The organism is Devosia neptuniae, from assembly GCF_025452235.1.
Classification (GTDB): Bacteria; Pseudomonadota; Alphaproteobacteria; order Rhizobiales; family Devosiaceae; genus Devosia.
Window position 1 is genome coordinate 2,359,347 of record NZ_CP104965.1, and the last position, 450,217, is coordinate 2,809,563.

Consider the following 450,217-nt stretch of genomic DNA (forward strand, 5'->3'; position numbering starts at 1 on the left):
ACCAGTAGACCTCATCCTGAGCCTGTCGAAGGACGAGGTCGTGGCGAGATTGTCGTGCCCGACCTCGTGGTTCGACAAGCTCACCATGAGGTCTCAGGGAGCGAGGACAATATGGATTTGAAGCTGCGTGACAAGGTCGCCGTCATCACCGGCGGAACGGTGGGTATCGGGCTGGCTGTCGCCGAAGGGCTGGCGGCCGAGGGGGTGAATCTGGTGCTGGTGGGCCGCGACACGCTACGCGGCGATGATGCGGCAGCGCGCATAGCCGACAGCTTCGGCATTATCGCCACCGCCATCAGCGCCGATGTGGCCACCGCCGAGGGCTGCGAGGCGGTGATCAAGGGTACGGCCAGGGCCTTTGGCGGGGCCGATATCCTGATCAACAATGCGGGGACCGGCTCGAACGAAACCATTGCCGAGGCCGACGACGCCAAGTGGCAATATTATTGGGACCTGCATGTGATGGCCGCCGTCCGGCTGGCACGCGGGCTGATACCAGCGATGAAGAAGCGCGGCGGTGGCGTGGTGCTGCACAATGCTTCGATCTGCGCGGTGCAGCCGCTGTGGTATGAGCCGATCTACAACACCACCAAGGCCGCCTTGATGATGTTTTCCAAGACGCTGGCCAATGAAGTGGTCGGCGACAATATCCGCGTCAACACCATCAATCCGGGCCTGGTGCTGACGCCGGACTGGATCAAGACGGCCAAGCAGATCGCGGGCGAAGATGGCTGGCAGAAGCATTTGCAGGGGGTGGCCGACGAAGCCGGTGGCATGAAGCGCTTTGCCACGCCTGAGGAATTGGCGAACTTCTTCGTCTTCATGTGCTCGGACAAGGCGAGCTACTCGACCGGCTCGACCTATTTCGTCGATGGCGGCTGGCTCAAGACGGTCTGATCGGAACCAACGAAGCGGGCTCACGGTTGTGACGGCAGCGTCACTACAAGGGCCCACGCCATGGATGCCGGCAACGCCATTGGATATGTCGATACCTTCCTGCCCCAGCACATCATTGCCATTCGCCTGGTGATCGCGGCCGTTCTTGGTGCGATGATCGGGTTCGAGCGGGAGTGGAACACGGCTGAGGCCGGGCTTCGCACGCATATTCTGATTGCCGTGGCGGCGTCGCTGTTCACCATTCTGGCGTTCGAGATATTCCACACCATCCAGGGCGAGGGGCATTCCAACCCCGACCCGATCCGTGCCGTCGAGGCGGTGACCGCGGGCATCGCCTTCCTCGGTGCCGGGGCGATTTTCCGGCGCGGCGGTGGTGTGCAGGGGCTGACCACGGGCGCGGGCATGTGGCTGGCGGGCGCCGTCGGCGTTGCTGTGGCGCTGGGCTATTACCTGATCGCGCTGGGCGTGGCGGTACTGGCGGTGATGATCCTGGCCGTGTTGCGGGCGTTTGCCCATCGTGTGGTGGGCCGGGACGCGCAAAATCCTGCGGTCAAAGGGCCGCGGGGAGAAGCAGATGGAGAGTGATGGCGCGCGCCGAGGGACATGCGCGCTGCCGATCCTGCCTCTCCCCCCGTACGATCAACAACCGGGAGGTGTCGCGACCGCGCCCTGTTGCCAAGCCCCCTTGGAGTAGGGCCGGCACGCCGCTCCGGCGCAGGTGCAAGCTGCCGGAGGGTTTAGCCAAGTGGCGGAGAGGGAGCTTGGGAATGCAAGGCCGGCCCGAAGGCAGATCCTGCAGCACCTCTCCGCCGAGGCATGCAACCTGTGGACGCAGGGATTGCATGCCAACCGAGCTGGACGCCGATGGCATCCGGAAAAAGAAGCGGCCGCACCGTCGTGAGACGGAGGGCCGAGCTAACCTTGCATGGTCAAGAATGTCCGCGGAGGCGCCGCACCACCGCAAACGAGGTCACGCCGCATTGGGACGCCGACAGCCCGCCTATGCGCGAACCGGACCGTGGGAAACAGGCAAAGCGGGGTAATGCTCAGGTAACATTCGCTTGCGTTTTACATGTAAAGGCACACAATCGCGCCGTTTTGCGGGGGAGGTGTGCCGTTCTGCAACCTGCACCAGAGCGCGACCAGATCGTTGCAGCCCTCGATCATCTGCTCGAGTGGCCCGAAATCGCGCGCTCGCCGCAATTGGCCAGGTTTGCCGCCTATATCGTAGGACGCACGCTGGACGGCGAGCAGCAGGCCATCAAGGCCTATTCCATCGCCGTCGATGTATTCGGGCGGCCTGCTGATTTCGACCCACAGGCGGACCCCATCGTGCGCGTGCAGGCGCGGCGGCTGCGCGCCCTGCTCGACGCCTATTATGCGGGGGAGGGTGCGGCCGAGCCGGTGCGTATAAAACTGCCGGTAGGGCGCTATGTCCCCGAATTCGAGCTGGTGGCAGATCCGGCTGAAAAGCCGGCGGGGCCGGTCGCAGAAGATGAGCCAAGGCTGGCGGCGCCCCAACGGCAGAATGGCGTAACCCTGTCCTGGTTCGCATTGGCCACGATCGCGCTGGGCGCGGCTGCCATTGCCTTTTCGACGGCGACCTGGCAACCGCGCCAGGCGGCACAAGCCTTGGCCACAGGCGCGGTGCAGCGGCCCAGTCTGGTGGTGGCGGAGTTCCAGAACCTGACCGGGCAGGGACGCAGCGCCCTGCCGTTATCGGGCCTGGCGATCGAGCTGGTCACGGATCTGGAGGCCTTCGACACCATTGATGTGCGCTATGACGGCGCCCCGGCACCCGAGCCGGTGCCGGCCGCGGAGTTTGCGCTGAGCGGCATTGCGCGGGTCGATGCCGACATGGTGCAATATAGCGCCATTCTCACCGATACGCGGACCAGCGATATCATCTGGAGCGAGGTGATCTCGCTGCCCCTGGCCCGTGCCAGTGAGCCCCTGGCGCTCGATGAAGTGTCGCGCCGGCTGAGCCTGGTGCTGGGAAGCACGCGCGGACCGGTGCATGCCCAGGCGCGGCAATTTCTGGCCTCAGATGCACCCATTGCGGGCAATGAGAACGCCTATCTCTGCCGGGTAGCGTTCGATCTCTATCGCGATACGGGCAGTGCCGAAACGGGCGAGCGGGCCAGTGCCTGTTTTGCGGCGTTGCCCGCCAGCGAAGGCGAGAAGGCCGGTGTCCTGGCGGCCAAGGCAAGCCTGATCGCCGAAATCGGCACAGCCGAGACCCTGGCCGACCGCTACAAGACGGCCGAGACGGAGATGGCACGGGCCATTGCCGCTGCTCCGGTCGATGGGTTCGTCTGGGAGCAGCAGGCGCGGCTGTTTGAGACCATTGGCGCCATAGCGCAGGCCGAAGCCGCGTTCGGCTCGGCAACCCAGCTCAACCCGGCCAGTGCCGATGCCTTGGCCGGCTATGCCAGGCTGCTGGCCTTTTCCGGCCGGCTCGACGATGCGCGGGCTCTGGCCGATCAATCGGTGAGCGTGCCGCCCAATCCGCCCGCCTGGTATTTCGGGGTGCCGGCTTTGCTGGCGCTGCGCGACCGGGACTTTCCTGCCGCCATTGCCCATGCCGAAATCTATGCCACGGCCGATCGCGAGCTGGGGCCGGTGCTGGCGATCATGGCGGCGCAGCAGGCGGGCAATAGCGCCGTGGTCAATCGCTATTTGCCGCAGGTGCTCGAGATTGCCAGCTTTCGGGCGGTGGGCCTATTGCCGCAATTGCGCAAGCGCATCAGTGACGCGGGCCTATTGGGCCGGATCGGCGCGACATTGGCGGCGGCCGGCGTGCCGCCCGCTTCGCTCAATGCCGCGTTCTGATCAATGCGTGGATGATTGCGAGAAGAGATTGATGACGAGCACCCCGGCCAGTATCAGCCCGATGCCGATCAGCGCAGGCAGGTCCAGCGTCTGCCCATAGACGAAATAGGCGATGATCGAGACCAGCACGATGCCGACACCGGACCAGATAGCGTAGCCGATCCCGACGGGGATGGTCTGTAAGGCGAGCGAAAAGAAATAGAAGGTGATGCCATAGCCCACCACCACCACGATGGTGGGGACAAGCTGGGTAAACCCGGCCGAGGCGCGCAGGAAGGACGTGGCGATCACCTCGCCGACAATGGCGATGGCGAGATAGATCAGACCGGGCATGGCCGCTCCAGGGGCTTGAGGGATATGGCGGCTAACTTATGGTGCCGCTGCGGCCCCGCAAACCGGGTTTCTTTGCTGCGGTCTAGCCAAAGATCGCTTGCGCCAGCCCAACAAATCGTACGCCACGCTCCTCGAAATTCTTGAACTGGTTGTAGGAGGGCGCTCCGGGCGAGAGGATGATTGCGTCGAATTGCTTGCTGTAGCCGGAGAGCGTGTGCATGGCGCTGGCGAGGTCGGGCTCCGCCAATACGGTGATGTGGGGCGCTGCCGCTATCGCGGCCGAGGCGAGGCGGGCGCCGGTGACTGGGAGGCAGGCTAGCGTGGTCACGCCATAGCCGGCCAAGAGGCTCGCGAGTTCAGTATAGTCCTGCTCGCGCTCGTGCCCGCCCGCGATCAGCGCGATGCGGAAGCCCTTATAGGCCGCGAGTGCCGCCTTGGTGGCTTCGGGCGTGGTCGAGATCGAGTCATTGACGAAAATGGTGCCGCCGAATTGGTGTTCCTCCAGCCGATGCGGCAGGGGCACGAAGGCGGCGATCCCGGCCACCACGCCCTCAAGGCTGGCGCCGGCGGCCAGAGCGATCTGGGCGGCGAGGCGGGCATTGTCCACATTGTGGCTCCCCTTGAGGCGCGAGCCGATGGCCACTTTGTCGATGGCCGCCAGCTCTTCCGTGGTCAGCTCGCGCAACAGGCGGCGATGGTCACGCACGGCGTGGGCCACCAGCGCATTGCCCTTGGCGCCGGCGCCCAGTGCCACCGGGAAACTGCCGTCGCGATTGATCAGGTGCAGTTTGTCCGCGTAATAGCGCTCGACCGAGCCGTGCCAGTCGACATGCTCGGGATAAAGATTGGTCACCGCCGCGATATCAGGCAAAAAGTTCATGTCGGCGGTCTGGTAGCTCGACAATTCGAAGATGACGACCGGGTGCCGGTCGGCGATGTCGAGTGGAGCGACGCCCACATTGCCCGCCAGCCCGGCGTCGATGCCCGAACGGGTCAGCATCAGATGGGTCAGCGTCGCGGTGGTGGATTTGCCTTTGGTGCCGGTAATGGCGATGACCGTGCGGCCATGACGATAGGTGGCGCCCCAGAGATTGAGATTGGACGTCACCGGTATGCCGGAATGGCGGGCAATGTCGAACACCGGCTTGTAGCGCGACACGCCCGGGCTTTTGACGATGAGGCCGAAGCGATGGTCGCGGATCGCCATGCCCAGGTCGTCCGCCGCAATCTGCTCGGTGCCGGGAATATCGGCCTGCCCGCTATCGACCGTCACATAAAGCTTGAGATCGGGCTGGTGCGCCTTGAGAAAGGCTGCGGTAGAAATGGCCTCGCGGCCGGCGCCATAGAGCAGGACGGGTTCTTCAAACCGCATAGGCAGCCACCTTGGCGGCAAGGGCCGGGGGGATGTGATGGTCATGGCTGTCGGTCAGGCATTCGGCCATGGCCGCCTGCAGCTTGGGCTCGCCATATTGGGCAAACAGGTCCGCCTTGACCGCCCGCACCACGGCCGCTTCATGCCAATCGGCATGGCGGGTCAGCGTATAAAGGCACGCTGCGGCTTCGAGGATTTCCCCCACACATTCCCAGGGCTTTTGCCCGGCGAGACCCGACAGTTCGCGGAACGAGGCCTCGTTGTCGAGATTATCCAGCAGGTCCTTGCCAAAGATCGAGAGCAGGCGATCCTTGGCCATGAAGGGGGCAAAGATCAGGAAGACGAAATGGCATTTCGGGCATTCCCCGCACCAGAGCGGGCCGTCATTGCCGGTGAGCCGGAAATTGCGGTTGCAGCTGGAAAACACCCGATCGAACTTGGTTTCATGCGTGAACAGCGACGCAATGCGCGCTTCCGAATAGGGGCGGAGCAGGGAATAATATTTGAGCGCGCCGCCGGTGGCGTCAGACAGGATCGAGGCGATCAGCAGCTCGAAGCCCAGCGATTTGGAATATTGGTGATTGGTCTCGCGCCCATCGAAGGTGACATTGCCTTCGCTGGCCGAGCGCTCATTGGACAGCACGATCTGGTTGAAGCCGAACAGCACGGCGCAGAGCGCGGCAATCATGGAATTGATCGCGGTGGAGGGCACATGGCCATTGTAATAGCCCGGTTCCTTGGAGAGCCGGATCATCTCGGCGTCGAGCGTGCGCGTGACATAGACCGGTTTGGTGCCGATCTTGTCGATCGAAGTGATGATCGGTCCCTTGGGATTGACGGCAAAGGGCGTGAAATCGAGGCCGACAGCAGTCAGCAGATCAACGCTGACCAGCGAATCCTTGCCCCCGCCAATGGGCAGCAAAGCGCGGTCGGGCAGGGCCACGATCGGCTTGATAGCCTCGGCATCATGCGGCGCCGAAATGGTCAGCTTGCCGAAACGGGCGAGATTATTGCGGGCATAGAATTCGCCCAGGCCGTTCTCATAGACGTCGATAGCAAAGGCCCGTTCGGCCTCGCTCAGCGCGATATTGGGCGCGACGATCTCGAAGGGCGCGCGCAGCTTGAAATAGCTGACTCCCAGCACGATTGCCGTCAGATCGAGCAGCTTGGCAAAAGCGGGACTGGCCGCCTTTTCGGGATCGACTTCCGGCAGGGTCAAGGTCTCGGTAAAGCTCTTGCCGCCCAGGCCATAGGTAAAAATGGCCTGGCCCGTCGCCGGATGGAAGGATGGACGCTCGATGAGAAATTGTTCGGTCACGGGGCTGATCACTCGCGGATGGTGCCACCCATATAGGTGATTTGCAGGCGTGGCGGGAGTAGGGCGCTTGCGCTGTGTCGAATCCGCGCCATGCTGTTCGTCGTATGGTTGGAAGCCGGATAGTCCGGCACAATTGAGGAGATAGAACAATGCGGGTTCTGGTTTTTGTCAAAGCCAACGAAGACAGCGAAGCGGGTGTGATGCCCTCCACCGAACTGCTCGAGGCCATGGGCAAGTATAATGAGGAATTGGTCGAGGCCGGTATCATGAAGGGCGGTGAGGGATTGCAGCCCTCCAACAAGGGCAAGCGCATCCTGTTCGACGGTTCCAGCCGCACGGTGATCGACGGGCCTTTCACCGAAACCAAGGAATTGGTGGCCGGCTTCTGGATCTGGGACGTTCGGGATATGGATGAGGCCGTGGCCTGGGCGCGGCGCTGCCCCAATCCGATGGACGGCGGCGGTGTGCTCGAAATCCGGCCGGTGTTCGAAATGGATGCATTCGGCGAGGCCATGACGCCCGAAGTGGCCGAAATCCACAATCGGGTGCGCGACAAAATCTGACCTTCGGCCGGCAGTGACAGAGGGCGGTGGTTGGGCTAGCGTCCGCGCATGTGCCATCCCTCTTTCATGACAAGCCAGCGCCGCGCCACCTCAGCCATGCCGGGGGCCTGCTTTGCCTGATCCCCGCCTGACCCTGGCTCGTGACGGGATTGCCGCCCGGTCGCTGGACGGCATCGTGCCGGCTGCCCGCTATATCGACACTTCCATGCGCCAGACCGTGGTGCCCTCGGCCGCCTTGCGCCGTGCGCCGTCGCCGGATGCCGAGCAACTCGATCAAGTGCTGTTTGGCGAACTGTTCGAAGTGCTGGACGAGGTGGATGGCTGGGCCTTCGGGCAGGCCAAGCGCGATGGCTATGTCGGCTATGTCGAGGCGAGCGCTTTGGGCGAGGTCTCGGCCGCACCGACCCACAGGGTACAGGCGCTGCGGAGCTATGGCTTCAGCGCGCCCAGCATAAAGGCCAAGCCCACCGGGCTCTATTCGATGAACGCTATGATTGCCGCCGAGGGGCAGGAGGGGCGTTTCATCAAGACGGCGGGCGGCTGGTTCGTCGCGGAGCATCTGGCTGGTATCGATCAGGCCGAGACGGATTATGTGGCTGTTGCCGAGCAGTTCGTCGGCACGCCCTATCTGTGGGGCGGACGCGAGAGCCTGGGGCTCGATTGTTCCGGTCTGGTGCAGCAGGCATTTTACGCCAGTGGCCGCACTTGCCCGCGGGACAGCGACCAGCAGGCGGGGATGGGCGAAGCGATCGAAACACCGGCGCGCGGCGATCTGGTTTTCTGGCGCGGGCATGTGGCGATGATGCTCAACCAGGCCGACATCATCCACGCCAATAGCTGGCACATGGCCGTGGCCATCGAGCCCCTCGCCGAAGCCATTGCGCGCATCAGCCGCCTCGGCGGCGGCGAACCGACAGCCTTTCGGCGGCCCTGAGCCGAGGACGCGCTAGGCGCGCCCTCGCTTGCATTCCGTTCAGCCTATTGTGCGACCGGCCGCAGGGCCAGCAGCTGGAGCAGGCGGCCCGGATTGGCGTTGGAAATCACCGGCGAAACGATGGGATTTTCCGCGCTGGCCCAGCCAGTGAAGCGCTTGGTGCTGTACTGGTAGAAGGACGGGCTGTTGTAGACCGGGATCACCGGCATGGCCTCCGCGACCTTGAGCTGGATGGCGTCCATGATCGACTTCTGCTCGGCCGGGTCCTTCACCTGGGTATATTTGTTGAGCATCTCGACCACTTCAGGATCGGTCCAGCGCTGGGCCGAGGTCCGGCTCTTGCCGAAGTCGGCGGGGTTGAACGAGCGAATATAGGGGAAATAGGGATTGGCGGCCGACCCTATGGCGTTGAGCGACATGGCGTATTTCGCGCCGATCAGATCGGAGGCCCAGACCGATTCCTCGGGCGTGCTCATCTTCACGTTGAGGCCCGCCTCTTTCAGCGTCTCGATGGCGATCTGGGTGGCGTCGATCCAGTCGGTCCAGCCATTGGGGATTTCGATGTCGATGGCGATTGGGGTGCCGTCGGGATTGTCACGGAAACCATCGCCATCCTTGTCGACATAACCCGAGGTTTCGAGCAGGGCCACGCCGGCATCAAGGTCGAACTTGCCATATTGGCCGAACTGGGTGGCGACTTCGGGATTGCTGAAGGCCTTGTAGAATTCGCCCAGCATGGAGGGATCTTCGTTGATCACTGGATAGCCATAGCCGGCAATGTCGATGATGGTCTGCCGGTCGATCAGCATGCTGACCGCGCGGCGGAAATTCACGTCGTTGAAGGCTTTCCGGTTGTTCTCGTCGGGGCTTTCGAGATTGAGCGTGAATGCCACCAGGCTCGAGGGCAGGAACCAGTATTTATTGTGCTCGGGGTCCTTGGCCACGAACGTATTGTCGATATCGGGAATGAAGCTGGTCGCCCAGTCGAGCGTGCCATCGGCCAGTGCCGAGAGGACCTGCGGATTGTCGGCCAGCTGAGGTAGCCGCATGCAATCGACCTTGAGGTTCTCGGCATCCCAGTAATTGGGATTGCGGCATTGCTCATAGACCTGGGGCGTGAAGCGGGTGATTTCGGTGAGCGGACCCGAGCCGACCGGGGTCTCATTGGCGAAGGTGACCGGATCGGCGACATCCTTCCAGATGTGCTCGGGCACGATGGGCATGGCCACGATGGTGGTAGCGATCAGCGAATTGGGCTGCACCAGGTTGAAACGCACCGTGCGCTCGTCGACCTTTTCCACCGACTCCATCAGCGGCGCCACCGAGTTGAAATCGAGGGCCGGGAATTTCTTGAGATAATCGTAGGTGAACACCACGTCATCGGCGGTGATGGGCTCGCCGTCGGACCATTTGAGCCCGTCACGCAGGGTGAAGCTGATCGATTTGAGATCGTCCGCCAGCTCGAAACTCTCCGCCAGGCGATATTCCCATTTGTTGCCGGCCAGGCGATTGAAGATGGCCAGCGGCTCGTAGATGAAATCCTTGGTGGTGGCGCGGGCAGAGGTCTGGTTGAACGGGTTGAAATTGCGCACCCAGGTGGTGGTCTGTTCGGAACTGGCCGTCAGCACACTCTGGGCGCTGGCGGGCGCCGCGGCCATGGCCAGCACCAGGGCGGAGGCCGCCAGGATCACTTTGTTCTTCAGCACTGTTTTTCTCCTCTGCATCTGCACATCGCTGGGGCGATGCCGTTCTTTTTGCAAGATCGGCCCAAATTCGGAGTCGAAGCAAGAGCCAAACGCCCTCATCTTGCTTCAAGGACAGCCGTGCAGGCCTTGGGCAAATCCGCCAGCGTCAGCGGCGGGGCCGGTGGGCTGGTGCTGGGCTGGTAGGGGGCATCGGTGAACCAATAGTCGAGTTCGGAGCCGCAGCCGTCCCCGGGCGGCACCACGTCCTGGTCCTGACAGGACGAAGCTCCAGTTGGGCAGGAAAGCCGGACATGGATGTGGTCGTCGTGACCATACCAGGGGCGGATCTTGCCGAGAAAACTGCGGTCCCGCCACCGCGTCTGGCACAGCGAGCGCTTTATGCCCGGTGCGACGAAGATGCGGGCGACGCCCGGCAATTGCGCCGCGCGATAGATCAGCAGGCGCTCGGCTTCACCAAAACGGTTTGGATCGATGTCGCGGCTGCCCTGCTTGAGCACCGAAATGGCGGATAGCTCCTCGCGCTCCTGGGCGCTCAGGGTGTGGCCCGGCATGGGCTGCAACCAGAGATCGACATCGAGCCCGATCTGATGGGAGGCGTGCCCGCTTTTGGCCGGTCCGCCGCGCGGCTGTCCCATATCGCCGACCAGGAGGCCCGGCCAGCCATCCTGCGCCGCAGCCTGGGCGAGCGCACCGATATATTGCACCAGCTCGGGCGTGCCCCAGCGGCGGTCACGCGACAATCGCATGGCCTGCCAGCCCGGCCCATCCGTCGCCAATTGCACGGCCCCAGCAATGCAACCCTTGGCATAGCTGCCGATCGGCACCGAAGGCCCACCGGTCGGACCCGTCACTGCGCTAAACAGGTCACGCGCGGCCTGTTGCCCATGCCCAGGCGCGGCGAGCAGCAAGAAGGCGGTGAATATGGCACTTAGAAAGCGGAGCTGCATGATCGATACCCGGCCGTGAATCACCCGCCCACTATAGCGCCGAACGCGCCACGATGCCGATCACACCCGAAAAAGCGGACATTGGGGTCGCCGTCAATGGAGTCCCATGGGTGTGCGATGTGGTTCCCCCACGATCTCATAGCCGCGCTACGCGCCTATGATGCCGGAGAGCCGCCGGTTCCCGCAAAATACTGCCGCGGCGGGGCGCCCAGCATGCGTTTGAACATGGTGGTGAAGGCGGCGGCGCTGTCGTAGCCGAGGTCCAGCGCCACGCTGGTGACCGCTTCGCCATTGGCCAGGCGCGGCAATGCGCTGAGCAGGCAGGCCTGCTGGCGCCAGAGCGACAGGCTCAATCCGGTCTGGCGGCGAAATGTCCGGGTGAAGGCGCGGCGGCTCATGGGGAGCGCCCCGGCCCATTCGTCGATCACCAGATGCGGGGACGGGTTTTCGATGAAGCTGCGGCAGAGCGCGGCGAGGCGCGGCTCGGATGGGAAGGGTAGGCCGAGCGGCATTTCGGGCAGTTTGGCGATTTCATCGAGCAGCAGCGCCATGACGAGATCCGAGCGCGTGGTGTTGTCTTGCGGCAGGGCGACGGCTTCCACGATCAACGCGCGGGCCAGATCGGTCAGCGCCACCACGCGCACATTGGCCGATATGTCGGGCAGAGCCGCCGGCGAGACATAGATCGAGAGCATATGGACATGGCCGATCATATCCACGGAATGCTCGAGTTCGGGCGGAATCCACAAGGCATGTTCGGGTGGCACCATCCAGCGGCCCTGGCTGGACGTCACCATGACGACGCCGGTGCGGGGATATAGCAATTGGGCGCGGCTATGGTGATGCGGCGCGACGGCGTGGCCGGCGGGATAGCTCGAGGGCAGGGCGTAAACCGGCGCCGGGGCGGCCTCGATCTGGCGCAGGCGCTGCAGATGATCGCTCTGCCCGTTGTCCGGTTTCATGCTTGGCCCACTCGCGAAGTAAATTGACCAGAACACGAATGCGGGACAGGCGCAATTGGTCTATCGAGAATGCCTCAATATGGAGCGATACCGTGACGAATAGTGCAGTGACTGCAGATCGGGAAGCGGGGGAACAGACGGCGTTTGCCGTCATCATGGCAGTGAGTTTCTGCCATCTGCTCAATGACACGATGCAGTCGCTTATTCCCGCGCTCTATCCAATGATCAAAGCGGATTACGGGCTCGATTTCACCCAGATCGGGTTTTTGGGCCTGGTGTTCCAGGTTACGGCCTCGCTGCTGCAGCCCTTGATCGGCATCTATACCGACAAGCGCCCGCTGCCCTATTCCCTGCCCATCGGCATGGGCTTCACCCTGATTGGCCTTGTCGTGCTGGCCTATGCGCATTCCTATTGGATGCTGCTGGTCGGCGCGGGCGTGGTGGGGCTGGGCTCGGCAGTGTTCCACCCCGAATCCTCCCGCGTGGCGCGGCTGGCCTCGGGCGGACGGCATGGGTTGGCGCAGGCGCTGTTTCAGGTCGGCGGCAATTTCGGTTCGGCCGTGGGGCCGCTGCTGGCCGCGTTCATCGTCTTGCCGCGCGGGCAGGGCAGCGTTGCCTGGTTCTCGCTGGCGGCATTGCTGGGCATCGGCGTGCTGTGGCAGGTGGGCAATTGGTATAGCCGTCACCGCGCCGCCAATCGGAGCCGCAAAGCCCCCGCACCGGCCGTGACCTTGCCGCGCAAGACCGTCATCATGGCCATTGCCGTGCTGGCCTTGCTGGTGTTCTCGAAATATGTCTACATGAGCAGCCTTTCGAGCTTTTACACCTTCTACATGATCGAACGCTTTGCCGTGTCGGTACAGGACGCGCAGATCCTGTTGTTCGTGTTCCTGGGCGCGGTGGCCATCGGCACGGTGGCGGGCGGACCGATCGTGGACTGGTTCGGCACCAAATTCGTGATCTGGCTGTCGATCCTGGGGGCGCTGCCGTTCACCCTGGCGCTGCCCTATGCCGATTTCACCTGGACGGTGGTGTTGACCTTCATCATCGGGGTGATCCTGGCCTCGGCTTTCTCGGCCATTGTGGTGTTTGCGCAGGAATTGGTGCCCGGCCGGGTTGGCATGATTGCAGGCCTGTTCTTTGGCTTTGCCTTCGGCATTGGCGGAATTGGTGCGGCGGTGCTGGGCATCGTGGCGGACCGGACGAGCATAGAGTTCGTCTACCAGATCTGCTCCTATCTGCCGCTGCTGGGCCTGTTGACCATTTTCCTGCCCGATATCGGCAAGGGCCGGCGCAGCAAGAAGGCGGCATAATTCCTGGGGCTCTGCCGAGATATCGGCAGAGCCCGTCGCTCTTAAACGCCGTAGCGCGGTGCGGGTGTTCCCGTCTGGCTGGCGGCGAACAGGGCATCCTGGGCAGCGTCGAAGCGCGCCCAGAGGTCCAGATCGCCCACCGATGGCAAGGTGACCTCTTCGCCGCGATCGAGCCCCGCCAGGGCAGCGTCGACCAGCGCATCGACATTCATCACCAGCTCGGCCGGAATCTGGTCGAGCGGCAAGATGGTGCCATCATAAATTTCGGTGGCGACCCCGGCGGGCAGCACCGCCTGCACCCGCACGGCAGTGTCCTTCAGTTCGGCCTGCAAGCCGCGCGTATACAGCAGCACATAGGCCTTGGTGCCGCTATAGGCCGAGGCGATCGGGGGAGCCTTGAACGCCAGGACCGAGCCGATATTGACGATGGTCCCGCGATTGCGGGCGACAAAACCGCCCAGTGCAGCGCGCGACAGGCGGGTCAATGCGGTGATGTTGACGGCAAGCAGGGTGTCGATTGCTTCCGGCGCGATGTCCATGCTGGCGCCGAGATACGAGACGCCGGCATTGTTGACCAGCATGTCGATCGAAGTATCCGCGGCCAGGATATTGGCGACCTCTGCCATACCGGCATCGCTGGACAGGTCAGCAATGACGGTTCGCACACTAACGCCAAAGGCGCTGGTCAACTCGTTCGCCAGCTTCTCGAGTCGGTCGGCGCGGCGGGCGACGAGGATCAGGTCATGGCCGCGGGCCGCCAGACGCTTGGCATAACTGGCGCCGATGCCGGAGGAGGCGCCGGTGACCAGGGCGGTGGAACGGGGAGTGACAGGCATTTTCTAGTCTCCATGGGGTGATGGAAAGGAGATAGGACAAGTCGCTTCTCTGCATTAGACTGACCAATGTGATTGGGTTTATTGGTGTGGTCGATAAATGAAGCGTGAGGATCTGAGCGATCTGGCGGCGTTCCTGGCCGTGGCCGAGGAGCGCAGTTTCACGCGCGGCGCGATCCGGCTTGGCCTGTCGCAGGCGACGCTGAGCCAGACGGTCAGCAATCTCGAACGGCGCCTGGGGCTGCGCCTATTGGCGCGCACTACGCGCAGCGTACGCACCACCGAAGCGGGCCAGCGCCTGCTGGAAACGCTGCGGCCCGCCCTTGCCGATATCGATGCGCAGGTGCAGGCGCTCATCGCCTTGAGCGACACGCCTTCCGGCACTATTCGGCTGACCAGCATCCGCTTTGCCGCCCGCGCCCTGGTGCTGCCGGCCCTGTCGGCGTTTCGCCAGGCCTATCCGCGCGTCAAGGTGGAAATCTCCGCCGAGGATGCCTTCACCGATATCGTGGCGAGCGGCTTCGACGGGGGCATTCGCTTTGGCCATCAGGTGGAAAAGGACATGGTGGCGGTGCCCATCGGCCCCGATGCCCGCGTGGCCGTGGTGGCAGCGCCGGGCTATTTCGAGCGCCATGGCAGGCCGGAAAATCCGCGCGATCTGGCCCGGCACGATTGCATCAATTTCCGCATGGCCAGCGCCGGCAGTATCGCCCGCTGGCAATTCTGGGAGAATGGAAGGGCGCTCGACGTCAAGGTCGATGGCGCGCTCACGGTCAATGACGGCGATCTGCTGGCGCAAGCCGCTCTGGACGGGCAGGGGCTGGCCTATATTTTCGAGGATCAGGTGGCCGAGCACTTAAAGAGCGGCCGACTGCTGCGCTGTCTCGAGGCCTGGTGCCCGCCCTTGCCGGGATACCACCTCTATTATCCCACCAGGCGGCAGAAGACCCCGGCGCTGGCAGCACTTGTGGAAGCGCTGCGCTATCGAGCGTGAAGATATTATCGTTCGATGAGAATTGCTCGCGCAGACCAAAATAAAGAATGTAAATTCAAAGGCTTTACTTCCATTCTGGCTCAATTATCGTTCTTCTTTCGGAGTGTTTCGGCTCAATCATCTCGGTAGCAAAGAAAAGCCCCGCTGCCGGGCCTTTCGTTTTGGATGCGGATTTTACTTCGAGGGGTGTCTGCTGACTTCGCTTCGACGAAAATGGGTCGCGGGTATGACTGGGCGGGTGAGGGCGGGAACCACTCCATTCTGCTTCATCAACTTTTTGATGCGCAGTGGGTGAACACCCATCTCTGCCGAAACGTCGAGAAGCGAAATGTACCGCTCGGCAAAGGCTTCCAATTCGCGAACCTCCAGCAGCCTTTGGACCTGTCCGCAGATTGGGCTGTTGAATGGGGATTATGCCGGCGCGGACAATTTTTGAGAACAAAGGATAGCTGATGTCCAAGAGCTCCGCTTCCTTTGGTACAGTCACGAATCCAAGCGGCATCTCGTGCGTGATTGCTTTGACTTCTCGTGGATCTACCGGAATGGAAAGCATTCCCTGTTCGGCTTCGTTGTACCCAACATGGGAAATCCCTTTGGACAAGATCATCTTTACGATTCAGTTCAACGGTGTTCGTGCTCGTCCAACGGCCCTGGGTATCGGATGCATACTGTCATCGCCGTTCCATTTCTCGGCGTGCGTACGCAAGCTAGCCAAAGGCGTCGAGGTCGGATTGACATAGCCTTTCGCTCTGCTGCCTTTTGCGCCTGGCAAATGCACGTGCGGAACCAGCCCTGCATAAAAGATTCGTTTCACCAACTGCAGGCTTAAGACCAAGATATTTGAGCGCCACCCTTTTTGTCATACCCTCCTCAGTCTCACGAAGTTGGTCTTCGAAACTGGAGGCCTCGAAAATAAAAATACTGTCATTTGGCCCAGCGACAGTGCGGCCTTCAACGCCCAAAGCCCGCAGGCGCTTCTTCAACGTTTGAGAGGTAATGCCGTATTCTTCGCTGGCGGACCTGGCGCTATGGAGTTTCCGATCCTGGACTGGAAGGCCGAACACCACATCGCCTTTGCCTACGGGAACGGTCTCCACGATGTAATCGTGCAGAATTTTCTGGAAATCTTCCAGGCCCCCATAAGGGCGATTTCCAGGCGACACAAAGTCACGAAGATTTCGAAATGCCTCCCTCTAGGTGTGCCCCATGAAATCCGTCCCCATCCAAACCCGCCCACGTCCACCTGCCGAACGCACCGGATGCGCCGTGGAGGTGACGCTCTCGGTCATCGGAGGGTTGTGGAAGCCGGTGATCCTGTTTCACCTGCTCAATGGCAAATTGCGCTTCAATGCCCTGTGTCGCGTGGTCCCCAACGCAACGGCGCGCATGGTACGCTCCAGTTGCGAGAGCTGGAGCGAGATGGGTCATCAATCGCATTGTCTATCCGGAGGTGCCGCCGCGAGTGGAATATGAACTGACCGATCTTGGCCGTTCGCTCGAGCCGGTTCTCCTCAGCATGCGCAACTGGGGTGCTGGCTTTGCTGGCATCGAGCACACCGATGCGAATTGCCGATAATACACATCTGGAGACCTGTCTCGACACGGCAGAACTTGGGGCGGGCGTTAAGGGCTCGAAATGGCCGACATGGGTTCGATGGCCGGATTGGCACGTGTGGGTGGGGAAACCTCCAGTCCGGATCGGGCAGGGCGTGGGTTCCACCGAAATATCGGGCGCGTCCACGTCCAGTTCCGCCGACAGCGCTCAGGGTGGCACTATAAGCTGCGCCGGCGCGGGCACTGGCCAGTGACGTTGGCGTCACCATCAGAGGCGGCGGATCGACCACCACGGAATAGAAATGGGAGCCGGTGAATGGGCCGCTCAGCGTGCTGTCGCTGGCCGAAACGGTGAACTGGAACGGGCCCGACGCCGCGGCGCGGCTGGACAATGTTCTACCGAGTCGGGCTCAAGCCCGGCGGCACGGCGCCGCTCGAGACGCTGAATTCGTATGGCTCGGTCCCCAGCGCCCCTCTGATCCGCTCGAAGAAAAAGGTGCCGGCGCGGGCATTTGACAGCGCCGTAGAGAAAATAGCGATGCTTGGCGCCTCCACCACCAGGGTGTAATCGGCCGATGCTTCCAGCCCGTTGATGTCGGTCGCATGCACCCTTATGGGAAAGCTGCCCACTTCGCTGGGCGTGCCCGAAATCATCCCAGCGATGGCGGAAAGCCCGCGCGGTAGCCGCGACCCCACGAGAATGGAATAGGGGGCCTGGCCCCCAGAACCATAGAAGTCGTGGCCATAGAAGGAGCCGAGCATTGGGTACGGTCGCGGTGCGCCGCCGAAATGCGGCACTATGCCGGCTTGGCGAGGCGCATACTTACCGACCAACAAGTGGACCAGGTGCATGTCTAGGCCAGGTGACCGGTCACTCCGGCTTGGGCGGCAGCCAAGCCGGAGCCGTTGTGTTTAGGCCGCCCAGAGGGCGGCTTCACCCGACAGGATCGGCGCCGGGCGAGGTGCCTTGGCGGCCGAAGGGCAGGGCGGGGGATCATCATCATCGTCGTGGCGCCGTGATATCCCCAGGCGGCGTAAGGTGCGGACAGGTGTCCTTCTGCGCCCAAGCCGCTCGCGTGGCTGGACGACACCGGCTTTTATGGAAGCAGCGGGCTTTCCATCGAGCTCTTTGAGGGCGCCAAGTATCTTGTCGATATGCAGCACCGTGCCATCCTCCAACTGCCGCAGAGCTGGCCTGTCGCGCACGGCCCGCGCGTCGGATGCCCAGGACGCGAGGATGGCTCGCTTTTGCTCGATGGTGAGGAATGGGTCGAAAACCACATCATAGGGGTCGGAGTGCCCCTCAGCTGTATCCCGATCGTTCGTCTCATATTCATCGGATGGATAAAAACCGTTCCACATCTCAATCCTCCCAGACAGCAGGCGTTTTGGCCTTGCCGAGGAGCGGTATCTCACTCTCGCTCGCCCGGGGGCTGAGGTCCTTGACCTTGGATTGCAACGGATGGTCTGAAGGACCCCGCGCCAGCACTGTTTTGGCTTTCGGCCGGGCGGCTTGCGCCACCGCATTGCCAGGCCACAGGTCCTCGCCTGCAAGGGCCGTGCGCAACTCCAGCCAAGGGCCGCTGGCCTGCTTGCCGGCATTGGCAGGGATCGCGGTTGCCAGGCCTGGTGAAAGGGCCAAAGCGCAAGCAATCGCGGCAGCAGACAGTGAAATCGTTCGCATTTTGATACTCCTTTCATGGGGTTCGGATTGGAAAACTATGATCCGGCTATCGACGCGGCCGATTGTGGCGGGCGGGCCATTGCCCCATCGCTGACCGGGAAGGCCGCTTGCTCCGGCGCAGGGTCGGGCTCCTGATGCCGCTCGACAACTTCGAGCGTCTTGAGGGCAAGCGCAGTTTCGGTGCGCAGCCGCTTGAGATGGCGGATCGTTGCCTCCACAGGCTCGCCTCGGCTTTGCCGATTTGCCATGGCGACGAGTTCGGCATCGATCAACTGGATGACGCATTCCGCTTCGATGCGTGTCCAGGGGTCGGGCATATCCGTGCGGAAGGCCTCCCGCGCAAGCCGCGAAATCCTGTCGATATCAACGGTCCACTCCAGGAGCAGTTCTGGCTCGGGGTTTGCCAAGGCCGGTTTCTCGTTGATGAACGCGTGCATTTCTCCTCTCTCGCAATTGGATGGCGGCGCCCGGTCTGCTCCGGGCGCCGCTGGCCTTAAAGTCCATGCCGGCTCCCGCAGGCAGGGCAGGGGCCGCGTCCTTCTTCGGCTTTTCGGCGACCAGCGCTTCCGTGGTGATCAGCAGCGCCGCCACCGAAGCGGCGTCCTGCAGCGCGGTCCGGACGACTTTGGCCGGATCGATCACGCCATTGCCGACAAGGTCCTGATATTCGCCCGTCGCGGCGTTGTAGCCCCAGCCATAATCGTCCTTTTCCAGCAGTTTGCCCACGATCACCGAGCCATCCTCGCCCGCATTGAGCGCGATCTGCTTGGCCGGCACCTGAATGGCGCGGCGGACGATATCGACACCGGCCTTCTGGTCGGCATTGTCGGGTGACACCTGCTCCAGCGCCTTGAGGGCACGCAGCAGCGCGATGCCACCGCCGGGCAGGATGCCTTCTTCGACCGCCGCGCGGGTAGCGTGCAGGGCGTCGTCAACCCGGTCCTTCTTTTCCTTCACCTCGACTTCGGTGGCCCCGCCGACGCGGATCACCGCGACGCCGCCGGCCAGCTTGGCCAATCGTTCCTGCAGCTTTTCGCGGTCATAGTCGGAGGTGGTTTCCTCGATCTGCTGGCGGATCTGGGCGACGCGACCGTCAATGTCGGACCGGGCGCCGGCGCCATCCACGATTGTGGTGTTCTCCTTTTCGATCACCACCTTCTTGGCAGTGCCAAGCATATTGAGTGTGACGTTCTCGAGCTTGATGCCGATGTCTTCGGACACGACATTGCCGCCGGTAAGGATGGCGATGTCTTCGAGCATGGCCTTGCGGCGATCGCCGAAGCCCGGCGCCTTGACGGCCGCGATCTTGAGGCCGCCACGCAGTTTGTTGACCACGAGCGTCGCCAAGGCTTCGCCTTCCACATCCTCCGCAATAATCAGCAACGGCTTGCCCGACTGCACGACACTTTCCAGCAGCGGCAGCATGGGCTGCAGTCCGGACAGTTTCTTCTCGTGGATCAGGATGTAGGGGTCTTCCAGTTCCACCCGCATCTTGTCCTGGTTGGTCACGAAATAGGGTGAGACATAGCCGCGGTCGAACTGCATGCCTTCGACGACTTCCAGCTCGGTCTCGGCGGTTTTGGCTTCTTCGACGGTGATCACGCCCTCATTGCCGACCTTTTCCATGGCTTCGGCCAGGAACTTGCCAATCTCGGCATCGCCATTGGCCGAAATGGTCCCGACCTGGGCGATCTCGCCATTGGAGGTGACCTTGCGGGCATGGCTCTTGAGGTCAGCCACCACCGCATCGACGGCCAGGTCGATGCCACGCTTGAGGTCCATCGGGTTCATGCCGGCGGCCACCGCCTTGGCGCCTTCCTTGACGATGGCCTGCGCCAGCACCGTTGCCGTCGTGGTGCCGTCGCCGGCCAGGTCATTGGTTTTGGAGGCGACTTCGCGCACCATCTGGGCGCCCATATTCTCGAACTTGTCTTCCAGCTCGATTTCCTTGGCGACCGTTACGCCGTCCTTGGTAATGCGCGGCGCGCCGAACGATTTTTCGATCACCACATTGCGGCCTTTGGGGCCCAGGGTGACCTTGACGGCATTGGCCAGGGTATCGACGCCGCGCAGCATCTTGTCGCGGGCATCGGTCGAGAATTTGACTTCCTTTGCAGCCATTTTCGTTTCTGCTCCTTCAGCTGAACAAGCGCCTCAAGCGGCCTTGCGGGCCGGCTCGGTGCTTTCGATCACACCCAGAATGTCGGATTCCTTCATGATGATGAGATCCTCACCATCGATGCGCACTTCCGTGCCGCTCCATTTGCCGAACAGCACGCGGTCGCCGCTCCTTAGGTCGGGCGCGACCAGTTCGCCGCGCTCATTGCGCGCGCCTGGACCCACGGCGATCACTTCGCCCTCCGAGGGTTTTTCCTTGGCTGTATCGGGGATGATAATGCCGCCAGAAGTCTTTTCATCGGCTTCGATGCGGCGAACGAGCACACGGTCGTGCAAGGGGCGGAAAGCCATCCATTCCTCCATTATCAACATTGATGTCAGAGCGCGTCCTCCGGCATCCCGGGAGGAAGCAGAAAATGAATTAGGAGCGCGGCAAGCGGCTTCAAGAGGGGCCAGAAAAATTTTGGCACTCACCGGTAAAGAGTGCTGATTTGCACTCAAGCCGCTGGTGGCGTTATCTTAATTGGCGAAGCACTTGCGCGAAGGGAGAGCGGATCGATGACCGATACCAGTTTCATCAAACAGCTCGATGGCTATGGCCTGACCACGGCCCAGATCCACTATCGCCTGCCGGACCAGCCTTCGCTGCTGCAGCTTTACGTATGGCAGGAATATGATCTCGCCCCCGATTTTCCCACCCTGCAGGGGTTCCTGAATTTCTGGCGGCGCGAGATCGAAGGCGCATTGCATTCGGTGTGCATTGCGCATCAGCGGCTGATCAAGCCCAGCGAATTCCGGGCCATCAACGGCGTCATTACGGTTCATTGAAATGGCCCCGCTCCGGGGAGTGGGTAACACTCCTCGGGGCAGGGCCGCAGATACCCGGCGCGGTCGGTGTGACTATTAGTGCACCTGACCCTGTCCATTGATGGCGATGCGCTTGACCTTGGATTGCGCCGTGGCCGATTTGGGCAATGTCACCGTCAGGACGCCGTTCTTGAACGAGGCGTTGGCCTTGTCCTCCTCCACTTCCGAGCCGAGCGGGATGCGCCGTTCGAAACGGCCATAGAACCGCTCGGAGAAGTGCCGGTTCTTGTCCTCGTTCTCGGCGCGCTTTTCGCCTCGAAGCGTCAGCACACCGTCATCGAGCAGGAGTTCGATGTCCTTTTCATCTATACCAGCAATTTCGGCGGTCACCCTGACCTCGTTGTCGGTTTCCGAGATTTCCACATTGGGCCACCCGGCGCCCGCTGCAAACGAACCGAATGCCGGCAATCGCGTATCAAAGCCGCGGAACGCGTCGTCGAACACGCGGTTGATTTCGCGATGTAGCGACAGGAAGGGGTTCTGCTCGCTCTCGCGATAGAGAGACGGGGCCTGGTTGTCGCCGTTCCGGCCCCAGGGAATGAGATCACGTACACTCATCTGGCCTTCTCCTTTCAATGCCATGGATTGACTGACAACCCGGGCGCCAGCGCCCGGGTTTCGCGATAAACCTCGGTTAGGCGGCCTGTCGGTTCGCTTCGATCTGCTGCGGTTCCACCGGCGTCCGCGCGGCCGTGCCGATCTCGATGCGCCGTGGCTTCATCGCCTCTGGAAGTTCGCGCCTGAGGTTGATCGTCAACAGGCCATTGCTAAGGTTCGCGTCGGCGACCTTGACGTGATCAGCCAGCTCGAACCGCCGCTCGAACGTCCGGTTGGAAATGCCGCGATGCAGATATTGCGCATTGTCTTCACCGGCCTTTTGGCCGCTCACCACAAGCAGGTTGGGCTCGTGGGTGATGGTCAGGTCCGCCTGCGAGAAGCCGGCTACCGCCATGGTGATCTGATAGTCGTCCTCGCCCGTCTTGACGATATCGTAGGGCGGCCAGCTATCGATCGCCTGCACACGACTGGCGTTTTCCAGCAGGTTGAACATTCGGTCAAAACCGATGCTCGACCGGTACAGGGGTGCGAAATCTAGACTAGTCCTCATAGCCATATCCTCCTTGAGCAACATGGATACGAGAGGCGCCCAAGAGGAACGCCTCCCAGACCTGCCGGGCCAAAGCCCCGGCAACACTTGATTTTGGAACGGCAAAGCGGTTTTCAAGAACCCAACGCGAAAATTTATGATGCCATGCTAATTGACCGTCGTCACCCGCACCGGACCACTGCGATCAGCACGTCCGCCCATTCGCCGCCAATAGCATTACGTGAGATCGTGCAGTGCTTTGCCGTTGGGCGGGCCGATCTCGAAATTCGAGAATTTCACGTCCAGCCCTTGGCGTTCCGGTGTGCAGAGCATGGGCCCGACGCGATAGGTGGATGCCTTGGGAAACGGACAAAGTCGCAGCAAGGGCCAGCGTATGCCGTCTGTGGAGGATTGCAGGCGCAGCACGCCGGCTTGCACGGTGACGCGCAGATAGAAATCCGAAGGGTCGGATGCATAGATCGATGTTGACCAGTCCGATCGGTCGACGGTCAGCACGCTACCGATGCACGCGGCGCCGTCCGACAGTTCGATGCCGGCTTTTATCCAGTTTTTCTCATCGATGCGGACCATTATTCCGGCCTGATCGTAGAGTGCCTCGTAGCGGGCCTGAACTCTCAGGGACGCGGTGAAGTCGCCCGCCCAGGCATGGCCGAAAAAGTGGCCGCTATCGCGGGTGAACCCGTAATAGGTGTCCCGCCAGAAGTCCGTTTTCTCGTCGGAGCGCACCGTTAGCGCCCCGTCATCCAGGGACCATTGGCGAGGCTCGTTGTGCCAACTGCAGGATTCAAACATGACGGCTCCTTGAGAAATCGAGTAGCCGACACACACGGCTGGTGGGCTGGCGGCGCGCTTGCCGCTGCCATATGCGATCCGCTCAACCGCGGAATTTCAGGTGCAGCATTGGATGATGCTCGTAGTGCCCGGCGCCGTGCTGGATGATCGGGTCTTGGGATGTCAGGTCCTCGATATTTTCATCATCCGCGATCTGGTAAAGCGAGACGCCATATCCACCTGCCGGGTCCATGACGGGACCATGGGCGACGATTTTGCCTTGCGCCAACAGCTCATCGAGAAAGGCGCCATGCTGCTGCATCCAGCCGGCCTCGTCGGCCGACATGGTTGCGAGAAAGTCTGCACGTGGCGGGATGAACTTGCAAAGGTATGATTTCATGGTCGATCTCCATTCTGGTTGGTTCGCACTGCGTTCGGGAACATGACCTAAAATCCGCCGATCCACATTGGCGTGGATCGGCTGGAATGCTCAGCCTTGCGGCGGCAACACTGCGGCCCGGCCAAGTTCTGTCAGCCCGTAAATACCTCTGCTCTCCCGTACGAACCAGCCATAGACATTGTCTCGCAAAATTGCCGGCGCTCTGGTGACCAGCACCTTGAGCTGCTTTGGGCTTTGTGGGCCGGCCAGCAACGCCGCGGCGCAAGCTATGCAATCTTGCCGATAGGCCGTCATGATCGGCTTGCCGCGCCCCCCGCCAACCTGTGGGTCACCCACCCTGCGCTTGTGTTCATCAAGCAGCCGGGACCGTCTTTTCGCGTCACGGCGCGGCGCAGCTGCAAATGGGGCAACGATGACCGCCACATCTCCGGCGTCTGAGACTGAAATTACCCCAAAGCCAAGCCGTCGACACAGATTTCGGAAACGGGCATCGTGCTCTCGCCCCCTTCCGGTCTTGGATGCTCTTGCCGCGAGCCAGACTTCATCACAGAACGAGGCCCGCTTCACGCCTTGCATGACCAATTCGAGATTGAAGGCGAGCTTCATTTCGCAAACGACGATGACAGGCGGATCGCCGTCTTTAACGCCAACCAGATCGCAATCGTTGACCTCGCCTTTGACGGAATAGCCGGCGCCTTCCATGAAGGTCTTCAAAGGGAGGTAAAGGTCCGTCTCCGCCATTTGGTCCGTTTCAGATCGAGATGCACACGGGCTCGATATACCTGAGTCTGCCCGCCGATGCCGCGCTGTCAGGAAGGGGCCAGGCTCGGCCACTGCAATACCAGGAACCACAGGCGATATTCAGGTGCGGATGTCGATGACGCTCTCGCTGTCCGGCGCCATTAAATCCGCTTCCAAGCGACTTCACCGTTGAATACGCCGGCGCGTTCGGCCACGCGCGTGGTCGTTAGGCGATGGATGCCTTCCCGCCGTAAAACCTGAATGGTCGCTTCGAAAATCGCCTCGAGCGTCGTTGCAGATCGTGCCTGGCGCGGCTTTTTGCGGGCGCTGAGATGTTGAGGCGGTGTCGCGTCCATATGCGAATCCAAAAAACGAATGATCCTTCATATATTGATCGCATCATTTCGGCCGACAGATAAGGAAGTTCCATGACGGATATGAAGAAGGTCGCGCTTGTGACCGGCGCCAACAAAGGCATCGGTTTCGAAATTGCCCGGCAATTGGCCGAGGCCGGCATTGCGGTGATCATGGGGCGCGAAACCTGCAGCGCGGCCAGGATGCCGCCAGCGATCTGGCAAAGACCGGGCTGGACGTCGAGGCGATCGAAATCGACCTCACAGACGAGGCGAGCATAGCTTCGGCGGCTGAAAAGATTGCCGCCAAATATGGCCCGCTCGACATTCTCATCAACAATGCCGGGATCGTCGATCCCGAAGATGGTCCGCCTTCCGTTAGCTCGACGGCCGCGACGCGCCGGCTTATGGAAACCAATTTCCTGGGCACCCTTGCCGTTACGCAGGCCATGCTGCCCTTGCTGCGCCGCTCGAGCGCCGGTCGCATCGTCAACCTTTCAACGACGCTGGGTTCGCTGGCAATCAATGGCGATCCGAACTCGCCTTATTACGAGGCCCGGCTGATCGGATACAATGCGTCCAAGGCCGCGCTCAACATGCTGACAGTCCAGTTGGCGGCGGAACTGAGGGACACCTCCATTGTCGTGAACTCGGTTGCCCCAGGCTATGTCAAGACCGACCTGACAGGCGGCAACGGCTTCATGACACCTGCCGAAGGTGCACGCCTGCCGGTCGAATATGCCTTGCTCGGCCCCGATGCCATTTCCGGCAGCTTTGTCGAGCCACAGGGCAACGTCCCCTGGTAGGGCCTCACCAGAATTGCGGGCAGGAGTGGCATCTGCCCGCAAGGTCCGCTTTGCAGCGAGCCTGTCTTAAATCCCGATGACCGAATTAGGGTCAATAGCGACCAGGCAGAAACGCGCCCCTTATCGGACATTCAGCGCTTCCGCCGTGACCCTCAGAAGCTGCCGTTGCTGTCCTATATGTGAGTGGGGCAACGTAAATCGGTGGGTACGCATAGGCGATCATTTCAAGCGCGGCTAAACGTCTCCAACAGGGATACGAAGCTGTGCCGTTCACCCTGCCCTTCGGTCAGCTTCACGCGGCCTTCGATGTCGCCAAGGTGGGTATCCATCAGGCCCTGCGCCTTTTTCAGGTCTTTTTCCCGCAGGGCCGCGACGATCGCCCGGTGGTGCTCCGCCCCGCAATCGTCGACGCGCTCGTCTTCGTAAAGCGCCATGACCAGGGAGAGCCGGGCGACCAGTTTGGCCAGCATCTCGGACAGCACCGCGTTGCCGGCGATCCGCGACAGTTCGACGTGGAACTGACCGACTGACGCGGACTTGGGCGCGTTGTGATCGGCATGGTAGACGCGCAACTCCTCCTCGGTGAGGGCTTCCAGCCGGTCGAGATCGGCTGGTGTGATGCGCTGCAGCACCAGTTCAAGCGTCGTCCGCTCCAAGGCCCGTCGCGCTTCGAAGAGCTGTTTGGCCTCCTCAACCGAAGGCTCGGCCACGAAGGTGCCGCGGTTGCGTTTGCGTTCGAGCAGGCGATCCCGCTGCAGCACACCCAGGGCGCCCCGGACTACGGTGCGGCTGACGCCGAAATGCTCGGCTATGGCCTCCTCGATGATTTTGCTACCGGGCTTGAGCGCGCCTTCGCCAATGGCGGTGGCGAGTGTCGCGCAGATGCGGTCCGTCACATCCTCGGCTTCTTCGATATCGCTGAGCGGCTCCGCCATTGGCGCGGTCTTTTTCCGTGTCGGCTTACGCATGGTCACTCCGAATCTCTGCCCAACAATAGCGCAGCTGACGAAATTTTGTGCATCATTTTTTGCGCGACAACATGCGAACTGTTATGCGTACAAACTTTCGCATATTCATTATAACTAAATTTCATTATTCATATCAATGAATTGCAAGAAAGATGACTGGCGAATTGCGATGTGGCACGGCGCTTGCAATGGGGTTGGCAACACCACTGCTAGCACCCCTGATACCCATTGCAAGTCTCATGCCGTTTTGACGGACAGGACGAACCGGGAGAGACCAAATGAGTGGCCTCATTGCCAATACCCTGTCCGTTCAGGGGCTGACCCATAGTTATGGTGGCGCTGCCGCCGTTGACGAGGTGTCCTTCACGGTGCCCGCTGGAGAGATCGCCGCATTGCTCGGCCCGAGCGGCTGCGGCAAGTCCACCGTGCTGCGCGCCATCGCAGGGCTGGTTAGCCCGCGCAGTGGCAGCATCATGCTGGGGGATGCGGATCTGGGGCATTTGCCGGCGCGCGAACGCGGTATCGGCATGGTGTTCCAGAATTATGCGCTGTTCCCGCATCTGACGGTGGCCGAGAATATCGCCTATCCCCTGGCCTGCCAGCATGTGGGCCGGACGGAGCGCCGCGAGCGCGTGACCGAAATGCTCGAACTGGTGCGACTGGCCGATTATGCCAAGCGCCTGCCGCGTGAACTCTCGGGGGGCCAGCAACAGCGCGTCGCCGTCGCCCGCGCTTTGGCGCCCAGCCCATCCCTGCTGCTGCTCGATGAACCCTTTGGCGCGCTTGATCGGGCACTGCGTTTTGACCTGCAGGTCGAAATGCTGCGCCTGCAAAAGACATTGGGCATTACCACGCTGATCGTTACCCACGATCAGGAAGAGGCGCAGAGTCTGGCCAGTTCGCTCGTGCTGATGAACAAGGGCCGCATCGAGCAGATCGATACGCCCATGGCGGTCTATGACCGGCCGCAGACCCTGTTCGTCAATCGCTTCATCGGCCAGGCCAACCAGTTCGAAGCCATCGTTGAAACACTAGAGACGAATGCGACAATTCTTCGCCTCCGCTCGGGCGAGGCTCTGTCGCTGCCCCGCCGGTTGGATTTCGTCACCGGCGCTGCCGTCGTCGCCACCTGCCGGCCCGAACATGTGTCGTTGGTCGATGCGCCCGCCGCCAATGCGCTGGCTGCGACGGTCGGCGTTTCCGTGCCGCTGGGCCCCAGCCTGGTGCACGACCTCATTCTTGCCAATGGCGGCGAGCTGCGCGCCAGCCAGGCACGCGGCCCGGAAACTCTTGTCCCGGCCGCCGGCTCCACCGTCTTTGCCAGCATCGACACCGCTCGATGCCACGTCTTTCCGGCCCCCGGAACGCCTTCTGCCTGATCCTGCCTCGAACCCATGGTGCATGACATGACTGCAATGAAATTGACCCGCCGCCAGTTCGGATTTCTCGCCGCCGGTGCGGCAGCTGCCGGCCTGCTGCCCATTCCCACCCGCGCTGCCAATGGCAGCATGGTTGCCGCGACCTTCCCCGGCAATTGGGAGGACGCCTATCGCCGCGTACTAACCCCGCTGGTCTTGGAAGCCGGGTTCGACCTCACTATCGCTCCGGCCCTGGCGCAGGACCAGTTGGCCAAGATCATGGCCAGCCCCGGCAGCCCCGCCTATGACACACTGCTGATGTCGCCGGGCCAGATGGCCATCGCCCTTGAAAACGACCTGATCCAGAAAATCGACACCAGCCGCCTTGCCAATTGGAGCAAGCTCGATCCGACCTTCCAGGGCGAATATGGTCCCACCGTCACCGTCGAAGTCAACGGCATAGCCTATAACCCCGATTTGGTGCCGGCACCGAAGGGCTATGCCGACCTGTTCGAAAACCCGGCCTTTGCCGGCAAGGTCTCCTGGACCGGCTTTGGCTCCAACACCGCTGTCATGGCCTATACCCAGCTTGCGACGATCTATGGCAGCGGCCCCGATGACATGGACGCGGTGTTCAAGCTGTTTGCCGATCACCCGGAGAACCTGGCCGGCGTTGTCGACAGCACCAATAGCCAGATGTCGCTCTATCAGCAGGGCGAAATCGCGGTGTTCATGTGCAGCACCGGCAATGTCGCCAAACTCAAAAGCCTGGGGCTCAACGCCGAATTCGTGCATCCCGAGACGGGATCGCCTGCGGCGCCGGTCAATATCCACCTGACCAAGGGCTCGGCTAATCTCGATGCCGCCTACGCCTATATGGATGCTGCCATCTCCAAGGCCGCGCAGGAACAATTGACCCTGCCACCCACCGAAATGTTCCCCACCAATATGGACGTCGCCCTGACGCCGGGCATTGAGGCCTTTGTGACGCGGGATACCATCCCCTCGCTGGTCTATCCCGATTGGGCGATGATCAACAAGAACCGAGCCGACTGGATCCGCGCCTTCGACGCCCTGGTTGCAGGCTAGTCCGATGCGAGCGAGCGGCTTTCCATTCCTCGTGCCCATGCTGGCATTGTCGGTGGCGTTCTTCGCACTGCCGCTCGCTCTGCTCGTCGCCTATAGCTTTGCCGGCGAGACCGGACCGTCGCTGGAGAACTATGCCAAGTTCCTCGGCGACCCCTTCAACTTCCGCGTCCTGCTCAATACGGCCCGTCTCGGTTTGGAGACGGTGCTGGGCACCACCTTGCTGGGCATCCCGATTGCCCTGCTGTTCTGGCATAGCGGCCCGCGCATGCGACAAGCCATCGTCTTCCTGACCCTGATCCCCATGCTGACCAGCAATGTGGTGCGCACCTTCGCCTGGATCGTCATTCTCGGGCGGCAGGGGCCGATCAGCGAGAGCCTGATGTCGCTCGGGCTGACTGGTGGCCCGATTAGCCTAATGTTCACCGAGCTGGGCCTCGTGCTGGCCATGACGCAGATCGATCTGCCGCTGATCATCCTGCCGCTGGTCGCCATCCTCTCCCGCCTGCCGCGCAATCTGACCGAGGCCGCGGAAGTATCGGGCGCCGGTCCATGGCGGGTTTTCGTCACCGTGCTCCTGCCGCTCATGCTGCCGGCGCTGCTGGCCGGCTGGATCCTGGTTTATGCCAGCACCAGCGCCTCTTTCGTCACCCAGGCGGTGATCGGGGGCGCCCGCAATGTCTATGTGCCGCAACTGATCTATCGCGAGGTCGGCACGCTGTTCGATTGGCCCCTGGCCTCAGCCATTGCCGTCGTCCTGCTTTTCACCACCGGCATTCTCCTGCTGGTCCTCAGCATGCTGTCCTGTCACCGGAGGCTTGTCGGTCATGGCTAAACGCCCAACCAATCCGCTGCCCGAGTGGCTCTACAAAATATTCGTGTTCGGCCTCGGCACGCTGTGCCTGATGTTCCTCATCGCGCCGATCGTGCTGGCCCTGGTCATGTCCTTTACCGGCGGGCAGACGCTGAAATTCCCCCCGGAAGGCTTTTCGCTGCGCTGGTACGAAGCCCTGCTCGATCCAGTCCGCTCCGCCACCGAGCATATCGCCGCCTTCAACTCGCTCAAGATCGCGGCGCTGGCCGTGTTCGGCGCGCTGCTGTTCGCGGTGCCCGCCGCCATCGGTGCGAGCCGGGTTCGTCGCAACACGGCCAATGCGGTCGAGCCGCTACTGCTGTCGCCCCTTGTGTTGCCGAGCCTGGTCTATGGCCTGGCTGCGCTGATCGTCGCCAATCTCATCGGCATCCGGCCGTCGCTCTGGCTCACCATAGCGGGCCATATCGTGGTGTTCGGCCCGCTGATGTACCGCTCCGTCGCGGTGGTGGCGCAAGGGCTCGATCCGTCGCTCGAAGAGGCGTCGACCCTGATGGGCGCGAGCTGGCTCACCACGCTGCGCCGCGTCACCCTGCCCCTGCTGTTGCCGGGCATTCTGGCCGGGGCGTTTCTGGTTTTCATCCAGTCGCTCGACAATGTCTCGATCTCGCTCTTCCTCGCCGACCCCTCAACCACCGTGCTGCCGCTGCGCATGTTCGCGCTGATCGAGGAAGGGCTCGACGTCCGCGTCGCCGCCATGTCCGGCATTCTCATCACCGTGGTGCTGATCGGCCTGCTCATTGGCCGCCGCGCCCTCGGCAGATCCCAAACCTCATAGCCAACGCGCTGCGGCGCCTCCCAACAAGGAACCCAAAATGAACGTCCACGCCCCTGCCGGCACCCGCCGGATCGAAGAACTGTTGTCCGATTTCCAGCCGAACTTCGATTTCAAGGCCCCGCTGCCGCTGCCCTTGGAGGAATACGAGGAGCGCCTGCGCCGCATTCGCCGCGAGGCCGTCCTCGCCGGGCACGACGCTTTAGTCATCCACACCGACATGGTGGGCTGGTTCCACACCTCGAACGCCTATCTGCGCTATGTCTGCGATTGGATGCGCGAGGGCGTGCTGATCATTCCGACCGACAGCGACAAGCCGATCACGCTGCTCTCCTTCTTCACCCAGGCGGTGATCCTGCCGCCGGGCGGCGAGCCCATGCTGGTGGAAGACATCTGGCAGATCGGCGCCATCGGCCGCGAATATGCCGACCGGCCGGGCTCGTCAGTGGCCCTCACCGCCGAGCACTGCGCCAATCTCCTCGCCAAACTGGGCCTCTCCAAGGGCCAGATCGGGCGCCTGGGCGATCGCACTTCACTCGAATTCTGGCGCTATCTCGAAGACGCTATGCCCTCGGCCAAATTTGTCGGCGACAATGCCATCATCGACCGCATGCAGAAGCTGCGCAGCCCGCGTGAAGTGGAAATGTTCCGCGCCGCCGCCCAGCTCATCAGCATCGGCACCCAGGCCGCCTATCACGTCACTCGCCCTGGCGTGACCGATGTCGAAATCTACGCCGCCTTCAGCCTGGCGCAGCTCGCCCGTGGCGGGGAAACCGGCGATGGGTACCAGATCGGCATCAACGAATATGGCACCCATTGCGGCAAGCCCTATGGGCATGTCGTCCGGCCCGGCGACCTGATCAATCTCTATATCTCCAACGTCACCTATCGCGGCTACACGGCCCAGACCGCCCGCATGATCGCCGTCGGTGACATCACTGCCCGCCAGGAAAAGGTACTCACCGCCTGCACCGAAGGCGTCAAGCGCGCCGAACAGCTGATCCGCCCGGGCACGCTGATCAGTGAGGTCAACAATGCTGCTTTCTCGTCCTATATTGACCATGGCCTGCTGAGCGCACCCGACGCCCGCACCATGCCCTATAATTGGAGCCCGGCTGACGATGGCGGCCCGCGCCTGCTGCCGCGCCAATATGTGCCGGACGCCGATTGGGAAGCGCAGGGCCGCAAGCTCATGCATGTCTATCCGGCCACCCATGGTCCGCATAACCCCAATCTAGGCCATTCCGTCGGTATGGCCGGGGCGCAGAACAGCTTCAACGTCTCCTCGCACAATTTCGACCGGCTGGAGGAAGGCATGATCTTCGTGCTGCACACCCAATGGCTCGAAGCCCAGTCCGCCGGCTGCAATATCGGCGATTGCTATCTCGTCACCAAAGACGGCTTCGAAAACCTCAGCCGCCACACCCCACTCGAAACGCATCGGATCGCCGCCTGATGGATCAACTGGCCGACACGCATACCCATTTCGATTTTGCCGCGCTCGACGCGCGGCAGAGATATAAGCTCTTGATCGGCACCGTCATCCCGCGCCCGATCGCTCTCATCACCACGCTCGGCCTTGATGGAAAAGCCAATGCCGGCCCTTTCAGCTTCTTCAATGTGCTCACGCATGATCCGGCCATCGTCGCCATCGGCGTCGAGAATTATTCGGACATGAGCTTCAAGGACACGGCCCGTAATATCCGCGAAACGGGCGAATTCACCGTGCACATCGTCGACCAGGCCCTGGCGGCACAGATGGAAATCTGCGCCATCAAATTCGGCCCCGAGATAGACGAACTCGCCGAAGCCGGACTCGCAACGACCCCCGGCCAAATGGTGCGCAGCCCGCGCATTCTAGCCGCACCAGCCGCCCTCGAATGCCGCCGCTACATGACCCTGGAAGTCGGCAAGGCCCGCGAGATCATCCTGGGCGAAGTCGTCGGCCTCTATGTCCGCTCCGACGCCGTCGATCCCACAAACCTGCATATCGACCAGCACGCCATGGACGCCATCGGCCGCCTCGGCGGCCACAGCTATACCCGCACGCAGGATCAGTTCGAAGTCAAAACACCAAGTGTGGCAGAGTGGGAGAATGGCAAACCCGAGGCCGGCTAATACGGCCCGAGCCACCCGCGAATAACCCTGCATTTATAGAGCAAAGAAAAGCTCAATGAATGCAGCGAGGTGCCCCATTCCGGCCGTTCAGATCGCCCCTCGCAATTTCCTGAAAGCTGCCGTTCGACTCAGGCGTTGGATCGACATCGTGACCTGCAGCCTCTCAGTTCCCAGCGATAACTCGTTCAGCTAGTCGCGGCGGATGCTACCTATGAATCTCGGTGGCGTTGCTGTGATTTCGACAAAAATGTCAACCGAGCTTTCGATCGCAGTACCTCGAATTCTTCGATTTGCATTTGGATTTATGGCCGATACAACAAGGCGTGAGTGGCAAGGATTGCTTGGCACTCGATTTCATTTGCCGGAAAAAGTTTAGATCGGATGGTCATCCCGATCCTCGCGTAAGCGAGACTTGTCGCTCTTGAGCGGACCCATGGCGTCTTTTGCTCGATCCTTCCGGATCGGGTACAGGCGCATGGTGTTCGTGGGTGATCACGACGTCCTCCGCCTGTCAGCGCGGAGAACACAATGTCCAATATCCAGCACAATAGCGCTTCCCAATCCAGTCTGTCCGTCGAAGTGGATGGCACGGCAATCTATGCCGAGACCATTATCGGCGGCGGCACCAGAATTGGCGGTGAAACGCCAATCCGGCCCCGGCGCGTACCGCGTTTTATAGCCGTAGTCATGGCGGTTGCCGTGCTGGGGTCGGCCTTCTATGCCATCATGTCCTGGCGCGATGCCCGCGCCGCCGCCGCAGCCGCGGCTTCCGCCTGGGCCCCGGCGCCCGTTCAGGTCTCGGCGGTCGAGCTGGCGTTCGAAAATCTGCCGCTGAGCATCGCGGCTATCGGCTCACTGCAGGCCGCCGACGAAATCGTGCTGGCGCCCGAAGTGGGGGGCCGCATCAGCCAGATCAATTTCGAATCCGGTGAAACGGTGGATGCCGGCACGGTGCTCGTCGCCCTGGATGACAAGACGGAGCAAGCCGAACTGCTGGCCGCCCAGGCGCGCTCCCGCTTCGCCGATCTGCAACTCGAACGCTCGCAGCGCCTCGCGCCATCGGGCACCGAATCCCGCCAGGCCTTGCAGCAGCGCGAAGTTGAGGCCGAGCAGGCGCGGGCCGATGTCGCCATCATCGACGCCCGCATCGCCCAAAGGAACATCACCGCGCCCTTTGCCGGGGTTATCGGCCTGCGCCAGGTTGCGCCCGGTGCCTTCGTCACCGCCGGGCAGAGCATTGCCACGCTGACCGCCATCGACACGCTGCACGTCGATTTCAGCGTGCCGCAACGCGACCTGCCCAAGCTGGATATCGGCGCCACGGTCAGGGTCACGATCGACGTGTTCCCCGATCAGGACTTCACCGCCACCGTCACGGCGATCGACCCCGTGATCTCCGCGCAAACCCGCAATGTGACCGTGCAGGCCACGCTGGACAATGCCGACGGCACGCTGCGGCCCGGCATGTTCGCCAATGTGTCGGTGTCATTGCCGTCCAAGCCCGACACCATCCTGGTGCCCGGAACCGCCATCCAGCAAAGCGCTTCGGGCGATGTGGCCTATCTCGTGCGGGACGGCGTGGCGGCCATCGTGCCGGTCACGGTCGGAACCCGGCTGGATGGCCGGGTCGAGGTCATTTCCGGCCTGGCGCCCGGCGATGTGCTGATCACCGAGGGACAGTTGCGTGTCGCGCCGGGCGCCGCCGTCACCATCGCCGATCCCAATGCTCCCGCTGCTGCACCCGCCTGGTAGGTCCCCATGTCCTTTACTGATATTTTTATCCGCCGGCCCATCCTGTCGGTGGTGGTCAGCCTGTTGATCCTGCTGGTCGGCGGCATCGGCCTGTTCTCGCTTCCCATCCGGCAATATCCGAACCTGGAAAGCGCGACGATCACCATCAATACCGCATTTCCGGGGGCAACCCAGGAGGTGATGCAGGGCTTTGTCACCAGCCAGATCGCCCAATCGATCGCCACCGCCAGCGGTATCGAATATCTGCAATCGACCTCGACCACGGGGCTGAGCAGCATCAAGGCCAAGCTGGTGCTGAATGCCGATGCCGACCGCGCCATGACCGAAATCCTGGCCAAGGTGCAGCAGATCAAATATCTGCTGCCCGTAGGCGTGTCCGATCCGATGATCACCAAGATCACCGACGGCGCCTCGGCGGTGCAGTATATCTCGTTTACCAGCACCACGATGACGGTGCCGCAGATCACCGACTACATCACCCGCGTCGCCCAGCCGCTGTTCACCTCGATCAACGGGGTGGCCTCGGCGCCACTGGCCGGCGCCCAGCAACTGGCTTTGCGCATCTGGATCGATCCGGATGCGCTGTCGGCCCGCGACCTGACCGCCGGCGACGTGGTTGCGGCGCTGCGCGCCAACAATGTTCAGGCCGCTCCCGGCGTGTTGCGGTCCGGCCAGACGGTCACCAACATCACCGCTTCGACCGATCTGACCAATATTGACGACTTCCGCCAGATGGTCATCAAGAGCGGCGCTGGCGGGCTGGTACGTCTCTCCGATATCGCCACGCTGGAAATCGGCGGCCAGAGCTACGATACCGGCGCCCGCTACAATGGCGAGCGATCGGTGGTGGTCGAGGTCTATCCCACCCCTGAGGGCAATCCGCTCGATATCGTGGCCGCGGCCGAACAAGTCATCGAGGATATCCAGGCGACCGCGCCTCCGGGACTGAAAATAGCCAATGCCTTCGACATCGCCCATTTCGTCCACGCCTCGATTTCCGAGGTCGAACACACCCTGGTCGAGGCGGTGATCATCGTCGTGGTGGTGATCTTCCTGTTCCTGGGCTCGATGCGCGCGGTGATCATTCCGGTGATCACCATTCCGCTCTCACTCATCGGCACGGCGGCGCTGATGCTCGCATTCGGCTTCTCGATCAATCTGCTGACACTGTTGGCCATGGTGCTGGCCATTGGCCTTGTCGTCGACGATGCCATCGTGGTGGTGGAGAATATTCACCGCCATATCGTGGACGGCAAAACCCCGGTCGAAGCCGCCATTATCGGCGCCCGCGAGATCGTGGGGCCGGTCATCGCCATGACCGTCACGCTGGCCGCGGTCTATGCGCCGATCGGCATGATGGGCGGTCTCACCGGGGGGCTGTTCCGCGAATTCGCCTTCACCCTGGCCGGTTCGGTCGTGGTGTCGGGCGTGGTGGCGCTGACCCTGTCGCCGATGATGACCGCGCTCCTGATCAACCGCAAGGTCACCGAAGGCCGGCTCTCGCTGGCCGTCGAACACTTTTTCGAAAAGGTCGCCCGCGGCTATGCGGCTCTGCTCGGTCACAGCCTCAATCACCGTTGGGCGGTATTGGCGGGCGCAGTAATGGTCTTTGCAGCGACGGTCGTGTTCTTCACCCAGAGCCAGAGCGAAATGGCGCCGCCGGAGGACCAGGGCGTGGTGTTTACCGCGGCTCGGGCGCCGCAATATGCCAGCCTCGATTATACCGCCGCTGCGACAAGGCAAGTTGACGCGATCTTCTCGCGCCTGCCGGAATTCGGCTCCAGCTTCTTCGTCGATGGCATTGATGGGCAGAACAATTCCTTCGGCGGGGTGGTTTTGAAGGACTGGGCCGAACGGGATCGCAATTCGGATGAAGTACAGGGGCAGTTGTTCGGCGAGTCTGCCGGCATTCTGAGCGCTTCAATCACCGCGTTCCAGCCATCGGCGCTACCGGCGGCCAGCGCGGGCCTGCCGTTCCAGCTCGTGCTGCGCTCGACCGCCGGATACGACGCGATCTTCGAGCAGATGGAAACGTTGAAATGGGCGGCGTGGCAAAGTGGCCTCTTCGCCTGGGTCGAGACGGATCTGGCGTTCGATAGTCCGTCCACCAATATCGCCATCGATACCGCCAAGGCTGGTGAATTGGGGGTCAGCATGCAGACCACCGCCGACACGCTGGCCGCCCTGGTGGGTGGCAATTACGTCAACCGGTTCAATTATTATGACCGTTCCTACGACGTCATACCGCAGGTGGCGGCCAAGGACCGGGTGACGCCGGAAGACCTGGGCTCCTATCACGTCCGCACCGCATCGGGGACGACGGTGCCGCTATCGACCATCGTCACCAGCACGGCAAGCGTGCAGGCCAATCGTCTGGGCCAGTTCAACCAGATGAATGCCGCAACCCTGTCTGCCGTGCTGCTGCCTGGGGCCACCATGGGCCAGGCTGTCGACTATATGCAGTCCCAGCCGCTGGCGCCCGGCATGAGCATCGACTGGCTGGCCGACAGCCGGCAGTTCGTCGCCGAAGGCAGCCAGCTGACCGTCGCTTTCGGCTTTGCCCTCGTGGTGATCTTTCTCGTGCTTGCCGCCCAATATGAGAGCTTCCGCGACCCCTTCGTCATCCTGCTGACGGTGCCGCTGGCGCTGAGTGGAGCCCTGGTGCCGCTCTATCTGGGCTTCACCACGATCAACATCTACACCCAGATCGGGCTGGTGACATTGATCGGACTGATCTCCAAGCACGGCATCCTGATGGTGGCCTTTGCCAATGAAATCCAGGTAAGCAAGGGCTATGACAGGCGCGCGGCAATCATCGAGGCATCTGCGGTGCGCATGCGCCCCATCCTGATGACCACGGCGGCCATGGTCACCGGCCTCGTGCCCCTGCTGATGGCCGACGGCGCCGGTTCGGCAAGCCGGTTTGCCATCGGCATCGTCGTGGTGATGGGCATGCTGGTGGGCACGCTCTTCACCCTGTTCATGCTACCCACCTTCTACGTGCTGCTGGCCAAGGACCACCGCAAGGCGAGCAAGCGGACCGGCACGGGCTTGGTGCCTGCGCCCGGCCAATAACCTGACGCATGATGGCGGCAGCGAGGATTACCTTCGCTGCCCATTTCCCCACGACGATCCGCGCCTCTGCCCGCCGCCACCGCTCGTGCTACTACAAAAGCCCTGGTGGCAGATGGCCATGAACTACGTGGCACTCAACGTCGCTGTCGGCAGCGGCATACCTTCAGCGCAATAAATGGCACGAGGCAGGATCTAAACAGCAAATGTCCGTTCCATTTGGACAAGGAGATCGCCCGCGGCCTCGCTGCTATGCGGGTTTGCGTCCCGCGGCCGACAGAAAGTTACTGCCTGCTGGCCACCGATCATTGGGAACCCGTCTGCAGAGCCCGCGACTTAAGTCTGTTGGCGCGACATTCGCTGGCCGCATCCCACCGTAAAGCCGACCGCCCCAAGGGCCCAAACGCCCGAGCTCGGCGTCAGACCCGCAGTAGAACTTGCAGCGACCATGGCCTTGGACCTGGTTGAGTTCGACTAGTTTAAGGTCTGCTGCCGCGGTCTAGCCGCCGAAAGCTGCCAGTCTGCTGCCGGCCCCTTTGCTGCAGTTCACCCTGTGGAAACTGCGTTGACTTGCCTTTGGAATGACCTCAGGCCGCCCGTCGTATTGGCTCGTGCGACCGTTGGCGCGACAATGCTAGTCAGGTCGCCGCAGCAGGCCTCAGAAACGCTGTCGACATGTCCGAAGCTGGGAGGAGTAACGATATCAAGCGTTGGAGGTGGAACTGCAGGAAGCTCTGTAGGGACGCATCTTTGCTAAATGCCGAGAAATGGCATCGCGTTCAGCACCGGGCCCCATCCGCGCTTAGCCAATTTTGGTGAGCCAAATGACTGCGAACATTGAGCCACTCCAATGGCAAAAATGCCAAACCTATCGAGCGATAACAGGAGGATCGGCGCTTAGTAGATCCGCATTTGCAGGCGCATGACGATGTCCGAGCCCAGGCGCTGGAAGCCGTATTCGCGCATGGTGCAGGTCCAGCCTTCGCCGGATTTTTCGATGCGGAACAGATTGTAGCGTGCCGGGTCGTCCAGTGTGCCGCCCTGGGCGGCGCTGGCTGCGGCGACGCCGACCACCGGCACTTCGTGGTTCTTGCCGGGAATGGAGTGGATCGAGGAGCGGTGGGTGTGCCCGTGCAGGATCAACTCGGCGCCGTGTTCGGCAATGACCTGGCGGAACAGCTTGTGTCCCTTGAGCCCGAATGAGGGATGCTGGAGTTCGGCATTGGGCGGGTGATGGATCAGCACGGTGCGGAAATAACCCGCATCGCCCATAGCCTTCAAAATCCGCCCCAGCCGGTCAGCCTGCTTTTCGTCGAACCGGCCGATGGCCAGGAAGGGCCGGGTTGGCACGGCGCTCGAGCAGGAAATGATCGCGAGCTCGCCCACGCGGCGAACGAAGGGGAAGGCCGCGCTATCCAGCGTCTCGCCCTTAAGGTAATCGCCCCAATCCTTTTGGGCGGTTTCGAGCGCGCCGGGCACATAGGCGTCGTGATTGCCGGGGCAAACGGCGATGCGTTCCGGGCTGCCCAAAGCTCGCAGCCAGTCGCCGGCGCGGGCCACTTCGCTGTCGAGCGCCAGATTGGTCATATCGCCCGTCACTGCCGTAAAATCGGCATTCTGGCCCTGCATGTGGGCTACAAGGCGCGCCAGCGTCTCGCTATTGAGTTCGCCATGCCGCTTGAGCTTCCAGTTGAGGAAGCCGGTCAGCCGCTTGCCAAGCAGATCGCGCAGGGCGACCTCGGGCATGGGCGAAAGATGGATGTCGGAGATGTGGGCAAGGGTGATCATCAGGGGCGTAATGCCAGAAGGAAAGGGGCAAGAAAACGGACAATCGCCCGTAACGTCAATTTTGTCGTCATCAAAGCTCTGCTACCGATAGGGCGTAAACGGAGCCAGCCATGCAGATGAATCGATTCCAGCAGGTGCGCGCCAAGGTCTTCCTGACGCTCAAGGGGCTTTGGCACAGGATGACTATAGGCGCGCGCATCATGCTGGTGGATGGGGACAAGGTGTTCCTGATCCGCCATACCTATGTGCCGGGCTGGCAGTTCCCCGGCGGCGGTGTCGATCCCGGCGAAACCATGGAGGCGGCGGCCCGGCGCGAAGCGCTGGAAGAAACCGGCTATCGGGTCACCGGGCCGATCGAGCTGTTCGGCATCTATCACAATGCCAGCCCCGTGACCGATCGTGACCATGTGGCCTTCTATGTCGCCAAGAACCATGTGCTGGAGCGCGCGTTCAAGCCCAATCACGAGATCGCCGAAGCCGGCTGGTTTGACCGCAAGGCATTGCCGCAGGGGGTTACGCCAGCGACCTCGCAGCGGATTGATGAATATTTTGATGGGCAACCGAAGCGGGAGATTTGGGGGTATTGAGGGGCCGTTCTTTCCTTCTCCCCTCGTGGGAGAAGGTGCCCCGAAGGGCGGATGAGGGGGTGCTTCCATAGGCACTAGAGCATGGGATGGCGCAAACCCTCACCCTGACCTTCCGCTGAACGCGTCAGGTCCGTCCCTCTCCCACAAGGGAGAGGGTAGAAAGCGCAGGCGCTCACTTTAAAAACGGCAGCTCCGGCCCAACCGGGATAATCCGCGTCGGATTAATCGTGATGTGGCTCCAGTAGTAATGCGTGCGGATGTGGTCGAAATCGACCGTTTCCTTCACACCGGGAACCTCGTACAGCGCCTTGAGATAGTGGCTGAGATTGGGGTAATCGGCGATGCGTTTGCGGTTGCATTTGAAGTGGCCAACATAGACCGCGTCGAACCGCACCAGCGTCGTAAACAGCCGCCAATCGGCTTCGGTGATGGTCTCGCCGGTGAGATAAGCGGTTTCGCCCAATAGACCTTCCACCCAGTCCAGTGCGTCGAACAGCTTGGCGACGGCCTCGTCATAGGCCTCCTGCCTGGTGGCAAAGCCGGCCTTGTAGACGCCATTGTTGATGTCGTCATAGACGCGGGCATTGATGGCGTCGATCTGCGGGCGCAGGGCCTCGGGGTAATAATCGTCCGTATTGCCGGTCAGCTCGTCGAAGGCCGAGTTGAACATGCGGATGATTTCCGAGCTTTCATTGGAGACGATGGTGCCGGTCTGCTTGTCCCACAGCACGGGCACGGTGACGCGGCCGGTATAGTCCGGCACGGCCTGAGTGTAGACCTGCCACAGGAAGTCCTTGCCGAGCAGGTCATCGCCGGTCGAGCCTTCGTCGGTCAGAAAGCTCCAGCCAGTTTCGTCGGGCATTTTGGGCGAGACGACCGACACCGAGATCAGGTCTTCCAGATTCTTGAGCTTGCGGACGATCAGTGTGCGATGTGCCCAAGGGCAGGCCAGCGACACATAGAGGTGATAGCGCCCGGCCTCGGCCTTGAACCCGCCTGTGCCCGATGGGCCGGCGCTGCCGTCAGCAGTGATCCAGTTGCGGAAGCCCGCCTGGCTGCGCTCGAATTTGCCGCCCGTCTTTTTGGTGTCGTACCATTGGGTGGACCATTTACCGTCGATCAGTTGTCCCACGATCGAACCCTTTCCGTCATGTTGTCGTCTCGTTTGCAGGTCTAAGTCCGGCAAGCCGAATACGTTGCCATTCACATAGACCGGCGCGGCGGGAAGGATAAGAACTCAATGGCGTGACGAACCGTTGTGCATATCGAACACAGCGCCCGCCGAAGGTCTTGATTTTCTTCGGTGCTGCAATACCTTTCTGTTTACGCGAGGCCCCCATGGTGCTAATGCGATTTTCAGGCGTGGAGGCGCCCAGGATGGTAAAGGTTTTGCTGGTGACACGACGACCGTAAGCGGTCTTTTGAAGCGGTGCCCTGTTGCGGCGCCGGGTTTGTCCTACGCATTCCATCCTGGATAATGTCATGAGCCTTCTATCTGCGCCTTCGGCTGCGGCCGCTGCTGTCTCCGCTTCGCCCATTCACGCGCCCACCGTTCGCTACGCAAATGCCGCCGATGATGCTTTCATCGAGGAATTGCAGGCTATTGCCTTTGGCCCGGGCCGGTTTGCCCGCACCGCATTTCGCATCCGCGAGCGGTTTCCGATCGACAAGAGCCTGAGCCTGGTTGCCGAGGTCGATGGCACGCCTTGCGGCTCGGTTTGGATGACCCCGATCAGCATTGGCGGCATCAATGGCTGGATGCTCGGCCCGCTGGCTACCCATCCCAATTTCCGCAAGCTCGGCGCCGGCAAGCTGCTCGCCCGCGAAGTCACCAAGCGCGCTTTGGCGCGGGGCGATGGCCAGTTCGTCATGCTGGTGGGCGACCGCGACTATTATTGCCCGCTGGGCTGGGAGCCCACCACTTTGGGCGCCATCCAGTTTCCGGGCCCGGTCGATCCGACCCGCGTGCTGGTCTATGCCGATGATAAATCGCTGGCCACGACGCTCAGCGGTTCGATCGCGGCGTTCCAGCGATAAAAGGGATGCAGGGGCGGGCAGGCTCGCTTAAGCTCCGCATTCCGATTTGAATTGCTGGTGCCTCTTGTCGCTGGACGCCTCCGTCATCGATCAACTTGCCGCGCGGCTGCTGGCTGCCCCGCCTGCTCTGCCAGGTGGCGAACAGCTGGTGCCCGATTGGCTGCCAGAGCGGGCCTTCGATCGCCCGCCCGTGCCGGCGGCGGTGCTGATCGCGCTGATTCGGCGGCCCGAGGGCTATACCGTGCTTTATACCGAGCGCTCGCCGGATCTGCGGGCGCATTCGGGTCAGGTGGCGTTTCCCGGCGGCAAGGTGGATGCCGCCGACGCCGATGTCGGAGCCGCGGCTTTGCGCGAGGCCTATGAAGAGGTCGGCATGCGGCGCCAGGATGCGCGCATTCTGGGCTTCATGCCCACCTATTTCACCGGGACCAATTACCTGATCACGCCGGTCGTTGCCGAGGTCGAGCCCAGCGGCCCCTTCGTGCCCAATCCGGGCGAGGTGCATTCGGTGTTCGAAGTGCCGCTGCAGCGGATTCTGGACACCGAGAGCTATGGCCGGTTCCGCATCAAGCGGAATGGGCGGGAGCACAGCACCTGGCAGATCGACCATGATGGCCACACAATCTGGGGCATTACTGCCAATCTGACCCGCCAGTTCCGCGATCTGGCGCTGGGCGAGGTCGCGCTATGAAGCCGGAAGAACGGCTGGCCGCGGCCGAATGGCTCCTGCGTCCTGAAACACAGGCGATTTTTGCTGCACTCGATGGCGACAAGGGCCGCACCCGCGCCGTTGGCGGTGTGGTGCGCGACACGCTGCTGGCCCGCGAGCGGGATAATCCCGATATTGATCTGGCGACCGTACTCACGCCCGATGAAGTCATTGCGCGGGCCAAGGCCAATGGCATTGCCCACTATCCCACCGGCATCGACCACGGCACGGTGACCCTCAAACTGGGTGAGACCCTGGCCGAGGTCACGACGCTGCGCCGGGATGTGGAAACCGATGGCCGCCATGCCGTGGTGGCCTTTGGCACTGATTGGGCCGAGGACGCCGCCCGCCGCGATTTCACGCTCAATGCGCTCTATTGCGAGGCGGATGGCACTCTGTTCGACCCATTGGGCGGCATTAATGACGCGCTCAATGGCCGGGTGCGTTTCATCGGCGACGCCGCGACGCGCATCGCGGAAGATAGCTTGCGCGTCTATCGCTTCTTCCGCTTTTCAGCCAGCCATGGCGGCGAAAAGTTCGACCCCGATGGGCTGGCGGCCTGTGCCGCTGCGGTCGGGCAATTGGGCCATCTGTCGGCCGAGCGGGTCGGCAGCGAAATCATGCGCATGCTGGCTTTGCCCGATATCGCGCTGACCTTGGGCGCCATGGCAGCCATCGGGCTGATTGAGATCGACGCCGATCGGGTCAAAACACTGAAAGCCTATGAAACATTGGGCGGCTTTACCGCCGCCACCCGGCTTGCCGTTCTGATCGGCGACCGGCCCGCCGAAGTCGTTCAACAGCAATGGCGGCTCTCGAACGAGGTCATGCGAGCGGCCCAAACCGTGGCCGCCGCCGCTGAGATGGTCGAGCAGGACCGGCTGGATGAAGCTGCCTATCGATTTGGCGAGGTGGCCGTCGAAGGCCTGGCGCTGGCCGCAGCGCAAGGCGGCTGGAAGCCCGACCGACTGGCCGAGGCCGCTCGCTCGCTGGCCGCCGTGCAATTGGTGCCGTTTCCGATTTCGGGCAATGATCTGGCCGGCCTCGGCATCAAACCGGGGCCGGCTCTGGGCCAGGAACTGGCGCGCCTTGAGCGCATCTGGATCGACAGCGGCTTTGCCCTGGATCGGGAGGCGCTGCTGGCGCAGGCGAAAGTTTAGTGCTTGGTCGCCTTGGGCCCGTCGGTATCGACGATGCGCTCCTTGATGCGCTCGATCATTTCGGGGCGCACATCGGTTTCGCCATGCAGGGTCTTGAGATTTTCCACTGCGCGGCGCACCACTTCGGCTTCGCTTTCCGCCTCGGCATGCCAGGTGGAGCCGGGGATCAGTGAGCCCGAATCAAAGCGTTTCATCTGCATCTCCCTAGTTTGAGCAGTGGGAGGGAACGTGCAGGGCAGGGTAGGGTTCCAGGGTTTGTGCCACGACCTCGTCCTTCGACAAGCTCAGGATGAGGTCTACTGGGTATCCAGCACTCTATCAGTAGACCTCATGGTGAGCTTGTCGAACCACGAGGTCGTGGCACGACCCCTCAATCGTCGGCAAATTCGCCGATTTGGCTCAATCCTTCCAGCCATGTGCCGTCATCGTTCCGCACCACTTCGCGTGGCAACACGCCGCTTTCGGCGGCTATGGCGTCGGCCAGGTCGCGGGCATGGGTCACGACCCAGACCTGGCTGCGCTCCGCCGCCTTGACGATCAGTCGTGCCAGCATCGGGAGCAGGTTGGGATGGAGGCTGTTCTCCGGCTCGTTGAACGCGATGAAGGGCGGCAGCCGATAGGACAGTAGCGCCCCCGCCAGCGCCAGGAATTGCAGCGTCCCGTCCGACAGTTCGTGTGGCGCGAACACCCGCTTGGGCATTTCGGCGTAACGCATGCCGAAGCTGGCGAATTCGCCGACCTCGGGAATCACCAGTTCGGCACCGGGAAAAGCATCCTGGACTGCCCGGTCGAGATCGATGCGGTCGCCGCGAATATGGTGCAAAGTCGCCAGCACGGCGCCGAGATTGCTGCCGTCCGAAGCGAGTGAAGGCGCCGTCACCGCGCGAGAGGGACGGCGTAGTGCCGATTCCGCATCGGTGCGAAAGCCGTGGAAGAAGCGCCAAGCGACCAACGAATCCCGCACCAGCGCAACTTCCGAGCGCCCCGACAAGGCGGCCAGCGCCGTCTCGCTGGCCAAGATATCGTCATCAGCCAGCTCGCGTCGCCCCGCCGCGTCGCGCGCCCAGGCCATGCCGCCCTTGCGATCCATCAGGCTGACAGTCTTGCCGCGTTGCTGCCATTCAAGACTCTCGGCACGCACCTGGGCCTCGTTAGGAAAGGCGGCCGTCGCTTCCTTCGGGGCAAAGCCCACGTCAAGCCGATAGGTCGGATCGAAACTGCCGTCCCCCAGATCGGCAAAGCTCGCGGCCAGCCGCAGGCTGTTGCCCTCGCCCCTGCGATAACCGTCAGTGCGGTACATCGGCTCGAAACTGCCGTCTGGTGAAAGATTCTTCCCGCCGGCCCAGAAGATCGAGGCCAGCCCGCCTTCGCGCGCAATCTCGTCGGCCAGCGTGCCACGCGCTGCCGCTTGCAGCAGTTCCAGCGAGCGGTAGAGGTTGGTCTTGCCCACGCCATTGCCGCCCACCAGCACCGTCAACTGCCGCACCGGAAACCGGATCTTGCGGACCGAACGATAGCCGATGATCTCGACGGCGGAGAGCGTCATGTCACGGCCAGCGCACTTCGGGCGGCATGGAGGAGAGAATCGAGTTCACATTGCCCCCGGTCTTGAGGCCGAACATGGTGCCCCGATCGTAGAGCAGGTTGAATTCGACATAGCGCCCGCGCCGGATCAACTGTTCGTTGCGGTCGGCCTCGGTCCATGCGGTTTCGTAATTGCGGCGCACCAGTTCGGGGTAAATCCCGAGGAACGCTTCGCCCACCGCCTTGGTGAAATCGAAATCGGCGTCCCAATCACCCGAATTGAGCTGGTCGTAGAAAATGCCGCCAATGCCGCGATGTTCATTGCGATGGGGCAGGAAGAAATACTCGTCGCACCAGTCCTTGTAGCGCTGGTAATCGACGCCCGGCCGATCCGCACAGGCGGCGCGCATGGCGGCATGGAAATCGAGATTATCGCGATCGTCCTGCACGCGCCGGCGATCCAGCACGGGGGTCAAATCGGCGCCGCCGCCGAACCATTGCTTGCCGGTAACGATCATGCGCGTGTTCATATGCACCGCTGGAACATGGGGGTTCCAGGGGTGCACGATCAGCGAAATGCCCGAACTCCAGAACTGGGCGCCCGCCTCGGTGCCCGGCATCTGCTTGGCAAAATCGGCCGAGAATTCGCCATGGACGGTCGAGATATGCACGCCCGCCTTCTCGAAGACCCGGCCATGCAGCATGGACATTTCCCCGCCCCCGCCCGCGGCGCGATCCCAAGGGGTACGCTCGAATGTGCCGGGTGGCAGATGGCTATTGGGGCCGGTTACATCGGCCTCCAGCTGTTCAAAAGCGGCGCAAATCCGGTCGCGCAATGCGCGGAACCAGGCGGCAGCTATGGCTTTTTTATCGTCGATATCGGTCGGAACGGTCATGGTGGCAGTGGAATGAACCCTCATTTGAGCTCTGTAAACCCGTCGGTCTGTCTTTTTGCTTCGCCCAGTATAAGCGTTGCGGCCAACGCCACATTGATCGAGCGCAGGCCCTCGCGCATCGGAATGCGCACGCGCAGGTCCGCGACGTCGGCCACAGCGTCGGGCACTCCGGCGCTTTCGCGGCCCACCATCAGGATGTCATTGGCCTCGTATTGCGCCTCGTAGGCAGAAGTCGTGGCCTTGGTGGTCAGCAACACCAGCCGTCGCCCCTCGAAGTGCCGCCATTGCTCGAAAGCGGCAAAGCCGGTGTGCTCGCGCACGATGGCATGGTCGAGGTAGTCGAGCCCGGCACGGGCCAGCGATTTGGCCGAGAACGGGAAGCCGGTGGGGTGGATGATATGGATAGTCGTGCCCAGGCATGCGCCGAGCCGGATCAGCGTGCCGGTATTGTTGGCGATATCAGGCTGATAGAGGGCGAGTTCTACGGGCATGGGCTCCTCGGGCAGGGCGGTATCCCCGCCACGGATTTGGCACTTTAAGGCCTGCTGCGGCAATCGGGTTGGGAATAGTGTCGCAGTTGATCCATGTCATCGCCCACCGCACTGGACAAGTTCCTGTGACAGTGCAAAAAGAACCCCGGACTGACGGGCCGCTTGAGGGTGGACGGCGGCTGATTCCGCTTATGCGTGAGAGGCCCTGCCGCTACCGGCCGCGTTGGGCGTGTATTGTACGGGGATCGTGACCTTGGCTACGCAAGCAGAACATTCAACGACGCGGCGGGACTTCCTGTATGTCGCAACCGGTGCCGTTGGTGCCGTGGGCGCGGCGGCAGTGGTCTGGCCGCTGATCAACCAGCTCAATCCCGATGCGTCGACCCTGGCGCTGGCCAGTATCGAGTTCAATCTCGCCAATATTCCAGAAGGCCAGTCGGTGACGATCACCTGGCGCGGCCTGCCGGTTTTCGTGCGGCATCGCACCCAGGCCGAGATCGACGAGGCCAAGGCGGTTCCGCTGGCCGATCTCAAGGATCCCGAGACCGACGAGCAGCGCACCAAGCCCGGCCATGAAGAATGGCTGATCATGATCGCCAATTGCACTCACCTCGGTTGTGTGCCGATCGGACAGTCGGGCGATTTCGATGGCTGGTTCTGCCCTTGCCACGGTTCGCACTACGATAGCGCCGGCCGTATCCGTCGCGGCCCGGCACCCAAGAATCTTGTGGTGCCGCCTTATGAATTCATCAGCGATACGCTGGTCCAGATCGGTTAGTGGGGGCTTTTCCGATGTCAGAACATTCGACTTACGTTCCAGGAAATGCCGCCGAAAAGTGGCTCGACGAGCGCCTGCCCGTCGTCAGGTTTGCCAAAGAGCACCTGATGGATTTCCCCACGCCGAAGAACCTCAATTACTGGTGGACCTTCGGCGCCATCCTCGTGATGTGCCTCGGCGTGCAGATCGTCACCGGCATTATCTTGGCCATGCATTATACGCCCAATGTGGCGCTGGCCTTTGACTCGGTCGAGCATATCCGCCGTGACGTCAATGGCGGCCGCATCATCCAGGCGGTCCACTCGGTGGGCGCCTCGATGTTCTTCGCGGCCCTCTATATCCACATTTTCCGCGGCATGTTCTTCGGCTCCTACAAGGCGCCGCGCGAGATCCTGTGGATCCTGGGTGTCGTTATCTTCATCCTGACCATGGCCACGGCCTTCATGGGCTATGTGCTGCCCTGGGGCCAGATGAGCTTCTGGGGCGCCACGGTTATCACCAATATCTTCTCGGCAATCCCAGTGGTGGGCGAGAGCCTGCTGCAGCTGCTGCGCGGTGGTTTTGCCGTGGGCAACCCGACACTCAACCGCTTCTTCTCGCTGCATTACCTGCTGCCGTTCATCATTGCGGCGGTCGTGGTGCTGCATATCTGGGCGCTGCATGTGCCGGGCAACAACAACCCGATCGGCGTCGAGGTCAAGGACAAGCGCGATACCGTGCCCTTCCATCCGTATTATACGATGAAGGACGCCTTCGCGATGGTGCTGTTCATGATCCCGTTCGCGTGGTTCGTGTTCTTCGCCCCCGACATCCTTGGTCACCCCGACAATTACATCATGGCCAATAGCCAGGTGACCCCGTCCCACATCGTGCCGGAATGGTATCTGCTGCCCTTCTACACCATCCTGCGCGCCATCGACTTCAACGTGCTGTTCATCAACTCCCAGCTTGGCGGCGTGATCGCCATGGGCCTGTCGATGCTGGCGCTGCTGGTGGTGCCGTGGCTGGATACGAGCAAGGTTCGCTCGGGCACGTTCCGCCCGATGTTCAAGTGGTTCTACGCCCTGTTCGTGCTCGACTTCATCGCCCTGGCGTATCTGGGTGCGCAGGAAGCCGCCGAGCCCTACACGACCCTGGCCAAGGTGTGCACCGGCTACTACTTCCTCCACTTCTTCGTCATCCTGCCCGTGTTGTCGCGCATTGAGGTTGCCAAGCCCCTGCCGACCAGCATTTCCGAGAGCGTTCTCGGCAAGGCACATTCGTGAAAGGCGGGGCGGGTTCAATGTTGACGTTCAAGACCATCATCGCTGCTGTCGCCATCGCCGCCGGCATGGCTGCAGCGCCGGCTTTCGCTGCCGAGGGCGCCGCGCCGCCGGTGCCCAAGGAAAGCTGGAGCTTTGCCGGCATTTTCGGCACCTATGACCAGAACCAGCTGCAGCGCGGCTTCCAGGTGTTCCGCGAAGTCTGTTCGAATTGCCACAGCGCAAGGCTGCTGGCGTTCCGCAATCTTTCCGAAGAGGGCGGTCCGGGCTTCACCGAAGGCCAGGTCAAGGCGCTGGCGCTCGAATATGACGTGGCCGATCCGACTGCCGATGGCGGCACCCGCAAGGCCGTGGCGGCCGACCGCTGGCCGTCGCCCTTCGCGACCGACCAGGATGCCCGCGACGCCAATGGCGGCGTGGTGCCCCCTGATTTCTCGGTGCTGGCCAAGGCCCGCGGCATCAAGGACGCCTTCCCCTGGTGGATCACCAATTACTTCACCGGTTACTCGGAAGGCGGCCCGGACTATATCCACGCGCTGCTGAACGGCTATCACGATGAAGCGCCCGAAGGGTTCGACCTGCCCGAGGGCAAGCATTACAACGATTACTTCCCCGGCCACTCCATCGGCATGGGTCCGCCGCTGCAGGACGATCTGGTGGCCTATGAAGCCGCCGAGGGCCAGGAGCCGGTGCCGATGACGGTCGAGCAATATTCGCACGACGTCGCCGCCTTCATGATGTGGCTGGCCGAGCCGGGCCTGGTCTCGCGCAAGGAGACCGGCTTCAAGGTGCTGCTGTTCCTCATCGCCTTTGCCGGCCTGATGTGGGCCACCAAGCGCAAGCTGTGGCAGGGCATCGAGCACTAAGCTCGTCGCAACACGATTTCGCAAAGGGCTCCCTCGGGGGCCCTTTGTTTTTGCCGCGGTCACATCGGCTTCAGGGCTCTTGCCAAGCGCGCGCCGGGCCGCAATATGGTAACAATAGCCAAATCAATCGCGAGGCCGCCGACATGTCCGCAGTTCGCATCGCCGTGACCGTTGTCAGCGCCGCCATCACCGTCAGCCGCCACCCCGTGGTGCGCGCCGGTGTGCGGGCGGTGGTCAGCAACCCCAAGGCGCGCGAAACGGCTATCGGGGTGACTCGCTCGGCCGCCTACAATGCCGGCGTGATCGCGCGACACATCATGGGCCGCCGCGCTCCCTGATTTTTCCAAGACCAATTATCCAATTTGCAGGATTGCGATGACGCTCGACCTCAAGGCCCTTGTGCGCACGATTCCGGACTATCCGAAAAAGGGCATCCTGTTTCGCGACATCACTACGCTGATCGAGCATCCCGAGGGCTTCAAGGCCAGCATTGAGCAGATCGCCGAAGCGCATCGCCATCTGGGCGTCACCCATGTTGCCGGCATCGAAGCGCGCGGCTTCATCTTCGGGGCAGGGGTGGCGATCGCGCTGGGCGTCGGCTTCATCCCCGTGCGCAAGAAGGGCAAGCTGCCCGGTGAAACTATCGGGCAGAATTACGCGCTCGAATATGGCGTTGATACGATCGAGATCCATGCCGACGTGCTCGACGCCGGCGACACGGTGCTATTGGTCGACGATCTCATCGCCACCGGCGGCACGGCCATCGCCGCCGTGAGTCTGCTGCGGCGTACGGGCGCTACGGTGGCCAACGCGGCCTTCGTCATCGACCTGCCAGACCTCGGCGGCGCGGCAAAGCTCGAAGCCGAGGGCGTGGAAGTCTCAACGCTGATGGCGTTTGCGGGGCATTAACTCACCACGGTGTCATTCCCGCGAAAGCGGGAACCTCCGTTTACTTTCTTCGCATCGCCAACAGAGGGTTCCCGCTTTCGCGGGAATGACACTGTGGGTGGGTGAGTAATGGTAGGCGCGGGTGTAGCGAGCAAGTGCCACGACCTCGTGGTTCGACGGGCTCACCATGAGGTCTACTTCCAGATCGTAGGAGCCTCAGTAGACCTCATCCTGAGCTTGTCGAAGGACGAGGTCGTGCTACCGCCCTACCAGCTCTTCCGCCCATCCATCTTCTCGATCACGATGGTGGACAGATCCAGTTCGTCCACCAGCCGCAGATTGACCGCATAGGTCCGCGCGGTGGGGAAGCTGTTGGGGTCGCCGTTCTTGGGCGTGCCGTCGCTATTGTACATCGAGGCCCAGTCGGGTGAATCGCCCCAGGTCTGGATGCCGCAATTGGCGCAGAAATGGTGCAGGTTCATGCCGCCGCTGGCCGAATAGGTCTTTTCCGCCGTCGCCGAGAGCATCTTCAATTCGCCTTCGCCGAAATAGCCCCAGACCGCGCCCGTCCTGTGGCAGAAGCTGCAATTGCACTCCTTGGCGGAGGTCGGCAGATGGGGCAGTTCGATTCTGGTCTGGCCGCAGTGACAGGTGGCTATTACGGTCATGGCATGGCTCCAAGCTGTGATTGGCGCCAGCATGGCTATGGGCCGTGACAGGCGGTGTCAGCAGCGTTAGGCCGCCATGGCCTGGCGCTGGTCGACGAGGCAGAACTGGTTGCCCTCGGGGTCACGCATCACCGTATAGGTCGGCAGCACCCGCACGATTTCGGCTCCTGCGGCTTTGAGGCGTTCCACCTCGTTGCCGCGGTCGCTCACCGCAATGTCGAAATGCACGCGGTTATTGTCATAGCGCCGGCCCTCCACATTCTGGAAGCAGATGCTGGGGCCTGGGCCATCCACCATCACGGTGGGGTCGGTTTCCGGCGTCAGCCCGAGCGCGGCCAGCCGGGCGATTTCGGCCTCGTCATAGTCCCGCACGGCATAGCCGTCGAGCATCTCGGCCCAGAACTGGGCCAGTTTGGCCGGCTTGTCGCAGTCGAATACGATTTCCTGGATGGCACCCATGCCTTGGCTCCTGTGGTCGTTTCTTTTTCGTTAAACCGGAATTAAGGCAAGACTGGGCAAGCGAAAGGCCCGGCGCAAGGGGATGCGCCGGGCCTCGTTAAGCGTATTTGTCAGTGCCGGAGCGTTAGGGCTCGAGCTGGCCGGTTTCGGGCCGCTCCTCGGCGCTGATATCGGGCTCGTTGCGCGTCTTGTAGAGCGAGAAGATAATCCCGCCCGCCAGGATGCTGATGGTGACCAGCAGCGAGAGCAGCGTATCGATATGGATATGCAGCGGTACGAGGAAGATCTTGATACCCACCAGCACCAGGATGATCGCCAGCGACACCTGCAGATAGCGGAAGCGGTTCATCGCCGCGGCCAGCGCGAAATACAGCGAGCGCAGACCCAGAATAGCAAAGATATTGGACGTGTAGACGATGAAGGTGTCCTGCGTCACGGCGAAGACGGCGGGCACCGAATCCACGGCAAAGACCAGGTCGACGACTTCCACCATGATCAGCGCCACGGCCAGCGGGGTCAGCCAGGTGACGATCTTGCCGGTCTTGGGGTCGGGCTGCTTGACCGTGAAATTGCGGCCATGCAGCTGCTTGGTCACCCGGAAGCGTTTGGAGATGAACTGGAAAACCCGGTTTTCTTCCAGGTTCGGCTCTTCATCCTTGTGGGTGAACATGCGGATGCCGGTGAACACCAGGAAGGCGCCGAAGCCGAACAGGATCCAGTTGAATTCATTGACCAGAGCCGCGCCGAGCCCGATCAGGATGGCGCGGAACAGGATGACGCCCAGAATGCCCCAGAACAGCACGCGGTGCTGGTAGATGCGGGGAATGGCCAGGAAGCCGAAAATGGTGGCGATGACGAACATATTGTCCATCGCCAGGCTCTGTTCGAGCAGGTAGCCGGTATAGAATTCGAGACCGGCTTCGGCGCCGCGCTGCCACCAGACCCAGCCACCAAAGGCCACGGCAATCAGCACGTAAAAGCCGTAGAGAGTCAGGCTCTCCTTGGCGCCGATCTCGTGCTCATCCTTGTGCAGGACGCCGAGGTCGAAAACCAGCAGAGCGATCACGATCGTAATGAACGCAATCCAGAAATAAACGGGAGTACCTAGAAAATCACCCGATAGGGCGGCAAGAAGCGATTCCATCGCCGGACCATCTCCATGAGAAAATTGGAGCAGCTCCGACATCGCGAGAGCATCATCACTCTCGCCAGAGGGGCCCGGCGCCGCGTGTTAATAATGCGCGTAGGGCGAGAGAAATTCAAGTCCCCGTCTGTTGGGGGGTGAATTGGGGAGGGGGCCCAATCCCGCATCACCCACGATGCCATTCCGGCGCAGGCCGGAATCCATGCTGAAGACCATCCCAGAGCTGGATGTGTGCGGCGCGCCCCGGACTTGGATTCCGGTCTGCGCCGGGCTGACTCCGTGGATGGTGAGAGGGCGGCGCTGGCCCGAATACTGTGAGCCTTCGGTGCCTCCACGCCTCCAAGCTATTCCCTCCATCGTCATTGCCCGGCTCGTCCGGGCATCCATTGCCGCGGCTGATGCTGAGAGATGGATCACCCGGACAGCCGGGTAATGACGATGAATGGAAGGGTTCGCGAATGCGACTAAGCTCGTTCAGCTCAGCGCGGTGTACACAACATCACGATGGCGTCGCCAGTTTCCAGCTGCATGGCGACACCATGATTGGGATCAGGAATCACCCGCCCGGCCTGCACATTGCGGGCGGCGCGCAGGGGCCCGTCGCTGAAGCCGACCCCATCCTGATAGCCCATGATGGCCCCGGTGCCAGAGGACGGGTCGCCAAAGGTGGTCGAGGCGAAGCCATAGACCGAGCCATAGATGGTCAGAATGCCGGCGCGGGTGGCATTGGCGTCCCGGCAAGACCAATTGCCCTGCACCTGCTGGGCAAAGCTGGGCGTGGCGGCAAGGGCGAGAAGACTGGCGGTGAGGGCGATTCGGCGCATGAGCTGCAGAGTGAAGGGGCGCGCTGTCGCATTCAAGAGCGCCGCTTGAGCAACCCGCCGATCAAGGGCCATCTGGTGAGCGCGAGCAACACTCGCTGGCCAATTGGCACGCGGTAATCGCGCAATTTGGAAAACCCTACCACTTCGGCCGTATAGACCAGCTCGCCGCGCTGATTGGTGGCGGTGATGCGATTGAACAGCAGGCCCCAGCCGGGAATCGAATTGGAGGCGCGCTTGTCGGTCACCACCAGCTCATAACTCACCGTATCGCCCGGCCGCACCGGCACCTTGAAGTCCATGGAATTGACGCCCGGAGAGGGCCCGGAAATGCCCGGCTCTTCACCTAGCCCGCGCAGGCGCTGCTCTTCGGCGTCAAGCGCATCGACCATGCGGCGATGGCCGACGCTGACGGTGTGCCAGCCGCTGGCGACCAGTCCGCCGAAATGGCTGTGCTTGGCGGCTTCCGGGTCGAGGTGGAAATATTGCGGATCATAGAGGCTGGCAAAGCGGATGATCTCGTCGGCGGTGAAGGTGTGGCTGCCGAGCGGGAATATCTCGTTCAGCGCGATATTCTCGAACCAACGGGTCATGCTGCGGCTTCCGCATTGCGCGTTTCGACCAGATTGGCCAGCCGCATGGTCAGCACCGGCTTGCCCTGCTGGTTACGGATGTCGAAATCGAGCGTGACAATGCCCCATTGCGGGTGGCTGGCGGAGCGGCGCAGGTCGGTGATTTTCACCGTGCCGCCGATCGTGTCATCGACCATGACCGGGTTTTTCCATTTCAGATTGGTGAAACCCAGCCCGCCGGCCGAGGCAATCTGACTCAGGAAGCTGTCGACCAGCATGCGCAGGCTCAGCGCCCCGGTCTGCCAGCCGCTCGACGCTAGCCCGCCCAGCAGCGACGCCTTGGCGGCCTTTTCATCAAGATGAAAGGGCAGGGGATCGAATTCGCGGGCGAATGTCGTGATCATCTCGCGGGTCACCTTGGTGTGGCCCAGCGCGATGACTTCGCCCACGGCAAGGTCCTCGAAATGGCGGCGATCGCGAGTTACAGGATTGGTCATCGAACTTCCCTATACGTCAACGCCTTTTGCACCCTTTTCCCGGTTGGGGCAAGCGCGAGACCCTCAGATGCCGGTCGGCAAACGCCGGCTGACGCGATAGTCGAGCGGGGTCATGCCGCGCAAGCGGCGGAAGGCTTTTGCCAGGTAGTTGGCGTCGCTGAAGCCGGTCAGCGCGGCAATGGCGCCGATCGTCATGTCGGTGGCGACCAGTAGCCGCTCGATCCGCTCGATGCGCCGCTCCTGCACGAAACTGGAGGGCGCCAGCCCCGTGGCCAGGGTGAACTGGCGGACAAAATGGCTCCGGCTCATCTCGGCCAGGGCGGCGAGCCGGTCGATATTGAGCGTGCGGTTGAGATTGGTGTCGATATAGGCGACCACCCGTGCAATGGCGGGCGGCAGGGTGAAGTCCGGCGCCGCGTCGGTGCCGAATACCCCGTCATGCAGGGCCGCCATGGCGCCATAGGCGGCGCTCGAGGCTTCGCCCGGCGAAATGCCAGGCCGGTCGATCAGCGTGTGGCAGGCTTGGGCCAGGCGGTCGATAATGCCGGGCGGCAGCGTAACGACAGGCCCGGCGGCATCGATGATTTCGCGGGCAAGGCGCAGCGCCTCGCGGCCGTTCAGCACCATCCAGAAATATTCCCAATGTCCACCCCGCTCCAGCCAGTAGCGATGGGCATGGGGCAGGCTGAGCACCATGGTTTGCCCCGGCACCAGCTGGTGCCTCACCCCGGCGAAGTCGAGCCGTCCTTCCCCCACAATGGTGTGCTGGATGACGAGGAACGGTGCGCTGCCGCGTTGCAGCCCGTCCCAGGAATAGACTTCGTTGAGCCGCTGCTCATAGCCGGCGCTGATCGCCATGCAATGGAGTGGCACTGCGCTTTTGGGAAGCGTCAGGACGCGAACTTTATGGCCGTAGTCGATGAGCTGTTTGAGCACAAAATTACCCGCAATGGCACAAGGTTTCTCTAGCACCAATGCGGCGTTCAACGCTAGCAGTGTGCTAACCAATTCGCAGTGTGTGCTGCGTCCCGGAGGAACGTCATGTCATTCAAAGTTACCGTCATCGGCGCCGGCTCGGTCGGCTTCACCAAGACGCTGATCTCGGACCTGCTCAAGGTACCCGAATTCGCCGATTGCGAATTCGCGCTGACCGATCTCAATCCGCACAACCTGGATATGGTCCACCAGATCATCGCCAAGATCGTTGCGGTCAATAATCTGCCGGCCAAGGTGACGGCCACGACCGATCGCCGGGCCGCCATTACTGGCGCCCGCTACATCATGAGCTGCGTCCGCGTCGGTGGGCTCGAGGCTTTTGCCTCCGACATTTCGGTGCCGCTGAAATATGGCGTCGACCAATGCGTGGGCGACACGCTCTGCGCCGGCGGCATTCTCTACGGGCAGCGCAATATCCCGGTGATCCTTGAATTTTGCAAGGATATCAAGGAAGTAGCCGAGCCTGGCGCGGTGTTCCTCAACTATGCCAACCCCATGGCGATGAACACTTGGGCCGCTAATGCCTATGGCGGTGTGCAGACCATTGGCCTGTGCCATGGCGTGCAGCACGGGGCGCATCAGATCGCCCAAGTGCTGGGCGTGGCGGATAGCGAGCTCGATTATGTGTGCTCGGGCATCAATCACCAGACCTGGTATATCGATATTCGCGCCAAGGGTCGCAAGATCGAAAAGGACGAGTTGATCGCCGCTTTCGAAGCCCATCCGGTCTATTCCAAGCAGGAAAAAGTCCGCATCGACGTGCTCAAGCGTTTCGGCGTCTATTCCACCGAGTCCAATGGCCACCTCAGCGAATACCTGCCCTGGTATCGCAAGCGCCCGGAGGAAATCTCCAAGTGGATCGACATGAGCGACTGGATTCATGGCGAAACCGGCGGCTATCTGCGCTACTCGACCGAGCGCCGGAACTGGTTCGAAACCGATTTCCCGATGTTCCTCGAACAGGCCGCCAAGCCGCTCGACCAGCATAAGCGCACCTCCGAACACGCCTCTTACATTATCGAGGCGATGGAAACCGGGCGCGTCTATCGCGGGCATTTCAACGTACGCAACAATGGCATCATCACCAATCTGCCTGATGACGCCATCATCGAAAGCCCCGGTTTTGTTGACCGTTTCGGCCTCAACATGGTCGAAGGTATCACTCTGCCGCTGGCTTGCGCGGCCACCTGCTCGGCCTCGATTTCGGTGCAGCGCATGAGCGTGGAAGCCGCGATGACCGGCGATATCGACATGCTCAAGCTGGCAGTGCTGCACGATCCGCTGGTCGGCGCCATCTGCACCCCGGACGAAGTCTGGCAGATGGTGGACGAGTTGGTGGTGACCCAGGCCCAGTGGCTGCCGCAATACAAGGACGCCGTCCCGGCCGCCAAGGAACGGCTCGCTAAGGGCACCGTCAAGACCAAGGATTGGGAAGGCGCCGCCCGCAAGAAGGTTCGCTCAGTGGAGGAACTGCGCGAAGTCGTGGGCGGGCATCACTAAACTTTAGGTCATCGATATTCCTCCCGAAATGGGCGCTCCACGAGCGCCCGTTTTGCTATTTCGGGGTGAGCACAAAGTTACCCTTTGACGGTGGCGTGCTGGCGCGGCGGCACTAAAACCAAACGGCCCCAGCGCAGAGCGCCGGGGCCGCTTTTTGGAAGCAGGGGAGGTTAGCGTCAGGCGACGCGCTGCTTCCGGGAGCCGCGGGCCCATTCGGGCAACATAGTGCCATGGGCTTCAAGGAGATCGTCGACCAGGTTCCAGATCTGGTCGAGATCGAGTTCGGCAGCGGTGTGGGGGTCCATCATCGCGGCGTGGTAGATGTGCTCGCGATTTTCCGTCATCAGCGCCTGAACGGTCAGTTCCTGCACATTGATATTGGTGCGGATCAGCGCGGTCAGTTGGGGCGGCAGGTCGCCGATAAAGGTGGGCTGCAGGCCATTGCTATCGACCAGACATGGCACTTCCACGGCTGCATTGTTGGGCAGGTTGGTGATGACGCCGTTGTTGCGCAGATTGCCGTAGATCACCGAGGGCTCGCCGGTCCAGACCGAGTTGACGATGGAGGAGGCGTATTCCTTGGACTGCTGAACCTCGATGCGGTCAGCGTTGCGGTAGTCCTCGGAGGTCTTTTTCCACTTGGCGATCTGCTCGACGCAGCGCTTGGGATATTCGTCGAGCGGGATGCCGAACTTCTCGATGATGTCCTCACGGCCTTCCTTGATGAAGTAGGGCGTGTATTCGGCAAAGTGCTCGGAGCTTTCGGTGACGAAATAGCCGAGGCGCGTCATCATTTCGTAGCGCACCTTATTGGGGCAGCGCGGATTCCAGGTCGGCTTGGGCGCGCGGCCTTCTGCATAGGCCTTGAACAGGTCCGGGTAGAGATCCTTGTAGGACCCGTCGGGCTGGCGATGCTCGAATTTGAGGTAGAAGGCCATGTGGTTGATGCCGGCCGAGCGATAGCGGATTTCCTCGTAGGGAATCTCGAGATCATGGGCCAGTTCCATGGCCGTGCCCTGCACCGAGTGGCAGAGGCCGACCTGCTTGATGGTGGGGTATTTCTCGGCAATGGCCCAGGTATTGATGGCCATCGGGTTGACATATTGCAGCATGATCGCGTCGGGCGCGACCTGCAGCATGTCTTCGCAGATGCTCCAGAGATGGGGCACGGTGCGGAGGCCGCGCATGATGCCGCCAACGCCCAGGGTGTCGGCAATGGTCTGGCGCAGATTGTATTTTTTCGGCACGTCGAAGTCGATGACGGTCGAGGGCTCATAGCCACCGATCTGGAAGCAGACGACGACGAAATTGGTGCCGTCCAGGGCCTGGCGCTGGTTGGAATAGGTCTCGACCTTGGCCGGTACGCCCAGCGTCGAGATCAGCTTTTTGGCGATGACTTCGCTTTCTTCCAGCCGCGTGGGATTGATGTCCATCAGGCGGATGGTGGCGCCTGCAAGCGCCGGGCGCTGCAGGATATCGCCGACAATGTTCTTCATGAACACGGCCGATCCGGCACCGATGAATGTGATCTTGGGGTTTGCCATTGGGGAATGCTCCAGCGTTAGGCGGCTATTTCGAATGCGGCGCGGACCAGCCGAGCCGTATATTCGGTTTGAGGATTGGTGAGGACATCGGCGACCGGGCCTTGTTCGACAATTTTGCCGTGTTGCATGACCATGACGCGGTGGCAGAGGGCGCGCACGACCTTGAGATCGTGGCTGATGAACAGGTAGGACAAGCCCTTCTCGTCCTGCAGCTTGCGCAGCAGATCGATGATCTGGGCCTGCACGGACAGGTCGAGCGCCGAGGTGGGCTCGTCCAGCAGGATGAATTCGGGCTCCAGCGCCACGGCGCGGGCAATGGCGATGCGCTGGCGCTGGCCGCCGGAAAATTCATGCGGGAAACGGTTGAGAATGCCATCGGGCATGCCGGCATCCTTGAGCGCCTGGCGGACCCGATCGAGCCGCTCGCGGCCATTGGCCCCGATATTGTTGACGATCAGGCCTTCCTCGATGATCTGGCGGATCGACATGCGGGGATTAAGGCTGGCGAAGGGATCCTGGAAGACGATCTGCATGCGGCTGCGCAGCGGGCGCATAGCGGCGCGATCCCGATCGTGGATCGGCTGGCCGTCGAAGAAGATTTCCCCACCCTGATTGTTGATCAGCCGGATCAGGGCCTGGCCGAACGTGGTCTTGCCGGAGCCGGATTCGCCCACAATGCCGAGGGTTTCGTGGCGGGCCAGCTTGATGTCGAGATTGTCGACCGCCTTGAGTTCGAAGAAATCGGGCTTGAAGAAGCCGCCGCGCTTGAGGGTGTAGGAGACCTTGACGTTCTTGCCTTCGAGCACCGTGTCCTGCTCGCCGACCAGAGGATTGGCCGTGCCCTTGGGCTCGGAGGCGAGCAGGTGGCGGGTATAGGCGTGTTGCGGATTGGCGAACAAAGCCTCGGTGGCATTGTGCTCCTGCACACGGCCGTTCTGCATGACATAGACATAGTCGGAGAACTGGCGGACCACGGTCAGGTCATGGGTGATCAGGATCACCGCCATGCCATACTTGTCCTTTAGGTCCTTGAGCAGGTTCAGAATCTGGGCCTGCACCGTCACATCGAGGGCGGTGGTGGGCTCATCGGCGATCAGCACATCGGGGCGATTGGCGAGCGCCATGGCGATCATGACGCGCTGGCGCTGGCCGCCAGAGAGCTGGTGCGGATATTGGCGAAGCCGGGCACCGGGATCGGGGATTTGCACTTCCTCGAGCAGCTTTTCGGCGCGCTCCATGGCCTCCTTGCGGGAGATGCGGTTGTGGAGATGCAGGATTTCGCAGATCTGCTGGCCGATGGTGTAGACCGGGTTTAGCGAGCTCATCGGCTCCTGGAAGATCATGGCGATATCATTGCCGCGCAGCTTGCGCATATCGCGCTCGCTGGTGGCGACGACATCCTTGCCCGAGAGCGTGATGCGCGAATTGGGCAGAATGGTTGCCCGCTTGGTCAGCAGCTTCATCAGCGTGCGGGCGGTGACGGATTTGCCCGAGCCGGATTCCCCCACCAGAGCGATGGTTTCGCCCTTGTGCAGCTGGAAGGACACGTCGTGCACGGCGTGAACCACGCCGCCCTCGACCTTGAAATCGACCCCGATATTGCGCGCATCGAGGATCAGTTCGCGGCCGTGGCTATCGGCATCGTGGCGGGTATTGGAAACAGGCTGGTGATTGGTGTCTGGCATGGCCTGGTCCTCAATACGGATCGACGGCGTCGCGCAGGCCATCGCCCAATGCGTTGAACGCAAAGACGGTGATCAGCACGAAGATGACGGGCGACAGGATCCAGGGATAGGAGCCGATCACCGAGAAGGAGCCGGTATCCTGCAGCATTAGGCCCCAGGAGATCAGCGGCGGCTTCACCGCAAAACCCAGGAAGCCGAGGAAGCTTTCGAGCAGCACAACCGAAGGCACCGACAGCGTCACCGCCACGATGACGTGGCTGAGCACGTTGGGCAAGATATGGCGGGTGATGATGCGGCCATCCGAGGAGCCCACGGCGATGGCGGCGCGGACATATTCGATGCGGGCCAGCGACAGGGTCTTGGAGCGCACTTCCCGGCTCAATTGCGCCCAGCCCAGCACCGCCATGACGCCGATGACGAAGGCGATGAAGACATTGGAGGGGGCAGTGATGGGGATGAGCGAGGTCAGTGCCAAATAGAGGGGCAGTTGCGGGAAGGCGAGGACGAATTCGACGAATTTCTGCGTCCAGCGGTCGAACCTGCCGCCCAGATAGCCCGAGGTAATGCCGACCAGTGTGCCGACCACGGTGGTCAGGAGCGTCACGACGAGGGCAATGGTGAGCGAGATACGGGAGCCGACAATGCCGCGCGAAAGGATGTCGCGACCGAACTTGTCGGTGCCCAGCAGGTGGAAGGTCTTGGCCGGATCGGTGGGGCCGAAGAAATGGATATTGGCCGGGATCACCCAGAGGATGTGGTAGGCATAGCCCGGCACAAAGAAGCCCAGCTCGGTCGGGTTTTCATAATCCGGGCCGACAATGGGCTGGAAGGTGACGGGGTCGAGTTCCTCGCCTTCGCTGATCGGATAGACCACCGGAAGCGGGGAGAAGCTGCCATCGGCGTGGAAGAAGCTGATCGTGTCAGGCGGGGCAAAGCCGATATTGGTCTGCTTGGGATCGTGCGGGGCGAAGAAATCGGCAAACACCGCGACGAGCAACAACAGCACGACCAGGATCATGCCGAGCATGCCCATGATGGAGCGGCGGAAGCGACGCCAGACCAGGCTCGAATAGCTTTCGCTATTGGCATAGCGCGGATTGATAGCGCCGGCGGAGTTGACGTCGGCCTGTGACTCGGTGGCGGCAGTGGGCATGGCGGCGCCGGCATCGGGAGGCAGGGGGATGGATTGATCGATGGTATCGCGAGCCATCATGCGTCTCCCAGCCGGATACGGGGATCGAGCACGGCCAGCATCATGTCCGAAATGATATTGCCGATGATCAGGGTGGTGGCGAGCACCAGCATGAAGGTGGCGGTGACCCAGACGTCGCCGACGGCCATGGAGCCGGTGATGGCCGGGCCGACGGTGGCAAGGCCGAAGACGATGGCGACTTCGATTTCGCCGGTCAGCATATAGGGCAGCACCACGCCCTGATAGGCGACGAGCGGATGCAGCGCATTGGGCACTGCATGCTTCATGATCACTGCACCGTGGCTGAGGCCCTTGGCGCGGGCGGTTTCCACATATTGGGCATTGAGCACGTCGAGCAGATTGGCCCTCATTACGCGCATATTGTAGGCCAGGCCACCAAAGGTGGCGATGGCGATGACCGGCCAGACGTGCTTGACCAGATCGACGAACTTGTCCCAGCTCCAGGGGGCACCGCCATAGCGGGGCGAGAAGAAATTGCCCACATCCTGCACGCCCATGCGGAAGACCAGGAAATACATGATGACGATAGCCAGCAGGAACCGCGGGATGGTCATGCCGAGGAACGAGACGAAGCCGAACAGGGTATCGACCCAGGAATACTGACGGGTAGCGGCCACGATGCCCATGGTGATGCCGATGGCCGAGGCCAGGATATGGCAGGTCAGCGCCAGCAGGATGGTGGCGGGCAGGCGCTCGGCCACGACGGCGCCAACGGGCTTGTTGAAATAGAGCGAGTGGCCGAAATCGAAGCGGGTGATGATGCCCCAGATCCAGTTGACATATTGCACGGGCAGGGGGTCGAACAGGCCATTGGCGGCGCGATAGGCATCGGCCTGGGCCTTGGCAGCTTCGAAGGAAGCGCCGCCCTGATTGATGGCCATGGACTGGATATAGTCGCCATAGTCGCCGGGAGGCGCCTGGATGATGGCGAAGGTGACAAGGCTCAATACGAGCAGAATGGGTATCGCCGACAGGATGCGCGATATGAGGAAACGGATCATCTGGAGCGGCTCATCTTAAGTCTGTGGGTGACGAGGGGCCGGAGCCCCTCGCCGGGAGAAGAGCTTAGTTGCTCTTGATCGGACCGTTACCGACGCCGGGGGCGCCCGGCAGGGTATCGGGGAACAGTTCGTTGGACGATTGCTGCTCGGCCGGAACATAGAGGCGTTCGCGGATCAGGCTGTCTTCGGCCCAGTTGAACTGCAGGATCGGGGTGCCCGGAGGCACGTTGACGAAGCGCTTGTTGATGATCAGCGCACCCGGATATTGGGTGAGGCCTATGGCAAACAGGTTCTCGGTATAGAGACGCTGGTAGGTCTTCATCAGCTCGATGCGCTCGGCCGGATCGGCCGTGGCGACGAAGCTGTTGACCGTGTCCACCATCTCCTGCTCGAAGGGCAGAAAATCCTGCGTGCCATCGGTGCCGGCGCGGTGGTTGTAGCTGATCTGGGGGCCGGTAGGCGCCAGGTTCTGGGTGTTCTGCACCACGGTGATCAGGTCGGCGCCGTTTCTAAGGACCTGCCAGTCGAACTTGCCAGCTTGATAGTTGGCATCGCGCTGGTTGCCGGCCTGGAACTGCGCAATGACGCGCAGACCAAGGCGTTCCATCTGGGCGATCACGCCTTCGGCCAGGCTCTTGTCGGTCTGGTAGTCGGAGGTTGCCAGCAGGGTAATTTCGACATCCGCACCGCCCACCACATCGGCCGGGAAGTTGACGAAGCCATTGCCATCGGTATCGACCAGGCCGGCTTTTTCCAGCAGTGCCTTGGCGTCGTCCAGCGAGTACGGATAATAGACTGTGGAGTCATTGTCGTAATAGCTGGTCGGTGGCATCAGCCCGCCTGCGTAAGGCGTGGTGAAGGGGCCCTTGACCAGGGCTTCGCCCAGCGCCTGGCGATCAAGCGCGTAGGTTACGGCTTTGCGGAAATCGAGATTGCGGTTGAGTTCGCGCACGGCCTGGCCGCGGGCATCTGGTTCGCCCCAGCCATTGGCCGACAGGTTCGGATAGAGCGAGTAGGAGATGGTGCGAGCGCCGAAGGCGAGACGGGCGGGCGCGGATTCTTCGGCCGAACGGCGGAGGGCTTCGACGAAGCTTTCCGGCTGTTCGAGATTGGACAGATCGCCCGAACCGGCCACGGCCTGCACGTCGCGGTCTGCCCAGGTGGACAGGCGATATTGCAACTCGTTCAGGTAGGGGAGCTGGTTGCCGTTCTCGTCAACCTTCCAGTAATAGGGATTGCGGCGCATCACGATGATGTCGTTGGCGCGATATTCCACCGGCGCCCAGGCACCCATGACCGGGATGTTGAGATATTCAGGCGGGAAGGCGTTCTTGAACTGGTCATAGGTCGCGCCATCCTTGTATTTGGGATGCTCGGCCTTGAGGATATGGCTCGGACCGGGGCAGAAATTGCCGTAGGCCATGGCATAGAGATATTGGGTCGGCTTGACGTCCTTGAAGGTCCATTTGATCGTGTAGGGATCGACCTCTTCAAGCGTGGTGCCGACGCCGAACGTCTCGGGCGAAGCGCCATTGAGCGGGGTGACCTGGGGATCGAGCAGCACATCGTTCCAGTAGAACATGATGTCTTCGGCGTCGAAGGGGTCGCCGTCGGACCATTTGGCGCCTTCGATCAGGTGCATGGTCAGCTGATGGCCGTCTTCGGACCATTCCCAGCTCTTGGCGAGGTTCGGCAGGGGCTCGAGTTCCTCGGCCTTGACCTGGAACAGCGGGCCGGTGCGCGTCAGGCATTCGGAGAGGCCGATATCGATGCCGCCCCAGCCCTGGGTCTGGCCGGCGCTGTAGTTCCAGCCTTCCGGACGACCGCCGATGACGTGGCGCATCACATCGCCATAGGTGCCGATGCCGTCGGGCATGTTGGCGGTCTTGTAGACCAGGGGCTCCTTGGGCAGGCGCTCGGCAACGGGCGGCAGCTTGCCGGCATCCACGAACGCCTTGACGTAGTCGGGCTCGTGATATTCAGGCAGCGCCTTGAATTCCTGGATATCCTTGATCCCCACGAAGGTGGGAACCTGCTGGGCGTCGAATTTCGGTGGTTCGGGCGGGGTGGTGGGGGCCACTGTCTGGGCTTGCGCCGCAAGAAGGGAAATACCCAGCATCAAGCCTGCCCCGCCAAGGGCAATAGCGTGTTTTCTCATAGTTCCTCCCATGGCAACGGACTGGCTTGAGCCAGAGGCCGAATATCCCATTCGAGCCCGTCTCCCGTGCAATGCTTGAATGGTACGCCTTGCCATGGCCGAAGCAATCCGGAATGATAGAGACTTCTTCCGGGTTTCTAAGATTTGGAAAATCGTGCAATGGACGAACTCAACGCTGCCGGTGACCTGGTCCGGCTGCCCAGGCAGCGGGCGCCGCGCCCCACGCCGCGGCCGGACCGCAGCTTTTATGCCTCGGGCAAGGCCTTTGGTCGCTTCGGCATGCGGGCCTTTACACCCCAGCTGATGGCGGCCGCTCACAGCCATGGTCATATCGAGTTCAACTGGCTCACGCACGGCACGATGGACTATTTGTTCGACGGACGGGCCATTACGGTGGGGGCCGATCGGCTGGTGGCGTTCTGGGCCGGTATTCCGCACCAGACCGTGGGGCTGAGCGGCGATGCGATTGCCGGCAAACAGCACAATATCTACCTGCCGATGGATTCGTTCCTGCATATGCCGCAATTGGGGCGGCTGACCGAAACCCTGATGGGCGGCGGGGTGATCCAGCTGCTCCCCGATGCCATCGGGCTCGACACGCTGGAGCGCTGGCACGGCGATTATCGCAGCGGCAATTCACTGCGTACCGATATCGTGCGGCTGGAAATCGGCACCATGTTCCGGCGGGCGGCCATCACCGGCTGGGACCTGCTGCTGTCGCCCTGGATCGAGCCGACTGGCAGCCGCACCCGCACCGGCTCGCCCGTGCGCTATGTAGTGCGTATGGTGCGGCATATCGTGGAGAACATCACCGAGCCGCTGACTGCGGAGGACATTGCCCATGTGGTGGGGCTGCATCCCAATTACGCGACCAATCTTTTCACCAAGGTGATGAGCATTTCGGTGCAGAAATTCGTGGTCCGGATGCGGCTGATCCGGGCACGGTCATTGTTGTTTGACGGCAATACCTCCATCGCCAATGTGGCATTCCAGTCCGGTTTCGTCAGCCAGACCCAGTTCTACGAACATTTCCGCAAGGCCTATGGCATGACGCCCAGCCAGATGCGCAAGGATACGATCGAGGGGTAGGTTTCTCCTCCGGACAGCCGAAAGCGCCGCCCGGCCGGTATGGCGTCGCGGTTATACGGTAACGGGCGGCCATTGGACCTTCCGAAACTAATAGAGTGGGCCAATGGCCGCCCGTCACGATCCGCTTTTTATGCAGGGTCCGGTTCAGGCGGTACCATTCTTGCAGGTCCGGCTGCCGAGTTTCCAACCCCACTGGACAGGCGCCCCCATCCCACGGTCTCCCCACCCGGCCCTGCGTGCGGGCCGCGTAACTGGCGGGAATGGAGGTATAGTGACATGGGGTGAAGGGGCGGGGATAAGTTTTTTGCAATGTCCGATTTCGACCCCATTTCGGACGTTTAGCAAGACGGGGTAACCGCCAAAAAAGCAGCCGCTTGTAGGCCACAAATCCGGGCCCTAAAGGTCTTGCTTCGCACCAGCCCTTTATGAGTCTTTCCGCCTAGCTACTGCTATATAAATTTACTGGCAGAGGTGTTTAAATGTACGACAGTGAAGTGGGGATGCGCCTGTGATTGGTAAAAGCCATGACAATAAAAATGCGCGACACTCGCCTAGGACGTGGCAAATACTAATTTTAGCATTTCAGTTTTTTATGTTCTTAGCCGGCAGCATTTTTCTCACAACAACAATGGACGCCGCAGGTGCGGAAATGGAGGGTCTTTTTTGTGAGATTTTTCAGGAGCGGGCTATCAAGGTCAATCAACGAGTTGCCCAGTCCGAACTTTTGGAATTCCTAGAAGTTCATGCAGAGGTCGACTGCCTAGAAAAGAACTATGTACTTGAATGGAGCGTGCGGAACCAATTCCTGCGTGAGATTACTTCGATTCGCAAAAGCATGAGAAATCATCTTCTTAACATGATGTGTGCTTCGGATGCCGGCTGGGAATCCGCCTTTGAATACGGCTGGACTTCAAAATACGATTTTATCGATCAGAACGGACGCCCAATTTCATCCATTGTCGTGAACGGATGTTGATATCAAATTCTGAAAGCCGCCGTTCCGCTTACCACCCCTTAGTGCCGTTCGGCATCAAGCCAAAAAATCCAGCGTTATCTGTCCTCCCGCCGAGCCGCTCGCTGTTAACTGCAATCGCGATGCACGCAAGCATGATTGGCTTCGTTGCTTTACGAAGGAAGGGATACCAACCACGTAGTGAAGCATGGTCAGTTTCAGCAACTTCGTAATGCTTGCGCCCAAGCACTTGCGCTTCGCCTATGGGACGGTCGCATTGACCTATTTCGGGTTGCGTCTGACGATGGCTATCGCGGAACATCAAGGCATCATGCAGATGCCACCCTATGCGGCAGATGCGGCGATGGTGGGGGCGATCTTTGTTGGCGCGTTGGTGGGTATCAGGATGTACCTGCGCAAGGGCACAGATTCGGCCTCGGACTAGTGGATTTCAGCGACGTGTAAGGGGCGGGGACTGGGCACCGCCCCCTCTCACAATTGCTATCTTGTAATCTTTCGCGCCCGCAGATCGTCGAATACCGAGAAGAACATTGCCGCCGTGTCGACATGCTCGTGAAAGCCCAAGCGCCGTGCCTTCGATCCGTCGGCGAAAAAGTCATAGTCCCAGGCAAAGACCGCATCGCCGAACGGCCAAGATGATACGTCCTGATAGCTGATATCAGCCAGCCCGTGACGGGCCACCATTTCTGCCCATAGCTGCGCCTTGTCGGCCATGATGGTCGCCAGGTTCATCGGCAGGGGTGGTGCCACCTCCAGCTCGAAATAGGCGGCGATTCTGGGCCACATCTCGTTCCAGCGAAACAGGTCGCCATTAGTGATATTGAGCGCCTGGTTGGCGCAGGCGGGCGTGGTGGCGGCCCAGACGGTGGCCCGCGCCAAGAGCCCCGCATCCGTCATTTCCAGCAGGCTGTCATAAGCGCCGGGCTTGCCCGGGAAACGCAGCGGCAGCCCGAGTTCCTTGGACATGCTGGCATAGATGGCGATAACCATGGCAAGGTTCATCGGATTGCCTAACCCGAAACCGATAACCACCGAGGGACGCAGCGCCGACCATGTCCAGCTTTGCCCGACCTGCCGCCCTTCCAGAAACGCTTGCTGGTCGATATTGAATTCAGGCGGCATGTGATTGGCGTCACTCTCGCGTGCGGGTGTCTTGAAGGGGCCCAGATGGGCGCCATAGACCTTGTAGCCCTGCATCAGGCTGATGTGCTGCAACCGGCTGGCGATGGGCTCGATCGCGTCTACGACATTGACCAGCATGGCCAGGTTTGGTGGCACCAGCTCGGCCCAACTGGGGCGATCCTGGTAGGCGGCATAAAAAATATGGGTGACATCGGACAGCTCGGCGAGTGCAGCGCGGGTGGCCTCGCGGTCGAGCAAATCGACGGCGATATAGCGGGCACGGTCGGTGGTGACACCGCCGCGGCGTGACAGCCCGACAATATCCCAATCATCCAATGTGGCCAGATGTTCGATAAGATTGCCGCCAATCACGCCATTGGCGCCCACAACCAGGGCGGTTTTTCGGGCTTCGGCCATGTTCTGCTCCTGTGCCCGGAATGGGCGATGGCACAGCATCATCTATTTGCCTGGGTCGTGGCAGTCGGCTAAATATACGATCAGTTATAAGAAAAACTTTGGGTAGCGTGATGGATGTGCTGGCCGCAATGGGCGTGTTCGTCAGGGTTGCCGAATTGGGTAGCCTGTCTGCGGCAGGCCGGGATCTGAAACTGTCCCAGCCCGCGGTAAGCCAGAAAATCAGCGCGCTGGAGCAGCATCTGGGGGTCCGCCTGGTCAACCGGACGACCCGCCAGCTGGCGCTAACCGAGGCGGGCCGGACCTATTATGCGCGGGCCAAACCGGTGCTCGCCGCGGTTGATGAGGCGGCCGAACTGGTCGCTGGCGCCGGGGCGCCGCTGACCGGCCACCTCCGCATTCAGGCGCCAACCGGTTTCGGCCAGATGTATCTGGCCGATATCGCGATCGCGTTTCAGTTGGAACATCCGGGGCTGACCTTTGAATTGATGCTGGACGACCGCTACGTGGACCTGACCGAGCAGGCCGTCGATCTTGCCTTGCGTTTCGGCACTCTGCGGTCCTCCGGTCTCATTGCGCGCCGGTTCGGCACGCTCAGGCGGATACTGGTTGCCGCACCCGCCTATCTGGCCCGGCACGGCGCGCCGGACACGCCCGAACACCTCTCGACACACCGGCAGGTGCGCTTCAGCGGGGCGGCAGTGGACGACACCATGCCATTGACCGGCCCGGCAGGCTCACTGCTGGTCCCGGTGCAGACCAGCTTTCTCGCCAACAATACCTTCGTGCTCACCAAGGCGCTGGTGGCCGGGCTCGGCCTGGGTGGCGCGCAGCTACCCCAGATACGGGCCGAACTGGCCGCCGGCCAATTGGTGCAGATCATGCCTGACTATCAATATGCGCCGCTCGACGTGCATGCCGTCTATCCAACGTCGCATTTTGTCCCGGCCAAAGTCAGGCTGTTCGTCGAGCACCTCAGACGCGCCCTGTCTGAAATCATCTAAAGTCCGACAGTTACGCCAGCCAGATGGTCCGTCTAAGGCGGTCCGCTTTTCACGGCAACTTCCGAAAAGCTAGGCCGACTTCCCACCCATCACCGCCGTTGCCCCGCTAGGCCGAGCTCAAGTATTAAACTTGAACAGCATCACGTCGCCGTCTTTGACGACGTATTCCTTGCCTTCGTCGCGGGCTTTGCCGGCTTCCTTGGCGGGGACTTCGCCGCCCAGGGTGACGAAGTCGTCATAGGCGATGGTCTGGGCGCGGATGAAGCCGCGTTCGAAATCGGAGTGGATGACACCGGCGGCCGCGGGGGCCTTGTCGCCCTTGTGGATGGTCCAGGCGCGGGTTTCCTTGGGGCCGACGGTGAAATAGGTCTGTAGGCCCAGCAGCGCATAGGCTTCGCGGATCAGCCGGTTGAGGCCGGCTTCGTGCAGACCGAGAGACTCGAGATATTCGGCCTGTTCGGCATCGGGAAGCTGGGCCAGCTGGCTTTCGATTTCGGCCGAGATGATGACGACGCCCGCGTCGTGCTTATGGGCGTAGTCTTCCACCAGCTTGCTCATGGCATTGCCGTTTTCGGCGGAGCCTTCATCGACATTGCAGACGTAGAGGGCGGGCTTGGAGGTCAGCAGCTGGAGTTCCTGGAAGGCTTTTTCTTCCTCGGCGTCGCGCTTGACGAAGCGGGCGGACTTGCCATCGCGCAGCAGGACCAGGGCGCGGTCGATCAGCTCGAGGGTGAGCTTGGCGTCCTTGTCGTTCTGCTTGGCTTTCTTCTCGACGCCGTTGCGGCGCTTTTCGAGACTTTCAAGGTCGGCCAACATCAGCTCGGTCTCGACCACTTCAGCATCGGCGAGCGGATCGACCTTGTTGGCGACGTGGATGATGTTGTTGTCTTCAAAGCAGCGCAGCACATAGGCGATGGCGTCGCATTCGCGGATATTAGCGAGGAACTGGTTGCCCAGCCCTTCGCCCTGCGAGGCGCCCTTCACCAGCCCGGCAATGTCGACAAAGCTCATGCGGGCGGGCAGCACGTTGATCGACTTGCCAATGGCGGCGAGCTTATCGAGGCGGGCGTCCGGCACCGAGACTTCGCCCACATTGGGCTCGATGGTGCAGAAGGGGAAGTTCGCGGCCTGGGCGGCAGCGGTGCGGGTAAGCGCATTGAAAAGGGTCGACTTGCCGACATTGGGCAGGCCGACGATGCCCATCTTGAAACCCATGGGGAACTCCGGAAATTGTTGGCTTCCACATGGTTCGGATGGGCTGAGATGTCAATGCGAACCTAAGCGGCGCGCTTGTTGCCCCGCCATTGCAGCGCGATCGAGATCAGCAGCAGCACGACGATACCGGCCGAGATCAGGGCATTGTAGCCGGCCAGCGAAATGCCGAGAAAACGGAACTGGACGACGTCGCAGCCGATGACATGGGCGTCGTTCATATTGCTCAGGGCATTGAAATCCATGGCGTCGCCAACGCCGGTGCAGGCGGTGGGGCCCGGCCAGAAGCCCCATTCGACGCCGGCATGGAAGCCGCCCATATAGGTGCCCCAGGCGAAAATGGCGGCCGCGATGGCCATGGCGATATACCACACCGTCAGCGGCAGCTTGTTCCAGGCGAGCAGGATCAGCAGCAGGAGCGGCAGGCCCCAGTAATAGGCGAGGCGCTGTTCAAGGCAGAGCTCGCAGGGGACCAGCCCGCCGATCAGCTGGCTGCCCCAGGCGCCGGCAATGGTGGCAAGGCCGAGCACGAAGGCGATGGCGGCGGTGATCTTGTCGAGGGGCCGGGAGGTAGGGGCTGGCATGGGACGTTCCGTGTGACGCTGTACTCGCGTCGATAAAACCGAATTGGGGCGAATTCCAGCGGGGAACGGCGATGTGATCAATCGCCGGGCAGGGTGATGCCCAGCGCCTGGCGCAGGGCAATGGCATTGGCGGGCGCGTGCAGCTTATCCTCGTGCACGAAATAGGCGAAAACGTCCTTGCCGGACTTGGCCCAGGCGCTGATCGTTTCGGCCCAGTCGGCAATGTCATCGGGCTCGTACCCCGTTGCGCCGGGGCGGGAGGGGCCCTGCAGGCGGCAATAGGCGAAATCGGCGGTCAGCTCGCGGGCGGGGTATTCGGGGGTGTCGGCGATGACCTGCGCCACATTGTGGCTGGCCAGCAGGTCGCGGACTTCGGGCGTGGCGAAGCTGGCATTGCGCAGCTCAATGGCGTGGCGAATGGTGGTGACGCCAGCGGTGTCGAGATAGGGCGGGGTTTTGAGCCGAGTGTCGGCCTCCGCGGCGAGGGCGGTGTATTGCTCGGGCGTCTTGGGCAGCAGCTCGAGGAAGGCGCCGAATACTTCGGGCTTGTAGCTCAGATTGGGCGGCAATTGCCAAATGAAGGGTCCCAGCTTTTCGCCCAGGGCGAGGGGGCCGGAGGCGAAGAAATTGGCCAGTTCGGCCCGGCAATCCTTGAGCCGCTTGATATGGGTGACCAGTTGCGGGCCCTTGATCGAGAACACGAAGCCCTCGCGCGCCTCGCCGGCCCATTTGGCGAAGCTGGCGGGCTTTTGCGTGGCTCGGAAGGTGGCGTTGATCTCGATGGTGCCGAGGCGGGAGCTGGCATAGGCCAGTTCCTTTTTCTGAACCAGCCCCTGCGGAAAGAAGGTGCCGCGCCAGGGTTCGTAAACCCAACCCGCCGTGCCCGTTCTGATTGTAGCCATGCCAAAGGTCTTCCACGATAAGCCAAAAGCTCAATGACTGCAGAGCCACCAGTTGTTGGGTGATACCATAGGGGCGGATGGCTGCGCTGACCATCGGTCACCATCAAAAAAGCCGGGCTCCCCTGCCGTGCAATGCAGCCGCAATGTCTGTCGCTAGACTGCCGAAAGCCCGATAGGAATGATGCATGCGCATTTTGCTGGTCGAAGACGAGATGAATATGGCTGCGGCGCTGACCGCCGCGCTGAGCCGCCACGACATCGTGGTGGATCATGCCCGCACGCTCGAAATTGCGGAGGAGGCCTGCCGCAGCGGCGTGCATGATGCGGTGCTGCTCGACCGCAAATTGCCGGACGGTGACGGCCTGTCGTTGATCCCCGTACTGCGGCGGGAGCATGCCGGCCTGCCGATCATCGTGCTGTCGGCGCTGGGATCGCTCGATCATCGCGTCGCGGGGCTCGACCATGGGGCCGATGACTATCTGGCCAAGCCGTTTTCCACCGACGAGCTGTTGGCACGGTTGCGCGCGGTGATGCGCCGCCCGGCCCAGATCGGGGAGAGCACAGTCAATGTTGGTTTGCTGCGGTTCAATCTCACCGCCCGCCATGCCGAAGTTGCGGACGAGCCGCTGGACCTGACGCGGCGCGAATTGCTGGCACTAGAAATATTGGTGCGGCGCTCGGGCAGGACGGTGCCGCGCAGTGCGCTGGAAGAGGCGGTCTATGGCTATGACGATGAGATCGCGTCCAATACGCTGGACGCCCATATCTCGCGGCTGCGCCGCAAGCTGAGCGGAGCGGGGGTGGAAATCCACGCCATTCGCGGCCTGGGCTACTTGTTGCGGGCGGCATCATGAAGCCGTGGAACTATCCGTCCCTGCGTGTCAGGCTGACCTGGCGCATGGTGGCGATGCAGGCCCTGGTGCTGATTGCCTTTACCAGCGTGGTGGCGATCCCGATCGTCGAGCTGATCCGCCAGGAACAGGGGCTCGATGACGGGGTTATCGAGCACATTGCCGACTCGATCCAGCGCACTGCCGCAGGCGATTTGGAGGTTGTGCTCAACGAGGACATGATCGAGAAATCAGCCGATTTTCCCCGGTTCTGGTTCTATGCGATCGATATTGACGGTCATTCGGCGCAGATGGGGAACATTCCCGCGGGAGTCGCAGATCTCCTCGAGGACCTGCCGCGGCTAAACTCCGCCAATATTGCCGATATCGGCCTATCCGAGGCGCCCACTGCCATCGTGCGGCGGGAGAACCGCGATGACGGCACGTTGTGGATCATTACCGGCGGCGGCCCCGAGGTCGGCTTCAAGGCGCTGTTTGCAACGTTCGGGGATTCGCTCTTTCTCGGCCTGCTCTTCCTGTTGACCCTGGTTTCCTTCCTGGTCATCCCGATGGTGGTGACCCGCCAATTGCGGGGCGTGGCCCATGTGGCGGCGGAAGCGGACAGGATCGATGTCGACCAGCGCGGCATCCGCCTGTCCTCGGCCCATGTGCCCGAGGAACTTCATTCCCTGGTGGGAGCGGTCAATTCGGCGTTGCAGCGCCTCGATGACGGCATGGAGCGGCGGCAGCGCTTTCTGGCCGATGCGGCCCATGAATTGCGTACGCCCATCGCCATATTGCAGACCCGTATCGAACTGCTGCCCGCTGACGAGCAGCGCAGCCGGCTGCTGCTCGACGTGGCGCGGCTGGCTAATCTGGCCAACCAATTGCTCGACCTGCAACGGCTCGACGCCGACCTGACGGTGTTCCAGCCAGTCAACCTGGTCGACCTGGCCGCCCAGGTTACCGCCGACATGGCGCCCTTGGCGATCGCCGCCGGGGACGAGATTTCCTTCGATGCCGAAGTGGACAACGTCACCATTGCGGGCGACGCAGCGTCGCTTTCGCGGGCCATTGTCAATCTCATCCAGAACGCGGTGATCCATGGCGGCAGCGAAACCGCTATCCGGGTCGGGGTGGGTCGCGACGGCTCGCTGCGCGTTGCCGATACCGGGCCTGGCATTGCCGAAGAACACCGCCAGACCATTTTCGAGCCCTTCAATCGCGTCGTGCCGCTCGATCAGGGGGCCGGGCTCGGGCTCAACCTAGTGCGGGACATCATCGCCCGTCACCACGGCCAGATCACCGTGGGAGACGCCCCTGGAGGCGGCGCGCTGTTCGAGATCTCCCTGCCTGTCGCCAGCCCGGCAACCTAGCGCGCCAATGCTATGAACGAGTACGCCTCCCCAAATGCTTGCCGATGAGCAGCGACAGTGCCGAAACCAGGAAATAGATGGCGCCAAACGCGGCGTATCCGGCCACGACGGGCAGGACCGCCGGCACGGGCTGTTGCGCCTGGACGACGAAAAACGCGCCGGCAAGTGCCGATTGACCGCCGCTCAGGATCATTGCCCATTGCGCGCCTGACGATTTCCAGCGGCGGATGGCGGTGCCCAGTTGCAGCAAGCCGGACAGGATGGCCCATGCGCCAAATACCGTCAGCACGGCGTTCAGCCCTGCCTGCAGGGCGATAAACACGGCCAGTGTGGTGACCAGACTGACGAAAACGTTGATCGCTTGCGTATTGTTTTGGAGTAGTCCGCCGTTGCGAGTGGCGTCCACATAGTTGGCCGCTGCGTCCCAGAGCGGGTAAATTACCAGCAGGATGGCGCCAAGAGCTGCATTGCTCTGCCCAAGCGTCAGGGCGAATGCTACCCAGACTACAGAGAATGCCGCGCGGGAGATATAATAGGTGGCGAGCCAGCGGTCCTGAGCTGACCGGGCGGAGTTCTCGTCGATGGTGGGCATTTTGTTCTATCTACTAGTTGGAAGGTCTGAGGGGGTGAAATGGACGTAGAGGTGAGATTTATTTAGCTGGAGAGGCGGGCTCGCACCGAAGCGGTGATCATGCCAAACAGTTTTGGATTGCCATGGACTCGGGCCGATAACATCGCTCCGTGGACCGCAGCCATGAAGGCCTCCGCTTCGGTTTGGGAGGCGCTTTGAAGCTGAAAGATGCCCGACTTGGCGCCACGTTCAAAGGCCGACGCCAGCCATTCCGACAAGGTCTCGAAGTGCAGGCGCACTTCCTTGGCGACTGCTGCGGGTAGGGCGGGCAACTCGCTGGCCAGAAGCGCGCATATGCAGAATGGCGCGCTTGCGTCGACAATGCACTTTTCCCAATAGGCGATGTAATTCGAAAGCTGCTCGCCCGGGTCCTTGGCCGTTCGTTCAAGCGCGGCAAATCCGGCTCGCGCGTCCTCGCGGTAGCGAAGCACCAGAGTGCGCACCAGGTCGACCCTGCTGGGAAAGTGGTGGTGAATACTGGCTTTGCGGATGCCGACAATCTCGGCGATATCCGCATAGCTGAAGCCGTTATATCCCCCCGCAACGATCAGCGGCCGGGCAGCGGCAAGGATATCGTCGGAGGTCGAGGAAAGATGGGTCATAAACTTACCTACCTATTGATAGGTAGGATGTCAAGCGGCCTTGCTTGGAGAGAGGCGGGTAGCAGGCCAGAGTTCACCTAAGCAGTACAAGTTCGGCCGCTTAACCCACGTTAGCGTGGGATCGAACTGTCAGGGCCTTCCGTTGCGGGCAAGCACCAAACGGAGAGCCCAACCATGTTCATGCGTGTCGATCGACTGATCACCGAACTGCCACCGCCAGCTGCCGCAGACCCCAATGCGGCCGCAGCGCTGCAGGAGCTGCTCGGCGGCAAATATGCCGAGATGTCCACGCTCGGAAATTACATGTTCCAGAGCTTCAACTTTCGCTCCAAGGACAAGCTGCGGCCGTTCTATAGCCTTGTCGCCTCCATCACGGCCGAAGAGCTGGCGCATGTGGAACTGGTGAGCAATGGCGTCGCCATGCTGAACAATGGCCCCGACAAGCCCCAGGGGGACAAGGGCGATGGCGGCGATATCTCCAAGACGCCGTTCGAGGCGATGCAGGACATTCGTCTCGCCTCAGCCTTCCTGTCCAATGGGGGTGGCTCAACGCCGGTGAATGCCAATGGCGTGTCGTGGAACAACGACTTCGTCACCACGACGGGTAATCTGATTTTCGACTTGCTGCACAATTTCCATCTCGAATGCGGCGCACGCCTGCACAAGCTGCGGGTTTACGAGACGGTCAGCGATCCGACCGGACGCGAAGTGTGCGGCTATCTGCTGGTGCGCGGCTCGGTGCATGCCCATTCCTATGCATTGGCACTGAAGAAGCTGACCGGCGTGGATATCGAGAAGATGCTGCCAACGCCCAATATTCCGCTCTCCAACATTCCTGAATGCCAGAAATATCTGGATGAGGGCTCCCATCGCCGCCTCTACACCTGGAGCCAGGGTGACTACCAGGAAATCTCCGGCATCTGGTCCAATGACGAAGTCGCGCTGCCCGACGATCCGCCGGGGCCGCTCGAAGTGGTCGAAGGTATGCCCGATGGCGGCAAGATCCAGCAATTGGTCGGCATCCCGTCGGCCTTCACGCCAGACTATGCGCCCGAGGAAATGTTCGAGATCGCCGCCAAACTTTACAAAGCCTCACGCTAAAACCGGAGCAGACCATGACTGACACTCGCGATATCTTCATCACCGGCTTGCGCAATGCCCATGCCATGGAAAACCAGGCGCTGGCGATCATGAAACCGCAGGCCGAACGCATCGAGAACTACCCCGAGGTGGCGCGCCGCCTGGAAGAGCATATTGGAGAAACCGAGGGGCAGATCGAACGGTTGGAACGCATCCTCGATACGTTGGGTGAAAAGCGGTCCTCGCTCAAGGACATGGCATTGTCGGTGGGCGGGGCCATGGCGGCCATCGGTCACTCGGTGGCGCCCGATGAAATCGTCAAGAACAGCTTTGCCAATTTCGCCTTCGAGAATTACGAAATCGCCGCCTACAAGTCCCTGCTCGCCTTGGCGCAGCAGGCCGGCGATGCTGGATCGGTACAGCTTTTGGAAGCCAACCTGGCCGAGGAGCAGGCGATGGCGGAGTGGCTGGATGACAATATCGAGGCGGTGACGCTGCAATATGCCTCGCTGCGGGAAAGTGGTGAAGCAGCAAAGCGCTAGCGCGAAGCGCCGGCCGGGCTACGAACGGGTGGCCTCATTATCGAGCGCGGCGATGAGCGACCTCACCAGGTCCGCATCGCGGCTCGAGGCCGGATGGTAGATCACCATGCCAAGCTCGGGACGCCCGTCAATGGCGAAGCCTGAAAATTCAAGCTCCAGCAGGCCGACCCCGGGATGATGGATGCGCTTGATGCCTTCATGCTTGGTGGCGACCTCATTGTCGCGCCAGAGCCGGTTGAATTCCGGGCTTGTTCGGGACAGCTCGTCTACCAGCACCATGCTCTCCTCGGTGGCGCCGGCCCGCGCCACGTCCGCGCGGAACGAGCCTACCACATAGCGGGCAACGCTTTCCCAATCCTCCTGTTTGGCCCGGACACGTGAATCGGCGAACATGAGCCGAAGGATGTTCCGCTGCTGCCGCGGAAGCTTGCTGTAATCGGTCAGTACCGCCGCCGCCGCCCGGTTCCAGGCGACGACATCCCAGGTGGCTGTCTTGATGATGGCCGGGCTGTTGCCGAGGGTGTCCAGCACGCGTTGCAGCCTGGGCGTCACACCGTCAATTGCCTTGTAACGCACCTCCGGCGGCCGGCCGAGACCGAGCAGGAAAAGATGCTCCCGTTCGGGTTCGGTGAGCATGAGGCCCTTTGCGATGCGATCGAGTACATCGGCCGAGGGGGCGCCACCACGGCCCTGTTCCAGCCAAGTATACCAGGTCGGACTGATATTGGCGCGTTGCGCGACTTCCTCGCGGCGCAATCCCGCAGTGCGGCGCCGCCCGCCGATGAAGCCCAGCGCCGCTGGATCGAGCCGGGTGCGGCGATCCCGCAGGTAAGTCCCCAAGACGTTGGTGGCGGGAGCGGTCATGGCGAGCCAGTTGGTTTTTATACTATGATAAAGTCACTACTTTAACAGGAAGAGATATAGGTCCATCTGGCAGACCGAACAACCAGAAAGGTGCTGCCATGCGTGTTTTCCTGACCGGCGCGACCGGCTTTATCGGCTCCAAGATCGTGCCCGAACTCATCAATGCCGGACATGAGGTTTTAGGGCTAACCCGGTCGGAGGACGGGGCGGCGGCGCTGGTCCGGGCCGGTGCCGAGGTCTATCGCGGCAGTTTGGAGGATCCCCAGACCCTCGCGCGTGGTGCATCACAGGCAGACGCAGTCATCCACACCGCTTTCGATCACGACTTCACCAATTTCGTCGCCAATTGCGAAAAGGACCGACGGGTGATCGAGGCAATCGGCGGCGCGCTCGCCGGATCGAACAAGCCATTTCTGATCACGTCCGGCTCGGGGATGGGGAGCGGAGCGCCCGGTGAGCCGGCGCTGGAACGGCAGTTCGACCGCAATAATTCAAATCCGCGAAAGCTGTCCGAACTGGCCGGAGAAGCGGTGGCGGCCAAGGGCGTGAGCCTTGCCGTGGTGCGGCTGCCACAGGTGCACGACACCAAAAAGCAGGGGCTGATCAGCCCGATGATCGAGATCGCGCGGGCTCACGGCTTTGTGGCCTACGTCGGCGACGGCAAGGAGCGCTGGGCCGCAGCCCATGTCTCCGACGTCGCCCGCCTGTACCGCCTGGCACTTGAAAAGCACGAGGCTGGAGTGCGCTATCATGCCGTTGCCGAGGAGGGCGTCTCGATGCGTCAGGTTGCCGAGGCGGTGGGACTGGGCCTGGGTGTTCCCGTGCGTTCCCTGTCTTTGGAGCAGGTTGCCGATTACTTTGGACCATTGGCGCATTTTGCCACTCTGGACATGCCGGCATCGAGCGAATGGACGCGCAACACGCTTGGTTGGAACCCAACCGGCCCGAGCCTCATCTCGGACCTGCAGCGTATGAACTACACCGCCGCCGCGCACTGATCGCCTAGCGCGCCGCGGCCTGGCGTCCGACCCTGGAGGGTTGCAATTCTGGAGGGAGCGTTTATCTAGTGCGCTAGATACTGGTTCAATAGTGAACCCTGGTCTGTCGCGAGGATACGATGACACCTCAGAAAAGCGCGTCGCATCAGGTTCGGACGCAAATCTCGTTCGCGGTCTACGGCGCGGCGGGTCGAATGGCGCGCATGCACAAGCCGTTCCTTGATCCGCTGGGTCTGACCTTTCCCCAATATCTGGTGATGCTGGAGCTTTATGCGGCGGCGCCCCGATCGGTGGGTGAGCTCGGAAACGCCTTGGGGATGGATACCGGCACGATCACGCCGCTGCTCAAGCGGCTCGAGACCAGCGGGATGGTGACGCGGATGCGTGACCCCGAGGATGAACGCCGTGTCCTGGTCGATCTGTCGCCCGCTGGCCGCAGCATCAAGGACGAGGTCTGGAGCATTTCCGACAAGATCAAGAGTGCGTGCCGCATGACCGAGGACGATCTGGTCGCGCTGCGGGACACTCTGCATGACTTCGCTCATCCCGCTAAACCTGAAAGGTCACAGACATGAAAATCGCAGTCATTGGCGCCGGCAATATCGGCGCGCAGGTCGCCAAGAAGCTGGACGCCGCCGGCCACCAGGTGAAACTGGCCAACTCACGTGGTCCCGAAAGCCTTGCCGAAACCGTGGCTGGCACCGGCATCGAGGCCGTTGAGAAAGAGGCGGCCGTGCAGGATGCCGATGTGGTCATCCTCTCGGTGCCTTTCGCCCGGAACCCGGACCTGGCATCGATTGTCGCCGGCGCCCCTGCGGGGGCGATCGTGGTCGACACTTCCAACTATTATCCCGCCCGTGACGGCAAAATTTCCGAGGTGGAGAGCGGCAAGCCGGAGACCGTTTGGGCCAGCGAACAAGTGGGACGCCCCCTGGTCAAGGCCTGGAATGCGCTGCTGACGCAGACATTGGCCGAGGCCGGTTCGGGGCCCGGTACTCCAGATCGCATTGCCATCCCGATTGGGGGTAACGACGCGGCGGCCAAGGCCCTTGTCGCCGATCTGGTCAGCATTACTGGCTTCGATATTGTGGATGCCGGCAGCCTTGAGGAGTCCTGGCGGCTGCAGCCGGGCACCCCGGCCTATTGCACCGAGCTGACTGCCACCGAGCTCAAAGCGGCGCTTGCCGCGGCCGACAAGGGGCGTGCTGCATCGAACCGCGACGCCATTATGGCATCGTTTTCCAAGCCGGGTGCACAATTCACCCGCGCCGGCGCAGTCGCAACCAATCGGTCGCTCACTGCCTGAGATATTGGCCGCGGCAGTGGCCAAAAACGCGCATGGGCAGCCGGTTTATACCGCTGCCCATGCTTTTAATTTTGTTGGTAGATCCGGGTTTGGTGGCGCTGGATGGATAGTCATCCGCGCCGCTACGCCAGCTAGAACTTGTAGTTGATGCCGGCGCGGACAACGCTGAAGCGTTGGGTGGCGTCGATGCTGCCGCCGGGCAGGCCGCCATAGGTCTGGGTGCCCAGATCGACATAGAGATATTCGGCCTTGACGGTGATGTTTTCGGTGGCGGCGGCTTCAAGGCCCACGCCAGCCGTCCAGCCCAGGTGGTTCTTGCTCTGGCTGGTGATCACGTCGGCGGGGTTGGTCACGCTGGCCGTGCCGCGGCCCCAGGCGACGCCGAGGGTTGCATAGGGCATGACCTGGCCGAACACCATGCCGGCGCGGCCGCGCAGCGTGCCATAGGCGTCGAGGCCGACCTTGGACGTGCCGATGCCGGCGAGGTCTTCTTCATGGCCGATGCTGGTCCAGTTGAGGTCGGCTTCGCCGCCCAGCACGAAGCCGCCCATGTCCATATTGTAGCCGACCTGGCCGCCCAGGTTCCAGCCATTGGACTTGTTCTCGGTTTCCACGCCGCCGCCGGTGGGCTTGCGGGTCAGCTCGCCCCAGGCATAGCCGGCATTCACGCCGGCGTAAAAGCCGCTCCAGGTCGTGGCGGGCGCATAGAAGGAGCCGCCGCCGCTATTATTGCCGCCATTCCAGCCAAGATCGGCGGCGAATGCCGGAGTGGTGACTAGCAGTGCGGTGGCAAGCGCAAGGGCCTGGCGATTCATGGTCGTCCTCGTCGGTCGGAAAATATGGGTATTGGTTTTCCGTAAAATGCGACGGAATAAATTAACGCTGCGGTAAGGAACGTGGTTAACGCGGCCCGGTAGCGTGCTGGCAGCGTTCACTTTTTCGCGGGAACGGGGCGGGCGCCGCGCGGACGGACGAAAATCGTGGAGCCGGCAGCGACGCTGTTGCGGAGCAGGACGAGCTGCGCTAGAGAGCATGACTTGTGCCCCTCTGGCGGAATGGTAGACGCAGAGGACTCAAAATCCTCCGCCGCAAGGCGTGCCGGTTCGAGTCCGGCGGGGGGCACCAATCCCGGTAGATTTGAGCCTTACGCGCTTTATGCGCCGTGTTGCCGCACGAAGCGATGCATCAGGTCGGCGCAGAGATCGGCATGGGTTTCGAGCAGCAGGTGGGGGCCATCCAGAATGTGCGCTTCGAGCCTGGGTAGATCCTCGAGCCAGGAGCGGGTTTCTTCCAGCTCGAAATAGGGATCGTGGCGGCCCCAGAGCAGCAAAGCCGGCGGCTGGCGGTTTTTGAGATAAGCGGCGATCTGGTCGAACCGCGCGACATGGTGCTGGTAATCCCGCACCAAAGCGCGCTGGAGCTCGAGCCGGCCCGGGAGCGACATCACGCGCCAGTCTTCTTCCCAATCCCTGGGATTCATGCGGGCGGCAATGTCGTCGGGCACGCCGCTGACATATTGGGCGCGCGTTCCCTCGGCAGTGAGGTGGGCGTAGGCGGCCGCGGTGTTTTCGGCGTCGGGGCTTTTCCAGAAGGCTCGCACCTGCGCCCAAGTCGGACCCATGCCGCTTTCATGGGCATTGGCATTCTGGATGATCAGGCCCAGTACCTGATCGGGCCGGCGCATGGCGATGTGCAGGGCGGCGGGCGCGCCGTAATCATGCAGGTAAATGAACATCCTGGTGATGCCGAGATGATCCAGCAGGCCCTCGATCAGGTCGGCGAACTGCGCGAAGGTGGCGGGCTCGATGACGTCGGACGCGCCATAGCCCGGCAGGTCGGGGGCGACGACGCGACATGATTGGGCAAGGGTGGGGATGATCGGCTTGAACATGCGCGAGGAATTGGGCATGCCGTGCAGCAGCAGGAGACCCGGTGCATTGGCATCGCCGGCGAGCGTGACGTGAAGCGAGACGCCGTCGATGGCGATGTACTGCTCGGTGAATTTGGAGTTGTCGCTGTTTGGCATGACTGCCTCCCGTGGCGATTTGTCCGGTCAGAATGGGCCCTGCAGATGATCAAGCCCGCGTCGTTCGCGGTCTGGGTCGCGATTGAAGCCGGGAGCGGTGGGGTCGAAATATTGCCAGCCCTCTTCTTCGTAGCGGGCGCGGCGTTCGGTGATGTCGACCTGCTGGGCCTTGGTGAAGATATCCTCGACTACCCCCGCCTGGCTTTCATCGACGCGCACCGAAACGACGCTGCCGCCGCGGCGGACGCCTTCGGCAAAGACGTGGGCATCCTGTTCGTGCACGCCCGAGCTGGTGAAGGCGCCGATGACGCCACCGGTGGCGCCGCCCAATGCGGCCCCGGCAACGGCGCCGACCGCGGTCGATACCAGCCAACCGGCGGCAATGACCGGACCGATACCGGGTATGGCCAGGGCGCCGAGGCCGGCCAATAGACCGCCCGCGCCGCCGATGATGGCACCGATACCGGCGCCAGCACCCGCGCCGTCAGCGGCCTTGTCATCGGCATTGTCTTCTCCCACTTCGTCATCGAGGGTCGAGACGACGAGGGAAATATCGTCTTCGGGAATGCCGGCGGCTTCCAGGCCCCGTACCGCCTGAGCCGCCAGGGTATAATCGTCGAACAGGGCGGTCATGGTCTTCATGGCGCGTCTCCAATCCAGCTAATGTGGATGTGAAACGAAGAGACTGGCGCGAGCGTTCCCGAGCGGTGGTTCAGTCGGGCTTGATGGCCTTGGCGTAGAGCCGCACCATGCTGAGCGGCATGCCGGGGCGCTGGAAATAGACGCGGGCGCGCAGATCGGCCTTGCGGCCGCTGCGGAACAGCCTGGTGCCCAGGGCCTTTTCGGCGGCTGCCTCGGGCGAGTTCACGCCATCGACCTGATGCTCCGGCGGCTCGGCGCCTCCCGAGGCAAGATCGACCACGCGATAGCTTAACGGCATAACCAATTCCCCTGTCGGGCTATCCTTAGCATGCGCCGCGGTAGCTGGTGGCACGGAATTGGTGAACTCGATTTCGAGCGCGACCTCGATGGCTTCTTCGATCAACAGGCCGATTGCGGGGGCCTGCGGGTCCTTGGGCAATGTGAAGAGGGCCTGTTCCAACTGGTCACGGACCAGCCGCGCTTCTTTCGGCATGGGTGCTCTCGCATCGGGTGGTTTGAAACCAATCGAAACCCGCCACATTCGCCGGCGCGGACTTTAGGTTCGGCTCTTCTGAGCTGACTATCGATTGACCCCCACCATTCGCGTCAAAAAACGGCCATCAGATGACGGGATTTGCGGGCTTTTTATTCAAAGTTTCGGCTCGTGCCACTGGCTGTCGATGAAGCTCAGCGCGTCGCGGATGCCGGTGGCCCAGACGTCCCAGGAATGATCGCCATTGGTGATGCGAAATTCGACCGGGCGATTGTCCGCCTGCATGGTTTCGTAGAAGGCGATGGCGCCGCGCCAGAGCTTGTGGCTGTCGTCGTCGCCCACGGTGAGGAACAGCGCGGGCAGGTCGGTATTGTCGGCAATGGCCTGGGCGAGGAGCGTGAAAACGTTCTGACTGTTGAAGCGACGGGCATCAAACGGGTTGCCGAAGGCGCTGCCGAAATGGGGTGGCACCGGCGGCAGGTCGATGCCGGTCGAGACGTCGGCTGGGTCGTTGTGGTGGAAATAGGTGCTGTCGATGATCAGGGACATGGCTTCGGGGGCCAGATCCAATTCGTCGACGGGCACGTTTTGCCAGATGGCGCCGGACAGGCTGGCGGCGGATGTGAAGAGGTCGGGATGGGCGAGGGCGAGGCGAAGGGCGCCATAGCCGCCCATGGAGAGACCCGCAATGGCGCGGCCACCTTTGTCGGTGCGGACGGGATAGGCGCTTTCGATGGCTTGGCGGAGGTCGGTGACGACAGCAGTTTCGGAATTGCCGGGGCCGCCGATATCGCGGGAATCGACGTACCAGCCTTCGGGACCGGCGCCGGGCATGACCACGAGGGCAGGTGTGATGGTGTGGCCCATCATGTCGTCGAGCGTGGGTTGGATATGGCCCAGATCACGCCAACTGGTCTGATCGCCGCCCAGGCCGTGCAGCAGGTAGATGACGGGCCAACCACCTGGGGGAGGGGCGCCATCGGGGCGGTAGACCAGGGCGTTGATGATGCCGCCCAGGCCGGGACTGGGGAAGGATTTGCTCTCCATGGTGCCGGCCAAGGACGGATAGCCAAGTAGCGAGATAAGCAGCGCTGCGCAAAGGGCTTTGATCATGGCGCAATACTAGCGGTGTGGCGTTTGCTCAACAATGGCCGGGGGAAGCCGCCTGCGCCGTTGACGACTTTGGGAGCCAAGCGTAGACAAGCGGCCGTGTCATTTCAAAGCCTCAAGCGCCCGTCCAGCCGGCACCCGATCTTTTGGGTGTGAAATGGTCCCCGCAGTGTCTCCCAGCATAATGGATTGCTACTGTGTTCAGGGCCGACGTGACGCAATTTTGTTGAGGCTTTCTGGAGCGTTCTGATGAACCCCATGTCCAAGCCGCTCTGGCAGCGGTTTACGTTTTTCCTAATTCCGTTGATGGTTTCCAACATCCTGCAGTCGCTGTCAGGAACCGCCAATGCCGTCTATGTCGGGCAGATGGTTGGGGTGGAGGCGCTGGCTGCGATCTCCACTTTCTTCCCTATCCTGTTCTTTTTGATGAGCTTTATCATCGGGCTCTCCTCGGGCGCCACGGTGCTGATCGGGCAGGCCTGGGGCGCGCGCAATGTTGACAAGGTCAAGCAAATTGCTGGCACAACGCTCACCGCGACGATCACTTTAGGCGTCATTGTCGCCATTATCGGTGGCACGTTTACGCCGCAGATCATGCAGGTGCTGGGTGCGCCCGCCAACATCCTGGGATTGTCGACCGACTATGCGCGGATCGTGCTGATCGGCATGCCGGGCTTTTTCGTGTTCCTGGTTGTGACGTCGGTGTTGCGCGGGGTGGGCGACACGGTGACGCCGCTGATGGCATTGATCATTTCGCTGATGGTGAGCCTGTTGGTGACCCCGGCGCTGATTCAGGGCTGGTTTGGCCTGCCCAAGCTGGGGCTGCTGGCGGCGGCTTATGCGTTTATCGCCGGCTTTGTCAGCGTGCTGATTTTCCTCTTCATCTATATGCGCGCCCGCAAATTGCCGCTGGCGCCGGACGCGACTTTGTTGCGGGCCATGGTGCCCGACTTCAAGCTCCTGGGGTTGATCCTGCGGCTGGGCGTGCCGGCCGGGTTGCAGATGGTGATTTCCTCGATCTCGGCCATTGTGGTGGTGGGGCTGGTCAATGGCTTTGGCTCGGATGCCACGGCGGCCTATGGCGCGGTCAACCAGGTGATCGGCTATGTGCAGTTTCCGGCCATGTCGATCGGCATTGCCGCCTCGATTTTCGGGGCGCAGGCCATTGGCGCGGGGCAGGCGGGGCAATTGTGGGGGATCACCAAGACGGCGCTGGTGCTCAACCTCATCATCACCGGCACGTTGATCCTGGTCGCGTACCTGTTCTCCCAGCATCTGGTGGCGCTGTTCATCACCGATCCGGCGGTGATCGAGGTGACCGAGACGCTGCTGCATATCGTGCTGTGGAGCATGCTGTGCTTTGGCTGGAGCGTGGTGTTCTCGGGCATCATGCGCTCGAGCGGCACTGTGGTGGCGCCCATGGTGATCTCGCTGGCCTGTATCCTGCTCATCGAATTGCCGGGGGCTGTAGTGCTCAGCCGGACGAGCCTGGGGCTACATGGCATCTGGATCGCTTATGCGGCGAGCTTCACGGTGATGCTGGTGGCGCAAGCGAGCTGGTATCGCTTCGTGTGGCGCAAGAAGAAGATCGTGGCGCTGATCTAGCAACAATGAAGGCCGGGGAGGAGCCCGCCTTTTTCATGCGCCGACCAATGAATCCCATGCGGCGAGTGCGCCGGTAACGATGCGATCGAGATCGGCCTGCTGGGCGCCGTCGCGGGCTTCGATGGCAAGGCCATTGATCACCGTGGCGTAGAAGGTGGCAATGGCCTGCGGGTCGGCGCTGGCCGGCACGTCGCCATCGGCAATGCCGCGGGCCAGGCGGGCGGCCAGATGGTCGCGCGTGGCCTGGCGGCGGCGAGTCAGGTGGGCGCGGACTTCGGCATTTTGCGGCGTGCCGACCGTGGCCGCGAGCACGATAAAGCAGCCGGGCGGCGTATCGGGATTGAGCTGGGATTCGGCATTGCGCCGCAGCGTTTCGGCAAAGGCAATGCGGGCGGTGGGCGCCTCGTTCAAGGCGTCCGGGGAAAAGCAGCCATAGCGGTCTTCATAGAGCTGGAGGGCTTCGAGGAACAGATTTTCCTTGTTGCCGAAGGCGGCGTAGAGGCTGGGCTTGCCGATGTCGAGCGCTTCGGAGAGGTCGCCAACCGAGGTGCCCTCATAGCCGCGCTCCCAAAACAGCAGCATGGCATCATGCAAGGCCTTGGTTCGATCAAACTCGCGCGGGCGTCCTGCCAAAACCGGGTGTCCAAATGATTTTTCTACCGATCAGTATAAAACCATTGACCGGCCATCACAAGCCGGTCTAGCTATTATGTACCGATCGTTAGAAAATGGAGATGAATATGCGGTCCAAACCCGAACTTCTCGACCAGGTCGCCCTTGTAACCGGGGGCAGCCGCGGCATTGGGGCGGCGATTGCCATTGCCCTGGCGAGGGCCGGCGCCGATGTGGCCTTCACCTTTGCCAGCAATGGCGAGCGGGCCGAGGCAGTCAGCCGGCAGATCACCCAGCTTGGCCGCAAGGCGCTGGCGTTCCAGGCCGATTCAGCTGATGCGGACGCGGTGGTTGCAGCCGTCGAGCGCACCGTGAGCCATTTCGGCAAGCTCGATGTGCTGGTCAACAATGCCGGGGTCGGCGATGGCGGTCCGTTTGCCGATGTCTCGCAAGCCGATTTCGACCGGTTGTTCGCCATCCATGCGAGAGCCCCATTTTTCGCAGCGCAAGCGGCGGCGCGGCACATGCCCAATGGCGGCCGGATCATCTCCATCGGCAGCAATCTGTCGACCCGCGTTCCCGATGCGGGCCTGGCGCTCTATGTCTCCAGTAAATCGGCATTGCTCGGCATGACGCGGGCATTGGCGCGTGAGTTGGGGCCGCAGGGGATTACCGTCAACACCGTCGATCCCGGCTCGACCGATACCGATATGAACCCCGCCAATGGGGCTCATGCCGCTAGCCAACTGATGCATAACGCATTGGGCCGGTTCGGTGCGCCGGACGATGTCGCGGCGGCAGTCCTGCACCTGGCGGGACCAGGCGGCCGCAGCATTACCGGAAGCTCGATCTTGGTCGATAGCGGCTTTAACGCCTAGGACCAGTCGGCATTCGCTGATGCTGGCCTGCAAATGGCGGTTTTCTGCGCTTCCGGTGCTCACGTACCCAAAAGTACGCTGCGCTCCGGTTCTCGAAATCCGCCATTTTCGGCTCAGCCTGAGTGAATGCCGACTGGTCCTACGGCGGACAGCGATGTTCCAGCCAATCGACCGCGAAAGCGACGATGGCTGGGGCATCGACCAGCACTGACGGGGCGTGGCCGATCAGGCCGCGCCGGCCCTGGCCGGTGGCCAGGAAATCCTCGACCACGTCGGCGAAATAGTCATCGGGCAGTCCTTCGACCACCGGGTCGGACGTGTCGAATTCCTCAAAGTCGCGCCATGTCGTCTGCCCGTCCACAAGGATCGGCGCTTGATAGCGGCGCAGGCGCTTGCCGGGAATGTCGGCGAGATGTTCGGCGTGGTGCAGCAAGGTCATGGTATCGAGCGGCGCGCCGATCAGCATGGTCTTGCCGCCCGCTTCGACCAGCTTGCCGAAGGGCGATTGCGGGCCATAGCCATAGTCGAGCGCATGATCGGCGGTGAACCATTCGGCCCTGCCACCCAGAGCGGCGCAGGATGCCCCGGGACTGGCGCTGCGCCGGGCGCCGGGCGTGGTGCGCAGCAGCTCGGGAAAGGCGCCATTGTCGCGCGTGGCGCGGGAGCGTTCGGGATCGAACGGGGGTACGTCGACGCGCAAAGCCGGGTCCGGCAGGTCGCGGTCGTCATAGTTCCAGTCGCAATAGCCCATGATCGTGCCGGTGGGCCCGACTGTGTCCATGAGTGCTGCTATCAGGGCGTCGGGCCCGCCAAGCACGGGTCCGACCGAGCGCAGGCCGGCGTGCACCAGAATGGCGTCACCGGGCTCGATGCCAAATGCAGAGATTTGGCCTGCCAATACCGACCGCGTCCACATGGCCGATCAGTCGCGAGCGTAGGCGGCCTTGCGTGGTTCGGCCGGGGTGGTTGTGGTTTCGCGGGCGTCATAGATGGCGCGGGCTTCCATGATGGTGCCGTGATGTTCGGCCGACCAGTCCCAGAGGCCGCTGATCGGCACCTGGAGGGTCTTGCCCAGCTCGGTCAGGCTATATTCCACGCGCGGCGGCACTTCGGGATAGATGGTGCGGGTGACCAGCCCGTCGCGCTCGAGATTGCGCAGGGTCAGGGTCAGCATGCGCTGGGACACGCCATTGATCATGCGCTTGAGCTCGTTGAAGCGCAGCGTGCCATTCTGGCCGAGAATGCCCACGACCATGACGCTCCACTTGTCGCCGATGCGGTTGAGCACGTCGGACATGGCCAGGCAATTGGCGGATTTGGAGGTGTCGGTGAGAGACATGTGCGGACCTTAGGCTCGGATAACTTAGGCACAAATATAAACACGGTTACTGCTTGTGCCTAGGGGTAAGTGATCATGCCGCCTGATGTTCGGCGCCGTAGAGCCTGAGATAGTAGTCCAGATCGCCGTTGCGCAGGCCCAATGTCTCCAATACGCCGCCCATGAAGCTCACCGGAGCCGTGCCCGGCGCGGTGACGATCCTGCCATCGACCACTGCCTGCGGCTGATCCTTGTAGTGCGCCGCGCCGGCATAGCCACTCGGGGTGAGATTGTCGGCTGAGTTGGAGGTATGCGCGACGTTGTCGAGAATGCCGGCGCGGGCGAGCGCCAGCGTGCCATCGCAAATGCCGGCCACGGTCTTGCCGGCGTCGCGGCTTGCTACGAGCACTGCCGTGATATCGGGCGGGGCATCGCTGGCCCATGCACTGCCACCGCAGACGACGAGGGCGTCGAACGTGGCGGCGTCGATGTCTTCCACTGCCAGATCCGGCGTTATCCTGAGGCCACCGGCCGAGGTGACCGGCTTGCCGCCCGGCGTGGCGAATTTGGTGTTGATGCCGAGATAGCTGCGGGCGCCGGCATTGAGCAGGGCGGTTTCCCAATCGGCAAAGCCTTCGGTCAGAACGGTGATGACGGTGGTCATGGTGGTGTCTCCTCGTGTCCGTGTTGCCACAAAGTTGAACGCTTGTGCTGCCAGAGGGTGTCAGGAGCGGTCAAAAGCCTGTCACCGGGGGCTTGGCCACATTGAGATAAGGGGAGGGCGCTGGTAAGAGGAGGCGCCTTCCCGACATACTCGGAGACTTTGTCACTTGCCGTTTGCCCGCCGTCTCGGCCTTTTCGCCTTTGCCTGCCTTGTCAGCCTCGCCGCCGCCCTTGGGACAGCGCGGGCCAATCCGATGCTGCTGGTCGATATGGACAATCTCGACGTGCTTTATGCGCAGGAGGCGGGACAGCCCTGGCACCCGGCATCGCTGACCAAGATGATGACGGCCTATGTGGTGTTCGAGGAAATCGCCAAGGGGACGGTGACGCTGGATACGCCGGTGATCCTGTCGGCCAAGGCGCTCAAGCAGGCGCCCTCGCGCTCGGGCCTGCCGGTGGGCAGCGCCATGAGCCTCAAGGACGCGCTTTATGTGATGATCGTCAAATCGGCCAATGACACGGCCATGGCGATCGCCGAGACGGTGGGCGGCAGCGAAGCGGGCTTTGTTGCCAAGATGAACGACGTGGCGGCCCGGATGGGGCTGACCGCCAGCCATTTTAACAATCCCAATGGCCTGCATGATCCGGGGCAATATATGTCGGCGCGGGATCTGGCCGTGCTGGCGCTCTATATCCGCCAGAGCTTTCCGCAATACCTGCCGATGTTCGGCACCGAAGCGGTGCAGGTGGGCAAGGCGCGGCTGGAATCGCAGAATGAATTGCTGACCAAGTTTTCCGGCACGACCGGTATGAAGACCGGCTTTGTCTGCGCGTCCGGGCTTAACATGGTGGCCACGGTGGAGCGCAATGGGCGCCGGTTGCTGGCCATTGTGCTGGGTGGCTCGTCGGCGCGCGAGCGCAATGAGCGGGCGGCTGAACTGGTGCTCAAGGGCCTGTCCGGCAGCATGCAGCCGAGCGGCCAGACCGTGCTCAATCTGGCCAATAATCCGGGTGCGGCGCCGGTCGATATGCGCGCCAATATCTGCGGCAAGGGCTCGCAGGATTATGTGAAAGCGCAGGAAGCAGCTTTCCCCATGGGCCTCAAGGGCCAGCCGACCTACCTGACCGATACGGTCGTGCCCAACACCTATGTGGCGACCGATCTGGGGCGGATGGCGGTGGGTGTGGTACTGCCGCGGCCGCGGCCGGCGCATGTGCCGATGTTTGCCGCGCCGACGACGACGGAAGCGGCATTGGATGGCGGGCTGCGGCCTGGCGTGCCAGTGGCGGGCGGGGATATCCCGGTGCCGCGGACGCGGCCGGTTTTTTGATCAGCTTTTAAGGATGGAAAACCGCAGCACGTCACCCTCGGTGGCGAGGCTGCAGGCGTGCCCGTGCTGGCGGCAATAGAGCGGGATATCGACCTTGGCCATGGGGTCGGTGGCGAGCACGATCAGGGCTGCGCCGGAGGGCAGGCTATCGAGCCGTTTCTCCATGCGCAGCACCGGGAGGGGGCATTTGAGCCCCCGCGCGTCAATGAGCTCGGGCTCAGTCGCCAACAACCAGGACCCAATAGACGCCGTAGCTGGAGGCGGGATTGAAGGCCATGGCAACGCCGGCCTTGCCGCCGGCCGAGGTCAGCCCGGCCGCGTCGGCCGGGTTGTTGCGCCAGCCGGAGAAGGTCTCGGCAAAGGTGGCGTAACCGGCGCTGAGCTTCATGACGCGCAGGCCCTGCGGAGTCTTGGGCGGGGTGCCGGTCTCAGCATATTGATTGGCCAGGGCCTGAGCGGTGCCATCGAGGCCGGTATCGGGCGTGAGGGGCGCAATGCCACTGGTGGCGCGGTAGGCATTGACAATGCTGAGGGCCTGGGCACGGTCGAGGCTTGCGCCAGGCTGGTCCATGCGGGCGCTGAGGCCCGGATGCAGTGCGGCGCCAGCGCTGCCACCGCCGCCGCCCATGCTGCATCCGGCGAGTGCAGCAGCTGTCAGCAGGGCGAAGGCGGCAGCTGCCACGGGTTGGGTGAGGCGCAAAACGGGCATTGGTTTTCCTTTGTTGGGCAGGGCGATTGCGGCGCGATTAAGCTGCCGCTGATGGCCAAATGATGGTGCTGTCTGGCACTATTGCACTGCCATTGCCTTAACGCGGGGTGAATCAGGACAAAACGACGCCCTTGCGGCCAAGCCGGTTTGGCCGCAAAACCAGCAGCCTGACCGACGCAAAGGGGAGACGGCGGTGAACCTGCGGTATCAAATTCTGGCGCTGGCGATCATTCCGCTGATCGTGGCGATATCGGCGATTACCCTTTTGATCACCTGGCAGTCCACGCGGCTGGCTCAGACCAGTATCGATACGTTCGAAAGCAATCTGCTGGAGGCCAAGCAGACCGAATTGCTGAACCTCACCAATCTGGCGATTTCGGCGATCGACGATATCTACCAGGCGGCAGGACCGGACGACGAGGCGGCCAAGGAACAGGTGCGCGCCATTCTGACCACGCTCGACTATGGGCAGGACGGCTATTTCTTCGTCTACGATTATGACGGCAACAATGTCGTGCATCCGCGCCAGACCTATCGGCCGGGGCAGAACTGGCTCGATCTGGTGGACCCTGACGGCGACCATGTGATCGCCAACCTGATCCAGCGGGCCAAGGAGGGGGGTGGGCTGCACCAGTATAAATGGGAAAAGCCCTCTGCCGGGGCGATGGCGGACAAACTATCCTTCGCGGTGGGGCTGGACAAATGGCGCTGGATGCTGGGGACGGGGGTGTATCTGGATGACGTGTTCGCCCAGACCGCTGCGGCCAAGGCCGAATTGCGGGCCAGTATCGGGCAGACGTTTTTCATCGTCGCGCTGATTGCCGTGCCGGCGGTGTTGATCGTGTTTGCCACCTGCATGCTGCTCAATGCGCGCGAGCGGCGCATGGCGGACAGCAAGCTCAAGCAATTGACGCAGCGCATCGTGGATACGCAGGAAGAGGAACGCTCGCGGCTGGCGCGGGAACTGCATGACGGAATTTCGCAGAACCTGATCGGGGTGCGCTATGCGATCGACCTGGCGCGGCGCAAGGCCAGCAATGACAGCGCCGACGCGATCGGCGCCATCGAGCGGGGGGCCGAGGCGCTGAATGGGGCGATCAAGGAAGTGCGGCGCCTGTCGCATGATCTGCGGCCGCGCGTGCTGGACGATCTGGGGCTGAGTTCGGCGCTCGAAGCGCTGTGCCACAATTTTTCCGAACGGACGGGGATTGCGACGCAGCTGGAATATAGCGGCTTCAAGGTGCGGCCCAAGCCTGAGGCGAGCACGGCGCTCTATCGGGTGGCGCAGGAAGCACTCAACAATGTCGAGCGGCATGCCGGCGCCAGCAATGTTTCGATCACCCTGCTCAGCCCCAAGGGGCGGGTGCAAATGATCATCGAGGATGACGGCAAGGGCTTTGCCGGGCAGAGCGGCATGGGCGGGCTGGGGCTGCGCAATATGCAGGAACGGATGGCCCATTTCGGCGGGCTGTTGCTGATCCAGACCTCGCCCACCGGCACGCGGCTGCAGGCCAGCCTGCCCAAATCGGCCAGCCTGCCGCAGGCGGAGCTGAGCGAAGTGGCATGAGCGACAAACCGATCAAGGTGCTGCTGGTCGACAATCATCCGCTGGTACTGGACGGGCTCAAGGCGATCCTTGAAACCTTCGAGCATATCGATGTGGTGGGGGTAGCGGGGCTGGCGCTGACGGGGCTGGAAATTGCCCGGGCGACGCGGCCGCAGGTGGCGCTGATGGATATCAACATGCCCCATGTCAACGGCATCGAGGCGCTGGAACTGTTCCGCGAACAGGTGCCGGAAACGCGGGTGCTGATGCTCTCGATGCATGATAGCCGGGAATATATCTCGACCTCGGTGATGCACGGCGCCTCGGGCTATGTGCTCAAGGATGTGTCGACCGAGGAAATCGTGGAGGCGATCGAGACGGTGGCGGCGGGTGGCACCTATTTCTCCTCGGGCGTGTCGGATGTGTTGCTGGAGCGCCGGGCCAGCGAGGCGGCACAGCCGCTGACGGCGCGGGAATATTCGGTGCTGCTGTTGATCGCGGCGGGGCAGAGCAACAAGCAGGTGGCCGAGGCGTTGTCGATTTCGGCGGCAACGGTGGAAACGCACCGCAAGAAGATCAAGAAGAAGCTCGGCGTCAGTTCCACGGCGGGACTGACGCGGTATGCCATCGAGAATGGCTTGGTCTAGACGCGGCAGCCGCCATACCCAGTATTGGGTACGCCGCCGCATTTGGGCCACATGGCTATATTGTCCGGCGGGGTGACGCGTTCTAGCACTGGCTCCCAAATGGCCGTCCGCCAACGTGCGGAACCCTCGGGAGGACTCCATGGCTGGTTTGTTGGCGTTGTCGCGCGCGATCGACGCGATCAATACTGTTATCGGGAAGGCCGTGTCGTGGCTGTTGCTGGCGGCGGTGCTGATAAGCGCGGTCAATGCGACGACGCGCAAGCTATTCAATCTCAGCTCCAATGCGTGGCTGGAGGCACAGTGGTATCTGTTCTCGGCCGTGTTCCTGATTGCCGCGGGATACACGCTGCTCAATAGCGAGCACGTCAAGGTCGACCTGCTCTATGGGCAATTGCCGCGCAAGGCGCAGCTCTGGGTCGATATCCTGGGGACGATCTTCTTCCTGTTCCCGTTCTGCCTGATCACCATCTACCTGTCCTGGCCCATCGTGGCGGCCAAGTTCGCCAGCGGCGAAATCTCCAACAATACCGGCGGGCTGGTCTTGTGGCCGGTCTGGGCGCTGATCCCGGCCGGGTTTGGCCTGCTGTTCCTGCAGGGCGTGTCCGAGCTGATCAAGCGCATCGCCGTCCTGCGCGGGCAAATTCCCGATCCGGTGTCGGTTGCCGATGCCGAAGCTGCAGCACTCTAGACCCGGACAGTCATCATGTTTGCCTTCTTCGCGGAAAATCTCGCGCCCATCATGTTCCTGTCGCTGATCGTCGTGCTGTTGCTCGGCTATCCGGTGGCGTTCGCGCTGGCCTTTGTCGGCTTTGCCTTCGGTTTTGTCGGCATCGAAATGGGGCTGCTGCCGATCAACCTGTTCGGCGCCATTCCCGACCGCATCTTCGGGCAGATGTCCAACGAGACATTGCTGGCTATTCCGTTCTTCACCTTCATGGGGTTGATCCTCGAACGAAGCGGCATGGCCGAGGACCTGCTCGATACCATCGGGCAATTATTCGGGCCGGTGCGCGGGGGCCTGGCTTTCGCGGTGATCTTTGTGGGCGCGATCCTGGCGGCAACCACGGGCGTGGTGGCGGCATCGGTGATTTCGATGGGCCTGATCTCGCTGCCGATCATGATGCGCTATGGCTATGACCGCAAGGTCGCGGCCGGGACGATCGCAGCGTCGGGCACGCTGGCGCAGATCATTCCGCCGAGCCTGGTGCTGATCATCCTGGCCGACCAATTGGGCCGCTCGGTGGGCGATATGTACAAGGGCGCGCTGGTGCCCGGGCTGCTGCTGGTGGCCGCTTATGCCGCCTATATCATCGTCATGTCGATGATCTATCCCAAGAGCGTGCCGGCCCTGCCGCCCGAGGCACGTACACTGCGCGGGTGGAAGCTGCTGGCGCGGGTGATCACTTCGCTGGTGCCGCCGCTGGTGCTGATATTCCTCGTGCTTGGCACGATCTTCATCGGCTTTGCCACGCCCACTGAAGGTGGCGCGATGGGGGCGGTGGGTGCGCTGGTCTTGGCCATGCTCAACCGCAAGCTGGACCTGCCCATGGTCAAGTCGGCGCTCTATTCGACGGCCAAGCTGTCATGCTTCGTGATTTTCATCCTGCTCGGCGCCCGCGTCTTCTCGCTGACCTTCTATGGCGTCAACGGCCATGTGTGGGTCGAGCACCTGATGACCTCGATTCCGGGCGGGGTGATCGGCTTCCTGATCATCGCCAATCTGCTGGTGTTCTTCCTCGCCTTCTTCCTCGATTATTTCGAATTGGCCTTCATCATCATCCCGCTGCTGGCGCCGGTGGCCGAGGCGCTGGGCATCGACCTGATCTGGTTCGGCGTAATGCTGGCGATCAATATGCAGACCTCGTTCATGCATCCGCCCTTCGGGTTCTCGCTGTTCTATCTCAGATCGGTAGCGCCATCGCGCGCCTACAAGGACCGGGTGACCGGCGCGACTATCCAGCCGGTGACATCGGGACAAATCTATATGGGGGCGCTGCCATTCCTGGGCATCCAGCTGGTCATGGTGCTGCTGGTGATGTTCTTCCCGCAATTGGTGACGCATTACAAATCGAGCGCTGCCGCGGTCGATCCGGCCGGTATCCGGCTCAATGTGCCGATGCCCGGCGCGGGTGGGGAGAACCCGTTCGGCACGCCCGCGGCGCCATTCGGCGGCCCGGCTGCGCCAAGCTTTGGCGCTCCGGCACCCAGCTTTGGGGCGCCTGCGGCTCCGGCTGCGCCCGCGGCCCCCAGCTTTGGAGCGCCTGCGCCAGACGCGGCTCCGGCCGCACCCAGTTTTGGCGCCGAGCCCGCTCCGGCGGCTCCGGCTCCGTGACGATCTAAAACACCTGAGGAGGACTGAACGTGACTGCTGATCTCAATCGACGTAACTTTTTGGGCAAGGGCGCTGCCGCCGGCGTCGCCGCTGCCGCTGGCACGGTGCTCGCCACCCCCGCGATTGCCCAGGAATTGCCGACGCTGCGCTGGCGCCTGACGTCGGGTTTCCCGAATAATCTGGACACCATCTATGGTGGTGCGGTGGTGATGGCGGAGGCCCTCTCCAAGATCACCGACGGCAAATTCCAGATCCAGGTGTTCCAGGCGGGTGAACTGGTGCCCGGCGCGCAGGCCATCGATGCGGTGCAGGCCAATACGGTCGAAATCGCGCATACCTGCGGCTATTATTTCACCGGCAAGAACCCGACCTTTGCCATCGGCTCGACCATTCCGTTCGGCCTCAATGCGCGCCAGCAGAATGCCTGGCTCTATCATGGCGGCGGGAACGAGCTCTACAATACGTTCCTCGAAGAATATGGCGTTGTCGGCATTCCGGGCGGCGCGACCGGGGCGCAGATGGGCGGCTGGTTCCGCAAGGAAATCAATAGCCTGGCCGATCTCTCCGGCATCAAGATGCGTATCGCGGGCGTGGCTGGCGAAGTGATGTCGCGCCTGGGCGTGGTGCCCCAGCAACTGCCGGGCGGTGACATCTACCCAGCGCTGGAACGCGGCACGATCGACGCGGCCGAATGGGTGGGGCCCTATGATGACGAGCGCCTGGGCTTCTACCAGATCGCGCCGTACTACTATTATCCGGCTTATTGGGAAGGTGGGCTGACCATCCACTTCTACATCAACAAGGCGCAGTACGAAGCGCTGCCCGAGACCTACAAGGTGGCGCTCGACACCGCCTGCAAGGCGGCCAATATCAACATGCAGGCGCTGTACGACGTCAAGAATACCGCCGCGATCCGCTCGCTGGTGGGCAAGGGCGTGCAATTGCGGCCGCTGCCGCGCGATGTGCTCGACGCTGCCTATAAGGCGACGTTCGAGCTGTACGAGGAATATACGGCCAACAACCCGCAATGGGCGGCGATCTATCCGAGCTGGAAGAAATTCCGGGACGAGAGCTTCGAGTGGTTCCGCGTCGCCGAATATACCTATGACAGCTACATGTACTCGGCCCAGGCTGCCGGGCAATAATTGCGACGGCGCGGCGGGCTGAGGTCCGCCGCGCCTCTTTCCGCAGCTGGCCAGCCTGCAGCGGGCCATGAGCGATGACCGCACCTCTGCGGCGCAGACCTTCTCCTGAAATCCCGAAATTTATGGCTGTTGTGGCGAGGGCGTCCGCGTTCGCAAGTGGCCATGTTCGCCGTTCTGATCTTCCATACTAGCCTTGACCCGTCTCGCAAATTTGATATATCAGATTTCAATTTCACGTATTGAGGGAGGAGCCTCGAATGCCTGAATTGACGAGACGGAATTTTCTGGCGGCGAGTTCGGCGCTGACACTGGCTGGGCTGATCGGCGGGGGAACGGCTTTTGGCCAGGAGAGTCGGCTGCGGCTGAGCTGGTGGGGCAATGCCGAGCGGGCGGAGCGGACCAACAAGATCATCGATCTGTTCAAGGCCGCCAATGGGGGTGTCGAGATCGAGGGCCAGACGCTGCCGGGCGGCGGGGATTACTGGACGTGGCTGGCCACCCAGACTGCTGGCGGCAACCCGCCCGACGTGATCCAGATGGATTACCGCTATATCTTTGAATATGCCGGGCGCGGCGTGCTGCTGCCGCTCGATGACCTGCTGGCCTCGACGATCGATCTCTCCAATTGGCCGGAAGAGCGGATTGACGTCGGCCGGGTGGATGGCAAGGTCTATGGCATCAGCCTGGGCGCCAATACGGGGGCGGTGATCCTCAACCTGACGGCCTGGGAAGAGGCGGGCATCGAGCCGCCGACTATCGGCACGACCTGGGAGCAGTTTGCTGATCTCTGCACCCAGTTCACCAGCAAGACCACGCGCACGGGCTTTTTCGGCACACAGGATGCCAGCGGGCACGAAACCTCGTTCGAGACCTATCTGCGCCAGCGCGGCAAGGCGCTGTATGCGGCCGATGGCAGCCTGGGGTTTGATGAGACCGACGCCAAGGCGTGGTTCGACCTGTGGAGCGAAATGCGCAAGGCGGGCGCCTGTGTGCCGGCCGATGTGCAGGCGCTGTCGCAGGGCAATGTCGATACCAGCGTCGTTACCGTTGGCAAGGCCGCCACGGGCATTGCGCAATCCAACCAGTTGGTGAGCTACCAGAAGGCCAATACCGACCGGCTGGGCATGACCAGCATTCCAGTGATCGAAGGCGGCCAGCCGGGGCAATATCTCAAACCCTCGATGTATTTCAGCCTGAGCTCGCAGACCAAGGACCCCGAACTGGCGGGCAAGTTCCTCGATTTCTTCATCAACAATCCCGAGGCCATGCAGATTCTGGGCGTCGAGCGCGGTGCACCCGAGGCGCCGGAAACGCGCCAGGCCATCCTGCCGTCGCTGGATGAAGCCTCGCAGGAAGCGCTGACCTATCTGGACAATATCGCTTCGGTGATCGGCGCGTTGCCGCCAGCGCCGCCGCAAGGGGCGGGCGAGGGCACGACCGTGTTGATGAGCGTGGCCGAAGAGGTGGCGTTCGAAGCCAAATCGAGCGAGCAGGGGGCGGCCGACCTGGTTGCCGGCATGGCGCAAGCGGTCGCTCGCGGCTAAAAGCCTTCTGGTGTGCCCGGCTTGAGGCCGGGCACACCAAGCAATTGGAATTTGATATGACAGCCAAGCTTAGGGTCGGGATCGTGGGATGCGGCGCGGGGCGCACCCATCTGGTGGAGGGCTATGTGCCCAATGCCGAATTGTTCGAGGTGGTCGCGCTGTGCGATCTCAACGAGGAGCGGCTGGCGGCGGTGGGCGACGAGTTCGGCATTGCGGGGCGCACGACTTCGTTCGAGGCGCTGCTGGCCATGCCGGAGATCGATGTCATCGATATCTGCACGCCACCGGGACTGCATCTGGAACAGAGTCTGGCGGCGCTGGCCGCGGGCAAGCATGTGGTGTGCGAAAAGCCGCTGGTGGGCTCGCTGGCCGAGATCGATGTGATCATGGCGGCGGAGGCCCGCTCGGCCGGGCGGCTGATGCCGGTGTTTCAATATCGCTATGGCAATGGGGTGGCCAAGGCCAAGGCGGTGATCGATGCTGGCCTCGCGGGCAAGGCCTATGCGGGGACAGTCGAGACTTTCTGGCGGCGTGGGCCGGACTATTATGCGGTGCCGTGGCGCGGCAAATGGAAGACGGAGCTGGGCGGGGTGCTGATGGCCCATGCTATCCACCCGCATGACATGATGACCTATCTGATGGGGCCGGTGGATCGGGTGTTCGGGCGGGTCGATACCCGCGTCAACGACATCGAGGTGGAGGATTGCCTGTCGGCCTCGCTGCGCATGCAAAATGGCGCGCTGGTGTCGCTGACGGCGACGTTAGGCTCGGCGGATCAGTTGACGCGCATCCGCCTGGCCTTTGAAAACCTGACCCTTGAAAGCGATCATGCGCCCTATCGGCCGGGCGAGGCGGATTGGCAGATCATTGCTAAAACGCCCGAAATTGGCGCGCAGATCGACGCCGTGCTGGCCGATTGGGAATTCGTGCCCTCGCGCCACACCACACAATTGCGGCTGTTCCACCAGGCGATCACCACCGGTGCGCCGCTGCCGGTGACGACCGCGGATGCAAGGCAGGCGCTCGAGCTGGTAACGGCGATCTATCATTCGTCGGAAACCGGGGCCGACATTGCGCTGCCGCTGGATGCGGGCCATCCCAAATATAGCGGATGGGCGCCGGCGGCATAGGGGCCTGCCAGGCCAGCGGAAACTTGCTATACCCAAGCTTGGTGCGGAGAGATTGTCATGCAGGATCACGGTGCGGCGCGGCTGGAACGGCTTGATCCAAAGCTCAGCCTGACGCTGCGCGATCATGTGCACAAGGCGTTGCGCATGGCTATTCTGTCCGGGCGGTTCGCGCCGCAGGAAAAGCTCAATGAGCGGCAATTGGCCGAGGAGCTAGGCGTCAGCACCACCCCGCTCAAGGAAGCGCTGCGGCAATTGGAGACCGAAGGGCTGATCTCGACGCTGCCGCGTCGGGGGATCGTCGTGCTCTATAGCCGGACCTGGGCGGAGGAAATGATCCTGGCGCGGGCGGCGCTCGAATCGATGATCGCGCACCTGGCGGCGCGGCGGATCGACAAGGCAGGCGGCGCCGCGCTGCACGCGACGATCGCGTCCATGGCCGAGGCCAGCGCCGCAGGCGATGCCGGAAGGCTGATCGAGCTCAACGGCGTGTTCCACGAACAGATCCACATTGCTTCGCAATGCCTTTATCTGGCCCGGCTGATCGAGCGGCAGCGCTTTTATGACGAAGGCACGCGCCGCATCATCCATTCGGACCCGGACGAACGCGCCCGCGCGCTGGCCGAACACAAGCTCATCGCCGAAACCATCGCCGCAGGCCAAGTGGAAGCCGCCGAGCGCGCCATGCGCGATCACGTCGTACGCTCAGGCGAGCATTATCTCGGGCTGGTGTTTACCGACAGGGCCCGCGCGGCTGCGGCAGACTGAAACTGGTGACCCCGGCGGGATTCGAACCCACGACCCCAGGATTAGGAATCCTGTGCTCTATCCTGCTGAGCTACGGGGCCAGCCAGACCGAAATACCAGTAGGGCTTAGGTTTTTCAAGGTTGGCTTGCTGGATTGAGCGGAGCACTTGGTGACGAGAATTCGTCCCGTTCCGTTGGTATTAGTCCGACTGCCATCAGCGGACACGCTCTGTTACCTCCAGTACTATCTGGGGGTAATTACATGAAATTCGTTCTACCTATCGCCGCTGTCGCGGCGATGCTTGCCGGCTGCGCCACGCCGCCGAAGGATATTGCACCAGCCTATGTTTCGACGGGGCTCTACCAAAACCTGAGCTGTAGCCAGTTGCGGGCGGAAGCGGAAAATGTCTCCGCCCGGGCCGCCGCGGCCTTCGGGCAGCAACCCAAGAATCGCAGCCAGGATGCGGCCATGACGGGTGTCGCCATCATATTGTTCTGGCCTGCTGCCTTCTTCATGAAAGGGGATGGCGCAGCCGCGGCCGAGGTGGCGCGGTTCAAGGGCGAAATGCAGGCCATCGAGCAGGTCAACCGCGTCAAGAATTGCGGCATTCAGTTTGCGCCCATCGCCTAGCTTTGGGGCATGATGCGCAAACGTCCGCAACCCGTCTTGCGGACGTCTCGCGTTTGGGGCAAACCCGAGGGCAGCTTTTGCCCCCAAGAGGACAGCCCAGATGGCCCATCCCGTTTCCCCGCTCGCTCCCAAATCCTATCCGGACCTGCCGGCGATCGCCGGGGTGCGTTTCGCGACGGCCGAGGCCGGGATCAAGTACAAGAACCGCACCGATGTGCTGCTGATGGCGTTTGACGAGGGCACGACGGCGGCGGGCGTGCTGACGCGCTCGAAATGTTCGTCGGCGGCGGTGGATTGGTGCAAGGCCAATTTGCCAGGCGGGGTAGCGCGGGGCCTGGTGGTCAATTCGGGCAATGCCAATGCCTTTACCGGCACCAAGGGGCAGAAGAGCGTCGAACTGACGGCCGATTATGCGGCGAGGGCGCTGGGCTGCGCACCGTCCGAGATTTTTCTGGCGTCGACGGGGGTGATCGGGGAGCCGCTGGATGCCTCCAAATTTGCCGGCGTGCTGGACGATATGGCGGCGCGGGTCAGCGCCGGATCGTGGATGGAACCCGCCAAGGCGATCATGACGACCGATACCTTTCCCAAGCTATCCGGTGCGATTTTCGACATCGACGGGGTCGAGGTCAAAATCAACGGCATTGCCAAGGGCAGCGGCATGATCGCGCCTGACATGGCGACCATGCTGAGCTTTGTGGTCACCGATATGCCGATTGCGGCGCCCGTCTTACAGGCGCTGCTGGCGCGGCATGTGCAGACCAGTTTCAACGCCATCACGGTGGATAGCGACACGTCTACCTCCGATACACTGCTGGCCTTTGCGACCGGCAAGGCCGGGGTGGAGGCGATTGCCAGCCTTGATGACCCGCGCGCAGAAACGTTTGGCGCGGCGCTGGCCGATGTGCTGTTTGATCTGGCCATCCAGGTGGTGCGCGACGGCGAGGGGGCGACCAAGCAGGTGTCCATCCATGTCGAGGGCGCGACCTCCGACCAGAGCGCGTTTCGCATTGCCAAGTCGATTGCCGACTCGCCATTGGTCAAGACCGCCATTGCCGGCGAAGACGCCAATTGGGGGCGCGTGGTGATGGCCGTGGGCAAGGCGGGGGAGCCGGCCGATCGCGACAAGCTGGCCATTCGCTTTGGCGACCTGCTGGTGGCCAAGGATGGCGAGCGAGCGGCCGTGTATGATGAAGCCGCGACCAGCGCCTATATGAAGGGCGAGGACCTGGAACTGACCGTCAGCTTGGGGCTGGGTGAGGGCAAGGCGAGCGTTTATACCTGCGACCTGACGCATGGCTATATCACCATCAATGGCGATTATCGGAGCTGATATGTCCTTGCCCGATATTGCCACCTTCGAGCGGGCGGGACTTGCGGCCTGGCCGGGGATCGAAGTCGATTGGGATGGCGCCTGGGTGCGCCGTGCCGCTGGCGGCTATACCAAACGGGCCAATTCGCTGCAGTGCTTCGATGTAAGCGATGGCGACAATGTGGAGGCACGGCTGGACGCCGCGCAGGCGTGGTTTGCGGCGCGCGAATTGCCAATGGTCGTTCGTACGACGCCGCTGGCGAGCGGTGCGCTCAATGCTGCCCTTGATGCCCGCGGCTGGGCGACGGTTGATCACAGCCATCTCTATGCCATGCCGCTGGGCGAGCACGAGCCTGACCCGGAGGGGCGCTTGTTTGAGCTGCTTGATCCGGAATTTCTCGCGGCGCAGCAGGGGCTGCGCGGCTATAGCGACGAGAATGTGGCCCGGCTGCGGGCGCTGCTGGCGGTCATGGCCGTGCCGGCGACGGGCGTGGTGGTCTATCGCGATGGCCAGGCGGTCGCCACCGGGCTGATGGCGATAGGCGAGGGCATTGTCGTCACCGGCAATGTGATTACGGATACGACACGGCGGCGGCAGGGACTGGCGGCGGCGATGATGCGCACCGGGCTGGCCTGGGCGAAAGAGGCCGGCGCGACGGTCGCGGCGCTCAATGTGCAGGCGGACAATCCGGCCGCCAAGGCGCTCTATGGGTCGCTCGGCTATACGTACCAGTACGATTACACCTATCGCATTCCGAGCGCGTCATGAGCGGCCACATTCTTCTCGTTGTGGCCTGTGCCCTGGTGGACGCCGATCGCCGTGTGCTGATTGCACAGCGGCCAGAAGGCAAGTCCATGGCGGGGCTGTGGGAGTTTCCCGGCGGCAAGGTGGAGCCGGGGGAGAGCCCCGAGGCGGCATTGATCCGCGAGCTGGAGGAAGAGCTGGGCGTCTCGACCAAGACGGCGTGCCTGGCACCGGTATCTTTCGCCAGTCATTCTTACGAGACTTTTCACCTGTTAATGCCACTTTACGTCTGCCGGAAATGGCAGGGACAGCCGCAGGCCAAGGAACATTCCGCCCTCAAATGGGTGCGGCCCCAGGCTCTGCGTGACTACCCGATGCCGCCGGCCGACGAACCACTGATCGCGGCGCTCTGCGATCTGTTGTAGCCAGGTGTTCGGGGGCAGGCATGACGAAGACGTTGTTGCATTTTCTCCGGGACGAGACCGGCGCCACCGCGATTGAATACGGCCTGCTCGCCGGGCTTATTGCCGTTGCGCTGCTGGTCTCCTTCGCCCTGCTGGGCGACAGCCTCACGGCCCTGTTCGGCGTCGGCGCGGGCAGTGCGGCGGCGATTATCGGCGCGGCCGCCGACAGTATCCCTTGAGAGCCAATCAGCATTCAACAACCACGGGTCATTCCGGCGCAGGCCGGAATCCATGCTGCCGCATCCCTAAGTCAAGTTCCATCGTCATTGCCCCGCTTGTCCGGGCAATCCATTGCTGCCGCGGATGCTGAGAGATGGATCACCCGGACTAGCCGGGTGATGACGATGAGTTGAGGGAATTGTGCGAGCGGCTCCAACCTTCACAAGGTCATTCCCGCGAAAGCGGGAACCTCCGTTTCAACTCGCCCACCAAAACAGAGGTCCCCGCTTTCGCGGGGATGACATCATGGTGAGGGATGGGCTTGAGGGAAAGTCCCGAGCCTCAGACGCTATTGCAGCACGACGACCTTGTATTTCTGCCCCGGCTGGACGGGATCGCCCGGGTAGAGATCGTTGATGATATAGAACAGTTCGGCGCCGCGGCTGAGGCCGGCCATTTGACGGGCCAAGCTATCGGCGGTGTCGCCGGCCTTGGCGGTGACGATGCGGATGGCGACCTTGCGGATGGCATTGAGGTCGCTGCTATCGGTGCGGCGGAAGCTGGTCAGCGTCGCTTCGGCACCGGCCGAGAAGCGGGCGCTGTCGGCCTTGGCGGCGAAGATGAAGCGATAGACCTGACCATCGAGCCGCATGACCGAGACGCGGAAGAACCACTGGTCGGTCTGGGCGACGCCCGATGCCATCTCGATGCCGTTGACGGTTCTGGTGGTGACGCTGTCGGTCTTGAGGCCGGCAATCCAGCCCGATTTGAGGTAATCGGCAAGGCCGATATTGGCCTGCACGTCGGCACTGTCGAAACGCACGGCCTCGCCATCGCCAGCCACGCCGACGACGGCGCTCTGCGAATTCTGCAGCGTATAGCCATCGGGCACGGTGAAGGTGAACTTGCTGGCCGAATGGATGAATTTGCGGCCGACGATCGAGCCTTGGGCGGGGCTGTCGCCAAAGGTGAGGCCGGTAATGGAATCGAGATAGCCGGTGCGGTCGGTCTCCCCGACCTGGGCCTGGCCGAACATGGTGCGGGCGGTTTCCAGCGCCTTCTGGATACGGGCAGGCGTCGAGGGGTGCGAGGACAGGAAGCCGGCATTATTGCCGTTCTGGCCAGCCGAGAAGGTGGCGAAGCGGCTCATCACGCCCAGGAAACGCGCAGCGGCCTGCGGGTCGTAGCCCGCCTTGCCGGCGAACTTGATGCCTTCGTGGTCGGCTTCGAGTTCCTGCTGCTGACCGAAAGCGGCCATGGACTGGCGCGTGCGGTTGGCAGTGGCGTCGGTCGAGGTATCGCCGCCCAAAACGCCGGTGATGACGCGATCGACGATGGCGGTGGTGCGAGTGCGATCGGTGCGAGCGCGGGCGTGGCGCAGGGTGACGTGGGCGATTTCGTGCGCCAGTACGGCCGCCAATTCGCTGGTATCGGACGCGAGCGCCAAGATGCCGCGCGTCACATAGATATAGCCGCCGGGCAGCGCGAAGGCGTTGACTTCGGAGGTGTCGAGAATCGTGACTTGGAACTGGGCATTGGGCTGGTCAGCAGCGGCCAGCAGGCGGCCGACAATGCGGGCGACCATGATTTCGGCGGCGCGATCGGAATAGACCCCGCCATAGGCGGCGATGATGCGGGGATGCTCGCGGCGGCCGATGACCACGTCTTCGGGATCGGTGCCCTCGGGAACCACGGTGGGCGCCGGCACGTCACCGGTCTGGCTGACCGCAATCTGGGAGCCGGTAAAGCTGGTGCAGGCCGACAGGGCCAGCAGCGATACCGCCAGCAAGCCATTGCGCAAACCCTTGTTGATGATGTGCTTGGTGCGCGTCATCGTGCTGCCAGAACCTCGATCTGTTCGGGATGAGTAATCTCGATGCGTGGGCCATCCCGATCGTCCACCCAGCCTCTGATGCGAACTAGCGCCCCTTCTAGGGCTGATGGATCGATGCCGTCTGCGGCAAAAAGCTTGAGCGCCGACGCTTCGATCACTGCGGTGAAATCTTCTTTCCAGAACCGGCCAAAGTTCAGATAGACCCGCCCGCCGGATTGATCGGCAAGCAGGACACGTCCCTCGACAAGTTCGTAATGGCCCTGCCGATCCAAAAGATCGGCCGGCCGATCCGCCGCACGAGTGCTGTAATAGGGATCGGCCCAGATGCCAAGCCCGGCTAAACGCGCACGACCCTCGGCGGCGAACAGCAGATCAAGGCATTTTCGGTTATCGGGGAAGGAATAGACGCGGGCCAGGCCCTGGGAGACCATATATTGCTGCGCCCAGATCTCGCCATCGGGGCCATCGACGAAGACATGGGCCAGGACTCGCTCATAGCGATCGACTTCTTCTCCGCCATAGCCGAGACGTACGGGCTTGTTGAGGGCGATGGCTTCGAGCGCCGCTTTAGCCTCGGGCGCCAGTGGCCAGGTCTCGAATCCATCGCGGCCCAGCGGCAATTTGGGGGCTTGGGTGCCGATCATGCGCACGACCATGCCATTGTCGAGCACGACCGTGTCACCATCGGTGACCTGGGTGACGATGCCGCCGGGCACCATGCGCAAATCCTCGCATGCAAGTGCCGCCGCCGAAACAGACGACAGCGCCGCTATGGCGGCGAGGCTGGCAAGACTAGTCTTAAGCAAATCGGACCCCGGCAGGATTTCGTTCACCATGCACCTAAATAGGCCAAAAAATCATTACCGCTTGATAACTTTAGCGGCGGTGTGGCCGAAAGGTCGCGCAGTTGTGACACCGGCATAGGGCCGGTTCTATTCGCCCTTGAACAGTTTTTTGAGCATGGCGGCCATTGGGCCGGTTTCGGGGAGCGCGACCTGTGGCTTGGCCGGGCGCGCTTGGCGGATATGGCTCTGGGCTTTGGGCGGCGCCTTGGCCGGGGCCGGTTCGGCGGCATTGGCCAGCGCCAGCTTGTTCATGAAGCCGTTGTCATCGCCCTTGAGCACGAGCCCAATATGCTTGCCGATGCCGTCGAGCAGGGGATCGAGCCAGACCTGGTCGGCCTTGGCGAAATCGCCCAGCACATGGTGGGTGACGAATTCCTTGCCGGGATGGCCGATGCCGAGGCGGATGCGCTTGTAATCGAGCCCGATCTGCGGATCGATGGAGCGCAGGCCATTGTGCCCGCCATTGCCGCCGCCAACCTTGACCCGCACCTTGCCGGGGGCGAGGTCGAGTTCGTCGTAGAGCACGATGATATCGGCAGGCGCGATCTTATAGAACTGGGCGACCTGTTGCACGCTATCGCCGGAGCGGTTCATGAAGGTCTGCGGCTTGAGCAGCATGACCTTTTCGCCGTCGATACTGGCTTCGGAGAGCAGGGCGGAGTGCTTGGTCTTCCAGGGGCCGGCATTGTGCGCGCGCGCCACGGCATCAATGGCCATGAAGCCAATATTGTGCCGGTTGCCGGCATATTGGTTGCCTGGATTGCCCAGGCCCACGAGCAGCTTCATCGAAAGCTCCGAAAATGGATGAGGCGACCCGAAGGCCGCCCCAATAGTCTAGCGCAAAGACAAAAGGGCGATTACTCGGCCTTTGCTTCGCCCTCGCCTTCAGCAGCCTCGGTCTCGCCGCCTTCAGACGACTTGAGAGCCGACGGGGCAACGATGGTCGCGATCGTCACGTCTTCTTCGTGGCTGTGGTCGGTAGCACCGGCCGGCAGCTTGACGTTGGAGATGTGGATGGTGTCGCCGATATCCAGACCCGTCAGATCGACGGTGATTTCTTCAGGGATATTGGACGCATCGACGGTCAGATCGAGCGTGTGGTGCACGATATTGAGCGTACCACCGCGCTTCAGGCCCGGGCTGGCTTCTTCATTGATGAAGTTGACATGCACCTGGACATTGAGCTTGGAGCCCTTGCCGACGCGCAGAAAATCCACGTGCAGGGCAAAGTCCTTGACCGGATCAAGCTGGTAATCGCGCGGGATCACCGAATGCTTGGTGCCATCGACGTCCAGCTCGAGGACGTGGCTGAGGAAGCCACCGGCATAGATGGACTTCATCGCATCCTTGTAGGCGATGGAGATGGTGACGGGGGGCTTCTTGTCACCGTAGATAACAGCGGGAACGAGTCCCTGACGACGCAGCTCACGAGCGGCCCCCTTGCCCACTCCCTCACGCGCCTGTGCCTTGAGCACTCTAGTCTCAGCCATGGAAATATCCATTCTGGTTGGTGTATGCCGCCACTACAACGACATACGCGCCCGTCCTCCAGGGGTGACGAGCGCTTCATGGGGCGGGCTATAGCTCAAAGGGGCATCAGGGGCAAGCACGGCTTGCAGATGACGAATTATGTAACTACATTATTCAGGCAAGCAAGGCGGCGCGCTTGGAATGGGACGAGGAGAAGTCGGAGCGGAACCGCGTCATGCGTGGTTTCGGGTTCGAGATTGCGAATGAGTTTGATTGGTCTGCTGCGATCGTCGAGCGAGACGATCGAAAAGACTATGGAGAGATAAGATACAGGGCCTTTGGGTGGGCCAATGCGCTGCGGCTCTGTATCGCCTTTACGGTTCGTGGAGGCGAGACCCGGATTATCAGTGTGCGACGTGTGCACGACAAGGAGGCCAGCAAATATGGCATCTAAGCACAAGCCAGATCCGTATCTGATCGATTTTGAGACCGCTCCTTTGACGGAAGAGGAGATCAAGCGCCTTCGACCGGCGCGAGAGGTTTTTGCCGAGCTTGGCCTTCCATTGCCCGGCAAGCCGGGGCGCCCGCCAAGCGGTAATGGCAAGCAGCAGGTGACCCTGCGGCTCGACAATGAGATCATTGATTTCTTCAAGGCCGACGGTCCTGGTTGGCAGACGCGACTCAATGAGGAACTCGCATCGGTGGTGCGCCAGCGCAAGAAGGCCTAGCCATCCTGCAATGCCGAGCGTTGGCCGGTCAGGTACTGGCGTACGGCTTCGTCGGTTGAGAGGCCGATGGCCAGGGTGAGGGCTTCGTGGGCTTGGTCCTTGCGGCCGGCGCGGGCAGCGAAGTGGCCGCGGGCGGCCCAATAGGGTTGGTAGTCGGCCATGCGCTTGTCGTCGGCGATGGTGTCGAGGCTGGTTAGCGCGGCTTCGGGACCGTCGCGTTCGGCAAGGGCGGCGGCGCGGTTGAGGATGACGACGGGCGAGTCGGTCAATTGCAGCAACACATCGTAGAGCGTGACAATGGTGGGCCAATTGGCTTGGCCAGTGACGCGGCGGGCGATGTGGGCGGATTGGATGGCGGCTTCGATCTGGTAGCGGCCGGTGGGACCGGCGCGATTGGCGGCGCGGAGCAGGGCTTCGGCGGCCATGATTTGCGGTTCATCCCACAGAGCAATGTCCTGCTGTTCGAGCGGCACATAGAGTCCGTCGGGATCGCGGCGGGCGGGGCGACGGGCTTCGGCGTAGAGCATCAAGGCGAGCATACCCTTGGCTTCGGGCTCATCGGGCAGGAGCGACACGACCAGCCGGCCCAGCCAGATGGCTTCGTCGGCCAGCCGGTCGGCGGCGGCATCGCCGATTTCGGTCCAGCCCTTGGCATAGGCGGCATAGATGGCTTCGAGTACGGCATCGAGCCGGCCGGGCAGGTCTTCGCGCTCGGGTATGGCGAAGGGAATGCCAGCGTCCTTGATGCGGGTTTTGGCGCGCACCAGGCGCTGGCCCATCGTGGCGGGCGGAATAAGGAAGGCGGCGGCGATGTCGATGGCGGTGAGGCCCAGAATGGTCTGCAGGATCATCGGCGCGCGCATGCCCGCTTCGATTGCGGGGTGGGCGCAGGCGAACATCAGCGCGAGGCGCCGGTCGGGGATGGCATCGGGATGGGCGGCGGCGTCTTCGAGTTCTTCGGCCATGAGCTGGATATGAACCTCCCCGGCGGTACGGGTGTAGCGGCGGCGGACGGCGTCGGTCTGGCGGCGGCGGGCCACGGTCAGCAGCCAGGCGTCGGGATTGTCCGGCACGCCGTCGTCCGGCCAGGATTTGAGGGCGCTGGCAAAGGCTTCCGCCAGCGCATCCTCGGCGCCCGCAACATCGCGGGTGCGGGCAGCGAGAAAGGCGACGAGGCGGCCATAGCTGTCGCGCGCCACGCGCTCGGCGGCCCGGCGCGCCTCGTTGCCTAGTTCACTCACGGCTCGCGGGCCGGCCAGATGGGTCGCACTTCGACCGTGCCATATTGGGCGCTGGGGCAGCGGGCCGCCCAGGCGATGGCGGCATCAAGATCGGGCACGTCGAGCAGCACATAGCCGGCAAACTGCTCCTTGGTGTCGACATAGGGGCCGTCGAGGATTTCCGGCGTACCGGAGCGGCGCGTGATGCTCTTGCCTTCCGTGCTGGCGCCCAGGCGTTCGCCGGGCGTGCCGGCCCCGGCCTTGAGCAGCGCCTCGCGGAAGGCGGCATATTCGCCCCAGAGCGAGGGGGGTGCCTTGGCGAGGGCTTCGTCGTCGTGGTGGATGAGGAGTATGTAACGCATAGCTTTTTCCTTAGCCCTGGGTCGGCCAGACGGGGCGCACTTCGACTGTGCCCCGCTGGGCGGCGGGGCAGCGGCCGGCCCAATCCATGGCGGCGTCCATGTCGGCGGCTTCGATCAGGTAATAGCCGCCAAGCTGTTCCTTGGTCTCGGCATAGGGGCCATCGAGCACTTCGGTCTTGCCGTTGCGGATGCGCACGCTGGCGGCCGTGGTAGTGGGACGCAGCCGATCGCCGGCCAACATGGCGCCGGCCTTGATCAGGGCTTCGTTGTAGGCGGCATATTCGGGGCTCATCTGGCCGGGAGTGGCCGGAGCGGCGGCTGCGACGGCTTGTTCGTCGGCGTGGATCAGCAGCATGAACTTCATTTTCGTCTCCATGGGTTGGATCGGAGCGGCGCCCCGATGCAACTATGTCGAAGGGGAAAGACGGGTTTCGACTCTTGGCGTAGAAAAATTATCGATCGGCGTGGAATGGCCGGATTTCAATCGATCCCCAGGTGGCGGCGGGGCATTGGGCGGCCAGTTCCATGGCCCGATTCATATCGGGCGCCTCCATAATGTAATAGCCGCCGAATTGCTCGCGGGTGTCGGCATAGGGGCCGTCATGCACCTTGAGTTGCCCAGCGTCGAGCTTGATGGTCTTGGCATCCGAGGTTGGGGTGAGCCCGGCGGTAGCGACGAAGGCGCCGGCCTTTTCGAGGGCTTCCTGATAGGCATGCATTTTGCCCATAAAACCGGCCATCTGCTCGGGCGGAATGGCGGCGCCGGCCTTCTCGTCGGCATAGAGCATCAGCAGATATTTCATCACGCATCTCCTTCCAGCGGGCAATATAGCCCGTCATGGCTATGTCGCGCGAGGGCGGGAGATTTCGACACTTCGAGCCGGCGGAAGGCAAATTTCTGCCAGTGGCAGAAATTTAGGCGAGAAGGCCATGAGAGCTGCGCTCGAATGGCAATGAGCAGAAATCAGTCCAGCAGGCTCGACACCGATTGCTCGCTGGCGGTGCGGGCGATGGCTTCACCGATCAGGGGGGCGATGGTGAGGCGGCGGATATTGGCGGCTGACTTGATCAGGTCGGTTTCTTCGATCGAGTCGGTGATCACCAATTCCTTGAGCTTGGAGGTGGCGATGCGCTCGGCGGCGCCATTGGAGAGCACGCCATGGGTGATGTAGGCAGAGACTTCCTTGGCGCCAGCCTTGAGCAGGGCCTCGGCAGCATTGACGAGGGTGCCGCCCGAGTCGACGATATCGTCGATCAGCAGACACGTCTGGCCGGAGACGTCGCCGATAATGTTCATGACTTCGGACACGCCGGCACGGGGGCGGCGCTTGTCGACGATGGCGAGGTCGGCGCCGATGCGCTGGGCGATGGCGCGGGCGCGGGCCACCCCGCCAACGTCGGGCGACACGATCATGACATTACCCGAGCCATAATTCTCCTGGATGTCGCGGACCATGACCGGCGCGCCATAGAGATTGTCGGTGGGGATATCGAAGAAGCCCTGGATCTGGGCGGCGTGCAGATCGAGCGTGATGACGCGATTGACGCCGGCCTCGGTGATGAGATTGGCAACCAGCTTGGCCGAAATCGGGGTGCGGGAGGCCGATTTGCGATCCTGTCGCGCATAGCCGAAATAGGGCAGCACGGCGGTGATGCGGCGGGCCGAGGAGCGGCGCAGCGCATCGGTGAGGATCAGCAGTTCCATCAGGTTGTCATTGGCCGGGAAGCTGGTCGACTGCAGGATGAACACATCCTCGCCGCGCACATTCTCATGCACTTCGACATAGATCTCGTTGTCGGCGAAGCGCTTGACCGTACAATCGGTGAGGGGAAGTTCGAGATAGCTGGCGACGGCTTGAGCGAGGGCACGATTGGAGTTGCCGGTCACCAGCTTCATGGGTGCGATCCTGTCTCAACAGCGCCCGTAAAGCGGGCGTTTCCAGTTTCGCGGGCAGCTTTAGCGAGTCCCAACCAGACTCGCAACGCAACAAATGGATGATAGCTAAATAAGATTCACGTCAGCGCGATGACGGCGATCTGGCGGCCGGTCGTGGTGCCGTGATGGGTGGCATAGCGGTGGGAGAAATAGCGCTCGGGATTGCCATAGGTGCAGAGGCCAACGCGGTCGATTTTGGTGACGCCGGATGCGGCGATCTGGTCGGCCACGAAAGCGGGCAGGTTGAAGTGTTCGCGGCCGCCTGGAGGCGTGGTGAAATAGTCCTTCCCGCCGGGATAGAGGACGAGGAAATCGGCCATGAATTTTGGGCCGACTTCGTAATTGGGCGCCGTAACGGTGGGGCCGATGGCGGCGATGATGCGGGCGGGGTTGGCGCCCAGTGCCACCATGGCGGCGATGGTGTTGCCGATAATGCCATCGATGGCGCCGCGCCAGCCGGCATGGGCGGCCCCGATAATGTTCGCTTCCGGATCGGCGAAGAGGATTGGCGTGCAATCGGCGGTCAGGATGCCCAAAGCCACGCCGGGGCGGGCGGTAACCATGGCGTCGGCTTCGACGCGGGGGCCGGTATGGGGCCCGGTCAGGGTCAAAACTTTATTGGAGTGAACCTGCTTGAGCAGGGCTAATTGGGGCGGCGCAAAGCCGAGCGTGGCTGCAACCATCTTGCGGTTGTCGGCCACGATGATCGGATCGTCGCCGCCGGTGTCGGAGACGTTGAGGCCAGCAAAGATGCCGGTCGAGAGCCCGCCCTGGCGGCCGAAAAAGGCGTGGCGCACCGCCGGAATGGCGATCAGACCAGCGCTTTGCTCATGAGGCACGTTCATTGGGTAAATCCCGGTGGCATGAGGCCGGGGCTGGCGGCGCAGAAGGCTTTGAACAAGTCGCCCATCTGGTGGGGGGCGATAAGGCGGGCCTTGGCGCTGGCGATATCGGCGGCCGAGCCCGGATTGGCGGCGCTCAGGGCCTTGGCGCGGTCATTGATGCCCAGGCGGGTGAGGAACTGGCCCTGGCCCAATAGCGGATGGACGGCAAGGCCCGCCTTGGCAGCGACATTGCCGATGGCTTCGAAATCTACATGCGCGGACAGGTCGGTCTCGCCGGGGGAGGTGAGGACATCGTCATAGGCGTGGCGGCGCACGCCTTGCAGGGTTTCCCCGGTCTGGGTCGTGCCATAGCCATAGTCGATGGCCAGCAGCACGCCGCCCTGGGCCGAGATGGTTCGGGCAAGGCGGGCGGTGACTTCGCCGGCGGCGAGGCCGACTTCGAAGACCGCATTGGGCTCGGCATCGGCAATGGCGTCGGGCATGGCCGATTGCGGGATGGGTGTGGGCGAGAGGCCAAAGGCGCGCTTGCCATCGACCAGACCCACCATGCGCTCGTGCCAGCCTTCGGTGCCGCGTACGAATTGGCGGATGGGCAGGGCATCGAAAAATTCATTGGCGACGACGAGCAGGGGACCATCACCGACCTTGTCGAAGCCATCGATCCACTTGGGATCATAGGGCTCAAGGCGGGCATGCTGCTCGGCAATGAGGGATGGATTGGTTTCAAAGAGGCGCAGGTCGAGCGCATCGCGGAAGCCTTCGACGCGGCAGGCGACGCGCAGCATATCGGCCATCAGCGTACCGCGGCCGGGGCCGAGTTCGAGCAGGGTGAAGGCTTTGGGCGAGCCCATTTGCTGGAAGATATTGGCGAAGAAAAAGCCGACCAATTCGCCGAACATCTGGCTGATTTCGGGCGCGGTGACGAAATCGCCCTTGGCCCCGAGCGGGTCGGCGCTCTTGTAGTAGCCCTGGCGCGGGTGGGTGAGGCAGAGGCCCATATAGGTGGCGACCGACATGGGACCCGTGGAGCGGATCTGCATGTCGATGAGTTCGGGCAGGGTTGGGTTTTCTGTCATCACCGCAGGCCGCTTTGCTTGCGCGTCGTGGCGTAGACCACCAGCCCGATGCCGGCCACCAGGATTGGCAGGCTGAGCACCTGGCCCATGGTGAGCCAGCCGCCATAGAGGTAGCCGATCTGGATATCGGGCAGGCGGACGAATTCGACCGCGATGCGGGAGAGGGCGTAGCCGATGCCGAATATGCCGGCGACCAGGCCCGGGCGGCGCAGGGCATAGAAGACATGAGTGGCGACGCGGATGACCAGGAACAGCAGGATGCCTTCGAGCGCGCCTTCATAAATCTGGCTGGGATGGCGCGGCACGCCGAGCGGATCGGTGGGGAAAATCACGCCCCAGGGCAGGCTGGTCGGTGCGCCATAGAGTTCGGAATTGATGAAATTGGCGATACGGCCGAGCAGCAGGCCAATGGTGGCGACCGAGGCGATCAGATCAAGCGAGCTCAGCCAATTGCCGCCCTTGGAGCGGGTGAAGACGATGGCTGCCAGCATCAGACCCAGCATGCCGCCATGGAAGGACATGCCGCCATCGAGCGTGTTGAAGATCTGGATGGGGTTGGCCAGGTAAAAGGGCAGGTTGTAAAACAGCACATAGCCAATGCGGCCGCCCAGCACGATGGCCAGCATGGTCCAGAAGGCGAAATCCCAGATATCGGGGGCTTTGAAGGGCGGTTCGCCCTTGTGCCAGAGCCTGGTATTGGCCAGCAGCCGATAGCCGTAGGCCGCACCCAGCAGGGTTCCGAACAGATAGGCCAGCGCATACCAGCGCACTGCGAGCGGGCCGACGGCGAAGGCGATGGGATCGATGTTTGGGAAGGGCAAGCGGGGCTCCTGCGGCAATCGGGCGGACCATTGCCGCTTCGCCCGCTCTGGTCAAGTCGGGATCAAGGGCCTAGATATCAACTAAGAGTGCCCGCTGTGGCGACCAACAATATAGGTGTGCGATGACCCAGAACAGCAAGCTTTTCGACGGTTTGGGCCGGGTGATGAACGAAGCGGCCGGTGTAGCCGACGGCGTTCGGCGGGAAGTGGAGACCGCCGTGAAGTCGCAGGCCCAGCGTTTCGTGGCCGATATGGACCTGGTCAAGCGCGAGGATTTCGACGCGCTGCGCGAACTGGTGCAGGTGCAGGGCGAAGAGATCGATGCACTGCGCAAGGAACTGGCAGCGCTCAAGGGCGGCAAGGCTGCCAAGGCCTGATTTTACCTTTCAGTAGACCTCATCCTGAGCTTGTCGAAGGACGAGGTCGTGGCGTGATGGCCGATCGGTGCCACGACCTCGTGGTTCGACAGGCTCACCATGAGGTCATCTCCTGGCGCTGCGGCGCCAATAAAACTGCCTCGTTTCGGGGCGCTTTTCCTGCGCAAAAGCGGGATTTTGTTAACGGACTGTTAACGTTGACGGGCCGATCATCCACAAGAGATTGCCGTCCTCCTGCTGCCGCGCGTCCCCTGAATCAGTGGGGCGGTGTAGGGTCAAATCATCAGGACGATTCGTAAGCCTAGTGCGTGCGGCCAGTTCCTTGAGTACCCGAAATTGTGTCGGCCCCGTCGCGGGTCGCATGCCTCGAACACACGCGTTGCCAGGACGAGAATCGTCAATGTCACTCCTTCAAGTCGAGCCGGATCGCGTCGTCCACCCGGTGGACATTATCGAGCACATCGCTTCGATCAACGACTGGAGTTTCGAACGCCAGGACGCGGACGAGATTTCGATCTCGGTGCGGGGCGGCTGGAGCGACTACCATGTCTCGTTCAACTGGATGGAAGATCTTGAATCGCTGCACATTGCCTGTGCCTTTGATCTGAAGGTGCCCGAGGGGCGGCGCAACGAAATCAAGCAGCTCATTTCGCTGATCAATGAGCAGCTGTGGATTGGCCATTTCGACATCTGGAACAAGGAAGGCGTGGTGCTGTTCCGCAATTCGCACCTGCTGACCGGGGGCGCCGAAGTGTCGCCGCAGCAATGCGAGGCGCTGCTGCGCTCGGCCACCGATAGCTGTGATCTGTATTATCAGGCATTCCAGTTCGTGGTCTGGGCGGGCAAGACGGCCGCCGACGCACTGACCCATGTGATGTTTGAAACGGTCGGCGAGGCGTGAGCGTGTCGCTGCGCGATATCGGCCCGGTCATGTTGGTTGGGGCCGGCAAGATGGGCCTGGCCATGGCCAAGAGCTGGCTCGCTGCCGGGCTGCCCGAGAGCAACCTCATTCTGATTGCGCCGTCGCCAAGCGAAGCGGCCAAGGCCTTGGCGCGGGACTATGATCTGCAGATTTACCCCGAGGCCAGTGGGCTGCTGCCCAATGTGCTGGTGCTGGCGGTCAAGCCCCAGGTCATCGATGGCGTAATGGAGCAGGTGCTGCCGGTGGTTGGGCCGCAGACGCTGGTCGTGTCGGTTGCCGCTGGCATCGATATTGCCCGGCTGGTGCGCGGGACGGGGACGGGCCGGGTGGTGCGCACCATGCCCAATACGCCGGCGCAGGTCGGCAAGGGGATTACCGGGGCGGTGGCCGCGCCGGATGTTTCGGCTGCCGAAAAGGCGAGCGTGGATGCGCTGTTGGGCGCGTCCGGGCAGGTGGTGTGGCTGGCCGATGAAGGCGATATCGATGCGCTGACGGCGGTTTCCGGGTCGGGGCCGGCCTATGTGTTCAACATGGTCGAGGCGCTGGCGGCGGCTGGGGAGCAACAGGGATTGTCGCCTGCTCTGGCCATGCAATTGGCGCGGCAGACGGTGATCGGCGCTGCGGCGCTGCTGGAGGCCGATCCGGCGCCGGCGGCGGTCTTGCGGCAGAATGTGACCTCGCCCAAGGGCGTGACGGCCGAGGCTTTGGCGGTGTTGATGGCTGATGATGGCCTGGCGCCGTTGATGGCGCGGGCGGTTGCAGCGGCGCGGAAGCGGAGTGAGGAATTGGGGCGGGGCTGAGCGGCCTTTCCCACCACGGTGTTATCCCCGCGAAAGCGGGGATTTTTGTTTTTGGGGAAGGAAACGGAGGTTCCCGCTTTCGCGGGAATGACATTGTGGCGGAGCCTGCATTGAAGCATGGGATGGCTCCATACCCCTCACCCTGACCTTCCGCTGAACGCGTCAGGTCTTTCCCTCTCCCACAAGGGGCGAGGGTGGGCTCCGTGGGTGGGGAGGCGCAGTGCCTACCCTTCTCCCCTTGAGGGAGAAGGTGCCGCGTAGCGGCGGATGAGGGGTCTCTTTCTGCGCTTCTGGCATGGGAGAGCGCAGAACCCCTCACCCTGTCAATTCTGCTGAACACAGAATTGTCGTCCCTCTCCCTCAAGGGGCGAGGGAGCGCACCGTGGGTGGGGCGATTTGGTGTTACAATCCGCCCGTCAAATTCAATCTGTCCAGCACAGTCCGGTCACCCGGCTCGACCATGCCTACCAGGAACCGCCGGACGATGCGGGCGGCTTCGGGGGGAGGGCGGCGATGGCGGCGTCGATGCGGCTGGCTTGGGAGGCGGAGAGGGTGGAGAAGAGCTGGCGGCCCTTGTCGGTGGCGAAGAGCAGGCGCTGGCGGCGGTCGGAATGGCCGGTTTTTTGTTCGATATAGCCATTATCGATCAATTGGCGGAGCACACGGGCCAGACTCTGCTTGGTGATCTTGAGGATATCGAGCAGATCGGCCACCGGCATGCCGGGGCGCAGATTGACGAAATACAGCACCCGATGATGGGCGCGGCCAAAGCCCTGGCGTTCGAGCAGGGCATCGGCATCGCCGGTAAAATCCCGGTAGGCAAAGAAAAACAGCCCCATAATATCGAGCGGGAGCGCGTCGCGATCGATCTCAGCGAAATTTATGTCAGCTATGTTGACATTTTTTTGGTCTGCTGCCATTGTGTTTCCATCAGGACGCCAATCAGTCTTATCCCAAAGCCTTTGTGGTTTGCCAAGGGCTTGGGCCTGGGGCATGATCGACGCCAAAAGCGCCAGACCGTTGTGGTCGACGCACAATCAATGGATGCGGGAGAGGATCATGGCAGGCGTGCCAATGGACCAGCGTGAAGGCTGGATCTGGTTTGACGGCGAGTTCAAACCCTGGAAGGACGCAAAGATTCACGTGCTGACGCACGGGCTGCACTATGCCAGCTCGGTGTTCGAGGGCGAGCGCGCCTATGGCGGCGAAATCTTCAAGTCGCGTGAGCATACCGAGCGGCTGATCCGTTCGGGCAAGACGCTGGATTTCACCATTCCCTGGTCGGTCGAGCAGATCGAGGAAGCCAAGCGGCAGGTTCTGGAAAAGAACGGCCTGGTCGATGCCTATATTCGTCCCGTCGCCTGGCGCGGCTCGGAAGAGCTGAGCGTTCCGGCGCGGAACAATACAGTGCATCTGGCGATCGCAGCCTGGGTGTGGCCGAGCTATTTCTCGGTCGAGGAAAAGCTTAAGGGTATTCGCCTCGAATGGAGCAAGTGGAAGCGCCCGTCGCCGGAGACCATTCCGTCCTCGGCCAAGGCTGCGGGTCTTTATATGATCTGCACGCTCTCCAAGGACGCGGCCATGGCCAATGGCTATGCCGACGCGCTGATGCTGGACTATCGCGGCTATGTGGCTGAGGCCACGGGCGCCAATGTGTTCTTCATCAAGGGCAAAGAGATCACCACGCCGACGCCCGATTGCTTCCTCAACGGCATCACGCGGCAGACGTTGATCGATCTGGCCAAGCGCAATGGCTTTACCGTGACCGAGCGGCACATCATGCCGGAAGAGCTGAGCCAGTTCGACGAATGCTTCCTCACCGGCACGGCCGCGGAAGTGACGCCGGTCAGCGAGATCGGGGAGTTCAAGTTTACGCCGGGCGAGGCTTGCCGGACGCTGATTGATGCGTATTCGGCTGAGGTTCAGCCCAAGCGGGCAGCGGCGGAGTAGTTTCTTCGCATTGAGATTTGGAGAGGCCGGGTGGAAGCCCGGCCTTTTTGTTTTTGCGGCGTGGGGTTCCTAACAAATATTGTTAGGAAATGAGAATTGTGCTAGTGTGAGATATGACCAAATCTGAACCTATGCGCACCCTCACCATCTCCCTGTCGAATAAGCAGGCCAGCAGTTTGCAGGCGGCTGTCGATACCGGCGCCTATGCTTCCAATAGCGAAGTGGTGCGCGACGCGCTGCGGCTGTGGGAGCGACGAGAGGCGCTGCGGGCGGCGGAACTGAACTATCTCAAGACTGCCTATGACGCGGGCCTTGCGAGCGGCGACGGCGAAGAACTCGATCGCGCTGTTTTTCTGGCGGATTTGAAGGCCGAGCGTCGCGCGCGTGGGTAGTTATCGCCTGACTCCAAGGGCGCGCCAGGACTTGCGTCAAATCTGGCATTATGTAGCGGAAGACAGCGAAAATGCTGCCGATGCGCTATTGGCGCGGTTGCTCGACAAGCTCACCTTGGCTGCCGACAACGCCTTGATTGGCGTGGCGCGACCAGAATTGGGACCGGGCGCCCGAATGCTGGTCGCGGGGTCCTATCTTATCCTCTATCGTCCCGAGAGCTTTGGCATTTTGGCCGTTGCAGTCGTTCACGGTATGACCGACCCGCAAAGCTGGCTGGACGACTAGGACCAATCGACATTCAGCTGATGCCGGCCTGCAAATGGCAATTTTCTGCGCTTCCGGTGCTCACGTACCCAAAGTACGCTGCGCTCCGGTTCTCGAAAACCGCCACTTTCGGCTCAGCCTGAGCTGAATGTCGATTGGTCCTAACTTACTCCCACCGCGCCTTGGCTTTATCGTCGGCGGATTTGGCTTCTACCCAGTGCTCGCCCCGCGCCGTTTGCTCCTTCTTCCAGAAGGGGGCGTCGGTTTTGAGGTGGTCCATGATCAACTGGGCGGCGTCGAAGGCGGGTTGGCGGTGGGCCGAGAGCGTCATGACCTGCACGATCGGCTCGCCGGGCAGCATGGGGCCGTAGCGGTGGATGATGGTGACGTCGGCCAGCTGAAAGCGCTCGGTGGCGGTGGCGGCGAGGGCGGTCAACTGGTTAATGGCGAGCTCGGGATAGCAGTCGAGCGTCAATGAGACGATCGGATCGTCGGGCAGGGAGCGGACGAGGCCGGTAAAGGTCACAGCGGCGCCGGCGGCGGCACCGCGGGCGATGAAGGCGTTGGCCTCGGCGCCGGGATCGAATGGGGCGGTGGTGACGCGGATATCCATGTCAGCCGCCGGTCATGGGGGGAAAGAGGGCCACGGTGTGGGCGCCGGCGAGGGAGGCGTCGTGTTGCACCAGCTTGGCGTTGATGGCGGCTTTGATGAGGCTGCGTTTTTCAAGGGCCAGGGCGGCGGCTTCGTCGCGGTCGGCCAGCCAATCGAGCAGGTTGGCGATGGTGGCGACTTCGGGCGGCAGGGTGACGTCTTCCTCGCCCTTGTTGAGGCGTTCGCGTAGCCAGGCGAAATAGAGGATTTTCATTTGGCGTCGCCCGACAGGTGCGGCCAGCTGGCGAGCAGATATTGCCAGCCGGTCCACAGGGTCAGGATGCCGGCGGCCCATAGGGCGATGTCGCTGACGAGGCCGAGGCCGGGAACGGCGCGTTCGAGCAGTACGATGGCGAGCGCTACCAATTGGATCGTGGTTTTCCACTTGGCGAGCTTGCTGACCGGTAGCACGACTGCGGCATTGCCGAGGAATTCGCGCAGGCCGGGAATGAAGAATTCGCGGAACAGGATGGCGACGGCGGGGATCATGTCGAGGGCGGAGAGGCTGCCGTCCCAGGCGAGGGCGGCGATGAGGATGCCGACGAGGAGCTTGTCGGCAATGGGGTCGAGCATACGGCCGAGCGGGGAATATTGATTCCAGGCGCGGGCCAGATAGCCATCGAGCCAGTCGCTGGCGGCGGCGAGGATGTAGAGCACCAGCGCGACGATGCGCAATGCGGTGCTGCCTTCCATCACCAGGGCGACAATGGGGATGATCGCGAGAATGCGCGCGATGGTGATCAGATTGGGGACGAGCAGGAGCGGGTTTCTGGCCATGGGGGGACAGAACAGGATGGGGGCGAGGGGGTCAAGATGGTTTGACGGGCATCGGGGTACCCCCTCCTAACCTCCCCCTGATAGGGGGAGGGACCTTTCCGCGTTTGGGGCTGGATTGAGTTTAAGCCACTGAGCGGTTCCTCCCCCTATCAGGGGGAGGTTAGGTGGGGGTATCGAGAGCCCCGATATTCGGGCCTCCGCCCCCCTCCCTTGATCCCTCCCCGCGAGGGGGAGGGTGTCGACTGCGATATTATGCGACAGCCTGATTGGTGGCCGCGCGGCGCTGGGTTACCGACTCGGCCAAAGCTTGCAGCGCCGTGACCGTGGTGTCCCAATCGATGCAGCCATCGGTGATCGACTGACCATAGGTCAGTGGCTGGCCGGGGACGAGGTCCTGACGGCCGGCGACGAGGTTGCTCTCGATCATGACGCCGATGATGCGGCGGTCGCCGGCGGCGAGCTGGTGGCCGATATCGGCGAGGACCAGGGGCTGATTTTCCGGCTTTTTGGACGAATTGGCGTGGCTGGCGTCGATCATGATGGTGGCGGGCACGCCGGCTTTGGCGGCGGCCTTGGCCGATGCCTCGACATTGGCGGCGTCGTAGTTCGGCACCTTGCCGCCGCGCAGGATGACGTGGCAATCCTCATTGCCGGTGGTCGAGGCGATGGCGGAGCGGCCAGTTTTGGTCACGGCCATGAAATGGTGTGGCTGGCTGGCGGATTTGACCGCGTCGAGCGCGATCTGCAGATTGCCGTCGGTGCCGTTCTTGAAGCCGACCGGGCAGGACAGGCCCGAGGCCAGCTCGCGGTGGATCTGGCTTTCGGTGGTGCGGGCGCCGATGGCGGCCCAGCTGACGAGATCGGCAATGTACTGGGGCGTCGTCATGTCGAGGAATTCGCAGGCGGCGGGCAGGCCCAGATTATTGATGTCGAGCAGCAGGGCGCGGGCGGTGTGCAGCCCCGTATCGATGTCGAAGGTGCCATCGAGATTGGGATCGTTGATCAAGCCCTTCCAACCGACAGTGGTGCGGGGCTTTTCAAAGTAGACGCGCATGATGATCTCAAGCCGGTCGCCAAGGGTTTCGCGCAGCGCCACGAGTCGCTGCGCGTAATCCATGGCGGCCTGGGTGTCGTGGATCGAGCAGGGGCCAACCACGACGGCGAGACGATCGTCCTGGCCGGCCAGGATATTATGCAGATCATGGCGGGCGCTGATGACGGTGCGCGTGGCCGCGTCGGTGCGCGGATGCTGGCGCATCACCTCGATTGGGGTGGTCAGCTCGGTGATGGAATTGATCCGCAGATCATCGGTGGTCTTGAGCATTTGTCGGTTCCTCGGTGTGTCTTGCTCGACAGCGGCCAACAAAAAAGCCGCCTCGTGGGTCGGGCGGCTGGCTTCGGGTTTGGTCGTCTCTTGGTGAGATCAGATCAAGCGCACAATAGCCTCCGCCGGGAGCGGATAGCTAAAATACCAAAACGAGATGGTTGCGACGGAGATCATGGGAGCAGATGTAGCGCGGGTTTTGGGGTTTGTCGACTCTGACTTTGGGATGAGAAGATGTTCGGGGTTCACCCTGGCATATCGAAGCCGTGCAGTTGCTGGATGGTGATTTCGCCTTCCCACTGGGGCCAATGCTGGCGGTGGAGGTCGGCGAAGCGCTGGGCCCAAGAGACGATCTGGGCCTCGGTGGGCAGGTCGTAGATGGCGTAGCCGCCGATGAGTTCCTTGGTTTCGGCGAAGGGACCGTCGGTGATGAGCTGGCTGCGGCGGACCTTGACGGTGGCGGTATCGGACATGCCGCCGGTTTCCACCAAGGCGGCACCGGCCTCCATGCCCAGCGCGACGATCGCCTGCATCAAGGCGGGCGGTGGTGGGCCGGCTTCGGCGGCATTGGTAGTGTGGACGAAGGTGATGAACTTCATAGGTCTTCTCCGGTGCGTTCATCGTTGCGACGAATGACGGCGGCCGGTTTCGACAGTCTGCTGCCACGCCGATATGTATTTCTGCGTTCGGAACGCAGGTTATCCGCGATTGAAGTGATCGTAGATCAGCTGGGCCATGGCGTTGGAAATGCCGGGGACGGCTTCGAGGTCGAGCAGGCTGGCGCGGCCGACGGCTTTGGCGGAGCCGAAATGGTTGAGGAGGGCGCGTTTGCGGGTGGGGCCGATGCCTTCGATTTCGTCGAGCGGGTTCTTGATCTGGGCCTTGCTGCGCTTGGCGCGGTGGGTGCCGATGGCGAAGCGGTGGGCTTCGTCGCGCAGGCGCTGGACGTAGTAGAGGACCGGATCGCGATGGGGGAGCATGAAGGCTTCGCGGCCTTCCATGAAGAATTTTTCGCGGCCGGCATCGCGTTCCTCGCCCTTGGCGATGCCGATAAAGGTCACGTCCTTGGGCAGGTTGAGCTGGGCGATCACCTCGCGCACGGCATTGAGCTGGCCGGCGCCGCCATCGATGAAGACGACATCGGGCCAGTCGGGCATGCCGCTATCTTCGACCTCGTCGGCTTCGGCATCGCTTTCATTGGCGAGGCGGGTGAAGCGGCGGGTCAGCACTTCGCGCATCATGCCGAAATCGTCGCCGGCGGCGATGTCGGATTTGATGTTGAAGGTGCGGTAGTGCTTTTGGAAAAGCCTTCCTCGCCGGCCACCACCATGGCGCCGATCGCATTGGTGCCCGAGATGTGGGAATTGTCGTAGATCTCGATGCGGCGGGGTGGCTCGTCGAGGCCGAAGCAATTGGCGACGCCTTCAAGCAGGGTGCGGTTGGTGGCGCCTTCGGCGAGCTGGCGGCCAAGCGCTTCGCGGGCATTGTTGAGGGCGTGATTGACCAGGTCGCGCTTTTCGCCGCGCTTGGGCTGTTCGATATAGACCCGGCGGCCGGCGCGGGTGGAAAGGGCTTCCTCCATGACGGCAGGTTCGGCCAGCTCGTGGCTGATCAGCACGAGGCGGGCCGGGGTGCGGTTTTCGTAGAACTGGCCGATAAAGGCTTCGAGCACTTCGGCGTCGGAAAGGCTGGCGTCAGCGCGGGGGCGATAGGGGTAATTGCCCCAGTTCTGGAAGGCGCGGAAGAAGAAGACCTGCACGCAGAACTGGCCGCCTTCGTGGTGGATGGCGAAGACGTCGGCTTCTTCGACGGTCTTGGCGGTGCCGTCGCCCTGGCTCTGGATCAAAGCGAGGGCGGAGAGGCGGTCGCGGATCAGGGCGGCGCGCTCGAAATCGAGTTGTTCGGCGGCCTGGTTCATGTCGGCCTGCAGGTGATTGCGCACGGCGCTGGACTTGCCGGAGAGGAATTGGCGGGCGTCTTCGACCAGCTCGCCATAACCTTCAAGGCTGATTTCGCGGGTGCAGGGGGCGGCGCAGCGCTTGATCTGGAATTGCAGGCACGGGCGGGTGCGGGCGGCGTAGAAGCTGTCCGAGCAATTGCGCAGGAGGAAGGCTTTTTGCAGGCTGGCAATGGTGCGGCCGACGGCGGTGGCCGAGGCGAAGGGGCCGAAATAATGCCCTTTGCGGCGGCGGGTGCCGCGATGCTTGGTCAGCTCGGGCGCCTCGTGATCGGTGGCGATCAGGATATAGGGGAAGCTTTTGTCGTCGCGCAGCAGCACGTTGAACCGCGGCTTGAGCCGCTTGATCATATTGGCTTCGAGCAGCAGCGCTTCGGACTCGGTTTCCGTGCGCACGAATTCCATGGTCACGGTGGAAGCGATCATGCGCTGCAGACGCACTTCGAGCGCTTCGGGCCGGGTGTAATTGGTGACGCGAGCCTTGAGGTTCCTTGCCTTGCCCACATACATGACCTCGCCTTCCGCATCGAGCATGCGGTAGACGCCGGGGGCGGCGGGCAGGGTGCGCACGAAAGCGCGGATGACTTCGTGGCCGCTGGGTGGGGGCGTGGTGGCGATGTCGTCGGTCATGATCGTGGGGTCGGCCGGCGATGGGCCGGAAATTCGAGGTGTTCGCCGCCATCGAGGGCAAGCATCTGCCCGGTCATGCTGGCCAGGCCCAGAATGGCCATGACGCCCTGGGCAATGCCATTGGCATCGGCAGCCGTTTGCAGGGGCAGTTCGGCGCGGCGCTGGTCGAACTTGTCCTGGGGAATGGCGGGCGGGGCGACGGCGGGGCCGGGCGCTACAGCATTGACGCGGATGGCGGGCGCCAAGGACTGGGCCAGGGTGCGCGTCATGGTCCAGAGCACGGATTTGCTGAGCGTATAGCTGAAATAGGCGGGGGAGAGATCGAGCACGCGTTCATCGATGATGTTGATGATATTGCCGGATACGCCTGCGGGCAGTTGCGCGGCGAAATCGCGCGACAGGAAGGCGGGCGCCTCGGCATGAATGGCGAAATGGGCATCCCACAGCGCCTCGTCAAGGTCGCGGGCGCTGTCGCGCTCGTAGATCGAGGCATTGTTGATCAGCGTGGTCAGCGGGCCGAAAGGGCGGGCGGCGTCCGCCACCAGATGCGCGCGCTGGCTGCGATCGGCCAGATCGGCCTGGATGGCCATGGCCCGCCCACCCCCCGACTCGATTTGTGCTACGACTCGCTGGGCGCCATCGGCATTGCGCCGATAATGAGCGATGACGGCATAGCCGGACTGCGCCAGGGCCAGTGCGATAGCGGCGCCAATGCGTTCGCCCGCGCCGGTGACCAGGGCAACGGGAACATGCGGCGATGGGGGTGTGAAATTGCTCATTGGGGCCGGATTCGGTGCTTTTGGGGGACCATAGGCCGCTTTGGGCGGGCACATCAATCTCCGCGTACAAGGGGGAAAGCGCTAGTATTGGTTGGCTCTAATCGCGCAGTCATACTGACAGGATTAGACAGTAGGCTTGTCCTTTTGTTGCACAACGAACAGCAGTAGATTGTTGATTGTCCGTGGGGCGGAGGGCTCGCACGGCGTATAGGAGAGGGACACTATGGAAGTCATCGTACCTATTCTCGTGCAACTGATCGCCGGTGGGGCCGGCGGCAATGTGATCGGCCAGATCGTCAAAAGCCTCAATCTCGGACCGACCGGCAATACCATTGCCGGCGCCGTCGGTGGTGTGGCCGGCACCTGGCTCGCAAGCCTTATTCCGGGGCTGAGCGGGCTGGTTGGCGGCGCGACCGCCGCGGCAGCGACCGGCGGGCTCGATATCGGTGCCCTGGTTGGCCAGGGCGCAACGGGCCTGGTCGGCGGCGGCATCCTGACCGCCATTGCCGGCATGGTCAAATCGGCTACTGCCAAGAGCTAAGCAATTCGATAGTGCTTGCGCTCCGGCCAGCGAGTCGGAGCGCAACTCAGGTTGCTCAGGCAATCCAAATTACCGTCAGCGACCCATTCATGTCCGTTACTGCCCTTGACGGGCGCAGCAATCTCGTCGGCCGCGCCATTTTCCTCACCCTCGTGACCATAGCCGTATTCGGCGTGCAGGACGCGATCTCCAAAATCCTGGTGCAGGACTATTCGAGCTTTCAGATCACCATGATGCGCTATTGGGGCTTTGCCGCCTTTGCGCTGGTGATGGTGATGCGGCAAGCGCCGCTGCGGCAGGCATTCCGCTCCAAGGTGCCGGCATGGCAGGTGCTGCGCGGATTGTTGCTGATGGCCGATATCTGGCTGTTTGCCTTGGCGCTGCGCACCGTGCCGCTGGGCGAATTGCAGGCCATTACCGTGATCTATCCGCTATTGGTCACGCTGTTCGCCATTCCCATTCTGGGCGAAAAGGTCGGCATTTTCCGGTTTGTTGCCGTCGGGGTCGGCTTTGCCGGTGCACTGGTCATCGTGCGGCCCGGCGGTTTGCCGCTCGATTGGGGCGTGCTGTTCGCTTTGGCCTCGGCGACGCTCTATGCGCTCTATATTGTCATTACCCGCAAAGTCAGCGCGCACGACAGCGCCGCCACCAGCATGACCTATGCCGCAGTGGTTGGGCTCGTATTGTCCGGTCTTGTCGGCTGTTTCTTCTGGCAGCCGATGGGGTGGGTCGATTTTGCGCTGGTCGTCGTGGTCATGGCCACCACCTGCGCCGGCCATGGGCTGATGACCTATGCCCTGACGATGGCGCCGGCGAGCGTCTTGCAGCCGTTCAATTACTTCTCGTTGCCATGGGCGATCGTGCTCAGCGCATTGGTCTTCGGGCACTGGATCGACGGCATTTCGCTGATCGGGGCGGGGATCATCGTGGTGGCGGGGCTGGTGGTGATGGCGCGGGAGCGGATGCGCAAGGTGGGCGTGCCGGCCGAGGCGAGCCTGCCGGGCCACGAATGAGAAACGCCGCCCCGGAGGGCGGCGTTATTGTTGTTGGGGCTAGTTGCCCATGCAGACATAACCGTTGGGGCCGTTGAAGCAGACGCTGCCGCCACCCGGATTACCCGGATAGATGGGCTGCGGACGCGGTGGGCGGCCATCCCAACCACCACCCCAATGGGGTGGGCGCGGGCGGTCCCAGCCACCACCCCAATGGGGCGGACGCGGGGGACGCGGGTTCCAGGTCGGCGGGGGCGGAGGCGGACGGTTCCAGCCATTGTCCCAACCGCCGCCATTGCCGCCGGCGCTCAGATAATTGGCGGAAACCCAGCCATCGGGGCCGCGCTTCTCGACATAGCACCAGCTGCCGCGGCACTGCTGCACGTCAACCTGTTCGCCACGGCGCAGTGTATCGACCACGCCATAGCCGGTGCCGGGGCCGGACCGCACATTGACATTGCTGGTGACATAGGCCGGGGCAGCCATAGCGGCCGTAGCGGTTGCAAGCACTGCAAAAGCCGCCAGTCCGCCAGCGATGAGTTTGGTTCTCAAAGCCATTGTTGAACTCCTTTCCCTGTTAAGCACCTCTGTGCCTGTGAGTGCATAAAACACCATTGGCGATGAACTGGAGCTGAATGGGTTGGTCATGTTGGGGGAGGGGAAACGCCGGGGCAGCGATCTCGTTGCGGGGGGGGATTTTGGCTGTCGTTGGTTGATGGGGCGGGCATCGGAGTACCCCCTCCTAGCCTCCCCCTGATAGGGGGAGGGACCGCTTGGCGGGTGGGGTGGGATGGTGCTCTGATCTTGCAGTCAAATACGGTGTCATTCCGGCCTTCGCCGGGATGACACCGTGGGTGGGGTGGAATTGGGGCCAGTCAGAGGGGACCTTAGAGCTTCAGCAAATCCACGAAGCGCTTCAGCGTCGTGGCCAGTTTCTTGCGGGGTTTGGGTTTCAGCTCGCCGAGCAGGGCTTCTTCGAGTTGCGCCCAGTGGTCGGCCAGGCCATTGCGGATGCGGATGCCGCGGGGGGTGAGGGCGACGCCGGGGGCCAGTTCTGGGCCAACGGCCTGGCGGGTGACCAATTCGCGCTCGATGAGGCGGGTGAGGCGCGCCGCAAGGTTCTCGACCGGGAGGCCCAATTGGCTGGCGAGATCGGCCTCGGTGGCGCCGGAGCGGCCGAGTTCGAACAGGACCGCATCGTCGCCGGGCTCAAGCCCGCGTTCGAGCAGCGGCAGCAGCAGGGCCTTGTGGGCGAGCTGGCCGGCTTCGATCAGCCGGTAGAGCGTGGAGCGGGACGAGGGTTTGGACATAAGTGGGAAAATAGTCCGAACTCCTTGGGCACGTCGATCAGCCATTCCATCCTATCGTTAATCGGGTAACGACCAAGGCCCGTTATTGTTCACTGGGCGCAGATGAGTTATGCGTTGATTGCCCCCATTAATTTGAACGGAGCGCAGCTTGGCCACCCATTTTGCCGAACAGCTGACCGCACCGGAATTTGCCCGCTTTGCCGGACCGCACACCATTGCCGTGCTGCCGGTGGCCGCCATCGAGCCGCATGGGCCGCATCTGCCGCTGTCGACCGATTGCGATATTGCGCGGGGGCATCTGGGCCGGCTGGCCGATTATGTGAGCCCCGAGCACGAATTGCTGGTGCTGCCGCTGCAGAGCATCGGGCATAGCCTCGAGCATTCGGGCTTTGCCGGGGTGTTTACCCATGGCGCGGAAACGCTGCTGGCGGCGTGGAGCGATGTGGTTGGCGCGGCGGTCGAGGCGGGCGTGCGCAAGCTGATCGTGGTGTCGAGCCATGGCGGCAATTCAGAGGTTGTGGCGCTTTTGGCGACGCGGTTGCGGGCGCAGCGGGACATGCTGGCGGTGAGCGCGGCCTGGCTGCGGTTTGGCCAGCCCGAGGGGTTGTTTGCCGGCAATGAGCTGGCCTATGGCATTCATGGCGGCGATATCGAAACCTCGCTGATGCTGCATTATTGGCCTGATGCGGTGCGACAGCAGCAGCTGGCGGATTTTGATTCGGCGGCGTCGCGCTGGGATGCGGAGACGCGCTGGCTCAAGACGCATGGACGGACGCGGCCGGGTTGGCTGAGCCGCGATCTCAATCCGCAGGGCGCGGCGGGCAATGCCCTGTTGGCGAGTGCGGAAAAGGGCGCGGCGAGCGCGGATCATGCCTTGCGCGGCTTTGCCCAATTGGTGGATGAGGTGGCGGCGTTTGATCTGGGCAGGTTGGAGTAGAATATGACACAGGACCTGGCCCGTATTCGTGCCTTTGTGCAGGTGTTCGATTCCGGTGGCTTTTCATCGGCGGCGCGCCAGCATGGGCGCTCCAAGGCGCTGCTCAGCAAATATGTGACCGACCTTGAGGATTATCTGGGCGTGCGGCTGATGAACCGCACGACGCGCAAGCTGAGCCTGACCGAGGCGGGGGAAGCCTATTATCGCGAGGCCAGCGCGCTGCTGCAGCAACTGGATGACCTGGACGCGACCATCACCGACCAGACCGCCGAGCCGCGCGGGCTGTTGCGGGTGTCGGCGCCGCGCAATTTCGGCGAGGATACGCTGGCGCCGGCGATTTTCGCGTATCTGGCCAAATATCCCAAGGTGACGCTCGATCTGCGGCTGGAGGATCGCTATGTCGATCTGGTCGACGAGGGGATCGATGTGGCGCTGCGGATTTCCACGCTGCAGGATTCTTCGCTGATCGCCCGCAAGATTGCCGATATGCACATCGTGATTGGCGGGGCGCCATCGCTGCTCAAAACGCTGGGCACGCCCGAGCACCCCGATGCGCTACGCACCATGCCCTGCATTGTCGACACCAATCTGCAGGGGCAATCGAACTGGCGGTTCATCGATGAGGAGGGCAAAACCATCTCCATTCCGGTGAGCGGACCAGTGCGGGTCAATTCTCCGTTAGCGGCGCGGCAGGCGGCCGTTCTCGGTCTCGGCTTTGCCGCATTGCCATCCTACCTCGCTGATCCGGCAGTGGCCAAAGGTGAGCTCGTTCCCGTGCTGACCCGCTATCTGCAAACCGGCCAGACGCTGCAGGCGGTGTATCCGCACCGCCGGCACCTGGCGGGCAAGGTGCGGGCGCTGATCGACCATCTGGTCGAGTGGTTCCAGAAGCATCCGATCAGTTAGGGGCGCGGCGTGAGCGTTTGGAATTTGGCCCGCCTGCTGGCGGTGGTTTTGGCTGGTCTGCTGACCCTGGTGGCGCCGGCATTGGCGCATCCGCATATTTTCATCGATGCCAAGGTGAGCGTGCAGTTCGATGATAGCGGCGCTGTCGTGGGGCTCAAGCATGACTGGACCTTTGACGAAGCGTTTTCGTCCTGGGTGATCCAGGGGCTCGACACCAATGGCGATCGGATCACCAGCCCCGAGGAATTGCAGAGCCTGGCGGACGAGAATGTGCAGGGGCTCGGCGAATTTGAATTCTACACCTTTGCTGGCTCGCAGGTTTCGCTGCTGAAATTCCAGGCCCTGGGCGACCAGCACATGGTCTATGAGAATGGGCGGGTGACGCTGAGCTATTCGCTCAAAACCGAGCGGCCGCATCCGGTGGGGCAAAGGTTTGAGCTGGGGGTTTATGACCCCGATTATTATGTGGCCATCACCTTTGCCGACAAAAGCGATGTGACGCTGGAGAATGCGCCGGGCAGTTGCGCGGTGACGCTCGATCCGCCCAAGGAGATGGACCCTGGCGTGCAGAGCCGGCTTTATGCGCTGGGGCCGGACGTGACCGAATTGCCGCCGGATCTCGCCGCAGCGATGCGGGGTACGCAGGGGATGATCGTGATCACCTGTGGCGATGCGCCAGCTGCGGCGCCCTCGACGGCGCTGGATGCGATCAATGACGTGGCGGTGGTCAAGCCCTCGATTCCGTTTGGCGGGCCGCCGCCGGAGCCGAGTATCAAACTGCCACGCCTCGGGTTTCTCGGCCCGATGCAGGACTGGCTGCGGGAGCAGGAGCGGCACTTTTATGGCGCGATGAATGCCTCGCTCGGGGCGCTGCGCACGGACTGGACAGCGTTCTGGCTGCTGGGTGGCCTGAGCTTTCTCTATGGCGTGCTGCATGCGGCCGGGCCAGGGCACGGCAAGATTGTCATCTCCTCCTATGTGCTAGCCAACGAGGCGCAGGCGCGGCGCGGGGTGCTGCTCAGCATTATCTCGGCGATGATCCAGTCCGCGGTGGCGGTGCTGTTCGTGCTGGTGGCGGCCGGGATTTTGGGCATGACGAGCATTGCCATGGGCAATGCGGCGAACTGGATCGGCATTGTCTCCTACGGGATGGTGGCGCTGCTGGGCGTGTGGCTGATTGCGCGCAAGCTGTTTGGCTGGGGCCATTCGCACCATCACCACCATGCTGATGACATGGCGCAGAAGGCGCATGCGCATTTGCATGAGGATGATCATGATCACCATGGGCATGACCATGACCACGCCCATCATGAGCACGGACATCATGAGCATGAGCACGATGACCATGATCACCACGGTCACCAGCATATCGTGACGCCGGAAGCGGCGAGCGGGAGTTGGCGGGAGCAATTGGGCGTGGTGCTGGCGGTGGGGCTGCGGCCCTGTTCGGGCGCGCTGGTGGTGCTGGTCTTTGCGCTGTCGCAGGGGCTGCTCGCGGCGGGGATTGTCGCCGTGTTCCTGATGGGGGCGGGGACGGCGATCACGGTGGCGGCGTTGGCGACTTTGGCGGTGACGGCCAAGGGGCTGGCGCGGCGGATCGGGGGCGTTGATAATCCGGTGACCACCGCTGTGCTGTGGTGGGCGGAACTGGCGGGCGCCGTGCTGGTGCTGGTATTTGGGGTGTTGCTGTTGATTGCGAGTTTGTAGGGGCAAAAGCGCGACCCATCGCCGCCTTGCGGTTATGGCGCGAGCCGCTATGGTGCCGCCAACGTTAGAATTCTTCCAAACAGCTCCATTTCATGTCCCAAATTCTTCCTGCCGATCATCCGCCTGTGCAGACGCCGAAAATCGGCGTGGTGCTGCTCAATCTGGGTACGCCTGACGCGACGGATTACTGGAGCGTGCGCCGCTATCTCAAGGAATTCCTGAGTGATCCGCGTGTCATCGAGACGCCGAAATGGCTGTGGTGGCCGATTCTCAATCTGGTGATCCTGAGCTTCCGGCCCAAGAAAAGCGGCCATGCTTATGCGCAGATCTGGGACAAGGACAAGAACGAGAGCCCGCTGCGGGTGATTACCCGTAACCAGACCGAGGCGCTGGCGCAGCGGCTGGCGGGCGAGAGCAATGTGATGGTGGAATTTGCCATGCGCTATGGCAATCCATCGACCAAAAGCGTGCTGGACAAGCTGCAGCAGGCGGGTTGCCAGAAGATTTTGCTGGTGCCGCTTTATCCGCAATATTCGGCGACGACGACCGCGACCGCCAATGACAAGGCGTTCGAGGCGCTGGGCCAGATGCGCTGGCAGCCGGCGGTGCGGACGGCGCCGGCCTATTTCGATGATGCGAAATATGTCGAGGTGCTGGCCAAGTCGATCCGCGATGGCGTGGCGGCGCTGGATTTTGTGCCGGACCTAGTGATCACCAGCTATCACGGCATGCCGGTAGAGTATTTGGAACGCGGCGACCCCTATCATTGCCAGTGTCTCAAGACGACGCGGCTGGTGCGCGAGCATTTGGGCTGGGACGAAAGCCGCATCATGGTGACGTTCCAATCCCGCTTCGGGCCGACCAAATGGCTGGAGCCCTATACCGATGTGACGCTGGGGGCGCTGCCGGGCAAGGGGATCAAGAAAGTTGCGATCCTGGCGCCGGCCTTTTCGGCCGACTGTATCGAGACGCTGGAAGAGATCGCCATGCAGGGCAAGGAAACCTTCATGCAGGCCGGGGGCGAGCAATTCGCCTATATTCCGTGCCTCAATGACAGCCCGGATGGCATGGACATGATCGAGGCGATGGTGCGCCGAGAGCTGAGCGGCTGGCTTTAACTAATCCAGAATCCCCCGATCCTCGTCGTCGCTGTCGTTGAAGGTGAACCAGGGGCCGCCGCCGATGAAATCGGGCTGGGTGACGCGCATCTTGGCGGACCAGCCGACGAGATAGCTCGCCCGCACCCAGCCGGAACCGCTGACCCGGCACCAGCGACCGTCGCGGGTGCATTCGTCGAGCGGTACCTGGGCGCCATCGGCCAGCTTGCCGATAATGTCATAGCGGGTGCCGGGGCCGGTGCGCACATCGATATTGCCACCCTTGACGCGGGCCAGCGGCTCGGCCAGGGCCGGGGTGACGAGCAGCAGGGCGGCGAGGGCCGCAAGGGGCAGGGCGCGCATGATCGGGTCTCCCGTTCTTTAGTCATTGAATGAAATGCGCCAGAGTGCGGCGAGTTTCAAGCGCTTGCCGCGGACATGATGAAGCGCCGCACGGCGCGGACGCCTGCGGAGACACGGTAACGGGCGGCCTTTGACTCGACCAGTTTAGACTAGGGGAGCCAAAGGCCGCCCGTCACGATCCGCTTTTGCGCAGGGTCCGGTTCAGGCGGTACCATTCTTGCAGGTCCGGCTGCCGAGTTTCCAACCCCACTGGACAGGCGCCCCCATCCCACGGCCACCCCGCCCGGCCCTGCGTGGGGACCGGTGACTGGCGGGATGGGGAAATAGTGACATACCCTCAACGGGGCGGGGATAAGTTTTTCGCTCAGGCGTGCGGCGAGGGCAGGCCATCGGCGGAGAGGCGGGGCGCCTGCGCGGCGAGGCCGGGCGCGGTGAGATGGGCATAGCGTTCCTCAAAGGCCATGCCGGCGACGCTCAGGCGGGCGACCATAAGGGCCAGATCGGCCTGGGTCAGTGGTTCTCTGGTATCGATCCGCCCGAAAAACGGCATTCCGGGCTCGCGCCGATAGAGCCGATTGGCGATGCGCAAGGCGCGGTCGAGGCATATTCGCCCGGTTTCTCCCAGCGTGCCGGATGGCTTGGATATCCTGACGAGATAATTGAGCGCCGCGACTTCGCGGCTCAGCCGATTATAGGCGACAATGGCGCGCTGGCTGAGATGAGGCTTTGTGGACATGCTGTTCCCCCAGAGGTGAAACCGGTGAGGATAGCAGTGTGGGTGAGGGCGGGGAGAAGTTTGTGGGCGGGGAGCCACGAAGCAATTCCCTCCCCCTTGTGAAAGGGTCAGGCTGAATCGACGTTTCAGGTTCTTGGAGTCAATTTCGAGAGCCACGATCTGCCTCCCTCCCCCTTGAGGGGAGGGATTGAGGGTGGGGGTTCTGCGCTTTTCGCCAACATAGAGCTTTTGGAGCGCGCAGAACCCCCACCCTAGCCCTCCCCTCAAGGGGGAGGGGAGGGCTAGGGTGGGGGCGCTCCGGTTCAAGTGAATGCTCAAGTCCCCACACACCTTGCTGCGGGGATATCTCGAGATGGGCCCCGGCCTGCGCCGGGGTGACACCGTGTTTGGGGGTGACACCGTGGGTGGGGCAGGCGCAAGCGCCTCAGAGCGGGCGGCGGCGTTTGATGGCGGCGATACGCTCGGCGTCTTCGGCATTGAGAAAGCGGCCGCGCTCGAGGATTTCGAGCGAATATTCGTCGTAAGTCAGCCCCAGCTTCTCGGCCCGCCGGGCGCGCAGCAGGGCGATGTCATAGGGCACATCGAACGCCGCCTTCTGCGCCGCCGCCCATTCGAAATAAGTGCCAATCCCATTGGCGCCCCAGGGGCGCGGATCATCATCAAGCGGCGGGCCATTATTGGACAGGCGGGGCGGATCGGCAGGCTCGGTCATGCCGGAATGATCGACCGGCCAGGCCGGAGCGTCCAATGAATGTTTTCGATGGCGGGATTGGGTGGGTTTATGGGGGAGGGGGGATGACTGTGTGCCACGTAAAAGCTATTGCCCGTGGGCTATCGTCTCAAGGCGAGTAGACGCCCTCGGAATTGGTGAGCGTCGCCCGCTACCAGCGTCGCATGAGCCTAGCTATTTGCGGCGCGTCAATTTTATATTTCCGGCAGTGCTTAGCCCGCGATGCCATGCGCGGTTCGTCCAATACTGGCCCGCTAGCACGCCGCTATTCACGTCCTCAATGTTCAGCACTGCTGAGCCCTCAAATACGGCATCGTCACTCGCGGCAAGTGTTTCTCGCCTATTCACTTGTTGATAGGTGTACGCCAAGCGGTGCGGGTGGCCGTCGCAGGGCTTAATTAGAGTCGTGCTTATGGTTCTAGATCTGTCGATGACGATTACTCCGTCTTCTATTCTCTCCGACCACATAGTCATCCTAATATTGTAAAATCCCAAATCGATCTTTGCACTTAGTTTTGTTACCCCGAGCGGCGGCAAAACGGTGTCCGGAAGTCTAGGATCGAAAGGCGTACCTTCTGCTGCAGATTTCAGGAGCATCTCTCGGATAGGCCAATTGTGTTGGATTTCGACCTCATACTCTCCGTTCAGGTCGGGAAATATATGCTTGAGGAAGAGAAGCTTCCAAATCAGGCGCCAAACGGGCTTAAAGGCGAGGAGAATAAGAAGTGCACCCAAAATGCTCGTGACCCATCGGGCAGGCATTTCTAGGCCAGTTGCGACGCTTCCCCATTCAAGAACGTCGGCCGCCAGCAATGCCGCGGTTGCGAAGGTTAAAACGAGCAATCTGAACGGCAGCACTTGGTACATGGGAACTCCACCGGATTTTGCGTAACCGCTCTTGCGACGAATTGACGCAGTTCATATATGCAAAGCTAACCATGTCATCAAGGAGCGTCCTCCATGGCCTTGAATGCCCACCGCCTGTTCGAGAACCAAACGACCTACGGCAGTTTTCATAGCGCTATCACGGTTACGGAGAATCAAGAGAACCAGCTTCGCGCCGCTCGCGACGATATTCGCTCTGCTCTGAAGCGCGGTCTGCGCGACTGGGCTGACGTGGTCGAAAAGGCGATTTTGTTTGAGGACGTGGCCTCCAGCTTCCCGACTCCGCCGCTACGTCCGCGATTTCACATGCAGGGTAGCTTTTCCTATCGTACTCAGGTTGAACCTGCACAGTTTCCACCTCAGCAGATCGATCTGGACGACGGGCTATTCTTGCCGGTCTCCTACCTGACGAACAATGGCGCTAGGCATCCGGTCGTTGCCAGCAAAGGGCTCTTCGCGGCAGTCGAGCGGATTTTGCTGCCTCTGTGCAAGACCAAGGGCTGGAAGTTGGGCGATCCCAAAGACTCTTGCGTGCGAGTAGAGATTTCTCAAACGGCACACGTGGACGTAGCACTTTATGCGATTCCTGACGCGCAGTTCGCTCAACTGGTTGAAGACGCTGCTGCCGCGCAGTTGCAGAAGGGCCTGGTGGACAATGCAGCACGCATACGTGATGAGGTCGAGTTTGACGCTGACCTCTACCGCCGCATTAGTGGAAGCGAAATTATGCTTGCGCACCGGAAGGAAGGTTGGAAGCCGTCCGATCCTCGCAAGTTGGGCGATTGGTACCAAACAGCCGTTGATAACCATGGTAGCCAAGTCAGACGGGTTTCAAAGTACCTTAAGGGCTGGCGCGACTTCCAGTGGGAGAGTTCTCGCCTATCATCTATCGCAATAATGGCGGGCATCGTTGCGGCCTACGACGCTGATCCCCAGGGGTTCGAAGATAGCCGCGATGACCTAGCCATTCTGTCGATTGCCAAGACCCTTCCGGCCTTTTTGTCGGCGAGGATCGACAACCCTGTTGTAGACGGCCAGCGGCTAGACGAGGGGTGGTCTGCGGATCAGCGCAATGAGTATGTGGCGGCGGCCAGCAGCTTGGCTAATTTGGTGCGGAGAGCGATCGAAATGTCCGCCTCACCAACTGAGGCAGTACGTCTACTGCAAGAGGCATTCGGTCAGCGAATTCCGAAACACGAAGACTTAATAGAAGTAGAAGCTCTGCCGGCGCCTGCGGTCGTGCGTTCGGCCGAATATCGTGAACAGGTGGCCGCCGCAGCAGTAAGCGACGTTCGGCAGGCAGGAACTGCAACACGTCCGTGGAGCTCGCGAAACAAATAGTGAGTTGCCCGGTCTCTCCCCGTCAGCTTTCGGAAATCGCTGAAAAATTCCCCGACCTGCTTATTGAGCAGGTCGAACCTTTTCTGGTCTTGAGCGGCCAATTCGAACTCGTCCTGAATGGCGAAAGTTTCGACAGCTATTCGGTCAGGATCGAGGTTGAGGGCTTTCCCAAAATTGAGCCGAAGGTCTTTGAGCGCGGAGGAAGGGTGAAAGATGGGCAGCACCGCAACGGATCGGGCACGTGCTGCACTTGCGTCTTTGAGGTCTGGCGCGCGGGCAATCCGAACGCGAGTTTGGTAGACTTTCTAACGGGTCCGGTCCGGAATTTTTTCCTCGGCCACCAAGAGTTCGAGCGTACGAAAGTTTGGCCGTTTGGCGAGCTGAGCCACGGCCTAAAGGGCATTGTGGAGGCCGCCGCCGAACTCCTTGGCATTTCGGCTGACGAGGCTAAAGTGACCAGATATCTTCGCTTCCTAGCGCGGCGCAAAGGCGTCAGATACAGAAGGTGCCCTTGTGGCAGCGGAGACTACTTGCACCATTGCCATGGCAATGAGCTCAGGGAATTGCACCACAAGATAGAGAAGGCTCAGGCCCAATCGATTCTTCAGCGTCTGCTGGAAAGCAAATAAGGAGCAAGGTACCTCTGCCTAACTCACTTCCCCGCTCAACGTATCCAACTCCATCTCCTTCAACCGCTTGACTTCATCGCGCAGTCTTGCAGCCTTCTCGAATTCCAAATTCGTCGCGGCCTCTCGCATCTGGGTTTCCATGTCTTTGATGACCGCGGCCAGGTTGGCGCCGACTTCGACGCGTTCTTTGCCGTCTTTGCCTTTGCCGATGGAAATCGTGACGTGGTCGCGTTCGTAGACGCTGTCGACGATGTCGTGGATGTTGGAGCGGACCGAGGCGGGGGTGATGCCGTGTTCCTCGTTATAGGCGACCTGCTTTTCGCGGCGGCGGGTGGTTTCGGCCAAGGCGCGTTGCATGGAGCCGGTTTCCTTGTCGGCATACAAGATCACGCGGCCATCGATGTTGCGCGCTGCTCGCCCAATCGTCTGGATCAGGGAGGTTTCGCTGCGCAGGAAGCCTTCCTTGTCGGCGTCGAGAATGGCGACGAGGCCGCATTCGGGGATGTCGAGGCCTTCGCGCAGCAGGTTGATGCCCACCAGCACGTCGAAGGCGCCCAGGCGCAGGTCGCGGATGATTTCGATGCGCTCGATCGTGTCCACGTCCGAGTGCATGTAGCGGACCTTGATGCCCTGTTCGTGCATATATTCGGTCAGGTCCTCGGCCATTTTCTTGGTGAGGACGGTGACGAGGGTGCGATAGCCGGTTTTGATCGTGTTGCGGATTTCGTCGATCACGTCATCGACCTGCGCCTTGGCGGGGCGGATTTCGACCGGGGGATCGATCAGCCCGGTGGGGCGGATGACCTGTTCGGCAAAGACGCCCCCGGTCTGGTCCATTTCCCACTTGCCCGGCGTGGCCGAGACATAGACCGATTGCGGCCGCATGGCGTTCCATTCCTCGAAGCGCAGCGGTCGATTGTCCATGCAGCTCGGGAGGCGGAAGCCGTATTCGGCCAGGGTCGCCTTGCGGCGCAGATCGCCGCGATACATGGCGCCGAGTTGACCGATGGTGACGTGGCTTTCGTCGACGAAGACCAGGGCATTGTCGGGCAGGTATTCGAACAGGGTCGGTGGCGGCTCGCCGGGGCGGCGGCCGGAGAAGTAGCGGCTGTAATTCTCGATGCCGGCGCAGGAGCCGGTGGCTTCCATCATTTCGAGATCGAACAGCGTGCGCTGTTCGAGGCGCTGCGCTTCGAGGAACCGGCCGGCGCCGTTGAGTTCCTGCAGGCGCGCCGCGAGTTCGCTGCGGATGGCCTTGATGGCCTGGTTCATGGTGGTGCGCGGCGTCACGTGGTGGGAATTCGCGAAGACGCGAATGAAGGTGAGGTCGGCGGATTTTTTGCCGGTGAGGGGGTCGAATTCGACTATCGACTCGATCTCGTTGCCGAACAGGGAGACGCGCCAGGCGGCGGCTTCATAGTGGGCGGGGAAGAGTTCGATCGTGTCGCCGCGGACGCGGAAGGTGCCGCGCACGAAGCCGGTATCGCCGCGCTTGTATTGCAGGGCGACGAGCTTGGCGATGACCTCGCGCTGGTCGATCTTCTGGCCCTTTTGCAGGTCCACGGTCATCGCGGTGTAGTCTTCGACCGAGCCGATACCGTAAATGCAGGACACCGAGGAGACGATGATGACGTCGTCGCGTTCGAGGATGGAGCGCGTGGCCGAGTGGCGCATGCGGTCGATCTGCTCGTTGATGGTGGATTCCTTCTCGATATAGGTATCGGTGCGCGGCACATAGGCCTCGGGCTGATAGTAATCGTAGTAGGAAACGAAATATTCGACCGCGTTGTCGGGGAAGAAGCTCTTGAACTCGCCATAGAGCTGGGCGGCGAGGGTCTTGTTGGGGGCCAGGATCAACGCGGGGCGATTGGTCTGGGCGATGACCTGGGCGGCGGTGAAGGTCTTGCCCGAGCCGGTGACGCCGAGCAGGACCTGGTCGCTCTCGCCATTGTTGATGCCTTCGACCAATTCGGCAATGGCGGTGGGCTGGTCGCCGGCGGGCTGGTAATTGGTGACCATGCGGAAGGGCTGGCCGGCGAGGCGCTTCTCGAGGCTGTTCTGCGCCTTGTGCGGCACCCAGGGGGAGCTTCCTTCCACCTCCTTGCGGCCATGCAGGATGATCTGTTCGAGCGCCTTGACCGTGGCGGTGACGCCGACGGTCTGGGCATCCTCGACGGTGCGGCTGGAGCCGGATTTGGACCTGGCGCTGGAGACCACGCTCTGCAACTGCGCCGCGGCGTTCTCGTTTTGCGCGCTACGCGCCGCTGGCGACGGCATGTGGCCGAAGCCGGCCTGGGGGCTTTCGCCCATGCCGGAGAAGTCGACGCGGTCGACGGAATTGATCTTGGTCTTGGCGGTCTTGGCCGCCATGCCGGTGGCGGTGTCGTTGTTCGACTTGGTGCTGCGGCGCTTTTCCAGCGCGGTCTTTTTCCTGGCAGCATCGGCCAGGGCCTTGGCGGCATCGGCTTCGGCCTGCGCGGCGTCGGCGGCGGCTTTCTGATCGGCGCGATCGAGGGCGCGCTTGTTCTTCATGCGCTCGGCGTAAAGCGGTTTGCTCGCGGCAATATCTTCGGCCTTCTCGATCTCGCCGAGAAAGTCGTCGATGGAGAATTCAGCTTTACCGGGGCGCGCGGATTTGTCGGCCATGAAAACACACTTGCTCTGGGGGAGCGTTCAAGATGGGGAATTGCACAGCATATTGCAATGTGTCGCCGACATTAGCATTGCATGAACGGAGACGGAACAGGGCTGCTGACAGGGGGTGTCAGTACGAATGGGGTGATGGGGTAACTTCATGGTACGACAGAAAATTATTTGGCAATGTCGCCCTGCCGCCGGTTGCCGGAGCGGGTGGCGGCCCCTAGAAAGAAGGCGGGGGCGGGAAAAATCCGCCTGAAGTGGCGGGGCGGACGATGCGGTTTGGGGGAATGGCCAGCCTTGCGCTGGCGGCGGCTTGGCGCGTGGCAATGGCGGTGCTGGCGCTGGCGGCGCTGACGGTTGCCGCGCTGGCGCAGACAGTTACGGTCAACCCGGCGACATTACCGAACCCGGTTTTGGGCGGCTCCTATTCGCAGACGATGTCGGCGACTGGCGGGTTAGCGCCCTATAGTTTTGCCGTGGAGCCGGGAGGGGCACTGCCGCCCGTGCTGAGTGTGAGTTCCGGCGGGGTGCTTTCCGGCACGCCGACTGCGCTCGGCACCTATAATTTCGTGGTTCGCGCGACAGACAGCACTGCCAGTGGTGCGGGCGGGCCGTTCTCCGGTGCGCAGTCCTATTCGTTGACCGTTGGGACCGCGCCGCCGCCCGTTGTCACGTCCGTCACTGTTCCTGCGAATGGCATCTGGACCGTCACGCAGAACCTGAACTTTATCGTCGATTTCGACCAGCCGGTGATGGTCACGGGAACACCGAGCATTGGGCTGACAGTGGGCGCGGCAACGAAACAAGCGTCCTATATCAGTGGCTCTGGTTCGACCGCGCTCCGCTTCAGCTATGTCGTCGATCCCGGTGACGTGGATTTCGACGGCATCAATATCGGAATGCTGTCGCTCAACGGTGGCACCATCCGCAACGCGACGGGCAGCGATGCGGTGCTGACGCTCGCTGGAGTGGGGTCGACAGCCGGCGTTTTGATCGACGGAAACGCCATTGTCGCTGTGGATGACAGCTACAGCGTGCAGGAAGATCAGCAATTGGTGGTTTCAGCCGCCAATGGCGTGCTGGCCAACGACACGGGCGCAAATCTGGTCGCCACTCTGGTGGTTCCGCCGGCATCGGGCAGCTTCGGTCTTAACGCCGATGGTTCATTTACCTATACCCCGGCCGCCAATTTTTTCGGGACCGATAGCTTCCAGGTACGGGTCAGCAATGGCGCCTACACGGCCAATTCCACGGCGACGATTACGGTGGTTCCGGCGACGCCCGTGGTGAGCGGCGTAGCGCCGTCCCAAGGGCCGATGACGGGCGGAACGGCGGTGACGATCAGCGGCTCAGATCTGTTCAGGACGACCGGCGTGAGTTTTGGTGGTGTGCCTGCCAGCTTTACGGTGAATTCGGATACCTCACTCACCGCAACCGCGCCCGGGGGCAGCGTGGGTGCGGTGGATATCGTGGTCAGCAAAGGCAGTGCGAGGGCGACACTGGCAGGTGGCTTCACCTATGTCGGGCCGGGTGCCTTGAGCGTGAGCGATGGCGGGGATTTCTCCGCCTCGGGACCGGTGGGCGGTCCGTTTGCGCCGGCATCCAAGACCTGGACGCTGAGCAATGGCGGCGGTAGCGACATCGATGTGCTGGTGAGCGGGCCAGGCGGGGTGTTCGATATCAGCGGAGCAGCTGATGGCGTGCCGTTTACGCTGGCGGCGGGTGGCAGCACGGATATCACGGTGAGCCTCAATGCCGGAGCCAATGGCTTGACGGCTGGCGCCGTGGGCGGCGCGGTGACTTTCGTCAACCAGACCAATGGCAGCGGGAATACCACGCGGCAGGTGAGTCTCGATGTGCAGGCGGCGGCGCTGGGTTCGGTGACGATCCGGCAGGAAACGGCCGGCAGCGACGCGGTGTTCGGATTCCGCTCGGCGACGTCGGGGCTAAACCTGTCGATTGCCACGATGGGCGGCAGCGGGCAGAGCGCCGATATCGCGCTGCCGGCGGGACGCTATAGCGTGGTAGCCGACGATATGAGCGGGGCCGGCTATAGCCTGGTGGGGCTGGTCTGTTCGGACAGCGACAGCGTGGGCGATGTGGCGAGCCGCACGGCAAGCATCGTGCTGGATGCGGGCGAAGCGGTGATCTGCACTTTTAGCGCGGTCAATTCGGCGGAGGCGACCACGGTGCTGATCGAGGAATTTCTCGACGGCAGGGCGCGACAGATATTGGCCAATATGCCGGACGGGCAGCGCCGTATCGGGCGATTGAACGGGGCGGTTTCGGGCGGCGGCAGCTTGGGCTCGACGCTGCTGAACTATCTGCCTGGGGTAGCCGAGGGCGGGCCGGTCGGGGTTTCGACCTCACTGGCGGCAATCGACGCCATGGCGGGCAACCAGCAGCCTGGGGCGCTGGATGTGTGGTTCGAGGGCAATTTCTCGCTGTTTGACAGCGAGGGCGGGGAAAAAGTTCAGCAGCGCCGCGCTGGGAGCGGATTATCTGCTCAATCCCGACCTATTGATCGGCGGTTTCGTGCAGTTCGATTTTGCTTCGCGCAATTTTGACGGTGGGGCAAAGGCATCGGGCACGGGGTGGCTGGCGGGGCCGTATCTGACGGCGCGGCTGAGCGACAATCTCTATCTCGACCTGTTGGCGGCGGGCGGGCAATCGTCCAATACGATCAGCCCAAGCGGCAGTTATGAGGATGATTTCGACGCCACGCGCTATCTGCTGAGCGCGGCGCTGCAAGGCCAATGGAGCCACGACGCGTGGACCTTCTCGCCGCGTGCCCAGCTGAGTTATTTCGAGGAAACCAGCGATGGTTATGCCGATAGTCTGGGCGTGAGCATTCCGGCGGTGACGGCGGGGCTGGGGCAATTGGCTGTGGGGCCGGGGATCGGCTACCGGCTGACGCTGGACAATGGCGTGGTGGTCGATCTGGGGCTGCGGGCCGAAGGCGTGCTGGACATTGCCGGCGGTTCGGAACTGGGCGAATTGCAAGGGCGGTTGTCGGGCACGGTGGGGTTTGGCCTGGTGGGGTTTGGCCTGGTGGGCGGCGCCAATATCGGTTTGTCGGCGCGGCTGGATGGGATTGGCTCGGGCGAGGATCGTAGCAGCGTTGGCGTCAGGTTGAGCCTGCCGGCGCGGTAGGTTCATCGTCATCGCCCGGCTTGTCCGGGTGATCCATCTCTCAGCATCAGCTGAAGCATGGATTGCCCGGACAAGCCGGGCAATGACGGTGGAACCTGGCTTGGGAGAACGCCCCTAAAGAGAACATCGCCGCACGGCGGGGTGTTGGAACGCCAAAACGAAAAAGGCCCGCGTGAAGCGGGCCTTTTTGTTTGTCGTATGCCTTGGATCGGTTTGGGATCAATAGACCTTGATCGAGGAGACCGTGCCGCGCAGATAGGTGGGGAGGGCCGGCTTGGACTGCACGATGCGTTCGCAATAGGACTGGAAGTAGCGGTCGCGGCAGGTGGCGACCGAGACGGCGCCGGTCAGCTGCACCGAAGCGAAGCGGTTGTCGAGATTTTGCAGGGCCAGATCGTCGATGGTGGTACCGCTGTTGAAGCAAGTGGAGGCGCCGGTGAAATTGGTGCCTTCGAAGAAGCACACGGTGCCGCGGCCATGGACGATGACGGGCTCGGGGTGGCGGCCGTAATCGACATAGAGGCTGGAGGCCCAGCCGCGCTGGTTATTGGCCGCAACCAGGCACCAGTCGCGCTGGCAGCGCAGCACCCGGATCGGGGTGTCGGCCGGGATGTGGCCGGTGACGGCAAAGGAGCGGTCGGGGCCAGAGGCCAGGACCAAGGGCTTGACGCTCCAGGCGTGCGTGCCGGTCTCGCCGGCAGCAAGGCTGGCCGTGGCGGCTCCAAGCAGCATGACGATGGCCAGGCAGGCCGAAATGAGAGTGGTGACAAGACGCATGATGGAACCCTCGCGAACAAAGCGCGCGCAACTTACCGCGCTGCCGCCCGATCTCCAAGCCCCGGATGCAGAAAGAAAAGGTGGGCGCGGCCCTTGAAGATGCGGCGTTTTGCGCAGGGGACCTGCCGCGTCCCCCCCAAACGGGAAGCTATCGCAGGGTCTGCTGGTGGAGGGTGACAGCGGTGCCCGAGGCCGCCTGGGTGGCGGGCAGGAAGACCACGATAGCGGCCGCTGCAAGAGCGATGGCCGCAATGATCTTCAGCAGCGTTCTGCCTTTATGGGATTTCATGGATGACGCTCCTCACTCAACGCCAGACAATTTTCGCCACACTAGAATAGAAACGGGGCCGGACGAACAGAAGTTCCCGGCCCCGTCCCGATATGGTTGCTAGTTCAATACTTTAATAGACGTCGACCGAGGAAGCCTGGCTGTCGATCTGGCCGCGCAGGCGCGGGGTATCGGAGCGCAGCGTCACGCAGGCGCCGTACTGGAACTGATCGGAGCACAGATCGACACGGGCGCCGCCAAACACCTGGACCGAGCGGATGGCGTCGTTCCAGCCGCGAGGCAGGCTGTCCATGGTTTCCCCCTGATCGAGGCAGAAGCTGCGGCCGCGCATATTGCGCTCGCTGAAGAAACAGGCGCCGGCATCTTCATAGACCGGAGGCTGGGGCCGCGGCGGCTGGGGTTGCGGGCGTGGCGGCTGCGGCCAGCCGGGATTCCAGCCACCATTGCCGTTGCCAGGATTCCAGCCACCGCCATTGCCCGGACCCGGGCCGGGATTGCCGGGGAACCAGCCGCCGCCATTGCCGGGGACCGGGACGGGCACGGGCTGGGGCTGTGGTGGCTTGGGATTCATCGACACGCCGCCAAGCGATACATAGGCGGCCGAGACCCAGCCGGAAACGCGGCCGTAATTCACCTGGCACCAGCCGCTGCTGTCGCATTGAGCATCAACCCGCGTGCCGGCCTGCAGCACGTCGACCACAGCGGTCTGCTGACTGGGGCCGGAGCGCACATTGACATTGGTGGTGACGGTGGCCGGCGCGGCCAAGGCGGCGCTGACCGACGCCAGGGCGGCCATGGCGGTGAAAATGGCGAGGCGGAAGGATTTCATGTGTGCTCCCCGTGGGCCGCCACTCGGCGGTTGATGGCGCTAATAAACATCAGTCAGGTGAATGTGGGCTGAACGATGGCTTCAGGGTTCGATGCGGCGTTTCTGGCCGTCTTCGCCCAGCGAGACATAGACAAAGCGGCCTTCAGTGACCTTGACGCGATCGTCGAGCCGGTTGCGGCGGGCCCAGGCTTCGAGGCCCACGGTGATCGAGGTGTTCCCGACCCGCTCGATGGAGGTATAGACGCACAGGATATCGCCCACCTTGACCGGGGCGATGAAGGTCATGGCTTCGACGGCGACGGTGACGACACGGCCCTGGGCACGCTCGACGGCGGCGATGGCGCCGGCAATATCCATCTGGCTCATCACCCAGCCGCCGAAAATATCGCCGGCGGGATTGGTATCGGCGGGCATGGCCAGGGTGCGGATGGTCAGCGCGCCCTTGGGCTCGGAGGTCTCAACGATCATGTTCGGGTCCTTTCACGGGCCAGCGGCCAACCGCTTCTTCCCAATGTTTGCGGCAGAGGGAGATATAGACAGATTTCTCGATCGACACCTGTTCGCCATCGGTCAGCACGCGGCCCGATGTATCCTGGCGGACGACCATGGTGGCCTTGGCGCCGCATTCGCAGATGGTGCGGATTTCGCGCAGCACATCGGCAATGGCGAGAAGCTGGCTGGAGCCGGGGAACAGCTTGCCGCGGAAATCGGTGCGCAGGCCAAAGCACATGACCGGGATTTTGAGGCGATCGGCGACGCGGGCGAGCTGCCAGACCTGGTCGGGGGTGAGGAATTGCGCCTCGTCGACGAACACGCAATCGACCTTGGCTTCGTCCATATGGTCGCGGACGGCCTGATAGAGATCGTCTTCGGATGAATAGAGCTCGGCCGGTTCGGCAATGCCGATGCGGGAACTGATCAGGCCGACGCCATCCTGGGCATAAAGCGCGGAGGTATAGAGCAGCGGGCGCATGCCGCGTTCGCGGTAATTATAGGCGGCCTGCAGCAGGAGCGTCGATTTGCCCGCATTCATTGCCGCGTAGGAGAAGTAAAGCTTGGCCATGCGGATTGCGGGACTCGAGGGGTTGGCGCCGGGTGTTTCATCAAGCCAATAGACCGGAATGGACAAGGCTAGAAGCCTCGCCGATGGCGTTCAACAGTTTTGCCAAAAAAGAGGCCGCCACGAGGGCGGCCGAAATGCCGATCTGATCGGCGGAGCCGGGGTTGGCGGCCGGGCTCCAAAAGGCCGGGCGCGACGTTGGGGACGTGGGGCGCGGCAGTCCGGGCTGCATGGGGATCGCCGGGACAAGGCAGAGGCTAGCGGCATTGCATGACGGGGACATGACAGGCCATTCAGCCCGAGTTCAGTTTGCGGGCGGCAGCATGGGCTCCTATCTATCGGCGGATTGGTCCGTGGGAGAATTGGCATGAAGGCAATGGTTCGCGCATTGGCCGCACTGGGTTTTGCCGCGGCGGCGACGCTGCCGGCGCTGGCTTCGCCGGTGGGCGTGTGGGAGGTGGAAAGCCGGGACTCGCGCTACAAGGTCACGTTATGCGGGGACGGCACCCAGCTATGCGCCGAGCTGATCTGGCTGGGCAATGGCGGGGATAGCCCGGAAAACCTGCCCTATCTCAATACGCTGCTGATCGACCATGCGCCGCAGATCAAGCCCAATCAGTGGAAGGGTGATTTGCACCTTTATGGCCATAGCGCCAGCGGCACCATTACCCAGGTGGGCGAAGACCAGATTTCGCTGAAAGGATGCTTCATGCTGGTGGTGTGCCGGACCTATCAGATGCACCGGTATAGCAATTAGGACACCCGCCGCCTGGCCCAGAGGGGCGGCACGGTTTCGACCAGCAGGATGGCGAGGAAGATCAGCGCCGCGCCGAGATAGCCGATGGGTGGGAGGCGTTCGCCCAGGATGAGGGCGCCGCCGAGCGCGGCGAAGAGGCTTTCGGCCGAGAGGATGATCGCGGCGTTGGCGGCGGGCAGATATTGCTGGGCGATGGCCTGGCCGGTGAAGGCCACGGCGGTGGAGAAGCAGGCCGAATAGGCGATCTGCATCCAGCCATTGCTGATGCTGGTGAAGTCGGGGGCTTCGATGGGGACCGCCAGCACGGCCGAGATAATGCCGACGCTGAGGAAGGTGATCACCGAGAGCAGGATGGGCAGGCCGGTGGCGGTGGCCAGGTGCCCCAGCAGCAGGACATGCAGGGCCCAGAACACGGCGCAGGCGATGATGAGGGCGTCGCCGAGATTGAAACTGTCGAAATTGCCGCCATTGAGCAGGTAGATGCCGAGTAGCGCTATGGGCGCGCAGAACCAGATGATGGGGTGGGGCACGATGCGCGCGGCAACCAAGCCGATGACCGGGACGAAGAAGACGTAGAGACCGGTGAGGAACCCCGAATTGGTCACCGTAGTCAGCATCAGCCCATATTGCTGCAGGATGGAGCCGGCGAAAAATACCGCGCACATCAGGGCGACGAGCTGCCATTGGCGCAGGGTCGGGCGGCTGGCCGTGCGGCGGAGTTCGCGCAAAGCGAGGGGAACGATGAGCAGGCCGCCGATGATGAAGCGGGTGCCGGAGAAGGTCAGCGGCCCCATGGCATCCATGGCCGACTTTTGTGCCACGAAGGCGAAGCCCCAGAGCATGGTGCAGAACAGGAGCGTTAGCGCGGCGAGGGGGCGGGACATGAATTACCGGATTTGCAGCAGACCTCATCCTGAGCTTGTCGAAGGACGAGGTCGTGACTGGATATTGCCACGACCTCGTGGTTCGACAGGCTCACCATGAGGTCTACTGTGAGGAAGGCTCAGGGCAGTTCGACATCCAATGCTGCAATCAACTGGGTGATCTCCTCCGGCGTGGTGTAGTGCACGAAGGAGAGGCGGAGGACGCCGTGGTTGGGGTCGACGCCCATGGCTTCGAGCAGGCGGACGGCGTAGAAATTGCCGCCGCTGGCCATCACGCCATGTTTGGCGAGGCGCGCCGCAACTGTCGCGCCGGGTTCGGACAGGATCAGCGAAATGGTGGGGGCGCGGCTTTCGGCGTCGTCGGGGCCGACGAGGCGCACATTGTTTTTGCCGCGCAGGTAGTCGAGCAGCGGGCGGACCAGGGCGGTTTCCTGGTCGCGCATGGCCTTGCGGGCTCGGGCAAAGGGATTGCCAGTCCCGCCGGCGATCTCAGCGACGGTTTCGAAATAGTCGGCAATGGCGCCGACGGCAGCGATCTGGGCGTGGTCGGGACCGGCGGGCGTCAGGCGATAGCGCAGCTTGGCGTCGTTGAAGTAATGGCCCTGATTGGGCAGGGCGCGTGCCAGCTCGGGGCGAATGGCCATGACGCCGAGATGAGGGCCATAAACCTTGTAGGCCGAGAACAGGTAGATATCGGCGCCGAGCTCGGCGAGGTCGGGCAGGCCATGGGGGGCGTAGCTGACGCCATCGATGGCTGTGACGGCGCCGACGGCATGGGCGCGGGCGCTGATCTCGGCCACGGGATTGATTTCGCCAACAATATTGGAGCAATGCGGCGCCGCGACGAGGCGCACCTTGGCGTCGAGAATGGCGTCGAGCCCGGTGAGGTTCAGGCGGCCGGTTTGCGGATCGACCTGCCATTCGCGCACTTCGATGCCGCGCGCGGCAAGACGCCGCCAATTGCCACTATTGGCCTCGTGATCCTGATTGGTGACAATGATGGCGTCGCCGGGCTTGAGCCAGCCGCCGAAGGCATTGGCCAGCACATAGGTATTGGCGGAGGTCGAGGGGCCGAAATGGATCCAGTCGGGATCGACATTGAACGCCTCGGCGATGCGCTCATAGCTGCGGTTCATCGCCTCGCCAGCTTCGATGGAGGCCGGGTAAACGCCATAGGGCTGCACTTTGGTGGCGCGATAAAAATGCTCGAGCGTGTCGAGCACAGGCCGGGCCGTGTAGGAGCCGCCGGCATTTTCGAAGAAGGCTTGGCCCACAAGGGAAGGTTCGGCAAAGGCGGGAAAATGCGCCCGAATGCGGGAAGGATCGAGAGGCAGGGCGGTCATCTAATCATCCAAAAAAGTGCCAGAGATTGGTAGTGGATGATTGGGCAAAAGCAAACCCCGGCCGTTTGCGGGCCGGGGTTTGTGCGCGCCTCTTGGTGAGGGTTAGGCCAAGAGCCACGCATGGGACGGCGCCACCACAGGAGGTATAGGCGGCGCCGAAAGGGATTTGCCTAGCCGTTGGTGGGCGCGGGCAGGGCCGGCTGAGCGGCGCCGGGCCCGGAATGGCGCGGGCCATCCTGGCCGGGACGGCCCCAATTGGGGCGTTCGCCGGGCTGGGGTGCCAGGGCCGCCTGCTGCTCGGGGGTGAGGCTATCGAAGAAGGCGGTGACGGAGGGCTTGATGGCTTCGAGGGCCGTCAGGTTGGCCGAGGTGATGGCGATACGCGCGTCGAGCCGGGCGGCGATATCAGGCTTTGCGGCGTCGGCTGTGGGGCGGGCAGCCTGGGCGGCGGTGGCGAAATCATCGGCGGCGGCGAGGATGGCGGTTTTCATGGCGTCGAACAAAGGTTGCTGCTCGGCGGTGAGCTCGACGCGGTGGCTGAGCCGGACGAGGCCGATTTCGGCGGCCTCAGCGCCGCGCTCGAAATTGAGGAAGCCCCCGCCATGACGGAGTTCCATGTGACGCATGCCGCCTTGCGGGAACTGGCCGGGGTGCTGGAAGCGATTGTGATCATGGCCGGGCTTTTGCACATCGGCGGCAGGAGCAGCGAGCGCTGCCGGACCTGCTTCCTGGGCGAAGCTGGGGGCAAGGGAGGTGAGGCCAAGGGCGGCGGTCAGCAGCGCCACGATGGCGGGCTTGGAGATCGTCTTCATGGGAGCAAGTCCTTTTGCATGGGACCGGTTCGTCCGGTATCGAAAGGACCATAGGGCAGGCGATCTGTTCGCGACCTTGCGGGCGGATGAAGACTTGGTCAGGTTGGTAAGGAAGGGGGCGACATGGTGGATTTGGTGAATGACCCGTTTCCCGATCTGGCGGCGCTGGACGGGCTATGGCGCAGTGCCTGGGGCGGGTCTGTAGCGGCGGGCTATGGGCGCGTGCTGGAGCGGAGCCTCGTGCATGTCGGGGCCTATGAGGCGGGCGTGCTGGTGGGGTTTGTCAATGTGGCGTGGGACGGGGGCGTGCATGCTTTTGTGCTCGATACGTGTGTGCATGCGGAGCATCAGCGGCGGGGGATTGCGACCGCGCTGATGCACCGGGCGGCGGAGCTGGCACGGGCGCGGGGCGCGGAATGGCTGCATGTGGATTTTGAGCCGCAGCTGGAGGGGTTTTATCGCGGCTGCGGGTTTGCGCCGAGTGCGGCGGGGGTGATGCGGTTGGTGTGAGGGCACTAAAGTCCTCGTCATCCACGGAGTCATTCCCGCGAAAGCGGGATACTGGAGAAGAAAACGGAGGTTCCCGCTTTCGCGGGAATGACACTGCGGGGGAGCGGGAATCCAAGCATGGGATGGCGCAGAACCCCTCACCCGGTAATTTCTTCTGGACGAAGAAATTACGGTCCCTCTCCCTCAAGGGGCGAGGGGAAGAGGGGGCTCGCTTGCGCTGCGGCAAGCTTTTTAGCGCGTTAGATAAATCGGATTGCTGAGTGCTCGCCGTATTGGCTGGTGGGCCAGGTCGCTTTCCTTGAGGTCCCAGGGGAGGCCGGGACCGCCAAGAGCATCGGTGAAATCGGCGACCAGCTTTGCACGGCTGGCGTCTGCGATGATTTCGGCGCGGATGAAGGTTTTGGCTTCGGACACGGCGAGGTCGGCCTGCCAGTCGTCGCTGGGGATCACGGTTTCGGCGAGGGGGCCGGCGGCGTCGATCCAGATCAGGCGGTCGCCGGCGGCGCCGCGGACCGTTGCGGTGGCTGTGGTCGCCTCGTTGACCGTTGAGCCCATGGACTGGCCGTCGACCGTGATGGAGAGATGGGGGCCAGTGGGGCTCTCGGTGATGTAGCCGTGGCCCGCTTTCATGGCGGCGAGCACGGCGTCTTCGGAGAGCTCGGCGAGCCAGAGGAAAGTCGTGGGGCGGGCGAGGACCAGTGGGCCTTCGGGCAGGAGGCGGTCCGGCTGGTGATAGTCGGAGCCGCCGATGGCGGAGATACGCAGGCCGGCGGCGAGGCGGCGTTGGTAGCGCTCGAGGGAAATCCAGTTCCAGGCCACCCAGGTGGATTGCCAGACTTCCATGCAGTCAATTTGCGGCAGCTCGTAATCCCAGGGGATGGTGGGCTTGTCGTGGTTGATCGAGAGCAGGCCGCCTTTGTCGTGCACCGACTGGGCCAAAGTATGGGCATCGGAGGGCTGGGTCATGCGGAAATCGATCCACTCATCGACGCCAAAGACATTGGCATGGCCGATAGCGGTGGTGATTTCCATGGCGCGCACAAAGACCAGATCGGGCGAGGAATGAGGGTGGAAATAGCGGCGCTGGGTGATGGTGTTGTGGTCGGCAATGGCGAGGAAATCGAGGCCCGCCTGTTTGGCTGCGGCGTGGAGCAGTTCGGGGCTGCCCTTGGCGTCGGAATGGTAGGTGTGGCAGTGCAGATCGCCCTTGTACCAGCCGGGTTCGCGGCGGATGGGGAAGGTGCGGGCAGGCTGTGGCGCCAGGGGGCGGGCGGCGCTATCGAGAGTGATGGTGAGTGTCGCTTCGGTGCCGGAAACGGGGATTTTGTAGAGGCCCAGAATAACGTTCCAGCTTCCGGGCGGGATATCGCCATGGATATAGCCGGGGGTGGCGTCGTCTGTGGCGATGAAGAAATGGTCGCGCGCGCCGCCGCTCCAGCCGCGGAAACCCTGTTCGGTGGGATAGCCGGTGTCGCGCGGGTCGAAGGCGCCGAGGTCGATGACGCAGTCTTCGGCCTTGGGATAGGCGAGGGTGACGTCGATACGCGTGGTGCCGGCGGGGACGTCGAAGGGGATGTAGAAATAGGGGTTTTTTGACTGGTCGGCGCGGGTGATGGCGGTGGTGATCGTGGTCAAAGCGGCCGTTCCCCATCGGCCGGAATCCGGGCGCCGGTGCTGTCGAAGAGGTGGATGTGCTCGGGGGCGAAGCTGAGACTTACCGCTTCGGTCAGCGCGATGTGGTCATCGGTGAAGATGCGGGCGGTGAGGCGGGAGGTGTCGGGGCGCTCGATAGTGACGAGGCTTTCGGGGCCCATGTTTTCGTTGGCGAAGAGGGTGCCGGAAATGGTGTTGGCGCGGCCCGGCTCGGCGATGGCGAGATGTTCGGGGCGGATGCCCAGGGTGAGGGTCTTGGCCGTGGCGAGGGCAGCGGCGATGCCTGAGGACATGGGCAGGGACGACAAGGTCAGGCCATCGGCCTTGAGCTGCAATTGGCCATCGCCATGGGCGGCGTCGACCTGCACCAGGTTCATCGGCGGGTTGCCGACGAAATTGGCGACGAAGGTGGTGGCCGGCCGGCGGTAGATCTCGATGGGCGGGGCATATTGCACGATGCGGCCCTGATCCATCAGGGCGATGCGGGTGGCGAGCGCCATGGCTTCGGCCTGATCGTGGGTGACGTAAACGGCGGTCATGCCCATGTCGCGTTGCAGGTGATTGAGGAAGCCGCGGGCTTCCAGCCGCAGCTTGGCGTCCAGATTGGAAAGCGGCTCATCAAACAGATAGACGCGAGAAGGGTAGACCAGTGCGCGGGCCAGCGACGTGCGTTGTTGCTGGCCGCCGGAGATCTGGCTGGGGAGGCGATCCATGAGATGGCCGATCTTGAGCACATCGGCCACTTCCTTGGCGCGGCCATGGCGCTTCTGGATGGGTTCGCCGCGCACCTTGAGCGGGTAGGCGATATTGTCGGCCAGGTTCATATGCGGGTAGAGCGCATAATCCTGAAACACCATGGAAATCTGGCGGTCCTTGGGGTGCAGATTGGTGACGTCGTCGCCCCCGATCAGCACCTGGCCATGGCTGGGGGTTTCAAGGCCCGCAATCATGCGCAGGCTCGTGGTCTTGCCGCAGCCGGAGGGGCCGAGCAGGCACACGAATTCACCATCGCCAATGGCAAAGCTGACATCAGAGACGGCGTTGAAGGCGCCAAAGCTCTTGGTGACGTTTTTGAATTCGACTGAAGCCATGAAATGGGAGCCCTAGGCTTTGATGCCGCCAAAGAACCGGAAGCCGAACTTCCAGCTGACGAACAGGTAGAGAATGATGACGGGGAGCGAATAGATCAGCGAATAGGCCGCCAGCAGCGTGACGGTGGGCGTGCCGGCTTCCGAATAGAAGGAATAGATGGCGACCGACGCCGGCATCAGCTTGTCGCTGCGCAAGAGAATGAAGGGGATGAGGAAGCTGCCCCAGATGTTGACGAAGGCCCAGACCACGACGACCACAATGCCCGGACGGATAACCGGCAAAGCGACATCGAAAAAGGCCTGGACGGGGGAGGCGCCGCCGACCATGGCGCTTTCCTCGTAGGATTTGGGGATGGAGTCGATGAAGTCGCGCAGGATGAACATGGCGGTGGGGAGCAGGCCGCCGGCAAAGGTGAGGATGACGGCCAGATGGCTATCGATCAGCCCCATGGCCGAGACGATGAGGAAGATCGGCACCATGGCGGCCGAGCCCGATACGACGGACGAGAATAGCAGCAGAATATAGGTGACGGCGCCCTTGCCGGGGATGGAGGAGCGGCTGAGGGCATAGGCGGCGAGCGTTGCGGCTGCGCCCACCAGAACGACGCCACCGATGGACTGGATCAGGCTGTTCCACAGCGCCTGCATGGCAAAGTTGTTCTGGAACACGGTCATGAAGTTCGACAGCGTCCAGGGATCGGGGATGGCGACGCCCAGCTCGGCCCGTGCGTTGAAGGGGGCGAAGATGAACCAGATCAGCGGCAGCGCGAAAATGGCGCCGATCAGCGCGGCGAGGGCTGAGAAGGCAATGCGGCCGGCAAAGGCGGGGAAGGTGAGTTTCATGGCTTACACCCGCTTCTTGCGGCCGATGGCGAGATAGATCAGCGCGAAGGCCAGATTGATCAGCATGATAATGACGCCCACGGCCGCGCCCTTGCCGAATTCGAAATCGCGGAAGGCCACCCGGTAATTGTAAATCGAGAGCAATTCGGTGCGGTAGGAGGGGCCGCCATTGGTCAGCAGGAAGGGGGTGAAAGTGTTGAAGGTCCACATGGTGATCAGGATCAGATCGGTCACCACATGGCCGCGGATGAGGGGGAGGGCGATATCCTTGAACTTCTGCCAGGAGGAGGCGCCGGCCACATCGGCCGCCTGGAAATAGCTGGGCGGGATCGAGGAAAAGGCCGAGTTGAACAGCATCATGGAGAAGGCGGCGCCGCGCCAGGTATTGAACACGACGATGACCCAGAAGGGCTGTTGCAGCAGGAAATCGCCCTTGGGCAGCCCGACACTGCCCAGGATGGCGTTGAGCGTGCCCTGATCGCGATCGAGGAAGGCGAACCAGGCAAAGCCGATCACCACTTCGGGCAGGATCCAGGCGGCGATGACGAAGGTTTCGGTGAGGCGCTTGATCCAGGGCGGCACGGTCTGGATCAGCCAGGCGAGCAAGAGGCCGAGCAGGGCCTGGCCGATCAGAGCCGAGGCCAGCACGAATTGGGTGGTGAGGATGAGCGAAAAGCCGAATTGGCCGCGCTGGAAGAAATTGGACGGGTCGAACAGCGCGAAGTAATTGGCCAGGCCGACAAATTCGGGATTGAGCGCAGTGCGGCCGAGCAGGGTGCGATTGGTGAAGGATACGAAGATCACCCAGAAGAAGGGGATGATCACGAAAAGGGCGACGAGCAGGCCGGCGGGGGTGAGGAAGACGGCGCCGGCGCGGTTGGACAGCAGGGCGAAGCGGCGGGCTGGTTTGGCTGGGTGTTCCGGGGTGGTTGGTTCAGCTGTCATGCCGTTTTCCTGATCTCGTCCAGTATGCGGTGTCATTCCGGCGCAGGCCGGAATCCATGCTGTGTTCCCTGCTCAAGCTGGATGGCGTGGATGGCCTTCAGCATGGATCCCGGCCTGCGCCGGGATGACGTTGTGGGGAGGGGAGTGCGGTGGCTCCCCAACACCCGATGTCCCGTGGGACACCGGGCGGTCCTGGGAGGAACCTCGTACCGTCAGAGCAGGCTGACGGTGTTGTCTTCGCCCACGATGCGGATGACCGCGTCGCGGTATTGGGCCATGGCGTCTTCCGGGGAGAGTTCGCCCGAGACGACGCTTTCGGTCATGCGCTGGATTTCGGCGGAGACGGCGTTGTAGTCGGGATCGTTCGGCCGGGCGGTGGTGATCGGCAGTAATTCCTGGCTGCTCTCAGTCAGGAAGGGGCTGTTGGGGATGGCCACGTCGGTACGCGCGGTGATGCGCGGCTGGATCGCCTGGAAGGCTTCGAGCCGGGCCGGCTCGTTCATGAAGGAGAGCAGCGCCCAGGCTTCCTTGGGAGTATCCGTCGCGGGATTGAGCACGAAGCCGGTGCCGCCCGAAATGGTGACGAAATCCTGGCCGCGGATGCCCTTGCCCGGCTCCTCGGCGGGAATCTTGACCCAGCCCATGACCTTGTCGCGGTCGGGCACGGCGAATTCGGAGCCTTCCGGGGTGACCGAGCGGTAGAAATAATCGCCTTCGAACAGCAGGGCGGTGACGCCATCGCGGAAATTGGCGAAGGAGCGGTTGCGGCCATCGGCCAGCAATTGAGCGCGGGCATCGCCGAGCTGCTCATCGACATAGATGGTCTTGTAGAGGTTGAGAGTGTCCAGAATGCCCTGGCTGCCGACGATCCACTTGCCGTTCTCGTCGAGCACGGTTTCGCCGGTGCCCAGCAGCGCCAGCCAATAGCCCTGCATGGTGGTGGCTTCGCCCATGGCGACGCCGGCATTGAGCTGGATGGGGAAGCTGTCGGGCTTGACCTTCTTGATAGCGCGGGCGGCGTCGAGAATGTCGGCCCAGGATGTGGGCTGCCAAGTCTCGGCATCGATGCCGGCTTCGGTCAGCATGTCCTTGCGGGTATAGAGCATGCGCACGTCGGTGCCGAGCGGGATGCCGTAATATTGGTCCTCGTAGATCATCAGGGCGCGCGAGCCTTCCGACAGGGCAGCCCAGCCGGACCAGTCATCGACTTCGGGGCCGGCCACTTCATTGAGGGGCTTGAGCAAGCCGCCTTCGACGAAGCTGGGAATGAGGAAGCCATCGAACGCTGTGACGTCGGGGCCTGCGCCGGTGGAGAAATCCAGCGCCAATTGCTGGGTGAGCTGGGCGTCTTCGCCGCCAAACTGGTTGAGCGTCACCTTGGTATCGGGATTGGCCGCCTCGAAGGCGGGAATGACGCTGTTCTGAATCCACTCTGCGGTGGCGCTGTTGACGCCGCCGATGACACAGCGGCAGGTGATTTCGAGGTCGACGGCGAAAGCCGGACCGGCCATTGCAGTAGCGCCGACAAGGCCAAAGGCCAGGGCGCGCAGACGATTGCTCATCGCAAAAACCTCCCATGTTTGGCTCCGGATTGGTCCGGTAGCCGGTGTTGGTTCGTGGCTCCCGGCGTGGCCGGAAGGACGTGAACCCCTCAACAATGAACACGTTTTCACGACTCGTCAATGCGCGGCGCAGTGAGGGCGCAAACGTGCCGGGGCATGGTGACCATGTTTTGCAAAGGTTGCGTGACAGAAGCAGCGATTTCGATTGCGCGGGGAAAATGCCCGTGCTTGACAGTGCGGCAGGCGGAAGCCAGTGTTTTGAACACGCTTTCATATCGTGTGGGGAGAATTGCTTGAGCGAGACCGGGGCGCCTGCGCGAGAGCGTGCGACGGCACAGATGGTGGCGGAGCGGGCCAAGGTATCGCGCGTGGCGGTATCGCGGGCGTTCAACCCGCATACTTCGCTCAAGCCGGAAAAACGGGAGCTGATCCTGCGCATCGCGCAGGAGCTGAATTACACCCCGGACCGCGCGGCGCGGGCGCTGGTCAGCGGGCGTTCGCACCTGGTGGGGGTGATCGTGCCCGATGTGTGCAGCCCCTGGGAAAGCCAGGAAATCGATGCGCTGACCACGGCCCTGCAGAATGAGGGCTTTGCCACGCTGCTGTTCAAGACGCAGACCGATATGAGCATGGACCAGACGCTGCTGACCTATATGAAGGGGTTCAATCCCGACGCGGTCATTGCGTTTGTCGAGAATATCAAGCCGGCGACATTGGCGCGGGTGCTCGACCGGGCGGTGCCGATCTATGTGCATTATCCGCTGGAGGGGCAGCCGGAAACGGGCGTGCTGGCGACTGACAAGACGCTGCATGACCGGCTCAATATCATGCAGCGCAATGGCATCGAGCAGGCGGTGGCGCTGTTGCAGGGCTATGGCGCGCGGCGGATTGCCTATCTGTCGGGCCTGCCGCGATCGCTGGCGAGCGTGGCGCGGGAGCAGACGTTGCGCGCGGTGATGGCCGATCGCGGGCTGGACGAGCCGATCGTGTTCCCGGGCGATTTTACCTACGACACCGCCTACGCCGCGACCGTCGACCTGTTCCGGGTGGGGCAGGGGGCGGATGCGGTTTTTGCCGCCAATGACGTGGGCGCCTTCGGGGTGATCGATGCGCTGCGCCATGAATTCGGGCTGCGCGTGCCGCAGGACGTCAAGGTCGTCGGGTTCGATGATATCGAGCAATCGCACTGGAAAAGCTACAGCCTGACCACGGTCAAGATCGACCTGGCCGAGCGCGTGCGGGCGCTGGTGCGGCTGATCCTGCGGCGGCTGAACGATCCCGGCGCGCCCGCCTTTGTCGAAACTTTGCAAACCAGGCTCGTCGTGCGTGGCACGGTGGGCTGATCGGAATTTTTATGAATACCAAGCGTATCCATCTGGTCTTCAAGACCCATCTCGACATTGGCTTTACCGACCATGCGGCCAAGGTGCGGCGCCAATATCATGAGCAGTTCATTCCGCAGGCCATTGCCACGGGCGAGCACTTTTTTGCGGAAAATCCCGAGCGGCCGGCCTTTATCTGGACGACCGGCGCCTGGCTGATCTGGGACCACCTCAATGGCCAGAGCCCCGAGCGGGTCAAGCGGCTGGAGCGGGCCATCGAGCGGGGGCTGATTGCCTGGCACGCGCTGCCGTTTACGACGCATACCGAGCTGATGTCGCCTGCGGTTTTCCGGGCCGGGCTGAGCTATGCGCAGGAGTTGGACCAGCGCTTTGGCAAGGCCACGATTGCGGCCAAGATGACGGATGTGCCGGGACATACTTTGGGCATGGTGCCGCTATTGGCCCGGGCGGGCGTCAAGTTCCTGCATCTGGGGGTGAATACGGCTAGCCCCGTGCCCGACGTGCCGCCGATTTTCCGCTGGCAGGCGCCGGATGGGGCGGAAATCGTGGTGATGTATCAGGCGTCATACGGCGAGACGGATTTCCCGGCGGGCGCGGATATCGGGCTGAGTTTTGCCCATACCAGCGACAATATCGGGCCGCAAAGCGTGGGGCAGACGGTCGAGGCGGTGCGGGCGCTGGGGCATGCCCATCCCGATGCGGAGCTCGTGGCGTCGACGCTGGATGCTTTCGGGGCGGCGATGTGGGCGCGGCGTGAGAGCTTTCCCGTGGTGACGGAGGAGATCGGCGATAGCTGGATCCATGGGGCGGGGAGCGATCCCGAAAAAGTCGCGCGGTTCCGGGCCTTGCAGCGACTTTATGATGGGTTTGAAGCCGAGCTGACGCCGGAACGGCTGGCCTTTGGACGTGGGCTGGCGATGGTGGCCGAACATACCTGGGGCGTCGATATCAAGACCTATTTGCGGGATGACAAGGCATGGGACCGGCCGGCATTCGAGGCGGCGCGCAGTAGCGATTATCGCTTTGCTTATGCCGAGCAGTCCTGGGCTGAGCAACGGAGCTATCTCGACGCGGCAGTGGCGGCTTTGGCGCCGGCGGATCGGGCCTTGGCCGAGGCCGTGGTGCCGGAGCCGGAGGTGCTCGGCGCGCTGGCGGCCGGGCATGAGCTGAGCGATGGCGGCTGGGTGGTGACGCTTGATCCGGTGACGGGGGACATTGCGCGGATCGTGTCGCCGGCCGGTGTGGTCATCGAGGGCACGGGTGGGTCGCTGCTTGGCTATCGCTATGAGAGTTATGATTGGCACGAGTTGCAGCGGCATCTGGATAGCTATCTACAGCATCGGCTGGAATGGGCGATCCTCGATCATGACAAGCCGGGTCTGGCGGCGGCCAAAACGGCGGTGACGCAGAGTTTTGCGCCGGGTCTGAGGGGCGTTGCCGGGCGGAGTGCGGTGGGCGAGATGCCGGCGCTGGCGCATGCGACGCTGGGGGCGCCGAGGCAGGTTGAGGTGACGATCAGGGCGCTGGATGGGCGGCAGCTGGAGATTGCACTCGTGCTGCGCGACAAGCCGGCCAATCGCATGCCGGAGGCCAGCTTTGTGTCGGTCACGCCTTTTGGGGCGAGTGGTTGGGCATTGCGCAAGATGGGGCTGTGGCAGGCGGGCGAGGCCATTGTGGAGCGCGGTGGCGGGCAATTGCAGGCGGTGGAGGCGGTGCGAGCGGCGATTGGTAATGTGCCGTTTAGCGTGAGCTTGCTGGATAGTGCGCTGGTGGCGCCGGCGGGGGCGGAGTTTGTGCCGTTTCAGCCGGAGCGGCCGGATTTTTCCGGCGGCTTTCGGGTGAATGTGCACAACAATAAGTGGGGGACCAATTTCCCCATGTGGTGTGAGGGGACGATTGTCAGCCGCTTGGTGTTGGCGGTGGGGTAGGCCCCCTCATCCCAACCGAAATTCGCCTTCGCGAATTCGGTGTCCCTTCGGGCACCTTCTCCCACGAGGGGAGAAGGGTGGTTCGGTGGGTTGGTCGGGCTCGAAGCCACCCTCGCCCCTTGTGGGAGAGGGACAGTAATTTCTTCGTTCAGAAGAAATTACTGGGTGAGGGGTGCGATGCCGCCGCGCCCCTTAAAGCCTACAGAAAGCTCGCTTCAAACAGCGTCTTGGAATAGGGCTGGGTAATCTCCCCACCCCGGAAGGCGTCGGGGGTGAGTTCGTCGACGAATACGCCCTCCTTCATCACCAGCACGCGGTCGCACATATGGGCGATGACCGAGAGGTCGTGGCTGACCAGCACATAGGTCAGCTGCTGCTCTTCGCGCAGATCGCTCAGCAGGTTGAGGACTTCGGCCTGCACCGACACATCCAGCGCCGAGGTGGGCTCATCGAGCAACAGGATTTGCGGCGCCAGCATCAGGGCCCGCGCGATGGCGACGCGTTGGCGCTGGCCACCGGACAGCTCATGGGGGAAGCGCTCGGCAAAGGCGGCGGGCAGGCCGACCCGCTCGAGCGCCGGCACGACACGATCCCAGCCTTCGCCGCGCTTCATGGCGCGCAACGGTTCGGCTAGCACCCGCTCGATGCGGTGGCGCGGATGGATCGAGCCATAGGGGTCCTGAAACACCATCTGGGCCAGCTCAAACTGTTCCTTGGTGCGCTCCTTGGCGACGTCCTGCCCGGCCAGCGCGATGCGGCCGGTCCAGTGCCGGTCGAGCCCCGCCAGCGAGCGCAGCACGGTGGATTTGCCGCAGCCGGATTCGCCGACAATGCCCAGCGTCTCGCCCTTGGCGACCTTAAAGGACACCGATCTGACGACCTGCTTGCGATCGTCGCCCTTGCCGAAGGCGACTTCCAGATTTTCGACTTCGATCATGGCCGCGCCTCCGCTGCGTCGATTGCCTTGCGGTCGAGCACCTGCAGGCGCCTCACCGGGTGGCGGGGATCGGGCATGGCCGCGATCAGGCCCCTGGTATAGGGGTGGCTGGCATCTTCCAGCCGGGTCAGGCTTTCCACCACATGGCCTTTGTACATGACCAGAATGCGCTGGCAGAACGCGGCCACCATGCGGATATCGTGGCTGATCAGCACCAGGCCCGAATTGTTCTCGGTGACCAATTCGTCGAGCAGCTTGAGCACATCGCCGCGCACGCTGACATCGAGCGCCGAGGTCGGCTCATCGGCAATCACCACGCGCGGCTTGGCCAGCAGCATCATGGCGATCATCACGCGCTGCCCCATGCCGCCCGAAATCTGATGCGGATAAAGCCGCATCGTGCGTTCGACATCGGCAATCCGCACCCGCTCCAGCATGGCGGCAGCCGCTGCATAAGCCTCGCGCTTGCCCAGGCCCAGATGCAGCTTGGCCGCCTCGGCCACCTGCTTGCCCACCGAGAGCACCGGGTTCAGCGAATAGCGCGGGTCCTGCATGATCAGCGCCATCTTGTGCCCGCGCAGCTTGCGCATATGGGCTTCGTTGAGCCCGAGCAGGGGAGCGCCTTCAAAGTCGAGGCGTTCGGCTTCGACCTTGGCCGAATTGGGCAGCAGCCGCATGATGGCGCGGCCGACGGTGGATTTGCCCGAACCGGATTCCCCTACAATGCCGAGCCGTTCGGCGCCCAGCTCGAAGCTCACGTCACGCACCGCCAGCACCTGGCTTTGCGCAAACCGCACCGAGAGCTTGCTGACGCTGAGAATGGTCTGATCAGGAGCGGACATGGCGCGGATCCAGCAGGTCACGGAGGGCATCGCCCACCAGATTGAAGGCAAGGCTGGTGATGAGAATGGCCAGGCCCGGCATCACCGCGACCCACCAATAATCCAGCATGAATTTGCGGCCGTTCGAGATCATCGCGCCCCATTCCGGCGCCGGCGGCTGTGCCCCCAGGCCCAGAAAGCCCAGGGCTGCAGCGGTCAGGATAATGCCGGCCATGTTGAGCGTCAGCCGCACCACCACCGAGGGAATGCACATCGGCGCGATATAGAGGAACAGGACGCGCAGGGGCGAAGCGCCATAGAGCCGGGCGGCCGCGACATAATCGGTATTGCGCACGACCAAGGCTTCGGCCCGCGCCAGGCGCGCGATCGGCGGCCAGCCCGTCAGCGAAATGGCGATGATCGCGGTCTGCAGCCCAGCGCCCATGGCGGCGGCAAAGGCCAGCGCCAGGATCAGCGAGGGGAAGGACAGCACGATATCGGTGGCGCGCATCAGGATGGCGTCGGTGCGGCCGCCGACAAAGCCGGCGACGACGCCGACGATCAACCCGACCGGGCCAACGATCAGCGTCACCGCCAGCACGGTCTGGATGGTGATGCGCGTGCCATGGATCAGGCGCGACAGGATATCGCGGCCAAATTCGTCGGTGCCCGCCCAATGCGCCCAGCTCGGCGCCTGCAAGGCCAGCGGCAGGTTCTGCGCGGTGGGGCTATAGGGGGCAATCCAGGGCGCAAAGATCGCGATGACGACCAATAGGGCCAAGACGATAAAGCCCAGCATGCCCAGCGGTTCGCGCGACAGTTTGGAGAGGCTGAGCCGCACGGTGGTTGCCATGCGGCCAAGCAGGCGGCCAAAGCCGCCACGCCCGGGAAGGGTCTCGACATTACTCATGAGGTCGCCTCGCGGGTACGGGGATCAAGGAAGACATAGGCGAGGTCCGCCACGAAATTGAGCAGCATGAAGATGAGGCCGATAATGAGCGTCGAGGCCAGCACAGCGTTCATGTCGCCGATCATCAGCGCATTGGTCATGTATTGGCCGATGCCGGGCCAGGAGAAGACGATCTCGGTGACCACGGCGCCTTCGAGCAGGCTGCCGTAGGAAATGGCGAGAATGGTCACCAGCTGCACCGAAATATTGGGCAGGATATGCCCGATAACGATGCCCGCCGACGACACGCCCTTGGCGCGCGCGGCCGTCACATAATCCTGGTTGAGCTGTTCCAGCGTAAAGCTGCGGGTCATGCGGGTGATATAGGCCATGGCCGAATAGGCCAGGATACAGGCCGGCAGGATGATGTGGCTGATGGCGTTCCAGAACACTTCCATGTCCCCGGCGAGCAGGCTATCGACCAGCAGGAGCCCGGTGCGCGGCTCGACCAGCCCTTCGAGGTAAATGTCGACGCGGCCGGGCCCGCCAACCCAGGACAGGCCCGCATAGAAGATCACGAGGCCGACAATGCCGAACCAGAAGACGGGGATGGAGTGCCCCACCAGCGAGACCACGCGGGCGATCTGATCGACCAGCGAGTCGCGATAGAGCGCCGCCGCCATGCCCAGCGGCACGCCGACCACGGTGGAAATGATCACCGCCAGCGTCGCCAGTTCCAGCGTTGCGGGGAAGGCCGAGGCCAGATCCTGCGTCACCGGATTGCCGGTGAGGATGGCGGTGCCCATGTCGCCGCGCAGCAGCGAGGTCACGTAAATCCAGAATTGCTGGTAAAGCGGCAGATCGAGCCCCAGCCGCTGGCGCATGGCCTCGAACGCGGCCGGATCGGCCAATTCGCCGACAATGGCGCCAACCGGATCGGTGGGCAGCACGCGGCCGATGAAGAAGGTGACCAGAAGCAGGATGAACAGGCTGACCAGCAATTGCACGAAGCGCTGGCCCAGTTCCTTGAAGTTGAATTCTTTCATGTCGGCCGCTCTGTTTCAGATGGCATGCGGCTTGGCAAACTTGCCAGGCGCGACCGTCGGATGTGGAAATACCGACCGGGCAGCGTCCAGGGCCAGTCGATTCGAAAACAGTTCCATTTTTCCTCCGGCATTGCTACCTTTTGGCGCTAAGACGTCATTGGTATCTCGTCATATGACTTACTTTATGTGATGATGGCTGGCAAGCCGGTTGGAATCACGGCCCGATGATGCCGAGGGGGATAGATGAGTAGCGACAGCAAGAGCCCGATCCGCCGCCGCCAGCGACTGGCCCAGGCTGTCATCGATGCCTTGCGCGACCGCATCGTCACCGGCGATCTGAGCATCGGCGCCCAGCTTCCCACCGAAATCCAGCTCGAACTCGAATTCGGCGTCAGCCGCACCGTGGTGCGCGAGGCGATTGCCGAATTGCGCGCCGCCGGGCTCGTCACCCCCGTGCAGGGCAAGGGCATATTCGTGGCCGAGCCGCAGGGCGACCGCAGTCAGGTCCACCTGACACCCGGCGAGATCAAGAGCATTCCAGAAACCCTGGAATTGCTGGAATTCCGCCTCGCCATCGAGGTCGAATCCGCCGCTATATCGGCCTATCGCCGCTCGCCGCAGCAGGAAGAGGCGATTCGCGAGGCCAACCAGCACATGATCGCCAATATCCGCGCCGGCGCGCCCACTGTGGATGCTGATTTCGCCTTCCACCTGGCCATCGCGCGGGCCACCAATAATCACTATTACAGCGAATCGCTGGCCCGCTTTGGCCCTCGCTCGATACCGCGCAGCCAGTTCCCGACGCTGCCCGACGCGGGAGATGTCGACTATTTGACCGGCGTCATTGCCGAGCATGGCCGGATCATCGACGCCATTGCCGACCAGGACCCCGATGGCGCGCGCAGCGCGATGCGCGAACATTTGCTCAACAGCCAGAAGCGATATCGCCGGCTGGCGCGCTAATCGCTCGACAGACCTCAAAATTCATATTATGTCATACCTCACTGATTGAACGAGGGGTATGTCATGTATGTAGGAACTCAGCTCGCCGCCCGCGATGACGATGATTATCGCGTCTGGGCGCAGCTTGGCATCAAGCACATCTGTGCGGATCCTGAGACCAAGCTCGGCACCTGGACGCTCGATGATCTCAAGCGCCTGCGCGACAAGGTCGAGAGCTTCGATCTGATCCTGGACATGATCCAGCTGCCGCTACCCTCGAGCCCCATCGAGACCGCGACCTATCCCGATATCCTGTTGGCCGGGCCGGAGCGCGACCGCCAGCTCGACGCCATCTGCCAGTTGATCGAAAACCTGGCGATCGCCGGTATTCCCGCCGCCAAATACAATCTCAACCTCATTGGTATTCCGCGCACCCCGGACGAGCTGGGCCGCGGCGGCTCGCGCAATGCGTCCTTCCGCTGGGACAAGACCGACCAGAACGCCGCGCCGGGCCTGGCCGGCGTGCTTTCGGAAGCGGAAAACTGGGAGCGGATCGAGTATTTCCTTTCCCGCGTGGTGCCCGTTGCCGAGGCCAACAAGATCCGCCTCGCCTGCCACCCGCATGATCCCTATACCCCGCCCGGCTACAAGGGCGTCACCCGCGTGCTGGGCACGGTCGAAGGGCTCAAGAAGTTCGTCACCATGCATGAGAGCCCCTATCACGGCCTCAATTTCTGCCAGGGCACGGTGGGCGAAATGCTCGACAATCCGCGCGAAGAAATCGAGGACGTGATCCGCTGGTTCGGCAGCCGGAACAAGATTTTCAACCTGCACTTCCGCAATATCCGCGGCCACAAGCTGTCCTTCATGGAAACCTTCCCCGATGAAGGGGACATGGACATGGCAGCCTCGCTCAAGGTCTACAAGGAAGTGGGCTACCAATACATGGTCATGCCCGACCACGTCCCCACCATTGCCGGCCGCGACCCGCAGGGCGTCGCCTTTGCCTATTGCTATGGCTACACCGCCGCACTGCTGCAGGCACTCGATACCTATTAATTTCCCGACTTAGAGGATCTCTTTTCCATGACCCCCAGCGAACTCAAGGTAGCGCTCGGCAGCGGCCTGCTCTCCTTCCCCGTCACCACGTTCAATGCCGATCTGAGCATCGACGAGGATGCCTATCGCGCCCATATCGATTGGCTGGACGGGTTCGGTGCCGCCGTACTGTTCGCTCCCGGTGGCACGGGTGAGCTGTTTTCGCTGACCCCGGCCGAGGTTGCCCATATCACCAAAATCGCCAAGACCACGGCGGGCAAGACGCCGATCCTGGGCGGCGCGGCCTATGGCACAGCCATGGCCGTCGAAATGGCCAAGGCCGCAGAAGCTGCCGGCGCCGATGGGGTGCTGCTGTTGCCGCCCTACCTGATGTTCTCCGAGCAGGAAGGCCTCGTCGCTCACGTCAAGGCGGTGTGCGACGCGGTGGGGATCGGCGTCGTGGTCTATAACCGCGACAATATCGTGCTCACCGCCGATAGCCTGCAAAAGCTGTGCGACCAATGCCCGAACCTGATTGGCTTCAAGGACGGCTATGGTGAAGTCGACCGCGTGATCGAGATCACCACCAAGCTGGGCGACCGCCTGACCTATATCGGCGGCATGCCAACGCATGAACTCTATGCCACGGCCTATTTTGCCGCCGGCGTCACCACCTATTCCTCGGCCGTGTTCAACTTCGTGCCTGAACTGGCGCAGCGCTTCTACAAGGGATTACGGGCTGGCGACACCAAGACGACCGACGCTATTCTCAAGGACTTCTTCTTCCCGCTGACCGTGCTGCGCAACCGCCGCAAGGGTTATGCCGTCTCGATCATCAAGGCGGGGTTGGAAGTGCGCGGCCGCAAAGCGGGTCCGGTGCGCCCGCCGCTGGTCGATCTGACTGGGGATGAGATGGCTCAGCTCAAGGCGTTGGTTGAGGCGAATATCTGATCCATTCCGTATGGAGCCCCGATCTGCCTCCCTCCCCCTTGTGGGGAGGGAACTGCCGAGGCTCCCCGCCTAATGCCGCCAACATCTTTTCATCCGCGTCACCCCGAACAGGGTGGCGCGGATTGTTTCTATGCCCACCGAGCCGTGATGGCAGTGCATGGAAGCGATGATGCGATTGCGATTGAATTGGCCTATGTACTTATTATATACCGCCTGACAATAAGTACACTTATGAGGCGCAGATGCATCCCGATGTCCAGAAAGAGCGGCCGATCGGCTATCTCATCCATGACGTCGCGCGGCTTTATCGCCGGCGCTTCGAGGAAGAGGCGCGGGCGCATGGCCTGACGCTGGCGCAATGGAAGGCGCTGGGCACGATCCATTGGAAAGAGGCCGTCACGCAGGTGGCGCTCGCCAGCGCTATCGACGCCGATCCGATGACCGTGAGCGGGATTCTGGACCGGTTGGAAAAGCGCGGCCTGATCGAGCGCTATGCCCATCCCGAGGATAGCCGCGCCAAGCTCTCCCGCCTGACCGAAGCCGGCGTGGCTCTGGTGGGCGAGGCGCGCCATGTGGGCGCTGAACTGTATCGGAATTCGCTGGTTGGCCTGTCCGAGGCCGAGCGGCAGGCGGTAATCGCGGGGCTGTCCCGCATTCGGGAAAATCTCGTCAATCTGGGCCCTGAGGCCGACCAAGAAAAGGAAGCTGTCTAAATGAACGCCCGCGTTACTGATCCGAAAGCCGGTGAAGCTAGCGTCGTCACCCTGCCGCGCACCGACAAGACGGCGCCGGCTGCCGAGGCGCCTCAAAGCCCATCGCCCGCCGCCGAGGCCGCAAAGCCTGCCGCCGCACCCAAGAAGAAAAATGGCCGCCGCCTGCTGCTGATGACCGGTGTTCCGCTGCTGCTGGTCGCCGCGGGCGGCTGGTTCTGGCTGACCGGTGGCCGCTATGAAGACACCGACAACGCCTATGTGCAGCAGTCCAAGGTGTCGCTGAGCGCCGATGTGGCGGGCCGCGTTGCCGATGTCAAAGTGGTCGAGAACCAGACGGTGAAGGCGGGCGATGTGCTGTTCACCATCGATCCGCAGCCCTATGAGATCGCGCTGAGCCAGGCCAATGCGGCGCTGGCGACGGCGCGCGTCAATGTCGAGCAGCTCAAGGTGAGCTATGGCACGGCGCAGGCGCAGCTCAAATCCGCCGAGGACACGCTGGCCATTCGCAAGGCGGCCTTTGACCGCCAGAGCACGCTGGTGACCCAGGGCATCAATGCCAATGCAACGCTGGATGACACCAAGCTGGCTTACCAGCAGGCGCAGAGCGAGGTGGATTTGGCCAACCAGCAAGTGGCGGCGGCAACCGCGGCGCTGGCGGGTGATCCCAATATCGCCACCGACACTCATCCTGCCGTACTGTCCGCCCTGGCGGCGGTCGAGCAGGCCCAGCGCAACCTGACCAAGACGACCGTTGCGGCTCCGGCCGATGGCATTGTCTCCAATGTGTCGAGCCTCAATGTCGGCCAGTTCATTGCCGTGGGAACCACGATCGCCTCGCTGGTCGAGACGGAGTCGACCTGGATCCAGGCCAATTTCAAGGAAACCCAATTGGCCGAGCTCAAGGTCGGGCAGCCGGTGGCTGTGCATGTCGACGCCTATCCGGGCGTGCTGCATGGCAGCATCGACAGCTTGGGCGCGGCCACGGGTTCGGAATTTTCCCTGATCCCGGCGCAGAATGCCACGGGCAATTGGGTCAAGGTGGTGCAGCGCCTGCCCGTGCGCATCGCGCTGCCGGCCGATCCTGAAATCGCCATTCTCAAGACCGGCATGAGCGCCACCGTATCGGTGGATACCGGCCGCTCGACCCTCGACAAGATGATGGGCAAATAAGGCTTCGGCGCGGTCCCTACTGCGCCGAAAAGCCCGCGCCGCTAGACGTTTGGAGGCCGATATGGCCAAAGCTCCGGTTCAAGCCGTTTCCGCACCCGCATTGGTCGTCAAGCATAAGGGGCTCCTCACCGGAGCCCTGATGCTGGCGACCATCATGCAGGTGCTCGACACCACGATCGCCAATGTGGCGCTGCCGCATATGGCAGCCTCGCTGGGCGCGGCGCAGAACGAAATCACCTGGGTTCTCACCTCCTATATCGTGGCTGCCGCCATTGCGACGCCGCTGACCGGCTGGGTGAGCGACCGCGTCGGGCAGAAGCGGCTGTTCCTGATCGCGGTGATCGGTTTTACCGTGGCCTCGGCTTTGTGCGGCATTGCCAGCAGCCTGCCCGAAATGGTGCTGTTCCGCATCATGCAGGGCATTTTCGGCGCGGTGATCGCGCCTTTGGCCCAGACCGTGCTGCTCAATATCAATCCCAAGGAACGCATTGGCCAGGCCATGGCCGTCTATGGCATGGGCATCATGGTCGCGCCGATCATCGGGCCGACGCTGGGCGGCTGGCTGACCGAGAGCTTTGACTGGCGCTGGGTGTTTTTGATCAACCTGCCGGTGGGCGGGATGGCGGTGGCCATGCTGGTTGCCTTCATGCCGGAGACTGAAATACGACAGCGGCGCTTTGATTTCTTCGGCTTCGGCATGCTGGCGCTGGGCGTCGGCGCGTTGCAATTGATGCTCGACCGGGGCGCCGACAATGCCTGGTTCACCGCCACCGAAACCTGGATCGAACTGGGCCTGGTGATCACCGGCCTCTGGGTCTTCGTGGTGCATTGCCTGACGGCGGAGAACCCGTTCATCGACCTGCGCCTGTTCAAGGATCGCAATTTCGCGCTGGGCTCGGCCCTGATGTTCATCGTGGGCATCACCCTGTTCTCGGGCCTGGCGCTCTTGCCGCCGCTGCTGCAGAGCCTGATGGGCTATCCGGTGCTGCTGTCGAGCGTCATCATGGCGCCGCGCGGGGTGGCGACGCTGCTCTCGATGGTGGTGGTGGGGCGGCTGATCGGCCGGGTGGATGCGCGCATCCTGATGCTGTTCGGCATCGCCTGCATGGCCTATTCGCTCTATGGCATGACCAGCTTCAACCTGCAGATGGATTATTGGCCCGTGATCATCACCGGCTGTATCCAGGGCTTTGGCATGGGCTTCCTGTTCGTGCCGCTGCAGACGCTGGCCTTTGCCACCATCGCTCCCCGGTTCCGGGCCGACGCGACGTCGATGTTCGCGCTGGTGCGCAATATGGGGCAGGGCGTGGGCATTTCGCTGGTGACGGCGGTGCTGGCCAATATGATGCAGGTCAACCATGCCGAACTGGCCGAGCGGATCACCGCGACCTCGCAGAACGTGATGAACCAGATGCCGGCCTTGCTCACCGGCAATCCGGTGACGGTGTCGATCGTCAATAGCCTGGTCACCCAGCAATCGGCCATGCTGGCCTATCTCGACGACTTCTGGCTGATGCTGCTGCTCAGCCTGGGCGCCGTGCCGCTGATCCTGCTGCTACGCGGGCCAAAGAAGCCCGACAAGCCGCTGACCGAAGAAGAAAAAGCGCTCGAGCGGGCGCATGCCATGGCGGAATAGGTGGGCGATCCCCGATCCAATTCCCTCCCCCTTGTGGGGAGGGAGGTCAGCTTTTTCGCGTATGCGAAAAGCAGGAATCGCGGCTCTCAGCTCACGACGCGATATATTCCCGCAATTCCTCGGCTTCCCGCTCGATCTGTTCGATCTTGAGCTTCACCACGTCGCCGATCGAGACGATGCCGATCAGCGTCTTGCCTTCGGTAACCGGCATGTGGCGGACGCGCGAAATGGTCATGCGCTCCATGATGTCGTCGATATGGGCCTGGCGGCTGGTGGTGTGGACCGAGCGGGTCATGCATTCGGCAATGGTGAGGCTCAATGCCGAAGCTGCGCCATCGCCCAGGCGACGCACCACGTCGCGCTCCGATAGAATGCCGGCAATGGTGCCGTCCTTATGCGTGATGACGACCGCGCCGATATTGTGCGCGTTGAGCATGGCGACCGCGTCGGCGAGCGTGTCCGTTTCGGGCAGGGTATAAACCAGAGTACCCTTGTTCTGCAGTATCGTATCAACCAGCATGGTTCAGTCCTCCTCACCAAGGAGTGTGATCCCGCCGGCCGGCAAGGGCAATAGTCGGTTGGTCGAACATGGCCGCAACGAAAATGGACCGGCACAAGGCCGGTCCAGTCGGATTTTGGTCAGGGAATCTTTGGGAGATCAGGAGTGCTAGAAGTCAGCCTTCGCCGCGGCCGGGGGACCAGTAGCGGCGCGCCGTGCGATGCGCAGGGGCTTCGACGGGCAGATTGCCGCGCAGGGCAATGCGGCCGGCTTCATAGAGGATCGCAAACAGCAGAATGGTCAGCGGCACCATGAAGGCCGCGATCTGCGGGTCAACCTGGTGAGCCAAGCTCGCCGCGCTTGCCGGTGTGACGCCAGCAACCAAGGCACCAGCCGCGCCGAGAGCCAGGGTGGCCGACGAGGCGATGGCATAGAGCTTGAAACTTTTCCGCTTGGCGGACGTAGATTTGTGCATGGGATCGACGTCGTATGTTCGTTGCGACGATTGCATAAAGCCACGCGAATGCGGTTCGAGTTGGGGCCGAATGCGACGCGTGGCGTACCATTTGGCGGCAGAAGTGTGGCGCCGCCGCTGCCGGGGAGGCTGACATGCGCGTGGTTCTGGCTTTGGCTTTTATGCTGCTGACCCTTATACTGCCGGCCCAGGCGCAGACCGAAGAGCAAGCCTGGCAGGCGGTGGTCAGCGGACAGATCCAGGCGTTTCGCGCCGGAGACGGGGAGGCGGCGCTGGGCTTTGCGGGTGCCGGCTTCCGCCAGCAATTTTCCGATCCCGAGGTGTTTCTCGCCGCCATTGTCGCCACAGGCTATGGGCCGATCGTGGAGTCGCGGTCGCATAGTTTCGGGCCATCGACCCGGCTGAGCGAGACATCAGTGACGCAGGTCGTGCAACTGGTGGGCGAGGATGGCAGCCTCTACGAGGCATTTTACCAAATGCGCAACGAGCCCGATATCGGCTGGCGCGTAGCCGGTGTCGTGCTGCGCAAACAGCCCGGCATCGGCATTTAGTGGTGACGGGCCGCGGTGCCCAGCGGCTTTTGCCGTAGATTATCCAGCGCGCGAGCGGCCAAGGCGATGATCTGACGCAGGGGAATGGTCATGCCACCGCGCGGTTCGGCTGTGACTGGCGTCACCTCCGGCTCGGCGGCTTCCCACTGCTGATGATAGGCTTGCTTGAACAGATAGCTGGCAGGGATCATTTTTTCCTCCTGATGCGAATAGCGAATTGAACCGATTCAATCCGTCGACATGGAAATGCGTTGAACCGGTTCAAAACTAGGTCTTCGCAATAGCAGAGTCAAGCAAAAATTGAACCGATCCAAAATTGATGCTAGTCAATGAGATAACAATGAAAGGCGAGGCTTTTGGCCAGGCAGGTTCCGGAAAAAATCAGGCTGAGGGATGTGGCCAAGGCGGCCGGCGTGTCGCAGGGCACTGCGTCCAATGTGTTCAGCCGGCCCGAAATCGTTCGCGAGGAAGTGCGCGAGCGGGTGCATGCGGTGGCCAAGGAGCTGGGCTATGGCGGCCCCAGCATTACCGGGCGCCTGCTGCGGGCAGGCAAGGTCAATGCGGTGGGCGTCGCCGCCATCGAGCCGCTGAGCTATTTCTTCGAGGACCTGTGGGCGCGCCAGCTGATGGCGGAGATTTCCAATATCTGTGACGACCGCGGCGCCGGGGTGGCGCTGGTGTCGGCGCGCAATGACGAACGCCTGGCCTGGAATATCGGCTCGGCGTTGGTCGATGGCTTCATTCTGCTGTGCGTCGAAGGCGGGGAGCGGCTGGTCGATATCACCCGGCAACGCCAATTGCCCTATGTGGCGCTGGCGATCGGGGCGGATGATCAATCGATCCCGGCTATCGGGGTCGACAATTTCAACGGCGCGCGCCTTGCGGCCGAGCATATGCTGGGGCTGGGGCATCGTCGCCTGGCAATCCTCTCCACCATGCTGCGCGACGGCCAGGCCGGGCGGGCCGACGAGGCGCAGGTGCGGCAGGCCTGGTATTCCACCTCGCGCGACCGCGCTTTGGGCTATTGGCAGGCGCTGCAGGCCGTAGGCATGGATCCGCATTCCGTGCCGATCTACGGCACGCTGGAAGACGAGGCCAGCACCCACGCGGCCATGGCGCAGATCTTTGCCGCTCCCGAGCCGCCAACGGCCATCCTCGCCATGTCGGACAAGATCGCCATGTATGCCGTGGATTGGCTGTTCCGCTCCGGCCGGAATGTGCCGGGCGATGTATCGGTGATCGGCTTTGACGGCGTGCCCGAAGCCGCCCTCGCCACGCCCAAGCTGACCACCATGGCCCAGCCCATGCACGAAATTGCGCGGCTGGCGGTGGATGCGGCTTTGGGCGACACCCAGGTCGAGGGCCGGCGGGTGCTGCCGACCGAGCTGGTCTTGCGGGAATCCACGGCGCCGCCACCGGCGAAATAAGCCATCAAGCCAGTTGCCCCGGCACGCGCGAGGCAATATCAGTTTGCCCGGTATTTCCCCGGGAGAGATGAAATGGCGTTCTTGTCTGATGCACTGGCGCGGGTGGCCCCCTCGGCGACGGTGGCGATCAGCCAGAAAGCCCGGGTCATGGCCGAAGAAGGGCGCGACATCATCGCGCTCTCGGCGGGCGAGCCCGATTTCAACACCCCGCTCAATGTGCGCCAGGCCGCGATCAGGGCCATGGACGAGGGCAAGACGCGCTATACCAATGTGGACGGCATTGCCGAGCTCAAGGAAGCGGTGGCGGCCAAGTTCCGCCGCGACAATGGGCTCGATGTGACGGCGGCCGATTGCTTCGTCTCCTCGGGCGGCAAGCAGATCATTTTCAATGCCCTGATGGCGACGCTCAATCCGGGCGATGAAGTCGTCGTGCCCGTGCCCTATTGGGTCAGTTATCCCGAAATCGTGCGGCTGTGCGGCGCCGAGCCGGTGTTCGCCGTGGCCGATGACACGACCGGCTTCAAGCTGAGGCCCGAAGTGCTGGAAGCCGCGATCACGCCCAGGACCAAGTGGCTGATCCTCAATACGCCGTCCAATCCCACGGGCGCCGCCTATTCGGCAGCCGAGCTCAAGGGGCTGGCGGAGGTGCTGCTGCGCCATCCGCATGTGCATATCCTCACCGACGATATCTATGAGGTGTTGGTCTATGACGGCGGGGTTTTCGCCACCATTGCCCAGGTCGAGCCGGCTTTGCAGCCCCGCACACTGACCATGAACGGGGTGAGCAAGTCGCACGCCATGACCGGCTGGCGCATCGGCTATTGCACCGGGCCGCGCCCGCTACTGGCGGCCATGACCAAGCTGCAGGGCCAGTCGACGACCAATCCCAGCTCCATCTCGCAATGGGCGGCGGTCGAAGCGCTGAACGGCCCGCAGGACTTTTTGGTCGAGTGGCGGCAAGCCTTTCAGGCGCGCCGCGACCTCGTCGTGGCCGGCCTCAACGCCAATACCGGCCTCGATTGCCTCGTGCCCGAAGGCGCCTTCTACGTGTTCCCCTCGTGCAAGCGGCTATTGGGCAAAACCAGCGCCGGCGGCAAACTGCTGACCAGTGACGAGGATTTCGTCATGGCCCTGCTGGAAGAAACCGGCGTGGCGCTGGTGCACGGCACCGCCTTCGGCCTGCCCGGCCATTTCCGCCTGAGCTATGCGGCAAGCAATGCCGAGCTGGAAGAAGCGGTGCGGCGGATCCAGGAGTTCTGTGCGGGGATCCACTAGGGGCCCGCCCCAGCGTCGCAACCAACCACAATGTCATTCCGGCGCAGGCCGGAATCCATGCTGAAGGCCATTTTCCCAACCAGATCACTTCACCCACCGTGTCATCCCCGCGAAAGCGGGGACCTCTGTTTTCTTGGTCGGGCATCGTAAACGGAGGTTCCCGCTTTCGCGGGAATGACATTGTGGGGTGGGAAGTTAGGCGGTGACTGGATTCCCTGGAACGCCCCACCCGGTGCATTGGGCCAACCCTCCGCGCGCGAGGTAAAGCGGTGGCATGGGTTTGCGGGCACAACCCGGAAGGCTCAGTGCACCCGCCCCTACTGTCCCAACAGCCCCAAAAAGCTCGTGCTCGTCCCCCCGGCATCGGCGAACATTTTGACCAGTTGGGAGGTCGATTGGTAGCTACCCAGAGCGGCCTTGTAGAAGTCTTCGCTCCAGCCGGCGGCTTGGCGTTCTTCGGGGCTCATTGCGGAATAGATCGAGATGATATTCTGGCTGAAGGCGGTGGGGTCGCTGGACTTGGCGGCGTTCTGGAAGCCGGCGACCAGGGCCGCTCCGCTCTTGGCGCGCAGGGCCTGGTCGGCGGCGCGGGTTTCCTCGGCGGTGAATTTGCCTGACGTGTCCAGCACGATGGAGGACAGCGTGCGGCTATCGAATTTGGACAGGTCGATATAGGTGCCGACAGTCGTGTTCTTGTTGAAGGTGGGCGCCTTGCCCGCGGCGGTAGCATCGGCATAGAGCGCGTCGAGCGTGCTGCGGGCGGAAGTGGCCACATCGGTAATGGGGCGCGGGGTCGTGGTTTCGCCGGCCTTGAGCAGCGCCAGGTAGATGGCGACGGGATCGTCCTCGCCGGCATCGGGCAGTTTCTTGGGATCGGTCTGGAGCTGCTTGAGGCCTTCGGTGACGGCGGCGCGGGCGGCGATCCAGTCGGGAGCGGCTTTTTCCTCGGCGCCCAGGCTATCGAGATATTCGGCGGCGGCCTTGTAGAGGCCCTGGTAATTGCCAGTGACCTTGGCGACGGCGGCAGGGCCGGCCAAAGCGGCTTCGAGCCGGCGCTGCATTTCGAGCCCGGCCGCCTTCTGCTCGTCGCTGGTGAAGCTGTCGTCGCTGGCCATCGCGTAGAGTTCGCGGGCATCGAGGCTCGACAGATCGAGCGCCAGCTTGTCCTTTTCCAGCGGATTGGTGCGGCCCGCTTCGGTCAGCAGCGCATTGAGCTTGGCGCGGGCCTCGGCCAGTACGGTGGCAAAGTCCTTGGCGGCCAGCGCGGCCTTGGCAGCGTCGGAGAGGGTGACCGAGGTGGCGGCGGCATCTGTTGCCGTGCTCGCGGCGGGGCTGGCCGTGCCAGTGGTTTTTGCATTGGCCGTTTGGCTTGCCGCGACAGAATAATAGGTGTTGGCGCTATAGGCAGTGCTGACGGCAACCATGGGCGTTCTCCTGGCTTTGCCAGAAGCGCGATGCAAGCGCTGTGCCGCTTGGCGGCTCAATGGTTTCAAGAGGTTAGGAGGGCAGGCCCGCTTCGGGGCGGCAGAATTTGCCTTGTAGCGGCAGAATTGTCCGGCCTGGAAAGTAAAAGGCCCCGCCCGAGGGGATGGGCGAGGCCAAGGGCTTTCTGCCGAAGCGGAAAACCTAAGGCCGTTATCGACTATGTGGCGCGGGGGAACAAACGCTCAATGGGAAGGTCAGCCATGCGCGGCGGGGAATTGGGGCCGTGCTCTCGGTTCTTGCCCTCCCTCCCCCTTGAGGGGAGGGCCGGGGTGGGGGTCGTTTCGTGGCCACTGAACGACCCCCTCCCTCAATCCCTCCCCTCAAGGGGGAGGGAGGCGAAAGAGCCGAGGCCCTTTGCAGTCACGTACCTCAGAACAAAAAAAGGGCCCCATCCGAAGATGGGGCCTGATGATAGGGCCGAAGCCAAATCGTAAGTAATGGTCCGGTGCAAGGGAGGAGGATATGCACCAAACCGGGTGGACCCAAGCCGAGGGAGGAGGATACGGCCTAGATCCGGTGTCGCCTAAACGCGGGTCCGAGGGAGGAGGATACGGAGCGGCGTTTCCAGCGACGAGTACACATATAGAATTTGACCGTTCGGTCAGCAATGGCCCTCTCAACATGTCAGCCATGCATTAGGCACTGCGACAAGTTGTCCATTCTTTGGGCAGCGGAGCTATGCATGACGGCGGGCACAGCGAAAAAAAAAGGCCCCATCCGAAGATGGGGCCGATGACCGGGCCGAAGCCAAATCTGAAGTGGGGTAGAGAGCAAGGGAGGAGGATATGCGCTCTACCGTTGAACCTTTGCCGAGGGAGGAGGATACGGCTCAGGTTCGGTGTCGCGATACGGGGTCCGAGGGAGGAGGATTCGGAGCGCGCCTCAGCGACGTGTTCTATATGAACTCTACTGAACTAGTCGGCAATACGAAAGCTGACATGTCAGCCATGCAAAAGCTGCAGGCAAAAACAAAAGTGGCCTCGCTCGAGGGGAGAGCGAAGCCACAGGTAGCGGGATAAATCCCGCCAGGAGGGAACGCAGCAGCGCGCAAGGGAGGAGGGAAGCGCCGCTGTGATGACGCTCATATAAGAGGCGGCACCGCGCTCAACAATTAGGCAGGCATCATGCCAGCCATGCACGCTGAGCATGCTGGCGCCGAAATATCAATGAAATCAAATAGTGCAGTCCGGCGCGGTACAGTATGTCGCAGGCAGGCTCGCGGTGAAAATGCCTTTATAGAGGCACGCCCGCTCAGCCATGGCTGGATTCGAAGGCGGCGATGGCGGCAGGCAGCTCGCCGATATGCTCGATTTTTGCATAGCGCGATTCTCCTTCCGGCTCATCGGCATGCTCATAGGACCACGTCAGCGCATGCGGCACATAGACGGCGAAACTCCCGGCGGCGAGCGGCGGCAGGATATCGGAGCGCAGTGAATTGCCCACCATCAGCGTGCGGGCGGCCCCGTCGCTATGGCGCTCGAAGATGCGGGCATAGGTGGCGGGGTTCTTGTCGGTGACGATTTCGACCGCGGCGAAATAATCGGCGAGGCCCGAGGCCGCCAGCTTGCGCTCCTGGTCGAACGTGTCGCCCTTGGTGATGATGATGAGCCGATGGCTGTCCTGCAATTGGCCGAGCACCTGGTCGACATAGGGCAGGGTCTGCAGCGGGTAGGTCAGCAATTCGCGCCCGGCGGCGAGGATTTCGGCAATCACGGTGCCGGGCACGCGGTGATCGGTCACCTCCAGCGCGGTTTCCACCATGGACAGGGCAAAGCCCTTCATGCCGAAGCCGTAATATTGCAGGTTTGCCGTGACGGCCTTGATCAGGCGGTCATTAAGATCGGGCGCGTCGGTATAGTCCTTGAGCAGATCGGCAAAGCGCTGCTCGGTCAGCCGGAAAAACTGCTCGTTCTGCCAGAGCGTGTCATCGGCATCGAAGGCGATGGTGGTGATGAGGGGCATGGTGCTTTCCGCTCCAACTGGCGTCGCAATTCCATCACCGCCTCCCTCGGGCTTGACCCGAGGGCCACTTTCAACCCGGCACAAGCGACGAATGGCCCTCGGGTCAAGCCCGAGGGAAAGCGCGGTGGTGGTCCGTCATAGTGGTAGACAACGGAACTGAACTAGAAGCTCCACTCGCGGGCTTTGCCGACGAGGAAATCGCGGAACACGCCGACGCGTTTGGAATTTTTCAGCGCGGGGGGATAGACGAAATAGGCTTCATAGGCCGGCAGCTCGATCTCGGGCAGCACCTGGACCAGGCCGTCTTCTTTCTCCGTCACATAATCGGGCAGCATGGCGATGCCGATGCCGGCGCGGCAGGCCTGCAGCATGCCATAGATCGAATTGACCTTGAGCGCGGCGCGGCGGGGGCTCGAATCCGAGCGCCCCATGCGTTCGAGGAAGTTGATGTCGCCCAGATAGGACGGCACCGGCTCGCCGAAGCTGATGATGCGATGGTCTTCGAGGTTGTCGACCGTGGCGGGCATGCCGAATTCGTCGATATAGCTATTGGTGGCGTAGAAGTGGTTGTGCACCGTGAACAGCTTGCGCTGGATCATCTCGGACTGATTGGGCCGGTGTAGGCGGATGGCGACGTCGGCCTCGCGCATGGCCAGGTCGAGCTCGGCATCGTTGAGGCGGATTTCGAGCTGGATCAGCGGATAGAGCTTCAGGAATTCGTCGAGCCGCGAGGATAGCCAGGTCGAGCCGATACCCACAGTGGTGGTGACGATGAGCGGGCCGGTGGGGACGTCCTGGCTTTCGGACATCTGGGTTTCGACCTGCTGCAGCTCCCAATGCATGCGATGGGCGGTGCGGAACAATTGCTCGCCCACTTCGGTGAGCACCAGCCCGCGCGCATGGCGGATGAAGAGTTTGAGGCCCAGATCATCCTCCAGCGCCGAGATCTGGCGGCTGACGGCGGACTGGCTCATGCCGAGCTTTTCAGCGGCATGAGTGAAACTGCCCGACTCGGCGGCGGTGTGGAAAATCCGGAGCTTGTCCCAGTCGAGCATTTCTTGTGACGCTTTCTATTTGGGTCGTCGGTCAGTCTACTCCGCCGCTTCGGCGAGCTCGTGTTCAGCCAGGTATCGTTCTGCTTCAAGCGCTGCCATGCAACCCATGCCTGCGGCAGTGATTGCCTGACGGTAAACATCGTCCGTGACATCCCCGGCAGCAAAGACGCCGGGAATATTGGTTTCGGTCGTGCCGGCCTTCACCTGCAAATAGCCGCCCGGCTTCATATCCAGCTTGCCGGCAAATATTGACGTTGCTGGGGCATGACCGATGGCAACGAAAATGCCGTCGATCGGCTGTTCATAAGTGCGGCCGGTCGTGGTGTCGCGCAGGGTGACCGTATTGACCGAGGTGGGCATGGACGAGCCGCCGACTTCGGCAACCTCGGTATTCCAGCGCACTTCGATCTTGGGATTCTTGAACAGGCGATCCTGCAGGATGCGTTCGGCGCGGAATTCGTTGCGGCGGTGCACAACGATGACCTTGGACGCAAAATTGGTGAGGAACAGCGCTTCTTCGACCGCGGTATTACCGCCGCCGACCACCAGCACTTCCTTGTTGCGGTAGAAAAAGCCGTCGCAGGTGGCGCAAGCCGATACGCCAAAGCCCTGGAACTTCTGCTCGGACGGAATGCCCAGCCATTTGGCCTGGGCGCCGGTGGCGATGATCAGGCTATCGGCGGTGTAGATATCGCCGCTGTCGCCTGTCAGCACGAAGGGGCGCTTGTCGAAATCGACATTGACGATGAGGTCGTTGACGATTTTCGTGCCGACATGCTCGGCCTGCGCCTTCATCTGGTCCATGAGCCATGGGCCCTGGATGACGTCGGCAAAGCCGGGGTAGTTCTCGACATCGGTGGTGATGGTCAGCTGGCCACCGGGCTGCAGACCCTGAATCATCACAGGCTCCAGCATGGCGCGCGCCGCGTAGATCGCGGCGGTGTAGCCGGCTGGACCGGAACCGATGATGATGACTTTCGCGTGCATCGCAACGCTCTCCAACAAATGCGAGTAGCCCTCGGCCCTCCCTTTTGGGCCAGCCGCCATCCAGCCAAAGCTGAATGTCGATTGGTCCTAGGTTAATGGCCGAAGGTGTACTCTTTCAAGGCTAAGTCGCTTTTGTGGCGCTCGCGGCTGTGGATCGCACTAAAATGTCACAGCCTGCCTTGGGCAAATGCCCAAGAAATGAGCGCCGGGACGTCTTAAATGTACTGGATCTTGACGATCTCGTAGCTACGGGACCCACCGGGGGCCGAAACTTCGAACGAATCGCCTTCTTCCTTGCCGATCATGGCGCGGGCAATCGGCGAGGAAATCGATACGCGTCCGCCAGTGGCGTCGGCCTCGGGATCGCCCACGACCTGATAGGTCTTTTCTTCTTCGGTATCCTCATCGAGGAAGGTCACCGTGGCGCCGAATTTCACGCTGGCGCCCGACAGCTTGGTCACATCGATAATGTCGGCCAGGGCCAGAATCGATTCCAGTTCCTGGATGCGGCCTTCATTGAGGCTCTGCTGTTCCTTGGCGGCCGAATATTCGGCGTTTTCCGACAGGTCCCCATGGGCGCGTGCTTCGGCGATCGCCTCAATGATGCGACGGCGCTCAGTTGCAGTACGGTGCTCATATTCGGCGGTCAGAGCCTTGTGGCCTCCGACCGTCATCGGGATCTTGTCCATTCGTCGCCTCCATTCGGCACGGCAAAAACGTCAAACTCCCCAGCCAAACCCGGCGTGTGCATCACGATAAGTTTTTGGGGGAGATAGGTTCAAATTGCCCGCCCGCCGCGTTGCGGTCAAGCGGGTGTGCATAATGAAGATGGTTATCTCCACATGCCCATTCAAGATTTAGCGCATTTGCAAACGAAAGGCCCAAGGATGTTCCATCTTTCTCCCTCTCGCCTGCCCGTTTTGACCGGCACCGCTTTGGCCCTGCTGCTGGCGGCGCCTGCATCGGCACAAACCATCGAGACGTCGGCGGGGCCGCTGACCGCGACAGTCATCGCCGAAGGGCTCGAGCATCCTTGGGCCATGGGGTTCCTGCCCGATGGCCGCATGCTGGTGACCGAGCGCAGCGGGCAATTGCGCGTGGTGGGCCAGGATGGGGAAGTGGGCGCGCCGATCGAAGGCGTGCCTGAGGTGGTGGCGCGGGGGCAGGGCGGCTTGCTCGATGTGGCGCTGGCGCCGGACTTTGCCGAAAGCGGGCGGATTTATCTCAGCTTTTCCGAAGCGGGCGAAGGCGGGCACGGCACGGCAGTGCTCTCGGCCAGGCTGGCGCTTGAGGGCGATAGCGGCTCGCTCAGCGAGCAGAATGTGATTTTCCGCATGAACAAGTTCACCGGCACCGACCGGCACTATGGTTCGCGCATCGTCATCGGCCAGGACGGCAATCTGTTCGTGACGCTGGGAGAGCGGGGCGAGGCCAAACGGGCGCAGGACATGGCCGACCTGGCCGGTGCCGTGGTGCGGATTGCGCCGGACGGCTCGATCCCGGCGGACAATCCGAAGCTTGAGGGCTGGGCGGCCGAATTGTGGAGCAAGGGGCATCGCAATCCGCAGGGCGCAACGCTGCGCCAGAGCGATGGCGCGCTGTTCACCGTTGAGCATGGCGCGCGCGGCGGCGACGAAATCAACATGCCGCGGGCGGGGCGCAATTATGGCTGGCCGGTTATTACCTATGGCGTCGACTATTCCGGCGCACCGATTGGCGAGGGCACTGAACAGGAAGGGCTGGAGCAGCCGCTGCATTATTGGGACCCCTCCATTTCGCCATCGGGCCTGACCTTTTATGATGCCGAGCTGATCGAAGGCTGGCAGGGCGACCTGATCACCGGCGGCCTCAGCGGTCAGGTCATGGTGCGGCTCGACATGGAGGGCGACACGGTCGTCGGTGAAGAGCCCCTGTTCGAGGGGCAACTGGGCCGCATTCGCGATGTGCGGGTGGGGCCTGATGGCGCGATCTATGCTCTGACCGATGAAGGTAATGGGCAGGTGATCCGGGTGGCGCCGGAAGGGGTGTAGGTCGCCCCTCTGCCTGAGCGACCTCATGGTGAGCTTGTCGAACCACGAGGTCGCGCGAGTGGAGGCTTGGGTGCCACGACCTCGTCCTTCGACAGGCTCAGGATGAGGTCTACTGAGGCGTGATCAGCAGCACTACCCCCACAAACAAAAAGGGCGCATCCCCTCGACGCGCCCTTCATTGATTTGCTGAAGCTAGATTAGATCAGGAGGCGGTCAGATTGTCGGCGGCGGATTTGCCGGTCCGCTTGTCCTTGACGATCTCGTAATTGACCTTCTGGCCTTCATCCAGGCCATTCAGGCCCGAGCGCTGGACAGCGGAAATGTGGACGAACACGTCCGCCCCGCCTTCGTCCGGCTGAATGAAGCCATATCCCTTTTGGCCGTTGAACCACTTTACAGTGCCGGTTGCCATGATGCGCGTTTCCCTCGTGCAATCGCTGCGGTAGACGGTCCCAGTCATGATGACCAGGACTTGATGATATCGAAATATCGGAAAGTGACGTCAGCATGCGCGAATGGTATTCGCAGGATCAGATCGGTCGGCCGCAATATTCGATCCGATGAGCTTAGCCCCAAAAAAAGCGGCGTTCAATAATTTGTTTACACATGACAAAGCGCCTGGCCAATCTGCTGATTTGCCGGGGGAAAGCTGAATTCCGTCAAGTATTTGCGCCAGGTCTTGGGGAACCCGGTGCGGACACGCGATGAGCCTGCGGCCAAAGGCATCCTGTCGCCGATCGGATGCGAACAATGCGACTGGGACCAAGGCATACTACGCCAATTGCAGGCATTGGCTACCGCGCTGTTGGTCGCACCCCAGCTATGCAGTGCAAAAGAGCTGCTTGATTTCGGCCCGGATTTGCTGCAAATCCCCGGCTCGCCGGGCCAACGGGACCGGTAGCCCTCCAGAGATCACTTCGTCTTGACCAAGGCGTTTCATTCTTCCGGTGATGTCATCGCCGACCGTCGTGCCGGCTATGCCAAGATGCTAGCCGAGGGCGGGGATCATGCTGCCGCGGCCGATCTGATGGCCCAGGCGCTCGAGTTGACACCCCAATGGGCGGCAGGCTGGGAATTGCTGGGCAATTACAGCGAGAAGGCGGGCGATATTTCCGGCGCCATTTCGGCCTGGCGCCATCTTGAAGCGCTGGACGATGATGGCCTGTTCGGTGCCGGCCTGAAACTGGCGGCGCATGGCGCGGCTAGCGCCAGCGAAGGCACCGCGGTCAGCTATGTCGAGGCGCTGTTCGACCAATATGCGCCGCGCTTTGAAAGCGCCCTGTTGCAAAATCTGGGCTATCAGGTGCCGGCCCTGCTCGACGCCATGCTGGTCGCGGAAATGGGGCGGCTGGGCATAGAGCGTTTCGCTTTGGCCATCGATCTGGGCTGCGGCACGGGACTGATGGGCGAGCGAGTGCGCGCCAAGGTGTCCTATCTCGAAGGCGTCGACCTCAGCGCCGCGATGATCGCCGAGACCGGCAAGAAGGGCATTTACGATCGCCTCGACAAGGCCGAACTGGTCGCCGCCCTGGCGGGCCGGGCTGCCGAGGCGGATCTCGTGACCGCGGCCGATGTGTTCATCTATTGCGGCGCGCTGCCGCCGGTTTTGTCCGCCGTGGTGCCGGCCATGTTGCCCGGTGGGCTACTGGCATTTTCGCTCGAAGCCCATGACGGCGAGGAGGCGGTGTTTCTGCGCCCGTCGCTGCGCTATGCCCATGGCGTGGCGGCGACGCGGCAGGCTTTGCTCGATGCGGGGCTCGACGTGTTGCGGTTTGAAAAGGCGACGCTGCGGCAGGATCGGGGGGCGCCCATCGAGGGTATCCTGATTTTAGCGCGCAAGCCCGTCAACGTTAACAGTCTGCTAACGTTAGATGACGAGATGGTAGCCGAATTTGTCGTCTCCGGCGTCGCTGCGGCCTAGCCCGCCATAGTCGCGCCCCGTTTGGGGCCTGGTGTCCCGGCCAGCAAAACAAGCGGGACTTTTATGAAAATTGCAGCAAAGGCGGGCCTCGTACTCGCATTGTTCCTGGCCAGCTTTCCGGCGCTGGCGGGCGACACGATCGGCTTCTGGGACACCCAGCGCAAAGGCAGTAACTTCTTCTCTGTCAAGCCTTTAGCCGAACGCTTTGCCGAGGCGCATGCCGCCGGCATTCAATGGGGCCGCCTGGCCTATGACAAATGGGACGCCACCGAGCGCGACTTCCTGATCGGGGATGCCGATCACTATGACGGGCTGGTGCAGCCGGACTTGGCGCGATTAAAGCAAGTGCTTGGAATGGCTTATGATTCCGGGGTCGATATGGTCATCACGCCGCTCAGCCTGCCCGGCATGCGCTGGAGCCAGAACAATGGCGACAAGTTCGATGGCCGCATCTGGGAGGATAAGGCCTATTGGCAGCAGGCGGCCGATTTCTGGCGCGATCTTGCCGCTGAGCTCAAGGATAATCCGGGCGTGCTGGCCTATAATATCGTCAATGAACCGGCACCGGAGCGCGGCACGGGTTCAGCCGAAAACACCGCGCCGGGCGATGTTTCGAGCCACATCGCCTTTGTCGAGGACAACAAAGGCACGGCGCGCGACCTGCCGGCATTTTACGAAATGGTCATCGCCGCCATCCGCTCGGTCGATCCCGATACGCCGATCATGGTCGATGCCGGCTGGTACGCCAATGCCGGGGCGTTCAGCGGCTGGCCTGATGCCTTGAGCGACGACAAAGTGCTCTACGCCTTCCACATGTACGAGCCGTACAATTTCACCGCCGGCAAGAATTTCCGCGACAAGCTGGGCTACGTCTATCCCGGCACGGTGCCGTTCGGAACGGGCGAGATGGCCTGGAACGCCAGCACAATCAATGCCTTCCTGCAGCCGGTCTATGACTGGGCGGACAAGCAGGCCATCCCCGCCAATCGCATCGTGGCCGCCGAATTTGGCTGCATGCGGCGCAATGAGGGCTGCGCTGATTACCTGACCGACGTGATGGCCAATCTCAACGCGCATGACATTCACTGGGCCTTCTATTCGTTCCGCGAGGATGAATATGACGGGTTCGACTACGAGCTGGGCAGCGACGCGCTGGGCTGGAAATATTGGGAAGCCGTGGAAAAGGGGCAGACGCCCGTCATGCCCTACAAGCCCAATCCGCTATGGGATGCCATTCAGGCAGGGTTGCACGAGCAGGGGGCTGACAAGCCAGCCGCGCCTCAATAGACCTCATGGCGAAGTCTATTGAGGTTGCCGCATGAACGCCATTCGCTACGATTTCCGCTCCGACACTGTCACAAGGCCATCCGCTGCGATGCGGACGGCCATGGTTGAGGCCGAGGTGGGCGATGATGTGTTTGGTGACGATCCCACAGTCAGCCGACTCGAGCAGCGTATGGCGGCCATGCTGGGCAAGGACGCGGCGCTGTTTGTGCCGTCGGGGACGCAGTCCAATTTGCTGGCGCTGATGAGCCATTGCGGGCGCGGCGACGAATATATCGCCGGGCAGAACGCGCATTGCTATCGCTGGGAAGCCGGTGGCGCGGCCGTGCTCGGCTCGATCCAGCCGCAGCCGATTGCGCATCAGCCTGACGGCACGCTGGCGCTCAGTGATATCGAGGCGGCGATCAAGGTGGATGACAGCCACTTTGCCACGACGCGGGTGATTGCGCTGGAAAATACCCATGGCGGGCAGATCCTGCCGGTGGCGTATATGGCGGCGGTGGCCGAACTGGCACGGCGGCATGGGCTGGGGCTGCATCTTGACGGGGCGCGGGCGTTCAATGCCAGCGTGGCGCTGAGCCTGGATATCAAGGATTTTGTCGCGGATTTCGATACGGTTTCGATCTGCCTGTCCAAGGGCTTGGGCGCGCCGGTAGGATCAGTGTTGGTCGGGCGGAGCGATCTGATCGAGACGGCGCGGCGCAATCGTAAAATGCTGGGCGGCGGCATGCGCCAGTCGGGGATTCTGGCGGCAGCGGGGCTTTATGCGCTGGAGCATAATGTGGCGCGGCTGGCCGATGATCATCGCCGGGCCAAGCGGCTGGCCGAGGGGCTGGCGGCGTTTGACCAGCTCAATGTAACCCAGCCGCATACCAATATCATCTTCCTCAATTGCGAGGCGGAGCTGGGCGAGCGGTTCAATACGTTTCTGGCTGAGCGCGGCATCGGGACCACCGGCCGCTATGGTCAGCAGCGCTGGGTGACGCATCTCGATGTCGACGATGAGGCTATCGAAGGTGCGCTGACCGAAGTGGCGGAATTTTTCCGCTAGTCGGCAAGGCGGGGGCGCCGCGAAAGCGGCGCTTACTTCGAGACCCCTTTGCAGCCCTCGTAATTGTTCAATATGTGGGTTGGGTAACTGACGCCCACCCCGCTGGCATCGGTGCCCACGCCCCAATAGGTGACGTTCAAGGCGCCATCGCGCAGCAAGAAGGTGACGCCGTCTTCGGTGGGGTAGATGGTGCCCAGATCCGGTGATCTGGTCATCGGGTTCAGGATGTGCATCGCGACTTTCGCGGTGACTGGTGCCGACGCATAGGCGAGCTTGCCATCGCAGAACAGAAACACCTTGAAATTCTGGCCACTGCCCTCGGCGAACACCATCTCGCTATCGCCATCGACTTCCGGATTGCCCGGCTGGCGGGTCGTGACCGGGCCATAGGCCGCTTCGATCAGGGCCTCCGCCTCGGCCTGAGGCATTTGATCGAGCACGGCCTGGTAGGGGTTGAAATCCGTGCTCTGGGCCAGGGCTGGTGTGGCGATGGAGGCCGCCAGCAGGATGGTGCAGATGAGCCGCATAATGTCTCCAAGGGGAAATGCCGAGGACCCAAATTGGGTCCCCGGCGGGCTTGGCGTCAATCCCCCAAAGGCGCGACGACATTGCGCCAATGGGCGTGCAGCGCGGGGATATCGTCGCTTGTCACCAGCGGCATTGCGGCGAGCAATTGCTCATGGGGCCAGTCCCACCAGGCCATTTCGAGCAGCATGGCAATGTGGTCCTCGCTGAAGCGCTTGCGGATCAGCTTGGCCGGATTGCCGCCGACAATGGCGTAGGGCTCGACGTCCTTGGTGACGAGCGCCCTTGTGCCGATGACGGCGCCATGCCCGATAGTGATGCCGGGCATGATGATGGCTTCGGTGCCGATCCACACGTCATTGCCGATGATTGTGTCGCCGGCTGGGGCAAAGGCGTCCGCTGCCGCGCCGAAGCCGGGGATTTCGGGCATGTAGTGGAACGGGGAGGAGCTGACCCAATCGTAGCGATGGCCCTGATTGCCCGCCATGATGAAGGCGGCGCCCGAGCCGATGGAGCAGAAACTGCCCACGATCAGCTTGTCGACGCCGGGCGTGGTCATCAGGAAGCGGGCGCAATCATCAAAGCTATGGCCGTGGTAATAGCCGGAATAATAGCTGTAGCGGCCCACGATGATGTTGGGATTGGTCACCTGCTCATCGAGCCGGATGCCGCTGAAGGCGTCTTTGAAATAGTTGGTCATTTTTGTCTCTGAGGAATGGCGGTTTCCCCAGCAGACCTCACCCTGAGCTTGTCGAAGGGCGAGGTCGTGGCGAGATGGTGCCACGACCTCGTGGTTCGACGGGCTCACCATGAGGTCTACTGGTGGGTGTCAGGCGCGGTTGAGCGCCTGGCGGATGGCTGTTTCGACGGGGGAATAGGCGCCGTCGGGCCGGTCCAGCGAGAGCTGTTCGCTGGGCTGGAGTGGCGGCTGGGCCATGAAGCGTGGTCGCGTTCCCCGGTGCGGCTGGGCGGCGTGGACCAGGAATGGATGGCACAGATAGACCGTGCCGGCTTGTCCGGTCGCCAGGACTTCCGGGCAATGGGCCGTGCCGGCAAAACCGTCGGCGGCCAGCTCGCGCAGGCTTAGTCCGGCTTCCCCAGCGGGTTCCAGTTGGCGGGCAATGTCGCGATGCGAGCCGACCCGGATACGGGTTGGCGCGTCCAATTCCGCGACATCGGAGAAGAGGAACAGCATCAGCAGGGCCCGATCTTTCGAGCTGACATTAACGCGCCAGGCCAGGAAATCGGTCGGGTTTTCCTGCCAGCCGAAGCTGACATCGACGTGCCAGCCCGCATCGCCGGGATCATCAGGCGAGGGGAAGCGCACCGGGAACGTCCCCAGACCTTGCGGCGGTACCCACCTGTCTTTGCCGGCAAGCTGGTCATAAGCGGCATGCAGGAGAGGCGTGTTGGCCGCGGTGCGGAAGGGGAGGTCGGAATAACCGCCTAGCCGGATCACCGGTTTGGTCCAGGTGGTCGGGTCATTGGGGTCGCAGCCGGTGTCCCGCCACAGGATGGCGCGGCCCTGGTCGGCGAGTTTGCGGGGGAAGGCGTTGTCGATGCGGACAAAGCCGTCGGAAATGAAGGCAGCGATTTGCGCTTGGCTGAGCGCAGCAAAATGAGAGGGCATGAGATATGTCCATAAGTTCGCGTGGCCGTCGCAGGGGACAGCCGGATCGAGCGGGAACCGCTCGTCGGACGTGCTCCAATGAGCGCCGTTAGGCGTTCAAATGCACTGCGAACTTAGTTGCTTCGGACATCATGGTGAGATCGATCATAAGCAGGAGCGATCCGCTGTCAACTCTGCGGCAGGCCCAGTGCGCGGATTGCCCATGGCAGGGCCGTGGACAATTGTTCGCGCTGCACGCGCCGGACGAAGGGCGAGAGCGGAATATCGGGCAGCCCGGCGCGGGCGGCAAAGAAGCCGGCGACAGTCGCGGCAACGTCGGCGCGCTCCGGCAGAATGGTTTCGGGAAGCGGCCCGCCTTCATATGCCAGACTTGGCAGGAAGAAGCCGAGATCAACGCCAGGATCGGACCGACAGGCCTCGGCCCAATCGATGATTTTGACACCCTCAGCAGTGACGCAAAGATTGTCGCTTCTGAGGTCGAGATGGGTCAGCGCATCGCCGGCTAGCGGACAAGCCGCTTCGGCGGCCAGCAGCGTGGGCAAGGCGCGTTCCAACCATTGCGACGAAACGAGCCCGAGCGAGAGGAAAGGGTCGGGTTTGGCCGCGACGCTCGGCCAACCTGCTTCACGGCCATGCAACAGACCACCATGAGCGAGCATGGATGGCGTTCGATGCATTTCGGCGATGGTGTCGAGAACCCGGCCAAGCAGCTCGTCGGTCCATGGCGGAGGCCACGTCGCACTGCTGAGGTCTTCGATAATGAGGATTGGGGTTGTCGGATGCGGCTCCGCCCCGAGAAGGCGGGGGACGAACGGGCCAGAAATGCCGGCATAGGCGATGATTTCGCTGTTGACCTGCCGCGCCGAAATCTCGGTCGTCGCGATCTTGACGAAGCCGGTGTGCTCACCGGCCGCGACGGCATAGCGCGCGGCCGGCGTGTAGCCTCCGAAAACTGGACGCCAGCGCTCCGGCGTCCAGCCCAATAGCTTTTCAACTCTCGCCGTAATGTCCGGTGAGAGGTTCTGGCTCATCTAGACCGCGAAGTAGCTTTGCAGCGAGCGGACCTGCATGCTGCCCTGCTTGAGGGCCACGATGCCTTCCACCGCGGCGAGGGCGCCGTCGATGGTGGTGTAGTAGGGGATTTTGGCGAGCAGGGCGGTGCGGCGGATGTCGCGGCTGTCGGAGATCGATTTCATGCCATCGGTGGTGTTGATCACCAGCTGCACGCCGCCATTCTTCATGGAGTCCACGATGTGCGGACGCCCTTCGAGCACCTTGTTGATCTTGGTGGCGGCGATGCCGTTTTCCACCAGATACCGCTGGGTGCCACTGGTGGCGAGGATGGTGAAACCGGCCTCGGCGAGATGGCGGGCCATATCGACGATATAGGGCTTGTCGGCCTCACGCACCGAGATGAAGGCGGTGCCGCTGGTGGGGACCTTGGAGCCGGCACCCATTTGCGACTTGGCGAAGGCCATGGCGAAATTGGTATCGAGGCCAATCACTTCGCCGGTCGACTTCATTTCCGGCCCGAGGACCGTATCGACGCCGGGGAAGCGGTTGAACGGGAACACGGCTTCCTTGACGGCGACGTGCTTGAAGGTCTTTTCGACGAGGCCAAAGCTGGCCAGGCTCTCACCGGCCATGATGCGGCTGGCGATCTTGGCGATGGGCTGGCCGATCACCTTGGCGACGAAGGGCACCGTGCGGGACGCGCGCGGATTGACTTCGATCAGGTAGATCACGCCGTCCTTGAACGCATATTGCACGTTCATCAACCCGCCGACCTTGAGGGCGAAGGCCAGTTCGGTCGTCTGCCGCTTGAGTTCGGCGATGGTTTCGGGCGAGAGGCTGCGCGGGGGCAGCGAGCAGGCAGAGTCGCCGGAGTGAATGCCGGCCTCTTCGATATGCTCCATGATGCCGGCAACGAACACGTCCTTGCCGTCGCAGAGGGCATCGACGTCGATTTCGATGGCGCCGCTGAGATAGGCATCGAACAGCAGCGGATTGTCGGAGAGGACCGAATTGATCTGGCCGGTCTTGTCATTGGGGTAGCGCTGCAGAATATCGGGCGGGACCAGGCCCGTCAGCGTGTCCTGCACATAGCGCTCGAAGTCATTGGCCGAATGGACAATGGCCATGGCCCGACCGCCCAGCACATAGGAGGGGCGGATGACCAGCGGATAGCCCAGGCGTTCGGCAACAAGACGAGCCTGTTCAAGGGAATAGGCGATGCCGTTCTTGGGTTGAGTCAACTCCAGCTTGTTGAGCAGCTTGGAGAAAAGGTCGCGGTCTTCGGCCAGATCGATGGCGTCCGGCTGGGTGCCCAGGATCGGCACGCCGGCCTTGAGCACGGCCTCGGCCAGGTTCAGTGGGGTCTGGCCGCCGAACTGTACGATCACGCCATGCAGCGTGCCATTCTGCTTTTCGCGCAGCAGGATTTCGATCACGTCTTCCTCGGTCAGCGGCTCGAAATAGAGCCGGTCGGAGGTGTCATAATCGGTCGAGACGGTCTCGGGATTGCAGTTGACCATGATGGTTTCATAGCCCGCATCGCTCAGCGCGAAGGCGGCATGGCAGCAGCAATAATCGAACTCGATGCCCTGCCCGATACGGTTGGGACCGCCGCCCAGGATGACGACCTTCTTGCGGTCGGTTGGGCGGGCCTCGTCGGCCACGGTGCCGGCAAAGGTCGTCTCATAGGTCGAGTACATATAGGCCGTCGGCGAAGCGAATTCGGCAGCGGAGGTGTCGATACGCTTATAGGCCGGGCGCACGTCGAGCGAGTGGCGCAGCTTGCGCACGTCGGACGGCTTGAGGGCGGCGAGCTGGGCCAGGCGGGCGTCGGAGAAGCCCATGCCCTTGAGAGCGCGTAGATTGACCGCGTCTTGGGGCAGGCCGAATTCGCGGACCTTGGCCTCGGTATCGACGATGCCCTTCATCTGCTCGAGGAACCAGGGGTCGATCTTGCAGGCTTCGTGAATGTCTTCAAGGCTCATGCCCAGGCGCATGGCCTCGGCCACATGCAGCAGGCGATTGGGCGTGGGCGTGCCAAGGGCCGCCTTGATGGCGTTCTTGTCTTCGCCTTCGCCCAGGCCCGGAATGCCGATCTCGTTGAGACCGGTGAGGCCGGTTTCGAGCGAGCGCAGGGCCTTTTGCAGGCTTTCCTGGAAGGTGCGGCCAATGGCCATGGCTTCGCCGACCGACTTCATCGAGGTGGTCAGGCGATTGTCGGCGCCGGGGAATTTCTCGAAGGCAAAGCGCGGGATCTTCACCACGACATAGTCGATGGTGGGCTCGAACGAGGCCGGGGTCATGCCGCCGGTGATGTCATTGTCCAATTCGTCCAGCGTGTAGCCGACGGCTAGGCGCGCTGCGACCTTGGCGATGGGGAAGCCGGTGGCCTTGGAGGCAAGCGCGGAGGAGCGCGACACGCGCGGGTTCATCTCGATGACGACCATGCGGCCATCAGCGGGGTTGATGCCGAACTGCACGTTTGAGCCGCCGGTCTCGACGCCGATCTCGCGCAGGACCGCCAGGGAGGCGTCGCGCATGATCTGGTATTCTTTGTCGGTCAGCGTCAGGGCGGGGGCGACAGTGATGGAATCGCCGGTGTGGACGCCCATTGGATCGATATTCTCGATCGAGCAGATGATGATGCAATTGTCCTTCTTGTCGCGGACAACTTCCATTTCGTACTCTTTCCAGCCGAGCACGCTTTCTTCCACCAGCACTTCATTGGTGGGGGAGGCATCGACACCGCTTTCGACGATGGCGAGATATTCTTCGCGGTTATAGGCAATGCCGCCGCCGGTGCCGCCCAGGGTGAAGCTGGGGCGGATGATGGCAGGCAGGCCAATGACCTCAAGGGCCTGCAGCGCTTCGATGGTGTTATGCGCCAGCATGGAGCGGGGTGTTTCCAGCCCGATCTTCTTCATGGCGTCGCGGAACAGCTCGCGGTCTTCGGCCTTGTCGATGGCTTCGGCGGTGGCGCCGATCATTTCGACATTGTATTTTTCGAGAATGCCCATCTTGCGCAGCGACAGTGCGCAGTTCAGTGCCGTCTGGCCGCCCATGGTAGGTAGGAGCGCGTCGGGGCGTTCCTTTTCGATGATCTTGGCGACCACTTCGGGGGTGATCGGCTCCATATAGGTGGCGTCGGCCAGGTCTGGATCAGTCATGATCGTCGCCGGGTTCGAGTTCACCAGAATGATGCGGTAGCCCTCTTCCTTGAGCGCCTTGCACGCCTGGGTGCCCGAGTAATCGAACTCGCAAGCCTGCCCGATGATGATCGGACCCGCACCGATGATGAGGATCGATTTAATGTCGGTACGTTTTGGCATTTCTTTGGGCTCGCTCGGCTCGGTCTACGGACGGGGCGGGCGAGGAAGAATCACCCGGCGCTCAGGCCACCCGCACCATTCGCGCACGACAACAGGGCGTTGCGGCGCTTGGGGAAGGCTTGGACGGGGTGGTTAGGTGGGCTGTCTAGCGGAGAAGCGCCGGAAAGGGAAGGGGTGGTTTGCCCCTTTGTCGTGGACATGGCGGCGGGGTGTGATTGTCCCCAATCGGCCAGTTGCCCTCTCACGTCATGACTCCCTTGCGGTCAGCGGGGTGGCTCGTGACGCCGAATGGGGCGACCATGACTGCAGCCCCGAGGGGTGAGCGGAGAGCCAGCGTCAGTCCTGGGGCTCTCCAGAGGCAGTGACGCGCTGTGTGGCCGGCCCGGTCGCGCGCAAGGCGCCGAGCAGGCAAGGACCGCAATTGCACATGACTGGATTGCCCGGACCATGCCGGGCGAGACAATGCGGGATATTCTCGCTCGCCCGGCTTTTCCGGCGCGGGCTAAACGCTTTGTGGCTGGTTCTGGTGGCTGCTGTTCCGGCGTTGGCCCAGCCCGCGAGCGAGCCGGGCCTGGTGGTTATCCGGGTCAGCGGCGCCGATGCGATGTTCGGGTTTTCCTCGCTGACGCCGCCGCTCAATCTGCATCTGGCCAGTCTTGGCGGGATGGCCGAGAGCTTGCCGATCACCCTGCCGGCGGGAGATTACCGCATCGGCATTGATGATCTGAGCGGCATGGGCATGAGCGTGCGGACGATTGATTGCTCGGACGACAACAGTGTGGGCGATCGGGCCAGTGGTTCGGCGGAACTGGTGCTGGACCCGGGCGAGTTGCTGGTTTGCACGTTCAGCGTCACGAGCGCGCCTGAGCGGGCCGCCGCGCTGATCGAGAGCCTGGTGCCGGCGCGAGGGGATTTGCTGCTGGCCAGCCTGCCGCCGAGCGAAGATCGTATCGACCGGCTCAAGGGCGCGGTGTCGGTGGCGGCTTCCCCGCAGCGGTTCATGAATGCCCTGCCGGGCATTGTAGCCGGACGACCCATTCCGGTGGCAGCGTCGCTGGGCGCTTTTGAAAAGCTATTGGGCAATGAGCAGCGCAATGCCTGGGACGTGTGGATGCGCGGCACTTTTGCACTGGCGACGGAGCAGGGGGCGGCGGGCCGGTACGGCGTGGCGGCGCTGGGTATCGACCGGGTGTTGGGCGAGGATTTGTTGGTCGGCAGCTTTGTCGAGGCCGACACGATGATCCGGGACTGGAGCGATGCTTCTGCACTGGTGCGGGGCGGCTGGATGGCGGGGGGTTATGCCACGATGCGGGTGCTGGACAATGTCTATCTCGACGTGATGGGCAGTGGTGGCTCGTCGGTGGGGATTACCCGGGCGCAGGGCATAGACGGCCGCTTCGCCGCCGACACGTGGCTGATGACGGCCGCCTTGCTGGGTCAATGGACGTCGGGGCGGTGGACGTTCAGCCCACAGGCCCGGTTCAGCTATTTCGACGAGCGGGTCGCGCCATATCTGGATGGCGCCGGCAATCTGGTGTTCGGGCAAGAACTGGGCCGCGGCAGGCTCGCCATCGGGCCGGGTGTGTCCTATCGGCTGACGACGCAGAACAATGTAGTCATCAATGCGGGCCTGCGGCTCGATACCAGCGCAACGGTGTTGAGCAGCGACAGCGCCGATGGGTTTGAAGGATTGAGAGGGCGGCTGGAAGGCAATGTCGAAATCGCGTTGCCCGAGGGGATGCGTTGGAAAACCACGCTGGGCTATGGTGGCATCGGCACGGATAATCGCCTGTTTAATGCGAGTGGCACGCTGACGGTGCCGCTGCGATAGGCTTGCACCGAGAGCCAGATGGAGTCAGCCTTGGGGCATGAGGAGAGACGCCATGTGCCGCAATATTCGAACCCTGTTCAATTTCGAGCCGCCCGCCACACGTAACGAAATGCATGATGCCTCGCTGCAATTCGTGCGCAAGATTTCGGGCTATACCCACCCATCCAAGGCCAATGAGGCCGCCTTTCACGCTGCGGTCGAAGAGATCGAAGCGGTGGTGCGCAAGCTGCTCAAGTCGCTCGATACCGATGCGCCGCCCAAGGACCGCGAAGTGGTCGCAGCCAAGGCACGGGAGCGGGCCAAGGAACGCTATGGTGCGGCCTAGCGGGAACGGCCTGCCGTGGCGGCGCGTTGTCGAGCGTAGACTGCCACAAGGAATTCATCATGCTGCAATTGCTCATTCTTCTCGTCGTTGTCGCCCTGGTTGCCGGTGCGCTGGGGTTCACCGGCATAGCGACGGGCGCCGCAGCGCTGGCCAAGATCATCTTCTTCATCATGCTGATCGGCATCGCCATTATTGTCGTGCTGGCGCTGACGGGCCTGGCAATCATTTTCTAGCTCAAAGGATTTTTGACGATGGCGGGTATTCCGACAATCGCGCTCAATGACGGCCGAACCATTCCCCAATTGGGGTTTGGCGTCTGGCAAATTCCCAATAACGCAGTGGGCGCGGCGATTGCCGTCGCGTTGCAGGCGGGATACCGCTCCATCGACACGGCGCAGGGCTATAGCAATGAGCAGGGCGTTGGGGCTGCTATCAGGGATAGCGGGCTGGCGCGGGAGGAGCTGTTCATCACCTCCAAGCTGCGCACGCGCGACCAGGGATATGATGCGACGCTCAAGTCGTTCATGGGGTCGCTGGACCGGCTGGGTCTCGACTATCTCGATCTGTTCCTGATCCACTGGCCGGTGCCGGCACAGGACAAATATTCCGACACCTGGAAGGCCTTTGTGCAATTGCAGCGCGATGGCCGGATCCGCTCGATCGGGGTGTCCAATTTCCTGCCAGAGCATCTGGAGCGCATTATTGGCGATAGCGGGGTGGCGCCGGCAGTCAACCAGATCGAGCTGCACCCCGAATTCCAGCAGCGCGATGTGCGCGAACTGCACAAGCGGCACAATATCGCCATTGAAAGCTATAGCCCGCTGGGCAGTGGTGCGGCGCTGGACAATGCCGCGATTGGCGAAATCGCCAGCAAGCATGGCAAGAGCCCGGCGCAGGCGATTATCCGCTGGCATATCCAGGAGGGGCTGATCGTCATTCCCAAATCGGTCCATCCCGACCGCATCCGCGCCAATGCGGAGGTGTTCGATTTTGAACTCGATGCGGATGACATGGCCAAGATCGCGGCGCTGGACCGCGCCAATGGAAAGATCGGCAGCGATCCGGCGACCAATAACGCGATCTGGTAGGGCTACAGCTTGAGTTTGAAGCCTTCGTGGCTTTTGGCGAAGCCAAGCTTTTCGTAGAAGCGGTGAGCGTCCACGCGGACCTTGTTGGAGGTCAGCTGGACCAGCCCGCAGCCGGCTTCGCGGCAGCGCTCGATAGCCCATTTTACCATGGTGCTGCCGTAGCCGCCGCCGCGCAGGTCGCTGCGGATATGCACGTTTTCCAGCAGGCCCCGCTTCATGCCGAAATTGGGCAGGCCGGGCAAAAAGCTGATCTGCAAGGTGCCGACGACTTCGCCGTCTTTTTCGGCGACCACCAGGCGATGCTTGGGATCGGCGACGATCTCGTCAAAGGCGGCGCGATAGCGCGGGTCGTCCAGCGTGGCCGGATCGAGCGGGGGCGTGTCGGCGCCGCGCGCGTCGCCGGCATGACTGAGCTGGAGCATGGTGGGAATATCGGCCGCAATGGCGTCGCGAAAGGTCAGGTCGGTCATGGTCGTCGCTTTGAAGAAAGGCGGGAGCAAATGACCAGTTTGCGGCGGCGCTGGCAAGTCAGATGGCGGCGTCACATGTCATCAGCGGCGATTTGATCGCTGCTGCAATGATGGTGTCCAAAAAACCCGGAAAGCGATCGTCGAGATCGCCCCGGCGCAGGGTGACCCGGCGGCGGGTGCCCTCGGGCGTGACATTGACCACGCCGGCCTCGCGCAGCTTGGCAATGTGATAGGTGAGGTTGGTCTTGGAGGTCAAATCGAGAAACTGGCCGCAGACCATGCCCACATTCTCGCAGAGCGATAAGTGGCCAACGATGGCCAGCCGGGTTTCATCGCCAAGGGCGGCGAGAACGGCGGACAGCGTGATCTGATCGGCATCGGGATGCGGCGGTGACATGGCTGACATGTAGCTCCAGACGGCGTTTTGTTCAATAAGCTTTGGACTAGCAGTTGACACAATGATCCGTGAGGTTCAATTGTTCAATAAATTTTGGACAAGGACGCTGCTCATGGATATCCGTCTCATCTGGCTGGCAGTTGGCACGTTCGCGATCGGCGTCGAGAGCTTTGCCGTACCGAGCCTGTTGCCGCAAATCGCCGATTCCACCGGCGTCAGCCTGACCCAGGCTGGCTATCTGGTGATTGCCTTTGCGCTGGCCAATGCCTTCGGCTCGCCCGTGTTGGCGGCTTTGACCGGCACGGCCGACCGGCGGCGGACCCTGACGATCACTGCGCTGGTCTTCTCGCTGGGGGCGATTGGCGCGGCATTCTCGCGGGGCTATTTCGACCTGATGGCGGCCCGCATCGTGATGGCTTTTGCCGCCGGGCTTTATACGGCAACGGCGCAGGCAACCGGGGTGGCGATCTCGTCGGCCGATCACCGGGCGCGGGCTATTTCGGTCATCGTTGGCGGCACGACCATGGCAGTGGCGTTCGGCGCGCCGCTGGGGGCGCTGGTGGCGGGCTTCGTTGGATGGCGCGGCAGCTATGGGATGGTGGCGCTGTTCGGCATTATCGCGGCGGCCTCGATCTGGGTCATGCTGCCGGCGGGATTGCGTGGCGCCCAGTTGAGCCTGCGTCAACGCGTTGCGGCGGTGGCGTTGCCCGGCGTTCCGGGCGCATTGCTGACCACCTGGCTCAACCTGGCGGGTGCCTTTACCGTGATCATTTATCTTGCGGTGGTGACCACCCGGTCGATGGGATTGGCGCCAGAACTGGTGCCGGCGGTGTTGCTGGCCTTTGGCATCGGTGCGGCGTTTGGCAATGCGGCGGGCGGGCAATTGGCGGACCGGATCGGTGCGCGGCCGACGGTGATTGCGGCGGCGGCGCTGAACGCCGTGATGCTGGTGGCGATCTCGCTGGTGGCGCATTTGCCGGGCGGCATGGTTGGGCCGGCATTCTTCGTGCTGATCTTGGCCTGGGGCGCGACGGGCTGGGCCTTTCCGCCGGCACAGTCGAGCTATCTTCTGGGCCTGGCGCCCAATAGCGCGCCGCTAGTGCTCTCGCTCAATGCTTCGGCGCTCTATCTGGGCATTGCCAGTGGGTCGCTGATTGCGGGGCTGGTGCTGCAATTCGGCACGGTGAATGATCTGGGTTGGGTCGGTGCGACACTGCCGGCGCTGGCATTGGTGGGCATCGGGTTGTCGGCAATCCGGCGGCATGAGGCACGCCCCAGCATGGCGCGCCTGGGTTAGTTCCTCTTAACGCCGCTTCGGACTAAGCAGCCGGGCAATGCCGAGTACCGTTACCGCGATCAGGATCGGGGCGGCGGCGAGTACGGATTGCACGGCCAGAAGGGCGCCCGCGCCAGCCCACATGATCGAGGCGAAGGCTTCGCAGAGGGTGGCGGCGCGGGAGGCGACCTGGCGGCGGCGGAACATGGAGCGGCGCGCGACGACGCGGAACCAGAGCTGGATGGCGGTGGCCGAGCCCGACGCCAACCCCGCGCAGAGGGCGGTGATGGCAGCGATATAGAGCGACGACAGCGCCAGCATGGCGATCAGCGGGATCAATATCACAGCGATGACGATGAGCACCGCTTCGATCTTGGCGACCAGGACGGAGCGGGGGCTGACCGGGGCTGTTACCACCAGATCGTGCGCGTCCTCGCCCGAGATGGCGAGCCAGGCGAGACCTCCGGCCAATTGTCCGGCGGCCATGACGAGCACGGGCACCACCACCACATTGGCGCCGGCGATGTCGCCATAGTTGATCCACAGCATCAGGGCGGGCGGCAGCAGGTAAAGGATCTGCATCAGCGTTTGTGACAGCAGCCACGGATCGCGTTGCAGCAACCGCCATTCCTTGCGGCGCAACACCTGGCGCTGCGAAGCGGGGCGGAAACTGACCGCGCGCGGATTGCGGCGGCTGCGGATATGGCTGAGGCCGGTGGCCGAAATGGCGTGGCGACCGTAGCTCGAAGCGGTGAGCGCGAGGACGATGCCGAGCGCGCCGAAGCCGACGGCCATGACGATGGCGAGATCGGGCAGATCGCCCATGGCGGCGCGGGCCGGAATCCAGAATGCGCTGTCGAGCGCCGGCGCCATGGCGACGACATCGGCTGATTGGAACAGGGTGAAACGGGAGAGGCTGCCATAATGCAGGATGGCGGCGGCTTGAATGCCGATGACAAAACCGGCGCCGACAATGGCCGCGATGATCTGGGCGACGAGGCGGGCGCGCTTGTGGCCGACAAAGCGGAACAGCAGGATGGCGGCGCCGACCGCCAAGGCCGTGGCGAGCGCTCCGGCAGCGGCCAGCACGCCATAGCCGGCTAGCCAGCGGGGGCCATCGAGCAGGGTCAGCATATTGATCAGAGGGCTCGCGAGCAGCGCCGCCAGCAGGGTGGTGGAGAGGGCGACCGAGCCAGTGCGGACCGCAAAGAGGCGGCGCGAGGAGGCGGGGGAGGAGAGGATGAGGTCGAGGTCGGAGCGGGCGTAGTAGACGCGGGTCACTGCCTCCAGGGCCTGGGACAGCATGACCGACCAGAACAGCGCGCCGCTGCCGACCAGCATGACCAGGGTTGGTTTGTCGGGTGCAATGCCGTGGTTCAGCCAGGGGCGGACGAGGCCAAAGGCCAATAGGTGAAACAGCAGCAAGGCCACGGCGATGACGATGGCGACGCCGACACCGCGGGCGCGGCGGCCGCCGGTCATCATGGCCACCCATTCCCGCCAGGCCAGGTTCAACTCGTGGCGGGCAAACCAGCCGAGGGTCGCCGGTTGGGCGCTCATGCGGCGGCGGCCGCGGCTTCGCCTTGAGCGACCAGATCTAAGAAGATTTCTTCGAGGCTGGTTTCGCGCCCGATGCGGGTGCGCAATTCGGCCAGCGTGCCCTCGGCAATCAGCTTGCCTTGGGCAATGACGCCGATGCGTTCGGCCATGCGCTCGGCGACTTCCAGAATATGGGTTGTCATGATCACCGTGACGCCGTCGCGCACCTTGCCGAGCAGCACGTCCTTGACCTGCCGGGCCGAGCCGGCGTCGAGGCCGGTCAGCGGTTCGTCGAGAATGATCAGCTTTGGCTCATGCACCAGCGCACCGGCCAGCGCCACTTTTTGCAACGTGCCCTTGGAAAAGCCGCCGCAGAGTTCATCGGCGTGTGGGCCCAGGCCCAGCCAATCGATGAGATCGAGGGCGCGTTGCCTTGCGGTCGTGGCGTCGATCTGCCAGAGGCCTGCGACGAATTCGAGATATTCGAGCGGGGTGAGCCGGTCATAGACCATGGGTTCGTCCGACACCCAGGCGACAATGCGCTTGGCGGCGATGGGGTCGCGGCGGGCATCGATGCCGAAGATGGAGATTTGCCCCTCATCGGGCTGCAGCAGCCCGGCAACCATGCGCAGAATGGTGGTTTTGCCCGCGCCATTGGGGCCGAGCAGGGCGTAGAATTCGCCCGCCCGGACATTGAGTGCCAAATCGGTGACCACCGGCCGATCAAAGCGTTTGGAGAGGCTGGAGATGGCGAGGGCAGGGACGGACATGGGCTCGCTCCGGGAAATCCGGAATAGAGACTATCCGGCCAGCCCTTTCCTCGCGGTGAATCGGCAGCGTTAAAGATTATCCTTGTTGGACACTCGATTGCTGCAACGCCGCCTTGCACAAAGCGGCATTGCTGGGTGGCGCGCTGACATTTTAGTGTCGAGGTGAACCGCAGCCTCGTCTGCGGGCATCCCACATTGCTGACGGCAACGGCCCAATGCGCCGAGCCCTTGCGTCTGCCGGAGTATTTGCCGTGACCGATTCTTCCCGCCCCTCTGTCGGGCTCGGCTCGCTGTCCACCAAGCTGGCGATCTTTGCCATGGCGATTGGCGCCTTTGGCATCGGCACGGGTGAATTTGCGATCATGGGGCTGTTGCCAAATCTGGCGGGCGATCTGCGGATTTCCGAACCCGAGGCGGGGCACGTGATCAGCGCCTATGCGTTTGGCGTGGTAGTGGGGGCGCCGTTGATCGCCATCCTGTTCGCCAAAGTGCCGCGCAAGCCGCTGATGCTGGGGCTTATGGCGCTGTTTGCGCTGGGCAATTTCGGCAGCGCCGCGGCGCCCGATTATCTGTCGCTGATTGCGCTGCGCTTCGTCAGCGGGCTGCCGCACGGCGCCTATTTCGGCATTGTCGCTCTGGTGGCGGCCTCCATGGTCGATGTCGGCTATCGCGCCCGCGCCGTGGGCCGGGTGATGCTGGGGCTGACCATTGCTACGCTGATCGGCATGCCGATGGCGACCTGGCTGGGCCAATATATGGGCTGGCGGCCGACCTTTACCGGCGTGGGCATTGTCGGCGTGCTGGCGCTGGTGATGATCGCGCGGTTTGCGCCCATGGTGGCGTTGGCCGATGGGGCGAGCCCGCTGCGTGAATTGAGTGCGCTCAAGCGCCCGCAGGTTTGGCTGACGCTGGCGATCAGCGCCGTTGGCTGCGGCGGGATGTTTGCGGTGTTTACCTATGTGGTGCCGCTGCTGACCGAGGTGACGGGTATTCCCATGGTCTGGGTGCCGCTGGTGTTGGCGCTGTTCGGCGTCGGCATGACACTGGGCAATATTCTGGGCGCCTATATGGCCGACAAGGCGCTGATGGCGACGATTGGCGGCATGCTGGCCTTCAATGTTGTCAGCCTGGCGATCATTCCGTTCACGGCGCAATTCTGGCTGACGGCCTCGATCAGCGTGCTGCTGGTAGGCTTTACCGTGGCCATCGGGACCGCGCTGCAGACCCGGCTGATGGATGTGGCGGCCGAAGGCCAGACGCTGGCGGCGACGCTCAACCATGCGGCGTTCAACATGGCCAATGCGCTGGGGGCGCTGCTGGGCGGGTTGGCGATTTCGGCGGGTTATGGCTGGGGATCGACCGGGGTGGTCGGGGCGATCATGGCCGTTGGCGGGCTGATCCTGTTCTTCATCTCGCTGGCGCTGGACCGCAAGACGCAGCGCTGGGAGCCGCTGGATGTGGTGGCGGAAGCCGCCTGAAACTAACATCGTTGCAAAAATTTGCAGCCGCCCAGACGCAAGTCCGGGCGGCTGTTTGTTATCAGGCGACGCTGAGCTTGACCTCGATATTGCCGCGCGTGGCATTGGAATAGGGGCAGACCTGGTGGGCTTTTTCGACCAGGGCCAGGGCCGCTTCATGGTCCATGCCGGGAATGGTGACTTCGAGCGCGACGGCGATGCCGAAGCCGATGCCATTGGCGTTTTCGCCGAAGGAGACGGCAGCATTGATGCTGGTTTCGTCGGGAACCTTGATCTTTTCGCCGCGGGCGACGGCCTTGATGGCGCCAAGGAAGCAAGCCGAATAGCCGGCGGCAAAGAGCTGTTCCGGATTGGTGCCCGGGCCGCCATTGCCGCCCATTTCCTTGGGCGTATCGAGGGTGATCGACAGGCGGCCGTCATCGGTGGCGCTGGTGCCGGTGCGCCCGCCAGTGGAGGTGGCGTGGGCGGTGTAGATGGCTGATTTGATCATTTTGGGTCTCCTTGGATGAGGATACATAGCGCGCAATTGAATTTTGCGCAATCTAATTTATCGTGATACACTCGCAACGATGGTTGTGGAATGGAGACTGGCGTGACCGAGAAACCGGACCTGCTCAAGCTGGATTCGATGCTGTGCTTTGCCGTCTATGCGGCCGGGCACGCTTTCACGCGATTCTACAAGCCGCGGCTGGATGCGCTGGGGCTGACCTATCCGCAATATTTGGTGTTCCTGGTGCTGTGGGAAGGCGACGGGCTGACCGTCAAGGCACTGGGGGAACGGCTGTTGCTGGATTCGGGCACGATCACCCCGCTGCTCAAGCGGCTGGAGGCGCGCGGGCTGGTCGAGCGGCGGCGCGATGCCGAGGACGAGCGGCAGGTGCGGGTCTTGCTGACCGAGGCGGGGCGGGCGCTGCGGGAGCAGGCGCAGAGCATCCCGCTGGCGGTGGGCAAGGCGAGCGGGCTCAGTATGGACGGCGCCGATGCGCTGCGGCGCGAGCTGGTGAGCCTGCGGGAGCGGCTGGACGGGATTGAGTGAGGGCCTTGCGGGAGTCGCCGGCCGCAAGGTCAGGTTTGGTGTTTTGAGAATTGGTGGCATCGCTCCCCCTTTGTGGGCATCTTATGGCCCCGTGAGGACGGAGGGGATAACTTATCGACCTGGTGGGGGTGCTGGTGCCACGACCTCGTGGTTCGACAAGCTCACCATGAGGTCTACTGAAACGCGGCTCCGGTAAGAAGAAAGACCGGTCTTGGCGACCGGCCTTTCGGATCGGATCAGAGCGTGATGCGGTAGATGCCGAAGCCGTCGGAATTGGTGTTGCCGGTGGCTTCGATTTTTATCGCGGTGACGTCGTCGACATAGTTGGCGGCTTTGGGGCCGGTGGCGAAGAGGACGCTGGTGCCGGGGATGGGGGCGAGCGACCAATTGCTATCGGCCTTGGGGTCGATGGTGCCGTTTTCCACGATATAGCGGACGATGATGTCGCGATTGGTATCGGGACCCTTGAACACGATCACGTCGGGGCCGATGCCGGGGAAGGTGCCGCCGCCGCCGGCGCGGTAATTGTTGGTGGCGACGACGAACTTCTGAGCCGGATCGATCGGCTTGCCGTCATACATCAGCTCGACGATGCGGCTGGCGTCCGGGTTGGGCTCGGCCTTGCCGTCGGAGGAGAAGCGGGAGGGCTGGGTCAGGTCGATCTTATAGGTGACGCCGTCAATCACGTCGAAATTGTAGGACGGGAAATCGGGATTGATCAGTTCGGCATCGGTGGAGCCGGCCTCGATCTGGTTGAAGATGCCGGCGGAGCGCTCGAGCCAGTTCTTCACATCGGCGCCGGTGATGACCACGGCCTGGATAGTGTTGGGGTAGAGGTAGAGATCGGCCACATTCTTGATGGCGACGGGGCCGACGGGGACGTCGGTGTAATAATCGGGGCCGCCACGGCCGCCGGCCTTGAAGGGGGCAGCGGCCGACAGGATCGGCAGGCTTTCCCATTCGGTGCCCTTCATCATCTGCTCGATATACCAGGTCTGGGCCTGGCTCACGACCTGGACGGACGGATCATCGGCCACGAGAGCGAAGTAGGAATAGAGCGGAGCGGCGGTTTCCCCGACCGGGCGGCGGATATATTCGAGGGTTTCGTCGTGATCGGCCTGGGCGGCGGCGGAGACTTCGGCTTCGTTTTCGACCAAAGCGTGGACCTTGCCCTCGACGCGCTCGGAAATCGGGCGGGCTTCGGAGGTGTGGGAGGCGATGGTCCATTTGCCGTCGGCGTCCTGCTCGAGCAGCAGATCGATCAGGCCCATATGGCTGCCCCAGAAGCCGGCCATGACGGCAGGCTTGCCGTTGAGGGTGCCGGCGGTGATATCAGCGCCTTCGACGCCTTCATAATCGGGGCCGGGGAAGACCAGATGCTGGTGGCCGGTGAGGACGACGTCGATGCCGTCAATGGCAGCGAGCTGGAGCGAGGCGTTTTCGGCGCCATTGGTCTGGTCGGGGGCGATGCCGGAATGGGAGAGGGCGATGATGATATCGGCGCCTTCCTGCTTCATCTTGGGCACATAGGCGGTCGCGGTTTCAACGATATCGCGGGTGCTGACCTTGCCGGTGAGGTGGGTAGCGTCCCAGGTCATGATCTGGGGCGGCAGGAAGCCGATCAGGCCGACCTTGATGGTCTTGGTGGCACCAGAGCCGTCGACCAGCTGTTTTTCGACGATCAGATAGGGCTTGATATAGGTGGTGTCGCTGAGCGCGTCGGCGGCCAGTTCACCCTTGACCAGATTGGCCGAAACGAAGGGGAAGGTGGCGCCGGCCAGGGCCTTGTCGAGGTATTCGAGGCCATAATTGAATTCGTGATTGCCCAGGGTGGCGGCTTCATAGCCCAGGGTATTCATGGCGGCGATGATGGGGTGCACATTGCCGTCCAGGCCCTTTTCATAGGCGATGTAATCGCCCATCGGATTGCCCTGGATGATGTCGCCATTGTCGATCAGCATGGAATTGCCCGCTTCCGCGCGGATCGCTTCGATAATGGAGGCCGTACGCGCCAGGCCCATCGTGTCATTGGGGGCATCGGCATAATAATCATAGGCGAACACGGCGACGTGCAGGTCGGTGGTTTCCATGATGCGCAGATGGGCCTGATTGGCCTGGGCACTGGTGGCAAAAGGATGCATCGCGGCCATGGCCCCCAGACTCGCCGAACCGGCGAGGAATGTGCGTCGCGACAGTCTTGGCAGGAAATTCATTATCCGTCTCCCTTGGGCATTCACTGATGAACTGAAATCAGCTCGGGGGCTGCTGGCTCCCGCGCAGCCGGAGTGGTCCGGCGAATTTACTAGGTACGCTCATGCCGCTGGCAGGTGACGTTGCCATGACAGGACGGCGGCCAAGCTAGGAAACTTTGACCGGTTGGTCAATTTATGACGGTGGGGTGGATGAGGAATTTTTGGGGGTGGTTTGGAGGCTGGCAATTGTCAGCAAAGCCCGTTGCCAAATGCCCGCTGCTGGACAGCCGAAAACGCCGCCCGGCCCTGTGGCGTCGCGGTTGCACGGTAACGGGCGGCCTTTGACTCGAGCCAGTTTAGTCTAGGGGAGCCAAAGGCCGCCCGTCACGATCCGCTTTTGTGCAGGTCCGGTTCAGGCGGTACCATTCTTGCAGGTCCGGCTGCCGAGTTTCCAACCCCACTGGACAGGCGCCCCCATCCCACGGTCACCCCGCCCGGCCCTGCGTGGGGACCGGTGACTGGCGGGATGGGGAGATAGTGACATGCGTCCAACGGGGCGGGGATAAGTTTTTTGCGAGGGCGATGAGGCGGACGCTAATTGGCGGTGATGGTGGCCTTACAGCGCTCCCGCGCCGGCGCGCCGGACCAGTTCGTCCACCACTATTCGGACCCTGGGGAGCATGGCGCGGGTTGCGGGCCAAACGGCGTTGAATGGGGATCGCACCTGGCAGTGATCGGGCAGCACGACGACCAGTTCATTCCGCTCGATACTGGCCTGGACCAATGACTGGGGCATTTGACACAAGCCGAAGCCGGCCAGCGCCATTGCAATGACGACTTCACCGTCACTGGCTTGATGCGTGGCCGGCGGGTCAAAGGACAGGATGCGATTTTTCTCATCGACAAAGCGCCAGGAGGCTGGCCGGTCAGGCCGGCTCCCCAGAATGCAGGCGTGACGGTGCAGGTCACTCAGACCGACCGGCATGCCAGACGCTTCCAGATAGCTCGGCGCCGCACAGAGCAGGAGGCGCTGCGATCCGAGCGGCCGGGCAGCGATATCGGCGCGATCCGGGAGTTCTCCGAACCGCAGGCACAGATCTACCCCTTCTTCCACGGGATCGATGATCCGATCCGAAAAGCTCGCGGCCAGGCGCAGGTCGGGATGGGCCCTCAGGATATCCAGCAGGATCGGCATGGCGACCCGACGGCCAAATGCCGCCGGCATGTCCACCCGGAGTATACCGCGCACCGTGCTTGCTCTCGAGCGGGCAAAATCCTCCGCTGACCGCAGCTGATCAATGGCGGCCTCGGCTTGCTGGAGATAGGCAGCGCCTTCCGGCGTCAGCGACAGCCGCCGCGTGGTGCGATGCAGCAGCTTGACGCCAAGTCGGCTTTCCAGCTGCGCTACCGATTTGGCGGTCGCCGACTTGGTAATGCCCAACCGGGCAGCCGCCGCAGTGAACGAGCCGGATTTTACCGCATTGATGAAGATTTCGACGCCAGCGAAAGTGTTGGTGAGAGCCATCTGCAGCGCCTCGATTGACATCCTCAAGTCTACGATCTGACGATCTGAAGCGCAATTGTCTCCGGAGCTTCGCGCGGCCATATGTGCTCTCAATCCCAGGAGTTGCAGATGTCCCGTTTGTTCGACCCGTTAAAGCTTGGTGCCCTCACCCTGCCGAACCGCATCATCATGGCGCCGCTCACCCGCAAGCGGGCCGGCGTCGAGCGCGTTCCGAACGCCATGATGGCGGAATATTATCGGCAGCGGGCGGGGGCCGGTTTGATCCTGAGCGAAGCGACTTCGGTATCCCCACAGGGCGTCGGCTATTGGGGTACGCCTGGCATCTGGAACGATGCCCAAATGGAAGGCTGGAAACACGTCACCCAGGCGGTCCACGAAGCCGGTGGTCGCATGTTCCTGCAATTGTGGCACGTTGGCCGCATCTCCGACCCTGAACTCCTCAAGGGCCAGCTGCCGGTGGCACCCAGCGCGATCGCGGCCGCCGGTCATGTCTCATCGTTACGGCCGAAGCGGCCGCATCCCGTTCCACGTGCACTGGAAACCGAGGAAATTGGCGGCATTGTCGATGATTTCCGACGCGGTGCCGAGCGGGCGAAAGCGGCCGGGTTCGACGGGGTCGAACTGCATGCGGCCAATGGCTATCTCATCGACCAGTTCCTGCAGGACAAGACCAACAAGCGGACCGATCGATATGGCGGTTCGGTGGAGAACCGCGCCAGGTTCCTCCTCGAAATCGTGGATGCGGTGATTGCGGTTTGGGGTGCCGATCGCGTCGGCGTGCATCTACGGCCCCGTGGCGAGGAACACGATATGGGTGACAGCAATCCCAGGGCGATCTTCGGCTATGTCGCCGACGAACTCGCCAAGCGGGAAATTGCGTTCATTTTCGTGCGTGAGATTGAGGCCGAAGACAGCCTGCTGGGTGAGATCAAGCGCCGGTTTGGCGGCCCGGTCATAGCCAACGAATTGATGTCGCAGCAAGATGGCGAGCGGTTTATCGAGGCCGGCATTGCTGACGCGCTGGCCTATGGGCGCGACTACATCGCCACCCCCGATCTTGCAGAACGTCTTCGGCAGGGGCTGCCTTTGAACACACCGGACAAGGACACGTTCTACGGCGAAGGTCCGGAGGGTTACACCGATTATCCGAGGCTCCTGCCCTTGGGTTGATGCGACTGCTCAACTGAGAGCGACGGTCAGTTCCTCCGTCCCCGGCTCAGATGCCGTCAGAATTCAATTACTCTGGCGCGGAACCGGCAAGGCGGGCTATGGCTTATGTCCGGGCGGTCATTACCGAGCACAAGGATCATCCCCATGAAATGGCGTGGCAGGCAGCAGAGCTCCAATATCGAGGATCGGCGCGGGCAGGGCGGGGGCGGCCTGGGCGGGCGGATGGGCGGCAGCCCGTTTGGCCGGGGTGGCGGTGGTATTCGTATTCCCACCGGCGGGCGTTCGGGCGGCGGCATTGGCGGGGTGATCGGCATTGTGGTCATTCTGGGGATTATCTGGTTTGCCACGGGGCAGAACCCGATCGACATTCTGACCGGCGGCAGCTCGGGCGTGCCGACGCAATCGGCGGCGCCATCTTCGTCGTCGCTGCCCACTAGCGGGCAGGAAGACGATCTGCGCGACTTTGTCGGCGTGGTGGTCAAGGAAACCGAGGATTTGTGGACCGAAGTGTTCGCCGCGTCCAACCAGCAATATCCAGCGCCCGCCGTGGTGCTGTTTACGGGCCAGGTCAATACGGCCTGTGGCGGCGCCGATGCGCGGACCGGGCCGTTTTATTGCCCGGAGGACCGCAAGGTCTATATCGACCTGAGCTTCTACGACCAGCTGCGTGACCAGTTCGGCGCGCCGGGCGATTTCGCGCAGGCCTATGTGCTGGCCCATGAAGTGGGCCACCATATCCAGAACATTACCGGGGTGCTGCCCGAGTTCAACCGCCGCCGGCAGAGCATGAGCCAGACCGACGCCAATGCCTATTCGATCCGTATCGAATTGCAGGCCGATTGCTATGCCGGGGTGTGGGCCAATTATGCCGGGCAGCAGAATATCGTGGAGCAGGGCGATTTCGAGGAAGCGCTGAACGCGGCCGACCAGATCGGCGACGACACGCTGCAAAAGCGCATGCAGGGCTTTGCCGTGCCCAAGACGTTCAACCATGGCACGTCGGCGCAGCGCAAGACGTGGTTCGAGCGGGGATATCAGTCGGGCAATCCGAGCGATTGCGATACGTTCTCGGGGAATGTGTAGGGCGCAAGCCCCTAGCTGATCGCGATGACGATCTTGCCGTGGCCGTGGCCGGTTTCGAGCTCGTTATGGGCGTCCACGATCTGCTCCATCGGATAGGTGCGGCGGACCTGGGGCTTGAGCTGGCCGGCGGCGGCGAGGGCGAATAGCTTGGCGATGCGGGCGCCGCTGCGGGTGCCCTCGATGCCGCGAATGCCCAAGGCCTTGGCGCGCGGATCGGCAATCGAGGTGATCCGATCGAGGGGTGCGCCCAGCGTCATGGAGAGATCGAGCGCTTCCCCGCCGGCGCAATCGAGCACGGCGGTGACGCCATTGGGCGCGGCTGCGGCGAGGCGCTGCGCGAGGCCCTCGCCATAGGGCAGGGCGATCATGCCGAGCGAACGCAGGTAATCCTGATTGGCGGGGCTTGCCGTGCCGATTACGGTGGCGCCGCGCAGGCGGGCGAGTTGGCCGGCAAAGGAGCCAACGCCGCCGGCTGCGCCATTGATCAGGAAGATATCGCCGGGGCCGATCGCCAGCGCATCCATTGCGGCATCGGCCGTCTGGGCGGTGCCGCCCATGGTGGCGGCTTCGGCAAAGCCGAGTTCGGCGGGGATAAGGGCAATGTCGGTGGCGGCGACGGTGATGTAATCGGCAACCGCGCCAAAGGTGCGGCGGCCGGCGACGCGGTCGCCAATGGCAAAGCCGGTGGTGTCTGGGCCGAGGGCATCGACCACGCCAGCGAATTCATTGCCGGTGGTGAGCGGCAGGCTCATGCCGGGCGGAATGGGAATGTCGCCGATGCGGGCACGGCGGTCAAAAGGCTGGATGGCAGCCACCTTGACCTTTACGCGCACCTCGCCCGAGGCGGGCTCGGGCGTGGGGATGTCGTCGATAGAGAGGACTTCAGGACCGCCGAAGGTCGCAAAACGAGCGGCGCGCATGGGTCGTTCTCCGTGACGAAATCAGGCGGCAGTTTGCGGGAATTCCGGCTGCTGTTCCAGGCCCTTTTGCGCGCGGACGTGGTTGAGGAAGCGCGTGAAGAGGTAGTGGCTGTCGCGGGGGCCGGGGCTGGCTTCGGGGTGGTATTGCACCGAGAAGATGGGCTTGCCATCGACCGAAAGACCGGCATTGGACTGGTCGAACAGCGAGATATGGGTCTCGGTGACGCCCGCGGGCAGGCTGGCTTTGTCGACGGCAAAGCCATGGTTCATCGAGGTGATCTCGACCTTGCCGGTGGTCAGGTCCTTGACCGGGTGATTGGCGCCGTGGTGGCCCTGATGCATCTTGGAGGTGGTGCCCCCCAGGGCCAGGCCGAGCAGCTGATGGCCCAGGCAGATGCCGAAGACCGGCTTGCCGGTTTCCATCAGCTTCTGGATGGTGGGAACGGCATATTTGCCGGTCGCGGCCGGATCGCCGGGGCCGTTGGACAGGAAAATGCCATCGGGATTGTGCGAGAGCACATCGGCCGCGGTGGCGGTGGCCGGAACGACGGTGACGCGGGCGCCCTGATCGGCGAGGCACCGCAGGATATTGCGCTTGGCGCCGTAATCGATGGCGACGACGTGGAAATCGGGCTTGTCGAGCTTGCCGTAGCCCTCGTTCCATTTCCAGCCGGTCTGGTCCCAGTGGTAGGTCTGGGCGGTGGTGACTTCCTTGGCGAGGTCGAGGCCTTCAAGGCCGGGGAAGGCATTGAGTTCGGCCAGGATGGAGGGTTCGTCGAAATAGCCGTCCTCGGCATGGGCGATGACGCCATTGGGCATGCCATGTTCGCGGATCTGGGCGGTCAGGGCACGGGTGTCGATGCCGGTAATGCCGATGATGTTGCGCTTCTTGAGCCAGGCGTCGAGCTTTTCGGCGGCGCGGTAATTGGACGGATTGGTGATGTCGGCCTTGAGCACGACGCCGCGGACACCGGATAGAGCGGCCATGTTGACCGTCTCGATGTCTTCGTCATTGGTGCCGACATTGCCGATATGGGGGAAGGTGAAGGTGATGATCTGGCCGGCATAGGAGGGGTCGGTCAGAACTTCCTGGTAGCCCGTCATGGCGGTGTTGAAGCAGACTTCGCCGGCGGCGTGGCCGACAGCGCCGATACCGCGGCCTTCCAGACGCGTTCCGTCTGCCAGGATCAAAAGTGCGGTCGCGGGGGATTGCTGCCAGCCGGTCACGGTGGGCCTCCAAGGTAAGTTTCGTGGTCGCGCGGGACATCCGCCAAAGTTGGGTAACTTTTCCGGGCTGCGCTTAATGATGTCGATTGAGGCCTCGTATTAGAAGCCCAAGCGCGGCAGCGCAAGTGGCGCGAGGCGCTTATTGTGCCTATATGGACCACGAAAAACGCATAGCAAGAGGAACAAAACCCATGCGCGAAGAGATCAGCGAAGGACTTAAGACCGCTCTCAAGGCGCGCGATCTGCGGCGGACGGCGACACTGCGCGCCATCAATGCGGCGATCAAGGACAAGGATATTGCCATCCGGCAGGAGAATCGCGGGCCGGCGACCAATGAGGAAATCCTGTCCATCGTACAAAAGATGGTGAAGCAGCGCGAAGAGAGCTTTGCCATTTATGCGCAGGCCGGACGCGCGGATCTGGCGACGGTGGAAAAGGAAGAGATCGATATCCTCAACGAGTTCCTGCCCAAGGGGTTGAGCGAGGATGAAGTGGAGGCGGCCATTCAGGCGGCGATCGCGACGACTGGGGCGGTGGGCGCGAAAGATATGGGCAAGGTGATTGCGCAGTTGAAGGCGGATTATCCGGGGCGGATCGATTTTGGCCGGGCCAGTGGGAAGGTGAAGGCGGCGTTGTCGGTTTAGGGGGCTCCCGAGACCGCGACTTTTACTGTGATGAGTAAGTCCTCCCAGTAGACCTCATCCTGAGCTTGTCGAAGGACGAGGTCGTGGCACCCTGGCCTCCAATCGCTCGACCTCGTGGTTCGACAAGCTCAGGTCTTTGGGAATACTAAACGGAGGTTCCCGCTTTCGCGGGAATGACATCGTGGTGGGGGAGAATGGTGGTTGCGGGGGCAGTGCCCCTTACGCCACCAATCTCGGGCCGGGGGCGTGGATGCGGTTGCGGCCGGCGGATTTGGCTTTGTAGAGGGCTTCGTCGGCGTCGCGGAGCAGGGTTTCGAAGGTGTCGCCATCGACCCCGCTGATGGCAACGCCGGCGCTGACCGTGGCTTCGATGGCGATGCCGGCCAGTTCCTGCGCAGCGCGGATCCGTTCGGCCACGGCGGCGGCCGAGCGTTGCGGCAGGCCGGTCAGCACCACGCAGAATTCCTCGCCGCCCAGCCTGGCGGCAGCGTCGGTGGGGCGGATGCCGTCGCGGATCAGGGCGGCGAAATCCTGCAAGACGCAATCGCCCACGGCGTGGCCCAGACGGTCGTTGATGGCTTTGAAGTGATCGAGATCGAACATGATGACGGCGGCGCCCGGCTCGAGCCGGCTGGTGCCATGAGCATCGAACAGGGCGCGGCGGTTGAGCAGGCCGGTCAGCGCGTCGGTCATCGCCTCGCTGCGATGCTGGCGCGCCGCGCGGGAATGGTTGAGCGTCAGCGACAACGCGCCAATGCCGGTGAGGCCGACGATGGCTACTATGGAATTGATGTCCTCGGCCCAGTTTTGCGGACGGGCGATCAGCACGAACTGGCCATTGACCAGCAGCACCAGGCCGCAGAGCGCGAAGGACAAAGCGCTGATCGCGTAGAGCGCTGCATTGAGGGCCAGCGGCAAGGGCGCTTCCTTGCGACCCAGCCAATATTCATAGGCGGCCAGCGCCAGAAGCTGGGCAATGCCGAAATTGGCAGTGGCGGTGGCGATGCCGGAATAGTTCAGCGCAAAGATGATGCTGGTGACGCCGATGGTGGACGAGCCCAAGGCGAAGACTTTGGGGATGGAAATCGTGCCGGTGCGGAACTGGACGGCGCCGGCATAGATGAAAGTGAAGCCCGCCATGAGCAGGGCAAAGGACATGAGCTGCACGGCCGGCACGTATTGGTCGAGCATGCTATAGGCGATGACGCCGAAGACGATTAGGGCCATGCCGATGGACCAGCTCAGCAAATAGCCGTCCTTGCGCGACACCATCCAGCTGACCAGCAGGGTGACTGTGAGCGCCGCGCTGGAAAAGCCGATGGCCGTCAGGAAAGAAATCTGATCGAGAATCATCGACGCGTCCCAAACCGTCCGGCCACTTGTACCGGTTTGGCGCGACTATGCCGCCGACAGGATTAAGGTATGGTCACCAGAGGGTTATCGGTCCTAGAGGCCGGGGCCTTGCCAGGCGCCGGCGCCCGATGGTGGGGCGGGACATTTGAAGGGCAGGAACGTGCTGGCCGTGCCGGCATTCATCAGGGCGAGGGTCAGCGCGTTGGCAATCTCGATTTCCTGATTTGAGCGCGGGCAGATGTCGGCCGGCGTGGTGCAGCCGCCGGCAATGAAATTCTCGTTGCCGGCAATGAAGGCGTAGTTCATCTGCTCGCTGCCATGGGTCTCCAAAGCCTGTGCCCAGGCCGCCTCATAGGCGCGGCATTTCTGCTCGACCCAGCCGGCTTGCTCCTGCCCCATGGCAGGCGCCATCATTCCGGCCACGCAGACGCCCAGAACTGTTGCGGATGTTCGCATCGGTCAGGCCCCCGCTGGAACCGGCGGGGTGGCGCCGGTGCGCAGTTCCCAGGCATAGGAAAAGACGGCGACAAGGACGGCCAATAGCAGGGCGACGGTGCCGATCAGCGGCAGGTTCTGATAGCCGAAGCCGTTTTCGAGCAGGGTGGCGCCCAGTATGGCGGCAATGGCGATGCCGATATTGAAGCCGGTGGGAATGAGCGCCGAGGCCAGATTGGGCGCGTCGGCGGCCCAGGCGAGCACGCGCGACTGCACCGGAGAGCCGAAGGCGAAGTTCACCCCGCCCCAGGCGATGACGGCAATGGCCATGACGATGGGAAAGGGGCTGACGAAATGCAGCGTGGTGAACATGGCCGCCTGCAGGCCCAGGATGACGATGAGCGAGGGCATCAGCTTCCAATCGGCGAGGCGCCCGCCGATGAACACGCCAATGGTGGAACCCACGCCATAGAGCAGCAGCACCCAGGGCAGCACCGCCTGATCGAGCCCGGTGACCTCGAGCAGGAGCGGGGCAATATAGGTGAAAAGGCTATATTGGCCGATCATCACTAGGATGACGATGAGCAGGGAGGTGATGATCTGCTGGCGGCCCAGCGCCTTGAATTCGCGCAGGAAACTGCCGCTGGTGGCGGTGTTGCCGGCTTTGGCAGGCAGGAAGAGCGCAGTGACTACGGTGGCGATGAGGCCCAGCGCGCCGACGGCCCAGAAGGTGGCGCGCCAGCCAAAGGCATTGCCGATGGCGGTGCCGCCGGGTACGCCCAGGATGTTGGACACAGTGAGGCCGGAGAGGATCAGCGCCACGGCAAAGCCGCGCTTGTCATCGGACACGAGATTGACCGCGACGATGGCGGCGATGCCGAAATAGGTGCCGTGCACGACCGAGACCAGCACACGCGCCACCATCAGTAGCTCGAAACTGGGCGCGATGGCGCAGAGCGTCTGGCCCAGCGTAAAGACGCTGCCGAGCAGGATGATCAGCGTTTTGCGCGAGAGTTTCTTGGTGGCGACGGCCAGGAGCGGGCCGCCAATGGCGATGCCGATGGCGTAACCGGTGACCAGATAGCCGGCGATGGGAATGGTGACGCCCAGGCCGCTCGCTACTTCGGGCAAGACGCCGGCAATGACGAATTCGGCCGTGCCGAATGCGAAAGCGGCAAGGAACAGGGCAATAAGGGGTAGGGACATGACAAAAACCGCCGCAGCGGGCCTCGATTGAGCTGGGCAGAAACCACAGGCCTGGCGCCTGGGCAACCGACAAAATGCGGGATGGGGTTTAGTTTTTGTGGCCGGAAGCATGGAAATTGACGGTTTAGCCGTTGCGCGGTAGCTTTGTTCTCATGAACAAGATTTCGCGCAGCGCAACCGCTTCCACCACCACCCATCCGCGGTGGCTGGTCGGCGCATGAACTAATTCCTGTTCATAGACTTCGAACCAACCCCGCCGGATACGAGCGGGGTTTTTTGTGCCCGGACGTATCCGCTTTTTTGAGGATGCGACTATGTCCAAAAATGATCCAAGCAGCATTGCCGAGCGTGCCCTTGTAGCCGCACGCAAGTCCCTGACGAGCCGTTTTGCCGGCGCCGCCCTGGCTTTCGTATCCGGCTCGATCATGCGCGGAGCAGGCACGCTTGCCTCCGATATCGACCTGGTCGTGGTGTTTCCCCGGCTCGAAAGGGCGTGGCGGGAATCCTTCGTGGAGGATGAGTTTCCGGTGGAAGCCTTTGTGCATGATCGGCAGACGCTCGCCTACTTTTTCGAGCAGGACGTGAAAAACGGCCGTCCCATCATGGCGCATACGGTGGCCACGGGGAGGATCATTGGTGCTGACGGTAATCTGGCGCGGGTCATTCAGACGGAGGCCGCCGCTATCCTTGCCCGCGGGCCCACGCCGCTGGCGGGGGCGGGCTATGACCGAATGCGATATCTGGTGAGCGACCTGGCGGACGATTTGCGCGGGGACCGGCCCGCGGCCGAAATCCGGGCGATTGCCACGCATTTATACCAACAGTTGGCCGATCTGATGCTGCTTGGACGCGGCGCATGGACGGGCAATGGCAAATGGGCGCCGCGGCTCCTGGGCCAGCTCGATGTCGGGCTGGCTGAGGCCTTCGACCGGGCCTTTGAGCAGGCCTTTGCGGGGAACAGCGCCCCATTGCTTACCCTGACCGATGCGGAATTGGCGCGGCATGGCGGGCATTATTTCGCGGGATATCGGCAGGACGCGCCATTGGAGGCCCGGCTTGTTGGCTAAGGGATGGTAGCTAGTCGTAACCTGATGATCGCGCTAGACTTCCGGTGGGACAAGGCGGGCGAGTCCGCTGGTTGGAGGTTGCGATGACGGTTTCGGCTGATACGAAAAGACGGTTTGCCTTTGCGACGGGCCTGCGTGGCTTGCTCATGCTGCTGGCGGGGCTTTATGCGATCATCTGGCCGGCGCAGGCACTGACCGTGCTGGTGCTGGCGGGCGGTATTTTGTTGATCATCGATGGCGCGCTGGGGCTATGGAGCCTGACCTTTGGCGGCGGCAAGAGCGGCAATTACTGGTTTGACGTGGCGGCCAATGCGCTGTCGCTGATCCTGGGCGTGCTGATCCTGATCAGCCCGCTGATTGCGACTATTCTGACCGTGACCTTCATGTCGACGCTGGTGGGCATCGCCGCGCTGGTGGTGGGCGTGATGCAGATCGTGGTGGTGACGCGGGAGCGCGAGCTTTATGCGCGGATCTGGCCGGTGGTGCTGTCGGGCGCGTCCTATGTGCTGCTCGGGTTGGTCTTCCTGTTTTTCCCGCTGCTCAGCGCCTCGATCGGAGTGATCCTGGGCGGGGTCTTGCTGGTGTTCTTCTCGTTTGGCCTGTTTGGCTGGGCGTGGCGGTTGTATCAGCGGAGTAAGACGGCCTAGGCCCTAACGGGCCAGAGCCCGTTCGGCCAGGGTTTCGCGTTCCAGCTCGGCGTTGATGGTAGCGCCGAGCACGACGATGAGCGCGGAATTATACATCCAGAGCAGCAGCACGATGGCGGTGGCCAGCGAGCCGAAGCTGGCTTCGAAATTGCCGATGCGTTCGACATAGAACGAGAAGAGCGCGCAGACGGCGAGCCAGAGCAGGGTGGCGATGATGGCGCCGGGCCAAATCCAGCGGCCCCGCTTGGCGCGCCGATCGGGCGCGAAGCGGTAAAAAGCGGCGATCAGCAGCACGCCGAAGACCAGCAGCACCGGCCAGCGCAGCAAGAGCAGCAGCATTTGATTTGTGCCCAGCCAGGGCAGCGCGCCGAATACCGCCGGCACGATGGCGACCAGCGCCAGCACGACGATCATGGCCACGCCGGCCAGCAATGTGGTGAGCATGGAGATGGCGATGGTGGCGACGAGGCCACGCTTTTCCGGCTCGGCACGGGCGCGGGAGGTGGCGAACATCAAGGCGGCCACGCCGCGTGAGCCGCTCCAGATGGCGATGCTGAGCGAGAGCAACAGGCCCAGGCCCAGGCCGGCGCGTGGCTGTTCCAGCAATACGACCAATTGGCCGGCCAAGACCTGCAAGGCGACCTCGGGGATTAACCCCTCGAGGCGATCGACCATGTTGGCGAGGAAGACCGGCTGGGCGAACAGGCCAATCAGCAGCACCAGGGTGGCGACGGCGGGGAACAGCGACAGGAAGCCAAAATAGGCGACGCCAGCGCAGCGCATCGAGGTGTCCATCTGGGTCATGGACTTGATGGTGCGCCAGATGACGCGGCGCCAGCGGCGGCGATAATTCTTGGGGAGCGGCTTGGTGATGGTTTCGGCGATGGTCGCGGTCATGCCAGCTCAACGTGGCCGGCGGCTTGCGGTTGCCGCTCAGCGATAGATCACGGCAATGCCGGCAACGCTGTCGTCCCGGCGGTAGATCTGCGCAGCGGGCGGAATGGTGAGGGTGATGCTGGTGGGGCCAGTCCAGCGTGGGGCGAGGTCAGCGCTGGCGCCGATGGAGGGGAAGCTGGCGGCATCGTCGGGCAGACTATCGCCATTGGGGATGAGCGCGGCCTGGGTATTGGCGCCGGTGGTGGCGCCGCAGTCGCGGGAGAAGATGACCAGATCAAAGGCGCTGTCGGGGGAGGGCAGGCGGGCGTGCTGGGTCGTTTGGCAGGAGGGCAGCAGGCTTGACGCATACCAGAGCAGGCCGCCGACCAGCAGGGCGGGGATGGTGGTGAGGGCGAGCAGGGTGCGGAGCGGGAATTTGTTATTGGGGGCCAAGGGGTGGTCCGAAGGTCTGATTGGGTGCGATCCGGTGCATGATATCGAACTCGGCTCGCGTCGTCGTGCCTCACTTGACTCGGTTGACATGTCATGAGTACATAACGTGAACATGTAGCGGGGCGGGGATCATGGTCGGATTGGGTTGGCGTCGTGCTTTGGTTCGCCTGGCTACTATGCTGGTTGTCATCGCAGTCGTTTCCGGCTGCGTCGCGGCCCGTGCGCCAGTGGTATTGATGGCTTCGTTCGATGCTCAGGCCGCTTCATTCATCAATGCCAGCGGGCGGGCCAAAGTCAGCGGACAAGCCTTTGTGCGTCGTAACAATGGCAAGCTATTGCGCGCCGTGGGCACGGATGTGTTCCTCATTCCGCGGACGGCCTATGCGGACGAGCGCATCGTGGCGCTGTACGGCAATCGCAACCAGTTGCGCTGGGGTGTGCGGGTGCCTGACGCCGATCCGCTTTATGAGCAATATATGCGCAAGACTGTTGCCAGCTCGGGCGGGTCGTTCAGTTTTGACCATGTGGCGGACGGGGAATATTACGTCGTCGCGATGATCCACCTGCCCAGCGAGGTGTCGTTCAACCAGTTTCCCATCCTCGAACGGGTCAATGTTCAAGGTGGCAAAAGCGTGCGGCTGGTGATGCGGGGATATTAGTTCGGGAACGGCTATGGGTCTTCGTCCGGCGCGTGGATAAGGGGGATAAGCCGGACCGGTGGGATGACTTGGCGTGAGGAAATGCCTACTTACTCCTGATGCGCTTTTCCGATCAGTTCCTCGATGAGATCCGTCAGCGCCTGCCGATTACGCAGGTGGTGGGCGAGCATGTCATGTGGGACAAGCGCAAGAGCCAGCCGGGCAAGGGGGACATGTGGGCCTGTTGCCCGTTCCATGGCGAGAAGAGCCCCAGTTTTCATGCCGATGACCGGCGCGGCATCTATCATTGCTTTGGCTGTGGGGTTTCGGGCGATCATTTCCGGTTTTTGATCGAAAAGGCCGGGATGAGCTTTCCTGAGGCGGTAGAAAAGCTGGCCGGAATGGCCGGGGTGCCCATGCCGGCGCGCGACGAACGGCAGGAAAAGCGCGAGGCCGAGCGCAAGAGCCTGACCGATGTGATGGAGCTGGCCACGAAATATTTCGAGGCGGCGCTGGCGCATAATATCGGCGCGCGGGCGCGGGGCTATCTGCTCGAGCGCGGCGTCTCGGCGCAGAGCCAGACGCGGTTCCGCATCGGCTTTGCGCCCGATAGCCGCAATGGACTCAAGGAACATCTGGCGGCCAATGGCGTATCGGCGCAGGACATGATCGACACCGGCATGGTGGCGACGCGTGAGGGCGATCCGCTGCCCTATGACCGGTTCCGCAATCGCGTGATGTTCCCGATCATGGATTTCCGCGGCCGGGTGATCGCGTTTGGCGGGCGGGCGCTGTCGGCCGATGTGCCGGCGAAGTACTTGAACTCGCCCGAGACTGAGCTTTTTCACAAGCGGCAGACGCTCTATAATGGCCAGGCGGCGCGGCAGGCGGCGCGCGATGGCAAGACGGTGATCGTTGTCGAAGGCTATCTCGACGTGATCGCCGCGGTGTCGGCCGGGTTTGAGGGCACGGTGGCGCCACTCGGCACGGCGCTGACCGAGGAGCATCTGCAGTTGCTGTGGCGCATGAGCGATGTGCCCGTGCTGTGCTTTGACGGCGACAAGGCGGGGCTCAAGGCCGCCGAGCGGGCAGCCGATATCGTGATGCCGCATCTCAAACCCGGGCAGACGGTCAAGATCGCGACCTTGCCCGAGGGGCTGGACCCCGACGATCTGATCAAGGCGCAGGGGCGGCAGGCCTTTGCCGATGTGATCGACCGGGCGCGCAGCTTGTCGGACGTGATCTGGAGCATGGAAACGGGTGGCCTCGTGCCGGAGGCGCCCGAAGAACGCGCGGCTTTGCAGGCGCGGTTGCGCGAGCGGGCCAATTCGATCCAGGACAGCTCGGTGCGGTTTCACTATGCCCAGGCGTTCGACGAAAAACTCAAGGCGTTTTTCACGCCGTCGCGGCAGGGGCGGTTCGAGCCGCGTGGTGGACGGCCGGCCTATGGGCAGGGCCGCAATTATGGGCAGAGCGGGGCTTATGGCTATCCCGGGCGCGGCACGCCGCGGCTGGTCGTGTCGGACACGTTGCGCAATTCGCGGCTGCTGAAGCCCGGTGCGGGGCCGGATGCGACGCCGCGCGAGGCGGCGATCATATTGAGTCTGGTCAATCATCCCGGATTGGTCGACGACAAGTTCGAAATCCTGGCGGCGCTGGATTTTGACACGCCTGCCGCGCAAAAAGTGATGGGCGAGATTTTGAGCCTTGTGGTGCGCCATCACGACATATCTTCAGATGACCTGGGAGCGGCATTAGGCGTGCGGGGCCATGGACCTGCGCTGGATCGGATGGCCGAATTATTGCGCGCCCAGGGGGTGTGGCAAATCTCTTCGGAGATCGCGCAAGTAGACACCGAGATCGGATTGAGTCACGCGCTGGCCTTGCATAACAAGAAAGTTCAGCTAAATAGGGAACTCAAGGCAGCCGAAGCGGCGCTGGGCGAAGACCCGAGCGAAGAAACCTTTGAAAGGCTGCGGGACATCAAGAACCAAATTACGACTGTCGATGGCACAGAGGCATTGATCGAAGGGTTTGGCTCGTTATCGGGGCGCGCGACACGCAGTTTTTAGAGGCAACTCTGAAAACCGGCGAGTTCGCGCGATTTTGCGTATGGCACTACGCAAAATTTTTCGACGCGAGCCGGGTATTCAGGCGAAAGTTAACGCTTGGGTTACCAAACCTTTACCTTGCCTTGAGGTGTCACCACTTAAAGCCTTAGCGGAACCCGGGCGCTGACGGGTCCCGACGGAGTACCAGATGGCCACCAAGGCAGCTACCAAGACCACCAAGGAAACCGAGAAGCCGGAAGCCGGCGCCCCAGAGGCGACGAACGACAGCCCGCTACTCGACCTTTCCGATGCCGCCGTAAAAAAGCTGATCAAGGTCGCCAAGAAGCGCGGCTACGTCACCTATGAAGAACTGAACGCGGTCATGCCATCGGAGGAAGTGTCCTCCGAGCAGATCGAGGACTTCATGTCCATGTTCTCGGACATGGGCATCAATGTCGTGGATGAAGACGAGGTCGAAGAGACCGAAGTCGAAAAGGACGAGGAAGACCAAGGCCAGGAAGTGGCCACCTCCTCTTCCAGCACGGCCGTTTCCACCACCTCGAACACCAAGGCCGGCGCTGACCGCACCGATGACCCGGTGCGCATGTATCTGCGCGAAATGGGCTCGGTGGAACTGCTCAGCCGCGAAGGCGAAATCGCCATCGCCAAGCGCATCGAGGCCGGTCGCGAGACCATGATCGAAGGCCTGTGCGAGAGCCCACTGACCTTCCAGGCCATCATCATCTGGCGCGAACAGCTCGCCCAGGGCGAAATCCTGCTGCGCGATATTATCGATCTCGAAGCCACCTATGCCGGCCCCGATGCCAAGCAGGCGGCGCCCGATATGTCGCAGGCTTATCTGCAGCCCAAGCCGGAAGTGGTGGCCGAAAAGCCCAAGCCGGCTCCGGCGCCCAAGCGCGCGTCGTCCGGCGAGGATGACGATTACGTGCCCGAGGAGCCGCAGGCCCCGCAGGACCCGGTCGAGGAAGAAGACGACGAATTCGAGAACGCGCTGTCGCTGTCGGCCATGGAAGCCGAGCTCAAGCCGCAGGTGGTGGAGACGTTCGATCGTATCGCCAATGCCTATGGGCAGATGCGCGAAATCCAGGATCGCCACGCCGAGGACCGCAGCGCCACGGTGTCCGATGCCGACCGCAAGAAGATCGAGGCGTTCCGCGGCGAAGTGATTGCGGACGTCAAGTCGCTGTCGCTCAATGCCGGCCGTATCGAAAACCTGGTCGAGCAGCTCTACGACATCAACAAGCGCCTGGTGAAGCTGGAAGGGCGCCTGCTGCGCCTGGCCGAAAGCTATGGCGTCAAGCGCGAGAAGTTCCTCGAGAACTATTACGGCCAGGAAGTGAACCCGGCCTGGGAAACCGAGCTTGCCAGCTTCGAAGGCAAGGGCTGGGCGGAATTTGCCAAGCGCGAAGCCGACACGATCCACGAAATCCGTGGTGACGTCGCGACGCTGGCGACCGAAGCGGGCCTCAATATCGGCGAATATCGCCGCATCGTGCACAAGGTGCAAAAGGGCGAACGCGAAGCTGCCATCGCCAAGAAGGAAATGGTGGAAGCCAATCTTCGCCTTGTGATCTCGATTGCCAAGAAGTACACCAATCGCGGCCTCCAATTCCTCGATCTGATCCAGGAAGGCAATATCGGGCTGATGAAGGCCGTCGATAAGTTCGAATATCGCCGCGGCTACAAGTTCTCGACCTATGCGACCTGGTGGATTCGCCAGGCGATCACCCGTTCGATCGCCGATCAGGCGCGCACCATTCGTATTCCGGTGCACATGATCGAGACGATCAACAAGATCGTCCGGACCAGCCGCCAGATGCTGCATGAAATCGGTCGCGAGCCGACGCCGGAGGAGCTCAGCGAGAAGCTGCAGATGCCCTTGGACAAGGTTCGCAAGGTGCTCAAGATCGCCAAGGAGCCGATCTCGCTCGAAACGCCCATCGGCGACGAGGAAGATTCCAACCTCGGCGATTTCATCCAGGACGTGAATGCGATCCAGCCGATCGACGCGGCGATCCAGTCCAATCTGCGCGAGACCACGACCCGCGTGCTGGCGTCGCTGACGCCGCGCGAGGAACGCGTGCTGCGCATGCGCTTCGGCATCGGCATGAACACCGATCACACGCTCGAGGAAGTCGGCCAGCAGTTCTCGGTGACCCGCGAACGCATCCGCCAGATCGAGGCCAAAGCCCTGCGCAAGCTCAAGCACCCCAGCAGGAGCCGCAAGCTGCGGAGCTTTTTGGATAATTAGGGCGCGAGGACGATGCCAACGATCTCGCGATTTTATGGCATCGTCATCCAGATGTTTTGGAACGACCACGCTCCCCCGCACTTTCATGCCCTATATGGTGATGATGAAGCGGTGATCGGCCTTGAGGGACTTACAGTCCTGAGGGGACATTTGCCGGGCCGGGCAATGAACCTGGTCATTGAATGGGCGAGCCAACATCGCGCCGAGCTGGAAGAGGATTGGGAATTATGCCGATCTCGTCAAATGCCGAACAGAATCGACCCGCTGGCCTAGAGGAAAGCGCTCCGAAATTCTCTGTGCCCTGGCGGGTCGCGAGTGTGCGTGCCTTGCCCAATTTTCGGCTGGAAGTGACATTTGTCGACGGGGTATCAGGCATCGTGGACGCGTTTAACCTGGTACACGCGAACGACGCTGGCGTTTTTGCTGTCCTGCGCGATGGGGATATTTTCGCCAAGGCACATGTGGACTATGGCGCGGTGACGTGGCCAGGCAATCTCGATCTGGCGCCCGACGCGATGTATGACGAGATTAAAAAGCACGGCGTCTGGGTGCTGTGAGTTTGGTAGTGGACGCACCACCCCCCGCCTCAAGGTCACCTCCATCCGCGCCATTGTGCCGTTCAAGCTGGTGGTGAGCTTTTCCGATGGGTCGAGCGGCACGTTTGATGCGGCGAGCATGATCGGGGAGCGCGGCGAGGGGACGGAGCCTTTGCGGGAGCGGCGGTTTTTTGGCATGGTCGAGCTGGCCAATGGCGTGCCGACCTGGCCGAACCATTTCGACATTTCCCCGCTCTGGCTGCGCGAGGAAATGGAAAAACGCGGCGAGTTGATATTGCCTTTGCCGGTGCGGCGCAGGCGCTAGGGTTGGTTACACAACCCACAGACAAGAATAGGGAGAGCCCACTATGTCGTTTTTGAAGAAGCTTTTCGGTGGTGGCAGCAGCAGCGAGAGCGCGCCGGCCGGCGACAAAGTGCTGGGCGAAGAGGGCTATAAGGACTTTCTGATCAAGGCTATCGAAATGCGGGCGGGCAGCGAATTGCAGCTGGCCGGGATCATCGAAAAGAGCGTTGGCGGCGAGCTCAAGACCTACCGCTTCGTGCGGGCCGACCGCATGAGTTCCAAGGATGACCTGGTGGCACTGGCCTTCAACAAGGGCCGGCAGATCATCGACGAGCAGGGCGAGCGCATCTTCAGCTAGCCGCTGCCTCTACAACAGTTTTTACAACGGGCGGCCCGCCATTCGGCGATGGCCGCGCGTTTGCTTTCAGGAGTTACAATCATGGCCAAGAAGCCAACCGCGCGTAATGAATTCGTGATGTTCGATGTCGTCTATGAAGACGGCAGCCAGCGTTCCAACCGCAAGGTGGATGCCAATCTGCTGGGTGGGCTGGATGGCGACGAACCGGCTCGTTCCGCCATTATGGAGCAGGATCGGGCGATCTCGGAAAAGTCCGGCCTGCCGCCGCTGCAGATCAAGTCGATCAAACGCTCGGGCAAGTAGTGTTCAGCAGGGTCTTGCTCATGGTGGTCGGGGGTGCGCTGATGAGCGCGCCGGCTCCCGCATTGGCCGTGTCCGACCTTTGGCAGGCGAAAGCCGAACCTGACGGCTCGATGCGCTATGCCTGCGGGGAGGCCTGCGCCCAGACGCAGTTGATTTGCGTGCATGAGATTGTGCCGAACCGTGAGCCGGTTCCCATTGAAGAGATGGCCGACGAGGCAATCGTGCCGTGGGGCCAGATGGATTTTTCCCTGCTGGCCCGGATTTCCAGCGACCGCGCGGGGCTGAGTGGGGCGGAAAAAATCGTCGATGGCAAGCGGTCCGATGGGCCGGCCATTGTGCCTTTTGGCGGGGCCGATTGGGTCCTGGCGCATTATCAGATGCAGGCCAAGGCCGGTACGCTGGCCGCCGACCTGATGCTGTGGCCAGACGCTAAGGGCGTGGCCATGCTGCGGTGCAGCTATAATGCCGGGCTTGATGACGAGGGCTCGACTTTGGCGATCAGGCAGTTGGCTGAAAGCCTTCGCCTGACGCCATAGATGTAGAATTCTAGCCGGCCGATACCTTGGCGCGTTCGGGACGGCGGACGGCGCGGAGTTTGCCGCTGCTGCCGCCGCCGCAGAAGAAGCGGTCGGCGCCGTCGGATTCAAGGCCGGAAACACCCATTCCGTCCGGCATTTCCAGGATTTCCAGCACTTCGCCGGTGTGCCGGTCGATGTGGCGCAACTCGCTTTTGTCGTCCTGCCAGGTGGCGTGCCAGAGCTCGCCATCGGCCCAGGTGACGCCGGTGACGAAGCGGTTGGATTCGATCGTGCGCAGGACGGTGCCGGTTTCCGGATCGATCTGGTGGATCTTGCGGCCGCGATATTCCCCAACCCAGAGCGTGCCTTCGGCCCAGGCCAGGCCGGAATCGTGACCGCCGCCCGGCGCCGGAATGGAGGCGAGGACGCGGCCAGTGGCAGGATCGATCTTGTCGATGCGGTTTTCGGCAACCTGGAAGATATGCTGGCCATCGAAGGCGGTTCCGGCATAGGCGTCAGCGCCGATCGAGCGGACCGGGGCGCCGCTATCGGGATCGACGGCATTGATCTTGTCACCCGAGGCGAACCAGACGTTTTGGCCGTCAAAGGTTACGCCGTTGACGTCATTGATGCCTGGATAGGGGCCGTACTCGCTCAGGATCTCGGCGGTAGAGGTTTTCATGATGCTGTCTCATTGCGTTGTGCCTGGCCAAACCTAACCGCCGGGCAACGGGCCTGGGAGTAACAAGATTGTCGGGAAACCGGGAATGGATGGCGTGATCCAGCGTAGCGCCCGGCCGCGGCCGAACGATTGCACTTTGCCGGCCGCTGCCAGTTCTTCAAGCGCGCGCTGCACGGTGCGGGCACTGGCGCCGAGCGCGATTGCCAGGGCGGAGCTGGACCAGGCCTCGCCATCGGCAAGCAAAGCGAGGATTGCAGCGTGGCGCTCTTCGAGGGGCGGCGCCAGCAGGATGACATCGCGCTTTTGAGCCGGCTTTAGCAGGAAGCCGTTTTTGGTCGCGATCACACCGGCCGAGGGGCGGAGCAGGGCGCGCAGGCGGCCGATTTCGACCCGCAGGCGGGCGCGGTGGGATTCATCGGCATGCCGAGCGCCAAAGGCGCGGATGAGCAGCACGTCCCGGGCGACGTCGTGCGGCCAGGCTTCAGCCAGCGTGCGGGCCAGCGCGAAGAGCACCGGGCGGGTGGCAAGGGAAATCACACTCTGCGGGCCGCGCACCACATTGCGGCTGGCATCGACGATCAGGGCATCCGAGGCCAGCAGGGTTTCGATTTCATCGATGCGCAGGATGCGCTGCTCGTTGTGGGCAATCAGGCGGGCGGCTGGAGCGTCCAGCATGGCGGAGGCGTTGTCGACTTCGGCCAGGAGCGCTGCAATGCCTGACTGGCGAGCGGCAAGATACGCGCGGGCCAGGGCGGCACGTGCTGCGGCTGCCTGCAGGCGCCGCATGGCGATGCCGGCGATGATCATTTCGTGGGCGGCGATGAGGGCGGGCGGTAGTGGCGGCTGAGCAAGCCCTCCCAGTTGGCGTTCGGCATCGTCCAGGCGGCCGAGCAGCAGCAGGCGGCGCACCTCGAGGTGGAGGGCGTGGGTGGCATTGATGTGGTCGCCGCGAGCCTCAAGCGTTGTGCGGGCCTTGGCGAGAGTGGCTTCGGGCCACCCCAGATCGCGTGATACGAAGGCGATTTCGGCTTCGGCGACAGTGCAGCGGGCCCGAGCGATGGCTTCGCCGGGACCGAAGGCGCGGGCCGCGCTTTTCAGCAGTGTTTTGGCGCGGGGAAAGTCGCCCAATTGCGCCATGGCGATGCCGCGCAGGGCCAGCGCCGGGGCGTCATCGCGCAGGGCCACGCGGTTCAGAGCGCCCAGGACGTCACCGGTCGCCAGCGCCCGCGCTGCGGCTGCGATCAGGGCGTCCATTGAAATCCCGCCACACTTGTAACTCCCACCCCTGGCCGTTCCGATCCTAGTCTCGTCGCATCGAAACGGCCAAGCACAGGAGAATTGCAATGCCGGATATTCTGCACAGGATTGGTATCAAGTCTGCTTCCACCCAGGAAGCCTATGCGGCGCTCAACACTATTGACGGCCTTGCCGGCTGGTGGACGAGCGACACGCAGGGGCAGACCGAAATCGGGGGCGAATTGCGGTTCCGCTTCGGCGCCTCGGGCGGCTTCGACATGAAGGTGCTCGAGCTTGACCCGGGCAAGCGGGTGCTCTGGGAGGTGATCGACGGGCCGGCCGAGTGGATCGGTACCAGGATCAGTTTCGATCTTAAGCAGGAGGACGACTACGCCATCGTCCTGTTCAAGCATATGGGCTGGAAGGAGCCGGTGGAGTTCATGCACCACTGCAGCACCAAGTGGGGAAGCTTTTTGATGAGCCTCAAGGCCCTGATCGAGACGGGCAAGGGCCAGCCGCATCCCCATGACGTGCTGATCGACAATTGGAAGTAACCCCAACCGGGAGATGAAAGATGATTCCCGCACCGTTCCATTTCGAGAATATTACCCGCGAGGCTTGTGTTCATCCCGATGTGGAGACCGAAATAGCGGCGGCGCGCCGCCGGGAGGGCGACAAGCATAGCCCCACGCGGCCGCATCCCATGGCGGCACTGATCCGGCGACTATTGCCCGAACCACGTGCGCAGCATGACTGGTCTGGCACACCCGCCGAGTAGGTTTCGGGGCATATGAACCGAGGGTATCGTGTATGCGGAAGCATACCCCAACTAAGTCCTATCTCGCTTCCCTCCCCGCAGGGCAGTGTTCACTCCGGACGCGTTCAAGAATGCGGTGTCATTCCCGCGAAAGCGGGAACCTCCGTTCCGGGATGCGGGCCTAAGCAAACAGAGGTTCCCGCTTTCGCGGGAATGACATCGTGGGTGGTACGAGTCCAAGATGAACACTCCCCCGCAAAGGGGGGCAGATCGGGCCCTCCGAATGTCGGTTCAGCTCTTGCCCAGCGCCTTGTCCACTGCCGGCTTCACGATGGTCCCATACAGCTCAATCGCTTTCATGACCTTGTCATGAGGCAGGGTGCCGACGCTGAATTGCAGGCCGAAGCGGTCGTGTTTGAACCATTCGTGCTGCATCAGGATCTTGTCGATGACTTCCTGGGGCGAGCCCATGAAATAGGCGCCGTTGGGGGTGGCGCCAGCGTCGAACTGGGCGCGGGTGGTGGGCGGCCAGCCGCGTTCCTTGCCGATGCGGCTCATGGCTTCGCTGTGGGCGGGGAAGGCGATGTCACGGGCGTCCTGGCTATCAGCGGCGATGAAGCCGTGCGAGCTGATGCCGACGGGCAGGGATTTGGGGTCGCGGCCGGTTTTTTCGGCGGTTTCGCGATAGAAGTCCACCAAGGGGGCGAACTGGCGCGGCTGGCCGCCGATGATGGCGATCATTAGGGGCAGGCCATAATAGGCGGCGCGGGCCACCGAATTGGGCGTGCCGCCGACGGCGATCCAGAGCGGGAGCGGTTGCTGGACCGGCACGGGATAGATGGCGATGCCGGGAATGGGTTTGGTGTGGGCGCTGCCCGGCCAGGTGACCTTGCCGCCTTCGCGGATCTTGAGCAGCATTTCGAGTTTTTCCTCGAACAGCGCGTCGTAATCGTTGAGGTCGAGCCCAAACAGCGGGAAGCTCTCGATGAACGAGCCGCGGCCCGCCATGATCTCGGCGCGGCCATTGCTCAGATTATCGAGCGTGGCGAATTGCTGGTAGACGCGGATCGGGTCTTCCGAACTCAGCACCGTTACGGCGGTGGAGAGGCGGATCGACTTGGTGCGGGCGGCAGCAGCGGCCAGGATGGTGACGGGGGCCGAGGCGGTGTAATCGGGGCGGTGGTGTTCGCCCAGGCCGTAGAAGGACAGACCGAGCTGGTCGGCTAGTTCGATTTCCTCAAGCAGGTCCTTGAGGCGCTCGGCGGGACTTTGCAGACGGCCGCCATTGAGCGGGTCGGGGGTGTTTTCGGCGAAGGAATAGAGTCCGAGTTCCATGATGGCCTCCTGTGTTGGAGCACACATGGCCTGCCGTTGTAGCGGGATCAAGAACGCACATGGGTGTAACTGCGCGGACCAATCGCCATTCAGCTGAGGCTAGCCTGCAAATGGCAATGTTCTGCGCGTCCCGTGCTCACGTACTTAAGTACGCTCCGCTCCGGTTCTCGAACAACGCCATTTTCGACTCAGCCTGAGCTGACTGTCGATCGGTCCGTGGGGGCTTCCAAAAGGAAGAAAGGCTGGCGCTTACCCTCTCCCACAAAGGGGGAGGGTAAGTGCGGTGGTTGTGACTTAGACGTTGCTGCCGGACGGAGTGTAGGCCCAGGGCGATGCGGGGGTCTGGACGGGTTCGGGGTCTTTTTCGCCGGCGGCTTTGTGGATTTCGGCGACGAGGGCGGGAGCGAGCTTGAGTTTGCTGGCCAGGGCATCGAGATAGGCGCGCTCGGCGGCGGTGTCGGCCGTGATGGCGATGAGGGAGGCTGCGTAGATTTCGGTAGCGTGCTCGGGTGTGTCGGCGCGGGCAGCGACGGCGTTGATGTCGAGGGGGCTGGAGAGTTCGTCGAAGACCCACGCCTTTTCCTCGGCGCTGAGGGACATGCCTTCGAGCTTGGTGAAGATGGCTTCCTTTTCATCGGCATCGATGCGGCCATCGGCCTTGGCGGCGGCGATCATGGCGCGCACCAGGGATTTGCCGAGTTCTTCCTGGGCATTCTGGTCGGTCGGAGCGGGAATGAAGGCATCCTGCGACGGCTGTTGGGCGGGCGCGGCGCCGGGCTGGTTTTGCTGGTAGTTCTGCCAAGCCTTGTAGGCGAGGCCGCCAACGGCTGCTACGGCGCCGATCTTGACGGCATTGCCGGCCAGCTTGCCCAGCCCCCCGCCGCTGAGCAGCATGCCGGCAGCCAAGCCCGCGGCACCCGTTATGGCGGTGCGCTGGGTGTTCTTGTCGGTCTGGAGGGCTTTGACGATCTGATCGATGTTGAACATTGGCGTTCCCTTGTTGGTGTCTCGGGGACGGAGATGGGCATCGAATGCGGCCCTCGCAAGGCGCAAGGGAAAGGCCCCGGACGTGCCGGGGCCTTTTTTATGCCATCGGAGGGAGGGCCGAGGGCATGAGAGCAATTACTATTACATCGCCGGGGCAGGCGTTGCCGGATCAGTTGCCGGGGCCGGAGTGGCCGGTTCGGCAGCAGGAGCCGGAGTCGCCGGTTCGGCCGCAGGGGCGGCATCAGTCGGTGCCGGAGTTGTGGCCGGGGCGGCGGGTGCTTCCGTCATGGGGGCGGGAGCCGTGGTTTCAGTTGTCGGTGCGGTACCGGCTGGGGTCGACGGGCCCGAATTGGCCGAGAAGACCAAGTAGCCGATAGCCAGCAGCGCAAGGGCGACGATGATGCCAACGAACCAGCCCGTTCCGCTGCTCTCGCGCGTATAAACGGTACGGTTGCCATCGTTGGTATAAACGGTATCGCGGTCAGGGTTAGCCATGAGTTCGCTCCTTTGTTTCACCGTACCAATGAAACGCGGGCTTTTTGTTTTCGTTCCCATTTGCGTGATCACGCTATTCCGAGCCGCGAGGCGGACGGAATAGTGCTGGCGATTCAAGGGGTTTGGTAATCAGAAAAATTCGGACGGAGCACAGTTTTCAGCGCGCTTGGTCAGTTATTTTTCACAAATCTGGCGATTTTTCCTTGCCGGCCGGCTTTTTCGAGATGCGGTCGATCAGCGCCAGGAACAGGGCCGAGAACACGAAGACCAGGTGGATGATGGTGTACCACATGATGTTCTGGGTGGTGTATTGCGGCACGTTGAGGAAGATCTGCAGCAGGTGGATCGAGGAGATCGCCACGATGGTGGAGGCGACCTTGATCTTGAGGGAGCCGGAATCGATCTGGCCGAGCCAGTGCACGTCGCCGCCATCATCGAAGCGGGAGACGTAGTTCTCGTAGCCGGAAATGATCACCATGACGACGAGGCTGGCGATCAGCGCCGCGTCGATCAGGCTGAGGACCTTGAGGATGGTTTCGGTCTCGTCCATGCCCATCATGTGGGACGCGAAGTCCCAGAGCTTGGCGGCAAAGGTGACGGCATAGAGTGCCAGCGCCAGACCGAGGCCGATATAGAAGATCACCAGCAGCCAGCGTGATGCCAGGATGATGTTTTCGAGGAAGAGTTCCAGCTGCTTCATGTCGCGCTCCGATGGGCGGGGAAGCCATAGCGAATTTTGGGACGCTGGCAAGGTGGTAACAAAAAAGGCCGGGCTGGTGCCCGGCCTCCGTGTTTGCTGTGGCGGCGCCTAATTGTTGGCAACGGTGATCAGCGGGGTGATGCGGCGGATGGTGACGCGGCGGTTCTCCCGCTCCGCACGCTCGGTGCGGATCTTGAGGTAGCGTTCGCCATAGCCCTGGGTGGCCAGGTTTTCCGGCGGCACGCCGTAGAAGTCGGTCAGGATGCGGGCCACGGTTGCTGCACGCAGATCGGAGAGCTGCAGGTTGGAGATTTCCGAACCCACCGCGTCGGTGTGGCCTTCGATGAGGAAGGTTTCACCCGGATTGGCGGCGAGCAACTGTAACATGCCATTGGCGACGTTGGAGAGGGCACCGACCTGGTCGCGGCTGATGGTGGCGGCACCGGTATCGAAGGTCAGGCCACCCACTTCGAGCTTGCGCACGCTGTCACGGACACGGGAGGAGCGCTTGACCTCGTCGATCGAATAGAGGCGGGCGACCTGCTCGACCGGCGGCTGGCGGAAGAAGACTTCAACCTGTTCCTCGTCGGCATAGCGGGAATCGAGCACGTAATCCTGCACCGGGATATTGAGCCGGAGCGGGGGCAGATCGAGGCCCGGATCGCGCCATTCGAGCAGCTGATCGTCATAGCGGTCATCGAAATAGGCCAACACATATTCGCGGCCATCCGGGGTGAAGCGCGACCGGCGCAGGATATCGCCATTGCGGTTGCGGACAGTGACGATCTGGCTGCCATCGGGACGTGTGACAGTTTCGCGAGTACGGCCGCGGCTCAGCTGTTCGTAGAACACCTCGTCAGCACCCGGATCATAGAAGCGATCCGTGTCCTGGCCGGGGGTGTTGACGATCAGCTGGGTGCCAATCTGCAGAATAACCTGGGTCAGGGCATCGCCGAAACCGGCCTGCTGGATGACGGTGTTGTTCTGCGTATTGTTCTGCTGGTTGATGACCGTGTTGTTCTGCGTGTTGTTGGTGGTGTTGTTCACCGTCGTATTGTTGTTGACGATGTTGTTGGTCACGTTGGTCTGGTTGATGATCGTAACGTTCTGCGGCACCTGCTGGGGTTCCAGCGCCTGGATTTCGACCTTCTGGCCTTCTTCCTGAACGGCGGAGCGCAGAGCGGCTTCCTCGGGAACTTCGAAGGCGGCCTGAGCGGCAGCGTCGTCAACCGGAGGAGGGGCCGGGGGCGTTTCCGGAACTGGCTGGACTTCGACCGCGGGCTGGCCTTCTACGGCCGGGGCGGCTTCGACATCCTTGGCACTATCGAGCACCGGGGCAATCTGCTCCTGGGTGATGCCCTCGGGCAGGGTTTCGATGACCTCGGTGGGCTCGGCCGGCAGGGTTTCGGCTGCGGGGGGCTGAGCCGGATTGACCGCAGGCTGTTCCGCCGGGGCGGTGGGCTGCTCGGCCGGTGCTGCAGGCTGGATGCCGGGCACGGCAGGCAGGGACAGGCCATAGGTGGCCAGGCACGCATCGACATCGCTATTGCCAGCCTGGGCGCAGAGCGCAGCGATCTGGCTGCGGGCGCCATCGATCTGAGCCTGGGCCGCAGCGGCGTCGCCACCCGACATCAGGTCGGCAACGGCGGCGTTGTAGATATCGACCTGGGCGCGCAGATCGGCCGAGATATCGACCTGAGCTGCGGGCTGTTCCGGCGCAGGCTGCTCGGCAGGAGCGGGGGCTTCGACCGGAGCTGGTTGTTCGGCCGGGGTTTCCGCAGGTGCTTCTGCGGGAGCAGGCTGCTCGGCAGGGACGGGAGCTTCAACCGGGGCTGGCGCTGGTTCTTCGGCGGGTGCGGGTTCGGCCGCCGGCTGCTCGGCGGGAGCAGGCTCTGCAGCGGGCTGCTCGACGGGAGCAGGCTCCGGTGCAGGGGCTGGTTCGGGCGCGGCCTCCGGAGCAGGCGCGGGCTGCTCGGCCGCGGGCTCGGGGGCCGGTGCGGGCTGTTCTGGCGCCGGCTCAGGCGCAACTTCAGGGGCTGGGGCTGCTTCGGGAGCAGGCTCTGGCTGTGGTGCGGGTTCTGGCGCGGGCGCGGGTTCTGGCGGCGGAGCCGGTTCGGGCTCGGGTGCGGGTTCTGGAGCCGGGGCAGGCTCGGGCGCCGGGGCTGGCTCTGGTGCGGCCTCGGGCTCAGGCGCGGCTTCAGCGGGCGCGGCCGGCTGGGCGGCGATGCATTCCTCGATGGTGGTGAAGCCCGCGTCGACGCATTGCTGCGGCAGTTGCGGCGCGTCCTGGGCGAAAACGGCAAGCGGCACTGCGGTGAGCAGCGTCAAGCTTGAGCCGGTCAGGAGCCAATTTCTGAGGCGCATTGTTGTTATCCTTCTTGTCGTCGACTGATCGGGTGGACGTTTGACACCAGCATCACTGTTCATTCTGAACGCTGTGTGAATGGCTCACAGCGGGCGCTCGATACCGTTCCCCTCCCCGGGAATGCCCAGAACGCGGCGGTTTGCGCATACGTTCCCACAATTGCGTCCCGACAGGTGCCCGGCAGATCATGGCATGATTTGGGCGGGTGTGGTTGGCCATGATGCGGTCTTCGTGCTAGTCCCGGACTTAACATGCACCAAGCCATCGAAACCACGACCATCGAGACGCGGGGCCAGGGGCTCTATGAGATCAGCCATGCCGTGCGGGACTTTGTCAGCGGGGCTGGCGTCGCGACGGGGCTGCTGACCGTTTATGTCAGGCACACGTCATGCTCGCTGCTGATCCAGGAAAATGCCGACAGCGATGTGCAGACCGATCTGAACGGCTTCTTTGCCCGCCTGGTGCCCGAGGGTATGGACTGGCTGGTGCACAATGCCGAGGGGCCGGACGATATGCCGGCCCATATCAAGGCAGCGCTGACGCAGACGTCCATTGGCATTCCGGTGGCCGAGGGCGAGCCGGTGTTTGGCACCTGGCAGGGGCTGTATCTGTTCGAGCACCGCAGGCGGCCGCATCGGCGCGAAGTGGTGTTGCATATTATCGGGGATGCTTGATGGATTGGGCGGCTATGGCCAGCTATTGGCCCTTTGTGCTCGGGCTGCTGGTAACGGGGGTGGCGTCGGGCATAGCGGCGGGACTGTTGGGGATTGGTGGGGGCGCCATTATCGTTCCGGCGCTGGCCACCGCGCTGACGGTGTTGGGCTATGATAGCGATGTGGTGCAGCATGTGGCCGTGGGCACCTCGTTGGCGATCATCATTCCCACGGGGTTCATGAGCGCGAGGGCGCATTTCAAGCGCGGGGCGCTGGACATGAGGTGCTGCGGCTGTGGGCGCCGTTCATCGTGGCTGGCACGCTGATCGGCGGGCTGATGGCGGGGTGGTTTTCGGGCGATGTGCTGCGCATCGTCTTTGCGGTGATGGCCTTTGTGATTGCGGCCAATATCGTTTCCGGGTTTCAGACCAGGCTGATGGGCCATCTGCATGGCTCGTCGTTGACGCATCGTATCTCGGCTTTTGTGGTGGGGTATATCTCGGCGCTGATGGGCATTGGCGGGGGCTCGCTGACCGTGCCGACGCTGGTGGCGTTTGGGTCGAACATGCATGCCGCGGTGGGCACGTCGGCGGGCATCGGGGTGGCGATCGCCATTTCGGGAACGATCGGCTTTGTGATTTCGGGCTGGGGTGTTGCCGGCCTGCCGCCGCTGAGCCTGGGTTATGTGAACCTGGTGGCGTTGCTGCTGGTGGCGGTGCTGGCGGCTTTGTTTGCGCCGGTTGGGGCGGCGCTGGCGCATCGGCTGGACCAGAAGACGCTGAAATATGTGTTCGCGGCGTTTCTGGTGGCGGTCGGGCTGAATATGGTTTGGACGGTGGTGAGCGGGTAGGCCCGTTACCCCCTCCTAGCCTCCCCCTGATAGGGGGAGGGGCCGCTCCGTTCTTGTGGCGCTATCGGTGTCCAATAGGCCAAAAATTAGGGTTGGTGGGGGCGGGTGACTACGGGGCCGCCCCCACCGCCCAAGCCCCCTGCAAGAGAGGGGAAAGGGTTAGGTTATTTCGTGGTGTCGGCCAGTTCCCACTGCACGGACACGTTGATGGTAAAGCTCAGCTCACCCGATTCAACCGGAACCGGTGCGCCGGCCTGGACATCAGCCTTGGCGTACATAGGAGCGGGCTGGGGCTGATTGAAGCCCTGCGACTCGCTAATCGAGTTGATTTCTTCAAGGGCGCTGCCGGCGACATCGGCATAAAGCTCGGCCTTGGTGCGAGCATCGGCAAAAGCGGCCTTGCGGGCTTCGTTATAAAGCGCGGACGGATCGGCCACGGCGAAGCTGACGCCATTGATGGTGTTGGCGCCGATGGTCACCGACTTGTCGAGAATGGAGCCCAGGGTATCGAGCTTGCGCACCACGACGGTGACGGTGTTGGACACCTGGTAGCCCTGGATCTTGGGCGGCATGGAATAGCCGTTTTCGTCGCGGGCGTCGGAATAGACATAGTTCGGATTGACCGAGAAGCCCGAAGTCTGGATATCGCGGGCTTCGATGCCGGATTCCTTGAGCGCGGCGATCAGGTCGGTCATGGCCTTGGTATTCAGGTCCAGCGCTTCGCGGGCAGTGGCGCCCTGGGTGGTGACGCCCGAATTGATATAGGCGGTGTCAGGCGCGGCGGTGACTTCACCACGGCCCTCAATCGAGATCGAGCCGGCATAGGCAGGCATGGCGAAACCGGCAACGAGGGCGAGGGGGGCGAGAAGAGCAAGGCGACGCATGGGGCACTCCATAATGTGGCGATGGAGCAATCCCCATCTATTGCGTCAGTATTGCGGCACGCATGAACGCAAGTTGAACGCGCATGTGGAAATCGGTTCATCGCCTGTCGGCGCGTTTTCCGAAACGCAAAACCGTGGCCGCTTTTGCTGGAAACGCTCAGCAAAAAGTATGACTTTAGCCGTGCCGCACTTGCGCCCCGCGGAACGGGCTTGTACTCACTCAGCTGATATTTTTTGGGAGAGTGGACGTGAGGCTTTATCCGGATGGGGTGCTTGTCGGCCGGGCCCGGATTGCCGGGCATGACCACCCCAGGATCGTGACGGTGCGCGGCGACCAATTGGTGGATATCACCAGCGCGGGCCGGGCGACGGTGCGCGATATTGCCGAAGCTGGTAGTGCCGCCGACTATGTGCGCAGCCAGACCGGGCAGGTGCTGGGCAGCGTCGAGGCCATCATGGCCAATAGCGCGGCTACTGCGCCTGATGCGTCCCTTCCCGTATTGCTGTCTCCCATCGATCTGCAAGCGATCAAAGCCTCTGGCGTGACCTTTGTGGTGTCGTTGCTCGAAAGAGTAATCGAGGAACAGGCCCGGGGGGATAAGTCGCGGGCCGATGCGCTGCGGGGCGAAATCCTGGAGCTGATCGGCACCGATCTCAGCGAATTGGTGCCGGGCTCGGAGACGGCGGCCAAGGTCAAGGCGGCGCTGATCGAAAAGGGCGTGTGGAGCCAGTATCTCGAAGTGGGGATCGGGCCGGACGCCGAGATTTTCACCAAGGGCCAGCCGATGAGTTCGGTGGGCTATGGCGCCGAAGTGGGCCTGCATCCGATTTCGAGCTGGAACAATCCCGAGCCGGAAGTGGCGCTGCTGGTGACCAGCAAGGGCGAAATCATCGGCGCGACGCTGGGCAATGACGTCAATCTGCGCGATGTCGAAGGCCGCTCTGCGCTGCTGCTGGGCAAGGCCAAGGACAATAATGCTTCGGCGTCGCTGGGGCCGTTCGTGCGGCTGTTCGATGGTGAGTTTACGCTTGAGACTATCAAGCAGGCCGAGATTGCGCTGCGGGTCGAGGGCGAAGATGGCTTTGTGCTCGATGGGCATTCCTCGATGAGCCAGATTTCGCGCACGCCGGAATCCCTGGTGGCTGCCACCATCGGCGGGCATCATCAATATCCCGATGGGCTGGTGCTGTATCTGGGCACCATGTTTGCGCCGGTGCAGGACCGTGGCGGCGCCGGCAAGGGTTTTACCCACAAAATCGGCGACGTGGTCTCGATCTCGACATCCTCGTTGGGCACCCTATCTAACAGGGTGAACCTCTCCACCAAATGTCCGCCCTGGACCTATGGCAGCAGTCATTTGCTGCGCGACCTGGCCAAGGCAAATCTTCTCTGATCTCTCCCCCGAAAGGCACATGACATGACCCAATTGCACAAGAACCTCATCGACGGGGAATGGATCGGCTCGGATGGCGTCGAGAACATCAACCCGTCCAATACGGCCGATGTGGTGGGGCTCTATGCCCGCGCGACGGCCGAAGAAACCACTCAGGCGATCGCTGCCGCCAAGGCTGCGTTCCCGGCCTGGTCGCGCTCGGGCATTCTTGAGCGCCATGCTATCCTGTCCAAGACGAGCCAGGAAATCATCGCCCGCAAGCAGGAGCTGGGCGAGCTGCTGAGCCGCGAAGAGGGCAAGACCCTGCCAGAAGGCATTGGCGAAGTGACCCGCGCCGCGCAGATTTTTGACTTTTTCGCTGGTGAAGTGCTGCGCCTGGCTGGCGAAGTGCTGCCCAGCGTGCGTCCCGGTGTGGGCGTCGAAATCACCCGCGAGCCGATTGGCGTGGTCGGCATCATCACGCCGTGGAATTTCCCGATCGCCATTCCGACCTGGAAGCTGGCGCCGGCCTTGGCCTATGGCAATACCGTGGTGATCAAGCCGGCCGATCTGGTGCCCGGCTCGACCTGGGCCATTGTCGACATTCTGGTGCGCAATGGCCTGCCCAAGGGTGTGGTCAATCTGGTGATGGGCAAGGGCTCGGTCGTGGGCCAAACCATGCTGGACAGCAAGGACGTGACCGCGATTTCCTTCACCGGCTCGGTGGGCACGGGCAAGCGCGTTGCCGCCGCCTCGATTGGTTTCAACCGCAAGTTCCAGCTGGAAATGGGCGGCAAGAACCCGACCGTGGTGCTGGACGATGCGGACCTCAAGGTCGCTGTCGAGAGCGTGGCGCAGAGCGCGTTCTTCTCGACCGGCCAGCGTTGCACGGCATCGTCGCGCGTCATCGTCACCGAGGGCATTCACGACAAGTTTGTCGAGGCACTGGCCGAGCGGGTGCGCAACCTGCGGGTGGGCGATGCGCTGGACAAGAATACGGAAATCGGGCCGGTGGTTGATCCCAGCCAGCTCAAGCAGGACACGGACTATATCGCCATCGGCAAGGCCGAGGGCGCCAAGCTGGTGGCCGGCGGCGAACTGGTCAAGAAAGACACCGAGGGCTATTTCCTGCAGCCCACGCTGTTCACCGAGGCGACCAATTCCATGCGCATCTCCAGAGAGGAAATCTTTGGGCCCGTGGCTTCGGTCATCCGCGTCAAGGATTACGAGGAAGCGCTGGCGACGGCCAATGACACCGAATTTGGTCTCAGCGCCGGTATCGTCACGACGTCGCTGAAATATGCGACGCATTTCAAGCGCAATGCCGAGGCCGGCATGGTGATGGTCAATGTGCCGACGGCCGGTGTGGATTTCCACGTGCCGTTCGGTGGCCGCAAGGGTTCGAGCTATGGCCCGCGCGAGCAGGGCAAGTATGCGGCGGAGTTCTTCACCGTGGTGAAGACGGCTTATACCGCTGCTGGTTGATCGATAGGCGTCTTGTTGCATGTTTGGGGCCCCGCTTTTGCGGGGTCCTTTTTTGTGCGTGCGGAAGCGCCGCCTGGTGCGGTTATCGAAGAGGCGGACGGACCCCGAGACGGCATTCGCCTCGTGATGAGTTTTAGAATGAGACGGACGTCGCCCCGGGGTGCCGGGACTTTGTCGGACGGCGCGATCGCAGGCCCCAGCGTTTGCCGTAGCTCCCGCCCGATTGCCTCGTCCGCTCGACCCGGAGCGGAGCGCGACCTCCACTCCCCCGGCTGGCTTCCGGACGCTCGTCGCTGCAGCGCCGCCCGTATCCCGGAAGATGGAGGGAGTATGCGGGAGGTTTTGGGGAAGGGGGATAAGAGGGATAGATGGGGGTGTGGGGGTGCTGCGGCCACCAAACACTCGATATTTGTGGAAGCCTCAGCACCCCCACCCTCTATCCCTCCCCTCAAGGGGGAGGGAGGCGATAGAGCGGATGGATTGGGCTCTCGTCACCCCTCCCTTCCCTCCCCGTCGAGGGGAGGGTGCGCCTGGTGGGTGGGGCGGGATAGTGCCCCGAACCAACAATTACCCACGGTGTCATCCCCGCGAAAGCGGGGACCTCTGTTTGCCTGGAAACCTGGTCAACGGAGGTTCCCGCTTTCGCGGGAATGACACCGCATTCTTGAAAGCGCCCGGAGTAACACCGTCGCTGACGTTGCTGCTATCGCCGCCGCTGTGTCAGGGCCATGCCGCCCAGAATGAGCACCACGCCTAGGGCGCTGGCCCAGAGGATGGAGGGGGTGCCGCGGGCGAGGTCGAGCACCACGCCGGAGACCATTTGGCCGCCGATGACGAGCAGGGCGGTGTTGACGGCGCCGATGCGCGGGATGAGCCAGCTGCCGGAGGCGACGAAGACGACGCCGATGGGGCCGCCGATATAGGCGTGCCAGGGGGCGGTGGCGGCGCCGGCGGGGATGAGGCCGCCGATGGCGAGGCCCAGGGCGGTGAGCGCGATAAAGCCGACAAGATGGTTCCAGAACGAAGCGATCAGGGGCGAGCCGGAGAGGGCGAGGCGGCCGTTGAGCTGGCGGCTGAGGCCGACAAGGAGGCCCGCGAGGACGGCATAGAGGATGGGGGTGATCATGGGCGACCTCCCATGCCGACAAGGATGATCAGGGCGCTACCGGCCAGGATCAGGAGGACGGCGGCGAGGTCGCGCAATTCGAGGCGGCGCTTGGGCAGGCCGAACAGACCCCAGCGGTCGGCGGCGAGGCTGAAGACGACTTGGCCGGCAAGGCCGAGTGCCAGCGTGCCCGAGAGCGCCAGCGGGGAATTGACCGTGGTGGAGGTCAACATGACCGTCAGAGCGCCGGAAATGCCGCCGAGATAGGCCCAAAACGGGGCGGCTGGTTTGGGCTGCGGCTCGGCTGCCGGGCGGCGGCGATAGAGCAAAGCGAGGAAGAGGATGGCGGCTACGGTGCCGGTGCCGTGGGCGGCCCAGGAGGCAAAGAGCGGGTTGCCGTAATGGCCCAGCTCGCCGTTGAAAAACACCATCAGGGTGAGCAGGCCCCCGGTGCCGAAGGCAATCAGCAGGTGCAGCGGATTGAGCTGCCGGGGCGTGGAGGTGGGCATGGGTGGCGCGACTCGGGGGGAGAGACGCCGGATGGTAGCATGCGGTTTGGTGGGTGGGAGGGGGATGGGACCGCGATCTGGTTGAGGTCGGGGCTGGGACTTCCCAATGCTCGGCATTGGTTGAAACTTCAGCACCCCCACCCTCGGTCCCTCCCCACAAGGGGGAGGGAGGCGATGGAGCCAAGGGTCAGGTATTTGTTCGACCCACGGTGTCATTCCCGCGGAAGCGGGAACCGCCGTTTCGGGATGTTGGGTTGAGAAAACAGAGGTTCCCGCTTTCGCGGGAATGACACTGTGGGGGTGGAGATAGGGTGGGGAGGGGCAGGATGTTGCTCTTCCTGCTTTTAAAACGAAAATCCCCGCTTTCGCGGGGATTTCGTAGCAACGTTCTGCTTGGGTCTAGGCGACTTGGGCGAAGCGTTCGTCGAAGGCGTAGCCGGCGCCGCGGACGGTGCGGATGGGGTCAGATTCGCGGCCGCGATTGATGGCGCGGCGGAGGCGGCCGATATGCACGTCGACCGTGCGTTCATCGACATAGACGTCATTGCCCCAGACGCCATCGAGCAGCTGTTCGCGCGAATAGACCCGGCCGGGATGGCGCATGAGATATTCGAGCAGGCGGTATTCGGTGGGGCCCAGATGCACGTCGCGATTGGCGCGGCGCACGCGGTGGGTGGTGCGGTCGAGCTCGAGATCGCCGACGCGCAGGGCAGCGGTGACGAGATTTGGATTGGCGCGACGCAGCAGAGCGTGGATGCGGGCGATCAGCTCGGGCACCGAGAAGGGCTTGACGATATAGTCGTCGGCGCCGGTCGAGAGGCCCCGCACGCGCTCTTCTTCCTCACCGCGGGCGGTGAGCATGATGATGGGGATGCGCGAGGTTTCTTCGCGGGCGCGGAGGCGCCGGCAGAGTTCGATCCCCGAGATTTCCGGCAGCATCCAATCGAGCAGGATGAGGTCGGGCAGCTTTTCGTGAATCTGGCTTTGGGCTTCGTCTCCGGTTTCCGCGGTGACGACGCGGAAGCCTTCGGCCTCGAGATTATAGCGCAGGAGGATGGCGATATCGCCTTCGTCCTCGACGACGAGAATGGTTGCAGGCATGGATCAGGCCTTGATCTGGGTGCGGTGCAGCTCCACCACTTCGGATGTGAGCTGCTTGCCGGTCTGCAGATAATAGGCGCGTTCTGCGATATTGGTGGCGTGGTCCCCGATGCGTTCCAGGCTCTTGGCGCAGAACAGCAGATGGGTGCAGGGCGTGATATTGCGCGGATCTTCCATCATATAGGTGAGCAATTCGCGGAACAGGGAGGTGTACATAGCGTCCACCTCGTCATCGCGATTGCACACTTCGATGGCCCCGGCGGAGTCGCGGCTCGAATAGGAATCCAGCGCATCCTTGATCTGGCGCAGGACCAGATTGGTCATGTTCTTGACGCCATTATAGAAGGTCGGCTGCAGGTTGAGGCCTTCGAGCTTGAGCGAGCGGCGGGCCAATTGCTTGGCCATGTCGCCGACGCGTTCGAGATCGGAGGCCACATGGATGGCGGTGATGATCGAGCGCAGATCGGAGGCCATGGGCTGGCGGCGGGCGATCATGGAGACGGCCATGTCGTCGATCTTGCGCTGCATGTCGTCGATGCGCTGATCGGCAATGATGGTCAGGTCTGCCAGTTCGCGATCAAGGCGGAGCAGGGACTTGGTGCCATTTTCGATGGCGACCTCGACCTGACCGCCCATTTCGGCGATCGACTGGGCCAGGGCGACGAGCTCGTCATTATAGGAGGAGACGATGTGTTCGGGGCCGGAAGTGGGCATAGCAATGTCTCTCTTGGTCCGGGTTTGGATCAGCCGATACGGCCCATGATGTAATCCTGGGTCTGCTTGTTGATCGGGTTGGTGAAGATGTCTTCGGTGACGCCTTCCTCGATCAGATTGCCCAGATGGAAGAATGCCGTGCGCTGGCTGACGCGGGCCGCCTGCTGCATGGAATGGGTGACGATGACGATGGTGTAGTTCTCGCGCAATTCGTCGATCAGTTCCTCGATGATGGCCGTGGCGATCGGATCGAGGGCCGAGCAGGGCTCGTCCATCAGGATGACTTCGGGGCTGACGGCAATGGCGCGGGCAATGCAGAGGCGCTGCTGCTGGCCACCGGAGAGGCCGGTGCCGGGTTCATTGAGGCGGTCCTTTACCTCTTCGAACAGGCCCGCCTTGCGCAGGGACGACACGACGATTTCGTCCAGATCGGTCTTGGAACGGGCCAGGCCATGAATCTTGGGGCCGTAGGCGACGTTTTCATAGATCGATTTGGGGAAGGGATTGGGCTTCTGGAACACCATGCCGATGCGGGCGCGCAGTTCCACCACGTCGAGGGACGGATCGTAGATGTTCTCGCCATCCAGCTCGATCAGGCCGCCGACCTTGGCGCCTTCGATAGTGTCGTTCATGCGGTTGATGCAGCGCAGGAAGGTCGACTTGCCGCAGCCCGAGGGGCCGATGAAGGAGGTGACGGCGCGGTCGGGGATATCGATCGAAATGCCGTGCAGGGCCTGCTTGGCACCGTAATGGACGGTGACATCCTTGGTGTGCAGGCGGATTGGGCGTTCGAGAGCGTCAGTAGGGTTCATGGTGGATTTCACGGTCTGGTGGGTCATCTTAACCTTGCCGGCGAGCATGTCCATTTTCACTTCCTTCGATGTTAAGCGCGCTTTTCGAGCTTCGAGCGAAGATAGATGGCGACGCCGTTGAGCATGATCATGACGAGGAGCAGTACCATGATCGCCGCGGCGGTGCGGGGTTCGAAGAAATTGCGGTTTTCGTTGCCCTGCCAGAGATAGATCTGGACCGGCAGGGCGGTGGCCTGGTCGAGCGGGGTAGCCGGCACGGCGGCGACGAATGCCTTCATGCCGATCAACAGGAGTGGAGCGGTTTCGCCCAGAGCATGGGCAACGCCAAGGATGGTGGCGGTCAGGATCGAGGGGAAGGTGACCGGCAGCACATGGTGGAACACCATCTGCGTCTTACTGGCACCCATGCCGAGCGCCGCCTGGCGCAGAGCCGGGGAGACGCCGAGCAGGGCGCCGCGGGTGGCGATGATGATGGTGGGCAGGGTCATCAGGGTCAGCACCAGGCCGCCGACGATGGGGGCGGAGATGGGCAGGTGCATGTAATTGATGAACACAGCGGCGCCGAGCAGACCGAAGACGATGGAGGGCACGGCAGCCAGATTGTTGATATTGACCTCGATCAGGTCGGTGAGGCGCGATTTGGGCGCGAATTCCTCAAGATAGATGGCTGACGCCACCCCGATCGGGACGGCCAACAGGATGACGACCATCATCATCCAGAGGGTGCCGACAAAGGCGCCGAGCAGGCCGGCGCTGGCGGGAGCGGCGCGGCTATCCACATTGGTGAAGATCGACCAGGCAAAGCCCGAGGTGATGGTGCCATTGGCCTCGAACTGGTCGATCAGGGCGCGGGCGGGAGCGGCGAGCTGTTGCTGGGCGTCGCCCAGGTCGCGGTTGATATTGCCCTTGATCCAGTTGTCGGCATTGGCGGAGGCAAGCACGTCGACCTGGACGGTCTGGCCGAGCAGGCTGGGGTCGTTGACGAAGAGCTCGCGGACGCGGTGGCGGGCGTCGGTTTCAGCAATGGTCAGGAGCTGGCGGGTGTCGATATCGAAACCGGCAGGTGCGGCGGCACGCAGCGAGGCCTCGATCACCTTGTTCCAGTTCAGCATGGCGACATCGCGCTGCCATTTGAGGCTGGCGGCACGGAAATCGGCCTCCGACTGGTCCGCAGTGCGCACAGGCGCCGGATCGACGTCGATCACGGCGGGATCGAAGGTGACCGACAGGTGCAGATTGGACTGCGTAAAGGCCGGAATGCCTTTGCGCACGATATCGGTGAAGAGCAGGGCAACGAAGCCCAGCGCGAGAATGATGGCGGCCAGGCCAAGCCCGCGAAAGATCGCTTCGCTGAGATGGCGCCGGGCGAGGCTGGCGCGGATCAGCCGAGTGCGTTCGTCGGATGGCTGGGTGGTGGAGAGCATATCGGTCATGATTATTCGTATTGCTCCCGGAAGCGGCGAACGATGAAGAGCGCGAAGATATTGAGGCAGAGGGTGATGACGAAGAGGGTCAGGCCCAGGGCAAAGCCGACCAGCGACTGGGGGCCGGCGAAGTCGGTGTCGCCGGTGAGCTGGTTGACGATGGAAACGGTGATGGTTGCCACCGGCTCGAAGGGATTGCCGCGCAGGACCGGGCTATTGCCGGCGGCGAGCACCACGATCATGGTTTCGCCCACTGCACGGCTGACGGCCAGCAGGAAGGCGCCGACGATGCCGGGCAGGGCGGCGGGCAGCAGCACATTGCGGATGGTCTCGGACTTGGTGGCGCCCAGGCCATAGGCGCCGTCGCGCAGGGTGCGCGGCACCTGGTTGAGAATGTCATCGGACAGCGAGGACACGAAGGGGATGATCATGATGCCCATCACGATGCCGGCAGTGAGGGCAGACGTGGCGTTGATGGAGAGACCGATGAGATTGCCGGCGTCGCGCAGGAAGGGGCCAACCGTGACCAGGGCGAAGAAGCCGAAGACGATGGTGGGGATGCCGGCCAGGATTTCGATAAGCGGCTTGGCCACGGCGCGCAGCTGGCGCGGCGCATACTGGCTGAGATAGATCGCCGCCATCAGGCCCACCGGCACGGCGACCAGCATGGCGATCAGGGTGATCATCAGCGTGCCGGCGAGCAGCGGCAGCAGGCCATAGCTGCCCCAATTTCCGGCGGTGCCGGCATTGTTGGGGTTCCAGACCGTGCCGAAGAAGAAATCAAGCGGGTTGATGAAGGTGAAGAATTTCAGCGCTTCGGTGACCAGCGAGGCGACGATGCCTACGGTGGTCAGGATGGCGACGCCCGAGCAAGCGAGCAGCAGCAGGTTGATGGCACGTTCGACTGCATTGCGGGCGCGGTGGCGGGCGGTGATGCGGCTGCGGGCATAAAGCAGCGCGACAATCCCGGCGACAGCGGCGGCGGCAACCACGATCAGAAAGGTGATGAACTGGAACGAGCGCAGGGCATCGCCAGCGGACTGTTCGTAGGGCAGGACGTCGCCGGCCACGCCATAGCCCGAGGCCAGGGCCTTGATGCGGGCGATGGTGGCGTTTAGGCCGACCTGGTCGAGCGCCTGGATAGCGTCGACGGGAATTTGGGAAACGATGAAATTGTGGGTGATGCCATCGCCGAACCAGCCCCAGAGGCCGATGATCGCGAGGGCCGGCAGCAATGCCCAGATGGCGACGTAGGAGCCGTGATATTGCGGGCGGGAGTGAACCTTGACGCCATCGGCAGTCGCCAGGCCCCGGCCGCGGGACCAGCCCGACTGATAGGCCAGACCAAGCAGAACCAGCAACAGGCCGGCAATGATCAGGGAATTCATTCGCAAGCGCCCCAGAGGAAAACGAGGAGGACCGCGCCCGAGGGCGCGGTCCGGATTGGCTTATTGTGCGCCGGCTTCGAAAGCGGCGAGCACTTCAGCGGTCTTTTCTTCCGGCTGGGGGATCAGGCCAGCGGCTTCGAGCGAGCCACCAGCGGCCGCTTCGGAGAGGAAGAACTGCACGTATTCTTCGATGCCGGGGATGGTGCCGATGTGCTGACCCTTGACGTAGAAGAACAGCGGGCGGGAGACCGGGTATTCGCCAGCGGCGACCGATTCATTGGACGGCACGACGCCATTGACGGTCGCGACCTTCAGGGTGTCCTTGTTCTGGTCGTAGAAGGACAGGCCGAACACGCCAACGGTGTTGGGATTGGAGGTCAGGCGAGCCAGGGTTTCGGTGTAGTCGCCCGAGATCTCGACCACGACATCCTGACGGAAGGTGGTGAGGGCTGCGGTGTGTTCTTCTTCGGTCAGGCCTTCCGGAAGACCGGCTTCTTCGGCGCCAGCATCGATCACTTCGAGCTGGAACACTTCACGGGTGCCGTGATTGGTGCCGGGGATGGCCAGCGAAATGTCCTGATCGGGCAGGGACGGATCGATGTCGGACCACTTCTTGTAGGGATTGTCGACCAGGGCGCCATCAACGGGAACCTTGGCGGCAATGGCCTTGTAGACCTGGAGCGGGGTGAGGGCGAAATCGGGGCCCGAAGCGGCCGAGGCGAAAACGATGCCGTCATAGCCGAACTGGATTTCACGGATGTCGGTCACGCCGGCAGCGGTGCAAGCCTCGCGCTCGCTATCCTTGATGGCGCGGCTGGCATTGGCGATGTCGATGGTGTTGTCGCCAACGCCTTCGCAGAACTGCTTGAGACCGCCACCGGTGCCGCCGGAGCCGACCACGGGGGTCTTGAATTCGGGGAAAGCGGCGCCGAATTCTTCGGCAACGATCGAGGCGAAGGGCAGCACGGTGGACGAGCCGGCGATCTGGATGGTGTCACGCGACTGGGCGAAGGCAGGAGCGGCGCCAAATGCGGCGAGCGCGATGACTGCGGCACTGGCGTAAAGTGCGGTCTTCATGGGGATTTCCCTTTTACGAATTCGATTTCAAATCTGGCTAGCCGATCCGGCAATCGTTTGCTGGCGCCGCCCTCTGACGCCGCCGACCATATGGGCGCTTCGCAACAGTTTTATTGCGGTTCAATGACTGGTTTGTGACGGTGTAAGTGTTTGAAAATTATGAGGTTCGCCGATCATATCGCCGTCCGGAGGGTGCTCTATGACGGAGTTTTGTGACGGCGGGTTGGTGAGTCCGTCGGGCGGTGGAGGGCGCCGGCAAGGGATATCCTAGGGGGGATTTGTGACAGTCTGAGTAAGGTTTGGGATGGGCTGTCGGGGTGGCCGAGCACGCTGATGGCTCCAAACCCCTCACCCGTCTCGGCCTGTCGGCCGATCCACCCTCTCCCTCAAGGGGCGAGGGGTGGCTCCGTGGCTAGCGAGCCGCTGTGCCTTCCTTCTCCCCTTGAGGGAGAAGGTGCCCGAAGGGGCGGATGAGGGGTTTCTCCGACTTACCGCAGCAGCGGCCGTACTTCGGCCTGCACCTTGCGCATCAAGGGCAAAAAATTGGCGATCATGTGGGAGGTGGAAGCGCGGGCGGTTTGGGCGCCGATATTGAGGGCGGCGACGGTTTGGCCCTGGGCGTTGAAAATGGGCACGGCGATGGAGCAGAGGCCCAGTTCGAGTTCCTCATCGATCACGGCAAAGCCCTGCGCGGCGACGACGGCCAATTCGGTGGTAATGGTGGGCAGGTCCGCCTTGGTCTTGGCGGTGTAGGCGATGAGCTCGGATTGGTCGAGCACGGCTTTGGCCTTGGCGGGCGGCAAGGCGCTCAAGAGGACGCGGCCCATGGAGGTGCAATAGGCGGGCAGGCGCGCGCCGGGCGCCAAATTGATCGACATGACCCGGCGAATGGAGGCGCGGGCGATGTAGAGAATGTCGGTGCCTTCCAGCATGGCGGCCGAGGTGCTTTCGCCGGTGGCGGTGGAAAGTTCTTCGAGGAAGGGCTGGATGAGGCGGGGGAGTGGGGTGGCGGCCAGATAGGAATGGCCCAGATTGAGCACGCGCGGGGTGAGGCGGAAGAATTTGCCGTCATAGCTGGCATAGCCAAGGCTGGTGAGGGTCAAGAGGCACCGGCGGGCGGTGGCGCGTTCGAGGCCTGTCCGATTGGCGACATCGGTGATCGACTGGCTGGCATGGCCCTCGTCGAAGCATTCGATGACGGCGAGGCCCTTGACCAGGCCGTTGATGATATCGCCCTCGCGCATGGCCGGCTCCTCTTGTTCGGCAAGCGAACAGATAGCGCATTGCGCATTCGGGGCGCTAGATGTTCGTGCTGAGGTCGCGGCCGTAGAAGTCCGATTGCGGATCGGTCAGCACGAGGGTGCGGATCCGGTCCCACAGATAGCTGCGCAGTTCGATGAAGCGGGGTTCGGCACGGACGTCATAGGTCCAGCGGGGTCGGTCGAGGCCGACATCGATGACTTCGAGGACGCGGCCGGGGCGCGGGCCCATGAGCACGATCTGGTCGGAGAGCAGGATGGCTTCGTCGACGCTATGGGTAACGAAGAGGGCCACCGATTTGCGCAGGGTCCAGAGGCGCATCAGTTCGATCTGCATCAGTTCGCGGGTTTGCGCGTCGATGCTGGCAAAGGGTTCGTCGAGCAGCAGGATGGCGGGCTCGGAGGCGAGGGCGCGAGCCAGGGCGACGCGCTGTTTCATGCCGCCGGAGAGTTCGCTGGGATAGGCATCGGCAAAGCGGGTGAGGCCGACCAGTTCGATGTAACGGTCGGCGCGGGCGCGGCGTTCGGCCTTGTCGGGAATGGTTTCGACCAGGGCGAATTCGACATTGCCGCGCACGCTGGACCAGGGGATGAGCCGAAAGGACTGGAACACGAAGCCCATGTCGGGGCCGGGCGCGGGTGCCTGGCCGGAGACGGTGATGGTGCCGGTATCGGGCGCGATGAGGCCGTTGACCATGCGCAATATGGTGGTCTTGCCGCAGCCGGAGGGGCCGAGCAGCGAGACGAAAGCGCCGTCGCGTACGGTGAGGTCGACATTGGCGAGGGCGAGCGTGCCGCCGCCATCCTTGTGGTTGCCGAAAGTCTTGGAGACGCCCCGCAGCAGGATGCGCGGCGCTGGGGCCGCGGCATCAACTGAACCGGTGTGCTGGGGGGCGTCGCCGATCATCGCGTCACGTTGTCCATGGTGGAGTCGGGGCCGAGTTCGGCGAGGACCGCGTCGAGGATGGAGAAATCGGTCCATTCGGCCAGTTCGACCTTGCGCACGGTCGCGAAGTCTTCGCCCTGGTAGAGGGCGGTGGTGGTGTAGTTGAGCTCGTCCTTGTTGAGCCCGCCATTGACACTCCAGCCTTTGGCGAAGCTGGTGCCAAGGGCTTGCAGGGTTGCCAGGTCGATATCGGGGCGGGCCTTGTGCATGGCGGCGGCCCAGACGGCGGGATCGGCGGCGAAATCGCGGGAGGCCTTGACCAAGGCGGTGATCACCTTCTTGACGTCTTCGGCGCGCTCGTCGAGCACCTTCTGGGTGACGATGTTGACCTTGCTGACCACGGGAGCCGCTGCGTAATAGGCGTCCTGATCGATCAGGACATGCAGGCCCGTGGTGTCGGCCATGGCGCTCCAGGTGCCGATCGACATGGTGGTGGCATCGACCTGGCCGGCGACGAGCGCCTGGGCGCGGACATTGGGCTGGCCCAGGGCGACGAATTCGAGCGTGTCGGTATCGACATCGGCGGCCTGCAGCACCCGGGTGCTGAGCGATTGATCGAGGCTGCCGGGGCGGCCGATGCCGAAGCTTTTGCCGGCCAGGTCCGCAGGGGTGGCGATGGAATCCTTGGCAGCGATCAGGAAGGGCAGGGATTTATTGGGCGAGACGACGGCGCGCAGATCGGTGGCGCCGCCGGCGACCAGCAGCAGCAGGGCATCGGTGCCGATATTGGCCATTTCGCCTTCGCCGGCCTGGAGCGCCGCCAGGGCGGAGGGGGTCTGCTGCACGCGAACCAGTTCAACCTCGACGCCTTCGCGTTCGAAATAGCCTTCCTGCAGGGCCAGATCCATCACCGAATTGGGCACGAGCGGGGTTTCCAGATCCGTGACGATGAGGCGGAAGGGCTGGGCCTGGGCGGCCAGGGTAGACAGCAGGAAAGCAGCAGCGAGGCCGCCGAGCAGTTTGAGGTTCACGGGGATGACTCCTGGACGCGCGAAAATTGTTGTCAGACGATTACTTCACTTCGGCGCCAGCGTCCTAGCCGAATTTCAACAAAACGCAGCGCCTCGGTGACGATGACGCCGACAAAGGCCAGGGTCAGCACGACGACGAAATATTCGGCCATGCGGAAGGTATTGCCATAAATGGCGAGTAGGCCGCCCAGGCCTTTGACCGCGGTATAGAGTTCGGCGACGACGGTGTTGATCAGCCCGATCGTGGCGCCGACGCGCAGGCCCACGATGATGAAGGGCACGGCGCCGGGCAGCACGATCTGGGTGAAGATGCGCTGGCGTCTGGCGCCGACAGAACGGGCCATTTCGACCAGTTCCTGATCGGAATTGAGCGCGCCGGCATAGGTATTGATCAGGATGGGCATGACGGCGCCCAGGAAGATGATGAGAATCTTGGCCTGGGGGCCGAGGCCGAGAAAGACGATGATCAGCGGAATGAAGGCGACGCGGGGCGTGGCCGAGAGCGCGTAGACGAAGATTTCGAGCGTCTTGCCGAGCGGGCGGATGGTGCCCATGAGCAGGCCGAGCGGCACGCCGACGAGAATGGCGACGGCGTAACCGCCGAGATAAATCGAGAGGCTATCGAACAGGGCGGTGCCCAGCCGGCCTTCGGCAATGAGGCGTTGCGCCGCCTGAAGAGTCGCAAGCGGGGAGGGGATGAGATTGCGCGCCACCTGCGTCGAGGCCAGCCACCACAAGCCAATGAGGGCGGCGAGAAAGAGCAGGCGATAGACTGCGATTTTCATGGGCGGCGACCTTGGCGTGCGGCTGATGCCGCGCTGTTGGTGTTCATCGGCAACGGCCGGCGCGGCGCGGAACACGCTTTCAAGGCCTCAAATACACTCCGGCCGGGTGCGCGAAAATAGTGTTTCGCTTCCCGGCCCGAGATGATGTCGGATGGTTCCCAACGGGGCAGGCGGCGGCCGATCGTTTATGCCGGCCCGTCTGCCCCCGTTGCAACGGCGTGTTACTGGCCGATCTGGGCGACGAGTTCGTCGAACTTGGCCTTGGCCTTGGGCGGCACGCGGGCGGCCTGCAGGTCTGCCAGGTTGGCCGGGTCTTCGCCAACGACGATCAGACCAACCATGCCCATGGCAAAGTGCGGTGCGCATTTGTAGCCATAGGCGCCGGCCACGTCGAAGGTGACGCTGAACTGCTCGTTGACCTTGCCTTTGAACTCATTGCCGCCTTCGGGGAACATGCCCTTGATGGTCTCGGCATTGTGGCCCTTGTCGGTGGGAATGAAGGTGACGGTGTCGCCGGGGGCGATCTGCAGGAAGGCTGGCTCGAACACCATGGTGTTGCCGGCCGCGTCCTTGTTGAGCATGTGAACTTCGAACTCGGCCGCGGAGAGCGACATGGTCGAGACAGCGGTAACGGCCGCGAAGGCGAGGATACCGAAAATCTTCACGTTGAATACTCCTTCTTGGCGCCTGAGGCGCAATGTCATGCAGGCCGATGCGTCAGATGCATCGGCGCGCAAACCCATAGGACACGGCTTGGTCGAGCGCCAGTAACGCAAGTGTCGCGCCCCTCCGATTTCAGCTGCCGCCAAGGCCACGATAGGATGCCGGCTCTGCCCGATCAATATGGCCTGGTAAACAGCTGCACCGGTAAACGGCCCGCAAGGCGGGCGGTTCCTTCGATTAGCCCTCGAGAGCCTTGCCGAGATGGAGACCCGCGCTGCGCTCGATCTCGACAAAGCCGAGATGGTGATAAAAGCCGATGGCACGGGCATTGGTGGGGCTGACGCCCAAATGGACCGCTTTGGCGCCGGCTTCGCGCAGCGAGGCCAGTTCGGCCTCGATCAGCTTGCGGCCCCAGCCGCCCGACTGGGCGGGTGGCAGGAGATTGATATGCAGATGCGCGGGGTGGCTGGCGGCGACGCCGGCATGGCTGTGGACCGGGTTGGCGATGCGGTCGAGCACCTTGGCGTCGAAGGGAGCTGTAGCGGTGCGGCCGGCATAGTGCCGGGCCAGTTTGGGCCACCATTGGCGGTCCAGCCTGGCCTCGAAGGCATTGGTATCGGGCGTGCCGACGATGTAGCCGACCACTTCGCCGTCGTCGTCGGCCACGAAGGCATGCGCCGGTTCGAAGTCGAGATAGGGCACGGACCAGACGAGGCCCGGATAATCCGGATCGGAAAACAGTGCGCTGGCATCGGTGCCGGAATCGGCGGTGAGCAGGCAGATTCGGAAGAGATCGGCGCGGTCGGCGGGGCGGGCGGGCCGGATATGGATCGGCATTATGGGCTCTATGCTGGTGTTTGCGGCAAGCCTAGGCGAAGCGGGGTGGCGAGTAAATCGGCGCGAAATCGTGATGGCGATGGACGAAATCGGCGGTGATCGCGCTTTTCAGTGTGGCCGGTTTGGATTAGGCCGGAGGGGCAATATCAATGAGTGTCCTCGATGTCCCTGAGCAGCAGACTGAAACGCAGCGGCTTTGACCTTTATCTCCTGTTGCTGCTGGGCGCAGTGGTTTTGGCGAGTCTGTTGCCGGTGCAGGGCGTGGCAGCGGAGGTGCTGTCTCGGGTGGTGTATTTTGCCGTGGCGCTGCTGTTTTTCCTTTATGGGGCGAAGCTGAATACCTCGGCGATTGTCGCCGGGCTGAGCAATTGGCGGCTGCAGGCGCTGGTATTCGCCAGCACGTTCATTGCCTTTCCGCTGGTCGGATTTGCGCTATCGAGCGCGCTGTCGCCCTGGCTGCGACCGGAAATCGTCATCGGGCTGCTCTATCTGGCGGTGCTGCCTTCGACGGTGCAGTCCTCCATCGCCTTTACCTCGATTGCGCGTGGCAATGTGCCGGCGGCGGTTTGTGCGGCGTCGATTTCAAACCTGCTGGGTGTGTTCATCACGCCGATCTTTGCGGCACTGCTGCTGCATACCAGCGGGGAGGGCGGATTTGACCTGGGCTCGATGGTTGATATCGGGGTGCAGATTTTGCTGCCGTTCATCGTGGGGCAATTGGCCCGGCCGCTGGTGGGCAAGTTCATCCAGCGCCATGCCAAGCTGACCCAGGTGGTGGATCGCGGCTCGATCCTGCTGATCGTTTATTCGGCGTTCAGCGCCGGCATGGTGGCCGGCATCTGGCAGCAGGTGGACCTGACTACCCTGGCCATCATGATCGCGGCCGATATCGTGCTGCTCGCCATCATCATGGTGGGGACGAGCTTTGTCGGGCGGGTGACCGGGTTGGCGCGGGAGGATCGGCTGGTGCTGCTGTTCTGCGGCTCCAAGAAGAGTCTCGCCAGCGGATTGCCGATGGCCAATATCCTGTTTGCCGGGCAGACGGTGAGCCTGATCGTGCTGCCGCTGATGATCTTTCACCAGATCCAGTTGTTTGTCTGTGCGGTGATCGCGCAACGCGAGGGGCATAGGGCGAGCGAGGCGATAGCACTGGACGCGGCGGCAAAACCTGCCTGAGTTAACCTTTAGTTAACCATAAGGGGGCACCCTTAGGGCATTCTGAGTAACTTGGTTTTGGGGGCTCAGAAAGCGACAACCTATGTATGACTTCGCACCCGATGCCAGCGCCACCGAGGCCCTGGTTGGCCTGCCGGTAGCAGATGTCGAAAGAGATCTGATCCTGGCGACGTTGCGGCAGACAGAAGGAAACCGTACCCACGCCGCCAATGTCCTGGGTATCTCGATCAGGACGATGCGGAACAAGTTGAGGGAATATGCCGAAACCGGCCTGGAAATTCCCCCGGCAGTGCAGCACGAACACTAACAAAGAAGCCCCGCATACTGGCGGGGCTTTTTGTTTTGATCCTGTGCAGCGTCACACAAGCTTCATCAAACATACATGGTCGCGTCAATCAGCGGCCCTAGGTGTGCCCGCAGTTTATTGGCGGGGCTGGCTGCATGCTGAAGATCTCTCACGTTTCGCGACGGTTCGGTAACAAGCTTGCCGTCGACGATGTGACGCTGGAGATCCCGCAGGGCCAGATGGTCGGGATTATCGGCCGCTCCGGTGCCGGCAAATCGACGCTGCTGCGCATGATCAATCGCCTGTCGGACGTGTCGAGCGGCTATATCGACTATGAGGGCAGCCGGGTTTCGGAGCTGAAGGGGCAGGCGCTGCGTGGCTGGCAGCGCGACTGCGCCATGATCTTCCAGCAGTTCAACCTGGTGCCGCGGCTCGATGTCATCACCAATGTGATGCTTGGGCGGCTCAATGGCCGCAACCCGCTGCTCAATCTGCTGCAGGTGTTTTCGGCCGACGAGCAGTTTGCCGCGCTCAAGGCGCTGGAACGGCTGGACATTGCCCAGACCGCCACGCAATGGGCGCAGACCCTGTCGGGTGGGCAGCAGCAGCGCGTCGCCATCGCCCGGGCCCTGATGCAGGGGCCCAGGATGATCCTGGCCGACGAGCCGATTGCCAGCCTTGATCCGCGCAATGCCCAGATCGTCATGGATAGCCTGCGCGACATCAATGCCGAGGGCAAGATTACCGTCATCACCAATCTGCACACGCTCGATACGGCGCGCGCCTATTGCGAGCGCATTATCGGCATGGCAGCGGGCAAGGTGGTGTTCGATGGCACGCCGGACGAGCTGACCACCGATGTGGCCCGCACCATCTATGGCGCCGACGGGCTCAAGGAAGCGTTTTCCGAAGCGCTGACCTCGACCTCGATCACCCCGCTGACCCTCAAGACATCCAGCGCCCAACCAGCGCCGTAACCGACGTTCCGCTGCCGGAATTCCGGCATGCCGACACATGAGCGACACCAAAGGAAAAACATCCATGTCCGCGATCCGTAAAATCCTGCTGGCCTCCGTGGCCCTGACCATGTCGACCGCTGCCTTTGCCCAGGACGTCACCGTGCTGCGCATCGGCCTTGATGGCGGGGAAAACGAGAGCGATCAGCTGCGTCGTTCCGAATGCGTTGCCGAGCCGCTGAAGGCTGCAACGGGCGTGTCCGAAGTGCAGTTCTTCCCCTCGCCGGACTATAATGGCGTGATCCAGGGCCTGCTTGGCGGCACGATCGACATCGCCATCATGGGCGCGTCGTCCTATGCCAAGATCTACATTGCGGACCCGGAAGCCGTGGATCCGGTGCTGACCACCCAGCAGGCTGATGGCTCGACCGGCTATCACTCGATCATGGTGGCGCGCAAGGATTCGGGGATTACCGATCTGGCTTCGACCAAGGGCAAGAAGCTGGGCTTTGCTGACCCGGATTCGACCTCGGGTTACCTCGTTCCCAACGTAGCGCTGCCGGCTGCTATCGGCGCGCCGATTGCTGAATTCTACAGCGAAACCGGCTTTGGTGGCGGCCATGAAAACCTGGTTCTGGGCGTGCTCGATGGCACCTGGGATGTTGGCACCACCTTTGGTTCGGGCCAGGGCGAATTCTCCGAGGGTTACACTTCGGGCAATCTGCGCATCATGGTCGACAAGGGCCTGCTCGACATGGACGATCTGGTGGAAGTCTGGCAGTCGCCAATCATCCCCAACGGCCCGCTGATGGTGTCCAACAAGCTGCCGGCTGATCTCAAGACCAAGGTCACCGCCTTCTTCAAGGCCCTGCCGGAAACCGACTTTGAATGCTTCGACGCGTTCACCGCTGGCGGCTACACCAATTTCGTGGATGCCAACCAGGAAATGTACCAGACCATTATCGACGCTCGTAAGTCGATCATCGGCGGCTGATTTCTCAACACACTCGAAGCGGCACCTCCCCTCGACGGGGGAGGTTGGGAGGGGGTGCGTGAGCCCCGATATTCGGGCTCTCATCCCCCTCCCTGACCCTCCCCGCGAAGGGGGAGGGTGTCGACTGAGGCTTCCGATATGGAGCACTTGCTGCATGGCCGACATTGCCCATTCCACTAACGGCCTCGCTCCCGCTTCGGAGATGCTGCTCCGCCACTATCGGCAGCAGGTGTTCGTCCGGCGCATTTATTCGGTCATTGGCGTGGTGCTGGTGCTGGTGGCGCTGCTGGCGGCGATGAATTTTGCCAATGCGGCGAACTCGGGCAAGTTCTTTGACCGCATCCCCTATATGTTCGATTTTCTCAAGAACTTCGTGCCGAATGATCCCTTCGAGATCTTCCGCGCCATGTTCGATCTGCCTTCGCCCTATGCCGATGGATCGCTGAAGTTCGACTATGTTTCGGACCGGCATTATGTGCTGGGCAGTTTCTACATTCCCAATTTCATCTACCAGCTGATCATCACCGTAAATATCGCCATTGTGTCGACGATTATCGGGGGCGGGCTGGCGTTTTTGCTGTGCTTTTTCGCAGCCACCAATCTGGTTGGCGCGGGGCCGGTGCGCTGGATCGTGCGGCGCATCATGGAAGTGTTCCGGGCATTTCCGGAAATCGTCATTGCGGGGCTGCTGACCGCTGTGCTGTCGATCGGGCCGATTGCCGCCATCGCGGCGGTGTCGCTGCATACGATCGGGGCGCTGGGCAAGCTGTTCTTCGAAGTGGTCGAGAATGCCGATATGAAGCCCGAGGAAGGGCTGCGCTCGGTGGGCGCCAATTGGCTGGAGCGGGTGCGCTACGCCATCGTGCCGCAGGTCATGCCCAATTTCGTCAGCTATGCGCTGCTGCGCACCGAGATCAATGTGCGGGCTTCCACCATTATCGGGGCGGTGGGCGGGGGCGGTATTGGCGAAGTGTTTCGGCTGTCCATCGGCCGCGATCATGCGGCCAAGACCTATGCCATCATTATTCTGCTGCTGATCACCATCGTCTGCATCGACCAGTTTTCGAGCTGGCTGCGGCACAAGCTGGTGGGCCGGCAATCGTTCGAACTGGGCCGGGGAGAAGCGTGATGAGTGCGATCAGCCAGGCCGAGCGCAGCCGCCTCGCGACGAAATATCCCGAAGTGTTCAAGCAGAGTTTCTTCCAGCGCTGGGGCCTGTTGGCAGGCCTGGGCGTGACTGTGCTCTACCTGCTGTTCTGCTGGCTGCTGTTCAATGTCGGACCGGCGCTGCAGAATGGCAAATGGGAGCGGGCGGCGATCTATGTTCAGGATTGGTATTCCTGGCGGGCCACGCCACGGCTGCGGTTTGAGGATGGCAAGGTGGTGCCGCAATGGTCGAGCCGTGGGCAATATAAAGCGGGCGCCACTATCGACTGGCTGGTGCCGCATGAAGATGGCAGCATGACTGCGAGCTTTGGCGGGGACCGGCTGGAGATTTCCACGGCTCAGGTCGATGTCTATCTCGGCGGCCTGGCCTATCCCGTTTCTATCACGTCCAGCGCCGCATTGGCGCCGGCCGGGGCGCCTGCTGCCATGGTGCAGTCCGGGGACAAAGTGCTGGTCGATTTCGGTTTTGCCGGGCAGGCGGAAATCCGCAACAATCAGGTCTATGTGCAGCGGCGCTTCCTGGGCTGGGCCAATTTCCTGTTCGATCCGAAATCCCCGCTCTGGGGCAATGACCTGTTCAGCACGGTGGGGCTGGTGTTCAGTGGCGAGCGGGTCGATCCCGACAAGTCCAATGCGCAATTGGTGCTGGACGAATGGCTGGGCAATCGCGCCTGGCAGCATGGCGACATCCTGGCCAAGCTGATGCAAACGCTGGTCATGGCCTTTGTCGGCACGCTGTTCGCAACGCTGGTGGCCTTCCCGTTCGCTTTCATCGCCGCGCGCAATATCACGCCCAATCGCACGGCGAACTGGCTGATGAAACGCAGCTTTGATTTCCTGCGCTCTATCGACATGCTGATCTGGGCGCTGTTTTTCACCCGTGGCTTCGGGCCCGGGCCAATCCCCGGTATTGCCGCCATTTTCTTCACAGACACGGGCGCCTTGGGCAAGGTCTATGCTGAGGCGCTGGAGAATGTGGATGACAAGCAGCGCGAGGGCATGAAGTCGGTTGGCGCGAGCCCAGCCGCGGTCAATCGCTATGGCGTGGTGCCGCAAGTGCTGCCGGTGTTCGTGTCGCAGTCGCTGTATTTCTGGGAGAGCAATACGCGCTCGGCCACCATTATCGGCGCTGTGGGGGCAGGGGGCATCGGGCTCAAGCTGCTCGAGGCCATGGGCACCAATTCGGACTGGGACAAGGTGGCCTATATGGTGCTGCTGATCCTGATCGTGGTGTTCCTGTTCGACAATATTTCCACCATCATCCGCTCAAGGCTGATCGGCCCGAGCGGGCACTAGGCATGGCGCATCTGAAAGGAATGGTGGGCCCACCAGGACTCGAACCTGGAACCAGACCGTTATGAGCGGTCGGCTCTAACCATTGAGCTATAGGCCCTTGGCAGCCTCATAGCAGGGTCGTGGCGTGTGTCAAAGGGGGAGGGCGTTGTCGCTGTCGCCTTCGATCAATTCCATGGGCAGAACCTTGCGAACGACGCCCAGCGGATATTGGGCGGCATAGGCGGGCATGGTGGCAAGCAGGGCTTCGGCGAGGCTAATGCCCAGCTCGCGCAGCGAGAGACGGAAGCAGGTGAGCTTGGGCGTGAGGTAATGGGCGTGCGGGCTGTCGCGGCCGATGACGGCAATGTCGCGCCCGGGTGTCAGGCCCGCCTCGTGCAGGCCGCCATAAAGGCCGACCGAGAGCTTCTCATTGATCAGCACAAAGCCGGTGGGGCGTTTGTCGGCCGGCATGGCGGCGATGGCACGGGCGATCTGGTGACCGCCGCGCTCATTGGGATGGGTGCGGAAGACCAGGTCGGGATCGAATGCGACGCCGTGGCGCTCCAGTGTCTTGCGATAATTGTCGACAAAGACGAAGCCCAGATTGGTATCGTCTATCGGGGCAAAAACGCCGATGCGGCGGTGACCTTTGGCGACGAGACGATTGACCCCTGTTTCGGCCATGCCTTCGAAATCGAGATCGAGCCAGGGCTGGCCAGCATCGGTCAGGCTGCGGCCGAGGGCGACAAAGGGAATGCCGTTTTCGGCCAGATAATCGATGCGGTGATCCTGGCGCTTGGTGGCCGAGATGATCAGGGCATCGGCAAAGCCGCGGGCGACAACGCGCTGCAGATAGGCGTCGGGGTCTTCCTCGGATGAACAGAGCAGGGCGACGAGATCGAGCTGATGGCGGGCAAAGACGGTTTGCACGCCGTCAAAAACGCTCATGAAGAACACATCGCCTTCGCCGGTGATCTGCGAACCGGTCTGCATCATGAAGCCGACGACGCCGGTGGAGCCCTTGCGCAGGGCGCGGCCGGCCTGGTTGGGGACATAGCCAAGCTCGGCCGCGGCCTCAAATACGCGCTTGCGGGTGGCTTCGTTGACATCGGGCTTGCCATTGAGGGCGCGCGATACAGTGCCGATCGACACGTTGAGGTGCTCGGCCAAACGCTTGATACCGATCATTTTTCTGGCAGCTCCCCCCGGTGGCAGAGGACCGGTTTTGCACGGCCCCCTTCAACCCCTATTGACATGGAATAGCCGGTTTATATAGCCTCGTAAACGTTTACGGAATTGGCTTGCGGAGGAGGAACCCCCGGGCCATGGTTTCCGTATGGAGGATATCAGTTTGACGAAAACAGCCGTTCTGGCCGGGTGCGGAGCTATGTCCAAGGGATGGCTGAAAGCCATTCTGGAAGCGCCGGAGGTGGCGGGCCGGGTCGAGGTCGTCGGCCTGGTCGATCTGGACCCGGCGGTGGCGCAGGCGCGGGCCGACGAATTCGGTCTGGGCGGCGCTGTGATCGGCACCGACCTCGATGCCATGCTGGCCAAGGTCAAGCCGGATCTGCTGTTTGACGTGGTGGTGCCGGTGGCGCGCCATGATGTGGTGGCGACGGGCCTCAAGCACGGCTGTCATGTGTTGAGCGAGAAGCCGATGGCGACGTCGCTGGCGGCGGGGCAGGACCTGATCGAGAAGGCGAAAACGGCCGGGCGGGTGCATGCGGTGGTGCAGAACCGGCGGTTCATTGCCGGGGTGCGGCGCATTCGGCGGCTGATCGAGAGCGGTGCGCTGGGCGAATTGACGGCGCTGCATTGCGATTTCTTCATCGGTGCGCATTTCGGCGGCTTCCGCGAGCAGATGGACAATGTGCTGCTGCTGGATATGGCGATCCATACGCTGGATGCGGCGCGGTTCATGGCGGGCAAGGTGCCGTTGGCGGTCTATTGCCTCGAAAACAATCCGCGCGGCTCCTGGTACAGCCATGGCGCAGCGGCCAATGCGATTTTTGAATTTTCCGACGATGTGGTGTTCACCTATCGCGGGAGCTGGGCGGCCGAGGGCGCCAATACCAGCTGGGAAAGTGCGTGGCGCTTTGTCGGCACCAAGGGCACCCTGTTGTGGGACGGCGAAGACAGCTTCGAGGCCAAGGTGGTGGCGGGGGATAGCGGGTTCCTGCGCGATCTGAAGTCCATCGACGTGCCGGAGTTGGCTGATGCTGCTCAGACGCATGGCCATGCCAGCGTCCTTGCCGAGTTCCTGGCCGCCATCGACGAAAACCGCCAGCCGGAAACCGCCGGCAACGACAATATCAAAAGCCTTGCCATGGTCTTTGCGGCGATCGAGAGCGCCAAGACCAAGCAGCGCGTCACCATTGCAGTTTAGGAACAGAGCACGTGAGCGATCCAGCCAAGACCATCCGTATCGGCACCATGATCCAGGGCACGGCCGGCAAGGCCGCCGAGAACATTGCGGCCATTGCCGATCTGGGGTTTGAGAGTTTCGAGCCCTTCTTCTGGCAGACGACCAATGGGCAGGACCTGGCCGAGCTGGGCAAGCGCAGTCTCGACGCCATCGGCAATCGCGATATCACGATTTCCACCATCGGCATGTTCGGCAATCCGCTGGAAGACCAGGAAATGGATCGCCAGACCCTGCAGGGCTGGAAGGATTGCATCGACAATGCGCACCATTTCGGCGCGACGACGGTTGCGGGCTTTACCGGCCGCGTGCGCAACAAGCCGCTGACCGATAGCTTGCCGCGCTACAAGGAAGTGTGGTCGGAGCTGGCCAAGCGGGCGGCGGACAAGGGCGTCAAAATCGCGTTTGAGAACTGCGCCATGGATGGCAATTGGGCCAGTGGCGACTGGAACATCGCGCATAATCCCGATGCCTGGGAGCTGATGTTCAACGAGACACTGGATGACAATATCGGGCTCGAATGGGAGCCCTGCCACCAGTTGGTCTATCTGATCGATCCGATCCCCCAGATTCGCAAATGGGCGCACAAATTCTTCCACGTGCATGGCAAGGACGCGACCATCCGCTGGGAAGTGATCAAGGAGCACGGCATTTTCGGCAAGGAAAAGTTCGTCTTTATGCGCACGCCGGGCTTTGGCGATACCAATTGGACCGATGTGATCTCCGAACTGCGCCTCGCCGGCTATGAAGGCTCGATCGATATCGAAGGCTGGCATGACCCGGTCTATCGCGATGCGCTGGAAATGACCGGGCAGGTGCGCGGCCTCAACTATCTCAAGAATTGCCGTGGTGGCGAGTTCGTTGCCATGGCCAGCTAGATTGCCGGGCGGGGCTGGAGGGCCCCGCCTGGTTTTGCATGCGGCACATGCCGCCAAAGGGAGGAAGACAAATGAAGCTGACTAAACTCGGCCTTGCGGCCGGTATCGCATTGGGCGCGCTGCTGGCGGCGGGACCCGCCATGGCGCAGGTGACACTCAAGATCTGGTCGATCGACGGGGTGGATCGCGTGGGCATTGCCGACACGTTTTCCAAGGAATTCGACGAGCAGAATGAAGACATCGTGGTGGAATACCGCGCCATTCCGTTCGATGACCTGGTGAACGAGACGCTGCGCGCCTTCGCCACCGGTAATGCGCCTGACATCGTCTCGTTCGACAATCCCGATTTCGCGATGTTCTCCTCGCGCGGGGCCATGCTCGACATTACCGACCGCATCGCGGCTTCGACCGTGATCAAGGCCGACAATTATTTCGCCGGTCCGCTGAACTCGGTGAGCTGGGAAGGCAAGTATTTCGGCATTCCGAAATATACCGACACGATCGGCGTGTTCTATAACAAGGACCTGTTTGCCAAGGCCGGCATTACCGAGCCGCCCACGACCTGGGAACAGCTGGCCGAATATGCCGAAAAGCTGACCGATCCGGCCAATAACGTCTATGGCGTGACCTTCTCGGCGCGTGCCGGCGAAGAGGGCACGTTCCAGTTCCTGCCGCTGATCCAGATGTCGGGCGGCAGCTATACCGATGTGAACACGGACGGCGCAATTGGTGCGCTCGAATTGTGGAAGAAGATCATCGACAATGGTTGGGCTTCCAAGGACGTGCTGAGCCTGGGCCAGTGGGATTCCACCGGCACCTTCAATTCGGGCAATGCCGCCATGGCCATTTCCGGCCCATGGGAAGTGGACCGCATGGTCGAGGACGCCAAGTTCGATTGGGGCGTGGCACTGCTGCCGACCCTGACCGAGGGTGGTGATCGTTCCTCGGCCCTCGGCGGGTTCGATTGGGGCATCATGTCCACCACCAAGCATCCGGACGAAGCCTTCCGGGCGCTGGAATATTTCGCCAGCCAGGACAACCGGATCTTTGCCGAATTCGGCAGCATTCCGGCGCGCAGCGACATTCCGCTGCCGGCATCGGGCAATGCGCTCAAGGATGCGGCGCTCAAGGTGTTCCAGGAGCAGTTGAAATATGCCCAGCCGCGTGGTCCGCACCCGGAATGGCAGAAAATCTCCAAGGCCATCTATGACGCCATGCAGGCGGCCCTGACCGGCCAGATGTCGGCCAAGGATGCGCTCGATCAGGCTGAAGCCACGATCAAGGGCATTGTCGGCTGAGGCATGACCTCCCGCCCGGCCGGAGCGATCCGGCCGGGATTTTTGTATAAGGGACGGCCGGATGACGAAGTTTTTCAATAGTTTGCGGGATGGGGTCGGGTTTGACCTGATCCTGGTGGGGGCGGCGATGCTGTTCCTGCTGGCGCTGGCCGGCCTGCCGCTGGTCTATAATGTGCTGATGAGTTTCCAGCAGGTGGATATGTTCACCCTGGGTCAGCTGATCCGCCCCTTTGCCGGCATTGCCAATTATGTGGCGGTGGTGCAGCAGCCCGAATTCTGGATGGTGACCCGCAATACGCTGGTGTTTGTCGTTGGCTCGATGACCGGGCAATTCGTGCTGGGTTTTGCGCTGGCGGTGTTTTTCGCGCAGAAATTTCCGGGGGCGGCGACCATTCGGGGGCTGTTCCTCGTGTCCTGGGTTATGCCGGGGCTAGTGGTGGGCGCGATCTGGAGCTGGATTCTGGCCGGCGATTTCGGCGTGCTCAATTCGGTGCTGCGTGGGCTGGGGATCATCCAGTCCAATATCTTCTGGAAATCGGATCCGAGTTTTTCCATCTGGGCGGTGATCATTGCCAATATCTGGCTGGGCCTGGCCTTCAACATGCTGCTGCTGTCGGTTGGGCTGGCCGCCATTCCGCGCGATCTCTATGAGGCGGCGGAACTGGATGGCGCCAATGCCTGGCAGCGGTTCTGGACCATTACCCTGCCTATGATGCGCTCGACGATCGGGGCGGTGCTGTCGCTGGGGCTGATCGGCACGTTGCAGCAATTCGATCTGTTCCCTGCGCTCACCGAGGGTGGCCCGGCCAATACGTCCAACGTAGCGGGGTACTGGTCCTGGCAGCTCAGCTTCCAGCTTTATGATTTTGCCAAGGGCGCCACGGTTTCGGTGATGATGTTCGTGCTCGTGCTGTTTGCCTCGATCCTTTATGTGCGCTCGACCCGGCATGAGGTGCGCGGATGACCCGGACTTATACGCCCTGGGCACTGCTCGCCATCGCGCTGGCATTGGCCGCTGTCTATCTGTTTCCGCTCTATTGGATGTATGTGACCAGCCTCAAATCGGGCTCGGAGATCTTCGCCAATCCGCCAACCTTCTGGCCGCTCGCGCCCAACCCGGATATCTATCCGCAGGTCTGGGCGCGGCGCACCATGTCCACCTTCCTGTGGAACTCGGTGGTGATTGCCTCGGGCGTTACCGCGATCACCGTGATCCTGGGCACGGGCTGCGCCTATGTGCTGGCGCGCTATCGCAGCGCCTGGATCGATCTGGGGCTGTTCGCCATCCTGATGCTGCAGGTATTGCCGGCATCGGTGATGATCACGCCGCTGTTTGTGGGGTTCAACCAGATCGGGCTGCTGAACTATCCGCGGACCGCGGTGGTGCTGGCAGCCGCGGCCAAGGCCATGCCGTTCTTCGTCGTGCTGGTGCGGGCCACGTTCATGAGTGTGCCGCGCGAGCTGGAAGAGGCGGCGCTGGTGGATGGCAATTCGCGGGTGGGGGCGTTTTTCTTCATCGTGCTGCCATTGGCCCGCAATGGCATTCTGGTCTGCGCTATTCTCACCTTCATGAGCTCGTTTGGCGAATATATCTATTCCAAGTCGATCATCCAGAGCCCCAATCTGCAGCCGGCCAGCGTTGGCCTCTCCGGGTTCCTGGGCCCCAATTCGTCGGACTGGAACGGCATCATGGCCTATTCGGCCATCTATGTGACGCCGATCCTTCTCGTCTTCGTCATCCTGCAGCGCCGGATCGTCTCCGGCCTTACCTCGGGAGCTCTCAAATGAGTGCAGAGCCGCAAATCGAACTCGTCGGCATCAACAAGCATTATGGCAGCTTCCATGCGCTCAAGAATGTCGACCTAACCATTCCCAAGGGGGCGTTCGTGGCGCTGGTGGGGCCGTCCGGTTGTGGGAAATCCACCTTGCTGCGCTCGCTGGCGGGGCTGGAAACCATCTCGGGCGGCACGATGAAAATCGCCGGCGAGCAGATGAATGGCGTGCCGCCGCGCAAGCGCGACGTAGCCATGGTGTTCCAGAGCTATGCGCTTTATCCGCATATGACGGTGGAGCAGAACCTGACCTATTCGCTGCGCCTCAAGCGGGTGCCCAAGGCGGAGGCGGCTCGGGCAGCGCGCGAAGTGGCGGAGACGACGGGGCTGACGCCGCTGCTGGCGCGGTATCCGCGCGAGTTGTCGGGCGGGCAGCGGCAGCGTGTAGCCATGGGCCGGGCGATCATTCGCAATCCCAAGGCATTCCTGTTCGACGAGCCGCTTTCCAATCTCGATGCGGCGTTGCGGGTGCATATGCGCAAGGAAATCCGCGCGCTGCATGACCGGCTGGGCGCCACTTCGGTTTATGTGACGCATGACCAGATCGAGGCCATGACCATGGCCGACCATGTGGTGGTGATGCGCGATGGGGTGATCGAGCAGCAGGGTTCGCCGCTGGAGCTGTATGACACACCGGCCAGCAAATTCGTGGCGGGCTTTATCGGCTCGCCGGCGATGAATTTCGTGCCGGGGAAAGTGAGCGCGGATGGGCAATCGGTGCAGCCGGATTTGCCGGGCGCTGGCTCGGTTGCGCTGGGCCGTTCGGTTGGGGCAGGGCGCTCGGTGCTGATCGGGTTGCGGCCCGAGCATTTGCAGGTGGGTGGCAATGGTCCGGCGGTGCTGCGGCTGCCGGTTTCAGCGGTCGAATCGACCGGGTCGATGACCTATCTGACGCTGGGCGATGATCCGGAGATCATGGTGGTCGATACCGGGCGCACCAGCGTGAAGGCAGGCGACACGATCTCGGTCAGTATCGAGCCGGGCAATGTGCATCTGTTCGATCCGGCGACGGAGAAGGCGATTTAGTGCCACGCCCTCGTGGTTCGACGGGCTCACCATGAGGTCTACTGGTAGGGCTGTGTTTTCGCAGTAGACCTCATCCTGAGCTTGTCGAAGGACGAGGTCGTGCCGCCTAATGCTGCCAGACGACCAGGCCGGCGGCGGTGGCCATCATCACGCCGGCGGTCTTATTGAGGCGACCGAGGGCCTTGCTGCTCTTGAACATTTCGCGGGCGGCGGAGGCGAGCCAGGCGTAGCCGCAGCCGATGATCAGCAGCACGATGACCACGATGGCGGTCAGCTCGGCAAAGGCCACTGGCGTCATCTGGTCGAGCGGGATCACCGTGGGCAGGATGGCCAGGTAGAAGACGATGGTCTTGGGATTGCCCATGGTGAGCGAGAAACCGGCGAGGAAGGTGCGCCAGGGATCTTCGTTCTTGGGCTTCATCTGCTCGGAGCCGGGGCGAGCGGTCCAGAATTTATAGGCGATGTAGAGCAGATAGGCGGCGCCCGCCCAGCGGATGATGGTGAAGACCGGGCCGAACCAGGTGGCGACGGCGGCCAGGCCGAAGACTGCGAAGACGAAATAGACCAGATCACCCGCCAGAATGCCCAACACCATGGGAAAGGCGCCCTTGAACCCGCCGCCAAGGGCGCGGGCGACAACGGCCGCGACGCCGGGACCGGGCACGAGCACGGCGATGGCGTAAGCGATGGTGAAGGTCAGGAGGGTGAAGGGTTCCATGGGTGGTATCCGGCGAATGGGAGGCGGACACTACGCCTGCGGGCGGAGGTTGCCAATCGTCCTTCACAACCGGACCACTATTTCTCGCTCATTGCGTCCCAACCACAATGTCATTCCCGCGAAAGCGGGAACCTCTGTTGGCGATGTTGGGTAAGAAAACGGAGGTTCCCGCTTTCGCGGGAATGACATTGTGGGGAGGAATGAGGCGGGGGATGGGAGGGCGCTGTGGGGGCGGTCGCTCGGTGCTTACGGCAGCCGGGCCAAGCGCTCCGTCAGCAGTTTGTAAAATCCATCGGCATTGCCATTGCGCAGGTAGGTCGCGTTCTTGGCCCTGCCGGTGACGTGCCAATAGTCCACCACGGTCATGCCGACGGTCAGCTCGCTCGCGGTTTCGATGGCGACGTTGCAGTGGCGGCCTTCGAACAGGTCGGGCTGCAGCAGATAGGCGATGACGGTGGGGTCGTGCAGGGGGGCGCCGGTCCAGCCGTATTTCTTGAGATCGAAGGTTTCCGAGAAGGTCAGCATGGCGTGGACCGCGGCGCCGGACGCATTGCCGATGGCCTTGATGGCGGCGAGGCGCTCGGGGGTCGACTGGATCTGGTGGGTCACGTCGAGCGGCAGGATGGTGACGGGCACGCCGCTGCGCAGCACCACATCGGCGGCTTCAGGATCGACATAGATGTTGAATTCGTGCGGCGGGGGTGATGTTGCCCACCTCGAAATAGGCGCCGCCCATCATGACGATTTCGGCGATGCGCTCGGCAATGGCGGGCTGCTTGATCAGCGCCATGGCGATATTGGTCAGCGGCCCCAGGGTGCACAGGGTGATGGTCTTGGGCTCGGCGGCCATCAGGGTATTGATGATGTAGTCGACGCCATGCAGGGTCTGCAGCGGCATTTGCGGATCGGGCAGGTTGGGGCCATCGAGGCCGGTTTCGCCGTGGACGTGCTCGGCGGTGACCAGGTGCCGGCGCAGCGGGCGGGAGCAGCCGGCATAGACCGGGATATCGCTGCGACCGGCCAGTTCCACCACCTTGCGGGCATTGATGGCGTTTTGCGCGACGCCGACATTGCCGGCGACTGCCACCACGCCCAGCACATCGAGCTCATCCGGGGAGGCCAGCGCCAAAAGGATGGCGACGGCATCGTCCTGGCCGGGATCGGTGTCGATGATGATTTTGCGGGACATGTCGGAACCTTGGCGCGTTGAAAACCGGCGCGATGGTAGCGGCGGTCATGGCGCCGGTCGACTGGGGATATGCGGGTTGTACAAAGGAACGTTTGCGGCAAGCCAACGTTGGTGGTTGGCAGGAATTCCCCCGCTATTGGAACGCTATATGGCCCGCTCGCCGCGACCGGTTGCAAGCAGTGATCTGGATGAGAGCCAGTTCGAGCGGATATTAGGCAATGCCGCCCGCATTGCCATTGTCCTGGTCGGTTTTGCGGTGCTGCTGGTGGTGTTGCAGGAAGGGCGGGTCATTCTGGCGCCGGTCACGCTGGCGATCATTATCGGGCTGATGTTCGGCCCGGTGGCGGATCGGCTTGAGGCTATCGGCGTGCCGCCGGCACTGTCGGCCGGTGTGGTCGTGCTGCTGTTGCTGACGGTGATTTTCGGCGGGGTTGCGCTGTTTGCCGTGCCGCTGTCGGAATGGGTGGCGCGGGCGCCGACGATCTGGGAGAAGCTGCAAAACGAGATTTCGGCGCTGCGCGAGCCGATGGAATCGGTAGCCGCGTTCCAGGAGCAATTGACCTCGGTGTTTGGCAGCGCCTCGGCCATGGCGGTGACGGTGGAGGATGGCGGACAGGTGATTGGCCTCGCCATGCTGGCGCCGGCCATTGGGGCGCAGGTGCTGATTTTTCTCGCCAGCCTTTATTTCTTCATGGCGACACGGGACCATATCCGTGTGTCCGTACTGTCGCTGTGTGTCAGCCGGCGGATGCGCTGGCGCACGGCACATGTGTTTCTCGATGTGGAAACCAAGGTCAGCCGGTTTCTGCTGTCGATCACCTTTATCAATTTCTGTGTCGGCTGCGCGGTAACGCTGGCCATGTGGGCCATCGGCATGCCCTCGCCGATTCTGTGGGGCGCCATGGCAGCGGTGCTCAATTACATTCCCTATGTGGGGCAGGGCGTGATGATCCTGGTGCTGCTGGCCGTGGGTCTGGGCACGCAGACGGGGCTCGAAAACATCCTGCTGCCGGTGGGGTGCTATGTGGCGATCAACTTTGTCGAGGGGCAAATCCTGACGCCGCATTTCATCGGGCGGACCATGACGCTCAACCCCTTCATCATTTTTCTGTCGATCACCTTCTGGCTGTGGGCCTGGGGGCCGGTGGGCGGGTTGGTCGCCGTGCCGACGCTGTTGATGGCACATTCGATTCTCAGCCATGCGGTGCCGAGCAAGCCTGTCATGCCCAAGCGCCCGGTGCGGCGCACGCGGAATATGACCGACCGCGACGAGTTGCTGGCTAATGCCGCGGTGGCCATTCGCGAGCAGGCCGAGGAGCAGAAAAAGCCCGAAAGCAAGCGCAAGAACGAGCGCATGCAGCCCCCCGACGGCACTGCGCCAAGCGGGGCGGAGCCGGCGGCGTGAAGCTGGTTTGCACGCGCCCTGCTTGACGCGCGGGGGCAGATCGGAACACTGCATAGCCTGGTTCATATTGGGAGAGCATGGTGGCAGGCGAAGCGGTTGGACACGCGGCAGAAGCCGCATCGCATGGCATCGATCTGTTGCCGGTCGTGGCGCTGCTGGCCGCCGGGGTGATTGCCGTGCCGCTGTTCAAGCGGCTGGGACTGGGCTCGGTGCTGGGCTATCTGGCGGCCGGGCTGCTGCTGGGGCCATCGGGTCTTGAAGTCATCAACGATCCGGCGTCGGTGCTGCATCTGGCCGAATTGGGCGTGGTGATGTTCCTGTTCATCATCGGGCTTGAAATGGAGCCATCGCGGCTGTGGTCGCTGCGTAAGCAGATCCTTGGGCTCGGCGTCATTCAGGTGGCGGTTTGCGGGCTGCTGCTGACCGGGGTCGGCATCCTGCTTGGTTTCGCGCCTGCCGTGGCCTTCGTCTTCGGCATGGGTTTCGTGCTGACTTCGACCGCCATCGTCATGCAGATTCTGGGCGAGCGGGGCGAGCTGTCGAGCGATAGCGGGCAGCGCATGGTGTCCATCCTGTTGCTCGAAGACCTCGCCATCGTGCCGCTTTTGGCGGTGGTCGCCATTCTGGCGCCGACCGGCGGGGAAGAAACGCTGGTGAGCCGGTTGACCGGCATTGCCATCGCGCTGGGCGCCATCGGCCTGCTGATTTTCCTCGGGCGCCGCATCATGAATCCGTTCTTTTCGCTCTTGGCTTCGACCAAGCTGCGCGAGGTGATGACCGCGGCGGCTTTGCTGGTGGTGCTGGGGGCGGCCTTGCTGTTCCAGGTCAGCGGGCTCTCCATGGCCATGGGGGCGTTCCTCGCCGGGGTGCTGCTATCGACCTCGACCTTCCGGCACCAGCTCGAGGCGGATGTCGAGCCGTTCCGCGGCATCCTGCTGGGGCTGTTTTTCCTTGCCGTCGGCATGTCGCTCGATCTGGCGATCGTGCTGCAGAACTGGGGCATTATCGCCATCAGCGTGGCGGCCTATATGCTGGTCAAGGCGGGGGCGATCTATGCCATCGCGCGCGCCCTCAAGTCGAGCCATGGCGAGGCGCTGGAGCGTGCGGTGCTGATGGGGCAGGGCGGCGAATTCGCCTTTGTGCTCTATACCACTGCCGCGACCGCCGGGCTGATCGACGGGCCGACCAATGCGATCTTTACCGCCACCGTCATCATCTCGATGGTGCTGACGCCGTTCTTCATCATCGGGCTGCGCTATGTGCTGCCCAAGGAAGAGACGCAGTCGATGGAGGGCGTGGAAAAGGCCGATGGCCTGTCGGGCAAAATCCTCATTATCGGCTTCGGGCGCTTTGGGCAGATTGCCAGCCAGCCGCTGCTGGCCATGCACCATTCGGTGTCGATCATCGACAACGACACCGAGATGGTGCGGGTCGCCGCGCAGATCGGCTTCAAGGTCTATTATGGCGATGGCACGCGGCTCGATATACTGCATGCGGCGGGCGCCGGCACGGCCGACGTGATCCTGATCTGCACCGACAAGAAGGAGCAGACCACCCGTATCGCCGAATTGCTGCGCGATGAATTTCCGCTGGTGCGGGTGATGGCGCGGGCGTTCGATCGTGGCCATGCCATGGAACTGATCAAGGTGGGGGTGGAATATCAGCTGCGCGAGATGTTCGAATCCGCGCTGACCTTTGGCGGCGACGTGATCAAGATGTTGGGCGCAAGCGAAGAAGAAGCCGCCGAAGTGGTGGAAGGCGTGCGCGATCGCGACCGGCAGCGCTTCGAAATGCAATTGGCGGGCGCCGATCAACTGGAGGGCAGCCGCCTGCTGCTCAGCAATGCGCGCGACCAGGCTCGCGAAGGCGGGGTAGTGTTGTCGGAGGAGGCCGTGGAGGACACTATCGCCAAGAGCACCCAGCCTGCGTCCTAGACATGGAAGGGCTGCGCGAGGGGGCTTCCGCCTGCCCAAATTAAGTGCAATGCTTGAGCACAACAGAGGGGAACTGTTCGTCATGAAAACTGGATTGCGATATGCCGCAAAAGCCAATCGTTTACGACGCGCCTACCCCCGAACGCCCTGCAGCAACAGTTGAGGCTATCCAGGGCGAGATCCTCGAAAGACTGATCTATTCTGTCGGCAAGGACCCGATTGTTGCGCGGCCACATGATTGGCTGGCGGCAACTATTCTGGCGGTGCGCGACCGGGTGATGGACCTCTGGATGGAGTCCTCGCGCGAGACGTGGCGGACCTCCAACAAGCGGGTGTATTATCTCAGCCTCGAGTTCCTGATCGGCCGGCTCATGCGCGATGCCATGAGCAATGTCGGGCTGATGGAGCCGGTGCAGGAAGCGCTCAAGAACCTCAATGTCGATCTGGGCGACCTGATCAATCTCGAGCCCGATGCGGCGCTTGGTAATGGCGGGCTGGGGCGGCTGGCGGCGTGTTTCCTCGAATCCATGTCGTCGGTAAAAATCCCGGCCTATGGCTATGGCATCCGCTATGTGCATGGCCTGTTCCGCCAGGAAATGAGCGAAGGCTGGCAGGTGGAACTGCCCGAGGAATGGCTGGCGCACGGCAATCCCTGGGAATTCGAGCGCCGCGAAAGCGCTTATGAGATCGGTTTTGGCGGCCATGTCGAGCCGGTGACCGATCCCGATGGCAGCGTGCGCCAGGAATGGCGGCCCAATGACCATCTGCTGGCGGTGGCTTTTGACACCCCCATTGTGGGCTGGCGCGGGGCGCGGGTGAATACGCTGCGGCTGTGGAGCGCGCAGCCGATCGATCCCATCCTGCTCGACAAGTTCAATTCGGGCGACCATATCGGCGCGCTGGAAGAAAGCGCGCGGGCTGAAGCGATTACGCGGGTGCTTTACCCTGCAGATTCAACGGCGGCCGGCCAGGAATTGCGGCTGCGCCAGGAGTTTTTCTTCTCTTCGGCCTCGCTGCAGGACATCGTGCGGCGGCATCTGCAGCAATATGGCGATCTGGGCTCGCTGCCCGACAAGGTGGCCATCCAGCTCAATGACACGCATCCCTCGATCTCGATTGCCGAGCTGATGCGCATCCTGATCGACGACAATGGGCTCAAATGGGCCGATGCCTGGAAGCTGACGCGCGGCACGTTTGGCTATACCAACCACACGCTGTTGCCCGAGGCGCTGGAAAGCTGGCCGGTGGCGCTGCTGGAGCGGCTGCTGCCGCGCCATATGCAGATCATCTACCAGATCAATGCCGATGTGCTGGCCGAGGCGCGGCAGCGCGCCAAGTTCAATGATGCGCAGATCGCCAATGTATCGCTGATCGACGAAGCCGGCGGCCGCCGCGTGCGCATGGGGCAATTGGCCTTTGTGGGCTCGCATTCGATCAATGGTGTGTCGGCGCTGCATACCGAATTGATGAAGCAGACGGTGTTTTCCGACCTGCACAAGCTCTATCCCGACCGCATCAACAACAAGACCAATGGCATTACGCCGCGACGCTGGCTGATGCAGTGCAATCCGGCGCTGACCAAGCTGATCGGCGAGCGGATCGGTACGGGGTTTCTCGACGATATCGACCTGCTGCAGGGCCTCAAGGCACATGCCGAGGACCCTGGATTTCAGGCGCAATTTGCTGCCGTCAAAACTGCCAACAAGCAGCGCCTGGCCAAGCTGATCAAGGACCGGATGGGCATCACTGTGTCGTCGGACGCGCTGTTCGACGTGCAGATCAAGCGCATCCACGAATATAAGCGCCAGCTGCTCAATATCATTCAAGCCGTTGCCGCCTATGACGAAATTCGTGCGCATCCGGAACGGGAATACGTTCCGCGCGTTAAGATTTTCGCAGGCAAGGCGGCTCCGGGCTATTGGAACGCCAAGCTCATCATCAAGCTGATCAATGATGTCGCCAAGGTCATCAATCACGATCCAGCGGTGCGTGGCCTGCTCAAGGTGGTGTTCCTGCCCAATTACAATGTGAGCCTGGCCGAAGTGATCGTTCCTGCCGCTGATTTGTCCGAACAGATTTCGACCGCGGGCATGGAAGCGTCGGGCACGGGCAATATGAAATTCATGGCCAATGGCGCCATCACCATCGGGACGATGGACGGGGCCAATGTGGAAATGCACAAAGAAGTGGGGGCCGACAATATCGTTATTTTCGGGCTCTCCACCGAAGAGGTGAATGAGAAGCGGGCCAAGGGCGACGTGCCCAAGGACGCTATCGAAGCCTCGCCACGGCTCAAGGAAGCACTGGAATCGATCTCATCGGGCGTGTTCTCGCCCGATGATCCGAACCGCTATCGCGATCTGATCGGCGGGCTTTATGACCATGACTGGTTCATGGTGGCGCGCGATTTCGATGCCTATGTTGCGGCCCAGGCCGAGGTGGATGCGCTGTGGAACGACAAGCGGCACTGGAACGCCGTGGCTATCCGCAACACGGCGAGCGTGGGGTTCTTCTCCTCGGATCGCACGATACGGCAATATGCGAAGGATATTTGGGGCGTCGGGGCGACGCCGGCATGATTGTGAGCCGCGAGGCACCCGACGGACAAGATCGGGCTCGCTTGATGTTTGGATTTAGAACCCGCAGGGCCATTGGCCCGCAGGCGGTTCACGGGGGGACGTGCGTGTGACCAAGGAAATCTGGCAAGCCGACACCAGGGACGTCGACGCAATCGTCAATGGCCGCCATTCCAACCCCTTCGCCTTTCTGGGGCTGCAGGAGGTGGCGGGCAATTGGGTGCTGCGCGCGTTCATTCCCCATGCCGAAATGGTGACGGCCTTTACGCTGGATGGTACCGAGCTGGGGCATTTGTTCCCACGTCATCCGAGCGGGTTTTTTGAAGGCAAGGTGACGGTGGACCGCCGCCAGCCGATCCGCTATCGCGCCAAGAATGCCGGTGGCGAATGGGATGTCTATGATCCCTATTCCTTTGGTCCCGTGCTGGGGCCGATGGACGATTACTATATCGGGGAGGGCAGCCATCTCAGGCTGTTCGACAAGCTGGGGGCCCACGAAATGGAATTCGAGGGCATCCACGGCACGCATTTTGCGGTCTGGGCGCCGAACGCCCAGCGCGTCAGCGTGGTTGGCCCGTTCAACGAATGGGACGGGCGGCGCAATCCGATGCGCAATCGTTTCGAGACCGGTATCTGGGAAGTGTTCGTGCCGATCCTGGGCACGGGTACGCTCTATAAATTCGAGATCGTTGGGCCCGACGGGGTGGTGTTGCCGCTCAAGGCCGATCCCTTTGCGCGTCAATCCGAATTGCGGCCGCGCACGGCTTCGGTCGTGCCCGATCCCACCCCGTTCACGTGGACGGATGCCAAATATATCGAGGAACGCGCGACTCGCGATTGGCGGCGGACGCCGATGTCGATCTATGAGGTGCATCTGGGCAGCTGGCGGCGCCGGCCCGATGGCGGCTTCCTGACCTATGATCAGTTGGCCGAGCAGCTCGTGCCCTATGCTGCCGACATGGGCTACACCCATATCGAGCTGCTGCCGATCAGCGAGCATCCGTTCGATCCGAGCTGGGGTTATCAGCCCACGGGGCTCTATGCGCCCACGGCACGCTTTGGCGATCCGGCGGCGTTTGCCCGCTTCGTCAATGCGGCGCATGAGGCGGGGCTGGGCATAATCCTCGATTGGGTGCCGGCACATTTCCCGACCGATGCGCATGGGCTGGCCCATTTCGATGGCACGGCTCTCTATGAGCATGCCGATCCGCGGCAGGGTTATCACCCTGACTGGAACACCGCGATCTATAATTTCGGGCGCAAGGAAGTGGTGAGCTTCCTCGTCAACAACGCGCTCTATTGGCTGGAAAAATTCCATATCGATGGGTTGCGCGTCGATGCAGTCGCCTCGATGCTCTATCTCGATTATTCGCGCAAACCCGGCCAATGGGTGCCCAACCAGCACGGCGGCAATGAGAATCTGGAAGCCGTCGAATTCCTGCGCCGGGTGAATACGGAAGCCTATCGGCTGCATCCGGGCACATTCATGATTGCCGAAGAATCTACCGCCTGGCCGGGCGTTAGTCAGCCGGTCCATACGGGCGGGCTGGGCTTTGGCTTCAAGTGGAATATGGGCTTCATGAACGACACGCTGCGCTTCATGAGCCGCGAGCCGGTGCATCGCAAATTCCACCACAACGACATGACCTTTGGCGCTGTCTATGCCTTTTCGGAAAATTTCGTGCTGCCGCTGAGCCATGACGAAGTGGTGCATGGCAAGGGCTCGCTGCTGGAGAAAATGCCCGGCGATGACTGGCAGCAATTTGCTAATCTGCGTGCCTATTACGCTTTCATGTGGGGGCATCCCGGCAAGAAACTGCTGTTCATGGGCCAGGAATTCGCCCAGCGCGAGGAATGGGCGGATGGCAAATCGCTCGATTGGTACCTGCTTGAAGCGGGCATGCATGAGGGCACGCGCCGGCTGATTGCCGACCTGAACCTGGCCTATCGCCAATTGCCCGCTTTGCATGAGCGCGATTGCGAGCCGGACGGTTTTGAATGGGTGATCGGCAATGACCATGCCAATTCGGTGCTGGCCTGGCTGCGCAAGGCGCCGGGGGCCGATCCGGTTCTGGTCATCTCCAATTTCACGCCAGTGCCACGCAACGGGTACAAAGTGCCTATGCCGCTGGTCGGCAAGTGGATTGAGCGCATCAATACCGATGCCGGTTGGTATTCGGGATCCAACACGGGCAACCAGGGTGCCGTGGAGGCCTATGCCGTTGAGGGGCGGCATTGGCCGGCGGAGGCAGAGCTATACCTGCCCCCGTTATCGACGCTGTTCTTGAAATTCGAGCCCGAATGATCGGGTGTGAGGGATACGTTCCGGATCAATCCGGGCGACGCGTGGAGGGTTAGAAATGGCAGACTATAGAATTCCATCACCATTGGCCCGCGAGGCCATGGCCTATGTGCTTGCCGGGGGGCGCGGCACGAGACTTATGGAACTGACGGATCGGCGTGCCAAGCCGGCGGTGTATTTTGGCGGCAAGTCCCGCATCATCGACTTTGCGTTATCGAATGCGATCAATTCGGGCATTCGCCGGATTTCGGTGGCGACGCAATATCAGGCCCACAGCCTGATCCGCCACCTGTCGCGCGGCTGGAACTTCCTGCGCCAGGAACGTAACGAAAGCTTCGACGTGCTGCCCGCCAGCCAGCGGGTGGCCGAGGACATGTGGTATGCCGGCACGGCCGACGCCGTGTACCAGAACATGGACATTATCGAGGATTACGGCGCCCGCTATATCGTGATCCTGGCCGGCGACCATATCTACAAGATGGACTATGAAATCATGCTGCGCCAGCATGTGGACACCGGCGCCGATGTCACGATCGGGTGCCTTGAAGTGCCGCGCATGGAGGCCACCGGCTTCGGCGTGATGGCGGTCGACGGGCGCGACCGGGTGGTCGATTTCGTGGAAAAGCCCAAGGACCCGCCGGGCATTCCGGACAATCCGAACATGGCTTTGGCCTCGATGGGCATTTATGTGTTCGAGACGCGGTTCCTGATGGAGCAATTGCGCCGTGATGCCGCGACCGAAGGCTCCAGTCGCGATTTCGGCAAGGATATCATTCCCTATATCGTCAAGAACGGCACGGCCTGGGCGCATCGCTTCAACCGCTCCTGCGTTCGCTCGAGCAAGGAAGAAGTCAGCTATTGGCGCGATGTCGGCACGATCGACGCCTATTGGAAGGCCTCGATCGATCTAACCGATATCGAGCCGCAGCTCGATCTTTATGATCGCGACTGGCCGATCTGGACCTATGCCGAGATCACGCCGCCGGCCAAATTCGTGCATGACTTCGATGGACGGCGCGGCTCGGCGGTCAATTCGCTGGTCTCGGGCGATTGCATCATTTCGGGCGGGCATTTGCAGCGCACGCTACTCTCGACCGGTTCGCGCGTGCATTCCTATTCGGAACTGCATGAGGCGGTGGTGCTGCCCTATTGCGATATCGGGCGCAATGCGCGGCTCAAGAAGGTGGTGATCGACCGCGGCGTCAATATTCCCGAGGGGTTGGTGGTCGGGGACGATCCCGAATTCGACGCCAAATGGTTCAGGCGCACCGATGATGGGGTGACGCTGATCACGCAGGCCATGATCAACAAATATCTGGCGAGCCGATGATCGAAGTCCTCTCGGTTGCTTCCGAGCTCTATCCGCTGATCAAGACCGGCGGTCTGGCCGATGTCACCGGGGCGCTCCCCGGTGCCTTGGCGCAAAGCGGCATTACTATGCGTACCCTGGTGCCGGGCTATCCGGCGGTGACGAGCAAGCTGAGTGGTGGGCGGGTGGTGGCGGAGATCGCCGACCTGTTCGGCGTACCGGCCAAGCTCATTGCCGGCCGGGTGGCGGGCCTCGATATTATCGTTATCGAAGCGCCCGCGCTTTATGACCGGCCGGGCAATCCCTATGTCAGCCCCGATGGCTGGGACTGGTCGGACAATTGGAAGCGCTTTGCCGCCCTGAGCTGGGTGGCGGCCGAGCTGGGGCAGGGGCTGGTCGAAGGCTATTTGCCCCAGATCATCCATGCGCATGACTGGCAGGCGGGGCTGGCCCCCGCCTACATCAAATATGGTCCATCCGACCGCGTCAAAACGGTGATGACCGTCCACAACATGGCGTTCAAGGGCTTTTTCGGGCCCGAGATTTTCTCGCAGCTGCGGCTGCCGCCGCATGCCTACGGGGTCAATGGCGTCGAATATTACGGCGGCATTTCCTATCTCAAATCGGGCATGGAATGCGCTGACTATGTCACCACGGTCAGCCCCAATTATGCCGATGAAATCCGCACTCCGGCATTCGGCATGGGGCTGGAAGGCCTACTCAATGGCCGGGCCGATACGGTGCTTGGCATTCTCAACGGCATCGACATTACCGCCTGGGATCCGGCGACGGATAAAGCGCTGGTTCAACCCTATGGCATCAACACCATCCACCAGCGCCGCGCCAACAAGCTGGCCGTGGCCGATCGCTTCGGGCTTGATGGCGTCGATGGCCCGCTGTTCTGCGTGGTCAGCCGGCTGACCGACCAGAAGGGCATGGACCTGCTGCTGCAGATCGTGGACGGAATGGTCGATCTGGGCGCGCGGCTTGCCGTGCTGGGTTCGGGCGAGGGGTATCTGGAAGACGGCTTCCGCTATGCTTCGGCCCGCCACCCGGGGAAGGTCGCGATCATCACCGGCTATAACGAAGATCTCTCCCATCTGATGCAAGGAGGGTGCGACGCAATCCTGATCCCGTCCCGGTTCGAGCCCTGTGGGCTGACCCAGCTTTATGGGCTGCGCTATGGCTGTGTGCCGGTGGTCAGCCGCATTGGCGGGCTGGCCGATACTGTGATCGATGCCAATCCGGCCGCAATTGCCGCCGAAGTTGCAACCGGCGTCATGTTCGACGCCGGCAGCGCGCATGCGCTGTATGAAGCCATCCGGCGCACCGTCCGGCTCTATGCCAATGACAAGCTCTGGAAGAAAATCCAACGGCGGGGAATGAAGTCGGACGTCTCCTGGGAAACCAGCGCAGCACGCTATGCCGACCTCTACGCCACCCTTATCGGGCAGAAGACAGATGACAGTTCAGACGATTAAGACCACCCCCTTTGGTGACCAGAAGCCTGGCACATCCGGCCTGCGCAAGCGGGTGACTGTGTGGCAGCAGCCCAATTACGTCGAGAACTATATCCAGGCCATCTTCGATAGCCTCGAGGGCTTTGAGGGGCAGACGCTGGTGATCGGCGGCGATGGCCGGTTCTACAATGACGTGGCCATCCAGAAGGCCATCCGCATCGCTGCGGCCAATGGCTTCGGCAAGGTGTTGGTCGGGCAGAACGGCCTGCTGTCGACGCCGGCAGCGAGTCATGTGATCCGCCATCACAAGGCCTATGGTGGCCTTGTTCTGTCGGCCAGCCACAATCCGGGCGGACCGGATGGCGATTTCGGTATCAAGTACAATATTTCCAATGGCGGGCCGGCGCCTGAGAAGATCACGGATGCCGTGTTCGAGCGGACCAAGGTGATCGACAGCTACAGAAGCGTTGATGCGCCCGATATCGCGCTGGGGCAGATCGGCACCCAGCAAGTGGGCGGCATGGTGGTCGAGGTCATCGACCCGGTGACCGACTATGCGGCGCTGATGGAGACGCTGTTCGATTTCCCGGCGATCCGGGCGCTGTTCGCCTCGGGCTTCACCATGACGTTTGACGCCATGCATGCCATTACCGGCCCCTATGCCCATGCCATTCTCGAAGGCAAGCTCGGGGCGGCCAAGGGCACCGTGGTCAACGGCACGCCATCGCCCGATTTCGGCAAGGGCCATCCTGACCCGAACCTGGTCTATTGCAAGGACATGTTCGACCTGCTGATGACGCCAGAAGGCCCCGATTTCGGCGCCGCCTCGGATGGCGATGGCGATCGGAACCTGATCATCGGCAAGAACCGGTTCGTGACGCCCTCGGATTCCTTGGCGCTGCTGGCGGCCAACGCGCATCTGGCGCCGGGCTACAAGGCTGGTATTGCCGGCATTGCCCGCTCCATGCCGACCAGCGCCGCTGCCGATCGCGTGGCCGAAAAGCTCGGCATCGAGATGCACGAGACGCCGACCGGGTGGAAGTTCTTCGGCAATTTGCTCGATGCCGGCCGCGTCACCATTTGCGGCGAGGAAAGTGCCGGCACAGGCTCCAACCATGTGCGCGAGAAGGACGGGCTCTGGGCCGTGCTGCTCTGGCTCAACATCATCGCCGCGCGCAAGCAGGGCGTCGACCAGATCGTGCGCGAGCATTGGGCCACCTATGGCCGCAATTATTATACCCGTCACGATTATGAAGAGGTCGATGCTTCCATTGCCGGCAAGCTGGTCGATGACTTGCGTGCGCAATTGCCGACGCTTCCGGGAAAGACCTTCGGGGAAGACCTGCAAGTCGCCTATGCTGATGACTTCACCTATCACGATCCGGTGGATGGCTCGACCAGCGCCAAGCAGGGTATCCGTATCGGTTTTACTGATGGATCGCGCATTGTTCTGCGGCTGAGTGGAACGGGTACGGTCGGCGCGACGTTGCGGCTCTACCTTGAACGATACGAAGCCGCCGACGGACGGCATGACCTGGATACCCAGCTGGCGCTGGAGCCGCTGATCGCGCTGTCAGAGACCCTGGCGGGGATCAAGCAGCGCACCGGCCGCGAGCAGCCGAGCGTCATCACCTGAACGCCGCGGCGAAATGACGACATTCGCCGGCGAATTGACGAAATCAAATCGCCGGCTCTAGATTTTTATAGTTGCATGTATCCCGCGAGGACCGGCTTCGGTGCTCGCGGCATGCCTTGATATTGGACGACCCATGAAACCAGAACTGGTCCCCAATGGCGGGACGACGGATCGACTTGGTGCAACACTTGTGGCGGACGGCGTCAATTTTGCCGTCTATTCCGAAAGCGCCTCGGCGATCTGGGTATCGATCTATAACGAACAGGACGAGGAAACCGACCGCTTCGAGCTGGACGTGCATCGCGATCACATTCATGCCGGGCTGGTTGCCGGACTGGGCGCCGGCACGCGATATGGATTGCGGGCCGATGGCGAATACAATCCTGACCAGGGCCTGTTCTTTGACCCGCAAAAACTGCTGGTCGATCCCTATGCCAAGCGGCTCGACCGCGTGTTCGTGCGCTCGCCCCGGTTGCGGCTGGATCGCGCCGAGGCGGTGGATACCGCGCCGCTGGTGCCCAAAGCCATTGTCGTTACGCCCAATGACGAATTGATCCTGCCACGCAAGAAGGCGCCGGGACTGTTCTACGAAATGAATGTGCGCGGCTATACGATGCGCCATCCCAGCGTGCAGGGGCCGTTGCGCGGCACCGTGGCGGCGCTGACCACGCAGCGGGTGATCGACCATCTCAAATTCATTGGCGTCGATACACTGCAGCTGATGCCGACGGCGGCCTGGATCGATGAGGGGCATTTGCCGGCCTTGGGACTGACCAATGCCTGGGGCTACAATCCGGTGGTCTATTCAGCCATCGATCCGCGCCTGGCGCCGCGGGGCCCGCATGAATTGCGGAACATGACCGATCTCTACCGCAAGAACAGCATCTCGGTGATCCTCGACGTTGTCTATAACCATACCGGGGAGGGTGATGCCGACGGCCCCATGCTCAGCTTGATGGGGCTGGACGCCAAGACCTATTACCGGTTCGTCGAAGTCGACGGCAAACAGCATCTGGTCAACGATACCGGCACCGGCAATACGCTGCGGTGCGATCATCCCGCGACGCAGCGGCTGGTGATCGACAGCCTGCGCTATTGGGTCGAGGAAATGGGGGTTTCCGGCTTCCGGTTTGATCTGGCCACAGTGCTGGGGCGCGAGCCGGGGTTTAATCCGAACGCCGAAATGCTCAAGAAGATCAAAGCTGATCCGGTGCTGAGCCAGTGCATCCTGGTGGCCGAGCCATGGGACCCGGGTCCGGGTGGCTATCACCTTGGCCAGTTCGGCAAGGAATTCAAAGAGCACAACGACACCTATCGCGACGAAATCCGCGGCTTCTGGCGCGGGGAGGACGGCAAGATCGGTGCGCTGGCGGGCAAGGTCGCGGGCTCGGCCGAGATTTTTGACAGCGCGGGCCGCAAGCCCAGCAATGGCGTCAATATGCTGGCCGTGCATGACGGGTTCACCCTGCGCGACCTGGTCAGCTATAGCGACAAGCACAATGAGGCCAATGGCGAGGGCAATCGCGACGGGCATAACCACAATCAATCGTGGAATTGCGGGGCCGAGGGCGAGACCGAGGATGCGGCCATCAATGCGGCACGCAAGCGCGATGTGCGGGCGCTGCTGGCGACGCTGTTCCTGTCGCGCGGCACGCCGCTACTACAACAGGGCGACGAAATGTTCCGCACCCAGCAGGGCAATAACAATGCCTATGCGCAGGATAATGAAATCACCTGGCTCGATTGGGAAGCGGCGGATGGCGAACTGGTGAATTTCGTCGCTGCCGTGAATGGTTTCCGCAAGGCGCATTCGGCGCTGACGCATGACCATTTCCTCACCGGCCAAGACAAGAATGGCGTGCGCGACGTGGTCTGGCTGCATCCCGATGGCCGCGAGATGAATGAGGGCGACTGGCGCGATTCGGCCGCCTCGGTGCTGGGCATGCAGCTGACCAACAAGGACGATCAGGTGCTGGTCTGGTTCAACCGCCGCGCCGAACCGGTGGTGGCGCGGCTGCCGGAAGGGAACTGGGCGGTTGGCATCCAGTCGGACAGCAGTGCGGAGATAGCTTTTTCCGAGGGCACGGCCACGCTGACGCCGCGCTCGGTGGTGGCGTTGGTCAGGGCGTGAAATACGCTCTGCCGGGGTGTCAGGGCTGACCATCGCAAAGCCGTAATTGCGCCCGGACAATTCCATCAATTGCCCGAACATTTGCCGCGGCGGGCGCGCAGCTTGTGGCTGTCGCCCGCACCGTCTCTTGTGGGCTGATAATGGCGCCGGACCGCTGCACAGGGTCCGGCGCCGTTTTATTCGGCGGCTACCGCATCGGTGAAGCCGCCAGCCTTTTCGATGAAGCCGATGATCTGGTCGAGGCTTTCGCGCCGCAGCAGGTCGGTGAAGACATAGGGCCGACCCTCGCGCACTTTCTGCGTGTCGCTTTCCATCACTTCGAGGCTCGCGCCGACATATTGCGCCAGATCGGTATGGGTGATGACCAGCAGGTCCGAGCGCGAAATGGCCGGGCCGCCTTTGCGCGGGATTTTTTCGCCCTGGGCGACCGAGATCACATAGATGGTGAGATCCGCCAGGTCGGGCGAGAAGGTCGCCGCCAGATTGTCGCCGCCGCTTTCGATCAGGATGATGTCGAGGTCGGGGAATTTGCGGTTGAGATCATCGATTGCCGCCAAATTCAGCGAGGCGTCCTCGCGGATGGCGGTGTGGGGGCAGCCGCCGGTTTCGACGCCCACGATGCGGTCTTCGGAAATGGCCTGCGCCCGCGCCAGGATCAGCGCGTCCTCGCGGGTATAGATGTCGTTGGTGACCACCGCCATGGAATAGCGATCGCGCAAAGCCTTGAGCAGCATTTCGCACAGCGTCGTCTTGCCCGAACCAACGGGGCCGCCAATACCGATGCGCAGGGGACCATTTAGCGATTTCATAGCAGCCTCATGAGGGTGAGTGCGACAAAGCCTGCGCCGAGCAACAGGCAGAGGGGGGAATAAACGCGGCTGTCATTCAGCCGGAAATTGGGTTCGGGCGTCTTGCCGGCCCACCAGGGCGTGTAGCCGATAATGCCACGGGCGAGGAATATGGCAGCAACGGGTATGCCGAGCAGGGTCAGCATCGCGCCGCCGCTGTCATGATCGGCCAGGGCCAGCGCCAGGATGCCGGCAGCTAGCGTTGCGACGGCCACAGCGAAGGAGGCGAGGCGCGGCGGCATGCGTTCGATGTCGCGAAAGCCGACCACGGTCTGGGCCAATAGCTTCTCGTCGCGAATGGGCCAGGTGCGGCCGAAGGACCAGAGCAGATGGGCAAAGGACACGGCCAGCAAGGCGATGAACATGAATGCGGAAATCAGCATGCTCATGAGCGGAAAATTCTCGTCGTCAGGGTTTCATGGGCCATTTGGGCAATGTCGGCGGCATAGGCGATGGAGCCGATATCGTCCAGCGTCGCATGCTCGCACAGCACAGCCATTTCCGAAATGGGGTGTTCCAGCGCGGCCATGATGGCAAGGCCATCGGACTGGCCGATGGGGATCAGGCGCACGGCGACCGACACCTGGGCATGCACCGTGGCGGTGAGGTAAGCCGTGAGCGCCGCCTGCAGCTCGATACCATGGCTGGCGGCGATGGCGCCGACCGCGATGGGGTAGGGGCAGGGGCGTGGCAGGATATCCAGCACGGGCGAGGGCCAGGCTTTTGCGGCACTCGCGAAGGCGTCGCCGGTAATGGTGGTTTCGTCGTGGCGTTCGCGGGCGGGCGTCAGCGCGAGGCAGAGATCGGCGAGCTCCTGCAGGGCTGCGGCGTGCGTGCTGCCGCGATGGGCATGGGCGAAGAGGATGGCGTCGGTGCGTAGGCCGCCATGGGCAAGGATGCCCTCGATCCATTGCTGGGTACTTGCGCGGTCAATCACCACGCCTTTGACGATGGCGGCTTCGAGCCCCGCCGACCAGGCGAAGGCGCCTACGGGAAAGGCTGGCGACAGCCAGGTCAGCAGCTTTTGCAGATCGCTCATCGCGCCAGCAGCGCGTGGCCGCTGTCGCCGTGGCTGTGATAGGCGCCATGCTCGGCGTAGAAGGGCTCGGTGACGTTGCTCACCGTCGCGCCCAGGCCTTGGAGCATGGTTTTGAGCACGTGGTCGCGCTTGATCAGGATGCGGTTCTCTTCGAGCTGTGCCGAGGTGTGGCGATTGCCGATATGCCAGGCGAGCCGGACGAGATGGGCCGTGTCGCGGCCGCGCACTTCATAGAGCAATTCTTCGGCGGCGATGATTTCCACCAAGCGGCCATCATCGAGCAGGAGCGCGCTTTTATGCTCGAGCGTAATGGTCTGGGGGAAGTCCACCATCACCTCGGCGCCACCGTGCAGGCGCAGCAATTTGCGCCGCAGGCGGCGTTCGTCATGTTCGAGAACAACGAGGTCGAAAGGGGTGCCCTGCCCATGGTCTGGCGGCAGGATGGAGACGGCACGAAGCATGAAGAACTTTCCGACGATAGCGAGGCTTCCCGGCCCGCACCCACCCTAGAGCATTTCGCCGTTTCTCTGAAACGCTGAAATAGCTCCAGGTCTTTCGTTTTCGCGTTTCCGAACCGCAAAACCGTCACCACTTTTGCTGGAAACGCTCAGGGGCGTCAGGTCATGGTATTGAAGACCTTGATGATCCAATAGAGCTGGTAGCCGATGTGCAATGCCGGTATGGCGATATGCAGCCGCCGACTGGCCGACCAGATACCCAGCGCACAGAGCACCAGGCCGAACGGCACTTGCAGGAAATAATCCGGCCCGAAGCGTTCCCAATGTTCGGCGCCCTTGATCAACGTATCGATGGAATCGAACACGAAGGTCGCCGCCAACAGGCCGAAGAACCACTTGCGCCGCTTGAGGAAGAAATCCTCGTAGCCGGCATATTCGGTGATGTTGTCGGGGAAGAGCAGAGCTGCCATCAGGAACAGCGTGACGGCGTAGAAAATGAGGAAGAAGAATAGCCCGAACGACCAGCTGTTGATCTGGAACAGGGCGAATTCCCACCACCAGAACAGCACCAGTTCCACCAGGATCGAGCCCACCCAGAGCAGATGGACCGTAGAAGGCTTGTTACGATTGGGATGCTGGATGAGCCCGGCAACACCCATCAGCAGACGGGTGATGCCAAGGCCGATAACCATGCCCATGACGATGCGAATATGGGGGAACAGCTCTGGGTGGATCGGCTGCGGGTCCATATCGGCTCAGGGTGCGTTGCTGGCTTCGGAGCAGGTGCTGACTGCCGGAGCGTCCTCGCCCAGAGTCGTGTCATAGAGGCTCGCTTCGGCGCCTTCCGTCAGCCAGGCCCATTGACCCGAGACATAGCGCACGCCGGAGCCGGAGACGACGGAGGCAAAGACCAGCTTTTCGGTTTCCTCGGGCACATTGACCAGCGCCAGGAAATTGGGCGAGGCATTGATGTAATCGACCGTCAGCGGCACGCCGGTTCCACATTCATATTGCACGGTGCGCTTTTGGATATCGGCCGAGGCATCGGTGCCCAAGGTGAGCGACAATGACGCCTCGACGCCATGCGCGGCCGTCACCGCACCGGTCAGAAGCAATGCTGTGAGAATCGTCTTCATGAAGATCATTTTGGCGCTGGCTCCTCGCTTGTCCAGCGCCAAGATTGGACCATGCAGGCGGCGGAAATTGGATCGGCTGAGCGATTTAGACGAGATAAACGATCAGCAACGCGGCGATGATGGCCACCGCGTCTTCGATCAGTGCGGCTGGCTGGTCCTTGCCGAAGGATGCCGCCAGGCGGGAACGCGCCTCGGCGCCGCCATAAGTGCCGATGACGGCACCGACCGCGCCGAGAATGGCGCCAATGATCCAATTGCCCGGCAGCAGCGCGCCACAGAGGGCGCCGAGCACGATGCGGGCGCCGAATTGGACCGGTACCTTGCGGCTGGGCGTCTTGGGCAGCTGATCAGTGACCAGCTCGCCGATGGCCAGAATGGTCAGGATGATGACGGTCGGCAGCGCGCCGATAAAGCTGAGCTGGGTGCCGGCAAAGTCGATCCAGCCCAGATAAGCCGCCCAACTGATGGCGGCCAATGGTGTCATGGCCCGCAGGCCCGCAACCACCCCGATAAGCAGTGCAAAGACGTAGATCATTCTGGATGCCCCAATCCGAGCGGACCCATTGCCGCAAGGCCAAGACTATTCCGATCTACGCCAAGCGCAATCGGCTAGAACAGGAAGTAACGCTGGGCCATGGGCAGAATTGTTGCGGGTTCGCAGGTCAACAAAACGCCGTCCGCGCGCACTTCATAGGTTTCGGGGTCGACCTCGATAAAGGGTGTTGCCGAATTGTGGATCATCGAGGACTTGCCGATGCCACCCCGCGTATTGCCGACGGGCAGCATATGCTTTTCGACGCCCAGCTTGTTGCGCAGGCCATCGTCATAGGCGGCCTGGGACACGAAGGTCACCGACGAGCTGGTGCGCAGCTTGCCGAACGAGGCGAACATGGGCCGGTAATGCATGGGCTGGGGCGTGGGGATCGAGGCATTGGGGTCGCCCATGGGGGCTGCCGCAATCGAGCCGCCCAGCAGCACCATTTCCGGCTTCACGCCGAAAAAGGCCGGGGACCACATCACCAAATCGGCGCGTTTGCCCACTTCCACCGAGCCGATATGCTGGCTCATGCCGTGGGTGATCGCCGGGTTGATGGTGTATTTGGCGATGTAGCGCTTGACGCGGAAATTGTCGTTCTCACCGGTTTCCTCCGGCAGACGACCGCGCTGCTTCTTCATCTTGTCGGCGGTTTGCCAGGTGCGGATCATCACTTCGCCGACGCGGCCCATGGCCTGGCTGTCCGAGGAAATGATCGAGAGCGCGCCGATATCGTGCAGGATATCCTCGGCCGCGATGGTTTCCTTGCGGATACGGCTTTCGGCAAAGGCCACGTCCTCGGGAATGGACGAGGACAGGTGGTGGCACACCATGAGCATGTCGAGATGCTCGGCAATGGTGTTCTGCGTATAGGGCCGGGTCGGGTTGGTCGAGGACGGGATGACATTGGGCAGCCCAGCCACCCGCAGGATATCGGGGGCATGGCCGCCGCCGGCGCCTTCGGTGTGGAAGGCGTGGATGGTGCGGCCCTTGAAGGCGGCGATAGTGTCTTCGACGAACCCGCTTTCATTGAGCGTATCGGTGTGGATCATCACCTGGACGTCGAATTCGTCGGCGACCGACAGGCAATTGTCGATGGTGGCAGGGGTGGTGCCCCAATCTTCATGCAGCTTGAGCGAGGACACCCCGGCCAGCACCATTTCGGCCAGAGGCGCGGGCAGGGACGCATTGCCCTTGCCGGCCAGCGCCAGGTTCATCGGGAAGCCGTCAAAGCTCTCGATCATGCGCTGGGCATGCCAGGCGCCGGTGCAGGTGGTGGCCAGCGTGCCGTGGGCCGGGCCGGAACCGCCGCCGAGCATGGTGGTCACCCCGCTCATCAGGGCTTCCTCGATCTGCTGGGGGCAGATGAAATGGATATGAGCGTCGAACCCGCCCGCCGTGATGATGCGGCCTTCGCTGGCGATCACTTCGGTCGAGGGGCCGATAATGATGGTCACGCCCGGCTGGGTATCGGGATTGCCCGCTTTGCCGATGGCGGCGATCATCCCGTTCTTGAGGCCGATATCGGCCTTGTAGATGCCGGAATGGTCGATGATCAGCGCATTGGTGATGACAGTGTCGACGGCACCTTCGGCCCGCGTGCGCTGGCTTTGACCCATGCCGTCGCGGATCACCTTGCCGCCGCCAAATTTGACCTCCTCACCATAGATGGTGAAGTCCTTTTCCACCTCGACGAAGAGTTCGGTATCGGCCAGGCGCACCTTGTCGCCGGTGGTCGGGCCGTACATGTCGGCATAGGTGGCGCGGGAAATGCGGGCTGGCATGGTAACTCCGGCTTAGTGGGCCTTGGACGCGGCGGGCTTGGCGTGCTTGCGATATTGGGCGACGCTGGCGGCGATGACGGTATCGAGCAATTGCTCGCCCTCGTGCAGCATTTTGTCGTCCTGGCGGCTGGCGACCAAAGACAGGGCAAGCGCCTGCAGCGCATAGGCTGCCTTGGCTTTGCCATCGGCGACCAGCTGATTGCCTTCCTTTTCGATCTGCTTGAGCAGGCGGGCGAAATCGGCAGCGGGCAGGCCGGTCTTGAAGCCGCGCCAGTCCTTGGCGCCGCCGCGGTCGATCAGGCCGACGGTCGAGCCGCCCAGCAGATACATGGCCTCGCCATCGTCCACGCCGGCTTCGGTCAGGTCGCGCAATACGGCGGCGAGGCGCTGGCGCAGGTCGGCAAGGCGGGCGTCGGTATTGGTCTGTTCAGTCATTGTCTTAGAGTTGTCCCATGATCTGCTGGCGGAAGCCGTAAACGGTGCGGCTGCCGCTGAGTGGCACGAGCCGGACTTCGCGGGTCTGGCCCGGTTCGAAGCGCACCGCAGTGCCCGCGGCGATATCGAGCCGCATGCCGCGCGCCTGCTCGCGGTCAAACCGCAGCCCGGCATTGGTTTCGTAGAAATGATAATGCGAGCCGACCTGGATCGGCCGATCGCCGGTATTGGCCACCTCGATGGTGATCTGGGGCGCACCGACATTGAGCTCGATATCGCCGGACTGGGGAATGACTTCACCGGGGATCATGGCTGGCTCCTAGCGAATGGGTTGGTGGACGGTGACGAGCTTGGTGCCGTCGGGGAAGGTGGCTTCCACCTGGATGTCGTGGATCATCTCGGGGATGCCCTCCATCACCTGGGCGCGGGTGATGACATGGGCGCCCGCCTCCATCAATTCGGCCACCGGGCGGCCGTCGCGGGCGCCTTCGACCACGAAATCGGTGATCAGCGCGATCGCTTCGGGATGGTTGAGCTTGACGCCCCGCTCAAGCCGCTTGCGGGCCACGATGGCCGCCATGGCAATCAGCAGTTTGTCTTTTTCGCGCGGAGTGAGATTCATCGAGATGTCCTAAAAATGCCAGAGACGCGGCAGAGTGCCGGCGCGAGCCAGTGCGCCAAGAATTGGAACGATCGTGCGGCGAAGCGCAAGCCCGGAATTTGCCATGGCTCGTATGACGAGACGTTCACCGTTGACACTGGCAGCGGCCGTCGCCCCGTCCGGCAGCAGCGCGCGGACCTGTTCGAGGCGGCGCGCCAAGTCGGGGCCGAAATGGATGATGGTGGCAAAGGCGCGGGCGCCTGCCAGGAGCGCGGGATTGTCGCGGGCCAGGTCCGAGCCATCGATATGGGTGGCCTCGGCATGCACCAGCCTGCCGTTGCGACGAATGCGCCAGTTGTCGCGGAACAGGGCGTCGCGGGCGTCCTCACCCATGGCGTCGCGGCCCAGCAGCACGGCTTCGATGGCCGTGAGGCTGGCATCGGGTGCAAGATCGATATTGATCGAACGCTCGAAGCGGCTTTGGGCGAAAAGAATGGTTTCCTGCGGCAGCCAGTCGAGATGCGCGCCGGCGCCGACTGTGAGCTGGGTTTCGACATGGGCAGTGGCGCCGGTCGAGCGATAGATGCGTTCGCAGGCCTGGGTGGTAATGGTCGTGCGGGTGCCGGGGGCGATGTCGGCTTCCCAGCGCATGTGGTCGCCACCGGTCAGGCCGCCCGCCGTATTGATCAGCACGGCGTCAAGACTGTGGTCATGCGTATGGGGCAGCCGGATCTTGGCGCAGCCCTCCTGATAGAGGTTTTGCAGATGCGTCGCGTCGTCGCGCAGCTTGGTCGTCAACCGACCGACACCGCGCGCGCGCTGCATTATCACATGGTCATTGGCAACGATTTGCACGGGACGGCGTTTCTGCTGGGTGCACAGGCTCTGCCTCAGATAATTTTGATAGGAAAAGAAAAATGAACCTCAAAACTACTCTCTCGGCCGTTGCGCTTACCGCCGCTTTTGCTTTGTCCGGTCCGGCTTTCGCCCAGACCATGATTAACGGAGCGGCCGTCTCGGAAGCTGATCTTCCTGCCGTGCAGCAACGCTGCGACGAACTCAAGACTGCTGACGATACCGCATCGCTGGCCGATCCCAAAGCCGGTGATGAAACCACCGAAAACGCCGGTGATGCTGCCACTCCGGATGCTCCGCAGCCCAATGAAGCTGCTAATGCCACCACTACTGTCGACCTCGACACTCTGACGCTCGAAGCCTGCGTGGAGGCAGGTCTGGTATCTGCCATGTAATCGAGGGTTCTGCATCCCTGAAAAAGAGGCGTCCGGCACTTGTGCCGGGCGTTTTGCGTTTTAGACCATCAAATGCCGCCGCACCTCCGGCAGGTCGAGATCGCTGGCGGGGCCTGAATGCTGGATTTCGCCGCGATCCATCACATAGATGTCGTCGGCGATTTCGCGACAGAAATCGAGGAATTGTTCAACCAGTAGAATGGTCATGCCTTTTTCGTCGCGCAGGAATTGCAGCGCCCGGCCGATATCCTTGATGATGGAGGGCTGGATACCCTCGGTCGGTTCGTCGAGCACCAGGACTTTGGGTCGAGTGACCAGCGCACGGCCAATGGCCAATTGCTGTTGCTGGCCACCCGAGAGGTCGCCGCCCCGCCGGCTCAACATGGATTTGAGCACGGGGAACAGCTCGAAAATGTAAGTGGGAATGTTGCGGTCGGCCCGCTTGAGGCCGGCATAGCCGGTTTCGAGGTTTTCCTTGACCGTCAGCAGCGGGAAAATCTCGCGGCCCTGCGGCACATAGCCGATGCCCATGCGCGCGCGGCGATAGGGCGGGGACTTTTTCAGCACCTGATCGCCAAAGGTGATGTCGCCCGCCGAGATCGCATTGATCCCGGTGATGGCCCGCAGCGTCGATGATTTGCCGACCCCGTTGCGGCCGAGCACGGCGGTGATGCGATTGGGCTTGCACTCGAGCGACACGGCCTTGAGCGCCTGGGCGGCGCCGTAATGCAGGTCGATGGATTGGATGGAAAGGGCGGTCATGTCAGCGTCCCAAATAACGTTCGATCACCACCGGATTGGCGCTGACTTGTCCGAGACTCCCCTCGGCCAGCACCGAGCCTTCGGCCAGGCAGGTGACGCGGGAGCCGAGGTCGCGCACAAAGCTCATGTCGTGTTCCACGACCACGACCGAACGCGTGGTGGCGATTTGCTTGAGCAGTTTGGCGGTTTCAACCGTCTCGCTGTCGGTCATGCCGGCAACCGGTTCATCGACCAGCAGCAATTTGGGGTCCTGTGCCAGCAGCATGCCGATTTCGAGCCATTGCTTTTGCCCATGGCTGAGATTGGCGGCGAAGTCGTTTTTGCGGGCCGAGAGGCGCACCGTGTCGAGGATTTCATCAATGCGGGCGACGTCGTCGGCGCTGGCCGAATAGAACAGGGTCGCGAAGACCCCGCGCGGCTTTTTCAGCGCCATTTCGATATTGTCCCACACAGTCTGGCTCTCGAACACGGTGGGTTTCTGGAACTTGCGGCCGATGCCCAGATTGGCGATGGCCGCTTCATCGAGCTTGGTAAGGTCGGTGCGCCCGTCGAACAGCACTTCGCCCGAGTCAGGGCGCGTCTTGCCGGTAATGATGTCCATCATCGTGGTCTTGCCGGCGCCATTGGGGCCGATAATGGCCAGCATTTCGGCGGGCCGCACGATAATCGAGAGATTGTTAATCGCCTTGAAGCCATCGAAGGCGACCGAGACGCCGTCGAGATAGAGCATGGTGTCGCTGGCCTTGGCCATGGTCTTACTCCGCGGGCTTGATTTGGGCGGTTTCGACCAGCATGGTCGCGGGGTCTTCGCCGCGTTCGGCGGCTTGCGAGGTCTCGGGCGAACTCGGTTGCAGCGCCGCATTGGGTGGCGCCTGTTCGCGCTTCGTCGTCATCGTCCGCCATTGGCCGATCAGCCCGACAATGCCCTTGGGCATGAACAGCGTGACGAAGACGAAGAGCGCGCCCAGGGCAAAGAGCCAGAATTCGGGCAGGGCGCTGGTGAAATAGGATTTGCCCAGATTGACCAGGATGGCCCCGATAATCGGCCCGATAATGGTGCCGCGGCCGCCCACTGCCGTCCAGATCACCACTTCGATGGAATTGGACGGCTCGAATTCGGACGGGTTGATAATGCCCACCTGCGGCACATAGAGCGCGCCGGCAATGCCCGCCATGATGGCCGAGGCGGTGAAGGCGAAGAGTTTTACATATTCCACGCGATAGCCGAGGAACCTTGTGCGGCTTTCGGCGTCGCGGATGGCGATCATGACCTTGCCCAGCTTGGAATTGACGATCATCGAGCAGATGAAGACCGACAGCGCCAGCGCAATGGCGGTCGCGGCAAAGAGCGAGACGCGCGTGGTTTGGGCCGCGATGGGCTGGCCCAGAATGTCCTTGAAGTCGGTCAGGCCATTATTGCCGCCAAAGCCCATATCATTGCGGAAGAAGGCCAGCAGCAGGGCAAAGGTCATCGCTTGGGTGATGATGGAGAGATAGACGCCCGTGACGCGGCTGCGGAAGGCGAGGAAGCCGAAGACAAAGGCGAGAATGCCCGGCACCAGCACGACCATGAGCATGGCGAACCAGAAATTGTCGAAGCCCAGCCAATACCAGGGCAATTCCTTGTAGTTGAGGAACACCATGAAATCGGGCAGCGTGGGATTGCCATAGACGCCGCGTGGGCCGATCTGGCGCATCAGATACATGCCCATGCCATAGCCGCCCAGCGCGAAGAAGGCGCCATGGCCCAGCGAAAGAATGCCGCAATAGCCCCAGACCAGATCGAGCGCGAGCGCCAGCATGGCGTAGCTGAGATATTTGCCGAACAGCGACACCAGATAGGTCGGCACATAGCCGAACTGGCCGGGCGAGAGCAGCAGATTGCTGGCCGGAACGAGAATGGCGGCGGCAATCAGAATGCCGATCAGCCACCAGGCTTTGGTGTCCAAAGCGCGGAACAGGGCTTGCGTTAGCATGACGTGGCTCCGTTACGGCGGAAGGTGGTGCGGCTCATTGCTCGATCGCCCTTCCCTTGAGGGCAAACAGGCCGCGGGGCCGGCGCTGGATGAAGAGGATGATCATGACCAGGATCAGGATTTTGCCGAGTACGGCGCCGGCATAGGGTTCGAGGAATTTGTTGGCGACGCCGAGGGTGAGTGCGCCGACCAGCGTGCCCCACAGATTGCCCACCCCGCCGAACACCACGACCATGAAGCTGTCGATGATGTAGCCCTGGCCTAGATTGGGCGAGACATTGTCGATCTGGCTGAGCGCCACGCCGGCGAGCCCGGCAATGCCCGAACCCAGACCAAAAGTCAGTGCGTCGACCATTGGCGTGCGGATGCCCATGGCCGAGGCCATGCGCCGGTTCTGTGTCACGGCGCGCATTTGCAGGCCAAGCGGGGTGCGGTTGAGGATCATCAGCAGCATCAGGAAGACTGCGATGGCGAACATGACGATCCAGAAGCGGTTCCAAGTGATCGACAGCCCGTAAAAGGCCACCGAGCCCGACATCCAGCTTGGATTGGACACCATCTGGTTGGTCGGCCCGAAGATGGTGCGGACCGATTGCTGCAGGATCAACGAAATGCCCCAGGTGGCCAGCAGGGTTTCGAGCGGCCGTCCATAGAGCCAGCGGATCACGCCGCGCTCGATGGCGATGCCGACCAGCGCGGTAAAGAGGAACGCCGCGGGCAGGGCGACGGCCAGCGAATACTCGGCCAGTCCCGGCGCATATTGGCGGATCAGGGCCTGCGTCATGAAGGTGGTATAAGCGCCCAGCATGACCATTTCGCCATGCGCCATGTTGATCACGCCCATGACGCCGAAGGTGATGGCAAGGCCAATGGCCGCCAGCAGCAGCACCGAGCCGAGCGAGATGCCGTACCAGACGTTCTGCACCGCGCCCCAGGCCGCCGCATCGCGGTTGAGGCCATCAAGGCTGGCCTGAATATCGGCCTTGAGCGCATCGGGGGCATTGGCCAGGGCGCCACGCAGCACGGTGATGGCGGAACTGTCGCCGGATTTGGCGACCACGGGCGCCGCGGCCTCGCGGTCCTCAATGCTGGCGTCCGGGTCCTGCAGTACGATAAAGGCGCGAGCGGTTTGCATCAGCGTCTTGACGCCGGGATCAGTCTCGGCGGCCAAAGCCTCGTCGAGCAGCGGCAGATTGACCGGGTCGGCATCGCGCATGATCGACTGGGTTGCGGCGCGGCGCGTCGCCGGATTGTCGCTGAGCAGCGTCATTTGCCCGATGGCGGAGCGGATGACGCGGCGCAGGTTGTTGTTGACGCGCACCTTCTCGGCATCGCGGCGGCCCACTTCGCCCAGCTCGGCGCCGGTCAGCGGATCGGTGGTGGCGTAATTGTCGCCCCGGCGCTCGACATAGACGACGCGGCCAGTCGATTCGACGACATAGAGGTCACCTTCGGAAAGGGTATTGAGAATGGGGGAGACGCGGGTATCGCCGGTAGCGACGAGGGCAGCAATGGCCGCTTCGCGGTCAGCGTAGTCGCCGGGGGCCAGAGCGTCGATCAGCGTGGTGAGCTCGGCATCCGATGGCTGGGCCAGGCTGGGCACAATGGCGGTCAGCAGCATGAACAACGCCAGCAATGCGGCGGACAGTCGCTTGACGGACATCGGCATTCTCCAGGTGTTGGACGGCAAGAACAGGGAAGGCAGCTGGGCCGCCTTCCCCGGGATTTCAGCTTATGGGGTGGTTGTCGCGCCGCCGCAGGTCATGGTGGCGGTGTTGAAATTGCCGCAGGACAGGGGCGCCCGCCAATCGGCGATCAGGGGCTTGGACTCGGGCAGGAAGTCGCTCCACTCGTCGCCCAGCACCAGGCCGGGGGTCTCGTAGACGATGTCGAACTGGCCATCGTCCTGGATTTCGCCAATCAGCACGGGCTTGGTGATGTGATGGTTCGGCGCCATGGAGGCAAGGCCACCGGACAGGTTCGGCACGGCGACGCCGATGATCGAGTCGATGACAGCATCGCTATCGGTGGTGCCGGCAGCTTCCACGGCCTTCACCCACATGTTGAAGCCGATATAATGGGCTTCCATCGGATCGTTGGTCACGCGGTCGGTGCTGCCGATGAAGGCCTGCCAGGCGGCGATGAACTCTTCATTCTCGGGGGTATCGACCGACATGAAGTAGTTCCAGGCGGCCAGGTGCCCCACCAGCGGCGCGGTGTCGAGGCCGGCCAGTTCTTCCTCACCCACCGAGAAGGCGACGACCGGAATATCGGCGGCATCGATGCCCTGGTTGCCCAGTTCACGGTAGAACGGCACGTTGGCGTCGCCATTGATGGTAGAGACCACGGCGGTCTTCTTGCCAGCCGAGCCGAAGGCCTTGATGTCGGAGACGATAGTCTGCCAATCGGAATGTCCGAACGGGGTATAGTTGATCATGATGTCTTCAGCAGCCACGCCCTTGTCCTTGAGATATTGCTCAAGAATCTTGTTGGTGGTCTGGGGATAGACATAGTCGGTGCCGGCCAGAACCCAGCGTTCGACGCCTTCTTCGTTGGCCAGGTAATCAACAGCCGGAATAGCCTGCTGGTTGGGCGCGGCGCCGGTATAGAACACGTTGCGCTGGCTTTCTTCGCCCTCATACTGCACGGGGTAGAACAGCAGGCCGTTCAGTTCCTCGAACACCGGCAGCACGGATTTGCGGCACACCGAGGTCCAGCAGCCGAACACCACGTCGACCTTGTCGACTTCGATCAACTGGCGGGCGAGTTCGGCGGCCAGCGGCCAATCCGAAGCGATATCGACAACGACCGGCTCGAGCTGCTTGCCCAGAACGCCGCCCTTCTTGTTCTGCTCGTCGATCAGGAACAGCATGGTGTCCTTGAGCGTGGTTTCCGAGATTGCCATCGTGCCTGACAGCGAGTGCAGGATGCCCACCTTGATGGTGTCTTCCTGCGCCAGTGCCGGCACGGCTGGCAGGGCGGTTCCGGCCATCAGGCCCAGCGCCATGAGCGTGCGTAGCAGGCGTTTTCCAGTTGTCATTATTGTCCCTCATTCATTTCGCTTGCCCAACACGCCCCCAGGCGGCGATGGGTCACGGATGCTGACCTTGGGACTATTGTTAACGGGGGCGTATACGTCGATTGACGTAACCCGGAGGGAGCGCCCGCGGGTCAGGTGGTGAAAAATGCAGGGCTGGCTTGGCTTTGCGGTGCATTGCGTGGCAGAGATAACAACGATAGTTTTTTGGGCAGTCCCGCAACGCGATTAACAATTAGACAGGGCCCATGGCGCGGCAGCGAATTATTCCGATCAGGCGCGAATATAATCGCTGGGTCGCCGACCAGACGCTGGAAGACTATGCGCTGCGCTTTACCGCAAAATCGGCGCGCCGATATTCCAGCGACACCATTTCGCAAACCGCGATAGGGGCCATCTCGTTCCTGGCGCTCGAAGCCATTGGCGGGGCGATCACGCTCTCCTATGGCACGACCAATGCGATGATCGCGGTGTTGGTCGCCTCCATCGCCATCCTGCTGGTTGGGGTGCCCATCTCGCGCTATGCGCGGCGGCATGGCGTGGATATCGACCTGCTGACCCGGGGCGCCAGCTTTGGCTATATCGGCTCGACTATCACCTCGCTGATCTATGCCAGCTTCACCTTCATCCTTTTCGCGATCGAGGCCTCGATCATGTCGAGCGCCCTGCAATTGGCGTTCGGGATTCCGCTGTGGATCGGCCATATCATCAGCGCCATCATCGTCATTCCGCTGGTGACGCATGGCGTGCGGATGATCAGCCGGTTCCAGATCTGGACCCAGCCGATCTGGATCATTCTCAATATCGCGCCGTTCTTTTTCATCGCTTTCATGGATTGGGAAAAGTTCGATCTGTGGCGCGCCTTTGGAGGCCTCGGCCAACCCGAAGGCGTGGCAGGCAGTATTGCGCCCTTCGATGTCGCCAAATTTGGCGCCGCGTCAGCCGTGATTCTGGCGCTGATGACGCAGATTGGCGAGCAGGTCGATTTCCTGCGCTTCCTGCCGGCCGATGGCAGCCCAAAGCTCCGCCAGAAGCTGGCAATATTTCTGGCCGGGGCAGGGTGGGTCGTGGTCGGCGCGCCCAAGCTGCTGGCCGGCTCGTTCCTCGCCTATCTGGCGCTCTCGTCGGGTGTGTCGCCGGAACATGCCTCCGAGCCGGGCTATATGTATTCCATCGCCTTTGGCTACATGATCCCCAATGAGGTGGTGGCGTTGCTGCTGATGGCCGTGTTCGTGGTGGTCAGCCAGCTCAAGATCAATGTGATGAACGCCTATGCAGGTTCGCTCGCCTGGTCGAACTTCTTCTCGCGGCTGACCCATAGCCATCCCGGCCGCGTGGTCTGGCTATTGTTCAATGTCGGCATTGCGCTGCTGCTGATGGAGCTGGGGATTTACCGGCTGCTCGAGGAAACCCTGGGCATTTTCTCGATCATCGCCATGGCCTGGCTGTGTTCGATCTCCGCTGACCTGTTCATCAACAAGCCGCTGGGCCTGGCCCCGCCCGGCATCGAGTTCAAGCGCGCCCATCTCTATGACATCAACCCCGTGGGTCTGGGGTCCATGCTGCTTTCGGCCGTGGTGGCGCTGGTGGCTCATTTCGGCGCCTTTGGCGAAATGGCTGCGGCTTTGGCGCCCTATATCGCGCTGGTCGTGGCCCTCATCGCCTCGCCTACCATCGCCTGGGCCACCAAGGGCAAATATTATCTGGCGCGCAAGCCCCGCAAGCAGTGGCAGAACCTGAAATCAGTCACCTGCTCGATCTGCGAGCATCCGTTCGAGCCGGAGGATATGGCGTGGTGCCCTGCCTATGCGGCGCCGATCTGCTCGCTCTGCTGTTCGCTCGATGCGCGCTGCCATGACATGTGCAAGCCCAATGCGCATTTTCGCGCCCAGACCCGAGCCGTCGCCGCCAGCATCCTGCCCGATTGGGCCATCGACAAGCTGCAAAGCCGGCTGGGGCGCTATGGCATATCGTTCTGCATTTCGCTGGCGCTGATCGGCTCGATTCTGGGGCTGATCTACTATTTCGCCGCCGGCGCGGCGCCTGACACCGAGGAAGTGGTGGGCGGCACCATCCTCGTGGTCTTCTTCGTCTTTGCGGTGGTGGCGGGCATTGTCGCCTGGTTCCTGGTGCTGGCGCATGACAGTCGCCTTGTGGCCGAGGAAGAAAGCTCGCGCCAGAACACCCTGCTGATGAAGGAAATCGCCGCCCATAACCGCACCGACGCGGCCCTGCAAAAGGCCAAGGAAGTCGCCGAGGCCGCCAATCAGGCCAAGAGCCGCTATGTGGTGGGCCTCAGCCACGAATTGCGCACCCCGCTCAATGCCGTGCTGGGCTATGCGCAAATCCTTGAGCGCGACGAGACCGTGCCGGCCCCGCGCCGCGCCTCGGTCAAGGTCATCCGCCGCAGCGCCGAGCACCTGTCCGGCCTGATCGATGGGCTGCTCGACATTTCCCGCATCGAGGCGGGGCGGTTGCAGGTCTATTCCAACGAGATCAATATCCACGATTTCCTCAGCCAGATCCGCGAAATGTTCCGGCTGCAGGGCGAGGCCAAGGGGCTGGAATTCCGCTACAAGGTGGCGCCCAACCTGCCGCAATTCGTGCGCACCGATGAAAAGCGGTTGCGGCAGATTCTGGTCAATCTGCTGTCCAACGCGATCAAGTTCACCGATAGGGGCTTTGTGTCCTTCGAGGTCGCCTACCGCTCGCAGGTCGCCACTTTCACCGTCAGTGATAGCGGCCACGGCATTGGCGAGGCCGATCTCAGCCGGGTGTTCGAGCCCTTTGTGCGCGGCGAGGCCGAGCGCAATCGGCTGACGCCGGGACTGGGGCTGGGCCTCACCATCACCAAGCTGCTGGCCGAAACGCTGGGCGGGGAAATCCAGGTGCAGAGCACGCCTGGCACAGGCTCCACCTTCAAGGTGCGCCTGATGCTGGCGCGTGTAGAACGCCCCGCCGCCAAGCCGCATGAAGAGCTGCGCATCCGCACCTATAGCGGGCCGCGCCGCACCATCATGGTGGTTGACGACAATGCCGAACACCGCGAAATGATGCGCGAATTGCTGGTGCCGCTCGATTTCACCGTGCTGACGGCGGTCGATGGTCCCAATTGCCTCACCCTGGTCGAGGCCATCAAGCCGGACCTGTTCTTCGTGGATATTCTGATGCCCGGAATGAATGGCTGGGAGCTGGTGGAAAAGCTGCGCGATGGCGGGCAGGGCGCGCCCATCATCATGCTCTCAGCCAATATCGGCGATGGCCTGGGCCAGCCCACGACCGATACTGGCCACAACGACAGCATGGCCAAGCCGCTCAATTATGGACAGTTGCTCGACAAGCTTGGCGCGCATCTGGGCATCAGCTGGGTTGAGGATCAAGCGGCTGTGGATGCTCCGGTGACCCCGGCGGCCGACATTGTTTCGCCCGGTGCCGATGTGGTTGGCGAGCTTCTGGCGCTGGGCGAGATCGGTCATGTCCGCGGCATTGATGCGCGGCTCTCGGCGCTGGCCGATGATCCGCGCCATGGTCCGCTGGTCGCGGCTTTGCGCCAGCAGATCGAAACCTACGATTTCGACGGCTATGCCGCGATCCTCAACAGCGTGGGCGAAAATGAGCGAAGTTGAGAAGCAATATATTGCCCTGGTGGTCGATGACTCCATTGAGTCATTGAGCTTCCTGACCACGGCTCTGGAGGCCGAAGGCGTCACGGTCCTGCTCGCCCGCAGCGGCGAGGCGGCGCTCAGTATCGCCGGCAAGATCGTGCCCGATATCATCCTGATGGATGCCGTCATGCCGGGGCTCGACGGCTTTGAGACCTGCACGCGCCTCAAGGCGATGTCGAGCGTGGCGCAGGTACCCGTGATTTTCATGACCGGGCTGACCGAGACCGAGCATATCGTGCATGCGCTCGATGTGGGCGGGGTGGATTATCTCACCAAGCCCATCAATCTTGATGAGCTACGCGCCCGCATCCGCGTGCATCTGGCCAATGCCCGCCGGGCGCAAAGCGCACGGGTGGCGCTCGACGCCGCCGGCCGGCATTTGATGGCGCTGTCCAGCGGCGGCGTAACGCTGTGGGCGACGCCGCAGGCGGGTAAGCTACTGGAGCGCACCATGCCCGGCATGGATGCTGCTGCCTTCATCGCTGCCCAAGTCCGGCCCTGGCTCGATGCTCGTGCCGGCGCCAATTCCATCGCTGGCGACAGCCTGATGCTTGAGCCCGGCAACGGTGCGCGCATCCAGCTCATGTGCCTGGGCATGATCGGGGCTGACGAATATCTGTTCCGCCTGCTCACCCCCGGCGACGAGAACCAGGATGGCATTCTGCGCCGCCAGTTCGGCCTGACGCAGCGCGAAAGCGAAGTGCTATTATGGATCGCCCGCGGCAAGTCCAACCGCGATATTGGGGACATCCTTGGGCTCAGCCCGCGCACGGTGAACAAGCACCTCGAACAGGTCTATTCCAAGCTCGGGGTGGAAAACCGCGCCTCGGCGGCCATCCGCGCCACCCATGTGCTGCAATCCTCATTGGAGGATTGATCAGCCGATCACGTCTTTCCCCACACGGGAACCCATGCTTGCCAGCCCCGTTAGTTTACCGAGCCCGCCAATGACGGGCCTAGGCTTGGCGTGTCGCCGTTTCGATGCGCCAACCTTCGGTGGACTGCCGCAGAGGCTGACGCTCCTTTGTGGTGTCTCCGGTGGGACGCGAAACCTCGGTTTCGCGTCCTTTTTTATTGTCCTGTATTCAAAATTTTAGAAGAGTTAATGAAAATGGAAAATCGAGATTTACCAGACGTTTGGCATGAAATTATGTGATCGTCCAAGTCCGAAACTTAACCTTCGGCCCCGCGTCTCTTCTATGCGGCCAACAAGGCTGTAACGAGGAGAAAATGCGATGAGGAGAGTTGTTTCAACAGTTCTTGCCGGCATCTTGCTTGCCGGTACGGCAATGCCTGCCTTCTCCGAAGGTTTGCTTGGAGGTATTCTGGGCAGCGGCGATGATAATAGCTTAGTCAATATCAGCTCGGGGCCTGCTTCTGACTCCGGTCTCGTCAATATCGGTCTGGGCGGCGACGATAGCGGTCTGCTGGACGTCGATGCCAATATCGGTAATGGCGGCACGATCGCCAATGCCAATGTGGAGGTCGGCGGCAGCGGCGGTCTCCTGGATGCCGAGGCGAACCTGCTCAACGATACGGTGGGCGTTACCGCCAATATCGGCGGCGAAAGCCTGATCGATATCGGCATCGGGATCGGCAATCCCGGCGGGCCGGGAGGCCCTGGCGGACCGGGTAATCCTGGCGGGCCGGGAGGTCCTGGTGGCCCCGGCGGACCTGGCGGTCCCGGAGGTCCTGGTGGCCCCGGCGGCATCCTGCCCGGCGGCGGCGGGGCCGGTGGCTTCGCGAATGCGGCCTGTGCCGGCCAGTCGCCCAACCAGCTGGTGCGCCTGGTGCGTTCGACCCGCATGGATGCTTCCTGGGCCCGTGCCTCGAATGTGCAGATCCAGCGTGTCGGCGTGTGCCCGGAAATCCGGGTCTGGCTGCAAGGCCAGCTGGACGGCTCCGGCTTTGGCCCGGCCTTGCAGAACGCCGTCATGAACGACGCGCTGATCAGCACCTCGCTCAGCCGCGCCAGCTTCGGGCCAGACCGTGTCTTCGCGGTCAAACGCTCCGGCTCGCAACTGACGGTCTACGTCTACTAACCAGCCGATTGTGCATTTGTCCAAGGCCCGGCACTGCCGGGCCTTGGCGTGTTTGCCCTAAGGCGCTGGCTGGGCCTGTGGGCCGATCAGCAATGTCGTCGGCTTGACGGTGAGCAGCTTGGCGGCGACGGCTTTGACGTCCTCGACACTCACCGCCTCGATCAGTTCTTCTCGTCGCGTCAGGTGGTCGATGCCCAGATTGCGCAGGTCGGGACCGACCAGGGTATTGGCGATCGCGCTCGATGAGTTCAGCTCGTTGATTGGATAGGAGCCGATCACATATTTCTTGGCCGAGGCCAGTTCGGCTGCTGTCGGCCCATCCTTGGCCAGCCGGGCGATGACGTCCTGCGCCACAGTCAGCGTTTCCTCGGCGCGGTCGGGGCGGGTGGCTGTGCCGATGATCAGCATTTCGGTGTGCTGGAAATTGAGCAGGGCCGAACTGATATTGTAGGCCAGCCCGCGCTGTTCGCGCACTTCGGCGGTAAGGCGCGACAGGATGCTGCGGCCGCCCAGGATTTCATTCATCAGATAGGCGGCGAAATAGTCCGGCGCATCGCGCTTGATGCCGGGATAGGCGAGATAAATCGCCGTCTGCGGCAGGTCGTAATTGACCTCGAGGTCCTTGCCGAGCACGGGTTCGATATCGGCTACCGGCGTCAGCGCCGGCTGCTCGGGCAGGGCGCCGAACAGCATGTCGAGCACCTGCGCGGCATCTGCCGCGTCGATATCGCCGACGATTGCGACATGCAGGTTGGCGCGGGCGAAAATGGCCTTGTGCAACGCCCGCAGATCATCCGCCGTTACACCGGCCAGCGTTTCCGGATTGCCCTCGCGGCGGCGGGCATAGGGGTGTTCGCCATAGAGCGCCTGTGCCCACAGCGTTTGCGCCGCCTTGCCCGGGTCCTTGGCGGAGGCCACAATGCCCGCGACGATCTGCGCCCGCATGCGATCGATGGGGTCCTGATCGAAGCGCGGCGCCTCGATCGCCAGTTTGAGCAGGTCCAGCGCCTCGTCGCGCTGTTCGCTGAGCAGGCGCATCGAGCCATAAAGGGCGTCGTTATCGGCGGCAAAGCCCATTTCCGCCCCGACATTATCCAGCGCGATCTGGAAGGCCTCGCTATCCAGATCCCCCGCGCCTTCGTCGAACAGGGCGGTCATCAGATTGGCCAGCCCTTCTTTGCCCACCGGATCCTGCGTGGTGCCGCCTTCAAAGGCAAAGCGGATGGTGATCAGGGGCAGGGAATGGTCTTCCACCAGCCAGGCCTTGATGCCCTTGGGCGAGGTGACTTGCTGGAATTGCACTTCCGCCTGTGCGGGCAGGGCCAGCAGCAGCGTCAACAGCGCGGCAAGGATTGCGAGCGGACGGCGGAGCATGGGCAAATAGGTCATTCTTGGGCTCCGGCGTCGCTGGGCAGCAGATAGCTGGTCACGGCAAGGTCTGGATCGAGATATTTTGCGGCCACGGCCTGCACCTGCTCGATGGTGACGGCGCGAATCCGGTCGGGCCACTCGGTGAGATTGTCGATGCTGCCGCCATTGGCCAGCTCGGCGCCATAGATATTGGCCATGCTGAATTGCACATCGCGGGCGAAAATGATGGAGCGCACATAGCGCGCCTTGGCCGCATCCAGTTCGGCCTGGGTGACGCCATCCTTGATCAGCTGCGTGACCTGCGCGGAGATGGCCGCCTCGACCTCGGCCAGCGCCTTGTCCGGCTGCGGCGCGCCATAGAGCGTGAAGGTGCTGGGGTCATAGGCCCCGCCATCATAGCGGGTGGCCGCCGAAGCGCCGATGCCGGTTTTGACGATCTGCTGATAGAGCCGGCTGCGGCTGCCCCCGCCCAGGATTTCCGAGAGCAGGTCCAGCGCCTCGGCCTCGCCATCTTCGGCGGTCCGATAGGTGGGCACGATCCAGGAGGTGCTGAAGCTCGGGATTCCCACGCGCGGGTCGGCCAGGGTCACGGTGCGCCTGGTATTGTGCTCGGGTTCGGACGGACGCACCCGCGGCGGCAGGTCGGGGCCACGCGGCACGACACCATAGCTGGCTTGGGCCAGCGTGCGAACCGTCTGCGCATCGACATCGCCCGCCACCACCAGCACGGCGTTGTTGGGCGCATAATATTGATTGTAGAACGCCACCGCATCGGCGCGGTTGAGCTGCTCCATCTCGTGCATCCAGCCAATGGTGGGAATGCGATAGGGATGGTTCTGGAACAGGGTGGCGTTGACCTCCTCCTGCAACAGCGCCTGCGGATTGCCATCGGTGCGCATGCGCCGCTCCTCAAGCACCACATCGCGTTCCGAGCCGATCACATCCTCGGTGAGGATCAGGCCGCGCATGCGGTCCGCCTCGAAGTCCATCACATCGGCCAGCGCGTCGGGCGGAATGACCTGGTAATAGGCCGTGACGTCGGTGGTGGTGAACGCGTTGCCGCTGCCGCCAATTTCGGTAACGAAGCGATCGAGTTCCCCCGCCGGATGGCGCGCCGTGCCCTTGAACATCAGGTGCTCGAGAAAATGGGCAATCCCCGATTTGCCCGGCGCCTCATCGGCACTGCCCACCTTGTACCAGACCATATGGGTCACGATCGGCGCGCGATGATTGGGGATCACCACGACCTCAAGCCCATTGTCGAGCACGAAATGCTCGGCTACCGGCGCTTCGGGCTGCACGGCCTCCTCGGCCATAACAGGCACGACAAGCAGCGCGGTCAGGGCGAACGCCATGGCGGATTTGAACATCATCGGCAGGTTCCCGGAAAGACGATGGCGCATGGGTAGACGAGTTCGCCCCGATCGCGGAAGCAATTGTTCGTCAGCGGTGGAAAAGCCGCACCTAGCCCAGCGGATAGGCCACATAGGCCAGGCGCTGGCTATCGGGCGCCCAGGAATTGACATTGATCGTGCCCTGGCCGCCGAAAAAGCTAGCCAGCGTACGCACCCGCCCGCCCTCGGGCGACATCAGCCGCAGCAACACATCCTTGTCGGCGGGGTGGCCAAGCGTGCCCTGGGGGAAACTGAGCAGCGCAACCACCGAGCCATCCGGCGACAGGTGGGGGAACCAGTTGACGAAGGAATCAAAGGTCAGTTGCTCCAGCCCGCTGCCATCGGCGGCGTTCATGCGGAAAATCTGGGCATGGCCGGGGCGGCTCGCGGCGAGTTCGGAGTTGAAATAGATCCAGCGGCCGTCCGGGGAATATTCCGGCCCGTCATTGGGCATGGAAAGGTCGGTCAGCCGTGTATCCGGTCCCCCGGCGCTGGGGATGGTAAAGACATTGACCTGCCGCTCGCCATTGCGCTGCTCGATGGCGACATAGCTCAAGGTGCGGCCATCGGGGGAAATGCCATGCAGGTAATAGTGGAACGGCGCCGGATGCTCATTGGACACCCGCCGCGGCGTGCCACCGGCAAAGGGCACGGCATAAAGATGCCCGTCATCGGAGCTCACATAGATGAAGCGGCCGTGGGGCGACAGCACATGATCATTGTTCAGATCAGCCAGCTCGCCGGTATCGATCTGCTCGGGTTGCCCGCCTGCCGCTGCGATGCGGAACAGCCGACCGCCGGCGTTGAACACCAGAAATTGCCCGTCCGCCGACCAGTTGGGCGCCTCGATCACTTCGTTGGCGGTGAAGATGACGCTTGCATTGCCATCGCGGTCGATAATGGTCAGTTCCGAGCGCTGGCCGGCGGCCAAGCTACGGCCGCGGCGTGGAAAATTGAAGGTCACGATGTTCACCCGGGAAATGGAGGGAATGGCGGTGCAAGCCTAGCCCAGTGCATTGCGCCTCGCCAGCCCCGTTGCCCCGCCGCCCGGCTTGCCCTACATAGACGGCCAAATTCACGATCAGCCGCGAAGAGGTCCGCAAGCCTATGGCTCGCCAGTTCATCTATCACATGCACGGAATGTCCAAAGCCTATGCCGGCGGCAAGAAGGTGTTGGACAATATCCATCTCTCCTTCTACCCCGATGCCAAGATCGGCGTTCTGGGCCCCAATGGCTCGGGCAAATCGACGCTGCTCAAGATCATGGCCGGCGTCGATACCGAGTTCCAGGGCGAAGCCTGGGCCGACAAGGGCGCCAAGGTGGGTTACCTGAGCCAGGAGCCCGAGCTCGATCCGGCGCTGAACGTGCTCGGCAATGTGATGACCGGGGTCAAGGAAAAGAAGGCCATCGTCGATCGCTATAACGAGCTGATGATGGACTATTCGGACGAGACGGCCGACGAGGCGACCGCCTTACAGGACAAGATCGACGCCGAGAATCTGTGGGATCTCGAATCGCAGGTCGAAGTCGCCATGGAAGCGCTGGGCTGCCCGCCCGGCGATGCCGACGTCACCACGCTGTCAGGCGGCGAGCGCCGCCGCGTCGCGCTGTGCGCGCTGCTGCTGAGCAAGCCCGACCTGCTGCTGCTCGACGAGCCGACCAACCATCTCGATGCCGAAACCACCGCATGGCTCGAACGCCACCTGCGCGAATTTGCCGGCGCCGTGCTGATCATCACCCACGACCGCTACTTCCTTGACAATGTCACCGGCTGGATTCTCGAGCTCGATCGCGGCCGCGGCGTTGCCTATGAGGGCAATTACTCGGCCTATCTCGGTGCCAAGGCCAAGCGCTTCGCGCAGGAAAAGAGCGAGGATGCCGCCCGCGCCAAGGTGCTGGAGCGTGAAAAGGAATGGATGGGCCAGTCTCCCCAGGCCCGCCAGACCAAGTCCAAGGCGCGCCTCAAGGCTTATGACGAACTAGTCAAGATCAACGAAGCCCGCACCATGTCCGGCACGGCGCAGATCATCATTCCCGCCGGTGAACGGCTGGGCCACAACGTCATCGACGTGGAAGGCCTCAGCAAGTCGTTCGGCGATCGGCTGTTGATCGACAACCTGACCTTCAAGCTGCCCCCGGGCGGCATTGTGGGCATTATCGGCCCGAATGGCGCCGGCAAGACCACCCTGTTCAAGATGCTGACCGGCCAGGAAAAGCCCGACGCGGGGTCGATCACCGTCGCCGAAAACGTGCATCTGGGCTATGTCGACCAGAGCCGCGACAGCCTCAACCCGAACAAGACCGTCTGGGAAGAAATCTCGGAAGGCGACGAAGTGCTGATGCTGGGCAAGCGCGAAGTCAATTCGCGTGCCTATACCTCCTCGTTCAACTTCAAGGGCGGCGATCAGCAACAGAAGGTGGGCAATCTCTCGGGCGGGCAGCGCAATCGCGTACACCTGGCCAAGATGCTCAAATCGGGTGCCAATGTGCTGCTGCTTGACGAGCCCACCAACGATCTGGACACCGAAACCCTCGCCGCTTTGGAAGAAGCGTTGGAGGAATTCGCCGGCTGCGCCGTGATCATCAGCCACGATCGTATGTTCCTCGATCGGCTGGCGACCCACATGCTGGCCTTTGAAGGCAATAGCCACGTGGAATGGTTCGAAGGCAACTTCGCCGACTACGAAGCCGACAAGGTCCGCCGCCTCGGCGCCGACGCGGTGAACCCCAAGCGCGCGACGTATAAGCCGCTGACGCGATAAACGAGCTGGGGCAGCGTTCGCATCGGACGCTGCCCCAGTATTTGCCTCGCGCTGCCGATGCGCTACGGCTTGCCCAACCAACATGGAGAATAGCCGTGTCAGCAGAGCCATTCGCGCTCGACATCGGTCGGGCCAGCCTTGCCGGCTTGGAAATGGGGGAGGGGCTTGCCGTCGTCTTCCTGCATGCCGGTGTGTGCGACAAGCGCATGTGGCTCAGCCAGATGGAGGCCGTGGCCGACGAAGGCTGGCACGCCATTGCCTATGATCGGCGCGGTTATGGCGAGACGGTTTCGGCAGACGAGGCCTTCAACCATCTCGATGATCTGGAAGCCGTACTCGATCGCCTGGGCATTCATGCCGCGGTGCTGGTCGGCTGTTCCATGGGCGGCGGGCTCGCGGTGGATTTTGCCCTGCGCCATCCCGGCCGCGTCATTGGTCTGGTGCTGATTGGCACCTCGGTCACCGGCTCGCCCTGGACTGCCACCGATGTCGAGCGGATGATCGAGGCGGCCGAGGAGGATGCCTATGAGCGCGGCGATTGGGACATGCTCAATCGCGTGCAGGCGCATGAATGGCTCGACGGTCCGCGCGCCCAGAGCGGACGCGTCAGCGGGCCGGCGCGGGAGCTCTTTCTCGACATGAATGCGCTGGCCCTCAACAAGCCGCCGCTGACCCTGGAAGAAGAGCGCCCCAGCGCCTGGCGCCGCGTCGCCGAAGTGGGCGCGCCCACGCTGCTATTGGTGGGCGACGAGGATTTCACCGCGCTGATCGAGCGGCACGACTATCTCTCGGAAGAAATGCCCAACGCTTTTGCCGCCGTACTGGAAGGCGTTGCCCACATCCCCAGCATCGAGCGCCCGGACCTGGTCAATTCCATGCTGCTGGAATTCCTCGATGCGATTGGCGGGGAAGGGGATGATGAGGATTTGGATGAGGATGACGGCGACGAGGAATAACGGCCTGGCGCCTTCTCCTCACTCTCTGAGTCAAGCTGGCCGGGACATCGCCCGGCCACCTCAGGTTTTGATTCATCTGCTTTCCAGCATGAATCCGGTTCTTGCCCGACTGATTCCGCCGCCGCAGCCAAGCTGCTGATCTTAAACGGCAATAATGCCGTCCAGGTGCTTGTCCAACTGCGGCGTCGGCAGGTTGGTCAGGTCCTTGTCCAATTCGGCCAGGATGGTCTTTTTCACCCCCGGCGAAATGGCCCGGCGGATTTCGCCCAGGGCAATCGGGGCAGCCGCGATCACCAGGCGGTCGAATTCGCCCTCCTGCTGCTTGCGGTCGAGCATGCGGGCCAGCGATTTGACGAAGACGGTTTCGCGGTGTTCCACCGGATCGGTCTTGGGCTCCATGGCGCTGCGCCCGGTCGAGGTATGGCTGCGGCCCGGCTTGTCGGTGACGATTTCCTGCGCCATCAGCGGGTCGATGGCAAAATCCAGTCCATCCACCTGGCGCAGTCCCTTGCCTGGTCCGGTATGCTCCAGCACGCGGGCCTGCGTGCCATCGGCGATCAGAATCCAGGTGACGGTCTTCTTCATGGTCTGCTCCTTGTGTGAATGGTCGGCAGGGGCGACGCCTCAGCCGCCCCTTGAGCAGAACGCCCCGGCGCGCAAAAGGTTTGCCTCGCCCATCAGCTTTGCGCAGCCCACCGATCAAAAACTGTCATTGGTCGAGGCCGCCATCGGCTGCTACCAAGGGGCCGACCGCCTCCCTACGAGGCGTGGGAGTGCATCATGACTTCGCCCCAAACCGCGCCCGACGCAGCTACCCCGATCGCCGCGGCCGAGACCCGCAATGGCGTATTTGCCGCGCTTGGCGCCTATGTGCTGTGGGGCTTTTTGCCCATCCTGTTCGGCCTGCTCAGCAATGTCGGCTCGGTGATGATCGTGGCCGAGCGCACCCTGTGGTCGCTGCTGCTCCTGGCAGTCATCCTGGGCGTCATGGGCAAGCTGGGCGAAGTGCTGACCCTGCTCACCGATTGGCGCAAGAGTGGCGTGCTGCTGCTGTCGGCAGCTCTATTGGCCTGCAATTGGCTGCTCTTCGTCTGGGCGGTGGAAACCGGGCAGGTGCTCGAAGTCAGCTTCGGCTATTTCATCAATCCCTTGGTCAATGTCGCCATCGGCATGGTCATGCTGGGCGAGCGACAAAACCGGATGCAGGCCATTGCCATCCTCATCGCCGTCATTGCCATCGCCATTCAGGCGGCAGGTTTGGGCGGCGTGCCGTTCATCGCGCTGGGCCTGGCGCTCTCGTTCGGCTTTTATGGCTTCTTCCGCAAAACCGCAGCGCTTGGCCCCGCTGCGGGCCTGTTTGCCGAAACGCTGCTGATCGCGCCCTTTGCCTTGGCCTATGTCGCCTACGATCTCGCCCATCACGGCATTGGCGTGCATGCCGATCCGCAGACCATGCTGCTGCTGGTTTTCAGCGGCCCGGCGACGGCCGTGCCGCTGTTGCTCTTTGCCTATGCCATCCGCCGCCTGCGCCTCACCACCATTGGCATGTTCCAATATCTGGCGCCCTCACTGCAATTCCTGGTCGCCATTATCGTGTTCCACGAACATCTCAACGGCGTGCGTCTCGCCAGCTTCGCGCTGATCTGGGTATCGCTGGCCGTGTTCAGCTATGACAGCTTCCGCCGCCGCGCGCGGGGCTAGGCCGAAATGCCAGACGCTACTGCTTGACTGCAGAATCCCAGTGTTCGTCGGCCTTGCCATCCAGGATGCGCCAGGTGTCATACCAGGTCGTGGTATAGGTCTTGGTGGCATTCCTGGGGTCTTTTTCGGTGCGCACCGTCGCCACGGTCACCAAGTCGCCCTCGGCGCTCACAAACACCACCGGGGTTTTCAACGTTTCCGGGATTGGCGTGGGTGGGATTTTCAGTATCTCGGTGAAGAATTTGACCACCGTGTCGCGGCCTGATGCCACGTTGGGATTGTGCTGGATGTAGCGTTCGGTCAGGAACTCGTCCGCCTTGTCCCAATTGTTGGCTTCCAGCAGGTCGCGCATGATGTGATAGACCACCTGCTTGTTGGCGTTCAGCAGTGGATCGGGGCTGGTGAACAGCGCTTCCTTGTTGGACGCCTCAACGACGACCTCCTGAGCCTGCGCCACGAATGTCATGGGTGCGCTCAAGGCGATCACCACAGCCACGAGGGCTCCACCAAGTTTGCTCCGCATCATCGGCTCCTTGTGAGGCCCCTTCCGGGATGGGCGGGACCAGGCTCGGCAAGGTATGCGGCGCCACGAATGGCTACAAGGAGGAACCCATTGCTCCGGTAGGCACCCCCGGGTGACCGTCTAGGCCGCGCGTGCCGCCTTGCCCGCACGCGTTTCGCGGATGATCGCGGCGATCTGCGTAAAGGTGTCGGCAAAGGGCGTTGCCTCGCGCCACACCAGTGATAGCCGCCGTCCGGCGCCGGGCGATACCAATTGGTGGATGGCGATGCGCGGATCGGTCGCCTCCTTGCGCAGCGCGATCTGGGGCAGCAGCGTCACCCCCTGACCATTGGCCACGAATTCCACGATGGTCGATAACGAGGTGGCCGCAAAGGTGCGGGCCGATGGATCGCTGTCCAGCCGGCAGGCGGCAATGGTCTGGTCGCGGAAACAATGACCCTCATCAAGCAGCAGGATACGGTCCGGCGACAATGTGGACAGCGCTACGGGCGCGGCGGTTTCCTCATCCCGGCTGGTTGCCAGCACGAAGGGATCGTCGAACAGCGCGGCGCTGGTCAGCTTGGGCCCGTGGTCCGGCGCATCCGTGCCGATCAGTGCGATATCGAGACTCCCATCGACCAGCCCGGCAATCAGTGCCTCGGTGCGGTTCTCGCTCACCGCAAAATCCAGCCCCGACAGGCCTGCCGTCAGCGCCGGGAAAATCTCGGGCAGCAGATAGGGTGCCACGGTTGGAATCAGCCCAAAGCGGATGGGCCGGTCGGGTGTTCCGGCCTGCCCGATGGCAAAGGCCGCTAGCGCGTCGGCACCGTCAACAACGCGTCGTGCCCGCTCGATAAACTCCCGGCCAAATGGGGTCGGCCGCACCGCGCGGTTGAGGCGATCGAACAGCGGAGTGCCGCAGAATTCCTCGATGGCCTGGATCTGCTGGCTCAGGGCCGGCTGGCTGATATTGCAGGCCGTGGCGGCACGGCCGAAATGGTTGGTTTCCGCTACGGCGATGGCATAGCGCAGCTGTTTGATGGTGAAGCTCATGATAGGCGCAACTTATCACAACAAAAGGATCAATCAATTTGCCTAATCGTTGGCGAAAGGGCAAAACCACCGCAGTTTGGAATTATTCCAGGGAGATTGCAGCATGATCGACAAACCCCGCCTCACCACCAGTGCCGGCGCGCCCGTTCCCGACAATCAGAATGTCGAGACTGCCGGCGCCCGCGGCCCCGTGCTGCTGCAGGATTATCAGCTGCTCGAAAAGCTGGCGCACCAGAATCGCGAGCGCATTCCCGAGCGCGTCGTGCATGCCAAGGGCTGGGGTGCTTTCGGCACGCTGACCATCACCAATGACATTTCCAAATACACCATCGCCAAGGTGTTCGGCGAAGTCGGCAAGAAGACGGACCTGCTGATCCGCTTCTCCACCGTGGCCGGCGAAATGGGCGCGGCCGATGCTGAGCGCGACGTGCGCGGCTTCTCCTTCAAATTCTATACCGAAGAAGGCAATTGGGACCTGGTGGGCAACAATACCCCCGTGTTCTTCGTGCGCGATCCGCTGAAATTCCCCGATTTCATCCACACCCAGAAGCGCCACCCCAAGACCAATCTGCGCTCCAAGACCGCGATGTGGGATTTCTGGAGCCAGAGCCCGGAATCACTGCACCAGATTACGACCCTGTTCTCCGATCGCGGCCTGCCGGTCGCGCCGATGTATATGAACGGCTATGGCAGCCACACCTATTCGTTCTGGAATGCCGAAGGCGAGCGGTTCTGGGTCAAATTCCACTTCAAGACCCTGCAGGGTCACAAGCATTACACCAATGCCGAAGTCGAAAAGATCATCGGAGCGAGCCGCGAAACCTATCAGGAAGAGCTGTTCGGCGGCATTGAGCGTGGCGAGTTCCCGCGCTGGCGCATGGAAGTGCAGATCATGCCTGAGGCCGACGCGGACAACACCCCGTACAATCCGTTCGATCTGACCAAGGTCTGGCCGCATGCCGATTATCCGCCGATCGAGGTCGGTATTGTCGAGCTGAACCGCAATGCCGACAATTACTTCGCCCAGATCGAACAGGCGGCGTTCTCGCCGTCCAACAAGGTGCCCGGCATCGGCTATTCGCCCGACAAGATGCTGCAGGCCCGCGTCTTCTCCTATGCCGATGCCCACCGCTATCGCCTGGGCACACATTACGAGAGCATTCCGGTCAATCAGCCCAAGTCGCCAGTGCATCACTACCACCGCGATGGGCAGATGAATGTCTATGGCGGCATCAAGACCGGCCACCCCGACGCCTATTACGAGCCGAATTCGTTTGGCGGTCCGGTGGAGGACAAGTCGGTCAAGGAGCCGCCGCTGCGCATCACGGGCGATGCCGACCGGTACAATCACCGCGACGGCAATGACGATTACGGCCAGCCGCGTGCGCTGTTCAACCTGTTCGACGACGCCCAGAAGGGCCGTCTGTTCGACAATCTCGCCGCCGCCATGGATGGCGTGCCCGACGAGATCATCGAGCGCCAATTGGCCCATTTCCACCTGATCGACCCGGCCTATGCCCAGGGCATCCGTGCTGCCCGCGCAGCGCTGGCATCCAGGCCCAAGGACGCCATTTCCGACCAGGAAAGCGCCGCGGCCGAATAGGTCCGAAAACGAGGCCGGTCCCAAGGGGCCGGCCTTTCTCTCATTGGGTCTTGCTGGTCAGCTCTTGCAGCGCTTGTAGAGTGAGGGCTTGGCGTCCCCCATGCCGTAGCCTTCGGCATTGTAGATCAGCTCGTCGCTGTCAGGCACATATTCGAAATTGTCGACCGAGCCTTCTTCTTCCCAGTGGATGGCGCCGTTGCCCGAGGGGCTGTCATCAGGATAAAATACGACAGCTAGCGGCTCGCCCGTGCCGAGGGCCAGCATGTTGCCTTCGATATGGACGGAGTTATCGGCATTGTCGCAGGCGCCGTCGATGGCCCAATGACCGTTCAGATTGGCCGGCACGTCATCCGCCAGAACCGGGGCAATGCTGAGCGCGGCGAAGATTGTCGTCAGTGCAATGATACGCATGAAAAATCCTCCTCAAACCGCGTGATCCAATCATGGTGGCCGGTAACGGGCAAGTGATCGCCTAAAATTTGAATCAAATCCGCGCTGTTGCTTTCAGCCGGCGCAAGAACCTGCCGGTCCAGGGTGCCGCTGTTGAACTTATGCGGCAGGAGCCGGGGAACGTTATGACCGAACTTGACCAGGGCCAGCGGGCGTTTTCGAGCTTTCGAGTGCTCAACGGCGAGAACGATCACGCCGAACGCGAGCAGCTTTTCCGCAATATGGCGCAGCTGTTCAGCTATGTGTCGGATCGCTGCGACGACGAGCAGGTCGCCCAGTATGACGAGGTGCTGTGCCAGCTCGCCGAACTGGTCGAGGTCGAAGCCCGCATTCACGTCGCCAAGCTGCTGGCTCCTCTGGAACGTGCCCCCGGCACGGTGGTGGTCAAGCTGGCCAATGACGATATCGAAGTCGCCAAGCCGCTGCTCGAATTCTCCAATGTGCTGTCCGATGACGATCTGATCGACATTATCGGCAAGCAGAGCGAAGAGCATCGCATCGCCATTGCCGGCCGCACCAATGTACCTGAGCGGGTCGGGGAAGCCATTGTCGAGCATGGCCAGACCTCTTCGATCGCCCGCCTGGTGCGCAATACCAATGCTGAATTCGACAAGGCGACGCTGGAAAAGCTGGTCGCCCGTGCTACTGCCGATGCCGAAATCGCCGCCGATTTGCGCGGCCGTCCCGAACTCGATTGGGGCTCGCTGCGCGGGGAGATCGACACTGTCGCCAGCAAGGTTCTCGAGACGCTGGACGAAGACAAGTCGCTCGATCCGGTCGCCGCCGGCAAGGTCAATGCCGTGGTCTACAACCGCATGCGCAACCGCGCCGGCTTTTCGGCCAATGAGTGGAAAGTGGCCTATAACCAGGTCAAGGCGCTCAGCGATCGCAAGCAGCTTGACGATCGCGCGCTGGCTCGTTTCGCTCGCTTCGGCTATGGCCACCACGCCGCCGCTGCCCTGACTGTCGTGCTGCGTGTTAGCCCCGAAGTGTTCGTCAAGTGGCTCGCCAGCCAGGATTATGTAGCGATCACCGTCGCCCTGCGCGCCGCGGGCCTGACGCCCGAACTGTTCGAAGCCATCGTCGCCACGCTGCCGTGGCGCGACCTGCCATCCCAGGCCGACAAGACCATGGTCAAGTCCCGCTTCGAAGCCCTCGACCGCGAAGAAGCCACCGGCATTTTCGAACTCTGGCGCGCCCACGCCTTCCGCAAACGCGCCGCCAGCGACGAGCGGGCGAGCGTGGCGTAGGGGGCACTCACCCCTTAAGGAACAACCGCCAGATCGGTCTGGCGAAACTCGTCATCCGTTGCCAATACCGGAACCCCATAATGCTTGGCGCAGGCATAATGCAGGCAATCCGCCAGGTTCAAACCGTGGCGGCCCCGACGAAATCGGGCCGCCGCGCCAATCGAGAGCTGCACGGCGGTGAGGAGTTCGGGCAGGTCCTTGAGAACGATGTCGCGTTCCTCCAGGACCTCCAGTATCACCGTTTGCACCTGTTCGATGGGCAGATTCCATTTGTCGGGCCGCGATAGAGCGAGTGCGGTTTCCAGAATGGCCAGTGCCGAGGTGAATGGTCTCTCGGCTGCGGCAATGGCGTTGCTGACACGCTCGGCCTCCGGTTCTGCCGAGAGCAGTGCAACGAGCGCAGAGGCGTCGACGAACAGGGTCATTGCCCGTCCTCGTCGCCCCACATTTCATCATAGGCGGATCTAGGCAACGGCTGGCGTGCCTTGGCGCTGTTCGAAATGCCATGCTTGCTCAACACCCGCTCCACGGTTTGGCGAGGTGTTTCGCTTGCCCTCCGACGGGCAATGGCCTCGCGCATGGCAATGACAATTGCCTCGCTCAGCCCCACGCCTTCAAGCTGCGCAAATTTGCGGGTCAGCTCATCCGCCTGCTTGTTGTTGACGTTGAGGGCCATGGCATTCACCAATGTAGATTATGTGGCCAATATATATAGATCGGTTGATCTACATCATCAAGCCGAGCCGCAACCCACTTCCCCCTAGACCTCCGCTTCAAAACAGATATAAAGACATCTTTATATCTCGAGAGGGGCGATGGCTGAGTTGGCGACATTGGTGGGGGTGCTGAAGGCAGCGGGTGAGGGGACCCGGTTGCGCCTGTTGGCATTGCTGGCCGATGGCGATCATTCGGTCAAGGACCTGACGGAAATTCTCCGCCAGAGCCAGCCTCGCGTGTCGCGCCATCTCAAGCTGCTTGCCGATGCCGGACTGATCGAGCGCAATGCCGAGGGCGCCTGGGCCTATTATGGCTTGGCGCAGTCAGGTGACGGCGCGGCGCTGGCGCAATGGGCCATCGACCGGCTCGACGCCAGCGATCCCGAACGCCGCCGCGATATCGAGCGGCAGGTGGCGGTGCGCGCGGCCCAGCAGGCGCAGGCGGCCGAATATTTCGCCAAGGTGGCCGGCAGCTGGGACCTGCTCAAAAAGCTGCATGTGCCCGAAGAGGCGGTGGAAGCCGGAATCGTCGAGGCGCTGGGTGGCCGCTCGGTGGGCCTGCTGGTTGATCTGGGCACCGGCACCGGCCGCATGCTGGAATTGCTCGCCGACTTCTACAAACGTGGCATCGGCATCGATTCGAGCCGCGAAATGCTGGCCGTGGCCCGGTCGCGTCTGGCTGCCGCGGGTCTTGCCCATGCCCAGGTCCGCCTTGGCGATATTGCCGATCTCGATACCGCCACCGGCTCGGCCGATGTGATCGTGATCCATCAGGTGCTGCATTATTTCGACGATCCGGGCCGCATGCTGGCGCAGGCGCGACGCCTGCTCAAAGCCGGTGGCGAGATGCTGATCGTGGATTTCGCCCCCCATGATTTCGAATTCCTGCGCACCGAGCATGCCCATCGCCGGCTTGGCCTGTCGCAGGCGCAAATGAGCCTCTGGGCTGCTGCCGCCGATCTCTCGGTCGAAGCGGTGCGCGAGTTTCCCGGCGAAAATGGTGACAATGGCCTGACGGTCTGCCTCTGGCGCCTCAGCGACAAGACGTGAATGGATACCAAGATGATCGATGACAATGCGCGCGCCAGCCGGAAGATCGCCGAGCAGCGCCCCGACCTGCAGCTTTCCTTCGAGTTCTTCCCGCCCAAGACCGATGCGATGGAAGAGCGCTTCTGGGACTCCATCCATAAGCTTGCCCCGCTGCAGCCACGCTTCGTCTCGGTCACCTATGGCGCCGGCGGCTCCACGCGCGAGCGTACCCTCCGCATGGTCTCCTCGGTCAAAACCGATACCGGTGTCGACGCTGCAGCACACCTCACCTGCGTCGGTTCCACCCGTGACGAAGTCGACGCCGTCGTGCGCGGTTATCAGGAAGCGGGCATCAACCGCATCGTTGCCCTGCGCGGCGATCCGCCGGAGGGTGTCGGCCAGCCGTTTACGCCGCATCCGCAGGGTTATCAGAACGCCGCCGACCTCGTTTCGGGCATCCGCAAGATCGGCGATTTCGACATTTCCGTTGCCGCTTACCCCGAAAAGCACCCGCAAAGTGCCGATTGGCAGACCGATATCGATAATTTGAAGCGCAAGCTCGATGCCGGGGCAACCCGCGCCATCACGCAGATGTTCTTCTCCAATGCCGATTACCTGCGCTATGTCGACCGCGCCCGCGCCGCCGGCATCACCGCGCCGATCGTGCCCGGCATCCAGCCGATCCACAGCTTCAAGCAGATTTCCAATTTCGCATCCCGTTGCGGCGCCTCGATTCCGGCCTGGCTGGCCGAGCGTTTCGCCGGGCTCGATGAAGACCCCGAAACGCACGCTCTGGTCGCTTCGGCGGTCGCTGCCGAGCAGGTCATCGAGCTATTGGATGAGGGCGTCACCGAGTTCCACATCTATACGATGAACCGCTCGAACCTGGCTTTGGCGCTGGCACGCATTCTCGGGCGCCGTCCGGATTAACCTTGCATTCACCATGTTCTGGTGCCATCAGGTCGCCGCCCGTGGGTCGGTGGCCTGAAAAAGCGTCATTCAGGTCCCATTCAGCTTACGGGCAGCATTGAGACGGAGCAGGGCGGTTCCATAAAACCGCCATCAATTCCGGCTCTTTCCCTCTGCGGAGGGCGAAGCAAATCGGGACGTGAAAGACCATGCAGATCGATCGCCGCATTACCAATGGCCTGGCCTGGGCCGGTGCCCTACTCGTCGTCGGTATTCCAGCCGCCGACTTGCTGTCCGCGCAATTCCTGGGCAATGGCCCCACGGCGCAGGTTGCCGTCATCGAGCCGGTTGCACCAGTGCCGGCGCCTGCTTCGCAGCGCCCAGCCGAACCGGTCAAAGTGGCTGAAGCTGCGCCCGTCAAGCCGGCGACCCCGGCACCTGCAGCAGCCGCCAATCCGGCCGATCCGCTCAATTCCTATCTGCAATCGGGCAAGAAGCTGCCCAGCTATATCACTGGCGGCGCCGAAGAAACCGCTCCGGCGACACCCGCCGCGGCCGCGCCGACGACTGCCCCGATAGTGCCAGCACCCGCCACGGCCACGGCAGAACCCGCTCGTCCGCCGATCGCGCCGCCAGCCGCTCCAGCGGCTGTCGCAACCGATCCGGTGCAGGTGGCCTCGCTGCCACCCCAAAAGGTCGCGCCGGTGCCCATGCCGCTGTCCATGCGACCCGCCTCGGTGGCCGTACGGGCGCCGTCGCCCTCCGAACAGGTCTTCATTCCCCCGTCGGTCAGCCGCAATGCGCCGCCGGCGGCCGTTACTGCCGATGACCTGCAGGATTGGGAAAGCGGTCCGCTGTCCGAATTCCTCGCCAATCGCCAGCAGCAGGCCGAAGCCCCGAGTGATTACCGCCCCGGCGGGTTCTATCTCGATGAAGCGCCGCCCCCTGAGGTTTATGACCGCTATGTCGGGCCGGTCGATCCGCCGATTTTCCTGCCATTCATCAATTGATGTAAGCTGCCATGCACGCCCGGCAATGGACCGGACGCGTTGCGAAGGATATGCTGGTCCAGCATATCACGCTCGGATTCCCCGTGGCGTGGTCGCTTCGTGAAAGACGTCACCATGCTGTGCTGCGTGCGCAAAGCCGAAGAAAACCGGGATGTTTGGCAAAAACTGTCCCAGTTCCTGGGGTCGTTCAGCCAACGAACCGGTGTTGCCGGCTCCATCGCCAATATGCTTGATCCCGATACCTGGCTGCCCGGTGGACGGGACGCAGCGTTTACGCTCGCCCTGATCGCGCTGGCCGCCAAGATGGCGGTGGCTGACGGCATTGTGACCGCGTCCGAAGTGCGCGCCTTTAACGCCACGGTCGAAATCACCCAGGGCCAGGAGCCGCAGGTTGAGCGGCTGTTCAATCTCGCCAAGCAGGATGTGGCCGGCTACGAAAGCTATGCCCGCAAGATCGCGCGCTTCTTCGCCAGCAGCCCCGAAACGCTGGAACATGTGCTCGATAGCCTGTTCTTCATCGCCACGGCCGATGGCATGGTGCATGAGGCCGAGCTTGATTACCTCAAGTCGGTGAGCGACATTTTCGGCTTTGACGATGTGCGGTTCGAGCAGATGGCCAGCCAGCATGTCGTGCTGGCCGATGGGGTCGATCCCTATGTGGTGCTGGGCCTGGCGCCCAATGCCCCGCCCGAGGAAGTGCGTCGCGTCTATCGCCTGCTGGTGTCCGAGCACCACCCCGACCGCCTGATCGCCAAGGGCGTTCCCGAAGAGCTGATCGATGTGGCCACGGCGCGGATGACCGCGATCAATCTGGCCTATCAGGCCATCACCAAACCGCGGCCCGCGCCACTGCTGGCTTGACGCCACCGCGTCTCTGCACCACAAACGCGCCAGCCAGTTGACCGGGTGACCGCTGGCGGATGGGTAACTGTCCGCTGGAGGAAAGTCCGGGCTCCTTCGAAACACGGTGCCGGGTAACGCCCGGCGGGGGCGACCCTAGGGAAAGTGCCACAGAAAGCAAACCGCCCCGGCATGCCGGGGTAAGGGTGAAAGGGTGCGGTAAGAGCGCACCGGGTGACCAGTAATGGAAGCCGCACGGTAAACCCCACCGGGAGCAAGACCAAATAGGGATGACGCGGGGCTTCGGCCCCAGCCTGTTTTGAGGCCAGATCATCCGGGTTGGTTGCAACAGGCGTCTGGTAACAGGCGTCGCAGATGAATGGTCACCACGTCGCGGAAACGCGGCCCTACAGAACCCGGCTTACAGGTCAACTGGCGTTTTCCTTTTCTCGATGCTCTCCTCCGCACGGGGTAGGGCTGTGTCAAAACACCCCTAAATTTCCCACCACCGCGAAATGGGAAACAGAATCTTAAACGTCCTTGGTCAAAGTGGCGGGAAGTTTACGAACCGGTTCCGGCCGGCAGTGGAGTAATGGCCTTTATGGGCAAGCGTTCTGTGCCCGAAACCAGCCAAAATGCTGGCCCGCATATCCCCGTCCTCCTGGACGAGGTGCTGGCGGCCTTGGCGCCGCTGAAAGGCAAGCGCATCGTCGACGGCACGTTTGGCGCCGGCGGCTATTCGCGCGCGCTGTTGCAGGCCGGCGCCCATGTCGTGGCCATCGATCGCGATCCCAGCGTGCGCCCTTTTGCCGATGCGCTCATGGCCGAATTTACCGGCCAGATGACTTTCGTGCCCGGCACCTTTTCCGAACTCGATACCCTCGCCGCCGAGCATGGTCCCATTGATGGCGTCGTGCTCGACATTGGCGTCTCCTCCATGCAACTCGATGAGGCGGAACGCGGCTTCTCCTTCATGCGCGATGGTCCGCTCGATATGCGCATGAGCGGGGAGGGCGAGAGTGCCGCCGATCTGGTCAATGGGCTGGAAGTCGAAGCGCTGGCCAATCTGCTCTATGCTTTTGGCGAGGAGCGCAAATCGCGCCGCATTGCCCAGTTCATTGTCGCCGCGCGTGAAACTGCCCCGATAAAGACGACGCTGGAACTGGCCCGCATCATCGAAAAATCCATCGGCCGCAAGCCGGGTGACGCCCATCCCGCAACCCGCTCGTTCCAGGCCTTGCGCATCGCGGTCAATGGCGAGTTCGATCAATTGGTCGAAGGGCTGTTCGCCGCCGAGCGCCTGCTGAGCGAAGGCGGCAAGCTCGTCGTCATCACCTTCCATTCGCTGGAAGACCGCATTGTCAAACGCTTCTTCGACCCCGAAAAAGGTGGTCCCGCCCAGTCGCGTCACCTGCCGCAGACCCAGGGCGAAGCCCTGCGCTGGATCGATGTCGCCAAGGCGCGCAAGCCCGGCGAGGCCGAATTGAGCCGCAATTCGCGGGCGCGTTCGTCCATCCTGCGGGCCGGCACCCGTTCGGATGCGCCGGCGCGCGCGGTCAAGTTCGCCGGGCTCGGGGTGCCGGTTGTGAGGGGCACGGCATGATCCGCAGTCTCAACATCATCCTGATTTTTACCAGCGTGATCATGCTGGCCGGCGTTTACACGCTCAAATTTTCCATCGAGCACACGGCCAGCGAGCGGACCGCGCTGGCAGCGCAGATCGAAAGCCAGGAAGGCGATCTATCCCTGCTCAAGGCCGATTGGGCGGTGCTGAACCAGCCCGGTCATATCGACCCTATCGTCAAGCGGCATCAGGTGGCGCTGGCGATCGGGCCGGTGCAGCAGAAACAGTTTGGCGCCTTCCAGGATATTCCCATGCGACCGGTCAAACCCAACAATTCCGAGATGGATGCCCTGTTCCAATCGCTCGAGGCCGGTATCGACCCCATCGATGCCATCCTTGAACTCGAGGGGATCGAGTAATGGCCGTGACCGCAGAAGATCTCTCGCCCACAATCGCGCTGGATGGCGGCCGCAAAATTCGCGGCAATCTCACCCAGGCCCGTATCCGCTGGATGGTGCTGGCGCTGGTGCTGGGCTTTGGCGCGGTGGGTGGGCGGCTGGTGCAATTGGGCATGGTCGTGCCCGATACTACCATCGAGGGGCAGGCGCGCGACATCATCACCGCGACGCGGCCGCCGATCCTCGACCGCAACGGTCTTGAAATGGCCGTCGACATTCGCGTGCCCTCGCTCTATGCCGAGCCGCGCCGCATCATCGATGTGGAAGAGGCCGTCACCAAGCTCCGCACCGTTCTGCCCGATCTCGACGAGACCTGGCTGCGCAACCGCCTCACCGGCGACAAGGGCTTTGTCTGGGTGCAGCGCGAATTGTCGCCGGCCATTCAGGAACGCATCATGCGGCTGGGTATTCCCGGCATCGAATTCCTCACCGAATCCAAGCGCTTCTATCCGGGCATGACCGAGGCCTCCCACATCCTGGGCTCGACCAATATCGATAACCAGGGCATTGCGGGCATCGAAAAGCACATGGACGACGATAATGTCGCGCTGTTGCAGGAACTGGGCCTGGCGCGTGGCAATGCCCTGGCGCCGGTGGAACTGTCGGTCGATATGCGCGTGCAGCATGTCATGCACGAGCAATTGGTCGACGCCATGAGCCGCTACAAGGCCATCGCTGCGGCCGGCGTCATGCTCGACATCCATACCGGGGAAGTCATCGCGCTGGCCTCGCTGCCCGATTTCAACCCGAACGACCCCAAGACGGCGCTGGTCAAGGACAGTTTCAACCGCATCACTGCGGGCATTTTCGAGCCGGGCTCGATCTTCAAGACGGTCACCATGGCCGGGGCGATGGATAGCGGCGCGGTCAGCATGACCGACCAGTTCGACGCCCGTTTCGGCGTGCGCTTCGGCCGCTTCACCATTGACGATTTCCACGGCAAGCACCGCATTCTGGCTCTGCCGGAAGTCTATAAATTCTCCTCCAATATCGGCACGATCCGCGTCATGCAGGCCATGGGCAAGGATAATTTCCGCGCCTTCCTGTCCACCATGGGGTTCGATCAGCGCGTGCCGTTCGAGCTTCCCGAGATGCGCCTGCCCTCCGTGCCCAAGACCCTGTCCGAAGTGGGTGCGGCGACCGCCTCGTTCGGCCACGGCCTGTCGGTGTCGCCGCTGCATATGGTCACGGCCTATGCGGCCTTCGTGAATGGCGGCAATTACATCGCGCCCACGCTTTACAAGCGTACCGAGGCTGAGGCCGAGGCGCTGTATCGCCGGGTGATCCAGCCCCAAACCAGCGCCAATATCCGCGCGCTGATGCGTCTCAATGCCATCGGTGCCGGCGGGTCGGGCTCGCAGATGAACAAGGAAGCCTTGGGCTACCGCGTTGGCGGCAAGACCGGCACGGCCGAAAAGGTAGTCGATGGGCGTTATTCGTCCAACAAGGTCACCAACTTTTTCGGTTCGGCCTTTCCAATGGAAAATCCGCAATATGCCATGGTGATCATGGTGGACGAGCCGCAGGCCGAAAATCCGCAATCGGGCACCACGGCGGGCTGGAATGCCGGCACTGTGACCGGCCGCATTGTGCAGCGCGTCGCACCCATGCTCGGAATTGCGCCCGATTTCTCCCCGATCATCGACGACTTCGTCCCTTCCGCCTATCGTTGAAATCCAGAAGGATTCATCCCCGTGCCACTTAGCGTAACGCAGCTGCTCGAAGGCTCCGGCGCCCGCCCCAAAAAGGGCTTGGGCGCAGTCTTTGGCCTCAATTCGGACAGCCGCCGGATCGAGCCGGGCGATATTTTCTTTGCCCTGCCGGGCACGCATTCGCATGGCAATGAGCATGTCGATGAGGCGGTCCGGCGCGGCGCGCTCGCCATCATCAGCGATATTGCCCCGGTTGGCGATCCGGGCGTGCCGGTGATTGTGGTCAAGGATGTGCGCGCCGCCTATGCCCGTGCCGCCTCGCGTATTTTCGAGCCGCAGCCGGAAATCACCGTTGCGGTCACCGGCACCAATGGCAAAACCTCGGTGGCCTCTTTCGTCCGCCAGATATGGACCTATGCCGGCATTCCCGGCGCCAGCATCGGCACGATCGGCGTCGAAACCGCCAACCGTCTGATCGAGGGCAGTCTGACCACGCCGGATTCCCGCACGCTGCATCAATCGATGCGCGCGCTCAAGGCGCAGGGCATCAATCATGTCGCGCTTGAAGCGTCCAGCCATGGCCTCGATCAGCGCCGGCTCGATGGCATCCATTTCGAGGCGGTGGCCTTCACGAACCTCAGCCGTGATCATCTCGACTATCACGCCGACATGGACGAATACCGCAACGCTAAGCTGCGGCTGTTCACCGACCTTTTGGTCGATAGCGGACCGGCCGTGGTCAATGTCGACGATCCAGAATACGAACCCTTCATGTTCGCGGCGCTCAGCGCCAGCGCCACGCTGCTGACGGTAGGCCGCGAGGGCGCCTATATCGAAATTCTCTCCATCAAACCCGAAGGTTATGGCCAGCGCGTCGAAGTGCGCCATGTCGGGGAAAAGCTCAGTTTCCACCTGCCGCTAACCGGCGAATTCCAGGTGTCCAATGCCCTGATCGCCGCGGCGCTCGCCATGTCGACCGGCGTCGATAAGTCCGATGCTTTCCCCGCGCTATCCGAACTGGTCGGCGCCAAGGGACGGCTGGAGCTGGTGGCCGAGCACAATGGCGCGGCGGTATTTGTCGATTATTCCCACAAGCCGGTGGCGCTGGAATCCGCGCTCGCCTCGCTTCGGCCATATGCCAAGGGAAAGTTGCGCGTGGTGTTCGGCGCCGGTGGCGATCGGGACAAGGGCAAGCGGCCCATGATGGGTGAAGTTGCCCAGCGCATGGCCGACGACCTCATTGTCACCAACGACAATCCGCGCACCGAAGACCCTGCGACCATCCGCGCGGAAATTCTCGCGGCGGCCAAGGGCGCCAAGGAAATCGGCGACCGCAGGGAAGCCATCATCGCGGCCGTCAAATCGCTGCAACCCGGCGATGTCCTGCTGGTGGCCGGCAAGGGCCACGAGGATTACCAGATCGTCGGCACGACCAAACATCATTTCTCCGACCATGAAGTGGTGGCGGAGGCAATCAAGGGGCTCTGATGGCACATCTGTTTACGGTCCAAGCCCTGCTGGCCGCCACGGGCGGTCGCGCCGAAGCGGTGACCGGGGACGCCATTGGCTCGATTTCCATCGACTCGCGTGAACTTGGCCCCGACGCGCTCTTCGTCGCCATCAAGGGTGACCGTTTCGACGGTCATGACTTTGTCGAGACTGCGCTGAAAAACGGCGCGGTCGCGGCACTCGTCTCCGAAGGCCGCAGCGAAGGCCCCGGCCGCATCGTGGTTCCTGACGCGCTGCAGGGCCTGCGCGACATCGCCATTGCCAGCCGCGAGCGCAGTCGCGCCGTCATCGTCGGGGTCACCGGCAGCGTCGGCAAGACCACGACCAAGGAAGCCATCCGCATGGTCTTCGAGGCCGCAGGCCAGACCCATGCCTCGATCAAGAGCTTCAACAATCACTGGGGCGTGCCGCTGATGTTGGCCCGCATGCCCGAGGCAACCCAGTTCGGCGTGTTTGAAATGGGCATGAATGCCCCCGACGAAATCCGCCCGCTCAGCCAATTGGTGCGCCCGCATATCGCTGTCATCACCAATGTCGCCGCCGCCCATCTTGAAGCCTTCGGCTCGCTTGAGGGTATCGCCGCCGCCAAGGCCGAGATTTTCGAGGGGCTGGAGCCGGGCGGCACCGCCGTGCTCAATGCTGATCATCCCCAGCTGCAGGTGCTGCTCGACGCGGCCGCCGTGGCGGGTGTCGCCAATGTCATCACCTATGGCTTTGGCCGCGGCTGCGACTGGCAGATCGTGGATGTGCAATCGGCCGCCGACCACAGCTTTGCCACGGTGCTGCATGGCAATGACCGCCACGCATTGGCCCTAGCCGTGCCCGGTCGCCACATGCTGGCCAATGCCGTTGCCGCCATGGCCGTCGGCTACATTGCCGGCGTCGAACCCGATGTGGCCCTGCGCGCACTGGCCGGCTTTGGCGCCCAGCCCGGCCGTGGCCAGCGGCTGGTGTTCGGACCATCCGACAAGCCGCTGGTGCTGACCGACGAAAGCTACAATGCCAATACCGCCTCGATGGGCGCCGCCCTCGATGTCTTCACCGAACAAAAAGCCCCCGGCGGCCGCAAGGTGCTGATCCTGGGCGATATGCTCGAATTGGGCGAACAGGGCCCCGCGCTGCATGCCAGCCTCAAGAACGCGGTGATCGGCTCGGGCGCCGAGCGCATTTATCTGGTGGGCACCGGCATGGCCGCGCTGGCCGAAGCCTTGGGGGCAGGGCGCGTCACCGCTCACGCAACTACCACTGCGGATATCGCGGACATCGTGCTTGGCGATCTTGCCTATGGCGACGCAGTTATGATCAAAGGGTCCAACGGCGTGGGGCTGTCGGGCATCGTCGAAAAAATCCGCAGCAAGTTCTCCGGACCATAAACCCCAGCCAGCGAGGACGCTTCCTTCATGCTCTATTTTCTCGGTCAGCTGGGCGATGCGGTCTCGGCCTTCAACGTGTTCCGCTACATCACCTTCCGCACAGCGGGCGCGGTGATCACGGCTTTGTTCTTCGTTTTCCTGTTCGGTCCGGCCATGATCAATGGCCTGCGCCTGCGCCAGGGCAAGGGCCAGCCGATCCGCGAAGACGGTCCCCAGGGCCACCTGCTGACCAAGAAGGGCACGCCCACCATGGGCGGGTTGATGATCCTCTCCGGCGCGGTGTTTTCGACCCTGCTGTGGTCCAATCTCACCAATGGTTATGTCTGGGTGGTCCTGCTGGTCACCGTTGGCTTCGGCGCCATCGGCTTTTACGATGACTATCTCAAGGTCAAGCGCATGAGCCACAAGGGCTTTGGCGGTCGGCAGCGCCTGGCCCTTGAAGCCCTGATCGGCGCCATTGCCTGCTACGCCATTTCCCAATTGGGCCCCGAGCCCTACGCGACCTCGCTGCTCTTCCCGTTCGTGAAGGGCCTTGCCATCGACCTGGGCTATTTCTTCATTCTTTTCGGCGGCTTCGTCATTATGGCGGCGGGCAATTCGGTCAACCTCACCGATGGCCTCGATGGCCTGGCCATCGTCCCCGTCATGGTCGCCGCCGCCTGTTTCGCGCTGATCGCCTATCTGGTCGGCAGCGTGAATTTCTCCGATTACCTGCTGCTCAATTATGTCCCCGGTACCGGTGAATTGTCCGTGGTTTGCGGCGCACTGATCGGGGCGGGCCTGGGCTTCCTCTGGTTCAACGCCCCGCCGGCCCAGATCTTCATGGGCGACACCGGTTCGCTGGCTTTGGGCGGTGCATTGGGCGCCATCGCCGTCGCCACCAAGCACGAAATCGTCCTGGCCATCATCGGCGGGCTGTTCGTCCTCGAAACCGTGTCGGTGATCGTGCAGGTCACCTCGTTCAAGCTCACCGGCAAGCGCGTGTTCCGCATGGCGCCGATCCACCACCATTTCGAACATATGGGCTGGACCGAAAGCCAGGTAGTGATCCGCTTCTGGATCATCTCCTTCGTCCTGGCCCTGATCGGCCTGAGCTCGCTCAAGCTGCGGTAAACCTGCCTGCGGCCGTTCCGAACTGCCGGCCGTACGCCAACCCCTCCGCAGCGTCATTGCCCGGTTTATCCGGGCAATCCATCTTTCCGCGCGGGCTGACACATGGATCACCCGGACAAGCCGGGTGATGATGATGGGTATGTATCGGTGTCCCATCATTCGATTCGCAAAACGCAAAAGCGGTGGGAAATCGGTAACCATCGGCAGGATACAATTCGAAACGAATTTTATCTGTCAGGAGGCCGGCTGAACCGGCTCGCCCATGATGTTTTCCCGCGCAGAAAAGACCCCTTTGGCCGAATGGTGGTGGTCGATCGACCGCGAACTGCTCGGCGCGCTGATCCTGCTGATGACCTGCGGCATGGTGCTCAGCTTCGCTGCCAGTCCCCCGGTGGCCGAGCGCATCGGGCTATCGCCCTGGTTCTTCATCATCCGCCACGCCATGTTCTGCCTGCTGGCCTTGCCGGTGCTGATCGGCACGTCCCTGATGAACCACCGCCAGGCGCGCGTCGCTGCGCTAGTTACCCTGGTCGTCAGCCTCGTCCTGCTCTGGGCCACTTTGCGCTTCGGCACCGAGGTCAAGGGCGCGCGGCGCTGGATATCGTTCGCCGGCCAATCGGTGCAGCCATCCGAATTCGTCAAACCGGCCTTTGCCGTGCTGGGCGCGTGGCTCTTCTCGGAATCCATGGTGCACAAGAATGTGCCCGGCAAAATCCTCGCCACCATGATCATGTTCTCCATCGTCGCCGCGCTTCTGCTGCAGCCCGATATCGGCCAGACGGCCCTGGTGCTGGCGACCTGGGCGACGCTGCTGTTCATTTCCGGCATTTCGTGGTGGATCATCTTCGGGCTGGCGGCGGGCGCCGGTGGCCTGCTGGGCGGGGCCTATCTGCTGTTCCCGCACGTGTCGCGCCGCATCGATACCTTCCTCAACCCCGAGGGCGGCGGCAATACCTACCAGATCGACCGCGCTTTGCAGTCGCTGCTCGAAGGCGGCTGGTTCGGCCGTGGCCCGGGTGAATCCATCGCCAAAAAGCTCATCCCCGACGCGCATGCCGACTATGTCTTCTCGGCCGCTGCCGGCGAGTTCGGCATCATCTTCTGCATGGTGCTGGTGACGCTCATCGCCTTCATCGTCATCCGCGCCATGATGGGTGCGCAGCGCCAGACCAGCCTCTTTGCGCGCCTGGCGTCCTCGACCCTGGCCATCCAGTTCGCCATGCAGTCGGGCATCAACCTGGCGGTGAATCTCAACCTCATTCCCCCCAAGGGCATGACATTGCCATTCGTGAGCTATGGCGGTACGTCGATGATCGCGATTGCCTTCGGCATGGGGCTGATGCTGGCCCTCACGCGCACCAAGCCCGAGGAGCGAATGGTCACAGGTCTACCCGTCTACAAGAGCGCATTGGCACCAGCTGAATGAAGAAGTTCATCCTCATGGCGGGTGGCACGGGGGGCATCTCTTCCCGGCCATGGCGCTGGCCCAGGAATTGACGCGGCGCGGGCATCTGGTCGAGCTGATGACCGATCATCGCGTGGAAAGCTATGGCGCGGATTTTCCGGCCACGCAGGTTCATATCGTGCCCTCGGCCACGCCCTCGCTCAGCAATCCGATCAAGTTCCTCGCCGGCGGGTTCAAAATCCTGGGCGGCATTGCCGTTGCCATGGGCAAGCTGCGCAAAAGCCGGCCCGATGCGGTGATCGGCTTTGGCGGCTATCCGACCTTCCCGCCTTTCGTCGCGGCGAGCCTCTTGGGTGTTCCGGGCATCCTGCATGAACAGAACGCGGTGATGGGTCGGGCCAATCGGGCGCTGGGCCGCTTTGCCGACGTGCTGGCGCTGAGCTTTGCCGAAACCAAGTTTGCCGACACGCTCAAAATCGAAAAGCGCGTCACCGGCAATCCGGTGCGCGACCGTGTGCGGGTGCTGGCCGGCATGCCCTATCCGGCGCTTGACGAAAACGGACCCGTTCATCTGGTGGTCTTCGGCGGCAGCCAGGGCGCCAAGGCATTGTCCGACATCGTGCCAGCGGCCATCGCGCTTATCCCCGAACCTATCCGCCAGCGCCTGCGCATCGTGCAGCAATGCCGCGCCGAGGACCTCGATCGGGTCGCCGAAGTCTATCGGCAGGCTAAGGTCAATGTTGAACTGGCGCCATTCTTCGGCGACCTGCCCGAGCGCATCGCCAAGAGCCATCTGGTCATCGGCCGCTCGGGTGCTTCGACCATTACCGAGCTTTGCGTCATCGGGCGGCCGTCGATCCTGGTGCCGCTGCCCGGCGCGCTGGACGCCGACCAGAAAAACAATGCCCTGGTCGTCGACACTGCTGGCGCCGGCTGGATTGCCGAGCAGGCCACGCTGTCGCCGCAATCGCTAGGCACTCGCCTCACCAACCTCATCACCGACCCGGCGACGCTCACCAAGGCCGCCGCCGCCGCCCGTGCGCTGGGCCAGCCCCGCGCCGTCGAGAAGCTGGCGGATATCGCCGAGACGCTCGCCGGGAAGGGCACTACGGAAATGGAACAGAACTCATGAAAATGCCCCGCAATATCGGCCCGGTCCACTTCGTCGGGATCGGCGGCATCGGCATGAGCGGCATTGCCGAGATCCTGCACAATCAGGGCTATGTGGTGCAGGGCTCCGACGCCGCTGCCAACCCGAACGTGCAGCGTCTGCGCGACATGGGCATCCGCATCGAGATCGGCCAAAAGGCCGAAAATCTGGGTGAAGCGGCCGTTGTCGTCGTCTCCTCCGCCATCAAGAAAGACAATCCCGAGCTGGTCGCTGCCCGCGCCCGCGCGCTGCCCGTGGTGCGCCGCGCCGAGATGCTGGCCGAAATCATGCGTTTCAAAAACGCCATCGCCATTGGCGGCACGCATGGCAAGACCACGACGACCACCCTGGTCGCGACTCTGCTCGATGCCGGCGATCTCGACCCCACCGTCATCAATGGCGGCATCATCAATGCCTATGGCACCAATGCCCGCCTGGGCGAGGGCGAATGGATGGTGGTGGAGGCCGACGAGAGCGACGGCACGTTCGTCAAGCTGCCGGCCGATGTGGTCGTGGTCACCAATATCGATCCCGAGCACCTCGATCACTATCATGACTTCGAGGGGGTCAAGCAGGCCTTCCACAATTTCGTCGAGAACGTGCCCTTTTACGGCTTTGCCGTGATGTGCCTCGATCATCCCGAAGTGCAGGCTTTGGTCGGCCAGATCAAGGACCGCCGCGTCATCACCTATGGCCGCAATCCGCAGGCCGATGTGCGGCTGGTCGATCTGGAAACCATCGATGGCGTCAGCCATTTCGCCGTCGAAATCCGCGACCGCATCCGCCTCACCCAGCTGCGCATCGATGGGCTGCAATTGCCCATGCCGGGCGTCCACAACGCGCTCAATGCCACCGCTGCCATTGCTGTGGCCGATCAACTGCATGTGCCCGCCGAAGCCATCCGCAAGGGCCTCAAGGGCTTTACCGGGGTCAAGCGCCGCTTCACCAAGACCGGCGTGGTCGGCGGCATTACCGTCATCGACGATTATGGCCACCACCCGGTGGAAATCGCCGCCGTATTGCGCGCCGCCCGCCAGTCCACCAAGCGCGACGTGATCGCCGTGGTGCAGCCGCACCGCTATAGCCGGTTGCATGACCTGTTCGACGATTTCGCCGCCTGCTTCAACGATGCCGACACCGTCATCGTCGCCCCGGTCTATGCCGCCGGCGAGCAGCCCATTCCCGGCGTGACCAATGACGAGCTGGTCAACCGCATCCGCGCCCGTGGCCACCGCGATGCCCGCGTGCTCGACCGTCCCGAAGACCTGGCCGAGCTGATCGCTGGCCGGGCCGCGGATGGCGACTATGTCGTGTGCCTGGGCGCCGGCAATATCACCCAATGGGCCGCCGCCTTGCCGGGCGAATTGGCCACGCTTTTGGGAAAGGACGTGCAGTGAGCTATCCCGACCTCATCCCCCAGTTCCAGCCCTGGATCGCCGGGGTTCGCGGCCGGCTGGTTCCCAATCAGCTGTTGAGCGAAGTCACCTGGTTCCGCGTCGGCGGCCCGGCCCAGCTGTTCTTCACCCCGGCCGACGAGGAAGACCTCGCCTATTTCCTCAAGCACCTGCCCGCCGATATCCGCATGACCGTGATCGGGCTGGGCTCGAACCTGTTGATCCGCGATGGCGGCATTGATGGCGTGGTCATCAAGCTTTCCGGCAAGGCCTTCGGGCAGGTCGAAATCCTGGATGACCACAAGATCCGCGTCGGCACTTCGCTGCCGGACGTCAAGGTTGCTACCGCCGCGGCCGAAGCCGGCATTGACGGGCTGACCTTTTATCGCGGCATTCCCGGCGGCATTGGTGGCGCGCTCTATATGAATGCGGGTTGCTACGGCACCGAAACGCGCGACCGCATGGTCGAGCTGCGCGCCGTGACCCGGCAGGGCGAGATCATCACCCTCACCAATGCCGATATGGGCTACCTCTACCGCAAGTCGAACGGCCCGCGCGGCGCGGTGTTCACCTCCGCAGTCTATCAGGGCTTTGCCGGCGAGCGCGAAGATATCCTCTCGCGCATGCGCGAAATCACCGAGAAGCGCGAATCCAGCCAGCCCACCAAGGCCAAGACGGGCGGCTCCACCTTCAAGAATCCCGAAGGGCATTCGAGCTGGAAGCTGATCGACGCGGCCGGGGGCAGGGGGCTGACCATAGGCGGCGCGCAGATGAGTGAATTGCACGCCAATTTCCTGCTCAACATCGACAATGCCAGTGCCCATGACATCGAAACCCTGGGCGAAACCGTGCGCCACAAGGTGCGGGCGCATTCGGGCATCGAGCTCAAATGGGAAATCCGCCGCATGGGCCATTTCGAGCCCGGCCGCGAGGTGCGCGAGTTCCTCGATGGCGATGTGTTTACCGGGGCGGTGTGATGGCCGCTGGCCGCATTGCCAACACTCAATGCCCTCCTTCTCCCCTTGAGGGAGAAGGTGCCCCGCAGGGGCGGATGAGGGGTCTCTTTCTTATGTTTTCTCAGGACGATCGGACTTCCCCATGACCAAACACGTCGCCGTCCTGATGGGCGGATGGTCCAATGAACGCCAGGTATCGCTGAGCTCGGGCACCGAATGCGCCGCGGCGCTCCGTCGCGCCGGCTATCGCGTCACCGAAGTCGATGTCGGCCGCGACATTGCCAATGTGCTGGCTGATCTCAAGCCCGACGTGGCCTTCAATGCGCTGCATGGCCCGTTCGGCGAAAGCGGCATGATCCAGGGTTTTCTTGAGCTGATCCAGCTGCCCTATACCCATTCGGGCGTGCTGGCCTCGGCGCTGGCCATGGACAAGCACCAGGCCAAGATCGTGCTCAAGGCCGCGGGCCTGCCGGTAACCGACCATGTCATAGTGCCCCGGGCGGAAGCGGCGCGCAGCCACGCCATGGCAACGCCCTATGTCATCAAGCCGATTGCCGATGGCTCCAGCTTTGGCGTCCACATCGTCAAGCAGGGTGCCAATCAGCCGCCACAGGAAATCCTGGGCGCGAGCTGGAATTCGGGCGAAGAGGTGATGGTCGAGCGCTATATTCCCGGGCGCGAGCTGACCTGCGCGGTCATGGGCGACGTGGCTTTGGGTGTCACCGAGATCGTCACCGAGCTGAGCTTCTACAATTACGAAGCCAAATACGCCAAAGGCGGCTCGGTTCACATTATTCCGGCGCAGCTGAAACCGAAAATTTACGACAAAGTGCAAAAACTGAGCCTTGCCGCACATGCGGCCTTTGGCTGCCGGGGCGTGACGCGGACGGACTTCCGCTACAATGACGCGGTGGGCGAAGATGGCGAACTGGTCTGTCTCGAAATCAATACCCAGCCGGGCATGACCGAGACATCCCTGGTGCCCGAGCAGGCCAAGTATGCCGGGCATTCGTTTGAAGATCTGGTCTCCTGGATGGTGGAGGACGCGAGTTGCAACAGGTAAAAAGCGAGGCTTTTCTCGCTGGCGCGCGGATCGTCAATCCCCGTGCATTGCCTGTTCCTGTCCGCTCTCCGCGGCGCAAGCTCATCAACAATTTCGGCCGCGCCTGGGTGCTGCACCGCAAGGCCATCGTGCGCACCTGCTCGGCCATTGCGCTGCTGGCCGTCATCGGCGTCATCTATCAGATCCGTGAACCGCTGGGCATGGGCGTCTCCGCGCTGGGCGGTATTGCCCAGGGCGAATTCGCCGATGCGGGTTTTGCCATTGGCGAAATTTCCATCACCGGCCAGTCGCTGACCAGCGAGCAGGACATTTTCGACGCCCTGGGCGTGCAGCCCAAAACCTCCACCGTCAGCTTCGATGTCGAAGCTGCCCGCCAGCGCATTGCCGAGCTCCCCTCGGTCGAGACCGTCAATGTGCGCAAGAATTATCCCGGCGATGTGCTGGTCACCATCACCGAAAAGACCCCCATTGCCCGCTGGCGCGTCGATGGCGTGACCTTTGTGGTCGACGGGCAGGGCGAGCAGATCGGCGAGGACAAGGGCGCCTATGGCGACCTGCCGCTGGTCATCGGCGATGGCGCCGCCGACGATGCCTTGGTGATGATCCGCGCGCTCGATCAATTCCCCGGCCTCAAGACTGGCCTTTTGGCCCTCTCCCGCATCGCGGATCGGCGCTGGGACATGATTTACGACACCGGCCTGCGCGTGCAGCTGCCGGAGCTGGGCGTTGCCCAGGCGCTACGCAAGCTCGCCATGTACGAAGCCGATTACAAACTGCTCGATCGCGACATCACCGTGATCGACCTGCGCGTCGATAATCTCGTCGCCCTCCGCCCGACCACACCTGCCGTAGAAGAAACCAAAAAGCGATGATGACCGACGCCATGACCTCCCGTCTGCGGCCCGTTCAACCCGGCAAGACCACGCTGGTCGCGGTGCTCGATATCGGCTCGACCAAGATTTGCTGTGTCATCGCCCGGCTCACCCCGCGTGCCGAGGGCAAGGCCCTGCGCGGCCGCTCGCATCAGGTCGAAGTCATCGGCTTCGGCTATGGCCCCTCCACCGGCGTCAAGAGCGGCGTCGTCACTGATATCGAAAAGGCCGAACACGCCATCCGCTCCGTCGTCGGCATGGCCGAACGCGCTGCGGGCCTGACGCTCGAAAGCGCCATCGTCAACGTCACCGCCGGGCGCCTTGGCTCGGAAACCTTCTCGGCCGCCGTGTCGCTGGATGGCCTCGAAGTCGAAAAAGCCGACATTCACCGCGTGCTGCGCGCCGTCAACGAACGCTCGGTCCGTCCCGAGCGCTCGATCATTCACGCGTTACCCATCGGTTACGCATTGGATGGCCAGAAGGGCATTCGCGATCCCAAGGGCATGGTGGGCGAAAAGCTGGGCGTCGATGTCGCCGTGGTCAGCTCCGAAACCCTGGCTATGCGCAATCTCGAATTGGTGCTGCATCGCTGCCACCTGCAGATCGAAGCCCTGGTCGCCACCCCCTACGCCTCGGGTCTGGCCACGCTGGTCGATGACGAAGCCCAGCTTGGCGTTGCCTGCGTCGATTTCGGTGGCGCGACCACGACCGTCTCCGTGTTCAACGACGGCCATCTGGTCTATGCCGATGCCATCGCCATTGGCGGTCATCATCTGACGCTCGATATCGCCCGCCAGCTCTCGGTCAGCGTGGCCGATGCCGAGCGCCTCAAGACCTTCTATGGCTCGGTGCTGCCCGGCCAGGCTGACGAGCGCGACATGATTGCGATCCAGCCGGTGGGCGCCACCCATGACGAAGCGCCGGGGCAGGTGGCCCGTTCGGTGCTGACCCGCATCATGCGCCCGCGCATCGAGGAAATCCTCACCGCCATTCGCGACCGCATGCAGGCCACCGGCATGATGGATGTCTGCGGCCGCCGTTTCGTGCTGACCGGCGGCGCCAGCGAAATGACCGGCCTGCCCGAAGTTGCCCGCCGCATCCTCGCGCGGAACGTGCGCAACGGCCGCCCCATGGGCATTGCCGGCCTGCCCGAAATGGCCAAGGGCGCCGCCTTTGCCACAGTCGCGGGCATGTTGGTCTATCCCCAGGTCTGCTCCCAGGAATATGCCGAGCCCCGTGGCAGCCGCAAACTCACCGGCACCGACGGCTATTTCGCCCGCGTGGGATATTGGCTGCGGACGAGCTTTTAGGGGCTTACCAGCCCCGCCCGGCCCCATCCCCCAGCGTCGCCGCCAGCCGCTTGCGCGTCGCTGCCTCGAACGCCTCCGGCCATACGATATCCAGCCGCTTGGCCATGGCCCGGGCGCGCGGCATGAATTCCCGCGCAATGGCGAAATTGGCTGCGATCACCGCGTCACGCTCCGGCTTGGGATAGGGCAGAGACTTGAGCAGGGCCATGTCCTCGGCCGACAGCAGCGTCGATTGATGCAAAATACCGCCCGGATCGGGATTGGTCACGTCCTGCATCAGCAGCGCCGTCAGATGGTCGCGCATCATGCCGACCCCAAGCACCATGGTGACATATTCACCCCGTCCGGCGCCGACGGGCATCAGCCCCAGCATGCGAATGAACTCGTGGATGAGATAGCTCACCGTGCCCTTGTCCGGCTGCTTGAGCGGCAGCGTGTCCGGCAAGTCATCATAGCGCCCGTCGCGGTCGACCAGCGGCTTCACCGTGTTCTTGGCCCGCCGACCGAAATTGTCGGGGGCGACGATGCTCAGATCGCAGCGCAACCACTCTTCGGACACCGCATTGAGCAGCAGGCCACCGCGCGGCAATTCCTGCCAGAATACGATCGGAGTAATCGCGTCCAGCGTCTGCCGCCAATCGGCAGCGACCGCCGCATGATGTTCCGGCTCGACCAGCGCGACCAGATCGACATCGCTCCAGGCGTCTGCCGTTCCCCTTCCATAGCTGCCAGCCAGAAAGAGGCCACGGATGGCCTCCTTGCCGGTCATTGCTTGTTTAACCGCCGCGATCAGCTCGTGCTGGTCCATTGTCCTCTCCCCGTTTGCGGCAAAGGACCATATCGCAGCAGCAGAGGCAATTCGGTCTATGCGCCGGCATAGGCCTTCTGCAGGTCGGCAACGATCAGCTTGCCCATCTTGAGCATGGCCTGCATGGCCCGTTGCGAACCAGCCGGGTCCTTGCCCAATACGGTCTCGTAAATCTGCTTGGGCACCACCTGCCAGGAGAGGCCGAACTTGTCCTTGCACCAGCCGCATTGGCTTTCTTCGCCGCCATCGGCGGTGAGACGATCCCAGAAATAGTCGACCTCGTCCTGCCCATCGACATTGATCATGAAGGACACCGCTTCAGTGAATTTGAAGGTCGGGCCGCCATTGAGCAGCATGAATTTGTGCCCCTCCAGTTCGATGATGGCGGTGAAAACCGGACCCTTGGGGTCCTGCCGCTTCACCTCGTGCACCTTGGCCGATTTGAAGGTGCTGATGTAAAATTCGATAGCGTCGTCAATGCGGTTATCGAACCACAGGCAGGGCATGATGTCGGTCATTTGCAGTCTCCTCATTGCATAACCATTTTGTTATAAAGCTTTTCGGTTATGCGTGTCAACCGGCCCGCGGGGCCGGCGTGGTTAACAACTCCGCAATGGGAGAATGGTTGGTGTCGCATTTTGCGATCACGTTAACACCGGTGAGACAATTGTTAGGACGCGGTTAACGAATTGGGGGGTAAACCTTAACCAATCAAGCCACTATGAGGCCATCCATGACCATCAACCTCACCATCCCGGATATTCAGGAACTCAAGCCCCGCATCACCGTTTTCGGTTGCGGCGGCGCCGGCGGCAACGCCGTCAACAACATGATCGAATCCGGCCTCGATGGTGTGGACTTCGTCGTCGCCAATACGGATGCGCAGGCTCTCGCGCTCTCCAAGGCGCAGCGGATCATCCAGCTCGGCGTCGGCGTCACCGAAGGCCTCGGCGCCGGTTCGCACCCCGAAGTGGGTCGCGCGGCAGCCGAAGAAAGCTGGGACGAGATCAATGATCACCTCTCGGGCTCGCATATGGTGTTCATCACTGCCGGCATGGGCGGTGGCACCGGTACCGGCGCAGCGCCCGTCGTGGCCCGCGCTGCTCGCGAGCAGGGTATCCTGACCGTTGGTGTCGTCACCAAGCCGTTCAATTTTGAAGGCAATCGCCGCGCTCGTCTGGCCGAAGACGGCATTGATGAGCTGCATCGCCATGTCGACACGCTGATCGTCATCCCCAACCAGAACCTGTTCCGCGTCGCCAATGAAAAGACGACGTTTGCCGACGCCTTCTCTATGGCCGACCAGGTGCTGTTCTCCGGCGTTGCCTGCATCACCGATCTGATGGTCAAGGAAGGCCTGATCAACCTCGACTTCGCCGACGTGCGCGCCGTGATGCGCGGCATGGGCAAGGCGATGATGGGTACCGGCGAGGCATCGGGCGAAGATCGTGCCCGCCACGCCGCCGAAGCCGCCATCGCCAATCCGCTGCTCGATGATGTGTCGATGCAGGGTGCACGTGGCCTCTTGATCTCCATCACCGGCGGTCCGGACCTGACCCTTTATGAAGTCGACGAAGCGGCCAGCCGCGTCCGCGAGGAAGTCGATGTGGATTGCAACATCATCCTGGGCGCGACTTTCGATCCGAATCTGACCGGCACGATCCGCGTTGCCGTCGTGGCCACCGGCACCGATGCCACCATGGTGCAGGCGCTCGAGCCAGCCAAGCCGCATGCTTCGCGCACCCCGCTCGAAGTGCGCCGCCATGTGCCGGTTGAGCCGACCCGTGTCGCTGCCGAACGCGCCGCTGTTGCAACCCCGGCGCCGACCACCAGCCAGGCTATCGAACACCAGGTCGAGGCCGCTGTTGCCGAAGCCATCACCTTCGACGCGCCTGCGCCGAGCTACGCTCATGAAGACGATGGCGTGTTCGTCGAGCCCTATATCCCGGCCGCCGACTCGATCCACGATGATGAACCTGCCATGGTTCAGGATGAGCCCGTACCCAGCGTTTATGTGCCCTCGCACGCTGCCCGTCCCGATGGTCAGCGCCGCATGCCGCGCACGGAAGAGCTGCCGGTTGTTGCGCGCCGGACACAGCAGGAGCAGGAACGTCCTGATGCCGAGCCCCGCAATGCCCGTGCGCTGTTCAAGCGCCTGGCCTCCAATGTCGGTCTCAATCTGGGCCAGTCCCAGCCGGTAGAACGCGACGAAACTGCCTATTCCAGCGCCGATGATGCGGCTGCCCGCAGCGCCATTGAGGCTGGTCCGGCAAGGACTTCGCGGGTTTCCCCGCCGGTCGAAGGAGCCCAGGGGCGTCTTGACCTGCATGGGCGCCAGCCAGCTCCCGCGCCGCAGAAGGAACATCTGGAAATCCCGGCATTCCTCCGCAAGCACGGTTAACACTCTGCTGACGGATTTATGAAACGTAGCTCGGTGCGGCTTCCGCACCGAGTTTTTTTTGGATAATAGAGTAGCCAATCGTCCCAGGGCTTGGGTCGGAGTAACTTCAAGCATGTCAAAACTAACCACGCGCCAGCGTACCCTAGCGGCGCCGATCTCGTTCGCGGGCTATGGTGTTCATAGCGCGCAACCCGTGACCCTCACGCTCGGCCCGGCCGCGCCCGATAGTGGCCTGCTGATCTGCCGCGAACTGGGTGAAGGTCGCACCACACCGCCCGTTCCCGTGCATTTTTCGCGTATTTCTCGCACTACCCTGTGCACCACGCTCGATCTGGGCGACAGCGTGAGCGTCGCTACCATCGAGCATGTCACCTCGGCCCTTTCGGGCATGGGCGTCGACAATGCGCTGATCACGCTGGATGGCGGGGAATGCCCGATTCTGGATGGCAGCGCGCGCCCCTTCGCCGATGACATCCTGCAGGTTGGCCTCGAAATCCAGCCGGCGCAGCGCAAGTTTCTCAAGATCATGCGCGCCGTCACCGTGCGCAATAATGACGCCTTCGCCGCGCTTGAGCCCTATAATGGCCGCTCGTTCGATCTCGAGATCGATTTCGACTCCAAGGTCATCGGCCGCCAGCGGATGATCTTCGATTGGACGCCGCGCCGTTACTACGAAGACATTTCGCGCGCCCGCACCTTCGGCTTCGTGCGCGATGCCAAGATCCTGCGCCAGGCCGGTTATGCCCTGGGTTCCAGCCTCGATAATTCCATCACCCTGCATGAAGATCGCATCCTCAATCCGGGCGGTCTGCGCTACGAAGACGAGTTCGTGCGCCACAAGCTGCTCGACGCCATTGGCGATCTGTCGCTGGGTGGCCTGCCCATCTGGGGGCGGTTCCGCTCCTATAAGGGCGGACACGCGCTTAACGCACATGTGTTGACGGGGCTGTTTTCCAGCGAAGCCAATTATGAAATCGTCAGTGCGGAAGATTTGCCGCTCGAATTCGAGGCTTTCGACGATCAGCCTGATGGGTTAGAGATCAATCACTACTTGCGGTCCGTGCGCTGACCTCGAGGGGTCAGTTGCAGCGCCACAGTTTTGAACCATTTGCTAACTACGCCGCACATAGCGGTTTCCTGATAGAGACGGGGCAGTTCGTGACAGTTGATGCTATTGGTGGTTTCACCAGCCGGGCCGCCCGGTTTTTCACGGTTGGCTTTCTGGTCCTGGTGCTCGCCGGCTGTTCGGGCCTGAACCTGTTTGGGCCGCCCAAGGCCAAGGAAGAGCCGATCATTCCGGCCGAGGCACTGTACCAGCAGGCGCTCGATAATATGGATCAGCAGCGCTACGTCACGGCTATCGGGCATCTCGAAAAGCTTGAGCGTCAGCACCCCACATCCCCCTTGAGCGAAAAAGCCAAGCTGATGCAGGTCTACGCGAACTACCGAATCGGTCGGTTCTCGGAAGCCATTCTTGCCGCCGACCGGTTCCTCGCCATCTATCCGAACGGCAAGGACGTGGCCTATGTGCTCTATCTCAAGGGCAATTCCTATTTCGGCCAGATCAAGGACATCACCCGCGACCAGCAATTGTCGCGTGATGCCATCGACACTTACAATCTGATCATTTCGAACTATCCCAAGTCCGAATATGCCCAGGACGCCAAGGAAAAGCTGCTGGTCGCCTATGATCAGCTGGCGGGCAAGGAAATGTCGGTTGGCCGTTACTATCTGGGCAATGGCCAATATCTGGCCGGCATCAACCGGTTCCGTACGGTTGTCGAGGAATACCAGACCTCGACCCATATCGAGGAAGCGCTGTATCGCCTGACCGAAGGCTATCTGCTGCTGGGCCTGGTCAACGAAGCCAAGACTGCTGCCGCCGTGCTGGGCCACAATTATCCGTCCAGCACCTGGTATCAGGAAGCCTTCGCCTTGTTGGGCAAACAGGGCCTGGCCCCCGAGATGAATACTGGTAGCTGGCTGGCCGCCGTCCGCCGCTAAACATAAATGTTGCTATTTTGTTCTAAGGCGCGCTAGCTTGCTGGCGCGCCTTCGTCTATTGTAGAAGTCGGGGCAAAAGTGGAAGTAGACCGCATCCCGAGCTTGCCGAAGGACGCGGTCGTGCTACCAGAGTCCGTGGCTCGACGGGCTCATCATGGGGTCACTTGGTGAAGCTGTTGCCGCTCGATGTTCTGGCGTCTTAGGGACTAGTCCGCGCATGCTGAACGCGCTTTCGGTTCGCAACATCGTCCTGATCGATCAACTCGATCTTGCGCTGGATGGCGGCATGACCGTGCTGACCGGCGAGACCGGGGCCGGTAAATCCATTCTGCTCGATTCGCTGACGCTGGCTTTGGGCGGGCGGGGCGATGCTTCGCTGGTGCGCACCGGCTGCGACAGCGGGCAGGTTGTCGCCGTGTTGCAATTGGCGCAGGATCATCCCGCGCGTGCCGCCCTGCGCGACAATGCCATTCCCGATGATGAAGACATTATCCTGCGCCGCGTGCAGTTTGCCGATGGCCGCACCCGTGCTTTCATCAATGACCAGCCGGTCTCTGCGGCGCTGTTGCAGCGCGTCGGCAGTCAGATCGTTGAAATTCACGGCCAGCATGATGATCGCGCACTGGTCGATGTCGCCACCCATCGCGCCGCTCTGGATGCTTTTGGCGAGCTGGAAAAGCCCGTAGCCGCCGTGCGCGATGCCTGGCAGGCCCTGACCGAAGCGCAGGAAGCCGTTGCCGAGCAGAAGGCGCTAGTAGCCGAAGCGCTCGCCGCCGAGGAATATGCCCGCCACACCGTCGAGGAACTGAGCAAGCTCAAGCTGGTGCCCGGCGAAGAAGCTGAATTGGCCGATCGCCGCCAGCAATTGCAGCAGGCCGAGAAATCGGCTGCCGACGTCACCGAGACCGACGAGATCCTCAATGGACCTTCTGCCCCCGCGCCGGCACTTGCCGCCCTGATGCGGCGCCTCTTGCGCAAGATCGATAGCGGCGGCACCCAGTTCCAGCCCATTGTCGATGCGCTCGACCAGTCCCTGATCGCCTTGGACCGCACCAGCGATGCGCTCGAAGAACTCAAGCGCGAAATGGCCTATGATCCCGGCGAGCTGGAATCTGTCGAAGAGCGTCTGTTCTCCCTGCGCGCCGCCGCGCGCAAGCACCAGACCACGCCCGAAGGGCTGATCGAGGTGCTGGCCAAATACACCGCCGATCTCGAAACCCTGCAGAATGGCGAAACCAAGTTGGTGGCGCTGACATCAGCGGAAGCCAAGGCGATGGAAATCTATCGCAAGGCCGCCGAAACGCTCAGCACAGGCCGCGCCAAGGCCGCCATTGCGCTCGGCAAGGCTGTCGGCGCCGAATTGCCCGATCTCAAGCTGGGTTCGGCCAAGTTCATCGTCGATCACCAGGTCGACAAGCACCGCATCGCGGCCGCCGGGTTCGACCAGATCGCCTTCCACGTGCAGACCAATCCCGGCACCGCCGCCGGCCCCTTGCTCAAGGTGGCCTCGGGCGGCGAGCTCAGCCGGTTCCTCCTGGCGCTCAAAGTGGTGCTGGCCGATCGCGGCTCGGCTCCCGTGCTGATCTTTGACGAAATCGACACGGGCGTCGGTGGTGCTGTCGCCGATGCCATCGGCCGCCGTCTCGCGCGCCTGGCCGGCAAGGTGCAGGTGCTTGCCGTCACCCATGCCCCCCAGGTCGCCGCCCGCGCCCAGCGCCACCTGCTCATCGAAAAGCAGGCGGTGGAGGAGGGCGCCTTCGTGCGCACCCACGTCAAGCCGCTCGACATTACCGCCCGCAAGGAAGAAGTCGCCCGCATGCTGGCCGGCGCCAGCGTCACCGACGAAGCCCGCGCGGCCGCCAGCAAGCTGTTGAGCGAAGTCCACTGAACCTTCCCTCTCCCCTTGGGAGAGGGTGCCCGAAGGGCGGGTGAGGGGGTTGCCTCAGTCGCCACCATGAGCCAAACCATCGCAGACCCCTCATCCGGCGCTGCGCGCCACCTTCTCCCACAAGGGAGAAGGGAGTTCGGTGTAATGAGAGATTCTGATGACCGACCTATCCAGCAAACCCGTCGACGAACTCACCGAGCCGGAAGCCGATGCCGAGCTGGCGCGTTTGGCTGCGGCCATCGCTGCCGCCGATATCGCCTATCACCAGAATGACGCGCCCGAGATCACTGACGCGGCTTATGACGCGATGCGGCGCCGCAATGACGCCATCGAGGAAGCTTTCCCCCATCTGGTGCGCGAGGATAGCCCCTCGCTTTCGGTCGGCGCGCCGCCGGCCGAGGGCTTTGCCAAGGTGCGCCACGCCGTGCCGATGCTCAGCCTGGCCAAGGCCTATACCGACGAGGACGTGGTCGATTTCATCACCCGCGGCAAACGCTTCTTCGAGCGCGATCGGGATCTCGACATCGCTTTCACCGCCGAGCCCAAGATCGACGGGCTCTCGGCCTCGCTGCTCTACGAAAATGGCGTCTTCGTGCGCGGCGCCACGCGCGGCGACGGCGCGGTGGGCGAGGACATCACGGCAAACCTGCGCACCATCAAGGACATTCCGCAAAAGCTCAAAGGCTCGGGCTGGCCGGCCAGCATCGAAATCCGCGGCGAAGTCTATATGACCTATGCCGAGTTCCAGGCGCTCAAGGCCCGCTCGGCGGCGTCTGGCGGGCAGGATTATGTCAATCCGCGCAACACCGCTGCCGGCTCGCTGCGCCAGAAGGATGCCTCGGTCACCGCCAGCCGCAATCTGAAATTCTTCGCCTATGCCTGGGGCGCCACCACCGAGGACCCGGCAGCCACCCAATATGATGCGGTGCAGAAATTTGCCGAATGGGGCTTTCAAGTCAGCCCGCTGATGGTGCGCGCCAAATCGGTGGACGAGCTCATCGCGCAATACCGGCTGATCGAGGAACAGCGCTCCTCGCTCGGCTACGATATCGATGGCGTCGTCTACAAGGTGGACCAGCTCGAATTGCAGCGCCGCTGGGGCTTCGTCACCGGCGAGCCGCGCTGGGCGGTGGCGCATAAATTCCCGGCCGAGCAGGCGACTACAACGGTCAAACGCATCGACATCCAGGTCGGCCGGACCGGCACCCTGGCCCCGGTGGCGCGGCTCGAGCCGGTCACGGTCGGCGGCGTGGTGGTGGAAAATGTCACGCTGCACAACGAGGATTACATCAAGGGCTTTGACAGCAATGGAATGCCGATCCGCGAAGGCGTGGATATCCGCATCGGCGACACCGTTGTCATCCAGCGCGCCGGGGACGTCATTCCCCAGATCGTGCGCGTGGTGCTGGAAAAGCGTCCGCCCGATGCGGTGCCGTACGAATTCCCGCATGAATGCCCGGTCTGCGGCTCGCCCGCCACACGCGAGATCAACGAAAAGACCGGCAAGGAAGATTCCCGCCGCCGCTGCACCGGCGAATTGATCTGCCCCGCCCAGGCGGTGGAAGGGCTGCGCCATTTCGTGTCGCGCGGCGCGCTCGATATCGAAGGGCTGGGCGCCGAGAATATAGAGCTGTTCTTTTCCAAGGGCCTGGTGCGGACGGCGGCTGATATCTTCACGCTGCATGAGCGCCGCCCCGCCGTGCAGCAGGCTTTGGCCGAGCGGCGCGAGGGACAGGCCAAACAGCGCGAAGCCGCCTCGGGCAAGACGCGCAAGAATGTCCGCAGCGTCGAAGACCGCAATTATGAAGGCCTCGACAAGCTGTTCAAGGCCATCGACGAGCGCCGCGAGCCCGAGCTGGACCGCTTCATCTTCGCCCTGGGCATCCGCCATATTGGCGAAACTACCGCCTCAGTGCTGGCCCGCACCTTCTCGACGATGGAAGAACTGATCCGGGTCGGCAAGGAAACCGCCGCAGCTGAGGACCCCAAGGCCGTGTTCCCGTCCGTCGACGGCATTGGTGGCACGGTGATCGAGGCGTTGGTGGATTTCTTCGGCAATGAGCGCAATGACGATGTGCTCGAGCGGCTGCTGCAGCAGGTTCACCCCAAGCCCTATGTGGTCAATGTTTCGGCCGACAGCGTGGTCGCCGGAAAAACCGTGGTGTTCACCGGTTCGCTCGAAAAAATGTCACGATCCGAAGCCAAGGCTATGGCCGAACGGCTGGGTGCCAAAGTCGCCGGCTCGGTATCGGCGCAAACCGATATCCTGGTGGCCGGTCCCGGCGCCGGCTCCAAGCTGAAGAAAGCTGAAGAGCTGGGCGTCGAGGTGATCAGCGAAGACGATTGGTTCGAGCGGGTCGGCAAATAGGCCCGCGAGGGAGGATTGATGAAGCAGTTCCTGGTGCTGGCCGCCCTGGCCGGTCTTGCCGTGCCGGCCATGGCGAGCGAAGCGGGTGATCTGGCGCGCGACCAGCTCTATGCCGGCAATGCCGCGCAATCCATTCCCGCTACGAGTGAGGACTGCGATGGCGGCAACCAGGAAGCCTGTTTTGCCCTGGGCCTGTTGACCCTGGTCGGCGCCTATGAGGGCTTCGCTCAAGACCTTTACCGCTACGGCGCCACCGTGCCCGGCACCACCGCCGCCGGCATGCTGTTCGGCCTGGGCACGCAGCAGGACCTCGCCCCCGCCAATCCAAATCCCGAGCCGCTGACCTATCTGACCCTGCGCACCGTGCTTGAAGATTTCCTGCTCGATCTCGACGCCGCCCGCGCCGCCTTCGAAAAAGGCGGGGAATCGGGCGACTATGTCCTCACCATCGATCCGCTCAAGGTGCGGGTGGATTTCAATGGCGATGGCAAGCATGACGACAGCGAAACGCTGGCGGCGCTGCTCAACAGCGTCGGCGAATTCGCCGATATTCCCGCCCCCGATGGCCCGCCGCCCGGCAAGACCAAGACGCCGCCCGCGCCTGCGGATACCAGCATCGGCTTTGACCGCGCCGATTCGATCTGGTTCGCCGGCTATAGCCAAGTCGCCGCCGCGCCGATCGATCTGATCCTGGCGCATGACTTTTCCGATTTCTTCAATGCCTATCTGCACCAGGTCTTCCCCAAATCCGGCCTGCCGATGCAGGATTATATGAGCGGCGGCGTGCTGTTCCTCGATGCCAATAGCGATGCTGGCATTGCCGACATGATCGCGGCCATCCACACCATGAATTTCCCCGTGCTCGACACCGCCCGCCTCGCCGGCGTGCTGACCCGGCTCAAGTCGATCACCGCCTTGTCCCGCAAGAACTGGGACGCCCTCCTGGCCGAGACCGACGACAACCGTGAGCTGGTGCCATCCCCGAGCCAGACCTCGCTGGTGCCGGACACGCCGGTCACCCAGGAAACCGTCGATGCCTGGATGGCAACGCTCGACGCGGTCGACGAAGTGCTCGATGGCAAGCTGCTGGTGCCGCATTGGCGTTTCAAGCAGGGCTTTGATCTCAAGGCCTATTTTGAAACCACCACCCGCACCGATATCATCATGCTGCTCACCGGTTCCGGTGCCCTGCCTTATCTCAAGGATGGGCCCATTGCCGATGCCCAGAGCTTTGCCGAGGCCAATCGTGTCTTTGGCACCAATTGGCTCAATTACGCCTTCTGGTTCAACTGAGCCCAATCTGGAGAATGAAGATGCGCCTCGTCCCCCTGGCCGCGAGCCTATTCCTTGCCCTGACAAGTCTGGCGACCGCGCAGACCTATGACACGCCGCAAGACCTGCTCGAGGCTTTCTACGAGCCCTATATCTCGGGCGAATTCTACGAGGACGAGACCCCGTTCCGCTCCGCCGCCCTGCAGGCGCTCTACGATGCCGATGCGGATTCCACCCCGGCGGGCGAAATGGGCGCGCTGAGCTTTGATCCCTATATCGACGGGCAGGATTACGAACTGACCGACCTGACCATCGGCGAGCCGCAGATCGATGGCGATACGGCCATTGTCGATGTCGATTTCCGCAATTTCGATCAGCCCCAGCAGCTGACCTACGATCTGGTCTTCGAAGACGGCGGCTGGCGGATCGACGACGTGGTTTCCAACAATCCGGAAAACCAATACCGCCTCAGCGAAATCTTCGCCGACGCGGCAAGCGCCGCGAACTAGAGATACGGAAGACCTCATGGTGAGCCTGTCGAACCACGAGGTCGAGCGAGTGGAGACTAGAGTGCCACGACCTCGTCCTTCGACAAGCTCAGGATGAGGTCTGCTGGAACGTCTCGTCCAGCCAGCCTTGCCAAAAGTTAATCTCCCCGCCGCAAATCGGCCATGGCGCGATCACGACCGCGCCGCGACCGACCGCTAGCCGTGGACCAATCGAGGCGCGAGGAAAAATGATGCGATTGATGGCAGGTGTTCTGGCTGTGGCGATATTGCTGCCCATGGCGGCAGGGCAGGCGGCCGAGGCATTCAGCGATCCCAAGGCGCTGGTCACCGCGATCTTCGAGGGCTACGGCCCGGGCCGCACGGCGGGCGATCCCACCGCCTATTACTCGCCCCGCCTCAATGCCATTTTCGATCAGGCCGTCGAAAACAAGGTATTCACCGACGACAATGCAATGAAGGGCGAGCAATTCACCCCCGCCGCGGTGTTCAACCCTTTCCTGCCCGATGCCAGCGCGCTGCTGTTCGATCTCACTATCGGCGAACCGACCACGCTGGACGACCGCTCGGTGGTCAATGTCAGCTACCACAATTTCGACCAGCCCCGCCTGCTCAGCATCGCCATGGTGCGCGAAAACGGCAATTGGCTGGTCGACGATGTCGCGTCGCTCGGCAAGGAAGACCACTGGCTGCTGAGCTGGGCGCTGACCTACGACCAGTTGGGGTTCTGATGCCGTACGTGTGCGGCGCCGTTGGGCTTTACCTAGGCTAAGCCCTCAATCCCTCCTCCCCACCGCATCTCCCTTGGGCTCGACCCGGGGGCCACTCTCAGCAAGCCAGGTGCCCGGTGGCAGCCCGACAGGCCCTCGGGTCAAGCCCGAGGGAAAGCGGTGGCAATGCAGTGATATTGCACCCGACCCTTAAACCGCCGCGGAAGCCGCCTTCAACCAGTCCTTCACAGGCCCCGTCACCACCGGCCCAATCTCCGCCCAAACCCGCTGGTGATACGCATTGAGCCAATCGCGTTCACCCGCGGTCAGCATTCCTACATCCACCAACCGCCGGTCAATCGGCGCCAGCGTCAGCGTCTCGAACTCCAGGAATCCCGGCTTGGCGCTCTCCACCACCACGATCAGGTTTTCGATGCGGATGCCGTATTCGCCGGTCTTGTAATAGCCCGGCTCGTTGGACAGCACATTGCCCACTTCGAGCGGCAGGGTGTAGCGGGGCGAAATCCCGATCGGGCCTTCATGCACGCCCAGATACGCCCCCACGCCGTGCCCGGTGCCGTGATTATAGGTCACGCCGTCCTGCCACAGGAATTGCCGCGCCAGCACATCGAGCTGGGCGCCCGACGTGCCCTTGGGGAAACGCGCCATGGAAATGGCGATCATGCCCTTGAGCACACGGGTAAAGCGGTCACGCTGTTCGTCCGTGGCGGAGCCGGTTGTCATGGTGCGGGTAATGTCGGTCGTGCCCGACAGATATTGCGCCCCGCTATCGACCAGCATCAGCTCGCCGGGCTTGAGCACCCGGTCGGTCTTGTCGGTCACCCGGTAATGCACGATCGCGCCATTGCCGCCCGCGCCCGAAATCGTGTCGAAGCTGGCATCGACGCAAGTCTCGTCTTCCCGGCGGAAGGCTTCCAGCGCCGTGACGATGCCGATTTCGGTCAGCGTGCCCGACGGAGCCTGGTCATCGAACCAGGCGAGGAATTTGGCCAGAGCCGCGCCATCCAGCTTGTGCGCCTCGCGCATGCCGGCCAATTCGGCCTCGTTCTTGCGCGATTTGGGCAGCAGCACCGGGTCACGCTTTTCGATCAGCGCCGCGCCCGCGCTCTTGAGCGTCGCGGCAATGGCTTCGGGCGCTGTCGCCGGATCGATCAGCACCGCCTTCTTGTCCTTGCCCAGCTTGGCCAATGCATTGGGCAGGTTCTTGCTGCTCACCACCTTGGCCACGCCATCAAGCGCCTTGCTCAGCTCCGGCGTGATCTTGGCCGGGTCCAGATAAAGCGAGGGTTCGCCCTTGCGCGGCACGACGGCAAAGCCCAGCACGAAGGGCGTGTTGGGCACGTCGCGTCCGCGAATATTGAATAGCCAGCAGATCGATTCCGGCAGCGTCAGCACGGCCGCGTCGGCGCCGTCCTGATTCAAGCTCGCCTGAATATCGGCAATCTTGTCCGGCGCGGTCTTGCCGGCCCGGTTGTGCCCGAGTACTTCGATGGCGCTGACCGGCGCGCCGGGCCGATCGTTCCAGATTGCGTCGATCAGATTGGGGCCGGGCATCAGCTTGGCCCGCTTGCCCAGCTTGGCCTGCAGGTCGCGAATTTCGCCCGGCGTATGCAGCCAGGGATCGTAGCGAATGGTGCCGCCTTTGGGCACGTAGTCGCCAATCTCCACCGGCAATCCGCCTTGCAGCACTTCGTGCACACTCACCTTGGCCGTGTCGGTCTGCGCCGGCGCCTGCAATGTATAGCGGCTATCGATGAACAGGCCCGCCTTCTTCTTCCCCACCATGGCAATGCCGGCCGAGCCGGTAAAGCCGGTGAGATAGGCCAGCCGTGCTTCGCTGGCCGGCACCGATTCGCCGCGATGGGCATCGGCGCGGGGCACCAGGAACCCGTCGACCCCCGCCTTGGCCATGGCCGCCCGCAGCGCCTTGAGCCGGGGCGCGACATTTTTGGGGTCGGCCTTTTCCTCAAAGCTCTGGAAGATGGCTGGCGGAAAAGTCTGGTCGGTCATGGCGTCGTTCCTGTTCGGCTCTAGCGATACCTTAACCAGAGGTTGGCGCGCTGCGAAGTCTGAACGGCAAATTAACGTGGTGGTAACGGGGCTTGCGAAACTGGCATGGCTGGCTTGCCGTTTGCCCCCTAACCAAAGCCGGGGGGAGGGACTAGATAAGCTCCTGTCGACGGCAATAGATCGCCGACATGCATGGAGACTGAGATGACCGAGAGCAAGAATGATTTCCGCAAGGCACTGGGAGCCGTTATCGACGCCCGTGGCCGCGAGTCGAGCCGTCAGGTCAGCTATCGCATGCAGCACCAGCTGATCGGCGCATTCACAAAGCGCCCGTAAGGCCGCTGCAGTTTACTGCTGACGATCTGATTGATCCCCGGACGCGAGTTCGGGGATTTTGCTTTTCTGGTGCACCTAAACGGCCAAATGCTGCTCTCGATGCTAACAGTCTGCTAGCATCAGAAGGTGCGATGCGGTGACTGTGTCAGCGCATTTCGAGGATGAGCGTGGTCCAGTCCTTGCGCTGCAGCTTTTCGGTCAGGATCATGCCCTGGCGCTGATAGGCATTGATCACGCCCCGCGCCTGATGCTGCAAAATTCCCGACAGAATGATCGTCGCGCCGCGCCCGGCAACCCGCCCCATGGCCGGTGCCAGAGCCGTCAGCGGCCCCGCCAGAATATTGGCGACGATCAAGTCATAAGGCGCATTGCCCGCAATGGTCGGATTGGTCAGGCCCGTCGCTTCGATGCCGATGATGAACTTGCCAACGCCATTTTGTTGAGCATTTTCAATGGTGGTCGTCACCGCAATAGGGTCGATATCGCTGGCAATAACCGGCAGCCGCAGCCGCTTGGCCAATGCAATTGCCAGCACGCCTGTACCCGTACCAACGTCGAGCAACACCCGCGGCCGGCGGCGCTTGAGCACCTTATCGATGGCCTCGAGACACCCCGTGGTCGTCTCATGGTGCCCGGTGCCAAAAGCCTGCGCCGCGTCGATCCGCATTGGCGTCAGCCCGCCCGGAATGGGGCCAGTTTCATGGCTGCCATAAACATAGAAGCCGCCCGCGATCACCGGGGCCAGACCCTCCAGCGATTTGGCCACCCAATTGATCTCGGGATCGATTGGCGAAACGGAAAAATCGACTGCCCCACCAAGGGTTTGCCGGGCAAGTTCAGAAAATGATTCAAGATCGGGCGGGCTATCGCACGTGGCCTCGAAGAACCATTCGCCCGTCTCTTCATTCTCATGCGCCGAGGCGGTCAAGGCCAGGTCGTCCCGCTCCATCACGGCATCGACCAGGGCATAGGCCTGTTCTTTGGTGAGCGGAGCGGAGAGCTGGTCGACGGACATGGGCAGGGCTTTCATTTGATCGGCCCCTTGTTGCGGCAGCGGCCGAAACAAGTCAATGCGCCACGATTTCCTTGACGAATACACGGTAATTGTTCATGATTTGTTCGAGGGGTGAAAATGGATTTGAATGCGCTCAATGCAGTCGTGGTGGCTGCCAAACAGGCCTGTTACATCGGCGGCGGCGAAAAATCCGCGTCGAGCCGGCAGGGTTCGCATGATCTGGTCTGGTCGCAAGGGTCATGGCGCTATCGCGACAGCTATTTCGGCGGCACCGATTTTCTGGGGCAGGAAACCATCTGGCTTGATGCCGAGCCGGTCTGGGCCATGAATTATCATGGCTTCATCCTGCGGGCAAACCTGATCGATGCGCAACGGGCAGGGGAGACTATCAAACTCGCACTGTCCGCCATGTATGCCGAGGGGCGCTTTCTCGACGGTTTCCGCTGGGCGGGGCCGCACGGGGAATACGTGGATAAGTCCGAAGGCGGGGTCGATATGTTCTCCGGCGAAGAAGCAATTTATTGCGCGGGAACAAGGGCCTATGGGCTGCGCTATAGCGGCGGGCTGATCAAGCCTTAGCGGGAGGAGAAGAGCAAATGTATGGTCTGATCGGCAAAATGCTGGCGGCGCCGGGCAAGCGCGAGGAATTGCTGGCGATCATGCTGGAGGGCAATGACGCCATGCCCGGTTGCATCAGCTATGTGATCGCCCGTGACCCGGCGAGCGAAGACGGCATCTGGATCACCGAAGTGTGGGACAGCAAGCACAGCCATGGCGCCTCGCTACAGCTGCCGCATGTGCAGGCGACCATAGCTAAGGCCAAGCCGATCATTGCCGGCTTTGGGGAGTACTACGCGACTGAACCGCTGGGCGGGATCGGGCTCTAGAACCTGACGGCGGTGCCCGAGACCGACACCATCAGCATGGAGCCGCCCTGGCCGACGACTTCGTAATCGATATCGACACCAACCACCGCATCGGCGCCCAGGCGCTTGGCCTCGGATTCCAATTCGCTAAAGGCCTGGCGGCGGGCATCGCGCAGCGTGGATTCATAGGCGCCGGCGCGGCCGCCCACGATATCGCGGATGCCGGCGAACAGATCCTTGAAGATATTGGCGCCGACAATGACTTCGCCAGTAACGATGCCCAAATATTCGCGGATCTGGCGGCCTTCCAGCGTGGGCGTGGTGCTGACGATCATTGCTCGGTTACCTATTAACCTGGGGTGCGCTCGAAGTTGTAGCAGAGCACAATTGGGACGAGAAGGCAGAGGACGGCTTGGCCAAAAGGAGCGAGTGCCTCACCCCTTCTTGATAAAGCTGTCCAGCACCTTTTTGCGGCCGGTTTGTTCGAAGTCGATGGTCAGTTTGTTCCCCTCGATCCCGGCGATGGCGCCATAGCCGAATTTGAGGTGGAAGACGCGTTCGCCGAAGCTGAAGGCGGATTTGTCGTTGCCCAGGTCGACCGAGCGGGCGACGAGGTCGCCGTCAATGGTCATCGGGCCGCTGCCCTTGCGGCTGGCCTGTTGGGCGCGAGCGCGTTGCCAGCCGGGGGTTTCGTAGACGCTTTCAAACGGGTCGGCCTTGTTGAAGCGGCTGGTAGCGCCTCCGCCATAGCCGTAGCCGCCATAGGAGGAGCCGGTATCGGTCACCTCGACGACATCGGCGGGCAATTCATCGAGAAAGCGCGAGGGGATGGCCGATTGCCACAGGCCATGGATGCGGCGGTTCTGGGCGGCAGAGATACGCACGCGCTTGCGGCCACGGGTGATGCCGACATAGGCGAGGCGTCGCTCTTCCTCGAGCCCGGCGCGGCCGCTTTCGTCCATCGAGCGCTGGCTGGGGAAGGTACCTTCCTCCCAGCCGGGCAGGAAAACCGTGTTGAATTCCAGACCCTTGGCCCCGTGCAGCGTCATGATGGTGACGGCATCGCTCGCCTCGGTGCTGTCGCGGTCCATCACCAGGGCGATGTGTTCGAGGAAGCCGCCGAGAGTGTCGAATTCTTCCATCGAGCGGCTCAGTTCCTTGAGGTTTTCCTTGCGCCCCTCGGACTCCACCGACTTGTCGGCGCTGAGCATGTCCATGTAGCCGCTCTCTTCGAGAATCTGTTCGACAAGTTCAAAAGGCCGAATAGGCGGATGAACTTTGTCTACGTAGACCTCTACTCCATCTTCGTTTTCCTCAACGACTACCTCTGTCCTCTCGTGGTTCCGCGCCGTCCAGTCCTCGAACTGGGAAACCAGGCTACGCAGGGTCGTGCGCTGCTTGGGTTTGAGCTCCTCGGTATCGACCAGCATGCGGATGGCAGAGAGCAGCGGCACGTTTGCCGCGCGGGCCGCGCTATGCAGCAACTGCACCGTCGAGTCCCCGAGGCCGCGCTTGGGGGTGTTGATGATACGGTCCAGCGCCAGATCGTCGGCCGGCTGGGCGACAAGGCGCAGATAGGCGATGGCGTCGCGGATTTCCTTGCGCTCGTAAAAGCGCGGGCCGCCGATGACGCGGTAATTCAGCCCCAGCGTGATGAAGCGCTCTTCGAATTCGCGCATCTGGAAGGAGGCGCGGACCAGGATGGCCATGGAATTGAGGCTCTCGCCAGCGCGTTGATATTGCTCGATTTCTTCGCCGACCGTGCGGGCTTCCTCCTCGGAATCCCACACCTGGGTGACGGAAACCAGCTCGCCGCTTTCGCCCACATCGGTCTGTAGCGTCTTGCCGAGGCGGCTTTCATTGAAGGCGATGAGATTGGAGGCGGCCTTGAGGATATTGGAGGTCGAGCGGTAATTGCGCTCGAGCTTGATCACCTTGGCGCCCGGAAAATCCTTTTCGAAGCGCAGGATATTGTCGACCTCGGCGCCGCGCCAGCCATAGATGGACTGGTCGTCGTCGCCCACCACGCAGATATTGGCTTCGCTGGCCGGTTTGCCCTGGGCCAATAGGCGCAGCCAGAGATATTGGGCGACGTTGCTGTCCTGGTATTCGTCCACCAGCATGTATTTGAACTTGCGGTGGAATTCCGCCAGCACGTCAGGGTTTTCCTTGAACAGGCGAATGCATTCGAGCAGCAGGTCGCCGAAATCTGCGGCGTTGAGCACCTTCAGGCGGGCCTGGTAATCGGCATAGAGCTTGGCGCCGCGGCCATTGGCATAGCCGCCACTTTCGGCCGGCGAAACGTCCTTGGGCAGCAGGCCCTTGTTCTTCCAGGCATCCATCATGCCGGCAAACTGCTTGGCGGGCCAACGCTTCTCGTCGATATCCTCGGCGGCCAGAAATTGCTTGATGAGCCGGATCTGATCGTCGGTATCGAGGATGGTGAAACTGCTGGTCAGACCCACAAGGCCCGCATGCTGGCGCAGGATGCGGGCGCCGATGGAGTGGAACGTGCCCATCCAGGGCATTGCCTCGAGGCGGGGAACGAGCTTTTCGATCCGCTCCTTCATCTCGCGGGCGGCCTTGTTGGTAAAGGTCACCGACAGGATTTGGGACGGCCAGGCACGATTGGTATTGATGATATGGGCAATGCGCGTTGTCAGCACGCGCGTTTTGCCGGTGCCGGCGCCGGCCAGTACCAACAGCGGACCATCAATGGTCTCCACTGCAAGCCGCTGTTCCTCATTGAGACCATCGAGATAGGCAGGCGTTTCCCGCCGGCCGAATTGGCTGGTGATCGACCCGGCAGGCGGGCGTTCGGTATTGTTGGTATTGCCGGGCATCCGGGGCCTTTCCATCACGTCGCGCCGGGAGCTGGCTGCGCCGTGGGGGTATTGACGAATCTTCTTTTGTTCACGGTGCAATATAGGTGGCGCGGGGCTCGCTGTATAGAAGAGCGCGGCGTCACAGCACCGTCATGTCCCTGTCATCGAAGTTTTATGCATGCGGCCTAGGGCAGGCCTTGGACTTCAACAGGGGCTTGATCCATGTATTCCACGAAATTTCTTGCCGCACTCACGGCCGCCTTGTTGGCGACGGTGGTTTCGGTCCATGCCGAACAAGTGTTCAATCGCATTGCCAGCTTCCCCGTCGCGCTCAATGCGCCCGATGCTGAGGCGACCTCAGCCGAGATCATCACCGCCAGCGATGATGGCCTGACCCTTATTTATTCTGACAGCCCGGCAGGCGGCATTGGCTTTGTCGATCTGACCGACGCCAAGGCTCCCAAAAACCTCGGTTTCCTGTCGCTCGATGGCGAGCCGACTTCGGTCACCATCATTGGCGGCAAGGCCTATGTCGGCGTCAATACGTCGGAGAGCTTCGTCGCGCCTTCGGGCAAGCTGGTCGTTGTCGATATCGCCAGCAAGGCGGTCGATGCCGAATATGATCTGGGCGGCCAGCCGGATTCCGTGGCGCATAATGCCGCCGGCACGCTGATTGCCATCGCCATCGAGAATGAGCGCGACGAAGAGGTCAATGATGGCGATCTCCCGCAGCTGCCTGCTGGCTTCGTCGTGATTTTCGAGGTTGCCGCCAAAACGCTGAAGACCGTGGACATGACCGGCATTGCCGATGTCGGCGGCGAGGACCCGGAGCCTGAATTCGTCGATTTCAACGCCAATGACGAAATCGCTGTCACCCTGCAGGAAAACAACTGGATTGCCATTATCGACGGCAAGACCGGTACGGTCACGGGTGGCTTCTCCGCTGGCACGGTCTCGGTCGAAAATGTCGATACCAAGAAGGACGGCGCGCTCAATTTCACTGGCAAAACCAGCGATGTGCCGCGCGAACCCGATGCCATCAAGTGGCTGGATGCTGACCGCCTGGTCGTGGCCAATGAGGGCGATTGGAACGGTGGATCGCGCAGTTTCTCAATCTTCAATCGTGACGGCAGTGTCGTCTATGACTCGGCCAATGCGCTCGATCTCGACGCCGCTCGCCTCGGCCACTATCCCGATGCGCGCAACAAGAAGGGCGTTGAGCCCGAAGGTCTGGAAGTCGCAACCTTTGGCGATCAGCAATATATCTTCGTGGTCGAAGAGCGCTCCTCGCTCGTCGCGATCTACAAGGATACCGGCGCCGAGCCAGAATATGTGCAGACCATTCCATCGGGCATTTCCCCGGAAGGCATCACTGCCATTCCCGCCCGCAATCTGATCGTGACCGCCAACGAAGTGGACCTGCGCGAAGATGGCGGCATTGGCTCCCATGTGATGGTCTATGAGCTGGCCGAGGGCGAAGCCGCTTATCCCCAGCTGGTTTCGGACAATGACGAGAACGGGCTGCCATTCGGCTGGGCGGCCATTTCGGGCGCCGTTGGTGATGCTGAAAAGCCCGGCATTCTCTATGCCGTCAGCGACAGCGCGCTGAGCGCCGAGCCTGCCATCTACACGATTGACGCCATGTCCAGGCCGGCCCGCATCATTGCCAAGACAGTGGTGACCCGCGGCGGCCATCCGGCACAGAAGCTCGACCTTGAAGGCATCACGCTGGACGGGGAGGGCGGCTTCTGGCTGGCTTCGGAGGGCGATACATCCGAGCTCACGCCGCATGCGCTGTTCCATGTGAACGCGGAAGGCGAGATCGAAGCCGAGATTCCGTTCCCGGCCGAATTGCTGGCCAATGAAATCCGTTCGGGTTCGGAAGGCATCACCGCCATTGGCGAGGGTGACGATATGACGCTCTGGGTCGCCATTCAGCGCGAATGGAAGGATGATCCCAAGGGGCAGGTCAAGCTGGTGAGCTACCAGCCTTCGACCGAGGAATGGGGCGCCGTTGCCTATCCGCTCGAAACGCCGGCAGAAGGCGCCTGGATTGGCCTGTCGGAAATCACTGCACATGGCGATTATGTCTACATCGTCGAGCGCGACAACCAGATTGGCGACAAGGCCCAGCTCAAGGCGCTGTATCGCGTGCCGGTTGCTGACCTCAACGCCGCCGCGCTGGGTGGCGAACTGCCGGTCGTCAGCAAGGAATTGGTCCGCGACTTCATCCCCGATCTGAAGAGCCTCAATGGCTATGTGGTCGACAAGGTGGAGAGCTTTGCTGTGGATGCGGCCGGCGTGGGCTATGTCATCACCGACAATGACGGTGTCGATGACAGCTCGGGCGAGACCTATTTCTGGTCGATCGGCGCGCTTTAATCTTCAGCGAATGTTTTGCGACAGCGGCCGGGCCTTGTGCCCGGCCGTTTTGCATGGTCCCTCGCAAAGCCGTGATATTGGGCGCCTTTGACCCGACAATTTCATAGCGTGAATCAAGGCAATGGCGGGCTTGCTTAGGGGGCGCAAGTGCCTAAACTCTGCGCGCAAACCCGGACCTACGCGTAACCGTGCTGAATCGCATCTATATCATCGTTGGCCTGCTCGCGATTTTCGTGCTCGCCGGGGCATTCATCGCGCCGCGTTTCATCCAATGGGGTGACTATCGCGAGCGGATGGAAGAGCTTGCCGGCGGGGTGCTCGGCGCCAAGGTCATCATCCGCGGCGATATTGAATTTTCGCTGCTGCCGCAGCCGCGGCTGAATTTCACCGATGTGCTGGTGGGATCGGCCGATGAGCCGGCCGCGACGGTCGGCGCGGTGGAAGCCGAATTCTCGCTGATGGATTTTCTGCGCGATCATTACAACATCACCCGGCTGGTGCTGCGCGAGCCGGTGGTGGATTTCACTATCGACGAAAGCGGCCTGTTTGGCAGCGGATTTGCCCCGAACGGCACGGGAACCGGGGTCGGATTGGCGCAGGCCAGCATTATTGATGCCACCGTTCGGCTGATGGATCGCCGGGCGGGCAAGACCTATGAGGCCAGCGATGTGGATGGCGAGCTCAAGCTTTCGGGTCTTGCCGGGCCGCTACAATTCCAGGGTTCGGGCAGCTATGGCGGCGGGCGCTACACGGCGCGGTTCAATTCGGCGCCCCTCGCCAGCGACGGATCGAGCCGGGTCACGGCTGCGGTCAGGCCGGAATCCGATGCCTTTTCGTTTGCCGTCGAGGGCTTGCTGACGGCGGGCATGGCGCCCAAATTCGATGGGGCGATGACCTATCGCCAAAAGCCGGCGACCGCACAGAATGCCGACGAAATCCACGGCGATCTGGTGCTCGAAAGCCGAATCACGGCCTCGACCGATCGGGTGGTGCTGACCGGCTACACCTTGCGGCCCGACGAGAACCGGGCCGGCACGAGGCTGACCGGCGCCGCCAGCATTCAATTGGGCACGCGGCAGAGTTTTGACGCGGTGATCTCGGGCGGGGTGTTCACGCTGCCGCCGCGAGATGCCAAGGAAGACGCCAATACCCAGCCCTATGAGGCCGTCCGCCTGCTCGCTGAGCTGCCCGCGCCGATTATTCCGCCTATTCCCGGCCGGGTCGGGGTAGACTTGGCTGAGATCGGCCTGCGCGGCTTTGCCCTGCGCAATGTGCGGGTCGATGCCAGCACCAATGGGCGGACCTGGCAGATCGAGCAATTCATCGCCGGCTTGCCGGGCGAAACCGAATTGCGGGCCAGCGGCACGCTGAGCGACGAGAACGGCTCGCCGGCATTTCGCGGAGAGGCCTCGCTGAACAGTACCAGACTCGATGGCCTCGCCGCCCTCTGGCGCAAGCCGCTGGAGAGCAATCCGCTGTTCAACCAGCCAGGTCGGCTGGACGGGCGTATCATGCTGGGCGGCGACGCGTTTGGTTTGACCGATGGGCGGTTGACGCTGGATGGTCATACCCATGCGGTGGAATTGCGCCTGGGCTTTGGTGGCGAAAAACGGCTCGATGTGGTGGGTCATTTCGATGATCTTGGCGCCAGCGGCAGCACACTAATCGGCGCACTGCTGCCCGATATAGGCGCCAGCCCCACCTTTGGCATCAGCTTCCCGACAGGCAGTTTCGCGCTCAGCGGCAAAAGCGCTCAGCTGTTTGGGCTGGATGGCACAGACCTTGCGGCTGAGGGTATGTGGACCGCTGGCGGGGTCGAGCTTACGCGACTTGCTGCCGATGATCTGGGCGGCGTCGGCTTCGATGCTGCCGGCCAATTTACCGGCACGCTGGCCGCGCCGCAACTGGTGGGCAAGGGCAATATCAAAGTCGGCGCGGGCGATGCGCCGGCGCTCCTGGCGCTTTACGATGGGCTGAAGACGCCGACGGACTGGCGCAATTTCCTAGCGTTGTCCTTGCCCGGCGACATTGCCTTTGATCTTGGCGCGCCGACGGGCGAGAACGGGCAAACACTTACGCTGGATGGCACGCTTGGCGCCGCCAATCTCGATGCGCGCCTGCAACTCGGCGGCGGCTTGGCAGCGGCTTTCACCGCACCACTGCGGGTTACTGCGACGCTGGAATCCACCGACACTGCCGGTCTGACGCGCCAGATCGGCCTGGGCGAGGCCGATCTGTTTGCCGGGCAGGGTTCCATGCTGGTGGCCATTGGCCTTGAAGGCACGCCGTCAAACAGTCTGAATGGCAGCATCACCACTAGCCTCGGCAGCGAGAGCGTCGGTTTTGCTGGCAATCTGGTGTTCGGGGCCAATGCCGAATTGCAGGGCACGGGCCAACTCAATGTCGATCTGGCCGATGCTGGCGGGCTGGCTGAGATCGCCGGTGGCCGCGATCTCAGCCTGCCTATGGCCAAGGGCAGCGCCGACCTGCATTTCGAAGGCGAACGGCTGGCGCGGCTGACCAATGTGCAGGGCACGTCCGGCGCAACCGGCTTTACTGGCGAGCTCTCCCTGTCCCGCACCAATAATGCGGCGGCAGTGGCGGGCAATTTTGCCATTGATGAGATTTCGATCGAGGGCCTGTCCACCGCGGTCTTTGGCTCTGCCGCCCTCGTTCCGGGCGATAGCGTATGGCCGGAAGGACCGATCGCATCCGGCGATGCGCCGCGCCAGACGCGGGGTTCGGTCAGCATTACCGCGCCAGTGGTCTCGGCGGGCGGTGTGGCGCGGATGAACGATGCCAGTTTTGAATTGAGCTGGGACGAGACCCGCCTGCGCCTCGCCCGGTTCGAAGCGGGGCTGGGCGGCGGCAAGGCGACGCTCGATCTGTCCGTATGCTGTGCCGGTGCTTTGCTTGACAAGACGGTTAGCGGCCGGCTCACTCTGGCCGGTGTGCCGGTCAATGCCATCGCATCGCCAGCCACGGCGGCAATGGTGGGCGGGACCATCGAGGGCGGTGTGCGCTTTGAAGGAACGGGCGCGAGCCTGGCTTCGGTGTTTGGCGCCATGACCGGGGAAGGCAATTTTACACTGATCGACCTGGCGGTGAACCAGCTCGATCCGCGTGTGTTCAACGCTGCATCGGGACTAGATGACGCCCTCAATATGGATCCTGAGGCAATGGCTAGCGTGCTCGGCGTGGCCTTGCAGCAGGGGCCGTTTACCGCAGGCCAGGCAACCGGCGCCTTCACCATGGCCGGGGGCGTGGCGCGGCTGGCCAATTTCATCGTGGAAGGGCAGGGCGGGCGGCTGGCCGGCAATATCAACGTGCAGCTTGCCACGCTTGGCCTTGAGGGCGGGTTTGCGCTGACCCCGCTGGGGCTTGATGATGCCATTGGCCTGATCTCTGCCGACACGGCGCGGATCGGCACCCAGCTATCGGGTACTGTGCTGGCGCCGGTGTCGACGCTCGATCTGGATACACTGATCGCGGCCATCCAGGTGCGCGCCAATGAACTTGAGGTCGAGCGCCTCGAAGTGCTGCGTGCCGAGGATGCGGAGCGGCAGCGGGCGGCGGCCGAGGAGCGCAATAGGCTGATCGAGGAACAGCGCCAACGCGCCGCGGCGGAAGCGGCTCGTCAGGCTGAGGAGGAAGCCGCGCGGCAGGCGGCGGAAGAGGCGCGGCGGCTCGAACTGGAGCAATTGCAGCAGCAAACCCAGCCTCAACCAGCGCCACCCCCGCCACAGGTACAGAATCCACTTGATCTGGGCCTGCCGACAGCGCCGCCAGTCAACCAGCCCTTTACTCTGCCGCTGAACTAGCGGCCGCGCGGTCCTGATACCATTTGAGCACGGCCAATCGTGCCGCCGAGGACAAGTTTGTCGTCTGGCGGGTTTCGTCGATGGATTTGATGAGACCGGCCATGGTCTGGCCGCGGCTGGCGGCGAGTTCGCCTAGCGCCGCCCAGAATTCGGGTTCGAGCGCGATGCTGGTGCGATGGCCGGCAATGGAGAGCGAGCGCTTTTCCATGCCCCGGACGGCGTTACGGCTTTTTTCGGAAGGCGTCGAGGCTCACGACCTTTTCGCCGGGCTTCTCGTCGTCGCTGGCGGCGGTTGGGCCGGCCGCGTGCTCAAGGGCGTCGTCGGCATTGTCTTCCTGGCCGTCGTCCCGGGCGGCCGTGGCCGGATCGAATTGCAGGCCGAACTGCACGGAGGGGTCGAAGAAGCCTTTGACCGCCGAGAAGGGAATGACCAGCGTTTCGGGAATGCCGTCGAAGGACAGGCCGACTTCGAAGCCGGTCTCGTTGACCTTGAGGTCCCAATACTGGTTCTGGATGACGATGGTCATTTCCTTGTCGTACTGGCCGAGCAGTTTCTCGCTCAGGCGCACGCCAGGAGCGCGGGTGACGAAGGAAATGAAGAAGTGATGGTCCCCGGGCAAGCCGGTTTTGGCAACTTCGGCCAGAACCTTGCGCACGACGCCGCGCAGGGCTTCCTGGGCGAGAATGTCGTATCGCATGTGATCTTCGGCCATAATTACCCTTCTTGCGCCTTGGGGAGCGAATCCCGAACGGCCCATATCAGCCTCACGTTCCATGAGAATTCAAGGATAAAGGCGTCACGCTTAGGCGATTGGGGCTATGTTAGGTGCAGGCTTCTGTTGCCAGGTGCCTGCGGACCCCGCCTGTCGCCCGGCTAGGAGCGGAGGACTTAATTTCCCAATGCTAGCACTGCTTACGCAGCGAGAGCGACTGGAGCCTTATGGTTGTCATTTGCAACTATAAGTTTTGGACCGATAACGGTGGTACCTCACCGAGCAAAAGCACACCCTTTACGCCCTCGTCGATCCTGTTTCGCCCCCATTGGCTGGCCCTTTGGCGGGCTAGATGGTGGAGGCGCCGGGTACTGCCCCCGGGTCCGAAAGGTTTATTACGATGACAGTTTATCGCCATAGCTCTTGCGAGCAATTCCTATATAGGCACACCGGGGCGGGGATGCAATCGTTCACCGACAGGGCGAATTGGTTAGCGGACTGTTAGCATCGACGCGCGGATCGGCTAACGCGTCACCCGTTCCACTGCATCCCCATATAGAGGCCGCCCGATTCCAGCTCGTCGAGCATCTGCACCAGGTGCTTCCGTTTGGTTTTTTCAGTTTTGGCCTTATTGATCCAGAGCAGGTAGTCGTTGCGTTGATAGGGTGGGCGCGCATCGTATTTTTCGCGCAGGCCACGTTCATCGAGCGCGGCGCTGACGAAGTCGGGCATGGTCTCGCGCGGACGCAGGGGGCGAAGCCGGGGACTCATTTGAGGACCGCCTGAGCCTCGATCTCGATCAGGACATCCGGGTTGGCGAGGGCGGCGACGCGGAAGCCGGTGACGGTGGGCGGGTTGCTCCTCTGGCCCCAGACTTTCATCCATTCGCCGAAGGCGGCGTTGAGGTCGATATCCTGCTGCATGATGATGGTGACCTTGACCAGGTCTTCCAGACCCGCGCCGGCGGCGTCGAGCACCTTTTGCAGATTGGCCAGCGCCTGGGCAGTCTGCTTGACGACATCGCCCTTGCCGACGATCTGGCCATTGGCATCGACGCCGTTCTGGCCACCGATCAACAGGATCCGGGCATTCGCCGGCAGGATAATGCCCTGCGAGAAAACCGGGCTCTTGTACATGCCTTCGGGATTAATGTGTTGCACACTCATGTTGGCTCTCCTTCGTTGCGGTTTATCATTGGGGCAATGCGCTGACACTCGATGTCAGCAGGACATGTGGTATTCTATTACCAAGCTTCCGCGATGCAGTGCGGCGCAGCCCAGCAAATCGGTATAGGCTGGTCAAGCACAGCACGAGAGCCAGCCATGACCGACACATCAACCGAAAAACTCATTCATGCCGCCGAACGGTTTCTGGGCAAGGGCGAGCAGACGCTGACCAAACGCGAAAGACAGGTACTGGAACAGGCGCTGGGCAAGCGGGCGCTGTCGCAGGATACCAGCGCGGTGTTCGACGAGAAATCGACCTTCGGCCAACGGCTGGCCGATGGGGTGGCGTCCTTTGGCGGCTCGTGGACCTTCCTGATCATTTTCGGCGTAGTGCTGCTGAGCTGGGTGCTGGGCAATCTGGTGCTGCGCGGGGAGGCGCCTGACCCTTACCCGTTCATTTTCCTCAACCTGCTGCTGTCCATGCTGGCGGCGGTGCAGGCGCCGGTGATCATGATGAGCCAGAACCGGCAGGCGGCCAAGGACCGGTTGGTGACCAGCCACGATTACGAATGCAACCTCAAAGCCGAAATCGAAATCATGGCGCTGCATGACAAGGTCGACCAGATGCGCAATGACGATCTGCGCGCACTGTTGGCCAAGCAGCAGGAGCAGATCGACCTGCTGACGCGGCTGGTGGAGAGCCGCGTTGCAGTTGCGGCGGGCCAAAGCGAATCGAAGTAGGATGTTGGGATGCAGCCCTATCTGAAACTTCTCTCCGATATTCTTGAACATGGTACGGACAAGTCCGACCGGACCGGTACCGGTACGCGTAGTCTGTTTGGCTATCAGATGCGGTTCGATCTGGCGCAGGGCTTTCCCTTGCTGACCACCAAGCAGCTGCATCGCAAATCGATCATTTATGAGCTGCTGTGGTTCATTCGTGGCGAGACCAATGTGCGCTGGTTGCAGGAGCGCGGCGTCAAGATCTGGGATGAGTGGGCCGATGAAAACGGCGATCTCGGGCCCGTCTATGGTTCGCAATGGCGCAGCTGGCCAGCGCCGGATGGGCGCAAGATCGACCAGATCGCCAATGTGATCCATTCGATCAAGACCAAGCCGGATTCGCGCCGCCATATCGTTTCGGCCTGGAACCCGGCCGAGGTGGATGAGATGGCGCTGCCGCCATGCCATTGCTTGTTCCAGTTCTATGTGGCGAACGGCAAGCTGAGCTGCCAGCTGTATCAGCGGTCGGCCGACACGTTCCTGGGCGTGCCGTTCAACATCGCGTCCTATGCTTTGTTCACCCATATGATGGCGCAGGTGACGGGGCTCCAAGTGGGCGATTTCGTGCATAGTTTTGGCGACGTGCATCTTTATTCCAACCATTTCGAGCAGGCCAGACTGCAGCTGAGCCGCGAGCCACGGCCGCTGCCCGTGCTCAAGATCAACCCGGACGTGAAGCGGTTGGAGGACTTCGTGTTCGAGGATTTCACATTCGAGGGCTACGATCCCCATCCGAACATCAAAGCACCGATAGCGGTATGAGCCGGGCGAAAAAGATTCTGTAGCGGCCCAAGGATGATGACGCGGTGGACGTCTCAGGAATAATCGACGTTTGGCTTGACCGACGCCAGAGGGTCGCGATCTGCTTCCCACACCTTGTGGGGCAGTGTTCACTCCGGACGCGTTCAAGAATGCGGTGTCATTCCCGCGAAGCGGGAACCTCCGTTCCGGGATGCGAGCCCAAGTAAACAGAGGTTCCCGCTTTCGCGGGAATGACACCGTGGGTGTAGGAGCTCGAGATGAACACCTGTGGGAAGGGATTGAGGGTGGGGGTTCTGGGCTTTTCAAGCAGCATGGAGTGTTTGGAGCACACAGCACCCCCCACCCTTAGCCCTCCCCACAAGGGCGAGGGAATTGGATCGGGGCTCTCGAGGTTCAGTTTGCCGGGAAGGTTGATCGGCCGCTGGGGGCGCAAACTTCCAGCCAAGTGTAGCGCTGCCGTTCATCCAGTGGCAGAGAATCTGAGCAAGGGGCTAACCCCTTACGTAATTTGTGTTTTTGGAGTTTGAGACATGAGGGTGTTCTCGGGATTGGTTTGTATGCTCGCTGCCGCGGTGGCGATGCCGGCGCAGGCGAATGATACGGCGGCGCAATTGGTCACGGGCGGGCTGGAATTCGTCATCAATGACGACATCAAGATGCTGAGCGAAGAGCTGTTCATCTCGCGCGAGGAAATCCGCGTCGTCTACGAATTCCAGAACAATACCGACACAGACCAGAAGGTGCTGGTGGCATTCCCCATGCCCGATATCGAGCCGGATTGGTGGTCGCCGACCGCGTTTCCCGATGGACCGAACGACAATCTCTTCCACTTCCAGACCACGTTCAATGGTCAGCCGGTCAAGGCCGAGCTGCATGAATATGCCATCGCGGCGGGCGTCGATCGCTCGGACTATTTGCGCGAAAAGGGCATTTCGCTGGTGTCGTTTGCGCAATCGACCAATGAAGCAACCAATGCGCTGGATGACGCGACCAAGGCGGAAATGCTGCATTTGGGCATGTTCGTGCCCGATATGTATGACGAGAGCGATGACGCCGAGACCAACTATTATCCGATGTGGACCTACCGGGCGACCTATACCTGGGAGGCCAATTTCCCGGCCGGGCAGACCGTCAAGGTCGAGCATCGCTACAAGCCCAGCGTGGGCGGCACGACCGGCGTTAGCTTCCTGAGCGAGCCCTATGAAGGGTTCGACCCGGCCGCTGAATACCGGACGCGCTACTGCACGGATGAGAGCTTCATCAATGCCGTGCGCAAGACGGTCAAAAGCGGGGATGATCCCTGGGCGGCGCCGTTCTACGAGAGCTGGATTTCCTACATCCTGACGACGGGCGGCAATTGGGGCGGTGGTTACATCCCCAAATTCCGGCTGGTGGTCGACAAGGGCGATGAAGCCAATCTGGTCTCGTTCTGCGGTGACGACATCAAGAAGACCGGGCCGACCACGTTTGAAATGGTGGCGACCGATTTCTACCCGGAAAAGGAACTCGATATCCTCATTCTGCAGCGGCACGAGGATTTCTGAGGGTGAGCCTGGTCATTCGCCCGGCTCGCGCGGCTGATGCCGCAACCATTGTCGGCTTCGTGCGAGCGCTGGCAGCCTATGAAAAGCTCGAGCATGAAGTGCAGGCCAATGAGGCCGATATTGTGCGCGACCTGTTCGGTGCCGATCCCAAAGTGTTCTGCGAGATCGCCGAATGGCAGGGCGAGCCGGTCGGGTTTGCGCTGTGGTTTTATACTTATTCCACTTTCCAGGGGCGGCACGGCATCTGGCTCGAGGATCTGTTCGTCGATCCGTCCTTGCGCGGCAGGGGGATCGGCAAGGCCCTGCTGGTCAACCTGGCGCAGCGCTGCGTAGCCGAAGGGCTGGGACGCTTTGAATGGTGGGTGCTCGACTGGAACGAGCCGAGCATCGATTTCTATAAAGCGCAGGGCGGAGTGATGCAGGACGAATGGACCAAGGTGCGCGTCGATGGCGACGCGCTGGCCCGGCTGGGGGCGCTATGAGCATCAAAATTGCCATGATTGCGGGGGTCGCCGAAAATGGCGTGATCGGCAGCGAGCAGACCATTCCCTGGCGCATCCCCTCCGACTTTGCCTTTTTCAAGCGCATGACCATGGGCAAGCCCATGATCATGGGGCGCAAGCAATATGAGACCGTGGGCAAGCCCTTGCCCGGCCGCACCAATATCGTGGTGACCCGGCAGGAGGGCTATCAGCCCGAGGGCGTGCTGGTGGTCTCCAGCGTGGATGCCGCGTTGGAAAAAGCGCGAGAAATTGCGGAAAAAGACGGTGTTGACGAGATCATGATCATTGGCGGCGGCGATATTTATGCCCAGCTTATGGGCGTGGCCGACCGGCTTTATATCAGCCATATCGCGCTTTCGCCGGGAGGCGACATCCGGTTTCCCGCAATAAATCCCGCAGAATGGGCGATTGTGGATGAGCCGGCGGTGACCCCGATGGAAAAGGACCAGGCCAGCTACCGCGTCAAAGTGTACGAGCGACATAAGGCTGGCGCGCATTGATCGGGTGGCGCGCTTGCCTATATATGTCCACGACGAAACAAACATATCCCTGAAAGGATTGCGATGCCGTGGGAGAGTAACGGAGGCGGGGGTGGCCGCAATAATAATGGCGGCCCCTGGGGGCAAGCGCCCGGTGGCGGCGGCAGTGGTGGTCCACGCCGGCCAGGGGGTGGCAATACGCCCAACCTCGAAGATATTCTCAACCGCGGCCGTGACCAGTTCCGTGGCGGTGTACCCGGTGGACGCTGGGCGCTGATTGGCGGCGTGCTCGCCGTTCTGGCATTCTGGGGGCTGAATTCGATCTATACGGTCGATCCGCAGGAAGTGGGCGTCGAGCTGCGCTTTGGCCGGCCCAAGCCCGAATTGTCCATGCCGGGCCTGCATTTCCACCTGTGGCCGATCGAGACTGTCGAGCGCGTCACGGTGACCGAGAACCAGACCACGATCGGTGCCGCAACCGCGTCCGGTTCGCGCGCCAATTCCAATGGCGGCAGCGGGCTGATGCTGTCGGGCGACCAGAACATCGTCAATGTGCAGTTCTCGGCGCTGTGGTCGGTAAGCGATCCGGTGGCTTATCTGTTCAATGTGCGTGACCCCGAAGAAATGGTCCGCAATGCCGCTGAAAGCGCGATGCGCGAAGTGGCAGGCCGCCGTCCGGCCCAGGACATCTATAGCGATGACCGCCGTGGTATCGAGCTGGAGGTCCAGCAGATCACCCAGTCGATCCTCGACAGCTACCAGCTGGGCGTGCGCATCGGGCAGGTGCTGATCGAAAATGCCGGTCCGCCGGCCGAAGTCATCGACGCCTTCAACGAAGTGCAGCGTGCCCGCCAGGACGAAACGCGCCTGCAGGAAGAAGCCCGTTCCTACGCCAATACCCTGTTGGGTGATGCGCGTGGCCGGGCGGCGGCTCTGCGCGAAGATGCGGCTGCGTACAGCAACCGCGTGGTGCAGGAAGCAACCGGTGAAGCCCAGCGTTTCAACGCGATCTATGCCGAATATGTCAATGCGCCCGAAGTGACCCGCAAGCGCTTGTTCCTCGAGACCATGGAAGAAGTGTATAGCGGCTCCGAAAAGGTGCTGATCGAGAACGGGGCCAATGGGCAGGGCGTCGTGCCCTATCTGCCATTGCCTGAACTGCGCCCAGGCGCCAGAACGACCACGCCGCCGGCGACCGGGACGGGGAACTAAGCCATGAGCAATCGTCTGATTATCCTTGGCGTTGCCATTCTCGCCGCCCTCTATGTCGTGTTCTCCTCGATCTACATCGTGAACGAGCGCGAACAGGCCATCGTCATGCGCTTTGGCCAGATCACCGATATCCGCACCGAACCGGGGCTCTACTTCAAGATCCCGACCGATATCGTGGATACGGTGCAGATCATCGAAAACCGGCTATTGCGCTATGACATCGCCAATATGACGGTGCAGGTTTCGGGTAACGCCTTCTACCAGGTCGATGCCTTCCTGACCTACCGCATCTCCGATCCGCGGTTGTTCCGTGAACGTGCCTTGGGCCAGCTTTCGGTGGCCGAAGACCGTATCGGGACGCGTTTCGACTCGGCTTTGCGTCAGGTCTATGGTCTGCGCGAATTCAATGCGGCCCTGTCCGAACAGCGCCCGCAGATGATGCGGGAAGCGCGTGACCTGATCCGTCCGGATATGGCGGAACTGGGCATTGAAGTGGTCGATGTCCGCATTCTGCGCACCGATCTCGATCAGGATGTTTCGGCCACCACATTCGAGCGCATGCGAGCCGAGCGTCTGGCGGAAGCGGCCCTGTTGCGAGCCCGTGGCCAGGAGCAGGCACAGAGCCTGCGCGCAATCGCCGACCGTCAGGCCGTCGAAATCGTGGCAGCGGCTACCCGTGATGCGGAAATCATCCGTGGTACGGGCGATGCCGAGCGGAACCGGCTGTTTGCCGCGGCCTATGGGCAGGATGAGGAATTCTTTGAATTCTTCCGCTCGATGCAGTCCTACCGCACCGCGCTGACCGGCACCGGGACCACCATGGTGTTGTCGCCCGATAGCGAGTTCTTCCGCTATTTCGGCTCCAATGGGGAAATCCCGGCGGCCAATCCCAATCTGGCGCCGCCGCTGCCGGTCGCGCCGGTACCCGAAACGCCGGCGACCAGCGATGAACCGGCCCTGGACGGGCTGGGCATCGAGGATAGCGTGGCGCCGACCATGACGCTGGAGGACGGCTCGCAGCTGGCTCCAACGGTCGGCACGGAAGCGCCGCCGGCCGTTGAGGTGGAACCGGCTCCGGTCGATACCACTCCGACCCAGACGACGACGCCGCCGGCCAATCCGCCGGCAAGTCCCTAAAAATCAACCGGCGCCCTAGGGCGCCGGTTTTGTTTTTGGGCAAGGTTTAAGTGTTGGGATTGGCAATCCGGTAGAGCACATGCGGGCGCAGGGGATGGCCCGCGGCAATGCGGGGGTGTTCGAAATCGGCGCTCGGGTCGCGGACGAGGCCGAGTTTTTGCATCACGCGCTGGCTGGGCAGGTTCACCTGGGCGGTGAAGGCTGCGACCTCGGGGGCGCGCAGCTGCGTGAAGGCGTGTTCGAGCACGGCGCGGGCGGCTTCGGGGGCGTAGCCCTGGCCCCAATAATCCTTGCCGAGCACCCAGCCGATTTCGAGCTTTGGGTCGGTGGGAATGGGAAAATTGATGTCGGCTGTGCCGGTCAGGCCGAGCATGGCGCCATCCGACTTGCGCTCCACCGCCAGGAAGTGGGCGGTGCCATTGGCGAGCCCGGCGATCATTTTATCGATCCAGGCATCGGCCTCCGCGCGGCTGCGGGTGGCGGGGTAGAACCGCATGACGTGGGGATCGCCAACGATCGCGGCGAAGGCCTCGCGGTCAGTGTCGCGCCATTCGCGCAGCAGCAGTCGCGGGGTCTCCAGTTTCATCGCACGATGTCTTCTTCGCTATAGCCTTGCAGGTAGAGCAGGGCGGTGAGGTCGCCGTGGTCGATGCGGATGCCGGCTTCGGCCGCGACGGCAGGCTTGGCGTGGAGGGCGACGCCGAAGCCGGCGACGCGGATCATGTCGAGATCGTTGGCGCCGTCGCCGACGGCGATGGTGGCGCTGAGCGGCAGGTTGCGCTCGGCGGCGAGGGCGGTGAGGCGCTCGCGCTTGGTTGATTTGTCGACGATGGGCTTTTGCACCGTGCCGGTCAGCGCGTCGCCGTCGAAGAGCAGGACGTTGGCGATGGCCTCGTCGAAGCCGATGCGCTTGGCGAAATAGTCGGCGAAGAAGGTGAAGCCGCCCGAGACGAGCGAGGTATAGGCGCCATAGGCCTTCATGGTCTGGATCAGGGCGCGGCCGCCGGGAGCCAGCGTGATCTGTTCGCGGCGCACTTCCTCGATGACCTTGCGTTCCAGGCCCTTGAGCAGGGCGACGCGGGTATCCAGTGCCTGAGCGAAATCGAGTTCGCCGCGCATGGCGCGGTCGGTGATCTCGGCGACCTGCTGCTTGATGCCGAGGGCCGCGGCGAGTTCGTCAATGCATTCCTGCTCGATCATTGTGGAATCCATGTCGGCGACGAGGATCGGCTTGCGGCGGCCTTCGGTCTCCACGAGAGCAGCATCGACCTTGCGGTTGCCGATGACTTCGCGGGCAAGGGCCAGCGCATCGGTTGACTTCGGCTCGATGATCTCGCAGGCAATGGCGTGATTGAGCCAATTGAGCTCGCCGCCGATCTGTTTGACGACGGCGGCAGCCAAAGCCGGATCGAGTTCGGAATCGGCGGGATTGGCGATGAGGCAAAGGACCGGCATGGTAGGCAACACTTTCTGGGGGGCAGCGTGACGGGCCGCAGGCGCGCCGTTCTGATAGCGGGTCCGACTGCCAGCGGCAAGTCGGCGCTGGCGCTCGCCATGGCGGAGCAAGAGGGCGGCGTCATCGTCAATACCGATGCCATGCAGGTCTACGACACGGTGCGGGTGGTTACGGCGCGGCCGAGCGAGGCGGAGGAGGCGCGGGCGGATCATCGGCTTTATGGGACGGTGCCCGCTTCTTCGCGTTTTTCCACCGGGCAATGGCTGAGCGCGGCAAAGGCGGTGATTGAGGCGAGTGAGGGGCCGCTGTTTTTCGTTGGCGGAACAGGGCTTTACTTCGATGCCCTGCAAAACGGATTCGCGGATGTACCGGAGATTTCGGCTGATATCACGCTTGAAGTTCAACAAGAGATTCAAGACCTGGATGGCGCACAGCGACTGGCACTCTTGCAACGCGAAGACCCGCTCACTGCTGCGCGCCTCAAGGTCGCTGACCCGCAGCGATTGATCCGGGCTTTGGCGGTCAAGCGCGCGACGGGGCGGACATTGTCGAGCTTTCAGGATGAGCCGCAGGCTGGGTTGCTTGGTGATTTCGCCGTGGAGCGCATGGTGCTCGATCCGGATCGGGATGTGTTGCGCGGGCGGATTGCCACGCGTTTTGCCGCTATGTTTGAGAGCGGCGCGGTGGCCGAGGTCGAGGCGCTGCGGGCGCAGCAGCTCGATCCCAGCCTGCCGGTGATGAAGGCGATTGGGGTGCCGGAAATCAGTGCGTGGCTGGATGGAACGATGGGGGAAGGCGAAGCGATCCGGTTGGCGACGATTGCGACCCAGCAATATGCCAAGCGGCAGCGGACCTGGTTTCGTAACCGAATGGGGGATTGGCCGCGGCGGGTGGTTTGAGATTTTGGATTTAGGTTCGAGACGGACAACGTCGGTCTGCCCTCCCTCCCCCTTGAGGGGAGGGCCGGGGTGGGGGTGGTTGCCGCTTCAGCGCTAAAGCTCGTCGACCCCCTCCCTCGATCCCTCCCCTCAAGGGGGAGGGAGGCGAACGAGCCAATCGCACGGGTTACAGTTTAGCCCATCCACCCGAGTCGAGCCCGAGGGAGAGCGGTGGGGAGGGGAGACGCGGATGACTCTGGGGTTGCTCAATCAAACCACAATGTCGTTCCGGCGGAGGCCGGAATTCATGTCTGCATCTTCCCACGGTGTGCGTGGATGATCTTCAGCATGGATCCCGGCCTGCGCCGGGATGACACCGCGTTGTTGAAGGGTTCAGAGTGAGCAATTTATGACGCGCGGGACACCAGGCCGATGCGTTCGCGGAGGGCGAAGCGGATTACCAGGACCAGGGCGACGAAGGCCAAGCCTGCGGCGAGGCCGGTCCAGATGCCGATGCCGCGCCAGTTGAGGGTGAAGCCCAGGATGTAGGCGACAGGCAGGCCGAGGGCCCAATAGCCGATAAAGGCCAGCACCATAGGGATTTTGGTGTCGCTGAGGCCGCGCAGCGCGTGGGCGGCCACGACCTGAGCCCCATCGACCAGTTGGAACACGCCAGCGACCATGAGGAAGCTGGCGGCCAGCGCCAGCGCATTGGCATTTTCGGCATGGCTGGGATCGAGGAACAGGCGGACGATGAAGGGCGCCAGCGTGAGAAACACGATGCAGGACAGCGCCATGAAGCCGGTGCCCAGGGCGAATGCCGTCCAGCCGGCGCGGTGGATGCCCTTTGGATCGTTGCGGCCATAGGCGAGGCCCACGCGCACGGTGGCGGCGGTGCCCAGGCCCAAGGGGACCATGAAGGCCATGCTGGCGCATTGTAGCGCAATGGCGTGGGCGGCCACTTCGTCGGTGCCCAATTGACCCATCAGTAGGGCGGCGGCGGTGAACAGGCCAACCTCGGAGAGCAGGGTCAGGCCAATGGGGGTGCCGATGCGGAAAATCTCAGCGAACCGCGACCAGTCCGGTTTCCAGAACCGAACCAGCAGGTGAAAACGCCGGAAGCGGCGGTGCCGCAGGACATAGGCGGCGAGTGCGGCGAACATCAGCAGATTGGTCAACAGCGTCGCCAGGGCCGCGCCGCGAAGTTCGAGCCGCGGAAAACCGAAATTGCCGAAGATCAGCGCATAATTGAGCAAGGCGTTGCAGACCACGCCACCGACCGTGACCAGCAGGATGATGCGGGTGCTGGCAAAGGCCGAGAGCAGCGAGCGGAAGGCGATAAGTCCCAGGGCGGGAAACAGCATCCACACGGCGACATGGATATATTGTTCGGCCATGATGGATAGGCCCGCATTCTGGCCCAGCAGGGCAAAGATGGGCCGGATCTGCCATAGAATCGGTATCAGGCAGACCGCCAGCACAATGGCGGCCCAGCAGCCTTGCCGCACGATGCGGCGCACTGCCTTGATGTCGCGCGCGCCACGCGCCTGGGCGACGAGGGGCGCGACGGCGCCGACAATGCCGGTGCTGCCGACCAGGAATGGCATGAGGAAGGTGGTCGCCAGCGTGCCGGCGGCGAGATAGCGCGGCCCGAGCCAGCCCAGCATGATGACGTCCGTCATGGTCAGTGCGGTCGCGGCCAATTGCGCGATAACCAGCGGCCAGGCCAGCGTGAACGTGGCCCTCAGTTCATCCCGCCAGCCCGAATCGGCCGGAGCGGCATTGGCGGCCGCGCCGGGCGCCGCCGTGATGTGCTCGTTCATTTGATGTCGTCCCAATCGCCAGCCAGCATTAGACGAAGCCTGCCTGGCGCGATAGAGCATGGCGGCAAAAGGAACCATTGCCATGCAGCCAATCAACAATCTGCCCCGCCGTCTGCTGCTGCTCGCGGCCGGTGTTGCCGGGGCCGTGGGCGTCGTCTCGGCGGCCGCCGCGTCGCATGCCGGGGAGAGCCGGAACCTGTCGGCGATTGCCACCATCTGCCTGGCGCATGGCCCAGCTTTGCTGGCTTTGTGCGGCGCGGGGCCGGATAGAAGCCCGCTTCGCATCGCCGGCTATTTGCTCGCGGCGGGCACGCTGATTTTCAGTGCAGACCTGGGGATTCGCGAATGGCTGGGCCATGGCGCATTCCCCGGAGCGGCGCCATTGGGCGGCGCCGGCATGATCTTTGGATGGGTTCTGGTGGCAATTGGTGCACTCTTTTCGCGGCAATGACTGTGCTTGCTGCAAAAAAGCTGGAATCATGCTGGAACCATTCCGCCGTCCGGCGCATTTGGTCGTCGATAATATCTTTGGAGGGTTTCCATGCATAAGTTTCTGATCATCGCCGCCGCCGCTTTGTCGCTGGCAGCGTGCACCCCAACCCAGCAGGGTGCTGCGGTGGGTGCGGGCGCAGGCGCCATTGTCGGCGCTGCCACCACCGGTAGCGTTCTGGGTACTGTCGTTGGTGCCGGTGTCGGCGGCGTGGTCGGCGCTGCTGCGGGCAACATGATTGGCCGTGTCGAAGGCAGCGGCAACCGCTGCGTCTACGAACGCCCCAATGGCACGCGCTACGTTGATAGCTGCCCGCGCGGCTAAATAGAGGTTGCAGCATCGCCCCATGCTGCGACGCGCCCCCAGGCGCCAAAAAGCACCCGGTCCGGAGTCCCTCCTGGGCCGGGTGTTTCATCGATCGAGCGAAGTGCCTTGAATTTGCATCCGATAGCGACAATATTTGGTCTCTGACGTTACACTTGTCTTGCGCTATCTGACGACCGGCATGCCGGAAACTTGGCTACCTCCTGATCTGTGAATCGTTCGGCAGGGCCTGTCTCAAAGAGGCCCATGTTCAACTCCTGGCCGCGCGAGCGGCGAGCACTCATTAAGAGGATGCACCCCATGGCTACCATTACCGGTACCGTCAAATTCTTCAACACCACCAAGGGCTTCGGCTTCATTTCGCCTGAAAATGGCGAAAAGGATGCGTTTGTCCATATCTCCGCCGTCCAGCGTTCGGGCCTGCAGGGCCTGTATGAAGGCGACAAGGTGACCTACGAACTCGAAACCGGCCGCGACGGCAAGGTTTCGGCGACGAACCTGACCCTGCTGAGCTAAGCGGCGGTTTGCGTTGACGAAAGGGCCCCTTGCGGGCCCTTTTTTGTTGGCTGGCGACGCCGATGCGATTGCCCTAGAACCAAGCCATGCTGCGTGAATTTTTCAATCTGTGGAATCCGAGGGTCGATTCGGCGCCCGGGCTTCGCCAATCCGGCGCGGTGCCCTATGTGGTGCGCGACGGGCGGGTGGTGTTCCTGCTGGTTACCTCGCGCCGCACCGGGCGCTGGATTTTTCCCAAGGGCTCGATCAGCCAGGGCATGACGCCGTGGGACAGCGCGGCCAAGGAAGCCTTCGAGGAGGCCGGGGTGACTGGCGTGGTGGGCACCGAGCCGCTGGGCAGCTATCGCCTGAGCGACAAGGGGCAATTGGTCGATGTCGATCTCTATCCGCTGCTGGTGGAAGACCAGCTCGACAGCTGGGACGAGATGGAGCAACGCCGGCGGCACTGGGTGTTGCTCGGTGAAGCCAAGCGGCTGCTCAGGGATCGCGCACTGACGCGAGTTGCCGACCGGCTGTATCACAGGCTGATGACAGAGCTCACCAACCAATAGAGCAGCGCGCCCATGGCGGTGGCGGCGGGCAGGGTGATGACCCAGGCCGCGGCGATGCGCGCGACCTTGAGGCGGCGCACCAGATAACGCCGATCATGGCGCCGTTCGCGGGCGATGGCTTCTTCCGGGGTGGCGTTGAGCGAAGCCGGATCGAGGAAGCGCGCATTGCCGGCGGCGGCGCCCTGCATGTTCCGCATGGCCAGATATTCGCGCAGGAAACCCACGCCAAACACCGCGCCCACCGCGACGTGGGTGGAGGAGACGGGCAGGCCGAAGGCCGAGGCCAGCAGGACCGTGCCGGCGGCCGACAGGGCCACGCAGAAGGCGCGGATTTCGTTGAGCTTGGTGATCTGCTCGCCAATGGTGTGGATGACGCGGGGGCCGAAGAGCGCCAGGCCACAGGCTATGCCGAAGGCGCCGATGGCCAGGGTCCAGAGCGGCGCGATGCCGCCGGCGATGGGGCTCGGCGCTGCCCCGATGGCGGAGAGGATGGCGACGAAGGGGCCGACGGCATTGGCGACGTCGTTGGAGCCATGGGCGAAAGAGAGCAGGGCGGCAGCGACAATCAGCGGCGGGCGGAACAGGCGGCCGACCTGCTTCTTGCGGTTTTCCATGGTCAGTGAATTCATGCGGACCCAGGGCATGGCGATGATCCAGCCGAGGGCGGCGGTGGCCAGGCTAATGGCGGCGATGGTGTAGACATCGGGGCGCCAGCCCTGTGGATGCAGCTTGGTGCTGAGATAGCCGGTGAAGAGGCCCGCCATGGCGGCGACCAGCAGCGGCACCCAGAGGCGGGCGGCGCCGACCTTGTCGATGCGCCGCGTGATCAGCTTGCGGATAAGGGCGTGGATGGCGGCGGCCAGGATGCCGCCGAGAATGGGGGAGAGGGTCCAGGTGACGGCGATGGTGCCGACCACGGGCCAGGCGACGGCGTTTAGCCCGGCCGCTGCGGCGAAGGCGCCGACAATGCCGCCGACAATGGCGTGGGTGGTGGAGACGGGCGCGCCGAAGAGGGTCGATATATTGATCCACAGGGCGGCGGCCAGTAGCGCGGAGATCATGGCCAGCATCATAGTGCGGTCGGCAAAGCCATGGTCCCAGACCAGCAGGTCGCGGGAGACCGTGGTGATGACTTCATTGCCGGCAAAGAGGGCGCCACAAATCTCGAAGACGGCCGCCAAGGCGAGGGCGCTGCCCATGGTGATGGCCTTGGCGCCCACGGCCGGGCCGACATTGTTGGCGACGTCATTGGCGCCGACATTGAGCGCCATATAGGCGGTTGCGGCCGCGCCGATCACCGCCAGGTAGCGCAGTGGACCATCGGGAATGAACCAGGTGGCCCAGAGCACTGCGGCCCCCACGAAGAGAGCGGCGATGACGATGAGCAGGGCCCGGTTCACGCCAAGGCTCGCGGCGCTGCAGCGCGACGGGGCAGGGAGGTTGGGCTGGCCGAAATCATCTGCGGTGCATTGTCCAGAATGGGGTCTCCACCTTGGACAATTGTTTGCAGCATTTGTCGACCGAAATGGGAAGGCTAGTTGGCCAGCTGGCGGGCCAGCTCGGTGCCCAACTCGCCCATCAGCCATTCGGTGCCCTGCTTGCGCTGGTCGACAGTGTCGAGGCCGTCGAAGAAGCAGCCGTGTTCGGTGACGGTGAGGCGGGTGCCGGTGCCATCGGCGAAGAGTTCGACAGCGGCGACCGAGACCGAGATGCGCTGTCCGCCCAGGCTCATCTGGTAGGTATAGACGATGCGGTTGTTTTCCACGATGTCCTGATAGGTCACGTCATAGCTGTAGCTGCCGCCATTGGGGCCATCGCCCTCGGCATATTCGCGGCCGCCCTCGCGGAATTCGAAGACCTTGGTGTCATTGCCGGCGGCGAACCAGCGCTTCTTGATTTCGGGATCGGCCCAGGCTCGGAAGACGCGGGCGGGATCGGCGGGGTATTTGCGCTCGATGACAAAGGTGCCGTGGGCGATGGAGCGTTCGGTCATTTGTGGTTCCTCTCCGTTGACTGTTAAGTTGAACCTTAAGTGATGGTAATCGAGGCTGTCAACGATTAAGTTATGAGTTAAGTGTTGTGCCATTCGCCACTGCGCTATTGACACCTGCGCCGGCTTGCACCTATCAATGCCCCGGTAATTTAAGGAGAGGTCCCGTGCGGGCACTCATTCTCGTAGTAGGCAGGCGCATCGGCAACGTGGGATAAAATCCCGCGCGATAGCTGGTGCGCCGAAAACAGGTCCCGAACGGGGCCTTTTTTATTGCCCGGTTTTTGCCGCTACGAGATCGGGCCAAGCAGTGGACTTTAGGAAGGACTTTACGATGGCCGAACAGATGACCGGCGCAGAAATGGTGATACAGGCGCTGACCGATCAGGGGGTCGAGCACATTTTCGGCTATCCCGGCGGCGCGGCCCTGCCGATCTATGACGCCATGTTCCAGCAGGACAAGGTTCAGCACATTCTGGTGCGCCACGAGCAGGGCGCGACCCATATGGCGGAAGGCTATGCCCGCTCCACCGGCAAGCCCGGCGTGGTGCTGGTGACTTCGGGCCCCGGCGCGACCAATGCGGTGACCGGCCTGACCGATGCGCTGATGGATTCCATCCCGCTGATCTGCATCACCGCCCAGGTCCCCACCACGCTGATCGGCAGCGACGCCTTTCAGGAATGCGACACGGTTGGCATTACCCGCTCCTGCACCAAATACAATTATCTGGTGAAGCGCGTGGAAGACCTGCCGCGCATCATGCATGAGGCTTTCCTCATCGCCACGACCGGCCGCCCCGGCCCGGTGGTGATCGACATTCCCAAGGATGTGCAGTTTGCGCTGGGCGACTATTACATGCCCGACCTCGATACATTGCGGCACCAGAGCTATCGCCCGCAGATGGATGGCGACACCGCTGCCATCGAGGCGGCTGTCGATCTGATGCTCAAGGCCGAACGCCCGATCTTCTATACCGGTGGCGGCGTGATCAATGCCGGCCCGGAAGCGTCCAAGCATCTGCGCGAACTGGCCGAACTGACCGGCTTTCCCGTGACCTCGACCCTGATGGGGCTGGGTGCATTCCCCGCATCCAATCCGCAATGGATGGGCATGCTGGGCATGCACGGCACTTACGAAGCCAACCTCGCCATGCATGACTGCGACGTCATGATCAATATCGGCGCGCGGTTCGACGACCGGATCACCGGCCGTATCGATGCCTTCTCGCCCAATAGCCGCAAGATCCATGTCGATATCGATCCCAGCTCGATCAACAAAGTGGTGCGCGTCGACATCCCGATCATCGGCGATTGCGAGCGCGTGCTGGGCGAAATGGTCCGCATCTGGCGCTCCAAGACCAATCAGCCGCGCACCGAGGCCATCGCGCCATGGTGGAAGCAGATCGAGAAGTGGCGCGCGGTGGATTCGCTCGGCTACAAGAACTCCGACACGGTGATCAAGCCGCAATACGCCATCGAGCGGCTGTATGAGGCGACCAGGAAGCAGGGCAAGGAGGTGTTCATCACCACCGAAGTGGGCCAACATCAGATGTGGGCCGCCCAGCACTTCCATTTCGATAAGCCCAATCACTGGATGACCTCCGGCGGGCTCGGTACGATGGGCTATGGCCTGCCGGCCGCGGTCGGCGTGCAGGTGGCCCATCCCGATGCGCTGGTGATCGATATTGCCGGCGAAGCCTCGGTGCAGATGACGATGCAGGAGATGTCGACGGCGGTGCAGTATCGCCTGCCGATCAAGATTTTCATTCTCAACAATGAGCGCATGGGCATGGTTCGCCAGTGGCAGGACCTGCTGCATGGATCGCGTTACGCGCATTCCTATTCGGAATCGCTGCCCGATTTCGTCAAGCTGGCCGAGGCCTATGGCGGCAAGGGCATTCGTTGCGACAACCCGGCAGAGCTCGACGCGGCGATTGCCGAAATGCTCGATTATGACGGTCCGGTGCTGTTCGACGTGCTGGTCGAGAAGGATGAGAACTGCCTGCCGATGATCCCATCGGGCAAGCCGCATAACGAGATCATTTTGCCTGATACCGCCAATATCGGGGACATCATCGACGAGAAGGGACGGCAGTTGGTGTGATTGCACACGGAGCCCGGTGACCATTCACCGGGTCATTCCCCGCGAAAGCGGGAAGCTCCGTTTTCTCTGCCACTAAACAGAGGTTCCCGCTTTCGCGGGAATGACACTGTGAGGGTGGCAGGGGCGGTGCAACGATCCAAAGCCTTGAGGAACCAAAAAATGAACGCACATTTGCAGCCTACCGGCTCGGCTTATTTCCTGACCAAGGAAACTCAGGAGATCGAGCGGCATACTCTGTCGGTTCTGGTCGATAACGAGCCGGGGATTCTCGCGCGCGTGGTCGGCCTGTTCTCGGCGCGCGGCTATAATATCGAAAGCCTGACCGTCAGCGAGACGGAACACGGGCGGCGACTTAGTCGCATCACCGTTGTGGTCATTGCTACGCCCAAGACGCTGACCCAGATCAAGCTGCAGCTCGAGCGCCTTGTGCCAGTACACAAGGTGCATGACCTGACGGCCGAGGGCGCTTCGCTGGAGCGTGAGCTGGCGCTGATCAAGGTGGCGGGTTCGGGCGATCATCGCGCCGAAACGCTGCGCCTGGCTGACGCCTTCCGGGCGCAGATCGTGGATGCCAGTGTCGAGAGCTTCGTGTTCGAAGTCACTGGCAAGCCGGCCAAGATCGACAGCTTCATCGCCCTGATGCAGCCGCTTGGTCTGGTGGAAGTGGTGCGGACCGGGCTGGCGGCCATTTCGCGCGGTCCGCAGGGGATGTAGGCCGCCGCTTATTGATCGCTGTTATCACAAGGTTCGATTGGGCGGCGCGCCCAGTCTGGTATATGGCAGGGATAGCATTTTTCGAGTCCCTGCCATGACCCTGCTTTCCGTCAATCTCAATGCCGTCGCCCAGCTTCGCAACCGGCGTGATCTGCCGTGGCCGAGCGTGGTGGGCATGGCCCAGGTGGTGCTCGATGCGGGTGCCAGCGGCGTTACCGTGCATCCGCGGCCGGACGAGCGGCATATCCGGCGCAGTGATGTGTTCGATCTTTCGGCGTTATTGCGGGATGAATATCCGCAGGCTGAGTTCAACATCGAGGGCTATCCGAGCGAGGATTTCATCGCGCTGATCGAGCTGGTCAACCCGCAGCAGGTGACGCTGGTGCCAGACGATCCGGCACAGGCGACGTCGGACCATGGCTGGGACTTCCACGCCAACAACAATTTCCTGACCTCGGTGGTGCAAAAGCTCAAGCAGCCGGGCCGGCGGATTTCGCTGTTCTGTGATCCGGATGCGGGGACCAAGGGGATCAGCGCGGCCAAGGCGACGGGTGCGGATCGGGTCGAGCTTTATACCGGGCCTTATGGCGGGTGCTATGATGATCCGGCGCGGGCTGAGGCGGAGCTGGCCGCGCTGGCCGATACGGCTGCGGCGGCGCATGCGGCGGGGCTGGGGCTCAATGCCGGGCATGATCTGACGCTGGAGAATTTGCCAGCGTTCCAGGCCGCAGTGAAGGGCGTGGATGAAGCCTCGATCGGGCATGGGCTGACGGCTGATGCGCTGCTGATGGGGTTCCCGGAGGCGGTGCGACGGTATCGGGAAGTGTTGGAGGGGTAGGGGCGTAAGCTACAACTGCCCTAACCACAGTGTCATTCCCGCGGAAGCGGGAACCTCTGTTTGCCGCATATGGAAGAAACGGAGGTTCCCGCTTTCGCGGGAATGACACCGTGGGTGGGTGACGAGCTTAGTGGGTCGACAAGGCAGGCGTGGTGGAGTGAAGAGCGCCACGACCTCGTGGTTCGACAGGCTCACCGTGAGGTCTATTGAGGGCGTTACGGGCTCTGCTGAGGGAGCTAGCGTTTCCCAAACGCTCTTAGAAACGTCGCCACCCCCGCTTTCGCGGCCTTTTGGACCGCGGCTTCGGTGGGGCGGGTGCACATGCCCTGATCCTTGGGGAGGTCCGCGTTGATCAGTGCCATGAAATGGCGCGCGACCAGGCTGGGATCGTCGATCTCGAGATAGCCGTCACGGCCGAGCTTGGCGAAAACTGCGGCGATGACCGGCCAGTCCTTGCCGGGACCATATTCCTTCCAGGCGCTGAACAGGTGAGGCCAGCGATGGGCTTCGCGCTCCATCAATGAGGCGAGGGCGCGGCCATCGATGTCGCACATGCAGCGGCCCAGGAGGCCCGCGGCGAAATCGGTCAGGGCCTGTTCGAGATTGTCGGGCTTGTCGGGAAAGCTGTGCAGCACCTGCATAAGCGAGGCGCTGGAGCGGGCGGTGACGTCCTCGACCACGGCGATGAAGAGCTGATCCTTGTCGCCGATCTGGTTGTAGACGGTCTGTCGGGAGACGCCGGCTTCGATGGCGATGGCATCAATGCCGGCAGCGCTGACGCCGTCGCGGACAAAAGCGCGCTTGGCCGCATCCAGAATCGCCTGCCGCTTGGCGACGGCGCGGGGAAAGGCTCTTTCGGTGGGCAGCAGCTCGATCTGACTCATGGCTTCACCATACACGAAATGCCTAATTTTACAACATTGTCAAAAATATTTGACGCCGGTGCTTGACTGATTTTACACTTGTGTCCAATATCGGGTCATCGGCTGCCGTGCCTCCCCACCGCGCCGAACAGCTTTTCCCAATGTGCGGCTCGTGGCTTCGGCGGCGGCCGAGAGGTATTCGAAAATGAACCCAACAATCCTGCGCGCGGCGCTGGTGCTCGGCTTGCTGTCGGCCATCGGTCCCTTCGCCATCGATATGTATCTGCCGGCTTTGCCGGCTATCGGCGCCAGCCTTGGTGCCGACACTGCCGGCGTACAGGCCAGCCTCATGGCTTTCATGGCCGCCATTGCGGTCTGCCAGTTGTTCTACGGCCCGGTCAGCGACATGGTCGGGCGCAAGCCGCCGCTGTATTTCGGCCTGGCGCTGTTCACCGCCGGCGGCATTGCCTGCGCGCTTGCCCCCTCAATCGAATGGCTGGTCGTGGCCCGTTTCGTGCAGGGCATTGGCGCCTGTGCCGCCATGGCATTGCCGCGCGCCATCGTGCGGGATGGCTATACCGGTGCGGATGCTGCGCAATTGCAGAGCCTGCTGATGCTGGTCTTTTCGGTGTCGCCGATCCTGGCGCCGTTGGGCGGTAGCCTTATCGTGCAGTTCGGCGACTGGCGCGTGATCTTTTATGCCGTGGCCGGCATTGGCCTGCTCGGCATCCTGCTGGTGGCGTTTTTCCTCAAGGAAACCCGTCCGGCTTCGGCGCGGCTGGAAAGCAGCGTCGGCAGCGCCATCAAGGGTTATGGCGTGCTGCTGCGCGACCGTAATTTCCTGGGCCTGTCGATGATCGGCGCCTTCGGGATGGCCAGCTTCATGGCGTACCTCGCCAATTCGTCCTTCATCCTGATCGACCATTATGGGCTGAACCCGACGCAATACAGCATCATGTTCTCGATCAATGCGGTGTCGTTCATCGGCGTCTCTCAGCTGACGGGCGTGCTGACCCGCCGCTATGGCCTCAATGCCGTGGTGCGCACGGCGGTCAATGGCTTTATCCTGGTGATGGTGGCGCTGGCGGCGGTCTTCGCGCTGGGTGTCGACCGGCTCGATGTGCTCGCCGCGCTGCTGTTCGTCGGCTACGGGTTCCTGGGCCTCGTGATCCCGACCACGGCGGTGCTGGCGCTCGAAGAGCATGGCGCCATTGCGGGTACGGCTTCGGCCCTGATGGGCACGCTGCAATTGGTGACGGCTGCGGTGGTGATGGGCATCGTCGGCAGCTTCTTTGATGGAACTGCGCGGCCCATGGTGCTGGGCATCGCGGCTTGCGCTATCATCGCTTTTGCGCTGACGCGCCTGACCATCAAGCGGTCGCGCGCGCCGCTGGCGGCAGCAGCCGAATAAGCTTGGGGTGCCGGCACTGCCGGCGCCCTCATCGCTGCCTAGTCCTGCACCACTGTCATAGCAGGTCGAACAGTGCGTCAGGGATGAGCTGACGGCGCGGCTTGATTAGGGCAGATTTGGTGTCCTAACCACAAAAAACCCAGCTCCCACCAATGCTTACATAAATGTGCCTAAGGACAATTGGTGTCCCCGCACCACCAAATAGTGCCTCCTTGCCAGCTTTCGTTAAAGGCACATATATCGCCTCAGTTACGATTTGTTACCAAGGAGGGCTCCAATGTCCAAACTCAAGATTGCCGTCATTATCTCGTCCACCCGCCCGACCCGCTTTGGTGAACTGCCTGCCAAGTGGATTGCCGACAAGGTCAACGAGCGCCCCGAATTGCAGGCTGAAATCGTCGACCTGCGCGACTTCGACCTGCCGTTCTTTGACGAAATGGCTTCCAATGCCTGGATGCCTTCGGCCAATCCGGAAGCCATCCGCTGGCAGAACAAGATCAGCGAATTCGATGGCTATATCTTCGTCACCGCTGAATATAACCGCTCGATCACCGGCGCCCTGAAGAACGCTCTCGACCAGGCCTATGTGAACTGGAACAAGAAGCCGTTCGGCGCTGTGGGCTATGGTTCGGTCGGTGGCGCTCGCGCTGTCGAGCACCTGCGCAATATCGGCGTTGAGCTGCAGATGGTTCCGACCCGTTCGGCCGTGCATATCGGTGGCGCCGACTTTGCCGCCGTGCATCCCGGTTTCGGTGGCACCAAGACCATTGCCGATCTCGAAGCCTCGATCGGCAACTCCGCCAATGACATGCTGAACCAGCTGACCTGGTGGGCCAAGGCAACCAAGGCCGCGCGTGACGAAGACGCTGCTGTCGCCCAGGCCGCCGAATAAGCCTTACGAAGACCTCCAAACCTTCGTTTACCAGCAGGGGCCGTTCCAGAAGGGACGGCCCCTGTTGCATTGAAACCAATGTGGCGACATGGTGTTGTGTGTGACTGGCGGCGGGTGTATAGCGGCGCCCGCCCTGATCAAGAGAGCACAAGGTTCATGACGCAGACGAACGCTGCCGGCGACACCGCCGGAGTCGATGCGAGCGGCGCCGTACATTCCCATCCTGACAAGCACCTGCCCGTCCTCGTTCTGGGGGCGCTCGGCGTGGTTTATGGGGATATCGGCACGAGCCCGATCTATGCTTTCCGCGAGGCCATGCATATCCGCCCCGGCGCCGCCTCGAGCGCCACCGAAATCCTGGGCCTGCTGTCGCTGATCGTCTGGGCGCTGACGCTGACCGTGGCGGTCAAATACATCTTCTTCGTCACCCGCGCCGACAATAACGGGGAAGGCGGCACGCTGTCGCTGATCGCCCTGGCGCGCAAGACCTTCACCAATCCACCGGCCTGGATTACGGGACTCGGGGTCGTGGGGGCGGCGCTGTTTTTCGGCGACGCCATTATTACGCCCGCCATGTCGGTGCTGTCAGCCGTCGAAGGCCTGGAAGTGGTGGCGCCTGACCTGACGCGTTTTGTGGTGCCGATCACCATCGTCATCATCATCGGCATCTTTATGGTCCAGCGCTTCGGCACGGCCAAGGTATCGATCGTTTTTGGGCCGGTCACCGCGATCTGGTTCCTGACGCTGGGCATATCCGGGCTGGTCCATATCGTGGATTATCCGGTGGTGCTGTGGGCGATCAATCCGTTCCTGGGGCTCGAATTCCTCGCCACCCATATCGGCATTTCGTTTGTGGTCATCGGCGCGATTTTCCTCGCCGTCACGGGTGCTGAGGCGCTTTATGTCGACCTCGGCCATTTCGGCCGCAAGCCGATCGTCATCGCCTGGTTTGGCATGGTGTTTCCGTGCCTGTTGCTGAACTATTTCGGGCAGGGGGCCTTCGTGCTCCGTGTCGGCGTCGAAAATGTCGAGAGCCCGTTCTTTGAAATGCAGCCCGAATGGGCGCTGGTGCCCTTTGTGGCGCTGGCCACGGCGGCGACCATCATTGCCAGCCAGGCGGTGATTTCGGGCATGTTCAGCCTGGCCCAGCAGGCTATCGCGCTCAACATGTTGCCGCGCATGGTGGTGGAGCACACGTCCGAAACCCAGAGCGGGCAGATCTACATGCCGCAGATCAATGCCATGCTGATGGTGGGCGTGCTGCTGCTGGTGGTGGCGTTCCGCAGTTCGGCAGCCTTGTCGCATGCCTATGGCATTGCCGTGTCGGGCGTGATGATCGTGACGCTGATGCTGCTGGTGGTGGTGATGTGGCGCAACTGGAAGTGGCACCCGCTGGCGGTGATCGGCTTTGGCGTGTTCTTTGCCATGCTCGATGGCGCGTTCTTCGTCGCCAATGCGTCCAAGCTGTTCCAGGGCGGCTGGGTGCCGGCGGTGGTTGCCGCACTGGTCGCCGTCGTGATGTGGAGCTGGATGGCCGGTCGGCGCCGCCTGTCGGAAAAGACCCGACGCGACGAAGTGCCGTTGCAGTTTTTGGTCGACAATCTCTCCAAGAAGAAGCCCAATACCGTGCCGGGTACGGCGGTGTTTCTGACCAGCGATATCGAAGGCGCGCCGACGGCGCTGCTGCACAGTCTCAAGCACTACAAGGTGCTGCATGAGCAGAATGTCATCCTCACCGTGCGCACCTCGGCCTCGCCGCGCGTGCCTGACGACGAGAAAGTGACCATCGACGCCTATAATGAGCTGTTCAGCCGTGTCGTCGTCACCTTTGGCTATATGGAAACGCCCAATATTCCCAAGGCACTGGTATTGGCCCGCAAGCTGGGCTGGAAGTTCGATATCATGTCGACCTCCTTCTTCCTGTCCCGCCGCTCGCTGAAGCCCGGGCTGAAGAATGGCCTGATCCGCAATCTGCAGGATCGGTTGTTCACCCGGCTGGCGCGCAATGCCAGCGACGCGACGGAATATTTCCATATCCCCACCGGCCGCGTGGTGGAAATCGGCACCCAGGTCGTGCTGTAGTTGGCATCTCTGGATATCGCCATTTGTGGCGCGGGGCCGGCTGGCCTCGCCACTGCGCTTTATATGCGGCGGTTGGGACATAGGACGGTCATCCTCGAACGCTTCGACGCGCCCAAGCCGCTGGGCTCGGGGCTTATCTTGCAGCCCACGGGCCAGGCCGTATTGCACGATCTCGGATTGCTCGACGCCATAGAGGCGCTCGGCGCACCCATCGAGCGCTTGCATGGTGCCGATGCCCGCACCGGCCGGGTGGTGCTCGACGTGCGCTACAATAGCCTGCCGGGTATTGGGCGCGGGCTTGGTATTCACCGCGCGGCGTTGTTCAGCGTGTTGCATGACGCCGTGCTGGCGGCGGGCATTCCCATCCGCACCGGCCATGCCGTCGCTGCCTTGAGCGATCTATCCGATGGACGCCGCGCGGTTATCCTGGCCGAGGAGCAGCGCACCGAGCCATTCGATCTGGTGATCGACTGTCTGGGTAGTGGCTCTCCTTTGAAGCCCCATTCCGCCGGGCAGGGCAAATCGCGCAGCCTGCCATTTGGCGCCATCTGGGGCACCGTCCCCTGGCATGAGCAAGGGTTTGAGGCGACGGCGCTGACCCAACGCTACCGGGCGGCCAGCGTCATGATCGGCGTCTTGCCCATCGGGCGTTCGAGTCCTGATGGCCCGCCACTGGCGGCTTTCTTCTGGAGCCTCAAGCCAGACGACTACGAAGCGATCCGCCAAAACGGCTTGGCCGCCTGGAAGGCGGAGGTGCTGAGCCACTGGCCGGGCGTGCAAGTCCATCTCGATGCTGTGGACGATTTTGCCGATATGACCCTGGCGCGCTATGCCCACCACACCATGACAGTGCCGGCTGGTGAGGCGCTGGCCTTTGTCGGCGACAGCGCCCATTCGGCCAGCCCGCAATTGGGGCAGGGCGCCAATATGGCGCTGCTCGACGCCCGCGCGCTGCACCTGGCGCTGCGCGAGCATCCCGATGATCTGGGCAAGGCGCTGGCCCATTACGCCAAGCTGCGGCGCGGCCATGTCAGGCTGTATCAGGCGCTCAGCGCCATGTTCACGCCGTTCTATCAATCGGACAGCCGCGTGCTGCCGGTGATCCGCGATCTATTCGTGTCGGTGCTGGCGAAAATCCCGCCGGCCCCGCAATTGCTGGCAGCAATTGTCGCGGGGGCGCTGCTCTCGCCGATCAAGAAACTGGATCTGAAGGCACCGCCGCGCGGCTAGCTACTTCACCACGTCCGGGCACACATAGGGCACACTGGCCAGCGCGAAATGCTGTTCCTGCACGTCGCTGCCCAGCTTGAGGCTGAGTACCAGTTCGGTGGCGGTGACGCTGGAAATATCGGCATTGATGGTCATGCCATCCTCGTCCCAGCTGATGGCGGTGTCGGACACCTGCTGCCATTTGGAGAGGCGATAGGTTTCCCAGCAGCTGTCGGAGACCAGCGTACCGTCCTCAAGGAAAATCTGCATCGGGCCCGGGCGCGAGGGATCGTCATCGGTGCGGACCCAGACCTTGTTGAGCAGCGGGTTGGCGGTTTCCCCGGCATCGTCGGTGGCGTCTTCGACGTCCTGGGCATCCTGGCCTGCGGCGGGCAAACTTGCCGCGCCAACGCCCCAAACGCTCAGCAAAGCAATGATCGCAGCTTTGGTATCCATCCGGCACTTCTCCCGTGTCTCACCATGCATCTGGTGATTATCCCCGCGCCCGCCAAGGGAGCGGGGAAAAAACGGCGAATTTAGGTTGGCTGCGTTGCTATTCGGCAATAGCGCTCATCACGCGCTGCCATTCCTTCACGCGCTTGGTCTGATTGGGCCATAGATCATAATCGGTGATGCCGAGCGCCTGCTGGGCATGCTGGGGCCAGTTGGGATCGTCGAGCGCGCCGCGCGCCAGGGCGATGAAATCGGTGTGGCCCTTGGCGATCAATGCGTCATCGGCCTTGGGGTCGCCGCCGAGCAGGCCCACGGCCATGACGGGAATGTCGGCGCCGTCGCGCACGGCCTTGGCCAGCGGCACCTGATAGGCGGGGCCGGTCTTGATCGAGGCGCCATCAAAGCCGCCGCTCGAGCAATCGACGGCGTCGACGCCCAGCGCCTTGAGTTCGCGGGCGAGCACGACGCTATCCTCGGTCTGCCAGCCATCGGGGTGATGATCGCTGACCGACAGGCGCACCAGCAGGGGCTTGTCCATGGGCCAGACGGCGCGCACGGCCTCGGCCACTTCGAGCACCAGCCGCATGCGGTTTTCCCGGCTGCCGCCATAGCGATCGGTGCGCCTATTGGCGAGCGGGGAGAGGAATTGGTTGAGCAGGTAGCCATGTGCGGCGTGGATTTCGACCGTGTCGAAGCCGGCCTGATTGGCGCGCACTGCCGCCGCCGCGAAGGCCTCGATGATGTGGGCGATGCCTGCGTCGTCCAGTTCGGTGGGCTTGGTGAAATTGCGGTTTTCGGCATGGATGAGCGGGCTTGGGCCCACCGGGGTCCAGCTCTCGAAACCGATGGCGTGCTTTTCCGCCTCGGTTTCGTCAAAGCCATTGCGCCACGGCACGGGTGTCGAGGCCTTGCGGCCGGCATGGGCGAGCTGAATGCCCGCCGCCGCACCCTGGCTCTGGATGAATTGCACAATGCGGGCGAGGGCGGGGATGTGTTCGTCCTTCCACAGGCCAAGATCGCCATAGGAGATGCGGCCTTCCGGAACGACGCCGGTCGCTTCCAGAATGACGAGGCCAAAACCGCCAATGGCAAAGCGCCCCAGATGCACCAGGTGCCAATCGGTGGCAAAGCCATCCTTGGCCGAATATTGGCACATGGGGGCGACGACGGTGCGGTTGCGCAGGGTGACGCCGCGCAGGGTGGCAGGCGAGAAAAGCTGAGGCATAGGGGGCTCGTGGCGGTCAAACAGGGCCGGGAGGCGGCCGCCACAAGCATGCACATTCCCATATTCATCGGCAAGTGCCGATGGAACATTCACTGAGGCCGGTCTGCAAATGGCGGTTTGCGAGCCGCGATCCCCGCTTTTTCGCATATGCGAAAAAGCTGACCTCCCTCCCTCTTGAGGGGAGGGATTGAGGGTGGGGGTGTCGGGGCCCAGGCGAGCGCCGAGTTCATTGATGGTCCGACACCCCCACCCTAGCCCTCCCCTCAAGGGGGAGGGGACTGGATCGCGGCTCGCGGCTGAATGTCGAACCTAACGGGCGGTGGCGAAGCTTGATTGCGTGGTCTGTCGGCCGACCAGCCCGGTCATGCGGAGGGCGGCGACGAAGGACAGGGCCGCGACGGCCGCGCCGAGCACGAAGACCGGGATGATCGCGTGGTGGATCTGGTCTGATGTGACCGCGGTGGCAAAGCCGGCAGAATTGGCAGCCACGCCGGCCAGAGCCGCGCCGATGGCGTTGCCGGCCGATTGGGTGGTGGGCAGCAGGGCTGAGGTGCGGTCGCGGTCGGCGTCGCTGGCCGATTCCATCAGCGTGAGGTTGAGATAGCCGTTGGACATGCCGAACCCCGCGCCGATCGCCAATTGTGCGATCAGGACGATCACGATCTGGCTTGTGAGCAAGCCAACCAGCACGCCCAGGAGGCCAAGCGTGATGAGGGCAGGGCCGGTGCGGATCAGCACTTTGCGCGTCGCGCGCTCGCGCACATTGGCCACGGTGATGGCAGATAGACTCCAGGCCACGGCCATGACTGCACCGATGGCGCCGGCCAGGGTGGGACCATAGCCCCAGAGCTGCTGCACCAGCAGCACCAGATAGACGGCGGCCGAAGCCCCGGCGATGGGCATGAGCAGCACGACCCAGAAGCCGCTGCCGATCACCGAATTGGGCCAGAAGGCACCCGTCGGCATCAGGCGGACGCGGCTGCGCCGATCGAGCAGCACCGAGCCGGCGAGCAGCAATGCGGCGCCGACCAGCAATGCCGTCGCTTGCAGCGGCGGGGCGATGCTGGCCAGGGCAACCAGCATGATCCCGCCGCCAATGGTGAGCAGGCGAATGCCGGGAAAGCCGGGGCTTTGGGTGTCCGAATCCCTGGATTTGCCGGGCACGACGAACATGACCATCACGGCAAAGATCAACACCAGCGGCACATTGACCAGGAAGGCGGCGCGCCAAGACACCAGTTCGGTCAATAGCCCGGCGCCGAGCGGTCCGCCAAAGGCGGCCACGGCCCAGACCGAGGCCTGGGTGCCGAACACTTTGGGCACGAGGCGGGAGGGGAAGAGTTCGGGGATCAGCGCGAAACAGATGGCGGCGACGATGCCTTCGCCCAGGCCCTGGAACGAGCGGCCGACCAGTACTTCGGTCATGGTGGAGGCATTGGAGGCGATCAGCGTGCCGACGAGGAACACGGCGCTGGAGGCCAAGAGCGCGGTGCGCGAGCCGAGGCGTTGCTTGATCAGCGCGGCGCCGGCGCCACCCATGATGGCAAAGACCAGATAGAGCGTCAGCGCCCAGGAAATTAGCTCGATGCCGCCCAGATGCAGTACCGCAGTGGGCAGCGCCGTGCCGGCGAGAAAGGCGTTGAAGGCGAAGAGCGCAACGCCCAGGCACAGGATCAGCGTGACCGTGGCATAGCGCGGCGCAAAGATCTCCGCCCAGCTGCCGCTGCTGGAAGTTTCAGACATATAGGCCTCCCTGGAATAAACAAGTTGTGTCTTGTTATATCCAGCAAATTAAAAAAGCAATTGCTTGTTTTATTGAGCGGTGTCGAAACCCGCTTGGACGAGGCTAGCACAGGCGGGTTGGAAAAATGGCGGGCATGTCGATTTGCGGCTGGTTTGTTCGTCGTGTGGTCAAAGCCGGCCATTGTGGCCTGGCTCCCGTGCTCGAATGGAGAACACCATGTTCGCACGCTTGTTTCGCTCACTCGTTGCGCTGACGGCATTCGCCGCCGTCAATCCAGCCCTTGCTCAAACCACAGAGGAGACTCCCGCCATGCCCACTCCCGTTCAATCAGGCTATGCGCCGGTCAATGGCGTCGAGATTTATTATGAGGTGCACGGGCAGGGTACGCCCATCGTCCTGCTGCATGGCGGGCTGATGTCGGCCAGCAGTTTCGCGCCGATCGTTGGGACTCTGACCGAGAACCACCAGGTCATCGGCATCGACCTGCAGGGGCATGGCCATACTTTGCCGTTTGAGCGGCCGATGAGCTTTGAGGCTATGGCCGCCGACGTTGCCGGCGTGATCGAATATCTGAAATTGGACGCGCCCGCCGTGCTTGGTTATTCGCTGGGGGCGACGACCGCGCTGCGGCTGGCGCTCGATCGGCCTGAACTGGTCGGCAAGCTGATCGTGGTGTCCGCGCCTTATGCGTTCGAGGGTTGGCACAGCTATAATGCCGAAGGCATGCGCGCCATGACCGGCGAAATGGCGGCCGGCATGGTGGGCTCGCCGCTCTACAATGCCTATGCCGCCGAACAGCCCGATGCTGAGCAACACTTCCCCATTCTGCTCGACAAGGTCGGCGATATGATGCGCGGTGGGTTCGATTATTCCGCCGAGATCGGCAGCCTCAACATGCCGACCATGCTGGTTTATAGTGATTGGGACGCGATAAAGACCAGCCACATGGCTCAGTTCTTCGAGCTATTGGGTGGCGGCCAGCATGATGCGGGCTGGGATGGCTCGGGGATGAACCAGAACCGGCTGGCGATCATTCCGGGGCTGACGCATTACACGATGATCTCGCCGCAACTGGCCGAGATTGCGCTGGGATTTATCGGAGACGGTGAATAGACATTCCATCCGCGTGCCGCTCCTCCCCGCTAGGCGCTGTCCATTTTCTGAAGACTGCCGGTCAGCACTTTGGTGCGGGGAGGGCCGCTATAGGTGCCGTTGAGGCGTTCGAGCAGCATCTGCGTGGCCATGTTGGCTTGCAGGGCCGGCTGCACCCCGGCGCGGGTCAGGTGCGGGCGGATATAGTTCATCTGTGGCTGGTCGCCGTAGACGGCGACGGCAAGGTCTTCCGGGACGTGGATGCCGTGGTCGAACAGGCGGGCGATGCCGCCGAGCGTCATCAGGTGGTTGCCGAAGAATAGTGCCGTGGGCATGTGCTGTTTGTGCGTCTCTAGCAGCCAGTCGACGCCTTCAATTCCGGATGGCGCCAGGAATGTCCCTTCCCATTCCAGGATGTCGTCGGGCGCCAGGCCACTGTCCAGCAGGCCATTGCGCAGACCGCGGGCGCGGTCCATCGCCTCGCTGAAGAAATGCGGGCCGGTGATCTGCGCCACGCGGCGATGACCGCGTTCTGCCAGATACTTGCCCATGTCGTAGCATGCGCTCTCATCGTCGACCCGCAGGCTATCGACGGCCTGGTTGGGGAGCTTGCCGATAAAGACCGTGGGGATGTCGATGCTCAACAGGGCGTCGTGCATGCCGTGGAGGGCAAAGTCGCCGATGATCAGGCCATCGACCCGCTTGTTGCGGATTTGCCTGAGATATTCGTAGACGTGCTCCTGGCTATGGCCGCCGGGGACATCGGTGTTGAAGATCAGGGTGTCCAGACCAACCGCCTCCAGGTCCGTCTGCACGGTCTTGACCAACTCCGGGTAGAAGGGGTTGCGGATGTCGGGGATGAGCATGGCGACCATATTGGTGCGGCCGGTGCGCAGGCTCTGCGCCTGCGGATTTGGGAAATAGCCCAGTTCCGCCACGGCCTGCATCACGCGTTCGCGCAGATGCGGGGACACGCGGTCGGCATGATTGAGCACATGCGACACGGTGGTCCGGGACACGCCGGCGCGTTCGGCAACCTTGGAGATCGTTGTCATGGGTTAATTCGCTAGCATCCAAGCGGGCAGTTTGCAAATCGGTTTGTGAATGCATTTGCAAACCGATTTTTTGGTGCTACGGTTTGCTCGTCGGGAAACAATTCCCGGCGGCAGATGGCCAAACTGACATGAGTGCAGTGCCGAATCGCCTTCAGGGAGAACGATGCATGAGCCTTTTCGACAGCGCTTAGCCGAGGTTCCGCGAGCTTAATCATTCACGAGTGGCAGCCTCTCCCGACGGTTTTTGCGAGCGTCGGTGGCTCCGTCCTTTCGCCCATGTGCCAGCGCTTGGCTGGCCCGTGTCCGCCCCCGCTTTGACCTCATTCACTCTGGCAAATTCATGAACGCACCTTTTTCCGGCCTCGACCTCAATCTCGGGAATCTCTACCGCCTATCGGATGCCAGGACCCGCTCGATCTCCCCCGAGAACTTCACCGGGGAGAAGGGCCGTGGCGGCATGGCAACGGAGGGCACCGGCGCCAGCTGCGCGCGTGGCCTGGGGCAGGGCTGGAAAGTTTCGCCGTCCATCCGCATCGAGCCCGGCGAAACCCGGGTGCTTGCCGATATCGAAGGTCCGGGCGCCATCCAGCAGATCTGGCTGACCACGGCAAATCTGCGCTGGCGCGACCTCATCCTGCGCATTTACTGGGACAACCAGGAGCATCCGTCCGTCGAGGCGCCGGTGGGCGACTTCTTCTGCTCGGGCTGGAACCGCTTTGCCCAGGTGACCTCGCTGGCGGTCTGCGTCAATCCGGGACGCGCCTTCAATTGCTACTGGCAGATGCCGTTCCGCCAGCGCGCCCGCATCACGATCGAAAACCGCGATCCCGACGAGCATGGCATCATCTATTACCAGGTGAATTATGCGCTGACCGAGGTGCCCGAGGACGCCGCCTATTTTCATGCGCAGTTCCGCCGCACCAATCCGCTGCCGTTCAAGCAGGACTACACCATTCTCGATGGCGTGCAGGGCAAGGGCCATTATGTGGGCACCTACATGGCCTGGGGCACCAATAATTCGGGCTGGTGGGGCGAAGGCGAGATCAAGTTCTTCATGGACGGGGACAAGCAATTCCCCACCGTTTGCGGCACCGGTACCGAGGATTATTTCTGCGGCGCCTATAATTTCGACGGCGGCGTGGTCGATGAGACCATGGAGAGCGCCTACCGCGAATTCACCACGCCCTATGCCGGGCTGCCGCAGGTGTTGCGGGCCGATGGCGTCTACCAGAGCCAGATGCGCTTCGGCATGTATCGCTGGCATATCCATGATCCGATCCGCTTCGACACCGACCTGCGGGTCACCATGCAGGCGCTGGGCTGGCGCACCGAGAAGAAGGACCGGCGCTACCTGCCGCTGCAGGACGACATCGCCTCGGTCGCCTTCTGGTACCAGGTGTTGCCCACCGCGCCATTCTCGCAGCTTCCCGACCGCGACTATCTCGAAGTCATCTAGGCCATGAACCTTCTCCGCTACATTGCCGGGCGGCTCGTGGTCTATGTATTGGTGATCGTTTTTGCGCTCACCGTGCTGTTCTTCGTGCCGCGGCTCGGCCCGACGGATCCGGTCGAAGCCATGCTGGCCAAGGTCGCCTCCCAGGGCGCCTATATGGATGCCGCGCAGGTGGACATGCTGCGCCAGTCGCTTGCCGACACGTTCGGGCTCAATGGCTCGCTGCTGGAGCAGTATTGGGCCTTCATCAAGCGCATCGTCTTCACCGCCGATTTCGGCCCATCGTTATCGATGTATCCGACCCCGGTGATGGAACTGATCTGGAACGCGCTGCCCTGGACTTTCGGGCTGCTGCTGGTCTCCACGCTGATCGCCTGGGTGCTGGGGAATTTCGTCGGCCTGCTGTCGGGCTGGCGCCCGACCAGCAACAGCTCGCGGGTGATGGAAGGCATTGCGATCTGCCTCTATCCGATCCCCTACTACATCCTGGCGCTCGTGCTCTCGATCCTGTTTTCCTATGTGTGGAAGATCTTTCCGCTGACCACCACCATTCGCGGGGCGCCGTGGAGTTGGGACCTGATCGCCAGCATTGCCTGGAACTCGTTCCTGCCTGCCATGTCCATCGTCATCGTGGTGTTTGGCTGGTGGGTGATCTCGGTGAAGGCGCAGACCACAGCGCTGCGGGAAGAAGAATTCGTGCGCTATGCCCGGCTCAAGGGGCTCAGCGACGGGCGCATTCTCACCCGCTATGTGCTGCCCAATGCCATCCTGCCGCAGATCACGTTCCTGGCGCTGCAAATCGGGCTGATGTTCAACGGGTCGCTGATCACCGAGATCCTGTTCGATTATCCGGGCTTGGGGCTGCTGATCTATTCGGCAGTGCTGCAGGGCGACTTCAACCTCCTGATGGGCACGATCAGCCTTTCGGTCATCGCGGTTGCCACGGCGACCATGGTGATCGACCTGATCTACCCGCTCATCGATCCCCGTATCAGGCACAGATAGACCATGCGCAGCTTTTTCACCCATGCGCCGTTTCGACTGTATCTCGGCCTCTTTCTTGTCGCCGTGTTCGTGGTCATGGGCGTGATATTGCCCTGGTTCGCACCATCGGACCCCCTGGTCTGGTACACGGCACCCCGCAACCAGAATCCCAGCGCCGAATATCTGCTGGGCACCACGAGCCTTGGACAAGACGTGTTCTGGCTTTTGACCCATGCGCTGCGCAATTCGCTGCTGCTGGGATTGATCGTGGCCGGGCTTTCCACCGTCATTGGCGTGTTTCTCGGCCTGGCTGCCGGCTATGCCGGCGGCTGGCTCGACAAGGTGCTGTCATTCTTCATGGATGCCTTGTTGTGCATTCCCTCGCTGCCGATCCTGATCCTGATGGCGGCATTGTTTGGTGGCCAATTGGCGCTGCCGATCATCGGGCTCATCCTGGTGCTCTTCAACTGGCCGTATCCGGCACGGCAGGTGCGGGCCGTGGCGCTGACAATGCGCGAGCGCGAGTTCATCAACGTCGCCTGGTTCAGCGGGGAATCCAGTGTCCGCATCCTGGTGCGCCACATCTTCCCCTATATTGCGGGGTGGTCGGCGGCCAATTTCATCAACACCGTGCTGGTGGGTATTTCGACCGAAAGCGCCGTCGCGGTGATCGGGCTCTCCAGCGCCCAGCAGGCGACGCTGGGCACCATGATCTATTGGGCCATCAACTATCAGGCGCTGCTGGCCGGAAAATTCGTCTGGATCGGATCGCCTGTGGTGTCCATCGTGCTCTTGTTCATCGGCCTTTTCCTCGTGTCCTCGGGCCTGTCCATGCAGTCCGCGACCCGGAGGATGAGCGTATGATCACCATCGACAACGTCACGGTGGGTTACGGCACGTCCGGCTTCGTCACCGCCGTGGACGGGGTGAGCCTCACCATCAATGACAACGAAATCCTGGGCATTGCCGGGGAATCCGGTTCGGGCAAATCGACGCTCATGCGGGCCGTGTATGGCGACTTTTCCACGGGACTGCGGATCAAGAGCGGCACCGTTCGCGGACACTTCGAGGATGCGCGGACCGGGCATGCGATCGACGCGCCGTCGAGCGAATTCGGCAAGCTCTGGTGGGACCAGATCAGCTATATCCCGCAGGGCTCGATGAGCGTGCTCAACCCGCTGATGAAAATCGAGAAACAGGTGATCGACGGGCTGCCCGATCGCGAGCGGCAGGGTGGCCGAAGGGCGCTCAGGCAGCGGATCGTGGATTTCCTGGCCGGCTTCGGGCTTGAGGAAAATGTGCTCAACGCCTATCCGCACCAGCTTTCCGGCGGCATGCGCCAGCGGGTGCTGGTGGCCATTGCCGCGTTCGTTAATCCCCGTCTCATCCTTGCCGACGAGCCCACCACGGCGCTCGACGTGGTGGTGCAAAAGAAAATCCTGCTGATGATGGTCGAAATCCAGCGGCGCCAGCGCAATAGCCTGGTGCTGGTCTCCCATGACATGGGCGTGCACTACCAGATCACTGATCGGCTGGCGATCATGTACAAGGGCAAGATCGTGGAGGCCGGGCCAACGGCCGAGATCTTTGCCAATCCGCAGCACGATTACACCAGGAACCTCATCGCCTCGCTGCCGCGCCTGCATGGCAAGCGCTCGGCCGATGTGGTGGGAGAGCACGCATGAGCGGCGTTCCCATTCTCGAAGTGGATGGCGTCAGCCGGGAATACCGCAAGGGCGGGTTGTTCTCCGGCAGCGGGTTCAAGGCGGTGGACAATGTGTCCTTCTCCATGCCGGCGGTGCCGCAGGTCTTCTCCATCGTGGGGGAGTCCGGCTCGGGCAAGACGACGCTGGCCCGCATGGTGTTGCGTCTGGTCGAACCCAGCGCGGGCAGCATTCGCCTGCTTGGCCGGCCATTGACCGGACGGCATAAGGATCGCGTCGACGATCTCGAATTCCGCCGGTTGGTCCAGCCGATTTTCCAGAACCCGTTCGAGGCATTCAGTGCCTATCTGCCGATCGAGGACTATCTGCGCAGGACGGCGATCAACCTTAAAATCGCCCATACCAGCGCCGACGTGGACCAGGTTTGCGACCGTGCGCTGCGTTCGGTCGGGCTGAGCCTCGATCGCATTCGCGGCAAGTATATCCGCCAGTTTTCCGGTGGCGAACTGCAGCGCATCAGCGTTGCCCGCGCCCTTATTCCGCGGCCAAAGCTGATCGTGGCGGACGAGCCGGTGTCCATGGTCGACGCGTCGCTGCGCATGAGCATTGTCAACCTGTTCCGCCAGATCGTGGAAGAGCAGGGCGTGTCCTTCATCTACATCACGCACGACCTCTCGACCGCCTATTACCTGTCCGACCAGGTCTCGATCATGAATGCCGGCCGGGTGGTGGAGAGCGGCGTGCCAACCGACATCCTGGACCGTCCCACGCATAATTATACCCGCGAATTGATGGCCGCGATCCCAACCGTTGAGGAACGCTGGGGCGAGTTCGCTGCTATCGACGCCAAATACCGGACCAACCCGACCGGGCAGGCAGGTGCGCCAATGCACCAAACTGACCGTCACGCTTAACCAAGCAAGAGGAGGAGATCTTGTTGAAAAATTCCCTACGCAACGGCGCCAGAAGCAGACTATTCGCCCTCGGACTCGCGGTGGCCCTCGGTGGCACCATGCTCACCAGCTCGGCCCTGCCGGCCTGGGCGCAGCAGATGACCGATGTGGGCACGCCGCGCGAACAGACGCTCGTCGTGGACATGCTCAATGCCCGCGTTGGCAACCCGACCAACATGAACATGTACCAGCAGGGCGTGACCATCAATCAGGGTTATCACCAGCTGGCCGGCGCGCAGCTCTATGACATCGACACGGCCAAGGGGACGCAGATTCCCGACCTCGCCGCCGAAATGCCGGTGCCGAACGAGGACTTCACCGTGTTCCAGGTGAAGCTGCGCCAGGGCCTGACCTGGAGCGACGGCCAGCCGTTCTCGGCCGACGACGTGGTCTTCACCGACCAGATGATCCGCAACACATCGGCGCTTGCCTATAGCGCCGCCTATAGCGACCAGATCGCATCGATCACCAAGGTGGACGACAACAGCGTCGAGATCACCACCACGCGGCCAACCCCGCGCCTGTCGGTGGTGTTGGGTTCGGTGATCTATGGGAACTCCTTCCATGTCGTGCCCAAGCACATCTGGGAGAAGCAGGACCCGGCGACATTCCAGAATTTCCCGCCGGTTTCCATCAGCGCCTACAAATATAAGGACCATGATCCCAATGGAACCTGGTTCCTGTGGGAGAAGCGCGAAGACTGGCAGAATTCCGATGTCGGGCAGATCATCGGCGAGCCCAAGGCGCAATATGTGCTATTCCGCAGCTTCGGCACGGAAGAGCGCCGGGTGCTGGCCATGGCCGCCAATGATATCGACATCCTGACCGACATTTCGCCGGAAAGCCTGGATATCCTGCGTGGGCAAAATGACAAGGTGCGCGCCTGGTTCACCGATTTCCCCTATGCCAATCTGGATGACCCGTGCGAGCGCGGGATGCATTTCAACACATCCAAGGCGCCATATGACGATGCCAAGACCCGTTGGGCGCTGGCATTGGCGATCAATCTCGAGCAGGCCAGCATCGCTACGTTCTCGGGCATGCTGCGGGCTTCTCCGCTCGCCATTCCCCCGACCACCGTGCTCATGGACACCTACCATCAGCCCATGAGCCAGTGGCTCAGCGAGTTCACGCTAGAAGACGGCTATAAGCCGTTTGACCCTGATTATGCCCTGCGCCTGGGCGAGCGGCTGCGCTCGGAGGGGGTGGAGAATATTCCCGAAGACCCCGCGGCGCTGCGCGAACTGCTGGGGGTCGGCTGGTGGAAACACGACCCGGCCCAGGCCACCAAAATGCTCGAGGAGGCCGGCTTTACCAAGAATGGCAACCAGTGGATGAAGCCCGATGGTACCCCGTTCACCATCAACATCCTGGCGCCCGCCGATTTCGAAATTGAGTCACAGCGTCTCGCGTTTGCGGTCGCCAATGAGTGGACCCAGTTCGGCATTCCCGCCCAGGTGCAGCAGATGCAGGCCGGCGCGTTCTTTACCGCAGAGAACACCGGCGATTACGAGGTTGGCTCCTATTGGGGCTCGTCCTGCGCCATCACGCCGGACCTCTTCGTGCGGATGGAAGGCTGGCACAAGGATTATGTCCGCGACAACGGCGTGCCGACATCCTCAAACCAGGGCCGCTATGTCGATGAGGAACTGAGCACACTGATCGACGGACTTCGCGCCATGCCGGCCGATGATCCCAAGATCGTCGAGACCGGCACGGAAATTCTCAAGGAGCTGGTGGAAGGCCTGCCAGTGATCGAGATGTTCGGCACTTCCAAGTTTGTGCCGGTCAACGAGACCTATTGGACCAATTATCCTGCCGCGGACAATTACTACGAAGGTCCGTGGTGGTGGTGGAGCAATTTCAAGTTCATTGCCGCCCAGTTGGAGCCGGCTGCGCCCGGCCAGTAAAACGACTTCCAACGGCGGGTGCATGCCCGCCGTTGGACCATCCGCGCTTGAGCCCAAATGTCGCGGGCTTTAAAATTGATAAGCGTTGTCATATTAGGTAGAGCCTTCTCATTCAACAGGAGAACGGCTCATGAAATCAGTTTTGCTCGCCGCCCTCGCCGCCACCGTGCTCGCGACATCGGCGGCCGTTGGCCAGGACATTGTGGTTGCGCACGCCCAGGGCGAAACCAGCCTGACGGGTGTTCCCACCAAGGTATTGGTGCAGGACTGGGCGACCTTCGATAATCTGCACGCCTTGGGCGTGGTTGCTGCCGGCGTGCCCGCTTCGAACGCTCCGCGTTACCTGCAGGAGGCTGTCCCTGCGGATGCGCTGCGGATTGGCTCGCTGTTCGAGCCTGATTTCGAAGGGATCGCTGCCGCCGACGCGGACGTGTATTTCGTCGCGGCCCGTTCGGCCGAGGCCTATGGCACCGCAAAAGACATCCTGCCTACGATCGACATGTCGCTGGCGGACAATGCCGACATTATCGGCGGCATCGAAGGCAATCTCACCAAGCTTGGTGAAATCTTCGGGCTGCAGGACAAGGCCGCAGAACTCAATGAAGCGCTCGATGCCAAGGTTGCCGAGGTGAAGGCTGTCGCTGAAGGCAAGGGCAATGCGCTGGTGCTGGTGACCAATGCCGGCAATCTGGGCGTCTATGGACCCGATAGCCGCGTCGCCTGGATTCACAATCAGCTCGGCATTCCTTCGGCGATGCCCGATGTCGAGGATGGCGATCATGGTGGCGACGGCGTGTCGTTTGAATTCGTGCTCGAGACCAATCCGGATTGGCTATTCGTGGTCGACCGTGATGCCGGTACCGGGGAATCGAGCGGCGCCGCGGCAGCGCTGCTGGACAACGAATTGATCAACCAGACCAAGGCCGCGCAGGCCGGCCACATCATATATCTCGATCCCCAGGCCGCCTATATCACCATGCACGGCTATACCGGCGTGATGCTGATGCTCGATCAAGTGCTCGCCGGCCTCAACGGCTAATTCCCGACCCTGTTCCGCCCGGCCCAGGCATAGGGGCCGGGCGTGCACAATATGGAAGGCCGGCCAGTGCGCATGCTCAGCCTCGCCATCGCCGTGACGATCGCGCTCGCTATCGTGAGCCTCTTCATCGGCGTGAGTAACATCTCGCTGCTGGGTTTGCTGTCGGCCAGCCCGGAAGAGCGGCCGATGCAGGTGCTGCTGATCAGCCGCATTCCTCGCACGCTCGCGATTATCCTGTCGGGCAGTGCCATGGCGGTGGCGGGTCTTGTCATGCAGATGATCGTGCGCAACCGGTTTGTCGAGCCCTCGACTGCCGGCACGACCGAGTCGGCGAGCCTGGGCTTTCTTGTGGCCACCCTCGTTGTGCCCGGCTGGCCGTTGATGGGCAAAATGCTGATCGCTGCAGGATTTGCGCTTGCCGGCACGGCGCTGTTCCTGCGCATCCTGCGTGCTGTGCCGTTGCGCGACGTGATGCTGGTGCCGCTGGTCGGCATCATGCTGGGCGGCATCGTTGGCGCTGTGGCCAGCTTCATCGCCTATCGCTTCGAGCTGCTGCCGTCTTTGCTCGCCTGGAACATGGGTGATTTCTCAGGCATTCTGCGCGGACGTTACGAGTTGCTGTGGATCGGGTTTGGCTGCGCCGTCCTCGCCTATATCGCGGCCGATCGCTTTACCGTCGCCGGCATGGGGCGGGACTTCACCACCAATCTTGGCCTCAACTATCAACGGGTCATGGTATTGGGGCTGGTGATCGTCTCGCTGGTCAGCGCCACCGTGCTGGTCACCGCCGGCTCGATCCCCTTTCTGGGGCTGATCATTCCCAATCTCGTGAGCCTGATGGTTGGCGACAATATGCGCCGAACGGTGCCCTGGGTCGTGGTGATGGGTGCGGGCTTTGTCCTGGCCTGTGACGTCCTTGGCCGCATCATACGGTTCCCCTATGAAATCCCGATCAGCGTCGTGGTCGGCGTCATCGGCAGCGCGGTGTTCCTCTATCTCCTGTTGCGGACACGCCGCCATGCCTGAAGCCGCCACCACACTCGTCCCCGCGCCTGGTCTGCGCCGCATCGGTGGACTATCCCGTCCGGCCTTCGTGCTGCTGGTCCTTGGCGCGCTGACCCTGATCTCGATTGTTTGCTTCATGGTGCTCGGCGCCAAGGGCAGCTGGAGCTTTGTCATCCCCTTCCGCGGGCGGAAGCTGCTGGCGTTGTGCCTTGTCGCCTATTCGGTGGCGATATCGACGGTGCTGTTCCAGACCGTCACCAATAATCGCATCCTCACGCCCTCAATCATGGGGTTTGATGCGCTCTATGTGTTGCTGACCACGGCGACGGTGTTCTTTCTCGGGGTCGGTGCGCTGACCGGCATTGATCCGCAATTGCGGTTCGGCATCGAGATCGTCGCCATGGTGGTGTTCTCCGGCCTGCTGTTCCGCTGGCTGTTTCTGGGCGAGGAGCGCAACCTGACCCTGTTGGTACTGGTTGGCATCGTCTTCGGCATCCTGTTCCGCAGCCTCAGCCAGTTCATGCAGCGGATGCTCGATCCGAACGCCTTCCAGGTGCTGCAGGATTCCTTCTTTGCGAGCTTCGCGACCGTCGATACCACGCTGCTGTTCATCGCCAGCGGCGTAGTGGTGCTGGTGAGTCTGGTCGCAATGCGGCTGGCACACACTTTCGATGTGCTGGCGCTGGGCCGGTCCCACGCCATCAATCTGGGGATCGATTACCGGCGCACGGTGGTCATCATCCTGATGCTGGTTTCCGTGCTGGTGGCGGTATCGACGGCGCTGGTCGGGCCGATCACCTTTTTCGGCTTGCTGGTCGCGACGCTGGCCCACTCCCTCGTCGGCAATAGCCGCCACTGCTATGTGCTGCCGGCGGCGGCACTGCTGGCTATCACGTGCCTTGTCGGTGGCCAGACCATTCTGGAACGCATCTTCGCCTTCGACACCGCGCTCTCGATCATCATCGAGTTCCTGGGGGGCATCGTTTTCATCATTCTCGTTCTGCGAAGGGCCGCACGATGATCGTCGCCGATGAGGTCACCAAAAAATACGGCAACACCAGCGTCGTCGATGGCGTCTCGCTCACCTTGCCCAGGAGCGGCATCACCTCGATCATCGGGCCGAACGGGGCAGGCAAATCGACTCTGTTGTCGATGATCAGCCGCCTGATGAGCATGGATCGGGGCACTGTGACGGTGGATGGGCTCGATGTCACCACCACCGCGAGCGACGTGCTGGCGCGCCGGCTCTCGATCCTGAGGCAGGACAATCACATGACCGCGCGCCTCACTGTGCGGGACCTGGTGAGTTTCGGCCGCTATCCATATACCAAGGGTCGGCTGACGCAGGAGGACAGGACCCATATCGAGGCTGCCATTGGCTATCTCAATCTTGCCGAACTTTCCGACCGCTTCCTCGATGAGCTGTCAGGCGGCCAGCGCCAGCGCGCCTTCGTTGCCATGGTGCTCTGCCAGGACACCGATTATGTGTTGCTCGATGAGCCGCTCAACAATCTCGATTTGAAGCATGCCGTCAGCATGATGCAGCAGCTGCGCCGCGCCGCTCGCGAGTTGAAGAAGACCATCGTGGTGGTGCTGCACGATATCAATTTCGCCTCGGTCTATTCAGACCACATCGTCTGTATGAAGGACGGCAGGATCGCTCATGAAGGCCCGCCGGAAACCATCATCACCAGCGATGTGCTCACCGCCATCTACCAGACCCCGGTCCGCGTCGAGCTGATCGGGGAGCGTCGTATCGGCATCTATTACGAATAGCAGGCGTCAGCGGACGTGCAGGCGATCGACGCTGAAGACGCGGTTCATCACCACCAGCGCCAGCAGCGTAACCAGCATCATGCTGGCCGATACGGCGTAGACGGTGGGTTCGAGCACGAAGGTTGCTTCGGCATAGATGCGCACGGGCAGGGTCGTGGTGCGGGCATTGGTGAGGAAGCTGGTGACGGTGACTTCGCCAAAGCTCATCAGGAAGGCCATGATGCCCGAGGCCACCAGACCCGGCATCAGGCCGGGGATGACGATGAGCACGAAGCGCCTGATGCCATCGGCGCCCAGGCTTTGGGCGGCTTCTTCCTGGGCGCGATCGAGTTGTTGCACTGAGGCGACCAGCAGGCTGATGCTGAAGGGGATGACCAGCACGACATGCAGCGCCATCAGGCCGACAAAGGTCGGCACGGTGTAGAATAGCTGCAGCAGGCGCAGCATGCCGATGCCGATGGCGACGCCGGGCAGCGACAAAGGCAGGGTCCAGAACATGGACAGCGCCGAAATTCCGGGGAAGCGGAAGCGGGTCAGCGCGAAGGCGGCGGGCAGCGAGATGGCGAGGGCAAAACCGGTCGCCGCGAGGGCCAATTGCACCGAAACCACAAAGCTTTCGGTATAGCCGCCCTGGGTGAAGACCAGTTCATACCAGCGCAGGGTGAAGCCCTTCCAAGCGGCCGACGTGCCCTGGGGCACATTGTTGACGCTCTGGATGCAGACCAGGATCAGCGGAAGGATCAGCAGGCCCAGCGCGCAGGCGACCAGTAGCCGCGACAGGATGGGCGCGACAAGATCAAGCAGGCGCATGGCCCAGACGGGCAGGGTTAGCGTCGGCCCGCGCGGCTTGAGCGATTGCCAGGGCATCAGCTTGGCAAAGCCCCAGCCTACCAAAGCCGCGAAGGCGAGGCTGGCAAAGGTCATCAGCAGGGCCAGTGCCGAAGCGGTGGGGGAATTGAGATTGGAAATGGCCTCCTGCCACACCAGCATGCCGGTGGTCCAGACGCGCCCGCCGCCCAGCAATTTGGCCGAGACATAGGCCGTGGTGGCCATGAGGAACACCACGATGATGCCGGCCCGCAGGCCGGGAAAGGCCAGGGGGAACCGCACGGTCCAGAAGGCCATGGTGGGCGAGGCACCAAGGCTGGTTGCGGCTTCATAGACGCGGGGGGAGGTGCCTTGCAGCACATCGTAGAGCGCCAGCACGATGAAGGGCATGAACACCTGCGCCAGCGCGATGGCCACCGCGACATGATTGTAGAGCATGCCATTGAACGGGCCGATGCCGAGCAGCCCCAGCACGCCATTGATCAGCCCATCTGGAGCCAGCAGCAGCACGACGCCCAGCGAGCGCACGACGACATTGGTCAGCAGCGGAATGAGAATGACCATGAAGGCCAGAGCCCGCCATTTGGAGGGCACCCGGACCAGCCAGAGCGCCAGCGGAAACCCCAGAATGGCCGAGAGCAGGGTAACGCCTGCCCCCAGCAACAGGGTTTCCACCAGCACGCCGACATAAAAGCCATCGCCCAGCACCAATTGGAACTGGGCAAGGCTGGGTGGAAGGAACAGGGGACCGAACGGATCGGCATATTCATGCAGCGAGAGCAGCACCACCACCGCCAAGGGGGCGGCAAAGGCCAGCAGCAGCCACAAGGTGACCGGGGTCGCGAGGATCTGTCCCTTCCAGCGTGCGAGCATTAGCCGGCGATCTCGCGATTGAAGCGGCTGGACCAGGCGGTCTGCTGCTGGGCGACATATTCCCAGTCAAAGGCCGGCATGCGGCCGATCTGCTCGGGCGTCAGCAGCTTGTCCTTGAAGTCGTCGGGAATGGCGACATTCTTGACGGTGGGGGAGTAATAGGCCTCGCGCATATAGGCCTGCATGCAGGCTTCGCTCAGATGGAGATTGATCCATTCTTCGGCCAGCACCTGATTGCGGGCGCCCTCGGTGATGCAGGCGACGTTCATGGCCGGGCAGAGGCCTTCGGTGGGGTCAGCGATGGCGATGTCGGAATTGACCGTGTCGGATTGCTTGCGCGAGAGCGAGCCGAACTCGATGGTGAGATCGGCAATGTCCTGATCGAACATCTGGAAGGCCTGATCGGCGCTGGTCTGCAATGCGGCGAAGGGCTTGAGCTCCTGGATTTTCTGGAAGGCGAGGTCGAGGTTTTTCTCGTCACCGCCCCAGGCCAGCGAGGTCATCAGCAGGCCCGCCGTGCCTTCGGCGCCGGGATAGGTCGGCCAGGCGATGCGGCCCTTCCATTCGTCCTTCCAGATATCCTTCCACGAGGTGATCGGCGCGGAGGCCTTGGAGCCCTTATAGGCAATGGTCACCGGATTGAGCGCCACGCCATAGCCGCCCAGCTTGGCCATGTCATAGAGGTTTTCAAATTGCGGCACCGCGTCGGTGGGGGCCTGTGTCACGCCATCGGCTACGGCCTGGCGGCTTTCGAAAATGTTGAGATAGAGCACGTCAAAGCTGGGGCGGCCGCGCTCGGCATAGGCGCGGGCCCGGCGCTCGCCGGTGCCGCCCAGCACATAGCTGACGGTGCAGCCATATTTTTCCACCAGCGGCTTTTCGACATATTCGCGCACGATGCGTTCCTGCACGCCGCCCCAGATGCCCACGACGAGCTCGTCGCCGGGGGCAGGCTGGGCAAGGGCGGGCCTGACGAAATGGAAGGGTGCCAGCACGCCGGCGCCCAGCACCAGCTTGCCGAATGTACGGCGGTTCATGCTCATAATGGTCTCCTTGGCTCAGATGAAGGTTACGCTGCCCGGCAGCGCATGAATCCGGCATTGGCTGCCAACGGGCGGCACCGGCGTGTCGGAAGGGATGATGACGCGGATGCGTCCGGCGGGGGTGTCCACATCGGTCTCGATGGCGTCGCCCAGAAAGGCCGAAGCCGAGACGCGGCCGTCGGTCAGGGCCGGGCCGGCGCTTTCCTCGAAGCGCAGCCGGGAGGCGCGGAGCACGGCTTTGGTAGCGCCATCGGGGGCGCCTGAGCAGGTCAGGCCCTGGCCGTGGAAAACGCCGTCCATGACCTGGCCGCTGACCACGGCGCGCTCGCCGAGAAACGCGGCGGTGAATTCATGGCGCGGGGCATCGCAGACTTCGCGCGGGGTGCCCACTTCGACAATGCTGCCGGCATTCATCACCACGACGCGGTCGGCCATGGCGAGGGCTTCGGACTGATCGTGGGTGACAAAGACCGTGGTGATGGAGAGGCGCTGTTGCAGCGCGCGGATTTCGAGGCGCATTTCGGCGCGCAGATGGGCGTCGAGATTGGAGAGGGGTTCATCGAGCAGCAGCACCGATGGCTCGATCACCAGCGCCCGTGCCAGGGCGACGCGCTGTTGCTGGCCGCCCGAAAGCTGGCTGGGATAGCGGTCGGCGAGCTTTTCGAGGCCGACCAGCGCTAAAGCTGCCGCCGCTTTTTCCTGTCGCAGGGGGCGCGACACGCTGCGCATGCGCAGGCCGAAGGCGACATTTTCGAGCACATTGAGATGGGGGAAGAGGGCGTAGGACTGGAACACCATGCCGATATTGCGCCGATGCGCCGGCAGGCTGGTGGCGTCCACATCGCCGATGAAGACGCGGCCGCTGGTGGGCGGGACGAAGCCGGCAATCATGCGCAGGGTCGTGCTCTTGCCGCAGCCGGAGGGACCGAGCAGCGCCACCAACTCGCCCTGCGCGATCTCGAGCGTGATGTCCTTGGCCGCGACCGTGCCGTTATAGGTCGCCATGAGATTGTCGAGCACGAGGAACGGCTTGGACATGAAGGCAAGTCTCCGAAAGCTCTGGTGTCTAGCCGCTGAAGGCGGTGGCTCGTGTGAGCCGCGCGAGGGGGAAGGCGAGGACTTCGCTGGCCACTTGCACCAGCGCCTGGGCCGCACGCTCCACCGCGATGGCGCCGCGTTCGGCATCGGAAATGGCCGCATTGCCGCTGACGCCGGATGGGTGCAGGTCCTGGGATTGCCAGCCGAAGCCCACCGGGCCATCGGGCCGCAGATAGGTGAATTCCTGTTCCATCTGCATTGAAAGCGGCACGAAATCCTCGGCGTGCTGCATTGCCACGAGGTCGGGATGCAGATGCAGCATGACTGACGTTTCGACCTCACCGCCGTGAATGCCATGCAGCCGCTCGCGGTCGGAAAAGAGGTCCGCCTGTTCGGTGATGTTGAACCAGGAGGTCGCTACTGCGAACATGCCCAGCTTCACCCGCAATTCGCGGCAGACGATTTCCATCACCTGCGGTTGCCCGCCATGGGAATTGAAGAAAATGATCTTGCGGACGCCGGCCCTATGCACGGATTCCCCGATTTCATACCAGGCCCGCGCCAGTGTCTCGTAGGACAGGCTCAGCGTGCCGGGATAGGCGTGATGCTCGTTGGATTTGCCGATTGGCAGCATGGGCAGGACCAGCGCCGGCAGGTCGGCAGGCATTAGTTCAACGGCGCGCTCGACGATGCCTGCATTAATCGCCGCGTCGACCCGGACGGGCAGGTGGGGGCCATGCTGCTCGACGGCGGCGATGGGCTGGATGGCGACGACATTGGACATGTCGAGCTGGGCAAAGTCGCGCGTGGTCAGGTCCCACCACCAATGCGAGGGCAAGGTCATTCACTAGCCTGGATGTTTTCTTACGAGAGGTTGTGTCGCCAAACGTGGTGAAAGCGACAAAAGAAAACATATACAAACGCAATTGCGCGTCAAACGCTTTCGTATGTTTACGCAGCAGATTGATGAAGTGGCTAAATTGTAGGCAGTTTGGTGCCGGGATGGAGGCGTGAATGCGCTTGCCGCTTGCGCTGGTCCCTTCCTTTATCGTCATCACCCGGCTGGTCTGGGTGATCCATCGCTCCGCATGTGCTGAAGCATGGATTGCCCGGATGAGCCGGGCAATGACGGTGGAACTTGGCTTGGTGCTAACGCTGCCAACCATCCGCGATGTCATTCCCGCGAAAGCGGGAACCCCTGTTTTCTTGCTTTGCATCCCGAACGGAGGTTCCCGCTTTCGCGGGAATGACGCCGTGGGTACAGCGCCAGAATCGCGCGGTCAGGCGGCGCTGGGGAGGGTGCGGAGTTTGTCCATGAAGCGGGAGACGCGGGCGGCGTCGACGGCTTTCCAGGTGTCGCCATCGACCTTGAAATGGGTGCCGATCACGCAGCCATCGGCGATGGACATGATCTCGGTGACATTGTCGATATTGACGCCAGTATTGGCAAACAGCGGGGTGTCGGGCATGGCGTCGCGCACGCTGCGCAGGTTGGAGGTTTCGGCCGGCTGGCCAGTAATCGGGCCGGAAACCAGCAGCACATCGGCCAGCGAGGAAAACACTGCGCTCTTGGCGCGCAGCTCGATCGGCCGCCGGTCGAGCGAGTCGGCAAATTCGGCGTTGATGTTGAACATCAGCTTGAGATCATTGCGGCCCAGCTGGCGCCGCAGGCGCAGGGATTTGGCGGCGTTTGGCTCCCACAGGCCCATATCGGAGGCAAAAAGCCCGGTGAAGATTTCGCGGGCGAAGGTGGCCCCGGTCGCGGCGGCAATGGCTACGGTGGCATAGGGGTCCCACAGGAAATTGACGCCGAAGGGCACGCTCAGCATAGGCTTGACCGCCTGAACCACCGCGGTCATTGCCGCGATGGCTTCGATGGAGCCGGTCAGCTCGTAAGGGCGGTCATTTTCATTGCCGAACATAATGGCGTCGACGCCGCCCGCCTGCAGCTTGTCGATATCGGCAATGACGCCCTCGATCAGTTTGTCGACGCCGCCATCGGCATCATAAAGCGGGCTGCCGGGCAGGGCGCCGATATGCGCCATGGCAATAACGGTTTTCTGGCGACGATCAAACAAACTCATATTTAGCAGCTCCGGCTAGTTTTGATTGCAGGGATCGCGCCAGAAAACCTTGGGCCTCACGACGCGACGATGACTTGGGTATTGGTATTGGCGAGGGCCTCGGCGATGTCGGGCGGCGGCGGGGCGTCGGTGACCAGGATATGCACCTTGTCCAGCGGCACGATGCGCGACAGCGCCCGGCGGCCGAATTTGGATGAATCGCACAGCACCACCACGCTGCCCGCATTGGCGATGAAGGCGCGCTTCACCTCGGTATCCTCGGGCGAATAATCGTAGAGCCCGTTGGCATCGAGCCCCGACACGCCAATGAAGACGCGGTCGAGGAAATGGCTCTTGAGATTTTCGATGGCCTGGGGGCCGATGACCGAAAATTCGGGCACGCGGATCTGTCCGCCCAGGATGTAGACCGAGCCATTGCCATTGGCCATTTGCATGCCGACGCGCAGATTATTGGTGAAGACGCGCAGGTCGCGGCGCGGCGCCAACTCACTCGCCAGTGCCAGGATGGAAGTGCCCACATCGAGCCCTAGTGATTCGTTGGGGCCCACCAGTTTGGCGGCCGCCGCAGCAATCGAGGATTTCTGCTGGGTCTGCCGGCGCATGCGCTGGTCGAATGCCGGCTCGTCCTCGTCAAAGCTGGTCGGGGCGTGCGGCCCGGGGGCCACGGCGCCGCCATGGGTGCGCGCTAGCACGCCGCGCTTGTCGAGCAGGTCGAGATCCCGGCGCACCGTCATGCCGGACACGCCCAATTCCTCGGACAGCCCGGCAATCGATACAAAGCCGTTGCGCTCGAACGAGGCCATGATGCGCGCCTGCCGCAGGGCGGCAGGTATGCGTTCGGGCCGGTTGGGATTGTCCTCCGGGCGCTGGCCTTCTGCCTGTTCCGATGTGTCTCTTGTCATTCCTCTATCCCGCTATGCCTGTTCAGGCGGTTTCCCATTCGCATGTTTGGCGTAGCACAGAGAATTGCGTTATTGAAGGTTGTTTTTTGTTATATAATGTTAGAAAGTGCAAGAGTGTTCGCAATGACGCGGATGGCGCAGCGTAGGCAATAGTGAGATTCATGTCGGAGTTTGCAGGAAAGTCCGTCCTGGTGACGGGTGGCGCATCGGGTATCGGGGCCGCAATCGTGCGGACTTTTCACGAGGCTGGCGCCAAGGTGAGCATATTGGATCTCGATGCCGGCCGGGCCGCCGCGCTGGCACAGCAATTGGGCGACAATGCCTTTTCCGGCGTTATCGACGTGCGCAGCCGCGAGTCCGTGCAGGCCGCCTTTGATGGCGTGCTGGCCCAGGCCGGTGGGGTGGACATTGTCTGCGCTAATGCGGGTGTTTCGAGCATGCAGCGCTCGGTTGACCTGACCGACGCCGATTGGGATTTCAACATGGATGTCAATGCCAAGGGCATCTTCCTGACCAACCAGATCGCCTGTCGCTATTTCCTGGCCGAGGGGAAAGCGGGCATTATCGTCAATACTGCTTCGCTGGCCGGCAAGGTCGGCGCGCCGCTTTTGGCGCATTATTCGGCCAGCAAATTTGCCGTGCTCGGCTGGACGCAGGCTTTAGCCCGCGAGCTGGCGCCGCAGAATATCCGCATCAACGCGGTCTGCCCCGGCTTCGTCCGCACCGGCATGCAGGAGCGCGAAATCGTCTGGGAAGGCGAATTGCGCGGCATGACGCCCGAAGCAGTGCGCGCGGATTATGTTAGCCAGACCCCGATGGGCCGGATCGAGGAGCCTGAAGACGTGGCTGTCGTTGTCCGTTTCCTTGCCTCGGACAGCGCGCGTTTCATGACCGGGCAGGGCATTAATGTCACCGGCGGCGTGCGGATGGACTAGGGAAATGATGGCGACGATGGACAATGAGGCGGGGATAGTCTGGCATCCTAGAGCCAGCACGCATGTGCGGCGGTTGATTGCTGAGATCGGCCAGCGCAGTGGCGAATTCCCCGATGCCCTCGCCAACCATCTGCCCATGGTGCTTGAGGCGATAACGCGGCTTGGCGCTAGTCCGGAGCGGCTTTCCGAATATGCCGCGCATTATATTGCCGCTCATGCCGTGCCGTTTCCGCCGCCCGCGATTGCGCCGTTGAGCGAGGCGAATTGGCGGGGGTATCTCGGCCATCGTGAGCGCGAAACTGATCTACGGGATTTCTTTACCCAGCGGGTGAGCGAGCTGGGGGGCAGCGAGACCATTGCGCGCTATATGCCCGAACTCGCCGCTGGCGTCGCCGCCAGCGCCACGCACGGGCTGATGCGGCTGGCCTATGCCGTATTGCGCCGCGATGAGGCCGAGATCGGCATTGCGCTGGGCTATTGGGCCGCCACTTATCTGGCCTTTCCCGCTGTTCTAAAACGCGTGCCTGACGTCACCGAGCCGGCCGAACTGGTGGTGGGCATGGTGGGTGAGCCGAGCTTTGCCAATGTCACGGTTACCTCCACGCTGTTGTGGAAATGGATCGAGGCCATGGGCGAGATTCCCGCTTTCCAGCAGCGGCTGGGGCGGCTTGTTCCGGCTGCCGATGTGCTGACCAAGGTGCGGTCGGCCTCGCTGGTGCTCTATGCCGGGACGATGAGTTTTGAGGCGCTGCATGCGGTCACCGGCAGCCATTGGCTGCGGCTGGTCAGCCCGCATGTGGTGGATGCGCCCGCGCTTGTCGTGCATTTTTGGGAAGTGGTGCTTTCGCTCTATCCCAAGATTGGCATGCCGCCGCTGCCCGATGCGCAATGGCTGGCCCAGCAACGCCAATTGCCGGTGCCGCCGGATAGCGCCATCGCCGCCGCGGCCGTGGCCTCCAATGACGAGCACGACCATAGCCTGGTCTTCTCCGCGCTCGAAGAATTCCGTTTTACGGGTGACCCGCTTTATCGCGTTCTGGCGGCGCGGCGCATGGGGTTGATCGACTAGCGGTAGACCTCAACCGCCGCCCGCCGGAAGCTTGGCCGGCCGCGCTTCCATCCTGCCAGGGCGGGCGCAATTTGGCGTGTCGCTGAGACCGCACCGGGCGCATCGAATATCACCATGTCGGCTGGTGCGCCGATGGTCAGCCCATAGGTGCCGCCAAGCATTTTGGCGGCGTCGCTGGTGATCATTCGCACCACCTGATCCATGTCATCGCCCCGGGTCACCTGCGCGACATTGGCGTAGAAATTGGCCATGCGGATCAGCGAGGCATCGCCAAAGGGGGTGAATGGGTTGAGCACATTATTGGTGGCCAGCGACGTGACGACGCCGCGCCGGGCCAGCAGGTGCGCCGGCGTCAGGCCGCGTGGCACCAGATGGTCGCGATCCCGGCCCAGGAGGAATAGGTCGGTCGCCGGGAGCACCGTCACCGCGATGCCGGCCGCTGCCAACGCATCGGCGATTGCGTCGCGTTGTTCGGCCGGAAGCGCGGATAATTGCGTGACGTGGCCCAGCGATACCTTGCCCGCGAAGCCACGACGGCGCGTTTCGGCGATGACTGCTGACAGGTTGCTGCGTTCAGGCGACAGGTCGAAATCGATGTGGAAATCGACCCGCGTGCCATGCCGTTCCGCCAGATCGAAAATCAGCCCGATATGCCGCGCCGGATCTGGGTCGGTATAGGGACAGCCCCCAACCAGATCGGCGCCCTCGCGGCAGGCCATGTCGAGCATGGCTAGCGTCTCCATCTCCTGCGTCAGGCCCTCCTGCGCGAAGGCGCAGATTTCGATATCGATGAGATGGGCGCAATCGGCCTTGAGGCGGCGCAGGGCGCGGAAGGAACGGGTGCCGGCGCGTGGATCGATCTCGACGAAGGTGCGTAGCCGCGTCGTGCCGTGTACGATTGCCTGTTCGAGCACATGCCGCGCCCGGGCGTAGACATCGTCCTCGGTGAACCCGGCTTTGGCCACGGCGGTCAGGGTCACGGCCTCGGTTAGCGTGCCCTCGCAGATCGGGCAGCGGCCGAGAATGCCGGCTTTGTCGAGGTGGATATGGGTTTCGACCAGCCCCGCCGACACATAGCGTCCGCCGGCTGACTCGCTTGGCCCCTCATGCGGCAGGCCGGGCGCCATGGCCGCGATCTTGCCGGCTGCGACGCCGATATCGAGCAGCGGCTGGCCCGGCGCGATATGGCAATCGCGCAGCACGAAATCGAAATTCATGCTGCTTCCGCCTGAAAGTATGGCTTCAGCCGCTCATAGAGGTCGCGATAGCGCGCATAGGAATGGTCGTAGACGGCGTGGTTGTTCGCGTTGGGCATGATCAAGTCGCCCATGCGGGATAGTGCCGACACTTCCGACCAGTCCTTGGCCAGCCCGCAGCCTATGGCCGCGACGAAAGCGGCGCCGAGCGCCGAGCCATAGTGATTGTCCAGCAATTGTACGGGCTCGCCGAGCACATCGGCCATGATCTGCATCCAGACGCGGCTATTGGTGCCGCCATCGGAGGCCATGAAGCGGCGCGGGGCGTGGCCGATTTCGGCTAGCACGTCGACATGATGGCGGAAGCCGTAGGCCACCGCCTCCAATAGCGCCCGCCAGATATGGCCGCGCCCATGCGAGAGGCTCAGCCCGACAAAACTGCCCCGGGCCAGCGGATCGTGGATCGGGGTCTTCTCGCCCAGGAAATAGGGCAGGCAGATCAGCCCATCGGAGCCGGCCGGGACAGCGGCGGCGAGGGTGTCGAGGTCTTTGTGGGGGCGCTCGCCTTCGGCGCTTTGCCCGATCAACCCACCCAGCCAGTTCAGCGCCGAGCCGGACGAGGCCATGCAGCCATTGGGCGCCAGCAGGCCCGGCACGAGATGATAATCGAGATAGAGCCTGGTATCAGGCAGGGCGCGGTCGGTGGCCACGACGATATCGCCCGCGCCGCCGAATTTGAGCAGTACGTCGCCCGCTTGAGTAATTCCGGCGCCGAGGGCGGAAACGATGTGGTCCGCCGCGCCGCCGAATACCGGCAGGCCCCTGGGCAATCCGGTCGCGGCGGCAGCCGCGGTCGAGACCGTCCCCATCTGCTCATGCGACACTGTCCGCCGCGGCACGGCTGTCCGTTCGATCCCCGCCAGCGCGACGAGGTCATCGGCGATCAGGCCGCTTGCCAGATCGGTGAAGCCCGCTTCCAGCGCCCAATTTTGCTCCACGGCGCGCGTGCCGGTCAGCCGCCAGTTGATATAGTCATAGGAGCCAAACACGGTGGCGATCCGCGTAAAAACTGTGGGCTCGTGGCGGGCGATCCAGCGCAGCTTGGCGGCTACCAATTGCTGGTTGATGCCATTGCCGGTGCGCTGCAGGAACGCTGTTTCATCGACCTGCTGGCGGAGCTCTTCAACCTCGGTTGAACAGCGGCCATCGCTTTGCTGGATGGACGGGCGCAGCAGATTGCCATCGGCGTCGAGCAGGATAACGGCGGGCAACATGCCGGTGACGCAGATGCCTGCAATCTCGTTGGCGGGCACCGCGCTGGTTACTTCGCGCAAGACGGCAATGGTATTGGCCCACCATTGTTCGGGGTCTTCCTCGGCCCAGCCGGCATGGGGCGATGACAAGGTCACCGGCCGGCTGGCGACGGCGAGGACTTCGCCGGGCAGGCGGGCGGCGATGGCCATGGTGGAGGTCGTGCCGATATCGAGGCCGATAACAATGCTGGGTGTGGTCATCGGCGGGATATCCTGAGGGGAGGGGATTGCATGGCGGTCAGAGGCCGATGGCCGTGCCGTCGCCGCGCGGGTCGTGCGCGCCGAGGAGGCCATATTCGTTGATGGCGATCACGCCGGCCTGTCCGGCTAGCGGGCTCAGTGCGGGGAGGGGGCTCAGGCGATGGGCGCGGCGTGCGAGGTCGGCCGTCACGGCGGCGCCCACGGTTTCTTCGAGCTTGAGATTGTCGCTGGCGTCGGAAAAGGTCTTGCCGAGCAGGAAGCGCGGCAGGGCCAGCGCCTGGGCTGGGTCGAGGTGGAAATCGATTAGGCCGCTCAGGACCACGGACAGCGTCTGCGGCTGCCCATCGGCGCCTTGCGTGCCATAGAGCAGGGCGGGTTGGTTGTCTTTCAGGGCTATGCCGGGATTGAGCGTGTAGAAGGGACGTTTGCCCGGCACGATCTCGTTGGGATGCCCGGCAAGGGTCGAAAAGGCCGCGCCGCGGTTCTGCCAGATGATGCCGGTGTCGCCGGCCACCACGCCGCTGCCCCAGTCGAAATAGGTGCTCTGGAGCACGCTGACACTGCCGCCTTGCGCATCGGTGGCGCCGAAATAAACCGTGTCGGCGCTTTGGTAGGGCTCGGGCCAGTCCAACGCCCGGTCGGGATCGATTGCGGCTGCTTTGTCAGCGAGAGTGCCGCCTGAAAGCCAATGGTCTACCGGTTGGGCGACAAAGTCTGGGTCGGCAATGCCCTGGCGGTCGAGGAAGGCCTGTTTCACGGCCTCGACCAGCAGGTGATAATGGGCCGCGCTGCCCAGCTGCATTTCGGACAGATTGAAACGCTCGAGCACGCCCAAGATTGCCAGCGTGGTCACGCCTTGCGTGGGCGGTGGCGGGGCCAGCAGTTCAAAGCCACGGTAGTTGAGGCTGATCGGTGCGGCGATTTGGGTGCGTGTCGCTGCCAGATCGGTTGCTGTCAGGGGCGAGCCGGCTTCCGCCAGTCCGGCCGCAATGCGGGCGGCTAGCGGCCCCTCATAAAACCCGGCAATGCCGTCGCGGGCGAGTTCGCGCAGGGTTGCGGCCAGTTGCGGCTGGGCGAAGCGTTCTCCCGCGCGAGGTATCCGGCCATCCGGCGCGAAGATTGCGGCGAAGCCGGGCCAATTGGCATAGTCACTGGCGCGGAAATTGAGCCAGAAGGCTTGTGATGGGCTGAGGGCGAAGCCGTTTTCGGCAAGGCCGATTGCGTCGGCCATTAGGTCGGGAAGCTGCCCCGAGCCGCCCCAATGTTCGGCAGAATAGTCCAGGGCGGTGCCCCAAGAGTGCACGGCACAGGCGCTGGTCAGCGCGGCCAATGGGCCACGGGTGGGGATGGGTTGGTCGGCAAAATCGGGATAGTTTGAGGCGGCCGCGCCGATCCCCATCAGGCAGGTGCGGCGGCCGGAACTGTCGGCGATGATCCAGACCGCGTCGCCGCCTAACCCGCAGAAATGTGGGTAGACCACGCTGAGAACAGCGGCCATGGCGATTGCTGCGTCGATAGCGGTGCCACCGGCTGCGAGAACGCGTGCGCCGGCTTGGCTGGCGAGGACATGCGGGCTGGTCACCATGCCCGTTTTGGAGCGCGCCGGGCCTCTCACCGGCCCACCAGCACGCCATTGGCGGCGACCACCAGGCCAGCCTTCATCACCATGCGGCGTGCGGGGCGCGTGGCGACGGCCTCGGCGGTTGAGTTGGCACTCATCAAGACGAGATCGGCGGGTTGGCCCTCGGCAATGCCATAGGTTGTGACGCCAAGGGCGCGGGCGGCGTGATGGGTTGCCATATCGAAGGTCAGGGCAATATCGGCATCGGCCAAGAGGCCCTGCCGATAGCCGATCAGCATGGCGCGTTCCAGCATGTCGCCATTGCCATAGGGCGCCCAAGCGTCGCGGATATTGTCCGATCCGGTAAACACTGTAACGCCGGTTGCGTGCAGGCGCTTGACCGGCGGCATGGGGACGGGGCCGGGGCCATTGGTCATGATCGCCACGCCTGCGCCGGCCAAAGCCTCGAGCGTTGGCCCGATGTCGAGCGGTTCGCCCAGGCAAAAGGCGTGGCTGACGGCGACGCGGCCGCCCAATCCAGCGGCTTTGGTTCGTGCGGCGATATCGGTCAGTTCAAAAAGGCCCAGCAGGCCGCCATCGTGCAGGTGGATATCGATGCCGGCGCCGTGCTTTTCGGCGAGGCTGAACACCACGTCGAGATGGCCGCTGATATCGCCATCGATCCCTGCCGGATCGAGCCCGCCAATAAGGTCCGCGCCATTGCTTAGGGCGGCATCGAGCAACTCGGCTGTGCCGGGATCGCGCAGAATGCCGCTTTGCGGAAAGGCCACGATTTGCAGATCGATCAGCCTGGCATAGCGCTGGCGCAGGGCGAGCAATTGCTCAAGATGGGCGAGACCGATTTCGGTGTCGATATCGACATGGCTGCGCACCAGACCCGTGCCGAAGGGCACGATCTGTTCGATCAGTTTTGCGCCGCGTTCGAGCACGGGTAGCGTGACCGAGCGGCGCAGCTGCTTTTCGCGCTCGATCCGCTCGCCGACGCTATCGCCGGGCAGATGCGAGATGAAGGGCAGGCCCAGCAGCGTCTTGTCGAGATGGATATGGCCCTCGACAAAGGAGGGCGCCAGCAATAGCCCGGTGCCCGGCACCAATTCCGCCGTGTCCGCCGTTAGCGTGTTTGGCCCCGCAATCCTGGTGATGCGGCCGCCGCTGACCAACACATCGGCGCGATCGCCGCTGGGTAGCATCACATCGGAAAATAGCGTCGTGCTCATGAAGCGACCGCGCTGGCTGGGGCGAAGTGGACTTTGTCGTAGCGATCGAGCGCGTGGTAATGCGCCTGCGCGTCGGCCAGGAACAGGCCGCGGGAAATCCCTGCGACGATCTTGGGCACGCCGGATTTGAGCCCGGTTATGCCATTGCAGACCGGGCCGAGGCTGGGGACAGCGCCGTGGTTGAACACATGGATATTGCCCAGGATGGGCGCGGCACCCGGCACTTTTTCGGTGAATTCGAAGGCTGGGCCGAGGAAGGGATAGGCCAGAAGGGCTGGGTCTTCTTCGCCGGGTGGGGCGGTGAAGCGGTCCTTCCAGAGCGCGATTTCGTCCACCAGCCCGGCCAGTTCGGGCCGTCGGGCCAGATCGATGGAATAGCCGGTGCCCAGCAGCAAATGGTTGAAGCGGTAGCGCTCGCCACTATCGGCGGTGAGCGTGATGGCGTCGCCTTCCAGCTGTGCTGCGCCGGTTCGCGTGCCAAGCACCAGACGGCAATTGGGGAAGCCCATGGCGAGCTCGTACATGGCGATGGTTGGCGGGGTTTTGAACGAGAGCAGCCGCCGCGCGAAGCGGTAACGTTGCAGGTCGTCGAGGTCGGAAAAATGGTTGAGGAAGCCCGGGAAATTGGACCAGTCCAGCACTTCGGTCTGCGGCAGCGCCTGGCTCCGCGCTAGTACGGTAACGCTGCGCGCGCCGGCTTCCAGCGCCGTCACCGCCCAATCAAAGCCTGAGGCGGCGGCGCCAATCACACCGACATCCTTGCCCGCCAGCGTTGTTGCGTCGAAGGCCTCGCCGCTATGGGTCCAGCGCTCGCGCGGCAAGGCGCCGATTATGGCATCGGGGATGTGCAGGCCGCCCGATCCTTCCATGCCGGTCGCCAGCACCACTTTGCGGGAGGTCAGTGTTTCGGCTGCGCCGTTGTGGTCGAGCCGCAGGGTGATCAGCCCATTGGGGCCTTCTTCGATGGCCAGCAGCCTTGTGTCATTGCGGATATCGAGCCCGATGACGCGGCGGAACCAGATGAGATAGGCCATCCAATCCTGCCGGGCGATCATCTCAAGGCTGGTCCAACTCTGGGGGCCATGCACGGCCTCGTGCCAGGCGCGATAGGTGAGCGAGGGCAGGCCCAGATCGGGGCCGGTCAGCGTTTTCGGCGAGCGCAGCGTGCGCATGCGCGCCGTGGTGATCCACGGGCCTTCCTGCCCTTGCGCGGCCGCATCGAGCACCAGCACATTGCCGACGCCCTGCTGCTTGAGCCCGAAGCCGATGGCGAGCCCTGACAGGCCCGCACCGATGATGACGACGTCCCGTACCAGCTCGCCCGAGGGCAGGGTGCGCGGCGGCACCCATTGGCGCAGCGGCTTTTCCACCAGCGCCAGGTCGCTGAGCGCGCGGGCTTCCAGCGCCATCAAGGCAGGGGTGAGACCGGTCATGGCTAAGGGCCTCCTGGACTTGGGTGAGTGGTGCGAGCTTATACCGGAGGGCGCAGCTGTAAAGTGTTTGAATGTGTAATTTTTGAAACCCGGCGCGTGATTTTGATAGGGAATGTTGGATTCCAGGTCCAGTTTTCACGGCAAAATGTGGGGGCTTAGCGCGCTTTTGCTGGCCTTCATGCTGGTCAAAATTCATCCGACCAATCGGTGAGCACTAAACAAAACTTCCCGTGTAACCGGATAAAATGGCGTTATCTCCAGCGGCCAATGCGCGTATCAAAGTCTTGGGTCGTCTATTTTTTAGTCACTCTGACAATACCTTGGGCATGCATGTTGCAATAAGTTATATTTTTGGAAGTTATGTGAAATTCTGTTTGACAGGTTAAAGGGTTTGGATAGGCTCGCCTCCCGTAATCAACCTCCTTGAAGGCAGGGTTCCGATGACCAAGGTTTTTCCCACTTCGCTTCTATGCCGTGCCAGCATTCTCGGTGTTGGGTTTGCGGCGCTCATGGCTTCGACCACGCTGGCGCAGGACAAGCCGCTGGCCGGGGTGACGCTGACGCTCGCCTCTCAGAATGACCAGTTCGGCGCCGTGCTCGCCAAGCTGGCGCCAAAGTTCAAGGAAGACACCGGCGCCGATCTGCGGGTCGAAATCCTCAGCTATGGCGAGCTGCTGACCAAGACGACCGCCGATTTTATCGGCGACACCAAGGGCTATGATCTGGTCACCATGGATATCGTGTGGGCCGGGCAATATGCCGAAAACGGCTATTCGGTCGATCTGACCGATTGGGTTAAGCGCGACGCCGCCGAGATGGACCTGGACGATATCTACCCGGTGCTGCTCGAAGCTTTGGGCCAATATGAAGGGCGCTACGTCGCCTTCCCCTTTGCGGGCTATGCCAATGTGCTGGCTTATCGCAAGGACCTGTTCGAGGCCGCGGGTCTCAAGGTGCCCACCACGACCGAAGATTTTGTGGCCGACGCCAAGGCGCTGACCGATCCGGCCAAGAACCAGTATGGTTTTGTCGCCAATGGGCAGATGGGCCCCGCCGTCGCGCAGGATTGGATGCAGTATAATAGCCAGCTCGGGGGCTCCATCATGGGCGCCGATGGCAAGCCGGCGCTGAATTCGGCCGAGAACGTGCATAGCCTTGATGTCTATAAGGAGCTGTTTGCCGATACCGCTCCTCCGGGCGCCATCGAATATGATTGGGGCGGACGCGAGGAGAGCTTCCGCCAGGGCCTAGTCGCCATGATGCAGACCTGGTCGGTCGGCGCGCCTGGCTATAGCGACCCCGCCGTCTCCAATGTGGTGGGCAAGGTGGGCATTGCCACGGCGCCCGTCGCGGAAGGGCTTGAGCCCCGCTATGGCGTGGGCGGCTGGGGCATGGCGATCAATGCCGATATCACGCAATCCCAGCAGGAAGCGGCCTGGACCTTCATCAAATGGCTGACCAGCAGGACCATCCATAAGGAATTCAATATGGAAGGCGCCGGCTCGTTCATGCGCAAAAGCGAAATGACCGACCCGGACCTGCTGGCCAAGTTCGATTTCCTGCCCGTCATCGCCAAGACCTACGAAAACGGCAATGGCGAATACCGGCCGCGTATCCCGCAGTATCCCGAATTGCAGGACCTGCTGGGGACTGCGGTGAACTCCGTGCTGGCTGGGGCGGCAGAGCCGCAGGCGGCGCTGGACGAAGCTCAGGCCAAGGCTGAAGAGCTGTTTTAGTCCCGATCCTCGGCTCCCCGCACTCGCTGCGGGGAGCTCTCGCGACGGCCCGTGGCCGCCCAGTTATGCCCAGCAAGGCGGAATTTCTTATGAGCCAGTCCGGTGTGATCGACCAAGAGGATGGTGCTTTGCCGCAGAGCAAACCTGCCCGCCGCCGATTGCCGTTTTCTGGCTCCTATACCGACAATCGCCGCCTGTTCCTGTTCTGCCTCGGCGCGCCCGCTGTGCTCTATGTGCTGGTGGTCGGGGTGTGGCCGCTGGCGCAGGGCGTCTGGTACAGCTTTTTCGACTACAATCTGCTCAAGCCCAACCGCACGAAGTTCGTGGGGCTCGATAATTATTTCGATATCTTTGCCGATCGCTCGGCGCGCCAGGCCATTCTCAACACGTTCCAGTTCACTATTTTCAGCGTCGCCATTCAGCTGGTGCTGGGGTTTGGGCTGGCGCTGCTGCTGTGGCGGGATAGCCGTTTCAACCGGATATGCCTGGCTTTCCTGTTGATCCCGGCCACCATCACGCCGCTGGTGGTGGGCCTGATCTACAAGGCCCTGCTTGGCGCCGATTATGGGCTGATCGGCTATTTCCTGGCCAATGCGGGCATTGGTCCGCGCACCGGGTTGATGACCGATGGCAGCACGGCGCTGTGGACGCTGATCCTGATCGATTGCTGGGAATGGACGCCGCTGATGGCGCTGATCCTGCTGGCGGGCCTCAAATCGCTGCCATCCGATGTGCTTGAAGCCGGGCAAGCTGATGGCGCGACGAGCTTGCAGCGCTTCACCATGCTGATCGTGCCGCTGATGCTGCCCTCGATCTTTCTCGCACTGGTGCTGCGCACCATGGATGCCTTCCGGGTGTTTGACACGGTCTATGTGACGACCGGGGGCGGACCCAATGATGCGACCAACACGCTGATGCTGCTGGCGGTCAAGCAGGGGTTGCAATTCTTCAATGTCGGCTACGCCTCGGCCATCGGCAATGTGACCATCCTGTTCATTGCCATCATGGCGGGCGTGCTGATTTTCTGCGTGCGGCGCGCCGATGTGCGCATCAATGGGCGGTGAAGCGATGAGCAAGATTTCCCAGCGCCATATCATTGCCGAGCGCAGCGCCCTCATCGTCATCACCGTGCTGTTCCTGCTGCCGGTCGCCTGGCTGATCGCCACGGCCTATAAGCCCTCCAACCAGATTTTCAGCGTGCCGCCACGGCTCGATTTCACTCCGACGCTGGATCAATTCCGCTCGGTCATGTCCTATTTCGATGTGGCTTCGCTCACCCGCTCCTCGCTGATCATCAGCCTCGGCGCGGCTTTTCTCTCGCTGCTGCTGGGCGTGCCGGCCGGCTATGCGCTGGCGCGTTCGCGCTCACGGCTGGCCAATGGCGTGGCCTATTTCTTCCTCGCCATCCGCATGGTGCCGGCCATTGCGGCGCTGATCCCGTTTTACCTGATGATGCGCGATGTGGGCCTGTTGGGCAGTTGGTGGGCCGTCATCATCATCAACACCATGCTCAACTGCGCCTTCGTCACCTGGATGATGTTCTCCTATTTCCGGGCGCTGCCCAAGGACATGGAAGAGGCGGCCATGACCGATGGCTGCACCCAGTTCGGCGCGTTTTTCAAGGTCGCCGTGCCGGCGGCGCGTTCGGGCATTATCGCCTGCATCCTGTTCTGCGTCATGTTCTCCTGGAACGACTTTTTATACCCCATGTTTCTCACCAAGCTCGATTCCAAGCCGCTGTCGGTGGCGCTGCTCACCGCCTATGGCACCAAGGACATCACCTGGGGCACGCTGGGCGCGCTGGCGCATTTTTCCACCGTGCCCATCGTGCTCATGGCGCTCTTTCTCAATCGATATTTCGTTCAGGGCGCGACCAATGGCGTTCAATGAGCCGACACTGCGGGGACTGCCGACATGGCCCAGATAATCTTCGAGCGCGTTTCCAAGACCTATGAAGGCGGCCATTCGGCCGTAAACGAGCTGGATCTGGAAATCGCCGATGGCGAATTCATGGTGCTGGTCGGTCCCTCGGGCTGCGGCAAATCCACCGCTCTGCGCATGATTGCGGGGCTTGAGGACATTACCGGGGGCCGGTTGATCATCAATGGTGAAGTGGCCAATGAGCTAGCGCCGCGCGACCGCAACATCGCCATGGTGTTCCAGTCCTACGCGCTTTATCCGCACCTGACGGTCGCGGAAAACATCGCCTTCGGTCTCAAGGTGCGGCGTGTCCCGAGGGAAGCGATCGAGGCAAAGGTGCGCGAGACAGCGGCGCTGCTCGAACTCACCGATTTCCTCAATCGGAAGCCGGCCAAGCTATCGGGCGGCCAGCGTCAGCGCGTCGCCATGGGCCGCGCTTTGGTGCGTTCGCCCAATGCCTTTTTGATGGATGAGCCGCTGTCCAATCTCGATGCCCGCCTGCGTGGGCAGATGCGGGCCGAGATCGCCAAGCTGCAACGGATGACGGCGGTGACCACGGTCTATGTCACCCATGACCAGGTGGAGGCCATGACCATGGGCCACCGCGTTGCCGTGATGAACAAGGGCCGTTTGCAGCAGCTCGACACGCCGCGCCGGCTCTATGACAAGCCGGTTAATCTGTTTGTCGCCAGCTTCATCGGCTCGCCGCCCATCAACTTTCTCAAAGGCACTTTGCGCAGTCTCGACGGCGGCCTGGCGGCGCAGACCGGCGCCTTCACTTTGCCGATCGTGGGCAGGGAAGGGATGAGCGTCGGGCAGGCTGTGGTCATCGGCATTCGCCCCGAGGCATTGCGGCTGGTGCCGCAGATGGCGCCTACCGGTGGGCTCATGGCGCGCGCTGCCTTTGTCGAGGATTTGGGCGCGACGCTGCTGGCCCATCTCGATATTGCCGATGCCGAAGTGGTGTCGCCCGGCGTGATCGAGCAGGAAGAGGACCTGCATGCCATCCGCCCCCGGTTGCGGGTCGTGCTGGATGGCGGGCTCAACATTATCAGCGGGGAAGCGCTGTCCTTTGCGGTTGATCCAGCTGCCATCCATGTGTTCGACGCCGCGTCCGGCATGGCGCTTTGACATGAGCGATTTCTGGCCCGAGATCGCGCCAGCGCGCCGCAGCGCCATGGCGTTGCTGATCATCGATATGCAGGTCGATTTCTGCGCCCCCGGCGGCTGGGTCGACCAGCTGGGCGAAGATGTCAGCAATACGCGCGCCATGATTGCCCCGATCCAGCGCGTGCTTGCCGCCGCGCGTGCGGCTGGGATCACGGTCATCCATACGCGCGAAGGGCACAAGCCGGACTTGTCCGATCTGCCTGCCAACAAGCAATGGCGTACGCGTGTCCATGGCCTGGGCATTGGCGATATGGGTGCCGCTGGCCGTATTCTGGTGCGTGGGGAACCGGGCTGGCAGATCGTGCCGGAGCTGGCGCCGATCGAGGGCGAGTTGATCATCGACAAGCCCGGCAAGTCCTCGTTTTACGCCACGGACCTGGAAGAGCAGTTGCAGGCACGCGGCATAGACCGGCTGGTCATTGTCGGCGTCACCTCCGACTGTTGCGTGCAATCGACCTTCCGTGATGGCTTTGAGCGGGGTTTGGAATGCGTGGTGCTCGAAGACTGCACCGCGGCTGTCGAGACCGCCAACCACGCCGCCGCCATGGATATTCTCAAAGCCTATGGCGGTCGCTGGGGCGGCGTCTCCAATACGGCCGGCTTCACCGCCATGCTCGAGCACGCTGATGCCTGACACGTTTCCAACTATTGCCGCTAATCCCTATGCCTGGCCCTTTGATGGCCAATGGAATGCCGCTGACACCGCACTCCTCCTCCTGGGCTTTCACGAGAGCACTGTCCGTAACGTTGGTGCCCAAAGTGAGCTTGCCGTCGCGATGGGGCTTGCCGATCTGGCCCACAGTCTCGGCATTGCCGTGGTGGTGTCGCAGCGGGCTGCGGAGGCGCTGGTTTCAGACCTTGCTCTGTATCGGTCGAAAGCTGTGCAGCATCGCGGCGACAATGCGTTTTTTGGTACCCAGCTCGAAGCCGATTTGCGCCAGCGTGGCACCCACAATCTGCTGATCGCGGGCCTGCCGACTGATGGCTTGGTCCACGCCACTCAGCGCACTGCCAATGACATGGGGTTTGAATGCCTGCTGGTATCCGACGCCAGCAAGGCCACTAGCCCCGCTCGCCACACCGCGCAATTGCGCATGACTACTTTCGGCAACGGCCTGTTCGGCGCGGTAGCCGACAGCGCCGCCATCCACGCCGCGCTGGCTCCTCAGGGGAATTTACACCATGCTTGAGACCAATTGGTCCGCCACTACCGGCAGCCTAGACCTCTCCACGCTCAGCGCCGGCTATGCCAGTGGGGCGCTGACGCCGACCCGGGTCATCTCGGCCATTTATGACCGTATCGCCGCGCGTGGCGAGGATCATGTGTGGATCCATCTTGTCGATCGGGCGGACGCCTTGGCCGCCGCAGCGGCGCTGGAGAGCGCGGGCTATGACGGACGCCCGCTCTGGGGCATTCCGTTTTCTGTCAAGGATTGCAATGACATAGTGGGGCTGCCCACCACCAATGCCCTGCCGGAAGGCGCCTATATTGCGCAGACCAGTGGGCAGGCCATTACCCGCCTGTTCGACGCCGGCGCCATCCTGATCGGCAAGACCAATATGGATCAGTTCGGCATTGGCCTCGTCGGTATGCGCACGCCTTATGGCGCCTGTTCCTCGGTGTTCGACGAGGATTTCATCTCCGGCGGCTCCAGCTCCGGCTCGGCGGTTTCGGTCGCGGCGGGGCTAGCGAGTTTTTCCATCGCCAATGACGCCGCAGGATCGGGCAGGGTGCCGGCGGGTTTCAACAATATCGTGGGCATCAAGCCGACGCCGGGCCTGGTCAGCAATGCCTGCGTTTCGGGCGGCGGGTGCGTCAAGACCATCGAGACCCTGGCGGTGTTCGCGCTGACCGTGGAAGACGGCATGGACGTGCTGCGCCTCATCGCGGGCTACGATCCATCCTATCCATTCTCCAAGCCCGAGGCCGATCTGGTGCCGCTGGTGCCAGCCGCCCCAGCGCCGCATTTCCGCTTCGGCATCCCCAAGGGCGCAGCCTTGCGGTTCTTTGGCGACAGCGAAGCCGAACGGCTGTTTGCGGAGGCCGTCAAACGCCTGCAAGCACTGGGTGGCGAGGCGGTGGAGGTCGACTTTGCGCCGTTCGAGGAAACCCAGCGCATCCTTTATGAAGGTCCCTGGATTTCCGAGCGGGCACTGAGCCTCGACGCGGTGCTGGAACGCCATCGTGACGCCATCCATCCGGTCACGCGGCAGATATTGTCCAATTCCGGCAAGTTCACTGCGCTCGACACGTTTGGCGCGATCCATCGTATTGCCGAGCTCAAATGCGCTACTCGCCCGATCTGGGACGATATTGCCGTGCTGATGGTGCCGACAACGCCCACCATTTACCGCAAGTCCGAGATTGAAGCCGACCCGATCGCGCTCAATGCCAGGCTGGGCATCTACACCAATTTCGTCAACCTGATGGGGTTGTGCGGCATTGCCGTGCCCAATGGTTTTCGCGTCGATGGCCTGCCGCTGGGTGTGACCTTCCTGGCGCCCGGCTTTGCCGAGGCAAAGGCTGCGGGTGTCGCTGCCGCGTTCCACCGTGCCACCCGCCTGTCGCTTGGCATGTTCGCCAATGCCTATCCGGCACCGAGCGAGCCTGAGCTTGGTGCGGATTATCGCGAAATCGCCGTGGTGGGCGCTCATCTTTCCGGCATGGCGCTCAATCATGAATTGCTGGAGTGTGGCGCCATTTTTCGCCGGGCTGCGACGACCAGTGACAAATACCAGCTCTTCGCGCTGGGCACGACCCCGCCAAAGCCAGGTCTGGTTCGAACAGCATCCGGCGGCAGCAAGATCGCGGTCGAGGTGTGGGCCTTGCCGCTTGCCGGTTTTGGCGATTTTGTATCCCGTATCCCGGCGCCGCTGGGCGTCGGCAAACTGGAACTGGAGGATGGCAGCCAGATCACCGGCTTCCTCTGCGAAGCGGCCGCTACCATTGGGCAGCCCGACATCAGCGGTTTTGGCGGGTGGGCGGCCACCTACCACCAGGCTGCTGACTAACGCTTGCAACAAACTGCTTGCAACGAACCGTACCGTACGGTACGCCTCTCGTCGAAATCGGCTGAGCCATCGGCCGCATCGCGTGAGGACTGACCCGTGCCGCTGACCATCAAGGTCAATGAAGAGACATTCACCCCCCGCCAGCAGGCTGTGCTGACGGCGGCGCTGGATTTGCTCGTGGAAAACGGGGACGGGCTGACCATGACCGCGGTGGCGCGGCGCGCGTCGTGTTCCAAGGAAACGCTCTACAAGTGGTTCGGTGACCGCGATGGCCTGCTGACCGCCACGGTGCAGTGGCAGGCGGCCAAGGTGCGCATGCCGCAGGTGGATCGCTCCCATCTCAGCGCCAAGGCACTGCGGCTGAGCATGGAGCAGTTTGCGCGCGATCTGCTCACCGTCATCATTGGCGATGTCTCGGTTACCCTCAATCGCACTGCCATTACGCATGCCGCCCAGGAGAAGGACCGGCTGGGGCTGATCGTGCTCGAAAACGGGCCGATGGGCATTCGCCGGCGGCTCAAGCCCATCCTCGAGGCCGGCAAGGACGCGCGCCTGCTGCGCTTTGCCAATAGCGAAGATGCGTACCGCACGTTTTTCGGCCTTGTCGTCCGCGATGTGCAGATCCGTCTGCTGCTGGGCGACAGCACGCTGACCCAATCCAATATCGAGGCCAATATCGAAGCCGATGTGAAGGCCGCGACTGACCAATTCTTCACCCTGTATGGGGTGGAGGCAACGCATAACAGGGAGTGATCCAATGCGCGTCTATTACGATCGGGATGCCGATCTGAACATCATCAAATCGCGGAAAGTGGCGATTGTCGGTTACGGTTCGCAGGGCCATGCCCATGTGCTGAACCTGCGCGACTCGGGCGTCACCGACGTCGTCGTCGCGCTGCGTCCGGGCTCCCCGTCGGCCAAGAAGGCCGAGGGCGAAGGCCTCAAGGTGATGTCCGTCGCCGACGCGTCCAAGTGGGCCGACGTCATCATGATGCTGACCCCCGATGAGCTGCAGGCCGATATCTACAAGCAGCATATCGAGCCCAATATCCGTGACGGCGCGGCGCTGGCTTTCGCGCATGGCCTGAACGTGCATTTCAACCTGATCGAGCCCAAGTCGACCGTCGACGTGATCATGATCGCGCCCAAGGGCCCGGGTCATACCGTGCGTGGCGAATACCAGAAGGGTGGCGGCGTGCCATGCCTGATCGCCGTGCATCAGGACGCGTCGGGCAATGCCCATGACATCGCGCTGGCTTATGCTTCGGGCGTTGGCGGCGGCCGTTCGGGCGTCATCGAAACCAATTTCCGCGAAGAATGCGAAACCGATCTGTTCGGTGAGCAGGCTGTGCTTTGCGGCGGTTTGGTCGAACTGATCCGTGCTGGTTTCGAGACGCTGGTCGAAGCCGGTTATGCACCGGAAATGGCCTATTTCGAGTGCCTGCACGAAGTGAAGCTGATCGTCGACCTGATCTATCAGGGTGGCATCGCCAACATGAACTACTCGATCTCGAACACCGCTGAGTGGGGCGAGTACGTCACTGGCCCACGCATCATCACCTCGGAAACCAAGGCCGAGATGAAGCGCGTGCTCAACGACATTCAGTCGGGCAAGTTCACCTCCGACTGGATGCAGGAAATCAAGGCCGGCGGTTCGCGCTTCAAGGCGACTCGTCGCCTCGCCGACGAACACCAGATCGAAGAAGTCGGCAGCAAGCTGCGCGACATGATGCCCTGGATCAAGGCCGGCGCCCTGGTCGACAAGGCCAAGAACTAAGCGACAAAGCGGCCGGGGCGACCCGGCCGTTTTCTTTCTGCCATGCAGATCGTTCCCGTTTCGCAAATCGATATTCGTCTGGTGCCCGGCGCCTGGCCGCTGCCACCCGCTATGCGCGCCGAGGTGCCGGCCTTTTGGCAATCGGCACTCGACGCCAATCCGCACCTGTGGGATGGGCGCATTCTTGGGCTGACAGCGCCAGGCGGCGGGCCGGTCGCGATCCGCGATGGCGCATTGCAGGCGGAGGCGCTCGAGGATGCCTATTCGGCATTCATGCTTTGGCGCAGCCAGGGCTTTCCCGATATCGGGCTCTGCCACACCTTCGGCTGGGCATTGATCGTGAGCAGCGATAATGCGCTCATTTATGGGGTGATGGGCGGGCAAACCGCCAATGCCGGCCGGATCTATCCGCCGGGCGGCGCGCTTGAGCCGCGCGATGTGCTGCCCGACGGACGCGTCGACGTGCTGCGTTCCATCGAACTTGAGCTGTCCGAGGAAACCGGACTGGCGGCACAGGATGCCAAAGCCGGCATGAGCGTTGCCGTGCTCGACGGGCCGAGGTTGTCGATCGGCCGGGTATTTCGCTTCGCCGAACCGGCAGCGGATCTGATGGCAAGGATACGTGCAAATCTGAGCGTGCAGGAGCATCGCGAATTGGCCGATGTCATTGCCATCCGTTCGCCTGATGAGGCCGAACGGGCAGGGGCAGTGCCTTATGCGATTGCGGTAGCGCAAGCCTTCGCCGCCGGCCACATAGTTTAGTGGCGAGTCCGCTACTTCTTTGATTCCGCAAACTCGGCTAAAACCAGCCCTGGCTTGGCGAAATGTCGAGTCGGGAGGGCGCGATGAGTTTGCCAGAATTTCCCGTCGAGGGTGGCTGCGTGTGCGGCGCGGTGCGCTATCGGCTCAAGGCGTCGCCGTTGGCGGTTTACAATTGCCATTGCAAGGATTGCCAGCGCAGTACCGGCGGGGCTTTTCAGATGACAATGCCGGTGCGGCGCGGCGATATCGAACTGATCGCCGGAAAGCTCGCGGCCTATGTTGTCACCGCCGACAGCGGTCGCCAGATCGCGCAGATGTCCTGCCCCACCTGCCATACGCGCATCTGGAATGAGCCGCAGGCGGCCATTGAGCTGATCATGGTGCGCGCCGGCACGCTGGACGACATGAGCTGGGCAGTGCCGGTCGGCAATGTCTGGGCCGATCGCAAGCAGCCCTGGGTCACCATCGACCCAGCCTTGGTCAATTTCGCCGGCCAGGCCCCCAGCCGCGAACCCCTTTACGCGGCCTGGTCCGCATTGACTGCAAAGAGCCGCTGACATGAGCGCTGCCGACGATATCGCCCTGGTCAAGAAGCAGGAAGCCGAGTTGGTGCTGCCGGTATTCGACGAAGCCGTAGCTTACGAGATCGGCTCGGCCATCCGGGCTCGCGCGCTGGCCGAAAATCTTAGCCTCGTGGTCGACATCCGCACCTGGGACCGGCAATTGTTCTTCACGGCTACGGCGGGCACCAGCTTTGACAATGCCGAATGGGTGCGGCGGAAGATCAATTCGGTGCGCCGTTTCCAGCGCGCCAGCTATCGGCTGGTGCTGGAGCGGGGCGAGGCACCATTCCCGCCGCAATCCGGCGCCGACCCGGCTGATTATGTCATTGCCGGCGGCGGTTTTCCGATCCGCGTGACGGGCGCGGGCATTGTTGGGGCGCTCACCATTTCGGGCCTGCCGGGGCGCGACGATCATGGCGTGGCGGTCGATGCGCTGTGCGATCATCTGCGGCTCGACAAGAAAAGCTTCGCTCTGCCCAAGCAATAGGGCGATTTCGGCGCGGATACACTTGACTGTAGCGCGGCTTTGCCGCGAATAGCGGGGCATCGCTCTGGGGTGCCGCGATGAAACTCAATTACCTGCTGCTCGATGTCTTTACGCGCGATCGCCTCAAGGGCAATCCGCTGGCCGTGGTGCTCAAAGCCGATGGCCTGCTCGATGGCGAGATGCAGGCTATCGCCAACGAGTTCAATCTCAGCGAAACCGTGTTCATCCTCAAGCCGCATGCCGAGCGCAATACCGCTGCGGTTCGCATTTTCACTCCGGATACCGAGCTGCCGTTTGCCGGCCACCCTACCATTGGCGCCGCCGTGGCGCTGGGGCTGCAAAACAAAGCCAGTGCGATGCGGATCGAGGAGCAGGTCGGCCTGATTACGGCGCTGTTCGAACGCGTCGACAAACGCAGTGGGGAGGCGCGTTTTGCCTTGCCGCGTCTGCCGGAACGGGCCGGGGAGCCGGGTGATATCGGCGATATCGCTGAGGCGCTGGGTATAGCGGTTGACGAAATCGGCTGCGGCAGCCTGCGCCCCGCGGTGTTTTCGGCCGGCAATGTGTTTCATCTGGTGCCGGTGCGTGACGCCGAAGTACTCGCGCGTATCCAGCTCGTTGAGGGCAAGTGGCGGCAGGCATTTCCGCATGGCCGGCATTCCGCCTATATCTTCACCCGCACGCCGGATGAGGCGGACAATGATTTTGCCGCCCGCAAATTCACCCCCGGCTCGCCCGAGGATCCCGGCACCGGCTCGGCCGTCGCGGCGTTGATTGGCCTTTTGTCCGAGCATGCCGATTTCGCCACCGGGCAGGCCGATTATGCGCTGCGCCAGGGCCATGAAATGGGTCGCCCCTGCCGCATCACCCTGCAATTGCGCAAGGACAATGGCGTGCTGGTGCATGGCGGCATTGGCGGGCATGCCATTATCGTGGGCGAGGGGATGCTTGATCTGGGGGAATAGGCTGGCCGAAGAGTAGCTTGGCGTTAACGGCGAACGGAAATCGCGCAAGTCGTCCTTGCATCCACGGCGTGTTTGGCGCATTCTCGATTCAAACAGGACTCTCGTAAATGCAGCGCAAGCGCGCCATTGCAATCGCCATCGAACAAAGCCAGGCCAAGCAGGCCCGCCTTGTCTTGGCTGCAAGCATGCTGCTTCTGCCCGCTGCTCTGCTCCTCCTTCTTATCAGCCCCTGATCACCGGCAGCTCGGAACCGAGCGGGTCGTCAGGGGATAACGCCATCAGCCGAACAGTAAATGTCCGGCCTGCAGAGCCATGACTCTGGGCCGCCGATAGGAAAACGAGCAATGACCGCCCCCACGATCGATAGCAATAAAGACCGCGTCTTCATCTTCGACACCACTTTGCGCGACGGCGAACAATCGCCCGGCGCCACCATGACGCTTGAAGAAAAGCTGCAGGTCGCCGAAGCCCTCGACGAGATGGGCGTCGATATTATCGAAGCCGGCTTCCCCATTGCGTCCAATGGCGATTTCGAGGCCGTCGTGGCCGTCGCCAAGCAGGTGAAGCGCGCCACCGTAGCGGGCCTCGCCCGTGCTATTACCGCCGATATCGATCGGGCCGGTGAAGCGGTGCGCCACGCCCAGAAGGGCCGCATCCACACATTCGTCTCCACCTCGCCGATCCATCTGGCCCACCAGATGAAAAAGACCGAGGACGAGGTGATCGAGATCATCGCGCGCACCGTCGCCCAGGCCCGCAACCTGATCGACGATGTCGAGTGGTCGGCCATGGACGCCACCCGCACGCCGCTGGAATTCCTGAAGCGCTGCGTCGAAACCGCTATCAAGGCCGGCGCCACCACGATCAACCTGCCCGATACGGTCGGCTATGCCGTGCCCGACGAGCATGAAAAGATGTTCCGGGACATCATCACGCAGGTGCCCGGCGCGGATAAGGCGATTTTTTCGGCCCATTGCCACAACGATCTGGGGCTGGCTGTGGCAAATTCGCTGGCCGCTGTGCGCGGCGGTGCCCGCCAGGTGGAATGCACCATTAATGGCTTGGGCGAGCGCGCCGGCAATGCCGCGCTCGAAGAAATCGTCATGGCGCTGCGCACCCGCGCCGATGTGATGCCCTATCACACCGAAATCGAGAGCACCCATCTGGCGCGCGCCAGCCGCATCGTGTCGGCGGCGGCCAATTTCCCGGTGCAGTACAACAAGGCCATCGTGGGCAAGAATGCCTTCGCCCATGAGAGCGGCATCCATCAGGATGGCATGCTCAAGAATGCCGAGACCTATGAAATCATGACGCCCGCCAGCGTCGGCATCAAGGAAACCACCTTGGTGATGGGCAAGCATTCGGGTCGCGCCGCCTTCAAGGACAAGCTGCGCGAGCTGGGCTATGAGCTGGGCGACAATGCCTTCCAGGAAGCCTTCCAGCGCTTCAAGGATCTGGCCGACCGCAAGAAGCATGTCTATGACGCCGATATTGTCGCGCTGGTCGATGACGAAGTCGGCTCGGTCGGCGATCGCATCAAGCTGGTCGATATGCAGGTCATTTCCAAGACCGGCGGCGTCCACAAATGCGATCTGACGCTCTCCATCGATGGCGAGGAATCTTCGGTCAGCTATGAAGGCACCGGTTCGGTCGATGCCATTTTCAACGCCATCAAACAGGCTGTGGGCCAGGAACCGCATCTGGTGCTCTACGCCATCGATGGCGTAACCGGGGGCACTGACGCGCAGGCGTCGGCCCATGTGCGTCTCGAGCATAATGGCCGTATCGTCTCGGGCAATGCTGCCGAACCCGACACTCTGGTCGCCTCGGCCCGCGCCTATCTCAATGCCTATAACCGCCTGCTGATCGAACGCGGCGCGGCCGCCCAAGGCGCAATGGCTGGGTAAACATAAGAATTCCCCCTGCCCCGACCCATCGTGGCCGGGGCAGGGAGGAAGCAATGGGATATGAGCTGATCGAAGTCCGCGATCCTGCAGATTGGGAGGCGTATCACGCCATCCGCAGGCAGGAATTGTTCGAGGCCAAGGGGCGGTTCGGGATTTATAACCCGAACCATCCCGATGAATATGTGCCGCAGGCCCACCCCTATCTGCTCAAGCTAGATGGCGTGCCCATTGGCACGACGCGCCTCGATGTGCGGGAGGATGGCGTCGCCATTTTCCGCATGGTCGCCATCACCGCCTCGGCACAGGGCAGGGGCTATGGCCGAATCATGGGGCAATTGGTTGAGGACCGCGCGAGGGCCTTCGGCGTCACCACGCTTTACGTGAACGCTGCGGAAACCGCGCTGGGCTTCTATCACCGCACGGGTTGGGTTGATCACGCGTGGGACCCGGCGGAGCTGGTTAGCATCGCTGTTAATGCGACGCAGATGCGTAAGGTGATTTAGCGGTCCGGTGCGCTCTTAGCCGCTTAGTTCCGCGGTGTCATTCCCGCGAAAGCGGGAACCTCTGTTGACGATGCAACAAAGCAAACGGAGGTTCCCGCTTTCGCGGGAATGACACCGCGAGGGTGCGATGATGGTGTGTGCGGGTGGTCCGCTCGGATGCAATGAGCGCGATTAGCTCGTGATCACTCCAACCCCGCCAAAACCTCACCCAGTGCCTGATCCAGCAGCGCCCGATCCGCCTCAGTCCCCGCGCTGATGCGAATACAGCGGTTCAGTCCCGCTACCACCGGCTTGCGCACGAACACGCCGCGTTGCGCCAAGCCATCCAGAATCGCCTGCGCATAGGCGCCATCGCGCCCGCAATCCACGGCGAGGAAGTTGGTGGCCGTTGGCAGGGGCGCCAGGCCATGGCGGCGGGCGATAGCGGCCGTATCCTCCAGGGAAGCCCGCACCGCCGCCAATGAGCCTTCCAGATGCGCGCTATCGGCCAATGCGGCGATGGCTGCCGCTTGCGCGACATTGCTGATGCCGAAGTGATTGCGGATTCGGTTGAAGGCCGAGATATTGGCGGCCTCGCCCAGTACATAGCCGACGCGGGCGCCGGCCAGCCCATAGGCCTTGGAGAAGGTGCGCATACGCAGCAGGTTGGCGCGGTCGGGATCGAAGGCGGGGAGAGTGCCCGCGGGGGCAAACTCCCCATAGGCTTCGTCCAGCACGATCATGGTGGTGTCGGGCACTGCGGCGATGAAGCGCTCGACCGAGTCGGCGTCCCACCAGGTCCCCATCGGGTTGTCGGGATTGGCGAGATACACCATGGCGGCGCCGGTTTCGCGGGCGGCCCGGGCCAGGGCGTCGATGTCTTCGCGGTCCTCGACATAGGGCACGGTGTGCATCACCGCGCCATAGCCGGCGATGTGATAGTTGAAGGTCGGATAGCCGCCCAGAGATGTCACCACCGTCGAGCCCGGCCCGGCAAACAGGCGCACGGCCATGCCCAGAATCGCGTCTACGCCTTCGCCCGGCATGACGTTGGCGGGGGCGATGCCCAGATGGGCGGCAATGGCTTCGCGCAGGTCGTGGTTTTCCGGGTCGCCATAATGCCAGCTTTCCCGCGCCGCCGCGCTCATTGCAGCGATCACCGATGGGGCGGGGCCGAACGGGTTTTCATTGGCGCCGATTCGCGCCCTGAGCTTGATGCCGCTGCGTCGTACGATGGCTTCAGGGCCGGTAAACGGCACCGTTTCGGGCAGGGCGGCGGCGATGGGGGCGAGGCTGGGACGCGGCACGGGCGGGATCCGGGTTCGAAATTGCCCCTCATCCTATAACCTGCATTAGTGGACGCGACAGGCAGAGGTGGAAAACGGGTGGTTGTGCACAGCGATTAAGTTGCTTGCATCCGATAAGTCCCCGGAAAATCAGGGTCTCTTTCCAGCTTTTCCAAGGATGGCATTTGCATCAAATGCGAGCCTTCCCGGCAATATATGGGAAGGCATAGAGGTCCACCTTCCGGCCTGTGTCAGTTTTCTGACGCTTCGACAAAACTGATTCTTTTCAAGGAGCACCGCATGCCGCCAACCTACGTTCTTGCAAAGGACCATCTTCAGCGTGCCGCGACGATTCTGCAGGGGGCAGACCACCGCTCGCGACAGCTCCGCCACATCATAGAACGGACGATCGGGCTGATGGATGAATTCCGCCCCGAGACGCCTGAGCGTGCCGATAACGTGCTGGACTTTGCGAGCTTCCGGCACCGTCAGGCCGCCCAGAACTGACTATCGCTATCACGGAGGCTGGCGGCAGAAGCCGCCGGCCCCGTCAGCTTCCCGACTGGGTTTCGGGGCTCGGATTGGCCGGATCAGGGGCCACCGTAATGCCACCCGTATCGCCGTCCTTCCTGATCAATTCCCGGTTCAGCGCCAGTTTTGCTTCCTCGGTCAGCGCGTAAAGCGTGGGCAGATAATCCGGTGTTGCCACCCAGGCGCGCAATTGTAGATTGACTGAGGTGCCCGAAAAACTCTCCACATGCACCAGCGGGGCCGGGTTCACCAGCACCCGCTTGTCGGAGCCCGCAATGCGCAGCAGCAGGCGGCGCGAGTGGCCGATATCCACGCTGTCCGGCACGCTGACATTAACGTCGAGCCGCCGATTGGGTTCGCGGCTGTGATTGGTAATCGCCGATGACCACAGCTTCTGGTTGGGGGTGAAGATATAGAGCCCGCTCGAGGAGCGGAGCCGAGTGCCGAACAGCCCGATTTCCACCACGACGCCCGCCACGCCATCGCCCTGGATGAATTCGCCGATGGCGATGGGGCGCAGCACGATGAGCATGATGCCCGCCGCGATATTGGCCAGCGTGCCCTGCAGGGCTAGCGCGACAGCCAGGCCCGCCGCGCCCAGCACGGTGATGATCGAGCTATTGGCCACGCCCAACAGGTTGAGCGCGGTGACCACCGCGAAGATCAGAATGCCGTAGCGCGCGACCTGCGACAGCAGTGGGGCGAAGTTCTTGTCCACGCCATAGGCGCGCGGCAAATAGGTTTTTATCGCATTGGCGGCCAGCCGCGACAGATACCAGCCGGCTACCACCACCGCGATGATGGCCAACAGGGTCAAGGCATTGGCGCCGAGCCAATTTATCGGAATGAGCAGAACATCATAAAACGTCATGGTTTGCCGGTCTCTGGGGCGGTTGGTCCGCCGCTCTTTCCACAATAGCAAACCAGTGATGGCAGGAAAGTGCGCCTGAGCGCTAGACAGCCCGGAATCCCTTTGCTAGAGAGCAGCCACTTTGGAAGCCCCGGCAGGGGGCGAGTAGCTCAGCTGGTAGAGCAGACGACTCTTAATCGTCGGGTCCACGGTTCGAATCCGTGCTCGCCCACCAAAGTCCTCCTCAAAAGCAACGTCCTTATGACAGTGTCTACACACTGGGCCTTGCTTTAAACACGATGAGCTGTCACAAGGGGCAGGCGTTTTCAGCCATTGTTGGCTGCCTGCCGGTTGATCTGGCTCTGGCTCCTTCCTTTCTTGCGAACGTTTAGAACCCATCAGGCATGTTGCCGGTGGGCGGCGCTCGCTTGCTGATGCTTCGGGCTATATTAGGACTACACACATGGCCTCGATCAACGGCACTGTTAAATTCTTCAACACCACCAAGGGCTTCGGCTTCATTTCGCCTGAGAATGGCGAAAAGGACGCGTTCGTTCACATCTCCGCCGTCGAGCGTTCGGGCCTGCAGGGCCTGTACGAAGGCGACAAGGTGACTTACGAGCTCGAGAGCGGCCGTGACGGCAAGATCTCGGCCTGCAACCTGACCCTGGTTCAGTAAGAATCGACGGAGCGCCGCGACTCGTTCGCTGGCGATCCCAAAAAGGCCGCCTCGGGAAACCGGGGGCGGCCTTTTTGTTTTTGCGGGGTAGAGAATTTGGATGGCATCAGTTGAGGGCCCAACCTGTCACCAAGCTGTCAGTTGACGCATAAAAGCCCCAGCCCGCCTGCGTCTTTCGTTCAATTCGTGGGAAATGCCCTTCCTTCCCTCGCGATAGAGGCCTATAGCGGCGCGACATTTCAGCACTCCCAGGGACCCAGTATGTTCGGCATCGACCCGAGTTTCTTTTCTTCCTTGCTTCAGGTCATCATGATCGACCTCGTGCTGGCCGGGGACAACGCCGTGGTTATCGGCCTTGCTGCGGCCGGTCTTGCCAAAGAGGTGCGCAAGAAGGCCATCCTGATCGGCATCATCGCCGCCACCGTGCTGCGCATCTGTTTCGCGCTGATCACCACGCAATTGCTCTCGCTGGGCGGGGCCCTTCTGATCGCGGGCGGCGTGCTGCTGCTTTATGTCTGCTGGAAGATGTATCGCGAACTCACCGTCTCCCATGAGGACGAAGAGGAAGCCACCGAGGCGCTCGAGAATGCTGACCTCAATGCCGATGGCACCGTGTCCGGCAAGGCTCCGCGCAAGTCGCTGCGCGATGCGGTCATCCAGATCATCATTGCCGACGTTTCCATGTCGCTCGACAACGTGCTGGCCGTGGCCGGTGCGGCGCAGCACCATTTTGAGGCGCTGATCTTCGGCCTGGCGCTGTCGGTGGTCATGATGGGCGTTGCTGCCACTTTCATCGCGCGCCTCCTGCATCAATACCGCTGGATCGCCTGGATCGGCCTGCTGATCATCCTCTATGTCGCTGCCAAGATGATCTATGAAGGCGCCGATCAGTGGCTTGGCTATACCCTGCCGCATATCCCGTTCATCTATAACGGCGCCGGCGGCCACTAAACTGCTTACCGCCCGTGGTAGTCTTTAGTAACCACGGGCGGAACTTTGCGGCATTTGTAGTGCTGCAATAGGAAATTGCTCACCTAGGGGCTCTATCTTGCCGCTCAGAAATGTTCTGAGCAGGAAGCTCCGAGATGGCCGCTATCACCGACCGCCTGGTTCATGACGATGCCGACGCGCCGCGCAAGTCGCGCCAAGCCGGTGCGACCGCACTTCAGCTCGAGACGCAGATCGTGTCGGGCGAGGAATGGGACCGGACCATCGCCGGGTTCGACGAGGTCTGCCAGGAACAGCTCCACATGTTCGCGCAAACGCGCTGGCCCGCGGTGACGCAGGAGCCGATGCTGTTTCTCGATCGGGGCGAGATCGTCGGCGGCGCGCTGATGATGATCCAGCGCCTGCCGCTGGGCATTGGCGCCATCGCCATTTCCAAATGGGCTCCCATCGTCAGGCACGGCGCCCGCGCCGATCGTGACATTATCCACGCCGCCATGATCGATGCGCTGGTCGCCGAGTATGCCGATAAGCGCGGGCAATTGCTGTCGGTGCTGCCGCGCGCCTCGCTCACCGAAACCAATGAAGATTATGAGCGGCTGATCGCCCGCGGCTTCCAGCGCGGCTCGGTATTGGGGTTTCCCAATCGCTATATCGTCAACCTGCGGCTGGGCGATGCCGAGCAGCGCAAGAGCCTGCACCAGAAATGGCGCTACCATCTCAATAAATCGGAGAAGGAAGGGCTCAGCTTCGAGCATGCCGGGCCCGAGCGGATGGCCGAATTCGACGCACTCTACACGGCCATGACCGATCGCAAACAGTTCACCGATCATTCCGCCTATGAAACGGTGCCATCGCTGATGGCGACCGATATCGATGCGCTGCGGCCCGAATTGTTCTTCATCCGCCACGAGGGCGAACTGGTCGCCGGTGCGCTGATCTTCAAGGCGGGCGATCGCGCCGTCTATCTCTATGGCGCCACCAATGACCGGGCGCTGCCATTGCGCGCGGGTTATTTCATGCATTGGCACATCATCCGCTGGCTGCGCGACAATACCGAGGCGGCCTGGTACGATCTGGGCGGCACCGATGGCTATCAAGGGCTGCACCAGTTCAAAAAGGGCATGGTGGGCGATGCCGGGGTGATCCGCCCGGTGCCGCCGGTCGCCAATTATGCGTCCAATCCGCTGGCTTATCTCTTGGGCACCGGCGCATTCAACGCGCGTGACGCCTATTATCAGCTGCGCCGGGTGGTTGATGCCTGGCGCAATCCCAAAGCGCGTCCCGATCAGGCGCCACACGTGTCCACAGAAGGCCAGGGATGAGTCTGCACCGGCGTCTGGTCTCCCAATCGACCATCATTTTCGGTGGGCGCCTGTTTGGCGCGGGCATCGTGTTTCTGGTGCAGGCGATGATTGCCCGGCTCTGGGGCGCCGGGCACCTGGGTGATTTCCTCATCATCACGGCCAGCTGCAACCTGATTGCGGTGGCCATGCCGCTGGGCTTTCACACGATCGGCGCCTATTTCGCCGCCGAATATCGCGCCCGCAGCGAGCGCAGGCAACTCGGCGTGTTCATGCTGCATGCCTATGGCCATATCCTGGTCGCGCTGGTGCTGCTGCTGCTGGCCGGGCAATTCGTTCTGGGTCTGGTGGGGCAGGGTGGCAGCATCGTCGCCCAGCATTATGTGCCGGTGATTCTGCTGGCCTTTAGCGGCGCCACGGTCATGCTCAGCGGTTCGCTGCTGATCGGACTCAAGCGGCCGTTTTCCGGCTTTTTCGCCGATGGCATTTTCCGCCCGATCATTCTGGTCGCGGCCCTCGTGGGAGCGATGGGCATTGCCAATCGCGACGAAGGCTTCGACCATATGGTGTGGGGCGCCGCTATCGGTTTTGTGGTGATCGCGCTGGTGCAGTTCGGTTTCACACTGATTGCCTGGAGTGCAGTACCGGGGCGGGATACGGCAGTGCGCCCGCGCGAAAGCCGCCGCTGGTGGCGCTTTGCGCTGCCCTGGATGCTGATCGCGCTCGCCACCGATTTCTTCTTTGACATCAATCTGCTGCTGCTCAGCCAAATCTTGGGCCGCGAGGAATTGGCGATTTTCGGCGTCTGCACCCGCATTTTCGCACTGGTGTCGTTCGGCGTGTCGGCGGTCTATGCCGTGTCCATGCCCGACATGTTCGAGAGCGAGGCCAATGCCGACCGCAGCGCCTTCCACCGCAAAGTGGGCGACGCCAATATGGTGGCGACGGCGCTATCGCTGGTGCTGTTTTGTGTCACCGCGCTGGGTGCGCCGATTGCTTTGCAATTCTTCGGCCCGGGTTTCAGTGCAGGCGCCGCGCCGCTGGCCGTGCTGTGCCTGGCGCTGGTGGTGCGCTCAGCGATGGGACCGGCCTCGCTGGTCCTCTCCATCCATGATCGGCCCTATGCGAGCCTGCCAGCCGTGGCCCTGGGCATCATCGTGCTCTTTGTGGGCAATTGGTTATTGGCGCCGCCCTTCGGACTGATGGGCGCGGCGATTTCCGCTCTTATCGCCATCACCATCTGGTCGCTTGCGCTGTGGGCTATTGCCCTGCGCACCGCGAAGATGGATGTGTCGATCCTGCAATGGTTCCGTGCGCGGCGGGCGGCGGCGCTGCCGGTGGGTTAAACGCCCACCAGCTCACCGAGCCGCTGCTTCAGCCGGCCCAGGCGGCCGACGTTGACGCCGCTGTCATAGTCCTCGGAGACCTTGGTGTAGGGTTTTTCGATCAGCATATAGTCCTGGCCGAAAATGTGTTTTTCGAGCAAGCAGGTTTCCTTGTAGCCGTAGCGCCGCAACAGCATGCGGGCGACTTCGTTTTCCGGGCGCACGAAGGTAAAGGCCTTGTGGAAGCGGCCATTGTCCCAATGCTCGTCAAAAGCGCGCATGCCGAACATGCCCAGCTTGGAATTGCGGTGGCTGGGGAATACCCAGCTCCAATAGCGGAAGATCGAGCCGCATTCGGGTCCCGAGATCATGGCGCCGCCAGCCACTCCGTCCGCATCCATGATCATGACATGCCAAGGGTCGATCGCCATGACATTGCGCAGGAAGGCCTTGTTGAGCCGCCCCATTTCATGGGCCTTGAAGCGTTCGCTGTAATATTGGGACGATGCAATCACGTCCATCAATTCGCGATAGACCATGTCGATATCGGCAATAGTGGCGGCACGGATAGTCATCTCGGCCATGATGAGCCCTCCCTCTGCTGTCGCGATACTAACAAACAGCCCTGTGTGCACAAAGCATCGTAGCTTGAGGCAGTTAATGGGCGGTGGCAGCGCCATGTACGAAGTTGCACGGTGATGGGCTTGCCCGACGCAGGAGCGGTCTTTAGAACGGAGCCGGGAGAGATAAGGGAGGATGACTATGAGCGAGCAGCTCGTATTCCAGCCAAGTGCGGCTGCGATCGCACGCACCCACGTAACCAGCGCTCAATATGATGCGATGTATGCCCGCTCGATCAGCGACCCCAATGGGTTCTGGGCCGAGCAGGCGCAGCGGCTCGACTGGATCAAGTCCCCGACCATCATCAAGAACACCAGCTTTGCCTATCCAGATGTGTCGATCAAATGGTTCGAGGACGGGGTGCTCAATGTCTCGGCCAATTGCCTGGACCGGCATCTGGCGACCCGCGGCGACCAGACGGCCATCGTGTGGGAAGGCGACACGCCCGGCACCGATGGCAAGGCGACCTATCGTGAGCTGTACGAGCGCGTCTGCCGCTTTGCCAATGTGCTGAAAGCCCATGGCGTCAAGAAGGGCGATCGCGTCACCATCTACATGCCCATGGTTATCGACACTGCCGTTGCCATGCTGGCCTGCACCCGTATCGGCGCGGTTCACTCAGTGATTTTCGGCGGCTTCTCGCCCGATTCCATCGCCGGCCGCGTGGCTGATTGCGGCAGCAAGATCATCCTCACGGCCGATGAAGGCCGCCGCGGCGGCAAGACCATCCCGCTCAAGAAGAATGTCGATGAAGCCCTGACCAAGGTGCAGGGCGTCGAGACCGTCATCGTCGTCAAGGTCACCGGCAATCCGGTTGCCATGAGCGAAGGTCGCGACGTCTGGTATGAGGATGCGGCTGCCAAGGTCGGCGCCGAGTGCCCGCCCGAGCCGATGAATGCGGAAGATCCGCTGTTCATCCTCTATACCTCGGGCTCCACCGGCAAGCCCAAGGGCGTGCTGCACACTACGGGCGGCTATCTCGTTTATGGCGCGCTGACGCACGAGCTCAGCTTCGATTATCGCGATGGCGAGGTCTATTGGTGCACGGCCGATGTGGGCTGGATCACCGGCCACACCTATATCGTCTACGGTCCGCTGGCCAATGGCGCCACCACGCTGATGTTCGAGGGCATTCCGAGCTATCCCGATGCGTCGCGCTTCTGGCAGGTGGTGGAAAAGCACAAGGTCAATATCTTCCACACTGCGCCCACGGCCATCCGCGCGCTGATGGGCGCGGGCCATGAATTCGCCGACAAATACGACATGCCTTCGCTGCGCCTGCTGGGCACGGTGGGGGAGCCGATCAATCCCGAAGCCTGGCTGTGGTATCACAAGCATGTCGGCAAGGAGCGCTGCGGCATTGTCGATTGCTGGTGGCAGACCGAAACCGGTGGCCACATGATCGCGCCATTCCCCGGCGCCATTCCCACCAAGCCGGGTTCGGCCACCAAGCCGTTTTTCGGCGTGCAGCCCGTCGTGCTGTCGCCCGAAGGCCGGCTGCAGGAGCAGACCAAGGCCGAAGGCGTGCTGGCCATTGCCGATAGCTGGCCGGGCCAGATGCGCAGTGTCTATGGCGATCACCAGCGCTTCATCGACACCTATTTTACCCAGTACAAGGGCTATTACTTCACCGGCGACGGCTGCCGCCGCGATGAAGATGGGTATTACTGGATCACCGGGCGCGTCGATGACGTGCTCAACGTCTCGGGCCACCGCCTGGGCACCGCCGAGGTCGAAAGCGCGCTGGTGGCCCATCCCAAGGTCAGCGAAGCCGCTGTTGTGGGCTACCCGCACGACGTCAAGGGGCAGGGCATCTATTGCTATGTCACCCTGATGGCCGGCGAGACCAGCGACGACGCCCTCAAGATCGAGCTGCGCAATTGGGTCCGCAAGGAAATCGGCCCCATCGCCACGCCCGACCTGATCCAATGGGCGCCGGGCCTGCCCAAGACCCGTTCCGGTAAAATCATGCGCCGCATCCTGCGCAAGGTTGCCGAAAACGACTTCGGTTCGCTGGGGGATACGTCGACGCTGGCTGATCCGGCCGTGGTGGATGATCTGATCGCCAACCGGCAGAACCGGTAGGGAGCGCCGTCGCCAAAAACGAACGCGGACGGAGACCCCAAGATCTCCGCCCGCTAAGGCGGCAGCTTCATCGGCCGAAAGGTTGAAAAACGGCCTATGCTCCAAGTCGCCTGTATCTTCTATGCCATTGATGCTTATGAATTGGCATACCTCAAATGACGTATGCCATGCGAATAGTGCGGCCGTCATTGTTTCGGCGGTTTTTTCCGGTGACGCTGTCGCCGCGTTTCTCCGAAAGCTGGATTTCCCCGTGACCGTTCTTCCCCACCTGCTGCTCGCCGCCTCCCTTTTCGCGGCGGTCCCCGCGCACGCCGTGACCCTCGAGCAAATGGCCGGGCAGATGATCGTCGTGGGTTTTCAGGGCAATGACGTCGATGACGCCAGTGTTGCGGCGCTGCGCGAGGAATTGACCGCGAGCGAATTGGGCGGGGTGATGTTCCTCAAGACCAATGTCAAAGACCTCGCCACCGTCACCGCAATGAACCAGGCGTTTCGCGCGGCCTCGCCCGAGCTGCTGCCCTTCATCACCGTCGATCAGGAGGGCGGGGCCGTCGAGCGGCTGGATAGCGATGTAGGCTTCAAGGAAATTCCCAGCGCCGCCAGCATCGCCGCCAGAAATTCCCCCGAAGCCGCCGAGAAGATTTACGCCGGCATGGCCGCTTCCCTTGCCGGGCTTGGCTTTACCGTCAATTTCGGACCGGTTGCCGATATCAACCTGAACCCCAACAACCCGGTGATCGCCAAATTCGGCCGCTCGTATAGCGCTGACGCGGCAAAGGTCGTCGCCTATGACGAGGCCTTCATCACCGCCCATCACGCCGCGGGGCTGCTGACCTCGCTCAAGCATTTCCCCGGTCATGGCTCGTCCACCGCCGATAGTCATGAAGGCTTTGTCGATATCACCAGCACCTGGAAGCCCGAAGAACTCGACCCCTATCGCGAGCTTCTGGCCAAGGGCGACGTCGATTTCGTCATGGTGGGCCATCTCTATCACGCCGATTATTCCGATGCCGGTGCGCAGGTGCCCGCTTCGCTCTCCCCGCAATGGATCACCGGCGTGTTGCGCGACGAGCTGGGATTTGATGGCGTGGTGATCAGCGACGACCTCGAAATGGGCGCCATCCGCCAGCATTTTGACCTGAAACAGACCGTCACCATGGCGGTGCGGGCCGGTATGGATGTGTTGCTGTTTTCCAATACCGCCAAATATCGGCCGGGCCTGGCCGACGAAATCCGGGCCATCCTGGTCGCCGAGGCCGAGGCTGACCCGGCCTTTGCGGCGCGGATCGAGCAGAGCTATCAGCGAATCGTCGCCCTCAAAGCCCGCATCCACTAACCGCAACTGCGGCCAAAACCCGCATCCATGGGGCTTTCCCCAGCCAAAACGGGCTAAGTGTTTCCTCGGGAGCCTTCCCCAGATAAACTGCGCGTCGCTGTCCTCCCCTGGATGGCGTGTGCAGGAGACTTTGCTTGATGGCGGACGAGCGCGAGACCCGACAAGTCCGGGCCATGTTCATTTCGGACGTGCATCTGGGCATGAAGCCGATCCGGGTCAGCCAGCTCATCGAATTTCTGCGCGCGCATGACGCCGAGACCATCTATCTGGTCGGCGATGTCGTGGATGGCTGGCGCCTCGCCAAGGCCTGGCACTGGCCCAATGAATATAATGTTCTGGTCAATCTGCTGCTCGAAAAGGCCAATGCGGGCACCCGCGTCGTCTACCTGCCGGGCAATCACGACGAGTTCCTGCGCGAATATCTGGGCACCTATTTCGGCGAGGTCGAATTCGTCGATCGCACCGTCCACACCACCGCCACGGGCAAGACCTATCTGGTCATCCATGGCGATCAATTCGACGTCGTGGTGATGAATGCCAAATGGCTCGCCCATGTCGGTGACTGGGCCTATAACGCGGCCCTGCGCGTCAATATCGCCATCAATTGGGTGCGCCGGCGACTCGGCCTGCAATATTGGTCCTTGAGCGCCTGGGCCAAGCAAAAGGTCAAAAATGCCGTCTCGGTGATCGGGCGATTCGAGGAAGCTCTGGTCCACGAAGCCAAGGAATCCGGGGTTGACGGGGTCATCTGCGGGCACATTCATTTTGCTGACATGCATGACAGGCTAGGTATCCACTACATCAACACTGGTGATTGGGTGGAAAGTTGCACGGCGATAGTCGAGACAACGGACGGCAATTTCGAGTTGATCAAGTGGACCGAGATGATGGCGGCCGAGCCCCGCCGCTTCCGCCTCCGCAAGGCGGATCGTTCCGCCGCCTCCTGATCGTTACCGACGCCTGGCACCCGCAAATCAATGGCGTGGTGCGGACCCTCGACACGCTGGGCCGCGAACTTGCCGCCCGCAATATCGAGGTTCGCTATCTCACCCCCGAGCGGTTCTGGACCGTGCCGGTCCCCACCTATGCCGAAATCCGGCTCTCGCTGGCTACCCAAGGCGCCGTTGCCGCCTTCATCGATGGCGTGGCTCCTGATTGCATCCATATCGCCACCGAAGGCCCGCTGGGCTGGCAGGCCCGGCAATATTGCCTTGATCGGGGCCTTGTCTTCACCACCAGCTTCCATACCCGCTTTCCCGAATATCTGGCCGCCCGCGTGCCAGTCTCGCCTGAACTCGGCTATGGCTATCTGCGCTGGTTCCATTGGCCGGCCGCGCGCACCATGGTGCCGACGCCATCGCTGATGGTGGAATTGGCCGGCCATGGCCTGGGCCATCTGGCCCTCTGGTCGCGCGGGGTCGATCTCTCCCGCTTCAGCCCCGGCCCCAAGACCTGGTTCGCCGATCTGCCCGGCCCGCATCTGCTCTGCGTTGGCCGTGTCGCGGCCGAAAAGAACATCACCGCGTTTCTGGATCTCGACGTCCCCGGCACCAAGATCGTGGTGGGTGATGGCCCCGACCTGCCGGCCCTGACCCGGCGCTATCCGGAAGTGCAATTCCTCGGCTATCGCTTTGGCGACGAGCTGGCCGAAATCTATCGCAGCGCCGATGTTTTCGTGTTCCCCAGCCGCACTGACACCTTCGGCAATGTGGTGATCGAGGCGCTCGCCTCCGGCGTTCCCGTGGCCGCCTATCCCGTCACCGGCCCGCGCGACATCCTCACCGATCCGACGGCCGGGGCGCTCGACGAAGACCTGGGCGTCGCCGTGCGCCGCGCCCTGACGCTCACCCGCGCCGCCGCCCGGGCGCATGGCTGCCGCTTTACAATTCCGGCGAGCGTCGACCAATTCCTCTCGCATCTGCAATTGGCCCGGCAGGCCGTCCCCATGGCCGCCGCCGGCTGATCGTTGCTTGCGTCGAACACACTTGCGGCGCATTGTTCGGCAGATTGATTTTATGTGATTTCCCCGGAGCCAGTCTGCGATGGGTTCGCCTTTGGCAGCGCGCCTTCGTTCGCCCGCTGTCCGTACCAGTATTTTCTACGCGACCCTGTTTACCTCGGGCGCGGTCTCCAATCCGTTCCTGCCGATCTGGCTCAGCGAGCGCGGCATCGGCACCGGCGAAATCGGCGTTATCAATGCCGCGCCGATCTTTGCAATGATCGTCATCAACATGATTGTGGGCCGGCTGGCCGACCGGGCCAGCGACTGGCGCACTGTCATCGTCATCGGTTCCATCATCGCCGCCATCCCGCCAATTTTCCTGCTGTTCCGGGATGATTATGTCTCCATCTTGATCATCTGGACGCTGCTGATCGTGCCGTTCCAGGCCATCGCCCCGGTGGTCGATGCTGCCGCCTATCGCATGACGCGCCGTACCGGCATGGATTTCGGCGCCATCCGCGTCTGGGGCACGATCGGCTTTGTCGCCGTGACGCTGGTGGCGGGCGTAGTGCTCGACCGCATGGGCGCAGGAGCCTTCGTGCCGCTGCTCATCGCGGTCAGCCTCCTTCGCGCGCTGGTGTCGCTCGGCCTGCCGCTGTTCCGCTCGCCCGACGAATATTCGCGCCCCATGCATCCCATCGACGCGCCGATCAATCCGCTGATCGCCATTCGTCTCGGCCAGCTCTGGCGGCCGTGGTTCCTGATGACGCTGATCGGCGCCGCGCTGCTGCATGGCAGCCACATGATGCAGATGGGCTTTGGCGCACTGATCTGGGCCGAGGAGGGGATACCCGGCTGGGTCATCGGCATATTATGGGCGGTCGCGCCCACTGCCGAAATCCTCGCCATGGTCTATTTCGAGCGCATCACCAAGCGTTTCGCCGCCCGCCACCTGATCCTGCTCGGCTGCCTTTGCGGCGCGCTGCGCTGGTGGGGCTTTGCGCTCGAGCCCGATATCTGGGTGCTGGTCCTGCTGCAAACCCTGCATCTGGCGACGGTGGGTCTCACCTTCCTCGGCATCACCAATTTCATCGCCAATTGGACCAGCGAGGATATCGCTGCCGAAGCGCAGAGCTTTTTCGTAATGATCCGCCAAGTGGTGACCGTGGTGACCCTGCTGGGCTTCGGCATCCTTGCCGGCACGATGGGGGCAGGGGCGTTTTACGTCGCGGCCATCCTGAGTGCCATCGGTGCGGTCATGGTGGTGGTGTCGCTGGTGTTGATGAATCCGAAGCGCGAAAATGCGCAGGTGGTGATTTGAGGGCTGGGAAGACCTCAATCACAGTAGACCTCATGGTGAGCTTGTCGAACCACGAGGTCGTGGCCCGATGCTATCCCACCCACGATGTCACCCCGGCGTAGGCCGGGGCCCATCCTGAGATCGTGCCTCCGGCCGCAAGGTGTGTGGGTGACCAGGGTGGTGGTCAGGCGTCCTGACGGCGCTTTGTGACATATCGAGACGGGCCCCGGCCTACGCCGGGGTGACACCGAGCATGGCGAGCTAGGCCGCAAAGAAGCACGGGGTACTCCAATCCTCCCGCCCCCCGTCACCCGAATGTCGCACCGGCAATTGTAACGATTGCAACGTCACAAATCCCCTTGCCTTCGCCACAAAGCCAAGCGAACAAAGGTGCCGGGCGCTGATTTGCCCGGGGTTCACTTTTCATGGCATCCGTTCTGTCGCGCTGGGCCTCGCCCGAGCTGCGCGCTTCGATTTTTCATTTCACCGTCTATCTGCCTGGTGCCGTCAGCAGTGTTTATCTGGCGATCTGGCTGGCCGAGCATGGCATTCCCGCCGAGCAGATCGGTGTCATCAATGCCCTGCCGGTCCTGCTGCTGCTGGGCATCAACATGCTGGTCGGACGGCTGGCCGACCGGGCCAGCGACTGGCGTTCGACCATCCTGATCGTCTCCCTGCTCAGCGGCGCGGCACCGATCGGGCTGTTCTTCGTCCATGAATTCTGGGGCATCGTGCTGGTCTGGCTGCTCTGCACCATCCCCGGCGGGCTGGTGCCGCCGCTGACCGACGCGGCGACGTTGCGCCTGGCGCAGCGCACCGGCACCGATTTCGGCAGCATGCGCGCCTGGGGCACGATCGGCTATGTGATCGGCACGGCCTTGGTGGGTCTCGCCGTCACCGCCTATGGTACGGCCGCTTTCGTGCCGCTGTTCTTCGCCGTTTCGGTGGGCCGGGCGATCATCGGCTTCACCCTGCCGCGCTTCCGGGCGCCCGCACCGGTCGCCACCCTGGCCGATGCCAATCCGGAAAAGCCGCGTCTGTCTTCCGCCCTCAAGCTCTGGTTCGTACTGCCCATCCTGGGCTTCGCGCTGGTCAATTCCAACAATGCGGTGGTGGGTGGCTTCGGCGCGCTGATCTGGCACGACAATGGCATTCCCGACTATTTCATCGGCCCCTTGCTCGCGACTGCCGCCGCTGCCGAAGCCATTCTGATGGTCATGTGGCGGCGTTTTGGCGGGCGCGTCAGTGCGCGCAACATGATCCTGGTGGCCTGCGCGGCCTCCTTGCTGCGCTTTTTCATCATGGCGTTCAATCCGCCCGTCGCCGTGCTGTTCGTCACCCAGACGCTGCATGCTTTCAGCTTTGGCATGGGGTATTTCGGCGTGGTGCATTTCATCGCCAATTGGACCAGCGAAGACATTGCCGCCGAAGCGCAGGGCTTTGCCACCATGCTGCAGCAGGGCGCCGCCTTCGTGTCGCTGATGCTGTTCGGTGTGCTGGTCAGTCATCTCGGCGCTGGCGCGTTTTTCGCGTCTGCGCTGTTTGCGCTGCTAGGCATGGGATGTGTGTTGTGGTCGCTGAAGCTCAAACCACCCAAGGATGCGTGAGGCACGACCTCGTGGCACTTCATCCTGCCCAATCATGCAAAACAGAGGTTCCCGCTTTCGCGGGAAATGACATCGTGGGTGCGGTGGTTTCAAGTGAGCTGAACCCACGGGAACTCCCCACAAATCCTCACCACCACAATGTCATTCCCGCGAAAGCGGGAACCTCCGTTTCCTTCTTTCCCACACTCCTAAACAAAAAGGCCCCGGTTTCCCGGGGCCTTTTTAGTTCTGTCCACCTAAGGCTTAGCTCAAGCGGCCGCTCGCATGGGCCAGGGTCGTGTAGACCTTGCCGCGATCGCTCAGCAGGTATTCGCGGGTCTCCGCAGCAGGGCGGGGGCCGGCGGCGGCGCGTTTCAGCAGCTGCTCGAACTCGCTCATATAGGCCTGCGCGGTGCGGGCGAAGTCGGGTTCGCGCTGCAGCTTCTTGCGCACGTCGT

At 62.5% G+C, this 450,217-nt stretch carries 444 protein-coding genes, 4 tRNA genes, 2 other RNA genes and 8 pseudogenes (1 of these 458 running past the window's edge); 239 read left to right on the forward strand and 219 right to left on the reverse strand.

The window, feature by feature from the left end; translation table 11 throughout:
* Window positions 1-111: 111 nt before the first annotated feature.
* The 3 genes from N8A98_RS14305 to N8A98_RS14315 all read left to right on the forward strand — a co-directional run bounded on the left by N8A98_RS14305 (window position 112) and on the right by N8A98_RS14315 (window position 3,729).
* Window positions 112-897, forward strand: a complete 786-nt coding sequence (locus N8A98_RS14305; protein WP_262166304.1) for an SDR family NAD(P)-dependent oxidoreductase — start codon at window positions 112-114, stop codon at window positions 895-897.
* A 60-nt stretch (window positions 898-957) separates the two neighbouring features.
* On the forward strand, window positions 958-1,482 hold the full coding sequence (locus N8A98_RS14310; RefSeq protein ID WP_262166305.1) for an MgtC/SapB family protein: 525 nt from the start codon (window positions 958-960) through the stop codon (window positions 1,480-1,482).
* A gap of 513 nt (window positions 1,483-1,995) precedes the next feature.
* A complete protein-coding gene (locus N8A98_RS14315; protein WP_262166306.1) occupies window positions 1,996-3,729 on the forward strand; it encodes a tetratricopeptide repeat protein in 1,734 nt (577 codons plus the stop codon).
* Here the strand turns inward: N8A98_RS14315 and N8A98_RS14320 are convergent, their stop codons facing one another.
* From N8A98_RS14320 to N8A98_RS14330, 3 genes are all read right to left on the reverse strand, one after another.
* Window positions 3,730-4,062, reverse strand: coding sequence for a DMT family transporter (locus tag N8A98_RS14320; protein WP_113120882.1), 333 nt, complete (start codon window positions 4,060-4,062; stop codon window positions 3,730-3,732).
* Window positions 4,063-4,144: 82 nt separating this feature from the next.
* Window positions 4,145-5,434: a UDP-N-acetylmuramoyl-L-alanine--D-glutamate ligase gene (gene murD / locus N8A98_RS14325; protein ID WP_262166307.1), complete on the reverse strand. Its 1,290-nt coding sequence runs from the start codon at window positions 5,432-5,434 to the stop codon at window positions 4,145-4,147.
* Window positions 5,424-6,752: a MurL-like N-terminal domain-containing gene (locus tag N8A98_RS14330; RefSeq protein ID WP_262166309.1), complete on the reverse strand. Its 1,329-nt coding sequence runs from the start codon at window positions 6,750-6,752 to the stop codon at window positions 5,424-5,426. Before N8A98_RS14330 ends, murD begins: the two co-directional genes overlap by 11 nt.
* A 149-nt stretch (window positions 6,753-6,901) precedes the next feature.
* Here N8A98_RS14330 and N8A98_RS14335 point away from each other — a divergent pair, with 149 nt between their 5' ends.
* A complete protein-coding gene (locus N8A98_RS14335) occupies window positions 6,902-7,315 on the forward strand; it encodes a YciI family protein (protein ID WP_262166310.1) in 414 nt (137 codons plus the stop codon).
* 112 nt (window positions 7,316-7,427) lie between these two features.
* Complete coding sequence (locus tag N8A98_RS14340) at window positions 7,428-8,249, forward strand: C40 family peptidase (RefSeq protein WP_262166312.1); 822 nt, start codon at window positions 7,428-7,430, stop codon at window positions 8,247-8,249.
* Window positions 8,250-8,293: 44 nt separating this feature from the next.
* Here the strand turns inward: N8A98_RS14340 and N8A98_RS14345 are convergent, their stop codons facing one another.
* The 3 genes from N8A98_RS14345 to N8A98_RS14355 form a co-directional block, all read right to left on the reverse strand.
* Window positions 8,294-9,907, reverse strand: coding sequence for an ABC transporter substrate-binding protein (locus tag N8A98_RS14345; RefSeq protein ID WP_262171999.1), 1,614 nt, complete (start codon window positions 9,905-9,907; stop codon window positions 8,294-8,296).
* A 143-nt stretch (window positions 9,908-10,050) separates the two neighbouring features.
* Entirely contained in the window at window positions 10,051-10,902 is an 852-nt protein-coding gene (mepA, locus tag N8A98_RS14350) for a penicillin-insensitive murein endopeptidase (protein ID WP_262166313.1), read from the reverse strand.
* A gap of 155 nt (window positions 10,903-11,057) precedes the next feature.
* Window positions 11,058-11,864: an AraC family transcriptional regulator gene (locus N8A98_RS14355; protein ID WP_262166315.1), complete on the reverse strand. Its 807-nt coding sequence runs from the start codon at window positions 11,862-11,864 to the stop codon at window positions 11,058-11,060.
* A gap of 92 nt (window positions 11,865-11,956) precedes the next feature.
* Between N8A98_RS14355 and N8A98_RS14360 the strand changes: the two genes are divergently transcribed.
* Window positions 11,957-13,177 carry an MFS transporter gene (locus N8A98_RS14360; RefSeq protein ID WP_315974470.1) on the forward strand — a complete coding sequence of 407 codons (1,221 nt, stop codon included), beginning with the start codon at window positions 11,957-11,959 and terminating at the stop codon, window positions 13,175-13,177.
* Window positions 13,178-13,218: 41 nt separating this feature from the next.
* On the opposite strand, the gene N8A98_RS14365 is transcribed toward N8A98_RS14360, so the two are convergent.
* Window positions 13,219-14,013 carry an SDR family NAD(P)-dependent oxidoreductase gene (locus N8A98_RS14365; protein WP_262166316.1) on the reverse strand — a complete coding sequence of 265 codons (795 nt, stop codon included), beginning with the start codon at window positions 14,011-14,013 and terminating at the stop codon, window positions 13,219-13,221.
* Between the two features lie 97 nt (window positions 14,014-14,110).
* On the opposite strand from N8A98_RS14365, the gene N8A98_RS14370 reads away from it, so the two are divergent.
* Window positions 14,111-15,004, forward strand: coding sequence for a LysR substrate-binding domain-containing protein (locus N8A98_RS14370; protein ID WP_262166318.1), 894 nt, complete (start codon window positions 14,111-14,113; stop codon window positions 15,002-15,004).
* 64 nt (window positions 15,005-15,068) lie between these two features.
* Here N8A98_RS14370 and N8A98_RS14375 read toward each other — a convergent pair whose 3' ends face one another.
* A complete protein-coding gene (locus tag N8A98_RS14375; protein WP_262166319.1) occupies window positions 15,069-15,611 on the reverse strand; it encodes a hypothetical protein in 543 nt (180 codons plus the stop codon).
* A 100-nt stretch (window positions 15,612-15,711) separates the two neighbouring features.
* Window positions 15,712-16,101: a hypothetical protein gene (locus N8A98_RS14380; protein WP_262166321.1), complete on the reverse strand. Its 390-nt coding sequence runs from the start codon at window positions 16,099-16,101 to the stop codon at window positions 15,712-15,714.
* A gap of 109 nt (window positions 16,102-16,210) precedes the next feature.
* Between N8A98_RS14380 and N8A98_RS14385 the strand changes: the two genes are divergently transcribed.
* Window positions 16,211-16,477 (forward strand): winged helix-turn-helix transcriptional regulator, encoded by a 267-nt coding sequence (locus N8A98_RS14385; protein WP_390888768.1) that lies wholly within the window; start codon window positions 16,211-16,213, stop codon window positions 16,475-16,477.
* Window positions 16,467-16,580 (forward strand): HxlR-like winged helix-turn-helix transcriptional regulator, encoded by a 114-nt coding sequence (locus N8A98_RS23385; protein WP_390888769.1) that lies wholly within the window; start codon window positions 16,467-16,469, stop codon window positions 16,578-16,580. Before N8A98_RS14385 ends, N8A98_RS23385 begins: the two co-directional genes overlap by 11 nt.
* Before the next feature lie 374 nt (window positions 16,581-16,954).
* On the opposite strand, the gene N8A98_RS14390 is transcribed toward N8A98_RS23385, so the two are convergent.
* The 6 genes and pseudogenes from N8A98_RS14390 to N8A98_RS14415 all read right to left on the reverse strand — a co-directional run bounded on the left by N8A98_RS14390 (window position 16,955) and on the right by N8A98_RS14415 (window position 20,711).
* Window positions 16,955-17,320 (reverse strand): Ig domain-containing protein, encoded by a 366-nt coding sequence (locus tag N8A98_RS14390; RefSeq protein ID WP_262166322.1) that lies wholly within the window; start codon window positions 17,318-17,320, stop codon window positions 16,955-16,957.
* Window positions 17,321-17,470: 150 nt separating this feature from the next.
* Window positions 17,471-17,920: a hypothetical protein gene (locus N8A98_RS14395; protein ID WP_262166324.1), complete on the reverse strand. Its 450-nt coding sequence runs from the start codon at window positions 17,918-17,920 to the stop codon at window positions 17,471-17,473.
* A 1-nt stretch (window position 17,921) separates the two neighbouring features.
* Entirely contained in the window at window positions 17,922-18,242 is a 321-nt protein-coding gene (locus N8A98_RS14400; protein ID WP_262166325.1) for a hypothetical protein, read from the reverse strand.
* Between the two features lie 35 nt (window positions 18,243-18,277).
* Window positions 18,278-18,649: a hypothetical protein gene (locus N8A98_RS14405; RefSeq protein ID WP_262166327.1), complete on the reverse strand. Its 372-nt coding sequence runs from the start codon at window positions 18,647-18,649 to the stop codon at window positions 18,278-18,280.
* 88 nt (window positions 18,650-18,737) lie between these two features.
* Window positions 18,738-20,363, reverse strand: a pseudogene (groL, locus tag N8A98_RS14410) (chaperonin GroEL); the annotation flags it as partial.
* Window positions 20,364-20,396: 33 nt separating this feature from the next.
* Window positions 20,397-20,711, reverse strand: a complete 315-nt coding sequence (locus N8A98_RS14415; protein WP_262166328.1) for a co-chaperone GroES — start codon at window positions 20,709-20,711, stop codon at window positions 20,397-20,399.
* Between the two features lie 207 nt (window positions 20,712-20,918).
* On the opposite strand from N8A98_RS14415, the gene N8A98_RS14420 reads away from it, so the two are divergent.
* A complete protein-coding gene (locus tag N8A98_RS14420; RefSeq protein WP_262166330.1) occupies window positions 20,919-21,188 on the forward strand; it encodes an usg protein in 270 nt (89 codons plus the stop codon).
* 75 nt (window positions 21,189-21,263) lie between these two features.
* On the opposite strand, the gene N8A98_RS14425 is transcribed toward N8A98_RS14420, so the two are convergent.
* The 6 genes from N8A98_RS14425 to N8A98_RS14450 all read right to left on the reverse strand — a co-directional run bounded on the left by N8A98_RS14425 (window position 21,264) and on the right by N8A98_RS14450 (window position 24,603).
* Window positions 21,264-21,785, reverse strand: coding sequence for an Hsp20/alpha crystallin family protein (locus tag N8A98_RS14425; protein ID WP_262166332.1), 522 nt, complete (start codon window positions 21,783-21,785; stop codon window positions 21,264-21,266).
* A gap of 76 nt (window positions 21,786-21,861) precedes the next feature.
* Window positions 21,862-22,335, reverse strand: a complete 474-nt coding sequence (locus N8A98_RS14430) for an Hsp20 family protein (protein WP_262166334.1) — start codon at window positions 22,333-22,335, stop codon at window positions 21,862-21,864.
* 216 nt (window positions 22,336-22,551) lie between these two features.
* The gene (locus tag N8A98_RS14435; protein ID WP_262166335.1) at window positions 22,552-23,127 is read right to left on the reverse strand and encodes a DUF1349 domain-containing protein; all 576 of its coding nucleotides are present in this window, start codon (window positions 23,125-23,127) and stop codon (window positions 22,552-22,554) included.
* A gap of 82 nt (window positions 23,128-23,209) precedes the next feature.
* Window positions 23,210-23,506, reverse strand: a complete 297-nt coding sequence (locus tag N8A98_RS14440; protein ID WP_262166336.1) for a YciI family protein — start codon at window positions 23,504-23,506, stop codon at window positions 23,210-23,212.
* A 90-nt stretch (window positions 23,507-23,596) separates the two neighbouring features.
* Window positions 23,597-24,247 (reverse strand): DUF2161 domain-containing phosphodiesterase, encoded by a 651-nt coding sequence (locus tag N8A98_RS14445; RefSeq protein WP_262166337.1) that lies wholly within the window; start codon window positions 24,245-24,247, stop codon window positions 23,597-23,599.
* 161 nt (window positions 24,248-24,408) lie between these two features.
* Window positions 24,409-24,603, reverse strand: coding sequence for a TetR/AcrR family transcriptional regulator (locus N8A98_RS14450; protein WP_390888770.1), 195 nt, complete (start codon window positions 24,601-24,603; stop codon window positions 24,409-24,411).
* Between the two features lie 81 nt (window positions 24,604-24,684).
* Between N8A98_RS14450 and N8A98_RS14455 the strand changes: the two are divergent.
* Window positions 24,685-25,406, forward strand: a pseudogene (locus N8A98_RS14455) (SDR family oxidoreductase).
* A gap of 224 nt (window positions 25,407-25,630) precedes the next feature.
* Here the strand turns inward: N8A98_RS14455 and N8A98_RS14460 are convergent.
* Window positions 25,631-26,374 (reverse strand): GntR family transcriptional regulator, encoded by a 744-nt coding sequence (locus N8A98_RS14460; RefSeq protein WP_390888771.1) that lies wholly within the window; start codon window positions 26,372-26,374, stop codon window positions 25,631-25,633.
* 278 nt (window positions 26,375-26,652) lie between these two features.
* Here N8A98_RS14460 and N8A98_RS14465 point away from each other — a divergent pair, with 278 nt between their 5' ends.
* From N8A98_RS14465 to N8A98_RS14500, 8 genes are all read left to right on the forward strand, one after another.
* Window positions 26,653-27,753, forward strand: coding sequence for an ABC transporter ATP-binding protein (locus tag N8A98_RS14465; protein WP_262166338.1), 1,101 nt, complete (start codon window positions 26,653-26,655; stop codon window positions 27,751-27,753).
* A gap of 27 nt (window positions 27,754-27,780) precedes the next feature.
* Window positions 27,781-28,821 (forward strand): extracellular solute-binding protein, encoded by a 1,041-nt coding sequence (locus tag N8A98_RS14470; protein WP_262166340.1) that lies wholly within the window; start codon window positions 27,781-27,783, stop codon window positions 28,819-28,821.
* Between the two features lie 4 nt (window positions 28,822-28,825).
* Window positions 28,826-29,653, forward strand: coding sequence for an ABC transporter permease (locus tag N8A98_RS14475; RefSeq protein ID WP_262166342.1), 828 nt, complete (start codon window positions 28,826-28,828; stop codon window positions 29,651-29,653).
* Window positions 29,646-30,467 (forward strand): ABC transporter permease, encoded by an 822-nt coding sequence (locus N8A98_RS14480; RefSeq protein WP_262166343.1) that lies wholly within the window; start codon window positions 29,646-29,648, stop codon window positions 30,465-30,467. Before N8A98_RS14475 ends, N8A98_RS14480 begins: the two co-directional genes overlap by 8 nt.
* A gap of 37 nt (window positions 30,468-30,504) precedes the next feature.
* Complete coding sequence (locus tag N8A98_RS14485) at window positions 30,505-31,920, forward strand: M24 family metallopeptidase (protein ID WP_262166344.1); 1,416 nt, start codon at window positions 30,505-30,507, stop codon at window positions 31,918-31,920.
* On the forward strand, window positions 31,920-32,582 hold the full coding sequence (locus N8A98_RS14490) for a flavin reductase family protein (protein ID WP_262166345.1): 663 nt from the start codon (window positions 31,920-31,922) through the stop codon (window positions 32,580-32,582). The genes N8A98_RS14485 and N8A98_RS14490 overlap by 1 nt, the downstream gene beginning before the upstream one ends.
* 528 nt (window positions 32,583-33,110) lie before the next feature.
* A complete protein-coding gene (locus N8A98_RS14495; RefSeq protein WP_262166346.1) occupies window positions 33,111-34,334 on the forward strand; it encodes an efflux RND transporter periplasmic adaptor subunit in 1,224 nt (407 codons plus the stop codon).
* Window positions 34,335-34,340: 6 nt separating this feature from the next.
* Window positions 34,341-37,409: an efflux RND transporter permease subunit gene (locus N8A98_RS14500; protein ID WP_262166347.1), complete on the forward strand. Its 3,069-nt coding sequence runs from the start codon at window positions 34,341-34,343 to the stop codon at window positions 37,407-37,409.
* Window positions 37,410-38,303: 894 nt separating this feature from the next.
* Here N8A98_RS14500 and N8A98_RS14505 read toward each other — a convergent pair.
* Entirely contained in the window at window positions 38,304-39,194 is an 891-nt protein-coding gene (locus tag N8A98_RS14505) for a metallophosphoesterase family protein (protein ID WP_262166348.1), read from the reverse strand.
* 110 nt (window positions 39,195-39,304) lie between these two features.
* Between N8A98_RS14505 and N8A98_RS14510 the strand changes: the two genes are divergently transcribed.
* Window positions 39,305-39,781 (forward strand): NUDIX domain-containing protein, encoded by a 477-nt coding sequence (locus N8A98_RS14510; RefSeq protein WP_262166349.1) that lies wholly within the window; start codon window positions 39,305-39,307, stop codon window positions 39,779-39,781.
* Window positions 39,782-39,953: 172 nt separating this feature from the next.
* Here the strand turns inward: N8A98_RS14510 and N8A98_RS14515 are convergent, their stop codons facing one another.
* On the reverse strand, window positions 39,954-40,913 hold the full coding sequence (locus tag N8A98_RS14515) for a glutathione S-transferase family protein (RefSeq protein ID WP_262166350.1): 960 nt from the start codon (window positions 40,911-40,913) through the stop codon (window positions 39,954-39,956).
* 350 nt (window positions 40,914-41,263) lie between these two features.
* Here N8A98_RS14515 and N8A98_RS14520 point away from each other — a divergent pair, with 350 nt between their 5' ends.
* The 3 genes from N8A98_RS14520 to N8A98_RS14530 all read left to right on the forward strand — a co-directional run bounded on the left by N8A98_RS14520 (window position 41,264) and on the right by N8A98_RS14530 (window position 43,687).
* Window positions 41,264-41,818, forward strand: coding sequence for a GNAT family N-acetyltransferase (locus N8A98_RS14520; RefSeq protein ID WP_262166351.1), 555 nt, complete (start codon window positions 41,264-41,266; stop codon window positions 41,816-41,818).
* A 64-nt stretch (window positions 41,819-41,882) separates the two neighbouring features.
* Window positions 41,883-42,509 carry a CoA pyrophosphatase gene (locus tag N8A98_RS14525; protein ID WP_262166352.1) on the forward strand — a complete coding sequence of 209 codons (627 nt, stop codon included), beginning with the start codon at window positions 41,883-41,885 and terminating at the stop codon, window positions 42,507-42,509.
* On the forward strand, window positions 42,506-43,687 hold the full coding sequence (locus N8A98_RS14530; protein WP_262166354.1) for a CCA tRNA nucleotidyltransferase: 1,182 nt from the start codon (window positions 42,506-42,508) through the stop codon (window positions 43,685-43,687). The genes N8A98_RS14525 and N8A98_RS14530 overlap by 4 nt, the downstream gene beginning before the upstream one ends.
* Here the strand turns inward: N8A98_RS14530 and N8A98_RS14535 are convergent.
* The 4 genes from N8A98_RS14535 to N8A98_RS14550 form a co-directional block, all read right to left on the reverse strand.
* Window positions 43,684-43,881: a DUF1059 domain-containing protein gene (locus N8A98_RS14535; protein WP_113120946.1), complete on the reverse strand. Its 198-nt coding sequence runs from the start codon at window positions 43,879-43,881 to the stop codon at window positions 43,684-43,686. The two genes, N8A98_RS14530 and N8A98_RS14535, sit on opposite strands and share 4 nt — an antisense overlap.
* Before the next feature lie 176 nt (window positions 43,882-44,057).
* On the reverse strand, window positions 44,058-45,233 hold the full coding sequence (locus N8A98_RS14540; RefSeq protein ID WP_262166356.1) for an AAA family ATPase: 1,176 nt from the start codon (window positions 45,231-45,233) through the stop codon (window positions 44,058-44,060).
* 1 nt (window position 45,234) lies between these two features.
* Window positions 45,235-46,131: an oxygen-dependent coproporphyrinogen oxidase gene (hemF, locus tag N8A98_RS14545; protein WP_262166357.1), complete on the reverse strand. Its 897-nt coding sequence runs from the start codon at window positions 46,129-46,131 to the stop codon at window positions 45,235-45,237.
* Window positions 46,128-46,598 carry a tRNA (cytidine(34)-2'-O)-methyltransferase gene (locus N8A98_RS14550; RefSeq protein ID WP_262166359.1) on the reverse strand — a complete coding sequence of 157 codons (471 nt, stop codon included), beginning with the start codon at window positions 46,596-46,598 and terminating at the stop codon, window positions 46,128-46,130. Before N8A98_RS14550 ends, hemF begins: the two co-directional genes overlap by 4 nt.
* Window positions 46,599-46,845: 247 nt before the next feature.
* On the opposite strand from N8A98_RS14550, the gene petA reads away from it, so the two are divergent.
* The 5 genes from petA (at window position 46,846) to N8A98_RS14575 (ending at window position 50,413) form a co-directional block, all read left to right on the forward strand.
* Window positions 46,846-47,376, forward strand: coding sequence for a ubiquinol-cytochrome c reductase iron-sulfur subunit (gene petA / locus N8A98_RS14555; RefSeq protein ID WP_390888772.1), 531 nt, complete (start codon window positions 46,846-46,848; stop codon window positions 47,374-47,376).
* 14 nt (window positions 47,377-47,390) lie between these two features.
* Complete coding sequence (locus N8A98_RS14560; protein WP_113120950.1) at window positions 47,391-48,641, forward strand: cytochrome b; 1,251 nt, start codon at window positions 47,391-47,393, stop codon at window positions 48,639-48,641.
* A 17-nt stretch (window positions 48,642-48,658) separates the two neighbouring features.
* Window positions 48,659-49,504: a cytochrome c1 gene (locus N8A98_RS14565; RefSeq protein WP_262166361.1), complete on the forward strand. Its 846-nt coding sequence runs from the start codon at window positions 48,659-48,661 to the stop codon at window positions 49,502-49,504.
* 143 nt (window positions 49,505-49,647) lie between these two features.
* Complete coding sequence (locus N8A98_RS14570) at window positions 49,648-49,842, forward strand: hypothetical protein (protein WP_162740139.1); 195 nt, start codon at window positions 49,648-49,650, stop codon at window positions 49,840-49,842.
* A gap of 37 nt (window positions 49,843-49,879) precedes the next feature.
* A complete protein-coding gene (locus N8A98_RS14575) occupies window positions 49,880-50,413 on the forward strand; it encodes an adenine phosphoribosyltransferase (protein WP_262166362.1) in 534 nt (177 codons plus the stop codon).
* 245 nt (window positions 50,414-50,658) lie between these two features.
* On the opposite strand, the gene N8A98_RS14580 is transcribed toward N8A98_RS14575, so the two are convergent.
* From N8A98_RS14580 to N8A98_RS14610, 7 genes are all read right to left on the reverse strand, one after another.
* Window positions 50,659-51,060, reverse strand: a complete 402-nt coding sequence (locus N8A98_RS14580) for a GFA family protein (RefSeq protein ID WP_262166363.1) — start codon at window positions 51,058-51,060, stop codon at window positions 50,659-50,661.
* Window positions 51,061-51,126: 66 nt separating this feature from the next.
* The gene (locus N8A98_RS14585; RefSeq protein ID WP_262166364.1) at window positions 51,127-51,519 is read right to left on the reverse strand and encodes a VOC family protein; all 393 of its coding nucleotides are present in this window, start codon (window positions 51,517-51,519) and stop codon (window positions 51,127-51,129) included.
* Between the two features lie 124 nt (window positions 51,520-51,643).
* Window positions 51,644-52,663 (reverse strand): TerC family protein, encoded by a 1,020-nt coding sequence (locus N8A98_RS14590; RefSeq protein WP_113120955.1) that lies wholly within the window; start codon window positions 52,661-52,663, stop codon window positions 51,644-51,646.
* Between the two features lie 479 nt (window positions 52,664-53,142).
* Window positions 53,143-53,487, reverse strand: a complete 345-nt coding sequence (locus tag N8A98_RS14595; RefSeq protein WP_262166365.1) for a hypothetical protein — start codon at window positions 53,485-53,487, stop codon at window positions 53,143-53,145.
* 32 nt (window positions 53,488-53,519) lie between these two features.
* Complete coding sequence (locus N8A98_RS14600) at window positions 53,520-54,077, reverse strand: MaoC family dehydratase (protein WP_262166367.1); 558 nt, start codon at window positions 54,075-54,077, stop codon at window positions 53,520-53,522.
* Window positions 54,074-54,553, reverse strand: a complete 480-nt coding sequence (locus N8A98_RS14605; RefSeq protein ID WP_262166369.1) for a MaoC family dehydratase — start codon at window positions 54,551-54,553, stop codon at window positions 54,074-54,076. Before N8A98_RS14605 ends, N8A98_RS14600 begins: the two co-directional genes overlap by 4 nt.
* A 63-nt stretch (window positions 54,554-54,616) precedes the next feature.
* Window positions 54,617-55,411, reverse strand: coding sequence for an AraC family transcriptional regulator (locus N8A98_RS14610; RefSeq protein ID WP_262166371.1), 795 nt, complete (start codon window positions 55,409-55,411; stop codon window positions 54,617-54,619).
* Window positions 55,412-55,594: 183 nt separating this feature from the next.
* Here N8A98_RS14610 and melA (N8A98_RS14615) point away from each other — a divergent pair, with 183 nt between their 5' ends.
* Complete coding sequence (melA, locus tag N8A98_RS14615; RefSeq protein WP_262166372.1) at window positions 55,595-57,049, forward strand: alpha-glucosidase/alpha-galactosidase; 1,455 nt, start codon at window positions 55,595-55,597, stop codon at window positions 57,047-57,049.
* 176 nt (window positions 57,050-57,225) lie between these two features.
* Here the strand turns inward: melA (N8A98_RS14615) and melA (N8A98_RS14620) are convergent, their stop codons facing one another.
* The 5 genes from melA (N8A98_RS14620) to N8A98_RS14640 form a co-directional block, all read right to left on the reverse strand.
* Window positions 57,226-58,593: an alpha-glucosidase/alpha-galactosidase gene (gene melA, locus N8A98_RS14620; protein ID WP_262166374.1), complete on the reverse strand. Its 1,368-nt coding sequence runs from the start codon at window positions 58,591-58,593 to the stop codon at window positions 57,226-57,228.
* Between the two features lie 17 nt (window positions 58,594-58,610).
* The gene (locus tag N8A98_RS14625; protein WP_262166375.1) at window positions 58,611-60,278 is read right to left on the reverse strand and encodes an ABC transporter ATP-binding protein; all 1,668 of its coding nucleotides are present in this window, start codon (window positions 60,276-60,278) and stop codon (window positions 58,611-58,613) included.
* 10 nt (window positions 60,279-60,288) lie between these two features.
* On the reverse strand, window positions 60,289-61,491 hold the full coding sequence (locus N8A98_RS14630; protein ID WP_262166377.1) for an ABC transporter permease: 1,203 nt from the start codon (window positions 61,489-61,491) through the stop codon (window positions 60,289-60,291).
* On the reverse strand, window positions 61,488-62,492 hold the full coding sequence (locus N8A98_RS14635; protein ID WP_113120962.1) for an ABC transporter permease: 1,005 nt from the start codon (window positions 62,490-62,492) through the stop codon (window positions 61,488-61,490). The genes N8A98_RS14630 and N8A98_RS14635 overlap by 4 nt, the downstream gene beginning before the upstream one ends.
* Window positions 62,493-62,556: 64 nt before the next feature.
* Window positions 62,557-64,650, reverse strand: a complete 2,094-nt coding sequence (locus N8A98_RS14640; protein ID WP_113120963.1) for an ABC transporter substrate-binding protein — start codon at window positions 64,648-64,650, stop codon at window positions 62,557-62,559.
* A 159-nt stretch (window positions 64,651-64,809) separates the two neighbouring features.
* Between N8A98_RS14640 and N8A98_RS14645 the strand changes: the two genes are divergently transcribed.
* The 3 genes from N8A98_RS14645 (at window position 64,810) to N8A98_RS14655 (ending at window position 67,136) form a co-directional block, all read left to right on the forward strand.
* Complete coding sequence (locus tag N8A98_RS14645; RefSeq protein ID WP_113120964.1) at window positions 64,810-65,739, forward strand: helix-turn-helix domain-containing protein; 930 nt, start codon at window positions 64,810-64,812, stop codon at window positions 65,737-65,739.
* A gap of 508 nt (window positions 65,740-66,247) precedes the next feature.
* Window positions 66,248-66,715, forward strand: coding sequence for a hypothetical protein (locus tag N8A98_RS14650; protein ID WP_262166381.1), 468 nt, complete (start codon window positions 66,248-66,250; stop codon window positions 66,713-66,715).
* A 184-nt stretch (window positions 66,716-66,899) separates the two neighbouring features.
* Window positions 66,900-67,136 carry a hypothetical protein gene (locus N8A98_RS14655; protein WP_262166383.1) on the forward strand — a complete coding sequence of 79 codons (237 nt, stop codon included), beginning with the start codon at window positions 66,900-66,902 and terminating at the stop codon, window positions 67,134-67,136.
* A 56-nt stretch (window positions 67,137-67,192) separates the two neighbouring features.
* Here the strand turns inward: N8A98_RS14655 and N8A98_RS14660 are convergent, their stop codons facing one another.
* Window positions 67,193-68,251 carry an SDR family oxidoreductase gene (locus N8A98_RS14660; RefSeq protein WP_262166384.1) on the reverse strand — a complete coding sequence of 353 codons (1,059 nt, stop codon included), beginning with the start codon at window positions 68,249-68,251 and terminating at the stop codon, window positions 67,193-67,195.
* Between the two features lie 110 nt (window positions 68,252-68,361).
* Here N8A98_RS14660 and N8A98_RS14665 point away from each other — a divergent pair, with 110 nt between their 5' ends.
* On the forward strand, window positions 68,362-69,252 hold the full coding sequence (locus N8A98_RS14665; RefSeq protein WP_262166386.1) for a LysR family transcriptional regulator: 891 nt from the start codon (window positions 68,362-68,364) through the stop codon (window positions 69,250-69,252).
* 117 nt (window positions 69,253-69,369) lie between these two features.
* On the opposite strand, the gene ychF is transcribed toward N8A98_RS14665, so the two are convergent.
* The 3 genes from ychF to N8A98_RS14680 all read right to left on the reverse strand — a co-directional run bounded on the left by ychF (window position 69,370) and on the right by N8A98_RS14680 (window position 71,950).
* Window positions 69,370-70,467: a redox-regulated ATPase YchF gene (gene ychF / locus N8A98_RS14670; protein ID WP_262166387.1), complete on the reverse strand. Its 1,098-nt coding sequence runs from the start codon at window positions 70,465-70,467 to the stop codon at window positions 69,370-69,372.
* Between the two features lie 62 nt (window positions 70,468-70,529).
* Window positions 70,530-71,048 (reverse strand): disulfide bond formation protein B, encoded by a 519-nt coding sequence (locus tag N8A98_RS14675; protein ID WP_262166389.1) that lies wholly within the window; start codon window positions 71,046-71,048, stop codon window positions 70,530-70,532.
* Window positions 71,049-71,125: 77 nt separating this feature from the next.
* A complete protein-coding gene (locus tag N8A98_RS14680) occupies window positions 71,126-71,950 on the reverse strand; it encodes a DUF72 domain-containing protein (protein ID WP_262166390.1) in 825 nt (274 codons plus the stop codon).
* A gap of 185 nt (window positions 71,951-72,135) precedes the next feature.
* On the opposite strand from N8A98_RS14680, the gene N8A98_RS14685 reads away from it, so the two are divergent.
* Window positions 72,136-72,804, forward strand: coding sequence for a response regulator transcription factor (locus N8A98_RS14685; protein WP_113123262.1), 669 nt, complete (start codon window positions 72,136-72,138; stop codon window positions 72,802-72,804).
* Window positions 72,801-74,156, forward strand: coding sequence for a sensor histidine kinase (locus N8A98_RS14690; protein ID WP_262166393.1), 1,356 nt, complete (start codon window positions 72,801-72,803; stop codon window positions 74,154-74,156). The genes N8A98_RS14685 and N8A98_RS14690 overlap by 4 nt, the downstream gene beginning before the upstream one ends.
* Window positions 74,157-74,166: 10 nt before the next feature.
* On the opposite strand, the gene N8A98_RS14695 is transcribed toward N8A98_RS14690, so the two are convergent.
* Entirely contained in the window at window positions 74,167-74,748 is a 582-nt protein-coding gene (locus N8A98_RS14695) for a DUF308 domain-containing protein (RefSeq protein WP_262166394.1), read from the reverse strand.
* A gap of 62 nt (window positions 74,749-74,810) precedes the next feature.
* Window positions 74,811-75,389, reverse strand: a complete 579-nt coding sequence (locus tag N8A98_RS14700; protein ID WP_262166395.1) for a TetR/AcrR family transcriptional regulator — start codon at window positions 75,387-75,389, stop codon at window positions 74,811-74,813.
* Between the two features lie 174 nt (window positions 75,390-75,563).
* Here N8A98_RS14700 and N8A98_RS14705 point away from each other — a divergent pair, with 174 nt between their 5' ends.
* Window positions 75,564-76,490, forward strand: a complete 927-nt coding sequence (locus N8A98_RS14705; protein WP_262166396.1) for a manganese catalase family protein — start codon at window positions 75,564-75,566, stop codon at window positions 76,488-76,490.
* Between the two features lie 14 nt (window positions 76,491-76,504).
* The gene (locus tag N8A98_RS14710) at window positions 76,505-77,011 is read left to right on the forward strand and encodes a ferritin-like domain-containing protein (RefSeq protein ID WP_262166397.1); all 507 of its coding nucleotides are present in this window, start codon (window positions 76,505-76,507) and stop codon (window positions 77,009-77,011) included.
* 18 nt (window positions 77,012-77,029) lie between these two features.
* Here N8A98_RS14710 and N8A98_RS14715 read toward each other — a convergent pair whose 3' ends face one another.
* Window positions 77,030-77,875, reverse strand: coding sequence for a helix-turn-helix transcriptional regulator (locus tag N8A98_RS14715; protein ID WP_262166398.1), 846 nt, complete (start codon window positions 77,873-77,875; stop codon window positions 77,030-77,032).
* Between the two features lie 98 nt (window positions 77,876-77,973).
* On the opposite strand from N8A98_RS14715, the gene N8A98_RS14720 reads away from it, so the two are divergent.
* From N8A98_RS14720 to N8A98_RS14730, 3 genes are all read left to right on the forward strand, one after another.
* Window positions 77,974-78,873: an SDR family oxidoreductase gene (locus tag N8A98_RS14720; protein ID WP_262166399.1), complete on the forward strand. Its 900-nt coding sequence runs from the start codon at window positions 77,974-77,976 to the stop codon at window positions 78,871-78,873.
* A gap of 203 nt (window positions 78,874-79,076) precedes the next feature.
* Window positions 79,077-79,448 carry a MarR family winged helix-turn-helix transcriptional regulator gene (locus N8A98_RS14725; RefSeq protein WP_262172003.1) on the forward strand — a complete coding sequence of 124 codons (372 nt, stop codon included), beginning with the start codon at window positions 79,077-79,079 and terminating at the stop codon, window positions 79,446-79,448.
* A complete protein-coding gene (locus N8A98_RS14730; protein ID WP_262166401.1) occupies window positions 79,445-80,179 on the forward strand; it encodes an NADPH-dependent F420 reductase in 735 nt (244 codons plus the stop codon). The genes N8A98_RS14725 and N8A98_RS14730 overlap by 4 nt, the downstream gene beginning before the upstream one ends.
* A gap of 131 nt (window positions 80,180-80,310) precedes the next feature.
* Here N8A98_RS14730 and N8A98_RS14735 read toward each other — a convergent pair whose 3' ends face one another.
* Window positions 80,311-80,994, reverse strand: a complete 684-nt coding sequence (locus tag N8A98_RS14735) for an outer membrane protein (protein ID WP_162740421.1) — start codon at window positions 80,992-80,994, stop codon at window positions 80,311-80,313.
* Window positions 80,995-81,220: 226 nt separating this feature from the next.
* Between N8A98_RS14735 and N8A98_RS14740 the strand changes: the two genes are divergently transcribed.
* Window positions 81,221-81,304: transfer RNA gene (locus N8A98_RS14740), tRNA-Leu, on the forward strand.
* 28 nt (window positions 81,305-81,332) lie between these two features.
* On the opposite strand, the gene N8A98_RS14745 is transcribed toward N8A98_RS14740, so the two are convergent.
* The 4 genes from N8A98_RS14745 to N8A98_RS14760 all read right to left on the reverse strand — a co-directional run bounded on the left by N8A98_RS14745 (window position 81,333) and on the right by N8A98_RS14760 (window position 84,453).
* Complete coding sequence (locus N8A98_RS14745) at window positions 81,333-82,205, reverse strand: alpha/beta fold hydrolase (protein WP_262166402.1); 873 nt, start codon at window positions 82,203-82,205, stop codon at window positions 81,333-81,335.
* A gap of 27 nt (window positions 82,206-82,232) precedes the next feature.
* On the reverse strand, window positions 82,233-82,847 hold the full coding sequence (locus N8A98_RS14750; RefSeq protein WP_262166403.1) for a hypothetical protein: 615 nt from the start codon (window positions 82,845-82,847) through the stop codon (window positions 82,233-82,235).
* A gap of 70 nt (window positions 82,848-82,917) precedes the next feature.
* Window positions 82,918-83,340, reverse strand: coding sequence for a hypothetical protein (locus N8A98_RS14755; protein WP_262166404.1), 423 nt, complete (start codon window positions 83,338-83,340; stop codon window positions 82,918-82,920).
* A 156-nt stretch (window positions 83,341-83,496) separates the two neighbouring features.
* Window positions 83,497-84,453 carry an alpha/beta hydrolase gene (locus N8A98_RS14760; RefSeq protein ID WP_262166405.1) on the reverse strand — a complete coding sequence of 319 codons (957 nt, stop codon included), beginning with the start codon at window positions 84,451-84,453 and terminating at the stop codon, window positions 83,497-83,499.
* A 246-nt stretch (window positions 84,454-84,699) separates the two neighbouring features.
* Between N8A98_RS14760 and N8A98_RS14765 the strand changes: the two genes are divergently transcribed.
* Window positions 84,700-86,055 (forward strand): MATE family efflux transporter, encoded by a 1,356-nt coding sequence (locus N8A98_RS14765; RefSeq protein ID WP_262166406.1) that lies wholly within the window; start codon window positions 84,700-84,702, stop codon window positions 86,053-86,055.
* Between the two features lie 33 nt (window positions 86,056-86,088).
* On the opposite strand, the gene N8A98_RS14770 is transcribed toward N8A98_RS14765, so the two are convergent.
* Complete coding sequence (locus tag N8A98_RS14770) at window positions 86,089-86,688, reverse strand: TetR/AcrR family transcriptional regulator (RefSeq protein ID WP_262166407.1); 600 nt, start codon at window positions 86,686-86,688, stop codon at window positions 86,089-86,091.
* Between the two features lie 107 nt (window positions 86,689-86,795).
* On the opposite strand from N8A98_RS14770, the gene N8A98_RS14775 reads away from it, so the two are divergent.
* On the forward strand, window positions 86,796-87,545 hold the full coding sequence (locus N8A98_RS14775) for an SDR family NAD(P)-dependent oxidoreductase (protein ID WP_262166408.1): 750 nt from the start codon (window positions 86,796-86,798) through the stop codon (window positions 87,543-87,545).
* Between the two features lie 139 nt (window positions 87,546-87,684).
* Here N8A98_RS14775 and aac(3) read toward each other — a convergent pair whose 3' ends face one another.
* From aac(3) to N8A98_RS14790, 3 genes are all read right to left on the reverse strand, one after another.
* A complete protein-coding gene (aac(3), locus tag N8A98_RS14780) occupies window positions 87,685-88,461 on the reverse strand; it encodes an aminoglycoside 3-N-acetyltransferase (protein WP_262166409.1) in 777 nt (258 codons plus the stop codon).
* A gap of 6 nt (window positions 88,462-88,467) precedes the next feature.
* A complete protein-coding gene (locus tag N8A98_RS14785) occupies window positions 88,468-88,884 on the reverse strand; it encodes a winged helix-turn-helix transcriptional regulator (protein ID WP_262166410.1) in 417 nt (138 codons plus the stop codon).
* Window positions 88,885-88,957: 73 nt separating this feature from the next.
* The gene (locus N8A98_RS14790) at window positions 88,958-89,527 is read right to left on the reverse strand and encodes a DJ-1/PfpI family protein (protein ID WP_262166411.1); all 570 of its coding nucleotides are present in this window, start codon (window positions 89,525-89,527) and stop codon (window positions 88,958-88,960) included.
* A 166-nt stretch (window positions 89,528-89,693) separates the two neighbouring features.
* On the opposite strand from N8A98_RS14790, the gene N8A98_RS14795 reads away from it, so the two are divergent.
* Entirely contained in the window at window positions 89,694-90,857 is a 1,164-nt protein-coding gene (locus tag N8A98_RS14795; RefSeq protein WP_262166412.1) for a D-alanyl-D-alanine carboxypeptidase family protein, read from the forward strand.
* Here N8A98_RS14795 and N8A98_RS14800 read toward each other — a convergent pair whose 3' ends face one another.
* Window positions 90,858-91,022: a sulfurtransferase TusA family protein gene (locus tag N8A98_RS14800; protein ID WP_262166413.1), complete on the reverse strand. Its 165-nt coding sequence runs from the start codon at window positions 91,020-91,022 to the stop codon at window positions 90,858-90,860.
* Between the two features lie 52 nt (window positions 91,023-91,074).
* On the reverse strand, window positions 91,075-91,566 hold the full coding sequence (locus tag N8A98_RS14805) for a CAP domain-containing protein (protein WP_262166414.1): 492 nt from the start codon (window positions 91,564-91,566) through the stop codon (window positions 91,075-91,077).
* A gap of 193 nt (window positions 91,567-91,759) precedes the next feature.
* On the opposite strand from N8A98_RS14805, the gene N8A98_RS14810 reads away from it, so the two are divergent.
* From N8A98_RS14810 to N8A98_RS14845, 8 genes are all read left to right on the forward strand, one after another.
* Window positions 91,760-93,133: a two-component system sensor histidine kinase MctS gene (locus N8A98_RS14810; RefSeq protein ID WP_262166415.1), complete on the forward strand. Its 1,374-nt coding sequence runs from the start codon at window positions 91,760-91,762 to the stop codon at window positions 93,131-93,133.
* Window positions 93,130-93,759: a two-component system response regulator MctR gene (locus N8A98_RS14815; RefSeq protein WP_262166416.1), complete on the forward strand. Its 630-nt coding sequence runs from the start codon at window positions 93,130-93,132 to the stop codon at window positions 93,757-93,759. The genes N8A98_RS14810 and N8A98_RS14815 overlap by 4 nt, the downstream gene beginning before the upstream one ends.
* Window positions 93,760-93,898: 139 nt before the next feature.
* Window positions 93,899-94,447 carry a TRAP transporter small permease subunit gene (locus N8A98_RS14820; protein WP_262166417.1) on the forward strand — a complete coding sequence of 183 codons (549 nt, stop codon included), beginning with the start codon at window positions 93,899-93,901 and terminating at the stop codon, window positions 94,445-94,447.
* Window positions 94,448-94,462: 15 nt separating this feature from the next.
* The gene (locus N8A98_RS14825; RefSeq protein ID WP_262166418.1) at window positions 94,463-96,091 is read left to right on the forward strand and encodes a TRAP transporter large permease; all 1,629 of its coding nucleotides are present in this window, start codon (window positions 94,463-94,465) and stop codon (window positions 96,089-96,091) included.
* A 29-nt stretch (window positions 96,092-96,120) separates the two neighbouring features.
* On the forward strand, window positions 96,121-97,236 hold the full coding sequence (locus N8A98_RS14830) for a TRAP transporter substrate-binding protein (protein ID WP_113123287.1): 1,116 nt from the start codon (window positions 96,121-96,123) through the stop codon (window positions 97,234-97,236).
* 257 nt (window positions 97,237-97,493) lie between these two features.
* Window positions 97,494-98,780 (forward strand): ABC transporter substrate-binding protein, encoded by a 1,287-nt coding sequence (locus N8A98_RS14835; protein WP_262166419.1) that lies wholly within the window; start codon window positions 97,494-97,496, stop codon window positions 98,778-98,780.
* Window positions 98,781-98,836: 56 nt separating this feature from the next.
* Window positions 98,837-99,910, forward strand: coding sequence for a Gfo/Idh/MocA family protein (locus tag N8A98_RS14840; protein ID WP_262166420.1), 1,074 nt, complete (start codon window positions 98,837-98,839; stop codon window positions 99,908-99,910).
* 57 nt (window positions 99,911-99,967) lie between these two features.
* A complete protein-coding gene (locus N8A98_RS14845) occupies window positions 99,968-100,675 on the forward strand; it encodes a GntR family transcriptional regulator (RefSeq protein WP_262166421.1) in 708 nt (235 codons plus the stop codon).
* Window positions 100,676-100,678: 3 nt separating this feature from the next.
* Here N8A98_RS14845 and N8A98_RS14850 read toward each other — a convergent pair.
* Window positions 100,679-100,755 (reverse strand) — tRNA-Arg (locus N8A98_RS14850).
* A gap of 161 nt (window positions 100,756-100,916) precedes the next feature.
* Between N8A98_RS14850 and N8A98_RS14855 the strand changes: the two genes are divergently transcribed.
* The 5 genes from N8A98_RS14855 (at window position 100,917) to N8A98_RS14875 (ending at window position 103,985) form a co-directional block, all read left to right on the forward strand.
* On the forward strand, window positions 100,917-101,285 hold the full coding sequence (locus N8A98_RS14855) for a hypothetical protein (protein ID WP_262166422.1): 369 nt from the start codon (window positions 100,917-100,919) through the stop codon (window positions 101,283-101,285).
* A gap of 100 nt (window positions 101,286-101,385) precedes the next feature.
* Window positions 101,386-102,618 (forward strand): bifunctional glutamate N-acetyltransferase/amino-acid acetyltransferase ArgJ, encoded by a 1,233-nt coding sequence (gene argJ, locus N8A98_RS14860; RefSeq protein WP_262166423.1) that lies wholly within the window; start codon window positions 101,386-101,388, stop codon window positions 102,616-102,618.
* 1 nt (window position 102,619) lies between these two features.
* Complete coding sequence (locus N8A98_RS14865; protein ID WP_262166424.1) at window positions 102,620-103,366, forward strand: GNAT family N-acetyltransferase; 747 nt, start codon at window positions 102,620-102,622, stop codon at window positions 103,364-103,366.
* Window positions 103,363-103,767: an 8-oxo-dGTP diphosphatase MutT gene (gene mutT / locus N8A98_RS14870; RefSeq protein ID WP_113123294.1), complete on the forward strand. Its 405-nt coding sequence runs from the start codon at window positions 103,363-103,365 to the stop codon at window positions 103,765-103,767. Before N8A98_RS14865 ends, mutT begins: the two co-directional genes overlap by 4 nt.
* A gap of 20 nt (window positions 103,768-103,787) precedes the next feature.
* Complete coding sequence (locus N8A98_RS14875; protein ID WP_262166425.1) at window positions 103,788-103,985, forward strand: Flp family type IVb pilin; 198 nt, start codon at window positions 103,788-103,790, stop codon at window positions 103,983-103,985.
* A gap of 329 nt (window positions 103,986-104,314) precedes the next feature.
* Here N8A98_RS14875 and N8A98_RS14880 read toward each other — a convergent pair whose 3' ends face one another.
* The 4 genes from N8A98_RS14880 to N8A98_RS14895 all read right to left on the reverse strand — a co-directional run bounded on the left by N8A98_RS14880 (window position 104,315) and on the right by N8A98_RS14895 (window position 108,134).
* On the reverse strand, window positions 104,315-105,799 hold the full coding sequence (locus tag N8A98_RS14880) for a M48 family metalloprotease (protein ID WP_262166426.1): 1,485 nt from the start codon (window positions 105,797-105,799) through the stop codon (window positions 104,315-104,317).
* Complete coding sequence (locus tag N8A98_RS14885; protein ID WP_262166427.1) at window positions 105,796-106,605, reverse strand: thermonuclease family protein; 810 nt, start codon at window positions 106,603-106,605, stop codon at window positions 105,796-105,798. Before N8A98_RS14885 ends, N8A98_RS14880 begins: the two co-directional genes overlap by 4 nt.
* 126 nt (window positions 106,606-106,731) lie before the next feature.
* Complete coding sequence (pth, locus tag N8A98_RS14890; protein WP_262166428.1) at window positions 106,732-107,430, reverse strand: aminoacyl-tRNA hydrolase; 699 nt, start codon at window positions 107,428-107,430, stop codon at window positions 106,732-106,734.
* Between the two features lie 71 nt (window positions 107,431-107,501).
* Window positions 107,502-108,134 (reverse strand): 50S ribosomal protein L25/general stress protein Ctc, encoded by a 633-nt coding sequence (locus N8A98_RS14895; protein WP_113123315.1) that lies wholly within the window; start codon window positions 108,132-108,134, stop codon window positions 107,502-107,504.
* A 215-nt stretch (window positions 108,135-108,349) separates the two neighbouring features.
* On the opposite strand from N8A98_RS14895, the gene N8A98_RS23390 reads away from it, so the two are divergent.
* Window positions 108,350-108,568 (forward strand): BrnT family toxin, encoded by a 219-nt coding sequence (locus tag N8A98_RS23390; RefSeq protein ID WP_390888845.1) that lies wholly within the window; start codon window positions 108,350-108,352, stop codon window positions 108,566-108,568.
* Window positions 108,558-108,842: a BrnA antitoxin family protein gene (locus tag N8A98_RS14900; protein WP_162740425.1), complete on the forward strand. Its 285-nt coding sequence runs from the start codon at window positions 108,558-108,560 to the stop codon at window positions 108,840-108,842. Before N8A98_RS23390 ends, N8A98_RS14900 begins: the two co-directional genes overlap by 11 nt.
* Here the strand turns inward: N8A98_RS14900 and N8A98_RS14905 are convergent.
* The 8 genes from N8A98_RS14905 to lgt form a co-directional block, all read right to left on the reverse strand.
* A complete protein-coding gene (locus tag N8A98_RS14905; RefSeq protein ID WP_262166429.1) occupies window positions 108,839-110,083 on the reverse strand; it encodes an RNA polymerase sigma factor in 1,245 nt (414 codons plus the stop codon). The genes N8A98_RS14900 and N8A98_RS14905 overlap by 4 nt on opposite strands.
* On the reverse strand, window positions 110,080-110,424 hold the full coding sequence (locus tag N8A98_RS14910; RefSeq protein WP_113123302.1) for a YciI family protein: 345 nt from the start codon (window positions 110,422-110,424) through the stop codon (window positions 110,080-110,082). The genes N8A98_RS14905 and N8A98_RS14910 overlap by 4 nt, the downstream gene beginning before the upstream one ends.
* Before the next feature lie 10 nt (window positions 110,425-110,434).
* Window positions 110,435-110,788: a YciI family protein gene (locus tag N8A98_RS14915; protein ID WP_262166431.1), complete on the reverse strand. Its 354-nt coding sequence runs from the start codon at window positions 110,786-110,788 to the stop codon at window positions 110,435-110,437.
* A gap of 88 nt (window positions 110,789-110,876) precedes the next feature.
* Complete coding sequence (locus tag N8A98_RS14920) at window positions 110,877-111,227, reverse strand: YciI family protein (RefSeq protein WP_262166432.1); 351 nt, start codon at window positions 111,225-111,227, stop codon at window positions 110,877-110,879.
* 161 nt (window positions 111,228-111,388) lie between these two features.
* Window positions 111,389-112,321 (reverse strand): ribose-phosphate pyrophosphokinase, encoded by a 933-nt coding sequence (locus N8A98_RS14925; RefSeq protein WP_113123305.1) that lies wholly within the window; start codon window positions 112,319-112,321, stop codon window positions 111,389-111,391.
* A 116-nt stretch (window positions 112,322-112,437) separates the two neighbouring features.
* Complete coding sequence (gene pgeF, locus N8A98_RS14930) at window positions 112,438-113,205, reverse strand: peptidoglycan editing factor PgeF (RefSeq protein ID WP_262166434.1); 768 nt, start codon at window positions 113,203-113,205, stop codon at window positions 112,438-112,440.
* Window positions 113,202-114,281, reverse strand: coding sequence for a class I SAM-dependent methyltransferase (locus tag N8A98_RS14935; protein ID WP_262166436.1), 1,080 nt, complete (start codon window positions 114,279-114,281; stop codon window positions 113,202-113,204). Before N8A98_RS14935 ends, pgeF begins: the two co-directional genes overlap by 4 nt.
* Window positions 114,281-115,102 carry a prolipoprotein diacylglyceryl transferase gene (gene lgt / locus N8A98_RS14940; protein ID WP_262166437.1) on the reverse strand — a complete coding sequence of 274 codons (822 nt, stop codon included), beginning with the start codon at window positions 115,100-115,102 and terminating at the stop codon, window positions 114,281-114,283. Before lgt ends, N8A98_RS14935 begins: the two co-directional genes overlap by 1 nt.
* 122 nt (window positions 115,103-115,224) lie before the next feature.
* Here lgt and N8A98_RS14945 point away from each other — a divergent pair, with 122 nt between their 5' ends.
* The 3 genes from N8A98_RS14945 (at window position 115,225) to proC (ending at window position 117,201) form a co-directional block, all read left to right on the forward strand.
* Complete coding sequence (locus N8A98_RS14945; protein ID WP_035103542.1) at window positions 115,225-115,479, forward strand: accessory factor UbiK family protein; 255 nt, start codon at window positions 115,225-115,227, stop codon at window positions 115,477-115,479.
* Window positions 115,480-115,879: 400 nt separating this feature from the next.
* Window positions 115,880-116,380 carry a type III secretion system chaperone family protein gene (locus tag N8A98_RS14950; protein WP_035103544.1) on the forward strand — a complete coding sequence of 167 codons (501 nt, stop codon included), beginning with the start codon at window positions 115,880-115,882 and terminating at the stop codon, window positions 116,378-116,380.
* Between the two features lie 2 nt (window positions 116,381-116,382).
* Window positions 116,383-117,201 carry a pyrroline-5-carboxylate reductase gene (gene proC, locus N8A98_RS14955; protein WP_262166442.1) on the forward strand — a complete coding sequence of 273 codons (819 nt, stop codon included), beginning with the start codon at window positions 116,383-116,385 and terminating at the stop codon, window positions 117,199-117,201.
* Window positions 117,202-117,603: 402 nt separating this feature from the next.
* Here the strand turns inward: proC and N8A98_RS14960 are convergent.
* A pseudogene (locus N8A98_RS14960) lies at window positions 117,604-118,121 on the reverse strand (MarR family winged helix-turn-helix transcriptional regulator).
* Window positions 118,122-118,260: 139 nt separating this feature from the next.
* Here N8A98_RS14960 and N8A98_RS14965 point away from each other — a divergent pair.
* The 3 genes from N8A98_RS14965 (at window position 118,261) to N8A98_RS14975 (ending at window position 119,829) form a co-directional block, all read left to right on the forward strand.
* Complete coding sequence (locus tag N8A98_RS14965; RefSeq protein WP_262166443.1) at window positions 118,261-119,151, forward strand: branched-chain amino acid aminotransferase; 891 nt, start codon at window positions 118,261-118,263, stop codon at window positions 119,149-119,151.
* 113 nt (window positions 119,152-119,264) lie between these two features.
* Window positions 119,265-119,543, forward strand: a complete 279-nt coding sequence (locus tag N8A98_RS14970) for a ribbon-helix-helix domain-containing protein (RefSeq protein WP_390888773.1) — start codon at window positions 119,265-119,267, stop codon at window positions 119,541-119,543.
* A gap of 31 nt (window positions 119,544-119,574) precedes the next feature.
* Window positions 119,575-119,829: a type II toxin-antitoxin system RelE/ParE family toxin gene (locus tag N8A98_RS14975; RefSeq protein WP_262166445.1), complete on the forward strand. Its 255-nt coding sequence runs from the start codon at window positions 119,575-119,577 to the stop codon at window positions 119,827-119,829.
* Between the two features lie 145 nt (window positions 119,830-119,974).
* Here N8A98_RS14975 and N8A98_RS14980 read toward each other — a convergent pair whose 3' ends face one another.
* From N8A98_RS14980 to N8A98_RS15010, 7 genes and pseudogenes are all read right to left on the reverse strand, one after another.
* Complete coding sequence (locus N8A98_RS14980; protein WP_262166446.1) at window positions 119,975-120,421, reverse strand: molybdenum cofactor biosynthesis protein MoaE; 447 nt, start codon at window positions 120,419-120,421, stop codon at window positions 119,975-119,977.
* Window position 120,422: 1 nt separating this feature from the next.
* Window positions 120,423-120,674, reverse strand: coding sequence for a molybdopterin converting factor subunit 1 (gene moaD / locus N8A98_RS14985; protein WP_262166448.1), 252 nt, complete (start codon window positions 120,672-120,674; stop codon window positions 120,423-120,425).
* Window positions 120,671-121,237 carry a CDP-diacylglycerol--glycerol-3-phosphate 3-phosphatidyltransferase gene (gene pgsA, locus N8A98_RS14990; protein WP_262166449.1) on the reverse strand — a complete coding sequence of 189 codons (567 nt, stop codon included), beginning with the start codon at window positions 121,235-121,237 and terminating at the stop codon, window positions 120,671-120,673. Before pgsA ends, moaD begins: the two co-directional genes overlap by 4 nt.
* Window positions 121,238-121,487: 250 nt before the next feature.
* Window positions 121,488-122,561 (reverse strand): 3-deoxy-7-phosphoheptulonate synthase, encoded by a 1,074-nt coding sequence (locus N8A98_RS14995; protein WP_262166451.1) that lies wholly within the window; start codon window positions 122,559-122,561, stop codon window positions 121,488-121,490.
* 245 nt (window positions 122,562-122,806) lie between these two features.
* Complete coding sequence (locus tag N8A98_RS15000; RefSeq protein ID WP_262166452.1) at window positions 122,807-123,160, reverse strand: YciI family protein; 354 nt, start codon at window positions 123,158-123,160, stop codon at window positions 122,807-122,809.
* 99 nt (window positions 123,161-123,259) lie between these two features.
* Window positions 123,260-125,148, reverse strand: a pseudogene (gene uvrC / locus N8A98_RS15005) (excinuclease ABC subunit UvrC).
* Entirely contained in the window at window positions 125,145-125,927 is a 783-nt protein-coding gene (locus N8A98_RS15010) for an SDR family oxidoreductase (protein ID WP_113122536.1), read from the reverse strand. The pseudogene uvrC and the gene N8A98_RS15010 overlap by 4 nt, the downstream one beginning before the upstream one ends.
* A 223-nt stretch (window positions 125,928-126,150) precedes the next feature.
* Between N8A98_RS15010 and N8A98_RS15015 the strand changes: the two genes are divergently transcribed.
* The gene (locus tag N8A98_RS15015) at window positions 126,151-126,468 is read left to right on the forward strand and encodes a hypothetical protein (protein WP_262166454.1); all 318 of its coding nucleotides are present in this window, start codon (window positions 126,151-126,153) and stop codon (window positions 126,466-126,468) included.
* An 89-nt stretch (window positions 126,469-126,557) separates the two neighbouring features.
* Window positions 126,558-127,481 (forward strand): DMT family transporter, encoded by a 924-nt coding sequence (locus tag N8A98_RS15020; protein WP_262166456.1) that lies wholly within the window; start codon window positions 126,558-126,560, stop codon window positions 127,479-127,481.
* A 39-nt stretch (window positions 127,482-127,520) separates the two neighbouring features.
* Here N8A98_RS15020 and N8A98_RS15025 read toward each other — a convergent pair whose 3' ends face one another.
* Both N8A98_RS15025 and N8A98_RS15030 read right to left on the reverse strand, forming a co-directional pair.
* On the reverse strand, window positions 127,521-128,018 hold the full coding sequence (locus N8A98_RS15025; protein WP_262166458.1) for an SH3 domain-containing protein: 498 nt from the start codon (window positions 128,016-128,018) through the stop codon (window positions 127,521-127,523).
* 329 nt (window positions 128,019-128,347) lie between these two features.
* Complete coding sequence (locus tag N8A98_RS15030; protein WP_262166460.1) at window positions 128,348-128,770, reverse strand: winged helix DNA-binding protein; 423 nt, start codon at window positions 128,768-128,770, stop codon at window positions 128,348-128,350.
* 148 nt (window positions 128,771-128,918) lie between these two features.
* On the opposite strand from N8A98_RS15030, the gene N8A98_RS15035 reads away from it, so the two are divergent.
* The 4 genes from N8A98_RS15035 (at window position 128,919) to hemH (ending at window position 133,438) form a co-directional block, all read left to right on the forward strand.
* Complete coding sequence (locus N8A98_RS15035; protein WP_262166462.1) at window positions 128,919-129,707, forward strand: creatininase family protein; 789 nt, start codon at window positions 128,919-128,921, stop codon at window positions 129,705-129,707.
* A gap of 3 nt (window positions 129,708-129,710) precedes the next feature.
* Window positions 129,711-130,613 (forward strand): LysR family transcriptional regulator, encoded by a 903-nt coding sequence (locus N8A98_RS15040; RefSeq protein ID WP_113123977.1) that lies wholly within the window; start codon window positions 129,711-129,713, stop codon window positions 130,611-130,613.
* A 9-nt stretch (window positions 130,614-130,622) separates the two neighbouring features.
* Window positions 130,623-132,320 carry a HoxN/HupN/NixA family nickel/cobalt transporter gene (locus N8A98_RS15045; RefSeq protein WP_262166465.1) on the forward strand — a complete coding sequence of 566 codons (1,698 nt, stop codon included), beginning with the start codon at window positions 130,623-130,625 and terminating at the stop codon, window positions 132,318-132,320.
* A 92-nt stretch (window positions 132,321-132,412) separates the two neighbouring features.
* Window positions 132,413-133,438, forward strand: a complete 1,026-nt coding sequence (gene hemH / locus N8A98_RS15050) for a ferrochelatase (protein WP_262166467.1) — start codon at window positions 132,413-132,415, stop codon at window positions 133,436-133,438.
* On the opposite strand, the gene N8A98_RS15055 is transcribed toward hemH, so the two are convergent.
* The 4 genes from N8A98_RS15055 to N8A98_RS15070 form a co-directional block, all read right to left on the reverse strand.
* On the reverse strand, window positions 133,439-133,780 hold the full coding sequence (locus N8A98_RS15055) for an SH3 domain-containing protein (RefSeq protein ID WP_113123974.1): 342 nt from the start codon (window positions 133,778-133,780) through the stop codon (window positions 133,439-133,441). It lies immediately after the preceding gene.
* A gap of 364 nt (window positions 133,781-134,144) precedes the next feature.
* Window positions 134,145-134,516 (reverse strand): hypothetical protein, encoded by a 372-nt coding sequence (locus tag N8A98_RS15060; protein WP_262166470.1) that lies wholly within the window; start codon window positions 134,514-134,516, stop codon window positions 134,145-134,147.
* 424 nt (window positions 134,517-134,940) lie between these two features.
* Window positions 134,941-135,228, reverse strand: a complete 288-nt coding sequence (locus N8A98_RS15065; RefSeq protein ID WP_262166472.1) for a hypothetical protein — start codon at window positions 135,226-135,228, stop codon at window positions 134,941-134,943.
* Between the two features lie 192 nt (window positions 135,229-135,420).
* A complete protein-coding gene (locus N8A98_RS15070; RefSeq protein WP_262166473.1) occupies window positions 135,421-136,113 on the reverse strand; it encodes a hypothetical protein in 693 nt (230 codons plus the stop codon).
* Between the two features lie 93 nt (window positions 136,114-136,206).
* On the opposite strand from N8A98_RS15070, the gene N8A98_RS15075 reads away from it, so the two are divergent.
* Together N8A98_RS15075 and N8A98_RS15080 are read left to right on the forward strand one after the other, a co-directional pair.
* Window positions 136,207-137,472 (forward strand): CBASS cGAMP synthase, encoded by a 1,266-nt coding sequence (locus N8A98_RS15075; RefSeq protein ID WP_262166475.1) that lies wholly within the window; start codon window positions 136,207-136,209, stop codon window positions 137,470-137,472.
* Window positions 137,451-138,101, forward strand: a complete 651-nt coding sequence (locus tag N8A98_RS15080) for a hypothetical protein (protein WP_262166477.1) — start codon at window positions 137,451-137,453, stop codon at window positions 138,099-138,101. Before N8A98_RS15075 ends, N8A98_RS15080 begins: the two co-directional genes overlap by 22 nt.
* Window positions 138,102-138,146: 45 nt before the next feature.
* Here the strand turns inward: N8A98_RS15080 and uvrB are convergent.
* A pseudogene (gene uvrB / locus N8A98_RS15085) lies at window positions 138,147-140,135 on the reverse strand (excinuclease ABC subunit UvrB); the annotation flags it as partial.
* A gap of 893 nt (window positions 140,136-141,028) precedes the next feature.
* Between uvrB and N8A98_RS15090 the strand changes: the two are divergent.
* Window positions 141,029-143,308 (forward strand): cadherin-like domain-containing protein, encoded by a 2,280-nt coding sequence (locus N8A98_RS15090; protein ID WP_262166479.1) that lies wholly within the window; start codon window positions 141,029-141,031, stop codon window positions 143,306-143,308.
* Window positions 143,277-143,894 (forward strand): autotransporter outer membrane beta-barrel domain-containing protein, encoded by a 618-nt coding sequence (locus tag N8A98_RS15095; RefSeq protein WP_262166481.1) that lies wholly within the window; start codon window positions 143,277-143,279, stop codon window positions 143,892-143,894. The genes N8A98_RS15090 and N8A98_RS15095 overlap by 32 nt, the downstream gene beginning before the upstream one ends.
* Before the next feature lie 219 nt (window positions 143,895-144,113).
* On the opposite strand, the gene N8A98_RS15100 is transcribed toward N8A98_RS15095, so the two are convergent.
* From N8A98_RS15100 to N8A98_RS15120, 5 genes are all read right to left on the reverse strand, one after another.
* Window positions 144,114-144,671, reverse strand: a complete 558-nt coding sequence (locus tag N8A98_RS15100) for an SH3 domain-containing protein (RefSeq protein WP_262166482.1) — start codon at window positions 144,669-144,671, stop codon at window positions 144,114-144,116.
* A 148-nt stretch (window positions 144,672-144,819) separates the two neighbouring features.
* On the reverse strand, window positions 144,820-144,960 hold the full coding sequence (locus N8A98_RS15105) for a hypothetical protein (RefSeq protein WP_262166484.1): 141 nt from the start codon (window positions 144,958-144,960) through the stop codon (window positions 144,820-144,822).
* A 112-nt stretch (window positions 144,961-145,072) separates the two neighbouring features.
* The gene (locus tag N8A98_RS15110) at window positions 145,073-145,789 is read right to left on the reverse strand and encodes an SH3 domain-containing protein (protein ID WP_262166485.1); all 717 of its coding nucleotides are present in this window, start codon (window positions 145,787-145,789) and stop codon (window positions 145,073-145,075) included.
* Window positions 145,790-145,870: 81 nt separating this feature from the next.
* Window positions 145,871-146,257: an acyl-CoA thioesterase gene (locus N8A98_RS15115; RefSeq protein ID WP_113123918.1), complete on the reverse strand. Its 387-nt coding sequence runs from the start codon at window positions 146,255-146,257 to the stop codon at window positions 145,871-145,873.
* Window positions 146,247-146,852, reverse strand: a complete 606-nt coding sequence (locus N8A98_RS15120; RefSeq protein ID WP_262172009.1) for a thymidine kinase — start codon at window positions 146,850-146,852, stop codon at window positions 146,247-146,249. Before N8A98_RS15120 ends, N8A98_RS15115 begins: the two co-directional genes overlap by 11 nt.
* 364 nt (window positions 146,853-147,216) lie before the next feature.
* Between N8A98_RS15120 and N8A98_RS15125 the strand changes: the two genes are divergently transcribed.
* Window positions 147,217-147,606 (forward strand): DUF2147 domain-containing protein, encoded by a 390-nt coding sequence (locus tag N8A98_RS15125; protein WP_262166487.1) that lies wholly within the window; start codon window positions 147,217-147,219, stop codon window positions 147,604-147,606.
* Here the strand turns inward: N8A98_RS15125 and N8A98_RS15130 are convergent.
* From N8A98_RS15130 to N8A98_RS15140, 3 genes are all read right to left on the reverse strand, one after another.
* Window positions 147,603-148,490, reverse strand: coding sequence for a DMT family transporter (locus N8A98_RS15130; protein WP_262166489.1), 888 nt, complete (start codon window positions 148,488-148,490; stop codon window positions 147,603-147,605). The two genes, N8A98_RS15125 and N8A98_RS15130, sit on opposite strands and share 4 nt — an antisense overlap.
* 119 nt (window positions 148,491-148,609) lie before the next feature.
* Entirely contained in the window at window positions 148,610-149,833 is a 1,224-nt protein-coding gene (locus N8A98_RS15135) for an aminotransferase class V-fold PLP-dependent enzyme (RefSeq protein ID WP_262166491.1), read from the reverse strand.
* Window positions 149,834-150,003: 170 nt separating this feature from the next.
* Entirely contained in the window at window positions 150,004-150,645 is a 642-nt protein-coding gene (locus N8A98_RS15140; RefSeq protein WP_262166492.1) for a Spy/CpxP family protein refolding chaperone, read from the reverse strand.
* Window positions 150,646-150,768: 123 nt separating this feature from the next.
* Between N8A98_RS15140 and N8A98_RS15145 the strand changes: the two genes are divergently transcribed.
* Complete coding sequence (locus N8A98_RS15145; protein WP_262166494.1) at window positions 150,769-151,155, forward strand: GNAT family N-acetyltransferase; 387 nt, start codon at window positions 150,769-150,771, stop codon at window positions 151,153-151,155.
* A 231-nt stretch (window positions 151,156-151,386) separates the two neighbouring features.
* Here the strand turns inward: N8A98_RS15145 and N8A98_RS15150 are convergent, their stop codons facing one another.
* The 5 genes from N8A98_RS15150 to N8A98_RS15170 all read right to left on the reverse strand — a co-directional run bounded on the left by N8A98_RS15150 (window position 151,387) and on the right by N8A98_RS15170 (window position 157,249).
* A complete protein-coding gene (locus tag N8A98_RS15150; protein WP_262166496.1) occupies window positions 151,387-152,790 on the reverse strand; it encodes a CehA/McbA family metallohydrolase in 1,404 nt (467 codons plus the stop codon).
* The gene (locus N8A98_RS15155; protein ID WP_262166497.1) at window positions 152,787-153,899 is read right to left on the reverse strand and encodes an ABC transporter ATP-binding protein; all 1,113 of its coding nucleotides are present in this window, start codon (window positions 153,897-153,899) and stop codon (window positions 152,787-152,789) included. Before N8A98_RS15155 ends, N8A98_RS15150 begins: the two co-directional genes overlap by 4 nt.
* A 12-nt stretch (window positions 153,900-153,911) precedes the next feature.
* The gene (locus tag N8A98_RS15160; RefSeq protein ID WP_262166499.1) at window positions 153,912-154,742 is read right to left on the reverse strand and encodes a carbohydrate ABC transporter permease; all 831 of its coding nucleotides are present in this window, start codon (window positions 154,740-154,742) and stop codon (window positions 153,912-153,914) included.
* 3 nt (window positions 154,743-154,745) lie between these two features.
* A complete protein-coding gene (locus tag N8A98_RS15165; protein WP_262166500.1) occupies window positions 154,746-155,687 on the reverse strand; it encodes a carbohydrate ABC transporter permease in 942 nt (313 codons plus the stop codon).
* Between the two features lie 212 nt (window positions 155,688-155,899).
* Entirely contained in the window at window positions 155,900-157,249 is a 1,350-nt protein-coding gene (locus N8A98_RS15170; protein WP_262166502.1) for an extracellular solute-binding protein, read from the reverse strand.
* A gap of 293 nt (window positions 157,250-157,542) precedes the next feature.
* On the opposite strand from N8A98_RS15170, the gene N8A98_RS15175 reads away from it, so the two are divergent.
* Together N8A98_RS15175 and N8A98_RS15180 are read left to right on the forward strand one after the other, a co-directional pair.
* On the forward strand, window positions 157,543-158,592 hold the full coding sequence (locus N8A98_RS15175) for a LacI family DNA-binding transcriptional regulator (RefSeq protein WP_262166504.1): 1,050 nt from the start codon (window positions 157,543-157,545) through the stop codon (window positions 158,590-158,592).
* An 11-nt stretch (window positions 158,593-158,603) separates the two neighbouring features.
* The gene (locus N8A98_RS15180; protein WP_262166505.1) at window positions 158,604-160,520 is read left to right on the forward strand and encodes a DUF5054 domain-containing protein; all 1,917 of its coding nucleotides are present in this window, start codon (window positions 158,604-158,606) and stop codon (window positions 160,518-160,520) included.
* A 199-nt stretch (window positions 160,521-160,719) separates the two neighbouring features.
* Here the strand turns inward: N8A98_RS15180 and N8A98_RS15185 are convergent, their stop codons facing one another.
* Genes N8A98_RS15185 through N8A98_RS15200 form a run of 4 tightly spaced genes read right to left on the reverse strand, consistent with a single transcriptional unit; the run spans window position 160,720 to window position 164,213 of the window.
* Entirely contained in the window at window positions 160,720-161,457 is a 738-nt protein-coding gene (locus tag N8A98_RS15185; protein ID WP_262166507.1) for an ABC transporter ATP-binding protein, read from the reverse strand.
* Window positions 161,454-162,299, reverse strand: coding sequence for an ABC transporter ATP-binding protein (locus N8A98_RS15190; RefSeq protein WP_262166509.1), 846 nt, complete (start codon window positions 162,297-162,299; stop codon window positions 161,454-161,456). Before N8A98_RS15190 ends, N8A98_RS15185 begins: the two co-directional genes overlap by 4 nt.
* Complete coding sequence (locus N8A98_RS15195) at window positions 162,286-163,131, reverse strand: ABC transporter permease (RefSeq protein ID WP_262172011.1); 846 nt, start codon at window positions 163,129-163,131, stop codon at window positions 162,286-162,288. Before N8A98_RS15195 ends, N8A98_RS15190 begins: the two co-directional genes overlap by 14 nt.
* A gap of 53 nt (window positions 163,132-163,184) precedes the next feature.
* Window positions 163,185-164,213, reverse strand: a complete 1,029-nt coding sequence (locus tag N8A98_RS15200; RefSeq protein WP_262166510.1) for an ABC transporter permease — start codon at window positions 164,211-164,213, stop codon at window positions 163,185-163,187.
* Between the two features lie 243 nt (window positions 164,214-164,456).
* Between N8A98_RS15200 and N8A98_RS15205 the strand changes: the two genes are divergently transcribed.
* From N8A98_RS15205 to N8A98_RS15230, 6 genes are all read left to right on the forward strand, one after another.
* A complete protein-coding gene (locus N8A98_RS15205; protein WP_262166512.1) occupies window positions 164,457-165,176 on the forward strand; it encodes a FadR/GntR family transcriptional regulator in 720 nt (239 codons plus the stop codon).
* 63 nt (window positions 165,177-165,239) lie between these two features.
* Entirely contained in the window at window positions 165,240-166,214 is a 975-nt protein-coding gene (locus tag N8A98_RS15210; protein ID WP_262166514.1) for a mannonate dehydratase, read from the forward strand.
* A 27-nt stretch (window positions 166,215-166,241) separates the two neighbouring features.
* Window positions 166,242-167,144 (forward strand): 5-dehydro-4-deoxyglucarate dehydratase, encoded by a 903-nt coding sequence (gene kdgD / locus N8A98_RS15215; RefSeq protein WP_262166516.1) that lies wholly within the window; start codon window positions 166,242-166,244, stop codon window positions 167,142-167,144.
* Window positions 167,145-167,386: 242 nt separating this feature from the next.
* Window positions 167,387-167,857 carry a MarR family winged helix-turn-helix transcriptional regulator gene (locus tag N8A98_RS15220; RefSeq protein ID WP_113122305.1) on the forward strand — a complete coding sequence of 157 codons (471 nt, stop codon included), beginning with the start codon at window positions 167,387-167,389 and terminating at the stop codon, window positions 167,855-167,857.
* A complete protein-coding gene (locus N8A98_RS15225) occupies window positions 167,858-169,027 on the forward strand; it encodes an HlyD family secretion protein (RefSeq protein WP_262166518.1) in 1,170 nt (389 codons plus the stop codon).
* A 61-nt stretch (window positions 169,028-169,088) separates the two neighbouring features.
* Entirely contained in the window at window positions 169,089-170,663 is a 1,575-nt protein-coding gene (locus N8A98_RS15230; protein WP_113122307.1) for a DHA2 family efflux MFS transporter permease subunit, read from the forward strand.
* 91 nt (window positions 170,664-170,754) lie between these two features.
* Here the strand turns inward: N8A98_RS15230 and N8A98_RS15235 are convergent, their stop codons facing one another.
* Together N8A98_RS15235 and N8A98_RS15240 are read right to left on the reverse strand one after the other, a co-directional pair.
* Window positions 170,755-171,183 (reverse strand): CBS domain-containing protein, encoded by a 429-nt coding sequence (locus N8A98_RS15235; protein WP_262166524.1) that lies wholly within the window; start codon window positions 171,181-171,183, stop codon window positions 170,755-170,757.
* Between the two features lie 154 nt (window positions 171,184-171,337).
* Window positions 171,338-171,637: a hypothetical protein gene (locus N8A98_RS15240; protein ID WP_113122309.1), complete on the reverse strand. Its 300-nt coding sequence runs from the start codon at window positions 171,635-171,637 to the stop codon at window positions 171,338-171,340.
* 134 nt (window positions 171,638-171,771) lie between these two features.
* On the opposite strand from N8A98_RS15240, the gene N8A98_RS15245 reads away from it, so the two are divergent.
* Window positions 171,772-172,188 (forward strand): DUF4864 domain-containing protein, encoded by a 417-nt coding sequence (locus N8A98_RS15245; protein ID WP_262166526.1) that lies wholly within the window; start codon window positions 171,772-171,774, stop codon window positions 172,186-172,188.
* Here N8A98_RS15245 and N8A98_RS15250 read toward each other — a convergent pair.
* On the reverse strand, window positions 172,185-172,379 hold the full coding sequence (locus N8A98_RS15250; RefSeq protein ID WP_262166528.1) for a hypothetical protein: 195 nt from the start codon (window positions 172,377-172,379) through the stop codon (window positions 172,185-172,187). The two genes, N8A98_RS15245 and N8A98_RS15250, sit on opposite strands and share 4 nt — an antisense overlap.
* 165 nt (window positions 172,380-172,544) lie before the next feature.
* Here N8A98_RS15250 and N8A98_RS15255 point away from each other — a divergent pair, with 165 nt between their 5' ends.
* Both N8A98_RS15255 and N8A98_RS15260 read left to right on the forward strand, forming a co-directional pair.
* Window positions 172,545-173,615, forward strand: coding sequence for a LacI family DNA-binding transcriptional regulator (locus N8A98_RS15255; RefSeq protein WP_262166530.1), 1,071 nt, complete (start codon window positions 172,545-172,547; stop codon window positions 173,613-173,615).
* A 72-nt stretch (window positions 173,616-173,687) separates the two neighbouring features.
* The gene (locus tag N8A98_RS15260) at window positions 173,688-174,890 is read left to right on the forward strand and encodes a pyridoxal phosphate-dependent aminotransferase (protein WP_262166532.1); all 1,203 of its coding nucleotides are present in this window, start codon (window positions 173,688-173,690) and stop codon (window positions 174,888-174,890) included.
* 317 nt (window positions 174,891-175,207) lie between these two features.
* Here N8A98_RS15260 and N8A98_RS15265 read toward each other — a convergent pair whose 3' ends face one another.
* The 5 genes from N8A98_RS15265 to greA form a co-directional block, all read right to left on the reverse strand.
* Complete coding sequence (locus N8A98_RS15265; protein WP_262166533.1) at window positions 175,208-176,314, reverse strand: hypothetical protein; 1,107 nt, start codon at window positions 176,312-176,314, stop codon at window positions 175,208-175,210.
* Between the two features lie 1,312 nt (window positions 176,315-177,626).
* The gene (locus N8A98_RS15270; RefSeq protein WP_262166535.1) at window positions 177,627-178,337 is read right to left on the reverse strand and encodes an HAD family hydrolase; all 711 of its coding nucleotides are present in this window, start codon (window positions 178,335-178,337) and stop codon (window positions 177,627-177,629) included.
* 161 nt (window positions 178,338-178,498) lie between these two features.
* Window positions 178,499-179,392, reverse strand: a complete 894-nt coding sequence (locus tag N8A98_RS15275; RefSeq protein WP_113122316.1) for a LysR family transcriptional regulator — start codon at window positions 179,390-179,392, stop codon at window positions 178,499-178,501.
* Between the two features lie 36 nt (window positions 179,393-179,428).
* Window positions 179,429-180,379 (reverse strand): thioredoxin-disulfide reductase, encoded by a 951-nt coding sequence (gene trxB / locus N8A98_RS15280; protein ID WP_113122317.1) that lies wholly within the window; start codon window positions 180,377-180,379, stop codon window positions 179,429-179,431.
* 215 nt (window positions 180,380-180,594) lie between these two features.
* On the reverse strand, window positions 180,595-181,068 hold the full coding sequence (gene greA, locus N8A98_RS15285) for a transcription elongation factor GreA (RefSeq protein WP_113122318.1): 474 nt from the start codon (window positions 181,066-181,068) through the stop codon (window positions 180,595-180,597).
* 198 nt (window positions 181,069-181,266) lie between these two features.
* On the opposite strand from greA, the gene N8A98_RS15290 reads away from it, so the two are divergent.
* Entirely contained in the window at window positions 181,267-182,409 is a 1,143-nt protein-coding gene (locus tag N8A98_RS15290) for a PQQ-dependent sugar dehydrogenase (RefSeq protein WP_262166538.1), read from the forward strand.
* Window positions 182,410-182,611: 202 nt separating this feature from the next.
* Here N8A98_RS15290 and N8A98_RS15295 read toward each other — a convergent pair whose 3' ends face one another.
* Window positions 182,612-182,821, reverse strand: a complete 210-nt coding sequence (locus tag N8A98_RS15295; RefSeq protein WP_086470158.1) for a cold-shock protein — start codon at window positions 182,819-182,821, stop codon at window positions 182,612-182,614.
* A 510-nt stretch (window positions 182,822-183,331) separates the two neighbouring features.
* Here N8A98_RS15295 and N8A98_RS15300 point away from each other — a divergent pair.
* The 3 genes from N8A98_RS15300 to ltaE all read left to right on the forward strand — a co-directional run bounded on the left by N8A98_RS15300 (window position 183,332) and on the right by ltaE (window position 186,665).
* Entirely contained in the window at window positions 183,332-184,330 is a 999-nt protein-coding gene (locus tag N8A98_RS15300) for a class I SAM-dependent DNA methyltransferase (RefSeq protein ID WP_262166544.1), read from the forward strand.
* 63 nt (window positions 184,331-184,393) lie between these two features.
* The gene (locus tag N8A98_RS15305) at window positions 184,394-185,617 is read left to right on the forward strand and encodes a glycoside hydrolase family 5 protein (protein ID WP_262166545.1); all 1,224 of its coding nucleotides are present in this window, start codon (window positions 184,394-184,396) and stop codon (window positions 185,615-185,617) included.
* Between the two features lie 31 nt (window positions 185,618-185,648).
* A complete protein-coding gene (ltaE, locus tag N8A98_RS15310; protein WP_262166546.1) occupies window positions 185,649-186,665 on the forward strand; it encodes a low-specificity L-threonine aldolase in 1,017 nt (338 codons plus the stop codon).
* A 32-nt stretch (window positions 186,666-186,697) separates the two neighbouring features.
* Here the strand turns inward: ltaE and N8A98_RS15315 are convergent, their stop codons facing one another.
* From N8A98_RS15315 to carB, 5 genes are all read right to left on the reverse strand, one after another.
* Entirely contained in the window at window positions 186,698-187,192 is a 495-nt protein-coding gene (locus tag N8A98_RS15315; RefSeq protein ID WP_262166547.1) for a hypothetical protein, read from the reverse strand.
* Between the two features lie 56 nt (window positions 187,193-187,248).
* The gene (gene catB, locus N8A98_RS15320) at window positions 187,249-187,890 is read right to left on the reverse strand and encodes a type B chloramphenicol O-acetyltransferase (RefSeq protein ID WP_262166549.1); all 642 of its coding nucleotides are present in this window, start codon (window positions 187,888-187,890) and stop codon (window positions 187,249-187,251) included.
* Window positions 187,891-188,019: 129 nt separating this feature from the next.
* Complete coding sequence (locus N8A98_RS15325; RefSeq protein WP_262166550.1) at window positions 188,020-188,820, reverse strand: phytanoyl-CoA dioxygenase family protein; 801 nt, start codon at window positions 188,818-188,820, stop codon at window positions 188,020-188,022.
* 167 nt (window positions 188,821-188,987) lie between these two features.
* The gene (locus N8A98_RS15330) at window positions 188,988-189,851 is read right to left on the reverse strand and encodes an aminoglycoside phosphotransferase family protein (protein WP_262166551.1); all 864 of its coding nucleotides are present in this window, start codon (window positions 189,849-189,851) and stop codon (window positions 188,988-188,990) included.
* Complete coding sequence (carB, locus tag N8A98_RS15335) at window positions 189,852-193,163, reverse strand: carbamoyl-phosphate synthase large subunit (RefSeq protein ID WP_262166552.1); 3,312 nt, start codon at window positions 193,161-193,163, stop codon at window positions 189,852-189,854. It abuts the gene before it with no gap.
* 526 nt (window positions 193,164-193,689) lie between these two features.
* On the opposite strand from carB, the gene N8A98_RS15340 reads away from it, so the two are divergent.
* From N8A98_RS15340 to N8A98_RS15355, 4 genes are read left to right on the forward strand one after another with little or no spacing between them, the layout of a single operon-like run.
* On the forward strand, window positions 193,690-194,994 hold the full coding sequence (locus tag N8A98_RS15340; protein WP_262166554.1) for an autotransporter outer membrane beta-barrel domain-containing protein: 1,305 nt from the start codon (window positions 193,690-193,692) through the stop codon (window positions 194,992-194,994).
* Between the two features lie 52 nt (window positions 194,995-195,046).
* Window positions 195,047-195,319 (forward strand): DUF2277 domain-containing protein, encoded by a 273-nt coding sequence (locus tag N8A98_RS15345; protein ID WP_262166555.1) that lies wholly within the window; start codon window positions 195,047-195,049, stop codon window positions 195,317-195,319.
* Between the two features lie 59 nt (window positions 195,320-195,378).
* On the forward strand, window positions 195,379-195,552 hold the full coding sequence (locus tag N8A98_RS15350) for a DUF1328 family protein (RefSeq protein ID WP_113122329.1): 174 nt from the start codon (window positions 195,379-195,381) through the stop codon (window positions 195,550-195,552).
* 18 nt (window positions 195,553-195,570) lie between these two features.
* Window positions 195,571-196,407, forward strand: a complete 837-nt coding sequence (locus N8A98_RS15355) for an aldo/keto reductase (protein ID WP_262166557.1) — start codon at window positions 195,571-195,573, stop codon at window positions 196,405-196,407.
* A gap of 2 nt (window positions 196,408-196,409) precedes the next feature.
* On the opposite strand, the gene N8A98_RS15360 is transcribed toward N8A98_RS15355, so the two are convergent.
* Together N8A98_RS15360 and N8A98_RS15365 are read right to left on the reverse strand one after the other, a co-directional pair.
* Entirely contained in the window at window positions 196,410-196,877 is a 468-nt protein-coding gene (locus N8A98_RS15360; RefSeq protein WP_262166559.1) for a GNAT family N-acetyltransferase, read from the reverse strand.
* A gap of 58 nt (window positions 196,878-196,935) precedes the next feature.
* The gene (locus N8A98_RS15365; RefSeq protein ID WP_262172013.1) at window positions 196,936-197,274 is read right to left on the reverse strand and encodes an ArsR/SmtB family transcription factor; all 339 of its coding nucleotides are present in this window, start codon (window positions 197,272-197,274) and stop codon (window positions 196,936-196,938) included.
* A gap of 112 nt (window positions 197,275-197,386) precedes the next feature.
* Here N8A98_RS15365 and N8A98_RS15370 point away from each other — a divergent pair, with 112 nt between their 5' ends.
* On the forward strand, window positions 197,387-198,571 hold the full coding sequence (locus N8A98_RS15370; RefSeq protein WP_262166561.1) for an MFS transporter: 1,185 nt from the start codon (window positions 197,387-197,389) through the stop codon (window positions 198,569-198,571).
* 6 nt (window positions 198,572-198,577) lie between these two features.
* Here N8A98_RS15370 and N8A98_RS15375 read toward each other — a convergent pair whose 3' ends face one another.
* Together N8A98_RS15375 and N8A98_RS15380 are read right to left on the reverse strand one after the other, a co-directional pair.
* A complete protein-coding gene (locus tag N8A98_RS15375; RefSeq protein ID WP_262166562.1) occupies window positions 198,578-200,110 on the reverse strand; it encodes a permease in 1,533 nt (510 codons plus the stop codon).
* A complete protein-coding gene (locus tag N8A98_RS15380; protein ID WP_262166564.1) occupies window positions 200,107-200,859 on the reverse strand; it encodes an ABC transporter ATP-binding protein in 753 nt (250 codons plus the stop codon). Before N8A98_RS15380 ends, N8A98_RS15375 begins: the two co-directional genes overlap by 4 nt.
* A 215-nt stretch (window positions 200,860-201,074) precedes the next feature.
* On the opposite strand from N8A98_RS15380, the gene N8A98_RS15385 reads away from it, so the two are divergent.
* A complete protein-coding gene (locus N8A98_RS15385) occupies window positions 201,075-202,337 on the forward strand; it encodes an MFS transporter (RefSeq protein WP_390888774.1) in 1,263 nt (420 codons plus the stop codon).
* Between the two features lie 61 nt (window positions 202,338-202,398).
* Here the strand turns inward: N8A98_RS15385 and N8A98_RS15390 are convergent, their stop codons facing one another.
* The gene (locus N8A98_RS15390; RefSeq protein WP_262166567.1) at window positions 202,399-202,827 is read right to left on the reverse strand and encodes an organic hydroperoxide resistance protein; all 429 of its coding nucleotides are present in this window, start codon (window positions 202,825-202,827) and stop codon (window positions 202,399-202,401) included.
* Window positions 202,828-202,917: 90 nt separating this feature from the next.
* Here N8A98_RS15390 and N8A98_RS15395 point away from each other — a divergent pair, with 90 nt between their 5' ends.
* Window positions 202,918-203,373: a MarR family winged helix-turn-helix transcriptional regulator gene (locus N8A98_RS15395; protein ID WP_390888775.1), complete on the forward strand. Its 456-nt coding sequence runs from the start codon at window positions 202,918-202,920 to the stop codon at window positions 203,371-203,373.
* Window positions 203,374-203,609: 236 nt separating this feature from the next.
* Here N8A98_RS15395 and N8A98_RS15400 read toward each other — a convergent pair whose 3' ends face one another.
* Together N8A98_RS15400 and N8A98_RS15405 are read right to left on the reverse strand one after the other, a co-directional pair.
* A complete protein-coding gene (locus tag N8A98_RS15400; RefSeq protein ID WP_262166568.1) occupies window positions 203,610-205,586 on the reverse strand; it encodes a bifunctional 2',3'-cyclic-nucleotide 2'-phosphodiesterase/3'-nucleotidase in 1,977 nt (658 codons plus the stop codon).
* A gap of 595 nt (window positions 205,587-206,181) precedes the next feature.
* Window positions 206,182-207,090: a LysR family transcriptional regulator gene (locus tag N8A98_RS15405; protein WP_262166570.1), complete on the reverse strand. Its 909-nt coding sequence runs from the start codon at window positions 207,088-207,090 to the stop codon at window positions 206,182-206,184.
* Window positions 207,091-207,198: 108 nt separating this feature from the next.
* Between N8A98_RS15405 and N8A98_RS15410 the strand changes: the two genes are divergently transcribed.
* Together N8A98_RS15410 and ypfJ are read left to right on the forward strand one after the other, a co-directional pair.
* A complete protein-coding gene (locus N8A98_RS15410; RefSeq protein ID WP_315974482.1) occupies window positions 207,199-208,260 on the forward strand; it encodes an alkene reductase in 1,062 nt (353 codons plus the stop codon).
* A gap of 144 nt (window positions 208,261-208,404) precedes the next feature.
* The gene (gene ypfJ, locus N8A98_RS15415; protein WP_262166571.1) at window positions 208,405-209,343 is read left to right on the forward strand and encodes a KPN_02809 family neutral zinc metallopeptidase; all 939 of its coding nucleotides are present in this window, start codon (window positions 208,405-208,407) and stop codon (window positions 209,341-209,343) included.
* A gap of 11 nt (window positions 209,344-209,354) precedes the next feature.
* Here the strand turns inward: ypfJ and N8A98_RS15420 are convergent, their stop codons facing one another.
* On the reverse strand, window positions 209,355-210,263 hold the full coding sequence (locus N8A98_RS15420; protein ID WP_262166573.1) for an NADP-dependent oxidoreductase: 909 nt from the start codon (window positions 210,261-210,263) through the stop codon (window positions 209,355-209,357).
* 21 nt (window positions 210,264-210,284) lie between these two features.
* Window positions 210,285-211,490, reverse strand: coding sequence for a glutamine-hydrolyzing carbamoyl-phosphate synthase small subunit (gene carA / locus N8A98_RS15425; RefSeq protein WP_113123388.1), 1,206 nt, complete (start codon window positions 211,488-211,490; stop codon window positions 210,285-210,287).
* 191 nt (window positions 211,491-211,681) lie between these two features.
* Between carA and N8A98_RS15430 the strand changes: the two genes are divergently transcribed.
* Window positions 211,682-212,134 carry a GatB/YqeY domain-containing protein gene (locus N8A98_RS15430; protein WP_262166576.1) on the forward strand — a complete coding sequence of 151 codons (453 nt, stop codon included), beginning with the start codon at window positions 211,682-211,684 and terminating at the stop codon, window positions 212,132-212,134.
* Window positions 212,135-212,353: 219 nt separating this feature from the next.
* Here the strand turns inward: N8A98_RS15430 and N8A98_RS15435 are convergent, their stop codons facing one another.
* The 3 genes from N8A98_RS15435 to N8A98_RS15445 form a co-directional block, all read right to left on the reverse strand.
* Entirely contained in the window at window positions 212,354-213,487 is a 1,134-nt protein-coding gene (locus N8A98_RS15435) for a GGDEF domain-containing protein (protein WP_262166578.1), read from the reverse strand.
* A 93-nt stretch (window positions 213,488-213,580) separates the two neighbouring features.
* Window positions 213,581-213,943, reverse strand: coding sequence for a hypothetical protein (locus tag N8A98_RS15440; protein WP_262166579.1), 363 nt, complete (start codon window positions 213,941-213,943; stop codon window positions 213,581-213,583).
* 3 nt (window positions 213,944-213,946) lie between these two features.
* Window positions 213,947-215,128, reverse strand: a complete 1,182-nt coding sequence (locus N8A98_RS15445; RefSeq protein ID WP_262166581.1) for an MFS transporter — start codon at window positions 215,126-215,128, stop codon at window positions 213,947-213,949.
* A gap of 314 nt (window positions 215,129-215,442) precedes the next feature.
* Here N8A98_RS15445 and N8A98_RS15450 point away from each other — a divergent pair, with 314 nt between their 5' ends.
* Together N8A98_RS15450 and N8A98_RS15455 are read left to right on the forward strand one after the other, a co-directional pair.
* Complete coding sequence (locus N8A98_RS15450) at window positions 215,443-216,195, forward strand: nucleotidyltransferase domain-containing protein (RefSeq protein WP_262166582.1); 753 nt, start codon at window positions 215,443-215,445, stop codon at window positions 216,193-216,195.
* Window positions 216,196-216,278: 83 nt separating this feature from the next.
* A complete protein-coding gene (locus N8A98_RS15455; RefSeq protein ID WP_262166584.1) occupies window positions 216,279-216,842 on the forward strand; it encodes an HdeD family acid-resistance protein in 564 nt (187 codons plus the stop codon).
* 3 nt (window positions 216,843-216,845) lie between these two features.
* Here the strand turns inward: N8A98_RS15455 and N8A98_RS15460 are convergent, their stop codons facing one another.
* Together N8A98_RS15460 and N8A98_RS15465 are read right to left on the reverse strand one after the other, a co-directional pair.
* Entirely contained in the window at window positions 216,846-217,739 is an 894-nt protein-coding gene (locus N8A98_RS15460) for a YihY/virulence factor BrkB family protein (protein ID WP_262166586.1), read from the reverse strand.
* A 36-nt stretch (window positions 217,740-217,775) separates the two neighbouring features.
* Window positions 217,776-218,171 carry a hypothetical protein gene (locus N8A98_RS15465; RefSeq protein ID WP_262166587.1) on the reverse strand — a complete coding sequence of 132 codons (396 nt, stop codon included), beginning with the start codon at window positions 218,169-218,171 and terminating at the stop codon, window positions 217,776-217,778.
* Between the two features lie 131 nt (window positions 218,172-218,302).
* On the opposite strand from N8A98_RS15465, the gene N8A98_RS15470 reads away from it, so the two are divergent.
* The 9 genes from N8A98_RS15470 to N8A98_RS15510 all read left to right on the forward strand — a co-directional run bounded on the left by N8A98_RS15470 (window position 218,303) and on the right by N8A98_RS15510 (window position 225,169).
* Entirely contained in the window at window positions 218,303-218,830 is a 528-nt protein-coding gene (locus N8A98_RS15470) for a hypothetical protein (RefSeq protein WP_262166589.1), read from the forward strand.
* A gap of 98 nt (window positions 218,831-218,928) precedes the next feature.
* Window positions 218,929-220,881, forward strand: a complete 1,953-nt coding sequence (gene dnaG / locus N8A98_RS15475) for a DNA primase (RefSeq protein WP_262166590.1) — start codon at window positions 218,929-218,931, stop codon at window positions 220,879-220,881.
* A gap of 187 nt (window positions 220,882-221,068) precedes the next feature.
* Window positions 221,069-223,132, forward strand: a complete 2,064-nt coding sequence (rpoD, locus tag N8A98_RS15480; protein WP_113123398.1) for an RNA polymerase sigma factor RpoD — start codon at window positions 221,069-221,071, stop codon at window positions 223,130-223,132.
* A gap of 12 nt (window positions 223,133-223,144) precedes the next feature.
* Window positions 223,145-223,405 carry a DUF4160 domain-containing protein gene (locus tag N8A98_RS15485; RefSeq protein ID WP_262166593.1) on the forward strand — a complete coding sequence of 87 codons (261 nt, stop codon included), beginning with the start codon at window positions 223,145-223,147 and terminating at the stop codon, window positions 223,403-223,405.
* Window positions 223,360-223,689, forward strand: a complete 330-nt coding sequence (locus N8A98_RS15490; RefSeq protein WP_262166594.1) for a DUF2442 domain-containing protein — start codon at window positions 223,360-223,362, stop codon at window positions 223,687-223,689. The genes N8A98_RS15485 and N8A98_RS15490 overlap by 46 nt, the downstream gene beginning before the upstream one ends.
* On the forward strand, window positions 223,652-223,993 hold the full coding sequence (locus N8A98_RS15495; protein WP_262166596.1) for a DUF2442 domain-containing protein: 342 nt from the start codon (window positions 223,652-223,654) through the stop codon (window positions 223,991-223,993). Before N8A98_RS15490 ends, N8A98_RS15495 begins: the two co-directional genes overlap by 38 nt.
* A gap of 43 nt (window positions 223,994-224,036) precedes the next feature.
* Entirely contained in the window at window positions 224,037-224,330 is a 294-nt protein-coding gene (locus tag N8A98_RS15500; protein ID WP_113123400.1) for an HlyU family transcriptional regulator, read from the forward strand.
* Between the two features lie 81 nt (window positions 224,331-224,411).
* On the forward strand, window positions 224,412-224,633 hold the full coding sequence (locus tag N8A98_RS15505) for a hypothetical protein (RefSeq protein ID WP_262166598.1): 222 nt from the start codon (window positions 224,412-224,414) through the stop codon (window positions 224,631-224,633).
* Window positions 224,634-224,674: 41 nt separating this feature from the next.
* A complete protein-coding gene (locus N8A98_RS15510; RefSeq protein ID WP_262166600.1) occupies window positions 224,675-225,169 on the forward strand; it encodes a hypothetical protein in 495 nt (164 codons plus the stop codon).
* Between the two features lie 10 nt (window positions 225,170-225,179).
* On the opposite strand, the gene N8A98_RS15515 is transcribed toward N8A98_RS15510, so the two are convergent.
* Both N8A98_RS15515 and N8A98_RS15520 read right to left on the reverse strand, forming a co-directional pair.
* Entirely contained in the window at window positions 225,180-225,833 is a 654-nt protein-coding gene (locus N8A98_RS15515) for a Vgb family protein (RefSeq protein WP_262166601.1), read from the reverse strand.
* Between the two features lie 33 nt (window positions 225,834-225,866).
* Window positions 225,867-227,087 (reverse strand): helix-turn-helix domain-containing protein, encoded by a 1,221-nt coding sequence (locus N8A98_RS15520; RefSeq protein ID WP_262166603.1) that lies wholly within the window; start codon window positions 227,085-227,087, stop codon window positions 225,867-225,869.
* An 89-nt stretch (window positions 227,088-227,176) separates the two neighbouring features.
* Here N8A98_RS15520 and N8A98_RS15525 point away from each other — a divergent pair, with 89 nt between their 5' ends.
* Complete coding sequence (locus N8A98_RS15525; RefSeq protein WP_262166605.1) at window positions 227,177-227,623, forward strand: SRPBCC family protein; 447 nt, start codon at window positions 227,177-227,179, stop codon at window positions 227,621-227,623.
* Between the two features lie 20 nt (window positions 227,624-227,643).
* Complete coding sequence (locus N8A98_RS15530; protein ID WP_262166606.1) at window positions 227,644-227,847, forward strand: hypothetical protein; 204 nt, start codon at window positions 227,644-227,646, stop codon at window positions 227,845-227,847.
* Window positions 227,848-228,117: 270 nt separating this feature from the next.
* On the opposite strand, the gene N8A98_RS15535 is transcribed toward N8A98_RS15530, so the two are convergent.
* The 5 genes from N8A98_RS15535 to N8A98_RS15555 all read right to left on the reverse strand — a co-directional run bounded on the left by N8A98_RS15535 (window position 228,118) and on the right by N8A98_RS15555 (window position 233,707).
* Window positions 228,118-229,161: an LLM class flavin-dependent oxidoreductase gene (locus tag N8A98_RS15535; protein ID WP_262166608.1), complete on the reverse strand. Its 1,044-nt coding sequence runs from the start codon at window positions 229,159-229,161 to the stop codon at window positions 228,118-228,120.
* A 294-nt stretch (window positions 229,162-229,455) separates the two neighbouring features.
* A complete protein-coding gene (locus N8A98_RS15540; RefSeq protein WP_262166609.1) occupies window positions 229,456-230,148 on the reverse strand; it encodes a tellurite resistance TerB family protein in 693 nt (230 codons plus the stop codon).
* 141 nt (window positions 230,149-230,289) lie between these two features.
* Complete coding sequence (locus N8A98_RS15545) at window positions 230,290-230,643, reverse strand: hypothetical protein (protein WP_262166611.1); 354 nt, start codon at window positions 230,641-230,643, stop codon at window positions 230,290-230,292.
* Window positions 230,644-230,824: 181 nt separating this feature from the next.
* A complete protein-coding gene (locus N8A98_RS15550; protein ID WP_262166612.1) occupies window positions 230,825-231,343 on the reverse strand; it encodes a TIGR00645 family protein in 519 nt (172 codons plus the stop codon).
* A 108-nt stretch (window positions 231,344-231,451) separates the two neighbouring features.
* Window positions 231,452-233,707, reverse strand: coding sequence for an OmpA family protein (locus N8A98_RS15555; RefSeq protein WP_262166614.1), 2,256 nt, complete (start codon window positions 233,705-233,707; stop codon window positions 231,452-231,454).
* 252 nt (window positions 233,708-233,959) lie between these two features.
* Between N8A98_RS15555 and N8A98_RS15560 the strand changes: the two genes are divergently transcribed.
* Both N8A98_RS15560 and N8A98_RS15565 read left to right on the forward strand, forming a co-directional pair.
* Window positions 233,960-234,382, forward strand: coding sequence for a secondary thiamine-phosphate synthase enzyme YjbQ (locus tag N8A98_RS15560; RefSeq protein ID WP_262166615.1), 423 nt, complete (start codon window positions 233,960-233,962; stop codon window positions 234,380-234,382).
* 14 nt (window positions 234,383-234,396) lie between these two features.
* Window positions 234,397-235,211: pseudogene (locus N8A98_RS15565) on the forward strand (sulfite exporter TauE/SafE family protein).
* 164 nt (window positions 235,212-235,375) lie between these two features.
* On the opposite strand, the gene N8A98_RS15570 reads toward N8A98_RS15565, so the two are convergent.
* A complete protein-coding gene (locus N8A98_RS15570; protein ID WP_162740438.1) occupies window positions 235,376-236,095 on the reverse strand; it encodes an SIMPL domain-containing protein in 720 nt (239 codons plus the stop codon).
* A gap of 248 nt (window positions 236,096-236,343) precedes the next feature.
* Between N8A98_RS15570 and N8A98_RS15575 the strand changes: the two genes are divergently transcribed.
* Both N8A98_RS15575 and N8A98_RS15580 read left to right on the forward strand, forming a co-directional pair.
* Window positions 236,344-237,489 carry a fumarylacetoacetate hydrolase family protein gene (locus tag N8A98_RS15575; protein ID WP_262166617.1) on the forward strand — a complete coding sequence of 382 codons (1,146 nt, stop codon included), beginning with the start codon at window positions 236,344-236,346 and terminating at the stop codon, window positions 237,487-237,489.
* Window positions 237,490-237,513: 24 nt separating this feature from the next.
* Window positions 237,514-238,953: an aldehyde dehydrogenase family protein gene (locus N8A98_RS15580; RefSeq protein ID WP_262166619.1), complete on the forward strand. Its 1,440-nt coding sequence runs from the start codon at window positions 237,514-237,516 to the stop codon at window positions 238,951-238,953.
* 703 nt (window positions 238,954-239,656) lie between these two features.
* Here the strand turns inward: N8A98_RS15580 and N8A98_RS15585 are convergent.
* From N8A98_RS15585 to N8A98_RS15650, 14 genes are all read right to left on the reverse strand, one after another.
* Window positions 239,657-240,079: a DMT family transporter gene (locus tag N8A98_RS15585; protein ID WP_262166621.1), complete on the reverse strand. Its 423-nt coding sequence runs from the start codon at window positions 240,077-240,079 to the stop codon at window positions 239,657-239,659.
* Window positions 240,076-240,567: a DMT family transporter gene (locus N8A98_RS15590; protein WP_262166622.1), complete on the reverse strand. Its 492-nt coding sequence runs from the start codon at window positions 240,565-240,567 to the stop codon at window positions 240,076-240,078. The genes N8A98_RS15585 and N8A98_RS15590 overlap by 4 nt, the downstream gene beginning before the upstream one ends.
* A gap of 399 nt (window positions 240,568-240,966) precedes the next feature.
* A complete protein-coding gene (gene phoB / locus N8A98_RS15595; RefSeq protein WP_113121880.1) occupies window positions 240,967-241,668 on the reverse strand; it encodes a phosphate regulon transcriptional regulator PhoB in 702 nt (233 codons plus the stop codon).
* 3 nt (window positions 241,669-241,671) lie between these two features.
* Window positions 241,672-242,382, reverse strand: a complete 711-nt coding sequence (gene phoU / locus N8A98_RS15600; RefSeq protein WP_113121879.1) for a phosphate signaling complex protein PhoU — start codon at window positions 242,380-242,382, stop codon at window positions 241,672-241,674.
* Window positions 242,383-242,411: 29 nt separating this feature from the next.
* Window positions 242,412-243,194, reverse strand: coding sequence for a phosphate ABC transporter ATP-binding protein PstB (pstB, locus tag N8A98_RS15605; protein ID WP_262172017.1), 783 nt, complete (start codon window positions 243,192-243,194; stop codon window positions 242,412-242,414).
* A 71-nt stretch (window positions 243,195-243,265) separates the two neighbouring features.
* Window positions 243,266-244,627 (reverse strand): phosphate ABC transporter permease PstA, encoded by a 1,362-nt coding sequence (gene pstA / locus N8A98_RS15610; RefSeq protein WP_262166625.1) that lies wholly within the window; start codon window positions 244,625-244,627, stop codon window positions 243,266-243,268.
* A 2-nt stretch (window positions 244,628-244,629) separates the two neighbouring features.
* Window positions 244,630-246,006, reverse strand: a complete 1,377-nt coding sequence (gene pstC / locus N8A98_RS15615) for a phosphate ABC transporter permease subunit PstC (RefSeq protein WP_262166627.1) — start codon at window positions 246,004-246,006, stop codon at window positions 244,630-244,632.
* A 60-nt stretch (window positions 246,007-246,066) separates the two neighbouring features.
* Complete coding sequence (locus tag N8A98_RS15620) at window positions 246,067-247,083, reverse strand: substrate-binding domain-containing protein (protein ID WP_262166628.1); 1,017 nt, start codon at window positions 247,081-247,083, stop codon at window positions 246,067-246,069.
* A gap of 488 nt (window positions 247,084-247,571) precedes the next feature.
* The gene (locus N8A98_RS15625) at window positions 247,572-248,327 is read right to left on the reverse strand and encodes an IclR family transcriptional regulator domain-containing protein (protein ID WP_113121875.1); all 756 of its coding nucleotides are present in this window, start codon (window positions 248,325-248,327) and stop codon (window positions 247,572-247,574) included.
* 55 nt (window positions 248,328-248,382) lie between these two features.
* Complete coding sequence (locus tag N8A98_RS15630; RefSeq protein WP_262166630.1) at window positions 248,383-249,249, reverse strand: ABC transporter ATP-binding protein; 867 nt, start codon at window positions 249,247-249,249, stop codon at window positions 248,383-248,385.
* Window positions 249,246-250,259, reverse strand: a complete 1,014-nt coding sequence (locus N8A98_RS15635; protein ID WP_262166632.1) for an ABC transporter substrate-binding protein — start codon at window positions 250,257-250,259, stop codon at window positions 249,246-249,248. Before N8A98_RS15635 ends, N8A98_RS15630 begins: the two co-directional genes overlap by 4 nt.
* A gap of 32 nt (window positions 250,260-250,291) precedes the next feature.
* Window positions 250,292-251,044, reverse strand: a complete 753-nt coding sequence (locus N8A98_RS15640; protein WP_262166633.1) for an ABC transporter permease — start codon at window positions 251,042-251,044, stop codon at window positions 250,292-250,294.
* Between the two features lie 221 nt (window positions 251,045-251,265).
* Entirely contained in the window at window positions 251,266-251,658 is a 393-nt protein-coding gene (locus N8A98_RS15645; RefSeq protein ID WP_262172018.1) for a pseudoazurin, read from the reverse strand.
* A 286-nt stretch (window positions 251,659-251,944) separates the two neighbouring features.
* A complete protein-coding gene (locus N8A98_RS15650; RefSeq protein WP_262166635.1) occupies window positions 251,945-252,544 on the reverse strand; it encodes a GNAT family N-acetyltransferase in 600 nt (199 codons plus the stop codon).
* 162 nt (window positions 252,545-252,706) lie between these two features.
* Between N8A98_RS15650 and N8A98_RS15655 the strand changes: the two genes are divergently transcribed.
* The 6 genes and pseudogenes from N8A98_RS15655 (at window position 252,707) to phnE (N8A98_RS15680) (ending at window position 258,419) form a co-directional block, all read left to right on the forward strand.
* Window positions 252,707-253,720 carry a bile acid:sodium symporter family protein gene (locus tag N8A98_RS15655; protein WP_262166637.1) on the forward strand — a complete coding sequence of 338 codons (1,014 nt, stop codon included), beginning with the start codon at window positions 252,707-252,709 and terminating at the stop codon, window positions 253,718-253,720.
* 112 nt (window positions 253,721-253,832) lie between these two features.
* Window positions 253,833-254,027: pseudogene (locus N8A98_RS15660) on the forward strand (helix-turn-helix domain-containing protein); the annotation flags it as partial.
* 134 nt (window positions 254,028-254,161) lie between these two features.
* Window positions 254,162-254,983: a phosphonate ABC transporter ATP-binding protein gene (gene phnC, locus N8A98_RS15665; protein ID WP_262166638.1), complete on the forward strand. Its 822-nt coding sequence runs from the start codon at window positions 254,162-254,164 to the stop codon at window positions 254,981-254,983.
* A 64-nt stretch (window positions 254,984-255,047) separates the two neighbouring features.
* Entirely contained in the window at window positions 255,048-255,956 is a 909-nt protein-coding gene (gene phnD, locus N8A98_RS15670; RefSeq protein WP_262166640.1) for a phosphonate ABC transporter substrate-binding protein, read from the forward strand.
* Between the two features lie 154 nt (window positions 255,957-256,110).
* Window positions 256,111-257,085, forward strand: coding sequence for a phosphonate ABC transporter, permease protein PhnE (gene phnE, locus N8A98_RS15675; RefSeq protein ID WP_262166641.1), 975 nt, complete (start codon window positions 256,111-256,113; stop codon window positions 257,083-257,085).
* Window positions 257,085-258,419 (forward strand): phosphonate ABC transporter, permease protein PhnE, encoded by a 1,335-nt coding sequence (gene phnE, locus N8A98_RS15680; RefSeq protein ID WP_262166643.1) that lies wholly within the window; start codon window positions 257,085-257,087, stop codon window positions 258,417-258,419. The genes phnE (N8A98_RS15675) and phnE (N8A98_RS15680) overlap by 1 nt, the downstream gene beginning before the upstream one ends.
* A gap of 21 nt (window positions 258,420-258,440) precedes the next feature.
* On the opposite strand, the gene N8A98_RS15685 is transcribed toward phnE (N8A98_RS15680), so the two are convergent.
* Window positions 258,441-258,516 (reverse strand) — tRNA-Ile (locus N8A98_RS15685).
* 32 nt (window positions 258,517-258,548) lie between these two features.
* Entirely contained in the window at window positions 258,549-259,586 is a 1,038-nt protein-coding gene (locus N8A98_RS15690; protein WP_113121865.1) for a LacI family DNA-binding transcriptional regulator, read from the reverse strand.
* Between the two features lie 199 nt (window positions 259,587-259,785).
* Here N8A98_RS15690 and N8A98_RS15695 point away from each other — a divergent pair, with 199 nt between their 5' ends.
* The 6 genes from N8A98_RS15695 (at window position 259,786) to N8A98_RS15720 (ending at window position 265,854) form a co-directional block, all read left to right on the forward strand.
* Window positions 259,786-260,784, forward strand: a complete 999-nt coding sequence (locus N8A98_RS15695; RefSeq protein WP_262172020.1) for a Gfo/Idh/MocA family protein — start codon at window positions 259,786-259,788, stop codon at window positions 260,782-260,784.
* An 11-nt stretch (window positions 260,785-260,795) separates the two neighbouring features.
* A complete protein-coding gene (locus N8A98_RS15700; protein WP_262166648.1) occupies window positions 260,796-261,698 on the forward strand; it encodes a sugar phosphate isomerase/epimerase family protein in 903 nt (300 codons plus the stop codon).
* 71 nt (window positions 261,699-261,769) lie between these two features.
* Window positions 261,770-262,996 (forward strand): ABC transporter substrate-binding protein, encoded by a 1,227-nt coding sequence (locus N8A98_RS15705; RefSeq protein WP_262166649.1) that lies wholly within the window; start codon window positions 261,770-261,772, stop codon window positions 262,994-262,996.
* Between the two features lie 61 nt (window positions 262,997-263,057).
* A complete protein-coding gene (locus tag N8A98_RS15710; RefSeq protein WP_113121861.1) occupies window positions 263,058-263,960 on the forward strand; it encodes a carbohydrate ABC transporter permease in 903 nt (300 codons plus the stop codon).
* Entirely contained in the window at window positions 263,957-264,784 is an 828-nt protein-coding gene (locus tag N8A98_RS15715; protein WP_262166652.1) for a carbohydrate ABC transporter permease, read from the forward strand. The genes N8A98_RS15710 and N8A98_RS15715 overlap by 4 nt, the downstream gene beginning before the upstream one ends.
* Window positions 264,781-265,854 carry an ABC transporter ATP-binding protein gene (locus tag N8A98_RS15720; RefSeq protein WP_262166653.1) on the forward strand — a complete coding sequence of 358 codons (1,074 nt, stop codon included), beginning with the start codon at window positions 264,781-264,783 and terminating at the stop codon, window positions 265,852-265,854. The genes N8A98_RS15715 and N8A98_RS15720 overlap by 4 nt, the downstream gene beginning before the upstream one ends.
* A 106-nt stretch (window positions 265,855-265,960) precedes the next feature.
* Here N8A98_RS15720 and N8A98_RS15725 read toward each other — a convergent pair whose 3' ends face one another.
* Both N8A98_RS15725 and N8A98_RS15730 read right to left on the reverse strand, forming a co-directional pair.
* Complete coding sequence (locus N8A98_RS15725; RefSeq protein WP_262166654.1) at window positions 265,961-266,572, reverse strand: LysE family translocator; 612 nt, start codon at window positions 266,570-266,572, stop codon at window positions 265,961-265,963.
* Between the two features lie 246 nt (window positions 266,573-266,818).
* Window positions 266,819-267,761: pseudogene (locus N8A98_RS15730) on the reverse strand (nucleoside hydrolase).
* A 148-nt stretch (window positions 267,762-267,909) separates the two neighbouring features.
* Between N8A98_RS15730 and N8A98_RS15735 the strand changes: the two are divergent.
* From N8A98_RS15735 to glgX, 8 genes are all read left to right on the forward strand, one after another.
* Window positions 267,910-269,166: an AI-2E family transporter gene (locus tag N8A98_RS15735; protein ID WP_262166656.1), complete on the forward strand. Its 1,257-nt coding sequence runs from the start codon at window positions 267,910-267,912 to the stop codon at window positions 269,164-269,166.
* Window positions 269,167-269,243: 77 nt separating this feature from the next.
* Window positions 269,244-271,100, forward strand: coding sequence for a monovalent cation:proton antiporter-2 (CPA2) family protein (locus N8A98_RS15740; protein WP_113121855.1), 1,857 nt, complete (start codon window positions 269,244-269,246; stop codon window positions 271,098-271,100).
* Window positions 271,101-271,201: 101 nt separating this feature from the next.
* A complete protein-coding gene (locus N8A98_RS15745) occupies window positions 271,202-273,679 on the forward strand; it encodes a glycogen/starch/alpha-glucan phosphorylase (protein WP_113121854.1) in 2,478 nt (825 codons plus the stop codon).
* A 106-nt stretch (window positions 273,680-273,785) separates the two neighbouring features.
* Complete coding sequence (glgB, locus tag N8A98_RS15750) at window positions 273,786-275,981, forward strand: 1,4-alpha-glucan branching protein GlgB (RefSeq protein ID WP_262166659.1); 2,196 nt, start codon at window positions 273,786-273,788, stop codon at window positions 275,979-275,981.
* 55 nt (window positions 275,982-276,036) lie between these two features.
* Window positions 276,037-277,308 (forward strand): glucose-1-phosphate adenylyltransferase, encoded by a 1,272-nt coding sequence (gene glgC, locus N8A98_RS15755; RefSeq protein ID WP_113121852.1) that lies wholly within the window; start codon window positions 276,037-276,039, stop codon window positions 277,306-277,308.
* Complete coding sequence (gene glgA / locus N8A98_RS15760; RefSeq protein WP_262172021.1) at window positions 277,308-278,768, forward strand: glycogen synthase GlgA; 1,461 nt, start codon at window positions 277,308-277,310, stop codon at window positions 278,766-278,768. Before glgC ends, glgA begins: the two co-directional genes overlap by 1 nt.
* A complete protein-coding gene (locus N8A98_RS15765) occupies window positions 278,749-280,383 on the forward strand; it encodes an alpha-D-glucose phosphate-specific phosphoglucomutase (protein WP_262166661.1) in 1,635 nt (544 codons plus the stop codon). The genes glgA and N8A98_RS15765 overlap by 20 nt, the downstream gene beginning before the upstream one ends.
* A 133-nt stretch (window positions 280,384-280,516) precedes the next feature.
* The gene (glgX, locus tag N8A98_RS15770) at window positions 280,517-282,514 is read left to right on the forward strand and encodes a glycogen debranching protein GlgX (protein ID WP_262166662.1); all 1,998 of its coding nucleotides are present in this window, start codon (window positions 280,517-280,519) and stop codon (window positions 282,512-282,514) included.
* Window positions 282,515-282,690: 176 nt separating this feature from the next.
* Here the strand turns inward: glgX and ureG are convergent, their stop codons facing one another.
* The 12 genes from ureG to N8A98_RS15830 form a co-directional block, all read right to left on the reverse strand.
* Entirely contained in the window at window positions 282,691-283,323 is a 633-nt protein-coding gene (ureG, locus tag N8A98_RS15775) for an urease accessory protein UreG (protein ID WP_113121849.1), read from the reverse strand.
* On the reverse strand, window positions 283,320-283,751 hold the full coding sequence (locus N8A98_RS15780) for a DUF3995 domain-containing protein (protein WP_262166665.1): 432 nt from the start codon (window positions 283,749-283,751) through the stop codon (window positions 283,320-283,322). Before N8A98_RS15780 ends, ureG begins: the two co-directional genes overlap by 4 nt.
* Complete coding sequence (locus N8A98_RS15785; protein WP_262166667.1) at window positions 283,748-284,401, reverse strand: urease accessory protein UreF; 654 nt, start codon at window positions 284,399-284,401, stop codon at window positions 283,748-283,750. The genes N8A98_RS15780 and N8A98_RS15785 overlap by 4 nt, the downstream gene beginning before the upstream one ends.
* Window positions 284,398-284,862 carry an urease accessory protein UreE gene (locus N8A98_RS15790; protein WP_262166668.1) on the reverse strand — a complete coding sequence of 155 codons (465 nt, stop codon included), beginning with the start codon at window positions 284,860-284,862 and terminating at the stop codon, window positions 284,398-284,400. Before N8A98_RS15790 ends, N8A98_RS15785 begins: the two co-directional genes overlap by 4 nt.
* 155 nt (window positions 284,863-285,017) lie before the next feature.
* On the reverse strand, window positions 285,018-285,608 hold the full coding sequence (locus N8A98_RS15795; protein WP_262166670.1) for a hypothetical protein: 591 nt from the start codon (window positions 285,606-285,608) through the stop codon (window positions 285,018-285,020).
* A gap of 6 nt (window positions 285,609-285,614) precedes the next feature.
* Window positions 285,615-286,004, reverse strand: coding sequence for an MliC family protein (locus N8A98_RS15800; RefSeq protein ID WP_262166672.1), 390 nt, complete (start codon window positions 286,002-286,004; stop codon window positions 285,615-285,617).
* 76 nt (window positions 286,005-286,080) lie between these two features.
* Window positions 286,081-286,530 carry a DUF4126 family protein gene (locus N8A98_RS15805; protein ID WP_113121843.1) on the reverse strand — a complete coding sequence of 150 codons (450 nt, stop codon included), beginning with the start codon at window positions 286,528-286,530 and terminating at the stop codon, window positions 286,081-286,083.
* 74 nt (window positions 286,531-286,604) lie between these two features.
* The gene (ureC, locus tag N8A98_RS15810; RefSeq protein ID WP_262166674.1) at window positions 286,605-288,314 is read right to left on the reverse strand and encodes an urease subunit alpha; all 1,710 of its coding nucleotides are present in this window, start codon (window positions 288,312-288,314) and stop codon (window positions 286,605-286,607) included.
* A 12-nt stretch (window positions 288,315-288,326) separates the two neighbouring features.
* Window positions 288,327-288,749 (reverse strand): hypothetical protein, encoded by a 423-nt coding sequence (locus tag N8A98_RS15815; RefSeq protein ID WP_262166676.1) that lies wholly within the window; start codon window positions 288,747-288,749, stop codon window positions 288,327-288,329.
* 4 nt (window positions 288,750-288,753) lie between these two features.
* Window positions 288,754-289,059, reverse strand: a complete 306-nt coding sequence (locus tag N8A98_RS15820; protein ID WP_113121840.1) for an urease subunit beta — start codon at window positions 289,057-289,059, stop codon at window positions 288,754-288,756.
* 9 nt (window positions 289,060-289,068) lie between these two features.
* Window positions 289,069-289,371 (reverse strand): urease subunit gamma, encoded by a 303-nt coding sequence (locus N8A98_RS15825; protein WP_092182005.1) that lies wholly within the window; start codon window positions 289,369-289,371, stop codon window positions 289,069-289,071.
* A gap of 9 nt (window positions 289,372-289,380) precedes the next feature.
* Window positions 289,381-290,175, reverse strand: coding sequence for an urease accessory protein UreD (locus N8A98_RS15830; protein ID WP_262166681.1), 795 nt, complete (start codon window positions 290,173-290,175; stop codon window positions 289,381-289,383).
* Between the two features lie 92 nt (window positions 290,176-290,267).
* Here N8A98_RS15830 and N8A98_RS15835 point away from each other — a divergent pair, with 92 nt between their 5' ends.
* Window positions 290,268-290,600, forward strand: a complete 333-nt coding sequence (locus N8A98_RS15835; RefSeq protein WP_262166682.1) for a hypothetical protein — start codon at window positions 290,268-290,270, stop codon at window positions 290,598-290,600.
* 60 nt (window positions 290,601-290,660) lie between these two features.
* On the opposite strand, the gene urtE is transcribed toward N8A98_RS15835, so the two are convergent.
* The 5 genes from urtE to urtA form a co-directional block, all read right to left on the reverse strand.
* Window positions 290,661-291,362, reverse strand: a complete 702-nt coding sequence (urtE, locus tag N8A98_RS15840; RefSeq protein ID WP_262166684.1) for an urea ABC transporter ATP-binding subunit UrtE — start codon at window positions 291,360-291,362, stop codon at window positions 290,661-290,663.
* Between the two features lies 1 nt (window position 291,363).
* The gene (urtD, locus tag N8A98_RS15845; RefSeq protein WP_262166686.1) at window positions 291,364-292,113 is read right to left on the reverse strand and encodes an urea ABC transporter ATP-binding protein UrtD; all 750 of its coding nucleotides are present in this window, start codon (window positions 292,111-292,113) and stop codon (window positions 291,364-291,366) included.
* 4 nt (window positions 292,114-292,117) lie between these two features.
* Window positions 292,118-293,338, reverse strand: coding sequence for an urea ABC transporter permease subunit UrtC (gene urtC, locus N8A98_RS15850; RefSeq protein WP_262166687.1), 1,221 nt, complete (start codon window positions 293,336-293,338; stop codon window positions 292,118-292,120).
* A 34-nt stretch (window positions 293,339-293,372) separates the two neighbouring features.
* Window positions 293,373-295,001, reverse strand: coding sequence for an urea ABC transporter permease subunit UrtB (gene urtB / locus N8A98_RS15855; protein ID WP_390888776.1), 1,629 nt, complete (start codon window positions 294,999-295,001; stop codon window positions 293,373-293,375).
* A 69-nt stretch (window positions 295,002-295,070) separates the two neighbouring features.
* Window positions 295,071-296,345 carry an urea ABC transporter substrate-binding protein gene (gene urtA / locus N8A98_RS15860; RefSeq protein ID WP_262172024.1) on the reverse strand — a complete coding sequence of 425 codons (1,275 nt, stop codon included), beginning with the start codon at window positions 296,343-296,345 and terminating at the stop codon, window positions 295,071-295,073.
* A 278-nt stretch (window positions 296,346-296,623) separates the two neighbouring features.
* Here urtA and N8A98_RS15865 point away from each other — a divergent pair, with 278 nt between their 5' ends.
* The 3 genes from N8A98_RS15865 (at window position 296,624) to N8A98_RS15875 (ending at window position 302,082) form a co-directional block, all read left to right on the forward strand.
* Complete coding sequence (locus N8A98_RS15865) at window positions 296,624-300,001, forward strand: hybrid sensor histidine kinase/response regulator (RefSeq protein ID WP_262166689.1); 3,378 nt, start codon at window positions 296,624-296,626, stop codon at window positions 299,999-300,001.
* The gene (locus tag N8A98_RS15870; RefSeq protein WP_113121832.1) at window positions 299,988-300,917 is read left to right on the forward strand and encodes a response regulator transcription factor; all 930 of its coding nucleotides are present in this window, start codon (window positions 299,988-299,990) and stop codon (window positions 300,915-300,917) included. Before N8A98_RS15865 ends, N8A98_RS15870 begins: the two co-directional genes overlap by 14 nt.
* 358 nt (window positions 300,918-301,275) lie before the next feature.
* A complete protein-coding gene (locus N8A98_RS15875) occupies window positions 301,276-302,082 on the forward strand; it encodes a hypothetical protein (protein ID WP_262166691.1) in 807 nt (268 codons plus the stop codon).
* Between the two features lie 57 nt (window positions 302,083-302,139).
* Here the strand turns inward: N8A98_RS15875 and N8A98_RS15880 are convergent, their stop codons facing one another.
* The 3 genes from N8A98_RS15880 to N8A98_RS15890 form a co-directional block, all read right to left on the reverse strand.
* Window positions 302,140-303,471 carry a M16 family metallopeptidase gene (locus N8A98_RS15880; RefSeq protein ID WP_262166693.1) on the reverse strand — a complete coding sequence of 444 codons (1,332 nt, stop codon included), beginning with the start codon at window positions 303,469-303,471 and terminating at the stop codon, window positions 302,140-302,142.
* The gene (locus tag N8A98_RS15885; protein WP_390888777.1) at window positions 303,468-304,826 is read right to left on the reverse strand and encodes a M16 family metallopeptidase; all 1,359 of its coding nucleotides are present in this window, start codon (window positions 304,824-304,826) and stop codon (window positions 303,468-303,470) included. The genes N8A98_RS15880 and N8A98_RS15885 overlap by 4 nt, the downstream gene beginning before the upstream one ends.
* 91 nt (window positions 304,827-304,917) lie before the next feature.
* Entirely contained in the window at window positions 304,918-305,811 is an 894-nt protein-coding gene (locus N8A98_RS15890) for a TolB family protein (protein WP_262166694.1), read from the reverse strand.
* A 143-nt stretch (window positions 305,812-305,954) separates the two neighbouring features.
* Here N8A98_RS15890 and ettA point away from each other — a divergent pair, with 143 nt between their 5' ends.
* Together ettA and N8A98_RS15900 are read left to right on the forward strand one after the other, a co-directional pair.
* Window positions 305,955-307,610 carry an energy-dependent translational throttle protein EttA gene (ettA, locus tag N8A98_RS15895; RefSeq protein ID WP_113121828.1) on the forward strand — a complete coding sequence of 552 codons (1,656 nt, stop codon included), beginning with the start codon at window positions 305,955-305,957 and terminating at the stop codon, window positions 307,608-307,610.
* Window positions 307,611-307,705: 95 nt separating this feature from the next.
* Window positions 307,706-308,566 carry an alpha/beta fold hydrolase gene (locus N8A98_RS15900; RefSeq protein ID WP_262166696.1) on the forward strand — a complete coding sequence of 287 codons (861 nt, stop codon included), beginning with the start codon at window positions 307,706-307,708 and terminating at the stop codon, window positions 308,564-308,566.
* Between the two features lie 141 nt (window positions 308,567-308,707).
* On the opposite strand, the gene N8A98_RS15905 is transcribed toward N8A98_RS15900, so the two are convergent.
* Complete coding sequence (locus N8A98_RS15905) at window positions 308,708-309,151, reverse strand: host attachment protein (RefSeq protein ID WP_113121825.1); 444 nt, start codon at window positions 309,149-309,151, stop codon at window positions 308,708-308,710.
* A gap of 195 nt (window positions 309,152-309,346) precedes the next feature.
* On the opposite strand from N8A98_RS15905, the gene rarD reads away from it, so the two are divergent.
* Window positions 309,347-310,267 carry an EamA family transporter RarD gene (gene rarD, locus N8A98_RS15910; protein ID WP_262166698.1) on the forward strand — a complete coding sequence of 307 codons (921 nt, stop codon included), beginning with the start codon at window positions 309,347-309,349 and terminating at the stop codon, window positions 310,265-310,267.
* A 16-nt stretch (window positions 310,268-310,283) separates the two neighbouring features.
* Here the strand turns inward: rarD and N8A98_RS15915 are convergent, their stop codons facing one another.
* Window positions 310,284-310,793 (reverse strand): nuclear transport factor 2 family protein, encoded by a 510-nt coding sequence (locus N8A98_RS15915; RefSeq protein ID WP_262166700.1) that lies wholly within the window; start codon window positions 310,791-310,793, stop codon window positions 310,284-310,286.
* Window positions 310,794-310,910: 117 nt separating this feature from the next.
* Window positions 310,911-311,822, reverse strand: a complete 912-nt coding sequence (locus N8A98_RS15920) for a hydrogen peroxide-inducible genes activator (RefSeq protein ID WP_262166701.1) — start codon at window positions 311,820-311,822, stop codon at window positions 310,911-310,913.
* A gap of 103 nt (window positions 311,823-311,925) precedes the next feature.
* On the opposite strand from N8A98_RS15920, the gene N8A98_RS15925 reads away from it, so the two are divergent.
* Complete coding sequence (locus tag N8A98_RS15925) at window positions 311,926-313,425, forward strand: catalase (RefSeq protein WP_262166703.1); 1,500 nt, start codon at window positions 311,926-311,928, stop codon at window positions 313,423-313,425.
* Between the two features lie 57 nt (window positions 313,426-313,482).
* On the opposite strand, the gene N8A98_RS15930 is transcribed toward N8A98_RS15925, so the two are convergent.
* On the reverse strand, window positions 313,483-313,836 hold the full coding sequence (locus tag N8A98_RS15930) for a hypothetical protein (protein ID WP_262166704.1): 354 nt from the start codon (window positions 313,834-313,836) through the stop codon (window positions 313,483-313,485).
* 164 nt (window positions 313,837-314,000) lie between these two features.
* On the opposite strand from N8A98_RS15930, the gene N8A98_RS15935 reads away from it, so the two are divergent.
* Window positions 314,001-315,125, forward strand: coding sequence for a DUF2336 domain-containing protein (locus N8A98_RS15935; RefSeq protein ID WP_262166706.1), 1,125 nt, complete (start codon window positions 314,001-314,003; stop codon window positions 315,123-315,125).
* Between the two features lie 14 nt (window positions 315,126-315,139).
* On the opposite strand, the gene N8A98_RS15940 is transcribed toward N8A98_RS15935, so the two are convergent.
* Window positions 315,140-315,550 carry a type II toxin-antitoxin system VapC family toxin gene (locus tag N8A98_RS15940; protein ID WP_315974492.1) on the reverse strand — a complete coding sequence of 137 codons (411 nt, stop codon included), beginning with the start codon at window positions 315,548-315,550 and terminating at the stop codon, window positions 315,140-315,142.
* The gene (locus tag N8A98_RS15945; RefSeq protein ID WP_262166707.1) at window positions 315,547-315,801 is read right to left on the reverse strand and encodes a type II toxin-antitoxin system VapB family antitoxin; all 255 of its coding nucleotides are present in this window, start codon (window positions 315,799-315,801) and stop codon (window positions 315,547-315,549) included. Before N8A98_RS15945 ends, N8A98_RS15940 begins: the two co-directional genes overlap by 4 nt.
* Window positions 315,802-315,940: 139 nt before the next feature.
* Here N8A98_RS15945 and N8A98_RS15950 point away from each other — a divergent pair, with 139 nt between their 5' ends.
* From N8A98_RS15950 to ftsA, 18 genes are all read left to right on the forward strand, one after another.
* The gene (locus tag N8A98_RS15950; RefSeq protein WP_262166709.1) at window positions 315,941-316,891 is read left to right on the forward strand and encodes an ArsR/SmtB family transcription factor; all 951 of its coding nucleotides are present in this window, start codon (window positions 315,941-315,943) and stop codon (window positions 316,889-316,891) included.
* The gene (gene metF, locus N8A98_RS15955; protein WP_262166710.1) at window positions 316,892-317,800 is read left to right on the forward strand and encodes a methylenetetrahydrofolate reductase [NAD(P)H]; all 909 of its coding nucleotides are present in this window, start codon (window positions 316,892-316,894) and stop codon (window positions 317,798-317,800) included.
* A 188-nt stretch (window positions 317,801-317,988) separates the two neighbouring features.
* The gene (locus tag N8A98_RS15960) at window positions 317,989-318,789 is read left to right on the forward strand and encodes a hypothetical protein (RefSeq protein ID WP_262166712.1); all 801 of its coding nucleotides are present in this window, start codon (window positions 317,989-317,991) and stop codon (window positions 318,787-318,789) included.
* A 99-nt stretch (window positions 318,790-318,888) separates the two neighbouring features.
* Entirely contained in the window at window positions 318,889-319,650 is a 762-nt protein-coding gene (locus N8A98_RS15965; protein WP_262166714.1) for a J domain-containing protein, read from the forward strand.
* A 33-nt stretch (window positions 319,651-319,683) separates the two neighbouring features.
* An RNA gene (rnpB, locus tag N8A98_RS15970) (RNase P RNA component class A) lies at window positions 319,684-320,069 on the forward strand.
* A 161-nt stretch (window positions 320,070-320,230) separates the two neighbouring features.
* On the forward strand, window positions 320,231-321,232 hold the full coding sequence (rsmH, locus tag N8A98_RS15975) for a 16S rRNA (cytosine(1402)-N(4))-methyltransferase RsmH (protein ID WP_262166717.1): 1,002 nt from the start codon (window positions 320,231-320,233) through the stop codon (window positions 321,230-321,232).
* Window positions 321,229-321,612, forward strand: a complete 384-nt coding sequence (ftsL, locus tag N8A98_RS15980) for a cell division protein FtsL (RefSeq protein WP_035101130.1) — start codon at window positions 321,229-321,231, stop codon at window positions 321,610-321,612. The genes rsmH and ftsL overlap by 4 nt, the downstream gene beginning before the upstream one ends.
* The gene (locus N8A98_RS15985; protein ID WP_113121814.1) at window positions 321,612-323,324 is read left to right on the forward strand and encodes a peptidoglycan D,D-transpeptidase FtsI family protein; all 1,713 of its coding nucleotides are present in this window, start codon (window positions 321,612-321,614) and stop codon (window positions 323,322-323,324) included. Before ftsL ends, N8A98_RS15985 begins: the two co-directional genes overlap by 1 nt.
* A gap of 21 nt (window positions 323,325-323,345) precedes the next feature.
* Entirely contained in the window at window positions 323,346-324,791 is a 1,446-nt protein-coding gene (locus N8A98_RS15990; RefSeq protein ID WP_262166725.1) for a UDP-N-acetylmuramoyl-L-alanyl-D-glutamate--2,6-diaminopimelate ligase, read from the forward strand.
* Entirely contained in the window at window positions 324,791-326,185 is a 1,395-nt protein-coding gene (locus N8A98_RS15995; protein ID WP_262166728.1) for a UDP-N-acetylmuramoyl-tripeptide--D-alanyl-D-alanine ligase, read from the forward strand. The genes N8A98_RS15990 and N8A98_RS15995 overlap by 1 nt, the downstream gene beginning before the upstream one ends.
* Before the next feature lie 27 nt (window positions 326,186-326,212).
* Window positions 326,213-327,298, forward strand: a complete 1,086-nt coding sequence (gene mraY, locus N8A98_RS16000; RefSeq protein WP_113121812.1) for a phospho-N-acetylmuramoyl-pentapeptide-transferase — start codon at window positions 326,213-326,215, stop codon at window positions 327,296-327,298.
* Window positions 327,299-327,563: 265 nt separating this feature from the next.
* Window positions 327,564-328,724: an FtsW/RodA/SpoVE family cell cycle protein gene (locus N8A98_RS16005; RefSeq protein ID WP_262172029.1), complete on the forward strand. Its 1,161-nt coding sequence runs from the start codon at window positions 327,564-327,566 to the stop codon at window positions 328,722-328,724.
* Window positions 328,725-328,773: 49 nt separating this feature from the next.
* The gene (locus tag N8A98_RS16010; RefSeq protein WP_262166731.1) at window positions 328,774-329,835 is read left to right on the forward strand and encodes a UDP-N-acetylglucosamine--N-acetylmuramyl-(pentapeptide) pyrophosphoryl-undecaprenol N-acetylglucosamine transferase; all 1,062 of its coding nucleotides are present in this window, start codon (window positions 328,774-328,776) and stop codon (window positions 329,833-329,835) included.
* A complete protein-coding gene (murC, locus tag N8A98_RS16015; protein ID WP_262166733.1) occupies window positions 329,832-331,250 on the forward strand; it encodes a UDP-N-acetylmuramate--L-alanine ligase in 1,419 nt (472 codons plus the stop codon). Before N8A98_RS16010 ends, murC begins: the two co-directional genes overlap by 4 nt.
* Entirely contained in the window at window positions 331,247-332,224 is a 978-nt protein-coding gene (gene murB / locus N8A98_RS16020) for a UDP-N-acetylmuramate dehydrogenase (RefSeq protein WP_262166735.1), read from the forward strand. The genes murC and murB overlap by 4 nt, the downstream gene beginning before the upstream one ends.
* A gap of 121 nt (window positions 332,225-332,345) precedes the next feature.
* The gene (locus N8A98_RS16025) at window positions 332,346-333,266 is read left to right on the forward strand and encodes a D-alanine--D-alanine ligase (protein WP_262166737.1); all 921 of its coding nucleotides are present in this window, start codon (window positions 332,346-332,348) and stop codon (window positions 333,264-333,266) included.
* Window positions 333,254-334,138: a cell division protein FtsQ/DivIB gene (locus N8A98_RS16030; protein WP_262166738.1), complete on the forward strand. Its 885-nt coding sequence runs from the start codon at window positions 333,254-333,256 to the stop codon at window positions 334,136-334,138. Before N8A98_RS16025 ends, N8A98_RS16030 begins: the two co-directional genes overlap by 13 nt.
* Before the next feature lie 11 nt (window positions 334,139-334,149).
* Window positions 334,150-335,448: a cell division protein FtsA gene (gene ftsA / locus N8A98_RS16035; protein WP_262166740.1), complete on the forward strand. Its 1,299-nt coding sequence runs from the start codon at window positions 334,150-334,152 to the stop codon at window positions 335,446-335,448.
* Window positions 335,449-335,452: 4 nt separating this feature from the next.
* On the opposite strand, the gene N8A98_RS16040 is transcribed toward ftsA, so the two are convergent.
* On the reverse strand, window positions 335,453-336,256 hold the full coding sequence (locus N8A98_RS16040; protein ID WP_262166742.1) for a nucleotidyltransferase domain-containing protein: 804 nt from the start codon (window positions 336,254-336,256) through the stop codon (window positions 335,453-335,455).
* A gap of 56 nt (window positions 336,257-336,312) precedes the next feature.
* The gene (locus N8A98_RS16045; RefSeq protein WP_262166744.1) at window positions 336,313-336,774 is read right to left on the reverse strand and encodes a VOC family protein; all 462 of its coding nucleotides are present in this window, start codon (window positions 336,772-336,774) and stop codon (window positions 336,313-336,315) included.
* A 215-nt stretch (window positions 336,775-336,989) separates the two neighbouring features.
* On the opposite strand from N8A98_RS16045, the gene ftsZ reads away from it, so the two are divergent.
* The 8 genes from ftsZ to N8A98_RS16085 all read left to right on the forward strand — a co-directional run bounded on the left by ftsZ (window position 336,990) and on the right by N8A98_RS16085 (window position 347,426).
* Window positions 336,990-338,657: a cell division protein FtsZ gene (gene ftsZ / locus N8A98_RS16050; RefSeq protein WP_262166746.1), complete on the forward strand. Its 1,668-nt coding sequence runs from the start codon at window positions 336,990-336,992 to the stop codon at window positions 338,655-338,657.
* A 112-nt stretch (window positions 338,658-338,769) separates the two neighbouring features.
* Complete coding sequence (gene lpxC / locus N8A98_RS16055; protein ID WP_262166748.1) at window positions 338,770-339,726, forward strand: UDP-3-O-acyl-N-acetylglucosamine deacetylase; 957 nt, start codon at window positions 338,770-338,772, stop codon at window positions 339,724-339,726.
* Window positions 339,727-339,815: 89 nt separating this feature from the next.
* A complete protein-coding gene (locus tag N8A98_RS16060; protein WP_162740237.1) occupies window positions 339,816-340,661 on the forward strand; it encodes an outer membrane protein assembly factor BamD in 846 nt (281 codons plus the stop codon).
* A 217-nt stretch (window positions 340,662-340,878) separates the two neighbouring features.
* A complete protein-coding gene (gene recN / locus N8A98_RS16065) occupies window positions 340,879-342,549 on the forward strand; it encodes a DNA repair protein RecN (RefSeq protein WP_262166752.1) in 1,671 nt (556 codons plus the stop codon).
* 157 nt (window positions 342,550-342,706) lie between these two features.
* Window positions 342,707-344,917: an NAD-dependent DNA ligase LigA gene (gene ligA, locus N8A98_RS16070; protein ID WP_262166753.1), complete on the forward strand. Its 2,211-nt coding sequence runs from the start codon at window positions 342,707-342,709 to the stop codon at window positions 344,915-344,917.
* An 18-nt stretch (window positions 344,918-344,935) separates the two neighbouring features.
* Window positions 344,936-346,210: a hypothetical protein gene (locus N8A98_RS16075; protein ID WP_262166755.1), complete on the forward strand. Its 1,275-nt coding sequence runs from the start codon at window positions 344,936-344,938 to the stop codon at window positions 346,208-346,210.
* Window positions 346,211-346,230: 20 nt separating this feature from the next.
* Entirely contained in the window at window positions 346,231-346,698 is a 468-nt protein-coding gene (locus N8A98_RS16080; RefSeq protein WP_262166757.1) for a DUF3828 domain-containing protein, read from the forward strand.
* Window positions 346,699-346,937: 239 nt separating this feature from the next.
* Window positions 346,938-347,426, forward strand: coding sequence for a hypothetical protein (locus N8A98_RS16085; RefSeq protein WP_262166759.1), 489 nt, complete (start codon window positions 346,938-346,940; stop codon window positions 347,424-347,426).
* Between the two features lie 189 nt (window positions 347,427-347,615).
* On the opposite strand, the gene N8A98_RS16090 is transcribed toward N8A98_RS16085, so the two are convergent.
* Window positions 347,616-349,436, reverse strand: coding sequence for an aminopeptidase P family protein (locus tag N8A98_RS16090; RefSeq protein WP_262166761.1), 1,821 nt, complete (start codon window positions 349,434-349,436; stop codon window positions 347,616-347,618).
* Window positions 349,437-349,640: 204 nt separating this feature from the next.
* Between N8A98_RS16090 and N8A98_RS16095 the strand changes: the two genes are divergently transcribed.
* Entirely contained in the window at window positions 349,641-349,772 is a 132-nt protein-coding gene (locus N8A98_RS16095; RefSeq protein WP_262166763.1) for a hypothetical protein, read from the forward strand.
* Between the two features lie 145 nt (window positions 349,773-349,917).
* Here N8A98_RS16095 and N8A98_RS16100 read toward each other — a convergent pair whose 3' ends face one another.
* Window positions 349,918-350,802 carry a 50S ribosomal protein L11 methyltransferase gene (locus N8A98_RS16100; protein WP_262166765.1) on the reverse strand — a complete coding sequence of 295 codons (885 nt, stop codon included), beginning with the start codon at window positions 350,800-350,802 and terminating at the stop codon, window positions 349,918-349,920.
* A 102-nt stretch (window positions 350,803-350,904) separates the two neighbouring features.
* Between N8A98_RS16100 and N8A98_RS16105 the strand changes: the two genes are divergently transcribed.
* Both N8A98_RS16105 and N8A98_RS16110 read left to right on the forward strand, forming a co-directional pair.
* Entirely contained in the window at window positions 350,905-351,366 is a 462-nt protein-coding gene (locus tag N8A98_RS16105) for a DUF5680 domain-containing protein (protein WP_262166767.1), read from the forward strand.
* A gap of 17 nt (window positions 351,367-351,383) precedes the next feature.
* Window positions 351,384-351,674: a putative quinol monooxygenase gene (locus tag N8A98_RS16110; protein ID WP_262166769.1), complete on the forward strand. Its 291-nt coding sequence runs from the start codon at window positions 351,384-351,386 to the stop codon at window positions 351,672-351,674.
* Here the strand turns inward: N8A98_RS16110 and N8A98_RS16115 are convergent.
* Window positions 351,671-351,988, reverse strand: coding sequence for a heavy metal-binding domain-containing protein (locus N8A98_RS16115; RefSeq protein WP_262166770.1), 318 nt, complete (start codon window positions 351,986-351,988; stop codon window positions 351,671-351,673). The genes N8A98_RS16110 and N8A98_RS16115 overlap by 4 nt on opposite strands.
* 99 nt (window positions 351,989-352,087) lie before the next feature.
* The gene (locus N8A98_RS16120) at window positions 352,088-354,496 is read right to left on the reverse strand and encodes an ATP-dependent helicase (protein ID WP_262166772.1); all 2,409 of its coding nucleotides are present in this window, start codon (window positions 354,494-354,496) and stop codon (window positions 352,088-352,090) included.
* Window positions 354,497-354,700: 204 nt separating this feature from the next.
* On the opposite strand from N8A98_RS16120, the gene N8A98_RS16125 reads away from it, so the two are divergent.
* Window positions 354,701-356,860, forward strand: a complete 2,160-nt coding sequence (locus tag N8A98_RS16125) for an esterase-like activity of phytase family protein (RefSeq protein WP_262166774.1) — start codon at window positions 354,701-354,703, stop codon at window positions 356,858-356,860.
* Window positions 356,861-357,048: 188 nt separating this feature from the next.
* Window positions 357,049-360,681: an AsmA family protein gene (locus tag N8A98_RS16130; RefSeq protein WP_262166776.1), complete on the forward strand. Its 3,633-nt coding sequence runs from the start codon at window positions 357,049-357,051 to the stop codon at window positions 360,679-360,681.
* On the opposite strand, the gene N8A98_RS16135 is transcribed toward N8A98_RS16130, so the two are convergent.
* From N8A98_RS16135 to N8A98_RS16155, 5 genes are all read right to left on the reverse strand, one after another.
* Window positions 360,662-360,889 carry a ribbon-helix-helix domain-containing protein gene (locus N8A98_RS16135; RefSeq protein WP_113121785.1) on the reverse strand — a complete coding sequence of 76 codons (228 nt, stop codon included), beginning with the start codon at window positions 360,887-360,889 and terminating at the stop codon, window positions 360,662-360,664. The two genes, N8A98_RS16130 and N8A98_RS16135, sit on opposite strands and share 20 nt — an antisense overlap.
* Before the next feature lie 13 nt (window positions 360,890-360,902).
* Window positions 360,903-361,394, reverse strand: coding sequence for an SspB family protein (locus tag N8A98_RS16140; protein ID WP_262166778.1), 492 nt, complete (start codon window positions 361,392-361,394; stop codon window positions 360,903-360,905).
* 112 nt (window positions 361,395-361,506) lie between these two features.
* Window positions 361,507-361,864, reverse strand: a transfer-messenger RNA (tmRNA) gene (gene ssrA, locus N8A98_RS16145).
* Between the two features lie 61 nt (window positions 361,865-361,925).
* Entirely contained in the window at window positions 361,926-362,126 is a 201-nt protein-coding gene (locus N8A98_RS16150) for a YdeI/OmpD-associated family protein (protein WP_262166780.1), read from the reverse strand.
* A gap of 35 nt (window positions 362,127-362,161) precedes the next feature.
* A complete protein-coding gene (locus N8A98_RS16155) occupies window positions 362,162-362,560 on the reverse strand; it encodes a RidA family protein (protein WP_262166782.1) in 399 nt (132 codons plus the stop codon).
* Between the two features lie 156 nt (window positions 362,561-362,716).
* Between N8A98_RS16155 and N8A98_RS16160 the strand changes: the two genes are divergently transcribed.
* The 7 genes from N8A98_RS16160 (at window position 362,717) to hflC (ending at window position 368,980) form a co-directional block, all read left to right on the forward strand.
* Window positions 362,717-363,301, forward strand: a complete 585-nt coding sequence (locus N8A98_RS16160) for a DUF1003 domain-containing protein (RefSeq protein ID WP_262166783.1) — start codon at window positions 362,717-362,719, stop codon at window positions 363,299-363,301.
* 9 nt (window positions 363,302-363,310) lie between these two features.
* Window positions 363,311-364,105, forward strand: coding sequence for a thymidylate synthase (locus N8A98_RS16165; protein WP_262166785.1), 795 nt, complete (start codon window positions 363,311-363,313; stop codon window positions 364,103-364,105).
* Between the two features lie 557 nt (window positions 364,106-364,662).
* Window positions 364,663-365,649: a DUF4424 domain-containing protein gene (locus N8A98_RS16170; protein ID WP_262166787.1), complete on the forward strand. Its 987-nt coding sequence runs from the start codon at window positions 364,663-364,665 to the stop codon at window positions 365,647-365,649.
* Window positions 365,650-365,651: 2 nt separating this feature from the next.
* A complete protein-coding gene (locus N8A98_RS16175) occupies window positions 365,652-366,131 on the forward strand; it encodes a GNAT family N-acetyltransferase (RefSeq protein ID WP_262166788.1) in 480 nt (159 codons plus the stop codon).
* Window positions 366,128-366,652, forward strand: a complete 525-nt coding sequence (locus N8A98_RS16180; RefSeq protein WP_262166790.1) for a dihydrofolate reductase — start codon at window positions 366,128-366,130, stop codon at window positions 366,650-366,652. The genes N8A98_RS16175 and N8A98_RS16180 overlap by 4 nt, the downstream gene beginning before the upstream one ends.
* 63 nt (window positions 366,653-366,715) lie before the next feature.
* Window positions 366,716-367,843, forward strand: coding sequence for an FtsH protease activity modulator HflK (gene hflK / locus N8A98_RS16185; RefSeq protein WP_262166791.1), 1,128 nt, complete (start codon window positions 366,716-366,718; stop codon window positions 367,841-367,843).
* Between the two features lie 3 nt (window positions 367,844-367,846).
* The gene (gene hflC, locus N8A98_RS16190) at window positions 367,847-368,980 is read left to right on the forward strand and encodes a protease modulator HflC (protein WP_262166793.1); all 1,134 of its coding nucleotides are present in this window, start codon (window positions 367,847-367,849) and stop codon (window positions 368,978-368,980) included.
* A 46-nt stretch (window positions 368,981-369,026) separates the two neighbouring features.
* Here hflC and N8A98_RS16195 read toward each other — a convergent pair whose 3' ends face one another.
* Both N8A98_RS16195 and serB read right to left on the reverse strand, forming a co-directional pair.
* Window positions 369,027-369,566, reverse strand: a complete 540-nt coding sequence (locus N8A98_RS16195) for a GNAT family N-acetyltransferase (protein ID WP_262166794.1) — start codon at window positions 369,564-369,566, stop codon at window positions 369,027-369,029.
* Complete coding sequence (serB, locus tag N8A98_RS16200) at window positions 369,563-370,435, reverse strand: phosphoserine phosphatase SerB (RefSeq protein ID WP_262166796.1); 873 nt, start codon at window positions 370,433-370,435, stop codon at window positions 369,563-369,565. The genes N8A98_RS16195 and serB overlap by 4 nt, the downstream gene beginning before the upstream one ends.
* 27 nt (window positions 370,436-370,462) lie before the next feature.
* Here serB and miaA point away from each other — a divergent pair, with 27 nt between their 5' ends.
* Entirely contained in the window at window positions 370,463-371,335 is an 873-nt protein-coding gene (gene miaA / locus N8A98_RS16205; RefSeq protein ID WP_262172031.1) for a tRNA (adenosine(37)-N6)-dimethylallyltransferase MiaA, read from the forward strand.
* 386 nt (window positions 371,336-371,721) lie between these two features.
* On the opposite strand, the gene N8A98_RS16210 is transcribed toward miaA, so the two are convergent.
* Window positions 371,722-373,137 (reverse strand): MATE family efflux transporter, encoded by a 1,416-nt coding sequence (locus N8A98_RS16210; RefSeq protein ID WP_262166798.1) that lies wholly within the window; start codon window positions 373,135-373,137, stop codon window positions 371,722-371,724.
* Window positions 373,138-373,219: 82 nt separating this feature from the next.
* Between N8A98_RS16210 and N8A98_RS16215 the strand changes: the two genes are divergently transcribed.
* From N8A98_RS16215 to N8A98_RS16230, 4 genes are all read left to right on the forward strand, one after another.
* The gene (locus N8A98_RS16215; RefSeq protein ID WP_262166799.1) at window positions 373,220-373,588 is read left to right on the forward strand and encodes a DUF423 domain-containing protein; all 369 of its coding nucleotides are present in this window, start codon (window positions 373,220-373,222) and stop codon (window positions 373,586-373,588) included.
* Between the two features lie 90 nt (window positions 373,589-373,678).
* Window positions 373,679-373,951 carry a YMGG-like glycine zipper-containing protein gene (locus N8A98_RS16220; RefSeq protein ID WP_035101029.1) on the forward strand — a complete coding sequence of 91 codons (273 nt, stop codon included), beginning with the start codon at window positions 373,679-373,681 and terminating at the stop codon, window positions 373,949-373,951.
* Window positions 373,952-374,251: 300 nt separating this feature from the next.
* A complete protein-coding gene (locus N8A98_RS16225) occupies window positions 374,252-374,467 on the forward strand; it encodes a cold-shock protein (protein ID WP_035101027.1) in 216 nt (71 codons plus the stop codon).
* Between the two features lie 86 nt (window positions 374,468-374,553).
* Window positions 374,554-375,018 carry an NUDIX hydrolase gene (locus tag N8A98_RS16230; protein ID WP_262166803.1) on the forward strand — a complete coding sequence of 155 codons (465 nt, stop codon included), beginning with the start codon at window positions 374,554-374,556 and terminating at the stop codon, window positions 375,016-375,018.
* On the opposite strand, the gene N8A98_RS16235 is transcribed toward N8A98_RS16230, so the two are convergent.
* Window positions 374,985-376,418 (reverse strand): inorganic phosphate transporter, encoded by a 1,434-nt coding sequence (locus tag N8A98_RS16235; protein ID WP_262166805.1) that lies wholly within the window; start codon window positions 376,416-376,418, stop codon window positions 374,985-374,987. The genes N8A98_RS16230 and N8A98_RS16235 overlap by 34 nt on opposite strands.
* A 134-nt stretch (window positions 376,419-376,552) precedes the next feature.
* Window positions 376,553-377,011 (reverse strand): SRPBCC family protein, encoded by a 459-nt coding sequence (locus N8A98_RS16240; RefSeq protein WP_262166806.1) that lies wholly within the window; start codon window positions 377,009-377,011, stop codon window positions 376,553-376,555.
* A 331-nt stretch (window positions 377,012-377,342) separates the two neighbouring features.
* On the opposite strand from N8A98_RS16240, the gene N8A98_RS16245 reads away from it, so the two are divergent.
* The 3 genes from N8A98_RS16245 (at window position 377,343) to N8A98_RS16255 (ending at window position 380,664) form a co-directional block, all read left to right on the forward strand.
* The gene (locus N8A98_RS16245) at window positions 377,343-379,112 is read left to right on the forward strand and encodes an acetolactate synthase 3 large subunit (RefSeq protein WP_262166808.1); all 1,770 of its coding nucleotides are present in this window, start codon (window positions 377,343-377,345) and stop codon (window positions 379,110-379,112) included.
* Between the two features lie 159 nt (window positions 379,113-379,271).
* On the forward strand, window positions 379,272-379,826 hold the full coding sequence (ilvN, locus tag N8A98_RS16250) for an acetolactate synthase small subunit (RefSeq protein WP_035101021.1): 555 nt from the start codon (window positions 379,272-379,274) through the stop codon (window positions 379,824-379,826).
* A gap of 94 nt (window positions 379,827-379,920) precedes the next feature.
* Window positions 379,921-380,664, forward strand: a complete 744-nt coding sequence (locus N8A98_RS16255; RefSeq protein WP_262166811.1) for a pyridoxine 5'-phosphate synthase — start codon at window positions 379,921-379,923, stop codon at window positions 380,662-380,664.
* Between the two features lie 236 nt (window positions 380,665-380,900).
* Here N8A98_RS16255 and N8A98_RS16260 read toward each other — a convergent pair whose 3' ends face one another.
* On the reverse strand, window positions 380,901-381,548 hold the full coding sequence (locus N8A98_RS16260; protein WP_113123849.1) for a TetR/AcrR family transcriptional regulator: 648 nt from the start codon (window positions 381,546-381,548) through the stop codon (window positions 380,901-380,903).
* Window positions 381,549-381,732: 184 nt separating this feature from the next.
* On the opposite strand from N8A98_RS16260, the gene N8A98_RS16265 reads away from it, so the two are divergent.
* The 4 genes from N8A98_RS16265 (at window position 381,733) to N8A98_RS16280 (ending at window position 387,142) form a co-directional block, all read left to right on the forward strand.
* Entirely contained in the window at window positions 381,733-382,938 is a 1,206-nt protein-coding gene (locus N8A98_RS16265) for a multidrug effflux MFS transporter (RefSeq protein ID WP_262166813.1), read from the forward strand.
* A gap of 277 nt (window positions 382,939-383,215) precedes the next feature.
* Window positions 383,216-383,830, forward strand: a complete 615-nt coding sequence (locus tag N8A98_RS16270; RefSeq protein WP_262166814.1) for an NADPH-dependent FMN reductase — start codon at window positions 383,216-383,218, stop codon at window positions 383,828-383,830.
* Window positions 383,831-383,986: 156 nt separating this feature from the next.
* Entirely contained in the window at window positions 383,987-385,912 is a 1,926-nt protein-coding gene (locus N8A98_RS16275) for a potassium transporter Kup (protein WP_262166816.1), read from the forward strand.
* Window positions 385,913-387,142, forward strand: a complete 1,230-nt coding sequence (locus N8A98_RS16280) for an FAD-dependent oxidoreductase (RefSeq protein ID WP_262166817.1) — start codon at window positions 385,913-385,915, stop codon at window positions 387,140-387,142. It begins immediately after the preceding gene.
* Here N8A98_RS16280 and N8A98_RS16285 read toward each other — a convergent pair whose 3' ends face one another.
* The 3 genes from N8A98_RS16285 to N8A98_RS16295 form a co-directional block, all read right to left on the reverse strand.
* Window positions 387,143-387,577: a hypothetical protein gene (locus tag N8A98_RS16285; protein ID WP_262166819.1), complete on the reverse strand. Its 435-nt coding sequence runs from the start codon at window positions 387,575-387,577 to the stop codon at window positions 387,143-387,145.
* 97 nt (window positions 387,578-387,674) lie between these two features.
* Window positions 387,675-388,799: an NADH:flavin oxidoreductase/NADH oxidase gene (locus N8A98_RS16290; protein ID WP_262166821.1), complete on the reverse strand. Its 1,125-nt coding sequence runs from the start codon at window positions 388,797-388,799 to the stop codon at window positions 387,675-387,677.
* A gap of 309 nt (window positions 388,800-389,108) precedes the next feature.
* A complete protein-coding gene (locus N8A98_RS16295; RefSeq protein WP_262166822.1) occupies window positions 389,109-390,542 on the reverse strand; it encodes an MFS transporter in 1,434 nt (477 codons plus the stop codon).
* Between the two features lie 310 nt (window positions 390,543-390,852).
* Between N8A98_RS16295 and N8A98_RS16300 the strand changes: the two genes are divergently transcribed.
* Window positions 390,853-391,656, forward strand: a complete 804-nt coding sequence (locus N8A98_RS16300; protein ID WP_262166824.1) for an alpha/beta fold hydrolase — start codon at window positions 390,853-390,855, stop codon at window positions 391,654-391,656.
* Window positions 391,657-391,685: 29 nt separating this feature from the next.
* Here the strand turns inward: N8A98_RS16300 and N8A98_RS16305 are convergent, their stop codons facing one another.
* Window positions 391,686-392,690 (reverse strand): LacI family DNA-binding transcriptional regulator, encoded by a 1,005-nt coding sequence (locus N8A98_RS16305; protein ID WP_262166826.1) that lies wholly within the window; start codon window positions 392,688-392,690, stop codon window positions 391,686-391,688.
* A 340-nt stretch (window positions 392,691-393,030) separates the two neighbouring features.
* On the opposite strand from N8A98_RS16305, the gene N8A98_RS16310 reads away from it, so the two are divergent.
* The 10 genes from N8A98_RS16310 (at window position 393,031) to N8A98_RS16355 (ending at window position 403,474) form a co-directional block, all read left to right on the forward strand.
* Window positions 393,031-394,146, forward strand: a complete 1,116-nt coding sequence (locus N8A98_RS16310) for a glycoside hydrolase family 172 protein (protein WP_262166827.1) — start codon at window positions 393,031-393,033, stop codon at window positions 394,144-394,146.
* Between the two features lie 3 nt (window positions 394,147-394,149).
* Window positions 394,150-395,148, forward strand: a complete 999-nt coding sequence (locus tag N8A98_RS16315) for an ABC transporter permease (protein WP_113123839.1) — start codon at window positions 394,150-394,152, stop codon at window positions 395,146-395,148.
* 3 nt (window positions 395,149-395,151) lie between these two features.
* Window positions 395,152-395,991, forward strand: a complete 840-nt coding sequence (locus N8A98_RS16320; protein WP_262166829.1) for an ABC transporter permease — start codon at window positions 395,152-395,154, stop codon at window positions 395,989-395,991.
* Window positions 395,988-396,812 carry an ABC transporter ATP-binding protein gene (locus N8A98_RS16325; protein ID WP_262166830.1) on the forward strand — a complete coding sequence of 275 codons (825 nt, stop codon included), beginning with the start codon at window positions 395,988-395,990 and terminating at the stop codon, window positions 396,810-396,812. The genes N8A98_RS16320 and N8A98_RS16325 overlap by 4 nt, the downstream gene beginning before the upstream one ends.
* Window positions 396,809-397,705 (forward strand): ABC transporter ATP-binding protein, encoded by an 897-nt coding sequence (locus N8A98_RS16330; RefSeq protein WP_262166833.1) that lies wholly within the window; start codon window positions 396,809-396,811, stop codon window positions 397,703-397,705. Before N8A98_RS16325 ends, N8A98_RS16330 begins: the two co-directional genes overlap by 4 nt.
* Window positions 397,706-397,728: 23 nt before the next feature.
* Window positions 397,729-399,654: an ABC transporter substrate-binding protein gene (locus tag N8A98_RS16335; protein ID WP_262166835.1), complete on the forward strand. Its 1,926-nt coding sequence runs from the start codon at window positions 397,729-397,731 to the stop codon at window positions 399,652-399,654.
* A 130-nt stretch (window positions 399,655-399,784) separates the two neighbouring features.
* Entirely contained in the window at window positions 399,785-400,693 is a 909-nt protein-coding gene (locus N8A98_RS16340) for a siderophore ABC transporter substrate-binding protein (RefSeq protein ID WP_262166837.1), read from the forward strand.
* A gap of 66 nt (window positions 400,694-400,759) precedes the next feature.
* On the forward strand, window positions 400,760-401,719 hold the full coding sequence (locus N8A98_RS16345; protein WP_262172032.1) for an ABC transporter permease: 960 nt from the start codon (window positions 400,760-400,762) through the stop codon (window positions 401,717-401,719).
* Window positions 401,712-402,719 (forward strand): iron chelate uptake ABC transporter family permease subunit, encoded by a 1,008-nt coding sequence (locus N8A98_RS16350; RefSeq protein WP_262166838.1) that lies wholly within the window; start codon window positions 401,712-401,714, stop codon window positions 402,717-402,719. Before N8A98_RS16345 ends, N8A98_RS16350 begins: the two co-directional genes overlap by 8 nt.
* Window positions 402,716-403,474, forward strand: a complete 759-nt coding sequence (locus N8A98_RS16355; RefSeq protein ID WP_262166840.1) for an iron ABC transporter ATP-binding protein — start codon at window positions 402,716-402,718, stop codon at window positions 403,472-403,474. Before N8A98_RS16350 ends, N8A98_RS16355 begins: the two co-directional genes overlap by 4 nt.
* Window positions 403,475-403,480: 6 nt before the next feature.
* Here N8A98_RS16355 and N8A98_RS16360 read toward each other — a convergent pair whose 3' ends face one another.
* From N8A98_RS16360 to N8A98_RS16385, 6 genes are all read right to left on the reverse strand, one after another.
* The gene (locus N8A98_RS16360; protein ID WP_262166841.1) at window positions 403,481-405,175 is read right to left on the reverse strand and encodes an ABC transporter permease; all 1,695 of its coding nucleotides are present in this window, start codon (window positions 405,173-405,175) and stop codon (window positions 403,481-403,483) included.
* Window positions 405,175-406,212 carry an ABC transporter substrate-binding protein gene (locus N8A98_RS16365; protein WP_262166843.1) on the reverse strand — a complete coding sequence of 346 codons (1,038 nt, stop codon included), beginning with the start codon at window positions 406,210-406,212 and terminating at the stop codon, window positions 405,175-405,177. The genes N8A98_RS16360 and N8A98_RS16365 overlap by 1 nt, the downstream gene beginning before the upstream one ends.
* Window positions 406,213-406,233: 21 nt before the next feature.
* On the reverse strand, window positions 406,234-407,256 hold the full coding sequence (locus tag N8A98_RS16370; protein ID WP_262166845.1) for an ABC transporter ATP-binding protein: 1,023 nt from the start codon (window positions 407,254-407,256) through the stop codon (window positions 406,234-406,236).
* 28 nt (window positions 407,257-407,284) lie between these two features.
* A complete protein-coding gene (locus N8A98_RS16375) occupies window positions 407,285-408,100 on the reverse strand; it encodes a creatininase family protein (protein WP_262166846.1) in 816 nt (271 codons plus the stop codon).
* A 436-nt stretch (window positions 408,101-408,536) separates the two neighbouring features.
* A complete protein-coding gene (locus N8A98_RS16380) occupies window positions 408,537-409,340 on the reverse strand; it encodes a BtpA/SgcQ family protein (RefSeq protein ID WP_113123826.1) in 804 nt (267 codons plus the stop codon).
* A 56-nt stretch (window positions 409,341-409,396) separates the two neighbouring features.
* A complete protein-coding gene (locus N8A98_RS16385; protein ID WP_262166849.1) occupies window positions 409,397-410,242 on the reverse strand; it encodes a DeoR/GlpR family DNA-binding transcription regulator in 846 nt (281 codons plus the stop codon).
* 161 nt (window positions 410,243-410,403) lie between these two features.
* Here N8A98_RS16385 and N8A98_RS16390 point away from each other — a divergent pair, with 161 nt between their 5' ends.
* The gene (locus N8A98_RS16390; protein ID WP_262166850.1) at window positions 410,404-411,177 is read left to right on the forward strand and encodes an SDR family NAD(P)-dependent oxidoreductase; all 774 of its coding nucleotides are present in this window, start codon (window positions 410,404-410,406) and stop codon (window positions 411,175-411,177) included.
* A 4-nt stretch (window positions 411,178-411,181) separates the two neighbouring features.
* Window positions 411,182-412,246, forward strand: a complete 1,065-nt coding sequence (locus tag N8A98_RS16395; RefSeq protein ID WP_262166852.1) for a questin oxidase family protein — start codon at window positions 411,182-411,184, stop codon at window positions 412,244-412,246.
* Here N8A98_RS16395 and N8A98_RS16400 read toward each other — a convergent pair.
* Genes N8A98_RS16400 through N8A98_RS16420 form a run of 5 tightly spaced genes read right to left on the reverse strand, consistent with a single transcriptional unit; the run spans window position 412,243 to window position 419,188 of the window.
* Entirely contained in the window at window positions 412,243-413,463 is a 1,221-nt protein-coding gene (locus N8A98_RS16400; protein WP_262166854.1) for an amidohydrolase family protein, read from the reverse strand. The genes N8A98_RS16395 and N8A98_RS16400 overlap by 4 nt on opposite strands.
* Window positions 413,460-414,956, reverse strand: coding sequence for an FGGY-family carbohydrate kinase (locus N8A98_RS16405; RefSeq protein WP_262166856.1), 1,497 nt, complete (start codon window positions 414,954-414,956; stop codon window positions 413,460-413,462). The genes N8A98_RS16400 and N8A98_RS16405 overlap by 4 nt, the downstream gene beginning before the upstream one ends.
* 37 nt (window positions 414,957-414,993) lie before the next feature.
* Window positions 414,994-416,541 carry a gamma-glutamyltransferase family protein gene (locus tag N8A98_RS16410; protein ID WP_262166858.1) on the reverse strand — a complete coding sequence of 516 codons (1,548 nt, stop codon included), beginning with the start codon at window positions 416,539-416,541 and terminating at the stop codon, window positions 414,994-414,996.
* Between the two features lie 26 nt (window positions 416,542-416,567).
* Window positions 416,568-417,755 (reverse strand): amidohydrolase family protein, encoded by a 1,188-nt coding sequence (locus tag N8A98_RS16415; protein ID WP_262166861.1) that lies wholly within the window; start codon window positions 417,753-417,755, stop codon window positions 416,568-416,570.
* A complete protein-coding gene (locus N8A98_RS16420; RefSeq protein ID WP_262166863.1) occupies window positions 417,752-419,188 on the reverse strand; it encodes an NAD(P)-binding domain-containing protein in 1,437 nt (478 codons plus the stop codon). The genes N8A98_RS16415 and N8A98_RS16420 overlap by 4 nt, the downstream gene beginning before the upstream one ends.
* Window positions 419,189-419,628: 440 nt before the next feature.
* Here N8A98_RS16420 and N8A98_RS16425 point away from each other — a divergent pair, with 440 nt between their 5' ends.
* The 16 genes from N8A98_RS16425 (at window position 419,629) to N8A98_RS16500 (ending at window position 433,990) form a co-directional block, all read left to right on the forward strand.
* Window positions 419,629-420,924 (forward strand): ABC transporter substrate-binding protein, encoded by a 1,296-nt coding sequence (locus N8A98_RS16425; RefSeq protein WP_390888778.1) that lies wholly within the window; start codon window positions 419,629-419,631, stop codon window positions 420,922-420,924.
* 89 nt (window positions 420,925-421,013) lie between these two features.
* Window positions 421,014-421,988 carry a carbohydrate ABC transporter permease gene (locus tag N8A98_RS16430; protein WP_113123819.1) on the forward strand — a complete coding sequence of 325 codons (975 nt, stop codon included), beginning with the start codon at window positions 421,014-421,016 and terminating at the stop codon, window positions 421,986-421,988.
* A 4-nt stretch (window positions 421,989-421,992) separates the two neighbouring features.
* Complete coding sequence (locus N8A98_RS16435) at window positions 421,993-422,814, forward strand: carbohydrate ABC transporter permease (protein WP_113123857.1); 822 nt, start codon at window positions 421,993-421,995, stop codon at window positions 422,812-422,814.
* A gap of 24 nt (window positions 422,815-422,838) precedes the next feature.
* Window positions 422,839-423,975, forward strand: a complete 1,137-nt coding sequence (locus tag N8A98_RS16440; protein WP_262166866.1) for an ABC transporter ATP-binding protein — start codon at window positions 422,839-422,841, stop codon at window positions 423,973-423,975.
* Window position 423,976: 1 nt separating this feature from the next.
* Window positions 423,977-424,648 (forward strand): cysteine hydrolase family protein, encoded by a 672-nt coding sequence (locus N8A98_RS16445; protein ID WP_262166868.1) that lies wholly within the window; start codon window positions 423,977-423,979, stop codon window positions 424,646-424,648.
* On the forward strand, window positions 424,641-425,204 hold the full coding sequence (locus N8A98_RS16450) for an isochorismatase family protein (RefSeq protein ID WP_262166870.1): 564 nt from the start codon (window positions 424,641-424,643) through the stop codon (window positions 425,202-425,204). The genes N8A98_RS16445 and N8A98_RS16450 overlap by 8 nt, the downstream gene beginning before the upstream one ends.
* On the forward strand, window positions 425,197-427,026 hold the full coding sequence (gene atzF / locus N8A98_RS16455) for an allophanate hydrolase (protein ID WP_262166872.1): 1,830 nt from the start codon (window positions 425,197-425,199) through the stop codon (window positions 427,024-427,026). Before N8A98_RS16450 ends, atzF begins: the two co-directional genes overlap by 8 nt.
* Before the next feature lie 96 nt (window positions 427,027-427,122).
* Window positions 427,123-427,779, forward strand: coding sequence for a TetR/AcrR family transcriptional regulator (locus N8A98_RS16460; protein ID WP_113123814.1), 657 nt, complete (start codon window positions 427,123-427,125; stop codon window positions 427,777-427,779).
* 4 nt (window positions 427,780-427,783) lie between these two features.
* Window positions 427,784-428,803 carry a ketol-acid reductoisomerase gene (ilvC, locus tag N8A98_RS16465; RefSeq protein ID WP_113123813.1) on the forward strand — a complete coding sequence of 340 codons (1,020 nt, stop codon included), beginning with the start codon at window positions 427,784-427,786 and terminating at the stop codon, window positions 428,801-428,803.
* Between the two features lie 42 nt (window positions 428,804-428,845).
* Window positions 428,846-429,565 (forward strand): NUDIX hydrolase, encoded by a 720-nt coding sequence (locus N8A98_RS16470; protein WP_262166875.1) that lies wholly within the window; start codon window positions 428,846-428,848, stop codon window positions 429,563-429,565.
* Between the two features lie 83 nt (window positions 429,566-429,648).
* Entirely contained in the window at window positions 429,649-430,122 is a 474-nt protein-coding gene (locus N8A98_RS16475; RefSeq protein ID WP_262166877.1) for a GFA family protein, read from the forward strand.
* Between the two features lies 1 nt (window position 430,123).
* Window positions 430,124-430,615: a heme-degrading domain-containing protein gene (locus tag N8A98_RS16480; RefSeq protein ID WP_262166879.1), complete on the forward strand. Its 492-nt coding sequence runs from the start codon at window positions 430,124-430,126 to the stop codon at window positions 430,613-430,615.
* Window positions 430,616-430,692: 77 nt separating this feature from the next.
* Complete coding sequence (locus tag N8A98_RS16485; RefSeq protein ID WP_262166880.1) at window positions 430,693-431,580, forward strand: PhzF family protein; 888 nt, start codon at window positions 430,693-430,695, stop codon at window positions 431,578-431,580.
* A 107-nt stretch (window positions 431,581-431,687) separates the two neighbouring features.
* Window positions 431,688-431,813 carry a hypothetical protein gene (locus tag N8A98_RS16490; protein ID WP_262166881.1) on the forward strand — a complete coding sequence of 42 codons (126 nt, stop codon included), beginning with the start codon at window positions 431,688-431,690 and terminating at the stop codon, window positions 431,811-431,813.
* A 111-nt stretch (window positions 431,814-431,924) separates the two neighbouring features.
* Entirely contained in the window at window positions 431,925-433,487 is a 1,563-nt protein-coding gene (locus tag N8A98_RS16495) for a 2-isopropylmalate synthase (RefSeq protein ID WP_262166882.1), read from the forward strand.
* 53 nt (window positions 433,488-433,540) lie between these two features.
* On the forward strand, window positions 433,541-433,990 hold the full coding sequence (locus N8A98_RS16500; RefSeq protein WP_262166883.1) for a GNAT family N-acetyltransferase: 450 nt from the start codon (window positions 433,541-433,543) through the stop codon (window positions 433,988-433,990).
* 182 nt (window positions 433,991-434,172) lie between these two features.
* On the opposite strand, the gene N8A98_RS16505 is transcribed toward N8A98_RS16500, so the two are convergent.
* Entirely contained in the window at window positions 434,173-435,276 is a 1,104-nt protein-coding gene (locus N8A98_RS16505; RefSeq protein ID WP_262166885.1) for a pyridoxal phosphate-dependent aminotransferase, read from the reverse strand.
* A gap of 279 nt (window positions 435,277-435,555) precedes the next feature.
* Between N8A98_RS16505 and N8A98_RS16510 the strand changes: the two genes are divergently transcribed.
* Window positions 435,556-435,762 (forward strand): hypothetical protein, encoded by a 207-nt coding sequence (locus N8A98_RS16510; protein ID WP_262166887.1) that lies wholly within the window; start codon window positions 435,556-435,558, stop codon window positions 435,760-435,762.
* Between the two features lie 43 nt (window positions 435,763-435,805).
* On the opposite strand, the gene N8A98_RS16515 is transcribed toward N8A98_RS16510, so the two are convergent.
* Window positions 435,806-436,657, reverse strand: a complete 852-nt coding sequence (locus tag N8A98_RS16515; RefSeq protein WP_262166889.1) for a mechanosensitive ion channel family protein — start codon at window positions 436,655-436,657, stop codon at window positions 435,806-435,808.
* 138 nt (window positions 436,658-436,795) lie between these two features.
* Here N8A98_RS16515 and N8A98_RS16520 point away from each other — a divergent pair.
* From N8A98_RS16520 to N8A98_RS16540, 5 genes are all read left to right on the forward strand, one after another.
* Window positions 436,796-436,871 (forward strand) — tRNA-Lys (locus N8A98_RS16520).
* Window positions 436,872-437,099: 228 nt separating this feature from the next.
* Window positions 437,100-437,315 (forward strand): cold-shock protein, encoded by a 216-nt coding sequence (locus N8A98_RS16525; RefSeq protein WP_035100964.1) that lies wholly within the window; start codon window positions 437,100-437,102, stop codon window positions 437,313-437,315.
* A gap of 261 nt (window positions 437,316-437,576) precedes the next feature.
* Complete coding sequence (locus N8A98_RS16530) at window positions 437,577-438,266, forward strand: TerC family protein (protein WP_262166893.1); 690 nt, start codon at window positions 437,577-437,579, stop codon at window positions 438,264-438,266.
* 134 nt (window positions 438,267-438,400) lie between these two features.
* Window positions 438,401-439,585 (forward strand): lipid II:glycine glycyltransferase FemX, encoded by a 1,185-nt coding sequence (locus N8A98_RS16535; RefSeq protein ID WP_262166895.1) that lies wholly within the window; start codon window positions 438,401-438,403, stop codon window positions 439,583-439,585.
* On the forward strand, window positions 439,582-440,910 hold the full coding sequence (locus N8A98_RS16540; RefSeq protein WP_262166897.1) for a lipopolysaccharide biosynthesis protein: 1,329 nt from the start codon (window positions 439,582-439,584) through the stop codon (window positions 440,908-440,910). The genes N8A98_RS16535 and N8A98_RS16540 overlap by 4 nt, the downstream gene beginning before the upstream one ends.
* Here N8A98_RS16540 and N8A98_RS16545 read toward each other — a convergent pair.
* Window positions 440,907-441,473 carry a hypothetical protein gene (locus N8A98_RS16545; RefSeq protein WP_262166899.1) on the reverse strand — a complete coding sequence of 189 codons (567 nt, stop codon included), beginning with the start codon at window positions 441,471-441,473 and terminating at the stop codon, window positions 440,907-440,909. The genes N8A98_RS16540 and N8A98_RS16545 overlap by 4 nt on opposite strands.
* 178 nt (window positions 441,474-441,651) lie before the next feature.
* On the opposite strand from N8A98_RS16545, the gene acs reads away from it, so the two are divergent.
* The 6 genes from acs (at window position 441,652) to N8A98_RS16575 (ending at window position 449,780) form a co-directional block, all read left to right on the forward strand.
* Window positions 441,652-443,595, forward strand: a complete 1,944-nt coding sequence (gene acs, locus N8A98_RS16550; protein WP_262166901.1) for an acetate--CoA ligase — start codon at window positions 441,652-441,654, stop codon at window positions 443,593-443,595.
* A 250-nt stretch (window positions 443,596-443,845) separates the two neighbouring features.
* Entirely contained in the window at window positions 443,846-444,931 is a 1,086-nt protein-coding gene (locus N8A98_RS16555) for a glycoside hydrolase family 3 N-terminal domain-containing protein (RefSeq protein ID WP_262166902.1), read from the forward strand.
* Window positions 444,932-445,068: 137 nt separating this feature from the next.
* Complete coding sequence (locus N8A98_RS16560; RefSeq protein WP_262172035.1) at window positions 445,069-445,878, forward strand: UDP-2,3-diacylglucosamine diphosphatase; 810 nt, start codon at window positions 445,069-445,071, stop codon at window positions 445,876-445,878.
* Entirely contained in the window at window positions 445,806-446,894 is a 1,089-nt protein-coding gene (locus tag N8A98_RS16565; protein WP_262166904.1) for a glycosyltransferase family 4 protein, read from the forward strand. Before N8A98_RS16560 ends, N8A98_RS16565 begins: the two co-directional genes overlap by 73 nt.
* A gap of 79 nt (window positions 446,895-446,973) precedes the next feature.
* The gene (locus N8A98_RS16570) at window positions 446,974-448,194 is read left to right on the forward strand and encodes an MFS transporter (protein ID WP_262166905.1); all 1,221 of its coding nucleotides are present in this window, start codon (window positions 446,974-446,976) and stop codon (window positions 448,192-448,194) included.
* Window positions 448,195-448,598: 404 nt separating this feature from the next.
* A complete protein-coding gene (locus N8A98_RS16575; protein WP_262166907.1) occupies window positions 448,599-449,780 on the forward strand; it encodes an MFS transporter in 1,182 nt (393 codons plus the stop codon).
* A gap of 243 nt (window positions 449,781-450,023) precedes the next feature.
* Here N8A98_RS16575 and N8A98_RS16580 read toward each other — a convergent pair whose 3' ends face one another.
* On the reverse strand, window positions 450,024-450,217 hold the final stretch of the coding sequence (locus N8A98_RS16580) for an apolipoprotein A-IV repeat region-like domain-containing protein (RefSeq protein ID WP_262166909.1). 5,191 nt of this gene lie beyond the right edge of the window; 194 of the gene's 5,385 nt are visible here — the last part of the coding sequence; its start codon lies beyond the right edge, outside the window; the stop codon is at window positions 450,024-450,026.

Coding starts and splice junctions, on each gene's coding strand:
- ilvC (WP_113123813.1), top strand. CDS start 427,784: ATGCGCGTCTATTACGATCGGGATGCCGATCTGAACATCATCAAATCG.
- N8A98_RS14470 (WP_262166340.1), top strand. CDS start 27,781: ATGACTGCAATGAAATTGACCCGCCGCCAGTTCGGATTTCTCGCCGCC.
- N8A98_RS15350 (WP_113122329.1), top strand. CDS start 195,379: ATGCTGCAATTGCTCATTCTTCTCGTCGTTGTCGCCCTGGTTGCCGGT.
- N8A98_RS15790 (WP_262166668.1), bottom strand. CDS start 284,862: ATGCTTCGTGCCGTCTCCATCCTGCCGCCAGACCATGGGCAGGGCACC.
- N8A98_RS14450 (WP_390888770.1), bottom strand. CDS start 24,603: ATGGACGCGACACCGCCTCAACATCTCAGCGCCCGCAAAAAGCCGCGC.
- N8A98_RS14400 (WP_262166325.1), bottom strand. CDS start 18,242: ATGCGAACGATTTCACTGTCTGCTGCCGCGATTGCTTGCGCTTTGGCC.
- N8A98_RS14720 (WP_262166399.1), top strand. CDS start 77,974: ATGCGTGTTTTCCTGACCGGCGCGACCGGCTTTATCGGCTCCAAGATC.
- N8A98_RS15055 (WP_113123974.1), bottom strand. CDS start 133,780: ATGCGCGCCCTGCCCCTTGCGGCCCTCGCCGCCCTGCTGCTCGTCACC.
- N8A98_RS15550 (WP_262166612.1), bottom strand. CDS start 231,343: ATGAAGCAGCTGGAACTCTTCCTCGAAAACATCATCCTGGCATCACGC.
- N8A98_RS14735 (WP_162740421.1), bottom strand. CDS start 80,994: ATGAATCGCCAGGCCCTTGCGCTTGCCACCGCACTGCTAGTCACCACT.
- N8A98_RS14755 (WP_262166404.1), bottom strand. CDS start 83,340: ATGCCGAAAGAAGCGCGGCTGGTCCGTGACCAGTTGGAACAGGCCCTC.
- urtC (WP_262166687.1), bottom strand. CDS start 293,338: ATGCTAACGCAAGCCCTGTTCCGCGCTTTGGACACCAAAGCCTGGTGG.
- N8A98_RS14590 (WP_113120955.1), bottom strand. CDS start 52,663: ATGGAATCGCTTCTTGCCGCCCTATCGGGTGATTTTCTAGGTACTCCC.
- N8A98_RS15650 (WP_262166635.1), bottom strand. CDS start 252,544: ATGCCGATCCATATCCGGCCCGCCCGCCCCGCCGACCGCGCCGATCTC.
- N8A98_RS16575 (WP_262166907.1), top strand. CDS start 448,599: ATGGCATCCGTTCTGTCGCGCTGGGCCTCGCCCGAGCTGCGCGCTTCG.
- N8A98_RS14680 (WP_262166390.1), bottom strand. CDS start 71,950: ATGGCTACAATCAGAACGGGCACGGCGGGTTGGGTTTACGAACCCTGG.
- N8A98_RS15100 (WP_262166482.1), bottom strand. CDS start 144,671: ATGCGTCTTGTCACCACTCTCATTTCGGCCTGCCTGGCCATCGTCATG.
- N8A98_RS15405 (WP_262166570.1), bottom strand. CDS start 207,090: ATGGCTCTCACCAACACTTTCGCTGGCGTCGAAATCTTCATCAATGCG.
- N8A98_RS16560 (WP_262172035.1), top strand. CDS start 445,069: ATGGCGGACGAGCGCGAGACCCGACAAGTCCGGGCCATGTTCATTTCG.
- N8A98_RS15455 (WP_262166584.1), top strand. CDS start 216,279: ATGACGGTTTCGGCTGATACGAAAAGACGGTTTGCCTTTGCGACGGGC.
- N8A98_RS15530 (WP_262166606.1), top strand. CDS start 227,644: ATGATTCCCGCACCGTTCCATTTCGAGAATATTACCCGCGAGGCTTGT.
- N8A98_RS14605 (WP_262166369.1), bottom strand. CDS start 54,553: ATGACCAATCCTGTAACTCGCGATCGCCGCCATTTCGAGGACCTTGCC.
- N8A98_RS14665 (WP_262166386.1), top strand. CDS start 68,362: ATGGATGTGCTGGCCGCAATGGGCGTGTTCGTCAGGGTTGCCGAATTG.
- N8A98_RS15580 (WP_262166619.1), top strand. CDS start 237,514: ATGACCCAATTGCACAAGAACCTCATCGACGGGGAATGGATCGGCTCG.
- N8A98_RS14895 (WP_113123315.1), bottom strand. CDS start 108,134: ATGGCTGAGACTAGAGTGCTCAAGGCACAGGCGCGTGAGGGAGTGGGC.
- N8A98_RS16495 (WP_262166882.1), top strand. CDS start 431,925: ATGACCGCCCCCACGATCGATAGCAATAAAGACCGCGTCTTCATCTTC.
- rsmH (WP_262166717.1), top strand. CDS start 320,231: ATGGGCAAGCGTTCTGTGCCCGAAACCAGCCAAAATGCTGGCCCGCAT.
- lpxC (WP_262166748.1), top strand. CDS start 338,770: ATGTCAAAACTAACCACGCGCCAGCGTACCCTAGCGGCGCCGATCTCG.
- N8A98_RS14495 (WP_262166346.1), top strand. CDS start 33,111: ATGTCCAATATCCAGCACAATAGCGCTTCCCAATCCAGTCTGTCCGTC.
- murD (WP_262166307.1), bottom strand. CDS start 5,434: ATGCGGTTTGAAGAACCCGTCCTGCTCTATGGCGCCGGCCGCGAGGCC.
- N8A98_RS15825 (WP_092182005.1), bottom strand. CDS start 289,371: ATGAATCTCACTCCGCGCGAAAAAGACAAACTGCTGATTGCCATGGCG.
- N8A98_RS15620 (WP_262166628.1), bottom strand. CDS start 247,083: ATGAAGACCGCACTTTACGCCAGTGCCGCAGTCATCGCGCTCGCCGCA.
- N8A98_RS14600 (WP_262166367.1), bottom strand. CDS start 54,077: ATGACCCGTTGGTTCGAGAATATCGCGCTGAACGAGATATTCCCGCTC.
- N8A98_RS15430 (WP_262166576.1), top strand. CDS start 211,682: ATGCGCGAAGAGATCAGCGAAGGACTTAAGACCGCTCTCAAGGCGCGC.
- N8A98_RS14305 (WP_262166304.1), top strand. CDS start 112: ATGGATTTGAAGCTGCGTGACAAGGTCGCCGTCATCACCGGCGGAACG.
- N8A98_RS16320 (WP_262166829.1), top strand. CDS start 395,152: ATGCGCAGCTTTTTCACCCATGCGCCGTTTCGACTGTATCTCGGCCTC.
- N8A98_RS15000 (WP_262166452.1), bottom strand. CDS start 123,160: ATGAAGTTCATCACCTTCGTCCACACTACCAATGCCGCCGAAGCCGGC.
- N8A98_RS16085 (WP_262166759.1), top strand. CDS start 346,938: ATGGCAGGTGTTCTGGCTGTGGCGATATTGCTGCCCATGGCGGCAGGG.
- N8A98_RS15030 (WP_262166460.1), bottom strand. CDS start 128,770: ATGTCCAAACCCTCGTCCCGCTCCACGCTCTACCGGCTGATCGAAGCC.
- N8A98_RS15065 (WP_262166472.1), bottom strand. CDS start 135,228: ATGACCGAGCCTGCCGATCCGCCCCGCCTGTCCAATAATGGCCCGCCG.
- N8A98_RS16380 (WP_113123826.1), bottom strand. CDS start 409,340: ATGAGTTTGTTTGATCGTCGCCAGAAAACCGTTATTGCCATGGCGCAT.
- pstC (WP_262166627.1), bottom strand. CDS start 246,006: ATGAATTCCCTGATCATTGCCGGCCTGTTGCTGGTTCTGCTTGGTCTG.
- N8A98_RS14705 (WP_262166396.1), top strand. CDS start 75,564: ATGTTCATGCGTGTCGATCGACTGATCACCGAACTGCCACCGCCAGCT.
- kdgD (WP_262166516.1), top strand. CDS start 166,242: ATGACCCCCAGCGAACTCAAGGTAGCGCTCGGCAGCGGCCTGCTCTCC.
- moaD (WP_262166448.1), bottom strand. CDS start 120,674: ATGAAAATCCTCTATTTCGCCTGGCTACGCGAACGCCTCAACAAGGGC.
- N8A98_RS15540 (WP_262166609.1), bottom strand. CDS start 230,148: ATGTTCAACATCGATCAGATCGTCAAAGCCCTCCAGACCGACAAGAAC.
- N8A98_RS15745 (WP_113121854.1), top strand. CDS start 271,202: ATGCCGCAAAAGCCAATCGTTTACGACGCGCCTACCCCCGAACGCCCT.
- N8A98_RS16180 (WP_262166790.1), top strand. CDS start 366,128: ATGAGCATCAAAATTGCCATGATTGCGGGGGTCGCCGAAAATGGCGTG.
- rarD (WP_262166698.1), top strand. CDS start 309,347: ATGACTTCGCCCCAAACCGCGCCCGACGCAGCTACCCCGATCGCCGCG.
- ltaE (WP_262166546.1), top strand. CDS start 185,649: ATGAACGCCATTCGCTACGATTTCCGCTCCGACACTGTCACAAGGCCA.
- N8A98_RS14825 (WP_262166418.1), top strand. CDS start 94,463: ATGTTTGCCTTCTTCGCGGAAAATCTCGCGCCCATCATGTTCCTGTCG.
- N8A98_RS16285 (WP_262166819.1), bottom strand. CDS start 387,577: ATGGATACCAAAGCTGCGATCATTGCTTTGCTGAGCGTTTGGGGCGTT.
- N8A98_RS15110 (WP_262166485.1), bottom strand. CDS start 145,789: ATGAAATCCTTCCGCCTCGCCATTTTCACCGCCATGGCCGCCCTGGCG.
- N8A98_RS14445 (WP_262166337.1), bottom strand. CDS start 24,247: ATGGCGGAGACGGACCTTTACCTCCCTTTGAAGACCTTCATGGAAGGC.
- N8A98_RS15625 (WP_113121875.1), bottom strand. CDS start 248,327: ATGCGCGAGGGCGATATCATCAACGGCCTGGTCAAGGGCCTCGCCGTC.
- N8A98_RS16500 (WP_262166883.1), top strand. CDS start 433,541: ATGGGATATGAGCTGATCGAAGTCCGCGATCCTGCAGATTGGGAGGCG.
- N8A98_RS14900 (WP_162740425.1), top strand. CDS start 108,558: ATGGCATCTAAGCACAAGCCAGATCCGTATCTGATCGATTTTGAGACC.
- phnD (WP_262166640.1), top strand. CDS start 255,048: ATGTCCGCGATCCGTAAAATCCTGCTGGCCTCCGTGGCCCTGACCATG.
- N8A98_RS15435 (WP_262166578.1), bottom strand. CDS start 213,487: ATGATTCTCGATCAGATTTCTTTCCTGACGGCCATCGGCTTTTCCAGC.
- N8A98_RS15325 (WP_262166550.1), bottom strand. CDS start 188,820: ATGCCCTCTCATTTTGCTGCGCTCAGCCAAGCGCAAATCGCTGCCTTC.
- N8A98_RS15500 (WP_113123400.1), top strand. CDS start 224,037: ATGTCGTTTTTGAAGAAGCTTTTCGGTGGTGGCAGCAGCAGCGAGAGC.
- N8A98_RS15380 (WP_262166564.1), bottom strand. CDS start 200,859: ATGTCCGTCCCTGCCCTCGCCATCTCCAGCCTCTCCAAACGCTTTGAT.
- N8A98_RS15225 (WP_262166518.1), top strand. CDS start 167,858: ATGAACGCCCGCGTTACTGATCCGAAAGCCGGTGAAGCTAGCGTCGTC.
- ychF (WP_262166387.1), bottom strand. CDS start 70,467: ATGGGTTTCAAGATGGGCATCGTCGGCCTGCCCAATGTCGGCAAGTCG.
- N8A98_RS14785 (WP_262166410.1), bottom strand. CDS start 88,884: ATGTCTCTCACCGACACCTCCAAATCCGCCAATTGCCTGGCCATGTCC.
- N8A98_RS15125 (WP_262166487.1), top strand. CDS start 147,217: ATGAAGGCAATGGTTCGCGCATTGGCCGCACTGGGTTTTGCCGCGGCG.
- pstA (WP_262166625.1), bottom strand. CDS start 244,627: ATGACCGATATGCTCTCCACCACCCAGCCATCCGACGAACGCACTCGG.
- N8A98_RS14335 (WP_262166310.1), top strand. CDS start 6,902: ATGCGGGTTCTGGTTTTTGTCAAAGCCAACGAAGACAGCGAAGCGGGT.
- N8A98_RS15695 (WP_262172020.1), top strand. CDS start 259,786: ATGTCCAAGGGATGGCTGAAAGCCATTCTGGAAGCGCCGGAGGTGGCG.
- N8A98_RS16040 (WP_262166742.1), bottom strand. CDS start 336,256: ATGGACCAGCACGAGCTGATCGCGGCGGTTAAACAAGCAATGACCGGC.
- phnE (WP_262166641.1), top strand. CDS start 256,111: ATGGCCGACATTGCCCATTCCACTAACGGCCTCGCTCCCGCTTCGGAG.
- N8A98_RS16005 (WP_262172029.1), top strand. CDS start 327,564: ATGTTTTCCCGCGCAGAAAAGACCCCTTTGGCCGAATGGTGGTGGTCG.
- N8A98_RS16025 (WP_262166737.1), top strand. CDS start 332,346: ATGACCAAACACGTCGCCGTCCTGATGGGCGGATGGTCCAATGAACGC.
- N8A98_RS14645 (WP_113120964.1), top strand. CDS start 64,810: ATGGACGAACTCAACGCTGCCGGTGACCTGGTCCGGCTGCCCAGGCAG.
- N8A98_RS14820 (WP_262166417.1), top strand. CDS start 93,899: ATGGCTGGTTTGTTGGCGTTGTCGCGCGCGATCGACGCGATCAATACT.
- N8A98_RS15520 (WP_262166603.1), bottom strand. CDS start 227,087: ATGGACGCCCTGATCGCAGCCGCAGCGCGGGCGCTGGCGACCGGTGAC.
- N8A98_RS15715 (WP_262166652.1), top strand. CDS start 263,957: ATGACCCGGACTTATACGCCCTGGGCACTGCTCGCCATCGCGCTGGCA.
- N8A98_RS16110 (WP_262166769.1), top strand. CDS start 351,384: ATGTATGGTCTGATCGGCAAAATGCTGGCGGCGCCGGGCAAGCGCGAG.
- N8A98_RS15165 (WP_262166500.1), bottom strand. CDS start 155,687: ATGACAGCTGAACCAACCACCCCGGAACACCCAGCCAAACCAGCCCGC.
- N8A98_RS15905 (WP_113121825.1), bottom strand. CDS start 309,151: ATGAAGAAGACCGTCACCTGGATTCTGATCGCCGATGGCACGCAGGCC.
- ureG (WP_113121849.1), bottom strand. CDS start 283,323: ATGAAATCGCTAAATGGTCCCCTGCGCATCGGTATTGGCGGCCCCGTT.
- N8A98_RS15570 (WP_162740438.1), bottom strand. CDS start 236,095: ATGCGTCGCCTTGCTCTTCTCGCCCCCCTCGCCCTCGTTGCCGGTTTC.
- N8A98_RS15880 (WP_262166693.1), bottom strand. CDS start 303,471: ATGACCTATTTGCCCATGCTCCGCCGTCCGCTCGCAATCCTTGCCGCG.
- N8A98_RS16275 (WP_262166816.1), top strand. CDS start 383,987: ATGACGCAGACGAACGCTGCCGGCGACACCGCCGGAGTCGATGCGAGC.
- N8A98_RS16165 (WP_262166785.1), top strand. CDS start 363,311: ATGCAGCCCTATCTGAAACTTCTCTCCGATATTCTTGAACATGGTACG.
- N8A98_RS14390 (WP_262166322.1), bottom strand. CDS start 17,320: ATGCTCGGCTCCTTCTATGGCCACGACTTCTATGGTTCTGGGGGCCAG.
- N8A98_RS14415 (WP_262166328.1), bottom strand. CDS start 20,711: ATGGCTTTCCGCCCCTTGCACGACCGTGTGCTCGTTCGCCGCATCGAA.
- N8A98_RS15655 (WP_262166637.1), top strand. CDS start 252,707: ATGTCCCTGAGCAGCAGACTGAAACGCAGCGGCTTTGACCTTTATCTC.
- N8A98_RS16155 (WP_262166782.1), bottom strand. CDS start 362,560: ATGAGTGTGCAACACATTAATCCCGAAGGCATGTACAAGAGCCCGGTT.
- N8A98_RS15470 (WP_262166589.1), top strand. CDS start 218,303: ATGGTCGGATTGGGTTGGCGTCGTGCTTTGGTTCGCCTGGCTACTATG.
- N8A98_RS15785 (WP_262166667.1), bottom strand. CDS start 284,401: ATGAGCGATCTGCAAAAGCTGCTGACCTGGCTGTCGCCAGCCTTTCCC.
- N8A98_RS14840 (WP_262166420.1), top strand. CDS start 98,837: ATGACAGCCAAGCTTAGGGTCGGGATCGTGGGATGCGGCGCGGGGCGC.
- N8A98_RS15105 (WP_262166484.1), bottom strand. CDS start 144,960: ATGAAATCCCATAAAGGCAGAACGCTGCTGAAGATCATTGCGGCCATC.
- ftsZ (WP_262166746.1), top strand. CDS start 336,990: ATGACCATCAACCTCACCATCCCGGATATTCAGGAACTCAAGCCCCGC.
- phnE (WP_262166643.1), top strand. CDS start 257,085: ATGAGTGCGATCAGCCAGGCCGAGCGCAGCCGCCTCGCGACGAAATAT.
- N8A98_RS14685 (WP_113123262.1), top strand. CDS start 72,136: ATGCGCATTTTGCTGGTCGAAGACGAGATGAATATGGCTGCGGCGCTG.
- N8A98_RS14535 (WP_113120946.1), bottom strand. CDS start 43,881: ATGAAACGCTTTGATTCGGGCTCACTGATCCCCGGCTCCACCTGGCAT.
- N8A98_RS15010 (WP_113122536.1), bottom strand. CDS start 125,927: ATGAGCAATTTCACACCCCCATCGCCGCATGTTCCCGTTGCCCTGGTC.
- N8A98_RS15535 (WP_262166608.1), bottom strand. CDS start 229,161: ATGGAACTCGGACTCTATTCCTTCGCCGAAAACACCCCCGACCCGCTC.
- N8A98_RS16265 (WP_262166813.1), top strand. CDS start 381,733: ATGAACCCAACAATCCTGCGCGCGGCGCTGGTGCTCGGCTTGCTGTCG.
- N8A98_RS15765 (WP_262166661.1), top strand. CDS start 278,749: ATGACAGTTCAGACGATTAAGACCACCCCCTTTGGTGACCAGAAGCCT.
- N8A98_RS15510 (WP_262166600.1), top strand. CDS start 224,675: ATGAGCGCGCCGGCTCCCGCATTGGCCGTGTCCGACCTTTGGCAGGCG.
- N8A98_RS15155 (WP_262166497.1), bottom strand. CDS start 153,899: ATGGCTTCAGTCGAATTCAAAAACGTCACCAAGAGCTTTGGCGCCTTC.
- ilvN (WP_035101021.1), top strand. CDS start 379,272: ATGAACGCACATTTGCAGCCTACCGGCTCGGCTTATTTCCTGACCAAG.
- N8A98_RS15875 (WP_262166691.1), top strand. CDS start 301,276: ATGAGGAGAGTTGTTTCAACAGTTCTTGCCGGCATCTTGCTTGCCGGT.
- N8A98_RS14995 (WP_262166451.1), bottom strand. CDS start 122,561: ATGCTCAAGACCACCGATGATCTGCGGATCAATTCCATCACCGAGCTG.
- N8A98_RS14375 (WP_262166319.1), bottom strand. CDS start 15,611: ATGATCTTGTCCAAAGGGATTTCCCATGTTGGGTACAACGAAGCCGAA.
- N8A98_RS15015 (WP_262166454.1), top strand. CDS start 126,151: ATGGAAGTCATCGTACCTATTCTCGTGCAACTGATCGCCGGTGGGGCC.
- N8A98_RS16395 (WP_262166852.1), top strand. CDS start 411,182: ATGATGGCGACGATGGACAATGAGGCGGGGATAGTCTGGCATCCTAGA.
- N8A98_RS16125 (WP_262166774.1), top strand. CDS start 354,701: ATGTATTCCACGAAATTTCTTGCCGCACTCACGGCCGCCTTGTTGGCG.
- N8A98_RS15360 (WP_262166559.1), bottom strand. CDS start 196,877: ATGACCGACCTGACCTTTCGCGACGCCATTGCGGCCGATATTCCCACC.
- N8A98_RS15345 (WP_262166555.1), top strand. CDS start 195,047: ATGTGCCGCAATATTCGAACCCTGTTCAATTTCGAGCCGCCCGCCACA.
- N8A98_RS15985 (WP_113121814.1), top strand. CDS start 321,612: ATGGCCGTGACCGCAGAAGATCTCTCGCCCACAATCGCGCTGGATGGC.
- N8A98_RS15205 (WP_262166512.1), top strand. CDS start 164,457: ATGAGTAGCGACAGCAAGAGCCCGATCCGCCGCCGCCAGCGACTGGCC.
- N8A98_RS15230 (WP_113122307.1), top strand. CDS start 169,089: ATGGCCAAAGCTCCGGTTCAAGCCGTTTCCGCACCCGCATTGGTCGTC.
- N8A98_RS15995 (WP_262166728.1), top strand. CDS start 324,791: ATGGCACATCTGTTTACGGTCCAAGCCCTGCTGGCCGCCACGGGCGGT.
- urtD (WP_262166686.1), bottom strand. CDS start 292,113: ATGGCCAAGGCCAGCGACACCATGCTCTATCTCGACGGCGTCTCGGTC.
- N8A98_RS16160 (WP_262166783.1), top strand. CDS start 362,717: ATGACCGACACATCAACCGAAAAACTCATTCATGCCGCCGAACGGTTT.
- N8A98_RS15365 (WP_262172013.1), bottom strand. CDS start 197,274: ATGTCACCGCCGCATCCCGATGCCGATCAGATCACGCTGTCCGCCGTT.
- N8A98_RS15925 (WP_262166703.1), top strand. CDS start 311,926: ATGATCGACAAACCCCGCCTCACCACCAGTGCCGGCGCGCCCGTTCCC.
- N8A98_RS15690 (WP_113121865.1), bottom strand. CDS start 259,586: ATGATCGGTATCAAGCGTTTGGCCGAGCACCTCAACGTGTCGATCGGC.
- N8A98_RS16210 (WP_262166798.1), bottom strand. CDS start 373,137: ATGAACGAGCACATCACGGCGGCGCCCGGCGCGGCCGCCAATGCCGCT.
- N8A98_RS14530 (WP_262166354.1), top strand. CDS start 42,506: ATGAAGCCGGAAGAACGGCTGGCCGCGGCCGAATGGCTCCTGCGTCCT.
- N8A98_RS15440 (WP_262166579.1), bottom strand. CDS start 213,943: ATGCGAACATCCGCAACAGTTCTGGGCGTCTGCGTGGCCGGAATGATG.
- N8A98_RS14875 (WP_262166425.1), top strand. CDS start 103,788: ATGACGAAGACGTTGTTGCATTTTCTCCGGGACGAGACCGGCGCCACC.
- phoB (WP_113121880.1), bottom strand. CDS start 241,668: ATGCCTGCAACCATTCTCGTCGTCGAGGACGAAGGCGATATCGCCATC.
- N8A98_RS16195 (WP_262166794.1), bottom strand. CDS start 369,566: ATGAAACTGGAGACCCCGCGACTGCTGCTGCGCGAATGGCGCGACACT.
- pgeF (WP_262166434.1), bottom strand. CDS start 113,205: ATGAACGTGCCTCATGAGCAAAGCGCTGGTCTGATCGCCATTCCGGCG.
- N8A98_RS14880 (WP_262166426.1), bottom strand. CDS start 105,799: ATGACGCGCACCAAGCACATCATCAACAAGGGTTTGCGCAATGGCTTG.
- ftsL (WP_035101130.1), top strand. CDS start 321,229: ATGATCCGCAGTCTCAACATCATCCTGATTTTTACCAGCGTGATCATG.
- N8A98_RS15130 (WP_262166489.1), bottom strand. CDS start 148,490: ATGTCCCGCCCCCTCGCCGCGCTAACGCTCCTGTTCTGCACCATGCTC.
- N8A98_RS16240 (WP_262166806.1), bottom strand. CDS start 377,011: ATGACCGAACGCTCCATCGCCCACGGCACCTTTGTCATCGAGCGCAAA.
- acs (WP_262166901.1), top strand. CDS start 441,652: ATGAGCGAGCAGCTCGTATTCCAGCCAAGTGCGGCTGCGATCGCACGC.
- N8A98_RS16535 (WP_262166895.1), top strand. CDS start 438,401: ATGGCCGCTATCACCGACCGCCTGGTTCATGACGATGCCGACGCGCCG.
- N8A98_RS14835 (WP_262166419.1), top strand. CDS start 97,494: ATGCCTGAATTGACGAGACGGAATTTTCTGGCGGCGAGTTCGGCGCTG.
- N8A98_RS14710 (WP_262166397.1), top strand. CDS start 76,505: ATGACTGACACTCGCGATATCTTCATCACCGGCTTGCGCAATGCCCAT.
- N8A98_RS16290 (WP_262166821.1), bottom strand. CDS start 388,799: ATGCCTCAGCTTTTCTCGCCTGCCACCCTGCGCGGCGTCACCCTGCGC.
- N8A98_RS14550 (WP_262166359.1), bottom strand. CDS start 46,598: ATGCCCGTAGAACTCGCCCTCTATCAGCCTGATATCGCCAACAATACC.
- N8A98_RS15160 (WP_262166499.1), bottom strand. CDS start 154,742: ATGAAACTCACCTTCCCCGCCTTTGCCGGCCGCATTGCCTTCTCAGCC.
- N8A98_RS16105 (WP_262166767.1), top strand. CDS start 350,905: ATGGATTTGAATGCGCTCAATGCAGTCGTGGTGGCTGCCAAACAGGCC.
- N8A98_RS15740 (WP_113121855.1), top strand. CDS start 269,244: ATGGTGGCAGGCGAAGCGGTTGGACACGCGGCAGAAGCCGCATCGCAT.
- N8A98_RS14485 (WP_262166344.1), top strand. CDS start 30,505: ATGAACGTCCACGCCCCTGCCGGCACCCGCCGGATCGAAGAACTGTTG.
- N8A98_RS15725 (WP_262166654.1), bottom strand. CDS start 266,572: ATGGAACCCTTCACCCTCCTGACCTTCACCATCGCTTACGCCATCGCC.
- N8A98_RS15545 (WP_262166611.1), bottom strand. CDS start 230,643: ATGGCTAACCCTGACCGCGATACCGTTTATACCAACGATGGCAACCGT.
- N8A98_RS16415 (WP_262166861.1), bottom strand. CDS start 417,755: ATGAGCACGACGCTATTTTCCGATGTGATGCTACCCAGCGGCGATCGC.
- pgsA (WP_262166449.1), bottom strand. CDS start 121,237: ATGGCCAGAAACCCGCTCCTGCTCGTCCCCAATCTGATCACCATCGCG.
- N8A98_RS14630 (WP_262166377.1), bottom strand. CDS start 61,491: ATGATGGCTCGCGATACCATCGATCAATCCATCCCCCTGCCTCCCGAT.
- N8A98_RS15630 (WP_262166630.1), bottom strand. CDS start 249,249: ATGATCGGCGACGCCCCCCAGCACACCGGTTCAGTTGATGCCGCGGCC.
- N8A98_RS14715 (WP_262166398.1), bottom strand. CDS start 77,875: ATGACCGCTCCCGCCACCAACGTCTTGGGGACTTACCTGCGGGATCGC.
- N8A98_RS14700 (WP_262166395.1), bottom strand. CDS start 75,389: ATGACCCATCTTTCCTCGACCTCCGACGATATCCTTGCCGCTGCCCGG.
- N8A98_RS16100 (WP_262166765.1), bottom strand. CDS start 350,802: ATGAAAGCCCTGCCCATGTCCGTCGACCAGCTCTCCGCTCCGCTCACC.
- N8A98_RS14915 (WP_262166431.1), bottom strand. CDS start 110,788: ATGAAGTTCATGCTGCTGATCCACGCCGACGAACAAGCCGTCGCAGCC.
- serB (WP_262166796.1), bottom strand. CDS start 370,435: ATGCCGGTCCTTTGCCTCATCGCCAATCCCGCCGATTCCGAACTCGAT.
- N8A98_RS16255 (WP_262166811.1), top strand. CDS start 379,921: ATGACCCTGCTTTCCGTCAATCTCAATGCCGTCGCCCAGCTTCGCAAC.
- N8A98_RS16440 (WP_262166866.1), top strand. CDS start 422,839: ATGGCCCAGATAATCTTCGAGCGCGTTTCCAAGACCTATGAAGGCGGC.
- N8A98_RS16570 (WP_262166905.1), top strand. CDS start 446,974: ATGGGTTCGCCTTTGGCAGCGCGCCTTCGTTCGCCCGCTGTCCGTACC.
- N8A98_RS15525 (WP_262166605.1), top strand. CDS start 227,177: ATGCCGGATATTCTGCACAGGATTGGTATCAAGTCTGCTTCCACCCAG.
- N8A98_RS15560 (WP_262166615.1), top strand. CDS start 233,960: ATGCACCAAGCCATCGAAACCACGACCATCGAGACGCGGGGCCAGGGG.
- N8A98_RS15940 (WP_315974492.1), bottom strand. CDS start 315,550: ATGACCCTGTTCGTCGACGCCTCTGCGCTCGTTGCACTGCTCTCGGCA.
- N8A98_RS14460 (WP_390888771.1), bottom strand. CDS start 26,374: ATGCGTAAGCCGACACGGAAAAAGACCGCGCCAATGGCGGAGCCGCTC.
- N8A98_RS14505 (WP_262166348.1), bottom strand. CDS start 39,194: ATGATCACCCTTGCCCACATCTCCGACATCCATCTTTCGCCCATGCCC.
- dnaG (WP_262166590.1), top strand. CDS start 218,929: ATGCGCTTTTCCGATCAGTTCCTCGATGAGATCCGTCAGCGCCTGCCG.
- N8A98_RS16480 (WP_262166879.1), top strand. CDS start 430,124: ATGAGCGCTGCCGACGATATCGCCCTGGTCAAGAAGCAGGAAGCCGAG.
- N8A98_RS14775 (WP_262166408.1), top strand. CDS start 86,796: ATGCGGTCCAAACCCGAACTTCTCGACCAGGTCGCCCTTGTAACCGGG.
- N8A98_RS16140 (WP_262166778.1), bottom strand. CDS start 361,394: ATGGCCGAAGATCACATGCGATACGACATTCTCGCCCAGGAAGCCCTG.
- N8A98_RS15505 (WP_262166598.1), top strand. CDS start 224,412: ATGGCCAAGAAGCCAACCGCGCGTAATGAATTCGTGATGTTCGATGTC.
- N8A98_RS16360 (WP_262166841.1), bottom strand. CDS start 405,175: ATGCTCGCACGCTGGAAGGGACAGATCCTCGCGACCCCGGTCACCTTG.
- N8A98_RS16220 (WP_035101029.1), top strand. CDS start 373,679: ATGCATAAGTTTCTGATCATCGCCGCCGCCGCTTTGTCGCTGGCAGCG.
- N8A98_RS14440 (WP_262166336.1), bottom strand. CDS start 23,506: ATGAAATCATACCTTTGCAAGTTCATCCCGCCACGTGCAGACTTTCTC.
- N8A98_RS15185 (WP_262166507.1), bottom strand. CDS start 161,457: ATGATCGAAGTCGAAAATCTGGAAGTCGCCTTCGGCAAGGGCGACGAT.
- N8A98_RS16315 (WP_113123839.1), top strand. CDS start 394,150: ATGAACCTTCTCCGCTACATTGCCGGGCGGCTCGTGGTCTATGTATTG.
- N8A98_RS15070 (WP_262166473.1), bottom strand. CDS start 136,113: ATGTACCAAGTGCTGCCGTTCAGATTGCTCGTTTTAACCTTCGCAACC.
- N8A98_RS14355 (WP_262166315.1), bottom strand. CDS start 11,864: ATGAAACCGGACAACGGGCAGAGCGATCATCTGCAGCGCCTGCGCCAG.
- urtB (WP_390888776.1), bottom strand. CDS start 295,001: ATGTCCGTCAAGCGACTGTCCGCCGCATTGCTGGCGTTGTTCATGCTG.
- N8A98_RS16410 (WP_262166858.1), bottom strand. CDS start 416,541: ATGGTGACCAGCCCGCATGTCCTCGCCAGCCAAGCCGGCGCACGCGTT.
- melA (WP_262166372.1), top strand. CDS start 55,595: ATGTCATTCAAAGTTACCGTCATCGGCGCCGGCTCGGTCGGCTTCACC.
- N8A98_RS16120 (WP_262166772.1), bottom strand. CDS start 354,496: ATGCCCGGCAATACCAACAATACCGAACGCCCGCCTGCCGGGTCGATC.
- N8A98_RS16260 (WP_113123849.1), bottom strand. CDS start 381,548: ATGAGTCAGATCGAGCTGCTGCCCACCGAAAGAGCCTTTCCCCGCGCC.
- N8A98_RS16450 (WP_262166870.1), top strand. CDS start 424,641: ATGCCTGACACGTTTCCAACTATTGCCGCTAATCCCTATGCCTGGCCC.
- N8A98_RS16295 (WP_262166822.1), bottom strand. CDS start 390,542: ATGTCTGAAACTTCCAGCAGCGGCAGCTGGGCGGAGATCTTTGCGCCG.
- N8A98_RS15305 (WP_262166545.1), top strand. CDS start 184,394: ATGAAAATTGCAGCAAAGGCGGGCCTCGTACTCGCATTGTTCCTGGCC.
- N8A98_RS15260 (WP_262166532.1), top strand. CDS start 173,688: ATGGCGTTCTTGTCTGATGCACTGGCGCGGGTGGCCCCCTCGGCGACG.
- N8A98_RS16390 (WP_262166850.1), top strand. CDS start 410,404: ATGTCGGAGTTTGCAGGAAAGTCCGTCCTGGTGACGGGTGGCGCATCG.
- N8A98_RS14575 (WP_262166362.1), top strand. CDS start 49,880: ATGACGCTCGACCTCAAGGCCCTTGTGCGCACGATTCCGGACTATCCG.
- N8A98_RS15495 (WP_262166596.1), top strand. CDS start 223,652: ATGACGAGATTAAAAAGCACGGCGTCTGGGTGCTGTGAGTTTGGTAGT.
- catB (WP_262166549.1), bottom strand. CDS start 187,890: ATGACCAACTATTTCAAAGACGCCTTCAGCGGCATCCGGCTCGATGAG.
- N8A98_RS14475 (WP_262166342.1), top strand. CDS start 28,826: ATGCGAGCGAGCGGCTTTCCATTCCTCGTGCCCATGCTGGCATTGTCG.
- N8A98_RS14980 (WP_262166446.1), bottom strand. CDS start 120,421: ATGGATATCCGCGTCACCACCGCCCCATTCGATCCCGGCGCCGAGGCC.
- N8A98_RS15275 (WP_113122316.1), bottom strand. CDS start 179,392: ATGCTCGACTGGGACAAGCTCCGGATTTTCCACACCGCCGCCGAGTCG.
- N8A98_RS15410 (WP_315974482.1), top strand. CDS start 207,199: ATGTCCCGTTTGTTCGACCCGTTAAAGCTTGGTGCCCTCACCCTGCCG.
- N8A98_RS14320 (WP_113120882.1), bottom strand. CDS start 4,062: ATGCCCGGTCTGATCTATCTCGCCATCGCCATTGTCGGCGAGGTGATC.
- N8A98_RS14500 (WP_262166347.1), top strand. CDS start 34,341: ATGTCCTTTACTGATATTTTTATCCGCCGGCCCATCCTGTCGGTGGTG.
- N8A98_RS15420 (WP_262166573.1), bottom strand. CDS start 210,263: ATGCGCGCCGCTCGTTTTGCGACCTTCGGCGGTCCTGAAGTCCTCTCT.
- N8A98_RS15025 (WP_262166458.1), bottom strand. CDS start 128,018: ATGGCTTTGAGAACCAAACTCATCGCTGGCGGACTGGCGGCTTTTGCA.
- ypfJ (WP_262166571.1), top strand. CDS start 208,405: ATGAAATGGCGTGGCAGGCAGCAGAGCTCCAATATCGAGGATCGGCGC.
- N8A98_RS14465 (WP_262166338.1), top strand. CDS start 26,653: ATGAGTGGCCTCATTGCCAATACCCTGTCCGTTCAGGGGCTGACCCAT.
- N8A98_RS16150 (WP_262166780.1), bottom strand. CDS start 362,126: ATGCCCGACTTCGTCAGCGCCGCGCTCGATGAACGTGGCCTGCGCGAA.
- N8A98_RS14690 (WP_262166393.1), top strand. CDS start 72,801: ATGAAGCCGTGGAACTATCCGTCCCTGCGTGTCAGGCTGACCTGGCGC.
- N8A98_RS14970 (WP_390888773.1), top strand. CDS start 119,265: ATGACCAAATCTGAACCTATGCGCACCCTCACCATCTCCCTGTCGAAT.
- N8A98_RS15935 (WP_262166706.1), top strand. CDS start 314,001: ATGACCGAACTTGACCAGGGCCAGCGGGCGTTTTCGAGCTTTCGAGTG.
- N8A98_RS16230 (WP_262166803.1), top strand. CDS start 374,554: ATGCTGCGTGAATTTTTCAATCTGTGGAATCCGAGGGTCGATTCGGCG.
- glgX (WP_262166662.1), top strand. CDS start 280,517: ATGAAACCAGAACTGGTCCCCAATGGCGGGACGACGGATCGACTTGGT.
- pth (WP_262166428.1), bottom strand. CDS start 107,430: ATGAAGCTGCTCGTGGGCCTGGGCAATCCAGGCAACCAATATGCCGGC.
- N8A98_RS14570 (WP_162740139.1), top strand. CDS start 49,648: ATGTCCGCAGTTCGCATCGCCGTGACCGTTGTCAGCGCCGCCATCACC.
- N8A98_RS16245 (WP_262166808.1), top strand. CDS start 377,343: ATGGCCGAACAGATGACCGGCGCAGAAATGGTGATACAGGCGCTGACC.
- N8A98_RS14625 (WP_262166375.1), bottom strand. CDS start 60,278: ATGCCAGACACCAATCACCAGCCTGTTTCCAATACCCGCCACGATGCC.
- hflK (WP_262166791.1), top strand. CDS start 366,716: ATGCCGTGGGAGAGTAACGGAGGCGGGGGTGGCCGCAATAATAATGGC.
- N8A98_RS15020 (WP_262166456.1), top strand. CDS start 126,558: ATGTCCGTTACTGCCCTTGACGGGCGCAGCAATCTCGTCGGCCGCGCC.
- N8A98_RS16090 (WP_262166761.1), bottom strand. CDS start 349,436: ATGACCGACCAGACTTTTCCGCCAGCCATCTTCCAGAGCTTTGAGGAA.
- N8A98_RS16370 (WP_262166845.1), bottom strand. CDS start 407,256: ATGTCCAAGCCGTTCCTCGTGCTCGACAATCTCATGGCGACCTATAAC.
- N8A98_RS15385 (WP_390888774.1), top strand. CDS start 201,075: ATGCGCCGAGCCCTTGCGTCTGCCGGAGTATTTGCCGTGACCGATTCT.
- N8A98_RS16225 (WP_035101027.1), top strand. CDS start 374,252: ATGGCTACCATTACCGGTACCGTCAAATTCTTCAACACCACCAAGGGC.
- N8A98_RS16310 (WP_262166827.1), top strand. CDS start 393,031: ATGAACGCACCTTTTTCCGGCCTCGACCTCAATCTCGGGAATCTCTAC.
- N8A98_RS16435 (WP_113123857.1), top strand. CDS start 421,993: ATGAGCAAGATTTCCCAGCGCCATATCATTGCCGAGCGCAGCGCCCTC.
- N8A98_RS14510 (WP_262166349.1), top strand. CDS start 39,305: ATGCAGATGAATCGATTCCAGCAGGTGCGCGCCAAGGTCTTCCTGACG.
- N8A98_RS15640 (WP_262166633.1), bottom strand. CDS start 251,044: ATGAAAATCGCAGTCTATCGCCTGCTCTTTCTCGCCGCCCTCATTGGC.
- N8A98_RS16355 (WP_262166840.1), top strand. CDS start 402,716: ATGATCGTCGCCGATGAGGTCACCAAAAAATACGGCAACACCAGCGTC.
- N8A98_RS15915 (WP_262166700.1), bottom strand. CDS start 310,793: ATGATGCGGAGCAAACTTGGTGGAGCCCTCGTGGCTGTGGTGATCGCC.
- N8A98_RS16475 (WP_262166877.1), top strand. CDS start 429,649: ATGAGTTTGCCAGAATTTCCCGTCGAGGGTGGCTGCGTGTGCGGCGCG.
- N8A98_RS15250 (WP_262166528.1), bottom strand. CDS start 172,379: ATGATCCCTGCCAGCTATCTGTTCAAGCAAGCCTATCATCAGCAGTGG.
- N8A98_RS23390 (WP_390888845.1), top strand. CDS start 108,350: ATGCGTGGTTTCGGGTTCGAGATTGCGAATGAGTTTGATTGGTCTGCT.
- N8A98_RS14310 (WP_262166305.1), top strand. CDS start 958: ATGGATGCCGGCAACGCCATTGGATATGTCGATACCTTCCTGCCCCAG.
- N8A98_RS15805 (WP_113121843.1), bottom strand. CDS start 286,530: ATGATCTACGTCTTTGCACTGCTTATCGGGGTGGTTGCGGGCCTGCGG.
- N8A98_RS15060 (WP_262166470.1), bottom strand. CDS start 134,516: ATGTCCACAAAGCCTCATCTCAGCCAGCGCGCCATTGTCGCCTATAAT.
- N8A98_RS15145 (WP_262166494.1), top strand. CDS start 150,769: ATGGTGGATTTGGTGAATGACCCGTTTCCCGATCTGGCGGCGCTGGAC.
- N8A98_RS14565 (WP_262166361.1), top strand. CDS start 48,659: ATGTTGACGTTCAAGACCATCATCGCTGCTGTCGCCATCGCCGCCGGC.
- N8A98_RS15945 (WP_262166707.1), bottom strand. CDS start 315,801: ATGGCCCTCAACGTCAACAACAAGCAGGCGGATGAGCTGACCCGCAAA.
- N8A98_RS14660 (WP_262166384.1), bottom strand. CDS start 68,251: ATGGCCGAAGCCCGAAAAACCGCCCTGGTTGTGGGCGCCAATGGCGTG.
- urtA (WP_262172024.1), bottom strand. CDS start 296,345: ATGGCGCTGGGCCTGATGGCCGGAACCGCCCTGCCAGCCGTGCCGGCA.
- N8A98_RS15645 (WP_262172018.1), bottom strand. CDS start 251,658: ATGTCGCTCTCCGCGGCCGAGTTCGAAGTTCACATGCTCAACAAGGAC.
- melA (WP_262166374.1), bottom strand. CDS start 58,593: ATGGCAAACCCCAAGATCACATTCATCGGTGCCGGATCGGCCGTGTTC.
- N8A98_RS15180 (WP_262166505.1), top strand. CDS start 158,604: ATGAATACCAAGCGTATCCATCTGGTCTTCAAGACCCATCTCGACATT.
- N8A98_RS14430 (WP_262166334.1), bottom strand. CDS start 22,335: ATGAGGACTAGTCTAGATTTCGCACCCCTGTACCGGTCGAGCATCGGT.
- N8A98_RS15710 (WP_113121861.1), top strand. CDS start 263,058: ATGACGAAGTTTTTCAATAGTTTGCGGGATGGGGTCGGGTTTGACCTG.
- N8A98_RS15135 (WP_262166491.1), bottom strand. CDS start 149,833: ATGACCGCCCTGCCTCTCGATCCTTCCCGCATTCGGGCGCATTTTCCC.
- N8A98_RS14635 (WP_113120962.1), bottom strand. CDS start 62,492: ATGATCCGTTTCCTCATATCGCGCATCCTGTCGGCGATACCCATTCTG.
- N8A98_RS15355 (WP_262166557.1), top strand. CDS start 195,571: ATGGCGGGTATTCCGACAATCGCGCTCAATGACGGCCGAACCATTCCC.
- N8A98_RS16510 (WP_262166887.1), top strand. CDS start 435,556: ATGCCGCCAACCTACGTTCTTGCAAAGGACCATCTTCAGCGTGCCGCG.
- N8A98_RS15170 (WP_262166502.1), bottom strand. CDS start 157,249: ATGAGCAATCGTCTGCGCGCCCTGGCCTTTGGCCTTGTCGGCGCTACT.
- pstB (WP_262172017.1), bottom strand. CDS start 243,194: ATGAACCCTACTGACGCTCTCGAACGCCCAATCCGCCTGCACACCAAG.
- N8A98_RS16075 (WP_262166755.1), top strand. CDS start 344,936: ATGAAGCAGTTCCTGGTGCTGGCCGCCCTGGCCGGTCTTGCCGTGCCG.
- mutT (WP_113123294.1), top strand. CDS start 103,363: ATGAGCGGCCACATTCTTCTCGTTGTGGCCTGTGCCCTGGTGGACGCC.
- N8A98_RS15200 (WP_262166510.1), bottom strand. CDS start 164,213: ATGAAAGAATTCAACTTCAAGGAACTGGGCCAGCGCTTCGTGCAATTG.
- N8A98_RS15795 (WP_262166670.1), bottom strand. CDS start 285,608: ATGGACCCGCAGCCGATCCACCCAGAGCTGTTCCCCCATATTCGCATC.
- N8A98_RS15370 (WP_262166561.1), top strand. CDS start 197,387: ATGGATATCCGTCTCATCTGGCTGGCAGTTGGCACGTTCGCGATCGGC.
- N8A98_RS15885 (WP_390888777.1), bottom strand. CDS start 304,826: ATGATGTTCAAATCCGCCATGGCGTTCGCCCTGACCGCGCTGCTTGTC.
- N8A98_RS16300 (WP_262166824.1), top strand. CDS start 390,853: ATGCCCACTCCCGTTCAATCAGGCTATGCGCCGGTCAATGGCGTCGAG.
- N8A98_RS16405 (WP_262166856.1), bottom strand. CDS start 414,956: ATGACCACACCCAGCATTGTTATCGGCCTCGATATCGGCACGACCTCC.
- N8A98_RS16400 (WP_262166854.1), bottom strand. CDS start 413,463: ATGAATTTCGATTTCGTGCTGCGCGATTGCCATATCGCGCCGGGCCAG.
- N8A98_RS16215 (WP_262166799.1), top strand. CDS start 373,220: ATGCAGCCAATCAACAATCTGCCCCGCCGTCTGCTGCTGCTCGCGGCC.
- N8A98_RS15195 (WP_262172011.1), bottom strand. CDS start 163,131: ATGGCAACCACCGTGCGGCTCAGCCTCTCCAAACTGTCGCGCGAACCG.
- N8A98_RS15460 (WP_262166586.1), bottom strand. CDS start 217,739: ATGACCGCGACCATCGCCGAAACCATCACCAAGCCGCTCCCCAAGAAT.
- N8A98_RS15390 (WP_262166567.1), bottom strand. CDS start 202,827: ATGATCAAATCAGCCATCTACACCGCCCACGCCACCTCCACTGGCGGG.
- N8A98_RS14920 (WP_262166432.1), bottom strand. CDS start 111,227: ATGAAATATCTGCTGATGCTCTATGCCGACGAGAAGGCCGGCGCCGCC.
- N8A98_RS15920 (WP_262166701.1), bottom strand. CDS start 311,822: ATGAGCTTCACCATCAAACAGCTGCGCTATGCCATCGCCGTAGCGGAA.
- hflC (WP_262166793.1), top strand. CDS start 367,847: ATGAGCAATCGTCTGATTATCCTTGGCGTTGCCATTCTCGCCGCCCTC.
- N8A98_RS15950 (WP_262166709.1), top strand. CDS start 315,941: ATGGCTGAGTTGGCGACATTGGTGGGGGTGCTGAAGGCAGCGGGTGAG.
- N8A98_RS15450 (WP_262166582.1), top strand. CDS start 215,443: ATGTCCAAAAATGATCCAAGCAGCATTGCCGAGCGTGCCCTTGTAGCC.
- N8A98_RS16470 (WP_262166875.1), top strand. CDS start 428,846: ATGCAGATCGTTCCCGTTTCGCAAATCGATATTCGTCTGGTGCCCGGC.
- ettA (WP_113121828.1), top strand. CDS start 305,955: ATGGCTCGCCAGTTCATCTATCACATGCACGGAATGTCCAAAGCCTAT.
- N8A98_RS15120 (WP_262172009.1), bottom strand. CDS start 146,852: ATGGCCAAGCTTTACTTCTCCTACGCGGCAATGAATGCGGGCAAATCG.
- N8A98_RS16330 (WP_262166833.1), top strand. CDS start 396,809: ATGAGCGGCGTTCCCATTCTCGAAGTGGATGGCGTCAGCCGGGAATAC.
- N8A98_RS16170 (WP_262166787.1), top strand. CDS start 364,663: ATGCTCGCTGCCGCGGTGGCGATGCCGGCGCAGGCGAATGATACGGCG.
- recN (WP_262166752.1), top strand. CDS start 340,879: ATGCTGAACGCGCTTTCGGTTCGCAACATCGTCCTGATCGATCAACTC.
- N8A98_RS15515 (WP_262166601.1), bottom strand. CDS start 225,833: ATGAAAACCTCTACCGCCGAGATCCTGAGCGAGTACGGCCCCTATCCA.
- N8A98_RS16430 (WP_113123819.1), top strand. CDS start 421,014: ATGAGCCAGTCCGGTGTGATCGACCAAGAGGATGGTGCTTTGCCGCAG.
- N8A98_RS14765 (WP_262166406.1), top strand. CDS start 84,700: ATGAACCCCATGTCCAAGCCGCTCTGGCAGCGGTTTACGTTTTTCCTA.
- N8A98_RS15270 (WP_262166535.1), bottom strand. CDS start 178,337: ATGCCCCTCATCACCACCATCGCCTTCGATGCCGATGACACGCTCTGG.
- murC (WP_262166733.1), top strand. CDS start 329,832: ATGAAAATGCCCCGCAATATCGGCCCGGTCCACTTCGTCGGGATCGGC.
- N8A98_RS16375 (WP_262166846.1), bottom strand. CDS start 408,100: ATGACCTTGCCCTCGCATTGGTGGTGGGACCTGACCACGCGCGACTTT.
- N8A98_RS15330 (WP_262166551.1), bottom strand. CDS start 189,851: ATGAGCCAGAACCTCTCACCGGACATTACGGCGAGAGTTGAAAAGCTA.
- N8A98_RS15865 (WP_262166689.1), top strand. CDS start 296,624: ATGGCGCGGCAGCGAATTATTCCGATCAGGCGCGAATATAATCGCTGG.
- N8A98_RS16425 (WP_390888778.1), top strand. CDS start 419,629: ATGACCAAGGTTTTTCCCACTTCGCTTCTATGCCGTGCCAGCATTCTC.
- N8A98_RS14420 (WP_262166330.1), top strand. CDS start 20,919: ATGACCGATACCAGTTTCATCAAACAGCTCGATGGCTATGGCCTGACC.
- N8A98_RS15705 (WP_262166649.1), top strand. CDS start 261,770: ATGAAGCTGACTAAACTCGGCCTTGCGGCCGGTATCGCATTGGGCGCG.
- N8A98_RS14730 (WP_262166401.1), top strand. CDS start 79,445: ATGAAAATCGCAGTCATTGGCGCCGGCAATATCGGCGCGCAGGTCGCC.
- atzF (WP_262166872.1), top strand. CDS start 425,197: ATGCTTGAGACCAATTGGTCCGCCACTACCGGCAGCCTAGACCTCTCC.
- N8A98_RS15820 (WP_113121840.1), bottom strand. CDS start 289,059: ATGATCCCCGGTGAAGTCATTCCCCAGTCCGGCGATATCGAGCTCAAT.
- N8A98_RS14865 (WP_262166424.1), top strand. CDS start 102,620: ATGTCCTTGCCCGATATTGCCACCTTCGAGCGGGCGGGACTTGCGGCC.
- N8A98_RS14540 (WP_262166356.1), bottom strand. CDS start 45,233: ATGACGCTCTCCGCCGTCGAGATCATCGGCTATCGTTCGGTCCGCAAG.
- N8A98_RS15235 (WP_262166524.1), bottom strand. CDS start 171,183: ATGCTGGTTGATACGATACTGCAGAACAAGGGTACTCTGGTTTATACC.
- N8A98_RS15245 (WP_262166526.1), top strand. CDS start 171,772: ATGCGCGTGGTTCTGGCTTTGGCTTTTATGCTGCTGACCCTTATACTG.
- N8A98_RS15780 (WP_262166665.1), bottom strand. CDS start 283,751: ATGAGCATGCTGATTTCCGCATTCATGTTCATCGCCTTGCTGGCCGTG.
- N8A98_RS14950 (WP_035103544.1), top strand. CDS start 115,880: ATGTCACTCCTTCAAGTCGAGCCGGATCGCGTCGTCCACCCGGTGGAC.
- N8A98_RS14725 (WP_262172003.1), top strand. CDS start 79,077: ATGCACAAGCCGTTCCTTGATCCGCTGGGTCTGACCTTTCCCCAATAT.
- N8A98_RS14910 (WP_113123302.1), bottom strand. CDS start 110,424: ATGCGTTACATACTCCTCATCCACCACGACGACGAAGCCCTCGCCAAG.
- N8A98_RS14370 (WP_262166318.1), top strand. CDS start 14,111: ATGAAGCGTGAGGATCTGAGCGATCTGGCGGCGTTCCTGGCCGTGGCC.
- mraY (WP_113121812.1), top strand. CDS start 326,213: ATGCTCTATTTTCTCGGTCAGCTGGGCGATGCGGTCTCGGCCTTCAAC.
- N8A98_RS15190 (WP_262166509.1), bottom strand. CDS start 162,299: ATGTCCGCTCCTGATCAGACCATTCTCAGCGTCAGCAAGCTCTCGGTG.
- argJ (WP_262166423.1), top strand. CDS start 101,386: ATGGCCCATCCCGTTTCCCCGCTCGCTCCCAAATCCTATCCGGACCTG.
- metF (WP_262166710.1), top strand. CDS start 316,892: ATGGATACCAAGATGATCGATGACAATGCGCGCGCCAGCCGGAAGATC.
- N8A98_RS14790 (WP_262166411.1), bottom strand. CDS start 89,527: ATGACCACCGTCATCACCGTTCTGACCGAAGGCTTTGCCGATTGGGAA.
- trxB (WP_113122317.1), bottom strand. CDS start 180,379: ATGCACGCGAAAGTCATCATCATCGGTTCCGGTCCAGCCGGCTACACC.
- N8A98_RS14800 (WP_262166413.1), bottom strand. CDS start 91,022: ATGGAGAAACGGCTCGATAGCCTGCCCTCCGGCGCAGCCCTGATCGTG.
- N8A98_RS14855 (WP_262166422.1), top strand. CDS start 100,917: ATGAAATTCGTTCTACCTATCGCCGCTGTCGCGGCGATGCTTGCCGGC.
- N8A98_RS14435 (WP_262166335.1), bottom strand. CDS start 23,127: ATGTTTGAATCCTGCAGTTGGCACAACGAGCCTCGCCAATGGTCCCTG.
- N8A98_RS14945 (WP_035103542.1), top strand. CDS start 115,225: ATGACCCAGAACAGCAAGCTTTTCGACGGTTTGGGCCGGGTGATGAAC.
- N8A98_RS15960 (WP_262166712.1), top strand. CDS start 317,989: ATGCAGATCGATCGCCGCATTACCAATGGCCTGGCCTGGGCCGGTGCC.
- N8A98_RS16270 (WP_262166814.1), top strand. CDS start 383,216: ATGTCCAAACTCAAGATTGCCGTCATTATCTCGTCCACCCGCCCGACC.
- N8A98_RS16010 (WP_262166731.1), top strand. CDS start 328,774: ATGGCGCTGGCCCAGGAATTGACGCGGCGCGGGCATCTGGTCGAGCTG.
- greA (WP_113122318.1), bottom strand. CDS start 181,068: ATGGACAAGATCCCGATGACGGTCGGAGGCCACAAGGCTCTGACCGCC.
- hemF (WP_262166357.1), bottom strand. CDS start 46,131: ATGAGGGTTCATTCCACTGCCACCATGACCGTTCCGACCGATATCGAC.
- N8A98_RS15395 (WP_390888775.1), top strand. CDS start 202,918: ATGGAGACTGGCGTGACCGAGAAACCGGACCTGCTCAAGCTGGATTCG.
- N8A98_RS16340 (WP_262166837.1), top strand. CDS start 399,785: ATGAAATCAGTTTTGCTCGCCGCCCTCGCCGCCACCGTGCTCGCGACA.
- urtE (WP_262166684.1), bottom strand. CDS start 291,362: ATGACCGCCCTTTCCATCCAATCCATCGACCTGCATTACGGCGCCGCC.
- N8A98_RS14480 (WP_262166343.1), top strand. CDS start 29,646: ATGGCTAAACGCCCAACCAATCCGCTGCCCGAGTGGCTCTACAAAATA.
- N8A98_RS16095 (WP_262166763.1), top strand. CDS start 349,641: ATGACCGAGAGCAAGAATGATTTCCGCAAGGCACTGGGAGCCGTTATC.
- N8A98_RS14610 (WP_262166371.1), bottom strand. CDS start 55,411: ATGGCGATCAGCGCCGGCTATGAGCAGCGGCTCAACGAAGTCTATTCC.
- N8A98_RS15830 (WP_262166681.1), bottom strand. CDS start 290,175: ATGCAGCGCGCGCGCGGTGTCGGTCGGTTGACGACCAAGCTGCGCGAC.
- N8A98_RS15265 (WP_262166533.1), bottom strand. CDS start 176,314: ATGGTTGCCGTCAGCACTGCCTATAGCGCCAACACCTATTATTCTGTC.
- N8A98_RS16490 (WP_262166881.1), top strand. CDS start 431,688: ATGCAGCGCAAGCGCGCCATTGCAATCGCCATCGAACAAAGCCAGGCC.
- hemH (WP_262166467.1), top strand. CDS start 132,413: ATGTCCCAAATTCTTCCTGCCGATCATCCGCCTGTGCAGACGCCGAAA.
- N8A98_RS14595 (WP_262166365.1), bottom strand. CDS start 53,487: ATGCGCCGAATCGCCCTCACCGCCAGTCTTCTCGCCCTTGCCGCCACG.
- N8A98_RS15800 (WP_262166672.1), bottom strand. CDS start 286,004: ATGATCTTCATGAAGACGATTCTCACAGCATTGCTTCTGACCGGTGCG.
- N8A98_RS16385 (WP_262166849.1), bottom strand. CDS start 410,242: ATGACAAGAGACACATCGGAACAGGCAGAAGGCCAGCGCCCGGAGGAC.
- N8A98_RS15585 (WP_262166621.1), bottom strand. CDS start 240,079: ATGATCACCCCCATCCTCTATGCCGTCCTCGCGGGCCTCCTTGTCGGC.
- N8A98_RS14745 (WP_262166402.1), bottom strand. CDS start 82,205: ATGCCAAACAGCGACAACTCCAAATTCACCGAGCAGTACATCGCCATC.
- N8A98_RS15815 (WP_262166676.1), bottom strand. CDS start 288,749: ATGACTGAACAGACCAATACCGACGCCCGCCTTGCCGACCTGCGCCAG.
- N8A98_RS14935 (WP_262166436.1), bottom strand. CDS start 114,281: ATGACAGAAAACCCAACCCTGCCCGAACTCATCGACATGCAGATCCGC.
- N8A98_RS16420 (WP_262166863.1), bottom strand. CDS start 419,188: ATGACCGGTCTCACCCCTGCCTTGATGGCGCTGGAAGCCCGCGCGCTC.
- N8A98_RS16545 (WP_262166899.1), bottom strand. CDS start 441,473: ATGGCCGAGATGACTATCCGTGCCGCCACTATTGCCGATATCGACATG.
- N8A98_RS16135 (WP_113121785.1), bottom strand. CDS start 360,889: ATGGAAAAGCGCTCGCTCTCCATTGCCGGCCATCGCACCAGCATCGCG.
- N8A98_RS14760 (WP_262166405.1), bottom strand. CDS start 84,453: ATGATCAAAGCCCTTTGCGCAGCGCTGCTTATCTCGCTACTTGGCTAT.
- N8A98_RS16365 (WP_262166843.1), bottom strand. CDS start 406,212: ATGAACCGCCGTACATTCGGCAAGCTGGTGCTGGGCGCCGGCGTGCTG.
- mepA (WP_262166313.1), bottom strand. CDS start 10,902: ATGCAGCTCCGCTTTCTAAGTGCCATATTCACCGCCTTCTTGCTGCTC.
- N8A98_RS16350 (WP_262166838.1), top strand. CDS start 401,712: ATGCCTGAAGCCGCCACCACACTCGTCCCCGCGCCTGGTCTGCGCCGC.
- N8A98_RS15490 (WP_262166594.1), top strand. CDS start 223,360: ATGCCGATCTCGTCAAATGCCGAACAGAATCGACCCGCTGGCCTAGAG.
- N8A98_RS14925 (WP_113123305.1), bottom strand. CDS start 112,321: ATGAAGCTGGTGACCGGCAACTCCAATCGTGCCCTCGCTCAAGCCGTC.
- N8A98_RS16045 (WP_262166744.1), bottom strand. CDS start 336,774: ATGACCGACATCATGCCCTGCCTGTGGTTCGATAACCGCATTGACGAC.
- N8A98_RS14640 (WP_113120963.1), bottom strand. CDS start 64,650: ATGAGAAAACACGCTATTGCCCTTGGCGGGGCAGGCTTGATGCTGGGT.
- N8A98_RS16525 (WP_035100964.1), top strand. CDS start 437,100: ATGGCCTCGATCAACGGCACTGTTAAATTCTTCAACACCACCAAGGGC.
- glgC (WP_113121852.1), top strand. CDS start 276,037: ATGGCAGACTATAGAATTCCATCACCATTGGCCCGCGAGGCCATGGCC.
- ligA (WP_262166753.1), top strand. CDS start 342,707: ATGACCGACCTATCCAGCAAACCCGTCGACGAACTCACCGAGCCGGAA.
- N8A98_RS15295 (WP_086470158.1), bottom strand. CDS start 182,821: ATGGCAACCGGCACTGTAAAGTGGTTCAACGGCCAAAAGGGATATGGC.
- phnC (WP_262166638.1), top strand. CDS start 254,162: ATGCTGAAGATCTCTCACGTTTCGCGACGGTTCGGTAACAAGCTTGCC.
- N8A98_RS16540 (WP_262166897.1), top strand. CDS start 439,582: ATGAGTCTGCACCGGCGTCTGGTCTCCCAATCGACCATCATTTTCGGT.
- N8A98_RS14750 (WP_262166403.1), bottom strand. CDS start 82,847: ATGAAGACCATGACCGCCCTGTTCGACGATTATACCCTGGCGGCTCAG.
- N8A98_RS15870 (WP_113121832.1), top strand. CDS start 299,988: ATGAGCGAAGTTGAGAAGCAATATATTGCCCTGGTGGTCGATGACTCC.
- N8A98_RS15375 (WP_262166562.1), bottom strand. CDS start 200,110: ATGAGCGCCCAACCGGCGACCCTCGGCTGGTTTGCCCGCCACGAGTTG.
- N8A98_RS14845 (WP_262166421.1), top strand. CDS start 99,968: ATGCAGGATCACGGTGCGGCGCGGCTGGAACGGCTTGATCCAAAGCTC.
- N8A98_RS16485 (WP_262166880.1), top strand. CDS start 430,693: ATGAAACTCAATTACCTGCTGCTCGATGTCTTTACGCGCGATCGCCTC.
- N8A98_RS15140 (WP_262166492.1), bottom strand. CDS start 150,645: ATGAAGACGATCTCCAAGCCCGCCATCGTGGCGCTGCTGACCGCCGCC.
- N8A98_RS16080 (WP_262166757.1), top strand. CDS start 346,231: ATGCGCCTCGTCCCCCTGGCCGCGAGCCTATTCCTTGCCCTGACAAGT.
- N8A98_RS15090 (WP_262166479.1), top strand. CDS start 141,029: ATGGCCAGCCTTGCGCTGGCGGCGGCTTGGCGCGTGGCAATGGCGGTG.
- N8A98_RS15240 (WP_113122309.1), bottom strand. CDS start 171,637: ATGCACAAATCTACGTCCGCCAAGCGGAAAAGTTTCAAGCTCTATGCC.
- N8A98_RS14385 (WP_390888768.1), top strand. CDS start 16,211: ATGAAATCCGTCCCCATCCAAACCCGCCCACGTCCACCTGCCGAACGC.
- N8A98_RS14520 (WP_262166351.1), top strand. CDS start 41,264: ATGAGCCTTCTATCTGCGCCTTCGGCTGCGGCCGCTGCTGTCTCCGCT.
- N8A98_RS15040 (WP_113123977.1), top strand. CDS start 129,711: ATGACACAGGACCTGGCCCGTATTCGTGCCTTTGTGCAGGTGTTCGAT.
- N8A98_RS15115 (WP_113123918.1), bottom strand. CDS start 146,257: ATGATCGTTGAGACCTCCGAGCCCAAGGGCGCGCTGACCATCCGCACC.
- N8A98_RS14395 (WP_262166324.1), bottom strand. CDS start 17,920: ATGTGGAACGGTTTTTATCCATCCGATGAATATGAGACGAACGATCGG.
- rpoD (WP_113123398.1), top strand. CDS start 221,069: ATGGCCACCAAGGCAGCTACCAAGACCACCAAGGAAACCGAGAAGCCG.
- N8A98_RS15075 (WP_262166475.1), top strand. CDS start 136,207: ATGGCCTTGAATGCCCACCGCCTGTTCGAGAACCAAACGACCTACGGC.
- N8A98_RS14585 (WP_262166364.1), bottom strand. CDS start 51,519: ATGGGTGCCATCCAGGAAATCGTATTCGACTGCGACAAGCCGGCCAAA.
- N8A98_RS15930 (WP_262166704.1), bottom strand. CDS start 313,836: ATGCGTATCATTGCACTGACGACAATCTTCGCCGCGCTCAGCATTGCC.
- carB (WP_262166552.1), bottom strand. CDS start 193,163: ATGCCAAAACGTACCGACATTAAATCGATCCTCATCATCGGTGCGGGT.
- N8A98_RS14490 (WP_262166345.1), top strand. CDS start 31,920: ATGGATCAACTGGCCGACACGCATACCCATTTCGATTTTGCCGCGCTC.
- N8A98_RS14805 (WP_262166414.1), bottom strand. CDS start 91,566: ATGCCCGTTTTGCGCCTCACCCAACCCGTGGCAGCTGCCGCCTTCGCC.
- N8A98_RS15400 (WP_262166568.1), bottom strand. CDS start 205,586: ATGAATTTCCTGCCAAGACTGTCGCGACGCACATTCCTCGCCGGTTCG.
- N8A98_RS16445 (WP_262166868.1), top strand. CDS start 423,977: ATGAGCGATTTCTGGCCCGAGATCGCGCCAGCGCGCCGCAGCGCCATG.
- N8A98_RS14425 (WP_262166332.1), bottom strand. CDS start 21,785: ATGAGTGTACGTGATCTCATTCCCTGGGGCCGGAACGGCGACAACCAG.
- N8A98_RS15590 (WP_262166622.1), bottom strand. CDS start 240,567: ATGCCCACCTCCACGCCCCGGCAGCTCAATCCGCTGCACCTGCTGATT.
- N8A98_RS15555 (WP_262166614.1), bottom strand. CDS start 233,707: ATGCGCCTCAGAAATTGGCTCCTGACCGGCTCAAGCTTGACGCTGCTC.
- N8A98_RS15735 (WP_262166656.1), top strand. CDS start 267,910: ATGGCCCGCTCGCCGCGACCGGTTGCAAGCAGTGATCTGGATGAGAGC.
- N8A98_RS14965 (WP_262166443.1), top strand. CDS start 118,261: ATGGCAGGCGTGCCAATGGACCAGCGTGAAGGCTGGATCTGGTTTGAC.
- N8A98_RS14365 (WP_262166316.1), bottom strand. CDS start 14,013: ATGCCTGTCACTCCCCGTTCCACCGCCCTGGTCACCGGCGCCTCCTCC.
- N8A98_RS14580 (WP_262166363.1), bottom strand. CDS start 51,060: ATGACCGTAATAGCCACCTGTCACTGCGGCCAGACCAGAATCGAACTG.
- N8A98_RS16305 (WP_262166826.1), bottom strand. CDS start 392,690: ATGACAACGATCTCCAAGGTTGCCGAACGCGCCGGCGTGTCCCGGACC.
- phoU (WP_113121879.1), bottom strand. CDS start 242,382: ATGCCCACTTCCGGCCCCGAACACATCGTCTCCTCCTATAATGACGAG.
- N8A98_RS15485 (WP_262166593.1), top strand. CDS start 223,145: ATGCCAACGATCTCGCGATTTTATGGCATCGTCATCCAGATGTTTTGG.
- N8A98_RS15720 (WP_262166653.1), top strand. CDS start 264,781: ATGAGTGCAGAGCCGCAAATCGAACTCGTCGGCATCAACAAGCATTAT.
- ureC (WP_262166674.1), bottom strand. CDS start 288,314: ATGCCAGCCCGCATTTCCCGCGCCACCTATGCCGACATGTACGGCCCG.
- N8A98_RS16115 (WP_262166770.1), bottom strand. CDS start 351,988: ATGATCGTCAGCACCACGCCCACGCTGGAAGGCCGCCAGATCCGCGAA.
- N8A98_RS14560 (WP_113120950.1), top strand. CDS start 47,391: ATGTCAGAACATTCGACTTACGTTCCAGGAAATGCCGCCGAAAAGTGG.
- N8A98_RS14695 (WP_262166394.1), bottom strand. CDS start 74,748: ATGCCCACCATCGACGAGAACTCCGCCCGGTCAGCTCAGGACCGCTGG.
- N8A98_RS15220 (WP_113122305.1), top strand. CDS start 167,387: ATGCATCCCGATGTCCAGAAAGAGCGGCCGATCGGCTATCTCATCCAT.
- N8A98_RS14815 (WP_262166416.1), top strand. CDS start 93,130: ATGAGCGACAAACCGATCAAGGTGCTGCTGGTCGACAATCATCCGCTG.
- N8A98_RS15210 (WP_262166514.1), top strand. CDS start 165,240: ATGTATGTAGGAACTCAGCTCGCCGCCCGCGATGACGATGATTATCGC.
- N8A98_RS14675 (WP_262166389.1), bottom strand. CDS start 71,048: ATGCCAGCCCCTACCTCCCGGCCCCTCGACAAGATCACCGCCGCCATC.
- N8A98_RS15315 (WP_262166547.1), bottom strand. CDS start 187,192: ATGCGGCTCATCTGCACCATCCTGCTGGCGGCCTCCATCGCCACACCA.
- N8A98_RS15835 (WP_262166682.1), top strand. CDS start 290,268: ATGAACCTCAAAACTACTCTCTCGGCCGTTGCGCTTACCGCCGCTTTT.
- N8A98_RS15445 (WP_262166581.1), bottom strand. CDS start 215,128: ATGTCCCTACCCCTTATTGCCCTGTTCCTTGCCGCTTTCGCATTCGGC.
- N8A98_RS14655 (WP_262166383.1), top strand. CDS start 66,900: ATGGTCAGTTTCAGCAACTTCGTAATGCTTGCGCCCAAGCACTTGCGC.
- N8A98_RS14345 (WP_262171999.1), bottom strand. CDS start 9,907: ATGGCCGCGGCGCCCGCCAGCGCCCAGAGTGTGCTGACGGCCAGTTCC.
- N8A98_RS16515 (WP_262166889.1), bottom strand. CDS start 436,657: ATGACGTTTTATGATGTTCTGCTCATTCCGATAAATTGGCTCGGCGCC.
- N8A98_RS16530 (WP_262166893.1), top strand. CDS start 437,577: ATGTTCGGCATCGACCCGAGTTTCTTTTCTTCCTTGCTTCAGGTCATC.
- N8A98_RS16325 (WP_262166830.1), top strand. CDS start 395,988: ATGATCACCATCGACAACGTCACGGTGGGTTACGGCACGTCCGGCTTC.
- N8A98_RS15290 (WP_262166538.1), top strand. CDS start 181,267: ATGTTCCATCTTTCTCCCTCTCGCCTGCCCGTTTTGACCGGCACCGCT.
- ftsA (WP_262166740.1), top strand. CDS start 334,150: ATGACCTCCCGTCTGCGGCCCGTTCAACCCGGCAAGACCACGCTGGTC.